Below are 385,960 nucleotides of genomic sequence, written 5' to 3' on the forward strand. Positions count from 1 at the left end.
TGGCGCGGGCCTTGCAGGGCATCGGTGGCGGCATGCTTGCCGGTGCGGCATTCGCGTCGGTCAGCGACCTGTTTCCAGACCCGATGCAGCGGGTGCGCTGGCAGGCGATGCTGTCGGCGACCTTCGGCATCGCCACCGCCATGGGGCCGGCCCTTGGCGGCTGGCTGACCGAGCACCTCGGCTGGCGCAGCGTGTTCTACGTCAATTTGCCGATCGGCGTTCTGGCGCTGCCGGTGGTCTGGCGCTATCTGCCGCACGTGGTCAACCACGACGGCGGAGAGCGAAGCATCGACTGGCTGGGGGCCGGCCTGCTGGCGATCGGTTTCTGCGCCATCCTCTTCACCACCGAACGTTTCGGCACGATGCGCATGGGCAATCCGTGGATATGGGCAATGGTCGCCGGCACCGTCCTGGTGTGCTGGCTGTTTGTCCGCCATCAGCGGCACAGCCGCGCACCGGTGATTCCACCGAGGCTGTTTGCCGAAAAGGCAGTGCGCCAGTTGTGCGCGCTGGGTTTCCTCACCGGTCTGGTGATGTTCGTGCTGATTTTCTATGCGCCGCTGTTGCTGCAGGGCGGATTCGGCCTGTCGCCGAAAACCGCCGGTGTGCTGGTGACGCCCTTGCTGGTCAGCATCACGATCGGCAGCATCATCAACGGCCGGCTGGTTCCCCGCCTTCCGCAACCGGAGAAGCTGATTTCCTGGGGGCTGCTGGTGCTGATGTTCGGTACCGCGCTGCTGGCGACGCTGAATGACGCGACACCGCACTGGCTGATGGCGCTGGGCTTTGCCGTCTGCGGCCTGAGTCTGGGATTCCAGCTGCCGAACCTGACCCTCCAGGTGCAGTCCGCGGTCGACCGGGCCGATGTCGGCGTCGCGTCGGCGCTGATCCAGATGACCCGCATGCTGGGCAGCATGATCGGCGCGAGCGCAGCAGGGCTGGCCGTGGACTTGCGCTACCGTCAGCAGGTGAGCGAGGTGGTTGCGGGAGTCGGCAGCCCGGACATCACCCGGCTGTTCGACAGCCCGCAGTTGCTGCTCCGGGTACAGGACCAGACCCGACTTGTCCAACTGGCCGGTGCGGATGCCGCATCGCTGCTCGACGGTGCCCGGCATGCGCTGGTCAGCGGCATTCACATGGCATTTTTTGCCTGTCTCGCCATCCTCGTGCTCAGTTACCTGATTGCACGCCGTCTTCCGCCTTTCGTGGCAAAACTGGCGACCAAGCCGGTGGCGGTACATTGAACGCTGAACGATGGCGCAACCGGCAGATGGCGGGGCCGAAAATGCCCGGTTTGGCAAGACCAAACCGATCACGGCGGCGTGATCCACGGACACGGTAAGATTCGCCGCATGAACCTTTCACCATTCCTCGCCCGGATCGTACCGCTGGCGGTCGCGTTCCTGCTGACCGCATGTGCCGGCACACCCGATGCCGGTCCGGCGCCGGCCGGTTACTATCGTGTTGCGCAGGGCGACACGCTCTGGCGGATCGCGACCAAAAACAGCCGCAGCGTTGCCGAAATCAAGCGCTGGAACAAGCTGTCCGACAACGATATCCAGACCGGGCAACTGCTGCGGGTGACGCCGCCAGGCGGCAGCCCGGCAAGCAGCGCGTCATCGAGCAAACCGGTGCCGGCACCCGCCAAGCCGGCGACGGTCGACATCCGGCTGGCGTGGCCTGTGCCCGGACAGGTGGTCGCGCGCTACAACGGCAGCACGATGAAGGGGATCGCGCTGGCGGTACAGCCCGGCGAACCGGTGAAGGCTGCCGCTGGCGGCAAGGTCGTTTACGTTGGTGGCGGTATCCGCGCCTACGGCAACCTGATCGTGATCAAGCACGATGCGCGGGTCATTACGGTGTATGCGTACAACCGCGAACTGCTGGTCAAGGATGGCGCCAGCGTGCAGGCCGGGCAGGTCATCGCCAAGGCCGGCGGAACGGCCGGCGTCCCGAACGACCGGATGCATTTCGAGGTGCGCGTCGACGGCAAGGCTGTCGATCCTTCGCCGTATCTGCCGGATCGCTGAGCGGGTGTAGCCTGCCGCAACAGGCGGCTCCAGCCCGTTGCGGGTACGCCGGGACGCTGGCTCAGCGTGATCCTGCCGCGGCAAGCTGTTCGCCGAGCAGCAACAGGTCCTGCCAGGCCTTGGCCTTGTCGGGCAGGTTGCGCAGCAAGTAGGCAGGGTGGTAACTGATGACCACCGGAATGTCGTCGTGACGGTGCACCTTGCCACGCAGCGCGCTGACCGGGGCATCGGTCTTCAGCAGCGTCTGGATCGCAAAGCGGCCGATGGCGAAGATCACCGTCGGCTTGATCAGCGCGATCTGCCGCGCGAGGTAGGGCGCACATTCGGCGACTTCGGCGGGTTGCGGGTTGCGGTTGCCCGGCGGGCGGCACTTGAGCACGTTGGCGATGTAGACACCGTCCCCCCGTTTTTCCCCGATGGCTGCAAGCATGTTGTCGAGCAGTTTGCCGGCGGCACCGACGAAGGGTTCGCCGCGTTTGTCCTCTTCGGCGCCGGGGGCTTCGCCGACGATCAGCAGGCGCGCGGTGCGATCGCCGACGCCCGGAACGGCCTGGGTGCGGTTCTCGCACAGTGCACAGGCGGTACATCCCCGGATCGACGCTTCCAGCGTCTCCCAGTCCATTTCCGCGATGCTGCGACTGCGCTCGTTCTCGGTCGGCTTGATCTCGGCCTGCGGCGCTGCACGGGTTCGTGCATCCGGTACGACAACGACCGGTGCGCGGCTGGCCTGTTTTGCAGCTGCCGGCGTCGGCGCACCGATCGGAGCCGCAGCGGCCGGCATGGCCGGTTGCGGCGTGCTGACGGGCGCCTCGTCCGCGGCGTCCTCGGTCACCGCATCGCTGGCCAGCGCGGCAAGCTGGTCTCGACGGATCCAGATCGGTCCGAGTCCGAGTTCGTCGAGTGCGTAGCGGCTCATTGCGCCTCACCGTTCAGCGTGAAGGTGTAGAGCAGGGCATCTTCGCGGCCGTGGTCGTAATAGCCCTTGCGCCGGCCGACGATCTCGCCGCCACATTGCGCGTACAAGGCCTGCGCAGCGGTGTTGCCGACGCGGACCTCCAGAAAGAGCCGCACGGCGCCGTCGTGGCGCAAGGTGGCCAGCAAGGTATCCAGCAGGTGCCGGCCGAGGCCGCGACGCTGATGTTCCGGCGAGACGGCAATCAGTTGCAGCTCCGCCTCGTCGAGTACGCGGCTCGCGACGGTGAAGCCGATCAGCATTCCGTTTGGGTCGGTCAGTCCGGTACCCAGATCGCGGTTCAGCGCATCACGCCAGAGTCCGGCGCTCCACGGGTGCGGGTTGGTTGCGGCATCGAGCGCGACGAGTGCATCGAGATCGCCGGCAACAAGCGGTCGCAGCGTCACTTGGCGGCACGCTCGTGGGTTTTCAGCGCGACCTTGTCGCGCAGGTAGACCAGCGTGGCCTCGTCGGCAGGACGGCCGAGGCCGGCGGCAAAGCGCGGCAAGGCCAGCGCCAGTACGTCCCGCGCCAGCGGAAAACGCGCCGGTTCGCTGGCGGCAAGGTGCTGGCCCAGGCGTGTGGCCAGTACATCGCCATAGGCGGAAAAACCGCTGCCGACGCCGGTCCAGCCGGCATCTTCGGGGACCGGCACCGCATCCGGGTTGCAGACCAGCGCCTCGCCGACTTCCTGCCAGCCGTCATTGCCGCGCAGGTAGCGGGCAACGTAGACCTGCTGCATCCGGGCATCCAGACAGGCAAACACCTTGTCGGCGCCGCTGCCTTGCGCCAGTGCTTCGAGCGTCGAAACGCCGATGACGGGCACGTTCAGGCCGAATCCTAGCCCTTGGGCAATGCCGCAGCCGATGCGCAGCCCGGTGAACGACCCGGGGCCCATGCCGAAGGCAATGCCCTGCAAGTCGGCACGGGCCACGCCGGCCTCGGCCAGCAGTGCTTCGAGTCGCGGCAGCGTCTGTTCGGCGTGGCGCTGGCCGACGTGCCAGTCGTGCGCGATCACGCTGCCTTTGTGCGACAGCGCGAGTGACAGGTGTTCGGTGGAGGTATCGAGGGCGAGGTAGGCCATGCGGCAAGCCGGGCAGAAACAAGCGGCGATTTTATCATGGGCGGGGAGGGCCTGCGCCGGCTGCTAAGATTGCTCAAGACCATTGTCACCAGCGAGCCTTCATGCGCCTTGTCGCCGCCATCCTGTTGCTGTGCGTAACCCTGCCTGCCCGGGCCGACTACGCGGTGGCGCTCGGTTATGTGCCGAAGTACCAGACCGGATTCACCCATTTCGATTACGTGAATCCGAAGGCGCCGACGGGGGGCGAGTTGCGGCTGGCGGCGATGGGCGATTTCGACAAGTTCAACCCCTTTACGCTCAAGGGGCGATCGGTTGCGGGGCTCGGCGGGCTGGGGGACGGGCTCGTGTTCGAGAGTCTGACCATGCAGAGTCAGGACGAGCCCTTGTCGGCTTATGGCCTGCTCGCCGACGACATCCGCATTGCGCCGGACGGGCTGTCGGTGACATTCCACCTGAACCCGCAGGCGCGTTTCAGCAACGGCCGCAAGGTCGGTGCCGACGACGTGCGTTTTTCGTTCGAAACGCTGACGAGCAAGCGTGCCAGCCCGATGTTCCGCCAGTACTGGGCCGACGTCGCCGGCGTCGATGTGCTCGACGCCGGGACGGTGCGCTTTCGCTTCAGGCAGCACAACCGCGAGCTGCCGCTGACCATCGGCCAGTTGCCGGTGTTTGCGAAGGAGTGGGGCGGCGGCAAGCCGTTCGACGAGTGGGTCCAGCAGACGCCGATCGGCAGTGGTCCGTATGCGATCGAATCGGTCGATCTGGGCAAGCGCATCGTCTACAAGCGCCGCGCCGACTACTGGGGCTGGAAACTGCCGGTTCGGCTCGGTACGTTCAATTTCGACCGGATCAGCTACCGGTACTACCAGGACGATACGGCGAGGCTCGAAGCGTTCAAGGCCGGCGAGTTCGACTTCACCTTCGAGAACGTCGCGCGCCAGTGGGTGCGCGGCTACACCGGGCCGGCCTTCCGTGACGGCCGCATCGTCAAGCAGACCTTTGCGCACGAGAACAGCGCCGGCATGCAGGGCTATGCGATCAACGCGCGCCGGCCGAACTACGCCGACGTGCGCGTGCGGCGGGCGCTGGTGCTGGCGATGGATTTCGAGTGGATGAACCGCCAGCTGTTCTACGACCAGTACACGCGCTCGCCCAGCTATTTCTCCAACAGCGAGATCGAAGCCAGGGGCAAGCCCGGGCCGGGCGAACTGCACTACCTCGAACCGCTGCGCGGCAGGATCGATCCGTCGGTGTTCGTTACCGCAACGATGCCGCCGACGACCACGCCGCCCGACAGCCTGCGCAAGAACCTGTTGCGGGCGCGGCAGCTGCTTGAAGACGCCGGCTGGACCTACCGCGACGGTGCGCTGCGCAACAGGAAGGGCGAGCCTTTCGTCATCGACATGCTGCTGTACCAGAAGGCGTTCGAGCGACTGGTCGCGCCGTACGCGCGCAACCTGCAGAAACTCGGCATCACGCTCAACTACCGCGTGCTCGATCTGGCGCTGTCGCAGAAGCGCCTCGACGCCTTCGATTACGACATGACCGTCGTGACGTTTGGCGCAAGTCAAAGCCCGGGCAACGAGCTTTACGGTAACTTCGGTTCGCACTCGGCCAACGAGCCCGGCTCGAACAATGCAATGGGCATCAGCGACCCGGCCGTCGATGCGCTGATCGACGCCGTCGTTCAGGCACCCGACCGGGCTGCACTGGTCGACGCCGGTCGCGCACTCGACCGGGTGCTGCGTGCCGGCTATTACCTGGTGCCGAACTGGCACAACCGCGTGCACCGGGTTGCGTTCCGCGCCGGCTACGCCTGGCCGGCCACTTTGCCGAAATACTATGGCGCCGAGGAGTGGGCGATCCAGACGTGGTGGGCGACCGCCGGTCGCCGGTAGTTTGCCGAAAATCCCGTCCGCTGCCGGCCTGTACGCGTTATTGCCGATGCAGGCCCGCCGTTTCGCCGGTAGAGTCCGCCGGTTTGTCCGAACCCACACCAGAAAAACGCCATGAACGCCGTCCTGATTTCCGTGATGCTGATGTTGCTGCTCTCGCTGGCGAGGGTGAACGTTGTCGTCAGTATCCTGCTTGCCGTCGTGACCGCGGGCTGGGTCGCCCACATGCCGCTGGCCGACACGCTGACGGCATTCGGTTCCGGCCTCGGCAACGGCGCGAGCGTCGCATTGTCGTACGGCCTGCTCGGCGCCTTCGCGCTGGCACTGGCCGAGTCGGGGCTGCCGCACGCGATGGCCGATGGCCTGGCGCGCATGGCCGAGCGCGGTACGCGCGGCAGTGCAATCAAGTGGGGCATCATCGGTGCTCTGCTGCTGCTGGCAATCGCGTCGCAGAACATCCTGCCGATCCACATCGCCTTCATTCCGCTGGTCGTGCCGCCGCTGCTGTATACGCTCGGCCAGTTCAAGGTCGACCGCCGGCTGATCGCCTGCGTGATCACCTTCGGTCTGGTCACACCGTACATGTTCTGGCCGGTCGGTTTCGGCCACATCTTCCTGAACCAGATCCTGCTGGGCAACATCGCCAAGGCCGGTCTCGACGCCAGTCACGTCGACGTGATGCACGCGATGCTGATTCCGGCGATCGGCATGCTGTTCGGCCTGCTGATCGCGGTGTTCTTCAGCTACCGCAAGCCGCGCGATTACGATCTGGATGCACTGGCGACGGTCGAGCGCGAAGGCGGGCGTTACACGAAACGGTCGCTGATCGTTGCCGTGGTTGCGATGGTCGCGACGTTTGCAGTCCAGCTTGCGGCCGACTCGATGATCCTCGGTGCGCTGGCCGGCTTCATCGTGTGCGTGCTTGGCGGCGCGGTGTCGTTCAAGCAGTCGGACAGCCTGTTCCAGGAAGGCATGAAGATGATGGCCGGCATCGGCCTGATCATGATCGCCGCCAACGGCTTTGCCGCGGTGCTGCAGGCCACCGGCCACGTCGACACGCTGGTCAAGGGCTCGATGGCGCTGATTGGCGAGAACAGGCCGCTGGCCGCCTTCCTGATGCTGCTGGTCGGCCTGATCGTGACCCTGGGCATCGGCTCGTCGTTTTCGACCGTGCCGATCATCGCCACGATCTACGTGCCGCTGTGCATTCACCTGGGGTTCTCGGCCACGGCGATCGTGGCGATGATCGGCACCGCCGGTGCACTCGGCGATGCGGGCAGCCCGGCGGCCGATTCGACGCTGGGGCCGACGTCGGGTCTCAACGTCGACGGCCAGCACGACCACATGTGGGACACCGTGGTGCCGACCTTCCTGCATTACAACCTGCCGCTGCTGGCCTTCGGCTGGGTGGCGGTGATGGTGCTCTGACGCAGAAGCGGATGCCGGCACGAAGGTGGCCGGTCAAGGAAGCCCTCTGCGCCGAGCAGCGGAATGCGTTGCGCCTTCACGTCGTTTGCGCCTCATGGATACCGTGAACGGAACCGGAACTGCGGCTTTTCAGTCGGCGTCGCGGCCCAGCAGCTTCTGCACTTTTGCGCCCATCTTCAGGATCTTCATCAGCGTTTCGGGTGGCAGGCGTTCCATCTCCTTCATCCACGCGGTCAGCGTTTCCATGAAGTCGAGCACATCCTGCATGCGCTGCAGCGCGGCTTCGTCGTCGGCCTCGCCCTGCTCCATCACGCATTCGCGCAGCACGGTCAGCGTCGGGTCGAACTCGCGCCGCTTGCGTTCGTCGACGATGGTCCGGAACAGCTGCCAGACGTCCTTGCTGGTGTCGAAGTGGTCGCGCCGGTCACCCAGCACATGCACCACCTTGATCAGCCCCCAGCCCTGCAGCTCTTTCAGGCTGTTGCTGACGTTGGAGCGGGCGATCACCAGCGTTTCGGCGATGTCCTCGGCGTTGAGCGGTGCATCGGCGATGAAGAGCAGCGCATGGATTTGCGAGATGGTGCGGTTGACGCCCCAGCGCGTGCCCATTTCGCCCCAGTGGAGGATGAATTTCTGCTTGACCGGCGTGAGTGTCATGATCTGTTTGTTCGGTAATTTCTGTTGATTAAGAAATTAGTGAACAAACGGACGAAGCGCAAGCTTCTCAGTTGATCCGGGCCTGCTGTGTTGCGGTGTCGTAACGGCACTGCACGGCCTGCGCGCCGGCGAGCTTGGGGTAGGCGGTGACGGCGAGCGCCGTTGCCGACAGCGTGTAGACCGACTCGACGCGCACTTCGGTGTTCGTTCTGGCTGCAACGAGCGCGGCGCAAGCCTGGCGGGCTTCGTCGGCGTGCGGCACCGAGGCGCAGGCGCTCAGGCCCAGAACGGAAAGCAGGATGGTCAGGCGCATCGGGTTTCCACGGCAACGGTCGGGGCCGCCATTATCGCGGCAGCCTTCGGCGTTGCGCCAGCCGTGCTAAGGTGGGACAAACCCACGGACTGCGCCCATGCCGCTCTATCTCGCCAAACGCCTGTTGCTGATGCTGCCGACGCTGTTCGGCATTCTGGTGGTGACGTTCGCGGTGATCCAGTTCGTTCCCGGTGGTCCGGCCGACGAGCTGATCCAGCAACTGAAGGGGACGTCGTCGTTTGCCGAGGCGAGCGGCGGCGGCGGCGGTGGCGCAGCCGCGCGGCTTGGCCATCGCGGGCTGGACGCGCAGCAACTGGCTGAAATCCGCGCGCTGTACGGCTTCGACAAACCCGTCACCGAACGCTTCTGGCTGATGATCAAGCAGTACCTGCATTTCGATCTGGGCCAGAGCTATTTTCACCACGAAGACGTGTGGACACTGATCAAGTCCAAGCTGCCGGTGTCGGCCAGCCTTGGCGTGTGGAGTTTTCTCATCGTTTACGCAGTGTCGCTGCCGCTCGGCGTGGCGAAGGCCATGCGCCACGGCAGCCGTTTCGACTGGCTGACGACACTGGTGCTGATGGTCGGCTATGCGATTCCCGGCTTCGTGCTCGGCGTGCTGCTGCTGGTGCTGTTTGGTGGTGGCAGTTTCTGGCAGCTGTTCCCGCTGCGCGGACTGACCTCGGACGGCTGGGAGAGCCTGTCGCTGCTGGGCAAGGTCACCGATTACCTGTGGCATCTGGTGTTGCCGATCGCGGCGATGGTCGTCGGCAGCTTCGCATCGGTGACGCTGCTGACCAAGAACAGCCTGCTGGAGGAAATCCGCCGCCAGTACGTGCTGACCGCCCGTGCCAAGGGGCTGTCGGAGCGGCGCGTGCTGTGGGGGCACGTGTTCCGCAATGCGATGATTCCGATCGTCACCGGCTTTCCGGCCGCCTTCGTCGGCGCGTTCTTCACCGGCAGCCTGCTGATCGAGACGCTGTTCTCGCTCGATGGGCTTGGTCTGCTGTCGTACGAATCGGTGATCCGGCGCGATTACCCGGTGGTGATGGGCGCGCTATATCTGTTTTCGCTGATCGGTCTGCTGACCAAACTGCTGTCCGACCTCTGCTACGTGCTGGTCGACCCGCGGCTGCGCTTCGAGAGCGCTGCCGCATGAAGCCCATCCTCGAGCCGGCGCTCGAAGGCGTAATGACGGCACCCACCGTGACCGACAGCGTTCCGTTGTCGCCGTGGCGTCGCGCCTGGCGGCGCTTTCGCGCCCAGCGGCTGGGATTCTGCAGCCTGCTGATCCTGAGCACGCTGTTTGTGCTCAGCCTCGGCGCGGAGTTGCTGTCGAACGACAAACCGCTGGTCGTGCGTTACCACGATGCGTGGTACTTCCCGCTGGTGCAGTCCTACCCGGAAACCGCTTTCGGCGGCGACTTCCCGACGCCGGCCGATTACCTCGACCCTTACATCCGGGACCGTTTGAGCAGCGCTGGCAACTGGGCGCTGTTTGCACCCAACCCTTATGCGGCCAACACGATCAATTACTTCGCGCCCAGTCCGAATCCTGCACCGCCGTCGCGGGCCAACTGGCTGGGCACCGACGACCGCGGGCGCGACGTCCTGGCCCGGCTGCTCTACGGCTTCCGGATCTCGTTGTTGTTCGGTCTGGCGCTGACCGTGGTTGGGTGTGCGCTGGGCATCGTTGCCGGCGCCATCCAGGGTTATTTTGCCGGCCGGATCGACCTTGTCGGGCAGCGGCTGATCGAGGTCTGGAGCTCGATGCCGGAGCTTTACCTGCTGCTGATCTTTGCCTCGATGTTCGAACCCAGCCTGTTGATCCTGCTGGTACTGCTGTCGGTGTTCGGCTGGATGGGGCTGGCCGACTATGTCCGTGCCGAGTTCCTGCGCAACCGCAACCTCGAATACGTGCTGGCGGCAAGGGCACTTGGTCTGACCGACTGGCAGATCATCTGGCGCCATTTGCTGCCGAACTCGCTGACCGCCGTGATCGCCTTTTTGCCATTCCGGATGTCGGGGGCGGTGCTGGCGCTGACGAGCTTCGACTTCCTCGGTCTTGGCGTTCCGGCATCCACGCCGTCGCTGGGCGAGCTGCTGGCGCAGGGCAAGGCCAACCTCGACGCGTGGTGGATTTCGCTGCCGACGTTTGCGGTGCTGGTCGGCATGCTGTTGCTGCTGGTGTTCATCGGCGAGGCGCTTCGGGCCGCACTCGACCCGCGCGCCGACGCATGAAAAAACCGGCCAGTGGCCGGTCTTTTCATGCGTCCTGATGTATTCCGGTCAGCAGTTGCCTTTCTTGGCCTGCCCCGGCGGGCAGTGGTAGCCGCCCCGATCGTCGTCGTCATGGTCGTAATGCTTGTGCTTGCCGTCGTGCTTGCCGTTCTTCTTCCACCACTGCTCGTCGCGGTAGCGGCCGCCATCCCAGTAATAGCCCCGCGGGTTGCGGTAGCCGTACTTGGGGTGATACTGCGGATGTGCGTTCCACCAGGCAGGATCGCGGTAGCGGCCGTCGTACCAGTAATAACCGCGATCATCGCGGTCGCCGATGTAGACCGAAACGCCCGGGACCGAAATGCCGATGCTGACGTCGGCCGCGCGGGCAACGAGTGGCGCAGCGAGCGGCAGCGCAGCAAGCAGTCCGGTAATGAGCAGTTTTTTCACGGGTCCGTTCCATGCAATCGTAATGAATGCAGTCTAGCAACCGGGCAGCGAAGGCGCTGTGTACTGCTTCACACCCCGGCTAGTGGTCCAGCTTCAGACCGACGCGGGTGATCCGGCCACGCTCGAGCTCCCGCACGATCAGGGTGACAGTGCCGAACGTGATCCGGTCACCAACCACGGCGGGCCGGTGCAGCCGGTTGCGGATCAGCGTCGCCACGTCGAACTCGGCCTCACCGGCGGCCACCGGGAAGTCGTACAGCTCGGCCAGTGCGGTGAGCGGTGCATCGCCATCGAGTACGAAATCGCCGAAGAAGCTGCGCTCGTAGGCCATGCGCGCGTTCTGTGCTTCACCGTACCAGCGGCCGAGCTCGGGCAGGGCATCCTCGGTGGCGGCCAGCACGATCAGGTCGCCGGCACGCAGTCGTTCCGCCTGCCGCGGCAGCGTCAGCCGGACGCCGCGCAGCACGGCCAGCGGCTTCACGCGGCCGTGCTCGAGGTGGGGCGCGGCATGGGCGACGCTGTGTTCGCCGGGTGCATCCGCAACGATCCGGTACTGGACGATCTGCCAGTCCGCGCGGCCGGGCTGGCGCAGGCCGTGGCGAGCCAGCGGCTCGGGATAATCGGGTACTTCGACCTTGCAGCGTTTGGCCATCCACGGCACCAGCGTGCCCTGGATCAGCAGCGAAGCGAGCACGACGGCGAAGGCGATGTCGAACAGCGCTACTGCGCCGCTGACGCCGGCCATGATCGGAAACGTGGCGAGCACGATGGGCACGGCGCCCCGCAGGCCGACCCAGCTGACGAAGACGATTTCCCGCCGGCTGAACTTGAGCGGCACCAGACACAGTGCAACGGCAATCGGCCGGGCGATGAACATCAGGAAGGCCGCGAATGCCAGACTGGGGGCGATTTCCGGCAGCAAGCGGCTTGGCGTCACCAGCAGCCCCAGCAGCAGGAACATGCCGGCCTGTGCCAGCCAAGCCAGCCCGTCCATCATGCCGCGCACGCTCTCGCTGGCCGGCAGCGGCCGGTTGCCGATGACGAGACCGGCAAGGTAGATCGCCAGAAAGCCGCTGCCGCCGGCGCTGTTCACCGCCGCAAAAATCATCAGCCCGCCACCGAGGATCAGTAGCGGATACAGGCTTTCGGCGAGCGTGAAGCGGGCCGCTGCACGCGAGAGCAGCCAGCCGCCGGCCAGGCCGCCGACTGCGCCGAACCCGAACTGGCGCAGGAATTCGCCCAGCATGCTCAGTGCGCCGGGCTGGCTGGCGCCGGTCATCACGCTCAGCAGGGTGATGACGAGAAAGATGGCCATCGGATCGTTGGCGCCCGATTCGATTTCCAGCGTTGCGCCTACGCGCTCGTTCAAACGCACGCCGCCGTAGCGCAACTGGGCGAAGACGGCCGCGGCGTCGGTCGAGCCGACGATGGCGCCGAGCAGCATCGCGTGCAGCCACGGCAGCCCCAGTAGCCATGCCGCGAATGCGCCGGCCAGTCCGGCCGACACGACCACGCCGACGGTTGCCAGTGACAGTGCCGGCTTGAGCGCCACGCGGAAGCTCTGGATGCGTGTCTGCAGGCCGCCGGCGAGCAGAATGACCGCGAGTGCGACGTTGCCGACGCCGAAAGCCAGCGGGTAGTTGCTGAACTGGATCTGGCCCGGGCCGCTATCGCCGGCAAGCATGCCGACGCCGAGAAACACCAGCAGCAGGGGTAGCCCCAGACGGGCGGTGATGGTGCTCGACAAGGTGGCGAGCAGCAAGAGAAAGCTGCCCAGCAGCAGCCAGTAATTGAGTTGTCCCATCGAAAACCAGAAAAGCGGGCGGCATGAAAGTTCCCCGGTGCTTGTTGCGCCGCACACCGGCGGTCGGTACCGGTCGGCACTGACGCCGCGCGACGCTGCGGGGATGACGATTTGTAACATAAGATGGTCGCATGATGCCGCAAACCCGTCCTCCGCTTCTTGATGTGCATGCGCTCGGCGTGCGTTATCCCGGCGCCAGGTCGCCGGCGGTCGACTCCGTCGGGTTCTTCGTTGCCGCCGGCGAGACGCTGGCGATTGTCGGCGGTTCCGGCTCGGGCAAAAGCGTGACGGCCCGCGCGCTGATGCGCCTCGATCCCGATGCCGAATACGGCGGCGAAATCCGTTTCGACGGCGACGACGTGCTGGCGATGCCGCCACGCCGGCTGCGCGCCTTGCGCGGTGGCGGTATCGGCATGGTCTTCCAGGAGCCGCTGTCGGCCCTGAATCCGGTGATGAGCGTCGGTGCCCAGCTGGCCGAGGCGCTGGCGCTGCACTGCGGCTTGTCCGGCCGGGCCGCACAGGCCGAAATGGCCGGATTGTTGCAGCGCGTCGGGCTCGACGAGGCAGACCGGATGCTGGCCAGCTTTCCGCACCAGCTGTCCGGTGGCCAGCGCCAGCGTGTGCTGATCGCGATCGCCTTGGCCGGCAAACCGAAACTGCTCGTTGCCGACGAGCCGACGACGGCACTCGACGCGCACCTGCGCCGGCAAGTGCTGGTGCTGCTCAAGTCGCTGGCTACCGAGTCGGGAATGGGGTTGCTGCTGATTTCGCACGACCTGCCGCTGGTGCGGGATTTTGCCGACCGGGTTGCTGTGATGCATGACGGGCGCATCGTCGAAACCGGACCGACCGAACGGCTGTTCGCCGAACCGGCGCACGATTACACCCGGGCGCTGCTGGCGGCGCGCAGCGTCAGGCTGGCAGCGCCGCTCCCCGCGGTGGCGGCGACGCTGCTGCGCGCCCGTGGGCTGCACTGCCGTTACCGGCGTTCGCGCGGCTGGTTCCGCACGCCCGAGCATTTCGATGCGCTCCGGCCGACCGATTTCGAACTGGCGCGTGGCGAGACGCTGGGGGTTGTCGGTGCGTCCGGATCGGGCAAGACGACGCTGGGGCTGGCGGTATTGCGCCTTGTGCGCGAGGCGCGTGGCGAGATCGACTTCCGGTCCGGCGACGAGGCGGTGGCGTTTTCACGCCTGGCCGGCGAATCGCTGCGGCGCACGCGACGGCATCTGCAGGTGGTGCTGCAGGATCCGTTCGCTTCGCTGTCGCCCCGGCTCACCGTCGGCGAGATCGTCGGCGAGGGGCTGCGCGTCCATCAGCCCGATCTCGAGCCGGCCGAGCGGCGCCGGCGGGTGATCGCCGCGCTGGCCGAGGTCGGCCTCGCTGCCGACGTGGCGGACCGTTATCCGCATGCGTTCTCCGGCGGGCAGCGGCAGCGCATTGCGATTGCCAGAGCGCTGATCGTTGCACCGGACCTGCTGGTCCTCGACGAGCCGACATCGGCGCTCGATGCCCACATCGCGGTACAGGTGCTCGGCCTGCTGGCCGAACTGCAGCGCCGTCACGGCATCAGCTATCTGCTGATCACGCACGACCTGGCCATTGTCCGTGCGCTTGCACACCGGGTGATGGTGCTCAAGTCGGGTGAAGTCGTCGAGCACGGCACCGTCGACGCCGTGTTTGCGGCACCGGCACATCCTTACACACGATCACTGATTTCGGCTGCGGCCCTGCCTTGAGTAGTAGTACGCAAGCCGACCGGCAGGTCGGCAGTGGTGGCTGGCGTTTACACCTATAAGGGTTTGGTAATATTTGTTGTAACATGCGCGTCATCTGGATAACCACAAGAAAATCAGGGGTATTGGGATGCGTCGCAACGAGCCGGTCAGCGGGCAGGAAATCCGTGTCGATCCACGCCGTCCGCTTGTCAGCAAAACCGACCTGAAGGGGCGGATCACCTACGCCAACCCGGCATTTGTTGACATCAGCGGCTTCAGCCGTGACGAGCTGCTGGGCAGCCCGCACAACCTGGTCCGCCATCCGGACATGCCGCCGGCGGCGTTCGCCGACATGTGGCAGACCTTGCAGGCCGACCAGCCGTGGCGCGGCATCGTCAAGAACCGCGCCAAGAGCGGTGACCATTACTGGGTCGAAGCGTTCGTTACGCCGTTGTTGAACGACGGGCAGAAGATCGGTTACATGTCGGTGCGAAATGCCCCGAGCCCTGCACAGATCCGTGATGCGGAGCGTCTTTATGCTGCGGCCAATGCGGGTCGTGCGACGCTGGCCGCGACGCGCTGGCCGCACACGCTGGCACTCGAATGGCGGCTGGCTCTGGTGCTGGCGGTGTTGCTGATGCTGTCCGGCGCTGCACTGTGGATTGAACCGCGCTACTGCCTGGTGGCTGCGACCGCTGTCGCGGTTGCCGGCTGGCTCTGGCTGCGCTCGAGCTGGAAGGCACCACTGGCGGCGGCCAGCGAAGCCGTCGGCCAGTTGGCCGAAGGCAACTTCCGCTTCGAGACCAGGACGCGTGCGCCGCGCGAATGCGCCCGGCTGCTGTTGCAGATCGAGGCGATGCGCATCAGCCTGCGTGCGGTGATCGCCGACGTCGTGTCTGCCGCCGATACCGTCGGAACGCGTGCGGGTGCCGTTGCCGCGGCATCGGTGGCAATGATCGGGCGGGCACAAAGCCAGTCGGACGGTGTGAGCGGCGTGGCGGCGGCACTGGAACAGCTGACGGTCTCGGTCGACGAGATCCAGGAGTCGACGCGGCAGAGCGCTCAGCATGCCGACCACGCCAGCGGACTGGCGCGGCGCGGCAGCGGCGAGATGCGCGCGGCACAGGGGGCGACGCAGCAGGTGGTCGGCGTCGTCGACGAGGCAAGGGCAACGCTCGACGCGCTGTCCGACGCCGTCGGCAGCATCAACACCGTGACGCAGACGATTCGGGAGATCGCCGAACAGACCAATCTGTTGGCGCTCAACGCGGCGATCGAGGCGGCACGTGCCGGCGAACAGGGGCGCGGGTTTGCCGTCGTCGCCGACGAGGTCCGCAAGCTGGCCGAGCGGACCAGCCAGAGCACCGGCGACATCAGCGCCACGATTGCGACGATGGCGGAGCGATCCGCACTGGCACTGGCGAGCATGGCGCAGGCCGTCGATGCGGTGCAGCGCGGCACGGCCATGATCGACGATTGCGAACAGACCCTGCAGCAGATCTGCGATGCCAGCAGTGGCGTCGAGCGTGCCGCGCACGAGGTCGACGGCATGTTGCGTCAGCAGTCGCAGGCCGCCGGTGACGTAGCGGCGAGCATGGAACGGATCAGCACGCTGACCGAACAGAACGGCGTGGCGATTGCCGGCATGAGCGAGACGGCGGAAGCGCTGTCGGCGGTGGCCGACGAGCTGCACACCATGCTGCAGCAGTTCGACAAGTCGCGCTGATCGCGACCGGCGGCGCGCCGCACGGTTCAGGCGGTGACGCAGGCCGCCATCGTGGACGTACGGAAGTGTGCCGGCAGCAACTCGAGCAGCCGGGCGCAGACGCCGGGTGCCATGTCGTGCCCCATGCCGTCGATCTCGACCAGCCGGGCCTGCGGGATCTTGGCCGCGCAATCACGGCCGCACGCAGGCCGGACCAGCGGGTCATGGCTGCCGTGGACGATCAGGCTCGGGACATCGAGCCGGGCCAGTAGCGGACTGCGGTCCGGCGCTGCGGCAACGGCAAACAGCTGGCGCAGCACGCCGGCAGGGTGGATGGCCCGCGAGAGGCTGCGCTGCAGGCGTGCCCGTTGCATTTCGGCCGGCGTCGGAAAGCCCGGGCTCTGGATCACCGCGAAGTTGCGCATCATCCAGGCGATCAGCGTGTCGCGGTTGCCCGGCGCGTAGGCGTCGCGCGGCGGTCGGCGGACCAGCGCCGCCAGTGCCGCGCGTGTCGGTCCGGGCAAACCCGCTGCGCCACTGGTACTCATGATGCTGGTCAGGCTCAGCACGCGCTGCGGTGCCCGTGCGGCGACGAGCTGGGCAATCATGCCGCCCATCGACACGCCGGCGACATGGACCGCATCGATGCCGAGCGCATCCATCAGCGCCAGCGTGTCGGTGGCCATGTCGTCGAGCGAGTAGGGGGCCCTGATCGCCAGCCCCATGCGTCGTTTGAGCAGGTTCCAGGGCAGGCTGGGTGCGCCCAGCTCGTCCAGATAGCTCGACAGGCCGATGTCGCGGTTGTCGAAGCGGATGACGCGAAACCCGGTATCGGCCAGCGACTGGCAGAACTCGTCCGGCCAGCCGATCAGTTGCATGCCCAGACCCATGATCAGCACTACGGGCGGATTACCGGCATCACCGAATTGTTCGTATTCGATCTGTAGTCCGTTGGCGCTGGCTTGGGGCATGAGGTCTCCGGTCGGGTGCGGGGTCTTCCCTCGGACATCGGGGGCATTCGCATCGATTCAAGCGGAAATTGTGCCTGCTGTCGCCGGAAAAAAAACACCCCGCCGAAGCGGGGTGTGTCGGTGAGGGCACGCAGGATCAGCGCTGGAACACGACCTTGCCGTCGACCGCGTCGACATGAACCGTATCCTTGGCACCGAACTCGCCGGCCAGAATGCGCTTGGCCAACGGGTTTTCGATCTCGCTCTGGATCGCCCGCTTGAGCGGTCGCGCACCGTAGACCGGATCGAAACCGGCTTCGGCAATCTGCGCGAGCGCGGCGTCGCTGACGTCGAGACCGATCTCGAGCGCGGCCAGCCGGCCCTGAAGGCGCTTGAGCTGGATCGCGGCAATGCCCTTGATCTGCTCGGCTGCCAGCGCGTGGAACACGACGATTTCGTCGATCCGGTTGACGAACTCGGGGCGGAAATGCGCCTTCACTTCGGCGAGCACGGCGATCTTGGTCAGCTGGTAATCCTCGCCGGCCATCATCTGGATCTGCTGGCTGCCGAGGTTGCTGGTCATCACGATCACCGTGTTCTTGAAGTCGACCGTGCGGCCCTGGCCATCGGTCAGGCGGCCGTCGTCGAGCACCTGCAAGAGCACGTTGAACACGTCCGGATGCGCCTTCTCGACTTCGTCGAGCAGGATCACGCTGTACGGTTTGCGCCGCACGGCCTCGGTCAGGTAGCCGCCTTCGTCATAGCCGACATAGCCCGGCGGCGCGCCGATCAGCCGCGCGACGCTGTGCTTCTCCATGAATTCGGACATGTCGAGCCGGATGATGTGCTCGTCGGTGTCGAACAGGAACTCGGCCAGCGCCTTGGTCAGCTCGGTCTTGCCGACGCCGGTCGGCCCGAGGAACAGGAAGGAGCCGTACGGGCGGTTCGGATCGGCAAGGCCCGAGCGCGAGCGACGGATCGCGTCCGACACGACGGTGATCGCCTCGTCCTGACCGACGACGCGCTTGTGCAGTGCGTCCTCCATGTTCAAGAGCTTCTCGCGCTCGCCCGACATCATCTTGCTGACCGGAATTCCGGTCGCGCGGCTGACGACCTCGGCGATTTCCTCGGCACCGACTTGCGTACGCAGCAGCCGGGTCGGCTTGTCCTGACCCTCGGCGGCTTCGGCGGCCTTGAGCTTGGCCTCCAGCTCGGGCAGCTTGCCGTACTGCAGCTCGCTGGCCTTGTCCCATTCGCCCCGGCGCTGTGCCGCATCCATCGCGTTGCGCACCTGTTCGATCTCTTCCTTGATCGACTGCGAACCGAGCACGGCGGCCTTCTCGGCCTTCCAGATTTCCTCGAGATCCGAATACTCTTTTTCCAGTGTGCCGATCTCTTCCTCGATCAGGCCCAGACGGCGCTGCGATGCTTCGTCCTTCTCGCGCTTGACGGCTTCGCGCTCGATCTTGAGCTGGATGATCCGGCGCTCGAGCTTGTCCATCGATTCCGGCTTGGAGTCGATCTCCATCTTGATCTTGGCCGCAGCCTCGTCGATCAGGTCGATCGCCTTGTCCGGCAGGAAGCGGTCGGTGATGTAGCGGTGCGAAAGCTCGGCCGCGGCGACGATGGCCGGATCGGTGATGTCGACACCGTGGTGGATCTCGTACTTCTCCTGCAGCCCGCGCAGGATGGCGATCGTCGCCTCGACACTCGGCTCGTCGACCAGCACCTTCTGGAAGCGGCGCTCGAGCGCGGCGTCCTTCTCGATGTATTTGCGGTACTCGTCGAGCGTGGTCGCGCCGAGGCAGTGCAGTTCGCCGCGCGACAAGGCGGGCTTGAGCATGTTGCCGGCATCCATGGCGCCCTCGGCCTTGCCGGCGCCGACCATGGTGTGGATCTCGTCGATGAAGATGATGGTGTTGCCTTCATCCTTGGCGATGTCGTTCAGCACGGCCTTCAGGCGTTCCTCGAACTCGCCGCGATACTTGGCGCCGGCGAGCAGGGCGGCCAGATCGAGTACCAGGAGGCGCTTGTGCTTCAGCGATTCGGGCACTTCGCCGTTGACGATGCGCTGCGCCAGGCCTTCGACGATGGCGGTCTTGCCGACGCCGGGTTCGCCGATCAGTACCGGGTTGTTCTTGGTCCTGCGTTGCAGCACCTGGATGGCGCGGCGGATTTCGTCGTCGCGGCCGATCACCGGGTCGAGTTTGCCGGCGCGGGCGCGCTCGGTCAGGTCGATCGTGTACTTGGACAGCGCCTCGCGCTGTTCCTCGGCATTGGCGTCGTTGACGTTCGCGCCGCCGCGCACGGCGTCGATCGCAGCTTCGATTGCCGCCTTGTTGCCGCCGTTTGCTTTTAGCAGCCGGCCGGCTTCGCCCTTGTCGTCACACAGGGCAAGCAGGAACAGTTCGGACGAGATGAACGCGTCGCCGCGCTTGATCGCGGCCTTGTCGGTCAGGTTCAGCAGGTTGGCCAGATCGCGCGAGACATTGATCTCGCCGCCGTTGCCTTCGACCTTGGCCTGACGTTCGAGCGCGGTGTTCACAGCCGCTTTCAGTGGCGGTACGTTGACACCGGCGCGCGACAGCAGCGCAGCGGTGCCCGAGTCGCTGTCGTTCAGCAGCGCAGCAAACAGGTGGACCGGTTCGATGAAGCCGGCGTCATGGCCGAGCGCCAGGCTTTGGGCGTCGGCGAAGGCGGACTGGAATTTGGTGGTGAGCTTGTCGAAACGCATGGGTTCTCCTCGCAGGCGGAAGTTCTGTATGCATGCTAGATGGAGCAGGCCTGACGCATTTCAAGCGGAAAGACCTTCGGGCGCCTGGGGGTATAAATCGGCGGGACGCGCCGATGTCCGCATCGACGGCATGGGTGGCCCAGGCGACCGGCGCGTCATGCCGGCGCGATGCGGAGTTGGCCATGGCGCCTGACCGAATGCGCTGCCGGATTTCAGTGGCTGCGGCTGTGGTGTCGAGTCCGGGAACGTTTCCGGATCAGGTGTTCGGCCGGTCCACCGCTGTGGTGGCGGCGTGCGGCACACCGGCGCTGACCACGCGATTTCGGCCGAGGTGTTTGGCTTCGTAGAGCGCCCGGTCGGTACGTTCGAGGAACGACGCGATCGATTCGGTGGCCAGCGTGGTGACGCCGAAACTGGCGGTCAGCGGCTGGCGGGTGGGCCAGAGGTTGGTTTCGACCGCACGGCGCAACGCTTCCGCCAGCTGGACGGCGTGCTCGAGCGAGGTGTCGGGGCACAGCAGCACGAACTCTTCGCCGCCCCAGCGGACGAGATAGTCGCGCTGGCGGATGCGCTTGCGCAGCAGCGCCGAGAACTGCTGCAGCACCGCGTCACCCATGGCATGGCCGTGCTCGTCGTTGACCCGCTTGAAGTGGTCGATGTCGCAGAACACCGCTGCCAGCGGCCGCTCCTCGGTGATGGCCCGCGACGCTTCATCGAGCAGCGCGTCACGAATGCCGGCGCGGTTGAGCGCGCCGGTCAGCGGATCGCGTTTGGCCTTTTCGCCGATCTTGGCGTTTTCCAGCATCAGCGCCGCGTTGAGCTGCTGCAGTTCGGCCTCGCGTTCGCGACTGTGTGCCAGCGTGCTGCGCATCCGCAGCTGCCAGTGTGCGAGGTAGACCAGCGCGGCGCTCAGCCACATCGCGACGATGAACAGCGCCATTTCACCGATGCTGACCCATTTGCCGCGGAATTCGATGTAGTCGATGCGGAAATCCAGATCGGCTTTCTCGCGGACACCGGCGGTATCCAGCAGCATCATCGGTACGTTGTGCGTTTCGACCGCGGCACGTTCGATCGGAATGTTGTTGTTGTTGAGCCACCAGGACGCAACGTTGAACGCGCGCATCGGCACTTCGATTTCGCTGCCGTCGGCATGCGGTTCGAATTGCAGCTCGTTCAGCCGCCAGGTCAGCGGGTTGTCGGCCTTGGCACTACCGGTATCGAAATTGCGCAGGAACAGCCGCAGCCGCCGCGAACCGTTGCCGTCGGCTTTCACCTTGAGTGCGACGGTGGAGAAGCGGGAAAAATCGAGCCCCTGATGCGGGTCGGCGCTGAAGGTGAAACGCAGCTCGCAGTACGGCCATTCATAGACCGGGCTCAACCGGCAACGCCACAGCAGGCGCTGACCCTGCCGCTGCAGGCTGGTGACCGAAGTGCCGCCTTCATCGGTGTCGGCAATCGCCACGACGCCGTAGGCGTGTTCGCCGTCGATCCGCATGACCCGGTTCAGCCCGAGGTATTGCCACGCAAGCAGGGCGATACTGACCAGCAGCAGAATGGAAACGGCAGTGTGCAAGCGCCTGTCGGCGTCGGGGGAGTTCATTGGCAATCGGGTTTGAATGGCTGTCCTGATTACAATTAAACCGGTTTTTCAATGCAATCCACAAACTGATTGCACTGGCTGTATCCCGAAGGGCATGCCGCTATTTCCATTGGATATCGCTTGGGGATATTGTTGGCATGACGATGGAATTATCCGTTCGAAATTGCGGGCCAACTTGTTGGTAATTGTCATGATTAGTAAGTCTGGAGGAGTACATGATTTCATGTAAGTGCAGCTGCAGGACTACGTCATCATTACCAATGCCAATTGGCTGCACTGCCCGTACATTTCGCGCTTTCAGGCCCGCGTGCGAATCCGTTCCGCCATGTTTTCCCATCCAGCACTGACCTTACAGCATGCGCCGGTCAACCGGCGCAAGATGCTGCGCGCGGTCATCGCGGTCGGCCTTCCGCTGACGATCGCGTTGGTGCGGGGCGAGTTCCTGCCTGCGGTTTACGGTGCGGTGGCCGGGTTCTACACGCTGTTTGTCGACAGTGGCGGCGATACCGGCGAACGGCTGGCGGCCATCCTGTACATGACCGTCGGCATGCTGCTGGCCGGGATTGCCGGCGTTGTCGGCCACTACGTGCCCGGTTCGGCGCTGGTGCTGCTGCTCGGCTTCACCGCTGTCGCCGGCTGGCTGCAGGGGGCGGGCAGCGCGGTCGAATTCATCGGCAAGTACTGGCTGATCGCCTTTCTCTTCGGCGACAGTGCACCCGACCTGCCGCCGCTGTGCGGTACCTACGTGATCGTCGGCGGACTTGCCGGCATGTTTGCCGTACTGGTCGATCTGGCCATCGCGCGCCGTCCCGAACCGCAGAGTGCACCGATGCTGCGCGACGCGGCGCGGCACCTTTTGCGCCGTCGCCACACCAATGGTGCGTTCACCTTCTATTTCATGGTGCTGGTCGTCGTCGGTTACGTCGTCGGTCACTGGCTTGGACTGACCCGCGCCTACTGGGTGCCGCTGACCATCGTCATCGTCACCGTTTACGACCCGCGCCACAGCATCCACAAGCTGATCCAGCGTCTGGCAGGGTCGCTGCTCGGCGCCGTGCTCGGTGCGCTGATCGTGCATTTCGTCCGTGCCGAATGGGCCCTGGCGCTGTGCGTGACCGCGATGGCCGCCTGGCTGCCGGCGGCGCAGGCCCGCAACTACTGGGTCGCGGTGATTCCGATCACCGCATTGGTGATGGTGCTGCTCGATTTCGGCATCCTGCGCGGCAGCATGTCGGCAACGGATTTTGCGCTGGCCAGAATGGCCGATACCGTCGTCGGCTGCATCGTCTGCGGTGTGGGTGCCATGATCTATCTGCGCCTGTTGCCGCGGATCGAGGCGGCGCAGTCGCCACGCCGCTTGCGGCAGAAGCGGGACTAGATAGTCAAATTTGTTGACTTAAACATCCTGGGGCTGTCAATGGCTGTGAAACCGCGGCCTGACATCACGCAAGTTTCATGCTGGCGGCGTAACAAGTACCGCCACGGGGCAGGGGCGATGGACTACATTTCCCGCATCAGACATCCGTACGCTGCGCGTCCGCCTGCCGCCAACCGGTGAAACGCGGACCGGACAGAATCAGTAGCTCAGGCGCCACGGCGCCGTTGCAAAGGAAATCACACATGCAGACATTCTTCATCGCGCCGACCCGGCAGAACGTCGGCCTGACCTCGGTATCGCTCGGCGTCGTCCGGGCCCTGCAGCGTCAGGGGCTGAAGGTCGGTTTCGTCAAGCCGGTTTCGCAGGATCACCACGAGATCGAGCGTTCGACGCATTTCGCCCGTGAAATCTGCCAGATCGACACGCCGAACGGCCTGTCGACCGGGCAGGTGATCGCCCGCGTCGCGGCGGGGCAGAACGACGAACTGATGGAAGACATCGTCAGCCTGTGCATGCGCGCCGCACAGGGGGCCGACGTGCTCGTCGTCGAGGGGCTGCATGTCGACCCGAACAACGCATTCACCGCAGGCCTGAATGCCGACATCGCCCGCGCGATGCAGGCCGAGACCGTGCTGATCGCCAATGCCGGTGCGCCGGGCGCGGTCAACGAGGTCAAAGTGCTGGCTGCCCAGCTTCGCCACGAAGGACTGAACGTGGCCGGGGTGATTTTCAACAAGGCTCCGGCGACGTTCGACGCCGCCGCGCAGCCGGCGATCGACGGCATCCCGGTCTGGGGCGTCGTCCGTTACGACGCACAGCTGCTGGCGCCGCGGACGCTCGACGTGGCGCGCCACCTGAATGCGCAGGTGCTGATCGAGGGCGAGATCGCCAAGCGTCGCGTGCGCGACACCGTGATTGCTGCCCGTTCGGTGACCGAGGTGGTCGAACGGCTGGTGCCGGGGGCACTGGTTGTCAGCGCCGGCGATCGCGACGACATCATGCTGGCAACCGCGCTGGCCGCAAAGAATGGCGTGCAGCTTGCCGGTCTGCTCCTGACGCATTCGAGCCTGCCCGATCAGCGCATCCGTGATTTCTCCGCCATGGCCCTCAACAGCGGCATTCCGGTGCTGCAGACCGATACCGACAGCTTTGGCACCGCCGCACGCATTGCCCAGGTGCCTCCGGCTGTGGCGGCCGACGACGTCGAACGGATGAATGCGGTGCTCGACGCGGTGGCCGAACAGCTGTCGGCCGAGTCGCTGGCTGCAGGCGTGCGTGTTCCGGCCTCGGGCCGGATGTCGCCGCCGGCGTTCCGCTACCAGCTGATCAGCAAGGCGCGTGCCGCAAAGAAGCGCATCGTGCTGCCGGAAGGGGACGAGCCGCGCACGATCAAGGCTGCGGTGATCTGCGAAGAGAAGGGCATCGCCAGCTGCGTGCTGCTGGGCAAGCGCGCGACGATCGAATCGATCGCCGCCGCGCAGGGCGTGACGCTGCCGGCGTCGCTGGAAATCCTCGATCCGGACCTCGTGCGCCAGGAATACGTCGCGCCGATGGTCGAACTGCGCAAGAGCAAGGGCCTGACCGAAGGCCAGGCCCTCGAACAGCTTGGTGATACCGTGGTGCTCGGCACGATGATGCTGGCGGTCGACAAGGTCGACGGTCTGGTGTCCGGCGCGGTGCATACCACCGCGAGTACGGTCCGTCCGGCCCTGCAGCTGATCAAGACCGCCCCGGGTTCGTCGATCGTCTCGTCGGTGTTCTTCATGCTGATGCCGGACCAGGTGCTGGTCTACGGCGACTGCGCGATCAACCCGAACCCGACCGCCGAACAGCTGGCCGAGATCGCCAAGCAGAGCGCCGACAGCGCCCGTGCGTTCGGCGTCGATCCGAAGGTCGCGATGATCAGTTACAGCACCGGCAAGTCCGGTGCCGGCGCCGATGTCGACAAGGTGCGCTCGGCCGCCGAACTGGCGCGCGAAAAGTACCCGGAACTGGTGCTCGACGGCCCGCTGCAGTACGACGCGGCGTCGGTCGCCGATGTCGCGGCGCAAAAGGCACCGGGCAGCAAGGTGGCCGGCAAGGCGACGGTGTTCGTTTTCCCTGACCTCAATACCGGCAACACCACCTACAAGGCGGTGCAGCGCAGCGCCCACGTCGTCAGCGTCGGTCCGATGCTGCAGGGCCTCAGGAAGCCGGTGAACGACCTGTCGCGCGGCGCGCTGGTCGACGACATCGTGTTCACGATTGCACTGACTGCCATCCAGGCCGCACAAATGGATACGCATCACTGAGCGGATCGCTTTCCGCCTGAAAACGCCGGCTTCGTGCCGGCGTTTTCGCTGTTGCGGGCGAGGCGGCGTTTGCCGCATCGATGGCAATTTGTGCCGGACGGTCATTGTGCCCGAAGCGAATCGTCATGATCGCGTGGTAGAATCTACGGTTTACCCAATCCTTCGCAGCATTCCATGACCCGCGCCCTTCGCAATATCGCCATCATCGCCCACGTCGACCACGGCAAGACCACCCTGGTTGACCAACTCCTGCGCCAATCCGGCACCTTCCGCGACAACCAGCAGGTTGATGAACGCGTGATGGACTCCAACGATCTTGAAAAAGAGCGTGGCATCACGATTCTGGCCAAGAACACCGCCATCGACTACGAAGGCACCCACATCAACATCGTCGACACCCCGGGGCACGCAGACTTCGGCGGCGAAGTGGAGCGCGTACTCGGCATGGTCGATGGCGTGCTGCTGCTGGTCGACTCGGTCGAAGGCCCGATGCCGCAGACCCGTTTCGTGACCAAGAAGGCACTGGCGCTGGGCCTGAAGCCGATCGTCGTGATCAACAAGGTCGACCGTCCGGGCGCGCGTCCGGACTGGGTCGTCGACCAGACCTTCGACCTGTTCGACAAGCTCGGCGCGACCGACGAACAGCTCGACTTCCCGATCATCTACGCGTCGGGCCTGAACGGCTTCGCCAAGCTCGACCTTGCGGCAGAATCGGACAACATGCGTCCGCTGTTCGACGTCGTGCTCTCGCACGTACCGACCCCGCCGGGTGATCCGGAAGCGCCGCTGCAGCTGCAGCTGTCGGCACTGGACTACTCGACCTATACCGGCCGCCTGGGCGTCGGCAAGGTCGTCAACGGCCGGATCAAGCCGGGCCAGCAGGTTGTGGTGATGAACCACGAAGAGCAGGTCGCGTCGGGCCGCATCAACCAGGTCCTGGGCTTCAAGGGGCTGGACCGCGTGCCGGTCGACAGCGCCGAAGCGGGCGACATCATCATCATCTCGGGTCTGGACGACATCGGTATCGGCGTCACGATCTGCGACAAGGAAAACCCGATCGGCCTGCCGGTACTGGGCGTGGACGAGCCGACGCTGAACATGGACTTCATGGTCAACACCTCGCCGCTGGCCGGTACCGAAGGCAAGTTCGTCACCTCGCGCCAGATCCGCGACCGTCTGACCAAGGAACTGCTGACCAACGTCGCGCTGCGCGTCGAAGACACGGCCGATGCCGACATCTTCCGCGTGTCGGGCCGTGGCGAGCTGCACCTGACCATCCTGCTGGAAAACATGCGTCGCGAAGGCTTCGAAATGGCCGTGGCCAAGCCGCGCGTCGTTTACAAGGAAATCGACGGCCAGAAGTGCGAGCCGTATGAAAACCTGACCATCGACCTGGAAGACGAACACCAGGGCGGCATCATGGAAGAAATCGGTCGTCGCCGCGGCGAGCTGACCAATATGGAATCGGATGGCCAGGGCCGTACGCGTCTGGAATACCACATTCCGGCACGCGGCCTGATCGGCTTCCAGTCCGACTTCATGACCATGACCCGCGGTACCGGCCTGATGAGCCACGTGTTCGACGACTACGCGCCGGTGAAGCCGGACATGCCGGGCCGTCACAACGGCGTGCTGATCTCGCAGGACAACGGCGAAGCCGTGGCCTACGCGCTGTGGAAGCTGGAAGACCGCGGCCGCATGTTCGTCTCGCCGGGCGACAAGCTGTACGAAGGCATGGTGATCGGCATCCACAGCCGCGACAACGACCTCGTCGTCAACCCGATCAAGGGCAAGCAGCTGACCAACGTCCGTGCCTCGGGCACCGACGAAGCGGTGCGCCTGACCACCCCGATCAAGCTGTCGCTGGAATCGGCGGTCGAGTTCATCGACGACGACGAACTGGTCGAAATCACCCCGGTCTCGATCCGCATCCGCAAGCGCCACCTGCAGGAACACGAGCGTCGTCGTGCTGCCAAGGCCGAAAGCTGATTCGGCATCGCCCGACAAAACGGAGCCCGAGCGGCTCCGTTTTTTTTGCCCGTCTGTCGTGTCCGCCGCGACGCCTGCCGCCGGCTGCTTGTCCGCCACTCCGACCCGTCTTATCGTTTTCCGCGACCGGTTTTGAGGCCGGCAATCACAAAGGCGCTGGACGCCGGGGATGGAGAGAGCGATGAAAACGATAAAGGGCGCGGCATTTGCCGTGCTGTTGGGCTTGAGCGTGCTCGGCCATGCAGCCTGCCGCGGCGACTGGGCCGAGGGCAATACCTACACCGCCGGTGATACGGTGGTTTACAACGGCGTGGTCTACACGGCGCGCAGCACCCATACCGCCTATGTCGGCACCGGCTGGAATCCGGCCGCAACGCCAACCTTGTGGTCGGTCGGCGGGACTTGCGGCGTAACGCCGACCCCGACCCCGACCCCGACACCCTCGCCAACGCCAACGCCAACGCCGGTACCATCGCCGACACCGACACCGACACCGACACCGACACCGACACCGACACCGACACCGACACCGACACCGACACCGACACCGACACCGACACCGACACCGACACCGACACCGACACCGACACCGACACCGACACCGACACCGACACCGACACCGACACCGACACCGACACCGACACCGACACCGACACCGACACCGACACCGACACCGACACCGACACCGACACCGACACCGACACCGACACCGACACCGACACCGACACCGACACCGACACCGACACCGACACCGACACCGACACCGACACCGACACCGACACCGACACCGACACCGACACCGACACCGACACCGACACCGACACCGACACCGACACCGACACCGACACCGACACCGACACCGACACCGACACCGACACCGACACCGACACCGACACCGACACCGACACCGACACCGACACCGACACCGACACCGACACCGACACCGACACCGACACCGACACCGACACCGACACCGACACCGACACCGACACCGACACCGACACCGACACCGACACCGACACCGACACCGACACCGACACCGACACCGACACCGACACCGACACCGACACCGACACCGACACCGACACCGACACCGACACCGACACCGACACCGACACCGACACCGACACCGACACCGACACCGACACCGACACCGACACCGACTCCGGGCGGCTGGGTGCTGCAGAACACCTTCGAGAACGACACCGTGGGCCTGTATACCGCCTCGGCGTTCCAGTCCGACTGGGGAATCGCACCGGGCGAGTCGACCGGCGTCGCCGCAGGGCGGCTGTCCATCGTCGGTGATCCGGACAACCTGGCCAACAAGGTGCTGCGTGTCACCTACAAGGCCGGCCAGATCGGCGGCAATTCGGCCATGACCTTCGATGCGCCGCTCGGCGGCAACTACGGCCAGCTGTGGCTGCAGTACAAGCTGCGTTTCGACAATGCCTTCACCTGGGTCAAGGGCGGCAAGCTGCCGGGGCTGGGCGGCGGCGATACGCCGACCGGCTGCATCCAGAACGGCACGTTCGACGGCTTCACCACCCGGCTGATGTGGCGCGAGAACGGCGTCGGCTTCAGTTACCAGTACTACCCGGGCAAGAAGGAGGAGTGCGGCGACTATTACGCTGTGGCGACCAAGTTCAAGCCGGGCGTCTGGTACACGCTGACGCAGCAGGTCGTGCTGAACGACGCCGGTCAGGCCAACGGCCAGTTCCGCCAGTGGATCGACGGCAAGCTGGTGCTGCAGCAAAGCGGGCTGCTGCTGCGCAATGCCGCGGCGGTTGGCGTGTCGGCAATCAAGATGGACACCTTCTTCGGCGGCTCCAGCACCGACTGGGCGCCGGCCAGCGACCAGTACGCCTACTTCGACGACTTCCGCGTCTCGACGGCCAGTCCGCTGGCGCTGGTCGACACGCTGAAGACGCCGCCGCCGTACAACGATCCGATCGTCGGCTACAGCCAGTGGCAGACCGGCAAGACCTATGCGCAGAACAGTCTGGTGTTCCGCATCGACGGCAACGGCGTCTACCACTACTACAAGGCACGCGGCTACATCGGTACGAACGTCGATCCGCTCGCAAACGGCTTGCTCGACGTGTACTTCCAGGTGTATTCGCCGGTTCGCCTCGACAACGGGCAGAAATGGATCGAGCTGACCGAGCCGTGGCTTTGACCCGGGAACCATGAACAACAAACCCGCCATCGGCGGGTTTGTTGTTTGGGTCTGACATTCACCCGCGATGCACGGCCAGCGGTCCGTTGGCCTGGCAGACCGGCATCAGCTGAATGTTGTTGATGTTGACGTGTGCAGGGCGGCTGGCGACCCAGTAGACCGTGTCGGCGATATCGTCGGCGGTCAGCGGCTGGACGTTCTGGTACACCGCGCTGGCCTTGGCATCGTCGCCGTGAAACCGCACGTTGGAGAACTCGGTCCCGCCACACAGGCCCGGCTCGACATTGGTCACGCGTACCGGCGTGCCGAGCAGGTCGGCGCGCAGGTTGTAGCTCAGCTGGTGGACGAAGGCCTTGGTCGCACCGTAGACGTTGCCACCCGGATAGGGCCATTCGCCGGCGGTCGAGCCCAGATTGACGACATGGCCGCGGCCACGCTCGACCATGCCCGGCAGCAGTGCGCGGGTGCAATAGACCAGACCCTTGATGTTGGTGTCGATCATCCGCTCCCAGTCGTCGAGATCGGCACGCTGCGCCGGTTCGAGTCCGAGTGCGAGGCCGGCGTTGTTGACCAGCAGATCGACCGCAGCGAAGTTGGTGGGGAGGACGGCGAAGGCGGCTGCGACCGCGTCTCGGTCGGTCACGTCGAGCTGCAGCGGCAGCAGTGTCGGGCCGAGTTCCGCTGCTAGTGCCTCGAGGCGGTCGATCCGCCGGGCCGTTGCGACGACGCGATGGCCTTCGGCAACGAAACGGCGAGCGATGGCCTGACCAAATCCGGCGCTGGCGCCGGTGACGACGACGATCATGGCTTTCTCCTGCATGAACGGGCCTTTCAGGGTGCGCCAAACAGGGCATTGCGGCAACAGACAATCCTTGGCGTTTTTGGCCGGCGCAGTTGCGTATCCCGGGCGGCGTGACAGAACGCGTAGTAAGATTTACGCCATCTCACCATCTTTGCGACATCATGCCCGCACATGACGAGGCCTCGGCCAAGGTCCGGCTGGACAAGTGGCTCTGGGCCGCGCGTTTCTTCAAGACCCGCTCGATGGCCACTGAAGCGATCGACGCCGGCCACGTGCATCTGAATGGCGACCGGGCCAAGCCGGCGCGGACCGTCAAGGCCGGCGACCGGCTGCGCGTGCTGGCCGCACACGGCGAGTTCGAGCTGGTCGTGCTGGCCTTGTCCGACCGGCGTGGCCCGGCCGAAGTGGCGCGCACGCTCTACGAGGAAACGCCGGACAGCGAAGCGAGGAGGGCGCAGCAGGCGCTCGACCGCGAACTGGTACCGACGTTCGAACACCCGCTGTCCAAAGGCCGGCCGACCAAGAAATGGCGGCGGCAACTCCATGACTTTTCGCGCAAGCAGCAAGGCTGAATCCCATGTCGTTCGATGTCTCGGTAGCACCCATCTACCTGCTGTGCCGGAATGCCGCTTACGTTGAAACGATCGTCGGGCAGCTGTCGATGTACGGTCTGCGGGCGACGGCCTTTGCCCGCGCTGCCGCGCTGCTGGCCGCGATACACGGCGAGGCACCGCTGGTGGTGCTGGTCGATGAAGCCGCCTGTGACGACATGGCGCTGCCGCAGCTGTTGCCGATGATTGCCCGCCTGCACGAAGGCCCGCTGGTCTACCTGTCGCTGCCGATGGCGGCGCAGGAACAGATCGAGCTGGCCCGCGCCGGCGTGACCGATTTCCTGCCCAAGCCGTTCGATGGCCACCGGCTGATCGACCAGATCGACCGGATGCTCGAGGCCCGTTCGCCGCAGCCGGCGCGGGTGCTGATCGTCGACGACTCGGAAACGCTCGCGCACTGGGCGAGCAACGTGCTGACGATGGCGGGCATGCGCGTGCGCAGCGTCAAGAATCCGCTCAAGGTGCCGCAGCTCATCGCACTGGAAAAGCCGGAACTGATCCTGCTCGACATGTACATGCCCGAGTGCACCGGCGACGAACTGGCGCGGGTGCTGCGGCAGAATCCGGCGTTCGACGGCATTCCGATCGTCTTCCTGTCGAGCGAAACCCAGCGGGGCCGGCAGCTGACGGCCCGGCGCATGGGGGGCGACGATTTTCTGGTGAAGAACAACGACCCGGACGAGCTGATCGACATTGTCGCGATGATGGTCGACCGTTACCGCCGCCTGCGCGAACTGATGAGCCGCGACAGCCTGACCCGGCTGCTGAACCACACCCACCTGATCGAGCGACTGCTGCAGGAGGTGGCGCGCGCCCACGAGACGATCCACCCGCTGTCGTTCGCGATGATCGACATCGATCATTTCAAGTCGGTCAACGACCGCTACGGTCACGCCGTGGGCGACCGGGTGATCAAGAGTCTGGCGCGGCAACTGCGACAGGCTTTTCCCGGCGCCGATCTGGTCGGCCGCTACGGCGGCGAGGAGTTTTCGATCATCTTCCCGAATACCTCGCTGCTTCGTGCGGCGCAGCAGGTCGACGAGCTGCGGCTGGGATTCGGTGAGTTCCGGCATCTCTGCAGCAATGGCGAACCGCTGGCGCTGTCGTTCAGCGCCGGGGTCGCCCAGCTCGGCAACGGCATGCAGGCCGAACAGCTGATCGAAACCGCCGATGCGGCGCTCTACCAGGCCAAGGCGGCCGGCCGGAACCAGGTCGGCTTGGCGCGATAAAAGGAAAATCATGTCCGCTCTGCACTACCGCATCCGCCCGGCCGATCTGGCCGGTCACTACTTCGATGTCACGCTGACGATCGCCGAACCGGCCGCCGACGGCCAGATCGTCTGGCTGCCGGTGTGGATTCCCGGCAGTTACCTGATCCGCGAGTTCGCGCGCAATATCACCGGTATTGCCGCGTATAGCGGCAAACAGCCGGTCGAGCTGCGGAAGCTCGACAAGCACCGCTGGCAGGCCGCCCCGGTCACCGGACCGCTGACAATCGAGTACCGCGTCTACGCCTTCGACCTGTCGGTGCGGGGGGCTTACCTCGACGAAATGCGCGGTTTTTTCAACGGCACCAGCGTCTTTCTGGCCGTCGCCGGTCAGGAGTCGCAGCGGTGCGAGGTCGACATCGCGGCGCCACGCGGCGAGGCCGCTAGGCAATGGCGCGTGGCAACGACGCTGCCGGCGGTAAAGGTCAAGGACAGCGGTTTTGGCCGCTATCGTGCGCGCAACTACGACGAGCTGATCGATCATCCGGTCGAACTCGGCACTTTCGATCAGGAGACCTTCAAGGCTTGCGGTGTCCCGCACGACGTCGTCATCGCTGGTCGGCACCGGACCGATTTCAAGCGACTGAAGAAAGACCTGAAGAAAATCTGCGAAGCGCAGATCAGGCTGTTCGGCGAGCCGGCGCCGTTCGAGCGCTACCTCTTCATGACCATGGTCACCGGCGACGGCTACGGCGGACTTGAACACCGTGCCTCGACCGCACTGATCACCAGCCGCCCGGACCTGCCGCTGGCGCACGAAACCGAGCGCAAGGCCGGCTACATCCAGTACCTCGGCCTGTGCAGCCACGAGTATTTCCACAGCTGGAACGTCAAGCGCATCAAGCCCGCCGCGTACGCGCCGTATCCGCTTGATCGCGAGGCGTATACGCGGCTGCTGTGGGCATTCGAGGGCATCACGTCCTACTACGACGACCTGATGCTGCTGCGCGCCGGCATCCTGACGCCGCAGCAATACCTCGACCTGCTGGCGCAAACGCTGACCGGTGTCGAGCGCACCCCGGGGCGCCGGCAGCAGACGCTGGAAGAGGCCAGCCTCGATGCATGGGTCAAGTACTACCGGCAGGACGAAAACAGTCCGAACGCACTGGTCAGCTACTACACCAAGGGCGCGCTCGCCGCGCTCTGCCTTGATCTGACGATCCGCCAGCGTACCGGCGGCGTCAGGAGTCTCGATGACGTGATGCGCGCACTGTGGCAGCGCTTCGGGCGCGATTTCGACCGGCAGGGGCTGGGCGTCGGCGAAACCGAATGGGAGGCCGTGGCCAGCGAGGTTTCGGGCGTTGATCTCAAGGCGTTTTTCGATCAGGTACTGCGCTCCACCGGCGAACTGCCGGTGGCCGACCTGCTCGATGCGTTCGGTGTCGACGTACAGCAGCGGCCGCCGCTCGGAGGCAGCGACAAGGGCGGATGGCGCAGCGGGACGATCGTGGCCGGCGTCAGCATCGGTGCACGCATTGCCGCCGATCCGGCCGGCATCAAGCTGACCCAGGTCTTCGACGACGGTCCAGCCAGGGAGGCGGGGCTGGCTGCCGGTGATGTGCTGATTGCGTTCGACGGCCTGCGCACCAGCGCCTCGAACCTCGACAGTGCACTGTCGGGCTATCCGGTCGGCAGCAAGCTGGTCGTGCATGCGTTCCGTCGTGACGAACTGATCGAGCGGACGCTGCAACTGCAGGCGGCCAGATCGGACACCTGGGGGCTGCGCTTGCGCGACGAGACGGCCGGCTCGCTTCGCTTTGGATGGCTGGCGGTTTGAATTAAGTCTTTGGTAAGTTATTGCGACCGCGTATAAATTGAGGAAGTAGCTCAACACGGACGACCGCATGTACTTGCCCCTGCCCGGCTCGGGCTGGTTTTACAGCCTGCGCAACCGAATCCTGTTCGTCTTCCTGCTGATCGCACTCGGCGTCAGCAGCGTCGGTGCGGGTTACGTGTACCGGCTCAAGGCGTCGGCAATCCGTTCCGGCATTGATGAACGCCTGCGCTCGGCAGCCATCGCTGCCGAGCGCTTGCTGCCGGCGAGCCTGGCGCCACGAAACATCCTGTTCGGCGACGACGAAGCGCAAGATCCGGCCCGCTTGCAGGCCGCGATGGAGCGCTATTGCCGCCTGACCGGTGTGGATGCGCTGGGTTTTTATGCAATTGCCGGCAAAGTGCCGCGGCTGGTTGCCGGAGCCAGCGTCAACGCCCTGGCGAACAGCCGCATTCCGGTCGAGATGTTCGATGTCGGCGCAGCAGTCGACACGACGCAGGTCGCACAAACCCGCATCCAGGAGCAGGTGGCGCGGGTACTGTTCTTCCCCGGATCGTCCGGCAACGGCACGCCACGCTACGGCATCGCGGTGATGAGCGCCGATGACGGGTTCGAGCGCGCATTGCAGGCAGCCGGAATGCAGGCTGCCGTCGGTGGCGGGCTGGCGTTTCTGCTCGGCGGTCTGGTTTCCTGGCTGCTGGCAGGCTGGCTGGCGGCGCCAATCACGGCCCTGCTGGCCGCAGTGCGGCGCATGCGTGGCGGCGACTACAGCGCACGGCTGCGCTTCAAGGGAAAGGGCGAGCTCATCGAGCTGGCCGACAATTTCAATGCGATGAACGAGGCCGTTGCCGAACGCGAACGGCTGATTCTGCGGCAGGCCTTCGAGGACGGGCTGACCGGCCTGCCGAATCGTGGCCGCATGCTCGAGCTGATGCAGGCGCACATCGTCAGTGACGGTTCGCCGTTTGTCGTGCTGCTGATCGACATCAACCAGTTCAAGTACGTGAACGACTACCTCGGTTACCAGACTGGCGATGCCATGCTGGTGGCGCTGGCGCGACGACTGTCCGGGCTGATGCACCAGCGCGGCGAGCTTTGCGCCCGGCTGCCCGGCGACGAATTTGCACTGCTGTTTCCCGACACGCTGATCGGCGCTCTGCCGAGGCTGATGACGCGACTGGAAGCCGCACTGGTCGATCCGGTCATTGTCAGTGGTCAGCGGCTCGACCTCAGTGTCGGCATTGGCGTGGCGGCCTACCCGGAGCACGGCGACACGGCGGAGCTGCTGCTGCGGCATGCCGAAGTCGCGATGTACCTTGCCAAGCGCGATCACGCGGCGTACGCGATCTACTGTACCGAGACCGAGACGCATCGCCGCAACCGGACCGCCTTGCTCGCCGATCTGCGCGAAGCCATCGACGGCGGCCAGTTCCGGGTCCATTACCAGCCCAAGGCGCTGCTGCGGGACGGTTCGGTGAACAAGGCCGAGGCGCTGGTGCGCTGGACGCACCCCGAACGCGGCTGGATCACGCCCGACGAGTTCATCCCGTTTGCGGAGCAGACCGGCAGGCTGAAATCGATCACCCACTGGGTGCTCAACGAAGTCGTCGGCCAGCTGGCGCGCTGGCACGACAGCGGCCTGACCCTCTGCGTGTCGGTCAATGTCGGCATGAGCGACGTCGAGGACGACGCCTTCGTGGCCTTTGTCGATCGTGTGCTGCGGCAGCATCACGTCGAGCCGGCACAACTGTGCCTCGAGATTACCGAGACCGGCATGATGCATCGGCCGCAACAATTGCTCGTCAATCTGGACCGGTTGCGCCAGTTGGGCGTGTCGCTGTCGATCGACGATTTCGGCAACGGTTACTCGTCGTTCGGCTACCTCGCTCAGATGCCGGTGCACGAACTGAAAATCGACCGGACCTTCATCGAGCGACTGGAACACAACTTCGAGAACATCTCGATCGTCCGCTCGATCATCGAGCTTGGCCATATCCTCGGTCTCGACGTCGTCGCCGAAGGGGTCGAGACGCAAGCGATCTGGCAGGCGCTTGCGGTGATGGGGTGCGACGAGGCGCAGGGCTATCTGATAGCCAGGCCGATGCCGGCCGACGAGCTGGCCCACTGGCTGGAAAAGGGCTTCGACATGCCACCGGCGGTGCCGAACATGGCAACGGTGCTGTCGACCTGAATCTGGTGCCAACGGTCCGGCACCGCATCCGGACGCGGATCTGCAACAGGTCTAGACGTCACAACCTCGTAATAAGCGCTGCCTAGAATCCGCTGCGATTTCCCACCCCCCACAAGGATCGCAGCATGAAACTCGTCAACCGTCTCGCCTTCGGTCTTGCCTGCGTATTTGCCGGCAGCGCGTTCGCCGACACCACGCTGACCGTCTACACGGCGCTGGAAGCCGACCAGCTCAAGGCCTACCAGCAGAAGTTCGAAGAAGAAAACCCGGGCATCAAGATCAAGTGGGTGCGCGATTCGACCGGCATCATCACCGCCAAGCTGCTGGCCGAAAAAGCCAACCCGCAGGCCGATGTGGTGATGGGCGTTGCCGCCTCGTCGCTGCTGGTGCTCGAGAAGGAAGGCATGCTGCAGGCCTACGCGCCCAAGGGCGTCGACAAGCTGTCGAAGGCCTACGTCGATTCGGCCAACCCGCCGGCCTGGGTGGGCATGGACGTCTGGGGGGCGACGATCTGTTTCAACACCGTCGAAGCGGCCAAACTGGGTCTCAAGAAGCCGGAAAGCTGGCATGACCTGACCAGGCCCGAGTACAAGGGCAAGATCGTGATGCCGAACCCGGCGTCGAGCGGCACCGGCTACTTCGACGTCTCGGCCTGGCTCAAGGTCTTCGGCGAGAAGGACGGCTGGACCTATATGGACAAGCTGCACGACAACATTGCCCAGTACACGCACTCGGGTTCGAAGCCCTGCAAGCAGGCGGCGGCCGGCGAGTTCCCGGTCGGCATCTCGTTCGAGTACCGTGCGGCCAAGCTCAAGGAAGGCGGTGCACCGATCGATCTCGTGTTCCCGAAGGAAGGTCTGGGCTGGGACGTCGAAGCCACGGCGATCATGAAGGGCACCAGGAACGCCGATGCGGCGAAGAAGCTGGCCGACTGGTCGGCATCGCGCTCGGCCAACGAGCTGTACGAAAAGAACTTCGCCATCGTCGCCATGCCGGGTGTCGCCAAGCCGAACGCGCACATTCCGGGCAACTACGAACAGCTGCTGATCAAGCAGGACCTGAAGTGGTCGGCGACCAACCGCGACAAGATCCTGGCCGAATGGACCAAGCGTTACGACGCCAAATCCGAACCGAAGAAGTAAATCGGGACCGGCTCAGCAGACAGCCCCGCAATGCGGGGCTGTTCCGTTTCCGGCACGGGCGCCAAAGTCGTCTAGACGTCATGGGCGCGTAATACAGCCCGTCTAGAGTGGCGCCATGTCTGAACGGAACGGAAACATCATGGCCCTCGACTGGCTGGCACTGGAAAACCTGCTGCGACATCAGGCAGGTGCGCTGTATGGTGGCGAAGCCATTTCGCAGCTGGCGCATGCATTGCAGAGCGCCGAATGCGCCGAACGCGACGGTGCGCCGGCAGCGTTGATCACCGCGGCGCTGTTGCACGACATCGGCCATCTTGTCGCGGAACAGGGTGATGACGATATCGCCGACGGCATCGACGACCGGCATGAGCAGGTAGGTGTGGCTGCGCTGAAAACGCTGTTTGCCGACGACGTCATCGCGCCGATCGCACTGCACGTGGCCGCCAAGCGCTACCTCTGCGCGGTCGAGCCGGGCTATCTGGCCGCGCTGTCGGCCGCGTCGCGTGCATCGCTGGCGCTGCAGGGCGGCGTGATGGACGGACTGGAAGCCGATCGCTTCGCCGCCAATCCGCATGCAAGGGCGGCGGTTGCGTTGCGGCGCTGGGACGACGAAGCCAAGGTGGCCGGCAAGACGACGCCACCACTCGCCCATTTCCTCGCCATCGCCCGCAGCGCGGCGCGTGCCACGGCAGGAGCAGCGCAATGAACCGCGACTGGCAACAGACGAGCGGTACCGTGGCCGATGCCTTGCGCATCGAGCGGGTCGCCAAGCGTTTCGGTGCATTCACGGCGCTCGACGGTGTTTCGCTGTCGGTGAAGAAGGGCGAGTTCCTCTGTCTGCTCGGTCCGTCGGGCTGCGGCAAGACGACCTTGCTGCGCATCATTGCCGGACTGGAGGCCGCCAGCGACGGTGCGCTGTTCATGACCGCCGGCGAGTCCGAACGCAACGTGACGCGGCTGCCGGCATCGCAGCGCGACTACGGCATCGTGTTCCAGAGCTATGCGCTGTTTCCGAACCTGACCGTCGCACAGAACATCGCCTACGGCCTCAAGGGGAGGCGCGAGGACAAGGCGCTGCGCGTGACCGAATTGCTGGCGCTGATCGGTCTGCCCGGCGCCGGGTCCAAGTATCCGGCACAGCTTTCCGGTGGCCAGCAGCAGCGCATCGCGCTGGCGCGGGCGCTGGCGACAAGCCCGTCGCTGCTGCTGCTCGACGAGCCGCTGTCGGCGCTTGATGCCCGGGTGCGCGAGCACTTGCGCCGCGAGATCAAGGCGTTGCAGCAGAAGCTGGGCGTCACCACGATCATGGTGACCCACGATCAGGAGGAGGCGCTGACGATGGCCGACCGCGTGGTGGTGATGAACCACGGTGTGGTCGAGCAGATCGGTACGCCCGAGGACATCTATGCGCGACCGGCAAGCCGCTTTGTCGCCGGCTTCGTCGGCCAGTCGAACTGGCTGGCGGCGACGTCGGCCGGGGTCGGTCAGGTGCTGCTGGGCGATGCGCTGCTTGGTGCGACCGTGACGCCGCCACGACCGGACGGCCATCCGCTCGAACTCTTCATCCGTCCCGAGGACGTCCAGCTGCACGCAAACTGGAGCCCGGCCGAAGCGCAGGTCGCCAACACCGCGCTGGCCCACGTGCGAAAGATCGAACTGCTCGGTGGTTTCTACCGGATTGCGCTGTCGGTGCCCGGCTGGGGCAGCCAGCCATTGCTGGCCGACGTCAGCCGTGGCGAATTCGAGCGGCTGAACCTCTCGCCCGAACGTCTGGTGCCGGTGTCACTGCCCGCGAACCGCCTGCGTGCCTTTGTGCCTGCCGGTGCGGCATCGGCTGGAGCGACAGCATGATCGCGCTGCGGGCGCGGGCGCGGGCGCGCATTGCGCCGGAGCGAAGCCAGTACGCCGCCGCCGGCCTGCTCTGGGCACTGGCCGCAGCACTGGTGGTGTTTCTGGCGCTGCCGCTGGCCGCCATCCTTGGCAAGGCGCTGAGCGGCGACGACGGCCATTTTGCCGGGTTAGCGCAGTTTGTCGCGATTGCCGGGGGCGAGCGTTTCTGGAGCGCGGTATCGAACAGCCTGGCCGTATCGGTGACGACGACGCTGATCGTGCTGCCCCTGGCCTATGTATTTGCCGCGGCGCTGACGCGGACGCGCATGCCGGCCAAACCGCTGTTCCGCGCGCTCGCGCTGATTCCGCTGCTGGCACCCTCGTTGCTGCCGGGCATTGCGCTCGTCTACCTGTTCGGCAATCAGGGCGTGCTGAAGGGCTGGTTTCCGGACGGCAGCATCTACGGCTTTTCGGGCATCGTGATCGCCGAAGTGTTCTTCACGTTTCCGCATGCGCTGATGATCCTCGTGACGGCGCTGTCGGTTGCCGATGCACGGCTGTACGAGGCGGCAACGGCGCTCGGGGCCGGCCGCATCCGCCGCTTCCTGACCGTGACGCTGCCGGCGGCACGTTACGGCCTGATCTCGTCGGCCCTGGTCGTGTTCACGCTGGTCATCGTCGATTTCGGTGCGCCCAAGGTCATCGGCGGGCAGTACAACGTGCTCGCGGTCGAGGCCTACAAGCAGGTGATCGGCCAGCAGAACTTCCCCAAGGGCGCCGTCATCGGCGTGCTGCTGCTGCTGCCGGCGGTACTCGGATTCGTGATCGACCACCTGCTGCAGAAACGCCAGCGGGCCCTGCTCACCGCGCGAGCGCAACCGCTGGTGGTAAAGCCGAATGTCTGGGTCGACGGGCTCGGCGTGCTGGCATGCACACTGATCGGTGCAGCCATGCTGCTGATCCTCGGCACCGCGGTTGCCGCGGCCTTCATCAAGCTGTGGCCGTACAACCTGACGCCGACACTGGCGCATTTCGACTTCGACAATATGGATGGCGGCGGCTGGGCGGCATTCTTCAACAGCGTGAAGCTGGCGCTGGCGACCGCGTTGTTCGGCACGCTGACCGTGTTCGGCGGTGCCTATCTGGCCGAAAAGACGCCAGTCGCACCGGTTGCGCGGCAGCTGGTGAGGATGCTCGCCATCCTGCCGATGGCGGTACCCGGTCTCGTGCTCGGGCTGGGCTACATCTTCTTCTTCAACGATCCGGCCAATCCGCTGCACTTCCTCTACGGCTCGATGACGGTGCTGGTGCTGTGCTCGATCGCGCACTTCTACACCACGGCCAACCTGACCGCGACCACGGCGCTCAAGCAGCTCGACGCCGAATTCGAAGCCGTCGCGGCGTCGCTCAAGGTGCCGTTCTGGACCACGCTGTGGCGGGTGACGCTGCCGGTGTGCCTGCCGGCGATGCTGGATATCGCCCGGTTCTACTTCGTGTCGGCGATGTGCACGGTGTCGGCGGTGATTTTCCTCTACACGCCCGATACGGTGCTGGCTTCGGTCGCGGTGCTGAACATGGATGACGCCGGCGACACCGCCGCCGCCGCCGCGATGGCGACGCTGATCGTGGCGGTGTCGGCCCTGGTCTGCCTGGTGTTCAGCCTGACCGCGTGGTGGCTGGGCCGCAAGACGCAGGCGTGGCGGACGCGTTGACGGCAGTTTGGCCGGGGCGGTGCCCCGGTTTTTTAGTGATGAAAAATTCGTCTAGATGACTGAGAGAGAATGATGAGAGAAGCCATTTTGCTCACCCCGGGGCCACTGACGACCAGCCTGGCAACCAAGACCGCCATGCTGACCGACTGGGGATCCTGGGATTCCGCGTTCAACGCGTTGACGGCAGGTGTCTGCAACGACCTGGTCAATATCGTCCACGGCAGCGACACGCATGTCTGCGTGCCCTTGCAGGGCTCGGGCACCTTTGCCGTCGAAGCCGCGATCGGCACGCTGGTTCCGAAGGACGGCAAGCTGCTGGTACTGGTCAACGGCGCTTATGGCCGCCGGATGGCGCAACTGACCAGGGTCATCGGCCGTCAGGTCGACGTGTACGAAACCGCCGACGACCGGCCGGCCGACCCGGCCGAAATCGCCGCGCGGCTGGCGGCTGATTCGGCGATCACCCATGTCGGCGCCATCCATTGCGAAACCAGCACCGGCATCGTCAACCCGCTGGCGGCGATTGCCGCCGTGGTCGAGTGGGCAGGGCGCAGCCTGATCATCGACGCCATGAGCGCGTTCGGGGCCCTGCCGGTCGACGCGCGCGAGATCCGGTTCGACGCGCTGATCGCGACCAGCAACAAATGCCTCGAAGGCGTGCCCGGCGTCGGTTTCGTCATCGCCCGGCGCGATTCGCTTCTGGCGGCGAGCGGCAACAGCCACTCGCTGGCGCTCGATCTGGTCGACCAGTACCTTTACCTGCAGAAAACCGGCCAGTGGCGCTTCACACCGCCGACCCACGTTGTCGCCGCGCTGGCGGCCGCGCTCGATCAGTATCACGCGGAAGGCGGCCAGCCGGCGCGACTGGCCCGCTACTCGGCCAATTGCCGCCAGCTGATTTCCGGGCTGGCACGGATCGGGCTGAAGCTCTTCCTCGAACCGTCGCTGCAGGCGCCGATCATTGTCACCTTCCACGCACCGAACCATCCCGACTACGACTTCAAGCGCTTCTACGAAGCGGTGCGCGAGCGGGGCTTCGTGCTTTATCCGGGCAAGCTCACCGCGCTCGAAACCTTCCGCGTCGGCTGCATCGGCGCCATCGACTCGGCCGAGATCGGCCAGGCGGTGGCGGCGATTGCCGATGCACTGGCCGAACTCGGCTGGACCCACTGATCTGTCGCGGCCGGCAAAACCCCGCTGGCATCGTTGTGCTCGCTTGCCGTACTTGCTTGTACTGTCTGCGCTTCGCACGCCTTGCCAGCGGGGTTTTTCCGGCCGCTCTGTGTTACTAGGAGCATACCCATGAACTACCGCTATACCCGCCGCTATGCCGGCAAGCTGCAGGCCGTCATTTTCGACTGGGCCGGTACCGTCGTCGATTTCGGCTCGTTCGCACCAACCCAGGTGCTGATCGATGCACTGGGCGGCTTCGGCATCGACGTCCATCTGGCCGAGGCACGCGTGCCGATGGGGTTGGCCAAGTGGGACCACATCCGGGCGCTGGGCGACATGCCGCAGGTCGCCGCACGCTGGCAGGCCAGGTACGGCCGCGCGATGAGCGACGGCGACGTCGATGCCGTTTACGAGGCGTTCATGCCGTTGCAGGTGGCCCGGGTCGGCCAGTACTCGCAACTGATCCCCGGTGCGCTTGACGCGATCGCCGTGCTGCGCGGGCAGGGCATCAGGATCGGTTCGTGCTCGGGCTATCCGCGCGTGGTCATGGACACGCTCATCCCGATTGCCGCGGGACGCGGCTATTTCCCCGATTGCACCATTGCCACCGACGACCTGCCGGCCGGCGGCCGGCCGGGGCCGTGGATGGCGCTGGAGAACGTCAACCGGCTCGGCATCAGTGATGTTGCGGCCTGCGTCAAGGTCGACGACACGGTGCCGGGCATCTTCGAAGGGCTGGCCGCCGGGATGTGGACCGTCGGCCTGTCGGCGTCGGGCAACGAAGTCGGTCTGACCCACGAGGAGTGGGCGGCGCTGAGCCCGGCGGAGCAGGCCGCGCGCCGGGCGCCGGCCGAAGCCAAGCTCTACGCTGCCGGTGCGCATTTCGTCGTCGACAGCATTGCCGATCTGCCGGCGGTGATCGACGAGATCAACGCACGTCTGGCGCGTGGAGAGCGCCCGTGATTCAAGCCGCGCGGCAACCGGCCGTGATGGGCGCACGACAGTGCGACGTTGCCATCGTCGGCGCCGGCATCGTCGGCCTGGCGCATGCGCTGGCGGCGGTCAAACGCGGCCTGCGGGTGACCGTGTTCGAGCGCGACAGGCAGCCGCTCGGCGCGTCGGTGCGCAATTTCGGTCTCGGTCTCGCGCTCGGGCAAACGCAGGGCGAGATGCATGCGCTGGCGCACGCCAGCCGCGAAATCTGGCTCGACGTCCTGCCCAGGGCCGGCTGCTGGCACAAGACGCAGGGCAGCGTGACCGTGGCGCGCAATCCGGTCGAGCAGGCCGTGCTCGACGAGTTCCAGTCCTTGCGCGGTGCCGAGTACGGAACGCGACTGCTGAGCCCGGCCGAGGTCGGCGATTTCGGGCTGCCGACCGGGCAGGTGGCGGGGGCGCTGTTCAGTGGCGACGAGATCGCGTTCGAATCACGCGTGGCGCTGCCGCGCATCGTGGCCTGGCTGGCCGAGGTGCATGGCGTCGAGTTCGTGTTCGGTACGCAGGTCAACGCGATCGACCTGCCGGCGGTGACGACGAGTCGCGGCATCTGGCAGGCCGGGCAGGCCATCGTTTGCGCCGGTCACGATTTCCAGACGCTGTTTTCCGACGCCTATGCCGAGCCGCCCCTGCAGCGTTGCGCGCTGCAGATGCTGCGCGTCGCCAATCCCGGCCTGACGCTGGGGCCGGCGTTCATGACCGGCATGTCGACGTTGCGCTACGGCTCGTTTGCCGGGCTGGAGACACTGGCCGCGTTGCGGCGCCAGCTCGACGACGCCGATCCGGTCTGGCTTGCCGAGGGCATTCACCTGATCGTCCAGCAGGTCGGCGAAACGGGCGAGCTGCTGATCGGCGACTCGCACCGCTACGGCGAATCGGTGGGCCCGTTCAACAGCGAGGCGATCGATGCGCGTCTGCTTCAGCTGGCCGAATCGCTGCTCGGGCGGCGATTGACGGTGCTCGAACGCTGGCAGGGGGTGTACGCCAGCGGCCCCGACGGTTACCTCGTGCGCGAGGCGGCGCCGGGCGTTACGGTGGTGGCGATCACCTGCGGTATCGGCATGAGCGTGTCGTTCGGGCTGGCCGAACGCGTAGTGGCGAACGCCCTGGCTTGACCGAGGCGGCGCGTGACACGGAATGTCGTGTCGCGCACCACCTTTCGTTGAGCGGACTCACTGTCTGGTGTAGTGCTTGCCTTCGAGATCGCCGTCGACGACGACCAGCTGGTCGTTCTCGACGCGCAGTTTCATGGTCTTGAACGCCTGCGGCATCTGCAGCTTCATGTCGGCGGGAGCGAACGCGGCGAGGCGCGCGGCCGCCCGGTCTTCGGGGACGGTCAGCCATTGCCATGCCGTGTTGCTGCCCTGATGGCGCAAGCCGACGCGTGACCAGCTTTCCGTGTCGGGCATGCTGATAGCGGCCTCGCCGTTCTGCTCGGTCACCGCCGTCGCCGTTTTCCCCGATTTGGCCTCGAACTTCACTTCTACACCGGGCTGGGGCCCCGTCCGGGGAACGCCGACAATGGCAATCCACTGTCCGGGCTCGGCCGGCTTCCTGATATTCATCTCGTCAGGCGTAAACGGGCGGAAGTCCGCTTTTTTGCGCGGTTGTTGCGTCGACAGCACCAGAGACGTGCCTTCGAGCTGCCACTTGCCTTGCGCGAAGACGTCCATGGCGCCATAGCTCAGGAACCAGTCGAAGCGTTGGTCCGGCGCGAGCTGGAGTTCGGAGCCGACCTCGCGCACGCCCTGCAGGTACCAGTGGCCGGTCAGTTGTGCGGGTTCGGGATTGGCGGCAACAGTACACGTTGCCGCGAGGTACAGCAGCGCAGCAAGGCGACGGGCCGATTTGAAGGGCAGCATTGTCTTCGTCCGGTTGATGGCAATGCAGATGATTACATTTTCATTACTTGATCGGAAATGATTTTGCCGTCACGGACTGTGGTCCCGGGCGGGAAGGTGCCGCCAGCCGGCTGTGCGGGACGAAACGTGTCGGGAACGCGACGGTTACAGATCGCAACAGCGGGCAGGGGGGCGGCTGGCTATGATCGCCGCCGCGGTGCGCGCTGCACCGTCCACTACCGGTTCCTGCACGATGTCCTCCGCCTGCCAAACCTGCGGCGCCTGCTGCGCCAGCTTTCGCGTGTCGTTCTACTGGGGTGAAACCGATGCCTGCCCCGGCGGGACGGTGCCGGCCGAGCTGACGACGCCGATCAACCCGTGGCGGGTGGCGATGCGCGGCACCGAGACCGCGCCGGTGCATTGCATCGCGCTGCAGGGCGAGGTGGGCATCTCGGTCGGCTGCGGCATCTACACGCGGCGTTCGAGCACCTGCCACGAGTTCACCGAAGGCGACGAGCGCTGCAACGATGCACGGGCGCGACACGGGCTGCCTGCACTGGGTCTCGTAAAGGCATAGCCGCGGCCTCCCCGGTCATGCCGGTGGCGCGTGGCATACGGCGATGAGCCTCAGTCCGGCTGCGGGCGCATCAGATAGGTCAGCAACTGCTGCGCGTGAACCGACAGCTCGTCACGGTTTCGCAGACAGATACGCAGTTCCCGACTGGCCCAGGTGTCGCCCAGACTCACGATCCGGGTCGGCAGTTCGCGAACGAATCGCGATGCAGCCGCTTCCGGGAGCATCGCAATGCCGACCTGTTGCGCCACCAGTTGCGCAATGGTGCCGAAACTGGGCGCCCGCACGCGGATTCGCAGCGGTTTGGCATTGCGGATGGCCATTTCCTCGATGAAACGCTGCATGGAGCGATCCGGCGGCAGGCAGACAAAGGGATAGTCGAGCGCGTCGATCAGCCGGACATGGCCGGTGTCCGCGAGCGGATGTGCTTGCGACACCAGCAGCACCAGCCTGTCCTGCCGGAACGGCAGCGACATCAACGCGTTTGTGGGCAGGTTGCCGTCGAACACGCCGAGATCGGATTCGCCGTCCTGCACGGCCTGGAGAATCTCGCTGCTCTTGCGCTCGACCAGTTGCAGGTCGACCTCCGGGTAGTCGGCCAGAAAGGGGCCGAGCGCCGCCGGCAGAAAGGTACTGTTGGCGACGGTGGTGGCTGCCAGACGCAAGCTCACCCGGCGCTGGCCGGCGAGATCGTCCAGCGTGTCGTTCAGCTTCGCCGTTTCGATCAGGACCTGGCGCGCGCGGTCGAGGACCAGTTGCCCGGCGGGTGTGGCCTGCATGCCCTCGCTGCTGCGGACGAACAGGCGGAGCGCACAACGCGATTCAAAGTTGCGCAAGCGATTGCTGGCCGCCGAAACGGCAATCGGAAACGTGGCCGCGGCCTTGCTCAGGCTGCCGAGTTCTTCGATGGCCAGCAGCAATTTGAGGTCGACGAGATCCAGATGCATGGTGTTCTGATTTGGAGAACGCAATGTGCGTGGAATGCTAATTCTACGATCTGTTGATTCACGACAGAATAAGGATGTCTTTTCTACGGCAGGCATTCATGAACGCATGGACGCAAAACTGGCGGCGCTGGTGTGCCGATGGGCGCATGTACGCCATCCTTTCCGCTGCGGGTTTCAGTTTGAAGGCCATTTTCGTCAAACTGGGCTACGCGGCCGCGCCGGTTGGTGCGCTGACCCTGCTGACCATGCGCATGGGGCTGGCGCTGCCCCTGTTCGTCTGGCTGATCTGGCTGAGCCGCCGGACGTCGAGCCGGTCCGCGCTCGGTGCCAGGGACTTGATGCACGTGGTGGTGCTCGGGGCACTGGGATATTACCTGTCGAGCCTGTTCGATTTCTACGGTCTGGAGTCCATCAGTGCCGGGCTGGAGCGGCTGATCCTCTACCTGTATCCCACACTGGTGCTGGTGTTCCACGCCGTGGTCATCCGTCGCTGGCCGGGCATGCCGGTGGTTCAGGCCATGGCGGTCTGCTATCTGGGCTTGGGCATTGCCTTTGTCCACGATGCGGGCGTGGCCGGACAGGGAGCGCAGCTGTGGACCGGAGCGGCCTGGGTGTTTGCCAGTGCGGTCACCTACGCCCTCTATTACCTGGGTACCGGCGCGATGCTGCGCCGCGTCGGTTCGATGCGTCTGGCCGGGCTGGCAGGCAGCGCATCCTCGGTGCTGGTGCTCGCGCATTTCCTGTTGCGCGGCCATCCGCTGCAGTTGTTCGATCTTCCGCCGGCGGTCTGGCTGTATGCCGCACTGATGGCCTTGGTGTCGACGGTCCTGCCGGTGTACTGGATGGCGCAGGCTATCGAGCGGATGGGGGCTGCTCAGGCTGCGGCGATCGGCAATCTGGGACCGGTGCTGACCCTGTTTGCGTCGTGGGGGCTGCTCGGTGAGACGCTTTCGGTCTACCAGATCGCCGGACTGGCGCTGGTGCTGTTCGGTGTATCGCGGCTGAAGCCGGAGCGGAGTGCGAGCGACCGAAGTCAGGCGGCTGGTGGCGGGGCGCTGGCCGGCTTGCAAGCGCAATCGGAACGCAGGCTTTAGCTGGCGCGTGGACGTTGCCGCAAGTCGCGGTCAATCCAGTCCCAGTAGCGCCCGCAAGTCACGCACGTCGAAGACCTGATGGCCGGTCCCCGCCGACTGCATCAACCGTGTGCAGGCTTCGGCGATGCGCGGGCTCGTCAGTGGCGTGACCGAGCGCGGCAGCATGTAGGCGAACTGCGCCAGATAGGACGCGTGGAACCGCGCCAGCCAGCCTTGCCCGGTTGGCGGCGTCCTGAACACGGTCGGGTGGACATGTGCGACACGCTCGAACGGCAGCAGCGCCAGCTGCCGGCCAGTTTCGCCGGCGGCCAGCGGCAGGTGGCGCATCATCTGCGCACTGGGCGGCATGGCCTCGATCAGGCAGAAGCGTCGGGCACCGGCCCGCGCCGCGGCTTCGGCCAGCGGCACGATGTCTTCGTGGCGTACCGCCTGCAGGCCGGCATCCCGCTGGTTCGCCAGACCGCGCTCGCCGACGTGGCAATACACGTCGTCGACCCTGGGCAGACGGACGGCTGCCAGTTCGGCGTGATCGAGCGGATCGCCGACCAGCTGGACTTCGTCACAGCGCGACGTACTGCTGAGCAGCGGCTTGCTCGTCAGCACCCAGACGTGGCGGTACTCGACCAGCAGCCGGTTCAGCAGCGCCTCACCGAGCCGGTTGACCGCGCCGACGATCAGCGCGGTCCGGCGCCGGTCCGCTTCGGGGGCGACCTCCTGCAAGGCGCCACGCAGGTCGAGGTACGGTTTGGCAGCAGGCCTCATCGGCGGGTGATCTCGTCCCAGGTCTTGTTCAGCCGTTTCAGCGACACCGGGTACGGCGTTTTCAGTTCCTGCGCGAACAGCGAAATGCGCAGCTCCTCGATCATCCAGCGGAACGGTGCCAGCGGCGCGGTATCGCGGCCTTCGCGCTGCCAGCGATCAAGCTCGCCCACCCAGCGCTGCCACAGCTCGGTGATCTCGGCGTTGCGCTGGCCGTCGCGCTGCGGATTCGCGACGCGCTTCTCGAGCCGGACGCGGATCGCCTTCAAATACAGCGGCAACCGCGGCAGCTGCTCCCACGGCGTCGCGGCGAGGAAGCCCTGATATACCAGGGTGCCGAGCTGCTGGTTCAGCGCGTGGGCGAGGTTGCCGGACTTGTTCGCCGCCATCACCACCGGTACATACTCGGCGACCACGGCCGCCAGCGTCCGGACCACCGCATCGCGCACGCTCGGCAGCCGGACCTTGGCGCGCGACTTCTGGTTGTCGAAGTCCTTCTTGCTGCGCGGCAGTTCATCGTCGCCGACGAAGGCGCGGTCGCAGATCGCCGCGACGATGTCCGCCATCAACTGGTCGGCGTTCTGGGTGCCGCGCAGCGCAATTGCATGCTGCTGGAAGTTCGGTACCGATTTTTCGAGCTGTTTGACGTGCTCCTTCAGTTCGAGCCGCATCAGCCGCACCACGCCCTGGCGGTGCGCGTCGTCGGCGGCGTGCGCCGTGTCGAACAGCCGGATTGCGCAGATCTCCTCGTCGGGCACCAGCGCCGGATAGCCGGTCAGTTTGCGACCGTGACGCTTGAAGGTGATCTGCTCGGGCAGGTCGCCGAAGTCCCACTTCACGATGCCGGATTTTTCGATGCCGGCATCGTCGGCCTCGTCGCGGAACGTCAGCTGCGCGGCTTCGCCGAGCTGGGCACGGATCGCGATCAGGTCGCGGCCTGCTGCAAGCTCCTGGCCGGCGTCGTCGACGACACGGAAGTTCATCAGGAGGTGAGGTGGCAGCACCGACGGATCGAAATCCTCGGCAGTCACCGTCAGCCCGGTGCCGCGCGTGACGGCGTGTGCCAGCTGCGGCAGCAACGGTGCCTCGCGATCGGCCTTGTCGAGCTCGGTCAGCATCTTCGTCGCGAACTCGGGCACCGGCACGCAGACGCGCCTGATCGTTTTCGGCAGCGACTTGACCAACAGCGTGACCTTTTCGCGCAGCATGCCCGGCACCATCCAGTCGAACACCGCGTGGTTGACGCGGTTGAGCTGGTGCAGCGGCAAGGTCAGCGTCACGCCGTCGAGCGCATGGCCGAGCTCGAAGCGGTAGGCCAGTGGCAGCCTGGCTTCCGCGAGCTTGAAGAACACCGGGAACTGCTCCTCGGTCACCGCGTCGGCGGTGTGGCTCATCAGGAACTCGCGGCTCAGGTACAAGAGCTGCGGCTGGTCGCGCTCGGCCTTCTTCAGCCAGGCCTCGAAGCTGGCGCCGTTGACGACGTCCGCCGGCACGCGCTCGTCGAAGAAGGCGTAAAGCGCGTTTTCGTCGACCAGCACGTCCTGACGGCGCGCCTTGTGTTCGAGCTCCTCGATCTCGAGCAGCAGTTCGAGGTTGTGGTCGAAGAACTTTGCCCTGGTCTGGTAGTTGAAGCGGACCAGTGCTTCGCGGATGAAGATTTCCCGCGCCTCGACCGGGTTGATCCGGCCGTAGTGGACGCGGCGACGGTTGACGATGGGCAGGCCGTACAGCGTGACGCGCTCGCTGGCGATCACCTGCGCGCCAGCCTTTTCCCAGTGCGGGTCGAAATACTGTTTCTTCGTCAGGTGGGTCGCGAGTTTCTCGATCCAGTCCGGTTCGATCGCCGCGACGCCGCGTGCGTACAGCTTGGTCGTCTCGACCAGCTCGCCGGCGACGATCCACTTCGGCCGTGCCTTCTTCAGCCCCGAGCCGGGGAAAATGTTGAACCTGATGTCGCGCGCGCCAAGGTATTCGTCGCGGTCGGGCTGCTTGAAGCCGATATTGCCCAAAAGGCCGGTGATCAGCGCCTTGTGGACCTGCTCGAAGGTGCCGGCGGCTTCGTTGCGGCGCCAGCCGAGGTCGTCGACGATATCGGCGAGCTGCCGGTACAGGTCCCGCCATTCGCGCAGCCGAATGTGCGACAGGAAATGGGTGTGGCACACCTCGACGAGCTGGCGGTTCGACGTTTTCTCGGCGACGGCCTTTTCGAAGAAGGCCCACAGGTTCAGATAGGTGAGGAAGTCGGACTTCTCGTCGACGAACTTCGCCTGCGCGCGGTCGGCGGCGTCGCGGGCGTCGAACGGCCGGTCGCGCGGGTCCTGCACCGACAGGCCCGAGGCGATGATCAGGATCTCGGACAGGCAAGCCTGTTCGTGGCCGGCGAGCAGCATGCGCGCCAGTCGCGGGTCGACCGGCAGTCGCGCCAGTTGCTTGCCGACCGGCGTCAGCTCGTCGGTGTCGTCGACGGCACCGAGTTCGTGCAGCTGTGCATAGCCGTCGGCGATCAGCCGGCCCGACGGCGCTTCGAGGAAGGGGAAGGCGTCGACCTTGCCGAGCCTGAGTGCCGCCATGCGCAGGATCACGCCGGCGAGGCTGGAGCGGACGATTTCCGGATCGGTGAACGGCGAGCGCAGATTGAAATCTTCTTCCGAATACAAGCGCACGCAGACGCCGCTCGACACCCGGCCGCAACGACCGGCGCGCTGGCGTGCCGACGCCTGCGAGATTTTCTCGACCAGCAACTGCTCGACCTTCGCGCGCGGGCTGTAGCGGTTGATCCGCGCGTGCCCCGAGTCGATCACGTAGCGGATGCCGGGCACGGTCAGCGAGGTTTCGGCGACGTTGGTCGCCAGCACGACGCGGCGGCCGTTGCCGGGACGGAAGATGCGCTGCTGGTCTTCGTTGCTCAGCCTGGCGAACAGCGGAATCACTTCGGCGTTGCGCAGCTTGGCCTTGCGGAAGGCCTCGGCGGTTTCGCGGATCTCGCGCTCGCCGGGCAGGAAAACCAGCACGTCGCCGGCGCCGTCGGTGCGCCACAGCTGCTCGACCTCGGCGACGATGGCTTCTTCCATCTCGATTTCGGCGTCGTCCTCGTCGCGGCTTTCGAGCGGTGCGTAGCGTACTTCGACCGGATAGGTGCGGCCGGAAACTTCGAGCACCGGTGCGCCGTCGAAGTGATTGGCGAAGCGCTCGGCGTCGATCGTCGCCGAGGTGACGATGACCTTGAGGTCGGGACGCCGCGGCAGCAGCTGTTTCAGGTAGCCGAGCAGGAAATCGATGTTGAGGCTGCGTTCGTGCGCCTCGTCGATGATGATCGTGTCGTACGCAGTCAGGTCGCGGTCGGACAGCGTTTCGGCGAGCAGGATGCCGTCGGTCATCAGCTTGATGTAGCTGTCGCCACCGGATTTTTCGGTGAACCGGACCTTGAAGCCGACGATGCTGCCGAGTTCGGACTGCAGCTCCTGCGCGATGCGGCTGGCGACCGAACGCGCGGCGAGTCGCCGCGGCTGGGTGTGGCCGATCAGACCGTTGACGCCGCGGCCCAGCTCGAGGCAGATCTTCGGCAACTGCGTCGTCTTGCCCGAACCGGTTTCGCCGCACAGGATCACGACCTGGTTCGCTGCAATCGCATCGCGGATCTCGTCGCGGCGCTGGTTGACCGGCAGCGATTCGTCGAATGTCGGTACCGGCAGATTCTGGCGGCGGCGTTCGGTCTTGCCGGCGGCGTGTTCCAGTTCCTGCTGCAATTGCGCTTCGAGCCGATCGGCCGGCTTGCCGGCAGCGCGCCGGGCATCGAGCGTGGCGAGTTTTTTCGCCAGCAGGGCGTATTCGCGCGCCGGAACCCGGCTCAGGAGATCGGAAAGGGAGGCGGAAGCGGTCATTGCGGCGCGGCGTCGTTGGCGTAACCGCGCATTTTATCACGCAGCGTCAATGCACCCGCACCTGCCAGGGAACTGCGCAGAGCCGGCTGGTGGGTGTGCAGCCGGCACGCCTACTCGGCTGCGTGCAGCACGATCAGTGTCATGTTGTTGCTGCTGATCGTTCGTGCCTCGCTCAGCAGCGGCGCATTGCCGGTGGCGGGGGTGAAGCGGCTGTTGCGTTGTGTCTCGCCGTCGCCAGGCAACAGTGTTCCGCCGGCAATCACGTCGAGCGGGCGCCCCAGCAGGGCAACCGGCGGCGTGTTCAGCAATTCGCAGGCGCGCAGGTTGGCGAACTCGATCTGGCTGTCGCGGACCAGCAGGAAGGCACATGGCAGCGCATCGGCGATGTCGCCGCCGAGCGGGTCGGTGACGGCGAGTGCCGCTTCGGCTGCCTTGACGTGGCTGATGTCGATGGCGATCGACAGGATGTACACGTCGCCATCGCGTACCAGCGGCTGTTTGGTGATGTCGAACCAGTGGGTGCGGCCGTTCGGCAGTGTCCAGTGATCGACGACCCGGATCGTCTGGCCGTGTTCGAGAACTTCGGCATCGCCGGTCGAGAACGGCAGCTCGTCGTCATCAATGCCCATATGCGATTGAACCAGCAGGTCGTGGCCCAGCGTCGTCTGCGTTGCGCGATTGACCAGCAGGAAACGGCCGTGCTTGTCGCGGACGAAGATCAGGTTGGGGCTGACGTCGATCACCTGGTTGACGAACAGCTGTTGCTGGAACAGTGCTTCCTCGGTGTCCTTCACGGCGCTGACGTCGCGGATCAGTGCCACGCAGCTGCGCGCGTCGCGCGGCATCATCCGGACTTCGAACGCCCGCGCGTTGCGTGCTTCGTTGCCGATCTTGTACTCGAAATGCAGCGGCTTGTTGCTGCTTTGTACTGCGATCAGGGCTTCAAGATACTGCCGGGCAATGCGGGCAGGAAAAATCGACGAAATGCGGTTGTTGTTGGTTCCGGGCGTCGGGTGCTGGTCGAAGCCCGAGGTGTTGAGCGCGACCGCCGAGCGGTTGGCGTAGTCGATTTGCCAGACGAGGTCGGGCAGGCAGGCGGGCAGGTCGGCAAAGTCCGACGCCGAAGAGGTGGTTTGTGCGTGCTGACGGGTGCCGAACAGCAACAGCAGCGCACAGGCGACGATGCCCAGCTGCAACAGCAGCATGCCGGCCGGGGCAAGGGGCAGCATGTGGCTGATCGCCAGCAGTACGGCGACGCCGATGGTTGCGGCAATGAAAACGGATGAGGGCAGGGAGCGCATGCGAATCGAGCGCCTGTCCGGGGTCGGGTCAAAGACGCCCTGAGTGTATCGGGCACTCGGGTGGCTTGACCATCAGGTGTGCCGCCGACGGTGACTGCGTTGCAACAGTGACGCGGAAATGCAAAAAGCCAGCTTACGCTGGCTTTTCACTGTGTCTTGGCGGAGCGGACGGGACTCGAACCCGCGACCCCCGGCGTGACAGGCCGGTATTCTAACCAACTGAACTACCGCTCCGCAGCGGTCTCGCTATGCCATTTACCAAAGGTAACTGGTGGGTGATGACGGGGTCGAACCGCCGACATTCTGCGTGTAAGGCAGACGCTCTACCAACTGAGCTAATCACCCGTCGTCAAACGAGGAGCGCATTAAAGCATGCCGGTTTTGGTCCGTCAACACCTTTTTCAAAAAACAGCAGTCGGAAGGATAAAACCGGACACGGTGGCGGCTGTAATGTGCTTGGAGTATAAAAACTGAGAAAATTTAACCAAACTGTAATTCCTGGAAAAACAAGTGCTACGGGTACCTGCGCTGAAACTGAAGTGGCCTGCGACGGGCAGGGCGATTCCGGTGCTCGAATTCATGCTGACGCTGGCCCTAGCCTGGCTTGCCGCCGGACTGTTCTGGCTGGTCCTGGCACCTCGGTCTGCGGTGCCGGTGCTGAAACCGCCAGAAACCGCGCCGGCGGTGCCGAATCTGGTCTGGCGCAACGCCCCGGCGTGGTTCGGTGCAACAGCCGGCAGCGAAACCGCAAGTACGCTATCGGCGCGGCTGATTGCCGTGATCGCCGGGGACGAGCGCAGCAGTGCGGCCGTCTTCAGCGGTATCGAAGCCAGCGCGGTCGCGGTCCGTGTCGGGCAGGCGGTGCAACCGGGCGTGCAGCTGGTCCGTGTGGCGCGCGACCGGGTCGAGCTCGAACGCAACGGCCGGCGCGAAATCCTGATGCTGGACGGCCACGACGCCAGCGCGATGGCCACCACGACGGTTGCGCCCGTGGCTGCGGCAGCAACTCCGGCGACGGGCGAGTTGCCGGCGCAGACGCTGTACCGCGGCCAGCTGGCCGCCACAATGCAGGCGGGCAACATCGCCGACTGGGCCAAGGGACTGGCGGCGGCCCCGGGCGGCGGCATCCTGATCAACGACCCGGCGCAGCAGCCGCTGGCCAGGTCACTGCAGTTGCAGGCCGGCGACGTCCTCAAGTCGGTGAATGGCCAGGTGCTTGCCCAGCCTGCCGACATGTCGCTGCTGCTGACCGTCTTCAGCCAGCAGGCCCAGATCAAGCTTTCGGTGTTGCGTGGCGGTGCGCCGACCACGCTGCAATACCAAATCCAACCTTGAAAGACACCATGAAATCCATGCTTCGCGCGTCCCGCCGCCTTCTGCTGGCCAGCCTTCTGGCCGCTCATGTCCATGCGGCCGACAACAAGGTGACGCTCAATTTCGTCAATGCCGACATCGAATCGACCGTGAAGGCGGTCGGGCTGATTACCGGCAAGAATTTCCTGATCGATCCGCGGGTCAAGGGCACGATCAACATCGTCTCGGCGCAGCCGGTCGACAAGGACTCGGTCTACCCGGTACTGCTGTCGGCTTTGCGGCAGCAAGGCTTTACCGCGGTCGAGTCGGGCAAGCTGGTCAAGGTGATGCCGGAAGCCGACGCCAAGACCAACAGCGGGCCGACCGAAAGTCGCGAATTGCGTGCGGCCGGCGACAGGATCGTCACGCAGGTCTATCCGCTCAAGTTCGAGTCGGCCAACCAGATCCTGCCCATCCTGCGTCCGCTGGTATCGGCCAACAACGCGATTTCGGTCTACGCACCGTCCAATACCCTGGTGATCACCGATTACGCCGACAACATCCGCCGGCTGAATCGCATCATCCAGAGCATCGACCAGCCGGCGCAGTCGGACATCTTCCCGGTACAGTTGAAGTACGCTTCGGCCGTCGACGTGTCGCAGATGCTTTCGCGGCTGATGCCGGAGCTCAACGCGCAGGGGGCCATTCCCGGCACGACGCCGGTCGACGGGGCGCGCCGCAGCAGCGTGGTGCCCGACGTGCGCAGCAACACGCTGCTGGTGCGCAGCGAGAACGCCGTACACGCCCAGCAGATCCGCCGCCTGATCGAAACGCTGGACCAGCCTGGCGCCGCCGGCGGCAACATCCACGTCGTCTATCTGCGCAATGCCGAAGCGGTGAAGCTCGCCGCCACGCTCAAGGGCGTGCTGACCGGCCAGGACAGCGGTGGCACGCAAGCCGCGAGCAACAGCACGGCTCCCATGTCGACCGGCAGCAGCAACGGCGGCCTGTCGCTGCCACCCAGCAGCCCCGCGTCGGTGTCGACAGGAAGTTCGGCCGCCAGCGTGCAGATCGGTGGCGTGACGGTGCTGCTTCAGGCCGATCCGATGACCAATTCGCTGATCATCACCGCGCCGGACAACGTCTACAACAATTTGCGCTCGGTGATCGACAAACTCGATGTGCGTCGTGCGCAGGTGTACGTCGAAGCGATGATCGCCGAGGTCAACGCGTCCAAGGTCGGCGAATTCGGCGTCCAGTGGCTGCTCGGCGGCGGCAACGACAACGTGTCGGGCATCGGCGTCAGCGCGCTCGGTTTGTTGTCGAACAGCATCGGCAGCCTGATCAGCGGCATCGTCAACAAGGACCCGAACAAGATCCCGACCGGGCTGACCGTCGGCGTCGTCAACGGCAATCCGTTCAAGGAGGGGGGCAAGACCCCGACGCTGGGCGTGCTGGCCAGCGCGCTGCAGAACACCGGCGACGCCAACATCCTGTCGACGCCGAACCTGATCACGCTCGACAACGAGGAAGCGCGGATCATGGTCGGCCAGAACATTCCGATCATCACCGGCACGCAGTCGTCGACCGGCAGCAACCCGAACCCGTTCACCACGGTCGAGCGCAAGGACATCGGTATCTCGCTGCGGGTGAAGCCTCAGGTATCCGAAGGCGGCAGCATCACGCTGTCGGTGTACCAGGAGGTGTCGACCATCGACAACACGGTCAACACCAACGGTGCCGGCATCGCGACCAAGAAGCGGGCGCTGGAGTCCAAGGTGCTGGTCGATGACGGTCAGGTCGTGGTGCTCGGCGGGCTGATCCAGGATCAGCTCGACAACGCCGTCAACAAGGTGCCGGGGCTGGGTGACGTCCCGGGTCTGGGCAATCTGTTCAAGTACCAGAGCCGCAACTGGGGCAAAGTCAACCTGATGATCTTCCTGCGGCCGGTGATCCTGCGTGACGGCGCGGCCAGCGATACGCTGTCGACCGACCGTTACCAGTACCTGCGCAACGAACAGGCGAAGTTCGGCTTCGACAGCCACCCGTTCCTGCCCGATCTGCCCAAGGTCGTGCTGCCCGAATTGCCGGCCCAGCCGGTCAAACCGGCCGATGCGCCTGTCACGCCCAAGGCCGAACCGTCGGTGCAGGGCGTACCGGGCGCTGCCCAGCCATGAACCGGCTGGTGCCGTTTCATTTCGCCCGCGATCGTGGCGTCGTCGACATCGCCGGCGACGATGCCAGCGTGCAGGTGCTGATGCGTCGTGGCGCGTCGCTGTCGGCCTTGAATGAGCTGCGGCGCAGCGCCGGCCGGCCGCTCGACATCGAACTGGTCGACGCCAGCGAGTACGAACGCCGCCTGTCGCGGCTGTTCAGTCACGGCAGTCAGGCGGCGAGTGTCGCCGATGATGTCGAGCAGCAGATCGACCTATCGAGGCTGGTGCAGGCGCTGCCCGAAATCGAGGATCTGCTGGATGCGCAGGATGATGCGCCGATCATCCGCCTGATCAATGCACTGCTGACCGAAGCGTTGCGCGAGGGCGCCTCCGACCTGCATCTCGAAGCGTTCGAAACGCGCTCGCTGGTGCGCTTTCGCGTCGACGGGACGCTGCGCGACGTCCTCGAACCCAAGCGAGCACTGCATGCGGCGCTGGTGTCTCGGATCAAGGTCATGGCCGGACTCGACATCGCCGAGAAACGCCTGCCGCAGGACGGCCGGATCACGCTGCGCATCGCCGGGCGGCCCGTCGACGTGCGGGTGTCGACGCTGCCGTCCGGGCACGGCGAGCGCGCGGTGCTGCGTCTGCTCGACAAGTCGGCGGGGCGACTGAATCTCGAGAAGCTCGGCATGGGCGGGCAGGTGCTGGCGCAACTGCAGGCGTTGCTCAGGCAGCCGCACGGCATCGTGCTCGTGACCGGGCCGACCGGCTCGGGCAAGACGACAACGCTGTATGCGGCGCTGTCGGGCATGGATGCGAAAACCGCCAACATCATGACGGTCGAAGATCCGATCGAATACGATCTCGACGGTGTCGGCCAGACGCAGATCAATCCGAAAATCGACATGAGTTTCGCCCGGGCCTTGCGCGCCATTCTGCGGCAGGATCCGGACGTGATCATGATCGGTGAAATCCGCGATCTCGAGACGGCGCAGATTGCCGTTCAGGCGTCGCTGACCGGTCACCTGGTGCTGGCGACGCTCCATACCAACGACGCGGCAAGTGCGGTGACCCGACTGGCCGATATGGGCATCGAGCCCTTCCTGCTCGCAAGTTCGCTGCTCGGCGTGCTGGCGCAGCGGCTTGCGCGGACGTTGTGCCCCGAGTGCCGGATTGCCTATGCTGCAGACGATGCCGAGCGGGCGGCAATGGGGTGTGCCGAGGCGGTCACGCTGTACCGGCCGGCCGGATGTGCGGCGTGCAACCACACCGGCTACCGGGGACGCTCGGGTGTATACGAACTGCTGACGATCGACGAAACCTTGCGCGGCATGATCCATGACCGCGACACCGAACAGGCCGTCAAGCAGCACGCGATGCAGGGTGGCATGCTGACGTTGCGGCAGGATGGCGAGCAACGCGCGCGCTCGGGCCAGACCAGCCTCGAAGAAGTCTGGCGGGTGACGCGCGAGAGCTGAGTGGTATTCGAGAAAACGGGTGTGCTGCCGGATGAAGGGCATCTCCGGTGCGTCAACCGTTCCCAGGAGATGAGCATGCAACACGGATTACCGGCTCCCGATGCGCGCGGCGCGCTGCGCGTGCCGCTGGATTGCAAGGTTCGGCTGCGCAGCGCCGACGGTCGCTCGCACTATGGCGTCTGCGCCGATCTGTCGGTCACCGGGCTGACCGTGCGCACGGCCTTTGTGCCGCAGGAAGACGAGTTGCTGGAGGTGTGCGTGCTGCCGCCGCCGCAGGGCGGTCGAACGCACCCGCTGTCGGCGCGCGCGCGCGTGGTGCGTTGCCATGCGGTGGACGACGAATGCTACGAGCTGGGACTGGCGATCGAGGAAATTCTCGGGTGAAGGTCGCGTGGGGGCCGGTTTTGCTGTGGCCGCTGGTCGCCCTGGCGCAGCCCGATGCCATTCGCGCCGATGTCGTCCGCCATGGCGACATCGTGATGCTCAACGTCGAGTTCGCCGTTGCGGTGCCGCAGGCGCTGGCATGGGAAGTGATGACCGACTTCGACCACATGACGGCCTTCCTGCCGCAGTTGGACGAAAGCCGCGCGGTGGTCACGTCGGCCAACCACCTTGAAGTGCACCAGCGCGGTCATTATTCCGTTGTCGGCTTGCCGTTTTCGTATGAGTCGGTCCGCGATGTGAGTCTGCAGCCGATGGCCGAAATCCGGGCGCGAACACTCGAAGGCAATGCGGGCAGGATGGAAAGTATTTGCGATCTGCAGCAGCGTGGCGAGCAGACCGTAGTAAAATACCGCGCCGATTGGACGCCCGGCTCGGTCTGGCAGGCCGCCATCGGTACGGATTTTCTCAAACAGCAACTGGTTCGCCAGTTCGACGCGATGCAGCAGGAAATGCTGCGCCGCAAGGCACACCCCAATGCACCGGTTCCGGTGCCCTGAGTCTCCATGCGTCTGCTTACGCTCAAAATCGATGTCGACACCTATCGCGGCACCCGCGAAGGCATTCCCCGGCTTGTAGACCTGCTGCAACGTTTCAACGCCAACGCAACCTTTCTGTGGAGCCTCGGTCCGGACCATACCGGCCGGGCGATCAAACGGGTATTCCGTCCGGGTTTCATGAAGAAGGTATCGCGCACGTCGGTGCGGGAGCATTACGGCATCAAGACCCTGCTGTACGGCACGCTGTTGCCCGGGCCCGACATCGGCAAACGGTGTGCGCCGTTGATGCGCGAGGTCGTTGCGGCCGGTTTCGAGAGCGGCGTGCATACCTGGGATCACATCCGCTGGCAGGACGGCGTCGCCGACGCCGACGAAACGTGGACCGCTGCCGAGCTCAACGCGTCGATCGAGCGTTATGTCGAGATTTTCGGCGAACCGCCACAAACGCACGGTGCGGCGGGCTGGCAGATGAATGCGCATGCCTACCGGCTCGAGCAGCGCCTAGGCATGCGTTACGCCTCGGACGGCCGCGGCACCCATCCGTTCTGGCCGATGGTCCGTGGCGAGCCGGTCCGGGTGCCGCAACTGCCGACGACCCTGCCGACGCTGGACGAACTGATCGGCATCGACGGGCTGACACCAGACAACGTCCACGAACATCTGCTGCGGCTGACCGAAGCCGAAACGCGTTTCGGTCATGTTTACACGCTGCACGCGGAGCTGGAGGGCATGAAGCTGTTGCCGGTGTTCGAGCGGCTGCTTGCCGGCTGGCAGGAGCAGGGCTATCAGTTCGTCAGCCTTGGCGAACATTGTGCTGCGCTGGACCTGGGCCAGCTGCCGTATCACGAAGTTCAGATGGCCGAGATTCCCGGTCGCAGCGGTGTGCTTGCCGTGCAGGGACCGCAGTTCCTGTAACCGGACGAGTACCCGAAAAGAACAACGCCGGCATTTGCCGGCGTTGTTGCGTCAGGAGGCGACCAAACGGGCCGTGCCCGGCCCGCTGCTGCTACTTGCTGGCCTTGACGATGTTCATCGCCGTGGCGACGACGCCGGCGACATCGCTGACGTTGCCCGGCAGCAGCATGGTGTTGCCTTCCTTGGCGATCTTGCTGAATGCGTCGATATAGCGTTCGGCCACCTTCAGGTTGACCGCTTCGATTCCGCCACCGGTTTCGATCGATTTGCCGACGGTTTCGACCGCTTCGGCGGTGGCGTGTGCGACCAGACGGATTGCCTGCGCCTCACCGGTGGCGCGATTGATTGCGGCCTGCTTCTCGCCTTCGGACTGGTTGATCGCCGCCTGCATGTCACCCTGCGACTTCTGGATCGCCGCTTCGCGCTGACCGCTGGCAAGGTTGATCTGCTGCTGCTTCACACCTTCGGATTGCGCAATCAGTGCGCGCTTTTCCCGCTCGGCCGTAATCTGTTTCTGCATCGAGTGGAGGATTTCCTGCGGCGGCGTCAGGTCCTTGATCTCGTAGCGCAACACCTTGACGCCCCAGTTCGACGCGGCCTCATCGAGCGACAGCACCACGGCGCGGTTGATGTCTTCGCGTTCCTCGAAGGTTTTGTCGAGTTCGAGCTTGCCGATGACCGAGCGCAGCGTCGTCTGCGCCAGTTGGGTAATGGCGAGCACGTAATCGCTGGCGCCGTACGAAGCAAGCTTGGGATCGCGAACCTGGAAATACAGGATGCCGTCGACCTGCAGCTGGGTGTTGTCGCGCGTGATGCAGATCTGGCTCGGCACGTCGAGCGGAATTTCCTTCAGGTTGTGCTTGTAGGCAACACGATCGATGAAGGGGACCACGATGCGCAGACCCGGCTCGAGGACGTCGTGAAAGCGCCCGAGTCGTTCGCGGACCCAGGCCTGCTGTTGCGGGACGATTTTCAGCGTCTTGGAAATGAAGATAACGACGATGACCGCAAACGCGACGACGAACTGCAGCGACATAAACGACTCCATCAGGGTTGGTGGGGTGGTTCGGCATCGAGCAGCAGGGTATTGCCCCGCTGGCCGACAATGTAAAACCGGGTCAGGCCGCGATCGGCCGGATTTGCAAACTCTGCATCCCAGTCTGCGCCACGGTAGCGGACCCGGGCGTGGCGTGAGTCGATCCAGCGCTCGATCGTGACAAGGTGGCCGAGGTCGAGCGCGTTGCTGTCACCGCCTTGCCGCGGGGGCTGTCGGTGTTTCCAGCGGCGCAAGCCTGCAACGGCTGCCAGGCTGGCAAGGGTGGCGACGGCGATCTGCAGCGCTACGGATACCGACAGCGCCGCAGCGACGGCTCCAGCCAGAAGTCCGACCGCAATGGCCAGCAGATAGAAGGTACCGCTGAGCATTTCCAGCCCGACCAGCACGGCGGCGGCAATCAACCAGAGAGTGATGGGAGTCATGATCAAGTCAGATTCTTCAAAGGTGAGCAAGTTCCCTTTGTTTGGCCTGCCGTTGCTTCAGGTATAGCAGGCCACCGTTCGCCGGGCTCCGGAACAAAAAACGGTGACCTGTGGATCACCGTTTTTGTCATGCGGTTCAACCACCGATCGTGGTCAGTCCGCCCATATACGGCTGGAGTACGGCCGGTACGGTAACGGTGCCATCGGCATTCTGATAGTTCTCCAGCACGGCGACCAGCGTACGGCCGACCGCGAGGCCCGAGCCGTTCAGCGTGTGGACCAGTTCGTTCTTGCCGGCGTCGTTCTTGAACCGGGCCTGCATGCGGCGGGCCTGGAACGACTCGCAGTTCGAGCAGCTCGAAATTTCGCGGTAGGTGTTCTGTGCCGGCAGCCAGACTTCGAGGTCGTAGGTCTTCGCGGCCGAAAAGCCCATGTCGCCGGTGCACAGCGCCACAACGCGGTAGGGCAGTTCAAGCTTCTGCAGAATCGCTTCGGCATGGCTCACCATCTGTTCCAGTGCGGCGTACGACTGCTCCGGTGCGGTGATCTGCACCATTTCGACCTTGTCGAACTGGTGCTGGCGGATCAGGCCGCGCGTATCGCGACCGGCTGCACCGGCTTCGGAGCGGAAGCACGGCGAGTGCGCGGTCAGCTTGACCGGCAGTTCGTCGGCCTTGAGGATGGTGTCGCGGACGGTATTGGTCAGCGAGATCTCCGAGGTCGAGATCAGGTACTGCGTCTGACCGTCGGTGCCACCGCGTTCGACACGGAACATGTCGTCGGCAAATTTCGGCAGCTGGCCCGTGCCGTACAGCACTTCCGGATTGACGATGTAGGGGGTATACGCCTCGGTGTAGCCGTGCTCTTCGGTCTGGGTATTGAGCATGAACTGCGCGAGCGCGCGGTGCAGTCGGGCAATCTGGCCGCGCAGCAGCGTGAAGCGCGAGCCCGACAGCCTGGCGCCGGTTTCGAAATCCAGACCGTGCGGCGCACCGACGTCGACATGGTCGCGAACCTCGAAATCGAAGCTGCGCGGCGTACCCCAGCGACGGACTTCGACATTGCCGCTTTCATCGTCACCGGCCGGGACCGACTCGTGAGGCAGGTTCGGCAGCGTCAGCAGCAGACCGTTGAGCTTGTCCTGCAAGGTCGAGAGGGCCGATTCGTTGGCGGCCAGTTCGCCCTTGAGGTTCTCGACTTCGGCCAGGATCGGAGCGACGTCCTCGCCTTTGGACTTGGCGATGCCGATCTGCTTGGACACGCTGTTGCGCTTGGCCTGCAGGTCCTGGGTCGCGGTTTGCAGGGTCTTGCGTTCGGCTTCGAGTGCGGCAAAGGTTGCAGCATCGAAAGCAAAGCCACGGGCGGCGAGGCGGGCAACGACACCGTCGAGGTCGTTGCGGAGCAGATTGATGTCGAGCATGGGCTGGATTCTTGTCGTTTATCGAGTGATGCGGATGACGTTCATTCTACACGAAGCACCTTAGGACTTTCCGCGGTGCTCGGCCAGCCAGGCCGCGTCCAGCTCGGCAAGGTGGTGCAGTTTTTCGGCAATCCTGCCTTCAAGGCCGCGCGGCGTCGGCTGGTAGAAGCGGGTGCCTTCGAGTCCTTCGGGCAGGTAGGTTTCGCCGGCGGCATAGGCTTCGGGCTCGTCGTGGGCGTAGCGGTACAGTTTGCCGTAACCGAGCTCCTTCATCAGCCTGGTGGGTGCATTGCGCAGATGCTCGGGAACCGCGTGCGATTTGTCCTTGCCGACCATGGCGCGGGCGGCGTTGTAGGCGTTGTAGCCGGCATTGGATTTGGGGGCGACCGCGAGGTAGATCACTGCCTGCGCCAGCGCGAGCTCACCCTCGGGGCTGCCGAGGCGCTCGAACGTGGCGGCGGCGTCGTTGCAGATCGTCATTGCGCGCGGGTCGGCAAGACCGATGTCTTCCCACGCCATGCGGACGATGCGCCGCGCCAGGTAGCGAGGATCCGCGCCGCCGTCGAGCATCCGGCAGAACCAGTACAGCGCACCGTCGGCGTTCGAGCCGCGCACCGATTTGTGCAGCGCGGAGATCTGGTCGTAAAACGCGTCGCCCCCCTTGTCGAAGCGGCGGTTGTTCAGCGTCAGCGCATCCTGCAGAAATGCGGCATCAAGGCTCCGGCGATTTTGCGCGCCAGCCGCATTGGCCGCCTGCTCGACCAGATTGAGCAGGCGGCGGGCATCGCCATCGGCATAGCCGGTGAGCAGCGTGACCGCATCGGACTGGAATTCGAGGTCCGGATAACACTGCGAATTCGCCCGGGCGACCAGTTCGGCGAGCGCGTCCTCTCCGAGTGCCTTGAGCACATAAACTTGCGCGCGTGACAGCAGTGCTGCGTTGACTTCGAACGACGGGTTTTCGGTTGTCGCGCCGATGAACGTGACAAGGCCCGATTCGACGAAGGGCAGGAAGGCGTCCTGTTGCGACTTGTTGAAGCGGTGGACCTCGTCGACGAACAGGATGGTCCGGTGCCCGCCGGCACGATAGTGCTCGGCCTGCTCCATGGCGGCGCGGATGTCCTTCACGCCGGAAAAGACCGCCGACAGTGGAATGAACTCGGCCTTGAACGCGCCGGCCATCAGCCGTGCCAGCGTCGTCTTGCCGACACCGGGTGGTCCCCAGAAAATCATCGAATGCGGCTGACCCGAGGCGACGGCAAGCGCGAGCGGCTTGCCGGGTGCCAGCAGCTGCGGCTGGCCGATGACGTCGGTCAGCGTTCGCGGGCGCAGTTTCTCGGCCAGCGGCTCATGCGTATTCTGCTCGCCGGCGAAGAGGTCATTCCTCGACGACATCGACGTCCTTCGGTGGGGTGAAGCGGAACAGATCTGCAGACTGCTTCGGATTCTGCGTGAGTCCGCTGAAGAACACCTTGGTCGTCTGGCCAAAATGGTCCTGCAGCTCCATCGCCACGACCTGAGCATTCTTCAGGCCGAGGCGAATGCTGTCGAAGGTTGACTCCTTGCTCCTGGGAATAGCTTCAACCCAGCTCAGGCCGTCGCGATTTGCCAGGTTCCTGAGCGTATAGGTTTTGTCGAGCGCGTTGTCGCCGGCGAGCAGCGCCGCCGGACTGCTTTCGAGCGCAGCCGAAAGCTGCTTCGACGTAGCCTGGCGCAACTCCGGGTCGTAAAGCCAGACCCGTTTGCCATCGCCGACAATCAGCTGTTCATAGGGTTTGCGGTAGCTCCAGCGGAATTTGCCGGGGCGCTGGATTGCGAAGTCGCCGTTGCTGATTTGCGTCGGCGCACCGGGCTTGCCCGACACCACCTGGTTGAACTGGCCCTGCACGCCCGAAGTGGACGACAGAAAACGCTTCAGGTCGCTGACCCCGTCGGCATGGCCCAGAGCCGAAACGGTCAATGCCAGCGCGGGAAGCCATCGGACGATCTTCATGCTTGCTCCGTAAGGCTGAAAAATGAAAAAGCCCCGCCAAGGGCGGGGCTTCGGGACGGAACCGGAATTACTTGGTTGCCGGAACAACAACTTCCTTCACGCCCTTGACTTCGATTTCGACGCGACGATCCGGAGCCAGGCACTCGATCAGCTGCTTGCGAGCCTTGATCTTGTTGCAAGTATCGCCGGTCACCGGGTCAGCCTTGCCGCGGCCTTCGGCGCGGATCTTGTCAGCCGGAGCGCCCTTGCCGACGAGGTAGTCGACAACCGATTGAGCACGCTTCTGCGACAGGGCGTTGTTGTACTTGTCCGAACCGATGCGGTCGGTGTAGCCAACGACAACTGCTTCGCCTTCCTTCGGATCGAAGTTCACGACGTCTTGGTACAGCTTGTCGAGAGCGTCCTTGCCGGCCGGCTTCAGGCTTGCCTTGTTGAAGTCGAACAGCACGTCAGCTTGCAGGCTGAAGGTCTTGTTCTTCACGACCGGAGCCGGAGCCGGAGCAACCGGCGCCGGGGTAGCGGCAACAGGTTGCGGCTTCACGTAGCCGTCGCAGCCTTCCACGGTCGCTTGGTCCTTGCTCCACGTGCCAGTGCGCCAGCATTCGCCGATCGAGTTCTTCACCACGCCTTCGACGTTGGTCGGCGCCACGTTGGTGCCGTTGGTGCTGTAAGCGGTGGTAGCGGCGATGGCCGAACCCATGCTCAGTGCCGAAACGACAGCAAGGGACATCATGGTTTGCTTGAGCGACAGCATAGTTTTTCTCCTGGTAAATTTGGATATGGTGTTTGAACCAACCAAGCTTGTTGTTTCTGGATATACCTGACAACAGCCCTGCGTCAAGGCATTTTTTTTCCAAAACCCCGCCCATTCTAATGTCGTGCGAACAAGGGCGGCAAATGAATTGCGCGTGAATTTTTGTTGCCATGGCAACGAAATTGGAGCGCGCTGACTGCCATGTTACACTGACTGCGCACGGTTTTGCGCGGTGCTTGACGCATTTGCCAATTCCGCACACTCAAGTAATTCTCTTTCCCCGCGCTTGCAGCGCCCAGCGATTGACCTGGAAGATGTCCGAACAGCCTAGCTTCGCCAAAGAAACGATCCCTGTCAGCCTTGAAGAGGAGATGCGCCGCTCCTACCTCGATTACGCAATGAGCGTCATCGTCGGGCGTGCGCTTCCCGATGTGCGCGACGGTCTGAAACCGGTGCATCGGCGCATCCTGTTCGCGATGCATGAAAGCAACAACGTGTGGAATCGCGCGTATGTGAAGTGCGCTCGCGTCATCGGTGATGTGTTGGGTAAATACCACCCGCATGGCGACTCGGCGGCCTACGAGGCCCTCGTGCGGATGGCGCAGGACTTCTCCCTGCGTTACACGCTGATCGACGGGCAGGGCAACTTCGGTTCCATCGACGGCGACAATGCGGCCGCGTACCGGTACACCGAATGCCGGCTGGAAAAGATCTCCAGCGAGCTGCTGGCCGATATCGACAAGGAAACCGTCGACTTCACGCCGAACTACGACGAGAAGGAACTCGAGCCGACAGTACTGCCGACGCGGATTCCGAATCTGCTGATCAATGGCTCGTCGGGTATTGCGGTCGGCATGGCGACCAATATTCCGCCGCACAATCTGAATGAAGTGATCGACGCCGCGCTGGCTCTGCTGGCCAATGCCGAGCTGACCGTCGACGAACTGATCGACATCATTCCGGCGCCGGACTTCCCGACGGCGGGGATCATCTACGGTGTGCATGGCGTGCGCGAAGGCTACCGCACCGGCCGTGGCCGTGTGGTGATGCGTGCCCGCACCCACTTCGAAGATGTGTCGCGCGACAAGCAGGCCATCATCGTCGACGAGCTGCCGTACCAAGTGAACAAGGCGCGGCTGCTCGAGCGCATCGGTGATCTGGTACGCGAGAAGTCGCTCGAAGGCATCAGCGAAATCCGCGACGAGTCGGACAAGTCCGGCATGCGCGTGGTGATCGAGCTCAAGCGCGGTGAAGTGCCCGATGTCGTACTGAACAATCTGTACAAGCAGACGCAGCTGCAGGACAGCTTCGGCATCAACATGGTCGCGCTGGTCGACGGCCAGCCGCGCCTGCTGAACCTGAAGCAGGTGCTCGAGTGCTTCCTCAAGCACCGTCGCGAAGTGGTCACGCGCCGTACCGTGTTCGAATTGCGCAAGGCGCGCGAACGCGGCCATATCCTCGAAGGTCTGGCCGTTGCGCTGTCGAACGTCGACGAAATCATTGCACTGATCAAGGCTGCGCCGACGCCGGCCGAAGCCAAGATCGGCCTGATGAGCCGGACGTGGCGCTCGACCCTGGTCGAGGAAATGCTCGCGCGTGCCGATGCCAGCGCCTCCCGCCCGGACGGCCTCGATGCGATTTACGGCCTGGGCGAGGACGGATACCGGCTTTCCGAAGCGCAATCGCAACGCATTCTGGAAATGCAGCTGCAGCGCCTGACCGGCCTCGAGCAGGACAAGATCGTCGCCGAGTACAGGGAGATCATGGAGAAGATCCTCGATCTGCTGGACATTCTGGCGCGGCCGGAGCGGGTGACACAGATCATCGCCGACGAAATGAACGAGGTGAAGGCAGCCTTCGGCGATGCACGCAAGTCCGAGATCATCGCTCACGGCGAAGACCTGTGCCTTGAAGACCTGATCACGCCGCAGGATATGGTCGTTACGCTGACGCACGGCGGCTACATGAAGGCGACGCCGACCGACGAATACCGGGCGCAGAAGCGCGGCGGTCGCGGCAAGCAGGCGGCGGCGACCAAGGAAGACGATTTCATCGACCAGCTCTTCGTCGCCAATACCCACGATTACATCCTGTGTTTCAGCTCGCGCGGCCGGGTCTACTGGCTCAAGGTCTACACGCTGCCGCAAGGCGGCCGTACCAGCCGTGGCAAGCCGATCGTCAACCTGCTGCCGCTCGAGGAAGGCGAAAAGATCAACGCGGTGCTGCCGGTCAAGGAATTCAGCGACGACCAGTACATCTTCATGGCGACCGCAGACGGCACCGTGAAGAAGACGCCGCTGACCGACTTCTCCCGCCCGCGGACTGCCGGCATCATTGCGATCAACCTGGACGAAGGCAATTACCTCGTCGGTGTGGCACTGACACGTGGCGCCGGCGGCCCGGTGCTCGATGACGATGCGGCGAGCGACGATGAAAGCGTGGTCGACGACGAGCACGGCGACGAAGATCAGGCGGTCGAAGGCGACCAGATCATGCTGTTCTCCGACGCCGGCAAGTCGGTCCGCTTCAGCCAAAGCAAGGTCCGGCCGATGGGGCGAAACTCCAAGGGCGTGCGCGGCATGAAGCTGGGTGAAGGACAGAAGCTGATTTCGCTGCTGGTGGCGAACTCGGATACCCAGATGGTGCTGACGGCCAGCGACGGCGGTTACGGCAAGCGGACCCCGGTGGGCGATTTCCGCCTGACCAGTCGCGGCACCCAGGGCGTGATCGCAATGGACCTGACCGAGAAAACGGGCCTCAAGCTGGTCGCGGCGAGTCTGGTCGAAGAGACCGACGACGTGATGCTGATTACCACCGGCGGCGTGCTGATCCGTACCAAGGCCGACCAGATCCGTGAAACCGGCCGGGCCGCGCAGGGCGTGCGCCTGATCAACCTCGACGAGGGCGAATTGCTGTCGGGTCTGGAAAAAGTCTGCGAAACCGATTCCGATGACGAAGAGGGCGGTGACGAAGCCGCCGATGCCGTGGAGCAAACCGATGCCTGATGCAGCGCGAGCGGTCCCGTCCTACTTTCCCGAGGTCATGGCTTGGTTCGAGGGGCTGCCGCAGTGCAGAACCCTCGGCCTCAAGCATGTCGCGTCGGAAGCGGGCAAGGTCACGCTCGAGCTGCCTTTTCAGGATGCGCTGATCGGCAATCCGGAAACGCGCGTCGTTCATGGTGGTGCGGTGACGACATTGATCGATACCGCCAGCGGCACATCGCTGTTCACGCTGCTGCCCGGTCCCGAAGCGATCGCCACGCTGGACCTGCGCATCGATTACCTGCGCCCGGCCAAGCCAGACGCACCGATCTATTGCACGGCCGAATGTTATCGTCTGACCGAGCACATCGCGTTCACCCGGGCAACGGCCTTTCAGAACGACATTGCCAAGCCGGTGGCTTATGCGGTGGCAACGTTCGCGCGCGGTACCAGCCACGGCAAGGAGGCATGATGACGCCCGCCATCAACAGCATTGCCGACCTGAGTGCCTTGCTTGCCAGGATTCCCTACGCCGGTCTGATCGGCGCCGAGGTTCGCGACGACAATGGCAGCCCGCTGTTCGTCCTGCCGTTCCGCGAGTCCAACATCGGCAACTCGCTGTTGCCGGCGCTCCATGGCGGCGTGATCGGCGGTTTCCTCGAGAATGCCGCCGTACTGCATCTGATGTGGGCGCACGAGGCGTCGGTACTGCCGCGCGTGGTCGACTTCTCGCTCGACTACCTGCGTGCCGGTCGTCCGCAGGACCTGTATGCCCGCTGCGAAATCGTCCGTCAGGGGCGACGCGTGGCCAATGTGTTGATGACTGCGTGGCAGGAGAGCGAGACGAAACCGGTCGCCACCGCCCGCGCCCACTTCCTGCTGGCCTGAGCCCGGGAAAACGAATCACCGGCCTTGTAGAGCCGGCCTACCGAGAGAACGAAACATGAGCCCAGTGTTCAATTTCAGCGCCGGCCCGGCCGTACTGCCGCGCGACGTACTGTTGACCGTGCAGGACGAGCTGGTCGACTGGCACGGTAGCGGCATGTGCGTGATGGAGATGAGCCACCGCGGTCGCGAGTTCACCCAGATCATTCACGAAGCCGAAGCCGATTTGCGCAAGCTGCTGAACATCCCGTCGAATTACCGGGTGCTGTTCATGCAGGGTGGCGCGCATTTTCAGTTCTCGATGTTGCCGCTCAACCTGTCACGCGAAGGCGACACGGTCGATTACGTCAACACCGGGCACTGGTCGAAGATCGCCATCAAGGAAGCGCGCCGCTTTGCCAATGTCCTCATTGCGGCATCGGGCGAAGAGAGCCATTTCAGCAGCATTCCGGCCGAAGCGAGCTGGCAGCGCAGCGCCAACGCGGCGTATCTGCACTACTGCTCGAACGAGACCATCGGCGGTGTCGAGTTCCCCTTCATTCCGCACTCGGAAGTTCCGCTGATCTGCGACATGTCGTCGAACATCCTGTCGCGTCCGGTCGACGTGTCGAAATTCGGCCTGATCTACGCCGGTGCGCAGAAGAACATCGGTCCGTCGGGACTGACGCTGGTGATCGTGCGGGAAGACCTGCTCGGCCATGCCCGGCCGTCGACGCCGACGATGCTCGACTACAGCGTGCACGCCGATGCCGAGTCGCTGTACAACACGCCGCCGACTTTCGGCATCTACGTGGCCGGCATGGTCTTCAAGTGGCTGCTCGAACAGGGCGGCCTGGCGGCCATCGAGCAGGTCAACATCGAGAAGGCTGCGCTGCTGTACGAAGCGATCGATGCATCGAACGGCTTTTATACCTGCCCGGTGGAGAAGCCCTTCCGCTCGCGCATGAACGTGCCGTTCATGCTGCACGACGACGCGCTGGACGACGCCTTCCTCGGCGATGCCAAGGCGGCGGGGCTGCTGCAGCTCAAGGGCCACCGTTCGGTCGGCGGCATGCGTGCGTCGATCTACAACGCGATGACGCTCGATGGCGTACAGACGCTGGCGTCGTTCATGCGCGAATTCGCGCGTACCCACGGATAAACCCATGGCAACAGGACAAGGATCGGGCGGCAACGTACTGGCCGCGCTGGCAAGTTTCTTCGTACCCGGCCTCGGGCAGTTGCTGCAGGGGCGGCCGCTGATCGCACTGCTGATGTTCGTGCTGGCCGGCGCACTGTGGTTCATTCTCATGGGCTGGATCATTCACTTGTGGTCGATCATCGATGCGGCCCGTTTCGAGCCGAACAAATGACCGAACAGGAACAACAACTGAAGGTGCACCGCGACGCGATCGACGCCATCGACGCGCAGGTGCTCGAACTGCTGAACCAGCGCGCGCAGCATGCCCACACGATCGGCGAGATCAAGGGCGGCGGCATCGTCTACCGGCCGGAACGTGAAGCGCAGGTATTGGCACGGATCCGCGAGCTCAACCAAGGGCCGCTGTCGGACGAGACGGTGGCGCGGCTGTTCCGTGAAATCATGTCGGCCTGTCTGGCGCTGGAGCGGCCGCTGACGATCGCCTTCCTCGGCCCCGAGGGCACGTTCAGTCAGGCGGCGGCGATCAAGCACTTCGGCCATGCTGCTGCAACGCAGGCCTGTGCGTCGATCGACGACGCGTTCCGCGCCGTCGAAGCGCGCGCCGCCGACTATGTCGTTGCGCCGGTCGAGAATTCGACCGAAGGCGCGGTCGGCCGGACGCTGGACCTGATGGTGAGTTCGCCGCTGAAGATCTGCGGCGAGGTGGTGCTGCGGATCCACCATCACCTGCTGCGTGCCAGCCCGACCAAGGACGGCATCAAGCGCGTGTATTCGCACGCGCAGAGTCTGGCGCAATGCCACGAGTGGCTGAACCGCAACCTGCCGGCCGAAGTCGAGCGGGTGTCGGTGGCGAGCAACGCCGAAGCCGCGCGTCTGGCCAGCCTCGATCCGACCGCCGCGGCGATCGCCGGCGATGCGGCGGCCGAGAAGTTCCAGCTGGTGAAACTGGCCGAGAACATCGAGGACGAGCCGAACAACACCACACGCTTTCTCGTCCTCGGTTATCAGGACGTGAGCAAGAGCGGCCGGGACAAGACCTCGCTGGTGATTTCGGCGCCGAACAAGCCCGGTGCGTTGCATGCGCTGGTCGAACCGCTGGCGCGTCACGGCGTGTCGATGACCAAGTTCGAGTCGCGCCCCAGCCGCACCGGCCTGTGGGAGTACCTGTTCTTCGTCGACGTGGAGAGCCACGCCAGCGATGCGAACCTGATTGCCGCACTCGACGAACTGCGTTCGACGTCGGCCTTCGTCAAGGTGCTCGGCGCCTATCCGCAAGCGGTGCTCTGAGCACGCTGCCAGCCATTCGACAGGCCCGGTCCATACCGGGCCTGTTTCATTCTGAAGGGAGATCGGACAATGAAGTCGGTAGTGGTTTTCTGCGGTTCGCGCCACGGCGCCCGTCCCGAATACGCCGAAGCGGCGCGCACCCTCGGCCGTCAGCTCGCCGAGCGGCAGATCGCGCTGGTCTATGGCGGCGGCAATGTCGGGCTGATGGGTGACGTCGCGCAGGCCTGTCTCGGCGCCAGTGGCCGCGTTGTCGGTGTCATTCCCGAGTTCATGGTCGAGCGGGAGCTGGCGCTGGCAGAATGCACGGAGCTGCTGGTGGTCGACTCGATGCACACGCGCAAGGCGAAGATGGCCGACATCGCCGACGGATTCATCGCCATGCCCGGCGGATTCGGTACCTTTGACGAACTGTTCGAAATCCTGACCTGGTCGCAGATCGGCCTGCATGGCAAACCGGTCGGCGTGCTCAACACCGCGGGTTACTTCGACCAGCTGCTCGGCTTCATTCGCCAGACCGTGACCGAAGGTTTCGTGCGCGAAACGGAGGCCGAACGCATTGCCGTGGCCGACGATCCGGCCGCGCTGCTCGATACCCTGGCGGCCACGCCGGTACTGCCGGCGCGCTGGGCCAAGGCGGATCTGTTGAAAAAGAGCTGATTCGGCTGCCCCTCGTTCACGACTGATTCGCGGTACCTGTCCACATTCCAGAAAGCAGGGAAAAAGCATGCTTGCCGAACTCGCGCCCCATCATATCCGCGCCATCGCGCCTTACCAGCCGGGCAAGCCGATCGGCGAACTCGCACGTGAACTGGGTCTCGATCCGGCAACCATCGTCAAGCTGGCGTCGAACGAAAACCCGCTCGGCATCGGGCCGAAGGCGAGGGCGGCGGTCGAACGTGAACTTGCCGAGCTGGCGCGGTATCCGGACGGCAGCGGCTACGAGCTCAAGGCGAAGATCGCGCGGAAGTTCGGCGTCGGCGAAGCGCAGATCGTCCTCGGCAACGGTTCGAACGACGTACTCGACCTGATTGCCCGCACTTTCCTGACTGCGGGGGATTCGTCGGTGTACTCGCAGTATGCCTTCGCGGTCTACCCGCTGGCTGTACAGGCGATGGGGGCCGAGGGCATCGCGGTGCGGGCAGTCGACTACGGCCACGACCTGGAAGCGATGCGTGCGGCCATCCGGCCGGATACCAAGATCGTCTGGATCGCCAATCCGAACAATCCGACGGGAACCCTCGCGCGACCGGGCGATCTGATCGAATTCCTCGAGCTGTGCCCGGCCCATGTGCTGGTCGTGCTCGACGAGGCGTACACCGAATACCTGCCGCGCGAAAAGCGTTCGGATTCGATTGCCTGGCTGCGGCAGTTTCCCAACCTGATCGTCGTACGGACCTTCTCGAAGGCCTACGGGCTGGCCGGCCTGCGCGTCGGCATGGCACTGGCATCACCCGAGGTCGCCGACCTGCTCAACCGGCTGCGCCAGCCGTTCAACGTCAACAGTCTTGCGCAGGCGGCCGCTTGCGCGGCACTCGACGACGATGCGTTCCTTGCCGAATCGGTCCGCGTCAACCTGGCCGGCATGGCGCAGCTGACCGCGGCATTCCAGCGCATGGGGCTGTCGTTCATCCAGAGTTACGGCAATTTCGTCACCTTCCATTGCGGTGACGCCGGGCTGCTGAACCGCTTCATGCTCGAGCGTGGCGTCATCGTCCGGCCGCTGGCCGGTTACGGTCTGCCGAACAGCCTGCGCGTGTCGATCGGTCTGCCCGAGGAGAACGCCCGCTTCATCGCCGTACTCGAAGAAGCCATGGACGACTGAATCGCCGGCCGGTTTCCGCTGGGGTTGCAGCGGCCGGGCCGAAATCTGCTCGCTTCCGGAAGCGGGCGATACTAAGTTTTCTCTATCCCATCAACCGGAACCCGCCTGCGTGCGGTTTGTTTCAAGGAGCACATATTGTCGCTGAACACGATACCTCGCTGGACCTGGGCGCTGCCCGTGATTGCCTGGGGGGCGATGTTTGCGTCGCCGTTTGCCGGCGGCGCGACGCTATTCCTGATGCTGGTCGGTGTGGCACTGGCCGGTACCGTCTTTGCCGCGGTTCACCATGCTGAAGTCGTGGCGCACCGGGTCGGCGAGCCGTTCGGTACGCTGGTGCTGGCACTCGCGGTCACGGTGATCGAGGTCGCGCTGATCATCTCGGTCATGTTGCCCGGTGGTGAAGCCAAGGCCGCGCTGGCACGCGATACGGTGTTCGCGGCCATCATGATCGTCTGCAACGGCATCGTGGGTCTTTGCCTGCTGCTCGGCGGCTTGCGGCATCGCGAGCAGGACTTCCAGCTGCGCGGCGCCAGCACGGCGATGACGGTGCTTGCGTCGCTGGCGGTGCTGACGCTGATCCTGCCGAGCTATGCGCAGGCGATGCCGGGACCGTTTCTCGGGTCGACCCAGCTGGCGTTCATCGGCGTCGTCTCGCTGCTGCTCTACGGAACCTTCGTGTTCGTGCAGACGATCCGGCATCGCGATTATTTCCTCGCGGAAGGTCCGAACGAGGACGTACATGCGGCGCCGCCGAGTCTGAAAGTGACCTGGATCAGCGTCGGCCTGCTGCTGCTGTGCCTGGTCGCCGTCGTCGGTCTGGCCAAGGTGCTGTCGCCGGCGGTCGAGCTGACCGTGGCGAACGCCGGTGCGCCGGAGGCCGTGGTCGGCATCGTCATCGCCGGCCTGGTCCTGCTGCCCGAAGGCATTGCCGCGGCGCGTGCTGCACGTGCCGACCGGCTGCAGACCAGCCTGAATCTCGCGCTCGGTTCGGCGCTGGCGACCATCGGCCTGACGATTCCGACCGTGGCGATCATTTTCGTCTTCACCGGCAAGCCGCTGCTGCTGGGGCTGCCGATGAAGGAAACCGTGCTGCTCGGCCTGACGCTGCTGGTCGGCTCGATGAGCCTGGCCACCGGGCGGACGACGGTGCTGCAGGGCATCGTGCATCTGGTGATCTTCGCGTCGTTCTTCTTCTTCGCCGTCATTCCCTGACGTTGCGGGATGCGGCCGCGTTCCGGTCGCAAGACGCAAAAAAAGCGCCCCGACAGGGCGCTTTTTCTTTTGGGCTGCCGCTTACTTCTTCAGCAGGTCGCGGATTTCTCGCAGCAGTTGCACGTCCTCCGGCGTGGGGGCCGGCGCGGCGGCCGGCTCTTCGCGCTTGAGCTTGTTCATCGCCTTGACGACCAGAAAGATCGCGAAGGCGACGATGATGAAGCTGATCATGGTGTTGATGAACACGCCGAAGTTCAGCGTCACCGCGCCGGCTTTCTGTGCGGCGTCGAGCGAGGCGTAGGGGCCGGGGATCTTGCCGTCCGACAGTGTCAGGAACAGGTTGGCAAAGTCGACCTTGCCGATCAGGAAACCGAGCGGCGGCATGATCACGTCCTTGACCAGCGAGTCGACGATCTTGCCGAATGCCGCGCCGATGACGACACCGACCGCGAGGTCGATGACGTTGCCGCGCATGGCAAATTCCTTGAATTCCTTGAACATCGTGTATCTCCGTTATTGTGGGCAAAGCGGTACGGCCGTCATGACGGCCGGATTGCTGTAAGCCTAGTGAGCGCGACCGAATGCTGTCAACGCACTTTGGTACGTGTCAGGTAGCAGGTAATTTCTTCGCGATCGTGGTAGAGCTGCTTGGCGCTCAGTTCGTAGTCGATGCCGGCGCTGTACAGCGCGTTGTCGATCAGGTCGAAACAGCGTTCGATTTCGCTCCAGCGCTTCTTCATCGGCAGCTTGAGGTTGAACACCGCGTGGCGCACATGGCCGCGGGTGAACCAGTCGGCGACCAGCTGGGCGATGCGCGCCGGTTGTTCGACCATGTCGCACACGAGCCAGTCGACCGGATGCGGCGGGCGGAACTTGAAACCGTCCTGGCGCAGGTGCTTCACGTGCGGGTGGATCGCCATGTCGCCCTTCATCGGACCGTTGTCGATCGCGAACACCTTGAGGCCATGGGCGACGAGCTGGAAGGTCCAGCCACCCGGTGCCGCGCCGAGGTCGACACCGACCATGCCCGGCTTCATCTTCGCCTCGGCATCGGGCACCAGCAGCATCAGCGCTTCGGCCAGCTTCAGCGTCGAGCGGCTCGGTGCGCCGGTCGGCATGCGTACGCGGGCAATACCCAGCGGCCACGGGCTGGCCAGCGCCGGTTTGGCGACGCTGATCCAGACCTCGGACATCGAGGTGAAGAACAGGTGCAGCCGGTGGCGGCCGCGACGTGCGTCGAGTGCCTTGCGCTTTTGCAGCGCGGCTTCGACGATGGCACCGAAGCGCTTGCAGAAACCCGAAAGCGGCTTGCCGGCGTCGCTGTCCGGATGCTCGAGCCACACGGCCTGCCACGGTGCGGCATAGCGCGCATCCAGTGCGTCGAGCGCATCGGTGATCGGCGTCAGCCGGTCGCGTTCGCCGAGCTCGACCCTTGCGAGCGCCAGCAGCACCTGGCGCGTGAAGATCAGCCGGGTGACGTCGAGCGTCTGGTGCAGTTGCGTCAGCTCGTAGCTGTCGTCGGCCTCGAACACGACATAGCCGACACCGACCTGCCAGCGGCCATCGAGCGGATGGCGCGCTGCGAATTCCTGTTGGCAATCGGCTTCGAAACCGGGTCGGCAATACAGCAGCAGGGCGGGATTCATCGCGGCGACTCGCAAAACCGCAGAGGATAACGCATTTGCCGCCGCCGGGGCGGTGCATAAGACCAAGGGCGGCGCACGGTGCTAGGCTGAAAAACGTCGGTCAGGAAGGGACGAGCCATGCCTGCGCGCAGCGAGGCGATACCCGTGCCGGGCAGCCGCGTTGCCGTGGTCGGTGCCGGGCTGGCCGGGCTGCTGACGGCCGCACTGCTGGCGAGGCAGTACCGGGTAACGCTGTACGAGGCCAGCGGCGATCGGGCAGGCCGTGTTGTCGATGTCACCCTCGACGGGCAGTCATGCGTGGTCGATGTCGCGTTGCCGATGTTCTGTGCGGCCAGCCCGAAACTGAAGGCGCTGCTGGCTTCGCAACGGGTGGAAACACGCGATTGTGCCGCGACGCTCGGGGTGTCGATCGATGCGGGCCGGCTCGAGTGGGGAGATCCGGGACACCGGTTCGCGCAGCGGCGCCTGCTGTTGTCACCGGGGTATCTGCGTCTGCTTGCGGACGTCCGGCGCTTTCGGCGCCATGCCGATACGCTGCTGCTCGACGCAATCGTCACCCGCTATAGCGTGAACCGATTGCTGGCGCAGGCCGGCTACGGGACGGCATTCCGCGACGGCTATCTGCGCCCGCTCGCTGCGGCGCTGTGGCAGGCGCCGCACATCGATTTCGCCGGGCTGCCGGCGGCCGTGCTGCTGAGACGGTTCATCGACCACGAACGCCTCGGCCGGCGCTGGTGCAGCGTCGTGACGCCGGGATGGCAGACGGTGCTGGCGGGGGGGATGGACGACTTCCGTGCCGCCACGCCGGTACTCGCGGTCCGGCGCGAGCCGCTGGGCGTGCTGATCGAAACCGCCGGGCAGGTCGACCGGGTCGACGCGGCGGTGATGGCGCTGAAATCGCCGCAGCATCTGCTGGTCGATGCCGACAGCGCCGAAACGGCCGCGCTGGCCGCGCTGGGTTTCCGGGCCGCGTCGTTCTGCCTGCACAGCGACCGGCGGCTGCTGCCACGCCGGCGCGCGGTCTGGTCCGTCGCCAACTGGCTGCAACGCCGCGACGGTGCGGCCTGCCTCAGTCTGGATTTGAACCGGCTGCAAGCGCTGCCGTTCAGAACGCCGTTGTTGCTGAGCATCGATCCGCTGGTCGCACCGGCACGGATGATCTGCAGCGTCGAGCGCCGTCTGCCGGTACTCGACCATGCAGGCAGACAGGCGCAGGCAGAGGTCGATGCGCTGCAAGGCCACCGTGCGACCTGGTACGCGGGCGCATGGACCGGCGACGGTCTGGCCGAAGACGCCATCGTGTCGGCGCTGCGCATCGCCGCCGCTTTCGGCACCAGCCCCGACTGGGATCGCTGATGCGGAACCGATGCCGGTCTACGCGGTCATTTCCGGTTGCATCCTTCCGGTTCCGCCCATGTCCAACCACAGCGACTTCCCCGAGCTAGCGACTGCTCGCTTCGTGCTGCGCGAGTTCGTCCAGTCCGACATTGACGCGGTGTTCCGCGGCTTGTCGCACCCGCAGGTGATCGCGCATTACGGCGTGTCGTACGCAACGCGCGACGACACGCAGCAGCAGATGGACTGGTTCCGGCAATTGGTTGTCGAGCAGCGCGGCATCTGGTGGGCGATTGGTGATGCCAATGCACCAGCGACTCTGCTGGGCGCCTGCGGGTTCAACGACCGGGATCACGATCATCGTCACGCCGACATCGGCTACTGGTTGCTGCCCGAGTTCTGGGGGCGCGCGGTAATGCGCGAATGCCTGCCCGCAATGCTCGACTACGGCTTCGGCGCACTGGCGCTGCACCGGATTGCCGCGGAGGTCGAACCGGAAAACATCCGCAGCAGCAGCCTGCTGGTCGACTTGGGTTTCGTGCACGAAGGCACACGGCGCGAGTGCGAGTTCAAGGACGGCCGCTTCCTCGACCTGGCTGACTACGCGCTGCTGCACCGCGAGTGGCGCGGTACCGGGCGTTAGTCCGCCAGATACTTGGCGTCGTCGAAGGTCACGACCCACTGCGGCCGGTAGATCACCAGCAGCGCCAGATTGGTGCCGGTGGTGAACGCTTCGGGCCAGCCCATCAGGAAGTAGTACGGCAGTTGCTCGGTCAGCAGGAAGTCGAACGTGTACGGGCCGAACGTTGCCAGCAGGCCGCAAGTCAGTAGCCCGACCAGCCACATCGACAGCGCCGCGGCGGCAAAGGCGTTGAGGAAGATGTAGACGAAGTAGTTCAGCGGCAGCCTTGTCTGCGCCAGCCGCAACAGGGCCTGCGTCAGCAGGCAGGGCAGCGCGGCAGTGATCAGCCACGACAGGCCGAACGCGCCCCAGTCGGCGTGGCCGAAGCCGGTGTCGATGGCCAGCGCGGCGGCGAGGCCGAGCAGCGCGCGGTCCCGCCCGGCGATCAGGGTCAGCGCGGTGGCGCCGATCAGGTGGAAGCTCAGTCCGGGCTGGATGTTGGCCTTCATCTGCCAGAACAGCAGTGCGGCGACGGTGGCGCCCAGCCAGCCGGTGATGGCCGACTGCGACAGCGCAAACCAGGGGACCCGCAGTGCTGCACGAAGCAGCAGCAAAACGGCCGCCATCCACGACAGGGCGAGCAGCCAGAGCGGAAATTGCGAGGAAACGAAATTCATGCCGGAACGGGAGCAAGGCGACAGCCGGCATCTTAGTGCAGCCGCCAGTCACTTGCAGCCGCCAGACGGCCCGCGTTGCGCGGATGGGGGCGCGCGCCGTGGTGACGTCCTGCGCGTGCGACTGGCGCCGGCCGTGCCCTAGTGCGGCGCGTAGGGCACGCCGAGGTCCCAGCGCGACTGCCAGTGCGCCATGTACTGCCGGGTGATGTCGGGCATGTCGCGCAGGACGACGACGTTCTCGGAATTCTCGGTCTCGGCCGATGGCGCGTAATTGAACGAGCCGGTTTCCACCGTCTTGCCGTCGACGATGATCACCTTGTCGTGCTGGATGTTGTAGTGATCGTCGACCCGCAACTGCACGCCGTGCCCGGTGACGTACTGCATCGCCGACTGGCTGGCCTTGCCCTGGTTGCGTTTCTTGTCGACGACGACCCGGACGTCGACGCCGCGCGCCTGTGCGGCGACGAGCGCCTGCATGATGTCCGGTGCGGTGAAGCTGTAGGCCATCATCCGGATGCTCGCGTTCGCGCTGCCGATGAGCTGGAGCACCATCGCCTGTGCAGAGCCTTCGGGTGAAAAGCCGACCTCGACGCCAGGCGCCGCCGGCGACAGGGCAGGAAGGCCCAGAAGCGTTGCAAGGGCGAGGGGACGGAACCAAAGGGGAGATTTCATTGCGATGATGCTCCGGTCTGATCCGGCAACGATACGCCTGTCCGGCGTGCGCCGCGGTAGGGTGCCACAATTAACGCTTCACCGGCCGGACGCGAGCGTCGTCGGGCTACCGGTGCCAAGGTGCGCTTCGAGGCGGTGCAGTCCTACGTCCGGCCTTGACGGTTGCAGGCAGGCAAAATCAACCGTGAAAACGATCTTGTACGGAAAGTTCTGCATTGAGGCTGGCAGATCGTGCGCCATGGCCGGACAAGCCGGAAAACACATCCGCGACTGTCACCTCATTTCCTGTGGATGGCGCAATCTGTTAAACCTGATAGAGTATTTCATTCAGTGGATGTAAGCTTTCTCGGTGCGCTGGCTGTAGTGACGGTAGCGCAGGCAATCCCTTACCTATGCAAGCAAGCGAGTTCTTGGTGTGTTTTCGGTGTTATCCGACATGTCCAAATACATGACCTACCTCCCTGCAGCGCGCTTCCCAGCTGGAGGATAAGGAACGTTGCGTACCGCAAAAACACCCGGAGTGCCGACTGTCGGCCGTGCTATCCGACAGTTGTCGCGATATTTTTTTATGCACCATGGTGCATACACCACGTTAGATGGCACGACATGGCATCGATCGAGTTCACCGGAATAAGAGATGATCAAACCTTAGCGATGGCTGCGGTTTTTAATCTCATTGCCGAGGGTAAGCTTAAGGGCACAATAGATGAGGTCGCCCTTAAAGAAGTGCTCGGCGAGCTTTACAATACCAAATTCATTCACACCAAAGTTGAGTCTGACTACTGGCTAGAACGATGGAAATTCAACCCAAATGTAGAGGCCCCTTGGGATTTTGGCTCTTGGGTTGATGCATTCATCAATGCTGACATTGAACTCAGGGAGTTAAAGTTTATCGATCATAGCTCCGGGAAAATTACTTTATTACAGCTTGCGTGCCCAAGTGGCGGCATTGACGCGACTGAGGAAATTGTCCGAATTTTTGGTGGAAGAATCACGGCAAATCACGCCATCTAACACTTCAGTCAACCGGGACCGGCTAAAGCCGGCCCGTTACTTCAAACGTTAGGTTCACACTTACTTTCCTGCATTGGAGAAATGCTATGGAACAACAGATTACTCACGAACAATTGATCAAAGAAATTGGTGAGAAGATAAATAAAATACGCGCTTACACTCCACGGGTTGGCGTTTTTGGCAATTCCGGGGTTGGAAAATCAAGCCTATGTAATGCTTTGTTTGGTAAAGATGTTGCAAAAATAAGCGACGTCGAAGCTTGCACACGTGAACCACAGGAAATTTTACTCGGTTCAGAAAATGGTGGAATAATTCTTGTTGATGTTCCCGGCATTGGCGAAGATCCAAATCATCAAAAAGAATACACCTCGCTATACAAGAGTCTAGCTCCTGAGCTTGATTTAGTCCTTTGGGCAATTAAAGCCGACGATAGAAACTATGCGTCGGCACTAGATTCATACCAAGAGGTATTTTCATCAAATGAAACAGTACCACCAGTTTTATTTGTCATAACACAAACAGATAAAACCAATGACACCGATGATTGGAATCATCAAGAATACAAACCAGGCGGCACCCAAATTGGAAATATTGCCATTAAGGAAAATGATGTTTCCCGGCGCTTTGGCGTTACTGCAAAGCAGATAATCTCTGTAGCCGCCTCATCAAAAAAAGGAAAAGCATACAATCTCAAAGAGCTTGTTGATCTCGTTGTGGAGGCCCTCCCAAACGAAAAAAAGTACTCATTCACGCGCGAAGCAAAACAAGAAAACGTAAGCGAAGAGGCAAGAAAAAGCGCTGAAAAAGGCATATGGGATTCAGTAAAAGACTTAGCGGGAGAAGCTTTTGATGCGGTAAAAGAAAAGGTCGCAGATGTGATTATTGCTTCTGCCCCAAAAATACTTGCTACTGTAGGCAAGTGGATCAAAAGCTGGTTTTAAGCCTAACACTTCATTCAACCCGGACGGGCTAACGCCCGCCGGTTAATTTCAACGTTAGGTCCCACCATGTCTGACGTAGCAACAATACTCGAACAGTTAGTTGACAAGCCTTGCCGGGGAGCTCGACACGGCCACGGCTCCTTCATCACGGCCGAATTTGGCGCACCACAACTAATGGTTAGAGAAGGCATACCTACTGCGAAATATGAATCTTTACAACGCAGAAAAATAACCGTGAGTGGCCAGTGGCATCTCTGTATATATTGCTGCAACTGGATATACGAAGAATTTGACCAAATTCTCGCTCACTCAGAAAGCACTGATATAGAAATTCATCAAGCCGTAGAACGCCTGGATAGTCTGAAATTAATACAAGTAGAGATTGCTTCGGCGTCCGGTGCAACTACGTTTCTATTTGAAGGTGGCGGGCAACTTCGCACTACACCGTACGATTCTGAAGAGGAGTTATGGTATCTCCATATTCCTACTCAAGAGGTTCTTAGCATTAAGGGAGGAGGTTTAGTAAGCCTGCGCTCAAGCACGACAGTATGTGGCGAAGAGCATTGGCTCCCTCTTGAGCAAGACCTAACACTTCGCTCAACCGGGACCGGCTAAAGCCGGCCCGTTATCTCAAACGTTAGGCTTTTACTGGATCTCATGCGAATTACTATGTTCCAAAAAATCTCCATTCAACGTCTATCTGTCGGCTCTGTATTCAAACTACTTGCAATTGGAGTTGTTTTCTCTTTCATTCCCTTTAGTGTGCTCATGGGGGTTTTTGCTTTTTTTGGCGCATCTACTGTGCATTGGAATGGCCAATCACTTACCGGCATTACGGGGCTTCTTGCCTCACCCTTTGTTGGTCTCTTCGTGGCATTTTTGTTCACCGCTTTCGTTGGTGCCATGTGTGTTTTCGGCTTGTGGCTGTACTCAAAATTTATGCCAATTGAATTGGCTTTTAAAGAGCCAAAGGCCTAACACTTCATTCAAGCGGGACCGGCTAACGCCGGCCCCTTAATTCAAACGTTAGGTGTTTAGGGAGTGCATTTAGGCCGATAGGGGTGGTAGATGGGGGACTGGCAATCCCTGTGGTGCTTGTTGGCTCTGTAGCCCTTCTGCTGGTTTTGTTGCGTTACATTAGTATCAATTTGATTTCATCGGATCAAAACAACATTAAGGGGGTGTCTATGGCTAAAACATTAACTGCTCGTACTCGTGTTTTCTTAAGCTCAATTTTTGAAACAACATGGGCTATTGGAGTCGGCGGCGCTGTAGGACATCTATCGACCTAAGTGTATTCACACCTAACACTTCATTCAACCCGGACGGGCTATCGCCCGCCGGTTAATTCAAACGTTAGATATCAAAGGTTGCATATGTCTGGCGCAACAAACGGAATCGTACGGATCGTACTCAGGCTTGAAGGGCTAAGCGTTTTAGCAATGGCTCTTATTTGCTATTCTAAATTCGGTGCAGGCTGGGGCTTGTTTGTCGCCTGTTTTCTTATTCCTGATCTATCACTTCTCGGTTACGTTGTTGGCTCTAAAACCGGGGCCGTTACCTACAACATGGCGCACTCGTACCTTGGTCCAATAGCCTGCCTTTTCGCGGGCGCGTTTGGCGCCATTCAACCTCTTATTACAGCAGGTTTAATCTGGTGTGCACATATCGGGTTTGATCGTGCGCTCGGCTATGGACTCAAATATTCAAAAGGGTTTTCGTTTACTCATCTGGGGCTCGTTGGTCGGCTCCAGCGAAAGGCATCTAACACTTCACTCAACCAGGACGGGCTAACGCCCGCCCGTTAGTTAAAACGTTAGGCGCCACAAAATCATGCTCATACACAATTACGCGAGGATCTTTGGTTGGCTACTCATAGTCTTCGCATCGTATTTGTTTGGGGCCGTCCTAAGCAGCATTGTCGCTATGTTCGGAATTACCAATTTACCCAATGACCATCGCGGAGAGTGGAGCGAGCTAACAGTCCCCATTGTGCTGCTAATTTCAGCATTGGTTGGCTGGGCTGCTCTTCACCTTCTCAGACGCCATGCAACGTCTGCACTTTGGCAAATTGCTGCTGTTGCAACACTATTGACTCTGGCTTCGTTTTTCTGGGTTACTTGGCGATTTTCGAATGCGGTTGCCTAACACTTCATTCAAGCGGGACCGGCTAACGCCAGCTCGTTACTTCAAACGTTAGGACTCTTAAAAAAACGAATGAATATGACAATCATCATCGCATGCGAGTTACCAGAAAGAGCCCTACTGCAACGCTACAAGCGTGATGGTTCATATACGGACTGCTATTACATGGACATGCCTCGCCACATAGCAATGTCCGAGTACATCTCGACGTTCTATACAACATCGCTATTCAAAGTCGAGCGCAAGATTCTGGCCCTGGCCGCAGGTAAACACATCATCCGATGTGGCCGCCCACAACCTTGCGCAGGGGCGCGAATCAAGCTTCGCTGCGTGGAGTGTTGAAGACCGCTCAAGCAACCAGCTGCTTCTTTGTGACTTCCTCGGCCGAACAAGGTCGTGGCTAATGGCAGAAGTGGGGCCATCATCTACCCGGCTGTACTTTGGTTCTGCTGTGGTGCCGAAGTCAAAGTCTGCCGCAGGCAAGGCGTCTTTCGGCTTCGCATTCCATGCTTTATATGGATTTCATCACCTATACACGAAGGCGCTCATGAGAGCAGCTCATGCGAAGCTTACCAACTAGGCTCTTCGGCGTCTTGGCATTCAACTGCTAATACGCCTAACACTTCAGTCAACCGGGACCGGCTAACGCCGGCCCGTTACTTCAAACATCGGCTCCTCACAATCCATGGGCGCTATAGCCATTCATTTCAGGAGTGCTGAATGTACTCAAGTGGACATCATTGCTTCAGAACATGGTGTTTCGGGAGCGGAAAACTGGTTTCTGTGCAACGGAACAGCATGGAGAGCAAAGCCACCAATGAAGAAATGTAGAAAATTGCAGGTATGGATTGCACGATTCTGCAATGGCTAGCCTGAGCGCGGCGTCGTCACCGGCGCAGCGGTGAGGCGCTCTTTCGCAGACAAAAAAAACGGCGGGACCAGCCCGCCGCAAACCCGGAAACATGCAGGCCGGTCAGGCGGCCGCAAACACCCAGCAATCGTTGGCCGGGAATTCGACCCAGTAATCGCCGGCATCGCGCGGTTCGCCGCCATAGGCGCGGAAGCGCAGTCCGCCCTGGTGGAACAGGTATTCCCAGCGATCGCCGAGGTACATGGCGGTGATCAGCTTGGCCTTGATCCGGTTGTCGCCCGGGCCGTCGACGACGCGGACGCGTTCGAGCCGGATCACGGCCTGTGCGTCGTTGCCGGCGGTGAGCCAGTCGCGGGCGAGGCCGTTGAGCTCCCAGCCGTCGCCGGCGAGCTTGACCTGCTCGCCCTCGACCGAGACGACCTTGGCGCTGAGCTTGTTGTTGCTGCCCATGAATTCGGCGGTGTACAGCGACTTCGGTGCGGCATACAGCTCCGCCGGCGTGCCTTCCTGCTCGATCTTGCCGTTCTTGAGCAGGAGGATGCGGTCGGACATCGCCATCGCTTCGGTCTGGTCGTGGGTCACGCACAGTGCCGACAGGTTGAGCGAGACGATCAGCTCGCGCAGCCAGGCACGGGCTTCCTCGCGCAGCTTGGCGTCGAGGTTGGACAGCGGTTCGTCGAGCAGGATGACCGGCGGGTTGTAGACCAGCGCGCGGGCAATCGCGACACGCTGCTGCTGGCCGCCGGAGAGCTGGAACGGGAAGCGTTCGGCCAGATGACCGAGGCCGAGCTGGTCGAGTGCCTTCTGCACGCGTTGCTTGATCTCCGCCTGCGGCACCTTGCGCAGCGACAGACCGTAGCCGACGTTGTCGAACACGGTCCGGTGCGGCCACAGCGCGTACGACTGGAATACGAGGCCCAGCGAGCGCTGTTCGACCGGCAGGTTGACGTTCTTGGCGCCGTCATACAGCGCCTTGCCATCGAGCAGGATCTGTCCGCTTGACGGTTGTTCCAGCCCGGCGACGGCACGCAGCAGCGTGGTCTTGCCGCTGCCCGAGGCGCCGAGCAGCGAGACGACTTCGCCTGCCTTCAGGTGGAACGACACGCCCTTGAGGATCTGGGTGGCGTCGTAGCTGAGGTGCAGGTCTTCAACGATGAGCTTAGTCATGAAGTTTCACTCCGAAACGCAGGGCGACAGCCAGACCGGCGCCGACCATGAGGATGTTGATGACGGAAAGGGCGGCAACCTGATCGACTGCGCCGGTGGCCCACAGCGACACCATCAGTGCGCCGATGACTTCGGTGCCCGGCGACAGCAGATACACGCCGGTCGAGTATTCGCGTTCAAAGATCATGAACACCAGCAGCCAGCTGGCCAGCAGCCCGGATTTGATCAGCGGCAGGGTGACATAGCGGCTGGTCTGGCCCTTGGTGGCGCCGACGCTGCGCGCGGCTTCCTCGAGTTCCGGGCCGACCTGCATCAGTGCGCCCTGGATCAGCCGCATGCCGTAGGCCATCCACACGACCATGTAGGCCAGCCAGATCGAGAACATCGAGTTCTTGAACTCCTTCAGCCCCGGCACGAACAGGAACACCCACAGGAAGGCCAGACCGGCGAGCAGGCCCGGTACGGCGCGCGGCACCAGCACCAGGTAATCCATCAGCTTGCTGCCCCAGTCGTTGCGGCGGTGGCCGGCAAAACCGACGGCGGTGTAGCAGGCCACGGCCATGGCGCCGCCGAGAATGCCGACACCGAAGCTGTTGATGATGGCGCGGACCAGACTGTCGTTCTCGAACAGGTCGGTGAAGTTGGACAGCGTGAACACCTCGGTCAGCGGCACTCCCTGGCCCCAGTGACTGACGAAGGCGCGCAGCGTGATCCCCGACAGCGGCACGAACACGGTCACGATCAGCCACAGTGCGACGATCGCCAGCGCCACCCAGCGCCATGCACCGAGCGGCAGCGCGTGCTGGCGGGCGGCCTTGCCCTTGACGGCGATGTAGCGGCCGGCGTTGCGCAGCAGGCGGCGCTGCAGCAGCACCAGCGGGAAGGTGACGAGGATGATCAGCACCGCAACGGCCGCCATCAGGTGGTAGGACGGAATGCCGAGCTTGTTGGTCAACTTGTACAGATAGGTGGTGAGTACCAGATGGCCTTCCGGATCGCCCAGTACCAGCGGCAGGCCGAAGACCTCGAAGCCGAGGAAGAACACCAGCACGCCGGCGAACAGCAGGGACGGCATCACCATCGGCAGGCTGACGTCACGGGCGACGCGGAACGGGCTGGCACCGGAGACGCGTGCGGCTTCCTCGACGTCCGAGCCGAGGTTGCGCAGCGACGACGATGCGTACAGGTAGACGTGCGGGACGTGGGTCAGGCCGGCGATCAAGGTGATGGCCCACAGCGAATAGATGTTCCACGGTGCCGCGTCGGTGCCGAACAGCGACATCCACCACGACGAATAGAAACCGACCGGGCCGGCAGCGACGACGTAGCCGAAACCGAGCACCATCGGCGACACGAACACCGGCGTCAGCAGCAGCGGTTCGAGCCAGCGCCGGCCGGGCAGATCGGTCCGCGCCATCAGGAAGGCCAGCACGCCGCCCATCGGTACGGCGATGAACAGCATGCCGAAGGCGATGGCGCAGGTGTTCTTCAGCGACGACCAGAAATCGGGGTCGTCGAAGACGAAGCGGTAGGCCTCCAGCGACACCGTCTTGTTCGGCATGAAGAACGGTGCGCTCAGAAAGCTCTGGAACAGGATCAGCGACAGCGGCAGTGCGACGACCGTGACCGCAATCGCGATCGTCAGCCAGCGGCCGAGGCCGGCATAGGCACGCCATTCGCCGCCGCCACCCCCGCCGGTCGAGGCCGGCAGCGGTACCTGCATTGAAGTAGTCGAACTCATGGCAATACTCCAGCGTCCGCGACCGGAAGGCCGCGGCGCAATGTCATGCGGGAGGGAGGATCAGCGGGTCGTGCTTACTTCTTGATTGCCTGCTGCCATTGCTTGAGGAATTCAAGCCGTTTGGCCTGGTCGAGGTAGACCAGCAGGCCAGTGCCGACCTGGATCGGCTTGAGGCTGTTGCCCAGCTGTTTGGTCAGGCCGGCCATCGAGGTTTCGCCGGCCACGTCGCTGCGGATCGAGAACAGGTCCGCATCGTTGGCGAGCACGGTCTGGCCGCGCTTGGACAGCAGGTAGTCGAGCCACAGCTTGGCGGCGTTGGGGTTCTTGCCGGCCTTGGTGATCGTCGCCAGGCGGCTCATCACCAGCGTGTAGTCCTTCGGGTAGACGTAGCCGATCGACGGGTCCTTCTTGGCCTTGGTGAAGGCGTACGAGCCGATGATGTTGTAGCCGATCAGGTTCTCGCCTGAGGAGATCCGCTCCATCATCGCGCCGGTCGACGATTGCAGTTTCAGGCCGGTGCTGCCCATGGTCTTGACCATGTCCCAGATCGCGTTGCCGCCGACGCGCACGTCCTGGGTCAGGTAGCTGAAGCCGACGCCGGACTTCTCGATATCGTAGGTGGTGACCTTGCCCTTGAACTTGTCCGGGTTGGCCTTGAGGATGCGCACGAGGTCGGCGTGGCTTTGCGGGATTTCTTCGGGCTTGAGCAGGCGCTTGTTGTAGACGATGGTGATCGGTTCGAACGTCGTGCCGTAGGCCTGGTTCTGGTAGGTCGACCACGCCGGCATGTTGGCGGTTTCGGGCGACGCGTAGCTGGCGATGAAGCCGTCGTTGACGAGCTTGATCTGCAGGTCCATCGCCGATGACCACAGCAGGTCGGCGGTGGTGCCGCCGGCAGCGCTTTCCGAGATGAAGCGGTTGTACAGCTCGGTGCTGTTCATGTCGTTGTATTCGACCTTGACACCCGGATACAGCGACTCGAAGTCCTTGATCAGCGGTTTGACCGCGGCGCTGTCGGTGGTCGAATAGACGATCACCTTGCCCTCTTTCTGGGCGGCACCGACAATCGACGCATAATTGCTCGGATAACCGGCCGGTGTGCTTGCGGCAGCCAGACCGGCGACGGAACAGCTGGCCACGGCCAGGGCAAAACGGGTAAAGCGCTTCATATCGATCTCCAGAATCTGGCCGTTTAGGCTCGGATGTCTCGGACATGTTTCATCCGTGTGAAACGATCCTATGCGCGCAGCGCTTTCAATTTGCTTTCCAGGCACCAATTCGATGCGATCTGTCGTTGCGGCGATCCCTGATGGTGCGCATCGGGCCTGCTGCCGATACTGGAATTGATCAGGGATTTACCGCGACCACCATGCGTTTGCTCCTCGTAGAAGACAACCTTTCACTCGCCGATTCGCTGACCCGCGCCCTGAACCAGTGCGGGTTTGCCGTCGATTGCATGCACAACGGTGCCGATGCCGACCAGGTGTTGCGCACCGAGGATTACGCGCTGGTGATCCTCGACCTGGGCCTGCCCAAACTCGACGGTCTCGAAGTGTTGCGCCGGCTGCGGCAACGGCGCAACAAGGTGCCGGTGCTGATCCTGACCGCACACGGATCGATCGACGAACGCGTCAAGGGCCTCGACCTTGGCGCCGATGACTACCTGACCAAGCCGTGCGACCTGACCGAGCTCGAAGCGCGGGCTAGGGCGCTGATCCGCCGCAGCCACGGTTTCGACAGCGCCGAGCTGACCTTCGGGCCGCTGAGCTACGACAGCGTCAGCCGCGTGTTCAGCCTGCCGGCCGGGCCGCTGAGCTTGACGCCGCGCGAGCACGCGGTGCTTGAGGTGCTGCTGATGCGCGGCGGCAAGGCCGTGAGCAAGGATGCGCTGTCGGAGAAGATCTTCGGCCTCGACGAGTCGAGCAGCCCCGACGCGATCGAGATCTACGTCCACCGGCTGCGCAAGAAACTCGACGGCAGCGGTGTCGCCATCGTCACGCTGCGCGGCCTCGGCTACCTGCTGGAAACGCGCGATGCGGCCGCGTAGCCTGCGGCGCTACCTGACCGTCTGCCTGCTGGTGCCGCTGCTCGGCCTGCTCAGCATCGACGCGGTGCTGACCTATCACCGCGCCCGGCAGTCGGCTGATGCGGCGTTCGACCGCAGCCTGTTCACGTCGAACAAGGCGATGGTCGAGGGCATCTCGATCCAGAACGGCCAGATCGTCGTCGACATCCCGTATCTGGCGCTGGAGATGTTCGAATCCAACGCGGCCGGCCGTGTCTATTACCGCGTGGTCGAGGAGGGCGGCGCCGAGCTGACCGGTTACAAGGACCTGCCGCTGCCGCGGCGCCGCGATCAGGCCTACTACAAGCCGCTGTTCTACGACGCCGACTATCAGGGCGACACGATCCGCATCGCCGCGACGCGCCAGCGTGTCCACGACGTGGCCACGGCGCAGACGCGCACGGTCTGGGTGCTGACCGGCGAAACGCCCGAATCGCGGCGAGAGCTGGCACGGCAGATCCTGATCGGCGCCATCATTCAGGACCTGCTGCTGGTCGCGCTGTCGCTGGGCATCGTGCTGATCGCGGTCAGCGTCGGCCTGCGGCCGTTGCGGCGCCTCTCGAACAAGGTGAAGGACAAGGACGCCGACGACCTGCAGCCGCTCGATGCGACCGAGCTGCCGTCCGAGCTCAAGCCGCTGGTCGAGGCCATGAACCAGTACATCGCGCGGATCGAGCGCATCCTCAACGATCGAGGGCGCTTTTTTGCCGATGCGGCGCACCAGCTGAAGACCCCGCTGGCGGTGCTGCAGGCCAAGGTCGAACTGGCGCTGCGCGAGGACGACCTGCCGACGGTGAAGCGACAGATGGCCGAAACGCTCGACACCGTCCGGCATGCGTCACGCGGCGTGAAGCAGTTGCTGTCGTTGTCGCGGCTGGCACCGGACCACTTCCTCGTCGTGACCTACAGCGACGTCGACCTGACCGCCGTGGCGCGTGACGTGGCGCTCGACTGGGCACCGGTGGCACGCCGCAGCGGGGTCGATCTCGGCTTTGAAGGCGGGGAGCCCGCCAGGCTGTCGGGACGGCCCGAGCTGCTGCAGGAGCTGGTCGGCAACCTGATCGACAACGCGATCCGCTATGCCGGGCCGGGCAGGATGGTGACGGTGCGCAGCATGCCGGTCGACGGGCATGCGCGGCTGCAGGTGATCGACAACGGCCCTGGCATTCCGGAGGAGGAACGCGACAAGGTGTTCCGGCGCTTCTACCGGATTTCCGGCACGCAGGTCGAAGGCAGCGGACTGGGGCTGGGTATCGTGCATGAAATCGCCCGGCTGCACGATGCGCTGATTGCGCTCTCGCACACGCCGGGCGGCGGTCTGACGGTGACGGTCGATTTTCCGGTCGAGCGCGTCGCGCCTTCCTCGTCCTAGCCGCGCAGCCGCCACTGTCGGTCGACGATCTCGCCCAATTGCATCAGCCGGCCGTGGAAGAAGTGGCCGACGCCGGGCACGACGATGACCGGCAGTTGCTGCGGCCGGGCCCAGTCGAACACGCTCGCGAGCGGTACGACCTCGTCCTCTTCGCCGTGGATGACCAGCGTGTCGGCCGGTACGGCCGGGTAGTCGGCGTAGCGGCTGGTGGCCGGACCGACGAGGATCATGCCGTCGACATCGTCATCCCCCAGCCTTTGCCTTAGCTGCGCCTGTACGTAGGTGCCGAACGAGAAACCGGCGAGTACCAGCTTGCCGGCGTCCGGATGTGCCGCACGCGCGAAGGCCAGCACTGCGGCCATGTCGTCGGGCTCGTGCTGGCCACGGCTGTGCTCGCCTTCCGAGTTGCCGACGCCGCGCAGGTTCGGACAGTAGGCGATGTAACCCAGACGGGACAGCGTTTTGGCCAGCGTGTGGACGATCTTGTTGGTGAACGTCCCGCCCTCGGTCGGGTTCGGGTGCGCCACGAGCGCGATGCCACGCACGGCGTCGAGCGCCGAATCGAGCCGCAGGCATTCGAGTTTGCCGGCCGGACCGGCGATCTCGAGCAATTCGAACGCGGGGGCTTTGCGCGGTGCGTTCATGCCTTCAGCCTCAGCCGTTCGACCACACGGCCGCCGACCAGATGTTCGTCGACGATTTCGTCGATGTCGCTCTCGTCGATGTAGGTGTACCAGGTTTCTTCGGGGTAAACGACGATGACCGGTCCCTCTTCGCAACGATCGAGACAGCCGGCCTTGTTGATGCGCACGCCGCCGGGGCCGGCGAGCTTGAGTGCCTTGATCCGGCTCTTGGCGTGTTCCCATGCGGCGACGGAGCCGCAGTTGGCGCAGCTCTGCCGCTCGCCCGGTTCGCGCTGGTTCAGACAGAAAAACACGTGGTGCTTGTAGTAGCTCATCGTCGCTCCTGAAGGGCTTACTGCTGCTGGACCGGGCGGTTGTGTGCCGTCACGAAGAACGGCAGGCCGTCGGTGTCGAGATCGGGCTGGATCGTTTCCACCACCACCACGTCGTCGACCTGGCACTCGCGCATCAGATCCTCGACAAAGGCATGCACCTGCTCCGCACTGTCGAGCGGCGCCAGCGGCCAGACGTAGCCCTCCCAGCGTTCGGCATCCTCGCGGCTCGAAAAGGTCAGGCGGATTTCGCCGCCCTCGTGGGCGGCCAGCGTGATGACCGGCGTGCGACCCTTGCTGCGGATGCTGCGCAGGGCATTGCTTGCGGCAACCTGCAACCGGGTCTCCAGCACAGTGACGCGACCGGCTTCCTGCGCGGCAAGCCAGCTTTGCGGGACGCGCGGAATCGGGAACAGTGTCAGGCCGGTCTGCTTGAATGCATCGCTGAGCAGCTGCGCCAGCGGCATGCCCCAGCTGCCGACGGCGCCGCCGAGGCGGATGACCGGTTCGGCAGCGGCAGGCTGGATGGCCACGCCGACCAGATAGCGGACGAACACGCCTTCATCCTTGAACGCGATCGGCGCCGGTGCGAGTTCGGCCGGCAGCGGACCGGCGACGGTGATGCCGTCCTGCCAGCGCGACAGTTGCGTCGGGTTGACCGCGGCCAGCTGTTCGCTGCCGATCAGCGCATTGCCAAGCCAGACGTCGGCATCTGCGGCGATGACGCCGTGTTCGCGCAGCAGCGCCAGAATCGCACCGGCATCGACTTCCCCGGCCAGCCGGGTATCGCCCTTGCGGCCGGCAACGAAAACGATCGGCAGCGCAAACGGCACCGCGTGCGTACCGGCCGCTGCCGGCTGTTCGACTGCATCGCGCAGCGTTTTCCACAGCACCTTGTACGCATCCTGCGTTGGTGCCTGTGTCAGTGCGCCGTTCAGGCCGTAGTGATCACCGGTCAGCAGCAACTCGCGCACGACCTCGTCCAGCGCCTGACGCTTCTGCTGCGCATCTGCCGGTTCGCTGGCGGTCAGAAAGGCCATCAGGCTGCGGATGACCGGATTCTTTGCATTGACGCGGGGATAGAGGCGGGGATCGGGCAGGTACATGGGGCAGGCCAGGGAGCAAAAACGCAATTATACCGTGCGCGCCGGGGCGGGCGAGGGGCGAGTAACCCTAGCACGATTAATGCTTTCTGAATATGCAAGGTCTTGAATTGATTTGACAATCTGGCAGACCCTGAGGTAAATTCAAGCTTCTGTTGGGATGCGAGATTTGCGTCTTGATGGTTTCTCCTTTGTAGATGTTGTTGGTGGCCCGGAACCGTTTACGTTTCCGGGTTTTTTTTCATCTGGAGTTTCCGAAATGACCTCTCCGGTATTCATCGATCGCGCCCTGCTGGGCGAACTCGCGTCCGAGGCGGCGCAGAGTCCGCGTTTGCGCAAGAACCGCAATTTCCACGCCGGCAACGACGACGCCTGTCATCGATTGCTCAACGCGCTCGAGCCCGGAACCTACATCCAGCCGCATCGCCATCTGGCGGCGGACAAGGAAGAAACGCTGATCGTGCTCGCCGGCCGTGTCGGCGTGCTGCTGTTCGACGAAGCCGGTGCGGTGACCGCGACGCGCGAACTCGTCGCCGGCGGCGAGACGGTGGGGGTCAACGTTGCGCCTGGCGTTTTCCACAGCCTGGTCGCACTGGACGCCGGCTCGGTGTTCTTCGAGAGCAAGGCGGGCCCGTATGCCGCGCTGACCGCGGCGGAAAAGGCCGAATGGGCGCCCTCGGAAGGCGAGCCGGGGGTCGAGTCCTTTCTGGCCGGCATGCTCGCGCACTTCCCCCGCTAACGCTGGGCAGCGGGCTCGACAACCTGCCAGGTAACGCCGGTCCCGCCGGAGCCGTCACCGGTTTGCGTTCAGCGAACTAAAGCGTATCGAGCTCGCAAAAACCCGTTAGTGCTTCGGGGCTGGCGTCGTTCGCCTCAACTCGGTCGACCCGGGCCGATTCGGGGCCACGGCTCACCCAGCGCTGGAAATCGTCGACCTCGCCGGGACGCCCTTGCGCCTGGATTTCGACCGTTCCGTCGGTGCGGTTGCGGACCCAGCCGGTCAGGTTGCGGGCCAGCGCTTCGCGGACTGTGTAGAAACGGAAGCCGACGCCCTGTACCCGGCCGTGGACGCGCAGCCGTCTGGCGATGATCTCGTTCATTCCGCTTCCTCCGTTGATGAGGCAAAACAAAACCGGCCACACGGGCCGGTTTTGATTTTAGTGCCGCGCCTTACTTGACGCGCATCCCCGGCTTCGCGCCGCTGTCCGGGCTGAGGATGTACAGGCCGCCGTCGCCACCGCCGGCGAGCACCATGCCCTCGGACAGGCCGAACTTCATCTTGCGCGGCGCCAGGTTGGCGACCATGACGGTCAGCCGGCCCTGCAGGTCTTCGGGCTTGTAGGCCGACTTGATGCCGGCGAAGACGTGGCGCGTTTCGTTGCCGATGTCGAGTGTCAGCGAGACCAGCTTGTCGGCGCCCTCGACGGCCTTGGCTTCGACGATCTTCGCCACGCGCAGGTCGACCTTCATGAAGTCGTCGATGCTGATCGTTTCTGCGATCGGCGGCACATCGTAGTCGAGCGCCGGCTTGGTTTCGATCGGTGCGAGCGCCTGCTTGTTTTCTTCGACCATGGCTTCGATGGCCTTCGGATCGATCCGCGTCATCAGGTGCGAATACGGGTTGATGCAGTGCGCGAGCAACAGCGAGCCGGCGTCGACCCAGCGCAGCGGTGCGATGTTGAGGAAGGCTTCGACATCGGCAGCCAGCCTGGGCAGTACCGGCTTCAGGTAGATGGTCAGCAGGCGGAAGGCGTTGATCAGGATCGAGCAGACGCGCTGCAGCTCGGCGTCCATGCCTTCCTGCTTGGCCATTTCCCACGGTTTGTTGGCGTCGACGAACTGGTTGACCTCGTCGGTCAGCGCCATGATGTCGCGGATCGCGCGGCTGAATTCACGGTTCTCGATCAGTTGTGCCAGTTCATCGCCTGCGGCCTGCAGTTTCGCCAGGACCGGCGCATCGCCGAGGTCGCGCGCCAGCTCGCCACCGAAGCGCTTGCTGATGAAACCGGCGGCGCGGCTGGCGATGTTGACGTACTTGCCGATCAGGTCGCTGTTGACGCGGGCGGCGAAGTCTTCGAGGTTGAGGTCGATGTCCTCGATGGCGCTGTTGAGCTTGGCGGCGAAGTAGTAGCGCAGCCATTCCGGATTCAGGTGCCGCAGATACGATTCGGCCGTGATGAAGGTGCCGCGGCTCTTGCTCATCTTGGCGCCGTCGACGGTCAGGAAACCGTGGGCATTGATGCCGGTCGGCGTGCGGTAGCCGCTGTATTCGAGCATGGCTGGCCAGAACAGCGCATGGAAGTAGAGGATGTCCTTGCCGATGAAGTGGTAGAGCTCGGCGCTGGAATCCTTGTTCCAGTACTCGTCGAAATCCAGACCGAGCCGGTCGCACAGGTTCTTGTGGCTGGCCATGTAGCCGACCGGCGCGTCGAGCCAGACGTAGAAGTACTTGCCCGGCGCATCCGGAATCTCGAAGCCGAAGTACGGAGCGTCGCGCGAGATGTCCCAGTCGTTCAGGCCGGCGTCGAACCATTCCTGCATCTTGTTTGCGGCGCCTTCCTGCAGGCGCGCACGCTCGGCCCCGTTGACCGTGGTTGCACCGGTGGTCCAGCCCTTGAGGAAGTCCTCGCACTCGCCGAGACGGAAGAAGAAGTGCTCCGAATCACGCAGTACCGGCGTTGCGCCCGAGACGGCCGAGTACGGGTTCTTCAGCTCGGTCGGCTGGTAGGTGGCGCCACAGACTTCACAGTTGTCGCCGTACTGGTCCTTGGCGCCGCACTTCGGGCACTCGCCCTTCACGAAGCGGTCCGGCAGGAACATGTTCTTCTGCGGGTCGTACAGCTGCGAGATCGTGCGCGAGACGATCTTGCCGTTGGCCTTGAGCTTGGCGTAGATGTCGTAGGCGAACTGGCGGTTTTCTGCCGAGTTGGTGCTGTAGTAGTTGTCGAAGGCGACATGAAAACCGGTGAAGTCGCGCAGGTGTTCGCCGTGCACGCGCTCGATCAGCGCCTCCGGCGTGATGCCTTCCTTCTCCGCGCGCAACATGATCGGGGTACCGTGGGTGTCGTCGGCACAGACGTAGTGGCAGCTGTGGCCGCGCATCTTCTGGAAACGGACCCAGATGTCCGTCTGGATGTACTCGACCAGGTGACCGAGGTGGATGGCGCCGTTGGCGTAGGGCAGGGCGGAGGTGACGAGGATCTTGCGGCTCATGGTCGTCTTTTTGGGCAATGAATCAGCCGATTATATCGCAGCCGCACGCCGGGCCGTGGCGCATTGCGGACGGGGCCGTTATAGTTGTTTGTCATGCCCCCATGGCCGCACAGGACCCCAGAACGTATGCCGCCCCCGCCGCCCGACCTGCAGCACGAGCTTGCCGCCATCGACGCCGCCTTTGCCGCACTGGCACGGGATCTGGGGCAGGACCTGCGCGCCGAGCTGCTCGACGCCTACTGGCCGACCCACGAAGCCTGCCTGGCGGAAATCGGCCTGGCGCTGCAACAGGGGCAGCACTACCTGGCCGAACGTGCGGCGCACCAGTTGAAAGGGGCATGTGCGCAAATCGGCGCAACCGGCATGGCGGCGCGGTGCCGCGGCATCGAGCTTGCGGCGCGCGACGCACGGTCTGCCGACGACGCCTATGCAGAGCTTCAGGTGTTGGCTGCCGGTATCGAATCCGCGCTGCGGCGCTGACCGTTACATCGGCGCCGGCGGGCTCAGGCTACACTGGCGCGTTCCCGTTCCGGATTGGCTTGACCATGCAGCTGCAGTTCGACGTGTTGTTCCTGATCGGCACCGCCGCCTTCACGATTTCCGGCTATCTGGTCGGCGCGACCAAACGCTTCGACGTGCTGGGTGTCGTGATTCTGGCGCTGCTGACCGCCATCGGCGGCGGGATGATCCGCGACGTGCTGGTCGACCGGGTGCCGCGCATCTTCATCGATGCAGGTCCGCTGTACACGATTTTCGCCACCTTGCTGGTGGCCTGGGCGATCAAACTGCACCAGCGCAATCGCGGCTTGCTGTACAAGATCTTCATCATTGCCGATTCGATCGGTCTGGTTGCATTCAGCATTGCCGGCGCGCAGATCGGCCTCGATGTGGGACTCAACCTGTTCGGCGTGGCCTTCCTCGCCTTCGTCACCGCCGTCGGCGGCGGACTGGTGCGCGACATGATGGTCAACGACGTGCCCTTCATCCTGCACGAGGATTTTTACGGCACCGTCGCCATTCTCGTGGCTGCGCTGCTGTATGCGGCAGCACAGGCGGGCTGGCGCGGTCTGTGGGTCGAGTGGACCCTGTTCGTCATCGGCCTCGGGCTGCGACTGGTTGCGCACCTGCGCGACTTCCGCCTGCCGCGGGTCGGGCACTGAGATGAAGCGGGCCGAGGTGGACTGGCCGGTTTCGGGCGATCCCCGTGTCTGGGCCGACTGGCTTCGGGCGCGGCTGGCCGGCTCGCCGCGCCCTGAAAGCGGCGATTTTCCGTTCGAGCAGGAAGCGCGTCCCGCGGCGGTGCTGATCGCGATCGTGCCCCGCATCGACGGGGTTTCGGTACTGCTGACCGAACGTGCGGCACACCTGCCGACGCATGGGGGGCAGATCAGCTTTCCCGGTGGTCGGGTCGAGAACGACGACGACGGAGCCATCGCCGCAGCGCTGCGCGAAAGCCGCGAGGAAATCGGCCTCGATGGCTGCTATGTCCGGGTGATCGATACGCTGGGCGCGTATTACACCGTCAGTGGTTATGCGGTGACGCCGGTGATCGGCGTGCTCGATCCGGGCTTCAGCCTGACGCCATCGGCCGACGAGGTCGAGCACGTGTTCGAACTGCCATTGCAGCAGCTGCTCAACCCGTCGCTGTACGAGCGGCGCTGGGTCGAACGCCGCGGTCTGCGCGGACAGACGCATTTCATCGAGATCGACGGTTACACGGTATGGGGGGCGACGGCAAACATGCTGCTGATGCTGGCGGCGGCGCTCGGTATCGGCGGAGAACCGGTCGACGTCGCCTGAGGGCGCGCGGCCACGTCGGCCGGAAATCCGCGTAGACCGGCCGGCTCGCCGGGCCCTATTCGGCAGGGCGCAGCTTGGGCAGGGAGATCCGGGCGATCAGTCCGTGTGGCTGTGCGTCGGCCAGTACGATGGTGCCGCCATGACGTTCGGCAATTTCCTTGACGATGGCCATTCCGAGGCCACAGCCGTTGCCGTCGTTCTGGTTGACGCGGTAAAAACGCTCGAACACACGCGGTTTCTGTTCGTCCGGAATGCCGTTGCCGTCGTCTTCGACTTCGACGATGTAGTCTGGGCCTTGCTCGAACAGGCGTACGGTAATGCTGCAGCCGCGCGGAATGTACTTGATCGCGTTCTCGATCAGATTGACGAACAGCTCGCGCAACAGCGCCGGATTACCGTCGATGTTCGCTTCCTGCAAGGCGCTGTCGCAGCCGAGGTCCATGCCGGCTGCGAGTGCGCGCGGTACCGATTCGGCGGTCAGGTCGCGAATCAGCTTGGCGAGGTCGACCTTCATGCCCGGCGTACCGGTCTGCGCGCCGGGTTCCGAGCGTGCCAGTGTCAGCAGCTGATTGACGAGGTGGATGCTGCGTGTGGCGCTCGCATGGACGAGGTTGAGCCGGTCACGCAGACCTTCCGGTGTCGATTCGCGCATCGCCAGTTCGGTCTGCGATTTCAGCCCGGCCAGCGGCGTACGCAACTGGTGGGCCGCATCGGCGATGAAGCGCCGTTGCCTGGACACGCTTTCGTTGGTCGTCGACAGCAGGTGGTTCAACGCATGCGTCAGTGATTGCAGTTCGACCGGCAACGCGTGCGTTTCCAGCGGCGCGAGATCCTGCGGTGCACGATGTTCGACGCTGCGCTGCAGTTTCTCCAGCGGACGCAGGCCGCGGCGGATGCCGAGCCAGACCAGTGCGCTCATTGCGACGATGAGCAGCCCCATCGGAATGCCGGTGGCCAGCAGGATTTCGCGCGACATCTGGCTGCGTTTCTGCAGGTTCTTGCCGACCTGCACGTGCAGCCAGTGGTCGGGCCTGTTCAGCGGGTAATAGATCGACAGCACCCGGATCGGTTCGCCGTCCTGAACGGTGTTGTAGAACAGCGGGTTGTTGGCGGCGGGCGCGGAAGGCGGGGACGGCAGGCGGCGGTTGCCGAGGATCATGCCGCCCGGCAGGGTGCTGACGGTATAGAAGAGTTTGTCGTCGGGGCCTTCCTCGAGCAGCAGCTGCGCGGCACGGGGGAAGTCGACGATCAGACCGTCGTCGAACGGTCTGACCTGACGGGCAATCGCCTGCGCGGTCTGCTGCAGGCTATTGTCGGTAATGGCGTTGGCGTAGTGCGTCGCGACGTTGTAGTACAGCGCCGCACCGGCCAACCAGAGGACGATTTGCGGTATCAGCAGCCACAGCAGCAGCTGCCGTTTGAGCGAAACCTTATCCCGCAACATCCTGCGACAGCGGTTGTTGCTTCTCGAGCAGATAACCCAGACCGCGGATGGTACGGATTACCACGCCACACGGTTCGAGCTTCTTGCGCAGGCGATGGACGTACACTTCGATTGCATTGAGGCCGACTTCGGCGTTGTCGGAGCCCAGTTCGGAAACGATCTGCTCCTTGGTGACGACGCGGTCGATGTTCGACATCAGGATTTCGAGTACGGTCAGTTCGCGTGCCGACAGGTCGAGCGGCGTGTCGTTGCACCAGGCGCGCTGGCCGGCGCGGTCGAGGCGCAGGTTGCCCAGTTGCTGGACCGATTGCGGCAGGATCTGGCTGCGGCGCAGCAGTGCACGCAGACGCGCTTCGAGTTCGGCAAATTCGAACGGTTTGGCCAGGTAGTCGTCGGCACCGGCGTCGAGGCCGGCAACGCGTTCTTCCAGCCCGTCGAGCGCGGTCAGGATCAGGATGGGCAGCGAAGGCTTGTGCTGGCGGACGTTGCGCAGCACGGTGAGGCCGTCCATGTTCGGCAAGCCGATGTCGAGCACGACGATGTCGTAATCGTTGTGCAGCAGAATCTGCAACGCCAGAGCGCCATCGTTGACACAGTCAACCTGGAAGTCGGCCTGTGACAGGCTGGTTTTCAGGGCATCGGCGAGAATGAGATCGTCTTCGGCAAGAAAAAGCCGGGTGCTCATGGTGGGAAACCTCCGGGGAATTCGGCGTTCTGTAAGGAAATGCTTACTGCTGAGTGTAACTGCTATTTCGCCAATTTCCCAGTTATTTTGATGCGCCCAGCGTTCGGGCGCGTTCCCTGCTTTCCCTAGCCAGACCGGCGGCATATTCGGCTTGCCAGTCCGCTGCCAGCCAGCCCGAAAGCTCGCTCTGGACCAGGTCGGCCAGCGCGTTGATCCAGTCCGGCTGGTCGTTGAGGCAGGGAATGTAGCGGAAGTCGCCACCACCGGCTGTGAGGAAGGTCTCTTTGCCCTCGATCGCGATTTCCTCGAGCGTTTCGAGACAGTCGGCCACGAAGCCCGGGCAGATGACGTCGAGCCGGCCGACGCCGGCCTTGCCCAGCTTCGTCAGTACGTCGGCGGTATACGGCTTGAGCCATTCGGCCTTGCCGAAGCGCGACTGGAAACTCAGCGTGTACTGGTCAGGATCGAGGTCCAGCGCGTCGGCGAGCAGTCTGGCGGTCTTGTGGCAGTGACAGAAATAGGGGTCGCCCTTGTCCAGCGTGTAGCGCGGAAGGCCGTGGAAGCTCATCAGCAGGTGATCGCCGCGGCCTTCACGCTGCCAGTGGGCACGAACCTGCCCGGCCAATGCATCGATGTAACCGGGGTGGTCATGGAAGCTGCGCACGGTCCGCAGTGCCGGCTGGTTGCGGTAGCGCATCAGCTGCGCGAACGCTGCATCGCAGGCGGTCGCCGTGGTGCTGGCGGCGTACTGCGGATAAAGCGGCATCAACAGGATGCGGTCGCAGCCGGCGGCCTTCAGTGTGTCGAGGCCCGCGGCAATCGACGGTTCGCCGTAGCGCATGCCGACCGCGAACGACAGCGGTGCCTGCAGCCGTTCGCCCAGATAGCCCTTGAGCAGGCGGGTCTGCTTCTGCGTCCAGACCTGCAGCGGCGAGCCTTCCTTGCTCCAGATGCTGGCGTATTTGTGCGCCGACTTCTTCGGGCGCACGTTGAGGATGATGCCGCGCAGGATCAGTTGCCAGATCAGTCTGGGAATTTCGACGACCCGCGGGTCGGAGAGGAACTGGCGCAGATAGGGTTTGACGGCGGCAGCGGTCGGCGCGTCCGGCGTGCCGAGGTTGACCAGCAGTACGCCGATCCGGGCTGGCTGGTCATGACGGAACTCGGTTTCGGTGACAAAACGACTCATTGTTCTTTTCCTGATTGCTTGGCGCGGCCGACGGTCAGCTGCAACTGCTTTACCCGGGTACGCAACTCGGCGAGGGCGGCCGGGTCCTCGCGGTATCGCGCGGCCAGATAGCTGGCCGCGATGGCTTCCAGTGCTTCGCGGTGTGCGGGCAGCAGCGCGGCGGCTCGGTGCGCCAGCGACGACGGTGCTTCGCCCGGCTGCGCCGCTATCCCGGCGCGTTCAAGCTTCGCGACAAAGCGCAGCCAGCAGCGCATGGCCGCATCGCGCGGCGGCGGACGGTTGCGCCAGCGCTGCGCAAGGCCGTAGCCGAGCAGCAGGGCCAGTACGAGTGCGGCGAACCAGCCGATGAACGCGGCCGAGGCGAGGGCATCGATACCGAGCCGGTTGAGCAGCTGCATCTGGCGTTGCGCATCATAACCGATCACCCAGCGGTTCCACTGGAAGACCGTCGCATCCCAGTGCTGCCGCAGCTCGCGCAGCCATGGCGCCTCGTTGCGCAATACGCCGGGCAAGCGGGCGGCATTGGTCACGCTTTGCGCCAGCCCCTGGTTGATGCGGTTCGGCGCGACGGCGGCAGTCGGATCGACGCGCTGCCAGCCGCGTTCGGCGAGCCAGACTTCGGTCCATGCGTGCGCATCGGCCTGGCGGACCAGCCAGTAGTCGCCACCGGCATTGCGCTCTCCGCCGAGATAGCCGCCGACGACGCGCGCCGGCACGCCGGCCGCACGCATCAGGAAGACGAAGGCGCCGGCGTAATGCTCGCAGAAGCCTTCTCGTGTCGTGAACAGCAGGTCGTCGATCGGGTCCGGCCCCGGCAGCAGGGGCGGGGACAGCGAGTAGCTGAACTTGCCTGCCCGCAACCATTGCTGTGCCGCGTCGACGCGTGCCGCCGCGGGCAGTTGCTGCCATTGCCGTGCCAGCGCACGTGCTTGCGGATTGCCGGAGGCGGGCAGCACCAGATTGCGGCGCAGCACGCCGTCGGGCTCGCTGGCGTGCCAGAACGGACTGCTGACGATGTCGAGGCGGCGGCGTTGCGCGAGGGGCGCATCGGCAACCAGCTGGAAGCGCGAGGTCAACCGGCTGTGCGCGGGCCAGCGCACCGGCAGGTCGAGCGCCAGCAGCCAGCTCCGCTCGCTGGGCTCCATCAGCATGCTGTAGCTCAGGGTCGGACCGACCGCGATCGCGGTGGGCCGGACGCCGGCATCGTCATGCAGCTGTTGCCAGTTCCGGCCGTCGAAGCGCTCGAACACCGGTCCGCGCCAGTACATCGTCGAGACCGGCGGCGCCTTGCCGTCAAAACTGACGCGGAAGGCGGGGCTGTCGTCGAGCGCCAGATTGGTGAAGCTGCCGGGGCTCATCACGTCCGACAGGCCGCTGCTGGCGCCGTTGCGGTCTTCCGGCATGCTCCACAGCGGGCCGGACAGGCGCGGGAACAGCAGGAACAGCAGGATGACGACCGGCGCAGCCTCGGCGAGCATGCGCAAAGCGCGCCAGGCCTCGTCCGGTTCGTAATGATCGGTACGGCGCTGCCATGCCATCAGCTGTGTCGTCAGTGCGACGGCCGTGGCCAGTGCCCACAGCAGCATCCAGAACGATTGCGATACGAGAAACAGGGCGCCGGCGGCGAAGTAGCCCAACAGCGTCAGCACCGCCGCGTCGCGCCGGCTGTGCGTTTCGAGCAGCTTGATCGCGATCAGGCTCACCAGCATGGCTACGCCGCCACTTCGGCCGATCAGGGTCCGGAACTGCCAGAACACCAGCGCCAGCAAGGCCAGCATCAGCACGTAGCGCAGCCAGCGTGGCGGCAGCGTCTTGCCGCGGTACACGAGGCTGGCGCGCCACAGCGGCACTGCCACGATCAGCAGGGCCAGCCAGGGCGGCAGCGTCAGCAAATGCGGCAGCAATGCCATCAGCAAGGCAGCGATCAGCGTATACAGCGCGCGACCGGGCAGGGTGTCGCTCATGGCGTCATCCGGTCGAAGAGCGCCAGTGCCTGCAAGCAGGCATGCCGGTGTGCCGGGCCGTTGCCGCGCGGCAGCGTGCTGCCCGGCAGCGCGAGGGCATATCGGTCGCCGTTGGCCTCGGCGGCGATGATCCACGCCGTCAGCCGCGACAGCCGCGCTTCGGTTCCGAGTTCGGGCAGGGCGTGCCAGTCGAACAGCCAGGCATGGCCTTCGTGACGCTCGTCCTGCCTGACCAGCAGCGTGTCGAGCCGGGCAAACTGCTTCCAGGCAATCTGACGTGGCATATCGCCGGGAACGTAGTTGCGCAATCCGGCAAAGTCGTCGTCGCCATGCACGCGGCGCTGGCCCTGGTCGCCGTGCTGGCCGTGGTAGGGCGGCGGGTCGTCTTCCGGGCGTGGGTAAACGAGGCAGCGGGCATCGAGATTGGCGTAGCTCCAGGCCTTGCACCAGCCGCTCGGATAGGTGGTGTCGATGCGCAGCGTCGGCATGCCCAGCCAGCCGCGGCCCGTGGTGGCAACGGGCAGTCGTGCGATCGTCGCGTCATCCCTTGGAACGGACTCCACCCAGGAGGCCGGCTGGCCGTGCAGCGAGACCGACAGCGCCCGTCGCGGCGGCTTGCCCGTGTTGGCAAGGGCGACCGGAAAATGGGCGGTGTCGCCGGCAAAGACCGGTTCGGCAACCAGTGCGTGCAGTTCCAGCTTCAGCAGGTTGCGATAACTCTGCAGCAGCGCGGCGTGGCCGAGACCGATCAGCACGAAGGCAAACAGGTAGGCGAGGCTCAACTGGTAGTTGATCGCGCCGATCAGCACCAGGACCGCCGTGGCGGCGTAGAGGGCACCGAACATCGTCGGCAACACGTAGATGCGGTTGTGCCGCAGCGTGACCACGGGCGCTGGCGGGTGTCGGCGCGTCAGGGCGTTTTGCCAGCGACGCTGGAACCAGCGCCGCATCAGGGAATGGCGACGGTGTCGAGCAGTTCGACCGCAGCCAGCGGATCCGGGCGGCCGCTGGCACGCGACAGCAGGCGATGGCCTGCGATGGCGGGAAAAACGGCCTGCACGTCCTCGGGAATCGCGTGGTCGCGTCCGTCCAGCCAGGCCCACGCACGCGTGGCGGCGACAAGGCCGATCAGTGCCCGCGGCGAGAGGCCGTAGGCAAAACGCTGCTGGTGCCGCGTGGCGGCGGCCAGTGCCTGAATGTAGTCGAGCAGGGGGGCGGCAACCTTGACGCCCGCCGCGGCGCGCTGTGCTTCGGCCAGCGTGTCCGGGTCGCACGCCGGCGCCAACCGGGCGACGAGCTCGCGCCGGCTGTCTCCGGCCAGCATCGCGCGCTCGGCTTCGTGGCCGGGGTAACCGAGTTCCAGCCGCATCAGGAAGCGGTCGAGCTGCGACTCCGGCAGCGGAAAGGTGCCGATCTGGTGCTGCGGGTTCTGCGTGGCAATGACGAAAAACGGTTCGGGCAGTGCGTACGTTTCGCCGTCGACGCTGACCTGGTGTTCTTCCATGGCTTCGAGCAGCGCCGACTGGGTTTTCGGCGGCGCCCGGTTGATTTCATCGGCCAGCAATACTTGCGTGAACACCGGACCGTGGTGGAAGCGGAAACGGCCGCTGTCGCGCTCGTACACCGATACGCCGAGCAGGTCGGCCGGCAGCAGGTCGCTGGTGAACTGGACGCGCGAGAAGCGCAGGCCGAGCGTCGTCGCGATCGCGTGGGCCAGCGTCGTCTTGCCGACACCGGGCAGGTCTTCGAGCAGCAGGTGGCCGCGCGCAAGCAGGCCGGCGACCGCGAGCCGGACGACGTTTTCCTTGCCGAGGATGATCTGATTGAGCTGGTTCAGGACGGCGTGAAGCGGATGGGGCATGGATTTGAGCTGGAATTGAAACTTGGGGGGGTCAGAACGCGCCGGAGAAGCTGATGCCGAACATCGGCGCGGTGTCGTAGCTGTCGCTGCCGATCTCGTGGCCGCGGTCGTCCTCGAGCTTGAGTTTGCCGCCGAAGGCCGCGGCGGCATAGGCGTCGATGCGCCAGCCCGGTTTGGCCGCGTAGCCGACGCGCAGATAGACCGGCAGGCGTTCGTGCTGGCCGACCCCGCCGGGAGAGACGCTGTTGTTCGCGGCGAGGCGGAATCGCTCCGACCGGTATGCGCCGCCGGCGCCGATCTGCCAGCGCTCGTTGGGCGCGTAGCTCAACTCGAGGCCGCCGGGGCCAGACGGGCCGGCATCGAAGGGATTGCCCAGATGCCACTGCTTGTCGATCTGCCAGTCGACGACGAGGAAGGGGAAGGCGCTGGTCTTGTCGAACTCGCGGAAGACCCCGGCACCGAGGCCGAGCTGCAGGGTGTTGCTGAACTGCTGTGCCGCGATGAAGGTGGCGCCGTAGCCGATCGCGTCGCTACCGGATGCGCCGCTTTCGCCGGCGTACTCGATGGTCGGCAATACCGAAAAGCTTTGGTAGCCGGCGGTCACGTAATTGATGTGGAAACCGAGACTGCCTTGTCGGACCGTATCCCAGGGGGCCTGGCCGCCAAAGCGCGCTGGCGATTCGAAGTCCCAGCGGTCCTGTGCCAGCCGAACGCCGAGGCCGAAACTCCAGCCCGGATTCATCGCCTGGTCGACGCTGGTGCTGAACAGCAGGCTGTTCAGGCCGACCTTGCCGCCGTCGTCGAGCGCCGCTTCGCCCTGCCAGACCGGGGTCAGCGCAACGTTGTACTGCAGCTCGTCGGCATGGGCGAGTGCGGCAGTCAGTGCGCAGGCGATCAGGGCGAGGCGGAGTGGCGCAAGCATGGGCGGTCCTGGGGTCGGTGGGCCGGGAGTGTGAATTTTGCCGAGTTCGGGTGTGCGGCGTACACTCGTGTTTCAACGCAAAACAATAACAGCTTTCGTCAAGAGGCCGAGTGTGTACGACACCGAAGCTGCGGAAAAACCCACGGCTTACCTTTCACATCCCGCCTGCAGCCTGCACGACATGGGCAAGGGACACCCGGAGTGCCCGGAGCGGCTGGCGGCAATTCGTGACCGGCTGATCGCCGCGCAACTGTGGGATTACCTGCTGCATGTCGATGCGCAGCCGGCAAGCCGTGCGCAGATCGAAGCGGTGCACGATCCCGACTATGTCGAGCGGCTGACGGTGATGGTGCCGTCGCACGGCTACGTTCACCTCGACCCTGACACCGCGATCAACCGCTTCAGCCTCAACGCGGCGTATCACGCTGCCGGTGCGGGCATCGATGCGGTCGATCTGGTCATGACCGGCCGGGCCGCCAACGCCTTCTGTGCGGTACGCCCGCCGGGCCATCACGCCGAGCGCGAACGCGGCATGGGATTCTGCCTGTTCGACAACATCGCGATCGCCGCGCGGCATGCGATCGATGTCTACGGGCTCGAACGCGTCGCCATCGTCGACTTCGACGTCCACCATGGCAACGGCACCGAGGACCTGGTGTGCAAGGAGCCGCGCATCCTGATGGTCGGGATGTTCCAGCACCCGTTCTTTCCGTACTGCGGCGACGAACCTAAGGGCGACAACATCCACAATGTCGCGATGCCGCGGGCGACGACGGGCCAGGATTTCCGCGAGATGGTGGCGGCCAAGTGGCTGCCCTTGCTCGACGACTTCGCACCGCAACTGATCCTGATCTCGGCGGGTTTCGATGCGCATCTCGAAGACGACATGGCGTCGATGGGGCTGGTTGAGGCCGATTATGCATGGGTGACCGAACGCTTGATGAAGCTGGCCCGACGCCACGCCAACGGCCGGATCGTGTCGATGCTCGAAGGCGGGTACGACCTGTCGGCGCTGGGCCGCAGTGTCACCGCACACATCAAGGTGCTTGCCGGGCTCTAGCCTGCACGCGGATCCGGACAAAGGAAGGCCCCGTTCTTGCCGCGGGGTTTTTTTACGCGCTGACGCTGAATGGAACAAACGGGAATGAAGAAATAGAAATATATAATTTATGGTTATTTGTTGGTGCGCCTTAAGATCGCTTCACAACGGTGCCGCGCCTTGATCCGCGGTCTTCGTTGCAAACCTTCCGCCGGCCAGAAGCCGGCGGGGACACAAGTCTCAGCGACAGGGAGCGCGCACAATGAAAACATCTCGTGGACTGATTTTTGCACTGCTGGCACTGGCCGCCGGTTTTGCCCAGGCCGACAAGCTCGACGACATCAAGAAGGCCGGCGTGCTGCGCGTTGCGGTGTTCGACGCCAACCCGCCGTTCGGTTTTGTCGACGGCAAGAACAAGAACATCATCGGTTACGACGTCGACGTCGCCAATGCGATCGCGAAGAAGCTTGGCGTCAAGGTCGAACTGCACCCGACCAATCCGGCCAACCGGATTCCGCTGCTGACGTCGAACAAGGTCGATCTGATCGCCGCCAACTTCACGATTACCGACGAGCGTGCCAAGACCGTCGATTTCAGCGTGCCGTACTTCGCCACCGGGCAGAAGTTCATCGCCAAGAAGGGCCTGCTGAAGCAGCCGGACGATATCGCCAAGCTGCGCATCGGCGCCGACAAGGGCACGGTGCAGGAAATCACGCTGCGCGAGAAGTATCCGAATGCGACCGTGGTGTCGTACGACGACACGCCGCTGGCGTTCGCCGCACTGCGCAACGGCAACGTCCAGGCGATCACCCAGGACGATGCCAAGCTGATCGGCCTGCTGGCCCGTGTGCCGGACAAGGCCAAGTACGAGGTGTCGTCGTTCGCGCTGACGCAGGAGTATCAGGGCATCGGCATCGGCAAGGGCGAGACCCGCCTTGTGGCCCTCGTCAACGAGGCCCTGGTCGACCTCGAGAAGACCCAGCAGGCCGGCAAGATCTATGACAAGTGGTTCGGTCCGAAGAGCGAAGCGCCGCTGCCGCGCGGGGCGTTCAAGATCGGCCAGCGCTGATCGGACAGTTCCGGGTCGGCCCCGCCGCAAGGCGGGGCCGTTCGTTTTCCGGCGTGCACGCGCCTTCCCGATGCCTTGCCATGATGTCTTCGCTGTTTCCGGGCCTGCTCGATGCCCGCTATCTGTTCTGGCTGCTGAAGGGCTTCGGCCTGACCCTGCAGCTCTCGCTGATCACCATCGTGCTGGCCACGCTGCTCGGTTTGCTGGTTGCCGCCGCGCGCGAGCAGCGCTGGCTGGCGGTGCCCTGCGTCGTCTACCTGTCGGTGATGCGCAATACGCCGCTGCTGGTCCAGCTGTTCTTCTGGTACTTCGGCGCCGCCAGTCTGGTACCCGAAGTGTGGATGGTCTGGCTGAATACACCGAAATCGCTGCTCGGCGTGCCGTGGCCATCGTTCGAGTGGCTCGCGGCGCTGTTCGGGTTGACGCTGTATTCGGCGGCCTTCATTGCCGAGGAAATCCGCGCCGGCATTCGCGGTGTCGGCCGGGGGCAGCGCGCTGCCGCGGCGGCGCTGGGACTGACGGGCTGGCAGGCGTTCCGCTGGGTGATCCTGCCGCAGGCGCTGCGCATTGCCCGCGGGCCGCTGTTCGGCCAGTACATGAACGTGGTGAAAAACTCGTCGCTGGCGATGGCGATCGGCCTGGCCGAACTGTCCTATGCATCGCGTCAGGTCGAGACCGAAACGCTGAAGACCTTTCAGGCCTTTGGCGTGGCGACGCTGCTGTACATGTTCGCGGTCATGTTGGTACAGGTCGCGGGCAGAAGGAGGGCGGCGTGATGCTCGACTTCTCGGTGATTCGCGACAATGTCGATTACCTGCTCTGGGGCGCGTATCCGGACGGGCCGCTCGGCGGCGCCGCGCTGACGTTGTTGCTGAGCATGGCGGCCGGTCTTGCATCGGCGCTGCTCGGTATCGCCGGCGGTATCGCGCTGACACTGGCGCGGGGCTGGAGCGCACGGTTGCTGGTGCTGGTGCTCGATGCGCTGCGGGCAGTGCCGGTGCTGATGCTGATCTTCTGGATGTATTTCCTGCTGCCCATCGTGTTCGGCATCGACGTGCCGGCAATCGGTACCGTGGTCTGCGCGCTGGCGCTGATCGGTGGGGCTTACCTGTCGCATGCATTGCACGCCGGCATCGTTGCGATCGGTCGCGGCCAGTGGCAGGCCGGCCTGTCGCTGGGTCTGAGCGAGTGGCTGACCTTGCGGCTGGTCGTGCTGCCGCAGGCTTTGCGGATGATGGTACCGTCGTTCATCAACCAGTGGATTTCGCTGATCAAGGACACGTCGCTGGCCTATATCGTCGGCGTCGGTGAGCTGACATTTCTGGCCACTCAGGTCAACAACCGGGCCATGGTGTACCCGACCGAGGTCTTCCTTTTCGTTGCGCTGCTGTACCTGCTGATCTGCGGCGCGCTCGAGCTGGCTGCCGCGGCCTACACCCGGCGCTACCGGCTGGCGCAATGAAAAACGGGCGCCAGTGGCGCCCGTTCCCGTCGGCGAGTCCGGCCGATGCGGATCAGCCGAAAATCTTCATCGAGGTCCAGAAGAATGCGGCGGCGAGGCCCATCGACGCCGGCAGCGTGAAGACCCAGGCCAGCAGGATGTTGCGGATGGTGCTCATCTGCAGGCCGCTCTTGTTGGCGACCATGGTGCCGGCGACACCGGACGAGAGCACGTGGGTGGTCGATACCGGCAGGCCGAAGATGTTGGCGATGCCGATCGAGCTGGCGGCGACGATCTGTGCGCTCATCCCCTGCGCGTAGGTCATGCCCTGTTTGCCGATCTTCTCGCCGACGGTGAGCACGACGCGCTTCCAGCCGACCATGGTGCCGAGGCCGAGTGCCAGTGCGATCGCAACGATCACCCATTGCGGCGAGTATTCGGTCGTCGCGGTCAGGTCGGCGCGCAGCTTGTTCAGATCGGCGACTTCGCGCGGCTTGATCTCCGGCAGCTTGGCGACCTTGCGCGCGGTGTCGTCCAGACACAGGATCAGCCGGCGGATGTGCGGCCGCTCTGCCGGTGCGATCTCGCTGTAGTCCTTGATGCCTTCCAGGCGGCTGACCAGTGTCTGGACCGCCGGCGCGGTCTGGTGGTAGTCGCAATGGAACTGCTTGGGCATGTCGTCGCCGTTGCTCTCGGCCGGCTTGAGCAGCATGTACTTGCCGAGCTTGTCATCGTGCTGCTGATAGAACTGCATCATGTGGATCGCCGCATCGCGGGTGCGGTCGATCTGGTAGGTGGTGCTGTCGAGGTCGAGCACGAACTTGGCCGGCACGATGCCGATCAGCACCAGCATGATCAGGCCGATGCCCTTCTGGCCGTCGTTCGAGCCGTGGGCGAAGCTGACGCCCATCGCCGAGGCGATCAGGACCACGCGGTTCCAGAACGGCGGGTGTTTCTTGTTGTCGATGGCGCGACGCCCTTCGGGGGTCTTGTGCATCTTGCCGTCGGCCCAGAGGCGCTTGAGCCCCAGCAACAGCAGGAAGGCCAGCAGGAAGCCCACCGTCGGCGAGACCAGCAGCGACAGCGCGATGTCGATGGCCTTGCCCCAGTTGATCGCGGTGCCCAGATCGCCGCCGGTGATGAAGGCATTGGCCAGGCCGACGCCGAGGATGGAACCGATCAGCGTGTGCGAGCTCGACGCCGGCAGGCCGAAATACCAGGTGCCGAGGTTCCACATGATCGCGGCGGCCAGCAGCGAAAACACCATCGACAAGCCCTGGACGCTGCTGACGTTGATCAGCAGGTCGACCGGCAGCAGGTGGACGATCGCGTAGGCCACGCTGAGCCCGCCGAGCATGACGCCGAGGAAGTTGAAGATGCCCGAGGCGACGACCGCGAGGTGCGCCGGCATGGCCTTGGTGTAGATCACCGTGGCAACGGCATTGGCGGTGTCGTGAAAGCCGTTGATGAATTCGAAGGTAAGGACGAACAACACGGCAAGCGCCAGGCTCACACCGACGGTGAGGCTGAGGCCGCTGAACATTTCGATCATGGGAGGGATGGGGAGGTGCGGAAATTGTCGCGGATTATCGCAGAAAGCCGGCAGCACCGCTTGATCAAACACACGGCCGGATGGTGGCGCCAGACCGGCAGGCGGTGGTAATGCTGCAGGCGCCACCGGGCACGATTCATGACGAGCAGGAGACGCTGAGACTGGCCGCCCAGTCCGGCGCCGGGCCGGCCAGATCGTCGAACGCTTCGTCGTCGTCGAAGGGCCGGCTCAGGGCGCGCTGCAATCGCGCGATCTCGCTCGCGTCGCCGTCAGCGGCCTTGCGGATGGCCACCTCGGCCAGATGGTTGCGCAGCACCAGACGCGGATTGGTCGCCAGCATGATGGCTTCGCGTTCGGCGGGCGCCAGTATGTCGGTGGCTAGCCGCGTCCGGTAGTCCGCCAGCCAGGTGTCGAAGGCATCACGGTCGACAAACTGGTCGCGAAGCCGGTCATGCCGGGCGGTACGGGACAGGTCGCGCCAGAAAATCGTCCAGTCGGTCCTCGAGGCCTGCATCAGTTCAAGCAGGCGGGTGAACCGTGCCCAGTCGGCCTCGCGCCATTCGGCCAGGCCGAACTTGCGCCGGAGGCGTTCGGCGTAGGCCGCTTCGAACACCTGCTGATAACCGTCGAGCGCGGTTCGCAGCGCATCGGCATCGACCAGGTTGACCAGCGTCTGCGCGAGGCAGGCAAGGTTCCACAGGCCGATCTGCGGCTGCTGGTTGAAGGCGTAGCGACCGTGGTGATCCGAATGGTTGCAGATGTGGCCCGCGTCGAAGCCGTCGAGGAAACCGAACGGACCGTAGTCGAGTGTCAGTCCGAGCATCGACATGTTGTCGCTGTTCATCACGCCGTGGCAGAAGCCGACCGCCATCCAGTCGGCGATCATCGCCGCGGTGCGGTCGCGTACCGCCTCGAACAGCGCCAGATACGGCGACGTGGCCGCAGCGCACTCCGGGTAGAAATGGGCAATCGTCCAGTCGGCGAGTTCGTTCAGCGCCACGGGTTCGCCGCGGTGGTAGAAATGCTCGAAGTGGCCGAAACGCAAAAAGGTCGGCGCGACGCGGGCGACGACGGCGGCCGTTTCGCGCGTCTCGCGCCATACCGGCTCCGGCGAGCCGACCAGCGACAACGCCCGCGTCGTCGGAATGCCGAGTCCGGCCATGGCTTCCGAGCACAGGTATTCGCGGATCGACGAGCGCAGCACCGCACGACCGTCGCCCATGCGCGAGTACGGCGTCAGACCGGCGCCCTTGAGCTGGATTTCCTGAATGCAGCCGTCGGTATCGGTCAGCTCGGCCACCAGGATGGCGCGACCGTCGCCGAGCTGGCCGGCCCACTGGCCGAACTGGTGCCCGGAATAGACGCTGGCCAGCGGCCTTTCCTGCCGCAGCAGGTTGCCGACGAGCAGTTCGGCGAGCCGTGGGTGGGCGGCGGGGTCGGGGTTCAGGCCCAGTTGCGCCGCCAGTGCCGCATTCCAGGCCAGCAGCCGCGGCGCCGGCAGGGGGGACGGCGTCACGATGCTGTAGTAACGGTCGGGCAGCAGGGCGAAGCGGGGTGTCAGCGGGGCGGTGGCGAGCGTATATTCCATGGCTTTCGCGCGACTGCGCGAATCCTGAGTAAATTGATCGGGTACTAGTTTACGTGGCCCGCATCGGATTGACGAGACGATTGACGGGATCGAAGCATGAGTGACAAAGCCCCGGTGACTGCGGCGGTACGCGTCCTGCGCCAGCACAAGGTGACGTACACCGAACACCTGTACGAGTACGAGGAAAAAGGCGGCACCACGGTGTCGGCACGCGAACTTGGCGTTCCCGAGCACGCGGTGATCAAGACGCTGGTGATGGAAGACGAAGCGAAGCAGCCGCTGGTGGTGCTGATGCACGGCGACTGCGAGGTCTCGACCAAGAATCTGGCCCGGTTGCTGCACAAGAAGGGCATCCATCCGTGTACGCCGGAGATCGCCAACAAGCATTCGGGTTATATGGTCGGCGGCACCTCGCCGTTCGGTACCCGCAAGAGCATGCCGGTCTATATGGAACGCAGCATTGCCGATCTCGACAAGATCTACCTGAACGGCGGCAAGCGCGGTTTCCTGGTCGGCCTGGCGCCGGCCGACGCGGTCGCCATCCTCAAGCCGACGCTGGTCGACGTCGCACTGGCGCACGGCGAGCACGGCTGAACACCCAATCACGAAAACAGGAAAACGGAGAACTACGATGAGCGACCGATTGACGCAGATCACCACCCGCGGTGGCGATGACGGCAGTACCGGCCTGGGCGACGGCTCGCGGGTCGGCAAGGACAGTGTCCGCATCCATGCGCTGGGCGAAGTCGACGAACTCAACTCCAGTATCGGTGTTGCGCTGGCCGAACCGTTGCCGCCGGCGCTGCGCGATGCGCTGGTTCTGGTGCAGAACGACCTGTTCGATCTGGGCGGCGAGCTGTGCATTCCGGGCCGTGAGGCGCTGACCGAGGCGCATCTGGCGCGACTCGAGGCGAGCGTCGAGGCCTTCAACGGCGAGCTCGAGCCGCTGCGCGAATTCATCCTGCCCGGCGGTGCGCGGGCTGCGGCGGCACTGCACGTTGCGCGCTGCGTCTGCCGGCGTGCCGAGCGGGCCGTCGTTGCACTCGACAAGGCCGAAGTGCTCCCGGCGACCAGCATCAAATACCTGAACCGGCTTTCCGATCTGCTGTTCATCGGTTCGCGGCTAGCCAACCGCTTTGCCGGCCAGCCCGATGTGCTCTGGCAACCGGGTCTCAACGCCTGACAGCAGGCGGGCCGAGAGTCAACCCCGCGGCAACAGGCCTGCCAGCCGCTCGGCCTCGCCCGGCGGGCGCGTTGGTATGGCCGCAAAGTAGCGGCTCGGTTCCACGCCGAGCGTGCGGTGGAACATGGCGCTGAACGCGCTCTGGCTGGCGTAACCGAGCCGTTCGGCAATCCGCTTCAGCGGTTCGCCCTGCGCCAGCAGCTCCAGTGCGCGGATCAGCCGGGCCTGCTGGCGCCATTCGCGGAATGACAGTCCGGTTTCGCCGCGAAAGCGCCGCGCCAGCGTGCGGCTGCTGGCGCCGGCGAGGTCGGCAAGGTGTTCGAGCGTCTCGTCGCTGTCGAGGCGGGCGAGCACGTAGTCGCACAGCCGCACCAGTCTTGCGTCGTGCGGCATCGGCAAATGCAGCGGTGCAGTCGGCAGTTCGCGCAGCTCCGCGATGCTCAGTGCCGCAATCAGGTGGCCGCGACTGCCTTCGTCCAGTCGGATCGGCAGTGCGGTCAGTGCCAGAATCAGTTCGCGCAACAGGGGGCTGACTTCGAGCACCGTGCAGTGCCCGGGCAGGCCCGTCGTGGCGGCCGGTTCGACATAGATGGTCCGCATCTCGGCGTCGCTGGCGATCATCACCCGGTGCGGCGTCTGCGGCGGTACCCACAGTGCCCGTTGTGGCGGCAGCACCCAGTTGCCCTCGACGGTTTCGACACGCATCACCCCGCTGCAGGCATAGACGAGTTGCGCCCGACGATGCCGGTGCACGCCGGAGTCGTGGCCCTGGGCGTAGTTGCGGCTCATGGCGACCACGGCTTGCGGCAGCCCGTCGTAGCGGTCCGGGTCGAGATCCGAAAATGTCTGGTTCACGATAAATGATGGCAGATGCGTGTTTGCTGGACAGCATAGACTCGGGCGATGTCCGCGGTAAACCGCGACGCGTCTCATTCCCCATTACCGGAGTTGTCGCATGCAACCCAAGTCACTCGCCCTGCCGGCCCAGGGGGCGCAGAACACCGCCTTCATGGTGCTGGCCGCGATCAGCGTCTCGCACCTGCTCAACGACATGATCCAGTCGCTGATCCTGGCGATCTACCCGATGCTCAAGGACACTTATGCACTGAGCTTCGCACAGATCGGCCTGATCACGCTGGTCTATCAGTTGACGGCGTCGATCCTGCAGCCGCTGATCGGCCTGTATACCGATCACCGTCCGAAGCCGTATTCACTGTCGGTGGGCATGGGTTTCACGCTCTGCGGCCTGCTGCTGATGTCGCAGGCGGCACAGTTCCACTGGTTGCTGCTGGCCGCCGCGCTGGTGGGTATCGGTTCTTCGGTCTTCCATCCGGAGTCGTCGCGGGTGGCGCGGATGGCCTCGGGGGGGCGTCATGGTCTGGCGCAATCGCTGTTCCAGGTCGGCGGCAATCTGGGGTCCTCGCTCGGGCCCTTGCTGGCCGCGCTGGTCATCCTGCCGCGCGGGCAGGGCAGCATCGCGTGGTTCTCGATCGCCGCCATGCTGGCCATGGCCATCCTTTACCGCGTCGGTGTCTGGTACGGCGCACAGCGGATGGCGGCTGCAGCGCGCAAGGTCCATGCGATCCGCTCGCCGCTGCCGCGTGCCACCGTGCTGCGGGCCATGGGCATTCTGGCCTTGCTGGTGTTTTCGAAGTACTTCTATCTGGCCAGCCTGAACAGCTATTACACCTTTTACCTGATCGACCGTTTCGGCATCGGCATCCGCGATGCCCAGCTCTATCTGTTCCTGTTCCTGTTTGCCGTTGCAGCAGGGACGGTACTCGGCGGGCCGGTCGGTGACCGGATCGGCCGCAAGCGGGTGATCGGGATTTCGATGCTGGGGGTCGTGCCGTTCGCACTGATGCTGCCGTATGCCAGCCTGTTCTGGACAGCCGTCCTGACGGTGGTGATCGGCCTGATCCTGGCATCGGCGTTTTCAGCCATCCTCGTTTACGCAACCGAACTGGTGCCGGGCAAGGTCGGCATGGTCGCCGGGCTGTTCTTCGGCTTCGCGTTCGGCATGGGCGGGATCGGCGCGGCGGCGCTGGGCAGGCTCGCGGATCACGCCGGCATCGGCTACGTTTACCAAGTGTGCTCGTTCCTGCCGCTGCTTGGCTTGCTGACGCTGCTGCTGCCGGAGACGAAGGCCGGAAAACACGACTGAACTGCGTGTAAGAAGGGCGCCGGTGGCGCCCTTGGCGGCTGCGCGAGAGGGCGACGGATGCGGGGCTGAAAAAACAAAAACCCCGATCGGATCGATCGGGGTTTTCATCGTAATTGGTGCCCAAGAGAAGACTCGAACTTCCACGGTGTTGCCACCGCTAGGACCTGAACCTAGTGCGTCTACCAATTCCGCCACCTGGGCAATTTCTCGATTCTACAGCATGCAGTTGAACGTCAGTAGTGGTGCCCAGGAGAAGACTCGAACTTCCACGGTGTTGCCACCGCTAGGACCTGAACCTAGTGCGTCTACCAATTCCGCCACCTGGGCACTGCTCTTGCGCTAAACTACTTGCTGCTTGAGAGGTCGCCAATATAAGGATGCGTCGAAGCGATGTCAAGAATTAAAGCTGAAAAAACCGAAAAAATTTCCAAACCCGCGTCGCGCCCCGCGCGCAAAAGCAAACCCGGTGGTCTGCGGGCCCAGGATCCCTACCTCGCCCGCGAACGCGAGCGCTACGAATCCCCGCTTCCCAGCCGCGAATTCATCCTTCAGCTGCTGGCCGATGCCGGTGCGCCGCTCGATGCGGACGAACTGGCCCGCATGCTCGATATCACCGAAGAAGAACAGATTGCCTTCCAGCGCCGCATCGCCGCCATGGCGCGCGAAGCCGAGCTGATGATCAACCGCAAGGGGGCGCTGGTGCTGCCGCAGAAGGTGGCACTGATTCCCGGCCGCGTTCAGGGTCACCCGGACGGTTTCGGCTTCCTGGTGCCGGACGACGGCAGCGGCGACCTCTACCTTGGCCCGAGGGAAATGGCCAAGGTGTTGCACAACGATCGCGTGCTTGGCCAGCAGATCGGTGTCGACCGGCGCGGCCGGCGCGAGGGCAAGATCGTCGAGGTGCTCGAACGCGTCAATACCTCGCTGGTCGGCCGGCTGCGTACCGAACGCGGCGTCAACATCGTCACCGCCGAAGACAAGCGCATCAGCCAGGAAATCCTGATTCCGCCGGGCGACGTCAATGGCGCCGAGCCGGGGCAGGTCGTCGTGGTCGAGATCGTCCAGCAGCCCGAGCGCCACGTGCAGCCACTGGGCCGGATCGGCGAAATCCTCGGCCGCTACGACGATCCGGGCATGGAAATCGAGATCGCGCTGCGCAAGCACAATCTGCCGCATGTATTCAGCGAAGCCGCCGAAGCGCAGGCCGCCGCAACACCGCAGAAAGTCCGCAAAAAAGACTGGCAGCCGATCAAGGGCGTGGCACGCGAGGACATCCGCGACCTGCCGCTGGTGACCATCGACGGCGAAACCGCCAAGGACTTCGACGACGCGGTGTTCGCGGAGAAGAAAGGCAAGGGCTGGCGCCTCGTCGTCGCGATCGCCGACGTCAGCCACTACGTGACGCCGGACGATGCGCTCGACCTGACGTCGATCGAACGCGGCAATTCGGTGTATTTCCCGCGCCGGGTGATCCCGATGCTGCCCGAGGCACTGTCGAACGGCATCTGCTCGCTGAATCCGGATGTCGAACGGTTGACGATGGTCTGCGACATGCAGGTCAGTGCCAAGGGGCTGATCAAGAAGTACCGCTTCTATCCGGCGGTGATGCATTCGAAGGCCCGGCTGACATACAACAAGGTCTGGGAAATGCTCTCGCAGCCCGAGGGTGCGCTGGCGCAGGACAACAGGAAGCTGCTGCCGCACCTGCAGACGCTGTACGCGCTGTTCCAGGCCTTCTCGAACGCGCGCAAGCAACGCGGCGCGATCGATTTCGAAACCACCGAAACCGAGATCCGCTTCGACGACAAGGGCAAGATCCGCGAGATCGTGCCGGTCGTGCGCAACGACGCGCACAAGCTGATCGAGGAGTGCATGCTCGCGGCCAACGTCTGCGCGGCCGACTTCCTGATCGAAGCCAAACACCCGACGCTGTTCCGCGTCCATGAAGGCCCGACGCCGGAAAAGCTCGAATACCTGCGCGAGTATCTGAAGACCTGCGGGCTGTTTCTCGAAGGCGGTGACGAGCCGGGAGCATCCGATTACGCCGAGGTGCTGGCGAAGATCAAGGACCGGCCCGATGCCGGCCTGCTCCAGACGCTGCTGCTGCGCAGCCTGCGCCAGGCTGTCTACAGCCCGGACAACAAGGGCCACTTCGGCCTCGGCTATGACGCCTACGCCCACTTCACCTCGCCGATCCGTCGTTACCCGGACCTGCTGGTCCACCGCGCGATCAAGGCCGTGCTGGCCGGCAAGAAGTACAAACCGGCCAGAAAATGGGAAGACCTCGGCCTGCAGTGCTCGATGACCGAACGCCGCGCCGACGAGGCCAGCCGCGACGTGCTGAACTTCCTCAAGTGCTACTTCATGCGCGACAAGGTCGGCGAGACCTTCGAGGGCACGATTTCGGCGGTTACCGGTTTCGGCCTGTTCGTGATGCTCGACGGACTGTATGTCGAAGGCCTGCTGCACATTTCCGAGCTCGGCAAGGACTACTTCAACTTCGACGAGCGTCGCCACGAGTTGAAGGGCGAACGTAGTGGGGCGCTCTATCGTCTGACCGACCGGATCAGGGTCAAGGTGGCGCGCGTCAATCTCGAAACCAGCAAGGTCGATTTCGTGTTGGCCGACGAGGTTGTTGCACCGCTTGCGGCGCCTGCCGAGCACAAGGACGGGACGGCGTCGCGCCAGCAGCATGAGGGCCGACGCAACACGTCGCGCAAGCGTCGCGGCAAACGTCAGGCCAGCGCTGCCGCGCCAGCCCAACCGGCTGCAGCGCAGCCGGCCGTCGCCGTCGTACCGACACCCAAGCCGTCACCCAAGCCGACATCGCGTAGCCGGGCCAAGGTACGCTCGGTGACGCCAACGCCAACGCCAACGCCGGCCCCGGCCCCGGCCCCGGCCCCGGCGGCCACGCGGGCCAGCCGTCGCAAGCCGGCTGCGGGACCAGTACCGAGCCAGCCTGTCGCGACCAAGCCCGGTGAAGCGGAGGTGGCTCAACCCGCTGCAGCGACGAAGTCTGCGGCGCCACGCCGCTCGCGCGCTGGCGCGGCCAAACCGCCAGCGACCGCCAGCGCACCGGCAGCCAAGCCGGCCACAACGCAGCGTCCTGCGGCACCGGCACCGGCACCGGCACCGGCACCGGCACCGGCACCGGCACCGGCACCGGCACCGGCACCGGCACCGGCATCTGCATCTGCATCTGCATCGGCCGACGTACCCGCGGCGGCAGCAAACCGCCGTCGCAAGCCGGCTGTGGCTGCGCTGCTGGCACCGCCACCCGCCGTCAAGCCGGCCGCTGCCGCACCGGCGGTCGCTGCAGAGGTGCCGGCCGATGCCAAACCGGCTGCACGTCGCAGAAAGTCCTGAGCGAGTCGTGTATCGTGGCGACCCCGCGCCAGCCGCCGGGTCGTCACGCATCGTGACCGATCATGCGCAGCACTGCGCATTCATTGAATGAAGAGGGAGTAATCATGTTTATCGTCGACCGTTCGGCCGCGCTGATCCGCCCGAAGCAACCCTTTCTGGACTGGTTGCTCGGTTTGCCGGGGAACGACATCCCGCTGTCGCTGGAAGACGTCCGCGCCGATTGCACCGTCATCCTGATTCCGGAGGCCAACGAGCCCGAGGACGGCATCGCACATATCGACGAGATTGCCGAGCAGATTTTCGAAATGGAACTGTCGTCGTGGGTCGGTGACGAGGAACTCTGGCCGAAGAAGCGCAATCTGAAGCTGTTCTGGGAATGGTTCGACGTCGAAATCCATCTCGGCGTCATGGACAGCGTGTCGGAGGACATCCACAACACGCCGTCGGACCACAGTTATCACTAAGCCGCCACCGGCATCGCGCCGGCGCCGGTTTACGCCGCGGCCTGCCGGTCGCGGTGCGCCAAAGGGGAATTCATGCGCCGCATTGCTGCCTGCCTGCTGATCGCCGGTCTGTCCGGCCCGGTTCTGGCCGAAACGCTCAACTACAACGTCGTCAACCTGAATGCACAGTCGAGCCGCGAAGTCGGCAATGACACCGCGCATGCGCTGCTTTTTGTCGAGCTGAACGACGCCGATCCGGCACGGCTGTCCGACAGGGTCAACCAGACGCTCGCCGCGGCGCTCAAGCGCGTCAAAGCCGTCGGCGCGGTACAGTCGGGCGGTACCGGTTACACCACCTTCCCGGTCTACAACAACAAGACCAACAAGCAGGAAGGCTGGCGCGGTCGAGGCGAGCTGCGACTGAACAGCAAGGATTTCTCCGCGCTGTCGAAGCTGCTGGGTGAACTGCAGCAACCGCTGGCCAACGGCATCGGCATGCAGCTCGCGGACGTTCGCTACGGCGTGTCGGAGCAGCGGCGCGATCAGGTCGAGAACGAACTGATCGAGGAAAGCCTCAAGGCCTTCCGTCAGCGTGCCGATCTGGTTCGCCGCAATCTGGAAGGCAGCAGCTTCAAGGTCATCAACGTCAACGTCGATACCGGCCATGTCTCGCCGCCGCCGATGCCGATGTACAAGTCCGCGCGGACGATCTCGGCCGATGCCGTCGGTGCGGCACCGCCGATGCTCGAGGGCGGCGACAGCCGGGTATCGGTCACCGTGTCGGGCAGCATCCAGGTCCAGCAGTGACCCCCTTGCCGCTGCAGTTGCGCCCGTCCCGGCAGGCGCGGCTCGTGCATGCCGCCGCATTTGTCGCGGCGGCTGCGGCGGCATTGGCTTCGAGCTGGGCGGTCGTCGGACTGCTCTGGCTGGCGGCCGGCTGGGTGCTGACGCGGCGGCGCGTGCAGCCGGCGGCCATCGCTGCCTGTGACGACGGCACGCTCGTCCTGCACTGGCAGGACGGCCGCATCAGCCCGGCAACACTGGGGCCCGCATCGCGGGTCGGCATCTGGCTGGTTTCGCTGCAATTCATCGGGGGGCGCGGGCGGATTGCGCTGGTGCTCTGGCCCGACAGCGCCGACATCGAAGCGTTGCGGCAGTGGCGGGTCTGGCTGCGCTGGGAGCGGCCGGCCATATTGCGGCGGCTGCAGCAGGCTGCCGATCCGCGCTGAGCTTGCGCCGGATCAAACGGAAAGCCGCGTTAGCGGATTGAACTGACGTCAACCGCCGTTTATATTCCCGTCATGCTCGCACGCTTCAAATCGTCAGGTCTGGCCTGGCTTGTCGCCCTCCTGCTGGTCTTTGCCCAGCTGGTGACGGCCGCCTACGCCTGTGCCGAAGCGTTGCCGCCGCAACCCAGCGCCCCGATGCTCGACATGTCCGACTGCGACATGCAGCAGATGGTGCAACCGGTGATCTGCAAGGCGCACTGCCAGAAAGAAGCGCAATCGGCCGACGTGCAACTGCCGCAGCTGACAGCACCGTTTTTCGTCGCACTGTTCTTTGCGTCACCCTATCTCGAAACGCCCGATACCGCCGTCGTGCAGGCGAGGACGGCCCCACCGACGCTGATCGCCGCGTCACCGCCTTTACGGATCCAGTACCAGGTCTTCCGCAATTAGTCCGCGCCGTTCGCCCGTCTAAGCGTTCGGCCCGACTGCATCGCGCTGTTTCCGTTCGCCCCCGATGCCGGGGCGTCAGGGGCAGACGATCGCACTCTCCGCCGCACGCATCCGAAACCGCGTGGAGAGACCCATGTCCCCCTTCTTGATTCTGGCTGCCGCCTTCGGTGCAGCCAGCCTCGGCGCGCACGCGCTGACCCTGGATGAAGCCCTTGCCGCTGCCGGCGGTGCGCCCGATCTCGTCGCCAGCACCGCAGCGACGGCGGCGGCGCAGTCGCTGACGAAATCGGCCGGTGCCTTGCCCGATCCCAAACTCTCGGTCTGGGTCGACGACCTGCAGACCTCCGGCCCCGATGCCTACCGCGTCGGCGACGCCAAACGCATGGTCAGCCTGATGCAGGAGGTGCCCAACGGCGACCGCCGCGACGCCGAGCGGCAGGTTGCCGGCGCACAACTGCAGACCAGCGAGGCGCAGGCCCGCTACACGCAACTCAGCGTCCGGCGCGAAACCACGCTGGCGTGGCTGGCGCTGCACTACCTCGACCGCAAGCTGGACGTGCTGGCGGCGCAGGACGCCGACAACCGGCACAGCCAGCAGGCGGGCGTCGCCGCGCTCAAGGGCGGTGCATCGGCCGATGCCGCGCTGGCGGCCCGGCTCGAGCGCGACCAGCTCGACGACAGCCGCGACGACATCGAACGCGATCGCGCCCGCGCCCGTGCCCAGCTCGCGCGCTGGATCGGTCCGGCACTCGCCGCACAGCCGGCCACCGGCGGATTGCCGGCGTGGCTGACCTCCGCCCGGACGCAGGCCGACGACATCGCCGAGCAGCCCGAAATCCGTGCGGCGGCGACGCAGGTGAGCGCAGCGCAGGCCGAGCTGGCGCTGGCACAGGCGACGAAGAAGCCCGACTGGGGGGTCGAGGTCGGCTGGGGTTACGACGCGATGGATCAGGGCATGGCGATGGTGAAGTTCACCTTCGACCTGCCGGTGTTCGCCGCGTCGCGGCAGGACCCGAAAATCGCCGCGGCGCTGGCCAATGTGCAGAAAAGCGATGCCGAACGGCAGGCGCGCATGGCCGCCTACCGGCAGCAGATCGACGAGCTGCGGGCCGAGCGGACGGCGATCCGGGCGCAGATGGACCGGCTGAAAACCCGCACCCTGCCGCTGATCGACCAGCAGGTCGAACTGGCATTGGCCGGCATGAAGTCGGGCAAGGGCAGCGATGGCGTGCTCGGCGCGCGCAAGGCACGACTGGCTGCGCAGATGCGCGCCATCGAACTCGAATCCCAACTGGCCGCCGCCGATACCCGGCTTTACTTCCTGACCGGAGCACACTGATGAATACCAAGACAACGATTGCGATCGCCATCGCGACCCTGGGCATCGGGGCCTTCGGCGGCTGGCTGGCCGGACAGCGGAACGCGGAACACGCGACGCCGACCGCATCGGCGGCAAAGGCCGAGAAACCGGTGCTGTACTGGTACGACCCGATGAAGCCGGACGTACATTTCGACAAGCCGGGCAAGTCACCCTTCATGGACATGCAGCTGCAGCCGCGCTACGCCGACGAAGGGGGTGAAGCGGTGGGGGTGCGCATCGATCCGGCGCTGACACAGAACACCGGCGTCAAGCTGGCCAGGGTCGAACGCGGCGAACTGGCCGGCGGACTGTCGGTGACCGGCACCGTCGTCTTCAACGACCGCGACGTGGCCATCGTTCAGGCGCGTACCGGCGGCATCGTCGAGCGCGCTTACCCGCATGCCGTCGGTGACGTAATTGCCGCGGGCAGCCCGCTGGCCGACGTGCGCGTGCCCGAGTGGCTGGCCGCGCAAAACGAATACCTGGCGTTGCGCGGCGATGCACAACTGGCGGCGGCGGCGAAATCGCGGCTGATCCAGCTCGGCATGAGTGCCGCGGCGGTGGCGCAACTCGAACGTAGCGGCGTCGCGCGACCGGTGGTGACGATCACCGCGCCACGCGGCGGGATGATCGCCGAGCTCGGCGTGCGTCAGGGCATGACCTTGGCAGCCGGGCAGGCGCTGGCACGGATCAACGGGCTGTCCAGCGTGTGGATCGAGGCCGACGTGCCCGAGGCGCAGGCGGCTGCTTTGCGCGTCGGCGCACCGGTGCAGGCGCACTTCGCCGCCTGGCCCGACCAGCCGGTCAACGGCAAGGTCACCGCGCTGGTGCCCGAGCTGAAGGCCGAGACGCGGACAATCCGTGCACGAATCGAGGTGCCCAACCGTGACGGGCGCCTGCTGCCGGGCCAGTATGCCCGGGTGACACTGGCCGGCGAGACCAGGCCTGCGCTGTGGGTGCCGAGCGATGCGGTGATCGCGACCGGCCAGCGCCATGTGGTCATCGCGGTCGACGGTGACGCCAAGGCCGGCTGGCGCTATGCGCCGGTCGAAGTGCGGATCGGCAAGGAGGCCGGTGGCAGGAGCGAGATCATCGCGGGGCTGGACGAGGGCCGGCAGGTCGTCGTGTCCGGCCAGTTCATGATCGATTCGGAAGCCAGCCTGCGCGGCGTACTGGCGCGCATGGCCAGCGCACCGGCAGTAGCGCAGCCGGAGGCCAAGGTCGAGGCAACGGCCAGCCCCGAAGGCGTCGGCGTGGTCAGGGCGATCGGGGCCGGTTCGGTCACGCTGGCGCACGAGCCGATCGCCGCGCTGAAATGGCCGGCGATGACGATGCCGTTCACGCTGATGAGCCCGGCAGCGGCCAAAGGCATTGCGGTCGGCGACAAGGTCCGTTTCACGCTGATGATGCATGGCGACGACGCGATGATCGAATCGATGGCCAGGGTCGACGGAGGTGGGCAATGATCGCCGCACTCATCCACTGGTCGATCCGCAACCGTTTCATGGTGCTGCTGGTGACGGTGATGCTCGCCGTCTGGGGTATCTGGGCGGTGCGCACGACGCCGATCGACGCCTTGCCCGACCTCTCGGACGTGCAGGTGATCATCCGTACGCCGTATCCGGGCCAGGCGCCGCGCATCGTCGAGGATCAGGTCACCTATCCGCTGACGACGACGATGCTGTCGGTGCCGGGCGTGAAGACGGTGCGCGGCTACTCGTTCTTCGGCGATTCCTATGTCTACGTGCTGTTCGACGATCACACCGACCTGTACTGGGCGCGATCGCGCGTGCTCGAGTACCTGAACCAGGTGCAGGGCAAGCTGCCGGCCAGCGCGAGGCCGGCGCTCGGGCCGGACGCCACCGGCGTCGGCTGGATCTACGAGTACGCGCTGGTCGACAAGACCGGCGCGCGCAGCCTTGCCGACCTGCGCAGCCTGCAGGACTGGTTCCTGCGCTACGAGCTGAAAACGCTGCCGAACGTCGCCGAGGTCGCGGCCATCGGCGGCATGGTCAAGCAGTACCAGATCGTGCCCGACCCGGTGAAGCTGGCCGGCTATGGCATCAGTGCCGATACACTCGTCGATGCGGTGAACAAGGCCAACAGTGAGGCGGGCGGTTCGGTGCTCGAGCTCGCCGAGGCCGAGTACATGGTGCGCGCGACCGGTTATTTGAAGACGCTCGACGACTTCCGCGCGATTCCGCTCAAGACCGTGTCCGGCACCGTGGTCCGGCTTGGCGACGTCGCGCGGGTGCAGACCGGCCCGGAAATGCGCCGCGGCCTTGCCGAGCTGAACGGGCAGGGCGAGGTCGCCGGTGGCGTGGTGATCCTGCGCAGCGGCAAAAACGCCCGCGAGACGATCGCGGCGGTCAAGGCCAAGCTGGAAACGCTCAAGTCCAGCCTGCCACCGGGCGTCGAGATCGTCACGACCTACGACCGCAGCCAACTGATCGACCACGCGGTCGAGAACCTCAGCCACAAGCTGATCGAGGAGTTCATCGTCGTCGCGCTGGTGTGCGCGCTGTTCCTGTGGCACCTGCGCTCGGCGCTGGTCGCGATCATCACCTTGCCGCTGGGCATCCTTGCGGCCTTCGTCGTGATGCGTTATCAGGGCGTCAACGCCAACATCATGTCGCTTGGTGGTATCGCGATCGCGATCGGCGCGATGGTCGACGCGGCGGTGGTGATGATCGAGAACGCGCACAAGAAGCTCGAGGCCTGGCAGCACGAGCATCCGGGCGAAACGCTGGTCGGCGACGCGCGCTGGCGCGTGATCGGCGACGCCGCGGCCGAAGTCGGGCCGGCGCTGTTTTTCAGCCTGCTGATCATCACGCTGTCGTTCATTCCGATCTTCACGCTCGAAGCGCAGGAGGGCCGGCTGTTCGGGCCGCTGGCGTTCACCAAAAGTTACGCGATGGCCGCTGCCGCCGGGCTGTCGGTGACCCTGGTGCCGGTGCTGATGGGGTACTGGATTCGCGGCCACATTCCGTCCGAGGACAAGAATCCGCTCAACCGCTGGCTGATCCGCGCCTACCAGCCGCTGATCGACAAGGTGCTAGCGTGGCCGAAGGCGACGCTGGTGATCGCCGTCGTCGCGCTGCTGACCACGGTCATCCCGGCAAGCCGCCTTGGCGGCGAGTTCCTGCCGAACATGGACGAGGGCGATCTGCTGTACATGCCGAGCGCGCTGCCCGGCTTGTCGGCGGGCAAGGCGGCCGAACTGCTGCAGCAGACCGACCGGCTGATCAAGACCGTGCCCGAAGTCGCGACGGTGTTCGGCAAGGCCGGCCGTGCCGACAGTGCGACCGACAACGCGCCGATGGAAATGTTCGAGACGACGATCCGGTTCAAGCCGCGCGATCAGTGGCGGCCCGGGATGACGCCCGAGAAGCTCGTCGCCGAGCTCGACCGTACCGTCAGGGTGCCGGGGCTGGCGAACATCTGGGTGCCGCCGATCCGCAACCGGATCGACATGCTCGCAACCGGAATCAAGAGTCCGATCGGCGTCAAGGTCTCGGGCAGCAATCTGGCGCAGATCGAGCAGGTGGCGATCGAGGTGGAGAAAATCGCCAAGACCGTGCCCGGGGTGTCGTCGAGTCTGGCCGAGCGCTTGTCCGGCGGGCGCTATATCGATGTCGACATCGACCGCGATGCGGCCGGCCGCTACGGCCTGAACATCGCCGACGTGCAGTCGGTGGTCGCGCGGCTGATCGGGGGCGAGAACATCGGCGAAACCGTCGAGGGCACCGCACGCTACCCGATCAACGTCCGCTACCCGCGCGAAATCCGCGACAGCGTGCAGAAGCTGCGCGATCTGCCGGTGGTGACACCGAACGGCGCGCAGATCACGCTAGCCACCGTCGCGAAGATCGCCGTTGTCGACGGTCCGCCGATGCTCAAGAGCGAGAATGGCCGGCTGGCGTCGTGGGTGTACATCGACGTGCGCGACCGCGATCTCGGTGCTGTCGTGGCCGACCTGCAGGCGGCGGTCGCGCAGCAGCTGAAGGCGCCGCCGGGCATCAGCATCGGTTACTCGGGCCAGTTCGAGTACATGGAACGCGCCAACGCACGGCTCAAGCTCGTCGTCCCGGCGACCTTGCTGATCATCTTCGTGCTGCTCTATCTGACGTTCAGGCGCATCGACGAGGCACTGCTGATCATGGCGACGCTGCCGTTTGCGCTGATCGGCGGCGTCTGGTTCCTCGACGTGCTCGGCTATCACCTGTCCATCGCCACCGGCGTGGGCTTCATTGCACTGGCCGGCGTCTCGGCCGAGTTTGGCGTGATCATGCTGCTCTACCTGAAGCAGGCGCTCGAACAGCGAGACGGCGACGACGCCGAAACGGTGAAAGCGGCGATCGTCGAAGGCGCCGTACAACGCGTCCGGCCCAAGGTGATGACGGTGGCGACGATCCTGGTCGGCCTGTTCCCGATCCTCTGGGGCAGCGGTGCCGGTTCGGAAGTGATGAGCCGGATCGCCGCACCGATGGCCGGCGGCATGATCACCGCGCCGCTACTGTCGATGTTCGTGATTCCGGCTGCCTATCTGTTGATGCGACAGCGGCGCAAAGGCGTTGCCGTGAAGGTGCAAGTAGCAATCGGCGCATGATCCTGCGTAGTGTTCTTGACCGATCGATCAGTCGGCATTGAATGGATATGCAAGAAAATTGAAAAGCCCAGCCTGGCTGGGCTTTTTAATGCGGTAATGAACAAGCCGCTGCTTGTTGCGCAGGTACTTATGATGTGCTTTTTCGGCCTAAGGTTTGGAGTAACAGGCCGGCTTCAGCCAGTGCCGGTTGAATGAAAAGTCAGCTTGCGCTGTAGGCAATCTGATCATCAAACAAGAACATTTGCACATCGTTGTCATCAGGGGCGAGGATTCGGCGATCTGCCGCACATGCTTGGCCACATTCGCTGGCAAAGGCTTCCTTGATTGCCGCCATCGATTCAAAGTGCAGCGTTCCGATGAGGTATGGATCAGTGGCACCCGCCATTGCGACGATGGGACCTTTACTCACTTCATAGCTTTTGAGGCCCGGCAGGTTTTTGGCCAACGGAATGTGAATCTCGAAGTAGTGCTTGTCGAACGCAGCCGGATCCGCCGGGGTTTTGTAGATGACGACCATGCGTGCCATACCAGACTCTCCTGGAAGTGTCGAACTGTGTCCGACTGGGCAATCTAACGTTTGAAGTAACGGGCCGGATTTAGCCGGACCCGGTGGAACGAAGTTTCAGGTATTTGACTACAGGCCAGCTTGCCATTTTAGTTCAAATGCTTTCTCTGCGATCCGCAAGCAGTGCTGAATGTTGGCTGGCAGTTCCATTCGCTCTGTTTGAATCTGATTTAGGTGGTTGGCAACTTCTTCCGGTGCTGCATCTTCCATGACGATACTGAAAATACGTGGCAGGTATGCCCTATATTCAGCGTCAACTTCTTCCGTGAATTCCGAAACACCTATTGGGTCCCACTCCTTGAAAAGAAGTACATCCAAAGCCAGATAGAGCTCAAGTTCTTGAGGCGATAGTTTCGTGCCCATGATTGGACCTGACGTTTGAAGTAACGGACCAACTTTAGCCGGTCCCGGTTGACTGAAGTATTGGACGTCATGATGGACTACAACGAACGACCGTCGAAGTGCCTTAAGGGAAGCGACGACAACTCGACGCCTTCAAGGCAACGGGCGTTGACCACTACCATTGGATTCCCTGAGAGAACCCCCTCGGCAAACGTATGAATGCCGCACTTCGGGCAGAACCGGTGTTTAATGGCTTGGGCGCCAAAAGTGTAGGTGGCCATTTTTTCCTGAAAGGTGAGCAAGCGAAATCTGTCGGGTGGAACTCCCCAAAGAAGCGCGCCCTTCTGCGAACAAATTGAGCAATTGCACTCAGTAACTTGGGTGAGTTCACCCTCGATCTCGAAAACTACTTGCCCGCAGTGACAGCTACCTGTGAATTTCATTTGTGGGTTCCTTCGGTGGTGCAAAGCTGTGTAGCAATGGAAAAACCACCAGCATGAATGATGAGCGCCAACCTGGGGTACGCACCATGGTGGATATAAAAATATTGCAACGACTGCCGGATAAAACGGCCGTCAGTTGCCATGAACGTTTCTGCGGAATAAGTGCTCTGGTTTTCCCAGTAAAAGTGCGCTTTGGTAGGACGCAGGTCATTTATTTGGACATGACGGGCAATACCGCAAACACACCGTGACCACGCTGGTTTGCACAGGGTTGGATTTGCCCGCACCTCTGTCACGGCCGTCTGTGAACCGAAAGCTTACACCAAGTTGATGGGATAATTTATCAGGTTTAACGACCTGCGTCAGCTGCGGGAGGTGGCGCGGGGCTGGTGTGTTTTCTGAATGATCTGGTTGTGGCGCGCGAGGTCCAAGCACGCCATGAAGATGGCGGGGTGGTAATTGGCCGGCAATCGGGCCGTTGGTGATGCAGGCCCAGAATCGCTGCATGCATCGCTGATGCATTCATCCACGAATCCGGAGCTGAACATCATGAACAAACTGCTTGTTGCCATTGCCACCCTTGCTGCGATGGCCGGCGCCAATGCCGGTGACGAACAGATGCTGGTCAACCGTTACCAGCATTCGCACCTGTCGTCGCCGCAAGCGCTGGCGAATCAGGACACCCATTTCGGCAACCCGGCGCAGTACGACGAACACAATGTCCGGCGACCGTCGTTCGATGTCGTGATCGGCGCTCAGGGGATTGCCTCGCCACGCGTTTCTGCGGTGGGCGACCGCTACACCGTCAACTACAGGGTCAGCAACGGCGCCGGGCGCGATGTCTATTTCGTCATCGGCGATCAGGATTTCCTGAACGAGCTGGGCAGGTTGTCGCCGCAGCAACTGGCGGCGCTGGGTCAGGACTTTCATGCGATCAGGGTGAGCGCCGGTAGCACGGCGAACATGGCCTGGAAGTACAGCGTGTTTGCGCGCAACAAGGTCTATCTGGCGGCGGTCGACATGAACGGCAGCCTGATCGGCACGCCGGCCGAAGTCCGCGTTTTGGCGCGCGGCCAGAACAACCAGGAGTACCTGTGGCAGGGCTGATCGCCGGTCCGGCCTAGGTCCGTCGATCGACGAACTGCAGGCCGAAGGTGGTGTGCGCGTTGTCGCTGGCGATGCGCAGCTGCCCGCCGTGCAGCTGCATGATCGACGCGACGATCGCCAGCCCCAAGCCGGTGCCGCCATCGTCGCGGCTGCGCGCCGGGTTGACGCGGTAGAAGCGTTCGCTCAGGTGCGGCAGGTGGGCGGCGGCGATCGGCTCGCCGCGGTTGGTGACGTCGATCAGCGTACTGTCCGGCTCGCGCCGGATCGTGACGGTGACCGGTGAATCGGGTGCGCTGTGACGGATGGCGTTCGACAGCAGATTGGTCAGCGCGCGCTGCAGCATGCCCTTGTCGGCGTCGACCTGGCCGTCGCCGTCCAGTTGCAGCACCACGCCGCGGGTTTCGGCCAGCGCGTCGAAGAAGTCGAACAGGCTTTCGATCAGTGGCCGCAGCGCGACCGGTTCGATCTTCAGCGCCTGCTCCGGCTGTTCGGTGCTGGCGAGGAAGAGCAGGTCGGTGATCAGCCGGTTCAGCCGCTGCATTTCCTCCTCGGCGGACGCGAGTACCGATTGATAGGTGGCGACGTCGCGCGTCTTGCCCAGGCATACCTGCACCTCGCCGAGCAGATTGGTCAGCGGCGTGCGCATCTCGTGCGCGAGGTCGGCCGAGAACTGCGACAGCCGCGACACGCTGCGTTCCAGCCGGACCAGCATGCTGTTGAACGAGTCGGCCAGCTCGCGCAGCTCGGCCGGCAATTCGCTGGTCGCCAGCCGCGAGTGCAGCGAGCTGGCGGTGATGCTGCCGACCTGTGCGTTGAGCTGGCGCAGCGGCCGCAAGGCACGTCTGGCGACGAACCACGAGCCGAGCGCGATGAAGACCATTGCCACCGGCAGCAGCAGCGCCAGCGAGCGGCGGAAGGCGGCGAGCAGTTTTTCGTCGTTGTCGCGTTCGATGAAGCCGAGCAGCCAGCGGCCGTCGCCAAGCGGTCTGGACCAGACCAGTGCACCGGCGTCCTGACGCGGATCGAGCCGGGCAACACCGGCGTGCAGCGGCTCGCGGATCACCCGGCCGGCACTTGTCGCTGCGACCGGGTCGGAGCTGTCGATTACCGCTGTCGGGGTAACCATGGCCCAGTGCAGATAGGGATGGCCGACCAGCAGCAGCGACACCTGTTCCGGCTGGGCGCCGCCGCCGCGTTGCAGCGCGGATTCGACCAGCGCCATCTTGCCACCAAGCTCGGTTTCGGCCCGCCGGTCCAGCGCCAGCTGCAGCAGGTGATCCATGCCGACGCCGATCGCCAGCACCAGTACCGTCCCGAACGCGCCGACCAGTCCGCCGACGCGCATTGCCAGCGATCTGCCGCTCATTCGTCCTCCCGCACTTCGAACACGTAGCCGACGCCGCGGACGGTGTGGATCAGCTTGGCGGGGTAGTCGTCGTCGACCTTGGCGCGCAGCCGGCGGATCGCGACGTCGACGATATTGGTGTCGGTGTCGAAGTTGACGTCCCAGACGTTGGACGCGATCAGCGTCCGCGTCAGCACCTCGCCGTTGCGGCGCATCAGCAGGTGCAAGAGCGCGAACTCGCGCGAGGTCAGCTCGATCTTGCGGCCGTCTCGGTAAGCGCGGTGCTTGACCGGGTCGAGTTCGAGTCCGCCGATGCCGAGCACTTCGGACGGGTTGCCCTTGTGGTTGCGCTTGAGCAGCAGCCGGATCCGTGCCAGCAATTCGGCAAATGCGAACGGCTTGACCAGATAGTCGTCGGCACCGGATTCGAGCCCGCGTACCCGGTCGTCGACACGGCTGCGCGCGGTCAGCATCAGCACCGGCGTCTGCTTGCGCCGGCGCAGCCCGTCGAGCACGCCCCAGCCGTCGAGCACCGGCAGCATCACGTCGAGGATCACCAGATCGAAGTCGTCCTCGAGCGCCTTGTGCAGCCCGTCGATGCCGTCGACGGCAATGTCGACCGCGTAGCCGCTTTCGCTCAGCCCCTGTTTCAGATAGCCCGCCGTCTTGGCTTCGTCCTCGACGATCAGAATTCGCACAGCCTTCTCCTTGCTCACCGCGCCATTCTAAGCCGGCGCCACGGCGCGTACCGAAGATGACAATTTCGTCATCCACGGGTAATCCGGCCGCCCGGCGCCACTGGCCATACTCGGCGCATTCAAGTGTCGGACCGGGATGAGGACATGGTAAAGCTGGTGCTGCTGGCGATGGCGATCTCGCCGTGGGTGCATGCCGACGAGGCCGCGTCGATCGCGCTGCCGTTCGAGTCGGCGTTCGCAACGTATCAGGCCTACAAGGACGAGGCAATCGGCGACTGGCGCGAGGCCAACCGGGTTGTCGACCATGTCGGCGGCTGGCGCGTCTATGCCAAAGAGGCAAGGCAGGCCGATGCGACCGATTCGCACGCCGGCCACGGGGAGCGGCCATGACGTCCGGGCGTCGGCTGGCGGTGATTGCTGCGGCACTGGTGTTGAGCGGTTGCGCGAGCGTCGATTTCGACGAGTCGGTGGCGCAGGCCAACCGCGACGCGGCCGATTTCACCCAAGGCAAGCTGGCGCTGGCGTCGACCGATGTGCAACGCGATGCGATGCGTGACGAAGCGGCGAAACTGCTGGACCAGCCGCTGGGCCAGACCGGCGCCGTGCAGGTTGCACTGCTCAACAGCCTGGCCTTGCAGGCGCTGCTGGCGCAGAACTGGGCCGATGCAGCGGCGGCCGCGCAGGGCGGGCGGTTGCCGAACCCGGTGTTCTCGTTCGAGCGGATGACGATCGCCAACGAACTGGAGTTCGGCCGGCTGCTGGCGTTCGGCCTGCTCGACCTGATCACCCTGCCGCAGCGCTACAACACGGCCCAGCGGCAGATCGCCGCCGCCCGGTTGCGGTTGACCGGCGATGTCGTCAATCAGGTCACGCAGGTGCGACAGGCATGGGTGAATGCCGTTGCCGCGCAGCAGACGCTGGTCTACACGCGGCAGGTGTTCGAAGCGGCCGAGGCCAGTGCCGAGCTGGCACGGCGGCTGCAGTCGGTCGGCAACTTCACCAAACTCGACCGGGCGCGGCAGCAGGCGTTTTACGCTGATGCGGCCACCCAGCTGGCCGGTGCACAACATGCCGCCACCGCAGCGCGCGAGGCGCTGGTCCGTCAGCTCGGGCTCGACGACGCGCAGGCGCAGCAGCTGAAGCTGCCCGATCGCCTGCCGGCGCTGCCGAAGTCGCCGCGTTCGGCCGACGACACCGGCAAGGCAGCCAGCAGCACCCGGATGGACGTGCGCCAGGCGCGCATGTCGCTCGACGCCGCGGTCAAGGCGCAGGGACTGAACTGGATCACCAGCTTTGCCGACATCGAACTCGGCCTGCGCTACGACACGGTGTTCGACACCGCCGACGGCGCCAAGAACCACAAGCGCGGGTTCGAGGTCGACGTGCGGCTGCCGCTGTTCGACTGGGGCGACCTGCAGCGCGACGCGATGAACGCGCAGACGCTGGCGGCGGCCAACCGCTACGAGGCAACGCTGCGTGCGGCCGGGTCGAACCTGCGCGAAAGCTATTCGGCGTACCGGACCAGTTTCGACATCGCCCGCCATTACCGCGACGAGGTCGTGCCGCTGCGCAAGACGATCTCCGAGGAAAACACGCTCCGCTACAACGGCATGCTGATCGGCGTGTTCGAGCTGCTCGCCGACAGCCGCGATCAGGTCGGCGCGGTGATCGGTGCGATCGGCGCCGAGCAGCAATTCTGGCTGGCTGACGCGGCGCTGCAGGCGGCGGTACTGGGCCGGCCGGGTACGGCAAGCGTTGCCGTGGCAGCCAGTGCCGGCGGCGGTGGCGGCGAAGCTGGGCATTGATCCGATCAAGGAACAGGGACATGACTTCAAGAAGAGATTTTTTGCGCACCGTGAGTATTGCTGGCGGTGCCGTGGCGGCGGGTACGGTCAGCAAGGTGGCGATGGCGGCCCTGCCCGAACCGGTGATCCAGTCCGCGCCGGACACCATGCCGCCGCTGTTCCCGGGCACCGGCCGGCCGTACAACCCGGTGGTGACGCTGAACGGCTGGACTTTGCCGTGGCGGATGAACAAGGGCGTGAAGGAGTTCCACCTCGTCGCCGAGCCGGTGGTGCGCGAAATGGCACCCGGCTTCAAGGCGCACCTGTGGGGCTACAACGGCCAGAGTCCGGGGCCGACGATCGAGGTCGTCGAGGGTGACCGCGTGCGCATCTTCGTCACCAACCGGCTGCCCGAGCACACCAGCATCCACTGGCACGGCCAGCGCCTGCCCAACGGCATGGACGGCGTCGCCGGGCTGAACCAGCCGGCGATTCCGGCCGGCAAGACCTTCGTCTACGAGTTCGTCGCGCGCCGCCCCGGCACCTTCATGTACCACCCGCATGCCGACGAAATGGTGCAGATGGCGATGGGGATGATGGGCTTCTGGGTCACGCACCCGAAGACCAAAAACCCGCTGATCGACGACGTGAACCGCGACTTCTGCTTCCTGCTCAACGCCTACGACATCGATCCCGGCGCCTACACGCCGAAGATCATGACCATGCTCGATTTCAACCTCTGGAGCTGGAACAGCCGGATCTTCCCGGGCATCGATTCGCTCAACGTGCGGCTGAACGACAAGGTGCGGATCCGCGTCGGCAACCTGACGATGACCAACCACCCGATCCACCTGCATGGTCACGAGTTCCTCGTTACCGGCACCGACGGCGGGCCGACGCCGAAAAGCACGCGCTGGTACGAGGTGACGACCGACGTCGCAGTCGGCCAAATGCGCCAGATCGAGTTCCTTGCCGACGAGGAGGGCGACTGGGCATTCCACTGCCACAAGAGCCACCACACGATGAATGCGATGGGCCACGACGTGCCGACGATGATCGGCGTCGACCATCGCGGCATGGCGAAAAAGATCAACACGCTGATCCCGGACTACATGGTGATGGGCGAGCGCGGCATGGCCGACATGACCGAGATGGAAATGCCGATCCCCGACAACACCGTGCCGATGATGACCGGGCAGGGGCCGTTCGGCAGCGTCGAGATGGGCGGGATGTTCAGCATGCTCAAGGTCCGTCGCGACCAGAAGCCTGGCGACTACAGCAACCCCGGCTGGTTCAGGCATCCGCCCGGCACGGTGGCGCACGAATACAAGGGCCCGGCGCTCGACGCAACCCGCAGCAAGGCAGCCGGCAACCCGGCAATGCCGCGCGCCAGGGGCGGCGATGTCGAAGTGCAGGTCCGCAAACCCACGGCCAGGTCCGGCCACTGAATCGGTTCATCCACTGGAGCAGACATGAAAACTTCACACCTCGTCGTACTGATCGCCGGCTTCGGCCTTGGAGCCACGGCTTTCGCCAGCGGTACCCACGCCGGGGGCCACGACAGCGCGATCGGCCAGCCGGGCAAGGCCGGCAAGGTCAGCCGGACGATCACGGTCGAGATGAACGATGCGATGCGCTATTCGCCGGCGAGCATCGACGTCAAACAGGGCGAGACGATCCGCTTCGTTGCCAAAAACGTCGGCAAGGTCAAGCACGAGTTCGTCATCGGCACCGAGGCCGAGTTGAAGGCCCACTACGAGCAGATGAAGAAATTCCCGGACATGGAGCACGAGGACCCGCAGACCGCGTCGGTCGCGCCGGGCAAGAGCGGCGAGGTGATCTGGCAGTTCACCAGGGCCGGCAAGGTGGACTTCGCCTGCCTGCAGCCGGGGCACTACGACGCCGGAATGAAGGGGTATGTCGACGTTGCGAAAAAACGCTGACGCCGATTGCTCCCGCTTTACTTCCCGGGCGGCTGCCCGAATACGATGAGGAATCCATCATGCAAAAACGTTTCGCACTCGCCGCACTCGTGACCACGCTCTGGCTCGGTGCCGCCCACGCCCAGGGCGACGACTACACCGACGGCGAGGTCCGGAAGATCGACAAGGCCAACGGCAAGATCACGCTGAAGCACGGCGACATCAAGAGCCTCGACATGCCGGGGATGACGATGGTGTTCGCCGTCGCCGACAAGACGCAGCTGGATCAGGTCCAGCCCGGCGACAAGGTCAGATTCAGGGCGGCCAGCGAGGGCGGCAAGATCATCGTTACCGATCTGCGTGCCGCACCCTGACGCTTACTTGAGGTAGGAGCGCAGCACACCGAGCACCTGCTCAAGATCCTGTTCGCGCTGCGCCGGTGTGGCATCGACGTCGCCGAGGTGCTCGCGCATATGCCCTTCGAGGACCTGGGTCATCAGCCCGTTGACGGCGCCGCGAATCGCGGCGATCTGTTGCAGGATCGCCGTGCACTCGCTGCCTTGTTCCAGCGCGCGCTCGATCGCTTCGGCCTGACCGCGGATGCGGCGGACGCGTGTCAGCAGCTGTTTCCGGTCCCGGATCGTGTGGCTCATCGGCATTCCTCTGTGTGATTTTATACTGGGGGGTAGTATGATCCGGAAAACTTCCGGATGCACACATGACTTCTCCGACGACTGCCCGGCAGCACTCGCACGCGTTTGACGACGGCGACCCGCTGGCGGAAAAGAACACCCGACGCGCCGTGCTGCTGACGGCGGTGATGATGGTCGCCGAAATTGCCGGTGGCTGGTACTACAACTCGATGGCGCTGCTGGCCGATGGCTGGCACATGAGTTCGCATGCGCTGGCGCTGGGGTTGTCGGTGCTGGCCTATGTACTGGCGCGGCGCTGGTCGGATGACAGGCGCTTTGCCTTCGGGACATGGAAGATCGAGATCCTCGGCGGTTACACCAGCGCGATCCTTCTGGTGCTGGTCGCCGGGGTGATGCTGTACGAGTCGGTCGAACGGCTGTTCAATCCGACGCCGATCCACTACGACCAGGCCATCGCCATTGCCGCGCTCGGCCTGCTGGTGAATCTGGCCTGCGCGTGGTTGCTGCGGGGCGGCCACGATCACGGCCATCACCATCATGGGCACGACAGCCACGATCACCACCATGGCCATCACGACCTCAACCTGCGCTCGGCCTACATCCATGTGATCGCCGACGCAGCGACGTCGGTGCTGGCGATCATCGCGCTGCTCGGCGGGAAGTACTGGCAGGCAGGCTGGCTGGATCCGGCGATGGGCATCGCCGGTGCGGTCGTCGTTGCCGTCTGGGCGCGCGGCCTGCTTCGCCAGTGTGGCCGCATCCTGCTCGATGCCGAAATGGATCACCCCGTCGTCGACGAAATCCGCGAGGTGATCGCGGCAAGCCCGGTGCCGGCAACGATCTGCGACCTGCATGTCTGGCGGGTCGGCCGGGGCAAGTTTGCCTGCATCGTCGGCCTCGTGACCGACGGCGAAGCCTCGCCGGACGATTTCCGCCGGCAGCTGGGTGTGCACGAGGAACTGGTGCACGTGACCGTCGAGGTGAACCGGCGTTAGTCCTGAGCGAGCATCTCGCCGAACTTGAGCAGATTGCCGTGCGGGTCGAGGATGTACAGTTCCTTCATGCCCCAGGGCTGGGCGACCGGGCCGCGGTGGCGCACGCCGCGGGCGACGAACTCGGCGTGCAGCGCGTCGACGTCATTGCTGCGGATGTAGCACGAGGTGTTCTCGGCGATGTGCTTCTCGTCGCAGGGCCAGAAATGCAGCTCGCAGCCGTCGCGAACGACGATCAGGTAGTCGGGCAGCTGCAGGCTGATGCTGAAACCCAGTGTCCGGTAGTACGCCGCCGACTCGGCGATGTCCAGCGAGGCGAGGACCGGGACGGTGGCGGTGATGCATCCGTTCATTCTCTTCTCCGACGAGGGCCGTGCTTGCGCACGAGTTATGTAACACTGGCGGTCCGACTACCAGAAAACCGTCCGACGACGTCATGGCGACCGTTCCGTCCGCGATCCGAAATCCTTGCCCGCCCGGTGCCTGCGTCTGTGGCCGGGATGCGCTCGAGAACGATCCGTTCGCCGACTGCCGCATCCTGATGCTGACGCGCGACGAGGAACGCCGGCTGGTCGAGCGCATCGAGCGGGCGAGCGACTATGCCGATCTGCAAAAGGTCTGCGCCCGGATGCAGGCGCAGCTCGGCGTCGTGCTGCGGATTGCGCCGGGGCCGAACGAAGTGCGCACGGTGCTCGGTTTCGACATCGCCTTCGATCCGCACCCGGGCCTGTGCCGCAAGACGCAGCAGACGATTCCGGCCGCGGTTCGCCGCTGCCTGAGCGACAAGCCCACTATCGCGTTCGAAATCCTTGATGCGGACAGCCTGTTCGCCCCGGGCGACTAGTGGCAGTGCGCGACGGGCGCTAGTTGAACAGCACCAGCGGCCGGTTCGAATCGCGCGGATGCGGAATGACTTCGGCCTCGACACCGTAGACGGCAGCCAGCGTCGCCGGCGTCAGCACGCTGGCCGGATCGCCGCAGCCCACCAGTTTTCCCTGCGCCAGCAGGGCGAGCCGGTCGCACCACGCGGCGGCGAGGTTCACGTCGTGCAGGATCACCAGCACGCCGATCCGTTCGTCGCGCGCCAGCTGTCTGGCGCAGGCGAGCAATGCCTGCTGATGCTTCGGGTCGAGGCTGGCTGTCGGTTCGTCGAGCAGCAGGAAACGCCCGCCGCGGCTTTGCCGTGCTGCCAGCACCTGTACCAGCACACGGGCAAACTGCACCCGTTGTGCCTCGCCCCCCGACAGCTGCGGATAGCGGCGCCCGGCCAGATGCGAGACGTCGGCCAGCGCCAGCGCACGGATCATCAATTGCTCGACGTCAAACGTCGACAGTTCGGGAAACGGATAGGCGCCCATGGCGACGACTTCGCACACGCCGAGGTTGAACGACAGCGAGGGCGACTGCGGCAGCACCGCACGCTGTCGGGCAAGGTGGGCGTTGTCGAGCCGGTCGAGCGGCGTTCCGTCGACCGAGACGCGGCCGCGCTGCGGCGCCAGTTCGCCGGCGAGCATCGCCAGCAGCGTGGACTTGCCGGCGCCGTTCGCACCGAGCACGCCGACGACTTCGCCGGCCGACAGCGACAGCGACACGTCGTCGAGTACCAGCTTGCCCTGACGTTCGATGAACAGGTTTTCGGCGAGCAGCATCAGTGTCTCCGCTGCGCGAGCAGCCACAGGAAGAAGGGGCCGCCGACGAGGCTGGTGACGATGCCGATCGGCAGCTCGGCCGGGATCACCGCGATGCGGGCGAGCCAGTCGGCCAGGGTCAGCGCGATTGCGCCGGCGACGACCGAAGTCGGCAACAACCAGCGGTGGTCGGCGCCGAGCGCCAGCCGCACCAGATGCGGGACGACGAGACCGACAAAGCCGATCGCGCCGGTGGCCGCGACCAGCGGGCCGACCAGCAGCGCGGTCAGCAGGATCAGCCGGCGGCGCACGGCCTTGAGCGGAAAGCCGAGGTGCAGCGCTTCGCGTTCGCCGAGCAGCAGGGCGTTCATTGCACGCCAGTCGCGGGCGATCAGCGCACCGACAACGAGGGTCCACGGTGCCAGCCCGGCCAGCAGCGGCCAGCTGGCACCGGCGAGGCTGCCCATGTTCCAGAACGTCAGGCTGCGCAGCTGGTTGTCGTCGGCCAGATAGGTGAACAGCCCGACCAGCGCGCCGCAGATCGCGTTGATCGCAACGCCGGCGAGCAGTAGTCCGGCCATGCCCGGATAGCGCCGGCCGAGGTGGTAGGCGGCAACGGTGGCGACCAGGCTGCCGACAAAGGCCGACGGCGCCAGCACGAGAAACGATCCGCCGCCGAGCACGATGGCGCCGACCGCACCCAGTGCACCGCCGGCCGAGATGCCGATCAGGCCGGGTTCGGCCAGCGGATTGCGGAACAGTGCCTGCATGGCGGCGCCCGACAGCGCCAGCGCGGCACCGGCCAGCGCGGCGAACAGTACGCGCGGCAGCCGCACGTCGATCAGCACGCTGCGCCACAGCGTTTCGTCCGGGCCCGACGCCGAAAAGAGCAGGCCGGGCAGTTCGGTCAGCGGAATGTGCAGTGCGCCGCTGCTGGCGGACAGCAGCATCAGTGCGATCAGCAGCGCCGAAAGCAGGCCGAGCACGCCGGCCGGCGTGCGCCAGCGCGAGGTTTTCGATGCTGCCGGCAGCGGAGAGGAAAGGGGGGAAGTCACGGAGCTCATGTTACACCGGGGGCTGACGGGATTGCTTGGGGGGCGGAACCTGTTCCAGCAGGCGAGCGAGCCAAAGCAGTTCGTTCACGCCCGAAGCACTGGGACCGGAATGGACATGGGGTCCATGAGGATCCCGAGCATCGGACGGGGGCGAAATGCGAAGGCACAGCCGCCTGACGGGATAGGTTCTCAGCGGCTGGCGACTGCCGGCGCGGCTTTCAGCTCGCGCAGCGCCTGCGGCAGGCGCGGACCGTAGCCGAGCAGCAGCAGGTCGTCCATCACGATGACGCGGCGCTGTTGTGCGGCCGGGGTCGTCGCGATGCCCGGACGGGCCAGCAGTGCATCGAGCCCGCCCGAAGCCGCGAGCGATGCGGTCGACGTGACGATCAGGTCGGGCTTGAGCGCGGCAATGCCCTCCAGCGACAAGGGCTTGTAGCCCTTCTGCTTCGCCAGCACATTGCGGTAGCCGGCGAGCCTGAGCATCGCATCAGCACTGGTGTCGAAACCGGCGCCTTCCGGGTTGCCGCTGCGGTTGATCAGCAGCAGTGCCCGGGTCGGGCCGACCTGCCTGGCGGCGAGTGCGTCGACCTGCTTGCGCAGCTCGATCACCATGGCGCGGCCGTCGTTGCGCAGGCCGAGCGCGGCAGCAACGCCGTGCATGCGCTGTTCGAGCGCATCCAGCGTCGGCGCGCTCGGCAGCACGATCACGCGCAGGCCGAGCCGGCGCAGCTGTTCGAGGGCTTGCGGCGGGCCGGCCTGGTCCGATGCCAGCACCAGATCGGGCTTGAGTGCGACCACGCCCTCGAGCGAAAAGGCACGGTAATAGCCGACCTTGGGCAGCGCCCTGGCCGCCTCCGGATACGTGCTCGACTGGTCGACACCGATCAGCCGATTGCCGGCGCCCAGCGCGTAGACGATCTCGGTGAGCGGGCCGCCGAGGGCAACGACGCGCTGCGGTGCCGCCGGCGCAGCCGAGACCGACAGCGTGAAGAACGCCGCAACCGCGGCAAGGAGGAGGGCAAGGCGCTGTTTCATCTCGACCTCACGCCGCCAGCGGCTCGTTGCACAGGTCGATCAGCAGCTCGCGCCATGCGGCCAGTTCCGGCACGCCCGGCTTGCGCACGCCGAAGAACTGCACGATCAGTTCGCCCGCTTCGTTGTACAGCTCCAGCGAGGTGACCCAGCCGTCGCTGGTCGGCTTGTTCACGACCCAGCTCGTGCTCACGGCTTCGGTGTTCAGGTGCAGGTTGAAGAGCGGGTCGAGCACGTTGTACCAGGGGCCGGTGCGCACCAGCTTTTTCACCGGGCCGCTGTGGATCTGCACCATGCCGCGGTTGCCGACAAAGCACATGATCGCCAGACCGGTGTCGGCCGCACGCTGCAGCATCGATTCGACCGCGTCGTTGTCGACCTGCTGGGCCAGATCGTTGCCGACCGAACGCAGCGCGCCGAGGCGGCTGACCTTGTGCTTCTTCAGCATCGGGAAGAAGGCATGCGTGTCCTTCAGTCCGAGCCAGGTGTCGCGCAGCGCGGCCGCGTCTTCCGGCGCGTCCGGCGTCGTGTCCGGCGCGTACGGCCTGGTTTCCGGCCAGGTCTTGTCGGCGACGGCGAAACGGCCGACCAGCGCGTCGTAGGCCTCGTTGTTGCTGTTTTCCAGCAGGAAGACCTTGTGGATGGCCACGCCTTCGGCGTCGAAGAACTGGATGCTGCGACGGTCACCATCGGTCACGGCGTAGCAATGGGTCCACGCGCTGAAGAACATCCGCAGGTCGATGTCGGCCCCGAGCACGAGGCCGATTGCGCCTTCGGCCTGGATGTCCTCGTAGGTACCCTTGCGCTCGTGCACGCACCACTCGTTGCGCGACAGCGCCATCACGTGGCCGAGCGTGCCCAGCTCCTTGAAGATGGCCTGAGCCGGGCCGGCGAGCTCGGTCGAGGCCACGCCACAGTCGGCGGCAACGAGTTGGGCTTCGGATACGGCGAGGCGGGCGGCACGGTCACGCGCGCGCAGTTTCGGCTCGGTGGCCAGCAGCGCTGCGTAACGGGTCTGCAGGGTGTAGGCGAGTTCTTGGAAAGTGCTCATTTCGGGTCTCCGGGGTGGTGCGGTTCGAATGCCGCCGGCATGCGGGGCACGCTGCAAAAGCAAAGGCCGACCCGCGAGCGGGTCGGCGACGGGGAGCGGTTCAGGCTCAGAAGCTCCAGTTGGCGTTGACGCGGAAGCTGCGGCCCGGCTGGGTGTAACGGTCGACAACCACGCTGTTCGACGTCAGTGCACGGGTCGAGGCATCGGCGCCGTCCCAGTACTTCTTGTCGAAGACGTTGAACACGCCGCCCGAGATGCGGACGTCCTTGATCGGCGTCCACCACGCGGTCAGATCGACCACGCCGTAGCCCGGTGCCGAGTACAGATTGCTGCTCGACAGCTTGGTCTTGGCCGCGGCCGCGGTCAGCAGCGCGTCGGCGCCCCAGACTTCCTGCTTGTACGACAGGCCGGTGATCAGCTTGAGCGGGGCGACCGAATCGAGCCAGGTGTCGTCGGTTTCGTTGCGGCCGACGGACCAGGCCAGCGAGCCCCAGGTGCGCCATGCGCTGGTGAAGCTGTAGTGGGCAGTCGCCTCGACGCCGTAGATCCGTGCCTTGCCGATGTTCACGCTCTGGTAAACCATCGGGTAGCCCGGAATCCAGCCCGGATAGCTGCTGTTGATCGGGTGCAGCGTGTCGATGAAGTCCTTGTAGCGGGTGTCGAAGCCGGTGATCGTGCCGCCGGCGTTGTCGTTGCCGAGACGCACGCCGAACTCGTAGCCCGAACTGGTTTCCGGTTTCAGATCCGGGTTCGGCACCAGCGTGTAGCCCTGTGCCGAATTGGTGAACTGGCCGTTGATTTCCAGCGTCGTCGGTGCGCGGAAGCCCTGCGCGTACTTGGCGAACAGCGTGGCCTGCTCGGCGAACTTCCACGAGCCGGCGAGCGACGGCGAGATCTTGTCGTCTTCCTGGCTCTTCGGCGTCATGCCGATGCCCTGGTTGATCTGGCCCTGCAGCGAACCGGCATCCGGGTTGTTGCGGTAGTTGTCGTAACGGATGCCCGGGGTCAGGGTGTAGCGGCCGCCGTCGAAACCGAGCTCGTCCTGCGCGAACAGGGCCCACTGGGTCACGGTGGTGTCCGGAATCGTGCGCAGGTTGATCGACGTCGACGCCGGATAACCGGCGGCGAACTCCTTGGTCTCGGTCTGCCACCATTCGCCGCCGATCACCCATTGCTGGGTGACGCTGCCGCCGATGTTCTTCACCGCCTGACCCGAAATGCCCTTGGCCGTTTCGGTGTAGCTGCCGTCACGCCAGTACACCGGATCGCGGGTGTTGCGGGTCTGGTCGCGGCGCTGGTCGCTGTCGAACTTCTGGTAGTACATCCGGGCCGAGGCCGAATCGATCAGCCCGCCGGCTTGGGGGGCGGTGTAGTCGTACTCGAGCGAGACGCGCTTGCGCTCCTGCTCGTCGTGCGCCCTGCTCGAGGTGATCGCGGTCGGCGCCGGCGGCATCACCACGCCCAGCTCGCTGTAGAGGTCGGTGTCGCTTTCGGTCTTGCGGTACTCGCCGGTCAGGCCCAGCTTGTGGCCGCCTTCGAAGTAGTGCTGCACCTTGGCGAGCGCGTTCCTGGTCGTGTAGTCCTGCGGATCCGGCGTGGTGCGGGTGTTCTTGTTCTTGCTGTCGTTGCTGCCCATGTTGTCGAGCTCGTGACCCTTGCGGCCGCCGAGCTGCAGCAACCAGTAGGTGTCCTGGTTGACTTCGCCGGCGATGGCGCCGGACAGGCCGTAGCTGCTGTCGGCGCTGTCGTAGTCGCCCTTCACCTGGCCGCCGAAGGTCTTGCCGGCCTTGATCAGGTCGGTCGGATCGAGCGTGCGCATGCCGACCACGCCGCCAAGCGCCGATGAGCCGTACAGCGTCGAGCCCGGGCCGCGGACGATGTCGATTGCGGTCAGCGAGGAGAAGTCGACCATGTCCTGACCGACGAAGGTGTCGCGGTTCGGGAACGAGAACACTTCGGGCAGGCGGACGCCGTCGACCATCATCAGCACGCGGTTGCCTTCGAGGCCGCGGATGTTGATGTTGGTGCCGCCGTAGCGGCCGCTGCGCGACATGTCGATACCCGGCTGCTCGTGGTCGCCCAGATCCTTGAAGTCGCGGATGAACTTTTCATCCAGCGTCTTGCGATCGGTCGACGTGACCGACGGTGGCAGTTCGTCGAGGGTTTTCTCGGTACGGGTCGCGGTGACGACGATCGGCGACAGGCTGGTGGCGCTGGCGTCCTGCTTGGCCGGCTTGCCGGCGGTGGCCTGTTGCGGGATCGGCGTGGCGGCGAATGCCGTCTGCAGGGCGCAGGCGAGCAGGCTGAGCACGAGCGGGTGCGTGGAGCGGTTCATTGCAAGTCCTATGAGCAGTCGAAAGCGGTGCGGATGCACCGAACGCGGCTGGCTTGCTGGCGGGGAGACCGTTCCGCCCACTGGCTGGCATGCGTGGGTTGTTGGCGTCGTTCGTTGTGCCGAACGGGCCTTGTTCTTACTTCGTCAGAATCAGCTTCCCCTGGCGGGTTTCGCGCAGGGTGTAGCGCTCGCCGTTGTGTTCGATCACGACCGCACGCTGCCCCTGCAACAGCTGGTTGCTGCTGAAGACCGGCAGGGTCGGATTGGCTGGGGTGGTCGGCGGCGCTGGCTTGTTCATGGGTGAGAATACTAACGCGAATTATTCTCATTCACAACATTTCTTACGCGTTGTATCGCATTTGCGCCAGATCAAACTTCTTTGTGCAATGCATGTAACGAGAATCGTTATCAAATAAATTGTCGGGCATGTCTTTCCCCCGAACAGGAGACTGCATGTCCGCAGAACTCAGTGCCTGGTTTGCCGACGACGGCGAACTGGCTTTCGCCAAGCGCGCCCTCGTGATGCCTTGGCGCCACCGGACCCCGATCGACGGTGCCGACCACGCGGCCGTCTGGGCGCAGCTGCAGGCCACGCCCCGGCGCCCCGGTAAGGGTCTGGCTTACGTGCATGTCCCGTTCTGCGCCAATCACTGCCTGTTCTGCGGCTTCTACCAGAACCGCTGGGACGAGGCGGCATCGCGCCCGTATACCGACCGGCTGATCGCCGAGATCGAACGCGAAGCCGACACCGCGCTGGTGCAGGGGGCACCGATCCATGCCGTCTACCTCGGCGGCGGTACGCCGTCGGCACTGGCGGCCGGCGATCTGGCCCGGCTGATCACCGCGCTGCGCACTCGTTTGCCGCTGGCACCGGATGCGGAGATCACCGTCGAAGGGCGGATCCGCCATTTCGACGACGCCCGGATCGATGCCTGTCTCGATGCCGGCGCCAACCGATTCTCGATCGGCATTCAAAGCTTCGATACCCGGGTCCGCCAGCGGCTGGGCCGCAATGCGAGCCGCAAACAGGCGATCGCCTTTCTGGATGGGCTGGCACGGCGTGACCGGGCCGCGGTCGTCTGCGACCTGATCTTCGGGCTGCCCGATCAGGACGATGACGTGTGGGCGCGCGATCTGGAGACCGTCTGCGCATTGCCGCTCGACGGCGTCGACCTGTACGCGCTGAACCTGCTGCCGACGACCCCGCTGTCGAAAGCGGTCGAACTGCAACGCCGCAGCCTGTCGACGCCGCAGGCACGCCAGCGCATGTACCTCGCCGGGGTCGGGCGCCTGGCCGATGCGGGCTGGATGCAGCTGTCGAACAGCCATTGGGCCCGGACCACGCGCGAACGCAATCTTTACAACCAGTCGATCAAGGAAGGCGCCGACTGCATCGCATTCGGCTCCGGGGCCGGCGGCAGCGCGCATGGCGTCAGTTATGTCGTCGGTGGCGAGCTGGCCGCCTACGAGGCGCGGATCGATGCCGGGTTCAAGCCGGTTTCGAGCATGGCCCGCAGCGATGCGTGGCAGCGGACCCGCGATGTCGTCACCGGCGGCATCGAGCGGGGCCGGCTCGATCTGCACGCCTTGCCGCTCGACCGGCGCAATGCGATTGCCGACGCGCTGGTCCCGCTGATTGCCAACTGGCATGCGGCCGGCCTGCTGGGCGATGCAGGCCCGGTACTGCGGCTGACACCTCGCGGCCGTTTCTGGGCCAACAACCTGCATGCGGCGCTGAACGACATCATTCCCCGACTTGCCGACAACCCGAACGCCGCCCGTGCGGCCCGAACCGGAGCTGAACCATGAATGCACCAGCACTTGCCGAACGTCTTGCCGTCGACGCCGACGGCATCCTCGAAAATCTTGCCGCCGAGCATGGCGTCAGCCTGCTCGATGTCGTGACCGCGCTGCCCGAACCGATGCGCCGCCTGCTGCCGGGATCGAGCTTTGCCGACGTGATGGCCGAGATCAGCGACTGGGGCGACGTCACGCTGCTGACGCACGGTGCCGACGCCATTCTCGAGTTTCACGGCCGGGTACCGGTCGGCCGCTCTGCGCACGGTTTCTTCAACCTGCGCGGTGGCGGCGCACTGAGCGGACACATCCGTGCCGACCGCTGTTCGACGATTGCGCTGGTCGAGCGACCGTTCATGGGGCTGGCGACGGCCTGCGTGATCTTCTTCAATCCGGACGGCGAGGCGATGTACAAGGTCTTCGTCCGCCGCAACAAGGACAAAAGCCTCGACGCCGAACAACTGGTACGCTTCCGCGCTCTGGCTGTGGCAAAAACGTGCTGCGGTGGTTGCAAGGGAGACGGTTCGTGCGGGGATTGATCGTATTCGGCGCCAGTCGTGGCGTCGGCCTTGAGGTGGCCAGACAGGCGCGGGCGCAAGGGCGCAAGGTGCGGGCGCTGCTGCGTGACGGCGGCGATGCGGCTGCACTCGACGCCATCGGCGTCGACGTCGTTCGCGGTGACGCGCTCGACGCTGCGGCGGTGGCGGCGGCGTTCGACGGTCTGGATGCGCAGACCGACGTGGTGACGACGCTGGGCAGCTTCGGCCCCGGCGTGCCGGTTGATTACCTCGGCAACCGCAACGTGATCGACGCCACCGAAGCTGCGGGCCTCGAGCGGCTGGTGCTGGTGACCTCGCTCGGCTGCAGCGAAACCTGGCCGCACCTGTCCGAACGGTCGCGCAAGGGCTTCGGTGGTGCGGTGCGCGAGAAGACGCTGGCCGAAGCCTGGCTGCGCACCAGCGGGCTCGACCAGACGATCATCCGCCCCGGCGGTTTGCGTGACGGTGAGGCGCTGGGCGGTGCGCGGCTGATCGAGAACGAAGAAGCACACGGTTTCGTCCGCCGGGCCGACGTTGCCGCGGTCGTGCTCGCGTGCCTGGCCGATCCGGCCACCATCGGTCGTGCGTTCAGCGTCGTCGATCCGGCTTGTCCGATGTAATGCAGGGGCCGGTGGCACGCTGGATCAGCGCGTCGCCCACTGCCATGGCGGGCGGTCGAGGTCGGCCAGACCGGCCACCTGCGTTTCGCCGAAGTCCTTTTCCAGCATCAGCGCGTTGCATTCGCCGTGGCGTTCGAGCGCCGCGATCAGCCGCGCCGCGTGCGATACGACGATGACCTGCGTCTCGGTCGCGGCACGCTGGATCAGCCGCGCCAGCGCCGGGAGCAGGTCCGGATGCAGGCTGGTTTCGGGTTCGTTCAGCACCAGCAGTGCAGGCGGTCGCGGTGTCAGCAGCGCGGCGACCAGCAGCAGGTAGCGCAGCGTACCGTCGGAGAGCTCGGCGGTCGACAACGGCCGCAGCAGTCCGTGCTGGCGCATGCTGACGCCGAAACGGCCACGCTCGGTGCCGATTTCGATGCGCGAGCCGGGGAAGGCATCGTCGATCGCGGCATCGAGCGCATCGCTGTCGCCGATCTCGATGATGGTCTGCAGCGCGGCGGCCAGGTCGTTGCCGTCGTGGTTCAGTACCGGGGTCCGTGTGCCGATCTGCGTTTGTCGCGCCGGCGCGTCGTTGTCGGTGCGGAAATGATCGTAAAAGCGCCACGAGCGCATCAGCTCGCGCAGCCGCAATACCTCGGGGGCAAGCAGCGGATCGGCGCATTGCAGCATCATGCTGTCGAATCCGGCGATGTTGCGGGTCAGTACCCGCCAGTCGCGTGCATCGCGCACCCTGACGAGCGGCCCCTGCCGGTCGGCCAGCAGTGCCGCGGGCCGCAGTACCGGCCCGGCCCACAGGCATTCGCGCTTGATTTCCGGATCGAGGCCGAACAGCGAGTTCGGCACCGGTTCGGGCATGCCGATGTCGATCGCGTAGCCAAAATCGTCGCCGGCAAAGCCGAGTCGCAGATGCACGGCTTCCTTGCGCACCGTCCCCTGCACCGGCAATTCGCCATTGCGCATCGCGCGCGAAATCGTTTCCGGCCCGGCCCACAGTGTCGACGGCAGGCCGCCTTCGCGTGCCAGCGACGGAATGACCCGGCCCTGTGCGGTTTCGGCCAGCAGCCGCAGCGCGCGATACAGGTTGGATTTGCCGCTGCCGTTGGCGCCGGTGACCACGTTCAGCCGCGTCAGCGGCAACACCAGTTGCCGCAGCGAGCGGTAGTTGGCGATCGCCAGCGTCGTCAGCATCAGGGTTCGAGTACCGTCGGTTTGGATTCGGCGAGGATGCCCGGGTAGTCGCGGCTGTAGTGCAGGCCGCGGCTTTCCTTGCGCGCCAAGGCGGAACGGACGATCAGCTCGGCCGTGGTGACGAGGTTGCGCAGCTCGATCAGGTCGTTGGAAACGCGGAAGTTGCTGTAGTAGTCGTCGATCTCGTGCTGCAGCAGTTCGATCCGGTGCTGGGCGCGCTCGAGCCGCTTGTTGGTGCGGACGATGCCGACGTAGTCCCACATGAAACGGCGCAGTTCGTCCCAGTTGTGCGCGATCACGACTTCCTCGTCCGGATCGGTCACGCGGCTCTCGTCCCATTCGGCGATTTCGGGCAGGGCGTGCGGCCGGGCCGCCAGAATGTCTTCGGCGGCCGCCTTGCCGATCACCATGCATTCGAGCAGCGAGTTGCTGGCCAGCCGGTTGGCGCCATGCAGCCCGGTATAGCTGACTTCGCCGACGCCGTAGAGCCCGGCCACGTCGGTGCGGCCGGCACGGTCGACCACGAGGCCGCCGCAGGTGTAATGCGCCGCCGGGACGACCGGGATCGGCTGCTTGGTGATGTCGATGCCGAGTTCGAGGCAGCGCTGGTAGATGTTCGGGAAGTGTTCCCTGACGAACTTCGACGGCTTGTAGCTGATGTCCAGATACACGCAGTCGTAGCCGCCTTTCTTCATTTCGAAGTCGATCGCGCGGGCGACGACGTCGCGCGGTGCCAGTTCGGCGCGCTCGTCGTGCTCGGGCATGAAGCGTGTGCCGTCGGGCAGGCGCAGGATGCCGCCTTCACCGCGCACCGCCTCGGTGATCAGGAAGGACTTCGCGTGCGGGTGGTACAGGCAGGTCGGGTGGAACTGGATGAACTCCATGTTCGCGACCTTGCAGCCGGCGCGCCACCCCATGGCGATGCCGTCGCCGGTCGCGACGTCCGGATTGGTCGTATACAGGTAGACCTTGCCGGCACCACCGGTGGCCAGCACGGTGTGCTGTGCCAGCACGGTATCGACGCGGTCGGCGTCGATGTCGTAGATGTAGGCACCGTGGCAGCGGTTGACGTCGCCGGTTTCGCCCAGTTTGGCGTCGGTGATCAGGTCGAGCGCGATATGGTGTTCGAGCACGGTGATGTTCGGGTGTGCGGCTACCTTGGTGGCCAGCGTGTCGATCACCGCGGCGCCGGTGGCATCGGCGGCGTGGATGATGCGCCGGTGGCTGTGGCCGCCTTCGCGCGTCAGGTGGTAGCCGTGATAGTTGGTTTCGCCCGATTCGTCGCGGGTGAACGGCACGCCCATGGCGATCAGCCAGTCGATCGCCTCTTTCGAGTGTTCGACGATGAAGCGGGTCGATTCGGGTTCGCACAGCCCGGCGCCGGCGACCAGCGTGTCCTTGATGTGCAGCTCGATGCTGTCCTGATCGTCGAGCACTGCGGCAATGCCGCCCTGGGCCCAGCCGCTGCCGCCGTCGCGCAGTTCGCGCTTGGTGACGAGGCCGACCTTGAGCTTGTCCGCCAGATGCAGCGCGATGGTCATGCCACCCAGACCGCTGCCGATAATCAGTACGTCGAATTGCCGCATCGTCACTTACGCCGTAAAGTCAGAATCAACGACAAATGTTACCTCAGAGCCCGACGCCGCTGCAGCTTGCACGGCCGGGGCGCCGCGGGCACAATCCGGCCGCGCTGCCGCCGCGTGGCTTGAAATTTCTGGAATCGCCCCCATTTGGCCGATTCAGCTGCACTAAACAGTGTGCAGTGCCGAACACGGAGTACGCATTGGAACAACGGACGGAACGGGAACTCGACTCGGAACTCGTCGCCCGGGCGCAAGCCGGCGACAAGCGGGCGTTCGAGCTGCTGGTGATCAAGTATCAGCGCCGCATCGCCCGTCTCCTGTCGCGTCTGATCCGCGATCCGGCGGAAATCGAGGATGTTGCGCAGGAAGCATTCATCAAGGCGTATCGCGCTTTGCCGTCCTTCCGGGGCGAATCGGCGTTTTACACTTGGCTTTACCGGATTGCGATCAATACTGCGAAAAATTACCTCGCTTCGATGGGCCGTCGCCCGCAACTGGCGATGGACTACGAGGACGAAGAGGGCGAGACCCTCGACGCTGCGGCACAAATACCGGACTTTCATACGCCGGAGTCTGAACTATCGAATCGTCAGATTGTCTCTACGGTGAACGAGGCGGTCGATGCGCTCCCGGAGGAGTTGCGGACCGCCATCACGCTGCGCGAGATGGAAGGCCTGTCGTACGAGGAGATCTCCAGCGTGATGAACTGTCCGATCGGTACGGTTCGCTCGCGAATTTTCAGAGCGCGCGAAGCGATCGCGACAAAACTGCGGCCACTTCTGGCAACGGTCGGCAAGGACCGGCGCTGGTGAGGCTCAGGGCATAACGCGAATGAAGGAAACCGACATGAAAGAGCATTTGTCCGCGCTGATCGACAGCGAACTGGATACTGCGGGCAGTGCCGCGGTGCTGAGGCAACTCGGCCCGGACGGCGAACTGGCGCAAGACCTGCACGACTGGCAGTTGATCAGTGACGCCATGCACGATCATCCCATCCTGTCGCCCGACTTCATGACGCGTTTCTCGGCCCGGCTCGCCGCCGAGCCGGTGGTCATCGCACCGCACGCCCTCAAACGAAAGCGTTCCTTCCTCAAGCGCGCGCTGGTGCCGTTTTCGGCTGCTGCGTCGATCGCCTTTGTCGGCGTCGCCAGCTGGCAGGCTTACACCGGCATGCGAGGTACTTTGCCGGCACCGGGTGCACCGGTCGCGGTCGAACGGATGGCCAGCAACGATACCGTCAATGTCGATGCCGACCGCATCCACGATTACCTGGTTGCCCACCGCGAAGACGCGGGCAGCCCTTTCGCCGGCCAGGATATGGTCTCGATTTCCTACCAAGTTCCACAACGATAACGCCAGATGATGAAACTGAAGGGGTGGCTCTTCGCCGGCAGTCTGCTGTTCGCAGGATCTTCGCTTTCCGCGCTTGCAGCACCACCGGGTGAGCTGCTCGACCAGGCGCAGGCCAGCCAGCTCGTCAATCGCGTCACCGAGGCGCCCAAGTCCCTGACATTCCAGGGCATCTACATCCAGCAGCGGCACAACTTCATGCAGAGTTACCGGGTCTTCCACCAAGGTGGTGGCGGAGCCGATGTCGAGCGGCGCGAGTCGCTCGACGGGCCGCAGCTCGAGTACCTGCGTCACGGCGACCTGATCAGTGTGTTCACCCCGGACTCCCGGCCGGTGACGCTGGACCGGCGCCATACGTCGAAGATGTTTCCGCGCCAGTTTCCGGATCATGCCGAGGAGCTGCTCGGCAATTACCAGATCCGCAGGATCGGCCGCGAACGCGTGGCCGGACTCGATGCCGACATCTACGACTTCGAGCCGCGTGACCGCTTCCGTTTTCCGCACCGTTACTGGATCGACAGCGGCAGCGGCCTGATGCTCAAGACCGTGATGTACGGCCCGCGTCGCGAGGTCACCGAAATCTTCGCGTTTTCGCAGATCAATATCGGCGGTGCGCTCGACAAGCGTCTGCTCAAGCCGGTGAATCCGGTCCGCCCGGTCGTGCTCGAACAATTGCCGCAGGCGCCGGTTGCCGATCCGCAGTGGCAGATCGACGATCTGCCTCCAGGGTTCAAGCTGTTCCGCCAGCTCAAGCGCAATCTGCCGGGCAAGAACAAGCCGGTGCTGCATTACCTGTACGGTGATGGTCTGGTGACGGTTTCGGTGTTCATCGAGCCGATCGATGCCCGCATGCCGCAGGGGCTGACGCAGCAGAACGGCATCAGCCTGTTCTGCCGTCACGTCGGCAACTACATGATCACTGCGCTCGGCGAGGTACCGCCCGAAACGGTGCAGGCCTTCAGTCAGGCATTCAGCCCGCGCTCGGGTGACAAGTAAGCGGTTGTCGCGATGATCGATACGGAAGCCCGGGTCGTCCGCACGGAAGCCGATCATGCCTGGGTCGTCATCCGTCCGCATACGCCGTGCGGCAATTGCGATCCGCAGACCGGCTGCCGTTCGGTCGCCATCAGCCGCATGTTCGGTCAGGCGCAGCAGCACTATCGCGTTAATAATCCCCTTGGCGCCGAGCAAGGCGAGTATGTCAAAGTGGCCGTCGCAGAACGTACGTTACTGCATTCGGCGCTATGGGCTTATGGTTTGCCGCTACTGGCAATGCTGCTCGGTGCCGTTCTTGGCCGTGTCACCGGTCTGGTTTCGCCGCTGGCCGAAGTCTGCGGTGCCGCGATCGGTTTCTGTGCAGCCTTCGCCTGGTTGCGTTGGGGGCATCGATCGTCGACCGACCGGGGGCCGACCATCGTCTCGCGTCATGGCCGGATGCCGCCGCCACGCGGTTGCGCCAGCGCCGACTGATTCGTTCGTCTGTTTCATTCTCATAACAATGGGTGATTGACCATGAAGATGACTCACTGGCTTGCCGCCGGGGTGTTTACGCTTGGCTTCGGCGTCGCGAATGCCGCGCCGGTATCGGGTTTGCCCGACTTCACGCAACTTGTCGAAAAGGAAGGCAAGGCGGTCGTGAACATCTCGACCACCGGCAAGGTGCGCGAACAGCCACAGCAGCAGTGGAATGCCGACGACGACGTGCTCGACCTGTTCCGCCGCTTCGGCTTCCCGGTGCCGCCGGGCGCATTGCCGCAGCAGCCCGGCGCACCGCGCGAGCGCCAGGTCCAGTCGCTGGGCTCGGGCTTCATCATCGATGGCGCCGGCTACATCCTCACCAACGCCCACGTCGTCGCCGATGCGGACGAAATCAAGGTCAAGCTCACCGACAAGCGCGAATTCAAGGCCAAGGTCATCGGCGCCGATGCGCGCACCGATGTCGCGCTGCTCAAGGTCGAAGCCAACGGTTTGCCCAAGGTCGACCTTGGAAACAGCGAGGCGCTGAAGGTCGGTGAATGGGTGGTCGCGATCGGCGCACCGTTCGGGCTGGAAAACAGCGTGACCGCCGGCATCGTGTCGGCCAAGGGACGCAACCTGCCGGATGAGACCTTCGTGCCGTTCATCCAGACCGACGTCGCGATCAATCCGGGCAACTCGGGCGGACCGCTGTTCAACATGCAGGGCGAGGTCGTCGGCATCAACTCGCAGATCTACAGTCGTTCGGGCGGCTACATGGGACTGTCGTTCTCGATTCCGATCGACGTGGCGATGAAGGTGGCCGACGAGCTCAAAGCGACCGGCAAGGTCACGCGCGGCCGGATCGGCGTCGCGGTGCAGGATCTGAACGAGGACCTGGCCAAGACCTTCGGTTTGCCGAATACCAATGGCGCGCTCGTGTCGTCGGTCGACAAGGACGGTCCGGCGGCGAAGGCCGGACTGAAACCGGGCGACGTGGTACTCAAGTACAACGGCCAGCCGATCAACAATACCGGCGACCTGCCGCGTCATGTCACCGACACCAAGCCGGGAACCACCGTCAAGCTCGGCATCTGGCGCGACCGCGCCGCCAAGGAGTTGCCGGTCACCATCGGCCTGCTCGACAGCGTCGAAGGTCCGAACAAGGCCCGCGAGTACAAGGGCGGATCGGCACAGCAGGAAGACAGCCAGCGTTTCGGGCTGACCCTGCGCGAGCTGGCGCCGCAGCAGCTGAAGGCGCTTGGCATCAAGTACGGTCTGGCGATCCAGTCGGCGACCGGCCCTGCAGCCAAAGCCGGACTGATGCGCGGTGACGTGATCATCGGCGTCGGCGGCACCGATCTCGGCAGCATGCAGCAACTGCGCCAGCTGCTGAGTGTAGTGAAGCCGAACGATTCGGTGGCGCTGCGGGTGATGCGCGACGGTGCGACCATCTTCATTTCGATGACGGCGCCGGCCAAGTGAGTCGCGTGCTCAAACTCTACGGCCGCGAGTATTGCGGCCTTTGCCTGACGATGCGCGACCAGCTGCAGCCGTTGTCCACGCGGCACGGCTTCGCGGTCGAGTGGGTCGATATCGACGACAACGATGCGCTCGAAGCGCTGTACGGCGAGCTGGTCCCGGTGCTGGCGGCTGCCGACGGTCGCGAAATCTGCCACTACCATCTCGATGTGCAGGCGCTGGATGATTGGCTGGCCAAAATCCGGTAAAATCAGGCGATTGGCTGATACAGGGCACGCACGGCGTGCCCTTTTTTCGTAACAACAGAGTTCTATGGATCACATCCGCAACTTCTCCATCATTGCCCACATCGACCACGGTAAATCGACACTCGCGGACCGGTTCATCCAGTTTTGCGGCGGTCTCGAAATGCGCGAGATGAGTGAGCAGGTGCTCGACTCGATGGATATCGAGAAAGAGCGCGGCATCACCATCAAGGCACAGACCGCGGCACTGCAATACAAGGCGCGCGACGGCAAGGTCTACAACCTGAACCTGATCGACACCCCGGGGCACGTCGACTTCTCGTACGAAGTCAGCCGTTCGCTGTCGGCGTGCGAAGGCGCGCTGCTGGTCGTCGATGCATCGCAGGGGGTCGAAGCGCAGACGGTCGCCAACTGCTATACCGCGATCGAACTGGGCGTGGAAGTGCGCCCGGTACTGAACAAGATCGACCTGCCGGCGGCGGAGCCCGAACGCGTCGCGCAGGAAATCGAGGACATCATCGGTATCGAAGCCGCCGATGCGGTCCGTGCGTCGGCCAAGTCCGGCATCGGTATCGAGGACATCCTCGAGGAAGTCATCAGCAAGATTCCGCCGCCCAAGGGCGACGTCAATGCGCCGCTGAAGGCGCTGATCGTCGACTCGTGGTTCGACAACTATGTCGGTGTGGTGATGCTGGTGCGCGTCGTCGACGGCGAAGTGCGTCCGAAGGAAAAGCTGCAGTTCATGGCGACCAAGGCGCAGCACCTGTGCGAGCAGGTTGGCGTGTTCACACCCAAATCGGTCCAGCGCGACGTGCTGCGTGCCGGTGAAGTGGGCTTCATCATCGCCGGCATCAAGGAACTGGCGTCGGCCAAGGTCGGTGACACGATCACCACGGTGAAGAACCCGGCTGCCGAGGCGCTGCCGGGGTTCAAGGACGTCAAGTCGCAGGTGTTCGCCGGCCTGTATCCGGTGGAAAGTCACGATTACGAGTCGCTGCGGGATTCGCTGACCAAGCTCAAGCTCAACGATGCCGCGCTGGCATTCGAGCCGGAAGTGTCGCAGGCGCTCGGCTTCGGCTTCCGCTGCGGCTTCCTCGGTCTGTTGCATCTGGAGATCGTCCAGGAGCGGCTCGAACGCGAGTTCGACATGGACCTCATCACCACGGCGCCGACCGTGGTGTACGAACTGGTGCTGAAGGACGGTACGGTCACGCATATCGAGAATCCGTCCAAACTGCCCGAGCAGACCAAGTTCGAGGAAATCCGCGAGCCGATCATCACGGCGACGATTCTCGTGCCGCAGGATTACGTCGGTGCGGTGATGACGCTGTGCAACCAGAAGCGCGGCGCGCAGCGGAACATGCAGTACATGGGCCGGCAGGTGATGCTGACCTACGACATGCCGATGGCCGAAGTGGTGATGGACTTCTTCGACAAGCTCAAGTCGGTGTCGCGCGGCTATGCCTCGCTCGATTACGAGTTCAAGGAATTCCAGGCGGCCGATCTGGTCAAGCTCGATGTGCTCGTCAACGGCGACAAGGTCGACGCGTTGAGCCTCATCGTTCACCGCAGCACCAGCGTTTACCGCGGTCGCGAGCTGGTGAGCAAAATGCGCGAACTGATTCCGCGCCAGATGTACGACGTGGCGGTGCAGGCGGCGATTGGCGGTACCATCATCGCGCGCGAAAACGTCAAGGCAATGCGCAAGGACGTGCTGGCCAAGTGCTACGGTGGCGACATCACCCGCAAGAAGAAGCTGCTTGAAAAGCAGAAGGCGGGCAAGAAGCGCATGAAGCAGGTCGGCAACGTCGAAATCCCGCAGGAGGCCTTCCTCGCCATCCTGCAGGTCAGCGACAAATAACAACGCAACAAGGGAAACCGCATGAACTGGTATGTGATCGGCGTCATTCTGCTCATTCTGGGTCCGGTGCTGATCGGCCTCGGTGCCAAGCACGAACGCAAGAACAACGAACCGCCGCAACTGGTTCAGTACGGTTTCCTCAGTGCCATCGTCGGCGCCTTCATCCTGCTGGTGCAGCTGTTCTCGATTGCTGCTGCGCTGCTGATCTTCGTGCTGGTTACCGGCGTCGTCTGGGTCCTCGACAAGTTCGTGCTGGCCAAGAAGCGGGGGGAAGCGCGTCCGTCGGACTGGGTCGAGTATGCACGCGGCTTTTTCCCGGTCATCCTGGCCGTCTTCCTGCTGCGCTCCTTCCTCGTCGAGCCCTACCAGATTCCGTCGAGTTCGATGCGCCCGGGGCTGGTGGTCGGCGACTTCATTCTGGTGAACAAGTTTGCCTACGGCATCCGCGTGCCGATTCTCAACAATGTCGTCATCCCGGTCGGCAAGCCGCAGCCGGGCGACGTGATGGTGTTCAACTATCCGGAAAAGCCGTCGATCGACTACATCAAGCGCGTGATCGGTACTCCGGGTGATACGGTCGAGTATCGCGGCAAGAAGCTGACCGTGAACGGCCAGCCGGTGCCGACCCAGGCCGCCGGCCAGCTGCAGTATGCCGAAGGGGTCTACCTGATCGACAACCAGCAGTTCACCGAAAAGCTCGGCGAGCATGTGTACAACACGCTGCAGATGGACGTGCCCGAGGTGAATCTGGCCGAGGTGCGCGATTTTCCGTTCCGCGAAAACTGCCGTTATGATGACGAAGGCTTCAGCTGCAAGGTGCCGGAAGGCTATTTCTTCATGATGGGCGACAACCGCGACCACAGCGCCGACAGCCGTTACTGGGGTTTCGTGCCCGACAAGTACATCGTCGGCAAGGCTTTCCTGGTGTGGTTCAACTTCAAGCAACTGGGCCGTATCGGCACCAAGATCCAGTGATCCGGTCGACCGGACGAGTACGGGGAGATACTTCAATGCGCACGCAACGCGGTTTGTCGTTTTTCGGTTTCATCATCATTGCGGGCTTCGTCGCGGCCGCTGCCATCGTCTTCTTCAAGGTGGTCCCGGCCTATATCGAGTACTTCAACGTGAAGAAGGCCGTGACCAGCGTCGCGAAGGAACAGGGTACCCAGCCGGCGGCGGCGATCCGCGAATCGTTCGACAAGCACGCCAACATCAGCGATATCAAGGCCGTGTCCGGCAAGGATCTGCAGATCATCCAGGCCGGCGGCAAAACCTCGATCACCGTCGGCTACGAGAAGGTCGTGCCGGTTGTGGCCAACGTCAGTCTTTTGTTCGATTTCAATGTGGATGCCGCCGGTTCCGGCGCGGAATAAACGCTCAATGTCCGTCGTATTGCCCGCCGAGCGCCTGATGAAGGTGCTCGGTTATTCATTTCAGGATCCGCAGCGCCTCAAGCAGGCGCTGACCCATCGCAGTTACTCGTCGACGCACAACGAAAGACTGGAGTTCGTCGGCGACAGCATCCTCAATGCGGTGATCGCCCGCACGCTCTACCTTGCGTTTCCGCAGCTGACCGAGGGCGAACTGTCTCGTCTGCGGGCCAGCCTGGTCCGGCAGGAAGCGCTGGCCGATGTGGCCGGCGAATTGCAGCTCGGCGATTATCTGTCCCTCGGCGAGGGCGAGCTCAAGAGCGGTGGCCATCGCCGGCCGTCGATCCTGGCCGACGCGCTGGAAGCGATCTTCGGCGCGATCTGGTTCGACGGCGGTTTCTCCGAAGCGGAGCGCGTCATTACGGCGCTGTTTGCTTCGCGAGTGGCAAAAATCGATCCGGCCCAGGCGCTGAAGGACCCGAAAACAGGTTTGCAGGAGTGGTTGCAGGCGCGCCGCCAGCCACTGCCTGAGTACGTTCTGGCCCGCCAGGAAGGCGAGTCGCCGAACCAGCTGTTCGAGGTCGTTTGCCTCGTGCGTGGGCTGCAGGTGGAAACCCGTGCCGAAGGTCCAAGCCGCCGTAATGCCGAACAACAGGCCGCATCCGCGGCGCTGGCGCTGCTCCGGGAACGTCACCCGGGCAAGCGCCTCTAAGCTGTCAGGGCTTGCAGCCCTGCACGGAGAATTCCATGACTGAAGAACTGATGCTGCCGGAAGAGTCGGCAGCCGAAGATTACCGTTGCGGCTTCGTCGCGATCATCGGCCGGCCGAATGTCGGCAAGTCGACGCTGATGAACCACCTGATCGGCATGAAGGTGAGCATCACCTCGCGCAAGGCACAAACGACGCGGCACCGGATCACCGGCGTGCTGACCAGTGAAACCGCACAGTTCGTCTTTGTCGATACCCCGGGCTTTCAGACCCGTTATCGCAACGCGCTGAACCAGGCGATGAACCGCAGCGTGACGACCACGCTCGCCGATGTCGATGCGATCCTGTTCGTCGTCGAAGCGGGGCGCTTCACCCAGCAGGACGAGGACGTGCTCAAGCTGTTGCCGAAGGACCGGCAGGTGCTGCTGGTCGTCAACAAGGTCGACGAAATCGAAGACAAGGCCTCGCTGCTGCCCTTCATCGAATCCGTCGCACAGAAGCACGCGTTCACCGCCATCGTCCCGATTTCGGCACAGAAGAAGCAGAAGCTGGATGTGCTGCTGCAAGCCGTCGAGCCCTTGCTGCCGCATTCGGCGCCGATGTACGAGGAAGATCAGGTCACCGATCGCAGCGAGCGCTTTCTGGCTGCCGAAATCATCCGAGAAAAAATCTTCCGGATGATGGGCGACGAGCTGCCGTACTCGGTGACGGTCGAAATCGAGAAGTTCGACGAGGAAATGACCAAGGACGGTCGCGAACTCAAGCGCATCTATGCCGCGATCCTGGTCGATCGCGACAGCCAGAAGGCGATGCTGATCGGCAAGAACGGCGAGCGGCTCAAGCGCATCGGTACCGAGGCGCGCCAGGACATGGAAAAGCTCTTCGATGCCAAGGTCTTCCTCGAGATCTGGGTCAAGGTAAAGAGCGGCTGGGCCGACGATACGCGCCTCTTGCGCCAGTACGGCTTCGAGTAAACCACGAGCGTGGCCGACAAGGCTGTCCGCAAGCCGCGGCGCAAGGCCGCTGCTGATGTGCCGCGGGTCGACGCGCAGCCGGCGTTCATCCTGCACCAGTACGCCTACCGGGAAACGAGCCGGCTGCTCGACGTGTTCAGCCGCGATCTGGGCCGGGTGATGATCGTCGCCCGCGGCGTGCAACGCCCGGGGTCGCAATTGCGCGGCAGTCTGCTGGCCTTCCAGCCGCTGCTGCTGGCGTGGTTCGGTGCCGGCGAGGTCAAGACGCTGCACGCGGCCGAATGGCAGGGCGGCCTGCCGCAACTGACCGGATTGCCGCTGCTGTGCGGCTTCTATCTGAACGAGCTGCTGATGAAGCTGCTGCCGCGTGAGGATGCCTATCCCGCGCTGTTCGGCGCCTATTTCGCAGCCATCCGGCAGCTCGGGTGCTCGGCGAACGAGCGCGCGGCAGTCGAGCCGGTGCTGCGCAGTTTCGAGCTGACCCTGCTGCGCGCGCTCGGCTATGCGCCGACGCTGGACCGACAGGCGGGCGGGGCACCATTGCAGCCGGGTCAGCGCTACAGCTACGACGCCGGGTTCGGCCTTGTTCCGGCGCGGGACGGATTACCCCAGTTCGAGGTGGCGGTGCTGCAGGCGATTTCCGCCAGCTGTTTCGATGACGATCGCGTCCTCGGTCAGGCCAAACTGCTGATGCGGCTGGCGTTTGCCCCCTTGCTCGGCGACGCACCGCTGCATACACGGCAGCTGCTGATCGATCTGCAGACGCTATAGCGCGTCCGGCGCCGTAGCCGCTACACTTTGCGTCTTTTGCCGGACCGGTGCCGGCGCGAACGGGAATGAAGATGGCAGTCGATATCCAGCTTGGCGTGAACATCGATCACGTCGCGACGCTGCGCAACGCGCGCGGCACGGTCTATCCGAGCCCGGTGCTCGCTGCGCAGCTGTGCGAGCAGGCGGGTGCCGACCTGATCACCTTGCACATGCGCGAAGACCGCCGCCACGTCCGCGATGAAGACGTGAAACTGATCCGCAGCGTGATCCAGACCAAAATGAATCTGGAAATGGCGCTGACGACCGAGATGCTCGACCACGCCTTGGCGATTGCCCCGCAGGACGTTTGCCTCGTGCCCGAGCGGCGCGAGGAAGTAACGACCGAGGGCGGACTCGACGTCAAACGCTTTGCCTCGCTGACCGGCGAATACACCCGCAAGCTTGGTGATGCGGGCATGCGTGTGTCGATCTTCATCGATCCGGACCGGGAGCAGATCCGTCTGGCGCATGAGCTGGGCGCACCGGTCATCGAAATCCATACTGGCCGCTATGCGGACGCCAGCACGCCTGCCGAGCGCGATGCCGAGCTGGCGCGCGTGCGCGATGCGGCCGAGTATGCCGCATCGCTTGGGCTGATCGTCAACGCAGGACACGGATTGCATTACCACAACGTCCAGGCTGTCGCCGCCATTCCGCAGATCCGCGAGCTCAACATCGGTCATGCGATCATCGGTCACGCCGTGTTCGTGGGCCTGAAGGAGGCCGTACGCGAAATGAAGGCACTGATGGTTGCCGCGCGTCGCTGAGCGGCATGCAGGCGTGTGTCGCGGTGTAAGGGAAACCGGTGCTTGTGGCGTGGCGTCATCTGCATCAGCATTCGGTGATGCAGTGCGTCGGTCCCTGTCGGATCGGCGCAACCGGCGCATCACCGGCCATGCCCCGGCATCGGCTGCCAAAGTCGAATGCGCTATGCTTGTAAGTGACCGTCCGAGCCAGGAGCAGACATGATCACCATTTCGCACGAAGCGCACTACATCTACGTTGCGGTGCTGAACGAGTTCACTGTGCAGGACTTCAAGGAGTTCGAGGACAGCGTGCTGTACGAACTGCGGTTTCACGGCTCGGCCAACCTGTTGTTCGACCTGTCCGGCATGCTCGGTTACACCATCGACATGGCCGTCGAAGAGGTCAAGTTTGCGCGCAAGCACCGGCGGGATTTCGGCCGTGTTGCCATCGTGTCAAATGATCAGTGGGTCACCTGGTCGGCTTGGGTCAACAACATCCTGTCCGATGCCGAGGTCGAAGTGTTCGACGAGGTTGACGAGGCCCGGACCTGGCTCGAACTGACGTCGTTCTCGGCCGGGTAAGCGGGCAACGTTTCCAATCCATGCGTGAATTTCTGAACAAGCTGTTCAAGCGCGATTCGTCGCCGTTTGCCGGTAACAAACTGGCAAACGCGTGGTGCCGCCAGCTTGAACTCGATGCGCCTGCCGCGCAGCGTGCCAAGGTCTTGGCTCTCGCGCGCGGGTTTGTTGCCGACCGAAAGTTGCCGACGCCGGAGGCACTTGAGGCCACCTTGCTGATCGATGCCGCAGCCCAGTCGAGTTACGACGCGCTGTGTTGCCAGTATGTCGCCAACCCGCGCATGTCCAAGGAGCTGGAGCGCCAGCTGTGGACCGAGATCGTCGAGTATGCGCAGGCGATGATCGATCTGTACCAGCGCTTCGTCAAGGCGGATCCGTCGCCGGAGGACAAGCCGCGGATCGATGCCCAGATGCCACAGGTGCTGGCCCGCAGCCTGCATTACCTTGGGCTCCAGGCCAAGTGGTACCACTTCCGTTTCGAGCGACTGCCGTCGAAACTCTGGACTCAGGCCAACCAGCTGTACCGGCTTTCGGAAATCGATGGGTTCGACAGCAATCCGTTCCCGCTTTATCCCGGCCATGCCGACGAGGTGACGTCGTGCGCGGATGAATACCTGCAACTGCTGATGCTCGCCACGCTGTCGAGCCACAACCTCACGGTGCGCCAGCTGGACTGGGCCGATCACTGGCTGGATCGCTGGAGCAAGCTCATCCAGCTATCGCGAAAGTTCTACGCCGACAGGCATCATCTGTGCGTGAACCTGCAGGAAGATGGCGGTCCGGTGCGGGTGAAGGAGGACCAGAGCGAGGAGCCCTTCCGCTACTGGGGCCTGTTCGACCTGATTCACGAATTGCAGGAAACACAGCGCAAGCTTGAAAACGGTGCAACCCCGGTCTCGCTTGGCCTGGGGCAAGACTGCCGTCAGCCGGCCAGCACCGAGCTGCTGCGACTGATCGAATCGGCGTGGACCACGCTGATGCGCAATACCCAGGTGACGCGCAGCGCGCGCCAGACCGTCAGCAAGACCGCGGAAGTCGTACAGGGGCTGGGCAGGCTGTGCGCGATGGTCCGCGCAGACAACGACAAGTTCAGCCGTCAGCCGGCCGAAGTCAGGACGGACGTCGACTACGACGAAATCATGGACATGCGGCTGTACGGTTTTGTCTCCGAACGGACGCGCGCGAAGCAGGCCACGGGGCCGGCGACCGTGCAACCGAAGTCCAGGCAGAAGGTCGGTTCGGTCGCCTGGGCGATCGAGAACGAATCCGAAGGGGGCTTCGGTGCCATTCTGCATGCGGCCGAAAACGAGTGGATCCGGCCCGGTGCGCTGATCGGCATGCGGACCGGCGAAGACGACAACTGGCGCGTCTGCGTTGTCCGGCGGCTCAACCGGCTGCGGGACGAGCAGTTGTCTGCCGGCATCCAGATCCTTTCGGCGACGCCGGTGGCGGTGAGCGTCAAGGCGGAAGACGACGAGAATACCCAGATCAACCTGTCGGATGTGTCCTTCCTCAATACCGAATTCCCGATGCTGCGCGTCGGCTTGTACATTCCGCACCTGCAAGGGGGCAATAGCGTGAACACGCTGATGCTGCACGCCTCCGAGTACGCGAACAACCGGCTCTACAGCGTCAAGGCCCGCGATCGCAGTTTTACGGTCAAGCTGGGCAGTGTGCTCGAAAAGGGGGCGGACTGGGTCTGGGCGAACGTGCAGGTCGTGAAACAGAACGACTGAACCGTTCGTTCATTGACATGAAAAACGGCGCCGTGGGCGCCGTTTGTTTTCAGCCGAGTCGCTGGCCGATGAACTGGCCGATCGCCTGGATTTCCGGCTGGCAGACCGAATGCTGGATCGGCCAGGTTTGCCAGCTGGCCGGATTGCCGAGGTCGGTGACGTGCCGGACCGCCGTTTCGCCAAGTGCGACCGGCACGACCGGGTCATGGCTGCCGTGGGCGGCAAAAACCGGCGTTGTGCGATTGGCTTGCGTGCTGCTGGCATCAAGCAGTTGCGGGGCGGGCAGATAGGTCGACAGCGCCACAATGCCGGCCAATGCTTCGGGGTGGGTCAGCCCGGCCGTGTAGGCGATGGCGCCGCCTTGCGAGAAGCCGGCAAGCAGGATGCATTCGCTCGGAATGCCTCTGGCATTCTCGTTGGCGATCAGCGCGCGGATGTGCTCGACCGAGGCCTGAACACCGCCAAGGTCTGCATGCCGGTCGATGCTGTCGAAATAAACGATATCGTACCAGGCGCGCATCACATAGCCGTTGTTGCAGCTGATCGGCATGTACGGGGCGTGCGGAAACAGGAAGCGCACGGCCAGTCCGGCTGGCAGGCCCAGCTCAGGAACGACCGGGACGAAGTCGTTGCCGTCGGCACCAAGGCCGTGCAGCCAGATCACGCTGGATTGCGGGCTGGGTGCGGTTTCGATTTCGACGCAGGGGAGCAGTTCGCTCATTGTTCGTCCTTGGGCTGGATGGCCGATTTGGGCCGGAATGCGGTCACGACGGCCGGATGGGTGTCGACATACGGACCGTCGAGCAGCTGAATGCAGTACGGTACCGAAGCAAACACGCCATGTACGAGCACCTTGCCGTCGGCGTCGCGGACGCCCTCCAGTGTTTCCCTGATCGATTTGGGCTGGCCGGGCAGGTTGAGGATCAGCGACTGTTTGCGCACGACGCCGACCTGGCGGCTGAGAATGGCCGTCGGCACGTAATGCAGGCTGACCTGACGCATCTGTTCGCCAAAGCCGGGCATCAGCCGGTCGGCAACGGCGAGCGTCGCATCGGGCGTGACATCGCGCAGCGCCGGACCGGTGCCGCCGGTGGTCAGCACCAGTCGGCAACACGCGATATCGACGAGTTCGCACAAGGCGGCTTCGATTTGCGCCTGCTCGTCCGGAATCAGCCGCGTGACCAGTTCGAACGGGGTGGCGAGGGCAGCGGTGAGCCAGTCGCGCAGTGCGGGAATGCCCTTGTCGTCGTAAACGCCGCTCGACGCCCGGTCCGAGACCGAGACCAGCCCGATCTTCAGCACGTCGCTCATTCCGCCACCGTCACGGTCACGCCGCCATCGGCCTCGGCGCTGAAGTGCAGGTCGTGCCAGTCACCGATCAGGAAGTCGGCTTCGCGGAGTTCGTCGGCGGGGTGCGAGGTCGTCAGCGCGATGACCGTCATGCCGGCGGCCTTGGCCGAACGCACGCCGTTCGGTGCGTCCTCGAAGGCCAGCGATCTGGCCGGGTCGACGCCGAAATGCTTGGCGCCAGCGAGATACGGCGCCGGCGACGGCTTGCCGTCGGCCACGTCTTCGGCGCACACCATGAAGGCCGGCGGAGTGATCCCGCAGTATTCCAGTTTGGACTTTGCCAGCGGGCGCGGTGCCGAGGTGACGATAGCGGTGCGGACGCCGTCGAGTTCGGTCAGCCGGGCGGCGATGCCGGGGATGGCGATCGTGCCTTCCATGTCGGTCAGCTCGCGCTCGAGCAGCTTGTTGAACTCGGTCTGCAGATCGGCGTTCGGCGCAAAGCGCCGGATGACGTCGACGCCGCGCACGCCGTGCATGTTGGCAATCAGGTTTTCGGCATCGATACCGTGTTCACCGGCCCAGTTGCGCCAGATCCGTTCGACGCAGGGCGTCGAATCGATCAGCGTACCGTCCATGTCGAAGAAAATGGCGTCAAAACGGTTCGGCAGGTGGGCAGGCAACGACATCATTTCTCCTCGCGTGGATCGATCAGCGGCGGTTCGGGGTACAGCGTCTTCAGCAGCTGGAACAGTTCGCGGAAGGCCTTCGGCGGCTTCTGCTGTTCGCGCTCCTTCAGTGCATTGCGGATCAGCTGGCGCAGCTGCTGGACGTCGAGATCCGGATGATCGTTGATCAGCGTTTCGACGGCCTTGGCATCGGTCAGCAGCTTGTCGCGCTGACGTTCGAGCTGGTGCAGCCAGGCGTTGTGGCGGTCGGAATTGCCGGCGAGCGAGTCGAGCAGCGCCTGGATCGGTGCCGGGTCGACCTGACGCATCAGCTTGCCGATGTACTGCTTGTGCCGTGCGACGGCGCCGTGTGCGGTCAGCCGTTTGGCTTCGATCAGCGCGTTGAACAGTGTTTCGGGCAGTTCGAGGCCGATCAGGTATTTGCGGTCGAGCGGAATCAGCGCTTCGCCCAGTTCCTGCAGCGCGTTCATGTCGCGCTTCATCTGGCTCTTGCTGACGATTTCGACGTCGTCGTCGTGGGGATGGGGGTCTTGGTGTCGAGCCATGGCGGGGAGCGCGGAGCAAAAGCATAATGATACCAAACCCGCCGGGGTTCTCCGGCGTACACTTGTGCCGCCGGCCGGGGAGCGGTAGAAATCCCTGTGCTCCACTTGCCTTGTACATTCGTGCCGCCTTACTGTCTGCGCTCTGCGCGACCTGTCAGCCGCGCCTTTCCACTCATTCCAGGGATGCCCGATGTCCGATTTCAGTTTCAGTCCAGACCAGATCCGCGATCTCGCCGCAACCGTACTCGACGAAGCCCGTCGGCAAGGGGCAACGGCCTGCGAAGTGGATGCCTCCGAAGGGCTGGGCCAGAACGTTTCGGTGCGGCTCGGCGAAGTGGAGACGATCGAGTACAACCGCGACAAGGGGGTTGGCGTCACGGTGTATCTGGGCTCGCGCAAGGGCCATGCGAGCACGTCCGATTTCTCGAAAACCGCGCTGGTCGATACGGTCAAGGCGGCGCTGTCGATCGCACGCTACACCGCCGAGGACCCGTGCGCGGGCCTGGCGGATCCGGCGCGCTTTGCGACGGTTTTCCCCGACCTCGACGTCTATCATCCGTGGTCGTTGCCGGTCGAGCAGGCCATCGAACTGGCGCAGCGTTGCGAGGCGGCCGGCCGTGGTGTCGATGCACGGATCGGCAATTCCGAAGGGGCCAGCGTCTCGACGTCGGCGTCGCGCTGGGTCTATGCCAATTCCGCCGGTTTTTCCGGGCTGGGCGAATCGACGCGCCACGGCATTTCGGCCGCGCTGATTGCCGAGGACGAGTCGGGCATGCAGCGCGACTACTGGTACACGGCTGCACGCGCCGCCGCCGACCTCGACGATGCCGAAGCGGTCGGCCGCAAGGCCGGCGAGCGTGCGGTACGCCGCCTGGGAGCCCGGCGGGTGAAGACCGGCGAGTACCCGGTGTTGTTCGAGGCACCGGTGGCTTCGTCGCTGATCGGCCATTGGGTGTCGGCCGTCAGTGGTGGCAGCCTGTACCGCAAGACCAGCTTCCTGACCGACAGCATCGGCACGCAGGTGTTTTCGCCGGTGGTCGACATCGTCGAGGACCCGTTCGTTATCCGTGGCCTGTCCAGCGGCGCATTCGATGCCGAGGGCGTGGCGACGGCCAGGCGTGATCTGGTGACTGCCGGGGTGCAGAACGGCTACTTCCTCGGCAGCTACAGTGCACGCAAGCTCGGCATGCAGAGCACCGGCAATGCCGGGGGTACCCACAACCTGCTGGTTGGCGCCACCGGCAGTTTCGACGCGCTGCTGGCCCAGTTGGGTACGGGCCTCTTCGTGACCGAACTGCTGGGCCACGGCATCAACCTGGTGACCGGCGACTATTCGCGCGGCGCGGCCGGTTTCTGGGTCGAAAACGGCAGGATCAGTCATCCGGTCGAGGAAATCACCGTCGCCGGCAACCTGCGCGACATTTTCAAGGGCATCGTCGGGATTGGTGACGACTGGCTGGTCTCGAGCAGTCGCCGGGTCGGCTCGATCCTGATCGACAAGATGACCGTCGCGGGCCACTGACCATGAGCGGCACGACCGGACGGCCGGCATACTGGGACGAGGCTTGCAGCGTGCTGGCCGCCGGCGATCCGGTGCTGGCGAAGCTGATTGCCGCTTATCCGGGCATCAGCCTCGAAGGTCGCGGTGACGTGTTCGTGACGCTGTGCCGGTCCATTGTCGGCCAGCAGATTTCGGTCAAGGCGGCCGATTCGATCTGGCGCCGCTTCGACACCTGTGTGGTCGAGGTGTGCAGCGAGCGCGTGCTGGCCGCGTCGGTCGACGATTTGCGCGCGTGCGGCCTGTCGCAGCGCAAGGTCGAGTACCTGAAGGATCTGGCGCAGCACCATGCCGAAGGGCGACTGGCGTCGGAACGGCTTGATGCGATGGACGACGAGGCGGTCATTGCCGAACTGACATCGATCCGCGGCATCGGCCGCTGGACCGCCGAAATGTTCCTGATGTTCCACCTGATGCGCCCGGACGTGCTGCCGCTCGACGACGTCGGCCTGATCAAGGCCGTTGCGCGCTACTACCACGATGATGAACGCCGGCCAAAGGCGGAAGTCCGCGTACTGGCGCAACGCTGGGCGCCGTGGCGCTCGGTGGCGACCTGGTATCTGTGGCGCGGGCTCGAACCGCTACCGGTCAGTTACTAGGCGGCGGACGGGCATATCCCATGAATGCGTTGCAGACCGTCGGCCTGTTCGTGCTGACCGCGCTGGCCGAAATCATCGGCTGTTACATTCCCTACCTGTGGTTGCGCCAGGGGCTGTCCGCGTGGTGGTTGCCGCTGGGGGCGGCCAGTCTGGTGCTGTTCGCATGGCTGCTGAGCCTGCACCCGAGCGCGGCCGGACGGGTGTACGCGGCGTATGGTGGTGTCTACATCGCCGTGGCGCTGGGGTGGCTGTGGGCAGTCGACGGCATCCGGCCGACGGTGTGGGATGTGCTGGGCGTGGCCGTATCGCTGGCCGGGATGGCCATCATCATGTTCGCGCCGCGCGCGGCATGAGCGCAGGCCTCCCGCCCAGGAAAAAAAGCCGCAATCGCGGCTTTTTTTCCTGGGCGGCGGGAAGGGCGCTACAGCATCTTGAGCTTGCCGCGGAACTCGTCGATCGTGGCGTAGCCCTTGCTCGCCATGATGGCCGCCAGTTCGCCCAGTACACGATCGAATACCGCCGGACCTTCCTCGTACAGCGCGGTGCCGATCTGCACCAGGCTGGCGCCGGCGAGCAGGTGCAGGAAGGCTTCGGTGCCGCTCTGCACGCCGCCACAGCCGATGATCTGCTTGTCCGGACAGCGGCGGTAAAAGGCGTTGACGTTGGCGAGTGCCGTCGGCAGGACATAGCTGCCACCGAGACCACCGAAGCCGTCCTTGGGTTTGATCACGACCGATTCGGTTTCCGGGTCGATCACCAGGCCGTTGCCGACCGAGTTGATGCAGGTGACGAAGGCGAGCCGCGGGTAGCGGTTCAGCACTTCAGCGGCGGCGTCGAAATGCGAGATGTCGAAATAGGGCGGCAGCTTGACGCCAAACGGGCGCTTGTAGGCATCGTTGACTTCGTCGAGCAGCTCGTCCATCGCTTCGAAGTCGTAGCCGGTCTGCGGTTTGCCCGGCACGTTCGGGCAGGACAGATTGACTTCGAGCAGCGCCGGATTCACCGCCTCACGGATCGCGGCGATCATTTCGACGTTGTCGTCGAGTGTCAGGCCCGAAATCGACAGGAACAGCAGCTTCTGCTCGTGATCGAAGCGGTCGGCGTAGTCGAGGTAGTAGCGGTAACCCTCGTTCGGCAAGCCCATCGAGTTGATGCTGCCCAGCGGCAGGCTGCGATAGCGCGGTTCAGGGTTGCCGGTACGCGGCTCGAGCGTGCAGCTCTTGGTCACCATCGCTGCGGCGGCGCTGGTTGCGAGGGTGTCGAGTTCGGCATGGGTGCGGCAATGCACGCCCGATGCGTTCATCAGCGGGTTGGCCAAGGGCTGGCCAAGGAAATGGCAGGTCAGGTCAGTCATGGCGGGATCGGGTTGAGGTTGAGTGCATTTCATCCTAGGGCATCGTCATCGCAGCGCCCTGCGTTTGATCAAGATTGGCGCGACTCGCAAGCCGCGAGTTCGTCCATGACCTGACACCATCCGTCGAAGGCCGCCTCGCCAGCGCGCTCGAAAACCTTGGTCAGCAGTTCGCGCTGTACGCCGGTCAGCGACGCTTCAAGTGCCTGACCGGCGGGGCTCAGGTGCAGCCGCCGGGCGCGACGGTCATCGTTGCAGACGGAGACGGTCACGAGTCCAGCCTGTTGCAGGGCCTTGAGCGGCGCGTTCAGCGCCTGCTTGGTCACGCCGAGGCGCTGCAGCAGCTCGCCGACCGTTTGCCCCGGGGTGCGGGCGACGAAGTAGAGGATGCGGTGGTGGACGCGGCTCCAGCCGCGTGCCGCCAGCAGCGAATCCGGTGGGGCAGTCAGCGCACGAAAGCCGTAGAACATCAGTTCCCAGGCGCTGTTGAGCTGTGTTTCGGTGATCGGTGTGCCGGTCATATTGACGCGCTCGCTTGAACGGGGCAGGATTGAATCCATAATAGGTCAATAATTTTGGCTTATGTAGCGGCGCATTGCCAATGCCATGATTCACCAAATCGTGCGCGGCGCATCGCCCCGCGGCGCGTATCCCGCAACGCTTTTCGCACCGGCGCCAGCCGGTTTCCCTTGCGTTGACAGGAGTCCGCCCATGTTTTCCCGCCGTATCGACCAGCTCAGTTCTTCCCTCGTGCGCGACATTCTTGCGGCCACCAAGAGGCCGGGCATGGTGTCGTTTGCCGGCGGCCTGCCGGCCGAAGAAGCGCTCTATCGTCCCGACCGGCTTGACTCCGGGTTGCTTGCCGGCGCCTGGCAGTACGGTGAAACCGAAGGCGAACCGGCGCTCCGGGCCGAAATCGCCAGACTGGGCCGCCAGCTCGGCATCGCCTGCGCACCCGAGCAGGTGCTGATCGTCAACGGTTCACAGCAGGGGATCGATCTGGTCAGCAAGCTGATGATCGACGAGGGGACACCGGTGCTGACCGAAGCGCCGGCCTATCTGGCCGCGCTGCAGTCGTTCCGGCTGTTCGGTGCGCGATTCTGTCCGGCATCCGTCGGGCCGGACGGGGCCGATCTGGTCGGTTTCGAGCGTACGCTGGCCGATGTCCGCATGGCCTATCTGACCCCGACGTTCCAGAATCCGTCCGGTTACTGCTACAGCGACACCGAGCGTGACACGGTGGCCGCGGCACTCGATCGCCATGATGTCCTGTTGTTCGAGGACGACCCGTACCGGGCGCTCTCCTACGACGGCGAGGCGCCGAAGCCGATCACCGGTCGCCTGAAGACGGCGCGCTGGGTCTATCAGGGCTCGTTCTCGAAAACACTGGCGCCGGGGCTGCGGCTCGGTTTCCTCATAGTCCATCCGGACCTGATCACGCCGCTGACCCGGCTCAAGCAGGCGGCCGACCTGCACAGCAACCGCGTCAGCCAGACCATCATCGCCGACCTGCTTGCACGCGGCGAGCTCGAACGGCACGTCGCGTCGGTACTGCCGCTGTACCGGGAGCGCCGCGATGCGATGGCGGCAGCGCTGCAGCGCCATCTGGGCGGACACGCCCGGTGGCAGTTGCCGGCCGGCGGCCTGTTTTTCTGGTTGAGGCTGAACAAGCCGTGCGACACGATGGCACTGATGCGGTGCGGACTCGACGCCGGCATTGCGATCATGCCCGGCGAGCCGTTCTTTCCGGACGGGGCCGATGCCGGTTACCTGCGGCTCAACTTCAGCCATGCCGGCGTCGAACAGATCGAAGCCGGCATGGCCAAGCTGGCACAACTGCTCGACGCCGCGCGGGACTGAGGCGGCGGGCTGGCGGAGATCAGCCCAGTTTGCGCAGCACCGTCATCAGTTCATCGATGGCGGCGCTGCCGTCGCCGTCCCGGATCGCGCCGGTGACGCAGCCGCGGGCGTGTGCTTCGAGCAACTGCATCCCGAGGCTGTCGAGCGCCGACTTTGCCGCGGCAATCTGGGTCAGGATGTCGATGCAGTAACGGTCCTCCTGCACCATCTTGTTGATGCCGCGGATCTGGCCCTCGACCCGGTTCAGCCGCTTGACCAGCGCGTCCTTGTTGTCGCGCTCGACCCGGTGACCATCGGCCGGGTCGTGATCACTGGCGCAGCAGTCAGCGGACGACGTCATAGCCGGCATCCTCGATGCTGCGTTCGATTTCGGCCGCGTCGGTATCGGCGCCGTCGAAGTCGACCCGGGCCAGCGGCGGGTCCAGTGTGACGCTGACGGTCTTGACGCCTTCGACGGCCTGCAGTGCGCGGGTGACCGATGCGACGCAACCGCCGCAGCTCATGCCGTCGATACGGATTTCGATGTGTTCCATGGTGCTTTCTCCTGTTGGGATGTGATTAAACTCTACAAAGTGCCGATAGGCGAGCGAGCCGATGCAGGTCGTGCCCGACCGAAGCGCAGAAACCGGAATGTACGTTCAGGTACATGAGGATTTCGAGCATCGTGCGGGTGCGAGATGCGAAGGCGCAGCCGCCTAGCGGTGCCAGCGCTTGAGCAGCAGCGCATTGCTGACCACCGATACCGAACTGGCCGCCATTGCCGCGCCGGCGATCACCGGACTCAGCAGGCCGAAGGCCGCCAGCGGAATGCCGAGCACGTTGTAGGCAAAGGCAAAGAACAGGTTCTGGCGGATCTTGCGCATCGTCGCGCGCGACAGGCTCAGCGCGTCGGCAATGTGGGCGAGGTCGTTGTGCATCAGCGTGATGTCGGCAGCTTCGATGGCCGCGTCGGCACCGGTGCGCATGGCAAAACTGACGTCGGCGGCCGCCAGCGCCGGGGCGTCGTTGACGCCGTCGCCGGCCATGGCGACGATCTTGCCTTCGGCGCGGAAGGTCTGCACCGCGTCGGCCTTGTCGGCCGGCTTTACGCCGGCGCGATAGCGCTGGATGCCGAGCGAGGCGGCCACGCTGGCGACGACGGCTTCGTTGTCGCCGGACAGCATCACCACTTCGACGCCGGCCTGCTGCAGCTGGGCGACAGCCGCTTTCGACGTCGGCCGCACCGTATCGACGATGCCGATCAGCCCGGCCGGGACGTCATCGACGGTCATGGCGATGACGGTCTGGCCGCGTTGTTGCAGCCGCTCGGCGTCGCGCAGATCGCCGTCCGCCAGCACCCAGTGCGGCACGCCGATGCGTACTGCACGGCCATCGATCGTCGCGCTGACGCCGTGACCCGGCGCAGCGACAAAGTCCTCGACCGGCAGCCGGGCAAGACCTAGCGCTTCGCCGTGCGCCAGCACGGCGCGGGCCAGCGGGTGCTCGGAGCCGGCTTCGGCGCTGGCGGCGAGCTGCATCACGGTATTCAGGTCGAAGCCGTTCTGCGGTACCACTTCGGTCACGGCCGGTTTGCCTTCGGTCAGCGTGCCGGTCTTGTCGACGACGAGCAGGTTGACGTCACGCGCCCGCTGCAGGGCTTCGGCGTTGCGGAACAGGATGCCGCGCTTGGCACCGAGGCCGACTCCGACCATCACCGCGGTCGGCGTGGCCAGGCCGAGGGCGCACGGGCAGGCGATGACCAGCACCGCGACGGCATGCATCAGCGCGGTGACCCAGCTGCCGGTCCACCACGCAGTGGCGATGAAGGTGACGACGGCAATGGCGACGACGACCGGGACGAAGACGGCCGAAATCCTGTCGGCCAGTTGCTGGATCGGCGCCTTCGAGCCCTGCGCCTGCGCGACCAGTCTCACGATGTCGGCGAGCTGCGTGGCACCGCCGGTGGCGCTGGCGCGGATGCGCAGCATGCCTTCGAGGTTGCGGGTGCCGGCGTAGACGCTGTCGCCGGCGGCTTTGGACATCGGGGCCGATTCGCCGGACAGCATGGCCTCGTCGATCGCGGCGTTGCCGTCCTCGACCTTGCCGTCGACCGGCAGCGGTTCACCCTGGCGGACGATGACGATATCACCGACGACCAGATCGCCGATGGCGACGTCGACCAGCTGGCCATCGCGCTCGACGCGGGCGGTTTTGGGTTGCAGCGCCAGCAGCTCGGCAATCGCGCCGGCGGTGCGGCCTTTGGCGCGGGCTTCGAGCAGCTTGCCGAGCAGCACCAGCGTGATGATGGCGGCACTGGCCTCGAAATAAATGTGCGCATCGTGCCAGCCGGCCAGCGTGACCGCGGCGCTGTAACCCCAGGCCATGGTGGTACCCAGCGCGATCAGCACGTCCATATTGGCGCTGCCGCCACGCAGCGCATGCCAGGCGCCGCGATAGAAGCGCAGGCCGACGGTGAACTGCACCAGCGTGGCCAGCACCAGCTGCCACATCCGCGGTACGACTTCGTGGCTGCCCTGCAGCATCGCGCCCATTTCGAACATCAGTGGCAGCGTTAGGACGGCAGCCGCGCCGAAGGCCCACCAGCTGCGGCGCAGCGCGTTTTCATCATGGGCCCGGGGGGTATCCTGCTGCTGCAGGCGCGCGTCGTAACCGGCCTTGCGGACTGCGGCAATGGCCGCTTCAAGGCTGTACTGGCCACCGGGGTAGCGCAACGTCGCGGTTTCGGTGGCGAAGTTGACGCTGGCGCTGACGCCCTCGGCGCGGTTCAGCACCTTTTCGATCCGCAGCGCGCAGGCAGCGCAGGTCATGCCGGAAATGGCCAGCGTCAGCGTTTCTTCCGGCACCGTGTAGCCGGCCTTGGCGATGGCGCCGACCACGTCGGGCACACCGGCCGCACCGGCGAGCCGGACCTGGGCGGATTCGGTCGCGAAGTTGACGCTGGCGTCGACACCGTCAAGGCGGTTGAGGACTTTCTCGATGCGCGTGGCGCAGGCCGCGCAGCTCATTCCGCTGATCGGCAGGCTGACTTCGGTGTTCATCATCGCACCTCCATATAGGGTATGGGGGTATATTATGCCCCTGGGGGGTATAAGGCAAGACGAAGTTGCAAGGTGGAATGCCGGCATGAAAAAGGGCCGCGATGGCGGCCCCGTGCTCAAGGAGATGCTGCTCAGGCGGATTCGGCCGGGCGGTAGCGGTCCAGCAGCGAGAACACCAGCGGATTGAGCAGGATGGAGATGATCGCACCGGCAATGACCAGGGCGTGCCCCAGTGGCGGCAGCAACTGAAGGGCGACGCCGAGTCCGGCAAGGATGAACGAGAACTCGCCGATCTGCGCCAGACTGGCCGAAATGGTCAGCGCGGTCTTGAGGTCGTGGCGGAACATCATGACGATGCCGAGTGCCGCCAGCGATTTGCCGACAACGATGACCGCAACGGTGCCGAGTACGGCCAATGGATGCTCGATCAGGATGCGCGGATCGAGCAGCATGCCGACCGAAACGAAGAACAGCACGGCAAACGCATCGCGCAGCGGCAACGATTCCTCGGCCGCGCGCTGGCTGAACTCGGACTCGGCCAGCACCATGCCGGCAAAGAAGGCGCCGAGCGCGAACGACACACCGAAGAGCTGCGAGGCGCCGAATGCGACGCCGAGTGCGGTGGCCAGCACGCCGAGCCGGAACAGCTCCCGGCTGCCGGTCCAGACGATGCGTTCGAGCATCCACGGGATGAAGCGGCGGCCGATGATCAGCATGAAGGCAACGAAGGCCACGACCTTGCCCAGTGTGACCAGCAGCGTCAGACCGAGGGCGGAGGCGTCGAGATCGCCACCATGGCCGCCCAGCAAGCCCGCAAGGGCGGGAAGCAGCACCAGCGCCAGTACCATGGCCAGATCCTCGACGATCAGCCAGCCGACGGCGATCCGGCCCTCGGGCGTTTCCAGCAGGTCCCGCTCTTCCAGCGCTTTCAGCAGGACCACGGTACTGGCGACCGACAGGGCCAGGCCGAAGACGAAGCCGGCACCGAAATGCCAGTCGAACAGCCACGCCAGCCCCATGCCCATCAGCGTGGCAATGCCGATCTGCACCACGGCGCCGGGGATGGCGATGTTCTTCACCGCCAGCAGGTCCTTCATCGAGAAATGCAGGCCGACGCCGAACATCAGCAGGATGACACCGAGTTCGGCCAGTTCGGGAGCCAGCTTCGGGTCGGCAACGAAGCCGGGCGTGAACGGGCCGGCAAGGATGCCGGCGCACAGATAGCCGATCAGCGGTGGCAGTTTGAGCTTGTTCGCAAGGCTGCCGAGGATGAAAGCGAGCACGAGGCCGCCGACGATGGTGGTGATCAGCGGTGTGGCGTGGGGCATCGCGGTCCTTGTAACGCAATCGGAAAGTCTCCTGGAGACTAACTCATGCGGACGCTGCCTGGCAGTGACAGGTTCCCGTTTCCGCAAAAAAAGTGCGGGCCGGATTCGCGGTTGCAATGAAAAAAGCCGCTCGAAAGCGGCTTTTTCAGGGGCTACCGCATTGCGGTACGGGTGTTACGACGCGAACTGGTGCGGGATTTGCCCCTTGGCCCAGTTGGCCGCATTGCGCAGCGATTCGTGAACCGAATTGCTGCGGGTTTGCGGTGCACGCTGCCACGCGGTTACGGGCTGGCGGGCGTCACGGGTGCAACGGACGATCTGGTACCAGCCATCCAGGCCGGTGCCGACCGGGGTCGGGCGGACTTCAACGTTGAAGTCGTAGTAGTTTTGGTTTGCCATCAATTTGGCTCCTTTGCTGAACGAGCCATCCAAGCCGGATGGCAGGGCGCTGAAGGAGGAGCACTTGTTCTTGAGAAGAACTTTCTTGGGAGTCGAACGACTCGCTTGGAGTACTGCTTTGGGAAACAATCGTGAGAGCGTGCTCAATCAGATCAGTGCGGCGATGCTGCACATGATTTGATTGGGTGGCAAGTGTAAATAGTTGGCATCCGGTTGCGTGCCGACGACAACGGCTGATTCTCCGTGCTTTGAACGATCTGCAAATGCAACATGGTTGCATATACAGGGTGTAGATGTTTATTATTGCAACTCAGTTGCATGATGTCTGCCGTGGGGTGGCCATGCGACGCCTGGAGTTGCAATGGAGCTGGTCGATCGACGTTTACCGGTCACGGTGCTGTCCGGATTTCTTGGGGCGGGTAAAACCACGCTGCTCAATCATGTGCTCGCGAACCGCGAGGGGCTGCGCGTTGCAGTCATCGTCAACGACATGAGCGAGGTCAACATCGATGCCTCGCTCGTCGCCCGGGGGGCGGCGCTGTCCCGTACCGAGGAGCGGCTGGTCGAGATGAGCAACGGCTGCATCTGCTGCACCCTGCGCGAAGACCTGCTGGCCGAAGTGCGCCAGCTTGCTGCCGAGGGCCGCTTCGATTATCTGCTGATCGAGTCGACGGGGATCGGCGAGCCGATGCCGGTTGCAGCGACCTTTGATTTCCGCGACGAGCTGGGTGCGTCACTTGGCGATGTTGCGCGCATCGATACGATGGTCACGGTGGTCGATGCGGTGAATCTGCTGGCCGACTACGCCAGCGAAGACCTGCTGGCGCAGCGCGGCATGGTGGCCGGAGACGAGGACGAGCGCACGCTGGCCAGCCTGCTGACCGAGCAGATCGAATTTGCCGATGTCATCGTGATCGGAAAGTGCGATCTGATCGACGCCGGCCGGCGTGACGAGGTCGCCACGCTGATCCGCGCACTGAATCCGACGGCTGATCTGGTTTTTGCCGAGCAGGGCCGGGTGCCGCTGGCCCGAATCGTCGGTACCGGCCGGTTCGATGCCGAGCGTGCCGGCGCCATGGCCGGCTGGGCGCAAGCGCTGGCCGGCGAGCACGTACCCGAAAGCGAGGCATACGGAATCGACAGTTTTGTACTGCGCTTTCCCGAACCGCTGCATCCGGGGCGTTTCGCGGCATTCATCGAGCGCCCTTTTGCCGGGCTGCTGCGGGCCAAGGGTTACGTCTGGTTCGCCGAGCGGCCTGCGCTGGCGCTGTCCTACTCGCGAGCCGGCAATACGGCAACGCTCGATCCGGTCGGCGAATGGTGGGCTGCCGCACCCGAAGTCCACTGGCCGCCGCCCGGAACGCCCGAGCGCACCCTCATCGATGCCGGCTGGTGCGAGCCCTGGGGGGACCGGATCAACGAAATCGTGTTCATCGGTCAGGAAATGGACCGTCGCGGCATCGAGGCGGCATTCGACGCTTGCCGGTTGAGCGCAAGCGAACTGGCGCGTGGCGAGTTCGGGCTGGCGAAGGACTCGGGGGAGGCCACTGCGACGGTGCCGATCGATGCCGTTTGAGCTGCTGATCCGCAACGGCATCTGCATGACGCCGGCCGGCCCGGCCCGCGTCGACATCGGTGTCCGTACCGGCAGGATCGCGGCCATTGGCGATCTGGCGGTCCGCTCGGCTGACGAAGTGTTCGATGCGACCGGTTTGCATGTATTGCCTGGCGTGATCGACTCGCAGGTGCATTTCCGCGAGCCCGGTGCGCCACACAAGGAAGACTTCGACAGCGGCACCCGAGGCGCCATTCTCGGCGGGGTGACCGCGGCATTCGACATGCCCAATACCCGCCCGCTGACGATCGACCGGGAGACGTTTGCAGACAAGCTCGACCGGGCGCAGGGCCGGGCATGGTGCGACTATGCATTCTTCATCGGCGGCTGCGCGGCCAATGCGGACCGTCTGGCCGAGCTCGAGCGCCTGCCCGGCTGTGCCGGCATCAAGGTATTCATGGGGAGCTCGACCGGCGATTTGCTTGCGGCCGACGATGCGACGCTGTCGCGCATCCTGCAGGCCGGAGTCCGGCGGGTGACCGTGCATGCCGAGGACGAGGCGCGACTGCAGTCCCGGCGGGCCATCGTCGAACGCTCCGGCGACGTGGGTGACCACCCGCGCTGGCGTGACGTCGAAACGGCCTTGCGCGCGACCCGGCGCATCCTCGTGCTGGCCGCGCGTGCCCGGCGGCCGCTGCATGTACTGCACGTGACCACCGCCGAGGAAATGGCGTTGCTGGCAAGGCACAAGCACATTGCGACGGTCGAAGTGCTACCGCAGCACCTGACGCTGGCGGCGCCCGATTGCTACAGGGCGCTCGGCACGCTGGCGCAGATGAACCCGCCGATCCGCGATCTCCCGCACCAGCAAGCGCTGTGGCAGGCGTTGGCTGCCGGTGTCGTCGATACGCTGGGCAGCGATCACGCGCCGCACACGCTGGCCGAAAAGGCGTTGGCCTATCCGGCATCCCCGAGCGGCATGCCTGGCGTACAGACGCTGCTGCCGCTGATGCTCGATCACGTCACCCGTGGCCGCTTGTCGCTGGCGCGGCTGGTCGAGCTGACCAGTGCCGGCCCGGCACGGGTGTTCGGCGTGGCCGGCAAAGGCGCGCTGGCGATCGGGTTCGACGCCGACTTCAGCATTGTCGACCTGAACGCCCGGTGCACGCTGCGCAGTGACGACATGGCGACGCGGGCCGGATGGACGCCGTTCGACGGCCGCACGGTATGCGGCTGGCCGATGGCAACGGTGATCCGCGGCCGGGTGGTGATGCGCGATGGCGAGGTGCTCGGCCCGGCGAGCGGGGCACCGGTACGATTTCGCAGTCCGGATGGCGAGCACGGGCTTCATGAGATAATCGGCGCCGGATTTCGTACTTGAACGGGGGGCGCAATGAACCACTACTCGGTGCTCATGGTCTGCACCGGCAACATCTGCCGTAGCCCGACTGCGGACGGCGTGCTGCGCAAGCTGGTTGACGATGCCGGGCTGGCCGGACGGGTGATCGTCGATTCGGCGGGGACCCAGGACTATCACGTCGGCGAGGCGCCGGACCGCCGGGCGCAGGCGCATGCGAAGAAGCGCGGCTACGATCTGTCGCCGTTGCGGGCACGCCAGGTGTCGGCACAGGATTTTTCCCGCTTCGACCTGATCCTGGCGATGGACGCCGGCCATTTGCGTCAGCTCGAACGCCAGGCACCGCCGCAGCATCAGGCCAAGGTCAAGCTCTTCCTCGACTTCGCGACAGCAGCGCGCGAGCGCGAAGTGCCCGATCCCTACTATGGCGGTGCGGACGGTTTCGAGCATGTGCTTGATCTGGTCGAGGACGGCTGCGCCGGGGTGATGGAGCACGTGCGCGCCGAGCTGGCCCGCCGCGGCCTTTGATCTGGTGCAGGATCGGCACAATTCGGCCCGGCCGTGCGTTGCCGCGCTTCGCGCGAATCGGTAAGATCGCGCTCTTTGGTCTTCAGGGGAGTAGTCGCCTGCGTTCGCGCAGGGGATGCGTCAACATACTTGAGCCTTCGGCTCATGGCGTATCCGGCCCGTTGCCGTTCGCGGCTCGCGCTTGACAAGACCTGAGGTCTGCAAACCGTACACCCGGGGTGGGCGACGGTCTGCAGTCCTCACGTCTGCCCGCCCTGGAGTACATATCTGAATGGACGCTTTCTTCGTCTCGACCGGTGTCGTCGCCCTGGCTGAAATCGGCGACAAAACCCAGCTGCTGGCCTTGCTGCTCGCGGCACGGTTTCGCCGTCCCCTGCCGATCGTGCTCGGCATCTTCGCTGCGACCGTACTGAACCACTTCGCCGCCGGCTGGCTCGGCCAGTGGCTGGCCAGCCTCATGGCGCCTTCGACCTTGCGCTGGGTCATCGGTTTCGGCTTTCTGGCGATTGCCGTCTGGACGCTGTTCCCGGACAAAATGGACGACGATGACGCACCGGTGAAAGCCTACGGTGCCTTCGTGGCGACGGCGCTCACGTTTTTCCTTGCCGAAATGGGCGACAAGACGCAGATTGCCACCGTGGCGCTGGCCGTGCATTACCAGCCGTTGTGGATGGTGATTGCCGGGACGACGGTCGGGATGATGATCGCCGATGTGCCGGCCGTGTTCATCGGCAACTGGATTTCGCAGCGGATGCATTTGCTGCGCTATGTGCGTTTTGTTGCCGCTGCCGTGTTCGCGCTGATGGGTGTGCTTGCACTTGCCGGCGTGGGCGGCTGACGGCCATAACTAGATTCAATCAAACAGACTTAAAACGGGGAAATGATGCTCGACGCATTTTTCAAGCTGAAGGAGCACGGGACCGACGTCCGGACCGAGGTGATCGCCGGCTTCACCACCTTCCTGACGATGGCCTACATCATCTTCGTCAACCCGGCCATCCTGCATCTGACGGGCATGGACTTCAACGCGGTCTTCGTGGCGACCTGCCTCGCTGCCGCGTTCGGGACGGCGGTGATGGCGCTGTTTGCCAACTACCCGATCGCCTTGGCGCCGGGTATGGGTCTCAATGCCTACTTCACCTTTGCCGTGGTTCAGGGCATGGGTGTGCCGTGGCAGACCGCGTTGGGCGCCGTGTTCATTTCGGGCATCATTTTCGTGCTGGTGTCGTCGTTCAAGATCCGCGAGATCCTGGTCAACGCGATTCCGCGTTCGCTCAAACTGGCCATTTCGGCCGGTGTCGGTCTGTTCCTCGCCATCATCGGCCTCAAGAGCGCCGGCATCATCACCGGCAGCGAAGCGACGCTGGTCAAGCTCGGCAACATCCATGCGCCGTCGGCCCTGCTGGCCGCGCTGGGCTTCGTGCTGATCGTGGCGCTCGAGTACCGCAAGATCAAGGGCTCGATCATCATCGGCGTGCTTGCGGTGACCGTGCTGTCGGTGCTGCTGAACGTGACGCCGTTCAAGGGCGTGTTTGCAATGCCGCCGTCGATCGAACCGACCTTCATGCAGCTCGACATCCACGGTGCGCTGAATGCCGGCCTGATCGGCGTCGTGTTCATCTTCTTCTTCGTCGATCTGTTCGATACCACCGGTACGCTGATCGGCGTGTCGCACCGCTCGGGCTTGCTGGACAAGGACGGCAAGCTGCCGCGCATCAAGAAGGCGCTGCTGGCCGACTCGACCGCGATCATCGCCGGTGCGGCACTCGGTACATCGAGTGTCACCGCTTATGTCGAATCGGCGGCCGGCGTCGCCGAAGGCGGCCGTACCGGTCTGACGACGCTGGTCGTCGCGCTGCTGTTCCTCGTTGCGCTGTTCTTCGCGCCGCTGGCCGGTACCGTGCCCGCTTTCGCGACCGCGCCGGCGCTGTGCTATGTCGCGGTGCTGATGGCACGCGGTCTGGCCGAGATCGACTGGGACGACATCACCGAGGCGGCGCCCGCCGTGATTACTGCCGTCGGCATGCCGTTTACCTATTCGATTGCCGACGGCATCGCTTTCGGCTTCATCAGCTATGCTGCGATCAAGCTGCTGGCCGGTCGTTTCAAGGACCTGAGCCCGGCCGTGCTGATCATCACGGCACTGTGGATCGTCAAGTTCGCCCTGTTCGGCTGAGGAAACGCTGATGGAACCGCGCAACGAGGAGTACATCAAGGCCCGCATCCGTACGGTGCCGGACTGGCCGCAACCGGGTGTGCAGTTCCGTGACATCACGCCGCTGTTGCAGGACCCGAAGACGTTCCGGGTGCTGGTCGATACCTTCGTGCATCGCTATATGGACCAGAAGCTCGACGTCGTCGCCGGCGTCGATGCGCGCGGTTTCATCCTTGGTGCGGTTGTGGCCTACGAGCTCAACCTCGGTTTCGTGCCGATCCGCAAGAAAGGGAAATTGCCGTTTACCACGGTGGCCGAAGAGTACGAGCTGGAGTACGGTTCGGCCACCGTGGAGATCCACTGTGATGCCTGTCACGCGGGCGACCGCGTGCTGCTGGTCGACGACCTGGTCGCCACCGGCGGCACCATGATCGCTGCGGCCAAACTGCTGACGCGCATCGGCGCCACCGTGGTCGAAGCGGCCGCGATCGTCGATCTGCCCGAGCTCGGCGGCTCGAAACTGGTGACCGCTCAGGGCATCCCGCTGTACACGATTTGTGATTTTGCCGGCCACTGAGGCCGCATCCGTAGATTCAGGAGTTTTACCGTGACCATGGAATTGCCCGAAGCGCTGACGATCATCGATAACGCCGACCTGCTGCACTCGGAAGCCGAAGTGCTGGCCGCGATCGACCGGATGGCCAGCCAGATGACCGCTGCGCTCAAGGATGCCAACCCGATCGTCTACACCGTGCTGAACGGCGGTTTGATCGTTGCCGGCAATCTGCTGCCGAGGTTGAAGTTCCCGCTCGAGATGTCCTATCTGCACGCGACCCGTTACCGCAACGAAACGAGCGGCGGCGTGCTCGACTGGAAGGTCAAGCCGCACGACGACCTGAAGGGCCGGACCGTGGTAATCGTCGACGACATCCTCGACGAAGGCCATACGCTGGCGGCGATCGTCGAATACATCAAGGCGCAAGGCGTGAAGGACATCCACGTCGCCGTGCTGGTCGACAAGCTGCACAGCCGCAAGGCGCCGGGCATCAAGGCCGATTTCGTCGGCCTCAAGGTCGATGACCGCTTCCTGTTCGGCTGCGGCATGGACTATCAGGGTTACTGGCGCAACACGCTGGCCATCTACGCAGTCAAGGGACTGTAGCCGGCAACTGGCGGAGGACGAATGACTGATTCCCAACAGGTTCGTCACTTCCGCCAGATCCTGATCTGGCCGCTGCAGCTGATGCCCCTCGACGAGGGGGGCGTGCTCGGCCAGCAGTGGCGGCTCATGGCCGCTGCCACCGATTCGCCTTGGCAACTGCGCGCCAGCGAGTTCGAACCCGGGGCGTTCCAGGAGCGCCACTACCGCGAATTCATTACCTTTCTGCCCTATGTGCAGCGCTTTCTCTATGGCGAGGGGCAGACCGAAGCGAGTGACGTTGCCAGCTACGGCAAATCACCGCTGCATGCGTTCCGGCGGCACGACGTCAAAACCGTCCGGCTGACCTTCAAGGACGGGGTCGAGGCCGATCTCGCCATTGCCCACATCGACCTCTACTTCTTCTTCGACATCGACGTCGTCATCCTCGCGCTCGAGGTGATGGGCGACGATCTGCCGCTCGCGCGCGTACAGGACATCCTGTTCCGCTTCGGCCGGTCGTTTCCGGCGCAGTGGGACGAAGAGGGCGGACCCGCCAGTTGTCTGGCCGGCGTGGCATGGCTTGATGCACAGGGGCAGGTGCTGGCTGCATCCGATTACGATGATCGCGATGCCTACCTCGGCCATCTGGCCGAGTACCGGTCGCCCCGGCTTGCCAGGCATTGGGCCTGGTTGCTCGAGCCGATGGTGCCGCACCATTCGAATGCCAGCGGCGGGGTTCGCTACCGCCAGGTCGAGTATCACCGGATGCCGCTGATGGCCTATCTGGCGCTCGACGATCCGCTGAGCCTGTCGGAGGCGGACTTTTATCAGCTCGGCATGGTTACGCGTCCCGACAGTGGCGAGGCTTTGCCGGGTCGACTGGTCAAGGACTTCATCACGCAGAGCTGCTACGACCGCTACTGGTCGCCCGAGCAGGGCGTGCCGAGCGCGTCGACCCGTATGCTGTGCAACGGGCATGCGCTGGTGGTCGTCGGAGACCGGCACCACCCGTTTTTTTGCGACGCCCAGACCGGCGTGCTCGGGCAGTTCCGGCACCAGCAGTTCCTGATCGCCCTGATCGCTCATTTCCACAAGGCGGCGCTGCTGACGTTCTCCGACCGGATGGCCGTGGCGCTGGCCCGTCTGAACATCGCCGACGTGCATTCGGTCCGGCTGTTCAAGCGCGACATCCGTATCCAGCTCGAAGTCTTCCTGCGTTTCACCCAGCGTTACTGGTTCCGCGAAATTTCCAATCAGGCCGTTGCGGCACATCTGTTCGACATGCTGCGCCAGCATCTGGGAACCGCTGCGCTGTACCAGGAAGTGCAGGATTCGGTGAAGAGCATGAGCCAGTACCTCGAGAACGACGATTTGCGCCGGCAGGCGGATACCGTGGTCAAGCTGACCGTGGTGACGATCCTGAGTCTTGTCGGGGCGACCGTGACCGGGTTTTTCGGCGTCAACATCTTCGATTTCACGCACGGGTCCTTGCTGCTGCGCATCGGTTTTTTCGGTCTGGTGTTGCTGCTGACGATTTCGCTGACGTTCTACACCCTGATGAAGGCCCGGCCGCTGTCCGAGTTCATCGAGCGCATGGCCGACCAGCGGACCGACTGGCGCGGGCGCTTGGCGGCTTTCGTGCACATCTGGCGCAAACGGCGTTCATGAGCGGCGTTCATCCTGCACCGGATCAGGATTGCGTCAAAGACCGCTGCGGCTCGTGATAGAATCCGGGCCATTCCCATCTCAATCGACTACGGAAAGCGAACTCATGTTCTCCAAGTCTGTCACGCTCTCGCAATACGATCCCGACCTCGCCGCCGCCCTTCAGGGTGAAGTGGTCCGCCAGCACGAACACATCGAACTGATCGCGTCGGAAAACTACACCAGCCCGGCCGTGATGGAAGCGCAGGGTTCGCAACTGACCAACAAGTACGCCGAAGGTTACCCGGGCAAGCGTTTCTACGGCGGCTGTGAGTATGTCGACGTGATCGAGCAGCTGGCGATCGACCGCGTGAAGGCACTGTTCGGTGCCGAATACGCCAACGTGCAGCCGCACTCGGGCTCGCAGGCCAACCAGGCGGTGTATTTCTCGATCCTGAAGCCGGGCGACACGGTGATGGGCATGAATCTCGGTCACGGTGGTCACCTGACCCACGGCTCGCCGGCCAACCTGTCGGGCAAGCTGTTCAACATCGTTGCCTATGGCCTGAACGAAAACGAAGAAATCGATTACGACGACATGGAACGTGTCGCGCTCGAAACCAAGCCGAAGCTGCTGATCGGCGGTGCTTCGGCCTACGCACTGCGCTTCGACTGGGCGCGCATGCGCGAAATCGCCGACAAGGTCGGTGCCTACTTCATGGTCGACATGGCGCACTACGCCGGTCTGATCGCTGCAGGTGTCTACCCGAACCCGGTGCCGCACGCGCACTTCGTGACCTCGACCACGCACAAGACGCTGCGCGGCCCGCGCGGCGGCATCATTCTTGCCAAGGCCGAGTTCGAGAAGTCGATCAATTCCAACGTGTTCCCGACGCTGCAAGGCGGCCCGCTGATGCACGTGATCGCCGGCAAGGCCGTGGCGTTCAAGGAAGCTGCAACGCCGGAATTCAAGGCGTATCAGGAACAAGTGATCAAGAACGCGCAAACGATGGCGGCCACGCTGGCCGAACGCGGCCTGCGCATCATTTCGGGCCGTACCGAATCGCACGTGTTCCTCGTCGACCTGCGTCCGAAGAACCTGACCGGCAAGGCCGCCGATGCGGCGCTGGGCAAGGCACACATCACCGTCAACAAGAACGCGATCCCGAACGACCCGGAAAGCCCGTTCGTGACCTCGGGCATCCGTATCGGCGCTCCGGCGATCACCACGCGCGGCTTCAAGGAAGCCGAGGCGGTCCAGGTGGCGCACCTGATCGCCGACGTGCTGGACAATCCGGCCGACGAAGCCAATCTGGCGACCGTCGCCGAGAAGGTGAAGGCACTGACCGCGAAGTTCCCGGTCTACGTCGCCTGATCCCGATCCGCGCATGAAAAGGGTGGTGCCGCGAGGCGCCACCCTTTGCCATTTTCGCGTCCCCGTTCTTTATTGATCTTTGTTTCCTATCCGGCCACGAGGGCCTGTCGATGAAATGTCCGTTCTGCGGTTCCCCTGACACCCAGGTGGTCGACTCGCGTGTTTCCGACGAGGGCGATGCGGTCCGCCGCCGTCGCCGCTGCAACGTCTGCGACAAGCGCTTCACCACCTTCGAGACCGCCGACGTGCGCATGCCGCAAGTGGTCAAGCAGAACGGCCAGCGTACCGAATTCGACCGCGAGAAGATCCGCATCAGCTTCCAGCGCGCGCTGCACAAGCGCCCGGTGTCGACGCAGCTGATGGACGAAGCCATTGCGCGCATCGTCCAGAAAGTGCTGAGCGTCGGCGAGCGCGAAATCCTGTCGCGCCAGATCGGCGAAATGGTCATGACCGAACTCGCCAAGCTCGACAAGGTGGCCTACATCCGCTTTGCCTCGGTCTATCGCTCGTTCTCCGACGTCGACGATTTCCGCGACGTCATCCGTGAAGTGACCCGGAAGGAGTAAGCGATGTCGCGCACGGCCTGGATCATCCGTCACCTCGCTTTCGAAGACCTCGGCACGCTTGCGCCCGCCATCGAGGCACGCGGTTATGCCCTTCGCTATCTCGAGGCCGGGGTGGATACATTCGATGTGCTGGCCGACGCCAGGATCGACGACCTGCTGGTCGTGCTGGGCGGGCCGATCGGCGCTTACCAGACCGAGCGCTACCCGTGGCTGCTGACCGAGACGGTGGCGATTGCCGGCTGGCTGGTCAGCGGGCGTGCCGCGCTCGGCATCTGTCTTGGGGCGCAGCTGATTGCCACCGCGCTGGGTGCTCGGGTCTATCCCGGACATGGCAAGGAGATCGGCTGGTCACCGCTGACGCTGACCGAAGCCGGCAGCACCTCGCCCGCGCGGCACCTGGATGGCGCGCTGACGTCGATGCTGCACTGGCACGGTGACACCTTCGATCTGCCGGTCGATGCCGAACTGCTGGCATCGAGTGCGCTGTATCCAAACCAGATTTACCGCATCGGAGCACGGATACTGGCTTTCCAGTGTCACCCGGAAATCGACGCGCGGCGATTCGAGCAATGGCTGATCGGCCACTGCGACGAACTCGATGCGGCGCGTATCGGTTTCGGTGTCCTGCGGGCACAGACCGCCGCCGAAGGCGCGCGGCTGAGCGGACAGGCGGCGCTGTGCGTCGGCGAGTGGCTGGACGCGCTGTGAGCGGACAGCTGCAGGACCTCGACCACCTGTACATGCAGCATGCGTTGCGCCTGGCTGCAAACGGGTTGTATACGACGACGCCGAATCCGCGCGTGGGTTGTGTCATCGTTCGCGATGGCGACATCGTCGGGGAGGGCTGGCACGTCCGTGCCGGCGAGCCGCATGCGGAAGTTCATGCGCTGCGCATGGCCGGCGACAGGGCACGCGGCGCAACGGCCTACGTGACACTCGAACCGTGCAGCCACCACGGCCGGACGCCGCCGTGCGCCGACGCCCTGGTCAAGGCCGGCGTTGCCCGCGTCGTCGCCGCAATGACCGATCCGAATCCGCAGGTCGCCGGCCGCGGCCTGGCCGGACTCGCGGCGGCGGGCGTCGAAACCGCATCGGGTGTTCTCGAGACCGAGGCGCGCGAGCTGAATGTAGGTTTCATCAGCCGGATGCTGCGTGGCCGGCCCTGGACCCGGATCAAACTTGCCGCAAGTCTGGATGGCCGGATCGCGCTGGACGACGGACAATCAAAATGGATTACCGGTGCGCCGGCGCGTGCCGACGTGCAGCGCTGGCGCGCACGTTCGTGCGCGATGCTGACGAGCGTCGAAACGGTGATCGCCGACGACGCACAACTGACCGTGCGCGACTTCGAAGTCGAGCGGCAGCCCATGCGCATCGTCGTCGACAGCCGTTTGCGTGTGCCGACCGACGCAGCGATCTTGCGTACGCCGGGCGTGCTGGTCGCGGCAGCGGTCGACGGCCCGAATCGGGCCGCGCTGGAAGCGGCGGGTGCCGAGGTGGCGCTGTTGCCGGGGCAGGACGGGCGTGTCGATCTGGCGGCCTTGCTGCTGCTGCTGGGCACACGCGGCGTCAACGAGCTGACCGTCGAGGCGGGCGGCGTGCTGGCCGGTGCATTGCTGCAGGCCGGTCTCGCGGACGAGCTCGTGCTGTATCAGGCGCCGGTGCTGATCGGCCGGGGCAGGGCGATGCTGGATTTCAGTCTGGCCAGCCTGAGCGAGCGTTACGCGCCACGCGTCGTCGAGCGCCGCAGTGTCGGCAGCGACCTGCGCTGGACCTTGCGTTTTACCGATCCGGCCCAAGCTTTCCAGGCTTGAGTCACGAGGAGCATGCAATGAGCGAACAAGCGAACACGCCGGTCTGCCCGGACTGCGGCAAGCCGCTGGAAGTCCTCAAGGCCTGTGGTGCCACCAGTTATTTCTGCAACCACTGCAACGAGCTCAAGTCGTCGCAGCGGGTGAACGAAGCGAATGCCAGCCGCGAAGCGGCGGCCGACAAGGAGCAAGGCTGAATGTTTACCGGAATTGTCCAGGCCATCGGTACGATCGAACGGGTCGAACCGTTTGCCGGCGGCGTCAAACTGACCGTGCATGCACCCGAACTCGACATGGGCAACGTCGTGCTCGGCGACAGCATTTCCCATAACGGTGCCTGCATGACCGTGATCGAGCAGCTCGATCCGCGGCGTTACCGGATCGACGTGTCGGACGAGTCGCTGCGCTGTACCGTCGGGCTCGATCGCGAAGGCGGCCAGGTCAATCTGGAAAAAGCCATGCGGCTTGGCGACATGCTCGGTGGCCATCTGGTGTCGGGGCATGTCGACGGGGTCGGCGAGGTCCTGTCGTTCGACCCGGTCGGCGACAACCGCGAACTCGTCGTCCGAGCGCCGACGGCCATGGCCAGGTATCTGGCGGCCAAGGGCTCGGTGGTCGTCAACGGCGTGTCGCTGACGACCAATTCGGTGCGCGACGTCGAGGACGGCTGCGTGTTCTCGATCAACCTGATTCCGCACACGCTCGCCGTGACGACGCTGGGCCAGCTGGCCGCCGGTGCGAAGGTCAATCTGGAGATCGACCTGATCGCCCGCTATGTCGAGCGCATGCTGGGTACGGAGCACCGCGGATGACCACGATTTCTTCGGTACAGGACATCATTGCCGACATCCGGGCCGGCAAGATGGTCATCCTCGTCGACGAGGAAGACCGTGAGAACGAAGGCGACCTGGTCATGGCCGCCGAGTTCGTCACGCCGGAGGCGATCAATTTCATGGCCAAGTACGGCCGTGGCCTGATCTGTCTGACGCTGTCCGCCGAGCGCGGCAAGCAGCTCAATCTGCCGCTGATGGTGAGCCAGAACGGTTCCGGTCACGGCACCAACTTCACCGTTTCGATCGAGGCGGCCGAGGGCGTGACGACCGGCATCTCGGCGTACGACCGGGCGCTGACGATCAAGAAGGCCGTTGCTTTCGACGCCAAGCCGGGCGATCTGGTGTCGCCGGGCCACGTGTTCCCGCTGCTGGCCCAGCCTGGCGGCGTGCTGGTCCGCGCAGGTCATACCGAGGCCGGCTGCGATCTGGCCCAGCTCGGCGGTCTGCAGCCGGCGTCGGTGATCTGCGAGATCATGAACGACGATGGCACCATGGCGCGACTGCCGCAGCTGCTCGAGTTTGCCGCGGAGCATGACCTCAAGGTCGGCACGATCGCCGATCTGATCCATTACCGCAGCCAGACCGAATCGCTGATCGAGATCGCCGGCCGCCGCGAAGTCGAAACCGCCGCGGGACCGTTCGAGCTCGTGGTGTTCCGCGATACGCTGTCGACGGCAACCCACCTGGCCCTCGTCAAGGGCCGGCCGCAACAGGGCAGCGAAACGCTGGTACGCGTGCACGAGCCGCTGTCGGTGGTCGACTGGATCGACCTCGGCGGCAGCAATCACTCGTGGGACGTCCGCGCATCGCTCGAGGCGATCAACCGTGCAGGCTGTGGCGTGATGGTGCTGCTGCACCGCACCGAAAGCGGCGAAGACCTGCTGGCGCGTGCCCTGCCCGAACTCGGGCTGAACAAGGTGCGCCGCTGGGATCTGCGGACCTACGGCATTGGCGCACAGATGCTGCGCGCCTTGGGTGTCGGCAGGATGCGTCTGCTGAGTCCCGAACGCAAGATGCCGAGCATGGCCGGCTTCGGGCTCGAGGTCACCGGCTTTGAAACCCCCTGAATCTGCAGAATTTTCTTCCAGGAAGACACCATGAGCTTTGTCCCGAATCGTGACCAGACCCTGCCGCCGCTGGATGGTCGCGGCCTGCGCGTCGGCATCGTGACCTGCCGTTTCAACGAAAACATCACCACTGCGCTGCGTAACGCTTGCGTCGACGAACTGCTTCGCCTCGGCGTGGCGCCGGATGCCGTCGACGAATTCGCCGTACCCGGCGCGCTCGAAGCGCCGCTGGCATTGCAACTGCTGGCGAATACAGGGCGCTACGACGCCCTGGTGACGCTCGGCTGCATCATCCGCGGCGAGACCTATCACTTCGAGCTTGTGGCCAACGAGTCCGGTGCCGGGGTGACCCGTGTCGGTCTCGATGCCGCGATCCCGATTGCCAATGCCATCCTCACCGTCGAAAACGATGAGCAGGCCGAGGCACGCAAGACCGACAAGGGCATCGATGCCGCCCGAGTCGCCGTAGAAATGGCCCAACTTAAGAAAGCGTTAACAGCATGAGCGAACACGAACAGCAAGCAAACACCCCGCCGGCGAAGCCGAAATCGGCCCGCCGCCGCGCCCGCGAATTCGCGGTGCAGGGCCTGTACCAGTGGAACCTGACCGGCGACACCGTCAACAACATCGAAAAATTCCTGCGCGAAAGCAGCCCGCAGTTCGCGCGTGCCGACGAAGCACTGTTCCGTGCGGTCATGTACGGCGCAATCAAGGAGTCGGCCGACCTGATCAAGCTGCTCACGCCGCATGTCGACCGTCCGCTCGAAGAGGTCAGTCCGGTGGAGGCTGCGGTGCTGCTCGCCGGCGCGTTCGAGATCGTCCACATGCCGGAAACGCCGTATCCGGTGATCATCAACGAAGCGATCGAACTGGCGAAGACCTTTGGCGGTAGCGACGGCCACCGCTTCGTCAACGGCGTGCTCGACAAGCTTGCGGCTGCGGTACGGGCTGACGAAGTCGACGCGATCCGCGCCAAACGCCGCGGCTGAGCGTGAACGAGTTCGACCTGATCGGCCGGTACTTCGCGCGCCCGGCGCGCACGGCCCTGCTCGGTGTCGGTGACGATTGCGCCTTGCTGCCGTCTCCTCCGCCTGGCGAGGTGCTGGCGGTTTCGGTCGACATGCTGGTCGAGGGCCGGCATTTCTTTGCCGGCAGCGATCCGCGCGCCCTGGGGCACAAGACACTGGCGGTCAATCTGTCCGACCTCGCCGCGATGGGCGCGAGCCCGGCGTGGTTCACGCTGGCACTGGCCCTGCCGGGTGCCGACGCCGCCTGGCTGGCGGCCTTTTCCGGGGGGCTGTTTGCACTGGCCGACACCGCCGGTATCGAACTCGTCGGAGGGGATACGACCCGAGGACCGCTGACGATGTCGGTTCAGGTCGCTGGCCACGTGCCCGCTGGTGGTGCTCTCCGCCGCGACGGCGCCCGGGCAGGCGATGACGTCTGGGTTTCCGGACATCTCGGTGCAGCTGCGATGGCGGTTCAGCACCGCGCCGGCGGAATCGTCCTGACGGATGAGATGCTCGCCGTGTGCGCCGCACGGCTGGACTGGCCCGAGCCAAGACTGGCGCTGGGCCTGTCCTTGCGCGCGCATGCAACGGCCGCACTCGACGTTTCCGATGGCCTGGTCGGTGATCTGGCGCATATCTGCGAGCAATCGAATCTCGGGGCAGACGTCGACTGGCTGAGTGTGCCGGTCGATCCGGTGTTGCAGACTCTGCCGGAGGCAGCACGGCAGCGCGCAGCGCTGTCGGGCGGTGACGATTACGAACTGTGCTTTACCGCGGCACCCTCGGCCCGCTCCGCAATCGATGCGCTGTCCGATGAACTGGGTCTCCCGCTGACCCGGGTCGGTATCATGCGCCCCGGCAAGGACGTAACGGTTCGCGATGCGGCGGGACATCCGCTGGACACGCGCCAGGGCGGCTTCGACCACTTTTCCCCGTCATGAAATCAAACGACCACGCCGTGTCGCCAATCCTTCACCCCGATTGGCGCTTTCTGCTGCGTCATCCGGCGCATTTCATTGCGCTGGGTTTCGGTAGCGGTCTGCCCCGCAAGGCACCGGGAACCTGGGGGACGCTGGCCGGCCTGCCGTGTTGTGCACTGCTGCTGGCATGGCTTACACCATTGCAGCTCGCCTGGCTCTGCATACCGGCATTTGTCCTCGGTACCTGGGCTGCCGGCGTCGCCGGGCGGGCGCTGGGTGTTCATGATCATGGCAGCATCGTCATCGACGAGATTGTCGCGATCTGGCTGGTGCTGGCCACCGTGCCGCAGACCGTCAGCGGCTGGATCGCTGCCTTTGTCGTCTTCCGGGTATTCGACATCGTCAAGCCGTGGCCGATCCGCAGCCTTGATGCCCGCGTGCCGGGCGGCTTCGGCGTGATGGTCGACGACCTGCTGGCTGCCGGGTATACGATCGCCGTGCTGTGGGGGCTGATGCACTTCTGGCCGGCTTCGCTGAGTTACTGATCCGGCCGACAGGCGCTTTCACCGACGTCACGTCTCAAACCCAAAAAAAAAGCGACCCCGCGGGGTCGCTTTTTATCTTGCAACGCTGAATCAGCGCAGCTGGCCGAGCAGGGCGGACAGCAGTTTGTTGCGCGTGTCCGGATCGACGGCCGCACCGTCCTTGCCGGTCACGGTCAGCGTCGTCTGGTTGACGCCTTCCTGCAGGTGGACTTCGTAATCCTTCGGGACCGGCGTCTTGTTGCCCTTGTCGTCCTTTTGCCAGAAGGCCAGCGACGAGAAGAAGCTGTTGCTTTCTTCCTTGCCGATGTCTTCCGCCGCGCGATGGACGTAGTACACACCCTTGCTGCGGTCGCGGTCAGCAACGACGAAGCCGACGCGGTCCAGCGCCAGGCCGACACGGCGCCAAGCGCGGTCGAAGTTGTCGTTGATCTTGAGTGCGGATGCATCGTCGGTCAGCGAAGCGAAGACCTGGGTATTGACCGGTTTCTTCACGACGGTTGTCGCCTGCTCTTCGGTCATGCCGAAGCGCTGCAGCATCAGCGCGAGCATCTCGGCTTCGAGTTCCGGATCGGCCTTGCGTGGTACCCAGATGGTCTTGCTGTCCGACACATTGGATCCCAAGCGTGTCGTGTCGGTATCGCCGGTGTCCTTGTAGACCTCCTGCATGCCGCGATGCGACAGGTAGATTTCGGTCGTGCCCGGCTGCGAGCCCGGCTCGACGCGGGTGCGGAACTTGTCGAGTTCGCCGGTCGAGATGAAGCTGTCCGCGACCTTGCGCAGCAGCTTGGTGACCCAGTCGGCTGGCAAGTTGGCGCGGTTTTCCAGCCAGTCGGTTTCCATGATTCCGAGCTGCGGATTGTCGATCTTCAGCAGGAAGCCGTTGTCCAGCCAGAACTGGTGGATTTCGGGCCACAGCTTCTTGGGGTCACCCTGAACCACCAGCCAGCGCTGGCCGCCGGCTTCGACCATTTTGGCCTTGGTCGAATCCGTGAGTGCGATTTCCGACGCGGAGCCGCTGGTCTTGACACCAACAGCGGCCGTGGCCGACGCCGCAGTGGCGGCAGGCTGCTGGGTGTTCACTGCCGAGACACTGTTGCCGCGCTCCGGCACGGTGTAACCCGGATTGGCAGCAGGCGAAGTCAGGTCCGGCGGAACTTCGAGCGTGTTGTTCGACAGGTTGTCGCTACCGGAGCGGTAGTCGACCTTGCGTTGCAGCATCATTTGGTCGCTGGAGCAGCCGGCAAGGCTGATGGCGATGGCGATCGGGATCAGGCGGAAAAGCGGTTTCATTCAGATTCTTCGCTAAGGTTGGGCGCGGCTTACAGCACGCCAGCGGCTTGCATGGCCTGGCGGACGGCAGTATGGGCGCCGTCGGACAAGCGGGTCAACGGCAGGCGGATGCCGGACGGGATCAGCCCCATCTGTTCGAGCGCCCATTTCACCGGAATCGGATTGGCTTCGACGAACAGGTGCTTGTGCAGACCCTGGAGCTGATCGTTAAGTTCACGCGCGCTGGCGATATCGCCCGCCAGTGCGGCCTTGCACATCCGTGCCATCAGGCGCGGTGCGACGTTGGCGGTCACCGAAATCACACCGTGGCCGCCCTGGAGGATGAAGGCCATCGTCGAGGCATCGTCGCCGCTCAGCAGGGTAAAGCCTTTGGGCGCCAGCTTGGTCAGTTCGGCTGCACGTTCAAGGTTGGCGGTTGCGTCCTTGATCCCGACGATGCCGGCCACTTCGGACAGGCGCAGCGCGGTGTCGTTCGAGAGGTCGGAAATGGTCCGGCCGGGCACGTTGTACAGCAGGGTGGGCAGGCCGCTTTCTTCGGCGATGGCGCGGAAGTGCAGGTACATGCCTTGTTGGGTCGGCTTGTTGTAGTAGGGCACGACCGACAGGCCGTAATCGGCACCGACGGCGAGGGCGCGTTTGGACAGATGGATGGCTTCGCGGGTCGAGTTGGCTCCGGTACCGGCCACGACCGGAACGCGTCCGGCGGCCTGCTCGACGACGACACGGATGATTTCGATATGCTCTTCGACGTCGACGGTCGGCGATTCGCCGGTCGTGCCGACGGCGACGAGGCCGTTGGTGCCTTCGGCAATGTGCCAGTCGACGAGCTTGCGCAAGCTCGCAAAATCAAGGCTGCCGTCTTCAAACATCGGGGTGGCCAGTGCCACCAAACTACCTGTCAACATGCCCGCGTACCCGCTCTGGTCATTAAACGATCAGCCGGCATTCTAACCCGCTGCCGGCTCGGGCGGAAACCCGCTTGGGCCTCAAACATCGCGCTTGCCGAAGCGCCGGAGCAGCCATGCGCCGAGGTCGTCGAGCCAGGTGAAGACCACCGGGACGACAACCAGCGTCAGCAAGGTCGAGGTGATGACGCCACCGATGATGGCATGCGCCATCGGCGCACGCTGCTCCGAGCCTTCACCCAGTGCAAACGCCAAAGGCAGCATGCCGACGACCATGGCCGCCGTGGTCATCAGGATCGGCCGAAGACGGACCCGCCCGGCTTCGGCAATCGCGTCGATCCGGTTCATGCCTTCGCGGCGCAGGTGGTTGACGAAGTCGACCAGCAGGATCGCATTCTTGGTCACCAGCCCCATCAGCATGATTACGCCGATGATCGAGAAAATGTTCAGCGTACTGCGCCACAGCAGCAGCGCCAGCAGCACACCGACCAGCGACAGCGGCAGTGACGTCATGATCGCGAAGGGCTGGAGGAAATGACCGAACTGCGACGCCAGAATCATGTAGATGAAGATCACGCCGAGCAGCAGCGCAGCCAGCGCGTAGCCGGCCGATTCCTTCATGCTCTTGGTATCGCCGCCGGCGACGAAACGGTAACCCGGCGGCAGCTTGAATTCGGCCTGCAGTTTGTCGATGTCGCGCTGGACCTCGCCGGTGGTCCGGCCGGTCACGTTGGCGGTGATGTTCGACTCGCGGAACAGGTTTCGGCGGTTGATCTGCACCGGGCTCTCCGATGACCGGACCGTGGCGATCTCTGTCAGCGGGACCAGCACCGGCAGGCCGGCACCGTCGCGCAGCGAACTGGTGAAGTACACGCCTTCGAGGCTGGCGCGGTTGGCGCGTGCCTCGGCGGCCAGCCGGACGTTGACGTCGTAGCTTTCACCGTCCGGCGCCAGCCATGTGCCGCTTTCCTCGCCGGCAACCAGCGGTCGCAGGGCGTTGCCGATCTGGCTCAGGTCGAGGCCGAGGCTGGCTGCGCGGTCGCGGTTGATGTCGACATCGAGCGCCGGCCGGGCGGCTTTCATGCTCGACTCGACGTCGACGAGGCCGGGAATCTTGCCAAGCCGGGCGGTGAAGTCGCGGCTCAGTTCGCCCAGCCGGGTCAGGTCGGTGCCCTGCAGCGAGATCTGGATCGCCTTGCCTTCCGGGCCGCCACCGCCCAACGGCATCAGCGAGCGGATCGATACGCCGGCGATCGACGCGATCCGGGTGCGGAACGCGGCAATCAGTTCGTTCTGGCTGCGCTGGCGATCCTTTTTCGGCGTCAGCATGATCACCATGCGCGCGCTGTTCTTGCCCTGCGCACCGCCGGTATTGATCGCCGTATAGGTCTCGCGCACTTCCGGAAATGCTTTCAGCGCCGCTTCGACCTGGCGGGTTTTGGCCGCCGTGTAGTCGAGCGACGAGCCGACCGGTGTTTCGAACTGCAGCGACACCTTGGACAGGTCGGGCTTCGGGACGAATTCGGCGCCGATGAAGCGGGCCAGCATGAAGGCCGCGACCAGACTGGCCACCGCCAGGCCGATCACGGCCATCCGGTGCGCCAGACTCCAGCGGATCAGCGCGCTGTAGCGTGTTGCCAGCCAGTCCATACCGTTCTCGAAGGCGTCGAGCACGCGTCCGAGCGGGCGTTTTCCGCCATGGACGTGCGGATCGGACCAGATCGACGACAGCATTGGATCGAGCGTGAACGAGACGAACATCGAGATCAGCACCGCCGCGCACACGGTCAGGCCGAACTGGTGGAAGAACTTGCCGATGATGCCGCCCATGAAACCGACCGGCAGGAACACCGCGACGATGGTCGACGTGGTCGCCAGCACGGCGAGACCGATTTCGCGGGTGCCGTCGATGGCCGCGTTGTAGTGGTCCTTGCCGAGTGCGGCATGGCGGACGATGTTTTCGCGCACGACGATCGCGTCGTCGATCAGCAGTCCGATGCACAGCGACAGTGCCATCATCGTCATGACGTTGATCGTGAATCCGGCGATGTACAGGGCGAAAAAGGTGCCGATCAGTGCCACAGGCAGCGTCAGCCCGGTGATCACCGTGCTGCGCCACGAGCCGAGGAAGACGAAGACGATGGCGATCGTCAGCAGGGCACCTTCGATCATCGTCGTCTTGACGTCGGCAAGCGATGCGCGGATGCCTTCGGCGTTGTCGCTCAGGACCGACAGTTTGATGCCTTCACCGGCGTACTCTTTGTTGAGCCGGTCCATCTCGGCGCGGATCCGGTCGCTGACCTCGACGGTATTGGCGCCGTTGATCTTCTTGATGTCGATGGAAATGGCACGCTGACCATTGACCAGCGCCAGGCTCTCTTCCTCGGCCTGGCCGTCGCGCACCGTGGCGATGTCGCCGAGGTAGGCGGGGGCACCGTTGCGCCAGGCGACGATGACCTTGGCAAAGTCGGACGGCGTTTTCAGGCGCCCCTTGATCTGGACGACCTCTTCGCGGCCGCGCGCCTGGATCGTTCCGACCGGCACTTCGGCATTCTGCGCCCGCAGTGCGGCCATCACGTCGTTGACGCCGATTTTCAGCTCGGCGAGTTTTTCCGGCCGCAGCACGACTTCGATCTGGCGGGTAATTGCACCGACAAGCTCGGCCTGACCGACGCCCTGGATGGTTTCGAAGCGTTTCTTGAAAACCTGCTCGGCCCGGCTGGTCAGCTCGCGCGGGCTGAGCCGGTCCGAGCGCAGCACCAGCGAGGCGATCGGCAGGTCGTCCGGACTGTAGCGGCTGATCGTCGGCGTCTTGACCTCGTCGCGAAAACCCGGTGTGACCGCCGCGACTTTTTCGCGAACGTCCTGCACCGCGATTTCCGGCTCGACCGACAGGTCGAACTGCGCGACAACGACCGACAGCCCCTGATACGAGAACGAAAACAGCTCGTCGAGCCCGTTGACGGTGTTGAGCGATTCCTCGATTTTCTTGGTGACGTCGGATTCGACGATCTCCGGCGACGCGCCGGGATAGGACGTACTGACAACGACGACCGGAAACTTGACGTCCGGCAGCTCCTCGACCGGCAGGCGCTTGATCGAGAACAGCCCCAGTACCAGCAGCGACAGCATCATCATCGTCGCAAATACGGGGTTCTGGATGCTGACACGGGTGAACCACATCGATGGGCTCCTGGCCGGATCGCCGGTGCGGGCGACAGGCGGACTGTGTATTTAGCGGCCGGATTGCGCAGGCGCGGCGGGCAGCTTCACGAGGGTGCCGGCGGCAAGCTGGACGTTGCCGGCGAGGACGATAGCATCGGGTTTGAGCCCGCTGGCGATTTCGACCCGTGATCGGCGCTCGTCACGGGCGCCGATACTGACGGTATGGCGCACCAGTTTGCCGGCTTCGATCGCGAGTACGTACTGCTGGCCGTTCTCGTCGTGGACCGCCGGTAACGGCAGGTTCAGTACCGACGCGTGCGTGGCGACCTCGATGGCCCCCTGTGCAAACAGTCCGCTGCGCAAGGCGTCGTCCTGCCGGTCGATGCGGATGTAGACCGGCACGGCCTTGGACGCATCGTTGACGCTGGGATTGATGCGGGCGATATGCCCGGTGTACTGGTTCGGGAAGCCGTCGATGCCAAAGTGGACGACTTGCTCGGGGGCGATTTCACCGATACGCCGGGCAGGCACATTGGCGACCAGCTCCAGACTGCCAAGGTCGACCACGGTCAAGAGCTTGCCGTTGATGCCGACGTGCTGGCCGGGATCGACGAAGCGTTCGGCGACGACGCCGTCGAACGGGGCACTGATCACCGCCTTGGCCAATGCCTGCTGTGCCAGACCCAGTTGGGCCTCCGCAGCGTGCGTATCGGCGACGGCCGACTGCAACTGGTTCTGCGTGGTATCGAAGGCGTTTTTTGAAATGAAGTTCTGCTTGAGCAGGTCCTGATTGCGTTCACTCAGCTTCCGACTGTAGGCAAGCAGGTCGCGGCTCTTGGCAAGTTGGGCCTGCGCGACCGCCAGCTGGCGCGCCAGGTCCTCCGCGTTCAGCCGGGCCAGTACCTGGCCGCGACGGACACGCTGGCCCGGCCGGACGTCGACCGAGGCAACCTGGCCTTCGACCTGAGCGGTGATCGTCGTCTGCTGTTCGGCCTGCAGTGTGCCGGTGATCGCCAGCGTATGGGTGACGTCGCCGCGTTCGACACGCACGACATCCTCGGGCGCGAGTTCGATGGTCGCGGGCTTGGCATCCGGCGTGGCCGGCGGGGGTGCTTTGTGAGCGACGGCGGCAATCAGCACGCCAGCGGCAATGAAGGCCAGCACGGCGACCAACAGCGTGCGGGGACGCAGTTTCATCGGCCTGAATCCTTGGGTGAGCAGGGGGTCCAGCGCCGCATTCTAATCGTACTGGGGGCGTGTGAACCAGACGGTTCACGGTGACAACAATCTAGCCGATCGTCAGATCCACGATTTCCGAGGCGGCGATGTGGTCCTGGCTGGCGCCAAGGATGCGCTCGATCAACGCCTGCCGTCTCGACGCATCAAGGTGACGGCTGCTGTTCTCGACAAATTTCTCGATCAGGTGGGGGCGTGCCTCGTCTCGCCGCCGCCGGTGGCCGAGTGGCAGTTCGACCGTGGCAACAAGGTCGGGACTGCCGTCGTCGAAACGGACGCGGATGCCGTTGGCGATGCTGCGGCGCTGCGGGTCGAGATAGTCGCGACTCCATTGCGGATTCTCGGCGACCGACATTCGCGCACGCAGCCGTTCGATGCGCGGGTCGCCGCCGACATCATCTTCGTAGTCGGCCGCGGTCAGATCGCCGCGTAGCAGGGCGACCGCGGTCATGTACTGCAAACAGTGATCGCGTGCGGCAGGATTGGTCAGCGGCCCGTCGCGCGCAATGATGCGCAGCGCGGCTTCGGTTGTGGTGAGCTCGATGGCGGCGATGTTGCCAAAGCGCCCGACCAGTTGCGGGTGCAGCTGGATCGCCGCTTCGACGGCCGTCTGTCCATGGAACTCTGCAGGGTGGGCCACCTTGAACAGAATGTGTTCCATGACGTAGCTGGAGAGCGGTTGCGCCAGTGTGACCGTCTGTCCGCGAAAGGCCGCGTCCTGGAAGCCCCAGGTCGGGGTGGTGATCGATGTCGGGTAGCCGAGCTCTCCCTTGTGGGTCAACAGCGCCAGCCAGACCGCACGGCTCGCAGCATCGCCGGCGGCCCATGATTTGCGCGGGCCGGCGTTGGGTGCATGGCGGTAAACCCGCAGGGGCGTACCGTCGAGCCAGGTGTGCGACAGCGCATTGATCACGTCGTCGCGACCGCCGCCGAGCAGGCGCATCGTCACGGCACTGCTGGCCACTTTGACCAGCAGGACGTGATCGAGACCGACGCGGTTGAAGGCGTTGTCCAGCGCCAGCACGCCCTGGATTTCGTAGGCTTGCACCATGGCGTGCAACAGATTGCCGAGCGTGATCGTCCGGCCGTTGCGGCACTGCCAGTCGGCGATCGCCAGTAGCGCTCCGATGTTGTCGGACGGATGGGCCCATTCCGCGGCCAGCCAGGTGTCGTTGTAATCGAGCCAGCGGATCAGTGTCGTCGCATCGAACGCGGCCTTGACCGGATCAAGTTGCTCGCCACTACCGATAACCCGTGCGCCTTTGGGGATGCGTGTTCCCGGCAGGACGGGACCGAGCAGGCGGGTGCAGGCCGGGTGGTCGAGTGCGGCGATGGCGCAGCCGATGCTGTCGAGCAGACTGAGCCTTGCCGTGTCGACGGCTTCGCCGCTCGGCGTGAATGGCTGGCAAACGTAGTCGGCAATGGTCTGCATGACCGCGTCGGCGTGGCAGGGGGACAGACTCACGCGCTTCGCTCCTCGATGGCGGGAACCCGACGCTCGTCCGGCCCGGTGTAGACGGCCGTCGGCCGGATGATCTTGCCGCTGCCGCGTTGTTCGATGGCGTGGGCTGCCCAGCCGGCGCAGCGGGCGATGACGAACAGTGGCGTGAACAGTTCGGTGGGAATCCCCAGCATGTGATAAGCCGGCGCCGCATACCAGTCCAGATTGGGAAAGAGCGCCTTGTCACGCTGCATGACGGATTCGATGCGTTCGGCAATGTCGAACAGGCGGGGATTGCCGCCACTCTGGCACAAACGCTGTGCGATCGATTTGATGATCGGGCTGCGCGGATCGGCACGGGTGTAAACCGGATGGCCGAAGCCGATGACGACTTCATGCTGATTGAGCCGGTGGACGATATCCGTTTCGGCCTCGTCGGCCGTGTCGTAACGGGCAATGATGTCCATGGCGACTTCGTTGGCGCCACCGTGTTTGGGGCCCTTGAGTGCACCAATTCCGGCGCAGACGGCGCTGTAAAGGTCCGCGCCGGTGCTGGCGACGACGCGGTTGGCAAAGGTCGATGCGTTGAATTCGTGTTCGGCATACAGGATCAGCGACTGGTCCAGCGCCCGAATGTGCTCCGGTAGCGCGGGCTGACCGCGCAACAGATGCAGGAAGTGTGCCGCCACACTCGAAGCGTTGGTGGCCGTGTCGATCCGGCGACCATGGCGACTGAAGTGGTACCAGTAGAGCAATAGCGACGGCAGGGCCGAAAGCAGCCGGTCCGCGATGTCACGAGCCCCCGCGGTACCATGTTCGTCCTTTTCCGGCAGGACACAACCCAAAGCCGATACGCCGCTGCGCAACGCATCCATCGGATGGGTGGCGGCCGGAATATGTTCCAGGGCCGTGATGACTTCGCGTGGCAGTCCTCGCGATTCACCGAGTTGTTGCCGATACTGAGCCAGCGCCGCTTCGTCAGGCAGGCGTCCGTGGATCAGGAGATACGCTACCTCCTCGAAAGCGCAGCCTTGCGCCAACTCAAGGATCGGGTAACCCCTGTAGTGTAAGTTGTCACCATTCCGCCCCACGGTGCAAATGGCTGTCTCGCCAGCAATGATTCCGGAAAGCGAAACCGACTTTTTCGGGGGAGGCGATGACGGGGCTTCCATGGCGTATCTCCAGTCAGCGTGGCGGTTGTCTGGCGGTATGGCTGACGCTGCGGCTGGATTTCGCCCGTGTATTCATCAGGATAAGTGATTTCCCTTGCTGAATGACGTGGGATGGATTGCCAGAGTCCGGTTACAAGTGGAAAAATCAGCCGCGCCATGCCGGAAGTACTAATTTATTTACGTTAGTCTTTGGTTCAAATGTCATTTTATTTGACATGAAGTCAGACAAGAGGCGGAATGTGCAAGGCAAGCGGGCGGCAAAAAGCCCGGGTAGGTAGTAGTCACTATCGGTGACGCCGTTTCCATCAGGAAGCGGCTCGTCAGGTGGAGGCGGGGTCACTCGGTGGCGTCCTGCTGTGAACGCGATAAAGGGGGTAGGGTGTGAACGTTCTAGGGTATTTACAGAAAATCGGCCGCGCGCTGATGGTGCCGGTGGCAACGCTGCCGGCCGCCGCGATCCTGATGGGTATCGGTTATTGGATCGACCCGACGGGTTGGGGCGGCAACAGTGCGGTTGCCGCCTTCCTGATTACGGCAGGCGCCGCGATCATCGACAACATGCCGATCCTGTTTGCGGTTGGTGTGGCCTACGGTATGTCCAAGGACAAGGACGGTGCTGCGGCGCTGGCCGGCCTGGTTGGCTTCTATGTGCTGACCAAGCTGTGTTCTCCGGGCGCGGTTGCAATGATACAGGGGATCGATCCCAAGGCCGTTCCGGCTGCCTTCGGCAAGATCAACAACCAGTTCGTCGGTATTCTGACCGGTGTGATCACCGCCGAGCTCTACAACCGCTTCAGCCATGTCGAACTGCACAAGGCGCTGGCGTTCTTCAGCGGCAAGCGTCTGGTTCCGATCGTCACCTCGTTCGTGATGATTTTCGTTGCCTTTGCAATGATGATCATCTGGCCGGTGATCTACAACGGCCTCGTCCACTTCGGTGAAACGATCCAGGGCATGGGCAGTGCCGGTGCCGGTATCTACGCGTTCTTCAACCGCCTGCTGATTCCGGTCGGTCTGCACCACGCACTGAACTCGGTGTTCTGGTTCGACGTCGCCGGCATCAACGACATCCCGAACTTCCTCGGTGGCGCGAAGTCGCTGGCCGAAGGCAAGGCCGTGCTCGGTATCACTGGTCGTTATCAGGCCGGTTTCTTCCCGATCATGATGTTCGGTCTGCCGGGCGCTGCGCTGGCGATCTACCACGCTGCCAAGCCGGCGAACAAGGCGCGCGTTGCGTCGCTGATGATTGCCGCTGCATTCGCCGCGTTCTTCACCGGTGTGACCGAGCCGCTCGAATTCTCGTTCATGTTCGTTGCGCCGCCGCTGTACCTGCTGCACGCATTCCTGACCGGTGTGTCGGTGTACATCGCTGCTTCGATGCAGTGGATTGCCGGTTTCGGTTTCAGTGCCGGTCTGGTCGACATGGTGCTGTCGTCGCGTAACCCGCTGGCCCGTGACTGGTACATGCTGATCGCGCAAGGCATCGTGTTCTTCGTGATCTACTACGTGACCTTCCGTGCCGCAATCGGTGCCTTCAACCTGAAGACCCCGGGTCGCGAAGACGACGAAGTCGGCGGTGACGCTGCTGCTCCCGCTGCTGCGCCGGTTGCGTCGGACAACGCATCGCTGGCTGCCGGGTACCTGCAGGCCATCGGCGGTAACGCCAACCTCGCATCGATCGACGCATGCATCACCCGTCTGCGTCTGGGCGTGAAGGATTCGGCGCTGGTGGATGAAGCTGCGGCGAAGCGTCTGGGTGCGTCGGGTGTGGTTCGCTTGAACAAGGAAAACGTCCAGATCATCATCGGACCGAAGGCCGAGCTGGTTGCCGATGCGATGCGTGGCCTGAAGGGTGGTGTTGCCGCCGCTCCGGTAGCAGCAGCTGCCGCCGTCGCGGCACCGGCTGCCGCTCCGAAGGTCGCTGCTGGTGATCTGGTGCTGGTGTCGCCGATTACCGGTGATGTGGTGCCGCTGGAAGAGGTGCCGGATCCGGCATTTGCCAGCAAGGCTGTGGGCGAGGGCGTTGCAGTTCGTCCGACGGGCAAGCTCGTGGTCGCGCCGGTGGCGGGTACGATCGTCAAGATCTTCAACAGCAACCACGCGTTTGCACTGCTGGCCGACAACGGTGCCGAGCTGATCGTGCACATCGGTGTCGATACCGTGAAGCTGGGTGGTCAGGGCTTCAAGCGTCTGGCCGAGCAGGGTGCTCGTGTCAACGCGGGTGATCCGGTGCTTGAGCTCGATCTGGCTTACCTCGAGCAGAATGCCCAGTCGGTCATCAGTCCGGTGATCGTCAGCAACGTCGACCAGTTCGCCGGCGTGGCCAATGTCGCGACCGGTTCGGTGGTTGCCGGTCAGACCAAGCTGTACACGCTGAAGGCCAAGTAAGCGCTGCTGCCACCTCCGGGTGGTGCAATAAAAAACCCCGGTTCAGGCCGGGGTTTTTTTATTGCATCTGGTCTGGTTGGAATGGATGCATGCGTCAACTCCGGGCGTAAAAAAACGGGCCGCAAGGCCCGTTTTTCTGGTGAGGCGGATCAGCCCAGCAGGTGCTTGATCGCGTCACGTTCTTCCGACAGTTCCTTTGCAGTCGCATCCATGCGGGCGCGGCTGAATTCGCTGATCTCCAGACCTTCGACGATGGTGTACTTGCCATCCTTGCAGGTGACCGGGTAGCCGTAGATCAGGTCGCTGTAGCCGTACTCGCCGTTGGCCGGTACACCCATGGTGACCCAGTCGCCTTCCGGCGTGCCCAAGACCCAGTTGCGGATGTGGTCGATGGCGGCATTGGCGGCCGAAGCGGCCGACGACAGGCCGCGTGCCTTGATGATCGCGGCGCCGCGCTGTTGTACGGTCGGGATGAACTCGCCTTCGAGCCATTTCTGGTCGTTGATCAGACCGGCTGCGTTCTGGCCCTTCACTTCGGCGTGGAAGATGTCCGGGTACTGGGTGGCCGAATGGTTGCCCCAGATGATCATCTTCTTGACGTCGGTGACGGCATTGCCGGTCTTCTGGCCGATTTGCGTCAGTGCGCGGTTGTGGTCGAGGCGCATCATCGCGGTGAAGTTGGCCGGGTTCAGGTCCGGTGCGTTCTTCATTGCGATGTAGGCGTTGGTGTTGGCCGGGTTGCCGACCACCAGCACCTTGACGTCACGGCTGGCGACTTCGTTCAGGGCGCGACCCTGGGTGGTGAAGATGGCGCCGTTGGCTTCGAGCAGGTCCTTGCGTTCCATGCCCGGGCCGCGCGGGCGGGCGCCAACCAGCAGGGCGATGTCGGCGTCCTTGAACGCGACCTTCGGGTCGTCGCTCTGGATGATGCCGTGCAGCAGCGGGAATGCACAGTCGTCCAGTTCCATGACGACGCCGTTCAGTGCCGGCAGGCTGGGGGTGATGTCCAGCAGCTGCAGGATGACCGGCTGGTCCGGGCCGAGCATGGCGCCGGAAGCAATGCGGAACAGCAGGCTGTAGCCGATCTGGCCGGCTGCGCCGGTAACGGCGACGCGTACGGGTTTTTTCATTGGTTCACTCCGAAACTCGGCGGTTGTCCGCCGTCTACTGACTACGGCAATGCATCACAAAACGGCATTGCACGCATGAAAGGGGGTGTGCTTGAAACCGGGGCAGTTTATCACGCGATATCAGGCTGTGTGCAGGCTGCGGCGTTTCAGCCGACAAAGCGTCGTTCATCTGTTGTCTTATATAAGACTGTAGTAGACTCCGTGCCGACAACATGATAAAAAGCGTTCCACATACTTATGCGCAAGCTCACAGTTCAACCTCTCTACCGGCAAGTGATGCGGGAAGTGCTGGCCTCCGTCGAGGCAGGTGCTTGGCGCGAGGACGAGGCGTTGCCGAGCGAGATCGAGTTGGGCGAGCGCTTCGGCGTCAGTCAGGGGACGGTTCGCAAGGCGCTGGATGCGCTGGTAGCGGAAGGCTTGTTGTACCGGCGCCAGGGGGTCGGCACTTTCGTCGAGGGGGCCAATGATTTCCTTGCGCGCGGGCGCTTCACCGGCCTGTCCGGCGAAGGGGCCGAGGCGCCGAAGTTCGAGTTGCTCGGCTGCGTGAAGATCCACGCCGGTGAGCAGCTGGCCGAAATCCTCGGTCTGCGCCGCGGCGCTGCGCTGTGGCAGATTCGCCGGCATGTGCGTGTGGCGGGCGAGCTGGTCGGGATAGAGGAAATGCTGTTGCCGGAAGCCGGTTTTCCCGAGCTCGATGTCCGGCGGATTCGCGAACTGAAGGGCGACGTGCGCGAGCTGTGCTGGCGGGATTTCGGTGTGCGCCTGAAGGATGCCGAGGTGCGCTACAAGGCAATGCCGGCGTCACAGGCGGAGGCCAGACTGCTGCATTGCGAACTGAACGAGGCGCTGCTGCAGGTGGTCCGGCTGGCCAAGGATTTCGAAGGCCGTCCGCAAATGTGGAGCGTGGCGTGGATGAAGACCGAACGCTGGGCGTTCGAGCCGCCGGCGCAGATGCAGGCCTGAAGCGGGATGGAGTTGGGAAGGGTCGGGAAAGCCGCAGTGTGCGCCCGGCCCGGGTTTGACAGAATGTCGCCTGATGGTCGCGGTGTCGCGACAGCGGGCTCACAAAAGGTGCTGGCGAAAGCCGGCTTCAATACTCGGAGAGGAAAGCGCGTATGAATAAAACACGCCCCAAGCACTTGGCACTGTGGCAGATCAGGTTTCCCCTGCCTGCCATCGTGTCCGGCCTGCATCGCATCAGTGGTGCGCTGCTGGTTCTGTCGATCCCTTTCATTTTGTACGCGCTGGAAGGTTCGCTGTCCTCCGCTGAACGTTTTGCCGCCTTCAAGTCCTGCATCGGCAATCCCTTCGTCAAGCTCGGCCTGCTGGTCGTGCTGTGGGGGCTGCTGCATCACGCCTGTGCCGGTACCCGCTTCCTGCTGATGGACATCCACAAGGGTGTCGATCTGCCGACGGCGCGCCTCAGCGCCAAGCTCGTCATGGCTGTCAGTCTTGTCCTTACTGTCGTAATCGGGGTGGTCGCATGGTAAATCGCAAGGTTGTCGGCGCGCATTACGGTCTGCGCGACTGGCTGGTCCAGCGCGTGACCGCCGTCATCATGCTGGTTTACGGCATTGCCGTTGCCGCATTCGTTCTGTTCGCTTCGGGCGCTTCGTTCGAAGCCTGGCAGGCGCTGTTTGCCTGTACCTGGGTCAAGGTGCTGACCACCGTCACCATCGTCGCGCTGCTGTGGCACGCCTGGGTCGGTACCCGCGACATCTGGATGGATTACGCCTATCACACCGGCGTGCGTCTGACGCTGCATGTGCTGACGATCCTCTGGCTCGTCGCCAGCTTTGTTTACTCGGTTAAAGTCGTGTGGGGTGCGTAATGTCGGTTCCGGTTCGTAAGTTCGATGCAGTCATCGTCGGTGCCGGTGGCGCGGGCCTGCGCGCAGCGCTGCAATTGTCCGAAGCCGGCCTGAAGACGGCCGTCCTCTCCAAGGTGTTCCCGACCCGGTCGCACACCGTTGCCGCTCAAGGCGGTGTGTCGGCGTCGCTCGGCAATTCCGAGCCCGACCACTGGCACTGGCACATGTACGACACCGTCAAGGGCTCGGACTGGCTCGGTGACCAGGACGCGATCGAGTTCATGTGCCGCGAAGCACCGAATGTCGTTGTGGAGCTCGAGCACTTCGGCATGCCGTTCGACCGCAACGCCGATGGCTCGATCTATCAGCGTCCGTTCGGTGGCCACATGTCGAACTTCGGCGAGAAGCCGGTCCGCCGCGCCTGTGCCGCCGCTGACCGTACCGGTCACGCCATGCTGCACGCGCTGTACCAGCGCAACGTGCGCGCCAACACCCAGTTTTTCGTCGAATGGATGGCACTGGACCTCGTTCGCGACGAGCAGGGCAATGTCCAGGGCGTCGTCGCCATGGAAATGGAAACGTCGGAAGTTTACGTATTCCAGGCCAAGGCCACGCTGTTCGCGACCGGTGGTGCCGGCCGCATCTTCGCCTCGTCGACCAATGCTTTCATCAATACCGGTGACGGCCTCGGCATGGCGGCCCGTGCGGGCATCCCGCTCGAAGACATGGAGTTCTGGCAGTTCCACCCGACCGGCGTGGCCGGTGCCGGTGTGCTGATTACCGAAGGCGTTCGCGGCGAAGGCGGCATCCTGCGCAACTCGGCCGGCGAGCGCTTCATGGAGCGTTACGCACCGAACGCCAAGGATCTGGCCTCGCGTGACGTCGTATCGCGCGCCATGGTCACCGAGATCAACGAAGGTCGCGGCTGCGGTCCGAACAAGGATCACGTGCTGCTCGACATTACCCACCTGGACCCGGAAGTCATCAAGTCCAAGCTGCCGGGCATCCGCGAAATCTCGATCAAGTTCGCCAACGTCGACCCGATCAAGGCACCGATCCCGGTCGTGCCGACCTGCCACTACCAGATGGGCGGCATTCCGACCAACTACAAGGGCGAAGTCATCGTCGACGAGAAGCCGGTGACCGGTTTCTACGCCGCCGGCGAAGTGGCCTGCGCCTCGGTGCACGGTGCCAACCGCCTCGGTACCAACTCGCTGCTCGACCTGCTGGTGTTCGGCAAGAGCTCGGGCAACTCGATGATCGACTTCATCAAGACGGCGCCGAAGGATCTGCCGCCGCTGGCGATTGGCGACGTCGAGCGTTCGCTGGCCCGCGTCGAGCGTCTGAACCAGCAGAGCAACGGTACGCAGGTCAACGATGCCCGTGCCGCAATGCAGGCCACCATGCAGAAACACTGCGGCGTGTTCCGCTTCAAGGACATGCTGGCCGAAGGCGTGGCGAAGATTCTGGAAGTCGAAAAGATGGTCAAGACCATCGAGATCGCCGACAAGTCCAGGACCTTCAACACCGCACGTCTCGAAGCGCTGGAGCTCGAAAACCTGATCGAAGTCGCCAAGGCGACGATGATCTCGGCCGATGCCCGCACCGAATCGCGCGGCGCCCACGTCCGTGACGACGCCGAAGACACCCCGGAACGCCCGAACGGCCGTGACGACCAGAACTGGCTCAAGCACACGCTGTGGCATCGCGACGGCAACCAGCTGAAGTACAAGCCGGTGACCATGAAGCCGCTGTCGGTCGATACGATCGCCCTGAAGACCCGCTCCTACTGAGGGGAATGCATCAATGACTACCCGTACCGTCAAATTCAGCATCTACCGCTTCGATCCGGAAAAGGACGCGAAGCCGTACATGAAGGACTACACCGTCGAACTCGACTCGACCGACCGCAAGCTGCTCGACGCACTGGTCAAGCTCAAGGTCGTGGACGACGCGATCTCGTTCCGCCGCTCGTGCCGCGAAGGCGTCTGCGGTTCGGACGCGATGAACATCAACGGCAAGAACGGTCTGGCTTGCGTGACCGACATCGATACGCTCAAGCAGCCGATCCAGATCCGTCCGCTGCCGGGCCTGCCGGTGGTGCGCGACCTGATCGTCGACATGACCCAGTTCTTCAAGCAGTACCACTCGATCAAGCCGTACGTGATCAACGACACGCCGGCGCCGGATCGCGAGCGCCTGCAGTCGCCGGAAGATCGCGAAGAGCTGAACGGCCTGTACGAATGCATCCTGTGCGCGTGCTGCTCGACGTCCTGTCCTTCGTTCTGGTGGAACCCGGACAAGTTCGTCGGGCCGGCCGGCCTGCTCGCCGCCTATCGCTTCATTGCGGATACCCGCGATACGGCGACCAACGAGCGTCTGGATAATCTGGAAGACCCGTACCGGCTGTTCCGCTGCCACTCGATCATGAACTGCGTCGACGTCTGCCCGAAGGAACTCAATCCGACCAAGGCGATCGGCAAGATCAAGGATCTGATGGTCAAGCGCATCGCCTGATCACGGATCGGTCGATTTGAAAAGGGGAAGTACGGCATGGAAGAAGTAGAGCTGAAACGCATCCTGTGGCGCTCGCGCCGCGGCCTGCTGGAGCTGGATCTGCAGCTGGAGCGTTTTGTTGCCGAGGTGCTGCCGACGCTGTCGGAGGCCGAGCTGGCGCTCTACGGGGACGTGCTGCTGCTTCCCGACCAGGATTTCCTGGCCTACGTGAACGGTGCGGTCGCATGTCCCAATGCGCGACTCGTGCCGATGATCGAGCGCATCCGCGCAGCACAACGATAACGGTGGCGGGCCCGATCCCGCACCCAACCTGGAGCCTATAGAGATGGAAAACAAGGTCACCCTGACTTACAAGAACGGCGAGCAGTCGATCGATCTGCCGGTGCTGCCGGCGACGCTCGGCCCGAGCGTGGTCGACATCCGTACCTTTTCGAAGACCGGCATGTTCACCTTCGACCCGGGCTTTCTTGCCACGTCGGCGTGCGAGTCGCAGATCACCTACATCGACGGTGACCTTGGCCAACTCTATTACCGCGGTTATCCGATCGAGCAACTGGCCGAACACTCGGACTACCTCGAGTCGTGCTACCTGCTGATCTACGGCGAGCTGCCGACCAAGCAGCAAAAGGAAGACTTCGTTCGCGTCGTCACCAAGCACACTATGGTGCACGACCAGATGACCCGCTTCTTCCAGGGTTTCCGTCGTGACGCACATCCGATGGCCATGATGGTCGGCGTGACCGGCGCACTGTCGGCGTTCTACCAGGACAGCCTCGACATCAACGATCCGGAGCACCGTCGTGTGGCGATCTATCGCCTGATCTCGAAGATCCCGACGATCGCCGCGATGTGCTACCGCTACAACCAGGGCCTGCCGTTCCAGTACCCGCGCAACGATCTGGGCTACACCGCCAACTTCCTGCACATGATGTTCTCGACGCCGTGCGAGCCGTACGAGCCGAACCCGGTGCTGGTGAAGGCACTCGACCGCATCCTGATCCTGCACGCCGACCATGAACAGAACGCGTCGACCTCGACCGTGCGTCTGGCCGGTTCGTCGGGTGCCAACCCGTTCGCATGTATCGCCGCCGGTATCGCCTGCCTGTGGGGCCCGTCGCACGGCGGCGCCAACGAAGCCGTGCTGAAGATGCTCGACGAGATCGGCTCGGTCGAGAACGTTCCGGCGTTCATGGAAGGCGTGAAGAACAAGACCCACAAGCTGATGGGCTTCGGTCACCGCGTCTACAAGAACATGGATCCGCGTGCAGCGATCATGAAAGAGACCTGCGACGAAGTGCTGAAGGAACTCGGTCTCGAAAACGATCCGAAGTTCAAGCTGGCGATGGCGCTGGAAAAGATCGCGCTGGAAGACCCGTACTTCATCGAGCGCAAGCTGTACCCGAACGTCGACTTCTACTCGGGCATCGTGCTGACCGCCCTCGGCATTCCGGTGTCGATGTTCACGGTGATCTTCGCGCTGGCCCGTACCGTCGGCTGGATCAGCCACTGGAACGAAATGATTTCGGATCCGGCAATGAAGATCGGCCGCCCGCGCCAGCTGTACACCGGCTCGCCGCGTCGCGACTACGTAGATATCAAAAATCGCGGATAACCGCGTGGATGCGCCGCCCCCCGAGGGCGGCGCAATACCATAGCAGTCGGGCGATCAGACCCGCTGCGTCTGGCTAGATAGACAGGACAGAACCACAATGATGACCGAGTATCAGGTTAGTTCTCACCTCTTCGGCGGGAATGCACCGTTTATCGAGGAACTGTACGAGCAGTACCTCGCCGATCCGACGTCGGTGGACGGCAAATGGCGCGAGTATTTCGACCGGCTGCAGCAAACGGCCGGCGCGATCGAGCGCGATGTGCCGCGTGCGCCGATCGAGGAATCGTTCCGCCAGATGGCCCGCAAGCCGCGCATGGTCGCCGCTGCCGGCGCCGCCGACGAAAAGGCGGTGCGCCAGCAGATCAACCTGCTGCGACTGATTTCCGCCTACCGCGTGCTCGGCAGCCGCAACGCAGCGCTCGATCCGCTGCGCCGGATGGACCAGACCTACGTGGCCGAGCTCGATCCGAAGCATCACGGCTTCTCGGATGCCGACCAGGCCAAGGTGTTCGGTACCAACATCGCCGGCATGGAAAAGGCCTCGCTCGCCGAGGTGCTGTCCTTCCTGAAGCAGACGTACTGCGGCAGCATCGGCCTCGAGTACATGCACATCACCCGTTCGGACGAAAAGCACTGGGTCCAGCAATGGTTCGAGTCGCGTCGTTCGACCTCGCAGTACAACGCCGGCCAGAAGAAACGCATTCTCAAGCAGGTCACCGCAGCAGAGACGCTCGAGCAGTACCTGCACAAGAAGTACGTCGGCCAGAAGCGCTTCTCGCTCGAAGGCGGCGATTCGCTGATTCCGGCCATGGATTACCTGACCCAGCTGTCCGGCGCTGCCGGCGTGCAGGAAATCGTGATCGGCATGGCCCACCGCGGCCGTCTGAACATGCTGGTGAACATCCTCGGCAAGCAGCCGCGTGACCTGTTCAGCGAGTTCGAAGGCCGCTACACCACGCAGCTGGCGTCGGGCGACGTGAAGTACCACATGGGCTTCTCGAGCGACATTCCGACGGCCAACGGCCCGGTGCACCTGAGCCTCGCGTTCAACCCGTCGCACCTTGAAATCGTCAACCCGGTCGTCGTCGGTTCGGTGCGCGCACGTCAGCAGCGCCGCAACGACAAGACCGGCGATCAGGTCCTGCCGGTCCTGATCCACGGCGACTCGGCCTTCATCGGCCTGGGCACCAACCAGGGCACGTTCAACCTGTCGCAGACGCGCGGTTACGGTACCGGCGGCACCGTGCACATCGTCGTCAACAACCAGGTCGGCTTCACCACCTCGGACGTGCGCGACAACCGCTCGACACTGTACTGTACCGACATCGCGAAGATGGTCGAAGCGCCGGTGTTCCACGTCAACGGCGACGATCCGGAGGCCGTGTGCCTGGTGATCGAAGCCGCGATGGAGTTCCGCAAGACCTTCCGCAAGGATGTGGTCATCGACATCGTCTGCTTCCGTCGCTGGGGCCACAACGAGGCGGACGATCCGTTCGTCACGCAGCCGATGATGTACAAGAAGATCGGCCAGCACCCGGGCGTGCGCAAGAAGTACGCCGACCGTCTCGTGGCCGAAGGCGTCGTATCCGAAGCCGAAGCCAACGAGATGATCGACGCGTACCGCGCGGCGCTGGATCGCGGCGAACACGTCGAACAGACCACGCTGACCGACTACAAGCGCAATTTCGCGATCGACTTCGGCAAGTACATGGGCAACCACTGGCGCCACCCGGTCGACACCGCAGTGCGTCTGGGCGGCCTGCAGCGTCTGGCCGAGAAGTTCAACGCCGTGCCGGAAAACTTCAAGCTGCGCGCCAACGTGGAGAAGATCCTCAAGGAACGCGGTGAAATGGTTGCCGGCAATGCGCCGGTCGACTTCGGCATGGCCGAATCGCTGGCCTATGCAACGCTGGTGACCGAAGGCTACGCCGTGCGGATTTCGGGTGAAGACTCGGGTCGCGGCACCTTCAACCACCGCCATGCCGTCGTGCACGACCAGAACCGCGAGAAGTGGGACCAGGGCGCCTACATCCCGCTGCAGCACCTGTCGGACAGCCAGGCACACTTCACCGTCATCGATTCGATCCTGAACGAAGAAGCGGTGCTGGCGTTCGAATACGGCTATGCCTCGTCGGCGCCGGAAGAGCTGGTGATCTGGGAAGCGCAGTTCGGTGACTTTGCCAACGGTGCGCAAGTCGTGATCGACCAGTTCATCACCTCGGGCGAAACCAAGTGGGGCCGTCTGTGCGGTCTGACGATGATGCTGCCGCACGGCTACGACGGTCAGGGTCCTGAGCACAGCTCGGCCCGCGTCGAGCGCTACCTGCAGATGTGTGCCGAGCACAACGTCCAGGTCGTGCAGCCGTCCGAAGCCAGCCAGATCTTCCACGTACTGCGTCGCCAGATGCTGCGTCCGGTCCGCAAGCCGCTGATCATCATCATGAGCAAGCGGCTGCTGAAGGCGAAGTTTGCCGCCAGCCCGATCGAGCAGTTCAGCAGCGGTGCCTTCCGCAACGTGATCGGCGACACCGCCGAACTCGATGCCAAGAAGGTCAAGCGCGTCCTCGTCTGCGCCGGTCAGGTGTACTACGACCTCGCCACGGCACGTGCCGAACGCGAGATCAAGGACATCGCCATCGTCCGCGTCGAACAGCTGTATCCGTTCCCGACCGAAGAGCTGCAGGCCGAGTTCGAGAAGTATCCGAACGCCCGCGAAGTTGTCTGGGTCCAGGAAGAGCCGCGCAACCAGGGCGCCTGGCACCAGATCCGTCATCGCCTCGAAGGCTGCACCTCGCCGAAGCAGGCGCTCAAGTTTGCGGGTCGCCCGTCGTCGGCATCGCCGGCGGTTGGCTACATGAGCAAGCACACCGCCCAGCTCAAGGCCTTCGTCGACGAAGCGCTGACGCTGTAATCATCCGCGGGGCGGCGGTGCCGCCCCGAACCGCCTCAAGCCGGACCCCAGGCTAGAACGAATTGGAGAAACATCAATGATCATCGAAGTCAAAGTGCCGCAGCTGCCGGAATCCGTGACCGAAGCCACGCTGCTGTCGTGGAAGAAGAAAGCCGGCGAAGCCGTCGCGCGTGACGAGAACCTGATCGACATCGAAACCGACAAGGTCGTGCTGGAAATCCCGGCACCGCAGGCTGGCGTGCTGGTGTCGATCATCAAGAACGAAGGCGATACCGTCGGCAGCGACGAACTGATCGCGACCATCGACACCGAAGCCAAGGTGGCGGCAGCCGCGCCGGCTGTCTCGGCACCGAGCGCGGCCATCGTCGAGCAGCAACAGCGCATCGAAGCTGCCGCGGCTTCGGCCGGCGTGCCGGCTTCGGCACTCGGCTTCGGTTCGGCCGTGATGCCGGCAGCGAAGAAGCTTGCTGCCGACAACGGCGTCGACGTGTCGAAGGTCGAAGGCAGCGGCCGTGGCGGTCGCGTGCTGAAGGAAGACGTGCAGAACGCGCTGAACAAGCCGGCTGCCGCGCCGGTCGCAGCACCGGTTGCTGCCGGGGAACGCGCGGAACAGCGCGTGCCGATGAGCCGGTTGCGCCAGCGCGTGGCCGAGCGCCTGCTCGAGTCGCAGCAAACCAACGCCATTCTGACGACGTTCAACGAAGTCAACATGAAGCCGTTGATGGACCTGCGGAACAAGTACAAGGACCGCTTCGAGAAGGAACACGGCGTGAAGCTCGGCTTCATGGGTTTCTTCGTCAAGGCCGCCGTGCACGCGCTGAAGAAGTATCCGATCGTCAACGCCTCGGTTGACGGCAACGACATCGTCTACCACGGCTACTTCGACATCGGTGTTGCTGTCGGCTCGCCGCGCGGCCTCGTCGTGCCGGTGATCCGCAACGCCGACCAGCTCTCGCTGGCCGACATCGAGAAGACCATCGCCGATTTCGGCAAGCGCGCGCAGGAAGGCAAGCTGAGTCTGGACGAACTTACCGGTGGCACCTACACGATCTCGAACGGAGGTACGTTCGGTTCGATGATGTCGACCCCGATCATCAACCCGCCGCAATCGGCGATCCTCGGCATGCACGCCACCAAGGAACGTGCCGTGGTCGAGAACGGCGAGATCGTTGCCCGTCCGATGATGTACCTGGCCCAGTCGTACGACCACCGGATCATCGACGGCCGCGAAGCGGTGCTGTCGCTGGTGGCGATCAAGGAAGCGATCGAAGACCCGGCCCGCCTGCTGCTGGACCTGTAATTCCGGAATGGGCGGGGGGCAACCCGCCCGAACGCGCGAGCACGGCTCGCATCAGCTTAGGAAAACAACATGTCGCAACAATTCGACGTCGTCGTGATCGGTGCTGGCCCCGGCGGCTACATCGCAGCGATCCGTGCTGCGCAACTGGGTTTCAGTACCGCCTGCATCGACGAATTCAAGAACAAGGAAGGCAACGCCAGCCTCGGCGGCACCTGCCTGAACGTCGGCTGCATTCCGTCCAAGGCGCTGCTCGAATCGTCGGAAAACTGGGAGCGCATCGAGCACAAGTTCGCGGCGCACGGCATTACCGTTGAAGGTGCGAAGTTCGACGTCGCCAAGATGCTCGAGCGCAAGAACGGCATCGTCAGCAAGCTGACCCAGGGTATCGGCTTCCTGTTCAAGAAGAACAAGGTCACCAGCCTGCACGGTCACGGCCGTATCCTCGGTCGCAACGGCGACCGCTGGCAGCTTGAAGTCGCCGACGGTGACAAGACCGACGTGGTCGAAGCCACCCATGTGATCATCGCAACCGGCTCGACCCCGCGTGCATTCCCGGGCGTGCCGTTCGACAACGAGCTCGTGCTCGACAACGAAGGTGCGCTGGCCATTCCGGCCGTGCCGAAGAAACTGGGCGTGATCGGCGCCGGCGTCATCGGTCTGGAAATGGGTTCGGTGTGGAAGCGTCTCGGTGCCGACGTCACCGTGCTCGAAGCCGCACCGGGTTTCCTGCTCGCTGCCGACGAAGCCGTCGCCAAGGAAGCGCACAAGATCTTCACCAAGGATCTGGGCCTGAAGATCAACACCAGCGTCAAGATCGCCAAGGTCGAGCCGGGCAAGAAGGGTGTCAAGGTCGAATACGCCGACAGCGAAGGCAAGGATCACAGCATCACCTTTGACAAGCTCATCGTCGCGATCGGCCGCGTGCCGAACACCTGGAACCTCGCGGCCGAAGGCGTGGGGCTGCCGGTCGACGAGCGCGGCTTCATCGCTGTCGACGGCGAATGCCGGACCAGCCTGCCGAACGTCTGGGCGATCGGTGACGTCGTTCGCGGCCCGATGCTGGCGCACAAGGCGTCGGAAGAAGGTGTGGCTGTGGCCGAGCGCATTGCCGGGCAGCATCCGCACATCGACTTCAACACCGTGCCCTGGGTCATCTACACCAGCCCCGAAATGGCATGGGTGGGCAAGACCGAGCAGCAACTGAAGGCCGAAGGGGTCGACTACCGCAAGGGCCAGTTCCCGTTCAGCCCGAACGGCCGCGCGCTGGGCCTCGGCGAAGTCGCCGGCTTCTGCAAGATGCTGGCCGATGCCAAGACCGACCGCATCCTCGGCGTCCACATCATCGGTCCGTTCGCGTCCGAACTGATCGCCGAAGCCGTGGTGGCGATGGAGTTCAACGCATCGTCCGAAGACATTGCCCGTATCGTCCACGCCCACCCGTCGCTGTCCGAGTCGCTGCATGAAGCGGCGCTTGGCGTCGACAAGCGTGGTCTGCACAGCTGATTAACCAGCGGAACGGCGACGACCGTTCCGTATTTTTCCTGACTGAGGAATACACGAGATGAATCTCCACGAGTATCAAGCCAAGGAACTGCTGGCCAAGTATGGCCTGCCGGTACAGAAGGGCATTCTGGCGAACAGCGCCGAAGAAGCCGCTGCTGCTTACGACACCCTCGGCGGCAAGTTCGCCGTGGTCAAGGCCCAGGTGCATGCCGGTGGCCGTGGCAAGGCCGGTGGCGTCAAGGTGGTGAAGAGCCGCGAAGAAGCCGCCGAAGTCGCCAAGACCCTGATCGGTACCAACCTGGTGACCTACCAGACCGACGCAGCCGGCCAGCCGGTGCACTCGGTGCTGGTGTGTGAAGACATGTACCCGGTGCAGCGCGAGCTGTATCTGGGCGCCGTGGTCGATCGTTCGAGCCAGCGCGTCGTCTTCATGGTGTCGACCGAAGGTGGTGTCGAGATCGAGAAGGTGGCCGAAGAGACCCCGGAAAAGATCATCAAGATCGAAATCGATCCGCTGGTCGGCGCTCAGCCGTTCCAGGGCCGTGACGCTGCGTTCGCGCTCGGCCTGCAAGGTCCGCAAGTCGCCGCGTTCACCAAGCTGTTCCTCGGCGCGGCCAAGGCCTTCATCGAGAACGACTTCGCGCTGTTCGAAGTGAATCCGCTGGCGCTGCGCGAAAACGGCGAACTGGCTTGCGTCGACGGCAAGATCAACCTCGACTCCAACGCCCTGTACCGTCACCCGGAACTGCTGGCGCAACGCGACAAGTCGCAGGAAAACGAGCGTGAAGTGAAGGCGTCGGAGTTCGAACTGAACTACGTGGCACTGGAAGGCAACATCGGCTGCATGGTGAACGGCGCCGGTCTGGCCATGGCCACGATGGACATCATCAAGCTCAAGGGCGGCCAGCCAGCCAACTTCCTCGACGTCGGCGGTGGCGCAACCAAGGAGCGCGTGATCGAAGCGTTCAAGCTGATCCTGGCCGACGAATCGGTCAAGGGCGTGCTGATCAACATCTTCGGCGGCATCGTCCGTTGCGACATGATCGCCGAAGCGATCATCGCTGCCGTCAAGGAAGTGAACGTGACCGTGCCGGTCGTGGTTCGTCTGGAAGGCAACAACGCCGAACTCGGCGCCAAGCTGCTCGACGAATCGGGCCTGAAGCTGACTTCGGCCCAGGGCCTGAACGACGCGGCCGAGAAGATCGTCGCTGCGCTGGCCTGATCACCTGCATACGGATAAGGAATAAACCAATGAGCGTTTTGGTCAACAAAGATACGAAAGTGCTGGTGCAAGGCTTCACCGGCAAGAACGGTACCTTCCACGCCGAGCAGGCGCTGAAGGTCGGCACCAAGGTTGTCGGTGGCGTAACCCCGGGCAAGGGCGGTTCCGAGCACCTCGGCCTGCCGGTGTTCAACACCATGAAGGACGCCGTGCGCCAGACCCAAGCTGATGCCTCGGTGATCTACGTGCCGGCACCGTTCGCCAAGGATTCGATCCTCGAAGCGATCGACAGCGGCGTGAAGCTGATCGTCTGCATCACCGAAGGCGTGCCGACCCTCGACATGCTGTACGTGAAGAAGGCCGTCGACGAAGCCGGCATCCGCCTGATCGGCCCGAACTGCCCCGGCATCATCACCCCGGGCGAGTGCAAGATCGGCATCATGCCGTGGCACATCCACCAGCCGGGCCGCATCGGCATCGTGTCGCGTTCGGGCACGCTGACGTACGAAGCCGTGGCGCAAACCACCGCGCTGGGTCTGGGCCAGTCGACCTGCATCGGCATCGGCGGCGACCCGATCCCGGGCACCAGCCACATCGACGCGCTGAAGCTGTTCCAGGATGATCCGGATACCGACGCGATCATCATGATCGGTGAAATCGGTGGTTCGGCCGAAGAAGAAGCGGCCGAATTTGCCAAGTCCTACGTGACCAAGCCGGTCGTCGGTTACATCGCCGGCGTCACCGCGCCGAAGGGCAAGCGCATGGGCCATGCCGGTGCGATCATCTCGGGCGGCAAGGGCACGGCCGAAGAAAAGTTCGCCGCGTTCGAGCGTGCAGGCATCGCCTACACCCGCAGCCCGGCCGAACTCGGCAAGACCATGTACGAGCTCCTCAAGAGCAAGAACATGCTCTGATCCGCGTGATCAAACAAAAACGCCACCTTCGGGTGGCGTTTTTGTTTGCGATGCCGACCAGCAGACCATCTGTCGCGGGGCGGCTTACTTGCCGCTGTTGATCCGGTCCTGGATGTGCTTGGCACGATCTGCCGATGCAGGGTGCGAGCTCATGATACTGCTGTTGCCACCGTCGAGCTTGGCCAGCTTCTGGAAGCTGGTCACCAGAGCCTGAGGGTTGTAGCCCTTGCTCTTCAGCAGGTCGAACGAATAATCGTCGGCCGCACTTTCCTGGCTTTGCGAGAACTGGGCGTTGATCAGTTGTTCGCCCAGATCGGCCAGTTGCGATTTGCTCAGTGCGGTGACCGTTGCATTCCCGGCAGCGCCGACCGCACCACGCGCCGCGGCGACGCTGTAGGCGACCTGTGCAGCCTTCTTGGTATGGCCCAGTGCGACGTGGCCGATCTCGTGGCCGAGCACGGCACGGACTTCGTCGTCGGTCATCAGGTCCATCAGCCCGCTGTAGACACGCACGCAGCCGTTGGCCATCGCCCAGGCGTTCACGTCCTTGGTCTGGTAGACCTTGAAGTTCAGCGGCGCACCGTTGACGCTGGTCGGCAGGCCCTTCATCACGTTGTTCAGGCGCTTTGCATAGCTGCTGCTCGCCGGCGCGATTTTGGACTGGGCGTCCTGTTGCTGGCACGACTGGACCGACAGTTTCTGGACATCGGCATCGGTCAGCATTGCAGCCTGTGCGGCGGTCGCGCCCGACTGCAGCAGGGCGTTGGCATCCATCTGGGCGCAGCCGGAAAAGGCCAGCATGCTGGCGGTGATCGCGACGAAACGGAGTTTCATTTCGGGTGTCCGTGATTTGGTTGTTTTGATTTGAAAGAATTTATATGAATTTATGACAGAAAACCATCGGGGATTTCCAGGTGTTACTGGCCTGTCTGACAGCAGGTCGGTCCTTGTTGGCCGAGAAAGGGGCGCAGCTGCATCCATGCGTCGATCTTGGCTTGCAGTGGCATCGTGTGTGCCGGGCTGGTCGACGGCAGCGCGATGCAGTGCAGCCCCTCCGGCAACTGCCGGTGGCCGAGCCGGTAGGCCGTCTGGCCGTTGAAGGCGACTGCATTCAGATGCGGCAGATTGTCGATCAGCACCGTCAGCGGGTTGGTTTCGACTTCCCGCAGCGCCTGATCGAGACTGCCTTGCCGTCTGGCACTGCCGACGACATCCCACAAACCGATGCCTCGGGTGAGCAGTGCGACGAGGCGGTCGTCATAGGGGAGTGTGTCGATCGCGCGACCGGTCAGCGCCGACATGATCGGCCAGAATGCGTTGCGAGGGTGGGCGTAGTAGGCCTTAGCCGCCAGCGAGGCATCGCCGGGCAGGCTGCCGAGAATCAGCAGGCGGGTGTCTGGCGAGGTGACCGGTGCAAGGCTGGTTTTCAGCATGACGGTGTGAATACTTGGCAATGGCTACGGTGAATTTTATGTAGTTAATTTTGTGCATGATGAGCAAAATATCCGTAACAAAATTACGAATTCATCAGGAGCAACATCATGCGCAAACTGCTGCGGAAGATCGAACGCAAGGCCCAGGCAATGCTCGAACAACGGTACAGCCATCTGTTCCGCTAAGCCAGCCGCCGCCCCCGAAAAGCCACCGACGCCGGTGGCTTTTTTGCGTTACGCCATGTCCAATCCGCCGTCTCGCACCAGTTTTTGTGCCAGTGCGATGAAGGCGGTTGTCGCCGGCGAGCATAGCCGGCTATCCGGTACCGCCAGTCCGACGTGACGCCGGACCGGCGGATCGAGAGGGCTGGCGACCCAGCGCCCGTCCCGGTGAGGCGGCTTGGGGAGGGCCAGTTCGGCAACGACGGTGATGCCGTCACCGCGGGCCACGATATCCAGCGTGCTGATCAGTTGGGTGCTGCGATAACGTACTTTCGGTGCCAGCCTTGCCGTTGCGAACAGCTGGTCCACAAGCTCGGCCGAGCCGGCTTCGGTCAGTACGAAAGGGTCGTCGCACAATGCCGACAGCGGCAGCGTCGTCCGCGCCGCCAGCGAGTGGCTTGCAGGGACAACGGCGACCAGCTGGTCCTCGATCAGCGCAACGGTATCGAAGCGCTCGTTCGGCAGTACGACGAAACCGATGTCGATCCTCCGTTCGTCCAGCCACTGCAGCACCTGGCGGTCCGGTCCTTCATCGATATGAATTTCGATGCCGGGAAAGCCGTGCCTGAACCGGGCCAGCAACTGCGGTAGCAGCCGCGTCGATGCCGTCGGGCCGAACGAACCGATGCGCAGGCTGCCGCACTTCAGGCCCCGTGCATCGGCCGCTTCCTGGCGCATGGTTTCGGCCAGTCCGAGTACGGTCCGGGCCCGTTGCAGCAACGTCGCGCCGATAACGGTCGGTTCGACTTCGGACCGGAACCGTTGCACCAGCTCGACACCCAGTTCCTGCTCGAGTCCCTGCATTGCATGCGATACCGCTGACTGGCTGATGCCAAGCCGCATTGCTGCCGCGGTAAAGCTGCGCAGTTCGACGACCGTCGAGAAAACGTTCAGCTGGGTCAGGGTCACGGCGTTTCAATGGCATGAGTAGTTGCTCATTTTACTATGAGTACTCATGAGTCTGATGATTGACCATCAAAATCTTGGACCGGGCCCGCACCGGGGATCGACAGGTCATGCGCCTTTCCGATGATCAATGCGTCTACCTGAAACTGTCCGCCGTCTCGGCCATTTGGGGCGGGACCTTCGTCGCCGGGCGTGTGCTCGCCGGCGAGCTGTCGCCGCTGCTGTCGGCCAGCCTCCGGTTCCTGCTGGCCGGTACGGTATTGCTGGTGTCCCTGCTGTTCCGCCGGGTGCAGCTGCCAAGACCAGGTTTCATACAGTGGTGCCAGCTCGCACTGCTGGGGCTGGTCGGGGTGTTCGCGTACAACGTCTGCTTCTTTTACGGGCTTCGTTACATCGACGCGTCGCGCGCGGCGCTGATCGTGGCGCTGAATCCGGCGGCGATCGCGCTGCTGGCCGCCGTGTTTCAGGGCGAACGGCCCTCGGCATCGCGAGTTGCCGGCATCCTGCTTTGTGTGTCCGGTGCGGCGGTAGTCATTCTTGGTGTCGACGGCGTACCGTCGTCCACCGGGTCCTGGCTTGGTGACGGGCTGATTCTCGGTTGCGTGCTGGCCTGGGCGATCTTCAGTGTCGCTTCGCGCGGACTGGCGCGCGACATCGGCCCACTGCCGACCGTGAGTTATGCAGTCATCCTCGGTGCGGTCATGCTGTCGGTCGCGGGGTGGCTGTCGGGGGAGGCGGGAACTGCGGCGCTGTCCGCCATTTCGACCGCGCAGTGGGCCTGCCTCGCGTATCTGGGGGTGGTCGGGTCGGCGCTTGCCTACGTCTGGTACTACGAAGGGATTGCCCGTATCGGTGCGGCGCGCTCGGGTGCTTTCATTGCATTGAACCCGGTCACCGCCGTTCTGCTCGGGATGCTGCTGCTGGGCGAACGTCCGACCTGGTCGCTCGTCATCGGCGGGGCGCTGGCGGTATCGGGTATCGTGCTGAGCAATACGCCACGTCCCGACGCCGAACAGCGCCGCTGAATCAGGCGCGGATCAGTTCGCTGGCATCGAAGCCGAGCCGCAGCCCACCCCAGTGACGGCCGCCGACATGGATCGGCAGATCGAGCTCGGTCATGATCTCGCCGGTATCGCGCACATAGGTCTGCAGCAGGAAGCGCTGCGTGTTGCGCGCTGCGCGCAGGCCGGCCGGGTCGTTGAAGATCCGCTTGTCGCGGCTGTTGAGCAGGTCGACGGCCGGATCGCCGGTTGCCGGTTTCGAGTACCAGCTGTTGTGGGTGGCACCGTAGCCGTTGGTGTCGGTGGCCAGCGAGAACTTGCCACCGTTGGTTTCGCGCACCAGCGCGTCGTAAAGCGGCTGGATTTCCTTTTCGAACAGGCCGTCGTAGCTGGTCCGGAATTTCGGCGGGTTGGTGCCGGCGATCGGCTGGTAGCGCTGGTCGAACACGTCGACCCCCCGCTGGCCGAATTCGGCGAGCTTGTCGGCGATCCGGTCGCGGAACTGGCCCGCGCGCTGGATGGCCGCATCGAGTTCGCCCTGGCCGACGATAAAGCGGCCGATCATTTCCTGAACCTTCTCGGTCGCGCTCGACAGGTCCTGCGATGACTGCGCAGAGCGTGTCATCCGCTCGTTTACCGCCAGCGAGAGCTGGTGGATCTCGGAGACGTTGGCGTTGACGGTGTTGTTCGCCTCGGTGAATTCCTTCAGCGTCGTTGCAATGCCGCTCAGCGCATCGCTGGTCGATTCGAAATCGCTCATCATCTTGGCGAACTGTCCCGATGCCTTGGCGACGACTTCGTGGGTCAGCTTCGCGTCGTGGGTGATCTGCACGGTTTCGGTCTGCGTTTCGGCGACCTGGCCGAGCATGCTGTCGATGTCGTGGGAGATGTTGTCGGTGGCCACATGCACCTTCTCGGCCAGTTTGCGCACCTCGTCGGCGACGACGGCAAAGCCGCGGCCCGCTTCACCGGCGCGGGCAGCCTCGATGGCGGCGTTCAGCGCCAGCAGATTGGTCTGGCCGGAGATTTCCTTGATCAGGTCGACAATGGTCTTGATGCTGGCCGAGCGCTGGTTGAGGCCGTCGACGGTGGTGTTGAAGTTCTCGATCTTGGCAGTGATCGCATTGATGCGCTCGGTGACATCCTGCAGTTCGGCGTACGACGCATGCGCCAATTCGAGATTCTGGCTGGTGGTTTCCGAGATGGCCTGCGTGCGCTGGGAAACGTGGTTGATGCCGCTGGTCGTGGCATTGCTCGCTTCGACCACGCCTTGTGCCAGCTGATCCTGCTGTTTGGTCGAAGTGGCCGAATCCTTGATGTTCTTCATCGACTTGGCCGCCTCGAGCGCGATGCCGACGGTCATCGACTGGACGCTGGCGATCGTATCGCGTTGCCGCGCAAGGAAGCGGTTACAGGTGCCGGCCAGTGCGCCGATTTCGTCACTGGTGATGACCGGAATATCGACCGACAGATCGCCTTCACCACTGGAAACCTCGGTGAATACCGCCGTGATGCGCGCGATCGGCCGGGTGATCCAGTAGTTGAAATAGACGTACTGGATCGTGACCAGCGCCAGCATCAGCACCAGCAGCACCCAGCAGACGATGCGTACCGTCGCGAAGGGGGCAATCAGTGCGGTACTCGCGGCTGCATCGAGCCGCAAGCCGGTCGCGACGTCGGCCAGCCTGCCTTCCGCCACGTAGACGGCCAGCAGTGTTGCCATCGGCACCAGTGCAAACAGGTAAAGGAAGGCGAACTTGCGTCCCAGTGTCGGCAGGACATGGCGCTCCAGCGCCGCATGGAATCCGGTAGAAGCGCTCATCTTCTCGATCTCCCCGAGCAGCACGCCTGTGGCGTGCGCAAGCATGTGACTGTTTTCTTATATTTATTTCGGCCCGGTTCCCTGGAACTTGAGCCGGCCCCTGTTTCAGGCAGACAGCGCGGCTTGCAGATGGTCGAGTGTCAGATGCCAGCGCTGCAGCATGTGGCGGAACACGGCAAGTTCGACGGCGCTGAAGTCGTCGTCGGCTTTGGCGATGTCGAGGGCGATTGCGGCGACGAGGGCGCGCTTTTTCGGATCATCGACGGTATCGAGCAGGTCGTCGATGCGTTCGCGATCGATCAGTTTGATCGTGCCGGCTTCATCGGCTTCGTCCGACAGGTCATTGCAGTAGTCATGGACGACTTCGATGAAACGCTTGCGGCTGATGCCGATCACTTCGTAGATGCGCAGGTGCTCGAGCTGATCGAGTTCTTCGGGGTCGAAGTTGCCGTCGCACATCATCTGCAGGACCAGCAGCCGTGCCATCGCCTCGGGGCTATTGTTCGCGTATTTTTTCATTTTTCATCCTTTGTAAGTCCAGTGCCGCGAGGAAGGTCTCGGGTACGGGCGCTGTTTTGCGCAGGCGGTAGTCGAAAAATGCCAGATTGGTCTTGGCTTGGGCAACCAGTCTGTCATTGGTGCGTACTTCGTAATACAGATCGAAGTTGGTGCGTTCGAAGTCCGCCGCTGTAAGTTTGATGCTGAGCAGGTCGCCGAGAAACGCTTCGCTGCGGAACGCGATCAGCGCATCGCTCTGGATCAGGCCGGGGCGTTCATCGTTGCCGAGCTCGTCAAAACCCAGTGCCAGCAGGAACTGCAGACGGGCTTCGTGCAGCAGACCGAGCAGCGCCTGATTGCCGAGATGGGCGCCGTAGTTCAGGTCGGTGACGCGGACTGCCAGCGTGCATTCGAAATCGCTGTGCTGCGGCAGGGAGAGCTTCAGGCGGGGCATTGGCCGGCATGCTCCGGATGATTGGCGTTCCAGTGTATGCGCGCCCCACAGGGGCCGCAATGGGGGGCATTCTGCTAAACTTGCAGTAAGCTCACTCGACGGGGAACGACCATGTACGAACGCATTCTGGTGCCGGTGGACGATAGCGAAACCAGTGCCGCGGCGCTGCGCGAGGCCGTGAAAGTGGCGTGCAATCAGCGCGCTACGGTAAAGATCGTGCATGTGATCGACCTGGCCCAATTCGCATGGAGCGCCAACGAGTTCCTCGACGTGCCGCAACTGCAGGAGGCACTGCGTCGTGCCGGGCAGCGTGTGCTGGATCAGCAGGCCGAAGTGCTCAAGGCGGCCGGCGTCGAGGTTGAAATCGAACTGCTCGAAGCCTGGGGCGGCAATCTGGCGCGCGCGATCGTCGACGAAGCCGACAAATGGCAGGCCCAGCTGATCGTCATGGGTACGCATGGCTACGGCGGGCTGACGCACATGCTGCTCGGCAGCGTGGCCGAAGGTGTGATTCATGTCACGCCGGTGCCGGTGCTGTTGGTGAGAGCACGGCCGGAATGAACAAGCCGGACGGCCGGCTGCGCGTCGACGACCACGCGCGTGATGCGGCTGGCCTGACCTACGTCTATCCGGTGGTGTCGCGCCGCGCGGGCGGCGTCTCGGTCGGCATCAACCTCAATCCGAACAATGCCTGCAACTGGCGCTGCGTCTATTGCCAGGTGCCGGAGTTGCACCGCGGCGGGCCACCGCCGATCGATCTGGTGCAGTTGGAGGCCGAACTGGATGGCCTGCTCGCCGATATCGTTCGTGGCGACTTCATGCGTGAGCGGGTACCGGAGGGGGCACGCCGCCTGAATGACGTGGCGTTTTCCGGCAACGGCGAGTCGACGATGAGTGCCGAGTTTCCGGTCGCCGTCGAGCTTGTCGGACGGGTGCTCGAGCGTTTCGGCCTGGTCGGGCGGGTCAAGCTGGTACTGATCACCAACGGCAGCCAGTTGTACAAGCCCGCGGTTCAGGCTGCCGTTTCGGCAATGGCAGCGCTGGGCGGCGAGGTCTGGTTCAAGCTGGATCGCGCGCCGCAGGACGGGTTCAGTGCGGTCAATCAGGTACAGCTCAAGGCATCGTCGGTGCGCCAGCATCTGGCGGCGGCTGTGGCGCGCTGTCCGACGTGGTTGCAGACGTGCATGTTTGCGGTCGACGGCGCATTGCCGGACGAAGGTGCGCTGCAGGCGTACCTCGACTATCTGTCTGCACTGTTGCGGGACGGGATTACACCGCACGGAGTGTTGCTGTACGGCCTGGCGCGACCGTCGATGCAGGCGGAGGCCCCCCGCCTGTCGGCAGCGCCGGTTGAGTGGATGCAGGCGCTGGCGGCACGGATCGAGGCGATCGGCTTGCCGGTGAAACTGAGCCCCTGACGTGACAAAGCCCCGCGAGCGGGGCTGTTGTCGAGGCGGCAGCGGCTTAGCGCGCTGCCAGCTGGGCCGACTGGCCGTGAACCGGTTCGCGGTCGCGTGTCGCGGCCAGACGAAGCGTTTCGTACAGTTCCGGCTTCATTTCCTTCAGGTACTCGAGGATCAGGTAATCCTCGCGGTTGATCTTGGCAAGATCGACTTGCTCGATATGGACGACGCGCAGCAACTCGCGCACCGGGCGCGGCATGTTGCGGCCGCTTTCATAGCGGGAACCGCCGCTTTGCGTCACGCCGATCTTGCTCCAGAATTCCTGTTGATTCAGGCTCAGACGGCGGCGCACTTCGCGCGGGTTCAGTGTGGTTTCTTTCATGGCGTGGACTCCTCGTACGGCGGTATGACGGCGTAAACCTTGACGTCATCATAGGGATGAGGGCCGGTTCCAGACACGTAAGTATTTCCTTATGAATATGTGATTTAGTAACGCAACCAATTAATGAAAAGTTCTGATATTGATCATCTCAAAAAACAACAACTTGCCCATCGTGCCCTCATGGAGCGTGACCCGGTGCTCAAGGTCAGGCAAGTTAATGATTTCAATGACGATTCCTATTTGGAAAATGCTCCGGTTCACGTCGCACGGATCATCGTTCCGGGCCGTCCGGCGCGCCCGGAACTGGTGGCGCCTTCGGCCTTGGCCAACCGGGAAATTCATAGCGTCGAAGGGCGTGGTGCGCTGCTGCATGCGATTGCCCACATCGAGTTCAATGCCATTAATCTGGCGCTGGATGCCGTCTATCGATTCACCGGCATGCCCGAAGCTTACTACAACGACTGGTTGCAGGTCGCCCGCGAGGAAGCGTTGCACTTCTCGCTGTTATGCGACCACCTCGCTACGCTGGGCTACGCCTACGGCGATTTCCCGGCGCACAACGGTCTGTGGGAAATGGCCGTCAAGACCGATGACGACGTGATGGCCCGGATGGCGCTGGTACCACGCATCCTCGAGGCGCGCGGGCTGGATGTGACGCCGGGTATTCGCGAAAAGCTCAAGCAGAGCGGCGATGTACGAGCCTGCGAGATTCTCGACGTCATTCTGCGTGACGAAATCGGCCATGTTCAGATCGGCAACCGCTGGTTTCACTGGTGTTGCACCGAGCGCGGGCTGGATCCGGTCCCGACGTTTGTCGGGCTGCTGCATGATTACGATGCAGTGTTGCCGCGCGGCAAGCTGAACTATCCGGCCCGGCGGGCCGCCGGTTTCAGCGACGAGGAGCTGGCGCTGATCGAGTCGATCAAGCTGGTCTAGCGAAGGGCGCGCGGATGTTCGGTCCGAGCGCCTCGGTTTCTCCGTTTTCGGCCCAGTACACGTTGGAACAGGGGGCGGGCGCCCTGCGCAAGCAGCTAGGCTGCTGGCCACGCCATTGCCGATAGGCCTGTTGCGTATCGTTCGATCATGACGCCGACCGGAATGAAGACAAGCGTCGCCCAGCCGAGCCGGATCGCGCCGTTGATGGCCGAACCCAACCACTCGAAACCCATCAGGTTGACGGGGTCGTTCACGCGTTTTTGACCGGCATTCAGCCGATCCGGAGGTGCAGGTCGTCGCGTTCGTCGGCGGCATCGCGCAGTGTCGTCAGCAGCGCGGCATGACGGTCTGCACCAAGGTAGGGGCGTGCGTCGGCGGCATCGGGCCAGTTCAGGGTCAGCGACCCCTCGAGATCGGCCGTCAGCAGGTCGAACAGTGCATCGAGATTGCGGCCGAAATGCGCCGGCAGCGGCAGTTGCCGCGCCAGTTGCGCGTAGACGTCGTCCATGCTGCGGATGTCGTGCAGTACTACGGTGTGATGTTTGCTCATCAAGACTCCTTACGGCTGGCAGGCGGGCAGCTCGGTGAAGGTCTGGTAGTGGTCGACCGTGACGAAGCGCCGGCCTTGCGGTTCGTAGACCAGCCGTTTAGCGCCGCGCTTGCCGCCGCGATAGTCGAGGTCGGCCTCGCGATACTGGCCGCGCGGCAGTCGTTGTTCGCGATTGCCGAACCGGTCGCCACCGATCGAGTGCGCCGGCAGCACTTGCCACAAGTCCCGTCCGGGTTGCCAGCCGGCGGCCTGTGCCTGGCGCTTGGTCACGTAGCGCTCGGGTAGTCGCCCGTCGCGGGCCAGTGTGCCGAGTGCGGTGGCAAGTTCGGCACGGTCGAGTTTGTGCGAGGCGGCAAAGGACGCCGCGACGTCGTCGCAGCGCGGGAGCGCGGCGAATGCGGGAACGGTCAGGGTCAGCAGCAGGCCGAGCAGGGAAAGGCGCATGACGGGTCCGGTGTGGAATCAGCGGGCATCGAGGGGGGTCAGCAGCACCAGTTTCAGTGCTTCGTGATCGACCAGCTTGAACGACAGTTGATGATAGACGAGCAGGCCGTCGTCGGGATGGGCAAAGGTGCGCTCGCCGCCCTGTCGTTCGAGTACATCGTGGCGACGCCAGTACTCGGCAAATTCCGGGCTGGATTGCGACAGCTGGGCGACCTGTTCGATCAGGCCAGCATCGTCGACGCCTGCGCGCGTGTCGGCGCGAAACTCGGCCGCCAACCGACGGGCGCGGACTTCCCAGTCGACCACCAGCGTCCGTGCGGCCTGGTCGAGGAAAACGAAGTCGAGCAGGTTCGGCGCGGCATCGGCGGCCAGCCATGGACCGAACAGCCGCGCTGCGGCATCGTTCCATGCGAGCACGTCCCAGCGCCGTCCGAGCACATAGGCCGGCCCGGCAAAGCCGCGCACTGCAGCTTCGATCACGCCGGGCGAAACGTCGTGTTCGGCCCGCGGTTGTTGCGGGTCGTGCCGGCCCGCAAGCTCGAACAGGTAGGCGCGCTGCGAGCGGTCCATGCGCAAGGCGACCGCCAGGCGGTCGAGCGCGTCGGCGGAAACGCTGATGTCGCGGCCCTGCTCGATCCAGGTGTACCAGGTCGGACTGATGTCGCAGAGCTGGGCCACTTCTTCACGCCGCAGGCCCGCCGTGCGGCGACGCAGGCCGGCGGCAAAGCCGAAGGCGGCGGGCTCGCGTTGCTGGCGCAGGCTCATGAGAAAGTCGCCGAGTTCCTTGCGGCGGATCGAGGCGCTGACGGACATGCGGATACTCTGGCTGTTACTGTTGATACCAGTATAAGTGCTAAACTTGTTCCAGTATCAAAACGTCCCTAATCTGGCTGCATCGGGCGGGAACGAAGGTTTGCTTACCAGCCTGCGGTGGCTGCCGGCGCGTGATCCAGCTCACTTGAGCGCACCGACAGCAACGTATGATCATGCCGTGGCAACACGGTTTTCTTCTGGAACGAATATGGCCGCACAGACGCTTTACGACAAACTCTGGCACTCGCACGTCGTCAGCGAGGAAGCCGACGGGACCTGTCTGCTTTACATCGATCGCCATCTGGTTCACGAAGTGACCAGCCCGCAGGCGTTCGAAGGGCTCAAACTCGCCGGTCGCAAACTGTGGCGCGCGCATTCGGTGGTGTCGACGCCGGACCACAATACCCCGACCGATCACTGGGATGAAGGCATCAAGGATCCGATCTCGCGTCAGCAGGTCGAGACACTCGACGCCAACATCAGGGAGTTCGGCGCGCTGGTCTATTACCCGTTCAAGGACAAGCATCAGGGCATCCTGCACGTGGTCGGTCCGGAAAGCGGTGCGACCCTGCCGGGGATGACCGTCGTCTGTGGCGACAGCCATACGTCGACGCACGGTGCCTTCGGCGCGCTGGCGCACGGCATCGGTACCTCTGAAGTCGAGCATGTGCTGGCGACGCAGTGTCTGGTGGCCAAGAAGTCGAAGGCGATGCTGGTGCGCGTCGACGGCCAGCTCGGCCGCGGCGTGACCGCCAAGGACGTGGCGCTGGCCATCATCGGCAGGATCGGTACGGCCGGCGGTACCGGCTATGCGATCGAATTCGGTGGCAGCGCGATCCGCGGCCTGTCGATGGAAGGCCGGATGACCCTGTGCAATATGGCGATCGAGGCGGGTGCCCGGGCCGGCATGGTGGCCGTCGACCAGACGACGATCGATTACGTGAAGGGGCGTCCGTTCGCACCGAATGCAGAACAATGGGATGCCGCGGTCGCCAACTGGCGCACGCTGGTGTCCGATGACGGTGCCGTATTCGACGCCGTGGTCGAACTCAAGGCCGAAGACATCGAGCCGCAAGTGACCTGGGGTACGTCGCCCGAGCAGGTGCTGTCGGTCAATGGCCGCGTGCCCGATCCGGCCGCGGAAAGCGATGCGGTGAAGAAGGGCAGTTACGAACGCGCCTTGCAGTACATGGGCTTGAGCGCCAATACGCCGATCACCGAGATTCCGGTCGACAAGGTGTTCATCGGTTCGTGCACCAATTCGCGGATCGAAGACCTGCGCGCCGCTGCGTCGGTGGTCAAGGGCAAGAAGAAGGCCGATTCGGTCAAGCTGGTGATGATCGTGCCGGGTTCGGGTCTGGTGAAGGCGCAGGCCGAAGCCGAAGGGCTGGACAAGGTGTTCCTCGATGCAGGCTTCGAGTGGCGCGAGCCGGGCTGTTCGATGTGCCTGGCGATGAACGCCGACCGGCTCGAGCCGGGCGAACGCTGCGCCTCGACCAGCAACCGCAATTTCGAAGGGCGTCAGGGGCAGGGGGGGCGTACCCACCTCGTCAGTCCGGAAATGGCCGCAGCTGCGGCGATTGCCGGCCATTTCGTCGATGTACGCACTTTTGCGTGACGTGACGCTCTAAACATTTTTTGATCTGCTGGAGTGTGAATCCATGAAATCGATTTTCCTGCTCGCCGTTGTCGCTGCGTTGACCCTGTCCGGCTGTAACACCATGAAGGGGTTCGGTCAGGACGTGCAGAAAGTCGGTGGCAAGATCGAAAACGCCGGCAGCAAATAATTCGACCGCCACGGCCGCCGGGACCGGTGCCGTGGCTGCGAGGAATCCGCAATGAAAGCCTTTACCCAGTTGAATGGTGTGGTGTGCCCGCTCGACCGTGCCAACGTCGATACCGACGCGATCATCCCGAAGCAGTTCCTCAAGTCGATCAAGCGCTCGGGCTTCGGTCCGAACCTGTTCGACGAATGGCGTTATCTCGATCATGGCGAGCCCGGCATGGACAACAGCACCCGTCCGGTCAATCCGGAGTTCGTGCTCAACTTCCCGCGCTACGCCGGCGCACAGGTCCTGCTGGCACGTGACAACTTCGGTTGCGGTTCGAGCCGCGAGCACGCGCCGTGGGCGATCGACGATTACGGCTTCCGTGTCGTGATCGCACCGAGCTTTGCCGATATCTTTTTCAACAACTGCTACAAGAACGGCTTGCTGCCCATCGTGCTGCCGGCCGACGTCGTCGAGCGCCTGTTCAAGGAGTGCGAGGTGCAGGAAGGCTATCGGCTGAACGTCGACCTGGAAAAGCAGCAAGTCACGACGCCGTCGGGCGAGGTTTTCAGCTTCGATGTCACCGCACACCGCAAGCATTGCCTGTTGAACGGTCTCGATGAAATCGGCCTGACGCTGGCGCATGCCGACGAAATCCGCGCCTTCGAAGCGCGGCACCGCGAAGCCAAGCCCTGGTTGTTCGTCTAACCGGTTTGAGTGGCGGGAAATTGGGGGAGGTCAATACGGCCTCCACCTGATTTGTCGTATAGTTAGACGTTTTCTTGTCTACCCGGAAAGAATAAGACCATGATCCTGCATAAGTTCAAAAATCAAGCCGATCTCGACCGCGCCGCTGCGGACCTGTTCATCTCGGTGGTTCGCGCCAAACCCAATGCGGTGCTCGGCATGGCTACCGGCGGCACGCCGGTCGGCCTGTACAAGGAAATCGTCAAGACCTACCAGCAGGGTCTGGTCAGCTTCAAGGAAGTCACGACCTTCAACCTCGACGAATACGTCGGCCTGCCGGTGTCGCATCCGGAGTCGTACCGCAGCTTCATGCAGACGAACCTGTTCGACCACATCGACATCCTGGCGGAAAACACCCATGTGCCGAACGGCAATGCCACGGACATCGATGCCGAAGGCCGTCGTTACGACGAGGCGATCTATCAGCAGGGTTCGGTCGACATGCAGCTGCTGGGTATCGGTGGCAATGGCCACATCGGCTTCAACGAGCCGGATGACGAGCTGTCGCGCTTCACCCACAAGGTCACGCTGAAGGAAAGCACCCGCGAAGCCAACAAGCGCTTCTTCAACTCGATCGACGAAGTCCCGACGCACGCGATCACCATGGGCATGGGTTCGATCCTGCATGCCAAGGCGATCCTGCTGGTCGTGAAGGGCCAGGAAAAGGCCGAGATCCTCGATCGCACGCTGAACGGCCCGATCACCACCCAGGTCCCGGCGTCGCTGCTGCAGACGCATCCGCGCGTGATCGTGATGACCGACTGTGACGTGACCTACAAGGTTTCGCACTCGTAATCGAATGCACCGACAAAAAGCGGGAGCGATCCCGCTTTTTGTTTGCCTGCAGATTGTGACGAATCGCGCCGATGAGAAGAAAAGCGCCACTGGATTGTTTGCATGACGTTGATTTCAACAAATAGAAAAATGCTGGCCGCAGTGTCGGCCTGCATGCTGTTTTCGGCGCCGGCTTTGCTGGCGGCGGGCTCGGGCGACGCGGCGAAAGCATCGGCCAAGCCTGCTGTTTCGGAAGATGCGCAGATGCTGTTCTGGAACAGCATCAAGGACAGCAAGGATCCGGCCGAGTTTCAGGCGTACCTGGACCAGTTTCCCAACGGGATCTTCGTCAAGTTGGCCGAGATCAAACTCGCCAAGTTGCAAAAGTCGCCGACCGCCAGTTCGCGGCTGCCTGCCCAGGCTGCCTCGGTATCCGCGGTGGCAAATCCGAGGTTGCCGGCGCAAACGGCAGTTGCCGTACCGACAAGTTCGGCCCCGAAGCTGAACTACCGCTTGAGTTATCGGGGCGCGCGCACGCAAACGTTCACGCTCAAGTTTGACGGCGAGCGCTGGGTGACGAATGACCCGATCGAGCGGTACAACTGCTTGCTGGGACCCATTGCGGAAACCGCCAGCGCACCGGCAGTGTGGGATGTGCAGCGTCTGCTGAACGAGGCTGCGGCCGGGGTCAATATCCCGCGCAAGATCAGGGCCTCCGCCTCGCGCGGCGACGACGCGCTGTCGCGCTATGCCCTGAAGAAGGTGGATCAGGATGGCGCACGGGTTCGCATGTTGATTGAGGGTGAACTGGCGCCGGTCGGACGTCTTTCCGGCGGCTCCGAGGCATTTCGATTCTCGCTGGATGTAAATGTCGACGCGGCGCGTGGTGTGCTGACTTCGGCTAAAACGTGGATCACGACCACATCAGGTGGCCGTTTCAATTGCGAAATCAGTTTGGCTGAGTGATTGCCGGTAGTGCTGCCGCTACCATATTTTTGTTTTCCGTCCGGAGTATGAGGTCCCATGAAAGTTCTGATTCTGCCTGGTGATGGCATTGGTCCCGAAATTGTCGCGCAGGCGAAGAAGGTCCTGAACGCGCTGCAGAAGGATGGTCTGGACATCGAGCTGTCCGAAGCACCACTGGGTGGCGCAGCCTACGACGCCTACGGTGCACCGTATCCGGAGTTCACCCAGAAGCTGGCACGCGAAGCCGACGCGATCCTGCTCGGCGCCGTCGGCGGCCCGCAGTACGACCAGCTCGACCGGCCGCTGCGCCCCGAACGCGGCCTGCTGGGCATCCGCAAGGACCTGAACCTGTTTGCCAACCTGCGCCCGGCGATCCTGTACCCGGAACTGGCGAATGCGTCGACGCTGAAGCCGGAAGTGGTCAGCGGCCTCGACATCCTGATCGTGCGCGAACTGACCGGTGACATCTACTTCGGCCAGCCGCGCGGGATCCGCGTCAACGACGCCGGCGAGCGCGAAGGCTTCAACACGATGCTGTATTCGGAAAGCGAAGTGCGCCGGATCGCCCACGTTGCGTTCCGTGCGGCGCAGAAGCGCGGCAAGAATCTGTGTTCGGTCGACAAGGCCAACGTGCTCGAGACGACGGAGTTCTGGAAGGAAATCATGACCGACGTCGCCAAGGAGTACCCGGACGTCGAACTCAGCCACATGTATGTCGACAACGCCGCGATGCAGCTGGTGCGCGCGCCGAAGCAGTTCGACGTGATGGTGACCGGCAACATCTTCGGCGACATCCTGTCTGATCAGGCATCGATGCTGACCGGCTCGATCGGCATGCTGCCGTCGGCGTCGCTCGACCAGAACGGCAAGGGCCTGTACGAGCCGAGCCACGGTTCGGCTCCGGACATCGCCGGCAAGGACATTGCCAACCCGCTGGCGACCATCCTCTCGGCCGCGATGATGCTGCGCTACAGCCTGAACAACGAAGCGGCTGCCGTCCGGGTCGAAAACGCGGTCAAGGCCGTGCTCGCCCAAGGGCTGCGTACCGCCGACATCTACGAAGCCGGGACGACCAAGGTCAGCTGCTCGCAGATGGGCGATGCGGTTGTTGCCGCGCTGTAAACACCGTCGTTGGGCAATGGAAAAGGCACCGGATCCGGTGCCTTTTTTGTTTCCGGTGTCGGCGATTAGCTCACGCCACTGCCGCTGCCGCTGACCAGTACGTTGGCGTGGTAGCCGTCGGGCTTGTCGCCGACGGTGGCGCCGCCATAGAGCATGCCCTGCATGGTGTTGGTGAAAAAGTAGTAAGGGAAGGGCTGGGGCGGCGCGCTGGCCTCGTCAAGGCGCTGGCGCAGTTCGACGGGCAGCTCGAAATCCAGTGCCTGCAGGTTGGACTTGAGCTGCTCCGGGCGGCTGGCGCCGACGGTGACGCTACTCACCGCCGGACGATGGGCAACCCAGTTCAGCGCCACCTGGTTCATCGGCCGGTCGAGCTGCCGGGCGACGTCCTCCAGTGCCGCGACGATCTGCCAGTTCCGCTCGCTCAGGTGCTGGAAGGCCGGGTTGCCGCTGTCCTGCATCGTCGCCAGCCGGCCGCTGGTCGCGTCCCCTTGGCGGTACTTGCCCGACAACAGCCCGCTGGCGAGCGGGCTCCAGGTGGCCAGTCCCATGCCCAGTTCGATGGCAAGCCGGGTGTACTCGTGTTCGAGGTTGCGTTCGACCAGCGAATACTGCAGTTGCAGTGCGGTGACCGGTTCGAGGCCGCGCCATTCGGCCAGCGTCTGGAGTCGTGCGGCGTACCACGCCGGCACGTCGGACAGCCCGAGATGGCGGACCTTGCCGTCACGGACCAGATCGTTCAGCGTGCGGATGACTTCATCGGCCGGGGTGATCTGGTCCCAGACGTGCAGGTAAAGTACGTCGAGATAGTCGGTGCCAAGGCGGCGCAGCGAGCCTTCGACGGCTTGCAGGATGTGCTTGCGGCCATTGCCGCCACCGTTGGCGTTGCGATTGCCCAGATTGAAGCCGAACTTGCTGGCGAGCACGACCTGATCGCGTGCTCGGCGTGTGGCGATGAACTCGCCCAGCCAGGCTTCGCTGGTACCGTTGGTGTAGGCGTCGGCGGTATCGATGAAGTTGCCGCCGGCGTCCAGATACAGGTCGAACACTTGGCGGGCCGCTTCCTTGTCGGCGCCCCAGCCCCATTCGGTACCAAAGGTCATGGTGCCCAGGGACAGGCGGCTGACGCGCAGGCCGCTGCGGCCCAGGGTGTAATAGTGATCGATCGACATGCAGGAACTCCGGTGGTGTGAACGGCGCCGAGCCATGATTTCATGGTGCTTTCGGCATATCGGAGTTCCAGCTTAGATCTGGCTGATTCAAATGGAAGCGTTAGGGCAGGGCCGCTGGACAGCCGGTCTGCCCCGCCTTTGGGTGTGAACCAGAAGCAGGCAGATGAAGGGCCGACGGATGCATGACCGACGGTCGCAGTGCCTGTCGGCGAGGGTTGTCCTGATTGCAGGCTATCCGCGTGCTTGCCGCTGCAAGGCTGCGATCAGTTCGGGAAAGCGCGGGTCCGGATGCAGCGATGCGAGGCGCCAGCGCTGCGGGAGCTGCTCCGCCCATTCGTCGCCATTGCCGATCAGGTGCTGCAGGTTGGCAAACGCCGCGTCGTAGCGCCCGGCAAGCGCCCAGGCTTCGGCAGCCAGCAGCGAAAACCAAGGGTCGATGTCCCGTCCCCGTTCGTAATGCACGGCCCAGTCACCGAACTCGTCGGGGCTCATTGCTTTTGCGGATTCGGCTGGCAACGAAGCACTGAAGGCGCGGTAGCTCGCTACTTCGACGAAGCCGGTTGCACGTGCGAGCGCACGGGATTCCCGGTTGTTGGCAAGGCAGTGCCAGCCGATGCTGGTCACGCCCCGGGCGGCCAGTAGCGCGAGGGTCTGTCGCACCATCTGCCGCGCCAGTCCCTGCCGCCGGCAGGCGGTGTCCACCCAGACGCCGATTTCGCCGCGCTCGCCGGCGATCACGTCGCTCAGGCAGACGGCAACGACCGTGTCCGTCGCGAGTAGGGCGTAACCGGAGTTGCAGGCTACGGCTTCTGCGACATCACTATCGCGCTCCCGTGCGAACCAGTCGTCGAGCAGGTCGCGATCCGATACGGTCAGATGCTGAAGTCCCGCGAGGCTGAGCTCGAGTTGCCGATAGCGGGCGTCGGCGGCGACCGCCGCGCAGTCAGGCGCGAGCATCTGCCGTGCCGCGACGCGTTCGTGGCGCCGGGCAAACCGGTTGCTCAGGATGGCGGGAAAGTGCGCCTCCCAGCGGTCCGGTGCGTAGATCAGGTAGGCTGTTGGCGGAATCAGCCGGCCAAGCGATTGAAGTCCTGTTACTGCGTCGGGATTCCCGACCAGATACCAGCCTTCGGGGCCGTCGAGCAGCGCGACGTTCGGTTGTCGGACATCGTCGACCCAGACGTCGCCGGGGACCTCTGCTGCAAGGACCGCAGCAACCGAGAGGTGAATGTCGGCGAACGCCGCGAACAGCGGCTGTGCGATGCGGTACTGGGTCTTGGAAAGCGGAACCATGCGACTCCTGCGGGATGTGGGGGGACGAGCGGTGAGCTACCGGTACGAGCGCTGCAGACATGCAGTCTCCGGTCCTGTGCCGGCAGAGACAAGATCTTGCGGCAGGCTGCGCAGGCATTCACCAAGGCGGGCAAAGTAGCGGCGCTCCGGATTGGCGCAGGCATGGGTGAATCGCCCCAAGTGAATTACAATAGCGCCATCCCCAAAGGGCGCGCAGGCGCCCTTTTCCCATTCTGGAGGTTTCATGGCTCATCTTACCCTTGGCGTGCTCGGCGCCACTTCCTCGCTCGGTCAGGCGCTGCTCGACGTGATCACCGACAGCCCGCTGCGTCTGGCGGCGCTGTATCCGCTGACCATGAGCGACGACGAAGGGCTGGTCGAGTTCCGCGGTGAAGACCATCCGGAGTTCAACGTCGAGGATTTCGAATGGACGCAGCTGCGCGTGCTGGTCAACACCGTGCCGGACGTCAATGCGGTGCTCGACGAGGCGGCGAAGGCCGGCGTCATCGTCATCGACCTGACCGGTGCAAATCCGCCCGGCGGCAAGCTGGCCAAGGGGCAGGTACTGTCGCTGCCGGACCCGTTCGCGCAGCAACTGGCAACGCTGGTCGCGCCACTGGCAGAGCTCGGTGAGGTCACTCAGGTGACGGTGACCGGCTTGCTGTCGGTGTCGACCGAGGGGCAGGCGGGCATCGATGCGCTGTCGGGCCAGACGCGCGCGCTGTTTGCGCAGACCGAGCACGAGACCGCGGTCTACCCGAAGCGGATTGCCTACAACGTGCTTGGCGGCTTCGGTGCGCCGGACGAGAGCGGCGCAACGCTCGAGGAAAACGCCGCGCTGGCGCTGCTCAAAAAACAGTTGCCGGGCGACTGCGCAATCGACGTGACCTGCGTGCGCACGCCGCACTTCTTCGGCCATGGTGCCAGCGTGACCGTACGTTTCTCGGCACCGGTCGAGCAGGATGCCGTCGTCGCGGCCCTCAAGGCGGGCGAGCGCGTTTTCCTGCTGCAGGTGGCCGGTGAAGCCGGCATTGCCGCGAGCCAGGACGCTGTCGGCGGTGACAAGGTCTGGGTCAGCCGGTTGCGCTTTGCCGCCGATGGCCGCGGCGTGACGCTGTGGAGCGTGGCCGACAACACCCGCCTGCCGGCGCTGGCGGTCCTGCAGCTGCTGACACTGATTGCCGCCAAAGAGTAAACGCCATGCTGCCGCCGATCTCGCACCGAATCGCCACCGAACTCCATTGCCGCCCGGCGCAGGTCGATGCGGCAATGCAGCTGCTCGACGATGGCGCTACCGTGCCTTTCGTCGCCCGCTATCGCAAGGAGGCCACCGGCGGGCTCGACGACACGCAATTGCGGACCTTGCACGAGCGACTGCAGTATCTGCGCGAGCTCGAGGCCCGGCGCGCGAGCGTGATCGCCAGCGTCGACGAGCAGGGCAAACTGACGCCGGCACTGCTGGGCCAACTGCAGGGTGCCGATAACAAGCAGCGGCTCGAAGACCTGTACCTGCCGTACAAGCCCAAGCGCCGTACCAAGGCGCAGATTGCCCGCGAAGCCGGGCTGGCACCGCTGGCCGCCGCCTTGCTGGCCGATTCGGCGCTGGTACCCGAACAGCTTGCGCTCGGCTATCTCAATGCCGAAATCGGCGATGCCAGGGCGGCACTCGACGGGGCAAGGGCGATCCTGATGGAGCAGTTTGCCGAGGATGCCGAGCTGATCGGCAGTTTGCGCGACCATGTCCGGACCACCGGCGTGGTGAAGACTGCGGTGCTCGAAGGCAAGGCCGAGACGGGGGCCAAGTTTGCCGACTATTTCGAATTCGAAGAGAAGCTGGCAACAATGCCGTCGCATCGCGTGCTCGCCGTGTTGCGCGGACGCGCCGAGGGTGTACTCGGCTTTACGCTGGCGCTGCCGGATGACGAACCGGTCTGCGAGTTGCGGATCGCCCGGCGTTTCGGCATCGCCAATCGCGATCGGGCTGCCGACAAATGGCTGACCGATACGGTCCGGCTGACCTGGCGGGCCAAGGTGTTCCCGAGTCTGGAAACCGAAATCGTCGGCGAGCTGCGCGAGCGTGCCGAGGCGGATGCGATCCGGGTTTTCGCCAGCAACCTCAAGGACTTGCTGCTGGCTGCACCGGCCGGGCCGCGCGCAACGATGGGGCTCGATCCGGGGCTGCGTACCGGGGTGAAGGTCGCGGTGGTCGATGCCACCGGCAAGTTGCTCGACACGGCGACGATCTATCCGCACGAGCCACGGCGTGACTGGCAAGGCGCGCTGGCGACACTGGCGTCCCTGGCGGTCAGGCACAAGGTCGAACTGATCGCGATCGGCAACGGTACGGCGAGCCGGGAAACCGACAAGCTCGCCGCCGAGCTGATGCGTGCACGGCCGGAGCTCGGCCTGACCAAGCTGGTGGTGTCGGAAGCCGGGGCGTCGGTGTATTCGGCGTCCGAGCTGGCGGCAAAGGAGTTCCCGGCGCTCGATGTCAGCCTGCGTGGTGCGGTATCGATTGCCCGGCGCCTGCAGGATCCGCTGGCCGAACTCGTCAAGATCGACCCGAAGGCCATCGGTGTCGGCCAGTACCAGCACGACGTCAATCAGGCCGGGCTGGCCCGCTCGCTCGAGGCGGTCATCGAGGATTGCGTCAATGCCGTGGGTGTCGACGTGAACACCGCCTCGGCGTCGCTGCTGGGTCGTGTTTCCGGGCTGAGTCAGGTGCTGGCGGCAAACATCGTTGATTACCGCGACACGCACGGTGCGTTTGCCGACCGCAAGGCTTTGCTCAAGGTGCCGCGACTGGGCGACAAGACCTTCGAGCAGGCGGCCGGCTTTCTGCGCATCATGAATGGGCGCAATCCGCTGGACGCGTCGGCGGTGCACCCGGAGTCGTATCCGCTGGTCGAGACCATCGTGGCCCGGGTTCGACGCGAGGTGAGGGCGGTCATCGGCGATGCTGCAACGTTGCGCGGGCTGAACCCGGCCGATTTCACCGATGCGCGTTTTGGCCTGCCGACGGTGCGTGACGTGATCGCCGAGCTGGAGAAGCCCGGCCGCGATCCGCGGCCGGAGTTCAGGACGGCACGCTTTGCCGATGGCGTCGAGGCGCTCAAGGACCTGCGGCCGGAAATGGTGCTCGAAGGTGTCGTGACCAATGTGACCAATTTCGGCGCATTCGTCGACATCGGCGTACATCAGGACGGGCTGGTCCACATTTCGGCGCTGGCGAACCGCTTCGTCAAGGATCCTCGCGAGGTGGTCAAGGCCGGTGATGTGGTGCGGGTCAAGGTGCTCGAGGTGGATGTTCAACGGCGCAGGGTGGCGTTGACGATGCGGCTTGGCGATGCGGTGAACGCCGGCACGGTGACAAGCGAGGGCAGCCGGCCTGCCAGGCAGCGATTGCCGAAGCATGATGCGCCGGCGTCCACCGGGGCCATGGCCTCGGCGCTGGCCGGCCTCAAACTCAAACGCTGAGCGGTCGAACGCAGGTTTCGATAGCACGAAAAAAAACCGGGCACGATGTGCCCGGTTCTGAAGTCTAGGAAGACGCTGGTCCGGCTTAGAAGTCGGTACGGAAACCGACCGACCAGGCAAAACCGTCCTGGCTGGCGTAGTCCGGCGTCAGCGAGCCCGAGTTGTTCTTGAACTTGCCCTTGTTGTCGTTGTTGACGTCAACCAGGTAGGTGTAGAAACGGGTCTGCTTGGTGGCGTAGTAGACCAGACCCAGCGAAGCCTGCTGGCCGCTGTTGTCGCTCACGCCCATCTGGTCCTGCGACCAGGCGTACACGCCCTGGACTTCGAACTGGCCGAACTTGTAGTTGCCGACCACGGCGTAGTTGTCCCAGTCCTGACCGGCCTTGCTGTCGTCGCTGTTGACATGTTCCCAGCCGCCGCCCAGTTGCAGGCCGAAGTCGAACTTGTAGCCCAGAGCCAGGTTGGTCGCCCAGGTCGACGCACCGCTGGTGGTGTTGGCCGCCTGGTCGGCCGATGCCAAGCCGGTAGCCTGGGTGAAGGTGCGGTTCTTCGCGTAGTAGTAGCCGAGGCCACCGACGAAGCCGTAGCCGCTGTACAGGGCCGAAGCGGCATAGATCGGCGACTCGCCGCCGTTCTGGGCGTTCTGGTCGAGGCCCCACGAACCGCGGACCTGGAAGCCGCTGAACACCGGCGAATCGTAGCTGACCGAGTTCTGCAGACGGCTGTTGAGCTGGGCGAACACGGCACCCTTGCCCTTGTAGTCGGCGGTGTCGGCGAAGTTGTCGAACAGGCTCGACAGGTCCGACGAGGTCAGCAGGGTCTTGTAGGCGCTGTCGTAGTTGCCGAAGCGCACGGTACCCCAGTCGCCCTGCCAGCCGCCGAAGGTGTTGCGGCCACCCCAGGTGGTGTTGCCGGTGCCGCCGTTGCCCGAGGTCTTGATGGCCGATTCGATCTGCCAGATCACCTTGCCGCCGATGTCGAGCTTGTCCGAGCCCTTGAAGCCGAAGCGCGACGACTGGTCGATCAGCTGGCCTTCGCCACGGTAGTCCTTGCTGACGCCGTTGACGGTGACGTCCTTGAGCTGGTCGTATTCGAGCGACTGGCGGATCGAGCCGTAGACAGTCACTTCTGCTGCAGCAAACTGAGCCACGAAAGCGGCGCCGAGGGCGGCGGCGATCAGGGTCTTCTTCATTACTTCACTCTCCTGTTGCGGAAAAGAGGCCTTGTGTAGCTGGCCTGTACTGTTGCCCCGCCAGGCGTCTCCGGGAGTCGGCGCAGGCAGGGCGATCGGGAATTCGGCGGTGAACGCTTGAGACTTACAGCTCGTGTTCGTTTTCTGTGCCGTTTCAGTACAGTGGAGTCTACGAGGCGATTATGTCTTTCACATTACAAATCGCCCTGATTGATCCGCAGGGGAGAGTGTGTATTTCAGCCGAAGAACAAGCTGTGGAGCGCCTTTCCGGGCGATGGCTGGCGCATGAAGGCTTCACCGACGAGGAAGGTGTTGACGTTGTTTTGTTGCATTAATGATACATCTGTTGTGTCGAGAATGCCGCTCTCGGTCACGACGATGCGATCGGAAGGGATGTTTTTCAACAAGCCAAGGGTGGTCTCAAGACTGACTTCAAACGTGCGAAGGTTGCGGTTGTTGATGCCGACCAGCGGGGTTGTCAGCTCGAGTGCGGCATCCAGTTCGACGCCGTTGTGTACCTCGACCAGCACGGCCATGCCGAGTGCGTGGGCGATGGCTTCGAAATCCTTCATCTGGGCCAGCGACAACTCGGCGGCGATCAGCAGGATGCAGTCCGCACCCCAGGCGCGTGCTTCGAACAGCTGGTATTCGTCGACCATGAAGTCCTTGCGCAACGCCGGCAGCGTGCAGGCGCTGCGTGCGGCTTTCAGGAAGTCCTCGTGGCCTTGAAAGTACTGCCGGTCGGTCAGGACCGACAGGCAGGCCGCGCCATTGGCTGCATAGTCCGCGGCATGCTCGGCCGGCTGAAAGTCGGCACGGATCACGCCCTTGGACGGACTGGCTTTCTTGATCTCGGCGATGATGCCGGGTTGCTTGGCTGCATGTTTGGCACGCAGTGCAGCGACAAAGTCACGCAGGTCGGTGCTGGATTCGGCTTGTGCGCGGATTTCCGCCAGCGGAACCGCTTTGCGCGCGTTTGCAACTTCGTCGTGCTTGGTGGCCCAGATTTTCTTCAGGATGTCGGACATGGCTGACCTTGCGGGTTAGTTGCCGAACTGGCCGGTAAAGCGGACCAGTTCGGCCAGTTTGGTGCGGGCCGCGCCACTGGCGATGGCTTCGTGCGCCGCATTGATGCCGTCTTCGAGCGTGACGGCAATGTTGGCGGTGTAAATGGCCGCGCCGGCGTTCAGCAGTACGATGTCGCGCGCCGGGCCGGTTTCGTTGGCCAGGACGCGATGGATGATGTCGGCCGATTGTTGCGCATCGCCGGCATGGAGCGCCTTGATGTCGCACCGCTCGAAGCCATACTGGCGCGGGTCGAGCTGATACTCGGTGATGTCGCCGTCCTTCAGTTCGGCGACCGAGGTGTTGCCGGACAGGGTGATTTCGTCGAGTCCGTCGCAACCGTGCACGATCATCACGTGCTTCGAGCCGAGCTGCTTGAGTACGCGGGCTTGAATGCCGACAAGGTCGGGGTGGAACACGCCCATCAACTGGTTGTCGGCGCCGGCCGGATTGGTCAGCGGGCCGAGGATGTTGAAGATGGTCCGCACGCCGAGTTCGCGGCGGATCGGCGCGACATACTTCATGGCCGGATGATGATTCGGCGCGAACATGAAGCCGAGGCCGACTTCGTCGATGCTCTGGCCGACCTGTTCCGGCGTCAGGTTCAGTTTGACACCCAGGGTTTCGAGCACGTCGGCCGAGCCGCTGCTCGAGCTGACCGAGCGGCCGCCGTGCTTGGCAACCTTGACGCCGGCTGCGGCGGCAACGAAGGCCGAGCAGGTCGAAATGTTGAAGGTGTGGGCGCCGTCGCCGCCGGTGCCGCAGGTATCGACCAGATGCCGCCGGTCCTGCACGTTCACCTTGCTGGAAAACTCGCGCATCACCGTTGCGGCGGCCGCAATTTCCGAGACGCTTTCGACCTTGGTGCGCAGTCCCATCAGCAGCGCCGATGTCTGCACCGGCGTCAGTTCGCCGGTCATGATCTGCCGCATCAGGTAGACCATTTCGTCGAAGAACAACTCGTTGCTGTAGATCAGCCGGCTCAGCGCGGCCTGAATGGTAATCATGATGGCTATTCCGAAATCAGTTCACGTAGAAGCGCGACAGTTCGTCGGCGCGGTGCCGGTCCATGTCGATCCGGCAGGTCTGCATGGCCACGCCGGCAATCGATCCGCCGTGGAACGAGGCGCCGGCCCAATCGCAATGCGCGTCGCGATAGGCGAGATAGGCTGCGACATCGGTTTCGAACAGGCCGAGCGCATGGCTGTCGGGTGTCGTTTCTTCCAGTCGGCGCATCGCCGCGCGTGCCGCCGCCTCCGCGTTCAGCCGGTCCTGCGTTGCGCCGGTCTCGAGCGTGCCCAGACACCGGGACAGATCCGCCTGGTTCGCGCTGCGCTGATCGCATTCGCTGATCGCCGGTGGCGACGGTTGCGCATGCGCAGCGCCGACGGCCAGCAGCAGGGCTGCGCCGATGTACCGGATCACGCCCATTCCTTGAGGAAGTTGTCGAGCATCTGGTGGCCGTGCTCGGTCAGGATCGACTCGGGATGGAATTGTACGCCCTCGATCGCCAGCGTCTTGTGGCGAACCCCCATGATTTCGCCATCGGCGGTCCACGCCGTCACCTCGAGGCAATCGGGTAGCGATTCACGCTCGATGGCCAGCGAGTGGTAGCGGGTGACGGTAAACGGCGACGGCAGCTTGCTGAATACGCCGACGCCGGTGTGTTCGATCGGCGAAACCTTGCCGTGCATCAGCGTCTTGGCGTGAATGATCTTGCCGCCAAACGCTTCGCCGATCGCCTGATGGCCGAGGCAGACACCGAGAATCGGCAACTTGCCGGCAAAGTGGCGGATGGCTTCGACCGAGATGCCGGCTTCCTTGGGCGAACAGGGGCCGGGCGAGACGACGAGGTACTTGGGCTTCAGTGCTTCGATCTGTTCGATCGAGATTTCGTCGTTACGGTAGACGCGGACGTCCTGACCGAGTTCGCCGAAGTACTGGACGATGTTGTAGGTGAACGAGTCGAAGTTGTCGATCATCAAGAGCATGGCGGCATTCCTTTGAATCTGTACGCGGGGCGGGCGACGACGTGGACCGGTGTCAGGCGTCGAGGCCGGCTTGAACGAGTTCGGCGGCGCGCAGCACGGCGCGGGCCTTGTTCAGCGTTTCCTGCCATTCGCTCTCGGGCACCGAGTCGGCAACGATGCCGGCGCCGGCCTGCATGTAGAGCGTTTCGTTCTTGACCACGGCGGTGCGCAGCGCGATCGCCACGTCCATGTCGCCGTTGAAACCGAGGTAGCCGACTGCGCCCGAATAGATGCCGCGCTTGCTCGGCTCGAATTCGTCGATGATTTCCAGCGCCCGGACCTTCGGTGCGCCGGAGACGGTGCCTGCCGGGAAGGTCGCCTTGAGGACGTCGATGTTGCTGAGACCGGCCTTGAGCTTGCCCTCGACGCTCGAGACGATGTGCATCACGTGCGAGTAGCGCTCGATCGTCATCCGGTCGATCAGCTTGACCGAGCCGGTTTCGGCGACGCGGCCGGTGTCGTTGCGGCCGAGGTCGATCAGCATCACGTGTTCGGCGATTTCCTTCTCGTCGGCGAGCAGTTCTTCCGCCAGTGCTTCGTCGAGTTCGCGCGTCTTGCCGCGCGGCCGGGTGCCGGCGATCGGGCGCACGGTGATCGTGTCGCCTTCGAGTCGCGCCAGAATCTCCGGCGAGGCGCCGACGATGTGCATGTCGCCGAAGTGGTAGAAGAACATGTACGGCGACGGATTGATCGACCGCAGCGCGCGGTACAACGCCAACGGGTCCTGATCGAACGGCATCGTCATCCGTTGCGACAGCACCACCTGCATCACGTCGCCCTCGGCGATGTAGTCCTTGGCCTTGAGCACGGCTTCCTTGAATGCGGCCTCGCCGAATTCGGACTGTGCTGCGGTCGAGGATTTTGCCGGGCCCGACAACGGCAGCCTGGCCGGTTCGCGCAGCCTGATCCGCAATTCGGCCAGTCGGGCTTCGGCGCGGTCGTAGGCTTCAGGATCTTCGGTGTTGGCGTAGACAACGAGGAAAAGCTTACCCGACAGGTTGTCGACGACGGCGAGTTCTTCCGACAGCAGCAGCTGGATGTCAGGCAGGCCGAGCGGGTCCGGCTTGGTACAGTGGGCGAGCTTTTTCTCGACGTAGCGGATCGTGTCGTAGCCGAAGTAACCGACCAGACCGCCCATGAAGCGCGGCATGCCGGCCGGTGCCGCGGCGTTGAACTGTTTCTGGTATTCGGCGATGAAGTCGAGCGGGTTGCCGTCGTGGGTTTCGATCACGCGGTCATCGTGAATGACTTCGGTGTGCAGGCCGGATACGGTGATCCGGGTTCGCGCGGGCAGACCGATGAAGGAATAGCGACCGAAACGCTCGCCGCCGACGACCGATTCAAGCAGATAGGAGTACGGGCGATTGGCGAGCTTCAGATAGACCGACAGCGGGGTGTCGAGGTCGGCGTACAGTTCGAGGATGACGGGAATGCGGTTGTAGCCTTGGCGAGCCAAAGCCGCGAATTCATCGCGTGTGATCATGACAACTCCAGACGAAAAATCGAAAAAGGGCCGGGCGGGCTGCGTTTAGCAGCGGCGCCATCGCCATTCGAGCCAGATTTCGTCGGAGTGAAACGCCATGATGTGGGAAGAGGTGTGCTTTGAGAACGACTTGTATCTTGCCCAAAGCGGCAACAAGGGTCAACCGTACCGGCGCGGTTGACCCTTCCTGACCTCAGTCGCTGTTTAGTTGGTGTCGGGCAGCGGCTCGCCCTTGGGCCAGAGCAGCCAGAGGCGACCGTCCTGCTTCATCCTGCCGGCGAGTTCACCCGCCGCATCGCCCTTGCCCCAGAAGAAGTCGGCGCGGACCTGGCCCCGAATCGCGCCACCGGTATCCTGTGCTGCCGCAAGGCGGGTCAAGGCCGTGCCGTCCGGTCGCGTTGTGTCGATGAACATCGGCGCGCCGGCCGGTACGTGCTTGGTGTCGACGGCGAGACTGTAACCGGCAGTCAGTGGGACGCCAAACGAGCCGATCGGACCTTCATCGCTATCCGGCAGCGTGCGGAAGAACACATAGCTCGGATTGCTGGCCAGCAGATCGCCGACCCTGGCCGGGTTGGCGCGCGCCCAGGCGCGAATGCTCTGCATGCTGACATCCGCCGCTTTGAGCTCTCCCTGGTCGATCAGCCATTTGCCGATGGCGCGATAGGGCCAGCCATTCTGGTCGGCGTAGCCGAGGCGCAGTTCTCGGCCGTCGGCAAGCTTGATCCGGCCCGAGCCCTGGACCTGCAGGAACTGCAGGTCCATCGGGTCGGGGAGCCATGCCAGCACGGGGGCATTGAGCCGGTTGTTGCGGGCAAGCTTGGCGATCTCGTCTGCATCGGCATAGGGCTTGAGCGCCTTGCCGTCGAGGCGGCCGCGCAGGCGCTTGCCCTTGAGCTCCGGATACACGCTGTCGAGCTGGACCGTAATCATGTCGTTCGGCGGACCATAGACCGGAACGGTGTTCTGGCCGGTTCGCATCAGGCTGCCCGGATAAACCGGTTCGTAATAGCCGGTAATCAGCCCCTGATTGCCGCCGTCGGCATTGCGCAGCGCCAGCGGCACAAGGCGGCTGGTCATGAAGGCACGAACAGCGGCTGCATTTTTCGGCAACGCGGCCGCATCCGTGCAAAGGGCCGCCCAGCGTGCCTGTTTCTGCAGACGGGGGCAGCTGCGCAGCCAGGCATTGAAACCGGCGAGCCAGTCTGCGTCGGCAACACCCGGCAGCGCGGCCCAGTCTGCGGGCTGATACGGCGCCATGTCGACGACTGGCGCTACTGGCGTAGCCGGCGTTGGTGTGGCGGGTGGCGCGGGTCGCGTTGGCGGAGCGGAGGGCGGGGTGGTGCAGGCTGCGAGAACGAGCACCGCAACTGCGCCAAGTGTGCGGATCGGAAGGCGGGAATTCAGGGTCATCAGGGGGTGTCGGATTTGGGGTCGATGCCTTTCTTGAACGCCTGCAGCCCGGCTTTCTGCATTTCCAGCGTCTTCACGGTCATTTGCAGCATGCCGACCTGCATCGTCAACCATTGCTCGATCGTACGCATCTCGACGATCTTGCGGTCGATTTCCTCTTCGGTCAGCGGCGGCATGAAGGGGTTGGGCGTACCCGGCTTCAGGAATTGCGTAAAGAAGCCGAACGGGTCTTGCGGGGTATCGCTCATGGCGGGCTCCGGAAGGAACGGCGGGCACCTGAACGGTGCGGCCCCACGGCGTGGGGCCGCTTCCGATTTTAGACCTTTGCGGCGGCCTGTACCGCAGCAAGTGCGGCCATATTCACGAGGCGGCGTACCGAAGCCGTCGGCGTGAGGATGTGCGCCGGCGCCGAAATGCCCAGCAGGATCGGACCGATGGTCACGCCGTCGCCGGCGGTGATCTTCAGCAGGTTGAACGAAATGTTCGCTGCGTCGAGATTCGGCATGATCAGCAGGTTGGCGTCGCCCTTGAGCGTCGAGTGCGGGAACACCTGCTGGCGGATCTCGGCCGACAGCGCTGCGTCACCGTGCATTTCGCCGTCGACGTCCAGATCGGGTGCCTGCTTGCGCAGCAGCTCGAGCGTGTCTCGCATCTTCTGCGCCGACGGGTCGCTCAGCGTACCGAAGCTCGAGTGCGACAGTAGTGCGACTTGCGGCTGGATGCCGAAGTTGCGCACGGTGTCGGCGGCGAGCTGGGTGATTTCGGCCAGTTGCGCCGGGCTCGGGTCCTGATTCACATAGGTATCGGTGATGAAGATGTTGCCGGTGGGCAGCAGCAGCGCGTTCATGGCCGCCGTGGTCGACGCCCCGTCCTGCAGGCCGAGCACGTTTTCCAGGTACCAGTGATGACGGTGGTACTGGCCGTGGGTGCCGCAGATCATCGCGTCGGCTTCGCCGCGCTTGACCATCAGTGCACCGATCAGCGTCGTCTTGCTGCGTACTTCGGCCTGCGCCAGTTCTTCCGACACGCCCTTGCGCATCATCAGCGAGTGGTACAGCGTCCAGTATTCGCGATAGCGCGGGTCGTTTTCCTGGTTGCACAGTTCGAAATCGACACCCGGGCGGATGCGCAGGCCGAGCTTTTCGATCCGGCTTTCGATCACGCTCGGACGGCCGATCACGATCGGATAGCACAGGCCGAGGTCGATGACTTCCTGTACTGCGTGCAGGACACGCTGGTCTTCGCCTTCGCAGAAGACCACGCGCTTCTTGGCCTTGCGTGCGGCGGCGAACACCGGCCGCATGAACAGGTTGGACTTGTAGACGAACTGCGTCAGCTCTTCGGTATAGACGCCGAAATCCTCGATCGGCCGCGTGGCGACGCCGGCTTCCATCGCTGCACGGGCAACGGCCGGGGCGATCTTGATGATCAGGCGCGGATCGAACGGCTTCGGAATCAGGTATTCGGCGCCGAAGGTCAGGTTTTCATTGGCGTAGGTGTCGGCAACGACGTCGGACTGTTCGGCCAGCGCCAGCTCGGCGATGGCATTGACCGCCGCGTGCTTCATGCTTTCGGTGATCGCCGTCGCGCCGACGTCGAGCGCGCCGCGGAACATGAACGGGAAGCACAGCACGTTGTTGACCTGGTTCGGATAGTCCGAACGGCCGGTGCAGACGATGGCGTCCGGGCGGACGGCCTTGACCTTGGGCGGCGAGATTTCCGGGTCCGGGTTCGACAGCGCCAGAATCAGCGGCTGGTCGGCCATGGTCTTGACCATGTCCTGGCTCATCACGTCGGGGCCGGAGAGGCCGAGGAAGATGTCGGCGCCGCCGATGGCATCCTGCAGCGTGCGCGCTTCGGTTTCGCGGGCGTAGCGCTGCTTGGTTTCGTCGAGATTGGTCCGGCCGGTATGGATCACGCCCTTGGAATCGCAGACGAGCACGTTTTCGCGCTTCACGCCGAGCGAGACCAGCAGGTCGAGGCAGGCGATCGCAGCAGCGCCGGCGCCCGAGGCGACCAGCTTCACTTCGTCGATCTTCTTGCCGATCAGTTTCAGGCCGTTCTTGACCGCTGCACCGACAATGATTGCCGTGCCGTGCTGGTCGTCGTGGAACACCGGGATGTTCATCCGTTCGCGCAGCTTCTGCTCGACATAGAAGCATTCCGGCGCCTTGATGTCTTCGAGGTTGATGCCGCCGAAGGTCGGCTCGAGCGAGGCAATGATCTCGACCAGCTTTTCCGGGTCCTTTTCGTCGATCTCGATGTCGAAGACGTCGATGCCGGCGAACTTCTTGAACAGCACGCCTTTGCCTTCCATCACCGGCTTGCCGGCCAGCGGGCCGATGTCGCCCAGACCCAGCACGGCGGTGCCGTTGGTGATTACCGCGACCAGGTTGCCGCGCGCGGTCATGTTGCGCGCTTCGGCTTCGTCCTCAACGATGGCCATGCAGGCGTAGGCGACGCCCGGCGAGTAGGCGAGCGCCAGTTCGCGCTGGCTCGACAACCCCTTGGTCGGTGCGACCTGGATCTTGCCGGGGCGCGGATAACGGTGATAGTCGAGGGCCTTTCGTTTGAGTTCTTCGTCCATGTGGTTCTCCGTGATGCCGGATACGCAGCCGTTCCGGTCTGATGAGCAATGAGCAGATGTTGTGATGCTGGGCGCGACTACATGCAATGACAAGCCAGGGTTTTGCCGGATGCGGTATACGCGTATTCCTCAGTCGCGTCGTTTTCCACCCGCCGCAAACGGCACGGGCCGGACTTTGCAGTCCGGCCCGTCGGGGATCTAGAAACGGATTTTCACGGCATCGTTGCCCAGCCAGGCCTGCAGCTCGGCAATCAGCGCATCGTGCAGTGTGACGCGCCAGTCGAGTCCAAGCCGCAAGGCGCAGCGTGCGCCCTGCGTCCGGTAGTCGATTTCGATCGGGCAGGCGCCACCGCCATGGGCGGCCAGCAGCGAGGACAAGCGCGCCGCATCGGCGTTGCCGTTGATCTGCAGATTGAGTGAGCGCGCAAAATGACTGCGCGCTTCCGGCACATCCATGACCGCGTCGGCGATCACGCGCAGACCGCCGCTGAAGCGGTCCTCGCTGACCTTGCCGGCAACGACCAGCAGCGTGTCGTCCTTGAGCTTGGTGCGGTGGGCCTCGAATACCTCCGAATACAGCGCCACTTCGATCTTGGCATTGCCGTCGTCGAGTTGCAGGAACGCCATCCGGCCGCGGTCGCCATTCTTGACCCGCAAGCCGCCGACGATGCCGGCGAGGTACTGCAGGTCGCGTTTGGATTCGAGCCGGTCGAGCCGGGTCCTGATCAGGCCCTTCAGGTCCTTGGCGTGCGCGTCGAACGGATGGCCGGACAGGTAGTGGCCCAGCGCGGTCTTCTCTTCGGCCAGCTTGACCTTGTCATCCCAGCGCGGTACCTCGATCGGCTCGACCGTCGGTACGGCCGACGGTTCGAAGATGTCGAACAGCGAATTCTGGTTAGCGTTGGCCGCTTCGGTTTCGGCGAGCTTCATCGCCTGTTCGACGTTGGCCATCAGCCGTGCGCGATGGTCGTCGATCGCATCGAACGCGCCGCCGCGGATCAACGCTTCGAGCACGCGCTTGTTGACTTCCTTCTTGTCGGTACGGCGGCAGAAGTCGTACAGGTCCTTGAACGGGCCGTTGGCGTTGCGCTCGGAAACGATCTGCTCGACCGCGCCCTGGCCGACGCCCTTGATGGCGCCGAGCGCATAGCGGATCTGCTTCTTGCCGACCGGAACGAAGCGGTAGACGCTCTCGTTGATGTCCGGCGGCAGGATTTCAAGCCGGTTCTTCTCGATGCAGTCGTCGTAGAACACCTTGAGCTGGTCGGTGTTGTCGAGTTCCGAGCTCATCGTCGCGGCCATGAACGCCGCGGTATGGTGCGCCTTCAACCAGGCGGTGTGATACGACACCACCGCATACGCCGCCGTGTGCGACTTGTTGAAGCCGTACTCGGCGAACTTGGCCATCAGGTCGAACAGCATTTCGGCCAGCGCCGGGTCGTAGCCCTTGGTTTTGGCGCCGTCGGCGATCATCTCGCGGTGCTTGGCCATTTCCTCGGGCTTCTTCTTGCCCATGGCGCGACGCAGCATGTCGGCGCCACCCAGCGTGTAGCCGCCGATGATCTGCGAGATCTGCATCACCTGTTCCTGATACACGATCACGCCATAAGTCGGCTCGAGGCACTTCTCCAGATCGGGGTGGAAGTAATCGGGGACTTCCAGTCCTTTTTTCCGGTTGATGAAGGTGTCGACCATGCCCGAACCGAGCGGGCCCGGTCGGTACAGCGCCAGCACGGCGATAATGTCTTCGAATCGGTCGGGCTGCAGTTTTTCCAGCAGCCGTTTCATGCCGTCCGACTCGACCTGGAAGACGGCGGTGGTGTTGGCGTCGCGGAACACCTGATACGCGGCCTGATCCTCGAACCCGAGGCTCATCAGGTCGAGGTATTCGCCGGTCTGCTCCTTGATGTACTGCAGCGCCAGCTCGATGATCGTCAGGTTGCGCAGACCCAGAAAGTCGAACTTCACCAGACCGATCTGCTCGACGTCGTCCTTGTCGAGCATCGATACCGGCGAGGCGTCGGCGCCGCTGGCCTGATAGACCGGGCAGAAGTCGGTGATCTGGCCCGGCGCGATCAGTACGCCACCGGCGTGCATGCCGATGTTGCGCGTCATGCCTTCAAGCTTGAGCGCCAGCTCCCACAGCTCCTTGACCTCGTCCTCGTTGCGCACGCGCTCGGCGAGTTCGGGCACCATTTCGACCGCGTCGTCGAGGCTGAAATGCTTGCCCGGTGCGGCCGGGATCATTTTCGACAGGCCGTCGCAGAACATGTAGGGCAGATCGAGCACGCGACCGACGTCGCGGACCACCGCCTTGGCGGCCATGGTGCCGAAGGTGGCGATCTGGCTGACCGCCTCGGCGCCATACTTCTCGCGCACGTACTCGATCACGCGCCAGCGGTTGTCCTGGCAGAAGTCGATGTCGAAGTCGGGCATCGAGACCCGTTCGGGATTCAGGAAACGCTCGAACAGCAGTGCGTAGGCGGTCGGATCGATGTCGGTAATGCCGAGCGAGTAGGCAACGAGCGAACCGGCGCCCGAGCCCCGGCCCGGTCCGACCGGGCAGCCGTTCTTTTTCGCCCAGACGATGAAGTCGGCCACGATCAGGAAGTAGCCCGGAAAGCCCATCTGGATGATGGTGTCGGTCTCGAACTTGAGCCGTTCGAGGTAGCGCGGCCGTTCGGCGTCGCGCGCGGCCGTATCCGGGTAAAGCTGGGCGAGTCGGGCTTCGAGGCCTTCCTTGGCAAGGTGGACCAGATAGTCGTCCAGACTCATGCCGTCCGGCGTCGGGAAGTCCGGCAGGTAGTTCTTGCCCAGCGTGACCGTCAGATTGCAGCGCTGCGCGATCGCGACCGAGTTCGCCAGTGCTTCGGGCAGGTCGGCAAACAGCTCGGCCATTTCGGCCGGACTCTTGAAATACTGGTCGTCGGTGAAGAGCTTCGGACGTCGCTTGTCGGCGACCATATAGCCTTCGGCGATGCAGACGCGTGCTTCGTGTGCCTTGAAGTCGTCCGCCGCCATGAACTGGATCGGGTGCGTGGCAACAACGGGCAGGCCAAGGTCGGAAGCAAGGTCGAGCTGGCCCTGAACGCAGGGTTCGCACTCGGGCTGACCACTGCGCTGCAGTTCGAGGTAGAAATTGCCGGCGAACTGCGCGCTCCACCACTGCGCGGCAGCCTGGGCCGCGTCGTAGTTGCCCGACAGCAGCGTCTGGCCGATTTCGCCTGAATGGCCTCCCGACAGGCACAGCAGGTGGCTGTTGTCGCCATCGGCAATCCAGTCCTTGCGCAGTTCTGCGCGGTCGCGGTACTGGTTGTCGCGGTAGGCCCGGGTCAGCAGCTCGCACAAACGGCCGTAACCGTCGCGGTCGCGCGCCAGCAGCAGGGTACGAAAAGGCTTGTCGCGGTCCGCCTCGTTTTCGATCCACGCGTCGAGACCGATGATCGGCTTGATCCCTGCGCTGCGGCAGGCCTTGTAGTGCTTGACCAGTCCGAACAGGTTCATCAGGTCGGAAATGCCAAGCGCGGGCATGCCGAGTTTTTTGGCGTGTTTGACGGCATCGTCGATGCGGACGATACCGTCGGTCACGGAGAATTCGGAATGCAGGCGGAGATGGATGAAGGCGGGCTGATTCATCGCGCCATTCTAGCATCCCGGCGGGCTGGCTTTGCCGTTCGACAGTGGCCGGAGACAGGGGAAAAGTGGGGTGGCGGGAACTACGGCAGCGGTAGTCATGTTGCTATTGTGCGATGCACAAAATACCGCTTGACGTCGATCCGGACGTTGACGACAATGACATCACAATGTTGCAGTGCACAAAGGAGATACACCATCATGTTCAACGTCAACAAGTTTGCTGAAATCAATCAGGCCAACCTCGAGAAGTCGCTGCGCCTGAGCCAGATCGCCCTCGGCGGTGTCGAGCGTCTCGTCAACCTGCAGCTCGGCATTGCCCGTGACCTGCTGGCCGAAAATGTCGAAACCGCCAAGTCGCTGGCCGAAGTCAAGGACGTGCAGGGTCTGGTCAACCTGCAGCGCCAGCTGGCACAGCCGGCCGTCGAAAAGACGCTGGGCGTGGCCCGTACCGTGTTCGACGCTGCCAGCGCAACGCATCACGAGCTGAACGCCCTGATCGAAGAGCAGGTGCTGTCGTTCAACAAGAATCTGGTTGGCACGCTCGACAGCGCGATCCAGAACGCCCCGGCAGGTACCGGTGCGGCCGTAAGCGCACTGCGCAGCGCGGTTGAAACGGCCAGCAACGCCTACGATGCCGTTGCCAAGACCACGCAGAAGCTGGCGAACGAGTTCGTCGAAGCGACCACCAACGGCGTCGAACAGACCGTGAAGGCCGCGTCGCGCAAGGCCGCAGTCTGAACAGGTGATCAAGTCCGGAAACGGACGTGACGAAACAAACAGCCGCCTTCGGGCGGCTGTTTGCATTTGGGTTCAACTCACCGCAGCGGGAAGCGCCGGAATGCTGAGCAGCAACTGCGCCAGCTGCGTTGCCGGCGCAATGGGGGCGGGAGGTTGCTTGCCGGGAAAATAGTGCTGCAGTGACGCCGGAATGGGGTGAACGGGCTCGAAAGGCTGTTCCGCCGTCATGCCGAGATAGCGCAATGCATCCTGTTGGGCCTGGGCCAGCGTGGTCTGGGTGATTTGCTGCCAGATGGCCGGATCGTAAGCCCACTGCGCACGTGGGGTTCCGCCCAGCCAGCCGAGGATGGCCAGCGTCTGTACTTGCCATTGTTGCAATAGTGAAGCAACGAAGGCGGCCGAACCTCCGCTGCCAAGGTGCAGCCAGGCTTGTCGGGCCGGCGGCGCGAGCGCATCCAGCAGCGGAGCGGTCTCGGCAAGGGACCTGGCGCTACCACCGGCGCCGATCATCCAGCCGAAACGCTGTGCTTGTGTGGTGTCGCCATGCACCACGACGTCGACAATCGTCAGTTCCGGGCGTAGCAATCGTTGCAGATCGTCGAGTGTGCCGTTGACGAGTACGACCCGGCCCCTTGCGGGTAGCGGTGGTGCGCCGTCCGGAGGAAGTGGCAGCCAGTGATAAGGGGCAGGATCACGCTCGCTGGCGCGCGCAGCCAGCGCATCGATCAGCGTGGGCGGCGCCAGTACCGGAATGGATGGCGCCGCTTTGGGCATCGCTCAGCCCTGGCAGCTGTTGACCAGCTGTTTGAGGCCGTCGACGTCGCGAAGTTCGATCAGGCGGTTCTGGACCTTGATCAGTCCCTGATCCTGGAACTTGGACAGCGTACGGCTGACCGTTTCGAGTTTGAGGCCGAGATAGCTGCCGATTTCCTCGCGCGTCATCCGCAGATGGAAGCTCATCGACGAATAGCCGCGAATCTGGAAGCGTTGCGAGAGGTTCAGCAGGAAGGCCGCGATCCGCTCTTCGGCCTTCATATTGCCAAGCAACAGCATCACGCCGTGATCGCGAACGATCTCCCTGCTCATGACCCGGTAGAAATGGTGCTGCAGGGCGGGAATCTTGCGAGACAGCGATTCCATTTCCTCGAACGGCAGCTCGCAGACCTCGCTGTCTTCGAGTGCAACGGCGTCGCAGGTGTAATGGTCGGCGCTGATCGCGTCCATGCCCATCAGCTCGCCGCTCATGTGGAAACCGGTGACCTGCTCGCGACCGTCCTCGGAGACGACGCTGGTCTTGAAGAAACCGACCCTTACCGCATACAGCGCCCGGAACGGCTCGCCGGCGCGGTACAGCGCTTCACCACGCTTGATGGGTTTGCCCTGACCGATCAGTTCGTCAACCTGCTTCATTTCCTCCGCGTTCAACTCGTTGGGCAGACAGAGCTCGCGCAAGCTGCAGTTGGAACAAGCCTGACGCAGCTGCTTGAAGGTGATGTCACGCGGTTGAAGGGCGGTTTGCATGGCGGCGCTCTACAGGTAAGTGGGCAATGAGGCGGATGACCGATTACCGCTAGGCGGATAATCGGGCTTTGATCGCCATCAAGATTGCATGTGTTGATTATCGGCAAGCTCGTACTTGAGCACAACCAAGCAAAATACCACCTGGCGATCACCATGAATAATCAACAAATCGAATTCGACCGTGCGCTGATCCAGCGTCACGACGGCAAGGGGCCTCGCTATACCTCGTACCCGACGGCGGACCGTTTCGGGGCGATGGCCGCCAGCGATTATCTAGGACGACTGACTCAGCGGCAACCCGGCACGCTGACCCACCCGCTCTCGCTGTATTTCCATATCCCGTTCTGCGACACGATTTGTTATTACTGCGCCTGCAACAAGATCATCACCAAGGACCGAAGTCGGGCCGAGCGCTATCTCGACTATCTCGAGCGCGAAATGGATCTGCAATGCGCCGATCTGCAGTACAAGCCACGCGTCAAACAGTTGCATTTCGGCGGCGGCACGCCGACTTTCCTGTCGGATGCGCAGTTCGAACGACTGATGGGCGCAATCCGTCAGCGGTTCGACCTCGACCCCGCGGGCGAGTTCTCGATCGAGATCGATCCGCGCAAGGTGTCCGTCGAGATGGTCTGCCTACTGGCCGATCTTGGCCTGAACCGGATGAGTGTTGGCGTGCAGGACTTCACCCCGGAAGTCCAGAAAGCGGTGAACCGGGTGCAAAGCGAGGCCGAGACCCGCATCGTCATCGACGCGGCCCGTTCGGCCGGCTTTCGTTCGATCAATCTTGACCTGATTTACGGTTTGCCACTGCAGACGCCGGCACGAGTGCGCGACACGCTGGCCACGGTGATCGACATCCGGCCCGAGCGGATCGCGTTGTACAACTACGCCCACCTGCCTGATCGTTTTCCGCCGCAACGGCGGATCAACGACGACGAATTGCCGTCGGCGGAGGTCAAACTCGACATCCTGCAGGCGAGCATCGAGCAACTGCTCGCGGCAGGTTACTGCTACATCGGCATGGACCATTTTGCCCTGCCCGACGACGAGCTGTCGGTTGCGCAACGACACGGCCGACTGCACCGGAACTTCCAGGGGTATTCGACCCATGCCGATTGCGACCTGATGGCTTTCGGCGCATCGGCGATCGGCAAGATGGGCGCGGCCTACGTACAGAACCATCGCAGTGTCGACGACTATTATTCCGCGCTTGATGCCGGAACACTCCCGGTGACGCGCGGCATGACCCTCAGTGCCGACGATCTGTTGCGCCGGGCGGTGATCCAGTCGCTGATGTGCCAGTTCGAGCTGGTGTTCCAGCCGTTCGAGATCGCGTATCTGGTTGATTTTCGGGGGTACTTTGCGGAAGAATTGCGCCGGCTCGCCGAACTTGAAGCCGACGGGCTGGTCGAGATCGGCTACGACAGGATCACCGTGACGGCCAAGGGGCGGTTGCTGGTGCGTTCCGTCGCGATGGTATTTGATCGCTATCTCGGCACTGCAGCGACGTCGGCCCGCTATTCCAAACTGATCTGATTCCCGGGGGCGCATGCCCGAATACAACCTGCTGGCGCTCTTTCTGGCCGGCCTGCTTGGCGGTGGCCACTGTCTGGGCATGTGCAGTGGCGTCGTTACCGCCTTCAGCCTGCAGTTGCCTGCAGGCGCGCGCTGGCCTTATCACCTCGGTTTCAACGCCGGCCGGATTGCCGGCTATGCGTTGATCGGCGCTTTGCTTGGCACCGTGGGCTCGTTCAGCGTACTGCTGCAACTCCAGTTGCTGAAAACGGTGCTGTTCGTCCTCGCCCAGCTGCTGATGATCGCCTTGGGTGTCTATCTCGCAGGTTGGGCCAACTGGCTGACCCGGATCGAGCGGCTGGGTGTCCCGGTGTGGCAACGGGTCCAGCCACTGCTTCGCCGAGCGTTGCCGATCAGGCGCTGGCCGCAAACACTATGGGTTGGCCTGTTGTGGGGCTGGCTACCTTGCGGCCTGGTCTACACCGCCAGCATCACTGCACTGGCTACCGCGTCACCGTTGAAAGGAATGCTTGCAATGCTGTCCTTCGGACTCGGGACGTTGCCGAATCTGCTACTCATCGGTTCAATGACACAACGGCTGCAACGCGTGTTCCGTCATCGCTGGGCCAGAAACCTGATCGGTGCCTCGTTCGTCGTCTGGGCGCTGTGGCAATTGATGTCGTTCTGGCGATGATCGTGGTATCGGTGCATCAACCAGGAACAATTTGATAATGTACTGATTTTAAAGGAATTTATTGTTGTTTTTCCTGTCTTCGCAGCAGCAGGCAGGAGCGCTCTCTACGGCGAAGTGGAGGGCGGCGTCTATAACGGAAACAGGCCCGACCCGCCAAGCATTGTTCTCCCCAGGGCCATTCCGAAACTCACCCGCGGAGGTGTGTCATGGACGTGTTCGACAACTTTTCATCCCGTTACGAGCGCACCCGCGAGGAAGAGCTCAGCCTGAGGGATTACCTGGAGCTGTGCAAACAGGACAAGTCCGCTTACGCAACAGCGTCCGAACGGATGCTGATGGCAATCGGCGAACCGGAAATGATCGACACCCGACTGGATTCGCGGCTGTCGCGCATCTTCCAGAACAAGGTGATCCGGCTTTATCCCGCGTTCCGCGAGTTTTACGGCATGGAGGAGGTGATCGAGCAGGTCGTTGCCTACTTCCGGCATGCCGCGCAAGGGCTTGAGGAAAAGAAACAGATTCTCTATCTGCTGGGCCCGGTCGGTGGCGGCAAGAGCTCGATTGCCGAAAAGCTCAAGGAGCTGATGGAGAAGGTCCCCTTTTACGCGATCAAGGGCAGCCCGCTGCACGAATCGCCACTGGGGCTCTTCAACAGTGACGAGGACGGGCAGATTCTTGAAGAGGAATACGGCATTCCTCGGCGTTATCTGCGCGCGATTCCCAGTCCGTGGGCGGTAAAGCGGCTGCACGAGTTCAATGGCGACATCAACCAGTTCCGCGTGGTCAAGCGCTACCCGTCGGTGCTCAAGCAGGTTGCGATTGCCAAGACCGAGCCGGGCGACGAAAACAACCAGGACATCTCTTCGCTGGTCGGCAAGGTCGACATCCGCAAGCTGGAGAAGTACGCACAGGACGATCCGGATGCCTACAGCTACTCCGGGGGGCTGTGCCTTGCAAATCAGGGTTTGCTTGAGTTTGTCGAAATGTTCAAGGCCCCGATCAAGGTGCTGCATCCGTTGCTGACTGCTACGCAGGAAGGCAATTTCAAGGGCACCGAAGGGTTTGGCGCAATTCCGTTCGAGGGCATCATTCTTGCCCACTCGAACGAATCGGAATGGAAGCAGTTCAAGAACAACCGCAACAACGAAGCGTTTCTGGACCGGATTTACATCGTCAAGGTGCCGTATTGCCTGCGGGTGACCGAGGAAACGCAGATTTACGACAAACTGCTGCGCAATTCCTCGCTGGCACATGCACCGTGCGCGCCGGGAACGCTGAAAATGATGTCGCAGTTCTCCGTGCTGTCGCGGCTGAAAGAGCCGGAGAATTCAAGCCAGTTCTCGAAAATGCTGGTCTACGACGGCGACAATCTCAAGGATATCGACCCGAAGGCGAAGTCGATTCAAGAGTACCGCGACTTTGCCGGCGTCGACGAAGGCATGAACGGGCTGTCAACGCGATTTGCGTTCAAGATCCTGTCCAAGGTGTTCAACTTCGATCATCAGGAAGTGGCGGCCAACCCGGTGCATTTGCTGTACGTACTCGAGCAGCAGATCGAGCGTGAGCAGTTCTCGCAAGAGATCGAGCAGAAGTACATTTCCTACATCAAGGAATATCTCGCACCGAAATACGTTGAGTTCATTGGCAAGGAAATCCAGACCGCTTATCTGGAAAGCTACTCCGAGTACGGGCAGAACATTTTCGATCGATACGTGACCTTTGCCGACTACTGGATCCAGGATCAGGAGTACCGCGATCCGGACACCGGCGAATCGTTCGACCGCAACTCGCTCAACAACGAGCTGGAGAAAATCGAGAAGCCGGCAGGCATCTCCAATCCCAAGGATTTCCGCAACGAAATCGTCAATTTCGTGTTGCGGGCGCGTGCCAACAACGCCGGCAAAAATCCGGCTTGGACCAGCTATGAAAAGCTGCGCACGGTGATCGAGAAGAAAATGTTCTCGAATACCGAGGAGCTGTTGCCAGTGATTTCGTTCAATGCCAAGGCGAGCGCCGAGGAGCACCGCAAGCACGAGGACTTCGTCAACCGGATGGTGACCAAGGGCTACACGCCCAAGCAGGTACGCTTGTTGTGCGAATGGTATTTGCGGGTCAGGAAGTCATCGTGAACCAGTAGGGGTAGGACGTGAGGTGTAGGGCCAAATCAGACCCGGGACCATCCGGGAAGTGCTTCGCGGCAGGCGTCGCGCAGCCAGAACCCGCCAGACACCTTCGCCTCACCCTCGCACCTCACTGGGGATTGCCATGTTTCAGCTGATCGATCGACGTTTGAACGGCAAGAACAAGTCTGCGGTCAATCGTGACCGGTTCTTGCGGCGATTCAAGTCGCAAATCAAGGGTGCCGTTGCCAAGGCGATCAAGGATCGCTCGATTACCGACATCGAGCACGGTGAGAAAGTCTCGATTCCGGTGCGCGATACCAGCGAGCCGACGCTGGGGCATGCGCATGGCGGGGTATGGGAACGCGTTTTTCCGGGAAACAAGGAGTACATCCGTGGAGACGAGATCGAACGGCCCGAGGGCGGTGGTGCCGACGGCCGAGGCGGCGCGGGTCAGGGCGGCGACGGCGAGGACGATTTCGTTTTCGAGCTGACCAAGGAGGAATTTCTCAATTTCTTCTTCGACGACCTGGAGTTGCCGAACCTCATCAAGACCCAGCTGCAGCAGACGGTCGTACTGAAGCCGGTAAGGGCGGGTTTCACCAGCGACGGAACACCGACGAACATTCATGTTCTGCGCAGCCTTCGCTCCGCACTGGGGCGGCGCATTGCCTTGTCGGCCACGCCGCTGGACGAACTCAACGCGGCGCAGGAACGGCTGGACGAAATTCTGGAAAGCGAGGACGAGCATTCTCCCGAAGTTCATGTGCTGCAGTCGCAGATCCGGATGCTGAAGAACCGCTTGATGAACATCCCGTTCATTGATCCGTTTGACCTGCGTTACACCAATCGTATCCGGGTGCCGAGTCCGACCACGCAAGCGGTCATGTTTTGCGTGATGGACGTCAGCGGCTCGATGGACGAATACAAGAAAGACATCGCCAAACGTTTCTTCATTCTGCTGTACCTGTTCCTGCTCCGGGTGTACGAGCGCATCGAAGTGGTGTTCATCCGTCACCATACCCAAGCGTTCGAGGTCAACGAAGACGAGTTCTTTCACGCGCGTGACACCGGTGGGACGGTGGTGTCATCGGCACTCAAGCTCGTGAAGAAGACGATTGAGCAGCGATATAGCTCGGTCGACTGGAACATCTATGTGGCGCAGGCGTCGGATGGCGACAACTGGGACTCCGATTCTCCCCAATGCCGGACGATTCTGAACGAAGAGTTGCTGCCGCTGGTTCAGTATTACGCCTACGTCGAAATCACCGAGGGCGAACCGCAAAACCTCTGGTTCGAGTATGAAATGGTCGCCCAGCAGCATGCGCAGTTTGCGATGCGGCGGATCAAGACGGCAGCCGAAATCTGGCCGGTTTTCCACGACCTGTTCAAGAAAACGTCGATACACGCGGGAGGCTGAATGAATACCGCGACCAAGTCTCGCCGAAAAACGCGCAAGTCGCCGATTTCGACCGGGTCCGAATGGACCTTCGAGCTGATCAATCAGTACTACGATGAAATTGCCCGAATTGCCGCCGAGTTCGGTCTGGATACCTATCCCAACCAGCTGGAGGTCATTTCCGCCGAGCAAATGATGGATGCATACGCATCCGTTGGCATGCCGGTAATGTACAACCACTGGAGTTTCGGCAAGCATTTCCTCTCGACGCACAAGAACTATCAGCGTGGCGCGATGGGGTTGGCGTATGAGATCGTCATCAATTCCAACCCCTGCATTGCCTATCTGATGGAAGAGAATACGATGACGATGCAGGCGCTCGTCATTGCCCATGCCAGTTTTGGCCACAACTCGTTCTTCAAGGGCAATTATCTGTTCCGCACCTGGACCGATGCGGCGGCAATTATCGATTATCTGGTCTTTGCCAAGAAATTCATCGCCGATTGCGAGGAGCGGTATGGTGAGGAAAAGGTCGAGGAACTGCTCGATTCCTGCCACGCGCTGATGAACTATGGTGTCGACCGTTACAAGCGCCCGCAGAAGCTGTCACTGGAAAAGGAACTTGCGCGCCAGTCGGAGCGCGAACGCTATCAGCAAAGTCAGGTCAACGATCTGTGGCGGACGATGCCGCAACGTGCCGAAGTGGAACGGATCGATGCACCGCGTCGGTTTCCGGAGGAACCGCAGGAAAATCTGCTGTACTTCATCGAAAAGTTCGCACCGCTGCTCGACCCGTGGCAGCGTGAAATCGTCCGCATCATCCGCAAGATTGCGCAGTATTTCTATCCGCAGCGCCAGACGCAGGTGATGAATGAGGGGTGGGCAACCTTCTGGCATTACACGCTGATGAATCGGCTCTACGACGATGGCTCGATTACCGAGGCTGCGATGCTCGAGTTCCTTCACAGCCATACCAATGTGGTGCTGCAGCCGGGCGTAGACAGCCCGTATTTCAACGGGATCAATCCGTATGCGCTCGGATTCGCAATTTATCGCGACATTCAGCGGGTTTGCACCGAGCCGACCGAAGAGGATGCACGCTGGTTTCCGGAGCTGGTTGGCAGCGACTGGCGTCAGTCGCTGGACTTCGCGATGCGCAACTTCAAGGACGAGAGCTTCATTGCCCAGTACCTGTCGCCAAAGCTGATCCGCGACTTCCGCCTCTTTTCCATCCTCGATGATGATTACCAGCCGCGCCTGAAGGTGTCGGCGATCCATGACGACGAGGGGTACCGCTACATCCGCCAGGCGCTGGCCGAGCAGTACAACTTGGCGAGCCGGGAGCCGGACATCCAGATTTACGACGTCAACACGCGAGGGGACCGGTCATTGACGCTGAGGCACTTTCAGTTCCAGCGACGACCGCTTGCCAACAGCGTGCACGAGGTGCTGAAGCATATCGCCCGGCTCTGGGGATTTTCGGTCAAGCTGGACAGCGTTGATGAGGAAGGCAAAACGGTGTTGAGCTACGAATGCAAAGTGGAGAAACGCCACGGCCAGTAATGGCGCCATCTCCTGTCGCTGATCAGCGACGTTTCTTGCAAGCGTTTCTGGCCACTCTGTGCGTTGCTGCCGAGGTTGTCGCTCCGAGGCGACGGAAATCGAGAGTCGGGATATGGAATCGACTGCTGGCGGCGGCTGGACGTGGTGGAGGGCCCGTTTCTGCTGGTGTTGCCAAATGTGGCATGGTAGTTGCTTGTGTATCGGCAGAATGTCATGTATCGGTTGCTACTCATGCGAAAATCGCTCGTTTCCTCGTTGTTCACCCTGATTTGCCTGTTTGGTGCTGCAAACGCACATGCGTTGTATACCGCTTGGCCGTTCAACGGACGCGTGATCAACCAGAGCAGTGCCGCAATCGAGGCATGGGATGGCGAGCATGATTTCTATCGCATTGCAGCGGGGGAGATGACCTCGAACCTGCAGGATGTCGATCACATCCGCGTTGCAGGTGGCGCGGGCTGGTGCAAGCTGGGTGCGAATGTCGTGACCGTTCTGCCGAACGGCCTGGCGAGCGGGTGCGAGTGCTGGGTGAAGGCAGCCAGCGAGCCGTGCGAAGCGCAGGACCAGCGCTCTTTCGTTGCCCGGGTGGCATCGGCGCTGCTGGGGCGCGAGCGGGTGAGAACGGTGCTGGCTTATCTGACGTCACCGCCGACGACGCTGGCACGGGCAGAGGCCTAAGTCGCTACCGTATGTCGCCGCGTGGCGACACACTGTAATCGGCGTGAGGCGCGTTAGTGAACCGGCTCAGCGCTGGATGCCCACACCCACGTCGACATGCCCCGAAACCGTGGTGCTGCTGCCGACACCGGCACAGCCCGCCAGTGCGAGCAGTGCCAGTACGGCGAGCACCTGATGAAGCCGCTTAGTGCAGTTGCCGCGGCGCGCCGTCATTCTGGTCGGCCTCTTCGGGGACTTCGGGGTGCAGCAGTTCACCGTCTGCGTTCGGATACAGCGGCGTGCCGCAGTCGTCACAGTAATCGAGCGGGAAGTCGTGTTCGTGCACGCGGATATCGCCGATGCCGATTTCCTTGAGCAGGGCTTCGATCTCGCCGACACAATCGCTGGTTTCGTCTTCGCCGTCGAGCAGCGGCCAGATGATGCCGTGCAATACCTGATCATCTCCCAGCTTGCTGAAGCCGACCCGGTATTCCTCGAGCTGGCGGCTGCTGAAGGGCGCAATGCTGGCCTGGAAGTGCTTGGGCTCGAGATTGAGCGTGAGTACAAGGTAGGCCAGCGTGGCACGCAGCGAATAGGCGCGTGATGCGCGATCGGCGTTGCGCCAGGCGGTGTGATAGGCACCAGGGAGCAGCAGCTCGAAGGTCGCACCCGCCAGTACCGGCTGGAGCGCTGCACCGCCTTGCTGTTGCCACTGTTTCAGTGCTTCGGCACGGTCGCCGTCGTCTTCCTGCCAGCGGAAAATGGCCGCACCGGCGGGAACAACGACGGCACCGAGCAGGTAGCGGGTGTCGGACAGGAACTGCTTGGTGTCGGGCAGTTGCGTTGTGTCCAGCTTCAGTGCTTCACGGCTGAACGCAGCGTCGCCGAGCGCCTGTGCCAGTTCTGCGGTCGGGACGTAGCCACGCGGCAACTGATCCGGACTGAACAGGTAGTCGGTCAGCGCGATCTTGGCGATGCGCGAGAAAACGTGGGCGCCGAGCTGGACACGCAGGTTCTGCAGCTGGCTATCGCTCAGGTGGCCGGCGCCGATCTGCCAGCGGGACCAGGCCAGTGCCGGGGCGGCAAACAGCAGCACATCCCAGCTGACGCCATCGCGTTCGATGCGCAGGCTTTCGCACGCGCCTTCGATCGCATCGGCGAGTACGTTATAGGTTTCGCCCTCTTCGGATTCGCTGGCGGCATCCAGCGCCTGGTTGAGCGCATCTTCCTCGCCGTCGCCGATCAGCCGTTCGAGGCGTTCGGCCAGCTGCTTTTCCCAGAAGACGTCTTCAAGGCGGCTGGTCGCATGGGCGAGCCCGTCGGCAAGGCGCAACAGGTCGGCCGCATCGGCCGGCGAACGCCCTCGCCGGGAGGGGCGGTAACGCTTCAACATGCCTTCAGACTCCTTCTCGTATCCAATAAGTCATTTTACCGGATTCGCCCGCCGCCATTTGCGGATTCCGTTGACGCGGCACTACGCATGCCTGCGATGCATCAGTACCGCGTGTTCGCCGTAGGCGGGCGCCGGGCCAATTGCGTGAAAGCCCTGTCGTACCCAGTACGGTGCGGCCCCCTGAACGGCGACCAGCAGTGCGTCGGTCAGTCCGCGGCGATTTCCCCATCCGAGCGCCGTATCGACGAGTGCCTGCGCGGCGCCGCTGCCGCGTGCCTGCGGATGGACTGCCAGGTCATGCAGGAAGTGGCAGTCCGGATCTGCCGGCAGGGAGGCCAGCGAGGTGCCAAGCGCCGGGGGCGTGCGCCCGCGCCACGGGTGCGTGAAAAAGTAGCCGACCGCGCTATCGCCGTGCCATGCGAGCCAGTGCGAATCATGCGACAGCGCCAGCTTGCGGGCGAAGACCTCGCGGGACTCGAGGTAGGCCGGCGGATAGCAGGCCGCCTGAATGTCGAGAACGTGATCCAGTGTTTCGGCGGTGACGGTGCGGATGGCGAGCGAGGCGGGCATGTCCGGAAGGCATTTTTGCGGTTGTCGGTCGAGGTTAGCGGCTGTGGGCATCGGCAGCAACGCGATAAACTACCGGCTTTGTCCGCGCACGATGAATCCCTGCCTGTCCTGTGGTGCGTGTTGCGCCGCGTTTCGCGTCACCTTCCACTGTTCCGAGCTGGAAAGCGAAGGGGGAACGGTGCCCGATGCGCTGGCGGATGCAGAAACCACCGAACTGTACCGCCTGCGCGGCACCGATTACGCCCGGCCGCGCTGCGTGGCGCTGGTTGGCGAGATCGGCCAGTCGGTGCATTGCGGCTTGTACCGCGAACGGCCCAACCCCTGCCGGGAGTTCGCACCGATGGCGGAGCTCGGCGTCTTTTCAGAGGCGTGCAACCGGGCCCGGGCCCGTCACGGACTGCCACCGTTGCCGGTTGCCTGATTGCGATGTCGTCCGGCGTCGACGGCGGGCTTGCCAAGCGTCAAGGCAACGAGGGCGAATGCGGCCTACAGTCGGGGTGATGAACTGCAATCTCCCGGGTCATTTCGGCCATCATCGTTATCTCCGCTACCACGACCTGCAGTCCGCGCAGTACGGCGGTCGCGTGCAAAAAGTGTCGCTCAACGCCGGGTTCACCTGTCCGAACCGCGACGGCTCGCTGGGGCGGCGGGGGTGCACCTTCTGCAACAACGCCGGATTCACGCCGGCGTATCTGCACCGGTTGCGCGGCGTCCCGCAGCAGCTTGACGAAGGCATCACGCGCCTGCGCGACCGCTTTCCGAACATCCGTCATTTTTTTGCCTACTTTCAGGCCTACACCAATACCTACGGCGAACTCGAGTCGCTCAAGGCGCAGTACGAGGCCGCGCTGGCGCACCCCGATGTCGACGGGCTGGTGATCGGCACACGGCCGGATTGTCTGCCCGAGCCGCTGCTCGAGTATCTCGGCAAGCTTGCCCGAAGCGTGCCGGTGGAGATCGAAATCGGCATCGAGTCCTGCAACGACACGGCATTGCGACGGGTCAAGCGCGGCCATGACTTTGCCGCGAGCGTCGACGCGATCTGGCGGGTGGCCGCGCGTGGCTTGCCGGTGACCGGCCATCTGCTGTTCGGCCTGCCGGGCGAGACCCGCGAATCGCAACTCGAGGCTGCAGCCACATTGTCGCAATTGCCGCTGGCCTCGCTCAAACTGCACCAGTTGCAGGTCATCCGCGGCACAGCGATGGCACGCGACTGGCGCCGCAATCCCGCGTCGCTGCCGTTGCTTGGCGTGGCGGACTATGTCGAACTGGTCGTCGATTTTCTCGAACGACTGTCGCCGACGATCGCGATCCAGCGCATCGGCAGCGAAGTGCCGGCACGCATGCGGCTGGCACCGGATGATGCGATCCCCTTGTCCGCCTTGCAGCCGCGCGTTGCGACCAGGCTGGCAGAGCGGAAAACCTGGCAGGGGCGCCTGTTTCAAGGTTGAGTTCGTCGGTGCGGCTTTGGGCTTGCGTGGATTGAGACCGTTCCACTTCACGGCAGGCGCCGGCGGATGTGGCGTGCCTTTCCGGATTCCCCGGCTGCGCCGTGTTGCAGTCAGGTGCGTCAAGGCAAATCGGCGTTCCGGCGCGTACCCCGATTGCAGACGAAAAAAAGCCCGGCTAGCCGGGCTTTTTTGATGCGGGAGGATTACTCCGGACGACGCGGGCGGTCGAACGACTTGCCTGCCGGGCGTTCGCCACGCGGCTTGCCGACCGGCTTGTCGCCGCCGAAGCCACGATCGCTGAACTGACGCTCGCTGCGATCGCCGTAGCTGCGGCGCTCTTGCGGGGCACCGAACTCGCCGCGCGGTGCACGGTCCTGACGGTCGCCGTAGCTGCGTTCCTGACGCGGCGCGCCGCCGAACTCACCACGCGGTGCACGATCCTGACGATCGCCGTAGCTGCGGCGCTCTTGCGGGGCAGCGAACTCGCCGCGCGGTGCGCGGTCCTGGCGGTCACCATAGCTGCGACGCTCTTGCGGGGCGCCGAACTCGCCGCGCGGCGCGCGATCCTGACGGTCGCCGTAGCTGCGGCGTTCTTGCGGTGCGCCGAAGTCACGACGCGGCGCGCGGTCGTTGCGATCGCCGTAGCTGCGCTCGCCTTGCGGCTTGTTGAAGCTGCGTTCGCCGCCGAAGCTGCGCTCCTGGTGCGGTGCGTCGCCGAACGACGGGCGATCTTCACGCGGTGCGCGGTCGGCGTAGCTGCGTTCGCCACGATCGCTGCTGAAGTTGCGGTCACGCTGGCCGTAGCCACCTTCGCGACGGAAGCTGCCGCCGTCACGGTTGCCACCGTAGCCGCCACGGCCGCCTTGCGGACGACCACGGCTGTCGCCACGCGGTGCGCGGTTGGCCGGGTTGAAGTTGGCTTCGAGACCTTCGACGGCCATCGTTTCGACTTCGATTTCGTAACGGCGACGGATCTTGGTCAGCAGGTGGAAGTCGTTCTTGCCGACCAGCGACACGGCGCGGCCTTCGCGGCCGGCACGGCCGGTACGGCCGATCCGGTGCACGTAGTCTTCGGCGAACTTCGGCAGGTCGAAGTTCAGCACTAGGCCGATGCCGGCGACGTCGATACCGCGGGCGGCAACGTCGGTGGCAACGATCACGTCGATTTCACCGCGGCGCAGCTTGTCGAGCACCTTGCGGCGCATGCGTTGCGGCAGGTCGCCGTGCAGTGCGTCGGCGCGGATGCTGTCCATGCGCAGTGCGTCGGCCACGCTGTCGGCATCGACCTTGGTCGCGGTGAACACGATGCTTTGCGTATTCGGTGCGCCGTTGATCAGGGCTGCGGTCAGCTTGATCTTGTGTTCGTAGCCGTCGGCATAGTGGATGGCCTGGGCGATGTTGGCGGTCGGGCTGCCCGTCGGTGCCAGTTCGACACGGACCGGATCCTTCATCATCGGCGCGGCAAAGCGCTGGACGGTTTCCGACAGCGTGGCCGAGAACAGGGCGGTCTGGCGTTCGGCCGGCAGTTGCGACACGATGGTTTCGATGTCGTCAATGAAACCCATGTCGAGCATGCGGTCGGCTTCGTCGAGCACCAGCAGTTCGAGGCGACGGAAGTCGATGCGGCCGCCGTTCATCAGGTCCATCAGGCGGCCCGGGGTGGCGACGACGACTTCGACCGGCTGCGACAGCTGCTTGTGCTGAACCGGGTACGGGGTGCCACCAACGATGCTGACGACCTTGCAGCGCGGAATGCGGCGGGTGAACTGGGTTGCAACCTTGGCAACCTGTTCGGCCAGTTCGCGGGTCGGGGTCAGGACCAGCACGCGCGGACCGCGGCTGTGGTGCTTCGGCGCCATGCCGAGCTTGTGGATGGCCGGCAGCAGGAAGGCTGCGGTCTTGCCGGTACCGGTCTGCGCCGAGGCGAGCAGGTCGTGTCCGGCGAGGATTTGCGGAATTGCCTGGGCCTGGATGGCGGTCGGCGCGTGCAGGCCGTTCTGGGCCAGATCGCGGACGATGTCGGCCGACAGGCCAAGGGCTTCGAAGGAATTGGTTTCGGTTGCAGCGGCGGCAACGGGCGCATCGATGGCAGCTTCAACGACGCTGTCGAGGGCGGAAATGTTCTGGGTATTGTTTTCGGTATTCATTGCGACTTCCTTGCAGGGTGAAGCCGTTCTTGGGCAGACAAGACGACGAAACCCAGGCCCGCTGGGGGAGCGGGCAGGCGATTCGAGTCCATTGGCCTGGTCACGGCGTTGAAACATGCCGCTAACCAGAATGAACCGCGAACGCGAAGGAACCGGATGAAAGGTCAGGGGCAATGCAAAAAACGAGCCCGCGTCAAGCGCGGGCCGTCGATCTGTTGCGTACTATGCCAGATAATTCGGCGCAGGGCAACAACGTTATGATTTCACGTCGGTTTTTTCCGGGGTGCCGTACAGGCCGGTGAGCAGTTCGCGCAGGATGCGTTGCTCGATCGCTGCCCGTTTGCCCAGTGGCGCCGGCAGCTGCAGGTGGAGGGTGATGTCTTCTCGCTCCTCGAGCGACATGCGCAGGCGGGGTTCCAGCGTCGGCGTTTCGACCGCATAGCTGCGTTCCAGCTGGCGGGCGTGGTGCTTCAGGTCATCGGCGTAGTCGGCGACGATGGTGTTGGCGCTTGCCAGCAGCAGTGTTTCGGCGCGCTGCCAGTCGGCCTCCCGGTCGATCGAGACGTGGATGGTCTGGATCACGTACTGGCCCAGCGCGGTTTCGTTGAACAGCGGTTGTGACAGCAGCAGGCTGTTCGGGAAGGTGACCGAGCGGCCGACGGTTCCCTTGTGCGTCTGGACCTGACTCGATTCGTGCAGCGTCGTGCACAGCAGGTTGGTATCGATGACGAGGCCGCGCAGACCGTTGATTTCGATCCGGTCGCCGACCGTATAGGCATTGCTGCTGGTGCGGTAGATCGAGCCCATGCCGCACAGGATCATTTCCTTGGTCGCCAGCACGATGGCGGCCGCGATGGCGACCAGTGATACGGCCAGTGTTTCGATCTCGTTGGCCCAGATCAGGGCCATTGCCAGCACGAACAGGATCAGCACCGTATTGCGCAGGGTGACCAGCGAGCGGCGGCGCAGCTCCGGACTCAGGTCATGGCGCTTGAGGATCGCCCGGTGGATCAGCATGCGCACCAGCAGCAGCGCGGTGATGAATACCAGCGAGACGGTCGCGTCGCGGACGAAGGCGCGGTCGATGAAGGAGGGGAGCCAGTCGGCGATCAGCATGGCATCGGATCGGGTGGAGGGCGCTCCAGTCTAGCAGTCGATGCCGGTCCGGGCGATGCGCAAGATTCAACCCTTGGGTGCCTTCATGCGCTGCTTCGCGGTCTGGCGCTCCTGCTCGCTCTTCATCAGCAGCGTATAGGCGATGTAGTACTTGAAGATGCTGCTGACGTAGGTGACCGTTTCCGGACCGATCTTTTCGGCGGCGACGACCTCGACGTTGTTGAACCACTTGTTCGGGTCCAGCCCGCGCTTGCTGGCTTCCTTGCGCAGCTGGCTGATGCGGCCGGCGCCGGCGTTGTAGGAGGCGAACGCAAACAGTCCCTTGTTGAGCGTGTTCATCGGTTCCTTGGCGTAGTACTGGTCGATCATGAAGCGGATGTACTTCACGCCGGCATGGATGTTCGGCTCGACCTGGCGCACGTCGCCCACCTTCATTTCCTTGCCGGTTGCAGGCATCAGCTGCATCACGCCGATGGCGCCCACGTGGCTGCGCGCCTGCTGGTCCAGTCGCGATTCCTGATAGCCCTGAGCCATCATCAGCAGATAGTCCATCTGGTACTGCTTGCCGTAGCGCTGGAAAATGGCTTTGGTGGATTCGAAGCGTTGCAGGTCGGTGGTTTGCAGCGCGTTCTTGACGAAGTTCTGCTCGCCCAGATAGCGCTTGAGGATGGTATTGCCGAACGTCGTCCCCTGGCCGTGACTCTTGATGAAGGCATCCAGATCGGCTTTCAGTTGCGGGCTGTTCTTGCGCATCATCATCGCGAGCTGACCATTGGCATTGATGACCAGGTCGCTGCGGACCTGCAGTTTGGGCAGCACCTTGGCCCAGAGTTTTGCCTTGTAATCGTCAACGACGGCTGCCTTGAGCAGGCCGCTGTTGACCATCTCGAGCAGGTCTTCGTCCTGAAGCTCTTCGGCCGCCGCTTCCAGCCTGATGAGCGACCGTTTTTCCCTGGCGAAGCGCTGGTTGAGCTGCTGCAGATGGGTCCAGTAGCTCGACGATTTGCGCACATACAGCGACTGGCCAGCCAGATCTTCAAGCTTCGCCAGCTTGGGCGAGTTGGGGCCGGTGACGATGACTTCGTTGATGTTGGTGAAGGTCGGGGTGGTGAAGTCCACCTGTTTGAGTCGCTCGGGCGTAATGGTCAGGCCTGCCGCGGCAATGTCGCCGCGTCCGGCCAGCAGTGCCGGAATGATCTGGTCGCGCCGGGTCGGCACGAAGAGGACGAAGATCTTGACGTTGCCGGTTTTCAGCCGTTTGTTGAGTTCGTCTTCGTAGGCCTTGAGCGCTTCATAGCTGGCGCCGCGTTGCTGGCCGTTCTCGACCCAGTAGTGGGTCTTGGAATAGACCACGAGCACCCGGATCAGCCGGCGCTTGATCATGCCGTCGAGGTCGCCGGTATAGACCGGGTTGGCATACGGCAATTCGCCGTAGATGCGTGCCGGCGCAGACGCGGGGGCAGAAGCGGGCGGCGCGGCGCCCAGATTCGCGCCAAGGCTGACGATCAGCCCCAGCAACAGGGATTTGATGATGTTGCCTGACATGACGGCCTCCCCGGGCCGCTTGCGGCCGGTGCCTCCCTGTTGATGTTTTCAGGATAGGCTGGCCGGATCGACGATCCGACCGTACATCGGGAAGAGCAGACGACCGGCGTTCAGCGCAGTTTTCGCTGGGCGGCGATGATCAAGCCGGTGACGACCGCGAAACCGGCCAGATAACGGTACATGTCCTGACAGGCGAGCAACTGCGCTTGCTGGGCGAGCAGCCGGGCAAGCTCGGCCTGGGCGCCGGCCAGCGCCTCTGCGTCGCCGAATCCGTTTTGCCTGAAAACGTCGGCCATGTGCGCGAGCCAGCTGTCGATTTGCGGGTTGCCGGCGTGCACGGCGCCAGCGAGATTGTCGTGGACGGCGAACTGGCGGTCCTGCAGCAGCACCGCAGCCAGGGCGCTGGACATCGAGGTGGCCAGCTGGCGCATGAGGTTCTTGCCCTGATAGCCATGACCGAAATAGGCGTCGCCGAGTTCGCTGAAGGTCAGGCCGGCTACCGGCAGGACGACCATCACCGAAAACAGTCCCTGAAACGCGAGCCCATACATCAGCCAATGGGTGTCCACCCCCGGCGGCATCAGCGAGAACCACCAGCACACACCTGCCATGATCAGCGTGCCGGCCAGCATCAGCGGTTTCTTGTCGGGCAGCCCCCGGCTGAAACGGATGTAAAGCATGACAGCCACGAAGGTTGCCACGCCGGCGAAACTGTCGAGCCAGCCGACCGCAATCAAAGGCAGCCCCAGGCCGCGTTCGGCATAGATCGGAAACAGGTAGCCGCTGAAATTCTTGATGGCGTAGTAGAGAAAGTACAGTCCCAGCCCGGTGAGGTAGACCGGATTGGCCAGTACCCGCAGGTGCAGGATCGGCTGCGGATGGCGCCACTGGTGCACCAGGAAGACCAGCAGCAACGTCAGGCCGCCACCGGCCAGCAGCAACAGCCGGAACGGATGCGCAAACACGTCGTAGCGGGTGTCGCTGAGCATCAGCTGCAGGCACAGCACCGCAGTGCCGAACAGCAGCAGCCCGCCGATGGCCAAGGGTTCGCGCTCCGTCGCGGGTTCGGCATCGGGCAGCAGAAACCATGCGCCGAGCAGCGCCAGTACGGCAGGCGGCAATGCGCCATAAAACACCATGTGCCAGCTGCCGTTGTCGACAAGGGTGGCAGCCAGCAACGGTGCAATGCACGACGCACTGAAAATGCCGTACATGAAGTATTTGACCGCCAGCGCCCGTTCCGGCCCCTTGAACATCAGCGGGATCAGCACGCGCGAACTGGTGAAGAAGGCGCCGCCGCCGACCCCCTGCACGAAGCGGAACAGCGTCAGGCTGCCCAGACTGCCGCTTTGCGAGCAGCCGATGGTGCCGATGATGAACAGGGTCAGCGCCGCACAGAGATAGCGGCGGTAGCCGAACCGCCGCACCGACCATTGCTGTTTGACGATCATCATCAGGCTGCCGATCGCATACGCGGCCTGCGCCTGTGCGAATTCGCGCGGTGCTGCACCGATGCCGCCCATGATGTGGCTGGCGGCAAACACGAACATCATGTTTTCCAGGAATTCGACGCCGGTGATCAGCCCGAGCAGGGCCATCAGCAGGCGTTTCTTGCCGGCACGAAGACGCGCGTGCAGGCGCAGCCGGGTGATCATGCCGGCGACAAACCCCGGTCGATGCTGCCGAGTGCGGCGAGCAGCATCGGTTGCAGGTCCGGATCGACCAGCGTCCAGCAGGCTTCGTATGCGGTGTAAACCGAGGGAACAGCCTGTTTCTGCAGTGCGCGTCCGGCGTCGGTGACGCTCAGCTCCAGTCCGCGCCGGTCGGTTGGCGACGGGGAGCGGGCCAGCAGACCGCGCTTTTCCAATGCATCGAGCAGCCGGGTGATCTGGGTGCGGGTGGCATCGAGCGTAATGCTGAGCTCGGTCGGGCGCATCGGGCCGTCGACCTCGCTGGCCAGCAAGGTCAGGGCGAGGTATTCGCGCATGTCGAGACCATGCGGTGCCAGCGCGGCGTTGATCCGGTTTTCGAGCAGGTGGGCCGCGCGGAACAGCCGCCGCGATGCGATGATGGCATCGCGGGGGGCGGCAGGATTGGTGGCGCAGATGTGCTCGATGCGGGCTTCAAACTCCATGACGGGTCCTTATTTGATTATCAAATAAATAATATCATATGAAACAAAATGCAGGTGTGCCGAGCTTGGAACAAGGTATTGTGGAAAACCGCCGTTTCGCCGGCGAAGGCAGTTTGTTACCCTGACGGGTTGCTTCGAAGATGGCCAAGCTGGGTCCGGCTCGCGCCGGACGTGTTCAATCTCTATAGAACTCCTGTATGCAAGAACATCAAACTCATGCCGCCGATGGCGGCGCGCCCACCTTGCGGCGCAGCCTCAAGGCGCGCCATCTGACGATGATCGCCATTGGCGGCTCGATCGGCACCGGGCTGTTCGTCGCCTCCGGCGCAACGGTGTCGCAGGCCGGCCCCGGTGGTGCAATTGCCGCTTATGCGCTGATCGGCCTGATGGTCTACTTCCTGATGACCAGTCTGGGCGAGCTGGCGGCGTACATGCCGGTGGCCGGTTCGTTCTCGACCTACGGCGCCAAGTACGTCGACGAGGGCTTCGGTTTCGCGCTGGGCTGGAACTACTGGTACAACTGGGCGGTCACGATTGCGGTCGAGCTCGCTGCGGCGCAGCTGGTGATGCACTACTGGTTTCCGGATGTGCCGGGAATTTACTGGAGCGCGCTGTTTCTCGGGCTGATGTTCCTGCTCAACTACATCTCGGTGAAAGGCTTCGGTGAGGCCGAGTACTGGTTTGCGCTGATCAAGGTTGTAACCGTGCTGGTGTTCATCGGCGTGGGCCTGGCGATGATCTTCGGCATCCTCAAGGGCGGGGCGCAGCAGAGCTTCGGCAACTTCACCACCGGCGATGCGCCGTTCGTGGGCGGCTTTCCGGCCATGCTCGGTGTGGCGATGATTGCCGGTTTCTCGTTCCAGGGGACCGAGCTGATCGGTGTTGCGGCCGGCGAGTCGGAAAACCCGCGCCGCAACATCCCGCGCGCGGTGAAACAGGTGTTCTGGCGCATCCTGCTGTTCTATGTGCTGGCGATCTTCCTGATCGGCGTGCTGATCCCGTATACCGATCCGAGCCTGCTGAAGAACGATGTGGCCGATATCGGTGTTTCGCCGTTCACGCTGGTGTTCCAGCATGCCGGTCTGGCTTTTGCCGCCGGTTTGATGAATGCGGTGATCCTGACGGCGGTGCTGTCTGCAGGCAATTCGGGCATGTACGCGTCGACGCGGATGCTCTACAACCTTGCAACGGAAGGCAAGGCGCCGAAACTGTTTGCTCGTTTGTCGAGGAACGGTGTGCCGCGCAATGCGTTGTATGCGACGACGGCGGTCGGTGCGCTGTGCTTCCTGACTTCGCTGTACGGCGACAAGGAGGTCTACCTGTGGCTGCTGAATACTTCGGGCATGACCGGTTTCATCGCCTGGCTCGGCATTGCGATCAGCCATTACCGCTTCCGCAAGGGCTTCGTGGCGCAAGGGCACTCGCTTGAAGACCTGCCGTACAAGTCGAAGTTCTTCCCGCTCGGGCCGATGTTTGCCTTCGTGTTGTGCATGGTGATCATGCTGGGCCAGAACTATCAGGCTTTCCTGCTCGACCGCATCGACTGGGTGGGCGTGGTGGCGACCTATATCGGCATTCCGTTGTTCCTCGCGATCTGGTGGGGCTACCGGATCAAGAACAAGTCGCGTCTGGTGGCCTATGCGGACATGGACTTCCCGCACGAGTCGGACAACGACAAGCGCTGATTCCTGCTGGCCACCTTGCCGGTGCAATAAAGCCGACCCCGACGGGTTGGCTTTTTTTCGTCGTGATGTCTCGGAGGTTCCGGCGCGACGATAGGGGGCAAGGTGGCTTCCGGGCTGGCTTTGTGGAATTCAGGTTGACCCGGAGTCGGAAGCGAGGGGTCGCCGCATGTCCGGTTCGATCGTGATCGAAAGCCGAATTGCCGCAGGCTGGAGCGACCACGTCCGCTGCGCCACAGCGTGCCGGGCAACAAAAAAGGCACCCGAAGGTGCCTTTCTTGTTGGGCCGAAGCTGGACGATTACTGCTCGCCAACCACGGTAACCTTCACTTCGACCACGACATCGTGGTGCAGCGCGAGGGCAATGTCGTACTCGCCGATGGCCTTGAACGGGCCTTCCGGCAGACGGACTTCCGACTTCTTCACTTCGATGCCGTTGCTGGTGAATGCTTCGGCGATGTCGGCGGTCGTGACCGAGCCGAACAGACGGCCGTCCACACCAGCCTTCTGGCTGATGGTGACGACGGCGCCTTCGAGCTGGGCAGCACGCGACTGGGCGCCAGCAAGAATGTCGGCCTGACGGGCTTCGAGTTCGGCGCGGCGCGCTTCGAATTCAGCCAGGTTGGCGTCGTTGGCACGCTTGGCCTTGCCTTGCGGGATCAGGAAGTTACGTGCGTAACCGTCCTTGACCTTGACCACGTCGCCGAGGCCACCGAGGTTTGCGACTTTTTCGAGCAGAATGATTTGCATGTCAGTTTCCCCTCGAATCAGTGCAGATCGGTGAACGGCAGCAGGGACAGCAGGCGAGCGCGCTTGATCGCGGTCGACAGCTGACGCTGGTACTTGGCCTTGGTGCCGGTGATGCGGGCCGGGATGATCTTGCCGTTTTCAGCAATGAAATCCTTCAGGATGGCGATATCTTTGTAATCGATATGCTTGATGCCTTCGGCGGTGAAGCGGCAGAATTTTTTCCGCTTAAACAGATGACGGGACATGTTAATTCCTCAATTCAGCAATTCAAATTCATTGATGTGCAAAACAAGACGACGGCGCTGGCGCTGACTGACTGCGGCAAAAAAGCCGCGAACCTTGAGCTGCTGGCCGGTGGTCAGCCGGTTGACTGCCAGTCCGACCGTGCCGACCGCGACGGCTTCCACTTCGATGTTGATCCGACGTGGCTTGCCGTTTTCCTCCTGGCTCGATTCGTGACTGATGACACAGTGCTGAACCGGTATGCCGGCGGGGGTGTATCGCAGCGGAGGCAGTTCGATCAGGGTGCCGCCGAGTATCGCCTTGTTTCGGTCAGGCACTTAGGCAGCAGCCTGGCCTTCCTGTGCCGGAGCAGTCAGCGACTTCGACTTCTCTTCCTTCATCATCGGCGACGCTTCGGTGACAGCGTGGTCCATCTTGATGATCAGGTGGCGCAGCACGGCATCGTTGAACTTGAACGCGTGTTCGAGTTCGTCCAGGGTTTCCTGGCCGATTTCGACGTTCATCAGGACGTAGTGTGCCTTGTGGATCTTCTGGATCGGGTAAGCCAGTTGACGGCGGCCCCAGTCTTCCAGGCGATGCACGGTACCGTTGCCGGTAGCGATCAGGCTCTTGTAGCGCTCGACCATGGCGGGCACTTGCTCGCTTTGGTCCGGGTGCACGATAAAGACGATCTCGTAATGTCGCATGTGTTCTCCTTATGGGTTAAAGCCTGCCGCTAGCGACGTCGGTCAGGCAAGGGGTAACTCACAATGATAGCCGATCGGCGCGCTTGCCTCAAGCGGCGCGCATGCGATCAGCGCTCGACCTGGTCAAGCTTGCCGCTGACGGCCGCCCAGGTCTCGTGATCCGGCAGCGGGTCTTTCTTCTCGACGATGGCCGGCCAGGATTTCGACAGTTCGGCGTTCAGTGCGATGTAGTCCTGCATGTCGGCCGGGACGTCATCCTCGGCATAGATGGCCTCGACCGGGCACTCCGCGACGCACAGCGTGCAGTCGATGCATTCGTCCGGATCGATGACCAGAAAATTCGGGCCTTCGCGGAAGCAGTCCACCGGGCAGACGTCGACGCAGTCGGTGTACTTGCACTTCACACAGGCGTCGGTCACAACGTAGGTCATCGTATTTGTCCTTTTCTTGGGGCGAGACGGTCGTCAGAATATTGCGATATTACCAAAGCCCCTACTTGGGTGATCGACGACGTGGCTATTTGCAAAGAATCCAGTGCGCTAATCCCTCGCCCGTACCGCGGTCGTTTTGCGCCCAGTCCCACCGGCGACTTGCATCTGGGGTCGTTGATGGCGGCGTTGGCAAGTTATCTGGAGGCGCGACAAGCCGGTGGCGAGTGGTTGCTGCGTGTCGAGGATCTGGATCCGCCGCGCACGGTGCCCGGGGCGGCCGAGCGGATCCTGCGTGTGCTCGAGGCTTACGGTTTCGAGTGGGATGGCGAGGTTTGCTATCAAAGTCGGCGTGGCGAGCTCTATCTTGCCGCGATCGAGCGGTTGAAGTCGGTGGACATGCTGTACGGGTGTGCCTGCACGCGTAAGGAAATTGCCGCAATTGCACATGCCGGCATCGACGGTCCGGTTTATCCCGGGACCTGTCGAGGCGGGCTGGCGGCTGGCGTCGAGGCACGTGCGTGGCGGGTACGGACTGACGACGCTGTTGTTGGCTATCCGGATCGTATTCAGGGTTGGCAGCAGCAAAATCTTGCTCAGCAGGTGGGGGACTTCGTGCTGCTGCGTGCGGACGGGCTGGTGGCTTACCAGTTGGCGGTGGTGGTCGATGATGCGGCGCAAGGCGTGACTGACGTGGTGCGTGGTTCGGACCTGCTGGATTCGACGCCAAGGCAGATCCGTCTGCAGCAACTGCTTGATTTTGCTACGCCCGGTTATGCGCACATCCCGGTGCTGGTCAACGAGCATGGCGAGAAACTGAGCAAGCAGACGCTGGCCCGGCCGCTTGATCCGGACTGCGGAGTTGAGGGCCTTGTTGCTGCTTTGAGGTTGCTGGGACAGTCGCCGCCTGCTTCGCTTTTGCGGGCGTCCCGTTCCGAGGTGTGGGCCTGGGCGTTGGCGCACTGGCGGATGGATGCATTGACCGGGCGGCGGACTGTTGCCATTGGCGAGATCGGTTCGGTTTCGGGTGGTTGATTCTTACGTTTTGCGCAATGAAACGTGTACGGCCTGCTGGTTGGGCCTTGCGTTTTTCGAGGCTGATTTTGACCGGAATCAGGGTGGCTTAATTCGCCTGAAAGCCGCGCCAATGGTGAATCCGCAACGGATTGCCGTGTGTTCCGGAGGCTGCCTTGCAAGCGCTTCAACCGGGGTGATATGTTGCGATCCAATATTCGGATAAAGCACTCAGCACCTGCTGGCTGAGCATTAAGCGCCCTTGGGGGGACAACGTGCAAATTCAATCCAAACTCAAAGCCTGCGTATTGGCAATGATGCTTGCCTCGCCTTGGGTTACCCATGCCGCCGGGCTCGGCAAGCTGAACGTGGTTTCCGGGCTGGGGCAGCCCTTCCGTGCAGAAATCGATCTGACGTCGGTGCAACCGGGTGAGGCCGATTCGCTGGCGGTCAGTCTGGCGTCGCCGGAGGGCTATGCCAACGCGCAAGTACCGTATCCGCCGAGTTCGCTGGGGTTGCGTTTCAATATCGACAAGCGTGCCAACGGGCAGTATTTCGTTCTGGTCACGTCGAGCCAGGCCGTCAGTGAGCCATTTCTCGGTCTGCTGGTCGAATTGAACTGGGCGTCCGGGCGTATCCAGCGGGAATACTCCGCGCTGATCGATCCGGTCGGTTATGGCTCGGGTTCGTCCGGTTCGGTCGAGTTGCCGGGGCGCGTGGTCAGCAAGGGAGGGGCATCGTCGGGTGCCGCCGGTTCGTCCAAGACAAGCAAGGTTGCGCCAAGTAAGTCGCCCGCTGCGACGCCATCGCAGCAGCCGCCGGCGGAGAAGTCCGAGAAGGCCGAGGGTGATGCCTACACCGTCAGGAGTGGCGATACGCTGTCGTCGGTGGCACGCAAGGTGCAGGGCGACGGTGTCAGCTACGAGCAGGTGCTGGTGAGCCTGTATCGCGCCAATCCGTCGGCATTCGACGGCAACATGAACCGGCTCAAGCGCGGCAAGATCCTGCGCATTCCGGATCGCGACACCATGGCCGCGGTCAGCCGCGACGAGGCGGCCAAGGAAATCCGCCTGCAGGGCGAGAACTGGAAGAATTATCGCAACCAGCTGGCCGCCGCGGCAGGCAAACAGCCGGCTGCCGATGCCGGGAACGGCGCAGCCTCGGGCAAGATTACTGCCAAGGTTGAGGACAAGGGACTGGCGCAGGCCGATGGCAACAAGGATGTGCTCAAGCTGTCCAAGGGCGGGCAGTCCGGGGATGCACAGCTGAAGGCGTTGCAGGACGAGGCACAGGCGCGACAGAAGTCGCTCGACGAAGCGAATCAGCGCGTTGCCGATCTTCAGAAGAACATCAAGGATATGGAAAAGGCCCTGGCGGTCAAGGCGCCGGCTGGCGTTGCGACGGCCGCCTCGGTGCCGGCGACGAGTGCGTCGGCCGTGCAGGCCGAGGTTGCTTCGGCTGTTGCCGAAGTTGCTGCCGCGAGCGCGGCAGCGCCGGTCGTCGCGTCGGCAGCGGCCGAGGCGAGCCCGGTGGCCAGGAAGCGCAAACCGATCGTGGTGGCTCCGCCGGTCGAAGAGCCTTCGTTCTTCGAGTCGATGTTCGACAATCCGCTCCTCATCGGTGGTGGTCTGGCTGCGGTCCTCGCCGGTGTGGGCGGCCTGTTCTGGATGCGGCGCCGCAAACCGGCACGCTTCGAGGACAGCTTCCTTACCGCGGGCGACCTGAAACCGAACACCGTGATCGGCAGCAGTGGCGGTGCGGTGATTACGACCCAGCCGACCGAAAACTCCTTCCTGACCGACTTCAGTCGTCAAGGTCTGGGGACGATCGACACCGACGAAGTCGATCCGGTTGCCGAGGCCGAGGTTTACATGGCCTACGGCCGTGACGCGCAGGCCGAAGAAATTCTTCGTGATGCCTTGGCCAAGGATGACAGCCGCAACGAAATCCGCCTGAAACTGCTCGAGATCTATGCGGCCCGCAAGGACAAGTCGGCCTTCGAGGAGGTGGCTTCGGCGTTGTTTGCCCAGGTCAACGGCCAGGGCGCGGTCTGGGAGCAGGCGGCCTATATGGGCCGGAATCTGGACGCCGCCAACCCGCTGTATCAACCGCGTTCCTCGTCGTCGCCGGCCGTTCCGCTGGCTGCGGCTGGTGCTGCTGCGGCCGCGGTTGCCGTGGCCGCTGCCGCGCCGGAGTCGAATCCGCTCGACGATCTGGATCTCGATCTGAGTGCCGACCTTCCGCACGCGCCTTCCGAGACGGCGGTTTCCGTCGGCGAGCCGCAAGCACAGGCGCCGCAAACCGTGGTGAGTACTGCAGAGCAGGCGGAAGTCGTTGCCAGAGAGGAAGCACTGCTGGCCGACCTGGATTTCAGCCTGGGCGAGGTCGAAGCGCCTACCGCTTCGGCGCTGGACGACCTGAGTTTTGATCTGCCGGTTGCCGAGTCGTCGCTGGACGCACCGACGGTACCGGTCGAGCTGGATCTTGATGCCGACGACGAGCTCGACTTCCCGCTGGACCTGAGTTTGCCGGAGCCGCCGGCCGCATCGATCGAGGCATCGCCGGCGACGTCTACGACCGACAGCCTTGATGACGAGCTGGCAATGGACTTCGATTTCGGCGAGCTGGCTTCGGTCGAAGCAGCGCCGATCGAGGCATCGCTGTCCGAGGTCGATCTTGCCGGTCTGGACCTCAGTCTGGGCGAGCAGAGCGACGCGGACCTCGATCTGGGTGAGGACGATCCGGTGCAGACCAAGATCGATCTGGCCAAGGCCTACCTCGACATGGGTGACACCGAAGGTGCGCGGGAAATCCTGCAGGAAGCACTGGGCGAGGGCGGCGAGCGGCACAAGGCGGAGGCGCAGCGTCTGCTTGCCGAGCTCTGATCCCCGGTGGTACGTGTGCATCCAGCCAATTGGATCTTGTGCTGGTTGATGGTGGCGTGCTGGTTGCATCGTTTGCAGCCCACGCCACTGGTTTTTTCTGCGCTGCTGCTTCTGGTGCTGGCAAGCCTGCGCGACCGGCGGCGTTGGTGGCGAACGCTCAAGCGTTTGCGCTTTCTGCTGCTGGCGCTGGTGTTCGTGTACGGCTGGAGTACGCCCGGTCTGCGCCTCGTGGCGTGGCTGTGGGCGCCGACCGAAGAGGGTTTGCGGTCGGGCGCGCTGCAGGCCATGCGCCTCGTCGGCATGTTGGCCAGCCTGCACTGCCTGCTCGCAGGTCTGGGGCACGAACGGATTTTTGCCGGGCTTTACACCTTGGCTGCCCCGCTGGCACTGTTCGGGGCATGGCGCGAGCGTTGCGCGTTGCGGCTTGTGCTGACCATGGATTACGCGGAAGCTTTGCTTGCCGCACCGCAGGTCTTGCGGAGCAACTGGCGCGCATGGCTGGACGGCGACGATGGCGCGCCGGTCGGGCCGGTGCGGTTGACCGTGTTGCCGCTGTCCGGTTGGCAGCGCGGTTTGTGTGCTGCATTGCTGGCTGCGATCGGCTTGATTTTGACGGGAGTGGGGTGGTGAGCCGCTACGCATTGGCGCTTGAATACGATGGACGCAGTTTCTGCGGCTGGCAGGTGCAGCCGCAGGCGCCGACGGTACAGGCTGCAGTCGAGGCTGCGGTGTCGCGCATGGCCGGACATCCGGTGCGCGTTCACGCAGCAGGGCGCACCGATGCCGGCGTGCATGCGAGCCGGCAGGTTGCGCACTTCGATACCGACGTCGATCGTCCGCTGACGGCATGGGTACGCGGGGTCAACAGCTTTCTGCCGCCGGGGGTGGCGGTGCTGTGGGCCAAAGCCGTGCCCGATGCATTCCATTCGCGGTTCGTTGCCCATGCGCGTCACTACCGTTACCTGCTGCTGAATCACCCGGTGCGACCGGCGTTGTGGGCCGGGCGGGTAGGCTGGATCCATCAGCCGCTGGATCTGGCTGCATTTCGCGATGCCGCGCAGCGACTGCTCGGTACGCACGACTTTTCGAGCTTTCGTGCGGCCGAATGTCAGGCCAAAACACCGGTCAAGACTCTGAGCCGGATCGAGCTGGCGCAGCAGGGTGACCTGCTGATGGTCGATTTTTCTGCCGACGCATTTCTGCACCATATGGTGCGCAACCTGATGGGGGCGCTGCTGCACATTGCCAAGGGCAACGAGGCGCCGGCGTGGATCGAAACGCTGCTCGCAGCTCGCGAGCGGGCCGTGGCTCCCCCCACCTTCATGCCCGACGGTCTGTATCTGGCGGGCGTCAGCTACCCCGCTGAATTCGGGCTCGATACCGAACCCTGTCAGCGGCATGGCCTGATTTGAATGCGGAGCGTGTAATGGTGTTTCCCAGAGTCAAGATTTGCGGATTGCGCGACGTGGAGACGGCGGTCGCGACAGCAAGGCTGGGGGCGGACGCGATCGGTCTGGTGTTCTACGCGCCGAGCCCGCGCTGTGTCGATGCGACGGCCGCAGCCCGTATCGTGGCGGCATTGCCGGCCTTCGTTTCCAGTGTCGGCCTGTTTGTCGATGCCGCGCCCGACTACGTACGCGACGTGCTGCGGCAGGTGCCGCTCGATCTGCTGCAGTTTCACGGCGACGAGTCGCCGGAGTACTGCCGGCAGTTCGGTCGTCCGTATATCAAGGCACTAAGGGTAAAACCGGATACGGATTTGGTAGAATGCGCCAAGCGCTATCACGATGCCCGTGGCCTGCTGGTCGATGCCTATGTGCCCGGCGTGCCGGGCGGGACCGGCGAGGCGTTCGACTGGGCCTTGCTGCCGAACGATCTGGTGCTGCCGCTGATTCTTTCCGGCGGCCTGCATCCGGACAATGTCGCGCAGGCCGTTGAGCAGGTTCGACCTTGGGCGCTGGATGTGTCCAGCGGCGTCGAACTCAGCAAGGGTGTAAAAGATCTGGCCAGGGTGGCTGCCTTTATCCGGGCGGCGCATCGGGCTGCAACCGAGACGACTGATGAACGATAAGCTTCGCTACAACCAGCCCGACGCACGTGGCCATTTCGGCCAGCACGGCGGCATCTATGTCGCAGAAACGCTGATGGCGGCACTCGACGAGCTGCGCGTCGAGTACGAAAAGGCCATCGCCGATCCGGACTTCATGGCCGAGTACCGCTACGAACTCGCCCACTATGTCGGCCGCCCCAGTCCGGTCTACCACGCCAAGCGCTGGTCCGAGCTGCTCGGCGGGGCGCAGATCTACCTGAAGCGCGAAGACCTGAATCACACCGGCGCACACAAGGTCAACAACACCATTGGCCAGGCGCTGCTGGCGCGCCGCATGGGCAAGAAGCGCGTGATTGCCGAAACCGGCGCCGGTCAGCATGGCGTCGCCTCGGCAACGGTGGCCGCACGTTACGGCCTCGAGTGCGTGGTCTACATGGGGGCGGAAGACGTGGCCCGGCAGTCGCCGAACGTTTACCGGATGAAGCTGCTGGGCGCGACCGTCGTGCCGGTGACCTCGGGTAGCAAAACGCTGAAAGACGCGATGAACGAAGCCATGCGTGACTGGGTCACCAACGTGGATTCGACCTACTACATCATCGGTACGTGCGCGGGCCCGCATCCGTATCCGACGCTGGTGCGCGATTTCCAGTGCGTGATCGGCGAGGAAGCCAAGGTGCAGATGCAGGACATGATCGGGCGCCATTTCCATCCTTACGTCGAAGTGCCGGGTGTACGGCTGATCGGCGTCGAGGCGGGCGGGCACGGCGTCGAGACCGGGCAGCATGCGGCGCCGCTGACGACCAATGCCAAGGTGGGTGTGCTGCACGGGCAGCGTTCCTACCTGATGCAGGATGCGAACGGCCAGATCGTCGAAACGCATTCGGTCTCCGCCGGTCTCGACTATCCGGGCGTGGGTCCGGAGCACAGCTATCTCAAGGACATCGGCCGCGCCGAGTATGTCGCGATCAACGATGACGAAGCGCTGAAAGCCTTCCACGACCTGTGCCGCTTCGAAGGCATCATTCCTGCGCTCGAGTCGAGCCACGCACTGGCCCATGCCGCCAAGATCGCGCCGACCATGGCCAAGGACCAGGTGCTGCTGGTCAACCTGTCCGGTCGTGGCGACAAGGACATTCCGACGATTGCCAAGCTCGACGGCATTCAGCTCTGATCACCGGCGGGCGCCGGAAGGCGCCCGCGCATTACTAGATGGTTCGATATCCATGTCCCGTATCCAGAAGACCCTTGCAGCCCTGAAGGCTGATTGTCGTCAGGCGCTGATTCCATTCATTACCGCCGGTGACCCGCGTCCCGGTTTGACCGTCGAGCTGATGCACGCCCTCGTCAAGGGTGGCGCCGATGTGATCGAGCTGGGCGTGCCGTTTTCCGATCCGATGGCCGATGGTCCGGTCATCCAGCGTGCGTCCGAACGCGCCCTGGCGCACGGCGTGAGCTTGCGCGACGTACTCGGCATGGTGGCCGAGTTCCGCAAGACCGATGCCGGGACGCCGGTCGTTCTGATGGGCTACGCGAATCCGGTCGAGGCCATGGGGTACCAGGTATTTGCGCAGGCTGCAGTCGCTGCCGGTGTCGACGGCGTGCTGACCGTCGATCTGCCGCCCGAAGAGGCCGAGGAGTGTGCGGCAACATTCAAGCGCCACGGCATCGATCCGATTTTCCTGCTGGCGCCGACCACGCCTGTCAGCCGTATCCAGGCGGTTGAACGGCTCGCCAGCGGCTACGTCTACTATGTTTCGCTCAAGGGCGTGACCGGTGCGGCGACGCTCGACGTCGCCAGCGTGGCCGCCAAGCTGGCCGAGCTGCAGTCGTATCTGTCGGTGCCGGTCGGCGTCGGTTTCGGCATTCGCGATCCCGAGTCGGCGCGTGCCGTGGCGGCCGTGGCCGATGCGGTGGTGATCGGTTCGCGTCTGGTGCAGGAAGTCGAGGCTGGCGAGGCCGGTCTGGCCGCACGGCTGACGGAATTCCTTGCCAGCGTCCGCGCCGCGATGGATACTGCGCGCCGCTGAAACAAGGAGATTCACGATGAGTTGGTTGCAGAAACTCCTGCCTCCGAAGATCAAGAGCCGCGAGCCCGGTTCCAAGTCCGCCGTGCCGGAAGGCCTGTGGCACAAGTGCTCGGCGTGCGGCTCGGTGCTGTACCGGACCGATCTCGAGAACAATCTCGACGTTTGCCCGAAGTGCAGCTACCACAACCGGATTTCGGCGCGCCGTCGCGTTGACCTGCTGCTCGACGCAGAGGGCCGCTTCGAGATCGGCGCCGAGGTACAGGCGGTCGACATCCTCAAGTTCAAGGCGGCCAAGCGCTACAGCGAACAGCTCGAGAACTTCAAGAAAAGCTCCGACGAGGACGAGGCGCTGGTCGTGGTGCAGGGCGCCATCCAGACCGTGCCGGTCGTGCTGGCGGTGTTCGAATACGGTTTCGTCAACGGCTCGATGGGTTCGGTCGTCGGCGAGCGTTTCGTGCGCGGCGTGAAGAACGCGCTGGAAAACAATCTGCCCTTCATCTGCATCGCCGCTTCGGGTGGCGCGCGGATGCAGGAAGGTCTGAACTCGCTGATGCAGATGGCCAAGACCTCGGCCATTCTGACCAAGCTGGCCGATCAGCGCCTGCCGTTCATTTCGATCCTGGTCGACCCGACCATGGGCGGCGTGTCGGCGTCGTTCGCCTTCCTGGGCGATGTGGTGCTGGCCGAGCCGGGTGCCCTGATTGGCTTTGCCGGTCCGCGCGTGATCGAGCAGACCGTGCGCGAAACGTTGCCGGAAGGCTTCCAGCGTTCGGAGTTCCTGCTCGAAAAGGGCGCGATCGACCGCATCGTCGACCGTCGTGACATGCGTCAGCAGCTTGCTCAGCTGTTGACGCTGCTGCAAAAGCAGGCGGCGGTGGGCGCCTGATGTCCCGGTTCGACGCCGAGACGCTGGACGCCTGGCTGCAACACCTCGAGCATGCGCATCACGCCGAAATCGACATGGGCCTGACCCGTGTCGATGCGGTGCGCAACGCCATGGGTCTGCAGCCCGGCTTTCCGCTGCTGACCGTCGGCGGTACAAACGGCAAGGGCTCGGTCTGTGCCTTTCTGTCGACCACGCTGCATGCGGCAGGTTATCGCGTCGGGACGTTCACCTCGCCGCACCTGCAACGCTACAACGAACGGATTGCCGTCGGCCTGGCACCGGTGTCCGACGAAGCCATCGTGGCTGCGTTCCGGGCGATCGAGGCTGCGCGCGGCGACGTTTCGCTGAGCTACTTCGAGTTCAACCTGCTCGCCGCCATGCACTGTTTCATGGCAGCGGGTGTCGATGTTGCCGTGCTCGAAGTCGGTCTCGGCGGCCGACTCGATGCCGTCAACGTTTTCGATGCCGATGTGGCCGGTATCGTCAGCATCGACCTGGATCACCAGGCGTTTCTCGGTAATGATCGCGAGTCGATCGGTTTCGAAAAGGCAGGCATCTTCCGGCGCGGCCGTCCGGCGTTCTGTGCCGATCCGAATCCGCCGCAAAGCCTGACCGACCACGCTGCCGCCGTCGGCGCGCCACTGCAACTGATCGGCAAGGATTTTGGTTACCAGCGCGAGGCCGAAGGCAATCAGTGGATGTGCTGGACTGCCGTTCAGCGGCGTCATGCGTTGCCGCTGCCGGCGCTGCGCGGCGCGTATCAGCTTGGCAATGCCGCGCTGGCAATGGCGATGCTGGATGCCTTGCGCGACCGGTTGCCGGTATCGATCGGCCAGATCAAGCGCGGCCTGCTTGAAGTCGAGTGGCCGGCGCGCTGTCAGGTGCTGCCCGGCCGGCCTCAGGTCGTGCTCGACGTTGCGCACAATCCGCATGCAGCCAAGGCACTTGCTGCCGCGCTGGACCAGATGGGGTTTGCCGCCAACCGGCATGCGGTGTTCGGCATGATGGCCGACAAGGACATTGCCGCCGTAGTGGATTTGCTGAAGGAAAAGGTCGATCACTGGCACCTTGCCGCGCCGGCCTTGCCACGTGCGGCGAGTGCCGACGTCCTGGCCGGGATCGTCGCCGCAGCCGCGCCGCAAGCGACGCTATCGCGTTATGATTCGGTCGCGGCAGCCTGGCAGGGTGCCGTACGGCAGGCCGGGGATGGTGATAGAATCCTCGCCTTTGGCTCCTTTTACACCGTTGCCGAAGTTCTGGCGGCGCGTGGACGCTGAGTATGGCTCGAGAAAACGTCAGCGAAGAACTTCTGCAATTGCGTAAACGGGCACGGCGCCGGCTGGTCGGAGCGGTCGCTCTCGTGCTGTTTTCGCTGATCGTGCTGTGGACCGTCATGGATGGCGAGCCGCCGGCAGCGCTCAACCACGGTGCCGCACCGGTCGAAATCATTGCCAGCGCTCCTTCCGCATCGACGGTGGCCGCGGCGGCCAGTTCCCCTGCAATGGCCGCGAACGAGGTGACGCCGCAACCTGTCGCTTCCCTGCCTCAGCCGATTCCCGAGTCGTCCTCTCCGGTCATCGAACAGGACAATGCCGCGCTGTTGCCGGGCAAGCTCGTGAATCCGCAGCTGGAGCGAAAGCCGACGCCGACGCCCAAGCCTTCACCGGTACCGGCCAAGGATGCCAAGGCAAACGCCGAGCGGCACGAAGCGACACCGGCGAAGGATCCAGCACGCATCCTGGCTGGGCTTGACGATGATGCAAGCAAGAAGGGCAATGCACGTCAGTACTACCTGCAACTGGGCGCCTACGCCGACAAGGCCAAGGCGCAGGAAATGATTTCCAAGCTCAAGGAAGCGGGCATTCCGGCCTATGGTGAAACCGTCAGCACCGACAAGGGGGCGCTGACCCGCGTGCGGGTCGGACCGGAAGACCAAGGCACGGTCCGGAACTGGCAGCAGAAGCTCGACGCGCTGGGTGTCTCTGCCCGGTTGGTCAGCAAATAAGTCATGACCGGTTTCGATTACGCGGTACTCGCCATTCTCGGCCTGTCGATCCTGCTGTCGGTCATGCGCGGCCTGACGCAGGAGCTGCTGGCACTGGCGGGCTGGGTGATCTCGGCCTGGCTTGCATTGAACTATGCCGCCCCCATGTCCATTCACATGCCGGCTGCGTTGCCGAATGAAGGATTGCGCTATCTGGCAGCGCTGATATCGATTTTCTGTGCTGCCTGGCTGTTGACTGCCATTGTGCGGATCACGCTGAACCAGTTCCTCAAGGCGACCGGGCTCAAGCCTGTCGATCGCCTGCTGGGCTCGGTGTTCGGACTGGTGCGCGGAAGCCTGTTTGTCGTGCTGCTGGTGCTGGCGGCCGGGTTGACCGGTTTGCCGAAGACCGAATTGTGGCGTGATGCGATGTTCAGTCCGCTGTTCGAACAGGCGGCGCGAATGACACTGCCGTGGCTACCCGAGTCGCTGGCCGGGCACGTGTCGTTCGATTGAAGGTTTTACCAAGTATCGAGGTTCTGCTATGTGTGGCATCGTGGGCGTGGTCGCCAAAACCCCGGTGAATCAGTTGTTGTACGACGGGCTGCTGGTCCTGCAGCACCGGGGGCAGGATGCCGCAGGCATCGTCAGCGCCGAAGGGCATGTCTTCCACATGCACAAGGGCCAGGGTCTGGTTCGTGATGTCTTCCGTACCCGCAACATGCGTTCGCTGCTCGGCAATGCCGGCATCGGCCATGTGCGCTACCCGACCGCCGGCTCGGCGTCGAGCCTGGCCGAATCGCAGCCGTTCTACGTCAACAGCCCGTTCGGCATCGTGCTCGCGCACAACGGCAACCTGACCAACGACAAGGCGCTGAAGGACGACATGTACCGCAGCGACCTGCGGCACATCAACACCAATTCCGATTCCGAAGCACTGCTGAACGTGTTTGCCCACGAAATCAGCCGTCGCACCCAGGGACCGATCCTGACACCGAAAATCGTTTTCGATGCGATCGAGGCGGTCCATTCCCGGGTTCGCGGCGCTTACGCCGTGGTCGCACTGATCGCCGGTTTCGGGCTGGTTGCATTCCGCGATCCGCACGGCATCCGGCCGCTGTCGCTGGGGCGGCACGAAACTCCGGAAGGGACCGAGTACCTCGTTGCCAGCGAGTCGGTCGTGCTCGACACCATGGGCTTCAAGTTCTGGCGCGATGTTGCACCAGGCGAGGCGATCTACGTCAGCTTCGACGGCGAGTTCCACAGCCGTCAGTGCCATCCTGCCCCGAAACTCGTGCCGTGCATTTTCGAGCACGTTTACTTTGCCCGTCCGGACAGCGTGATCGACGGGATTTCGGTACACGAGGCCCGACTGAAGATGGGCGAGCAGCTTGCCGACAAGGTGCGTGCGATGGTGCCGGCGATGGACATCGACGTGGTGATTCCGATTCCGGATACCAGCCGCGATGCGGCGCTCGAACTGGCCAATACGCTGGATCTGCCGTACCGCGAAGGCTTCATGAAGAACCGGTATATCGGCCGGACCTTCATCATGCCGGGGCAGGCCAGCCGCAAGAAGTCGGTGCGGCAGAAGCTCAACCCGATCGCCGGCGAGTTCCGCGGCAAGAACGTGCTGCTCGTCGACGATTCGATCGTTCGCGGTACGACGTCGAAGGAAATCGTCCAGATGGTCCGCGATGTCGGCGCCAGGAAGGTCTACCTTGCGTCGGCCGCGCCACCGGTCATGTATCCGCACGTTTACGGCATCGACATGCCGACCCGTGCCGAGCTGATCGCCACCGGGCGCACGCACGAACAGATTGCCGAAGAGATCGGTGCCGATGCGGTGATCTACCAGGACCTGTCCGCACTGGTTCAGGCCTGTTCCGACGCAAGCGGCGGTGCCATCACCGAGTTCGAAACCTCCTGTTTCGACGGCCGCTACATCACCGGTGACATTACCGATGCCTACCTCGATGCGCTGGAAGCCAAGCGCCTGTCGCCGCTGTCGACCAAGACCAAGGAAGGGGATGCGGACAGCCGTGTGCTCGACCTCAATATTGGCGTTGCCGAGCAGAATTTGATCTAATAACCCCAGATCAAAGAAGCGTCATGCATATCAAGGGCCGCGGGATCTTCTCCGGCCCTTGTTGCATGTGAACGCCAGAAAACGCAAGCCGATACAGGATGCCGAAATGACCGACCGCACCGATCTTCACCCCGATACGCTGGCCGTCCGCGCCGGCACCCACCGTACCGAATTTGGCGAACATTCCGACGCACTGTTCCTGACGTCGAGTTTCGTCGTCGACAGCGCCGAGGATGCTGCGCTGAAGTTCGGTGGCCAGATTCCGGGCTATACCTACTCGCGCTTTACCAACCCGACCGTGACCGCGTTCGAAGACCGGCTTGCAGCGCTGGAAGGCGCAGAACGTGCGGTGGCCACTGCCTCCGGAATGAGCGCGATTCTTGGTCTGTGCATGGCGCATCTGAAGGCGGGCGACCATATCCTCGCGTCGGCCGGCCTGTTCGGTTCGACGATCCAGTTTTTCAACAACTACATGACCAAGTTCGGCGTGGAAGTCAGCTACGCCAAGCCGACCGATCCGGCTGACTGGTCGGCTGGCGTGCGGCCGAATACCAGGCTGTTCTTTCTTGAAACACCGTCGAACCCGCTGACCGATGTCGCCGACGTTGCTGCGATCGCCGAAATTGCCCACGCCAATGGCGCCTTGCTGGCGGTCGACAACTGTTTTTGCTCGCCGATCCTGCAGCAGCCGCTGGCGCTGGGTGCGGACATCGTCATCCATTCGGCAACCAAGTATCTGGATGGCCAGGGGCGGGTGCTCGGCGGTGCGGTCGTCGGCAAGTCCGAGTTCGTCGAGCCGGTCTACCTGTTCCTGCGCACGTCCGGTCCGACCCTGTCGGCGTTCAATGCCTGGGTGCTGCTCAAGGGCATGGAGACGCTGCCGCTGCGCATGCGTGCGCACTGCGACAACGCACTGAAGCTGGCAGCCTGGCTGGAGGCGCACCCTGCAGTCGAGCGCGTCTATTATCCGGGGCTGGCCAGCCACCCGCAGCACGCGCTGGCGATGCGGCAGCAAACGGGCGGCGGCGGTGTGGTGTCGTTCGAACTCAAGGGTGGCAAGGATGCGGCCTGGAGGCTCGTCGACGCCGTGCAGCTGATGAGCCGGACGGCCAATCTGGGCGACGTGCGTACGACGATCACGCATCCGGCTTCGACGACGCACGGCCGGCTGACCCCGGAGGCGCGCGCAGCCGCCGGCATTCGCGACGGGCTGATCCGGATTGCCGTCGGTCTCGAACACATCGATGACCTGACTGCCGATCTCGCGCTCGGTCTGGGCTGAGCACCACGATTCACTGTCCTGCGGGGCCGGCACCCGATATGCTGGGCCCGCATTCTCCGGTGACGGGACGACCCGTCACTGCCTGTCACATCCGGGGACGGCCCCGACCTTCGCAAAGGAAATGGCCGTGTCTGCCTCTCTCGTTCCTTGGGTTTCCCTCGTTCTCGCCGGTCTGTTCGAAGTCGCCTGGGCGCTTGCCCTGAAGGCTTCGCACGGTTTCAGCCGGCCGCTGCCGTCGCTCGTCTTCGTACTGACATTGACCGCGAGCATGGGCCTGCTTGCGTACGCGGTGAAGCATCTGCCACTCGGTACGGCGTATGCGATCTGGGTCGGCATCGGTACGCTCGGAACGGTCGCGCTCGGCATCGTCTGGTTTCACGAGCCGTTCAACCTCTGGCGTGCCGCCTCGGTGCTGCTGATTCTGGCCGGCATCATCGGTTTGAAACTGGGCTGAGCCGGTTTTCACCCAGGGAAATTGCTTATGTTTCGCCGCCTGCGCGGCGGCGGATCATCCTGTCTGTTGTAGTTTCATAAAAATGACTACATTGCGCCTCCCGGACGCAATGAACTTCATGACTCGGAGACAGGATGAGTACGCTCAAATCAAAACTGATCTGGCTCGCCGTCGCCATCGCAGGGGCATTCGCCTTTGGGGTGCTGGCGCTGAACCGGGGAGAGCACGTCAACGCCGTGTGGATGGTCGTCGCGGCGGTTGCCTGCTATAGCATTGCCTACCGCTTCTACAGCTCGTTCATCGCCAGCAAGGTGTTCGAGCTCGACGATCGCCGGATGACGCCGGCCGAACGTCGCAACGACGGCCTCGACTACGTGCCGACAAACAAGTGGGTGCTGTTCGGCCACCATTTCGCCGCGATCGCCGGTGCCGGTCCGCTGGTCGGGCCGATCCTCGCCGCACAGATGGGCTATCTGCCCGGTACGCTGTGGATCCTGATCGGCGTGATGATTGCCGGTGCGGTGCAGGATTTTCTGGTGTTGTTCATCTCGACCCGTCGCGACGGCCGGTCGCTCGGCGAAATGGCCAAGCAGGAGCTGGGTCCGTTTGCCGGCGTGGTGGTGATGCTCGGTGCGCTCGGCGTGATGATCATCATCCTGTCGGCGCTGGCGCTGATCGTCGTGAAGGCGCTGGCCGACAGCCCGTGGGGCACGTTCACCATCGCCGCGACGATTCCGATCGCGCTGTTCATGGGCGTGTACATGCGCTACATCCGTCCGGGCCGCATCGGCGAGATCTCGGTCATCGGCTTCATCCTGATGATGCTGGCCATCGTCTACGGCGAAGACATCGCCCACAGCCCGGTCTGGGGCCCGATGTTCACGCTGCACGGCACCCAGCTCGTCTGGGCGCTGGTGATCTACGGTTTCGTCGCCTCGGTGCTGCCGGTGTGGCTGCTGCTGGCACCGCGTGACTATCTGTCGACCTTCCTCAAGATCGGCGTCATCGTCGGTCTGGCGGTCGGCATCGTGTTCGCCGCGCCGGAGCTGAAAATGCCGGCGATCACCCGCTTCATCGACGGAACCGGCCCCGTGTTCTCGGGCAGCCTGTTCCCGTTCCTGTTCATCACCATCGCCTGCGGCTCGATTTCGGGTTTCCATGCACTGGTGTCGTCGGGTACGACGCCGAAGCTGGTCGAGCGCGAAAGCCACATGCGCATGATCGGTTACGGCGGCATGCTGATGGAGTCGTTCGTTGCCATCATGGCGCTGATCTGCGCCTCGGTGATCGACCCGGGTGTGTACTTCGCGCTGAACTCGCCGGCCGCCGTGATCGGCAAGACGGTCGAATCGGCCTCGGAAGTGATCAACGGCTGGGGTTTTGTCGTTACGCCGGACATGCTGGTGCAGATCGCCAAGGAGGTCGGCGAGCACTCGATCCTGTCGCGTGCCGGCGGGGCACCGACCTTTGCCGTCGGCATGGCCCACATCATCACCGACATCTTCAACAGCCGCGCGATGATGGCGTTCTGGTACCACTTCGCCATCCTCTTCGAAGCCCTGTTCATCCTGACCGCCGTCGATGCCGGTACGCGGGCCTGCCGCTTCATGGTGCAGGATCTGGCCGGCGTGGCGATTCCGTCTCTGGGCAAGAGCCGCAGCTGGCTCGGCAATATGGTCGGGACCACGGTGGCCGTTGCCGGTTGGGGTTTCTTCGTCTACCAGGGCGTCGTCGACCCGCTGGGCGGCATCAATACGCTGTGGCCGCTGTTCGGCATCGGCAACCAGATGCTGGCATCGATGGCACTGATCCTCGGTACCGTCGTGCTGTTCAAGATGAAGAAGGAGCGCTATGCGTGGGTGACGGTGGTGCCGACGGTCTGGCTGTTCATCACCTCGATGAGCGCCGGCTGGGAAAAGATCTTCAGCGCCAATCCGAAGATCGGCTTCCTCGCCGTGGCCGACAAGTTCAACGCGGCCGCCGCCAGCGGCACGATCATCGCGCCGGCGAAGACGGTCGAGGACATGCAGCGCATCGCCTTCAACAACCAGATCAACGCCACGCTGTGCGGCTTCTTCATGCTGGTTGCCGTGGTAATGCTGGTCGCTGCGTTCTTCAACATCCGTCGTGCACTGGCCGCACGTCATCCGACGGTGCGCGAGGCCGAGGTCCAGCTGCGCAACGAGGCTTCCGCCAATGCTTGATCTTTCCTTCCTGACCGGTGGTCGGCGCGAGCCTGCGCCACCAAAAGCCATCGATGAAGGCGACGAGTACCAGCGTTACCTGCTCGATCACCAGCGGCGTCACGCGGCCGGTACACCGATGAGCCGTGCGGAGTTCGAGCGCTACAGTCTCGGCTCGGACTGGCTGTCAGGACTCAAGGATGCGGCGAAGAAGGTCGTGCAGACCTGCCGCCTGATGGTGGGGGTGCACGACTACGAGTACTACGTCGAGCACATGCGCAGCCAGCACCCGGATGCGACTCCAATGAGTCGCGAGGATTTTTACCGCTACTGCCTGGAAGCGCGCTTTCCGAGTGCCGACCGGGCCGGCGGCGGCAAGTGCCCTTGCTGATCGCCCGGTTCGGGATGGAAAAAACGCCGCCGCAAGGCGGCGTTTTCCTTTAGGCCGCTTGCGCCTAGGCCGGGTGGCCTAGGTGAAGCGATCCGGTCTAGTTCCAAGTGACTAGACGAACAGAAGTCGTTGATTTCAGTCAATTTTCCGTCGTCGGTATTTACTTGTCCTAAGTGCCGCGAATTCGCGATCATCTCTTCAATGCATCACCCCGCGCGCGCGGCGGTGTCAGCCAAGGAGTGACGAATGCAAAAGCAGCGACTGGTACTGATCGGCAACGGCATGGCGGGCATCCGCACGCTCGAGGAAATCCTCAAGCACGACAAGGACCGCTACGAGATCACCGTGATCGGTGACGAACCCTGGGGCAACTACAACCGCATCCAGCTCTCGCCGATTCTGGCCGGCGAGCAGAAGCTCAAGGACATCATCCTCAACGATCTCGACTGGTATGCCGAACACGGCGTCCGGCTGGTCAAAGGCTGTGCCGCAACGCGGATCGACCGCGAGCGCCGCGAGGTCCATACCGCCGCCAGCGAGGCGATTGCCTACGACAAGCTGCTGATTGCGACCGGCTCGCGCCCCTTCATGCTGCCGGTGCCGGGGGCCGAACTCGACGGCGTGATCGGTTTCCGCGACATCAAGGACACCGAGAAGATGATCGTTGCCGCGGCGCTGCATCGCCACGCGGTGGTGATCGGCGGCGGCCTGCTGGGGCTGGAAGCCGCACACGGGCTGAAGCTGCGCGGCATGGACGTGACGGTGATCCACCTCGGCGACTGGTTGCTGAACCGCCAGCTCGACGAAACCGCCGGCCGGCTGCTGGAAAAATCGCTGGCCGAGCGCGGGCTGAAACTCAAGCTGGGTGCCAAGACGCAGGCGCTCGTCGGTGAAAACGGTCATGTGACCGGCGTGCGGCTCGAATCGGGCGAGCTGATTCCGGCCGATCTCGTGGTGATGGCCGTCGGCATCGTGCCGAACGCCGATCTGGCGCGCGAGGCCGGCATCGAAGTCAGCAACGGTATCGTCGTCGACGATACGCTGGCGACCAGCGACGAACATGTCTACGCCGTCGGCGAGTGTGTCAACCACCGTGGCGTGTCATACGGACTGGTCGCACCGTTGTTCGAGATGGCCAAGGTGCTGGGCAACCAGCTCGGTGGTTGCGGCAAGCAGCGCTACACCGGCACGACGACGTCGACCAAGCTCAAGGTCACCGGCATCGACCTGTTCAGCGCCGGCGAATTCATGGGCGGCGAGAACTGCGACGAAATCGTGCTGTCCGACCCGGCCGGCGGCGTCTACAAGCGGCTGATCGTGCGCGACAACAAGCTCGTCGGCGCCTGTCTGTACGGCGACACAAGCGATGGCGCCTGGTACTTCCAGCTGCTGCGGCAGGAGCGCGATCTGGCCGACCTGCGCAGCCAGCTGCTGTTCGGGCCGCCGCGCGATCTGGGTGACCACGGCACTTCGGGTGCCAGCCGCGCCGCCGCACTGCCGGACGACGCCGAAATCTGCGGCTGCAACGGCGTCACCAAGGGCGTACTGGTCAAGGCGATCAAGGAAAAGGGCCTGTTCACCGTCGACGACGTCAAGAAGCACACCAAGGCCGGCGCCTCGTGCGGCTCCTGTACCGGTCTGGTCGAGCAGGTGCTGATGAGCACCGTCGGCAGTTCGTTCCAGGACGCACCGAAGCGCAAGTCGCTGTGCGGCTGTACCGACCACACCCATGGCGAAGTACGCGAAGCGATCCGCGAGCAGCATCTGGTGACGCTGGCCGACACGATGAAGGCGCTGCACTGGAAAACCCCGGACGGCTGCCCGACCTGCCGTCCGGCGCTGAACTACTACCTGATCTCGACCTGGCCTGGCGAGGCCAAGGATGATCCGCAGGCGCGTCTCGTGAACGAGCGCGTGCATGCCAACGTGCAGAAGGACAGCACCTTCAGCGTGATTCCGCGCATGTGGGGCGGGGTGACCAGCCCGGCCGAGCTGCGCAAGATTGCCGACGTGGCCGACAAGTTCAACGTCAAGATGGTCAAGGTCACCGGTGGTCAGCGGCTCGACCTGCTCGGTGTGAAGAAAGAGGACTTGCCGCAGATGTGGCGCGAGCTCGACATGCCGTGCGGCATGGGCTACGCCAAGGGCCTGCGCACGGTGAAGACCTGCGTCGGCAAGCAGTTCTGCCGCTTCGGCACACAGGATTCGACCGGCATGGGCATCGCGCTGGAAAAGGCCTTCGACCGGATGTGGGCGCCGCACAAGGTCAAGCTCGCCGTCTCGGGTTGCCCGCGCAACTGCGCCGAAGCCGGGATCAAGGACGTCGGCATCATCGCCGTCGATTCGGGCTGGGAAATCTATATCGGTGGCAACGGCGGCATCAAGACCGAAGTGGCCGAGTTCTTCACCAAGGTGAAAACCGAGGAAGAGGTGCTCGAGTACTCGGGTGCGGTGTTGCAGCTCTATCGTGAAGAGGCGTATTACCTCGAGCGCACGGTGCACTACATGGGACGCGTCGGCCTCGACTACATCAAGTCCAAAGTGCTGGAGGACGCAACCAACCGCAAGGCGCTGTGGGCGCGACTGCAACTGGCGCTCGCCGGCGAGCCGGACCCGTGGCAGGCACAGCTGGGTGCCGATGCGGCAGCCCGCTTCACCGACCTGACCGTCTGACCGAGCGATACCGATTGATGCCTGCCGCTCATGCGGCGGGCCGACCAAGGAAAACCGACATGAGCGCCGATAAGAATCAATGGCAATCCATCTGCAAACTCGACGACATTCCGGCGCAGGGCGCCCGCGTCGTCAAGCGCGAAGGCAAGACCGATATTGCGCTGTTCCGCACGCTCGACAACCGGGTATTCGCGCTCGATGACCACTGTCCGCACAAGGGCGGCGCGCTGTCGCACGGGTTGGTGTACGGTGATACCGTCGCCTGCCCGCTGCACAATTTCAAGATCAGCCTGCAGACCGGCCAGGCGCAGGCGCCGGACGAAGGCCACACGCCTTGCCACAAGGTCGAACTGCGCGACGATACGGTCTGGCTGGCCGTCGACTGAAGGGAGACAACGAGATGGGATACCGACTGTTCATCGACCCGACGACCACGCCGCAAGCGGTCTATCCGGGCATCGAGGGTGACTGGCAGCAGGCCGCCAACCATGATCAGGCCGTGATGGCTGTGGTGCTGAACGGATTGCCGGATGAAGTCTGCGCGTCGAAAACGTGGTCGGACTCGGAGGATGGCCAGCAGTTTGCCCGCTGGCTGGTGAGCGCCGATCTGGACGGCACCATCCGTCTGAGCGAGCAGTTTGTCTGGCGTTGCCACGATACGAGTGGTTCGGTGGTGGATGAGGGCAATCAAGCCCTCACCGAGTACCTGAACAGCAAGTTCTTCAAGTGCAGGTTGAATGTGCTGCCACGATAGAAAAAGCCGCCCAAGGGCGGCTTTTCCATGGATCGTCTTACTGTGCGTCCCCGGTCCGGATGACGATCACCGGTGTCGAACCGTCGATAATGACATTGCGAATTTGTCCTTCGATCGACTCGAACCACATGGTTGTCGAACTGTTCTCGGTGGAGATCGAAAGCAGTCGACCATATGCTTTGGGAATCTGGATTGCACGGCGCTGCTGACTGAATCTGTTGATGGGGCCAAAGGAAACCCTGTCCTCGTAACTGCTGGATTCGTCGACCAGCGCGCCCGACCGGAACTGGTACGCGTGGGCCGGGCTTGCAAGCAGGGAAAGCAGCAACGCCGCTTTTGTGCCGGTAAGAAACGGCTTCATCCTTCCTTCTTGCCGAGTACCTGATACCAATACACGCATCACTTCCAGTCCCCACGCAGTTGTGCGACTTGCGCTTCCAGCAGCGTACGCGTGACCGCTTCCGGCGCCACCGGCTCTCCCACATTCACCCCGATTTTCGACCAGATGCCGCGTGGCCACTTCATCATCGCGGCACCGTCCTTGCGGCTGAAGAAGCTGCCCCACAGGCCCTGCAGCGCCATCGGGATAACCGGTACCGGGGTGCGGCGGATGATTTCCTCGATGCCCGGCTTGAAGCGGTTCATTTCGCCGTCCTTGGTGATCTTGCCTTCGGGGAAAATGCAGACGACCTCGCCGACTTCGAGGTATTCGGCGACGCGGTCGAAGGCCTTGTCTTTCAGGGTGGCATCCTCGCGCACCGGTGCGATCGGGATGGCTCCGGCAGTTCGGAAAATGAAATTGAGGACCGGGATGTTGAAAATGCGGTGGTCCATCACGAAGCGGATCGGCCGGCGTACGCGGCCGGCGAGCACCATGGCATCCATGAAACTGACGTGGTTGCACACCAGCACGCAGGGGCCCGTTTCCGGAATGTTGTCGAGGCCCTGTGCGCGAATCCGGTAGAGCAGGTGGGTGAGAATCCACACCTGGAAGCGCATCATGAACTCGGGAATCAGCGAGTAGATGTAGATCGCGACGGCAACGTTCATCAGGGCCACGGTCAGCAGCAGCCCCTTGATCGACATGCCGGCCTTGAGCAGGACGATGCTCATGCCGGCAGCGACGACCATGAAGAAGGCGTTGAGGATGTTGTTGGCGGCGATGGCGCGCGAGGTGAAGCCGGGTTCGGAGCGCACCTGGATCAGGGCATACAGCGGCACGATGAAGAAGCCGCCGAACACGCCGAGCAGCAGGATGTCGGCCATCACGCGCCAGTGGCCGGCTGCGCTGATGAAACTCATCAGTTCGTACTGGCCGGCCGGTGCGCTGGCGAGCGCGAAGTACAGGTCGACGCCGAACAGCGACAGGCCGATCGAGCCGAACGGCACCAGACCGAGTTCGATCGAGCGCCCCGACAGGCGTTCGCACAGCATCGAACCGACACCGACGCCGACCGAGAACAGCGTGATCAGCAGCGTGTAGACCTGTGCATCGCCGTGCAGCACGGTTTTGGCGACTTCGGGCAACTGGGTCAGATAGACCGCGCCGAAGAACCAGAACCACGAAATGCCGAGCAGGCTGTTGAAGACGGTCTTGTTCTTTTTGACATGGGCGATGATGTGCCAGCTTTCGCCGATGACGTTCCAGTTGATCGGCAGTGTTGCAGCCGGCGGTGGTGCCGACGGCATGCTGCGGCTGGTGAGCCAGCCGAGCACGGCGACGCCGACGCACGCCCAGATGATCAGCATCTCGCCGTGCGGCTGGTGGCTGATGATCAGCGTGCCGGCGATCTGGCCCAGCAGGATGGCGATGAAGGTGCCCATCTCGATCAGGCCGTTGCCGCCGAGCAGCTCCTGCGGCTTCAGGTACTGCGGCAGGATCGAGTACTTGAGCGGACCGAACAGCGTCGAGTGCACGCCCATCATGAACAGGCAGCCCATCAGTACCGCTGCATCGTGCGTGGCGAAGCCGTAACCGGCGGCAAACATGATGAGGATTTCGAGGAGCTTGATCCAGCGCGCCAGGATCGCCTTGTCGTATTTTTCGGCCAGTTGTCCGGCAAAGGCGGAGAACAGGAAGAACGGCAGGATGAAGATGCCGGCGGCCGCGTTGACCAGTGTGGCCGCACCCATGCCCGCGGCCGACAGGCCGTGGAAGGCGATCATCACCAGCAGCGCGTTCTTGAACAGGTTGTCGTTGAACGCGCCGAAAAACTGCGTGACGAACAGCGGCAGGAAGCGGCGGCTGCGGAACAGGTCGAACTGGTTGGGGTGCGACATCGGCGCGGGTCCGGTAGATGACAATCCGGCGGCAAGTCTACCCTAGAGCGCTGGTGAAATCCTTGCCGGTTGCATCGTGCTTACTTACGCCTTGCCGTATGCGCGATGTGCGGCGTTCAGGCTGGCCAGATCGCCCCGAGCACGCGCGGGCCGGCTGCACCGGTGACCGCAGGAACGTTGCCGCTGGCGCCTGCAAGGCAGCGCTGGGCCAGCCAGGCAAACGCGATTGCCTCGACCCAGTCGGGATCGACGCCGAGGACGGCCGTACTGGCGATGCCGACGCCGGGCAGGGCGTCGCCCAGCATCGCCAGCAGGGTCGGATTGTGCGCACCGCCGCCACAGACGAACACGTCGTCGACGCCGGGTGCGGTGGTGCGGATCGCGTCGGCGATGGTGCGTGCGGTATAGGCGGTCAGTGTGGCCATGACGTCGGCCGGCGCGTCGTTGCGGCCGGTCAGTTGCGCGTCGAGCCAGCCGGCGTGGAACAGGTCGCGTCCGGTGCTTTTCGGTGCAGCGAGTGCCAGATACGGTTCGGCCAGCAGCTGTGCGAGCAGCGCGTCGAGGACCGTGCCGCCGGCCGCCCAGGCGCCAGCTGCATCGTAGCGCTCGCTACGGTGGCGGTGGATCCACAGGTCCATCAGCACGTTGCCGGGGCCGGTGTCGTAGCCGGAAACGTCGCCGTTGCGAGGCAGGTCGGTCAGGTTGGCAATGCCGCCGATGTTGACGATCACGCGGTGCCGATGCGTATCGGCAAGGATTGCGTGGTGGAAGGCCGGCACCAGCGGTGCACCCTGACCGCCGGCGGCAACGTCGCGCGAGCGGAAGTCGCCAACGACGGTGATGCCGCAGCGCTCGGCCAGCCGGGCGTGATTGCCGAGCTGGATCGTATAGCCGCGTTCGGGACGATGGCGGACGGTCTGGCCGTGATTGCCGATGGCAATGACGTCGGCGGCATCGACGCCAGCCTGCGACAGCAGTGCGGCAACCGCATCGGCATAGCAGTCGGCCAGGCCGTTTCCGGCACGCCAGGCCAGGTCGATTTCATCCGGCGACGGCGCCTGCAGGGTGAGCAGGTCGTGCCGCAAGGCCTCGGGCAGCGGGCTGCCTTGCGCCGCAAGCAGCACCGGCTGTGCGTTCGAAAGATCGACGAGAACGGCATCGACGCCGTCCAGACTGGTGCCTGTCATCAGGCCGATCAGCAGTTGCGGGCGCGCCATGCTTCCTCGTTAGCGGATGCTGGCCAGTCTCGAGCCGTCCAGCAGTGCCAGCTGTTCACCCAGCGGGGTGGTCTGTTGTTTGAATGCGGCAAGCCAGTTTTTGCCCAGCGCCGCGTCGGCCGGCAATTTTACTGCCAAAGGGTCGACCGGTTGGTCGTTGATGCGGAATTCGAAGTGCAGGTGCGAGCCGGTCGAGCGGCCGGTACTGCCGACGTAACCGATCAACTGGCCCTTGGTGACGGTGCTGCCGGCCTTGAGCCCGCCGGCGAACTTGCTCATGTGGGCGTAGACGGTCTGGTAACGGCCGTCGTGGCGGATTTCCGCCATGTTGCCGTAGGCGCCCTCGCGGCCGTACTTGACCAGCTTGCCGTTGCCGGCCGCATAGACCGGCGTGCCGGTCGGTGCGGCCAGATCGACGCCTTCGTGCCCGATCCGGCGCTTCAGGACCGGATGCAGGCGGACGCCGAAGCCGGACGAAACGTGGGTGAAGTCGGTCGGATAGCGCAGGAAACGTGCCGCTGCGCTGGCGCCATCCTCGGTGTAGTAGCCGCCGGGCTGGCCTTCCGGCTGGAACCAGAAGGCGCGCTGCAGCGTCTTGCCGTCGCTGAACGAGGCGGCGAGGATGCGGCCGGTGCGTACGGTCAGCCCGTCCTGCTGGAAGGTCTCGTAGACCACGCTGTAGCGGCTGCCGGCGCCGAGCTGCCGCTGGTCGCCGTTGTCGAACAGTGCGGCCAGCTGCTGGCGGACCGGGGCCGGCAGGTCGAGTCGGGCGATGGCGCTGCCTGCGTCGCCGCTGAGCCTGCCGCCGCCGTACGCGGTGGACTGCACCAGCGGGACTTGGGTGGTTTCGACGCGAAAACCTTCGCCATCGCGGCGCAGGGTCAGCCGTTGTTCGTCGTTGCCGAGGTAAGCGAGTTCGTTGAGCTTGCCGTCCCGGGCGATCACCGCATGGACGCTGCGACCCGGCGTCAGGTCGAAGAAGCCGCGGGCGGCAGGGGTGCGGCGCAGGTAGTCGAGCGCAGCCGGGTCGTCGACCGACAGTCTCGCCAGCACGCGTGCCAGGGTATCGCCGCTGCGGACGACATCGTCCTGACGCAACGGGGTCGTGGCGATCTGCCCGACCAGTTCGGGCGTCGGCAGCGATTGCGTCACAGGGTGAACCTGCACGGTTTCCTGCGGGCCGTACTCGGCGACACCATAGGCGGTGACGGTCAGCGAAACAGGGATTGCAATGGCTGCCGCAAGCCACAGTAGCGGCAGGTGGGGCGGGTGTTGTGGTGTGTTCGACATCGTTTTCTGACGGTGTTCGGATTTCAGGATCAGGACGGAAGTTATCAGCGTCAATCGGGTTTTGCCAACCCTTATTTTTCCTAAAAATCCTTATATCACAAAGACATACGAAGCTTTTTCCAAGGGCTTGCGCAGGCAGAAATGCCGGCGGGCGTTGCTTTCGGTCGTCACTTTCAGCCGGGGAAATGTTCTGACGCAAACACTGCGTTCCGGCCGGCTGGCTGTACAAAGCCCTGAAGGTGGACCGCGCCGCCCGTCATTGGTGCTACACCGGTGATATTCACGCTCGCCAATATGACGTAGTGAAAATGTAAGGTCTTGATGAAGAATGGACTTTTCGTCTCCGGCGCCCTTCAGAACCGCATTCCACGGCCGCGCCGCGCGCTGGGCGTCATGCGCCGCATGCGTCTTGGTTACCCCATTCTCGAAGCCGGGCCGCTGGCGATTACCACCTATCTGGACGGTTACGGCGCCGAAGCCGCGCTGTGGCTCGGGTACTTCCGCCGCAACGGCTGGATCGCCGCGCAGGACTGGCCCAATGGCGTCCGGGCGTGGTTCCTCTCCGATCACGGGCTGGCGATCCTCGCGCTGGGCGAAGACTGGTGGCAGTCGCTGAGCTGGAGCCAGCGACTGGTCTACTGGCTGAGCTGAGCCGGCGGCTTCAGCGTGCGCGGGCCAGTGCGGCAGCAATCGTTGCCGCGTGAATGGCAACCGTGTCGGTGATGGGGACGGCATAGCCGCCGCCCATGGTGACCGCAACCGGCACGCCGTAACGGTTGCAGCTGTCGAGCACCATCGCGTCGCGTTCGGCCAGACCAGCGCGGGACAGCGCCAGCCGGCCCAGCCGGTCGCCCTGATAGGCATCGGCGCCGGACAGGTAAATCACGAGGTCGGGCCAGCTCGCCGCGAACAGGCTCGGCAGCTCGTGAGCCAGACGGTCGAGGTAGGCGTCGTCGCCACAGCCGTCCGGCAGCTCGACATCATGGTCGCTGACTTCCTTCTGGAACGGGAAGTTGCCGGCGCCGTGCATCGAAAACGTATACAGCGCCGGGTCGCCGGCCAGAATTGCCGCCGTGCCGTTGCCCTGATGGACGTCGAGGTCGATGACCAGTGCGCGCCGGATGGCCCGTTCGCGCTGCAGCAGGCGAAGGGCGACTGCACTGTCGTTGAACACGCAGAACCCGCTGCCGCGCTCGGCATAGGCATGGTGTGTGCCGCCGGCAAGGCTGGCTGCAATGCCGTCTTCGAGCGCGGCACGGCAGGCTGCAATCGTTGCGCCGGTCGAACGGCGCGAACGCTCGACCAGCGCAACCGACCAGGGCAGACCGATCGCCCTTTCCTCGGCCCGGCTCAGCGAACCGGTTTCGAGCTTGTGCAGGTACTCGGCGGTATGTGCGCAGCCGAGTTCGTCGTTGCCGGCGCGTGGTGCCTCGACAAACACGGCGCCTGCGGCTTCGGCCACCGCCTCGTACAGCAGGCGGTACTTTTCGGCCGGAAAACGGTGGCCCTCCGGCAACGGCAGGGGGAACTGGTCGGTCCGGACAATGCGCATGGTCAGCGGGGCGCGTCCTGCCCGGGCTTGCCGTGGCCGGCGAAGTAGCGGCCGAAACCGACCACGGCGACGCCGGTGGCCGAGAGGATGTGCACGTCGGTGAGCAGCCGCGCCAGCCAGTCGCGTGGATAGATGTCGCCATAGCCGACGGTGGCCGAGGTGACGATGCTGAAGTGCAGGCAGTCCAGAAAGGTCTTCAGCGCGCCGCCGAAGAACGCCAGCGGCGTATCCGGATCGTAGACGTGCAGGTCGTGCATGCCGGCAAAGGCGTTGTTGTCGAAGTCGAACAGCGCCAGTGCGTAGTAGATCAGTGCGAACTGAAGGATCAATCCGCCGTAGAGCCGGACCAGTGCCGGCAGGCTGTGCAGGCGTTTGGCGGCCATGCTCGTCATCAGGGCGCCGATCTGAACGACAAACAGCAGCCAGACCATCGAGCGCACCCAATGGTAATTGTCGAGCGTGAAGGCGCGGCCATGATGCTTGTAGACCAGCAGCGTCAGCAGCAACGCCAGCACGATGGAGATCAGCGCGGCAATCAGCCCCAGCCGGTCGGTGCGGCGGATGCGCAGCACGGCTCAGGCCTGCAGCGGTCCGAGCCGGCCGTCGGCGAGGTGGTACTGCAGGCGGCAGCGCTGGGCGAGCGACGGGTCGTGGGTGACGATGACGAAGCTCGTCTGCAGGTCGCGGTTGAGTTCGAGCATCAGTGCAAACACCGATTCGGCGGTGCCGCGATCGAGGTTGCCGGTCGGTTCGTCGGCCAGCACGCAGGCGGGCTGGTTGACCAGTGCGCGGGCGATGGCGGCGCGCTGGCGCTCGCCGCCGGACAGCTCGCCCGGCTTGTGGTGCAGTCGGTGGCCCAGGCCGACACGCTTGAGCATCTCGCGCGCTGCGGCGAAGGCGGTGTCCTTCGGTTCACGACGGATCAGTAGCGGCATGGCGACGTTTTCCTCTGCGGAAAATTCGGCCAGCAGGTGGTGGAACTGGTAGACGAAACCCAGCTTGCGGTTGCGCAGCTCGCCGCGGGCGGCCTCGTTCAGTGCAAACGGGTTGGTATCGCCGATGCGCACGCTGCCGCCGCTCGGTGTATCCAGGCCGCCAAGGCAATGCAGCAGCGTCGATTTGCCCGAGCCGGACGCGCCGACGATGGCGGCGGTGTCGCCGGCCTCAAGGCTGAAGTCGACGCCTTCGAGTACCGGCGTGTCGAGTTTGCCGCCACGGTAGTGCTTGACCAGACCCTGGGCGCTGAGGATGGGCTTATTCATAACGCAGTGCCTCCGCCGGGTTGATGCGGCTGGCACGCCAGCTCGGGTACAGCGTCGCGGCCAGCGACAGGACCAGCGAAATCACCGCAATCGTCGTGACGTCGCCCGGAATGATCTTCGACGGCAGTTCGGTGATCAGGTAAACGTCGGGCGAAAGGATGCGGGTGCCGATGACGCGTTCGATGAACGGAATGATGACGTCGAGATTGCTGGCAACCAGCACCCCGCCGAGCACGCCGCACAGCGTGCCGAAAAAGCCGGAAATCGCGCCCTGGATGACGAAGATCTTCATGATCGACCCGGGCGAGGCGCCGAGCGTGCGCAGGATGGCGATGTCGGCCTGCTTGTCGGTGACCACCATCACGAGGGTCGAGACGAGGTTGAACGCGGCGACGGCGACGATCAGCGTCAGGATGATGAACATCATCCGCTTCTCGATTTCGACCGCGCGGAAATAGGTCGGGTTTTCCTGCGACCAGTCGCTGACCAGCAGCGACGGCATCGTCCGGCCGAGGTCGCGGGCTACGCTGCGGGCGTTGAACAGGTCGTCGAGCTTCAGGCGCAACCCGCTGACGTCGTCACCGGTGCGGAACAGTTTCTGCGCGTCGCCGATGTGGATGAAGGCGAGGCCGGCGTCGTACGGATAGTAGTCGGCGCGGAAGACCCCTACGACGAGGAACTGGCGGAAGCGCGGAATCAGCCCGGCAGGGGTGACCTGACCTTGCGGCGTGATCAGGGTGATCTTGTCGCCGGCGCGCACGCCCAGTTCGGCGGCGAGCTGCCAGCCGAGCACGATGTTGAACTGGCCGTCCTGGAGGTCGCTGAGGCGCCCGGCGAGCATCTTGTTGGCGGCCTCGCTGACCGTCGGCTCGAGCGCCGGATCGATGCCGCGGATGATCGTGCCCTTGACCTGGCTGCCGTTCGCCAGCAGTCCCTGGCCGAGCACGTAAGGCGCGGCCGAACGGACGTGCGGATTCTGTCTGGCGTCGGCGGCGGCCTGGTGCCAGTCGGGCAGACGATTGTCGGCGCCCGTGATCTGCACGTGCGCAGCCATGCCGAGAATCCGGTCGCGGACTTCCTCCTGAAAACCGTTCATCACCGAGAGCACGATGATCAGCGCCGCAACGCCGAGCGTGATGCCGAGAATGGAAACCAGCGAGATGAAGGAAATGAAGCCGTTGCGGCGTTTGGCCCGCGTGTAGCGCAGGCCGATCAGGAGTTCGTACATGGCCCAGGCCGAGGGACGGAGGCGCGGATTTTAGCACAGTGTCCTTGCCGGTTCGGACGTGATTAGTCGCTTGGCGTCCGCTTTCGTTGAACGTTGGCTTCCAAGAAGCGTCCTAAAATCAAAGGCATGGCTGCAGGGCAGCCAAACGTTGCCGAGGAGTGTGCGCATGCTGATCGACAAACTGGGGCAGTTCGGCATCGATCAATTCGACCGCTGGGTCGGTCAGGTCCGCGCACACGGCGAGCTGCCATTGCAGATCCGCCTGTGGAACGGGCGCGATTACCGGTTTTCGGCTGCACCGACCGTGACGATCACCTTGCCGAGTCCGCATGCGGTGAGCTACTTCCGCCGGCCGAGCCTGGCCAGTCTTGGCGAGGCCTATGTCGAGGGGCAAGTCGACATCGACGGCCCGTTGCCGAGCGTGTTCGAAGTGGCAGTGGCGCTGGCCGGCCGGCTGGTGTCGGGCAACAAGCTGTGGGGACGGCTGGCGGCACGCGGCCGACAGCACTCGCGCTCGCTCGACTCCGAATCGGTCCAGTATCACTACGACGTATCGAACGACTTCTATCGCCTGTGGCTGGACGAGCAGATGGTCTACTCGTGTGCCTATTTCGAGCGCGGCGACGAGGGACTGGATGCGGCGCAGGTCAAGAAGCTCGACCACATCCTGACCAAGGTCATGCTCAGGCCCGGCGAGCGCCTGCTCGACATCGGCTGCGGCTGGGGCGCGCTGGTGCTGCGCGCGGCGACGAAGTTCGGTGCCCACGCCACCGGAATCACCCTTTCGGAGAATCAGTACGCGCTGGCGCAGCAACGCATTCGCGAGGCCGGGGTACAGGACCGCTGCAAGGTGCTGCTGTGCGACTACCGGGACGTGACCGGAACCTACGACAAGATCACCAGTGTTGGGATGTTCGAGCACGTCGGCCTTGCCAATCTTGGCGGCTACTTTGCCAAGGTGCACAGCCTGCTGCGCGATGGCGGGCTGGTGCTCAATCACGGCATCACCACCACCGACGTCGACAACGGTAGCGGCGCCTTTTTCGGTGGCGGCGATTTCATCGACCGGTATGTGTTTCCAAACGGCGAGCTGCCGCATCTGGCGCTGGCGGTACGCGAAATGTCGGCGGCAGGGCTGGAGGTGATCGATATCGAGTCGTTGCGGCGGCACTATGCCCGGACGCTCGAGTTCTGGACCGAGCGCTTCGAGGCGAACGCCGACCGGATTCGCACGATGGTCGACGACAAGCACTACCGGATCTGGCGGGTCTACCTCGCCGGCTGTGCGTGGGCGTTCGCCAACGACTGGGTGTCGATCTACCAGCTGCTCGGCTGCCGGGCCGGGGCGATCGGGCTGAACCCGACGCCGATGTCGCGGAGCTATATGTACCCGAAGTAGAAAACGGGGCCGTCGGCCCCGTTGTTCAGTAGGTGTTCAGTCCGCGTGCGCGGAACTGGTCGCGGACCCGTTCGGCGAGTTCGATGCTCGGCGGCTCGACGTCGCCGAGTTCGTACTTCATGCCGAGTTCTTCCCACTTGTGTTCGCCCATCTTGTGGAAAGGCAGGACTTCGACACGCTCGACGATGCTGCCGAGTGACTGGACGAACGCTGCCAGTCCCTCGACATCGTCGACGTCGTCCGACCAGCCCGGAACCAGCACGTAACGCAGCCAGATCTTCTTGCCCATTTTCTGCAGCCGGCGGGCGAAATCCAGCGTCGGCTGCAGCGGTTTGCCGGTCAGCTTTTCATAGCGCTCGGGATTGAACTGCTTGATGTCGAGCAGGACGAGATCGACGTTGTCGAACCAGCTGTCATCCAGATGTGCCGCGAGGAAGCCCTGGGTGTCCAGCGCCGTGTGCAGACCGTACTGCTGCTTGACCCGGTAGAAGATTTCGCCGACGAAATGCGCCTGCATCAGCGGTTCGCCACCCGAGATGGTCAGTCCACCGGTCATTTTCAGGAAGGCTGCGTACTTGCCGATTTCGGCGACAACCTCGTCGACCGTCTTCTGCTTGCCGTTGTGCAGCTTCCAGGTGTCCGGATTGTGGCAGTACAGGCACCTGAACTGACAGCCCGACACGAACACGACGAAACGCATGCCGGGGCCGTCGACCGCCGCACCGGTTTCGAACGAATGGACGAAGCCGCACATCTTGCCGTTCTCGTCGACCATGGCCGGCACGATTTCGCCGAGCGGCTTTTGTACTTCTACGATCTCGATGGTCATTGCGTGTCTCCAGTGACAAAACAAGGGCGGCCCTGGGGCCGCCCTGTTTGCAGCGGGGGCAGGGCGGGCCCACCCCCTGATTCTTCTTGTTAGATCAGCACTTCACGTGGAAAGTGCGGTTGATCACGTCGAGCTGCTGTTCGCGCGTCAGCTTGATGAAGTTGACGGCGTAACCCGAGACGCGGATGGTCAGCTGCGGGTACTTCTCCGGGTGATCCATGGCATCGAGCAGCGTGTCGCGGTTGAGCACGTTGACGTTGATATGGAAGCCGGTGGCGTTGCAGAAGCCGTCCAGGCAGGCGGTCAGGTTGTTGACGCGATCGGCCAGCGAGTGACCCAGCGCATCCGGCGTGGCCGAAGCCGTCCACGAGATGCCGTCCAGCGCGGCTTCGTACGGCAGCTTGGCGACCGATGCACCGGCTGCGACAAAGCCCGAGGTGTCGCGGCCGTTCATCGGGTTGGCACCCGGAGCGAACGGGGCGCCGGCGCGGCGGCCGTCCGGGGTGTTGCCGGTCTTCTTGCCGTACACGACGTTCGACGTGATGGTCAGGATCGACTGGGTCGGCAGCGAGTTGCGATACGTCTTGTGGCTCTTGACCTTGTTCATGAACGATTCGGTCAGGTACACGGCGATCGAGTCGACGCGGTCGTCGTTGTTGCCGAAGGCCGGGTATTCACCCTCGATCTCGAAGTCGACGGCCGTGCCGGCTTCGTTGCGGATGGTCTTGACCTTGGCGTACTTGATGGCCGACAGCGAGTCCGCGGCCACCGACAGACCGGCGATGCCGCAGGCCATGGTGCGCAGGATGTCGCGATCGTGCAGCGCCATCTCGATCCGCTCGTACGAGTACTTGTCGTGCATGTAGTGGATCGCGTTCAGGGCCTTGACGTAGGTCGCAGCCAGCCAGTCCATCATCTTGTCGTACTTGGCCATCACCTCGTCGTAGTCGAGGTATTCCGACGTGATCGGCTCGAAGCCCGGAACGACTTTCTTGCCGGTTTTTTCGTCGACGCCGCCGTTGATCGCGTACAGCATCGCCTTGGCCAAGTTGCAGCGGGCACCGAAGAACTGCATCTGCTTGCCGACTTCCATCGCCGAGACGCAGCAGGCGATCGCGTAGTCGTCACCCCAGTGCGGGCGCATCTGTTCGTCCGACTCGTACTGGATCGAGCTGGTTTCGATCGACACCTTGGCGCAGAAGTTCTTGAAGCCTTGCGGCAGCGCCGGCGACCACAGCACGGTCAGGTTCGGCTCCGGTGCCGGGCCGAGGTTGAACAGCGTATTGAGGAAGCGGAAGCTGTTCTTCGATACCAGCGTACGGCCATCCTTGCCCATGCCGCCGATCGATTCGGTCACCCAGGTCGGGTCGCCCGAGTACAGGCTGTTGTATTCCTCGGTACGCAGGAAGCGGACGATGCGCAGCTTGATGACCAGGTCGTCGATGAATTCCTGGGCTTCGGCTTCGGTGATCTTGCCTTCCTTCAGGTCACGCTCGATGTAGATGTCGAGGAAGGTCGAGATCCGGCCGATCGACATGGCGGCGCCGTTCTGTTCCTTGATCGCGGCGAGGTAACCGAAATAGGTCCACTGGATGGCTTCCTGCGCGGTGGCAGCCGGCTTGCCGATGTCGAAGCCGTAGCTTGCGGCCATTTCCTTCAGTTCGCCCAGCGCACGGATCTGTTCCGACAGCTCTTCGCGCAGGCGGATGGTGTCTTCGGTGAAGTCGAAGTCGTCGGTTTCGGCCTTTTCGGCCTTCTTGAATTCGATCAACTGGTCGATGCCGTACAGCGCGACACGGCGGTAGTCACCGATGATGCGGCCGCGGCCGTAGGCATCGGGCAGGCCGGTGATCACGCCGGACGAGCGGCAGGCACGGATCAGCGGGTTGTAGATGTCGAAGACGCCCGAATTGTGGTCCTTGCGGTACTTGTGGAAGATCTCTTCGACCTTCGGGTCGAGTTCGCGGCCGATTTCTTCCAGCGAGCTCTGCACCATGCGCAGGCCGGTGTTCGGGAAGATGGCGCGCTTGAGCGGCGCGTCGGTCTGGACGCCGACGATCTTTTCCAGGTCCTTGTCGATATAGCCCGGGCCGAAAGCGGTGATGCTGGTGCCGCGGTCGGCGGCGACATCGAGGACCTGCCCCGGTGCGGCGCGCTCGGCCTTGAGCATTTCGGAGAGCTTGTCCCAGACCTTCTTGGTGCGGTCGGTCGGGCCGGCGATGAAGCTGTCGTCGCCTTCGTACGGGGTGTAGTTCAGCTGGATGAAGTCGCGGACGGCGACCTTCTTCTGCCACTCGCCCTCTTTGAAGCCACGCCAGGCATTGATCTGCAGGTTGGTTTCCGGTGCGTTCATGGTGATGCTCCTTTCGATGAATCTGTTCAACGATCAGTAAAACAGTGGCGGTGGAATGACCGGGCCCGCGGATCGTCGCAGGGTGGGGCGCTTCCGATGAATTAAGACTACTCCGTTGACCTATTTCGCGCTCTGCAAAAAAGCACGCTCATTGTGGGGTGGGAAAGCTGCATTGGCGTTGATCAAGATCAACCCGGTTCACGGGAAAACGCGCATGGGTGATGGCGGGGAAAAGTATGTCATGTGCAACCGCTGTATGTTTTTTCGCCGGACCGATCCGTTGTTATTTGAGCGCGATACCATCTTTATAACTAGCAGATATTGCCATTCGGGATCGCGTTATCGCGTGATGGTGCTTCCGGGTGGCGCCAAAACAAACGGGCCGACATGTGTCGGCCCGTTGGCGTGAAGCGCAGTGTGTTTACAGCGTGACCGCGTGCTCGCGGGTGGCGTGGAAAACGATGTCGGGCCAGCGCTCCTGCGTCAGGGACAGGTTGACGCGACTGGTCGCCAGGTAGGCCAGGCTGTCGGCCGCATCGCGGGCAAGATTGTTGCCGAGGCTGTTTTCGAAATCGGTCAGTTTCCTGGTGTTCTCGCAGCTGACCCAGCGGGCGGTGTAGATCGATGTCGATTCGAAAATCGCTTCGACGCCGTATTCGTTCAGCAGGCGCGAGGCGACGACTTCGAACTGCAGGACGCCGACCGCACCGAGAATCAGGTCGGAGCCGTTCAACGGCTTGAAGACCTGGACCGCGCCTTCCTCACCCAGCTGCTGCAGGCCTTTCTGCAGCTGCTTGAGCTTGAGCGGATTCTTGATCCGGACGGTGCGGAACAACTCGGGGGCGAAGTAGGGGATGCCGGTGAACGACAGCGCTTCGCCTTCGGAGAACGAATCGCCGATCTGGATGTTGCCGTGGTTGGGCAGGCCGATGATGTCGCCGGCGTAGGCTTCTTCGACCTGCTCGCGGCCCTGGGCCATGAAGGTCACGACCGAGTTGGCGGCGATGTCGCGGCCAAGGCGCAGGTGCTTGAACTTCATGCCGCGCGAGAATTCGCCCGAGCAGACGCGCAGGAAGGCGATCCGGTCGCGGTGCTTCGGGTCCATGTTCGCCTGTATCTTGAACACGAAAGCCGAGAATTTTTCTTCGGTCGGATCGACGCTGCGCGCGGTCGCGTCGCGCGCGCCCGGTGGCGGCGCCCAGTCGACCAGCGCGTTGAGGATTTCGCGTACGCCGAAATTGTTGATCGCCGAGCCGAAGAATACCGGGGTCAGCGTGCCCTCGAGGAATTCGTCCAGTACGAACGGATGGCTGGCGCCACGCACCAGTTCCATTTCCATCCGGGTGTTCTCGATTTCGAGCGGGAACAGTTCGTCCAGTCGCGGGTTGTCGAGGCCCTGAATGATCTCGACTTCATCGAGCGGCCCCTGGCCCGGCGTGAAGATGATCACTTCGTCTTTCAGGATGTGGTACACGCCGCGGAAGGTCTTGCCCATGCCGATCGGCCAGGTCACCGGCGCGCAGCGGATCTGCAGCACCGACTCGACTTCGTCCAGCAGTTCGAGGCTGTCGCGCACTTCGCGGTCGTACTTGTTCATGAACGTGACGATCGGCGTATTGCGCAGCCGGCACACGTTCAGGAGCTTGATCGTCTGTTCTTCGACGCCCTTGGCGGCGTCGATCACCATCAGCGCCGAGTCGACCGCCGTCAGCACGCGATAGGTGTCTTCGGAGAAGTCCTGGTGGCCCGGGGTGTCGAGCAGGTTGACGACGTGGTCGCGGTAGTCGAACTGCATCACAGAAGAGGCGACCGAAATGCCGCGCTGCTTTTCGATGTCCATCCAGTCCGACGTGGCGAATTTGCCGCCTTTCTTGCCCTTGACCGTGCCCGCGGCCTGGATCGTGCCCGAGAAGTACAACAGCTTTTCGGTGAGCGTGGTTTTACCGGCGTCGGGGTGCGAAATGATGGCAAAGGTGCGCCGACGGGCAACTTGCTGGGCGAGCGTGGGCATGGTCTTGATTTATCTTGGATTTGCGGCAGGAAAGCGCGGCATTGTACGCCAATCGCGGTGCAATCAAAACCGCGGGGGCGATGCTCACCCGGGCGCGCGCTCGGCCGGAAGCAGGAGCGTGAAGACCGCGCCACCCTCGGCGTGGTTGGCGGCAAAGACCCGGCCGCCATGGTCTTCCATGATTTGCCGGCTGATGGCCAATCCGAGGCCGGTGCCGCCCGTGGTGCGCATCCGGCTGCTCTGGATGAACTTGTCGAAAATCAGTTCGAGTTCGTCGACCGGAATGCCCGGGCCGTGGTCGCGTACCGCCAGGCCGACGGCAGGCTGGTCACCATCCAGTGTGGCGTCGGCCAGGTAGTCGACACGGATGCTGCTGCCGACCGGGCTGAACTTGATGGCGTTCGACAGCAGATTGACGATGACCTGCATGACGCGCGTCTTGTCGTACATTGCGAACAGCGCGGGCGTCTCGTCGTCGGCATCAAGGTCGAGGCGCTTGCTGATGAGGAGCGGATTGATCTCGTTGACGGCGGATTGCACTGTTTGCTGGATGCAATAACGTGACTTGTCGTACTGCATCCGGTTGGCTTCGAGTCGCGACATGTCGAGCAGGTCGTTCAGCAACACCAGCAGGCGATTGCCGCTGGAGTTGATTCGTTCGAAATAGCGGGCAAGGTTGGTCGGCTCGGTCCGTCCGACCTTGGAGAGTCCCATCTCCGAGAACGACAGGATCGCGTGCATCGGCGTGCGCAGCTCGTGCGACATGTTGGCGAGGAAGGCCGACTTGGCCACGTTGGCGCTTTCGGCCGCTTCCTTCGCTTCGACCAGATTGCGCTCGAACTCCTTGAGGCGGCCGATGTGGGTCAGGAACGCGAAGGCGTACTCGAGCTGCTGGTGTTCGTCGTTGATCGCCGCCGAGTTGACGAGGAAGGGGAGCGACTCGCCGGTCGATGCGCGAAGGATGACTTCCTCGATGTGGTTGCCGGCACCGATGCGGCTCGCCAGATCGGGTGGAAAGACCCGGGCGGCCTGGTCGCCCCACAGCACCTCGGGCGAGTGGCCGAGTGTGTCCTCGCGCCGGTAGCCGAGCAGGCGTGAAAACGACTGGTTGATCTCGACGATGCGGCCCGACGCGTCGAGCAGGATGAAGCCGTCGGCGGTGGTGTCGATAATCGTCCGCTTCAGCCGTTCGGACTGGCGCAACGCCTGCGCGGCAATCCGCTGCGCGGTGACGTCCTCGATGACGCAGATCACGCCCTTGTCGGCGTCGTCCGGATCGAGCGCCTTGGCGTACAGCATCGCCCAGAACTCCGACAAGTCACGGCGGAACAGGGCCATCTCACCGCGGAACACCTCGCCCTGCTGGACTTTCTGCAGCATCTGCTGGCCGGCTTCGTGATAGTCGGCCTGATCGGCGTGGATCAGGCTCATCGGCTGGCCGATGATGGCGCCGGACGTGAAGCCGAACAGCTTCTCGAAGGCGGGGTTGACGAGACGGATCGTTCCCTTGACCGACAGCATGATGGCCAGCGGGCTGGCGTCGAGGACCGTCCGGATTTCGGCGGTGCGTTCGAGTACCAGATCCTGCAGGTGGTCGCGGTGGCGGCGCAGCTCGCGTTCGGTGTTCTGTCGCTCGGTGATGTCGCGGATCGTGGCGCAGGTATAGGCCTCGTTGTTGAACTCGATGTGGGCGAGCGTGATCTCGACCGGCAGCAACTGGCCGTAGCGGTCGCGCTGGTGCGTCATCTGCACGAGCTGGCGTTCCTGCTTCAGCCGTCCCCACAGCTCGTGCCACTGGGCCTCGCCGATGTTCGGGAAAAGGTCGGCAAAGCGCAGTCCGAGCATGTCGTCCGGCGTGTAGTGCGTGATGCGCGATGCCGAGCGATTGGCGTAACGGATGCTGCCGAAACGATCGCTCCACAGCACTGCATCCGGCGATTCGTCGACGGTGAACTGGGTCAGGTGCAGGCGGCCTTCGATCTGTTCGATCCGGCGCAACTGGCGCAGCAGCAGATAGAACAGCACGGTGACGACCAGCATCAGCGCAACGGTGATGACGGCGCGGGTGAACAGGTTTTCCCGGAACTTGCCGAGCACGGCGTCTTCGTCGATCGAGACGGTCACGATCAGCGGCAGCTCGCCCTGGCTGGCGTGGAAGGCGACCAGCTCGTTGTGCCCGCTGGCGGGGTCGTTCTGGCGATAGACGCTGGTGCGCTTGAGCCGGCGCTGTTCGAACATCAAGGGGTCGGCATTGCGCACGCTCTGGCCGATGTGTACTTCGTCGAACGGGTAGTTGAGGATGATGACGCCGTCCGAGCGCAGCAACTGGATGCGCATGCTCGGGGCAAGCTTGAGCGACTGGTAGAAGTCGAGGAAGTAGTTCGGTTCGACACCGGCCAGCAGGATGCCGCCGAAACTGTCGTCGGGGCGGTTGATGCGCCGGGTGACCGGAATCAGCCACTTGCCGTCGGTGCGGCTGACCACCGGCAGCTGGATCTGCGGGCGCAGGTCCGGAAACTGCTGGTGGTAGCGGTAGTAGGAGCGGTCGGAAAGGTCGACACGACGCGTCGGATATTCGAGCCCGTGGCTCTGGATGTGTCCGCTGGAGTCGATCGCGATGATGCCGCGAACCTGGGGGGCCAGCTTGACCTTGTCGCGCAACAGCAGGTAGGTCAGGTATTCATCGGCCTTGTCGACGCCGCCGAGGCCTTCGAGGTTTTCGATGATGTTCTGCATCGCCTGTTCGACCGACACGAACGTCCGCGTTGCGTGCTCGTCGAGCGAGCGTGCCAGCGACAGGTTCTGCCGTTCGGCGTCATCAAGGGCCTGCTGGTAGTCGCGCGACGTGACCCAGAACAGCATCGCCACGCCGGCGAACATCAGTGCGACATAGAAAAGGATCAGCCCACGACGCAGCGGGCGCAGCGAATGGTGTTCGGAGTTGGAAGTGCGTCGTGGCCAATGCCAATTCATGTTCAGGGACGTTTGGCTTCGAGCGTTTCCCAACGTTCGAGCTTTTCCAGTAGCAGGTTTTCGATGGTCTCGATTCTATCCTGCATTTCCCTGGCTTTCAGCGGGCTTTCTTTGTAAAGCTGCGGATCGAGCATCGCCTGTTGCAAATCCGCCTGTTCGGTCTCGAGCGCTTCGATGTCGGACGGCAGCCGTTCGAGTTCGCGCTGTTCGTTGTAGCTGAGTTTCTGGTTGCGCGGCTTGCTGCGCTCGGTCGCTGGCCTGGCTTCGTTGTCGGCCGGCTTGGCGGCACTGGCCTGTTGCGCCAGCTTGCGTGCACGGGCCGCCTGCCAGTCGGCGAAGCCGCCGACATTTTCGACCAGAACGCCGTCGCCTTCGAAGGCGATCGTCTGCGTCACGACGTTGTCGAGGAAGGCACGGTCATGGCTGACGAGGAACAGCGTGCCGGGATAGTCGGCGAGCAGGTTCTCCAGCAGTTCCAGTGTGTCGATATCGAGGTCGTTGGTCGGTTCGTCGAGCACGAGCACGTTGGCCGGGCGGGTGAAGAGCATCGCCAGCAGCAGCCGGTTGCGTTCGCCGCCGGACAGCGACTTGACCGGGCTGCGTGCGCGTTCGGGCGCAAACAGGAATTCTTCCAGATACCCCATCACGTGCTTGCGCTGGCCGCCGATTTCGACATAGTCCTTGCCCTGGCCGATGACGTCGACGATGGCCGATTCCTCGTCGAGCTGGGTGCGGAACTGGTCGAAGTAGGCGACCTGCAGGTTGGTGCCGCGCTTGACGCTGCCGGTGTCGGCTTCGAGTTCGCCGAGGATGAGCTTGAGCAGGGTGGTCTTGCCGGCACCATTCGGGCCGATCAGGCCGACGCGGTCACCGCGGATCAGCCGGGTGGTGAAGTCGCGGATGATGCGCTTCTCAACGCCGTCAGGGCCGGTGAACGATTTGCTGACGTGCTCGAACTCGGCAACGAGCTTGCCGCTGCGCTCGCCCGCGTCGAGCTGGAAAGACACGTTGCCGACGCGCTCGCGCCGTGCCGCGCGGTCGCGGCGCAGCTGTTCGAGCCGGCGTACGCGTCCTTCGTTGCGAGTGCGCCGTGCTTCGATGCCTTTGCGGATCCATACCTCTTCCTGCGCGAGCACCTTGTCGAACTTCCGGTTGATCTGCTCTTCGGCGGCGAGCTGGTCGGCCTTGCGGGCTTCGTACTGGCTGAAGTTGCCCGGGAAGCTGCTGACGCGGCCGCGGTCGAGTTCGACGATGCGGGTGGCCACGTTGTCGAGAAAACGCCGGTCGTGGGTGATGAACAATACGCTGCCACTGAAGCTGCCGAGCAGGCCTTCGAGCCATTCGATCGCGCTGACGTCGAGGTGGTTGGTCGGTTCGTCGAGCAGCAACAACTGCGGCTCGACCACCAGTGCGCGCGCCAGGGCGACGCGCTTCTTCCAGCCGCCGGACAGCGAGGCAACCGGGGTGTCCGCGGGCAGGTCGAGGTGGGACAGCGTGGTCGAGATCAGCGCGTCGAAGCGCCAGCCGTCGCGGGCCTCGATGCCGTGCTGCAGCTCGGTCAGTCGTGCCAGCGCTTCCGGGGAGCCGTCCTGTGCGTGGGTGGCGACGTGATAGTCGCGCAAGAGCTGCTTGAGCTCGCCGAGTCCTTCGGCGACGGCTTCGAATACGGTGCTGCCCTCGGCGAATTCGGGCTCTTGCGCCACGTAGGCGGTGCGCACGTCGGCCGGGATGCGGATGTCGCCGTCGTCGAGTTTGAGGACGCCGGCGACCGCTTTCAGCAGCGATGACTTGCCCTGGCCATTGCGACCGATCAGGCCGACACGTTCGCCCGGTTCGAGTGCCAGTGAGGCATGGTCGAGCAGCGGCCAGTGGCCGAAGGCGAGCGAGGCGTTTTCAACGAGCAGCAATGGCATGGCGGTCTTCCGTTCAACAAGGCGGCCATTATAAGCGCGGGGCGGACGGCTTTAGCGGATTCGGCGGTGTGCCTCAAGTGGCGTTGGCGACATGCCGAATTGACCGAATCCCGCTAGAATCAAAAAATGCGCTCAACCCAAATGCATAAAACGTTTGCTTTCAGTTACTTGCTGCTGGCTGCACTGTCGGTGTGTTCCGCTCCGGCAACCATGGCTGCCAAGCAGGCCAAAAAGAAGGTCGTCGCCGCGCCTGCCAGCGTGCACCCGGCATTGACGCAGCCCACCGAACTTGCCGGGGCCGATTACGATCCGGCCAATCCGCCGGACCGTCTGCGCGTCCTTGTCGCACAGGGGCCGTCGACGTTTTTCTTCGTCAACGGCAGACCGCAAGGCGTCGAATATGCAATGTTCGATGCGCTGGAAAAATTCCTGAACCGCAGTCGCCCCAAAGGACTGGCGCCGCTACGCATCCAGTACGTACCGGTGGATGCCGGCGCGCTGCTGCCCAAGCTGCGCGCAGGCGAGGGCGATATTGCCGGCGGGCTGATCCCGGTGATCGCCGGCGCAGGGCATCTGGCGGATTTCACCACGCCCTACCTCAATGATCGCTGGTGTCTGGTGCAGAACCGCAGCAACCCGGTCATCGACAGGCTCGACGATCTCGGCGACCGGTCGCTTACGGTGCCGGCTGCCAATTTCGGCCGTCGTGTGATGGCATCCGAACTGGCGTCGGCCAAACTGGTCGAGCCCGCGGTCGGCACGACGACCGAGCAACTGTTCGCCGATATCCAGCGCGGGGGCGATCTCGCGACGGTGGCCAGTGATTATCAGGTGCAGTTGTGGAGCAAGCGCTTTCCGGCACTCAAGGCGCAGGCGTGCTCCGGTACGACGGTATCGGTGGCGTGGGCGGTGGCACCCGAGCATCCGCAGTTGCTGACGCTGCTGAACCGTTTCATCGCCTCGACCGGTGGCAAGCTCGCCGGCAAGGCCCTGGGCGATACCCAGCGCTTCCTGCCCAAGGACGGCCGGGCCGACGCGCCGGACGAAATGAGTGCGACCGACAAGCTCGGGTTTTTTGCACCGATGCTGCAGATGGTGGCTTCGGCCAACAATCTCGACTGGTTGCTGCTGGCCGCGATCGGCCAGCGCGAGACCAAGCTGCAACCGATGACGCGCAAGGGGGGCGGCCCGACCGGGCTGATGCAGGTCAACCCGACCACCGCGCGCAAGATGGGGGTGAGCAATCCGCACGACACCGAGCAGAACGTCACGGCAGCTGCACGCTATCTGTCGCATCTGCGTACGCTGTTTTCCGGTGGCGGCATCGCGCCGACCGATCAGCTGTACTTCATGATTGCGTCGTACAACGCCGGCGAAGGACGGGTGCAGCAATTGCGCCAGAAGGCCAGGGCGCAGGGGCTGGACCCAAACGTCTGGCGCGGCAACGTCGAGGAGGTTGCCCGGCGTACCGTTGGCCAGCACCTGCTCGATTACGTGTCGTCGGTCAATCGCTACTACCTGGCCTACCAGGCGGCGGACCACAGTGCCGACAAGCGCGAAGCGAGCAAGCCGGGCAAGTAGCGGCGGGTTGTGTTGCCGCTAGACCTGCAGCGCCTGCAGCAGTTCGCCTTCCAGCTGGCGGATGTTGCGCTCGTCGCCAAGCCGCGGCCCCGAAATCAGGAAGTTGTCTTCCGCGCGTTCGCCCAGCGTCATGATCTTGGCGCTCTGGATGTCGATGCGGTTGTCGGCCAGTACCCGGGCAATGGTCGAGAGCAGGCCGGGGCGGTCGCCCGCGGCGATCGACAGGACGTGATACTTGCCGCGTTCATCGGCGCGGATCAGGACGTGCGGCTGCACCGGAAAGTGCTTGAGCTGGCGCGAAATGCGCGCCTTGACGGGCGCCGGCAGCGGGCCGGCCTTGGCCAGCTGCGAGGCCAGCTCGTACTCGACGAAGCCGATCAGGTCGCGATAGCTGTCGTGGCGGTTTTCCGGAATGAAAACGTAGAAGCTGTCGAGTGCATACCCGTGGTGGGTCGTGTGCACGTGCGCGTCGAAGATGTTGTAGCCGGCCCGCTCGAAAAAGCTGCAGATCCGAGCAAACAGGTCCGGCGTATCGCGGGTGTAGACGAAGACCTGCAGCCCTTCGCCTGACTCGGACAGCCGCGCGCGGACGACGGCGCTGTCGCTGTTGACCTTGTTGAAAAGCTGGCGGGTGTGCCAGGCGATTTCACGGGCTTCGTGGCGCAGAAAGTAGACGGTGTCGAGCTCGTTCCAGAAGGCGGTGTGCGCATCGTCGCGCAGACCGTACAGCCGCAACTGGCTCAGCGCGTCTTCCTGGCGTTCTTCCAGCCAGGTCGATGGCGGCAGGTCTTCGGCGGCGAGCTGGCGTTGCGTCGCCTTGAACAGGTCTTCGAGCAGCTTTGCTTTCCACGCGTTCCAGACCTTGGGGCTGGTGCCGCGGATGTCGGCGACGGTGAGCAGGTAAAGCGCGTTCAACCGGCGCTGGGTGCCGACGAGCCGGGCAAAGTTCGCTACGACCTCGGGATCGTAGACGTCCTGCTTCTGCGCGACGTGCGACATCGTCAGGTGGTGCTGGACCAGCCAGACGATCAGTTCGCGGTCCTCGGGCTGCAGCGGGTGCTGTCCGGCAAACTCGCGGGCGATGTCGGCACCCAGTTTCGAGTGATCGCCGCCGCGTCCCTTGCCGATGTCGTGGAACAGCGCGGCGAGATAAAGCACCTCCGGTCGCTCGAACCCCTCGATCAGTCGCGAGCACAGCGGGTATTCGTGGGTAAAGGCCGGCTGGGCAAAACGGCGCATGTTGCGCAGTACCATCAGCGTGTGCTCGTCGACGGTGTAAACGTGGAACAGGTCGTGTTGCATCCGGCCGACCAGTTCGCCGAAGCGCGGAATGTAACGGCCAAGCACGCCGTACTGGTTCATCCGCCGCAGAATCCGGGTCAGCCCGCGCGGTTCGCGGAACAGCTGGATGAACAGCTCGCGGTTGTGCGGATCGGCGCGGAAATCGTCGTCGATGCGCGGACGGGCGTGCCAGAGCGCGCGCAGCGTTTCCGGAGCGATGTCGGTGACGTCGCGCTGTTGCTCGAACTGCAGGAAGACTTCAAGAATCGCCGACGGCTCGCGTTCGAACACGTCCGGCGTGGTGATCTCCAGCGTGTTGCCGCGCAGCCGGAAGCGCGGGTTGATCACCACCGCATTGCTGCCGATGTGCGAAAAAATCCGCGTCCGCAGTGCCTGGACCAGCAGCGGGGTCAGCTGGGTGACGATGCGTGCGGCCAGGTAGTAGCGTGCCATCAGCTGTTCGCTGGCACGCAGCTTGCCGTCGTCCTCGTAACCGAACAGGTCGGCCAGCCGGTTCTGGTAATCGAAAAGGATGCGGTCTTCGCGGCGACGGGCCAGCCAGTGCAGCTGGATGCGGATGGTCCGCAATACGCGCTCGGCGCGTCGCAGCTTCTGGCCTTCCTCGCGGGTCAGCATGCCCAGTGCGGCCAGTGCGCGCCAGTCGCGGCCGAGCCCGAGGCTGGCGGCAATCCAGCCGATCAGGTGCAGGTCGCGCAGTCCGCCGGGAGCTTCCTTGAGGTTGGGTTCGAGCTTGTAGGTGGCGTTCTGGAACCGGCCGTAGCGGGCCTGCTGTTCGAGCAGCTTGGCCTCGAAGAATTCCTTCGGGTCGATGTAGCGGTAGACGGTGTCGCGGAACGCGGTAAAGCGCGTTGCGTCGCCGACCAGAAGCCTCGACTCCAGCAGCGCGGTCTGGACGGTGATGTCCTTTTCCGCCTCGGCCAGGCAGTCGGCAACGGTGCGGACCGAGTGGCCGACCTCGAGCCCGATGTCCCACAGCTCGCCGACAAACACCTCGAGCTTTTCCAGCAATGCCGGGCTCGGCTGGTCCGGCAGCAGGATCAGCAGGTCGATGTCCGAGTGCGGGTACAGCTCGCCCCGGCCGTAACCGCCGACGGCAACCAGCAGGACATCGCAACCGAAGTGGTGACGACCCCAGAGTTCGGACAGCGTGGCGTCGGTCTGCTTGGCCAGCGTGCGCAGCATCGGCGCGGCGCGGCGCGGCGCGGCGAAGCGCTCGCGGATTGCCGTCTTGGCGGCGGCATAGTCGTCGCGGATCGCAGTGACCGGGCGCATGAACTGTCCTTTGTCTGGGCTTGCTCAGTCGAGCAGGTAACGTTCCGGGCGGGCCGGCGTGCCGGCGGAAACGGTCAGGACTTCGTAGCCGCTGTCGGTGACGAGGATGGTGTGTTCCCACTGGGCCGAGAGACTGCGGTCCTTGGTGACGATGGTCCACCCGTCGGGCATGGCCTTCAACTCGCGTTTGCCGGCATTGATCATCGGCTCGATCGTGAAGATCATGCCGGGTACGAGTTCGATGCCGGTGCCGGCCTTGCCGTAATGGACGACCTGCGGTTCTTCATGGAAGACCTGGCCGATGCCGTGGCCGCAGAACTCGCGCACGACCGAGAAACCGGCTTTCTCCGCGTATTTCTGGATCGCTGCGCCGATGTCGCCGAGGTGCGCGCCGGGCTTTACCTGGTCGATGCCGATCCACATGCAGTCGTAGGTGACCTGTACCAGCCGCTTGGCGTGCGGCGGCACCTTGTCGCCGATCAGGAAGGTACGGCTGGTGTCGCCGTGGTAGCCGTCCTTGATCACGGTGATGTCGAGGTTGACGATGTCGCCGTTCTTCAGCGGCTTGTCGTTGGGGATGCCGTGGCAGATCACGTTGTTCACCGAGGTGCAGATCGACTTCGGGTACGGCGTGTAGCCGGGCGGACAATAGTTCAGTGGCGCGGCGATCGTGCCCTGCACGTCGCGCATGTAATCGGCGCACAGCCGGTCGAGGGTCTCGGTCGTGACGCCGGGGACGACGTGCGGCGTGATGAAGTCGAGCACCTCGCTGGCCAAGCGGCCGGCAATGCGCATTTTTGCGATGTCTTCGCTGGTCTTGATGACGATCGTCATGGGGTGTCCTGAAATGGCGAAGAGAGGCGTGCGCCTCTCTTCGGGTCGTATGGCGAATGCTTACATTCTATCGCCGTGGCGCTTCCGGAAGCACGATATTCACTTCGAGCACTTCCATGTCGTCCCGCTTGTCGAGTTGGACCTTGATGTCGTCCGGATTGACCGAGACGTACTTGGAGATGACTTCCATCAGCTCCTTCTGCAACTGCGGCAGGTAATCCGGGGTGGCGCGGCCACCGGCGCGCTCGTGCGCGAGGATGATCTGCAGGCGTTCACGGGCAACCGAGGCGGTCTTCTTCTTCTCGCCGAAAAAATAACTCAGGATGGACATGCATCAACCTCCAAAGAGCCGCTTCCAGAACGGCTGCTTCGGTGCATCAATAAACCGCAACGGCTTCTGTTCGCCGAGGAAGCGGGCGACAACATCCTTGTACGCTTCGGAGACGTCCGAACCGTTCAGGTGGATAGCCGGCGAGCCGGCGTTCGAGGCCTGCAGCACGCTTTCCGATTCGGGGATCACGCCGATCAGCGAAATGCGCAGCAGGTGCTGGACGTCGTCGAGCGAGAGCATTTCGCCCGAATCGACCCGCTTGGGGCTGTAGCGGGTGACCAGCAGGTGGGTCTTCACCGAGCCGCCTTCCTCGGCCTTCTTCGACTTGGCGTCGAGGATGCCGATGATGCGGTCCGAGTCGCGTACCGAGCTGACTTCCGGGTTGGTGACGACGATGGCTTCGTCGGCGAAATACAGCGCCAGGAAGGCGCCGGTTTCGATGCCGGCCGGGCTGTCGCAGATCACGTAGTCGAAGGCTTCGTGTTCGAGTTCCTTCAGGACCTTCTCGACACCTTCCTTCGACAGTGCGTCCTTGTCGCGGGTCTGCGATGCCGGCAGGATGAACAGGTTGTCGCAGTTCTTGTCCTTGATCAGTGCCTGTTTCAGTGACGCTTCGCCCTGGATGACGTTGACGAAGTCGTACACGACGCGGCGCTCGCAGCCCATGATCAGGTCGAGGTTGCGCAGGCCGACGTCGAAGTCGATGACGGCCGTCTTGAAGCCGCGCAGTGCGAGGCCCGATGCGAAGCTGGCGCTGGTGGTGGTCTTGCCTACGCCCCCCTTGCCGGAGGTGACGACGATGATCTTGGCCACGTTGCAGGATTCCTTTTTCTGTATCTGGTGGTTTAGACGAGGCCGCTCAGGGCTTCGATCACGAGTTTGTTTTCGTCGAGGCGCACTTGGGCAGCGCCCGACTTGATGTTGGCCGGCAGCGCTTCGTCCAGCGTCCGGTAGACGCCGGCAATCGAAACGAGTTCGGCTTCGAGGCAGGTGGTGTAGACACGGGCGCCGGTATCGCCGCGGGCGCCAGCCAGGGCACGACCACGCAGCGGCGCATAGACGTGGATGCTGCCGTCGGCGATGACTTCTGCACCGTTCGAGACCAGTGCCAGCACGACAAGATCGCCGCCCCGCGCATAGACCTGCTGACCGGCGCGGATCGGCTTGGTCACGATCATGGCCGGTACGCGTTCGGCCGCCACCGGTTTCGGTGTCGGCAGCTGGGTGACGGCATCCTCGTCGATGACGATCAGCCCTGCTTCGGCTGCCTCGGCGAGCTGTGCGTCATTGCCGCCCTGTGCGGCGACAAGGTTGAGGCCGAACCGCGCGAGCTGGTCGATCAGTCGCTGCAGCGTGGCAACGTCCGGTGTTTCGGGCAATGCAGCAAAATCGATGGCGACATGACTGCCGCTGAGCATGTGTTCGCCGTCGCCGAGCTTCTCGCGCAACTCGGCGTCGATCTGTGCGACGTCGAGCGTGGCCGGCACGAAGCTGACCAGCTGGACGCTGGCGCTCTTGAATTCGAAGGCTGTGGCCTCTTGGGTACCGCTGGGCATGGGTGTCTGTTGCAGGCAAAGGAAGTGCCGAGTGTACCGGTTCGATACGGGGGGCGGAAGCTGTAGTTGTGCGTAAGCGTGCGGTCCGCAGGCCGCGCTGTGAGCGCGGTTACAGTGGTGGCGGCTAGAACACCCGGCGCTTCAGGCCGCTGTGGTGCAGGATCGAGCTTGCCAGCTCCTCGATCGACAGCGAGGTGGTGTTCAGATAGGGGATCTGCGCCTGCTTCATCAGCGTTTCGGCCTCGGAGACCTCGGCGCGGCAGATGTCGATCGACGCGTAATGGCTGCCCGGTTTGCGCTCGGCGCGGATCTGCGAGAGCCGCTCGGGCTGGATTGTCAGTCCGAACAGTTTGTTGCGGTGATTCGCCAGCACCCTTGGCAGCTTGTGGTCGGAGAAGTCTTCCGGCGTCAACGGATAGTTGGCGGCCTTGATGCCGTACTGCAGCGCCAGATACAGGCAGGTCGGCGTCTTGCCGGCCCGCGAAACGCCGACGAGGATCACGTCGGCATCGGCCAGGTTGCGCGACACGCCCCCATCGTCATGGCTCATCGAATAGTTCACCGCATCGATGCGGTTCTTGTATTCCTCGAAGTTGGCGATGCCGTGCACCTTGCCTGCGGTGTGCGACGACATGACGCCGAGTTCTTCCTCGAGCGGCTTGATGAAGGTCGCGAAAATGTCGACCGTCAGCGCTTCCTCGATATAGAAGCACTGCCGCAGTTCCTCGTCGATCAGCGTGGAGAAGATCACCGGCCGCACGCCATCGGTCCGTGCCTGTTCGCGGATCTGTTCGATCGCTTCGCGCGCCTTGTCGATGCTGTCGATGTAGGGCAGCGTGATGCGGCGGAAGTTGACCTCTTCGAACTGGCTGATCAGGCTGTGACCGAGCATCTCTGCGGTGATGCCGGTCCGGCCGGAAACGAAGAACGCGGTGCGGGGCATGACAACTCCGGGATGGCCGTGCGGCTCAGTAGGTGCGCCGGGTCAGGCCGGTGCGGTGCATGATGGTGGTGGCAAGCTCTTCGATCGAGCGGGTCGTCGAAGCAAGGTAGGGGACGCCGACGTGGCGCATCAGTGCTTCGGCTTCGCCGACTTCGAACTGACAGTTGTCGAGTGCCGCGTACTTGCTGTTCGGCTTGCGTTCCTCGCGGATCTGCGCGAGCCGGACCGGGTCGATCGTCAGGCCGAACAGTTTGTTGCGGTACGGTAACAGCAGCTTCGGCAAGGTATGTTGACCGAAGTCTTCCGGCGTCAGCGGATAGTTGGCGGCCTTGATGCCGTACTGCAGTGCCAGATACAGGCAGGTCGGCGTCTTTGCGGCGCGGGAAACGCCGATCAGGATGATGTCGGCTTCGTTCAGGTCGCGCGGCATCACGCCGTCGTCATGGTTGAGGGCGAAATTGACCGCGTCGATCCGCGCCTTGTATTCCTCGAAATTGGCGATGCCGTGGGTCTTGCCGACCGAGTGTGAAGATTCACGGCCGAGCTCCTTTTCGAGCGGACCGATGAAAATCTCGAAGAAATCCAGCGTGAGTGCCTCGTCGACATGAATGATCGCGCGCAGTTCGTCATCGACGACGGTCGAGAAAACGATGGGTCGGCAACCGTCGACTTCGGCCTGATGGCGGATGCGCGCCGTGGCCTCGTGCGCTTTTTCGGTGCTGTCGATGTACGGTAGGGTGATGCGGCGGAAGTTCACGTCCTCGAACTGGGTGATCAGGCTGTGACCGAGCATTTCTGCGGTAATGCCGGTACGGTCGGATACGAAGAAGGCGGTGCGAGGCATCGAGGCTCCGTGCGGCGAGGCGGATCGGTTGGCGGTGGCGGGCGAGTATGCCCACTCGCGATTTTCACCGCCAATTCCGGGATAGCATGTAAAGGATTATCCCGACTAGGCGAGAGGGACCAGGTGCCTAGAATGGCAGTAACCCTTTTCGCATTGCAACATTTTTAGTTCCCACAAACCTTTCTGGATCTGAGGCCGCTGATGACCGCTTATCTCAACGATCGCAACGTGATCGATTTCGTCCACCTGCGCATGACCGATGTCGAATATGTCGGCGGCAAGAATGCATCGCTGGGCGAGATGATTTCCCAGCTGGCCGAGAAGGGCGTTCGCGTGCCGGGCGGTTTTGCCACGACCGCCCATGCGTATCGCGTGTTCCTCGCTCACAACGGTCTGGCCGATCGCATCGATGCGGCGGTGTCCGCGCTCGACGTCGACGACGTCAAGGCGCTGGCCGAAGTGGGCAAGCAGATTCGTGACTGGATCGTTGAAACCCCGTTTCCGGCGGAGCTCGAAGCAGAGATCCGCGAGCACTACGCCCAGCTCGGCGAAGGCGTCACCGTTGCGGTGCGCTCGTCCGCGACGGCCGAAGACCTGCCGGACGCGTCGTTCGCCGGTCAGCAGGAAACCTATCTGAACATCGTCGGTGTCGACAACGTGCTCGATGCGATGAAGCACGTGTTCGCGTCGCTGTACAACGACCGCGCGATCGCCTACCGCGTCCACAAGGGCTTCGATCACAAGCTCGTGGCGCTGTCGGCCGGCATCCAGCGCATGGTCCGTTCCGACAAGGGCGCCGCCGGCGTGATGTTCACCATCGACACCGAAAGCGGCTTCGAGGACGTGGTGTTCGTTACCGCATCCTACGGACTGGGCGAAACCGTGGTGCAAGGCGCGGTGAACCCGGACGAGTTCTACGTGCACAAGCCGACCCTGAAGGCCGAACGCCCGGCCATCGTGCGCAAGCACCTTGGCGGCAAGGCGCTGAAGATGGAGTTCGATCTCGAAGCCGCCGCCGGCAAGTCGGTGAAAACGGTCGACGTCGATCCGGCCGATCGCCGCAAGTTCTCGGTGACCGACGAGGAAGTCGAGGAGCTGGCCCGCTACGCACTGATCATCGAACAGCATTACGGGCGTCCGATGGACATCGAGTGGGGACGTGACGGCATCGACGGCAAGCTCTACATCCTGCAGGCGCGTCCGGAAACGGTGAAGTCGCAGGAAGCGGCTGCCGACAAGATGTCGAAGTTCCGCATGCTCGAGAAGGGCGAAGTGCTGACCAGCGGCCGCGCCATCGGCCAGAAGATCGGCCAGGGTACGGTACGCGTGATTCGCGACGTGTCGGAAATGGATCAGGTCCAGCCGGGCGACGTGCTGGTGTCGGACATGACCGATCCGGACTGGGAACCGGTGATGAAGCGTGCTTCGGCCATCGTCACCAACCGTGGTGGCCGGACCTGCCATGCGGCGATCATTGCGCGCGAGCTTGGCGTGCCGGCGGTTGTCGGTTGCGGCGACGCGACCCGCATGCTCAAGACCGGCGACCTTGTTACCGTGTCGTGTGCCGAGGGCGATACCGGCAATGTCTACATTGGCCTGCTGAAGTTCGAAAAGCTCGACATCTCGCTGGCCAAGATGCCCGAGTCGCCGGTGAAGCTGATGATGAACGTCGGCAATCCTGAACTGGCGTTCGAATTTGCCCAGCTGCCGAACGAAGGTGTCGGGCTGGCGCGGCTCGAGTTCATCATCAACCGGATGATCGGCGTGCATCCGAAGGCGCTGCTGGCCTACCCGAACGTGCCGGCCGAGCTGAAGGCGCAGATCGACGAGCGCATTGCCGGTTACCGCAGCGCGGTCGACTTCTACGTCGACAAGCTGGCCGAAGGTATCGCCACGCTGGGCGCGGCGTTCTGGCCGAAGAAGGTCATCGTCCGCCTGTCCGACTTCAAGTCGAACGAATATGCGAACCTGATCGGCGGTCCGCAGTACGAACCGCACGAAGAAAACCCGATGCTGGGTTTCCGCGGCGCTGCGCGTTATGTCGACAAGAGCTTCCGCGACTGTTTCGAACTCGAGTGCCGCGCAGTCAAGAAGGTCCGCGACGTGATGGGCCTGACCAATATCGAGGTGATGATCCCGTTCGTCCGCACGCTGAACGAAGCCGAGTGCGTGGTCGAGCTGCTCGAGCGCAACGGCCTGAAGCGCGGCGACAACGGCCTGCGTCTGATCATGATGTGCGAAATCCCGGCCAATGCGGTGCTCGCAGAGCGTTTCCTGCAGTACTTCGACGGTTTCTCGATCGGTTCGAACGACATGACCCAGCTCACGCTCGGCATCGACCGCGATTCGGGCGGCCCGGTGTCGGCGTCGTTCGACGAACGCAACGATGCGGTCAAGGCGATGCTGAGCATGGCGATCGCGGCGTGCCGCAAGCTGGACAAGTATGTCGGCATCTGCGGCCAGGGCCCGTCGGACCATCCGGACTTCGCGCAATGGCTGGTCGAAGAGGGGATCGAAACGGTATCCTTGAACCCGGACACCGTGATGGAAACCTGGTTGTTCCTGGCAGGTCAGAAAGCGCACTGACCGTCACGGAAAAACGGGCCACTACGGTGGCCCGTTTTTTATTGTCCAATGCCCGTCCATCCACTCCCGATCAAGGAAACGCCGATGTCCCCGACCCGCGCCGATTTCGACCAGTACATGGTGCCCAATTACGCCCCTGCCGCCTTCGTGCCGGTCCGAGGTCAGGGCAGCCGAGTCTGGGATCAGGCCGGCCGCGAGTACGTCGACTTTGCCGGCGGCATTGCCGTGAATTCGCTCGGCCATTGCCACCCGGCCGCCGTCGCGGCGCTGACCGAGCAGGCCAACAAGCTCTGGCACGTGTCGAACGTGTTCACCAACGAGCCGGCGCTGGCGCTGGCCGAGAAGATCGTCGCCGCGACCTTCGCCGAGCGCGTGTTCTTCTGCAACTCGGGCGCCGAGGCGAACGAGGCAGCGCTGAAGCTGGCCCGCCGCGTCGGCATCGACCGCTTCGGTCCGCAGAAACACAAGGTGTTGTCGGCGGTGAACTCCTTCCACGGCCGGACCTTCTTCACCGTATCGGTCGGCGGCCAGCCCAAGTATTCCGACGGCTTCGGTCCGCGTCCGGAAGGCATCGCCCATTTCGACTACAACGATCTCGCCAGCGTCGAGGCGCTGATCGACGATGACACCGCGTGCGTGATCGTCGAGCCGATTCTTGGCGAAAGCGGCGTGCTGCCGGCAACACGCGAGTTCCTGCAGGGGCTGCGTGCGCTGTGCGACAGGCACAATGCGCTGTTGATCTTCGACGAAGTGCAGACCGGCATGGGCCGTACCGGCCATCTGTTTGCCTACGAGCACTTCGGCGTGGTGCCGGACATCCTGTCGAGCGCCAAGAGTCTGGGCGGCGGTTTCCCGATCGGCGCGATGCTGACGACCGACGTCCTGGCCCGTCACCTGAGCGCCGGGACCCACGGCACGACGTATGGCGGCAATCCGCTGGCGTGTGCGGTGGCCGGTGCGGTGTTCGACGTGATCAACGATCCGGCGACGCTGGCCGGCATTGCCGACAAGCGTGCGCGGATTGTTGCCGGGCTGGAGGCGATCAACGCCGAACTCGGCGTGTTCGACCAGATCCGCGGGCTCGGCCTGCTGATCGGCGCGGCGCTCAAGCCCGCGTACGAAGGTCGGGCGAAGGACGTGCTCAATGCGGCAACGGCCGAGGGGCTGATGGTGCTGATGGCCGGCCCGAACGTGATCCGTCTGGCCCCGTCGCTGGTCATTGCCGATGCCGACATCGACGAAGGACTCGCGCGGTTTGCCCGTGCGCTGAAGGCATTCAAGGGCTGAACACCCGAACCCGTCGGGCGTGCGCCGTGCGCTGAAGGCGTTCGGCTGCCAGTCCCGAAATGTCTTGTCCCATGACCGCCCGGCTTGCCGGGCGGTTTTGTTTTGGGTGTCCGCGCGCCGATCCGCGGACATTGCGGCTTTACCGAATGGCTGCCGCTGCATCCGCTGCATACAGTGGGATCGGGAGGTGTACCCGATGAGAGTTCGATTACTGAGCCGCAGCGATCTGGATGCAGTCGTGCGGCTGGCCGGCAGTGCCGGCGTGGGCGTCACCACCTTGCAGCCCGATCCGGACCGCCTGGCCGAACGGATCGCGCTGAGCGAACGTACCGTGGCCGACGAAGGCGGGTCGGCCGATGCCGGTTACTTCTTCGCTCTCGAGGACGAAGGCAGTGGCGAACTGGCCGGGATTGCCGCGATCGAAGCGGCCGTCGGCATGGCGGACCCTTGGTACAACTATCGCGTCGGCCTGTCGGTGCATGCGTCGCGCGAGCTCGACATCTACAAGCAGCTGCCGACCCTGTTCCTGACGTCGGACATGACGGGCGCTTCCGAGCTGTGCTCGCTGTTCCTGCACCCGGACTGGCGCCGCGACGGCAACGGTGCGCTGTTGTCGAAAAGCCGCTTCCTGTTCATGGCCGAGTTTCCCGAGCGTTTTGCCGAGCGCGTGATTGCCGAGATGCGCGGTGTGTCCGACGCCGACGGCCGTTCGCCGTTCTGGGAGAGCCTCGGTCGGCACTTTTTCACCATGGATTTCGCCCGGGCCGATTTCCTGTCCTATGTCGGCAGCAAATCCTTCATTGCCGAGCTGATGCCGCGCTACCCGATCTACACGGCGCTGCTGTCGCAGGAGGCGCAGGACGCGATCGCCGACGTCCATCCGGCGACCAAACCGGCGCGCTTGCTGCTCGAGGACGAGGGCTTCCGGTATCAGGGCTATATCGACATTTTCGATGCCGGTCCGACGTTGGAGTGCTCGCGCACGGACATCCGTGCGGTGCGGCAAAGCGCCTGTTTCCAGGCGCTGGCCATCAGCGGTGCGCCCAAGGGCGGCGTGCCGTGGCTGGTGTCGAACCGCAAGCTCGACGGTTTCCGTTGCGCGCTGGCGATCACCCGGCCGCTGGAGGATGCACTGCCGCTGCCGCAATCCGTCCTCGACGCGCTGGGCCTCGCCGACGGCGACCCGGTGCGTGCCGTTCCCCTTTCAAGCAAGGAGTAGACATGCTGTTGATCAACGGGGCCTGGCGGCCCGGTAGCGGGACTGCTTTTGCTTCGTGCAACCCGGCCAGTGGCGAGCCGATCTGGCAAGGACAAGCGGCAGACGCCGCCGAGGTCGATGCCGCCGTGGCCGCGGCGCGAGCCGCATTCCCGGCCTGGCGCGACCTGGACATTGAAGAGCGTATCGCTGTCGTGCGCGTCTTTGCCGACCTGTTGCGGGATGCGCAGGCCGATCTGGCGGCGCTGATCGGTCGGGAAACCGGCAAACCGCGCTGGGAGGCGCTGACCGAAGTCACGACCATGATCAACAAGGTCGAGATTTCGCTGCGCGCCCATGCCGAGCGGACCGGCGAGCACGAAAGCCAGCAGGGTGACGCGCAGGCGGTGCTGCGGCACCGGCCGCACGGCGTGCTGGCGGTGTTCGGTCCGTACAACTTCCCCGGCCACTTGCCCAACGGTCATATCGTGCCGGCGCTGATCGCCGGCAACGTCGTCGTGTTCAAGCCGTCCGAGCTGACGCCGATGGTGGCGCAGAAAACGGTCGAGCTGTGGCTGGCCGCCGGGTTGCCGACCGGCGTGATCGGTCTGCTGCAGGGCGGCCGGGAAACCGGCGTGACGCTGGCGGCGCACCCCGACGTCGACGGTCTGCTGTTCACCGGCAGCGCGGCGACCGGCTATGCGCTGCACCGGCAGTTTGCAGGCCGGCCTGAAAAAATCCTGGCGCTGGAAATGGGCGGCAACAATCCGCTGATCGTCGACGAGCTTGCCGACGTGCCGGCAGCGCTGCACCACATCGTCCAGTCGGCCTTCGTTTCGGCCGGCCAGCGCTGCACCTGCGCGCGGCGCTTGCTGGTCCCGAGGGGGGAGTGGGGCGATGCGCTGATCGCGCGACTGATTGCGGTTGCGCAGTCGATTCGCGTTGGTGCGTGGGATGCCGAACCGCCGCCGTTCATGGGGGCGGTGATCTCGAATGCCGCAGCCGATGCCCTGCTCGCGGTACAGGACCGGCTGATCGCGCTCGGCGCCAGACCCTTGCTACCGCTGCGGCGCCTGAAGCCGGGGGCCGCGTTGCTGTCGCCCGCGGTGCTGGATGTCAGCGATGTGGCCGCGCTGCCCGATGACGAGTATTTCGGTCCGCTGCTGCAGGTCCAGCGCTACGGCGATTTCGACGAGGCGATCGCGCTCGCCAACCGGACCCGCTACGGTCTGGCCGCCGGGCTGCTGTCCGACTCCGCCGAGCGCTATCACCGCTTCTGGCGCGATGCACGCGCCGGCATCGTCAACTGGAACAAGCCGCTGACCGGCGCGTCGAGCGCGGCACCGTTCGGCGGGATCGGCGCATCGGGCAATCATCGGCCGAGCGCTTACTATGCTGCCGATTACTGCGCCTACCCGGTGGCGTCGCTTGAAGCACCAACGCTGGCATTGCCGGCGCAATTGCCGCCGGGGCTGCAGCTCTGACCGGCGGACGACCGTGCCGGCAACGGCAGGTCCGTGGAGGCAAGATGAAGGTTCTTGAAGCGAATTTCGATGGTCTGGTCGGCCCGACACACCACTACGGCGGGCATTCGTTCGGCAATGTCGCCTCGACCGGCAATGCCGGCCAGCCGGCCAATCCGCGCGCCGCGGCGCTGCAGGGCCTGGCGAAGATGAAGGCGCTGGCCGATCTCGGTTACCGGCAGGGCGTGCTGCCGCCGCACGAGCGGCCTGCGGTCGAGGTGCTGCGCGGTTTCGGTTTCGGCGGCGATGATGCGGCGGTGCTCGCGGCAACGGTCAGGCAGGCGCCGCAGTTGCTGTCGGCGGTGTCGTCGGCGTCGGCGATGTGGGTGGCCAACGCGGCGACGGTCAGTCCGTCGGCCGACACGGCTGACGGTCGGGTGCATTTCAGCGTCGCCAACCTGCAGAACAAGTTCCACCGTGCGATCGAGCATGAACAGACCGGGCGGACGCTGCGGGCCATCTTTGCCGATCCGGCGCGCTTTGCCCATCACCCGGCGCTGGCCATGCATCCGGCCTTCGGCGACGAGGGCGCGGCCAATCACACGCGCTTCGCCAGGGCCTACGGTGATGCCGGTATCGAGCTGTTCGTTTATGGCCAGCGCCACTGGGGCGGCGGTGCAGCGCCGCAGCGCTATCCGGCCCGGCAGACACGGGAGGCGAGCGAGGCGATCGTTCGTCGGCACGGATTGCGCGAGGCGGGCGTGGTCTATGCACAGCAGAATCCGGCGGTGATCGATGCCGGCGTGTTCCACAACGACGTGATCGCCGTCGGCAATCTCGACGTGCTGTTCTGCCACGAATCGGCCTTCGTCGATCGCGAAGCGCTCTACGGCGAGCTGGATCGCAAGCTCGGCGGACTGCGGCTGATCGAAGTGCCGGCGAGCGCGGTCGGCGTCGACGATGCGGTGCAGAGCTATCTGTTCAACAGCCAGCTGCTCGATGCCGGCGATGGCCGGATGCGGTTGGTCGTGCCGGACGAATGCCGGCAGCGGCCGGCGGTCTGGACCTATCTTCAGTCGCTGCAGGCTGGAGGCGGGCCGATTGCCGACGTGCGCGTCTACGACCTCAAGCAAAGCATGCGCAACGGCGGCGGTCCGGCCTGCCTGCGATTGCGGGTCGTGCTGACCGGGGCCGAAATCGCCGCGGTCAGTCCCGGTGTGTGGATGAACGATGCGCTGTACGCCACCCTGAGCGACTGGGTCGAACGGCACTATCGCGACCGGTTGAGCGAGGCCGACCTCGCCGATCCGCAATTGCTGTGCGAAGTCCGCACCGCGCTCGACGAGTTGACGCAAGTGCTCGGTCTGGGCGCGATTTATCCGTTCCAACGTGACGAAGGTGGATTTTGATGAACAGTTTTCTGGCTGAAACACTGGCCGGGCGCACCGCGATCGCGTTGCCGTACTGCCAGGCCAACGGCACCCATGTGCAGGTGCTCGACGAAGGCGTGATCCGTTTCGAGCCGCGCGAGCCGGATGCGCGGGGGCTCGATCTGGTCGTGTCCTGCGGGGTGCACGGCAATGAAACGGCGCCGGTCGAACTGGTCGACCGGCTGATTTCGGCCTTGCTGTGCGGGACGCTGCGACCGCGGGCACGCGTGCTGTTCGTGATCGGCAATATCGAGGCCTTGCGCCGCGGAGTGCGCTTCGTCGCCGAAGACATGAACCGGCAGTTCTGCCGGGTGCCCGACGTCGGGGACGGCCCGGAGGCGCGGCGGGCCGCAATGCTGGAAATGCAGCTGGTCCGTTTCTTTGCCCAGGCCGGCGGCGAGCCGGTGCCGCGCATCCACTACGACCTGCATACGGCCATTCACGGCAGCCTGATCGAGAAATTTGCCATCCATCCGCAGCCTGCACCGGGCAAGGAATTCGACCGGGCCGAGATTGCCCGGCTCGGACTGGCCGGCGTATCGGCCGTGCTGTTGCAGTCGGCGGCGGCGCCGACCTTCTCGCTGTTCAGCAGCCGCTACTGCCAGGCGTCGGCGTTCACCGTCGAGCTGGGGCGGGCGATGCCGTTCGGCCAGAACCAGGGGGTCGACCTGGAGGCGCTGGAGGACTATCTCGGCGCGCTGATCGAAGGAGAGCGGCCGTCGCCGGCGAGCAGCGACGTGGTGGCCTACCGGGTTTCGCGCGAAATCATCAAGCAGAGCCCGGCGTTCCGCCTGCTGATCGATGATCAGGCCGACAACTTCACGCCGCTGCCGCACGGGACGCCGATCGCCGAAGACGGCGAAACGCGCTGGGTGGTCGACGAGCACGACGCGCGCATCGTGTTTCCGAATCCCGATGTCGCGGTCGGTCAGCGTGCCGGGCTGATCGTCGTGCCGACCACGCCGGGCTGACGGTATCGCGCACCGCCCGTGCGGTGCGCGTGCCTCAGTGCTTCTTGGCGACCGGCTTGCTGCTGCTCTTGCTGCCGGCGGTCGATGCCTTCTTGGTGCTGGTGGACTTGGCCGACGACTTGGCGGCCTTGGTCGACTTGGTGCTGCTCTTCTTCACTGCCGGTTTGGTGGCCGACTTGCCGGCGGGTTTGGCGGTGGCAGGCTTGGCCGTGCCGCTGCGTTCGCACACCGTGGTCGTCTTCTTGTGTTTGCCCTTGCCGGTGGTGACCTTGCGGCAGCGCAGGTCGGCTGCCGCTGCAACGGCGTTGGCCTTGCGTGCGTTCGGGTTGCCGGCCGACGCCAGCAGCGTCGTCATGTTGATGCCGTTGCCCGATGCGCCGGCAATGCGGCGCGCACCGTTCCAGCGTTGTTGCCAGTAACTTTGCTGGATGTTCGAGACTTCGACACTCTTGCCGGCGCGCGGCGAGTGGATGAAGCGGTTGTCGCCGAGGTAGATGCCTACATGCGAAAAAGCCCGGCCCAGCGTGTTGAAGAACACGAGGTCACCGGGCTTGAGTTCGTCCTTGTTGACCGACTGGCCGGCCTGCGACATCGAGAGTGCGGTGCGCGGCAGGGTGATGTTGAGCGAGTTCTGGAAGACGTAGCGGATGAAACCGCTGCAATCGAGTCCTTCCTCCGGCGTGTTGCCCCCCCAGCTGTAGCGGACGCCGATCAGGCTCATCGCCTGCAGCAGCAGTTCCTGCGCTGCGGCCTGGTTTTCGCCACCGTCGTCCTTCGACGGTTTGCTCCAGCTGCCGGTATCCGCCGGCGGCTCTTCGGCGTGCGCAAGCGGCAAAGCGGTGGAGAGGCAGGCGCTGAGAAGCAGCGCAGCGGGAATTCGGTACCATTTCATGGGTCTGGAATGTATCGGATGTACAAAAAAGCTGTAAAGCCTAATATTCGAGGCTGTAAGCCGATGCCTGCCCTGTGCGGGTCTCGGGAATTCGGAACGGCCGGCGCAACGCCGGTACCGTTCGGCATAAAGGCTGACAACAAAATCACAGGGAGAGTTCATCCGTGTTGAAAGAAACCTTCTCGGTCATGCGGGATTTGCCGCGCGTTCGGGAAATCATCACCGTCATGGTGCGGCACGGACTGGGGAATCTGGTGCATCGGCTGGGACTGGCCAAGGGGCTCGAACGCGGCGCCGATCTGCTGCATCTGCCCGGCGATCACGGGATCGAGGCGCTGGAGCCGCCGGTACGCGTACGCCGTGCACTCGAAGAACTGGGGCCGACCTTCATCAAGCTCGGCCAGGTGTTTGCCACCCGGGTCGACGTGTTTCCGCCCGAGTGGATCGCCGAGTTCGAGAAGCTGCAGAGCAATGTCCCGTCCTTGCCGTTCGCGCAGATCCTGCCCGAGCTGACCGAGATCCTCGGCTGCGATCCGCACGACGTGTTCACCGAGCTCGATCCGTCGCCGATCGGTTCGGCATCGATCGCGCAGGTGCACCGCGCCCGGCTCAAGGACGGCCGCGACGTCGTACTGAAACTGCGCCGGCCCGGCATTACCGCCAAGATCGAGGCCGACCTGCGCATCCTGGCGCACATTGCCGGTCTGATGGAGTTCGAGTTTCCCGAAACCCGCCGCTACCAGCCACGCAAGATCGCCGAGGAGTTCACCCGCTCGCTGCGGCGCGAGCTGAACCTGTCGTCCGAGGCGCGCAATCAGGAGCGCTTTGCACAGAACTTTGCCGGCAGTACCGAAATCCACATTCCGCAGCTGCACTGGGCGTACACGTCGGAGCGGCTGAACGTGCAGGAGTGGATCGGCGGCGTGGCCGGCAACGACCTCGGTACGGTCGATGCCGCCGGTCTCGACCGTAGGGTGCTGGCGGCACGCGGTGCCGATGCGGTGCTGAAGATGGTCCTGATCGACGGCTACTTCCACGCCGATCCGCACCCGGGCAACGTCAAGTACCTGCCGGACAACCAGATCGCCTTCCTCGATTTCGGCATGGTCGGCCGGCTGCCGCATCCGCGTCGCGACCAGATCGTCGACCTGCTGGCGGCGCTGGCCGAACGCGACGAGCATGCGATCCTTGCCGTGCTGCTCGAGTGGACCGGCGAGGTCATCGTCGACGAGGAAAAGCTTGCTGCCGACATCGCCGAGTTCATGTTCAATTACGAGAACCTGCCGCTCAAGGACATCCGTTTCGGCGCGCTGCTGGGCGACATCGCCAGCCTGATGCGCGAGCACGAAATCACGCTGCCGGCCGACCTGACGCTGCTGTTCAAGGCACTGGTGACGCTGGAAGGGCTGGGGCGCCAGCTCGATCCGGATTTCCAGATGGTGCCGCACCTGACGCCGTTCGTGCGCGAGGTGATCCTGGCGCGCTTTCAGCCCAAGGCGCTGTACAAGAAGGGCAAGGACGGGCTGTACGAGGCCTTCCATCTCGTCGCCGGACTGCCGCGCGACATCGGCAAGCTGATCAAGCAGGCGCGGCGCGGCAACCTGCGCGTCGATCTGGACCTGAAGCGGCTCGACCGTTTCGGGAGCCAGCTGGCCAAGAGCGCCAACCGTCTGACGATGGGCATCGTCACCGGCGCGCTGATCATCGGTTCGTCGATCGTGATGACGGTGAAGTCGGGGCCGATGCTGTTCGGCCTGCCGGCGTTCGGCTTCCTCGGCTTCCTGATCGCCTTTTTCAACACCGTGTGGCTGGTGTTCTCGATCTGGGTATCGGGCAAGGACGAACGCTAGGCGTCAGCGCGCGGCGTGAGCCAGACCAGTGCGTGACTGCGGCGACCGGCGTACAGGGTTGCCGCGCCGGCAAGCGCGTACTCGCCGCCGGCCGGCATCGGCGTGTCGTCGGCCTGCAGCTCGCCGGCAAGGACGATGATCCGGGCGCTTTGATCGCAGGGCGAGGTCCAGCCGATGCCGGTGTCCAGACGCAAGTCGATCAGCGCGCCGGGCCAGGGCAGTGGCGAGGTGCAGGTATTGATTCGGCCCGCCAGCAAGCGCGTCCGCGTGCCCGGCGCAATCACCACCGGAATCTGCGTCTTGCACAGCCGCTGCGCGCCGGTCGTCGGTATGGCGATCTGGATGCCGCGGACGGTGCTGCCGGTTTCGATGCGCGGTGCCAGCGCCTGCGGACCGACATACAGGCCGCCCGGATAGAGAGCCTCGTCGTGGTCGAGCAGCAGCCGGCCGTCCGAGCCCTCAAGCAGATAGATCAGGCTGGGAATGGCGCAGGGCGGGCGGGTCTCGTCGAACAAACGCCAGGTCGCTTGGGCCTGGCGTGAGTCGAAGCGCGCTTCGGAAGTGGGCATGATCGGTTCCCGTTCAGCCTGCCGCCGAGCCCGGGCCGGCCTGCTTGTGCAGCCATTCGAGCCGGTCCTGCGGCGCGCTGCGGTCTGCAGCGTAGCCCGACTGTGCGACGGTGGTGCCGCCGCTGAAGTTGGCGCGGCTACCGTCGAACTGGTTCGGCATCGCGTCGGCGCTGGCCAGTTGCGACAGGCTCAGCAGACCGCCGAAGGCGGCAAGGGTCAACAGCTTTTTCATGGTGTTTTGCTCCAGTGATTGCGCGTGGTGGGCGCGTCGGGCCGGGCGCCGGGTTGGCGCCGGCCGGTTTCGGCCTCGTGGGCCTTTTGTGTTCTGTGGCGGCTTGCGTCGCGTTGGGCGGTCAGGCCAGTGCGGCGATTTCCTTTTCCGCAGCGGCAAGCGATTCGTTCTTCACCGCATCGCCCATGCCCATGCCTTCGGCGCGGACAAAACGGACGTTGGTGATGCCGAAGAAGCCGAACACGGTCTTCAGGTAGCTTTCCTGGTGATCCAGGGCGCGCATTGCGTCGCTGGTCGAGTAGAAGCCGCCGCGGGACGATGCGACGATCACGGTCTTGTCGCCGGCCAGGCCGACCGGGCCGTTTTCGGTGTACTTGAAGGTGCGGCCGGCCTGGGCAACGCGGTCGATCCATGCCTTGAGCTGGCTCGGCACCGAGAAGTTGTACATCGGTGCGCCAACGACGACGACGTCGGCGGCAAGGAACTGCTGCAGCAACGCTTCGGTACGCTGGTTTTCGGCACGCTGCACGTCGGTCAGCTGTTCGGCGTCGAGGCCGAGACGGAAGCCGAGCGAGTCGAGCGACAGGTGGGTCGGCGCTTCCTCGGCCAGGTCGAGGTAATCAACCGAGGTACCCGGGTTTTTTGCGACCCATTCGCGGGCGATGCGGGCGGTCAGTTGGCGCGAAACCGAATTGTCGGCAAGTACGCTGGAATCGATGTGCAGCAGCTTCATGGTGGGGCTCTCCTGTTGGTGTCGGGTCGCGTTGATGCGATGGACGTATTGTGTCCCTGCATCGAATGCGCGATAAGCCGGCAAAAATGCGATACATTGTCCTGCTGGTAGGACAATGACGGGGCCCGTTTCCGGGCGGGGGCACCATGCTCGATCTGAACGACATGTATTTCTTTGCCGAAGTCGCCGGTCAGGGCGGGTTCAGCGCAGCCAGCCGCAGCCTCGGCATTCCGAAGTCACGGTTGTCGCGGCGCGTGGCCGAGCTTGAGGCGCGGTTGGGCGTGCGGCTGCTGCAGCGGACGACGCGCAAGCTGGCGCTGACCGACGCCGGCGAGCGTTACTACCGGCACTGTCTGGCGATCCGCGACGAAGCCAGGGCCGCCGAGGAGGCGGTGCAGGAAATCCAGAGCGAGCCGCGCGGCACGCTGCGGATCAGTTGCCCGGTGACGCTGGCGCAATGGTCGCTGGCGCCACTGCTCGGCGAGTTCATGGCGCGCTATCCGCAGGTACGGCTCAACATGCTGATCGCCAACCGGGCGATCGACGTGATCGAGGAAGGCGTCGACGTCGCCCTGCGGGTGCGTCCTGCGCTGCAGGACAGCGCGACGCTGGTCGTCAAGAAGCTCGGCATCAGCCGGACCATCCTTGTCGCCAGCCCCGAGCAGCTGCTGCGGCAGGGGCAACCGGGCGCGCCCGAGGAGCTGTCGTGGCTGGATACGGTGGCGCTGGGCGACAGCGACGGTCGCACGCAGTGGCCGCTACTCGGGCCGGGCGGCGCCGAATACCTGTTCAGTCATTATCCCCGGCTGGTGGCCGAGGACCTGCAGACACTGCGGGAGGCGTCGGCGGGGGGCGTCGGCATGGCGCTGATGCCGGACTTCATGTGCCGCGAGCAGCTGAAATCCGGCGCGCTGGTGCAGGTCCTGCCCGAATGGTCGCCGCAGCCCGGTATCGTCCACGCGGTGTATCCCAGCCGGCGCGGACTGTTGCCGGCGGTAAGGGCGCTGCTCGATTTTCTCGGCGAGCGGATGTGCGATGAAGCGGCGGCCCGCTTCGCACGGGACTGATGAACAACAAAAAACCCGGCAATGCCGGGTTTTTATGTTTGGCTTACTTGCCGAAGTACTTGTTGTAGATCGTCTGGTAGGTGCCGTCGGCCTTGATGGCGCCGAGTCCCTTGTTGATCTGGTCGAGCAGCTGCTTGTTGCCCTTGCGCACGGCGATGCCGTAGTACTCCTTCTTGAAGCTCTTGTCGTCGACGAGCTTGAACTTGGCACCCGGGTTGTTCTTCAGGTAGTTCTTCACCACGGCATTGTCGCCGACCACGGCCTGCAGGCCGCCGTCGCGCAGTTCCTGGATCGCCAGCGTGATGCTTTCGTAGCGGCGGATGTTCGGCGTGGTCTTGCCGAAGGCGTCCTGCGACACGATGTCGCCGGTGGTGCCGGTCTGCACGCCGACCTTCTTGCCCTTGAGGTCGGCCATCGACGCGATCTTGCTGCCTTCCGGCACGACGATCAGCTGCTGGGCCTCGAAGTAGGGCTGGCTGAAGTCCATGGTCTTCTGGCGTTCCGGCGTGATCGTGATGGCCGAAGCGGCAATGTCGATGTCGCCGTTGTTCAGGCTCATGAACAGGCCTTCCCATGGGGTGTTGACCATCTTGACGTCGAGGCCGGCCTTCTTGCCGATGGCGGCAATGATGTCGGCGTCGAAGCCGACGACTTCACGCTTCTGGTTCAGCGACTCGAACGGGGCAAACGTCGCTTCGGCACCGGCGGTATAGGTGCGGGCAGAGGCGGTGGCCGGTGCGATGACGCAGGCGCAGGCAATCAGGCTGGCCAGCAGGGAACGGGCGGATTTCATGGGCAACGCTTCCTTCTTCGGTTTGTGCTTGGAAGCATCCCCGCGCCCTTATGCCGTGGTCAATGCGAGAATTCCGCAATCGCCGCGTGAATCATTCTGGCCATGGCACGCAGGCCGTTGCCGCGTGACGCGGTCAGAAAGCGCTGCAGGCCCAGTGTCACCAGCCATTGTTCGAAGTCGAAACCGGCCAGTTCTGCCGGCGTCCGGCCGTGATAGGCGGTGAGCAGCAGGGCCAGCAGCCCCTTGACGATGCGCGAATCGCTGTCGGCCGCGAGCAGCAGCCGGCCGGCCTGCCTGTCGATGACCAGCCAGGCGGTGCTTTCGCAACCGGCGACACGGTGTTCGTCATCGCGGTAGGCATCCGGCAGGGCCGGCAGTTCGCGCGCCAGCTGGACCAGCAGGCGGTTCTTCGCTTCCCAGCCCGCGGCAGCAGTCAGGCGTTCGGCCAGCGCATCGCGGTCGAGTACGGTGCCGAAAGGGTGGTCGAACGGTGACGGATAGGTGTTCATGCCAGCATGTCCAGTGTCGTGGCGAGGGCCGCCAGTGCGGCATCGACATCCGCCCCGGTGTTGTAGGCGGCGAAGGAGGCCCGCAGGCTGCCGTTCAGGCCCAGCCACTGGTGCAGCGGGCCGGCGCAATGCTGGCCGACACGCACGGCCACGCCGTACCCGTCGAGGAACTGCGCCACGTCGTACGGGTGCACGCGGTCGAACGCCAGGGCAGTGATCGGGCCCCGCGCCGTGCCGGCGCCCAGAATCCGGATGCCGTCCAGCGACTGGAGGCCGGCTTCGAAGCGGTCGCGCAGCGCGGTTTCGTGCGCCAGCAAGGCAGGGCGATCGTGCCGGTCGAGCCAGTCCAGCGCCGCGGCGAGGCCGACGGCCTGGGCAATCGGCGGCGTGCCGGCCTCGAAGCGGAACGGCGGTTCGGCGAAGGTGGTGCCGTCGAAACTCACGCGATCGATCATCTCGCCACCGCCCTGCCACGGCGGCATGTGCGCCAGCAGTTCGCGACGTGCCCACAGCACGCCGACCCCGGTCGGACCGTATACCTTGTGGCCGGAGAAGGCATAGAAGTCGGCGCCGAGCGCCCGGACATCGACACCGGCATGGGCGATGCCCTGCGCGCCGTCGATCAGGACCCGTGCGCCGGCGGCCTTCGCGGCGGCAATCATCGGCTGCAGTGGCGGCAGGACGCCGGTCGCGTTCGAACAGTGCGTCAGCGCTACCAGCCGGACCTCCGCGGTCAGCAGCGCCCCGAATGCCGCCGGATCGATATTGCCGTCGGCGCCGAGCGGAATCGGCCGCACGACCGCGCCGGTCTGCTGCGCGACGAGCTGCCACGGGACGATGTTGGCGTGATGTTCGAGCACCGACGCCAGAATGACGTCGCCGGGGCGCAGGTTGGCCCGGCCCCAGCTGTTCGCCGCCAGATTGATCGCCTCGGTGGTACCGCGGGTGAAGATGACCTCGTCGGCGTGAGCGGCATTCAGATGGGTCGCAATCCGGTGGCGTGCGCCTTCGAACGCGTCGGTCGCGGCACTGCCGAGCCGGTGCGCGGCGCGATGGACGTTGGCGTTGGCGGTTTCGTAGAAGTCGCGCTCGGCGTCGAGTACCGCCAGCGGCTTGTGCGTGGTTGCGGCGTTGTCGAGGTAGATCAGGTCCGGGTGGTGCCGGAAGACCGGAAATTCGTCGCGGATGCGGACGGCAGGAAAGGGCGCATTCATCGGCATCGGCTGCTCGTGACTGAGGAAGGACGGTGGAGGCGGACGGCGATTGTATAATGCCGCCCATGACCTACAAACAACCGGTTTCCGTGCTCGTCGTGATTCACACGCCGGGCCTCAAGGTGCTGCTGATCGAGCGGCGCGACTTCGCCGACGCCTGGCAGTCGGTCACCGGCAGTCGCGAGGACGACGAAGCGCTGCTGGCCACCGCGCAGCGCGAGGTGTTCGAAGAAACCGGCATCGACACCTCGGCATACGTGCTGAGCGACTGGCAGCACAGCAACGAGTACGAGATTTTCCCGGTCTGGCGCCATCGCTACGCGCCCGGCGTTACGCGCAACACCGAGCACGTGTTTTCGCTGCTGGTCCCCGACGAGTTGCCGGTGACGCTGTCGCCGTCCGAGCATGGCCGTTACCGCTGGGTGGCGTGGCCGGAGGCGGCCGACATGGTGTTTTCGCCGTCGAACGCCGAGGCCATTCGCCAGTTGCCGGTGCGCTACGCCGGCTGAACGTCGTCCGGCGGCCGGTCCGGGTCGTAGAGGTCGCTGATCGCCGGATCGAACGGTTTCTGCAGGCTGACGTCGACCCGGTGCGTCGCGGGGCGCTCCGCGGCCGGCGCGGCCGGCTGCTTGCGCGGTTCGCCTTTGCGCACGTCGAGCTTCATGTGCAGTCCCTCTACCGGCGGTTTTTCTTCATAAACCATGGTGCGTCCTGTCGGATGAGCGGTGGTCCGGATCGCAGTCGCCGCCCTGGGGCGAGGCTGCGCGTAGCCTTCAGTCTAGTCGACTTGCCTCGCATGGCGACGGCGTGTCGTCCGAAAGTATGCAGTGTTGATATGGCGCAAATGTTGCCGGCGGCATGGGCTGCATCATGGCTGGGTCAATCCGATCCTCAGGAGCGCCTCATGATCCACGCCCAAGCCCATGTTCACGCCGAGCGCAAGCCGGTGCCGGTTGTGACCCTGCTCAAGTTCAATGCACCGCTGATTGCCTGCGTGGTGATGCTGCTGGCGTATGCGCTGGGTGCGTTCGGCTGATTCGCACCTCCTGATTCAGGCCCGAAACGGCCCGCCCTGAAAAGGCGGGCCGTTTGCATTTCCGGTACTGAGGCCGTTGGTGTGCCCATACGGGACTGCGCTGCCGTCGGTCGATGCGGACTGCCAGCGCGGCGAGCTCCGTCGGCGGGCCGGATCGGGCTGGCGCATTCGTGGCGCTTCCGCAACGATAACGCCAGCGCGCAGTTGGATGTGTTCCGCCGTTATGTCGCCGGCAACCCGATGTTCGAACCGAAACGCTTCTGTCGGCGCGAGTCCAGTCATCGGGGCTGTTCCATGCATCGAAAACCTCGTGACTTCGTAAGCTCCGGTGATCTTTCTTGGTCATCACGGCCGGGGCGGGCAACCCGAAGGGCCGGCACGATCCAGTGTGCCGGCCTTTTTTCTGCGGATGGAAGCGACGCCTCCCCCGGCTCGACCACCGCCCGCCATGCCGGGACCATTCAGTCATGTTCCGGACGGCGGATGCTGCGACTTATCCATGGGGCAGCAGCAGGATCAACGGCATCGTGATCGCCGCAAGTGCGGTCTGCACGGTGATGATGCCGGCCGCCAGCCGGTGGTCGCCACCGAGCAGCTTGGCCATGATGTAGGCCGACGGCGTGCACGGCAGGGCATTGAACAGCACGATGGTGGTCAGTGCCGGGCCGCTCAGCCCGAGCGCGATGCCGAACCAGAGCGTCAGCAGCGGTACCAGCAGCAGTTTGACCAGGCTCGACTGCAACACCGGCCCGCGTGCACTTCGCGCGGCCTCGACGTCGAGACCGGCACCGACGGCGAGCAGACCCAACGGCAACGAGGCGCTGCCCAGTATGGTCAGCATCTGGTCGACCACCGGCGGCAGGCTCAGTCCGCTGAAGTTGAACAGCGCGCCAAGCAGCACCGCGCTGATCACCGGGTTCTTCACCAGCGCTTTGGCCAGGAGCCTGAATGACGGCGTGCCGCCGTTGCCGTAACGCACCAGGATGATGATCGAGGCGACGTTGAGCAGCGGAATCGCCACGGCGATGCTGATCGACGTCAGCGTCAGCCCGGTATTGCCGAACATCGCCGCAGCGGCGGCAACGCCGACGTAGGTGTTTGGCCGCAGAGCACCCTGGATCACCGAGGAAAAGACGCTGCCGGGCTGCTTGCGCCAAGCGCGCCAGGCGTACAGCAGCAGTGCGCCGATGCCGACGGCACCGAGCAAGGCCACGGCGATCGGCGTGACCGGAAACTGCGCCAGGTTCGCCTTGGCCACCTGGCTGAACATCAGCGCCGGAAACAGATAGAAGTAGTTGAGCTGCTCGCACGGCAGCCAGAACGCCTCCGCCAGCAGCCTGCGCTGGCGGAGCACGAAACCCATGACGATCAGCAGAAAGATCGGCGCCAGCGCGACAAGAATACTGTGCATGGCGCTTCAGAACTGTGCTTTGAGCAGGACCGCAACGCCATAGATGGCGATGAACACGGTGATGCCTCTTTCATAGAACGACGTGCTGGCACGCTTGAACAGCAGGTTGCCGGCGACGAGATAGGCGAGTGCCGCCACCGGGGCCACGGCGAGGCCCTGCCACGACAGTGCGGCCGGGCGCAGCAGTGCAAGCGTCGTCAGCTGGATCAGCCCGAACAGCAGGTAATAGCGTGCGATCGTGGTGCGGATCGCCAGCTTGTCCTGATGCAGATTGCTGGCGTAGAGCGCCAGCAAGGCACCGCCCATATTGGTCAGTCCGTGCAGCGTGCCCATCAGCGCGACATAGCCGGCCTGCCAGCGGCCGAGCACCTGCCGCAGCCGCCGTTGCAGCGGCCGCCAGTAGCGCAGGGCCGCGGCGGCAAGCATGGTCAGGCCGATCCACACGTCGATCTGGGCCTTCCAGTTCAGCCGGATCAGCACGCTCAGCGCAACCAGGATGATTGCCGCGCACAACGCCATATTGCGCAGGTCACGGCCCGACCACGGCTGTTGCCGGCCGGCGACGACCTGGATCGACGAGATCAGGACCGACGACGGCAGCAGCAGCCCCAGCACGGCGGTGAAGTCGACGCCGAGCAGCAGCAGCGTCGGCGTGCCGAACACCAGGATGCCCATCCCGAACAGCGACTGCACCACCGCGAGCAGTGCAATCAGCAACACATGCAGCGAGATCGCGTCCATTTCAGGCCTCCACCGCAGCGTGCCAGCCTTGCTCGGTGGCCAGTTGACCGATCTGCACCGTATGCAGCTGGTTGAGCGAGGACAGCGCGTTGTCGCTGGCCGCCTGGGCGACCAGCACGATGTCCTGTTCGTCGAGCACGCCCTGCTGCCACAGCGCCTGCAGCGCGATGGTGCTGGCGCGCTCGCTACCGACTTGCAGCGCCGGCAGGTGGATGCCGACACTGCCCGGCAGCAGCTGCCAGGCGCGGGCCAGTGCCGGATCGCTGCCAACAATGAAGATCGGTTGCGGAATCCCGGCCATCGCCACCAGTCGCGCAGCGTAGCCGGTACGCGACAGCACGACGACCTTGGTGATCGGCAGCGTCGTCGCCAGCGCCCGGGTCGCGGCACGCAGGTCGGCTGGCGCGTAGGCATTGCCGGCGCGTTGCTGCTGATGAGGCTCTGCCAGCGTGACAATGCTGCGCAATCTGGCCACCGCCTCGACCGGGAACTTGCCGACCGCGGTTTCGCCCGACAGCATCACCGCGGTCGCGCCGTCGATCACCGCGTTGGTGACGTCGCTGATCTCGGCCTTGGTCGGCAGCGGGTTCTCGATCATGCTGTGCAGCAGCTCGGTGGCGACGATGACCGGTTTGCCGTGGGTACGGGCCGCGGCAATGATGCGTTTCTGGTAGAGCGACACGTGATCGACGCTGGTTTCGACCGACAGGTCACCCCGGTCGATCATGATGATGTCGGTGGCCCGGGCGATTTCCTCAAGGTGGTCGAGACCGCCCTGGTTTTCGACCTTGGCGACGATCTGCGGCGTGTTGCCGGCGATCAGTCCGCGTATCGCTTCGACGTGCGCGGCGCTCTCGACAAAGCTGATGCCGACGAAATCGACGCCGTGCTGGCGGGCGAAGGCAATCATGTCCCGGTCGCGCTGGGTCACCAGATGCTGGCCCAGATCGATTTCCGGCACGTTGATGCCCTTGCGGCTCTTCAGCGTGCCGGCATTTTCCGCCCGCAGGTGGACGTCGTGTCCGTCGATCCTGTCGACGATGAACGAGAGCGTGCCGTCGTCGGCGTACACCCGCACGCCGGTGCGCAGCTTTTCATGGAACACGTCGTAGTTCACCGGCACCTTCTGGCTGCCATCGTGGCTGGTGTCGGTGGTCAGAATGACGGTTTCGCCGGCCAGGAATGACGGTTCGACCCGCAACTGCGTCGTACGGATCTTGCGGCCGGGAATGTCGAGCAGTACCGGTACATCCGGAACCGTTTCGCGCAGCAACCGGATGGTGGCGGCATGCCAGTCGAGCGTGCCATGCGAGCCGTTCAGCCGGGCGACGGTCATGCCGGCCTGCCGCAGCGCACTGAGTGTAGCGGGGTTGTTTGAAACCGGACCGATTGTTGCGACGACACTGGTTTTGGACATTTTCGCACTCTCTTTGTTAAGAATTTGTTGCGAAAATATGGGTTTTTACTTACTCAGTGTGAAATATTTAGTTGTTGCTTGTTAATGCTTGTTTTGCATAAAAATGGAAATCCATATGCTTTTGTAAGCATATGGCGCGTCCCGAGCTTGTCAGCCATTGATCTGGAATGACCGCCCCGCACGGTGCATCAGGAGACGGTGTGTACACGCGGACAAGGATGAGGTTGCGGTTGAACGTTGCGCCGCCTCGCTGAATTTTTCGGGACCTCTTGCCGCACGCGATGCCGGTGGTGGCGTGCCGATCCTGGATGACTCCCTCGCTGCCGGCTGGGTGGCGGTCGCACTGGTTGCGCATGAGTCTCTGGCGAGGTGCCCCGTCGGTCGTGCCCGCGGTATCTCGTACCAGAGCCTCTCCGCAGCGGTCGAGAGCCACCCGGAAGCCTGCAGCCGGGCCAAGGCGGTCAAACCCACCGAGAAACGCCTGCGCTGCGCGCTCGAACGCTTCGAACGGCTCGGGCTGGTGGTGCGCAAGCACGACCCGAAACATCTCGTTTTTTCACTCCCGTTGGCGACCCTGGCCGACGTGCGTCCGAAATCCGAGGGGCAGATGAAGGGCTGGGATGAAGGGCGGGCTGCAAGCCGCGCCAGTGCTGCGTTTGCAGGGGATGAAGGACAGACCCGAAATGCCCGTGAGCGGCACACATCAGAGGTCGGGTTTTTACTCTCCGAATCATCATCATCTGTGGACTCGACCATGGTTGGAAATCTCGAGGTTTCCGACGAGACAGGATCGGGTAGGGAAGATCCTGAAACCCTGACCGCTCTGGTGGCCGTGCTGTGCGAACTGGGCATCCCGGTGTCACCCTGTCATGGCCAGTTGCGCAGCTGGGCCAGTGCCGGGGTCTCGGTCGACGAGCTCCGGTCGGCAGTGGCGACAGCCCGCAAGTACAAGCCAGCGCCGGAAGCGTTGCCGCTGGCCTACTTGGCCAAGGTGTTGCAGACGGCGAGGGCATCGAACGTCGTCCCGCTGACTGCAGCAGGTCCGGCTGGCAAACCGTGGTTCGATTCCTGGTCCGGCATCCGGACCAAGGGTGAAGCCTTCGGGCTGTTCGAGAAGGACTTCGCCCAGCCGCAGCTGTTCCGCGAGGCCGTGCTGCAGGCGGCCGGGATCGGCCGGCAGGCCATGCGGGTTGCGCACATCGATGCAGGAGGGCGCTGATGGCCCGCAATCCGTGGTTGCGCCCGGCTGGTGCCGATGGCTTCGTGGCCGTGCGGGTGCTGTGGGAACGGTTCGCCGCGGTGTATGGCGTCAAATGGCGGGTGCAGTTTCCGGACGAGGCCTCACAGGTGGTATGGGGCGAATCGGCTGCCGCACTGTTCTACGCCCGTGGCATCCAGTACCGGATGCTCAAGCCGGTGCTCGACAAGTTGTTGGCCACTGTGCGGGCCGACTCGGTGCCGCCGTCACTGGCCGAACTGGCCGACATGGTACTGCCGGCGATCGACTTCGCGGCGGCGTTCGACGAAGCCCGGGTACAAGCACCTCTGGTGATCCTCGGCGCTGCCGTGTGGAGCCAACCTGCGATCTACTAGGCGGCACGCGATTTTGGCCTGAACCGGATCGCCGCGGCACGCTGGGGCCGCAGCAAGGGCGACTGGATACGGCTGCTGTCGAAGCGGCTGGCGAGCGCCTGCCCGGCGGTGCCAGCAAACGTACCGCCACCCGAATACAGGCGCGGCAATGCCGCGGTTGCGGCTGCGTCGGTGGCACAACTGAAGGAAATGCTGGCTGCGAAAGCGGCCTGAGTAGTCAAAACAAAGCCCGGCAACGATCGGGCTAGGTGATCTCCGGGGCATTTAACGGAGGCAGTGAACGATGTTGGATATTCAAGGTGCGATCAGGCTGTTGGATGACTGGGGCCGCTGGTCCTGCCCGTTACCAGGCAACGGTTTTGCGGCGTGCCTGTACATGACACCGGAAGAGCGCATTCAGGCGGGCGCGACATCGCGGCCAAGCAGCGTGAACGAGGACGAAGTCATGCGGGTCGAGGCGGTGATTGCCACGCTGCCGGAAAGCACGAGGCTCTTGCTGCGTAAACACTACGTGTTCAAGGCCAATCCCAAGAGGGTGTGCGAACAGCTGCGTTTGCCACGCGTGCCGAGGAAGTGTTCCGGATGAAATGGAATTATTTGTTGTCGACGCCAACCAAGTCCATCCGCTATCTTTCGCTTAACAATTCGCCTTCGCTAAGGCACGTGTCTACCCGGGAAAGGGTGGTTTCGCACGCCTAGCAAAAACGATTCACCAGACCCCGCCGCAGCAAAGCGCGGGGTTTTTGCTTTTCCGGGTCGACACGCCGACCAACCCGAGCCCGCCCAGTGCGGGCTTTGTCGTTTCCGGAAGTACCCCATGCAAACCTATTACCTGCTGTTTCTGGCAGATGGCCGCACCGTGATCGACAGACAACGTCGTGCCGGCCTGCGCGGAGGTGTTCGCCGAATGCGATGCCGAGAGCCGGCTGGCTGCACTCGATCTGTTGGCCGGGTTCGGCTGAGGCACATGCATGGGGCGTACCGTTCTCGTCGGGATCCTGGTGGTGACGCTCCCGGTCCTTTACTTGGTGCTGCGTGCCAAGCACCAACGCGAAAGCGGCAATGACGCGGACTCGGCTCACGCCGGGCATCCGCCACGGATAGCTGTACACACTCGAAACGAAAGACCCGGTACCTTGGTGCCGGGTCTTTGTTTTTGTGGGCTTCGTCCGGACTTTGTGAACTACTTGTTCGGGCTGGGTGGTGGTTCGAAGCCTTCAATTTTGTGCTTCACACTCAACGGGGTGTCAGGAGCATTGGCCTTGGGCCCTGCGGTAAGATATACGGTTCCGTCGTCTCCCTCCGAGCCTACGATTCGAATGCTGCGAAAACCTACAACAACGGGGTGAACGAACGTCCGGTCCATTGTGATTGAGCCCGCACGGCCGACGCTGATACGGGTTTTCACATTGGGTAATGCGTCGGTAGCAGTCGTACCTGACGAGGGAGCAACAGTCTTCAGCGAGTCGACCAGTGCTTGGGACAGGGTGTCGATATCGCTTGGGGACGGCTTGTCTGCTGCTGCCTTGGGAGAACTGGCCGCAGCCTTGGGTTTGCTGGCTTCTGCTTTTGCCGTGGCGGACTTGGCTGTTTTCGCTTTGTCGACGGTTTTGGGGGCTGCAGCTTGGGCTTTGGCCGGCACGTCGTCACCGGTACCGCCGTCCTTGGCGTCGTCTGCATCGGAGGTACCGTCAGTGCCTTTCTTTGAATCAGCGCCGCCTTTCCAGGCCGCCAACACCGTTGCAAAGGTCTGCTTCACCGTACTGTCGGCCGGTAGCGTGTAGCCGACCTGAGCGCCGGCGTCGAAAGTTCGCTTGCTCGCCATGGTGACCCGGATAGTGTTCGCAACTATGACATCCTGAATGATCTTGACCACATACAGGTTGGCGCCGCCACAAGCGCCCGGGCCTACCAGTGCCGCTGCTTTCAGCGCGTCGTCGATCGTTTCCTTGTCGCGAACCATCAGCTTCATCAACGGCATGAGCGGTAAACCGTATTCCGCGGCCGAAGGCACGCTGATGCTGCCGCTGTCGAACTGCTCCGCGCCGATCGATACATTGCCAAGCGCGACGCCGGCAGGAATCAAGGCAGTCAGCTCTTCCTTACTCAGTGCGACCTGAATCACATCTGGCAGGGCGACATTTCGCAAACGCGTTGCAGGAGACCTGGCCTTCGACGGATCGCCACGAACTATTGGCTTTTCCGCAAACAGTCCCGGCTCGGTCGCCATTTCGCCGGCAGCGACGCCCTTGTTGCTCGGTAACTCCATGCTGAGTCCGAGATGGTTACCGATCGCCGCCGGCGTATCGTACAGTCGAGCCAACAGAACGCTGATCGGTACCGGCTTTCCTTTCTGCACGGACTCCGCTTTACACACCAGGACGATATCGCCGGGCTGGACGTCCTCGCGTGGCGGAAAGACAGCTTCCATCTGGAGATTCCGAAACGCCGCCGACCATTTCGGGGCAACGTCATACTGTGGGGTCGAAGTGCAAGCTGAAAGCGTCAATGCCAGCATGCCCAGACACACGGAGAACCTGAGCTTGCGTGTAGTAGGGGTAATCATGGCCATCTCCGAACGTTTCTGTTTGTTGTGACTACGATCCTCGGTATAGGCACCTACGAAGCAACTTGCAAAATCGGTAAGTAATTGGCGGCTCCGGGTGGAGAAACTGACAGTTCAGGGCTGACTCAGGTAACTGAAGCCATGGAACTTGAGGGGCAATGGGCTCGTTTGCTTAGCTGCTCCCATCACTCGGCTCAACTGCTGCTAGCCCCAGCGACCTCTCAAACTTCACTGGCAATCGCCTTGCATCATTTGTCCCCTCGGGAGTCCATCCTGATGGGGCGGGGTCCCTCTGCTGGAGAAGCCGATGTTCCACGTTGCCTTTTTCTACCGCGCTCAGGGTCAGGTATGACCTCCGCGCTCCAGGCTTCACTCTCGCTATTGTTGTTTGCCGACGCTAGGCCGGACTTGGCCATGCAGGACGCAATAGAGCAACTGCATGCACAGACTGCGATCTACACGGCTGGCCGAACTAACGGGGCGCGATAAGTAACGTAGTCAGACGCAACCGGCACAAGCGGTCAGTTCTGCCGGAATATGCACTCGATCAGTTGGCCGGTTTCGGCTGAGACACATGCATGGTGCGCACCGCCGGTCGCGCACCTGCATCCTGCAGGCAAGCATCCGCCTCATACTGATGACGACGGGCAGGGGGTGATCTGCCGCGATGTTGAACAGTCAGGAGAACCGGCATGGCCAGCAAGAACACGATTTGTCTGTGGTACGACGGCGCAGCACTGGAAGCGGCGGAGTTTTATGCCAAGACGTTCCCGGACAGTGCCGTCGGCGCCATCCTCCGCGCTCCGGGCGACTACCCCGCGGGTAAAGAGGGCGATGTGCTGACGGTCGAGTTCACGGTGATGGGGCTGCCGTGTCTTGGTCTGAACGGTGGGCCCGGCTTCACGCATGACGAGGCCTTCTCGTTTCAGGTCTCGACCGAGGACCAGGCTGAAACGGATAGCCTGTGGAATGCCATCGTCGACAACGGCGGTCAGGAAAGCGCCTGCGGCTGGTGCAAGGACAAGTGGGGCGTGTCATGGCAGATCACGCCACGCATCCTGATGACGGCGATCGCCGACCCGGATCGCGCGGCAGCCAAGCGCGCGTTCGAGGCCATGATGAACATGGGCAAGATCGACATCGCGGCCATCGAAGCGGCCTGGCGCGGCTGAGGCAGCTCACGCTCCGCCGCGGTTAACACAACGGTTGGAGTGTTTGATGGTTTCCTTTTCGCCGATGCGCCCATGCCGGCAGGTTGGCTGCCGCACGCTGGTCGAGCGCGGCTATTGCGAGCAGCACCAGCCCAAGGTCGAGCGTCGTTACGACCAGCAGCGCGGCACGTCGGCGCAGCGCGGCTACGGTTCGCGCTGGCAGAAGGCGCGGGCGACCTTCCTGCGATCGCATCCGTTCTGTGTGGCATGCGCTGCGCGTCACCGGCTGGTGCCGGCCAATGTGGTCGACCATGTCGTGCCGCACCGCGGCGACCAGACGCTGTTCTGGGATACCGATAACTGGCAGGCGCTGTGCAAGCCCTGCCACGACGCCAAGACCGCGCGCGAAGACGGCGGCCTCGGCAATCGGCGGCTGTCCTGAGCCGACCCCATCGCCCCTCGATCAAGGGGGGGGGCTATCAAAAGGCTGGGGCGCTTCGTCCTAGACCGAGTAGTCCCCCGTTTCTGTAAAAACCCCCGTAAACCATAGGGGGGGGGTATGAACCGGCCCGCTGCTGCATTGAAGTTGGCATTCGGTCGTTTCGTCTCTCCCGTTCACCGATAGGCGCTGCATGAGCGAGCAAACCACCCCGGCGAGCGCGCTGGTCGCGCTGCCCCGACCACCCCGTTTCCTCAAATCGGCACGACCCAAACGGATCTGGTCGTACTTGCTGACGTCATTGGCCGACGCCCAGCTCGACTACGCCTCGGCACTGATCGGCCTGGCGCTGCTGGCCGAGAAGGTCGACGCCTGGCGTTCCCACGTCGATGCGATCCGCAAGGAGGGTGGCCGCTATGACGTCGATTCCAATGGCGGCTCGATGGAGTCGGACGAGTCGATGGCCGAACGACGTGCCCGCAACGAGGTGCTCAAGGATCTCGACCAGGCCGGGCTGACCGTCACCACGGCCGCGCGCATCCGGGTGATCGACCGGCTGGCGTCGCAGGGCGAGCTGTTCAGCCCGTTCGACCTGCTCGAGCAGGCCCACGAAGGCGAGCGCCCCCCACAGCTGCCGCCCTGGACGATGACCAGTGCCGAGAAACGCCTCTGGCAGGACCTGCAGCCGCTGCTCGAGCAGAGCGGTTTCGACTTCAGTTCGGCCGGTCTGGCGATCGGCCTGCTGTGCGCGGCGATGGCCGACTGGTACGAGGCCCGCCAATGGCTGGCCGACCACAAGGGCAAGCACTTCGCGGTCAGCTACAAGACCGGCCGGACTTACGAAGTGAGCGCCAGTTACAACCGGGCCAAGATCGCGCGCCAGATCCGCGAACTGCTCAAACGCAACGGACTGACCGTCTACGCATGTGCCAAACACAAAGCCATCAGCAAGGGCCGGGTACTGAGTGCGGAGCTGGCCGAGATCCTGATGTTCGCGGACCAGCGGGCGGACTGATCCCGGCCGGCTACGCGCTGCAGCCCTGGGACCGGTACGGCCTCGACGTGCTCGAGGGCCGGATCGTCGCCGGCCGCTACACCCGGCTGGCGATCGAACGCCACTTCCGCGACCTTAAAAACGGCGGCGAACGCGGCCTGGTGTTCCGCATCGACCACGCCCGGCACGTGATCGACTTCTTCAAACACTGCCGGCAAAGCTCGGGCGAATGGGGCGGACAGCCCATCGTGCTGCAACCGTGGCAGCAGTTCTGGCTGGCCGTGACCTTCGGCTGGCGCCGCATCGACGGCTCGCGCCGCTTCCGTACCTGGTACGAGGAGGTCGCGCGCAAGAACGGCAAGAGCACCAAGCTCTCGGCGATCGGCCTCTACCTGTTCGCGATGGACAAGGAGAAGGGCGCGCAGGTCTTCACTGCTGCGACCAAGCTCGACCAGGCCAAGATCACCCACAAGGAAGCCGAGATGATGGTGCAGCAGTCCCCCGGACTGCGGCAGCTGATCTCGGTGCACAACAACCGGATGTTCATCGCCGGTACCGCCAATCTGTTCGTCCCTCTGGGGGCCGATGCCAAGACGCAGGATGGCCTGAACGTGCACGGCGCGATCATCGACGAGCTGCACGCCCACCCGTCGCGGGCGCTGTGGGACGTGATCGAGACCGCCACCGGCGCCCGGCGCAGCCCGCTGCTGTACGCGATCACCACCGCCGGCGAGAACATCGAAGGCTCGATCTGCCTCGAGCAGCGCGGCTATTTGATCCGGGTGCTCGAAGGCACCGAGACCGACGACTCGTTCGGCGGGGTGATCTACACGCTCGATGCCGATGACGACTGGCGTGACGAAAAGAACTGGATCAAGGCCAATCCGAACATGGGCGTGTCGATCAAGGTCGAGCAGTTGCGCGATATGGCCAAAAAGGCCGCGGCGGTACCGACCGCGCTGTTCAACTTCCTGACCAAGCGGCTGAACATCTGGACCCAGCTGCTCGATGCCTGGCTGTCGCTCGACGACTGGGACGCCTGCGGTGAGCCGTTCGACGAGACCGATTTCCACGGCCGCTACTGCTACGGCGGCCTCGACGTCTCCAAGACCACCGACCTGACCGCCTGGGTGCTGGTGTTCCCGCCGCAGGCCGGCGATCCGAACTGGACGATCCTGCCGCGCTTCTTCGTGCCCGAAGACCAGCTCGAGCGGCGCGAACAGAAGGATCGCGTCGACTACCGCACCTGGGCACAGCAGGACCACCTGCAGACCACACCGGGCCGGATCGTCGACCAGGAACAGATCCGCCTGCAGGTACTGGCCGATCAGGCCGTGTTCGACATCCGCGAGATCGGCTACGACGACTGGAACTCGCTCAAGCTTGCCGGCGAGCTGGCCGAGGCCGGCTTGCAGATGGTCGAGATCCCCCAGAATTTCCAGGCGCTCTCGGCGCCCAGCAAGTTCCTCGAGGAAATCATGCTCAACAGACTGCTCCGCCACGGCGGCCACCCGGTGCTGCGCTGGAACGCCGGCAACGTGGTGCTGCTGCAGGACACCAACGGCAACCTGCGCCCGAACAAGCGCAAGTCACGGGAAAAAATCGACGGCATCGTCGCGACCGTGATGGCGCTGAACCGGGCGATGTTCCCGGCCGAGCCGGACGCCATGCCCGGAGTCATCGTGCTATGACCGGTACGCGCAGTTCCGGCTACGGCTCGACCATCCTGAACAACTGGCTGGCCAGCCGACAGGCCGACAAAGCCCAAGCGGCTGTGCCGCCCACGGCCTCGGTGCCGGCCGAACCGATCCACAACGACAGCATGCTGCTGTCGCAGGGTTACGCCGGCACCGACCTGTACGCCTTCCTCACCGGCGGCCTGTCGGCCGCCGGCATGGCCGTGAACGAACGCACCGCGATGAACGTCGCTGCGGTGTTCGCCTGCGTCGGACTGATCGGTGGCTCGATCGCTTCGTTGCCGCTGCCGATCTACCGCTGGACCGACCGCGGTCGCGAGACCGTGTCGGAATCGCAGAGTGGGCTGTGGCGACTGCTCAATCTCGAACCGTGGCCATCGATGAGTGCCGCAGTCTGGCGCGAATGCATGATGACCTCGGTGCTGTTGCAGGGCGATGCGTTTGCGCGCATTCACCGCAAGTCGGCGCGCTCGCCCGACATTGCCGGCTTCGAGCCGCTGCCGCACTCGACGGTCGAACCGATACCGGCCAAGGGCCGGCTGCTGTACCGGGTCACGCCCACCGACGGCGGTACGCCGTACACGCTCGATCAGGACGACATGCTGCATGTCCCCGGGGTCGGCTTCGACGGCCAGCGCGGGCTGCCAGTGATCCGGCATGCACTGCGCAACGTCGCCGGTACCGCACTGGCGGCGAGCGAGTACACCGGGCGCTTCTTCAGCAACGGTGCGCGGCCCGACTTCGTGCTGCAGTCGGACTCGCCCAAGGCGCTTGATCCCGGCGTGGTGCAGACCATCCGCGAGACCTGGGCGCAGAAGCACCAAGGGGTCGCCAACAGCCACCTGCCGGCGATCCTCAGTGGCGGACTCAAGATCGCCCAGCTGACCATGAGCGCCGAAGACGCGCAGTTGCTGGGGATCATGAACCTGTCGGTCGAAGAGGTGGCGCGGATCTTCGGCGTGCCGCCGTTCATGATCGGCCATGTCGAGAAGACGTCGTCCTTCGGTACCGGCATCGAGCAGCAGTCGATCGGCTTCGTGAAGTTCACCTTGCTGCGTCACCTGGTGAAGTTCGCCCAGGAACTGAACCGCAAGGTCTTCCGTGGCACGACCTACTGCGAGTTCGACACCACCGGCCTCGAACGCGGCGACACCAAGTCGCGCTACGAGGCGTACCGGGTTGCCCTCGGCCGGGCCGGCGAGCCGGGCTGGATGACACCGAACGAAGTGCGCCATGAAGAGAACCGCCCCGACATTCCGGGCGGCGAACGCCTTTACTATGGAGGAGAGAATGCGACAGCTGCTGAACCTGCTGATCAGTAACCGGCAGGCCGACCGGCGCTTCGATGTGGTGCAGAACCAGGCGGGCAATGAGGCCACGCTCTACCTGTACGACTGCATCGTCGCCACACAGGCCGAGGCCGACTGGTGGGGCGGCGTTGCCGCCGACACCGTCGCCAAGAAGATCGCCGCGATCGACGCCCCGACCATCCACGTTCGGATCAACTCGCCCGGTGGCGACGTCTTCGGTGGTAGGGCGATCGAGACTGCGCTGCGCCAGCACCCGGCGCAGATCCACGTCCACGTCGACGGCCTGGCCGCCAGTGCCGCGAGCTTCATCGCCATGGCCGGCGATGTGATCGCGATCTCGCCCGGTGCCTTCGTGATGATCCACCAGGCCCAGACGCTGGCCTACGGCTCCGCCGATTCCCTGGAAAAGACCGCCTCGCTGCTGCGCAAGGTCGACGCCACGCTGGTCGACACCTACGTCACGCGGACGAAGCAGGATGACGGCCGCGTGCGCGACTGGGTCAACGCCGAAACCTGGTTCACCGCCGCCGAAGCGGTCGAGTACGGCTTCGCCGATCAACTGGCTGACGACAGTGCAGGCGTATCGGCCTGCTGGAACCTCTCGGCCTACGCCAAGGCACCGATTGCGGCCAGTGTGCCGCCGGGCCATCAGGCACCGCCGAAACAAGTGCCGTCCGAACCTGCCGCACCGGCCGCCCAAGACGACCAGTCCCACCGACAGCGGGCCGCCAACCAGCGCCGCGTGGCGCTGCTGAACCTCGGGTTCTGACCGCGCAATACCTGCTTCAGTCGCCGTTTCATCCGTTTCTATCAAGGCCGCCTCCGGGCGGCCTTTTTTATTGGAGTTTCCCCATGGCCGTATCCATCCAGACCCTCCGCGAACAGCGTGCCGCCATCGGTGCCAAGCTGAAGAACCTCGTCGACAGCGATCACAATCCGCTGTGGAACGACAGCCTGCAGGCCGAGTACGACGCGGCGGTGAAGCAGGTTGCCGACATTGATGCGCAGATCGAGCGCATCGAGGCATACAACACGCTGATGGCCGACCTGCAGGTCAACAATGCCGTCGTCGAGGCGGTTGGCAAGAAGGCTGGCAGCGAAGCTGCGAAGATCTACGATGCGCTGCTGCGCCACGGGCCGATGGCGCTGACGCAGGATCAGCTGGGCACGCTGCGCAATGCTATGAGCACCACCACCGGCAGCGAGGGCGGCTATACCGTGCCGGAAGAACTGGCCCGTTCGGTGATCGAGGCACTGAAGACCTTCGGTGGCATGCGCGAGGTTGCGACGGTGATCTCGACCGCCACCGGCGCCGCGATGTCGTTCCCGACCACCGACGGCACCTCGGAAGAGGGCGAGATCGTCGCCGAGAACGCCGAAGCCGGCGATGCCGACATCGCCTTCGGTACCCGCTCGATCAACACCTTCAAGTTCAGCTCCAAGATCGTCACCGTGCCGATCGAGCTGCTGCAGGACAGTGCCGTCGACCTCGATGCGCTGATCAACCGCCGCTGCATCTCGCGGATCGGCCGGATCACCAACAAGAAGTTCACCCTCGGTACCGGCAACGGCGAGCCGAACGGCATCGTCCCGAACGCCGCCGTCGGCGTGACCGGTGCATCGACCAAGGCCGTCAGCGGCGACGAGCTGATCGACCTCGAACACAGCGTCGATCCGGCATATCGCCACAACGGCCGCTGGATGTTCGCCGACAGCACATTGCGCGAGCTGAAGAAGCTCAAGGATGACCAGGGTCGGCCGCTGTGGCTGCCGGGCTTCGCCGTGAAGGAACCGGACACGATCCTCAGCTATGGCTACGTGATCAACCAGGACATGCCGGCCATGGCCGCCGGCGCGACCTCGATCCTGTTCGGCGACTTCAGCACCTATCTGATCCGTGATGCGCTGGCGATGCAGATGCACCGTTTCACCGACTCGGCGTTCGCCCGCAAGGGTCAGGTCGGCTTCCTGATGTTCTCGCGCTCGGGCGGCAACCTGCTCGACGTCGGCGGTTCGATCAAGGCGTTCAAGAACGCTGCCTCGGCGCCGTCTGGGGTAGAGGAAGCCCGCGAGCCGGAAGAAGCGATCGCCTGATTGAAGGAATCCCATGCTGCGCATCACCACGCCGCCGACCTGCTTGCCGGTCACCGTCGACGAATTCAAGTCCTGGGGCTACGAGTTCAACACTGACCAGGACGACAACATCCGCCGCGAGATCAGCACTGCGACCGACGCGGCCGAACGGATGACCCGCCGAGCCCTCATCACGAGGGAGGTCGAACTGACCGCCGCGGGCTTCGCCCAAGCGCGCTACCTTGTCGGCGCCACGCCGGTGCAGGCGATCGTGTCGGTGCAGTACCTCGACCCGGCAGGCCAAGCGCAGACGCTCGATCCGGCCGCCTGCCGCATCCTGCCGGGCGAGCCCGAGCAGCTCTGGCCGGCGGTCGGGCAGTCGTGGCCGGCGACCTGCCGCGATCCGGCCGCCGTGACGGTGACCCTGCGCTGCGGCTACGGCGAAGCGAGCGATGTCCCCGACGCCTTCAAGACCTGGATCATCCGCCGCGTGGCCACCAGCTACGAGTACCGCAAAAACGTCGAGACCGGCACGCTGAATGAACTCCCGGAAGACTTCGTCGACGGCGTGCTCGACGACTACGTAATCCGCGGGGTGTGGTGATGGGAAATCTCAACAAATACCGCTCGCGCATCCGGATCGAACAGCTGCAGTCACAACGCGACAGCGTCGGTGGCGAACTGAAAGTCTGGGTGCCGCTGGGCGACACCGAACTGCCGGCAGGCATCCGGCCGCTGCGCGGTCGCGAGTTCCTCGCCGCGCAACAGGTGCAGGCTGAAGTGACCACCGAGATCAGCCTGCGCTACCCGCGGCAGCTGCCCACCATCACCGCCGCCATGCGCGTGCGCTGCGGCAGCACCTCCTACAACATCAAGGCCGTCATCGACGTAGACGGCCGGCAGGTCGACCTGCAGCTGATGTGCACCAGCGGCGTCGACGAAGGCTGAACCATGAACAAAATCCAAGGCCTCGACAGCCTCAGCCGCAAACTCAGGCTGCTGCCAAAACAGGTCCAGAACAAGCAGGTAAAACGCAGTCTCTCTGCCGGCGCCCGCGAACTGATCACTGCGATCAAGGCCGCGGCACCGGAAGACACTGGCTTGATGAAGACCCAGATCGTGCAGTTCCGCGTGCCACAACAGAACAAGGTGCAGGTCGGCGTCAGCAGTCGCCTGAAGAAGCTCAAAAGCGAGCGCACCAGGCAAAAAGCCGATGCACGAAACAAGTATCGGCCGGTGAACTACGGCGCCTACTACTGGCGCTTCGTCGAGTTCGGCACCAGCAAGATGCCGGCCAAACCCTTCATCCGTCCGACCTTCGACGCCAGGAAAACCGGCATCGCCAAACGCATCATCGTCGAGCTGGAAAAGGGCATCGAGATGGAGGCCAACAAGCTGTGATTGAGGAACAGATCTTCACCGCCTTGGCGCCGCTGTTCGAAGGCCGGGTCTACCCGCTGTTAGCACCGCAGGACACCCCACGACCGAACCTCGTGTACCAGGTCATCAGCGACACCCCGAATACCGTGCTCGCCGGCCGAACAAACACTCACCACCTGCGCCTGCAGCTGAGCATCTGGACCGACGACTATCTCAGCGGCAAGCAGTTTGCGAAGCAGGCGATCGAAGCGCTCGAACAGGCGGGGTTGCGGCCGGTGATTCAGTCGATCGTCGATGATCTGGAATCCGCGACGCGGCTTTGCAGGCAAATTGTGGATGTGTCGACGTGGTGCTTATTCAAAATGGAGTCTCTTCCTAGTGGTGAATGATTTGTTTGTGTTCATAGCCGATCGAATCTGGCTTTGCGTTTTCATCGGTGGTTTCAAAATTCTCGTTAAACAAGACTTCGGCGTCAGACCATCGATTCACCTTGTCCTGGCGCTCGGATAACGCGAGCGCAATAAATTGCCCCGCAATTTGTATCATGTTGTTGTTCCTTCCTTCTGCTTCTGAATCGTAATTTTTATCGGCTTCAGCGTGACGGAATCCGTCTTGCAGATTGTAATTCCCGAATTTTACTATTCTTCCTGCATTATTGGTGTGTGATATTCCATATTCCTTGTTGTTTTCTCGCATTACGTGGCTACTTGAGAATGAATCTTCAATCATGTGCAGCGCAGACCCAAGTGCACGGTTTTGTGTTTCAGTCGAGCTGTAGATCTGTTTTTTACAAACCAAGGTGGTTCTGCTACCTAGAGGCTTGAGTAGGTTTCCGCCCTTCCGGTAGCACTCCTTTTTAAATAATCCAGCTGGTGTCCAATCTGGGTAAGGTTTTGTAAAAAAAGCATTAAATTGCTCTGAGCTGCTCAATGAGAGATATTTTCCTACTTTAGAAAACGGAGTAAATGCGGGAATCTCTCCGCTGGAGACTTTGTATGTGAACTCAAACCACATTTTCATGGCTGTTATTGTGTCTTTCGCAATCTCATTTTCGTTAGATGCCATTGAGTGCAAAAACTGGATGTCTCCGCAGTGAGTTCTATATGAAAGATCCCATTGAGTCCCAACCTTTTTATGGTTGAGACAACCAGTCTCGAAATGCAGTCCCCACGAAATCGGGTGGTTCGGTGCCATATTTAATGGGTCGTCATTCCATCGGACTCCTGACACGGTTTCGGTTATGAATTTTTCAGTCTTGTAAGTGGTTTGAATGTTGGATGATTTTATGGCAAGAACGGTGAAGTTTTCGTGAAGTGGTGCACGGGTGCTGTCTGTGTATTGCTCTGATTGATTATTGTATGTGCTGGATTGATTTATCGAAAATGCTATGGCAATAGCTGGGGTGGTAACGAAAGTGGTAAATAGTGCATATATGCTGACGCGCATTAGATTGTCCTTCTTCGTGGTTGCATTGTTAATTTTTTAATGCTTTGGTGGCTATGTATTCATAGTGCAGTGATCTTTTTTTTTCTAGTGTTGTTCTTTGTTGGGGGGCGCGTTTCTATTAGCCAGTGACAAAGGCTCCAGGTTTTGGTGTTTGCTTTGGTGGGTTTGCAATGTAACTGCCCGCTTTGCGGGCTTTTTTAGTAGGGGTGTGCGATGTCGAACGCGATTGGATCGCAGGGTACGATGGTGTCGATCGGTGATGGCGCCGACGGCTGGATCGAAGTTGGCGAGGTGACCAACTTCTCGGGGATGGATGGTCAAGCGAACGAGATCGACTGCACCCACCTGAAGTCCGAGGCCAAGGAAAAACGTCTCGGGTTGCAGGACTACGGTGGCGTGAGTCTGGATTTAAACCGGATCTTCGACGACGAAGGTCAGGCGGCGGCCGATGCGGCCAAGGCGAGCGGGGCGGTGGTGCCGATTCAGATCACCTACACCAGTGGCCATGTGCAGAGCTTCGACGCACTGGTGAAGGGCTTCTCGCACGAGTTCGGCGTCGACAACATCCTCAAGGGCAAGCTCGACCTGACGATTACCGGTGCGGTGACGACGACCAAACCGGTGCCGCCGGCGCCACCTGCACCGCAGGCCGTTGAGCCGGAGGTGACCGTATGAAGCCGCTGTCGCGTGAACAACTGCTAGGCACCGGCCGGGCTTCTGAGACCGTGCCGGTCCCGGCGCTGGGTGGTTCGGCCATCGTCTCGGAGATGTCCGCGCTCGACGCCGAGCAGTTCTGGCTCGAGGTCGCGGCATTGCGCGAAGCGGGGCGGCCGATGACCAGCGAGATCGAGGCCCGGCTGCTGGTGCGGTCTCTGGTCGACGAGCGCGGCGAGCGACTGCTGCACGACGACGATGTGGCCAGCTTGCCGGCGCATCTGTCCGGTCTGTCACTGCGCTTGCTGGCCGATGTGGCCTGGCGACTGAACACGCCACCACAAGAGGCGATCGACGCCGCAAAAAAGCCCTGACCCGGCGACCCTTCCTGCGCTTTGCCCACCGGCTGGCCCTGCAGCTCGGTGTGGCCGACGTTGATGCGCTGCTGGCGTCCTTGCCGGCCAGTCAGTTGTGGCGCTGGATGGCCTTCGACGAGCTGGAGCCGTTCGGCGAGATCCGCGCCGACTTTCGGGCCGGCATCATCGCGGCCAGCAACACCAACCTGCACCTGCCCAAGGGCAAAAAAGCGCTGTCGCCGCTGGACTTCATGCCCTTCCTGCAGCGGGATGACACCGAACCTTCACCGTCACCCGCATCCCGTTCCCATGTTGAAACCGGCCTGATGGCGCTGCTGTCCGGTGCCGGCCAGCGCGCCGAGGCCGTTCGCGCCGATCTGGAGAAACACCATGGCTGATCAGGGCCGCCTCGCCATCGACCTCGAGGCGAACATCGTCCGCTTCGAGCAGGGTCTGAACCGCGCCGAGCAGATCGCCCGCAAGCAGTCGCGGGCGATCGAGAAATCGCTCTCGGGCATCGACGTGGCGATGGCCCGCGTCAACGCCGACAGCGCACGCATGGCGTCGTCGATCGACAAGGTGTCGTCGCAGGTCGACGCACTGTCGCAGACGACGTCGCGCTACATCCAGCTTGCAGCAGGGCTGTTCGCCGCCGGCAAGCTCGAGGCGTTCGCGCGGGCGTCGGTGATGGCTGCGTCGCGCTACAACGTGCTGGGCACGGTGCTGCAGACGATCGGTCGGAATGCCGGCTATACCGCCGACCAGCTCGGCCATGTCGAAACCGCGCTGCAACAGTCCGGCATCAGCAAGCTCGAATCGCGGCAAGGCGTGGCGCGGATGGTGCAGGGCGGGCTCGACCTGTCGCTGGCGCCGAAACTCGCCCGCATCGCCCAGGATGCAGCGGTGATCGGCAATATGGGTTCGTCGCAGGCGTTCAACCATCTGCTCTATGGCATCCAGACCGCACAGGTCGACATGCTGCGCACCATCGGCATCAACGTCAGCTTCGAGAACAGCTACAAGGACCTGGCCAAGTCGATCGGCGTCACCGCCGAGAGCCTGACCGCGCAGGAAAAGACCCAGGCGCGGGTGAACGCCGTGATGCAGGCCGGCGAGAGCATCGCCGGCGCCTACTCGGCCGCGATGCAGGAGCCGGGCAAACACTCGGCTCGATGCAGCGGCTGGTGTCCGATTTGCAGGTGACGCTCGGCCAGGGACTGATGCCGCAATTCCGTAGCGGTATCGCCGCCGCGACACAGGGGCTGGAGGCGATCCAGAACCACACCGAGGGCGTTGCCACAAGTCTCGGTGCGATCGGTACGGCCTTGGCCGGGCTGGTGACCGGCCGCCTCGCCGGTGCTGCATCACGCCGGGTACAGCAGTTGGCCGCGAGCCAGAGTGCACTGCAGGCCGAACGCGACGCCATTCTGCAAACCGCCTCGGCTGCGACGTTTGAAGCCAACCAGATGGCCCGCGCCGCGGCTGTAGAACGATCGTCTGCCGAGAGCAAATACCAGACCGCGACCGCTGCCAAAACCCTCGCCGTCGAAGAACTGCAGCTCGCGCAGGCCGAACAGGCGCGCGTGGCTGCGCAATACGAACTGATCCGCTTCTCGCACGGCGTCGCGACTGCCGACGAAGCGATGGCCGCAGCTGCCGAGCGTGTAGCAGCAGCGGAAACGGCTGTCACCGCTGCAGTCGATGCACGTGCTATCGCGACGCAAACCCTCGGCACGGCAATCCAGCTGCAAAACCGTGCCGAAGTCACGGCAGAGGCCGCGACCCTCGGCTACGCCGCCGCCCAGCGTAACGCCGCCGCAGCAGCCGGCGCCATGGGACTGGCCTCGCGTGCCGCCGGCGCCGCGCTGAGCTTCCTTGGTGGCCCGATCGGCGTCGCCTCGCTCGCCATCGTCGGTCTGATTGCCTACTGGGACGAACTCAGCGCGGCGATGGGCAACGCGGCCTCGGAGGCCGAACTGTCGGCCAAGCGCATCCAGACTGCGATGGCCAAGTCGGACATGGCCGGCCTGCAGCAGGAAGCCGGCGCTGCACGGCGCGACTACGACCAGCGCAATGCCGCCTATGACGCATTCGCCAAGCGGGCATTGCGACCGGGCGAATACGGCTTCCAGAAGGAGTCCGATCGCAAGGCCATGCTAGCCGGGCTCGAAACTGCCCGCGAACGGCTGCTCGCTGCCGACCAGGCGGTGCGGCAGCTGAAGCAACGCCAACTAGTGACCGCCAACGCACTGGCCGAGACCGACAGCCGCAAGCACTTGGGCGATGGCAAATCGCGGCTGGCCGCGCAGATCGACCAGATGGCGAAGGAGACCGAAACCAAGGGCGAGAAGCTCACCGCCAAACTGGCCACGCTGAAACGCGCACTCGCGGACGGCGTGATCGACCAGGGCCAGTTCGACCGGCTCGCCGCGCGCGAACGCGCGATGTTTACGGACAAGGGCGCCACCCGGCAGGCCCACACCGCTGAACGCCGTGCCGCTGCCGCAAAGAAGAAGGTCGAGCGCTACCAGGCACTGATGGACGACCTGCTCGGCAAGACGCTGCACGGCGTCGACCCGCAGTACGGCGACAACCTCAAGCTGCTGCAGCACGCCTTCAGTCAGGGAAAGATCGGCGCCGCCGACTACCAGCGTGCGCTGCAGAAGCTGACCGACACCCAGACCGAGCTCGGCCGGCAGACGGTGCTGTTCGGCCAGCGCATCACCGAGGTCAAAGCCAACCTCGGCAGCGCCTTCGGCCAGCAACAGCTCGACTGGCAGTCGAATCTGCATACTGAAAACCTCTCGGCTCGCGCCAAGGAGATCGAACAGGGCCTGCAACACATTGGCCAGCAAGCGGTGAATCTCAAGCGCCGGCTCACCGAAGACGTGAAGCTGAACCTGATCGATCCGCAGAAGATGCAGGCCGGCCTCGCCGAGATCGACGCCATGGTCGCCGCACAGCAGCAGAAGTACCTGGCCTACCAGAACACCCAGCGAGCACAGGAAGCCGACGCAAGCAATGGGGCGAAGCAGGCACTGGCCGACTACGTGGCGGCCGGCGAGAATGCCTCAGGCTTGATGGAGCAGGCGTTCAACAGCGCCTTCAGCAGCATGGACGCGATGATCAACAAGTTCGTCACCACCGGCGAGTTCAGCTTCAAACAGCTGGCCAACAGCATCCTCGCCGACATTGCCCGCGTCGCCGAACGGATGGCCATGACCAAACTCTTCCAGTGGATGGGAATCAGTAGTGGCTTGGGCACCCGCATGACCGGCATCCCGGTGCAGGCCCACGCCAACGGCGGGGCGGTCAGTGGTGCTGGCACAGCGACCAGCGACAGCATCCTGTCGTGGCTGTCGAACGGCGAGTACGTGATCAAGGCGTCTGCGGTGTCGCGCTACGGCCGCGGCTTCTTCGACGCGCTCAATGCGGGGCGCTTAGCCAGCGGTGGCGCTGTAGGATCACTGCCAAACACACCGGCCGTCTCGGCGGCCTCGGGCTTTGCCGTGCAGAACAACGTCACGATCAACGTGAGCAGCAACGGACCTACCGACACAAGCAGCGACACCGACCTCGGCCGCACCCTGGCTGACAAACTGGTGCCGATGATCAACAAGGTGGTGCAGGACCAGATGCAGCAGCAGAATCGCGACAGCTGGCGCAACGGCGGCATCAACCGACAGATGGCCTCGAGGGGGAGAACCTGATAACCGACTTCACCTGGTCGCCGCAATACGGCGCCCAGCTCGACAAGACCCCGCGCACGCGCAGCGTGCAGTTCGGTGACGGCTACGAACAACGCCGCAACGACGGCCTCAACCCCATCCTGCAAAGCTGGACGCTGGGCTTCCAGCGCAGCAAACCGGACATCCAGCAGATTGACGACTTCCTCACCGACAAGGCGGGTATCACCTCGTTCAGCTGGCTCGACCTCGACGACAAACCAGTGCGCGTCAAATGCGCCAAATGGTCGGTCGTCGAGGTCGACCGGAATATCGCCAGACTCATGGCGGTGTTCGAGCAGGTGTTCGAACCATGATTCTTTAACGTTTAACTCACCGGCGGTGTGACATTCGCGACTTTACTGCGAATGTCATGACGTCCGTGTGCGGTGCCTTGTTATGAATTTGATCGCAAGTGGCGTTCGACTTTGTTTATTACGTCTTCCCCTTTTTCTAGAGTAACTGGAAATCCGCTAACATTTAAAATGTTGCTCTTTAATTTAATTGTCAGCTGCTCATTCTCTACAGTCAATTCAAAAAGCTCTGATTTCTCTCTGAGAATGGTTTTACAAAGCACTTTCATTTCTTGAGTATTGGCGCCAGTATTTAGTTTGGCCATTGCTGGGGCTGCGATAGATAGAAGTACGTCTCTCAATGACTCCGCTTCATTGATTTTTTCACCTTGAGAGGCAAATTTTATACATCTTGTCATTTCAGGTAGTATTGTTTCTAGCTGTGAGGGCGCTAAACCATCCAGGTGCTCAATTTCATCCACGGCGGCACTTGGCTTGCCCTCTGAAGTGAAGATGTCCGAAGATTGATAATATGACTCAATTGCACCTCTTCTTAGAATAAAGCAGCCAGCCAACTCTAACAAGTCTAATACAGCCTCCAGTCGATTCTTCATTACGAACCAAGCTTTATTTGAGGTTGAATCAGATAGCGTACTTTCGTTGTGGCTAAATAAAGTGCATAAAGCCGCCCTTCGTTTTGCTTTAACGTCCTCACTTCCCTCTTTATTTAACCAATATGGGTGAGTTGTCGCCAAAGGGGCGATGGCTTGCCATTCGTTGTTTACTAATTGGCAGAAGTCGTTATAGACGGAATTGGCTAGAGAGGTTGCCGAGGCAGCGCCGGATGTGGCTGCTTTTTGATCTGCGGCTATGCACCCATCAAGATAATGGTTTGTTAATTCTAGGCTATCTGCAAAAGCATCGGCATCCGCTAAAACCACAGGTGTTTTTCCCAGTAATTTCATAAATTTTGACACTACCGGCATTTGGCCTTTACCAATTACTGGCAATATTTGAGAGCCGGATGCTTCCAGGTGTAGCTCTAGTTTTTGAGACAAAAAACTAGTGAGGAGTGCATCTGAAGGCCCTTCAACCAATAGTGGCTTTTTACAAAACAAAGACAGCTTATGTTCTTGCCCTAGTCGCGCGACTAAAGCTTGCACTTTCTTGTTTTGAAGTGCACCTGATTCTGGGGGGATTTGTACGGGCGCAGTGTCAAGATCATGACAAAAAACTAAAGATAATAAATCTTCGCATTTTATAATCCTCAACATTTCTGTTGAGTGAGTGGCCATAACTATTATCTTTTTAAAGCCGTTTTCAGAGTAATGGCCAGCAGCTGAAATAATCTCATTTAGCAAGAATGCTTGTAATTGAGGGTGTAGTGAAACTTCAGGCTCGTCTAGAATCAAAGCGCCTACTTCATCATCGTAGAGTGCTGCTAATAATCCAACCAAATGAAGTAGGCCAGACGCTTCTCTACCTGACGAATATGGTGACCCTTCTTTATCTAATCTTGCAAAAACGACCCTTAGAGTGCCTGCATCCCATTCAATGATTAGATCTCTTTTGAATAGTTTTCTAAGGCGCTCTTGTACTTTTACCAGAATATCGGCTCGCTCTGATAGAGTTTGGAAGTCCCCATTTAAAGTTTCAATATAATGGCGTCTATCCAAGTCACCTTTGCTGCCAAAATTGGCTTGTTCATATAATATGTTGCCGCGTCTATGGCCGTCAAAATCCGAGCGGCTCTGTTCAAGCATCCCCATTCTTCCAGCAGAAATGAATCTTGTTTTTTTCCTTGGACATACTGAGAAAGCGAGTTTTTAATTGCTCTAAGTAGGTGTGTTTTATCACTGCCATTAGGTCCAATTAGTACTGTTAATCCATTTCGGATTGTAATTTCCCGATCGAAGCGTCCATTATGGCTTTGAATTGTGGTGTTCAGTACGAATGGGGAAGGCATGTTAATCCTTTAGATACATAACGGTAATTGGGCTGACGCAAGCGTCAGTACATGCAAAATCATATGGACGTTGTGTTTGTTGCATGGTCTATTGTGTTTAATCATGCTTTTGAGCCGGCAGTACGTACCTTCACCTCAATGATAACGACGGTGCTTGCAGCTGGATAGCGTTTGCTGACATCAGGCTGGTGGCTGTTGCCGCATTGGTGCGTATGCACTCGGCCATTGTGATGGTACGCGCCGTACTGGCAATAATCTGCTATCCACTCGGGGCGACTTCTTTTTTGGAGATGGCCATGAGCATTACAGGCGAACTGCAGGGATTCGACGCCGGTAGCTGGATCGAGTTGTTCGTGATCGAGCTGAAGGGAGAGGCGCCACTTCGGTTTCATGCCGGCACCAACGGCGTCGATCAGCCGGTGGTCTGGCAGGGCAACGCGTACGCGCCGTTCCCGATCCAGGCGACCGGGTTTGTGGTCGACGGCAGCGGTAATCCGCCGCGGCCGAAGCTGGTGGTGTCGAACGTTACCGGGTTGATGACCGAGCTGGCGCGGTCCTTCAACAACCTGCTGAACGCACGGTTGACACGCCAGCGCACCAAGACCTGCTATCTCGATGCGGCCAATTTTGCCGACGGCAATCCGGGCGCCGATCCGAACGCCCATTTGCCGGACGAGGTGTACTACGTGGCGCAGAAGACCAGCGAGAACAAGCTGCAGGTCGAGTTCGAGCTGGCCAGCGCGCTGGATCTGGACGGGCTGCAGCTGCCGCGCAGGCAGATCATCGCCAACCTGTGCCCGTGGCGCTACCGGGGCGAGGAGTGCAGCTACACCGGCGGTCCGGTCGCCGATGACGTCGACCAGATCACAAACGATCCGGCTGAAGACTGCTGTGGTAAACGGCTATCGAGCTGCAAGCTGCGTTTCGGCGAGAACGGTGAGCTGCCGTTCGGGGGTTTTCCCGGGGCGAGCAGCACACAGATGTACTGATGGGGATGGGATGAACGAGATCGATGCCGCGGTGCTGCATGCCCGCGAAACCTGGCCGACCGAGAGTGTCGGCCTTTTTTACGTCCGCGATGGCCAGCGGCACTACCGGCGTTGCACCAATGTGTCGCCGGTGCCGGGCGACCGCTTCGTGATCGCACCGGCCGAGTTCGCCGCGGTCGCGGCGCTGGGCGAAGTGGTCGCAGTGGTGCATTCGCATCCTGGCGCCAGCGGGGCGCCGTCGGTGCTGGATCAGGCTGCACATGCGGCCGGCGGGCTGGAATGGGTGATTGTCGGTTTGCCTTCAGGGGTAGATGGAGAGGCTGACTTGGTGACCTTGCCGGCGGTGTCGGCGCCGTTGCCGCTGCTGGGCCGGCGTTTTGTCCACGGCGTGACCGACTGCTACTCGCTGGTGCGCGACTGGTACCGGGTTGAGCTGGGCATCGGCCTGCCCGATTTCGTCCGCGACGATCACTGGTGGCAGCGGGGCGGCGATCTCTATCGCAAGCACTTCACCGAGGCCGGTTTCGCAGTGGTGGCCGGGCCACCGCAGCATGGCGATGTGCTGCTGATGCAGCTCGGCGCGTCGGTACCGAATCACGGCGCGGTGTACCTCTCCGGGGATCGTGTGATCCATCACCTCGTCGGCCGGCTGTCGTCGGTCGACGTGTACGGCAAATTCTTCAGGGAGCGAACCACCCATGTCCTGCGAAACCTTGCACGGCCTGCGCACGATCCGGTTGCTGGGTGAACTGGGCAACCGGTTCGGCCGGGAGCATCGTTTCGCCGTAGCCAGCCCGGCCGAGGCGCTGCGGGCGCTCGGTGCCAATTGCCCGGGATTCCGGGTATTTCTGAGTGACCCGGCCCGGCAGGCGGTGCGTTACCAGCTGCTGGTCGGCGAGACGCCGCTGGCCGACCTTGAGGACGGGCTGCAGCTTCGGCATGGTGCCCAAGTTACCTACACGATCGCCCCGGTGCTCGAGGGCGCCAAGGACAGCGGGCTCGGGCGGATCTTCTCCGGCATCGCCATGGTCGCGGCGGCGTGGTTTACCAAGGGGGCTTCGCTGTCCTGGGGCGGCTACAAGGAGGTCGTGTCGGCGGCCGGACTGGTCGGCTTTTCCGCGAGCATGGGCACGGCGCTGGTGCTCGGTGGTGTGGCGCAGCTGATCGCGCCGACGCCGAACTATGACCAGTCCGGTGCCGACAGCGAGGCGTCGAGCCTGTTCGCCGGTCCGGTCAATACCACGGCACAAGGCGGCGCGGTGCCGTTGCTGTACGGCCGGTTGACCGTCGGTTCGGCGGTAATCAGCGCCGGTATCCAGAGTCAGGACATTCCGGTATGAGCCACGTTTCTTCTTCTGGAGTTCGTTCGTTTCCGGCGCTCATCGGTGCCGGTGGCGACGATCCGCAGCCGGCGCAGGAGGCACCAAACACGCTGCGCAGTTGCGCCTACGCGCGGATCATCGATCTGGTCAGCGAAGGCGAGATCGGCGGCCTTGTCAGCGGCATGCAGTCGGTCTACTTCGACGAGGTGCCGGTGCAGAACCCGGACGGGTCGTACAACTTCAGTGGCGTGTCGTTCGAGTTCCGCCCGGGTACGCAGTCGCAGTAGGTGCTGAGCATCACCAGCGGTACCGAGCATGCGAGTTCGGTCGGGGTCGAGCTCAAGGCGGGCCAAGCCATCGAGCGTCGCATCGACAACACCGAGGCCGGCTCGGCGCGGGTGACCCTGCGAGGTCAACCAGTTGACCTCGCAGGACATGAGTTCCGGCGATCTGAACGGTACTTCGGTCGATCTGCTGGTCGAGGTCCAGCCGGTCGGCGGTGCGTGGCAGGCCGTACCGGGTGCCTCATCGTGGCACGGCATGCCTGCCACCGGCGCGACCGGCGCAAGCCGCTACCAGCTCGGTGTCGACTGCCGCGTGGCATCGAACCACACCCAGGCATCGAACGGCTCGGGCATGGTCGACGTGTCCGTCAAAACCACCTTCGTGATCTCGTGGCGGCTGAATGGCGGCGACTGGTATGTCGTGCAACAGCAGGAGCTTGGCCTGAACACCACGCTGGTCGTCGACGTGCAGGCCAATTCGGCCGACGTGGTCGATTTCTCTGTGTCGGCGACGGCCGCCGGGCGTTACACGACGGCGCCAAGTTGGACGATCAACTACGCCCAGGGGCTGATCGCCGACGGCCGGGTGACGATCTCGGGCAAGACCACCTCGCCGTATGCCCGCGACGTGTCCTTCCGCTTGCCCGGGGAAGGGCCGTGGAACGTGAGGGTCACCCGGCTGACCGCCGACAGCACCCAGGCGGCGCTGCAGGACAAGACCTACTGGCAGGCGCTGACCGATATCGTCGACGACAAGCTGCGTTATCCGAACTCCGCGCTCTGTGCGCTGGCCGTCGACGCCAGTCAGTTCAGCTCGGTGCCGACCCGCGCCTACGACCTGTACGGCCTGCTGATCCGCGTGCCGGGCAACTACGATCCGCTGACCAGAAGTTACAGCGGGCCATGGGACGGCACCTTCAAGATCGCCTGGTCCGACAACCCGGCCTGGGTGTTCTACGATCTCGTCACCCACCCGCGCTACGGATTGGGTGACTACGTCCCGGAAGCGCTGGTCGACCAGTGGGCGTTGTACGAGATTGCCCGGTACTGCGACGAACTCGTGCCGGACGGCTTCGGCGGTATGGAGCCGCGCTTCACCTGCAACCTCTACCTGCAGTCCCGGCAGGACGCGTATCAGGTGCTCTCGGATCTGGCCGGCGTGTTCCGCGGCATGGCCTACTGGTCGGCCGGCGGCGTCGGCTTTGCCCAGGATGCGCCCAAAGATCCGAGCTACCAGTTCACCAATGCCAACGTCGCCGAAGCCGGTTTCAATTACGCCGGTGCGCACCGCAACACCATCCACAATGCGGTGCTGGTGACCTGGAACGACCCGGCCAATCTGTGCAAGCAGGCGGTCGAGTATGTCGAGGACAGCGAGGCCATCATCGAGGCCGGCTATTTGCGCGAAGCCAACGTCGTTGCGATCGGTTGCAGCTCGCGCGGCATGGCAAGGCGGGTCGGCAAGTGGCTGCTGTACACCGAGCGCTACGAGGCCGATTCGGTCAGCTTCACCACTGGCCTCGAGGGCTGTTTGCCGCAACCCGGGGACGTGATCCGGATCTCCGACTGTTTCCGTACCGGCGAGCGCCGCGGCGGCCGGATCGGTCGCGACAGCACTGCCGAGCAGATCGTTCTCGATGCGCCGGTGACCGTCCCGGCCGGCACCTTGCGGTTGGCCGTCATTCTCGACGATGGCAGCCTGCAGGAGCGCGAGCTGCCGCCCGTCTTCGAAACCGAAACCCGAACCGTCATCCCGGCGACCCCGTTCGACCGGCCACCGGCGATCGGCAGCAGCTGGATTCTGGCCTCCGACGATCTGCTGCCCGAGCTGTACCGGGTGACCACGGTGACCGAGCAGGACGACGGCAGCTATCAGATCGAGGGCCTGCGCCATTACCCCGACAAGTACGCGCTGATCGAGGAGGACGAACCGTTTACGCTCCCCGACAGCGACAACATCGGCCTCGTGCCCGGACCGGTCGGGCAGCTGAGCTTTACCGAGGTGCTGTACGAAGCCACTGCCGGCAGCGTGCGCTCGAAAGTGCTGGTGTCGTGGTCACCGCTGCGCAACGACCTGGTGCGCGGTTACCAGTTGGCGTACCGGCGTGAATGCAACGACTGGGTGCAACTGGCCGAGACCGCATCGACCTCGCTCGAGGTGCTCGACACCGTGCCGGGCTGGTAAGACTTCCGCATTGTCGCGGTCAACGTCATCGGTGTGCGTGGCGCGCCGACCGAGCAAGGTGTCGAGCTGTACGGGCTGACGGCACCGCCGGCGCCGCTGGCCGGGCTCGACGTGTCGGCGCTGAACGGCGTCGGCTGGTTCAGCTGGCCGCAGTCGCAGGATCTGGATGTGCGCGTCGGCGGCTCGATCCGCTTCCGCTTCAGTCCCAAGTTGCAGTCTGCGAACTGGAACGAATCGGTCGACATCGGTGCCAACCTGCCCGGCGCGTCGACGCAGGCGCAACTGCCCTTGCTGGTCGGCACCTATCTGGCCAAACCGGTCGACGCCAGCGGCATCGAGGCGCTGGACGCCGTGCCCGTGTCGACCGCCTCGGCGGCGATCGCCGCCTACAACGCGGTCGAACGCTTCGACGCCGACCCGGATTTCACTGGGGCATGCACGAACACCGCGGTGATCGATCAGGGGGTGCAGCTCGACTCGGCGGATACGGTCGACGACTGGCCGGCGATCGACAGCATGGCCACGTGGGATAGCGGCACTGCCGGCGTTGCCACCGAAGGGGAATGGATCGGCAGTGAAGTGATCGATCTCGGCGCGGTGATGAGTTGTCGGTTGACCGCCGAACTGGCCTCGCTGAGCTGGGACGTGACCGACCTGGTCGACGCGCGTCCCGACGTCGACGCCGTGCCAGACTGGGACGGCACGATCAGCGATGCCAATGCGGCGTTTTACGTGAGCGTGAGCGACGACGATCCGCTGCTGGCCAACTGGCAGCCATGGCAGCCGTTCTTCGTCGGCGACTGGCGCGGACGGGCGTTCCGATTCCGCATGGTGCTGCAGTCGGCCAACCCGCTGCACAACGTCCGGGTGACCCGGTTCCGCGTCACGCTGGACATGCCAGACCGGCTCGAATCGGGCGAGGACGTGCCGATTCCGGCCGAAGGATGCCGGATCGATTTCAGTCAGCGCTTCCACAAGAAGCCTGCGCTGGCGCTGACGGTCCAGAACCTGCAGCCCGGCGAGTTCTACCAGACCAGTGCCCGCGATGCCGCGGGCTTTTTTATGCGCATCGTCGACGCAAACGGGCAGGGCGTCGCCCGGTCGATCGCCTGGATCGCCAAGGGCTACGGCGCCGAGGCGTGACCCCAAAACACCGCAACAAGGAGACCTCATGTCGCAACACGACCTGCAACTCGACAACCAGCCGGGTGCCGCCTTCCGGCAGGATCTGAACAACGCACTGGTGGCGCAGGCCTCGAACCAGTCTGGCAACAACGAGCCGACCAACCCGCAGCCGTCGATGTGGTGGGCCGATACCGGTACCGGGCGGCTGCGCCGGCGCAATGCGATCAACACCGAATGGCTCGACTTCGCACCGCTCGACGGTGGCGCACCGCTGGCACCCGAGGAGGCCGACGACCGCTATGTGCCAAGGGCAGGCGGCGCTGTGCTGAAAGCACCGCTGTTTCGCGCTGGCGCTGCCGAGCTGCAGGACCGCAGCGGTGTACCCGACGGGACCGACTGGAACACGCTCAGCGGGAGTGGCTATTACTTCTTCGGTAGCGATGCCAGCATGGCGACGATGATCAATGCCCCGGCGCTCCATGCCGGTTTGCTGCACGTCTACAGCTCAAGCGACGCCGGCACCGAGTGGGTGTTCCAGCAGTACCAGAGCTACGCCGACGACCGGATCTACCGGCGCCGTTTCTATCCGACCTCGGGCTGGTCGTACTGGTCGGCCGACTTCACCTCGTCGTATCCGCAGCCGATCCCCATTCCACCGAAGGAAGTGCCGGTCGGGATGATCGCGCCGTTCAACGTCAACCCGGGTACGGTGATCCCGGGCTGGATGCCGTGCACCGGTGGTGGCTATCCGGATCTGCGCGGCCGCTTCATTCGCGTCTGCTCGCAGGGCAGCGGCGTCGACCCGGAAGGCGATCGCGGTCCTGGTTCGGTCCAATGGTGCGATGTCCAGTCGCACACCCACAGCATCCCGGTACGTGAACGCGAAAGCGGTGGCAGTGGCGGCTGGGGTGTCGACTACCAGGGCGGCGGCCTCGAGAACACCTGGGGCGCGGGTGGCGCCGAAACCCGCCCGACCAACGTCAGCTACCCGCATTACTACTACACCGGCGTCGGTATCGGCCTGTGGACACCGCTGCAACTGAAGCACGCCGGCATCGAGCTGACGCCGTTGCTTGTACACCAGTCACACCTGCTCACCGGTGAGTACCTCGGCAAATACCCGGTCCAGCACGACCCGTTCAAAACGAAAGAACAGGGCGTGCTGGTACCACTGATTCCCGATGGCGCCACACTCGAGCCGCCGCCGGCCAGCAACGAGGAGGCCGGCTATTCGCAGCTGGCCGTGCTCGAGGCGGGGACTTGGAAACTGGTCCGCAACTGGCGGTCAACCACGCTGTGGCGCACCGCCAATGCCCAAGCCTACAGCCCGGGCAACTGGTCGCACGACCCGGACTGGAGCGGCTTGGGTGACTTGCCCGACTGGCTGACCGACCAGACACCGCCGGCCGATTACCCGCTGTGGAATGCCACGAACAGCGAATGGACCATCGACACGGTCGCCCAGCAACGAGATGCCGAACTGGCCAAGGCCAGACAGGACCTGCAGTCCTTTCTCGTGATGCAGGGCCTCGCGCCCGAAGTAGCGGCGCTGCTGTGACCGATAAACCGACGACCTCGCCACCGAGCCGGCCTAGCGCCGGCTTTTTAACGCCCGAAGGAAACGTCCCATGTCCCGACGACTGATTCCGCTCGTCCTGATTGCCGCACTGAACGGCTGCGCTTCGGCGCGCTACGCCGACGGCAAGTCCAGTACCTGGGCGATCGGTGACGGTTCCTGCGCCATCGTCCGTGCAGACGGCGTCACCGTCTCGGCCTGCGGCCGGACCAATGAAGAAGGAGAACCGGATGCGAATGCTGAGCTGCGCACTGCTGCTGGTCCTGACCGGCTGCGCCATCGCCATGACGAGTGAGGTCCAAAACCCGAATGGTCACGACGCCCGTCGCGGCTTCGCCATGAGCAACGGCTGCGTTCGCGCTGCCGGTGCATCCGGGCCTATCGCCTCGGCCTGTACCCGCAACCTGCACCCCTGAAGGAGTCCCCATGCAAACCGAACAGATACTGAGCCACCGCACCAATCTTGCCGGGCAGATGCTCAACTTCGCCGTCGCCTTCCAGCGCACTGTCGGCCTCGAGGGCGACTACTGGGATGACCCCGCCGGCGGGGCAACCCGATACGGCATCACCGAAGCCACCGCACGCGAACACGGCTACAGCGGTGACATGCACGACCTGCCGCTGACCACCGCCGCGGCCATCTACTGGCAGTCGTACTGGGCACAGTCCGGCTGCGTGTATTTCCCGCTGGTGCTGGCCTACCAGCTGTTCGACGCCGGCGTGAATCACGGCACGGGTACCGCGATCAAACTGCTGCAGCGTGCCGTCGGTGCCGACGACGACGGCATCATCGGCCCGCAGACACTCGACGCGACCAAGGCCATGAAACCCTACGACGTGGCGATCCTGTTTCTTGCGCAGCGCGAGCAGTACTTCACCGATTGCACCGGCTGGCCGGATAACGGTAAGGGCTGGTCGAGGCGGGTGGTTCAGAACCTGCAGTACGCGCAGCAGGACGTCGCGCAAATTAGAGGGTGATGTGCAAAGTACCCCCTGTATGCGAGGACTTTTTGTAGGGTGATACTTGGAGGAATCTGGTGGAGCAGTGAATGCTTAAGTGCTGGCTTCGACCGTCGCCGTCTCCGAGCTCCTTGGACCGAGACTAGGCCTGTGCCTTGCCTTCGTCCCGCACCATCAGTAGAGAGCTGCCGTGCGCGCTCTCCTTGGTTATCGTGCCGACCTCGACGAATCCGAGCTTCCCGAGCACATGGCGCGAAGTTGCGTTCCAGTCCCATACGTTGGCCCGCAACCGTGGAAAACCCGATTCCCGCATGCATGTGATAACGGCACGGCCGGCCTCGGTGGCAAGACCGCGGTTATGCATTGCGCGGAGCAGCTCGAACACCAGTTCGGGATCGGCCGGATCACCGTTGGGGTCGAAAACCACTCCGCAGTACCCGATCACTTCCTCTGTCTCGCGCAGCACCACAGTGAGCAGGCCGGGTCGTTCGCGCTCGCGTTCCTCTCGGATATAACGGACGATATCATCGACGTTCGGACGGCCGTCTGCGTCGATCCGGCGATGTGGCGGAGCACGCTCGTCGCGCTCCGTCCATAGCAGTCGGAACACGACTGCATCGGTATCCTTCTGCGGACGCAGAGTCAGACGCTCAGTCGTCAGTGACTTCTGCGGCGAGTCCGCAGGCATGACGTCATCCTCGTAAAAAGAGTTCACTACCGTAGATGGGGTAGATGAACTTCTTACTCATTTTAAGGTTGTGGGAAGGGCGAGCTCCTGCTCGAAACCCTCCCGCGCGGCCACCGCTAGGCGAAACGCCAGTTCGTTACCATACTTGCGCACTGAAAAGTTGCGCGTGCGCATCGGGGAGATGCCCTCCGGTGTCCGCGCCTGCCAGATCGGATGCGTGACCAGCCGGCCGTTACGCACGCGCTTCATCGCCTGCAGATATACGCCGGTGCGGCCCGAGCTGTTATTGATTCGGTGTTTCCGGGCATGGTCGAGTTTGCTGTACGGCGGGTGCTCGGCCAGGATCTGATCCCGCCACTGCTGCGCGGAGACGAGGGCTTGTGCCTCGCCGCCGTGCAGGTGGTGATAGAAGCGTTTCTGATGGGTCTTGCATTGCCGTTTCAGTTGCACGCGCCAGAACGGTTTGCCGTCTCGTTCAAGCGCAGTGATGAGATGGAGCGCCGACGGTGGATTCATCGGCTCACGACCGTTGCTACAGTGTTCATTCATCGGCACGAATCAAACCATTCGGATATACGTTCACCCCAATCCAACTAGTCGCCAACTGACAGGCTCGATCTGCGACGTCGTCTTGCCCTTGAACACGCTGGCCAGACCACTGCGCTGGCGCTCCACGGTCTGCATCGGCAGCGGCTCACCCTTGGTAAAGTGCCGGGTGACGGTCAGTGCGTTGACGTTCGGCTCGTCGGGCCAGATGACTTGCCACATGCCGCTTTGCGGACAAGCGTCACCGCTGCGGCAGAGCGTGCCGAGCGCGACGGTGGGGGCCGTCGGTTTGGCCGGTTCGGGGTCGGCTTGGCTGGTCTTTGCCGGCTGAGCCAAGGGGCGACCGGTAACCGGGTCGAGGCCTTTGGCCTTGGCCATTTTTTCGAGCAGGGCTTCGCTGGGTTTTTCGGGTGGAATATTCGCTTCGAAATCTACGAGCCACTTGAGCTTGCCGTCCCAAGGAGGCAGCTTGGCCGGCGGCAAGGGCACGATGTCGTCGAGCTCCGGCACCGACGGATGGGCGTAGGAATAGTCGCTGAGAACACTCCAGATGGCTTTATAGCGTCGGCTGCGCTCTTCATCCTTAGGCAACGCCAAGTAGTAGATTTTATCGTCGGGAGGCGTGCCGGCAAAACCGGAATCTAAGCGTCCAGCTCCCGATTCATTGCCAGCCTTGGCGGCCAGATGAAAGAACTTGACCGCTTCAGAGTATTTTTTTTGGTTTTTCATATAGATGCCGTAGCTTACCGCGGCTTCTCCATGTCCCTGCTCGCCGGCACACTTTGTCATTTCCCGCCCGACAGTGTAGGCGACGTCCGAATCTAGGTCGGTCAACTTGTCGCCGACGAAATACTGCGCATCCGGATCGCCCAAGTCGGCTGCCTTGCGGTAGTACTGCCTGGCCAGATCGCTGTCTTGCTTCACGCCATAGCCGCGACCAAGGTAGATCGCCATGTCGTAATACCCACCGGGGATACCCCGATCGATCAGCACCTGAGTCAGGTCGATGGTTTCCTTGGCCGGATTATCGCTGAAGGCATGCCCTTCGCCGATCAGCTTGCGCAGCTCCAGGTTGGCCTTGTAATGGCCGTGGGCGGTGGCGATCCGGTACAACCGCTCCATTTCTGGATAACGAGTTGGATCTTCCTTCTCGACCTGATTCTTGGTCAGCCAGCGTGCATAGCGGTACAGCTTGTCGGCATCCGGGTCGAGCTCGGGCAGTTTCTGGTGAACGCAGGTAAAGGCCAGCTTGGCTTCGGCCTCGGAGGCGTTGAACATCGGTTTTATCTCCTTCGGCGCTTCCTTGCAGGCATTCAAGCCCAAACACAATGCCAACGTGAGCAGGGTCGGTTTAATCACTGTTGCTCCGTTCGATCGAGGTGCGGACGAAGCCGCGCAGTGCGGCGACCGGACTCTGCCCTGATTTGGGTTTGCCGGCTTCGGCGTTTTCTTTGATCAATTCCGCCCAAACTTTGAACTCATCTTTGAAATTGTCCCCGCCACTTCTTCTATTGGAATGCATCCCCCACAGCTTCTTGCGCAATGGCGTAGCGACCTCGGGGCGATCAAGCAGCACGTTCATCTCGCTGTCGACTTCCATGCTGCGGGTATTGATGTTGGCCGAGCCGATGGTGGTGAAGGCATCGTTGACGATCATCAGCTTGGCGTGGATGTAGGTCTCCAGCCAGTTGCCCGCCGGCGAGTCCGGTGCAACGAGGGTGCAGATGTGGGTTTTGAGGCCGGGCTGGTCGACTTGGGCAATCGGTTCATCCTGGCCTTTCTGCACGGCATCGAGCCGCTCTTTCGCCTTTTGCTCAGCGGCCTTGGCCTGCTCGTAGTCGGCCTTGGCCTTGTCCAAATCGGCTGCAGCCTTGGATTTGGCATTGGGAATTCGTAGCTGGGTGTAGTTGTTCATTGCCCCTTGGGCCATGACCACCCGCTGTCTTGCCTGTCCCAGCTGAGCCTTGGCGTCGTCGTACTCGTTGGCGCGCGTGACGCCCGGCACTGTATCGCTCCGCCCAAGGCTCTCCATCATCCGGTGGGTATTGACAGTGCCTTTGCCGACGCCGGCGTCGGTGGAGTTGGTGACAACGAACAGGTAGATCGGGGTTTTCCGGCCGTTGTCCTTCTGCTGTTTGGCGGCTTTCTTGATGGTTTCGGCCAATGGCGGCCAACGGAAATACTGGTTCTCGATGTAGATGTACGAGGTGACGTTGTTGACGGCCTGGTAGTAGGCCTTCTTGATGTCCTGTGCCGGTGGCTTGGCCTGCGGCTGTGTCCGTAGCGCCTGTACCTTGGCAGGAACGCAGTCGCTCATGCAGTTGCCGCCACGCACGAAGCGCGGTTTGTAGTCCTTGAACTTGGCCGGGGATAGCACTTCGCCTGTTTCGTTTTTCCAGGCAGCTGAGAAGTTGAAAAACACATCGCCGACGACCGGGCCGGTCAAGCGGGTCGAAAAATCTTCGCGCGGCCCGACGATACCGTTACGTCCCCGCCGAGGATCGGTGTGCCGTGCGTGGTGGTGGTCATCGGTATCCCAGTACTCGTCGAGCATGTTGTGGCCCATGATGAAGGCCAACGATTGCTCAGGATCGTCATAGTCGACCAGAACGGTCTTTTGATGGTGACTGGTCCCCCCCGCCAAGGCCGCCTTGGTGGACCTTTTGATCCCTTTGTCATCGTGCTGCATTTTGTAGATGTCTTTCCGCTCGCCTGCGGAGAAACCACGGCTGTAGAAATGTAGGTTCTGCGATGACTTCTGACCGAGGAGATTGGCGCGAATGGCCTTCTTCGTTTCGTCGGACGCGCTTTGATCGTCGTCGTAGCGGTGATACCAGTCGACGTCATACTGGTACTGCGCGTCGGTGGCGAAACCTGGGCGATCATCTTTACGGATGTCCCAACGGCCTGGCGTGTTGGATTCCCCGACGGTTGCCTCCATGCCCGTGATATTGGCCGGTGCCGAAAACGCGGCCGTCGCTGGCACGTATTGCAGCGGATTGACGGCTTCATAGGCAAAGCACAGTACTCGGACTTTGACGCCTTGCGCTGCCTTGCGTTCGAGCAAACGACCGATCTGCGTCGGTACCGGCCCTGGCAGTCCCGGGTAACTGACGGTGTCGCTGCCATTGCGAACGAAGTACATCGACGGCTGGAAGCCCCAGCAGATGATGGAAACATTGCGTTTGGCGCGGGCAATGGCTTCGTGAACCGACTTGAACGCCGTTTCACCGTTCACCAGAACCTGGATGCCCGCCTCGTGTGGGTAGTATTCGCCCGCTTGCAAAAACCACGGCAGGGTACACGTCGCCGCAAGGGGGCGGTCTTGAGATACCGGTGTTTTAACGGCTTTGCTCATCCTTGCCCCTCCGCCTCGCCACCTGCAGCATTGAATAACTTCGCATAGCGCAAGCGAGCGTGATCGTCCGGCTCGACCCGGCCTTCTTCCGGTGCGCTACCGCCTTCAAATTTATGGAAGCCGCGGTTCGCTTGATCGCCTTTCTCGGGGTCGGACAGCGAACTGACCACAGGAATGTCGAACTTCACACCGTTGGCGAGCTCCAGCGTGTATTTCTGGGTAATCACTTCATGCATGACCGACAATGCCGCGGATTCGTCCATTACGCCTTTCTGTACTTCGGCGCCGTCGGCAAGCAGGGTAAAGGGCATCCCTGCCCAGTGTGTGCCGCCACTGATCGGTGATTGGCCAAGCGAGAGATTTATGGGCTGCTTGTACGCGGACTTCGGGTAGTCCGGATGCGCTGCATTCATGCTTGCTGGCCCATCTAGGCTATGGCTTGCGCCTTTGACATCGATCTTGCCTGGTGCATGGATCTCGATATTGCCACCTTTGATCCGGATATAGGCACCGCCTGCGGTCAGCAGGATTTCTTCTTTGGCTGCGCAGAACACTTTCTGGTTGGCAGTTTCGGTAATGTCCTTCGCTGCGTTGATCTCGACGTTGTCGCTCTGCGCCTGCACCTGCACCTTGCCCTTGGCGGCGATCAGCTTCAGCGCGATCTGGTCCTTTACGCCGGCGACGAACAGGCTGATGTGTTCGCC

367 protein-coding genes, 4 tRNA genes, 2 pseudogenes and 1 riboswitch (1 of these 374 only partly in view) are annotated in these 385,960 nt (G+C 63.7%); of the genes and pseudogenes, 216 read left to right on the plus strand and 157 right to left on the minus strand.

The window, feature by feature from the left end; translation table 11 throughout:
- Together IE097_RS03890 and IE097_RS03895 are read left to right on the plus strand one after the other, a co-directional pair.
- Positions 1-1,244, plus strand: the 3' portion of a protein-coding gene (locus tag IE097_RS03890; protein WP_229797416.1) for an MDR family MFS transporter. 307 nt of this gene lie to the left of the window's left edge; 1,244 of the gene's 1,551 nt are visible here — the last part of the coding sequence; the start codon falls outside the window, past its left edge; its stop codon occupies positions 1,242-1,244.
- A 108-nt stretch (positions 1,245-1,352) separates the two neighbouring features.
- Complete coding sequence (locus IE097_RS03895; protein WP_189458837.1) at positions 1,353-2,030, plus strand: LysM peptidoglycan-binding domain-containing M23 family metallopeptidase; 678 nt, start codon at positions 1,353-1,355, stop codon at positions 2,028-2,030.
- A gap of 61 nt (positions 2,031-2,091) precedes the next feature.
- On the opposite strand, the gene IE097_RS03900 is transcribed toward IE097_RS03895, so the two are convergent.
- Genes IE097_RS03900 through tsaB form a run of 3 tightly spaced genes read right to left on the minus strand, consistent with a single transcriptional unit; the run spans position 2,092 to position 4,066 of the window.
- Entirely contained in the window at positions 2,092-2,946 is an 855-nt protein-coding gene (locus IE097_RS03900) for a uracil-DNA glycosylase (protein WP_189458838.1), read from the minus strand.
- Complete coding sequence (rimI, locus tag IE097_RS03905) at positions 2,943-3,389, minus strand: ribosomal protein S18-alanine N-acetyltransferase (RefSeq protein WP_189458839.1); 447 nt, start codon at positions 3,387-3,389, stop codon at positions 2,943-2,945. The genes IE097_RS03900 and rimI overlap by 4 nt, the downstream gene beginning before the upstream one ends.
- Positions 3,386-4,066, minus strand: coding sequence for a tRNA (adenosine(37)-N6)-threonylcarbamoyltransferase complex dimerization subunit type 1 TsaB (gene tsaB / locus IE097_RS03910; RefSeq protein ID WP_189458840.1), 681 nt, complete (start codon positions 4,064-4,066; stop codon positions 3,386-3,388). The genes rimI and tsaB overlap by 4 nt, the downstream gene beginning before the upstream one ends.
- A 101-nt stretch (positions 4,067-4,167) precedes the next feature.
- Between tsaB and IE097_RS03915 the strand changes: the two genes are divergently transcribed.
- Together IE097_RS03915 and IE097_RS03920 are read left to right on the plus strand one after the other, a co-directional pair.
- Entirely contained in the window at positions 4,168-5,964 is a 1,797-nt protein-coding gene (locus IE097_RS03915) for an extracellular solute-binding protein (protein ID WP_189458841.1), read from the plus strand.
- 111 nt (positions 5,965-6,075) lie between these two features.
- Positions 6,076-7,389: a Na+/H+ antiporter family protein gene (locus IE097_RS03920; RefSeq protein WP_189458842.1), complete on the plus strand. Its 1,314-nt coding sequence runs from the start codon at positions 6,076-6,078 to the stop codon at positions 7,387-7,389.
- 129 nt (positions 7,390-7,518) lie between these two features.
- On the opposite strand, the gene IE097_RS03925 is transcribed toward IE097_RS03920, so the two are convergent.
- Both IE097_RS03925 and IE097_RS03930 read right to left on the minus strand, forming a co-directional pair.
- Complete coding sequence (locus IE097_RS03925) at positions 7,519-8,046, minus strand: GbsR/MarR family transcriptional regulator (protein WP_189458843.1); 528 nt, start codon at positions 8,044-8,046, stop codon at positions 7,519-7,521.
- Positions 8,047-8,113: 67 nt separating this feature from the next.
- Positions 8,114-8,359 carry a hypothetical protein gene (locus IE097_RS03930; protein WP_189458844.1) on the minus strand — a complete coding sequence of 82 codons (246 nt, stop codon included), beginning with the start codon at positions 8,357-8,359 and terminating at the stop codon, positions 8,114-8,116.
- A gap of 97 nt (positions 8,360-8,456) precedes the next feature.
- On the opposite strand from IE097_RS03930, the gene IE097_RS03935 reads away from it, so the two are divergent.
- Together IE097_RS03935 and IE097_RS03940 are read left to right on the plus strand one after the other, a co-directional pair.
- A complete protein-coding gene (locus IE097_RS03935; protein WP_189458845.1) occupies positions 8,457-9,518 on the plus strand; it encodes a microcin C ABC transporter permease YejB in 1,062 nt (353 codons plus the stop codon).
- A gap of 32 nt (positions 9,519-9,550) precedes the next feature.
- On the plus strand, positions 9,551-10,600 hold the full coding sequence (locus IE097_RS03940) for an ABC transporter permease (protein WP_189459189.1): 1,050 nt from the start codon (positions 9,551-9,553) through the stop codon (positions 10,598-10,600).
- 48 nt (positions 10,601-10,648) lie between these two features.
- Here IE097_RS03940 and IE097_RS03945 read toward each other — a convergent pair whose 3' ends face one another.
- Together IE097_RS03945 and IE097_RS03950 are read right to left on the minus strand one after the other, a co-directional pair.
- Entirely contained in the window at positions 10,649-11,029 is a 381-nt protein-coding gene (locus IE097_RS03945) for a DUF2502 domain-containing protein (RefSeq protein ID WP_189458846.1), read from the minus strand.
- Positions 11,030-11,108: 79 nt separating this feature from the next.
- Positions 11,109-12,833, minus strand: coding sequence for a potassium/proton antiporter (locus tag IE097_RS03950; protein ID WP_189458847.1), 1,725 nt, complete (start codon positions 12,831-12,833; stop codon positions 11,109-11,111).
- A gap of 131 nt (positions 12,834-12,964) precedes the next feature.
- On the opposite strand from IE097_RS03950, the gene IE097_RS03955 reads away from it, so the two are divergent.
- Together IE097_RS03955 and IE097_RS03960 are read left to right on the plus strand one after the other, a co-directional pair.
- A complete protein-coding gene (locus IE097_RS03955; RefSeq protein ID WP_189458848.1) occupies positions 12,965-14,572 on the plus strand; it encodes an ABC transporter ATP-binding protein in 1,608 nt (535 codons plus the stop codon).
- Between the two features lie 127 nt (positions 14,573-14,699).
- Entirely contained in the window at positions 14,700-16,277 is a 1,578-nt protein-coding gene (locus IE097_RS03960) for a methyl-accepting chemotaxis protein (protein WP_189458849.1), read from the plus strand.
- Positions 16,278-16,303: 26 nt separating this feature from the next.
- Here the strand turns inward: IE097_RS03960 and IE097_RS03965 are convergent, their stop codons facing one another.
- The 3 genes from IE097_RS03965 to IE097_RS03975 form a co-directional block, all read right to left on the minus strand.
- Positions 16,304-17,227: an alpha/beta fold hydrolase gene (locus tag IE097_RS03965; RefSeq protein WP_189458850.1), complete on the minus strand. Its 924-nt coding sequence runs from the start codon at positions 17,225-17,227 to the stop codon at positions 16,304-16,306.
- A 136-nt stretch (positions 17,228-17,363) separates the two neighbouring features.
- Positions 17,364-19,940, minus strand: coding sequence for an ATP-dependent chaperone ClpB (clpB, locus tag IE097_RS03970; RefSeq protein ID WP_189458851.1), 2,577 nt, complete (start codon positions 19,938-19,940; stop codon positions 17,364-17,366).
- Positions 19,941-20,196: 256 nt separating this feature from the next.
- On the minus strand, positions 20,197-21,543 hold the full coding sequence (locus IE097_RS03975) for a GGDEF domain-containing protein (protein ID WP_189458852.1): 1,347 nt from the start codon (positions 21,541-21,543) through the stop codon (positions 20,197-20,199).
- Between the two features lie 325 nt (positions 21,544-21,868).
- Here IE097_RS03975 and IE097_RS03980 point away from each other — a divergent pair, with 325 nt between their 5' ends.
- The 6 genes and pseudogenes from IE097_RS03980 to IE097_RS03995 all read left to right on the plus strand — a co-directional run.
- Positions 21,869-22,921, plus strand: coding sequence for an FUSC family protein (locus IE097_RS03980; protein ID WP_189458853.1), 1,053 nt, complete (start codon positions 21,869-21,871; stop codon positions 22,919-22,921).
- A 242-nt stretch (positions 22,922-23,163) separates the two neighbouring features.
- Positions 23,164-25,212 (plus strand): phosphate acetyltransferase, encoded by a 2,049-nt coding sequence (pta, locus tag IE097_RS03985; protein ID WP_189458854.1) that lies wholly within the window; start codon positions 23,164-23,166, stop codon positions 25,210-25,212.
- Positions 25,213-25,386: 174 nt separating this feature from the next.
- Positions 25,387-27,201: a translational GTPase TypA gene (gene typA / locus IE097_RS03990; protein WP_189458855.1), complete on the plus strand. Its 1,815-nt coding sequence runs from the start codon at positions 25,387-25,389 to the stop codon at positions 27,199-27,201.
- A 181-nt stretch (positions 27,202-27,382) separates the two neighbouring features.
- Positions 27,383-27,529 (plus strand): annotated as a pseudogene (locus IE097_RS19580) (carbohydrate-binding protein); the annotation flags it as partial.
- Between the two features lie 74 nt (positions 27,530-27,603).
- Positions 27,604-28,506, plus strand: a complete 903-nt coding sequence (locus tag IE097_RS19655) for a hypothetical protein (protein WP_505735616.1) — start codon at positions 27,604-27,606, stop codon at positions 28,504-28,506.
- A gap of 25 nt (positions 28,507-28,531) precedes the next feature.
- Positions 28,532-29,377, plus strand: a pseudogene (locus IE097_RS03995) (polysaccharide lyase); the annotation flags it as partial.
- Positions 29,378-29,435: 58 nt separating this feature from the next.
- On the opposite strand, the gene IE097_RS04000 reads toward IE097_RS03995, so the two are convergent.
- A complete protein-coding gene (locus tag IE097_RS04000) occupies positions 29,436-30,182 on the minus strand; it encodes an SDR family oxidoreductase (RefSeq protein WP_189458857.1) in 747 nt (248 codons plus the stop codon).
- A 158-nt stretch (positions 30,183-30,340) separates the two neighbouring features.
- On the opposite strand from IE097_RS04000, the gene IE097_RS04005 reads away from it, so the two are divergent.
- From IE097_RS04005 to IE097_RS04055, 11 genes are all read left to right on the plus strand, one after another.
- Complete coding sequence (locus tag IE097_RS04005) at positions 30,341-30,751, plus strand: RNA-binding S4 domain-containing protein (protein ID WP_189458858.1); 411 nt, start codon at positions 30,341-30,343, stop codon at positions 30,749-30,751.
- A 5-nt stretch (positions 30,752-30,756) separates the two neighbouring features.
- Positions 30,757-32,019, plus strand: coding sequence for a GGDEF domain-containing protein (locus IE097_RS04010; RefSeq protein ID WP_189458859.1), 1,263 nt, complete (start codon positions 30,757-30,759; stop codon positions 32,017-32,019).
- Between the two features lie 10 nt (positions 32,020-32,029).
- Positions 32,030-33,835: a M61 family metallopeptidase gene (locus tag IE097_RS04015; protein ID WP_189458860.1), complete on the plus strand. Its 1,806-nt coding sequence runs from the start codon at positions 32,030-32,032 to the stop codon at positions 33,833-33,835.
- Between the two features lie 67 nt (positions 33,836-33,902).
- Entirely contained in the window at positions 33,903-36,023 is a 2,121-nt protein-coding gene (locus IE097_RS04020; protein ID WP_189458861.1) for a putative bifunctional diguanylate cyclase/phosphodiesterase, read from the plus strand.
- Positions 36,024-36,148: 125 nt separating this feature from the next.
- Complete coding sequence (locus tag IE097_RS04025) at positions 36,149-37,165, plus strand: putative 2-aminoethylphosphonate ABC transporter substrate-binding protein (RefSeq protein ID WP_189458862.1); 1,017 nt, start codon at positions 36,149-36,151, stop codon at positions 37,163-37,165.
- Positions 37,166-37,304: 139 nt separating this feature from the next.
- Positions 37,305-37,871 (plus strand): phosphonate degradation HD-domain oxygenase, encoded by a 567-nt coding sequence (locus tag IE097_RS04030; protein ID WP_189458863.1) that lies wholly within the window; start codon positions 37,305-37,307, stop codon positions 37,869-37,871.
- Positions 37,868-39,016, plus strand: coding sequence for a putative 2-aminoethylphosphonate ABC transporter ATP-binding protein (locus IE097_RS04035; protein ID WP_189458864.1), 1,149 nt, complete (start codon positions 37,868-37,870; stop codon positions 39,014-39,016). The genes IE097_RS04030 and IE097_RS04035 overlap by 4 nt, the downstream gene beginning before the upstream one ends.
- Positions 39,013-40,707 (plus strand): putative 2-aminoethylphosphonate ABC transporter permease subunit, encoded by a 1,695-nt coding sequence (locus IE097_RS04040; protein ID WP_189458865.1) that lies wholly within the window; start codon positions 39,013-39,015, stop codon positions 40,705-40,707. The genes IE097_RS04035 and IE097_RS04040 overlap by 4 nt, the downstream gene beginning before the upstream one ends.
- 72 nt (positions 40,708-40,779) lie before the next feature.
- Entirely contained in the window at positions 40,780-41,880 is a 1,101-nt protein-coding gene (locus IE097_RS04045; RefSeq protein WP_229797417.1) for a 2-aminoethylphosphonate--pyruvate transaminase, read from the plus strand.
- Positions 41,881-42,009: 129 nt separating this feature from the next.
- A complete protein-coding gene (gene phnX / locus IE097_RS04050) occupies positions 42,010-42,843 on the plus strand; it encodes a phosphonoacetaldehyde hydrolase (protein ID WP_189458867.1) in 834 nt (277 codons plus the stop codon).
- The gene (locus IE097_RS04055; RefSeq protein WP_189458868.1) at positions 42,840-43,988 is read left to right on the plus strand and encodes a TIGR03364 family FAD-dependent oxidoreductase; all 1,149 of its coding nucleotides are present in this window, start codon (positions 42,840-42,842) and stop codon (positions 43,986-43,988) included. Before phnX ends, IE097_RS04055 begins: the two co-directional genes overlap by 4 nt.
- 57 nt (positions 43,989-44,045) lie before the next feature.
- Here IE097_RS04055 and IE097_RS04060 read toward each other — a convergent pair whose 3' ends face one another.
- Positions 44,046-44,735 (minus strand): hypothetical protein, encoded by a 690-nt coding sequence (locus IE097_RS04060; RefSeq protein WP_189458869.1) that lies wholly within the window; start codon positions 44,733-44,735, stop codon positions 44,046-44,048.
- A gap of 232 nt (positions 44,736-44,967) precedes the next feature.
- Here IE097_RS04060 and IE097_RS04065 point away from each other — a divergent pair, with 232 nt between their 5' ends.
- On the plus strand, positions 44,968-45,291 hold the full coding sequence (locus IE097_RS04065) for a YkgJ family cysteine cluster protein (protein ID WP_189458870.1): 324 nt from the start codon (positions 44,968-44,970) through the stop codon (positions 45,289-45,291).
- 50 nt (positions 45,292-45,341) lie between these two features.
- Here IE097_RS04065 and IE097_RS04070 read toward each other — a convergent pair whose 3' ends face one another.
- Positions 45,342-46,235 (minus strand): LysR family transcriptional regulator, encoded by an 894-nt coding sequence (locus IE097_RS04070; RefSeq protein WP_189458871.1) that lies wholly within the window; start codon positions 46,233-46,235, stop codon positions 45,342-45,344.
- A gap of 146 nt (positions 46,236-46,381) precedes the next feature.
- On the opposite strand from IE097_RS04070, the gene IE097_RS04075 reads away from it, so the two are divergent.
- Positions 46,382-47,329, plus strand: a complete 948-nt coding sequence (locus IE097_RS04075; protein ID WP_229797418.1) for a DMT family transporter — start codon at positions 46,382-46,384, stop codon at positions 47,327-47,329.
- A gap of 30 nt (positions 47,330-47,359) precedes the next feature.
- Here IE097_RS04075 and IE097_RS04080 read toward each other — a convergent pair whose 3' ends face one another.
- The 5 genes from IE097_RS04080 to IE097_RS04100 form a co-directional block, all read right to left on the minus strand.
- On the minus strand, positions 47,360-48,091 hold the full coding sequence (locus IE097_RS04080; protein WP_189458873.1) for a hypothetical protein: 732 nt from the start codon (positions 48,089-48,091) through the stop codon (positions 47,360-47,362).
- Positions 48,088-51,969 (minus strand): ATP-dependent RNA helicase HrpA, encoded by a 3,882-nt coding sequence (gene hrpA, locus IE097_RS04085; RefSeq protein WP_189458874.1) that lies wholly within the window; start codon positions 51,967-51,969, stop codon positions 48,088-48,090. The genes IE097_RS04080 and hrpA overlap by 4 nt, the downstream gene beginning before the upstream one ends.
- A 110-nt stretch (positions 51,970-52,079) precedes the next feature.
- The gene (locus tag IE097_RS04090) at positions 52,080-53,270 is read right to left on the minus strand and encodes a PAS domain-containing protein (protein WP_189458875.1); all 1,191 of its coding nucleotides are present in this window, start codon (positions 53,268-53,270) and stop codon (positions 52,080-52,082) included.
- Between the two features lie 157 nt (positions 53,271-53,427).
- Positions 53,428-53,504 (minus strand) — tRNA-Asp (locus tag IE097_RS04095).
- 35 nt (positions 53,505-53,539) lie between these two features.
- Positions 53,540-53,615: transfer RNA gene (locus IE097_RS04100), tRNA-Val, on the minus strand.
- Between the two features lie 165 nt (positions 53,616-53,780).
- On the opposite strand from IE097_RS04100, the gene IE097_RS04105 reads away from it, so the two are divergent.
- The 6 genes from IE097_RS04105 to IE097_RS04130 all read left to right on the plus strand — a co-directional run bounded on the left by IE097_RS04105 (position 53,781) and on the right by IE097_RS04130 (position 60,056).
- On the plus strand, positions 53,781-54,605 hold the full coding sequence (locus IE097_RS04105; protein ID WP_189458876.1) for a type II secretion system protein N: 825 nt from the start codon (positions 53,781-53,783) through the stop codon (positions 54,603-54,605).
- Between the two features lie 8 nt (positions 54,606-54,613).
- Positions 54,614-56,740 (plus strand): type II secretion system secretin GspD, encoded by a 2,127-nt coding sequence (gene gspD, locus IE097_RS04110; protein WP_229797419.1) that lies wholly within the window; start codon positions 54,614-54,616, stop codon positions 56,738-56,740.
- Positions 56,737-58,200: a type II secretion system ATPase GspE gene (gene gspE, locus IE097_RS04115; RefSeq protein ID WP_189458877.1), complete on the plus strand. Its 1,464-nt coding sequence runs from the start codon at positions 56,737-56,739 to the stop codon at positions 58,198-58,200. Before gspD ends, gspE begins: the two co-directional genes overlap by 4 nt.
- Before the next feature lie 75 nt (positions 58,201-58,275).
- Complete coding sequence (locus tag IE097_RS04120) at positions 58,276-58,584, plus strand: PilZ domain-containing protein (RefSeq protein ID WP_189458878.1); 309 nt, start codon at positions 58,276-58,278, stop codon at positions 58,582-58,584.
- Positions 58,581-59,141, plus strand: coding sequence for an SRPBCC family protein (locus IE097_RS04125; protein WP_189458879.1), 561 nt, complete (start codon positions 58,581-58,583; stop codon positions 59,139-59,141). Before IE097_RS04120 ends, IE097_RS04125 begins: the two co-directional genes overlap by 4 nt.
- A 6-nt stretch (positions 59,142-59,147) precedes the next feature.
- Positions 59,148-60,056 (plus strand): polysaccharide deacetylase family protein, encoded by a 909-nt coding sequence (locus IE097_RS04130; RefSeq protein ID WP_189458880.1) that lies wholly within the window; start codon positions 59,148-59,150, stop codon positions 60,054-60,056.
- Between the two features lie 91 nt (positions 60,057-60,147).
- On the opposite strand, the gene IE097_RS04135 is transcribed toward IE097_RS04130, so the two are convergent.
- The 6 genes from IE097_RS04135 to IE097_RS19525 all read right to left on the minus strand — a co-directional run bounded on the left by IE097_RS04135 (position 60,148) and on the right by IE097_RS19525 (position 65,702).
- Positions 60,148-61,092: an SPFH domain-containing protein gene (locus tag IE097_RS04135; RefSeq protein WP_229797420.1), complete on the minus strand. Its 945-nt coding sequence runs from the start codon at positions 61,090-61,092 to the stop codon at positions 60,148-60,150.
- 11 nt (positions 61,093-61,103) lie between these two features.
- Positions 61,104-61,535, minus strand: coding sequence for an NfeD family protein (locus tag IE097_RS04140; RefSeq protein ID WP_189458882.1), 432 nt, complete (start codon positions 61,533-61,535; stop codon positions 61,104-61,106).
- Positions 61,536-61,671: 136 nt separating this feature from the next.
- A complete protein-coding gene (serS, locus tag IE097_RS04145; protein ID WP_189458883.1) occupies positions 61,672-62,955 on the minus strand; it encodes a serine--tRNA ligase in 1,284 nt (427 codons plus the stop codon).
- A gap of 60 nt (positions 62,956-63,015) precedes the next feature.
- On the minus strand, positions 63,016-64,350 hold the full coding sequence (locus IE097_RS04150; RefSeq protein WP_189458884.1) for a replication-associated recombination protein A: 1,335 nt from the start codon (positions 64,348-64,350) through the stop codon (positions 63,016-63,018).
- The gene (lolA, locus tag IE097_RS04155) at positions 64,334-64,948 is read right to left on the minus strand and encodes an outer membrane lipoprotein periplasmic chaperone LolA (RefSeq protein ID WP_189458885.1); all 615 of its coding nucleotides are present in this window, start codon (positions 64,946-64,948) and stop codon (positions 64,334-64,336) included. Before lolA ends, IE097_RS04150 begins: the two co-directional genes overlap by 17 nt.
- 67 nt (positions 64,949-65,015) lie before the next feature.
- Positions 65,016-65,702, minus strand: a complete 687-nt coding sequence (locus IE097_RS19525) for an OmpA family protein (RefSeq protein WP_189458886.1) — start codon at positions 65,700-65,702, stop codon at positions 65,016-65,018.
- A 314-nt stretch (positions 65,703-66,016) separates the two neighbouring features.
- On the opposite strand from IE097_RS19525, the gene gyrA reads away from it, so the two are divergent.
- The 9 genes from gyrA to IE097_RS04205 all read left to right on the plus strand — a co-directional run bounded on the left by gyrA (position 66,017) and on the right by IE097_RS04205 (position 75,030).
- Complete coding sequence (gyrA, locus tag IE097_RS04165) at positions 66,017-68,707, plus strand: DNA gyrase subunit A (RefSeq protein ID WP_189458887.1); 2,691 nt, start codon at positions 66,017-66,019, stop codon at positions 68,705-68,707.
- Positions 68,700-69,155, plus strand: coding sequence for a PaaI family thioesterase (locus tag IE097_RS04170; protein WP_189458888.1), 456 nt, complete (start codon positions 68,700-68,702; stop codon positions 69,153-69,155). Before gyrA ends, IE097_RS04170 begins: the two co-directional genes overlap by 8 nt.
- The gene (locus IE097_RS04175) at positions 69,155-69,571 is read left to right on the plus strand and encodes a PaaI family thioesterase (RefSeq protein WP_308429677.1); all 417 of its coding nucleotides are present in this window, start codon (positions 69,155-69,157) and stop codon (positions 69,569-69,571) included. Before IE097_RS04170 ends, IE097_RS04175 begins: the two co-directional genes overlap by 1 nt.
- A 55-nt stretch (positions 69,572-69,626) precedes the next feature.
- Complete coding sequence (gene serC, locus IE097_RS04180; protein WP_189458890.1) at positions 69,627-70,709, plus strand: 3-phosphoserine/phosphohydroxythreonine transaminase; 1,083 nt, start codon at positions 69,627-69,629, stop codon at positions 70,707-70,709.
- A 4-nt stretch (positions 70,710-70,713) separates the two neighbouring features.
- A complete protein-coding gene (locus tag IE097_RS04185) occupies positions 70,714-70,920 on the plus strand; it encodes a hypothetical protein (protein WP_189458891.1) in 207 nt (68 codons plus the stop codon).
- Positions 70,917-71,996, plus strand: a complete 1,080-nt coding sequence (gene pheA / locus IE097_RS04190) for a prephenate dehydratase (RefSeq protein ID WP_189458892.1) — start codon at positions 70,917-70,919, stop codon at positions 71,994-71,996. Before IE097_RS04185 ends, pheA begins: the two co-directional genes overlap by 4 nt.
- A gap of 69 nt (positions 71,997-72,065) precedes the next feature.
- The gene (locus IE097_RS04195) at positions 72,066-72,653 is read left to right on the plus strand and encodes an LOG family protein (RefSeq protein ID WP_189458893.1); all 588 of its coding nucleotides are present in this window, start codon (positions 72,066-72,068) and stop codon (positions 72,651-72,653) included.
- 67 nt (positions 72,654-72,720) lie between these two features.
- Entirely contained in the window at positions 72,721-73,818 is a 1,098-nt protein-coding gene (gene hisC / locus IE097_RS04200; protein ID WP_189458894.1) for a histidinol-phosphate transaminase, read from the plus strand.
- 135 nt (positions 73,819-73,953) lie between these two features.
- Positions 73,954-75,030 carry a calcium:cation antiporter gene (locus IE097_RS04205; protein ID WP_229797421.1) on the plus strand — a complete coding sequence of 359 codons (1,077 nt, stop codon included), beginning with the start codon at positions 73,954-73,956 and terminating at the stop codon, positions 75,028-75,030.
- 81 nt (positions 75,031-75,111) lie between these two features.
- Here IE097_RS04205 and mscL read toward each other — a convergent pair whose 3' ends face one another.
- Together mscL and rlmM are read right to left on the minus strand one after the other, a co-directional pair.
- Entirely contained in the window at positions 75,112-75,531 is a 420-nt protein-coding gene (gene mscL / locus IE097_RS04210) for a large conductance mechanosensitive channel protein MscL (RefSeq protein ID WP_189458895.1), read from the minus strand.
- 86 nt (positions 75,532-75,617) lie between these two features.
- A complete protein-coding gene (rlmM, locus tag IE097_RS04215; RefSeq protein ID WP_189458896.1) occupies positions 75,618-76,676 on the minus strand; it encodes a 23S rRNA (cytidine(2498)-2'-O)-methyltransferase RlmM in 1,059 nt (352 codons plus the stop codon).
- 117 nt (positions 76,677-76,793) lie between these two features.
- Between rlmM and IE097_RS04220 the strand changes: the two genes are divergently transcribed.
- On the plus strand, positions 76,794-78,032 hold the full coding sequence (locus tag IE097_RS04220) for an NAD(P)-binding protein (protein ID WP_189458897.1): 1,239 nt from the start codon (positions 76,794-76,796) through the stop codon (positions 78,030-78,032).
- Between the two features lie 58 nt (positions 78,033-78,090).
- Positions 78,091-78,654 carry a GNAT family N-acetyltransferase gene (locus IE097_RS04225; protein WP_189458898.1) on the plus strand — a complete coding sequence of 188 codons (564 nt, stop codon included), beginning with the start codon at positions 78,091-78,093 and terminating at the stop codon, positions 78,652-78,654.
- On the opposite strand, the gene IE097_RS04230 is transcribed toward IE097_RS04225, so the two are convergent.
- Complete coding sequence (locus IE097_RS04230) at positions 78,651-79,310, minus strand: energy-coupling factor ABC transporter permease (RefSeq protein WP_189458899.1); 660 nt, start codon at positions 79,308-79,310, stop codon at positions 78,651-78,653. The genes IE097_RS04225 and IE097_RS04230 overlap by 4 nt on opposite strands.
- Positions 79,311-79,448: 138 nt before the next feature.
- A complete protein-coding gene (locus IE097_RS04235; protein WP_189458900.1) occupies positions 79,449-79,982 on the minus strand; it encodes a phospholipase D family nuclease in 534 nt (177 codons plus the stop codon).
- Between the two features lie 606 nt (positions 79,983-80,588).
- On the opposite strand from IE097_RS04235, the gene IE097_RS04240 reads away from it, so the two are divergent.
- The 5 genes from IE097_RS04240 (at position 80,589) to IE097_RS19585 (ending at position 83,745) form a co-directional block, all read left to right on the plus strand.
- Positions 80,589-80,996: a hypothetical protein gene (locus IE097_RS04240; protein ID WP_189458901.1), complete on the plus strand. Its 408-nt coding sequence runs from the start codon at positions 80,589-80,591 to the stop codon at positions 80,994-80,996.
- 86 nt (positions 80,997-81,082) lie between these two features.
- Entirely contained in the window at positions 81,083-81,937 is an 855-nt protein-coding gene (locus IE097_RS04245) for a GTPase family protein (RefSeq protein WP_189458902.1), read from the plus strand.
- Positions 81,938-82,003: 66 nt separating this feature from the next.
- Complete coding sequence (locus IE097_RS04250) at positions 82,004-82,552, plus strand: hypothetical protein (RefSeq protein ID WP_189458903.1); 549 nt, start codon at positions 82,004-82,006, stop codon at positions 82,550-82,552.
- Between the two features lie 54 nt (positions 82,553-82,606).
- Positions 82,607-82,915 carry a hypothetical protein gene (locus IE097_RS04255; RefSeq protein WP_189458904.1) on the plus strand — a complete coding sequence of 103 codons (309 nt, stop codon included), beginning with the start codon at positions 82,607-82,609 and terminating at the stop codon, positions 82,913-82,915.
- 398 nt (positions 82,916-83,313) lie between these two features.
- On the plus strand, positions 83,314-83,745 hold the full coding sequence (locus tag IE097_RS19585) for a DUF4260 domain-containing protein (protein ID WP_189458905.1): 432 nt from the start codon (positions 83,314-83,316) through the stop codon (positions 83,743-83,745).
- 1,310 nt (positions 83,746-85,055) lie between these two features.
- On the opposite strand, the gene IE097_RS04265 is transcribed toward IE097_RS19585, so the two are convergent.
- The 3 genes from IE097_RS04265 to IE097_RS04275 form a co-directional block, all read right to left on the minus strand.
- The gene (locus tag IE097_RS04265) at positions 85,056-86,120 is read right to left on the minus strand and encodes an ABC transporter ATP-binding protein (RefSeq protein ID WP_189458906.1); all 1,065 of its coding nucleotides are present in this window, start codon (positions 86,118-86,120) and stop codon (positions 85,056-85,058) included.
- Positions 86,113-87,861 (minus strand): ABC transporter permease, encoded by a 1,749-nt coding sequence (locus IE097_RS04270; protein ID WP_189458907.1) that lies wholly within the window; start codon positions 87,859-87,861, stop codon positions 86,113-86,115. The genes IE097_RS04265 and IE097_RS04270 overlap by 8 nt, the downstream gene beginning before the upstream one ends.
- A gap of 74 nt (positions 87,862-87,935) precedes the next feature.
- Positions 87,936-89,030 carry an ABC transporter substrate-binding protein gene (locus IE097_RS04275; RefSeq protein ID WP_189458908.1) on the minus strand — a complete coding sequence of 365 codons (1,095 nt, stop codon included), beginning with the start codon at positions 89,028-89,030 and terminating at the stop codon, positions 87,936-87,938.
- A gap of 200 nt (positions 89,031-89,230) precedes the next feature.
- Between IE097_RS04275 and IE097_RS04280 the strand changes: the two genes are divergently transcribed.
- Positions 89,231-89,908 (plus strand): response regulator, encoded by a 678-nt coding sequence (locus IE097_RS04280; protein ID WP_189458909.1) that lies wholly within the window; start codon positions 89,231-89,233, stop codon positions 89,906-89,908.
- A complete protein-coding gene (locus tag IE097_RS04285; protein ID WP_189458910.1) occupies positions 89,895-91,298 on the plus strand; it encodes a sensor histidine kinase in 1,404 nt (467 codons plus the stop codon). The genes IE097_RS04280 and IE097_RS04285 overlap by 14 nt, the downstream gene beginning before the upstream one ends.
- Here the strand turns inward: IE097_RS04285 and IE097_RS04290 are convergent.
- The 3 genes from IE097_RS04290 to IE097_RS04300 are packed head-to-tail and all read right to left on the minus strand — an operon-like array spanning position 91,295 to position 93,359.
- Positions 91,295-91,942 carry an alpha/beta hydrolase gene (locus IE097_RS04290; protein WP_189458911.1) on the minus strand — a complete coding sequence of 216 codons (648 nt, stop codon included), beginning with the start codon at positions 91,940-91,942 and terminating at the stop codon, positions 91,295-91,297. The genes IE097_RS04285 and IE097_RS04290 overlap by 4 nt on opposite strands.
- Positions 91,939-92,256: a (2Fe-2S) ferredoxin domain-containing protein gene (locus IE097_RS04295; RefSeq protein WP_189458912.1), complete on the minus strand. Its 318-nt coding sequence runs from the start codon at positions 92,254-92,256 to the stop codon at positions 91,939-91,941. The genes IE097_RS04290 and IE097_RS04295 overlap by 4 nt, the downstream gene beginning before the upstream one ends.
- 17 nt (positions 92,257-92,273) lie before the next feature.
- A complete protein-coding gene (locus IE097_RS04300; protein WP_189458913.1) occupies positions 92,274-93,359 on the minus strand; it encodes a hypothetical protein in 1,086 nt (361 codons plus the stop codon).
- Positions 93,360-93,615: 256 nt separating this feature from the next.
- On the opposite strand from IE097_RS04300, the gene IE097_RS04305 reads away from it, so the two are divergent.
- Positions 93,616-94,095 carry a WbuC family cupin fold metalloprotein gene (locus tag IE097_RS04305; protein WP_189458914.1) on the plus strand — a complete coding sequence of 160 codons (480 nt, stop codon included), beginning with the start codon at positions 93,616-93,618 and terminating at the stop codon, positions 94,093-94,095.
- A gap of 76 nt (positions 94,096-94,171) precedes the next feature.
- Here IE097_RS04305 and IE097_RS04310 read toward each other — a convergent pair whose 3' ends face one another.
- Both IE097_RS04310 and metG read right to left on the minus strand, forming a co-directional pair.
- Positions 94,172-94,456 carry an acylphosphatase gene (locus IE097_RS04310; RefSeq protein ID WP_189458915.1) on the minus strand — a complete coding sequence of 95 codons (285 nt, stop codon included), beginning with the start codon at positions 94,454-94,456 and terminating at the stop codon, positions 94,172-94,174.
- Positions 94,457-94,526: 70 nt separating this feature from the next.
- Positions 94,527-96,569: a methionine--tRNA ligase gene (gene metG / locus IE097_RS04315; protein WP_189458916.1), complete on the minus strand. Its 2,043-nt coding sequence runs from the start codon at positions 96,567-96,569 to the stop codon at positions 94,527-94,529.
- A 126-nt stretch (positions 96,570-96,695) separates the two neighbouring features.
- Here metG and IE097_RS04320 point away from each other — a divergent pair, with 126 nt between their 5' ends.
- The 3 genes from IE097_RS04320 (at position 96,696) to IE097_RS04330 (ending at position 98,369) form a co-directional block, all read left to right on the plus strand.
- On the plus strand, positions 96,696-97,049 hold the full coding sequence (locus IE097_RS04320) for an Hpt domain-containing protein (RefSeq protein ID WP_189458917.1): 354 nt from the start codon (positions 96,696-96,698) through the stop codon (positions 97,047-97,049).
- Between the two features lie 65 nt (positions 97,050-97,114).
- On the plus strand, positions 97,115-97,729 hold the full coding sequence (locus tag IE097_RS04325) for a trimeric intracellular cation channel family protein (protein WP_189458918.1): 615 nt from the start codon (positions 97,115-97,117) through the stop codon (positions 97,727-97,729).
- A 1-nt stretch (position 97,730) separates the two neighbouring features.
- Positions 97,731-98,369, plus strand: coding sequence for a CoA pyrophosphatase (locus tag IE097_RS04330; protein WP_189458919.1), 639 nt, complete (start codon positions 97,731-97,733; stop codon positions 98,367-98,369).
- A gap of 55 nt (positions 98,370-98,424) precedes the next feature.
- On the opposite strand, the gene IE097_RS04335 is transcribed toward IE097_RS04330, so the two are convergent.
- The 7 genes from IE097_RS04335 to IE097_RS04365 form a co-directional block, all read right to left on the minus strand.
- Entirely contained in the window at positions 98,425-99,813 is a 1,389-nt protein-coding gene (locus IE097_RS04335) for a sensor histidine kinase (protein WP_189458920.1), read from the minus strand.
- On the minus strand, positions 99,800-100,498 hold the full coding sequence (locus IE097_RS04340) for a response regulator transcription factor (RefSeq protein WP_189458921.1): 699 nt from the start codon (positions 100,496-100,498) through the stop codon (positions 99,800-99,802). Before IE097_RS04340 ends, IE097_RS04335 begins: the two co-directional genes overlap by 14 nt.
- An 82-nt stretch (positions 100,499-100,580) precedes the next feature.
- Positions 100,581-101,687, minus strand: a complete 1,107-nt coding sequence (gene hemH / locus IE097_RS04345; protein ID WP_189458922.1) for a ferrochelatase — start codon at positions 101,685-101,687, stop codon at positions 100,581-100,583.
- A complete protein-coding gene (locus IE097_RS04350) occupies positions 101,684-103,651 on the minus strand; it encodes a transglutaminase TgpA family protein (protein WP_189458923.1) in 1,968 nt (655 codons plus the stop codon). Before IE097_RS04350 ends, hemH begins: the two co-directional genes overlap by 4 nt.
- Positions 103,648-104,601, minus strand: coding sequence for a DUF58 domain-containing protein (locus IE097_RS04355; RefSeq protein WP_189458924.1), 954 nt, complete (start codon positions 104,599-104,601; stop codon positions 103,648-103,650). The genes IE097_RS04350 and IE097_RS04355 overlap by 4 nt, the downstream gene beginning before the upstream one ends.
- Positions 104,601-105,512 (minus strand): AAA family ATPase, encoded by a 912-nt coding sequence (locus IE097_RS04360; RefSeq protein WP_189458925.1) that lies wholly within the window; start codon positions 105,510-105,512, stop codon positions 104,601-104,603. Before IE097_RS04360 ends, IE097_RS04355 begins: the two co-directional genes overlap by 1 nt.
- Before the next feature lie 31 nt (positions 105,513-105,543).
- Entirely contained in the window at positions 105,544-106,434 is an 891-nt protein-coding gene (locus IE097_RS04365; protein ID WP_189458926.1) for a hypothetical protein, read from the minus strand.
- 112 nt (positions 106,435-106,546) lie between these two features.
- Here IE097_RS04365 and IE097_RS04370 point away from each other — a divergent pair, with 112 nt between their 5' ends.
- The 4 genes from IE097_RS04370 (at position 106,547) to IE097_RS04385 (ending at position 110,004) form a co-directional block, all read left to right on the plus strand.
- A complete protein-coding gene (locus IE097_RS04370) occupies positions 106,547-107,494 on the plus strand; it encodes a histone deacetylase family protein (RefSeq protein WP_229797422.1) in 948 nt (315 codons plus the stop codon).
- 241 nt (positions 107,495-107,735) lie between these two features.
- Positions 107,736-108,542, plus strand: coding sequence for an ABC transporter substrate-binding protein (locus IE097_RS04375; protein WP_189458927.1), 807 nt, complete (start codon positions 107,736-107,738; stop codon positions 108,540-108,542).
- A gap of 80 nt (positions 108,543-108,622) precedes the next feature.
- Positions 108,623-109,318, plus strand: a complete 696-nt coding sequence (locus tag IE097_RS04380) for an amino acid ABC transporter permease (protein WP_189458928.1) — start codon at positions 108,623-108,625, stop codon at positions 109,316-109,318.
- Positions 109,318-110,004 carry an amino acid ABC transporter permease gene (locus IE097_RS04385; RefSeq protein ID WP_189459193.1) on the plus strand — a complete coding sequence of 229 codons (687 nt, stop codon included), beginning with the start codon at positions 109,318-109,320 and terminating at the stop codon, positions 110,002-110,004. Before IE097_RS04380 ends, IE097_RS04385 begins: the two co-directional genes overlap by 1 nt.
- 52 nt (positions 110,005-110,056) lie before the next feature.
- On the opposite strand, the gene IE097_RS04390 is transcribed toward IE097_RS04385, so the two are convergent.
- Positions 110,057-111,535 carry an inorganic phosphate transporter gene (locus tag IE097_RS04390; protein WP_189458929.1) on the minus strand — a complete coding sequence of 493 codons (1,479 nt, stop codon included), beginning with the start codon at positions 111,533-111,535 and terminating at the stop codon, positions 110,057-110,059.
- Between the two features lie 136 nt (positions 111,536-111,671).
- Positions 111,672-113,123 (minus strand): protein adenylyltransferase SelO, encoded by a 1,452-nt coding sequence (locus IE097_RS04395; RefSeq protein ID WP_189458930.1) that lies wholly within the window; start codon positions 113,121-113,123, stop codon positions 111,672-111,674.
- Between the two features lie 96 nt (positions 113,124-113,219).
- Between IE097_RS04395 and ybaK the strand changes: the two genes are divergently transcribed.
- Positions 113,220-113,717 (plus strand): Cys-tRNA(Pro) deacylase, encoded by a 498-nt coding sequence (ybaK, locus tag IE097_RS04400; protein ID WP_189458931.1) that lies wholly within the window; start codon positions 113,220-113,222, stop codon positions 113,715-113,717.
- Between the two features lie 37 nt (positions 113,718-113,754).
- Positions 113,755-114,306 (plus strand): cob(I)yrinic acid a,c-diamide adenosyltransferase, encoded by a 552-nt coding sequence (locus IE097_RS04405; protein WP_189458932.1) that lies wholly within the window; start codon positions 113,755-113,757, stop codon positions 114,304-114,306.
- Positions 114,307-114,324: 18 nt separating this feature from the next.
- Here the strand turns inward: IE097_RS04405 and IE097_RS04410 are convergent, their stop codons facing one another.
- Complete coding sequence (locus IE097_RS04410; RefSeq protein ID WP_229797423.1) at positions 114,325-115,161, minus strand: AraC family transcriptional regulator; 837 nt, start codon at positions 115,159-115,161, stop codon at positions 114,325-114,327.
- Positions 115,162-115,261: 100 nt separating this feature from the next.
- On the opposite strand from IE097_RS04410, the gene IE097_RS04415 reads away from it, so the two are divergent.
- The gene (locus IE097_RS04415; RefSeq protein WP_189458933.1) at positions 115,262-116,470 is read left to right on the plus strand and encodes an MFS transporter; all 1,209 of its coding nucleotides are present in this window, start codon (positions 115,262-115,264) and stop codon (positions 116,468-116,470) included.
- A gap of 114 nt (positions 116,471-116,584) precedes the next feature.
- Here the strand turns inward: IE097_RS04415 and IE097_RS04420 are convergent.
- Positions 116,585-116,671 (minus strand) — tRNA-Leu (locus tag IE097_RS04420).
- 39 nt (positions 116,672-116,710) lie between these two features.
- Positions 116,711-116,797: transfer RNA gene (locus IE097_RS04425), tRNA-Leu, on the minus strand.
- Positions 116,798-116,860: 63 nt separating this feature from the next.
- Between IE097_RS04425 and rnr the strand changes: the two genes are divergently transcribed.
- From rnr to IE097_RS04465, 8 genes are all read left to right on the plus strand, one after another.
- Positions 116,861-119,836, plus strand: coding sequence for a ribonuclease R (gene rnr, locus IE097_RS04430; RefSeq protein WP_189458934.1), 2,976 nt, complete (start codon positions 116,861-116,863; stop codon positions 119,834-119,836).
- Positions 119,837-119,940: 104 nt separating this feature from the next.
- Positions 119,941-120,300 carry a hypothetical protein gene (locus IE097_RS04435; protein ID WP_189458935.1) on the plus strand — a complete coding sequence of 120 codons (360 nt, stop codon included), beginning with the start codon at positions 119,941-119,943 and terminating at the stop codon, positions 120,298-120,300.
- A 72-nt stretch (positions 120,301-120,372) separates the two neighbouring features.
- Entirely contained in the window at positions 120,373-121,086 is a 714-nt protein-coding gene (locus tag IE097_RS04440; protein ID WP_189458936.1) for an SIMPL domain-containing protein, read from the plus strand.
- Positions 121,083-121,508 (plus strand): protein YgfX, encoded by a 426-nt coding sequence (locus IE097_RS04445; RefSeq protein ID WP_189458937.1) that lies wholly within the window; start codon positions 121,083-121,085, stop codon positions 121,506-121,508. Before IE097_RS04440 ends, IE097_RS04445 begins: the two co-directional genes overlap by 4 nt.
- A gap of 72 nt (positions 121,509-121,580) precedes the next feature.
- Positions 121,581-121,958, plus strand: coding sequence for a hypothetical protein (locus IE097_RS04450; protein WP_189458938.1), 378 nt, complete (start codon positions 121,581-121,583; stop codon positions 121,956-121,958).
- 133 nt (positions 121,959-122,091) lie between these two features.
- Complete coding sequence (locus tag IE097_RS04455) at positions 122,092-123,297, plus strand: TolC family protein (RefSeq protein WP_189458939.1); 1,206 nt, start codon at positions 122,092-122,094, stop codon at positions 123,295-123,297.
- Complete coding sequence (locus tag IE097_RS04460; protein WP_189458940.1) at positions 123,297-124,784, plus strand: efflux RND transporter periplasmic adaptor subunit; 1,488 nt, start codon at positions 123,297-123,299, stop codon at positions 124,782-124,784. The genes IE097_RS04455 and IE097_RS04460 overlap by 1 nt, the downstream gene beginning before the upstream one ends.
- Positions 124,781-127,927, plus strand: coding sequence for an efflux RND transporter permease subunit (locus IE097_RS04465; protein ID WP_189458941.1), 3,147 nt, complete (start codon positions 124,781-124,783; stop codon positions 127,925-127,927). Before IE097_RS04460 ends, IE097_RS04465 begins: the two co-directional genes overlap by 4 nt.
- 199 nt (positions 127,928-128,126) lie before the next feature.
- Here the strand turns inward: IE097_RS04465 and IE097_RS04470 are convergent, their stop codons facing one another.
- From IE097_RS04470 to IE097_RS19645, 3 genes are all read right to left on the minus strand, one after another.
- Positions 128,127-128,453, minus strand: a complete 327-nt coding sequence (locus IE097_RS04470; RefSeq protein WP_189458942.1) for an EthD family reductase — start codon at positions 128,451-128,453, stop codon at positions 128,127-128,129.
- A 108-nt stretch (positions 128,454-128,561) separates the two neighbouring features.
- Positions 128,562-128,855, minus strand: a complete 294-nt coding sequence (locus IE097_RS04475) for a hypothetical protein (protein WP_189458943.1) — start codon at positions 128,853-128,855, stop codon at positions 128,562-128,564.
- Positions 128,856-128,932: 77 nt separating this feature from the next.
- Complete coding sequence (locus IE097_RS19645; RefSeq protein WP_189458944.1) at positions 128,933-129,277, minus strand: GFA family protein; 345 nt, start codon at positions 129,275-129,277, stop codon at positions 128,933-128,935.
- Positions 129,278-129,330: 53 nt separating this feature from the next.
- Here IE097_RS19645 and IE097_RS04485 point away from each other — a divergent pair, with 53 nt between their 5' ends.
- Positions 129,331-129,528 carry a hypothetical protein gene (locus IE097_RS04485; protein ID WP_189458945.1) on the plus strand — a complete coding sequence of 66 codons (198 nt, stop codon included), beginning with the start codon at positions 129,331-129,333 and terminating at the stop codon, positions 129,526-129,528.
- A gap of 298 nt (positions 129,529-129,826) precedes the next feature.
- Positions 129,827-130,384 carry a hypothetical protein gene (locus tag IE097_RS04490; protein ID WP_189458946.1) on the plus strand — a complete coding sequence of 186 codons (558 nt, stop codon included), beginning with the start codon at positions 129,827-129,829 and terminating at the stop codon, positions 130,382-130,384.
- Positions 130,385-130,397: 13 nt separating this feature from the next.
- On the opposite strand, the gene IE097_RS04495 is transcribed toward IE097_RS04490, so the two are convergent.
- Both IE097_RS04495 and IE097_RS04500 read right to left on the minus strand, forming a co-directional pair.
- A complete protein-coding gene (locus tag IE097_RS04495) occupies positions 130,398-131,750 on the minus strand; it encodes a heavy metal sensor histidine kinase (RefSeq protein WP_189458947.1) in 1,353 nt (450 codons plus the stop codon).
- Positions 131,747-132,427, minus strand: coding sequence for a heavy metal response regulator transcription factor (locus tag IE097_RS04500; RefSeq protein WP_189458948.1), 681 nt, complete (start codon positions 132,425-132,427; stop codon positions 131,747-131,749). Before IE097_RS04500 ends, IE097_RS04495 begins: the two co-directional genes overlap by 4 nt.
- A gap of 144 nt (positions 132,428-132,571) precedes the next feature.
- Between IE097_RS04500 and IE097_RS04505 the strand changes: the two genes are divergently transcribed.
- Genes IE097_RS04505 through IE097_RS04525 form a run of 5 tightly spaced genes read left to right on the plus strand, consistent with a single transcriptional unit; the run spans position 132,572 to position 136,507 of the window.
- Positions 132,572-132,817 (plus strand): hypothetical protein, encoded by a 246-nt coding sequence (locus IE097_RS04505; protein ID WP_189458949.1) that lies wholly within the window; start codon positions 132,572-132,574, stop codon positions 132,815-132,817.
- Positions 132,814-134,232 carry a TolC family protein gene (locus tag IE097_RS04510; protein WP_189458950.1) on the plus strand — a complete coding sequence of 473 codons (1,419 nt, stop codon included), beginning with the start codon at positions 132,814-132,816 and terminating at the stop codon, positions 134,230-134,232. The genes IE097_RS04505 and IE097_RS04510 overlap by 4 nt, the downstream gene beginning before the upstream one ends.
- Positions 134,233-134,252: 20 nt before the next feature.
- A complete protein-coding gene (locus IE097_RS04515) occupies positions 134,253-135,659 on the plus strand; it encodes a multicopper oxidase domain-containing protein (RefSeq protein WP_189458951.1) in 1,407 nt (468 codons plus the stop codon).
- A 24-nt stretch (positions 135,660-135,683) separates the two neighbouring features.
- Entirely contained in the window at positions 135,684-136,154 is a 471-nt protein-coding gene (locus IE097_RS04520; RefSeq protein ID WP_189458952.1) for a cupredoxin domain-containing protein, read from the plus strand.
- A 59-nt stretch (positions 136,155-136,213) separates the two neighbouring features.
- Positions 136,214-136,507 carry a copper-binding protein gene (locus IE097_RS04525; RefSeq protein ID WP_189458953.1) on the plus strand — a complete coding sequence of 98 codons (294 nt, stop codon included), beginning with the start codon at positions 136,214-136,216 and terminating at the stop codon, positions 136,505-136,507.
- A gap of 3 nt (positions 136,508-136,510) precedes the next feature.
- Here IE097_RS04525 and IE097_RS04530 read toward each other — a convergent pair whose 3' ends face one another.
- On the minus strand, positions 136,511-136,786 hold the full coding sequence (locus tag IE097_RS04530) for a metal/formaldehyde-sensitive transcriptional repressor (RefSeq protein WP_189458954.1): 276 nt from the start codon (positions 136,784-136,786) through the stop codon (positions 136,511-136,513).
- Between the two features lie 65 nt (positions 136,787-136,851).
- On the opposite strand from IE097_RS04530, the gene dmeF reads away from it, so the two are divergent.
- Positions 136,852-137,781 carry a CDF family Co(II)/Ni(II) efflux transporter DmeF gene (gene dmeF, locus IE097_RS04535; RefSeq protein ID WP_189458955.1) on the plus strand — a complete coding sequence of 310 codons (930 nt, stop codon included), beginning with the start codon at positions 136,852-136,854 and terminating at the stop codon, positions 137,779-137,781.
- Here dmeF and IE097_RS04540 read toward each other — a convergent pair.
- Positions 137,778-138,131, minus strand: a complete 354-nt coding sequence (locus IE097_RS04540; RefSeq protein ID WP_189458956.1) for a bleomycin resistance protein — start codon at positions 138,129-138,131, stop codon at positions 137,778-137,780. The genes dmeF and IE097_RS04540 overlap by 4 nt on opposite strands.
- An 83-nt stretch (positions 138,132-138,214) precedes the next feature.
- Between IE097_RS04540 and IE097_RS04545 the strand changes: the two genes are divergently transcribed.
- The gene (locus tag IE097_RS04545) at positions 138,215-138,622 is read left to right on the plus strand and encodes a hypothetical protein (RefSeq protein WP_189458957.1); all 408 of its coding nucleotides are present in this window, start codon (positions 138,215-138,217) and stop codon (positions 138,620-138,622) included.
- 19 nt (positions 138,623-138,641) lie between these two features.
- Here the strand turns inward: IE097_RS04545 and IE097_RS04550 are convergent, their stop codons facing one another.
- From IE097_RS04550 to hemP, 6 genes are all read right to left on the minus strand, one after another.
- On the minus strand, positions 138,642-139,427 hold the full coding sequence (locus tag IE097_RS04550; protein WP_229797424.1) for a heme ABC transporter ATP-binding protein: 786 nt from the start codon (positions 139,425-139,427) through the stop codon (positions 138,642-138,644).
- Complete coding sequence (locus IE097_RS04555; protein ID WP_189458958.1) at positions 139,427-140,470, minus strand: FecCD family ABC transporter permease; 1,044 nt, start codon at positions 140,468-140,470, stop codon at positions 139,427-139,429. Before IE097_RS04555 ends, IE097_RS04550 begins: the two co-directional genes overlap by 1 nt.
- 180 nt (positions 140,471-140,650) lie before the next feature.
- On the minus strand, positions 140,651-141,496 hold the full coding sequence (locus IE097_RS04560) for a heme/hemin ABC transporter substrate-binding protein (protein WP_189458959.1): 846 nt from the start codon (positions 141,494-141,496) through the stop codon (positions 140,651-140,653).
- Between the two features lie 7 nt (positions 141,497-141,503).
- Positions 141,504-142,544 carry a hemin-degrading factor gene (locus tag IE097_RS04565; protein ID WP_189458960.1) on the minus strand — a complete coding sequence of 347 codons (1,041 nt, stop codon included), beginning with the start codon at positions 142,542-142,544 and terminating at the stop codon, positions 141,504-141,506.
- 106 nt (positions 142,545-142,650) lie between these two features.
- Positions 142,651-144,879 (minus strand): TonB-dependent hemoglobin/transferrin/lactoferrin family receptor, encoded by a 2,229-nt coding sequence (locus IE097_RS04570; RefSeq protein WP_189458961.1) that lies wholly within the window; start codon positions 144,877-144,879, stop codon positions 142,651-142,653.
- A gap of 136 nt (positions 144,880-145,015) precedes the next feature.
- A complete protein-coding gene (gene hemP, locus IE097_RS04575; RefSeq protein ID WP_189458962.1) occupies positions 145,016-145,177 on the minus strand; it encodes a hemin uptake protein HemP in 162 nt (53 codons plus the stop codon).
- A gap of 155 nt (positions 145,178-145,332) precedes the next feature.
- Between hemP and hutW the strand changes: the two genes are divergently transcribed.
- From hutW to IE097_RS04590, 3 genes are read left to right on the plus strand one after another with little or no spacing between them, the layout of a single operon-like run.
- A complete protein-coding gene (hutW, locus tag IE097_RS04580) occupies positions 145,333-146,688 on the plus strand; it encodes a heme anaerobic degradation radical SAM methyltransferase ChuW/HutW (RefSeq protein WP_189458963.1) in 1,356 nt (451 codons plus the stop codon).
- Positions 146,685-147,215, plus strand: coding sequence for a heme utilization cystosolic carrier protein HutX (gene hutX / locus IE097_RS04585; RefSeq protein ID WP_189458964.1), 531 nt, complete (start codon positions 146,685-146,687; stop codon positions 147,213-147,215). The genes hutW and hutX overlap by 4 nt, the downstream gene beginning before the upstream one ends.
- A complete protein-coding gene (locus tag IE097_RS04590; protein ID WP_189458965.1) occupies positions 147,203-147,835 on the plus strand; it encodes an SDR family oxidoreductase in 633 nt (210 codons plus the stop codon). The genes hutX and IE097_RS04590 overlap by 13 nt, the downstream gene beginning before the upstream one ends.
- Before the next feature lie 24 nt (positions 147,836-147,859).
- Here IE097_RS04590 and IE097_RS04595 read toward each other — a convergent pair whose 3' ends face one another.
- Positions 147,860-149,023, minus strand: a complete 1,164-nt coding sequence (locus IE097_RS04595; RefSeq protein WP_189458966.1) for an AAA family ATPase — start codon at positions 149,021-149,023, stop codon at positions 147,860-147,862.
- Entirely contained in the window at positions 149,023-150,609 is a 1,587-nt protein-coding gene (nadB, locus tag IE097_RS04600; protein ID WP_189458967.1) for an L-aspartate oxidase, read from the minus strand. Before nadB ends, IE097_RS04595 begins: the two co-directional genes overlap by 1 nt.
- Before the next feature lie 197 nt (positions 150,610-150,806).
- Between nadB and rpoE the strand changes: the two genes are divergently transcribed.
- The 15 genes from rpoE (at position 150,807) to IE097_RS04675 (ending at position 163,923) form a co-directional block, all read left to right on the plus strand.
- Positions 150,807-151,418, plus strand: coding sequence for an RNA polymerase sigma factor RpoE (gene rpoE, locus IE097_RS04605; RefSeq protein WP_229797425.1), 612 nt, complete (start codon positions 150,807-150,809; stop codon positions 151,416-151,418).
- A 34-nt stretch (positions 151,419-151,452) separates the two neighbouring features.
- Entirely contained in the window at positions 151,453-151,959 is a 507-nt protein-coding gene (locus tag IE097_RS04610) for a sigma-E factor negative regulatory protein (protein WP_189458969.1), read from the plus strand.
- A gap of 6 nt (positions 151,960-151,965) precedes the next feature.
- Positions 151,966-152,952, plus strand: coding sequence for a MucB/RseB C-terminal domain-containing protein (locus tag IE097_RS04615; protein WP_189458970.1), 987 nt, complete (start codon positions 151,966-151,968; stop codon positions 152,950-152,952).
- Between the two features lie 12 nt (positions 152,953-152,964).
- The gene (locus IE097_RS04620; protein WP_189458971.1) at positions 152,965-153,426 is read left to right on the plus strand and encodes a SoxR reducing system RseC family protein; all 462 of its coding nucleotides are present in this window, start codon (positions 152,965-152,967) and stop codon (positions 153,424-153,426) included.
- A 42-nt stretch (positions 153,427-153,468) separates the two neighbouring features.
- Complete coding sequence (locus tag IE097_RS04625) at positions 153,469-154,896, plus strand: DegQ family serine endoprotease (RefSeq protein WP_229797426.1); 1,428 nt, start codon at positions 153,469-153,471, stop codon at positions 154,894-154,896.
- A 5-nt stretch (positions 154,897-154,901) separates the two neighbouring features.
- A complete protein-coding gene (locus IE097_RS04630) occupies positions 154,902-155,141 on the plus strand; it encodes a glutaredoxin family protein (RefSeq protein ID WP_268247077.1) in 240 nt (79 codons plus the stop codon).
- Between the two features lie 64 nt (positions 155,142-155,205).
- Positions 155,206-156,999 carry a translation elongation factor 4 gene (lepA, locus tag IE097_RS04635; protein ID WP_189458973.1) on the plus strand — a complete coding sequence of 598 codons (1,794 nt, stop codon included), beginning with the start codon at positions 155,206-155,208 and terminating at the stop codon, positions 156,997-156,999.
- Positions 157,000-157,020: 21 nt separating this feature from the next.
- Positions 157,021-157,974, plus strand: a complete 954-nt coding sequence (gene lepB / locus IE097_RS04640; RefSeq protein WP_189458974.1) for a signal peptidase I — start codon at positions 157,021-157,023, stop codon at positions 157,972-157,974.
- Positions 157,975-158,009: 35 nt separating this feature from the next.
- The gene (locus IE097_RS04645) at positions 158,010-158,372 is read left to right on the plus strand and encodes a DUF4845 domain-containing protein (RefSeq protein ID WP_189458975.1); all 363 of its coding nucleotides are present in this window, start codon (positions 158,010-158,012) and stop codon (positions 158,370-158,372) included.
- Between the two features lie 7 nt (positions 158,373-158,379).
- Positions 158,380-159,081: a ribonuclease III gene (rnc, locus tag IE097_RS04650; protein ID WP_189458976.1), complete on the plus strand. Its 702-nt coding sequence runs from the start codon at positions 158,380-158,382 to the stop codon at positions 159,079-159,081.
- A 35-nt stretch (positions 159,082-159,116) separates the two neighbouring features.
- Complete coding sequence (gene era / locus IE097_RS04655; protein ID WP_189458977.1) at positions 159,117-160,052, plus strand: GTPase Era; 936 nt, start codon at positions 159,117-159,119, stop codon at positions 160,050-160,052.
- A gap of 9 nt (positions 160,053-160,061) precedes the next feature.
- Positions 160,062-160,823: a DNA repair protein RecO gene (gene recO / locus IE097_RS04660; protein WP_189458978.1), complete on the plus strand. Its 762-nt coding sequence runs from the start codon at positions 160,062-160,064 to the stop codon at positions 160,821-160,823.
- An 83-nt stretch (positions 160,824-160,906) separates the two neighbouring features.
- Positions 160,907-161,629 carry a pyridoxine 5'-phosphate synthase gene (gene pdxJ, locus IE097_RS04665; protein ID WP_373295733.1) on the plus strand — a complete coding sequence of 241 codons (723 nt, stop codon included), beginning with the start codon at positions 160,907-160,909 and terminating at the stop codon, positions 161,627-161,629.
- Positions 161,630-161,827: 198 nt separating this feature from the next.
- Entirely contained in the window at positions 161,828-162,190 is a 363-nt protein-coding gene (locus IE097_RS04670) for a SpoIIAA family protein (RefSeq protein WP_189458980.1), read from the plus strand.
- 20 nt (positions 162,191-162,210) lie between these two features.
- Positions 162,211-163,923 (plus strand): cyclic-di-GMP receptor FimW-related protein, encoded by a 1,713-nt coding sequence (locus IE097_RS04675; protein ID WP_189458981.1) that lies wholly within the window; start codon positions 162,211-162,213, stop codon positions 163,921-163,923.
- Positions 163,924-163,972: 49 nt separating this feature from the next.
- Here IE097_RS04675 and IE097_RS04680 read toward each other — a convergent pair whose 3' ends face one another.
- Genes IE097_RS04680 through yjgA form a run of 4 tightly spaced genes read right to left on the minus strand, consistent with a single transcriptional unit; the run spans position 163,973 to position 166,444 of the window.
- The gene (locus tag IE097_RS04680) at positions 163,973-164,644 is read right to left on the minus strand and encodes an alpha/beta hydrolase (protein ID WP_189458982.1); all 672 of its coding nucleotides are present in this window, start codon (positions 164,642-164,644) and stop codon (positions 163,973-163,975) included.
- A complete protein-coding gene (mog, locus tag IE097_RS04685; RefSeq protein WP_189458983.1) occupies positions 164,641-165,234 on the minus strand; it encodes a molybdopterin adenylyltransferase in 594 nt (197 codons plus the stop codon). Before mog ends, IE097_RS04680 begins: the two co-directional genes overlap by 4 nt.
- Positions 165,231-165,899 carry an HAD family hydrolase gene (locus tag IE097_RS04690; RefSeq protein ID WP_189458984.1) on the minus strand — a complete coding sequence of 223 codons (669 nt, stop codon included), beginning with the start codon at positions 165,897-165,899 and terminating at the stop codon, positions 165,231-165,233. Before IE097_RS04690 ends, mog begins: the two co-directional genes overlap by 4 nt.
- The gene (gene yjgA / locus IE097_RS04695) at positions 165,899-166,444 is read right to left on the minus strand and encodes a ribosome biogenesis factor YjgA (RefSeq protein ID WP_189458985.1); all 546 of its coding nucleotides are present in this window, start codon (positions 166,442-166,444) and stop codon (positions 165,899-165,901) included. Before yjgA ends, IE097_RS04690 begins: the two co-directional genes overlap by 1 nt.
- Positions 166,445-166,634: 190 nt before the next feature.
- Here yjgA and pmbA point away from each other — a divergent pair, with 190 nt between their 5' ends.
- From pmbA to IE097_RS04710, 3 genes are read left to right on the plus strand one after another with little or no spacing between them, the layout of a single operon-like run.
- Positions 166,635-167,966, plus strand: a complete 1,332-nt coding sequence (gene pmbA / locus IE097_RS04700) for a metalloprotease PmbA (RefSeq protein ID WP_189458986.1) — start codon at positions 166,635-166,637, stop codon at positions 167,964-167,966.
- A gap of 2 nt (positions 167,967-167,968) precedes the next feature.
- Positions 167,969-168,601, plus strand: a complete 633-nt coding sequence (locus IE097_RS04705) for a DNA-3-methyladenine glycosylase family protein (protein ID WP_189458987.1) — start codon at positions 167,969-167,971, stop codon at positions 168,599-168,601.
- 20 nt (positions 168,602-168,621) lie between these two features.
- Positions 168,622-168,954 carry a YnfA family protein gene (locus IE097_RS04710; protein WP_189458988.1) on the plus strand — a complete coding sequence of 111 codons (333 nt, stop codon included), beginning with the start codon at positions 168,622-168,624 and terminating at the stop codon, positions 168,952-168,954.
- 68 nt (positions 168,955-169,022) lie between these two features.
- Here the strand turns inward: IE097_RS04710 and IE097_RS04715 are convergent, their stop codons facing one another.
- Both IE097_RS04715 and IE097_RS04720 read right to left on the minus strand, forming a co-directional pair.
- On the minus strand, positions 169,023-169,955 hold the full coding sequence (locus IE097_RS04715; RefSeq protein ID WP_189458989.1) for a dihydroorotate oxidase: 933 nt from the start codon (positions 169,953-169,955) through the stop codon (positions 169,023-169,025).
- Between the two features lie 68 nt (positions 169,956-170,023).
- Positions 170,024-170,473, minus strand: a complete 450-nt coding sequence (locus IE097_RS04720; RefSeq protein ID WP_189458990.1) for a MarR family winged helix-turn-helix transcriptional regulator — start codon at positions 170,471-170,473, stop codon at positions 170,024-170,026.
- 190 nt (positions 170,474-170,663) lie between these two features.
- On the opposite strand from IE097_RS04720, the gene IE097_RS04725 reads away from it, so the two are divergent.
- Positions 170,664-171,812, plus strand: coding sequence for an aminotransferase-like domain-containing protein (locus IE097_RS04725; protein ID WP_189458991.1), 1,149 nt, complete (start codon positions 170,664-170,666; stop codon positions 171,810-171,812).
- A 19-nt stretch (positions 171,813-171,831) separates the two neighbouring features.
- On the opposite strand, the gene IE097_RS04730 is transcribed toward IE097_RS04725, so the two are convergent.
- From IE097_RS04730 to IE097_RS04750, 5 genes are all read right to left on the minus strand, one after another.
- Positions 171,832-172,152 carry a metal-sensitive transcriptional regulator gene (locus IE097_RS04730; protein ID WP_189458992.1) on the minus strand — a complete coding sequence of 107 codons (321 nt, stop codon included), beginning with the start codon at positions 172,150-172,152 and terminating at the stop codon, positions 171,832-171,834.
- On the minus strand, positions 172,136-172,345 hold the full coding sequence (locus IE097_RS04735; RefSeq protein ID WP_189458993.1) for a heavy-metal-associated domain-containing protein: 210 nt from the start codon (positions 172,343-172,345) through the stop codon (positions 172,136-172,138). Before IE097_RS04735 ends, IE097_RS04730 begins: the two co-directional genes overlap by 17 nt.
- Before the next feature lie 162 nt (positions 172,346-172,507).
- On the minus strand, positions 172,508-174,853 hold the full coding sequence (locus IE097_RS04740) for a heavy metal translocating P-type ATPase (RefSeq protein WP_229797428.1): 2,346 nt from the start codon (positions 174,851-174,853) through the stop codon (positions 172,508-172,510).
- A gap of 128 nt (positions 174,854-174,981) precedes the next feature.
- Positions 174,982-176,178: a monovalent cation:proton antiporter-2 (CPA2) family protein gene (locus IE097_RS04745; RefSeq protein WP_189458994.1), complete on the minus strand. Its 1,197-nt coding sequence runs from the start codon at positions 176,176-176,178 to the stop codon at positions 174,982-174,984.
- A 174-nt stretch (positions 176,179-176,352) separates the two neighbouring features.
- Positions 176,353-176,577: a hypothetical protein gene (locus IE097_RS04750; protein WP_189458995.1), complete on the minus strand. Its 225-nt coding sequence runs from the start codon at positions 176,575-176,577 to the stop codon at positions 176,353-176,355.
- A 361-nt stretch (positions 176,578-176,938) separates the two neighbouring features.
- Between IE097_RS04750 and IE097_RS04755 the strand changes: the two genes are divergently transcribed.
- The 19 genes from IE097_RS04755 (at position 176,939) to IE097_RS04845 (ending at position 193,084) form a co-directional block, all read left to right on the plus strand.
- The gene (locus IE097_RS04755; RefSeq protein ID WP_189458996.1) at positions 176,939-178,153 is read left to right on the plus strand and encodes a GTP-binding protein; all 1,215 of its coding nucleotides are present in this window, start codon (positions 176,939-176,941) and stop codon (positions 178,151-178,153) included.
- The gene (locus tag IE097_RS04760; protein WP_189458997.1) at positions 178,143-179,513 is read left to right on the plus strand and encodes a dihydroorotase; all 1,371 of its coding nucleotides are present in this window, start codon (positions 178,143-178,145) and stop codon (positions 179,511-179,513) included. The genes IE097_RS04755 and IE097_RS04760 overlap by 11 nt, the downstream gene beginning before the upstream one ends.
- A gap of 12 nt (positions 179,514-179,525) precedes the next feature.
- On the plus strand, positions 179,526-180,017 hold the full coding sequence (locus IE097_RS04765) for a low molecular weight protein-tyrosine-phosphatase (protein WP_189458998.1): 492 nt from the start codon (positions 179,526-179,528) through the stop codon (positions 180,015-180,017).
- 72 nt (positions 180,018-180,089) lie between these two features.
- A riboswitch (yybP-ykoY riboswitch) is annotated at positions 180,090-180,270 on the plus strand.
- Between the two features lie 18 nt (positions 180,271-180,288).
- Positions 180,289-180,855, plus strand: coding sequence for a TMEM165/GDT1 family protein (locus IE097_RS04770; protein ID WP_189458999.1), 567 nt, complete (start codon positions 180,289-180,291; stop codon positions 180,853-180,855).
- Positions 180,856-180,900: 45 nt separating this feature from the next.
- The gene (locus IE097_RS04775) at positions 180,901-182,193 is read left to right on the plus strand and encodes an NCS2 family permease (RefSeq protein ID WP_189459000.1); all 1,293 of its coding nucleotides are present in this window, start codon (positions 180,901-180,903) and stop codon (positions 182,191-182,193) included.
- Between the two features lie 10 nt (positions 182,194-182,203).
- Positions 182,204-182,749, plus strand: coding sequence for an adenine phosphoribosyltransferase (locus IE097_RS04780; RefSeq protein ID WP_189459001.1), 546 nt, complete (start codon positions 182,204-182,206; stop codon positions 182,747-182,749).
- A 36-nt stretch (positions 182,750-182,785) separates the two neighbouring features.
- Positions 182,786-183,334, plus strand: a complete 549-nt coding sequence (locus IE097_RS04785) for a hypoxanthine-guanine phosphoribosyltransferase (RefSeq protein WP_189459198.1) — start codon at positions 182,786-182,788, stop codon at positions 183,332-183,334.
- A gap of 21 nt (positions 183,335-183,355) precedes the next feature.
- Positions 183,356-184,981: a magnesium transporter CorA family protein gene (locus IE097_RS04790; protein WP_189459002.1), complete on the plus strand. Its 1,626-nt coding sequence runs from the start codon at positions 183,356-183,358 to the stop codon at positions 184,979-184,981.
- 103 nt (positions 184,982-185,084) lie between these two features.
- The gene (gene glyA, locus IE097_RS04795) at positions 185,085-186,332 is read left to right on the plus strand and encodes a serine hydroxymethyltransferase (RefSeq protein WP_189459003.1); all 1,248 of its coding nucleotides are present in this window, start codon (positions 185,085-185,087) and stop codon (positions 186,330-186,332) included.
- A gap of 110 nt (positions 186,333-186,442) precedes the next feature.
- Complete coding sequence (nrdR, locus tag IE097_RS04800; RefSeq protein ID WP_189459004.1) at positions 186,443-186,898, plus strand: transcriptional regulator NrdR; 456 nt, start codon at positions 186,443-186,445, stop codon at positions 186,896-186,898.
- A 3-nt stretch (positions 186,899-186,901) separates the two neighbouring features.
- A complete protein-coding gene (locus IE097_RS04805) occupies positions 186,902-187,606 on the plus strand; it encodes a glutamine amidotransferase (protein WP_189459005.1) in 705 nt (234 codons plus the stop codon).
- A gap of 32 nt (positions 187,607-187,638) precedes the next feature.
- The gene (ribD, locus tag IE097_RS04810) at positions 187,639-188,712 is read left to right on the plus strand and encodes a bifunctional diaminohydroxyphosphoribosylaminopyrimidine deaminase/5-amino-6-(5-phosphoribosylamino)uracil reductase RibD (protein WP_189459199.1); all 1,074 of its coding nucleotides are present in this window, start codon (positions 187,639-187,641) and stop codon (positions 188,710-188,712) included.
- 17 nt (positions 188,713-188,729) lie between these two features.
- The gene (locus IE097_RS04815) at positions 188,730-188,906 is read left to right on the plus strand and encodes a YfgJ family double zinc ribbon protein (RefSeq protein ID WP_189459006.1); all 177 of its coding nucleotides are present in this window, start codon (positions 188,730-188,732) and stop codon (positions 188,904-188,906) included.
- The gene (locus IE097_RS04820) at positions 188,907-189,521 is read left to right on the plus strand and encodes a riboflavin synthase (RefSeq protein WP_189459007.1); all 615 of its coding nucleotides are present in this window, start codon (positions 188,907-188,909) and stop codon (positions 189,519-189,521) included.
- Positions 189,518-190,609, plus strand: a complete 1,092-nt coding sequence (gene ribBA / locus IE097_RS04825; protein ID WP_189459008.1) for a bifunctional 3,4-dihydroxy-2-butanone-4-phosphate synthase/GTP cyclohydrolase II — start codon at positions 189,518-189,520, stop codon at positions 190,607-190,609. Before IE097_RS04820 ends, ribBA begins: the two co-directional genes overlap by 4 nt.
- Before the next feature lie 30 nt (positions 190,610-190,639).
- On the plus strand, positions 190,640-191,113 hold the full coding sequence (gene ribH, locus IE097_RS04830) for a 6,7-dimethyl-8-ribityllumazine synthase (protein ID WP_189459009.1): 474 nt from the start codon (positions 190,640-190,642) through the stop codon (positions 191,111-191,113).
- Complete coding sequence (gene nusB, locus IE097_RS04835) at positions 191,110-191,598, plus strand: transcription antitermination factor NusB (RefSeq protein WP_189459010.1); 489 nt, start codon at positions 191,110-191,112, stop codon at positions 191,596-191,598. Before ribH ends, nusB begins: the two co-directional genes overlap by 4 nt.
- A 2-nt stretch (positions 191,599-191,600) precedes the next feature.
- Positions 191,601-192,560 (plus strand): thiamine-phosphate kinase, encoded by a 960-nt coding sequence (thiL, locus tag IE097_RS04840; RefSeq protein ID WP_189459011.1) that lies wholly within the window; start codon positions 191,601-191,603, stop codon positions 192,558-192,560.
- Between the two features lie 17 nt (positions 192,561-192,577).
- On the plus strand, positions 192,578-193,084 hold the full coding sequence (locus tag IE097_RS04845) for a phosphatidylglycerophosphatase A family protein (protein WP_229797430.1): 507 nt from the start codon (positions 192,578-192,580) through the stop codon (positions 193,082-193,084).
- A gap of 90 nt (positions 193,085-193,174) precedes the next feature.
- Here the strand turns inward: IE097_RS04845 and bamC are convergent, their stop codons facing one another.
- The 6 genes from bamC to prpC form a co-directional block, all read right to left on the minus strand.
- Positions 193,175-194,374, minus strand: coding sequence for an NlpB/DapX family lipoprotein (gene bamC / locus IE097_RS04850; RefSeq protein WP_189459013.1), 1,200 nt, complete (start codon positions 194,372-194,374; stop codon positions 193,175-193,177).
- Positions 194,375-194,403: 29 nt separating this feature from the next.
- The gene (dapA, locus tag IE097_RS04855; RefSeq protein WP_189459014.1) at positions 194,404-195,279 is read right to left on the minus strand and encodes a 4-hydroxy-tetrahydrodipicolinate synthase; all 876 of its coding nucleotides are present in this window, start codon (positions 195,277-195,279) and stop codon (positions 194,404-194,406) included.
- Positions 195,280-195,360: 81 nt separating this feature from the next.
- Positions 195,361-198,462 (minus strand): efflux RND transporter permease subunit, encoded by a 3,102-nt coding sequence (locus tag IE097_RS04860; protein WP_189459015.1) that lies wholly within the window; start codon positions 198,460-198,462, stop codon positions 195,361-195,363.
- A gap of 51 nt (positions 198,463-198,513) precedes the next feature.
- On the minus strand, positions 198,514-199,641 hold the full coding sequence (locus IE097_RS04865) for an efflux RND transporter periplasmic adaptor subunit (protein ID WP_189459016.1): 1,128 nt from the start codon (positions 199,639-199,641) through the stop codon (positions 198,514-198,516).
- A gap of 91 nt (positions 199,642-199,732) precedes the next feature.
- Positions 199,733-201,145, minus strand: coding sequence for a bifunctional 2-methylcitrate dehydratase/aconitate hydratase (locus IE097_RS04870; protein ID WP_229797431.1), 1,413 nt, complete (start codon positions 201,143-201,145; stop codon positions 199,733-199,735).
- On the minus strand, positions 201,142-202,293 hold the full coding sequence (prpC, locus tag IE097_RS04875; protein ID WP_189459017.1) for a bifunctional 2-methylcitrate synthase/citrate synthase: 1,152 nt from the start codon (positions 202,291-202,293) through the stop codon (positions 201,142-201,144). Before prpC ends, IE097_RS04870 begins: the two co-directional genes overlap by 4 nt.
- 381 nt (positions 202,294-202,674) lie before the next feature.
- Between prpC and nagE the strand changes: the two genes are divergently transcribed.
- Positions 202,675-204,681, plus strand: a complete 2,007-nt coding sequence (gene nagE, locus IE097_RS04880; protein ID WP_189459018.1) for an N-acetylglucosamine-specific PTS transporter subunit IIBC — start codon at positions 202,675-202,677, stop codon at positions 204,679-204,681.
- Positions 204,682-204,830: 149 nt separating this feature from the next.
- Here the strand turns inward: nagE and IE097_RS04885 are convergent, their stop codons facing one another.
- Complete coding sequence (locus tag IE097_RS04885; protein WP_189459019.1) at positions 204,831-205,811, minus strand: malate dehydrogenase; 981 nt, start codon at positions 205,809-205,811, stop codon at positions 204,831-204,833.
- Between the two features lie 237 nt (positions 205,812-206,048).
- Between IE097_RS04885 and IE097_RS04890 the strand changes: the two genes are divergently transcribed.
- The 12 genes from IE097_RS04890 to sucD all read left to right on the plus strand — a co-directional run bounded on the left by IE097_RS04890 (position 206,049) and on the right by sucD (position 219,600).
- Complete coding sequence (locus tag IE097_RS04890) at positions 206,049-206,774, plus strand: GntR family transcriptional regulator (protein WP_268247078.1); 726 nt, start codon at positions 206,049-206,051, stop codon at positions 206,772-206,774.
- Between the two features lie 152 nt (positions 206,775-206,926).
- Positions 206,927-207,301: a succinate dehydrogenase, cytochrome b556 subunit gene (gene sdhC, locus IE097_RS04895; RefSeq protein WP_189459021.1), complete on the plus strand. Its 375-nt coding sequence runs from the start codon at positions 206,927-206,929 to the stop codon at positions 207,299-207,301.
- On the plus strand, positions 207,295-207,642 hold the full coding sequence (gene sdhD / locus IE097_RS04900) for a succinate dehydrogenase, hydrophobic membrane anchor protein (protein ID WP_189459022.1): 348 nt from the start codon (positions 207,295-207,297) through the stop codon (positions 207,640-207,642). The genes sdhC and sdhD overlap by 7 nt, the downstream gene beginning before the upstream one ends.
- Entirely contained in the window at positions 207,642-209,414 is a 1,773-nt protein-coding gene (sdhA, locus tag IE097_RS04905; RefSeq protein WP_189459023.1) for a succinate dehydrogenase flavoprotein subunit, read from the plus strand. Before sdhD ends, sdhA begins: the two co-directional genes overlap by 1 nt.
- 13 nt (positions 209,415-209,427) lie before the next feature.
- Entirely contained in the window at positions 209,428-210,138 is a 711-nt protein-coding gene (locus tag IE097_RS04910) for a succinate dehydrogenase iron-sulfur subunit (protein WP_070525598.1), read from the plus strand.
- A 36-nt stretch (positions 210,139-210,174) separates the two neighbouring features.
- Positions 210,175-210,420, plus strand: a complete 246-nt coding sequence (locus tag IE097_RS04915) for an FAD assembly factor SdhE (RefSeq protein ID WP_189459024.1) — start codon at positions 210,175-210,177, stop codon at positions 210,418-210,420.
- A 43-nt stretch (positions 210,421-210,463) separates the two neighbouring features.
- A complete protein-coding gene (gltA, locus tag IE097_RS04920; RefSeq protein WP_189459025.1) occupies positions 210,464-211,750 on the plus strand; it encodes a citrate synthase in 1,287 nt (428 codons plus the stop codon).
- Positions 211,751-211,847: 97 nt separating this feature from the next.
- Positions 211,848-214,661 (plus strand): 2-oxoglutarate dehydrogenase E1 component, encoded by a 2,814-nt coding sequence (locus tag IE097_RS04925; RefSeq protein ID WP_189459026.1) that lies wholly within the window; start codon positions 211,848-211,850, stop codon positions 214,659-214,661.
- 76 nt (positions 214,662-214,737) lie between these two features.
- The gene (gene odhB, locus IE097_RS04930; protein WP_189459027.1) at positions 214,738-215,961 is read left to right on the plus strand and encodes a 2-oxoglutarate dehydrogenase complex dihydrolipoyllysine-residue succinyltransferase; all 1,224 of its coding nucleotides are present in this window, start codon (positions 214,738-214,740) and stop codon (positions 215,959-215,961) included.
- A gap of 69 nt (positions 215,962-216,030) precedes the next feature.
- On the plus strand, positions 216,031-217,464 hold the full coding sequence (gene lpdA, locus IE097_RS04935) for a dihydrolipoyl dehydrogenase (protein ID WP_189459028.1): 1,434 nt from the start codon (positions 216,031-216,033) through the stop codon (positions 217,462-217,464).
- Positions 217,465-217,522: 58 nt separating this feature from the next.
- On the plus strand, positions 217,523-218,686 hold the full coding sequence (gene sucC / locus IE097_RS04940) for an ADP-forming succinate--CoA ligase subunit beta (protein WP_189459029.1): 1,164 nt from the start codon (positions 217,523-217,525) through the stop codon (positions 218,684-218,686).
- Positions 218,687-218,715: 29 nt separating this feature from the next.
- Positions 218,716-219,600, plus strand: coding sequence for a succinate--CoA ligase subunit alpha (gene sucD, locus IE097_RS04945; protein WP_189459030.1), 885 nt, complete (start codon positions 218,716-218,718; stop codon positions 219,598-219,600).
- A gap of 84 nt (positions 219,601-219,684) precedes the next feature.
- Here the strand turns inward: sucD and loiP are convergent, their stop codons facing one another.
- From loiP to IE097_RS04960, 3 genes are all read right to left on the minus strand, one after another.
- Entirely contained in the window at positions 219,685-220,434 is a 750-nt protein-coding gene (gene loiP / locus IE097_RS04950; protein WP_189459031.1) for a metalloprotease LoiP, read from the minus strand.
- Positions 220,435-220,517: 83 nt separating this feature from the next.
- A complete protein-coding gene (locus IE097_RS04955) occupies positions 220,518-221,033 on the minus strand; it encodes a DNA-deoxyinosine glycosylase (RefSeq protein ID WP_189459032.1) in 516 nt (171 codons plus the stop codon).
- 234 nt (positions 221,034-221,267) lie between these two features.
- Positions 221,268-222,164, minus strand: a complete 897-nt coding sequence (locus tag IE097_RS04960) for a LysR family transcriptional regulator (protein WP_189459033.1) — start codon at positions 222,162-222,164, stop codon at positions 221,268-221,270.
- A 107-nt stretch (positions 222,165-222,271) separates the two neighbouring features.
- Here IE097_RS04960 and IE097_RS04965 point away from each other — a divergent pair, with 107 nt between their 5' ends.
- Positions 222,272-223,186: a DMT family transporter gene (locus tag IE097_RS04965; RefSeq protein ID WP_189459034.1), complete on the plus strand. Its 915-nt coding sequence runs from the start codon at positions 222,272-222,274 to the stop codon at positions 223,184-223,186.
- Between the two features lies 1 nt (position 223,187).
- Here IE097_RS04965 and IE097_RS04970 read toward each other — a convergent pair whose 3' ends face one another.
- The 3 genes from IE097_RS04970 to IE097_RS04980 all read right to left on the minus strand — a co-directional run bounded on the left by IE097_RS04970 (position 223,188) and on the right by IE097_RS04980 (position 225,936).
- Positions 223,188-224,984 (minus strand): methyl-accepting chemotaxis protein, encoded by a 1,797-nt coding sequence (locus IE097_RS04970; RefSeq protein WP_189459201.1) that lies wholly within the window; start codon positions 224,982-224,984, stop codon positions 223,188-223,190.
- 105 nt (positions 224,985-225,089) lie between these two features.
- Positions 225,090-225,503: a TerB family tellurite resistance protein gene (locus tag IE097_RS04975; protein ID WP_189459035.1), complete on the minus strand. Its 414-nt coding sequence runs from the start codon at positions 225,501-225,503 to the stop codon at positions 225,090-225,092.
- The gene (locus IE097_RS04980) at positions 225,481-225,936 is read right to left on the minus strand and encodes a thioesterase family protein (RefSeq protein ID WP_189459036.1); all 456 of its coding nucleotides are present in this window, start codon (positions 225,934-225,936) and stop codon (positions 225,481-225,483) included. Before IE097_RS04980 ends, IE097_RS04975 begins: the two co-directional genes overlap by 23 nt.
- Positions 225,937-226,047: 111 nt before the next feature.
- Here IE097_RS04980 and IE097_RS04985 point away from each other — a divergent pair, with 111 nt between their 5' ends.
- Together IE097_RS04985 and IE097_RS04990 are read left to right on the plus strand one after the other, a co-directional pair.
- Positions 226,048-226,497 carry a universal stress protein gene (locus tag IE097_RS04985; protein WP_189459037.1) on the plus strand — a complete coding sequence of 150 codons (450 nt, stop codon included), beginning with the start codon at positions 226,048-226,050 and terminating at the stop codon, positions 226,495-226,497.
- The gene (locus tag IE097_RS04990; protein ID WP_189459038.1) at positions 226,494-227,354 is read left to right on the plus strand and encodes a radical SAM protein; all 861 of its coding nucleotides are present in this window, start codon (positions 226,494-226,496) and stop codon (positions 227,352-227,354) included. Before IE097_RS04985 ends, IE097_RS04990 begins: the two co-directional genes overlap by 4 nt.
- A gap of 46 nt (positions 227,355-227,400) precedes the next feature.
- Here IE097_RS04990 and IE097_RS04995 read toward each other — a convergent pair whose 3' ends face one another.
- Positions 227,401-227,721: a helix-turn-helix domain-containing protein gene (locus IE097_RS04995; protein ID WP_189459039.1), complete on the minus strand. Its 321-nt coding sequence runs from the start codon at positions 227,719-227,721 to the stop codon at positions 227,401-227,403.
- Between the two features lie 123 nt (positions 227,722-227,844).
- Between IE097_RS04995 and IE097_RS05000 the strand changes: the two genes are divergently transcribed.
- On the plus strand, positions 227,845-228,657 hold the full coding sequence (locus IE097_RS05000) for a ferritin-like domain-containing protein (RefSeq protein ID WP_189459040.1): 813 nt from the start codon (positions 227,845-227,847) through the stop codon (positions 228,655-228,657).
- A gap of 95 nt (positions 228,658-228,752) precedes the next feature.
- Here the strand turns inward: IE097_RS05000 and IE097_RS05005 are convergent, their stop codons facing one another.
- From IE097_RS05005 to IE097_RS05020, 4 genes are read right to left on the minus strand one after another with little or no spacing between them, the layout of a single operon-like run.
- Positions 228,753-228,911, minus strand: a complete 159-nt coding sequence (locus tag IE097_RS05005; RefSeq protein ID WP_189459041.1) for a hypothetical protein — start codon at positions 228,909-228,911, stop codon at positions 228,753-228,755.
- A gap of 17 nt (positions 228,912-228,928) precedes the next feature.
- Entirely contained in the window at positions 228,929-229,207 is a 279-nt protein-coding gene (locus IE097_RS05010) for a barstar family protein (protein ID WP_189459042.1), read from the minus strand.
- Between the two features lie 9 nt (positions 229,208-229,216).
- On the minus strand, positions 229,217-229,651 hold the full coding sequence (locus IE097_RS05015) for a ribonuclease domain-containing protein (RefSeq protein ID WP_189459043.1): 435 nt from the start codon (positions 229,649-229,651) through the stop codon (positions 229,217-229,219).
- Between the two features lie 18 nt (positions 229,652-229,669).
- Positions 229,670-230,464: a helix-turn-helix transcriptional regulator gene (locus tag IE097_RS05020; protein ID WP_189459044.1), complete on the minus strand. Its 795-nt coding sequence runs from the start codon at positions 230,462-230,464 to the stop codon at positions 229,670-229,672.
- 208 nt (positions 230,465-230,672) lie between these two features.
- On the opposite strand from IE097_RS05020, the gene leuC reads away from it, so the two are divergent.
- From leuC to leuB, 6 genes are all read left to right on the plus strand, one after another.
- Positions 230,673-232,082, plus strand: coding sequence for a 3-isopropylmalate dehydratase large subunit (gene leuC / locus IE097_RS05025; protein ID WP_189459045.1), 1,410 nt, complete (start codon positions 230,673-230,675; stop codon positions 232,080-232,082).
- A gap of 43 nt (positions 232,083-232,125) precedes the next feature.
- Positions 232,126-232,251, plus strand: coding sequence for an entericidin A/B family lipoprotein (locus IE097_RS05030; RefSeq protein WP_189459046.1), 126 nt, complete (start codon positions 232,126-232,128; stop codon positions 232,249-232,251).
- A 51-nt stretch (positions 232,252-232,302) separates the two neighbouring features.
- Positions 232,303-232,941, plus strand: coding sequence for a 3-isopropylmalate dehydratase small subunit (gene leuD, locus IE097_RS05035; protein WP_189459047.1), 639 nt, complete (start codon positions 232,303-232,305; stop codon positions 232,939-232,941).
- A gap of 99 nt (positions 232,942-233,040) precedes the next feature.
- Positions 233,041-233,775 (plus strand): glucosamine-6-phosphate deaminase, encoded by a 735-nt coding sequence (gene nagB / locus IE097_RS05040; protein WP_189459048.1) that lies wholly within the window; start codon positions 233,041-233,043, stop codon positions 233,773-233,775.
- A gap of 102 nt (positions 233,776-233,877) precedes the next feature.
- Positions 233,878-234,720 carry a hypothetical protein gene (locus tag IE097_RS05045; protein ID WP_189459049.1) on the plus strand — a complete coding sequence of 281 codons (843 nt, stop codon included), beginning with the start codon at positions 233,878-233,880 and terminating at the stop codon, positions 234,718-234,720.
- A 57-nt stretch (positions 234,721-234,777) separates the two neighbouring features.
- A complete protein-coding gene (gene leuB, locus IE097_RS05050) occupies positions 234,778-235,842 on the plus strand; it encodes a 3-isopropylmalate dehydrogenase (protein WP_189459050.1) in 1,065 nt (354 codons plus the stop codon).
- A 65-nt stretch (positions 235,843-235,907) separates the two neighbouring features.
- On the opposite strand, the gene IE097_RS05055 is transcribed toward leuB, so the two are convergent.
- Together IE097_RS05055 and IE097_RS05060 are read right to left on the minus strand one after the other, a co-directional pair.
- A complete protein-coding gene (locus IE097_RS05055) occupies positions 235,908-237,011 on the minus strand; it encodes an aldo/keto reductase (RefSeq protein WP_189459051.1) in 1,104 nt (367 codons plus the stop codon).
- 231 nt (positions 237,012-237,242) lie between these two features.
- Positions 237,243-238,304, minus strand: a complete 1,062-nt coding sequence (locus IE097_RS05060; RefSeq protein ID WP_189459052.1) for a GNAT family N-acetyltransferase — start codon at positions 238,302-238,304, stop codon at positions 237,243-237,245.
- Positions 238,305-238,548: 244 nt separating this feature from the next.
- Here IE097_RS05060 and IE097_RS05065 point away from each other — a divergent pair, with 244 nt between their 5' ends.
- Positions 238,549-239,499: an Asd/ArgC dimerization domain-containing protein gene (locus IE097_RS05065; RefSeq protein ID WP_189459053.1), complete on the plus strand. Its 951-nt coding sequence runs from the start codon at positions 238,549-238,551 to the stop codon at positions 239,497-239,499.
- Positions 239,500-239,504: 5 nt separating this feature from the next.
- The gene (locus tag IE097_RS05070) at positions 239,505-241,781 is read left to right on the plus strand and encodes a Tex family protein (RefSeq protein ID WP_189459054.1); all 2,277 of its coding nucleotides are present in this window, start codon (positions 239,505-239,507) and stop codon (positions 241,779-241,781) included.
- A gap of 85 nt (positions 241,782-241,866) precedes the next feature.
- Here IE097_RS05070 and IE097_RS05075 read toward each other — a convergent pair whose 3' ends face one another.
- The 10 genes from IE097_RS05075 to dnaE all read right to left on the minus strand — a co-directional run bounded on the left by IE097_RS05075 (position 241,867) and on the right by dnaE (position 255,187).
- Positions 241,867-242,973 carry a porin gene (locus tag IE097_RS05075; protein ID WP_189459055.1) on the minus strand — a complete coding sequence of 369 codons (1,107 nt, stop codon included), beginning with the start codon at positions 242,971-242,973 and terminating at the stop codon, positions 241,867-241,869.
- 236 nt (positions 242,974-243,209) lie between these two features.
- Positions 243,210-244,001 carry an indole-3-glycerol phosphate synthase TrpC gene (gene trpC / locus IE097_RS05080; RefSeq protein WP_189459056.1) on the minus strand — a complete coding sequence of 264 codons (792 nt, stop codon included), beginning with the start codon at positions 243,999-244,001 and terminating at the stop codon, positions 243,210-243,212.
- A 15-nt stretch (positions 244,002-244,016) separates the two neighbouring features.
- Positions 244,017-245,045: an anthranilate phosphoribosyltransferase gene (gene trpD / locus IE097_RS05085; protein WP_189459057.1), complete on the minus strand. Its 1,029-nt coding sequence runs from the start codon at positions 245,043-245,045 to the stop codon at positions 244,017-244,019.
- Between the two features lie 16 nt (positions 245,046-245,061).
- Entirely contained in the window at positions 245,062-245,463 is a 402-nt protein-coding gene (locus IE097_RS05090) for a lysozyme inhibitor LprI family protein (RefSeq protein ID WP_189459058.1), read from the minus strand.
- Entirely contained in the window at positions 245,460-246,029 is a 570-nt protein-coding gene (locus IE097_RS05095; RefSeq protein ID WP_189459059.1) for an aminodeoxychorismate/anthranilate synthase component II, read from the minus strand. The genes IE097_RS05090 and IE097_RS05095 overlap by 4 nt, the downstream gene beginning before the upstream one ends.
- A gap of 52 nt (positions 246,030-246,081) precedes the next feature.
- Complete coding sequence (gene trpE, locus IE097_RS05100; RefSeq protein WP_189459060.1) at positions 246,082-247,551, minus strand: anthranilate synthase component I; 1,470 nt, start codon at positions 247,549-247,551, stop codon at positions 246,082-246,084.
- A gap of 204 nt (positions 247,552-247,755) precedes the next feature.
- Entirely contained in the window at positions 247,756-248,631 is an 876-nt protein-coding gene (mltA, locus tag IE097_RS05105) for a murein transglycosylase A (protein ID WP_373295730.1), read from the minus strand.
- A 332-nt stretch (positions 248,632-248,963) separates the two neighbouring features.
- Positions 248,964-249,212 carry a PhaM family polyhydroxyalkanoate granule multifunctional regulatory protein gene (locus IE097_RS05110; protein WP_189459062.1) on the minus strand — a complete coding sequence of 83 codons (249 nt, stop codon included), beginning with the start codon at positions 249,210-249,212 and terminating at the stop codon, positions 248,964-248,966.
- Between the two features lie 68 nt (positions 249,213-249,280).
- On the minus strand, positions 249,281-251,551 hold the full coding sequence (locus IE097_RS05115; RefSeq protein WP_189459063.1) for an NADP-dependent malic enzyme: 2,271 nt from the start codon (positions 251,549-251,551) through the stop codon (positions 249,281-249,283).
- Positions 251,552-251,749: 198 nt separating this feature from the next.
- Entirely contained in the window at positions 251,750-255,187 is a 3,438-nt protein-coding gene (dnaE, locus tag IE097_RS05120) for a DNA polymerase III subunit alpha (protein ID WP_189459064.1), read from the minus strand.
- A gap of 198 nt (positions 255,188-255,385) precedes the next feature.
- Between dnaE and IE097_RS05125 the strand changes: the two genes are divergently transcribed.
- Complete coding sequence (locus tag IE097_RS05125) at positions 255,386-255,925, plus strand: phasin family protein (protein WP_189459065.1); 540 nt, start codon at positions 255,386-255,388, stop codon at positions 255,923-255,925.
- A gap of 72 nt (positions 255,926-255,997) precedes the next feature.
- On the opposite strand, the gene IE097_RS05130 is transcribed toward IE097_RS05125, so the two are convergent.
- Together IE097_RS05130 and fnr are read right to left on the minus strand one after the other, a co-directional pair.
- Positions 255,998-256,699, minus strand: coding sequence for a hypothetical protein (locus tag IE097_RS05130; protein WP_189459066.1), 702 nt, complete (start codon positions 256,697-256,699; stop codon positions 255,998-256,000).
- Positions 256,700-256,702: 3 nt separating this feature from the next.
- Positions 256,703-257,446: a fumarate/nitrate reduction transcriptional regulator Fnr gene (gene fnr / locus IE097_RS05135; protein ID WP_189459067.1), complete on the minus strand. Its 744-nt coding sequence runs from the start codon at positions 257,444-257,446 to the stop codon at positions 256,703-256,705.
- Between the two features lie 153 nt (positions 257,447-257,599).
- On the opposite strand from fnr, the gene hemN reads away from it, so the two are divergent.
- From hemN to IE097_RS05165, 6 genes are all read left to right on the plus strand, one after another.
- The gene (gene hemN / locus IE097_RS05140) at positions 257,600-258,985 is read left to right on the plus strand and encodes an oxygen-independent coproporphyrinogen III oxidase (protein WP_189459068.1); all 1,386 of its coding nucleotides are present in this window, start codon (positions 257,600-257,602) and stop codon (positions 258,983-258,985) included.
- Positions 258,986-258,998: 13 nt separating this feature from the next.
- Positions 258,999-259,658: a sulfite exporter TauE/SafE family protein gene (locus tag IE097_RS05145; RefSeq protein WP_189459069.1), complete on the plus strand. Its 660-nt coding sequence runs from the start codon at positions 258,999-259,001 to the stop codon at positions 259,656-259,658.
- Between the two features lie 206 nt (positions 259,659-259,864).
- Positions 259,865-261,787, plus strand: coding sequence for a PrkA family serine protein kinase (locus IE097_RS05150; RefSeq protein ID WP_189459070.1), 1,923 nt, complete (start codon positions 259,865-259,867; stop codon positions 261,785-261,787).
- A 136-nt stretch (positions 261,788-261,923) separates the two neighbouring features.
- A complete protein-coding gene (locus tag IE097_RS05155; protein ID WP_189459071.1) occupies positions 261,924-263,198 on the plus strand; it encodes a YeaH/YhbH family protein in 1,275 nt (424 codons plus the stop codon).
- Positions 263,199-264,740, plus strand: a complete 1,542-nt coding sequence (locus IE097_RS05160) for a SpoVR family protein (RefSeq protein WP_189459072.1) — start codon at positions 263,199-263,201, stop codon at positions 264,738-264,740.
- A 231-nt stretch (positions 264,741-264,971) separates the two neighbouring features.
- On the plus strand, positions 264,972-265,418 hold the full coding sequence (locus IE097_RS05165) for a hypothetical protein (RefSeq protein ID WP_189459073.1): 447 nt from the start codon (positions 264,972-264,974) through the stop codon (positions 265,416-265,418).
- A gap of 184 nt (positions 265,419-265,602) precedes the next feature.
- Here IE097_RS05165 and IE097_RS05170 read toward each other — a convergent pair whose 3' ends face one another.
- Entirely contained in the window at positions 265,603-266,790 is a 1,188-nt protein-coding gene (locus IE097_RS05170) for a DUF2863 family protein (RefSeq protein WP_189459074.1), read from the minus strand.
- An 81-nt stretch (positions 266,791-266,871) separates the two neighbouring features.
- Positions 266,872-267,360: a GNAT family N-acetyltransferase gene (locus IE097_RS05175; protein ID WP_189459075.1), complete on the minus strand. Its 489-nt coding sequence runs from the start codon at positions 267,358-267,360 to the stop codon at positions 266,872-266,874.
- Between the two features lie 43 nt (positions 267,361-267,403).
- Here IE097_RS05175 and IE097_RS05180 point away from each other — a divergent pair, with 43 nt between their 5' ends.
- Both IE097_RS05180 and mnmL read left to right on the plus strand, forming a co-directional pair.
- Positions 267,404-267,781 carry a YkgJ family cysteine cluster protein gene (locus IE097_RS05180; RefSeq protein ID WP_308429685.1) on the plus strand — a complete coding sequence of 126 codons (378 nt, stop codon included), beginning with the start codon at positions 267,404-267,406 and terminating at the stop codon, positions 267,779-267,781.
- 79 nt (positions 267,782-267,860) lie between these two features.
- Positions 267,861-268,811 carry a tRNA modification radical SAM protein MnmL/YtqA gene (mnmL, locus tag IE097_RS05185; protein ID WP_189459203.1) on the plus strand — a complete coding sequence of 317 codons (951 nt, stop codon included), beginning with the start codon at positions 267,861-267,863 and terminating at the stop codon, positions 268,809-268,811.
- A gap of 203 nt (positions 268,812-269,014) precedes the next feature.
- Here mnmL and IE097_RS05190 read toward each other — a convergent pair whose 3' ends face one another.
- From IE097_RS05190 to IE097_RS05210, 5 genes are all read right to left on the minus strand, one after another.
- Positions 269,015-270,958 (minus strand): DEAD/DEAH box helicase, encoded by a 1,944-nt coding sequence (locus IE097_RS05190; protein ID WP_189459076.1) that lies wholly within the window; start codon positions 270,956-270,958, stop codon positions 269,015-269,017.
- Between the two features lie 255 nt (positions 270,959-271,213).
- Entirely contained in the window at positions 271,214-272,074 is an 861-nt protein-coding gene (locus IE097_RS05195; RefSeq protein ID WP_189459077.1) for a mechanosensitive ion channel family protein, read from the minus strand.
- A gap of 66 nt (positions 272,075-272,140) precedes the next feature.
- The gene (locus tag IE097_RS05200; protein ID WP_189459078.1) at positions 272,141-273,619 is read right to left on the minus strand and encodes an MltF family protein; all 1,479 of its coding nucleotides are present in this window, start codon (positions 273,617-273,619) and stop codon (positions 272,141-272,143) included.
- Positions 273,620-273,729: 110 nt separating this feature from the next.
- The gene (locus IE097_RS05205; protein WP_189459079.1) at positions 273,730-275,274 is read right to left on the minus strand and encodes an MFS transporter; all 1,545 of its coding nucleotides are present in this window, start codon (positions 275,272-275,274) and stop codon (positions 273,730-273,732) included.
- Positions 275,271-275,753 carry a MarR family winged helix-turn-helix transcriptional regulator gene (locus IE097_RS05210; protein ID WP_189459080.1) on the minus strand — a complete coding sequence of 161 codons (483 nt, stop codon included), beginning with the start codon at positions 275,751-275,753 and terminating at the stop codon, positions 275,271-275,273. The genes IE097_RS05205 and IE097_RS05210 overlap by 4 nt, the downstream gene beginning before the upstream one ends.
- A gap of 197 nt (positions 275,754-275,950) precedes the next feature.
- On the opposite strand from IE097_RS05210, the gene IE097_RS05215 reads away from it, so the two are divergent.
- Positions 275,951-277,438, plus strand: coding sequence for an amino acid permease (locus tag IE097_RS05215; RefSeq protein ID WP_189459081.1), 1,488 nt, complete (start codon positions 275,951-275,953; stop codon positions 277,436-277,438).
- 297 nt (positions 277,439-277,735) lie between these two features.
- Here the strand turns inward: IE097_RS05215 and rplI are convergent, their stop codons facing one another.
- The 5 genes from rplI to fdxA all read right to left on the minus strand — a co-directional run bounded on the left by rplI (position 277,736) and on the right by fdxA (position 279,545).
- Positions 277,736-278,185 carry a 50S ribosomal protein L9 gene (gene rplI / locus IE097_RS05220; protein WP_189459082.1) on the minus strand — a complete coding sequence of 150 codons (450 nt, stop codon included), beginning with the start codon at positions 278,183-278,185 and terminating at the stop codon, positions 277,736-277,738.
- Positions 278,186-278,202: 17 nt separating this feature from the next.
- A complete protein-coding gene (gene rpsR / locus IE097_RS05225) occupies positions 278,203-278,430 on the minus strand; it encodes a 30S ribosomal protein S18 (protein ID WP_189459083.1) in 228 nt (75 codons plus the stop codon).
- Between the two features lie 9 nt (positions 278,431-278,439).
- Complete coding sequence (gene priB / locus IE097_RS05230) at positions 278,440-278,745, minus strand: primosomal replication protein N (RefSeq protein WP_189459084.1); 306 nt, start codon at positions 278,743-278,745, stop codon at positions 278,440-278,442.
- Positions 278,746-279,114: a 30S ribosomal protein S6 gene (gene rpsF / locus IE097_RS05235; RefSeq protein ID WP_189459085.1), complete on the minus strand. Its 369-nt coding sequence runs from the start codon at positions 279,112-279,114 to the stop codon at positions 278,746-278,748.
- 107 nt (positions 279,115-279,221) lie between these two features.
- A complete protein-coding gene (gene fdxA / locus IE097_RS05240; protein ID WP_189459086.1) occupies positions 279,222-279,545 on the minus strand; it encodes a ferredoxin FdxA in 324 nt (107 codons plus the stop codon).
- Between the two features lie 111 nt (positions 279,546-279,656).
- Between fdxA and gluQRS the strand changes: the two genes are divergently transcribed.
- The 19 genes from gluQRS to IE097_RS05330 all read left to right on the plus strand — a co-directional run bounded on the left by gluQRS (position 279,657) and on the right by IE097_RS05330 (position 300,214).
- Positions 279,657-280,577: a tRNA glutamyl-Q(34) synthetase GluQRS gene (gene gluQRS / locus IE097_RS05245; RefSeq protein WP_189459204.1), complete on the plus strand. Its 921-nt coding sequence runs from the start codon at positions 279,657-279,659 to the stop codon at positions 280,575-280,577.
- Positions 280,578-280,870: 293 nt separating this feature from the next.
- The gene (locus tag IE097_RS05250; protein WP_189459087.1) at positions 280,871-283,441 is read left to right on the plus strand and encodes a motility hub landmark protein FimV; all 2,571 of its coding nucleotides are present in this window, start codon (positions 280,871-280,873) and stop codon (positions 283,439-283,441) included.
- Between the two features lie 15 nt (positions 283,442-283,456).
- The gene (locus IE097_RS19260) at positions 283,457-284,071 is read left to right on the plus strand and encodes a CbiQ family ECF transporter T component (protein WP_268247080.1); all 615 of its coding nucleotides are present in this window, start codon (positions 283,457-283,459) and stop codon (positions 284,069-284,071) included.
- Complete coding sequence (gene truA, locus IE097_RS05255) at positions 284,068-284,853, plus strand: tRNA pseudouridine(38-40) synthase TruA (RefSeq protein ID WP_229797437.1); 786 nt, start codon at positions 284,068-284,070, stop codon at positions 284,851-284,853. Before IE097_RS19260 ends, truA begins: the two co-directional genes overlap by 4 nt.
- A 14-nt stretch (positions 284,854-284,867) precedes the next feature.
- Complete coding sequence (locus tag IE097_RS05260) at positions 284,868-285,512, plus strand: phosphoribosylanthranilate isomerase (protein ID WP_189459205.1); 645 nt, start codon at positions 284,868-284,870, stop codon at positions 285,510-285,512.
- Positions 285,502-286,662, plus strand: coding sequence for a tryptophan synthase subunit beta (gene trpB, locus IE097_RS05265; protein WP_189459089.1), 1,161 nt, complete (start codon positions 285,502-285,504; stop codon positions 286,660-286,662). The genes IE097_RS05260 and trpB overlap by 11 nt, the downstream gene beginning before the upstream one ends.
- 52 nt (positions 286,663-286,714) lie before the next feature.
- Positions 286,715-287,518, plus strand: a complete 804-nt coding sequence (trpA, locus tag IE097_RS05270) for a tryptophan synthase subunit alpha (RefSeq protein WP_189459090.1) — start codon at positions 286,715-286,717, stop codon at positions 287,516-287,518.
- Positions 287,519-287,534: 16 nt separating this feature from the next.
- Positions 287,535-288,404: an acetyl-CoA carboxylase, carboxyltransferase subunit beta gene (gene accD / locus IE097_RS05275; RefSeq protein ID WP_189459091.1), complete on the plus strand. Its 870-nt coding sequence runs from the start codon at positions 287,535-287,537 to the stop codon at positions 288,402-288,404.
- Positions 288,404-289,681 carry a bifunctional tetrahydrofolate synthase/dihydrofolate synthase gene (gene folC / locus IE097_RS05280; RefSeq protein WP_189459092.1) on the plus strand — a complete coding sequence of 426 codons (1,278 nt, stop codon included), beginning with the start codon at positions 288,404-288,406 and terminating at the stop codon, positions 289,679-289,681. Before accD ends, folC begins: the two co-directional genes overlap by 1 nt.
- Positions 289,682-289,764: 83 nt before the next feature.
- Positions 289,765-290,409, plus strand: a complete 645-nt coding sequence (locus IE097_RS05285; RefSeq protein WP_189459093.1) for an SPOR domain-containing protein — start codon at positions 289,765-289,767, stop codon at positions 290,407-290,409.
- A gap of 3 nt (positions 290,410-290,412) precedes the next feature.
- Positions 290,413-290,904, plus strand: a complete 492-nt coding sequence (locus IE097_RS05290; protein ID WP_189459094.1) for a CvpA family protein — start codon at positions 290,413-290,415, stop codon at positions 290,902-290,904.
- A 28-nt stretch (positions 290,905-290,932) separates the two neighbouring features.
- A complete protein-coding gene (gene purF, locus IE097_RS05295) occupies positions 290,933-292,477 on the plus strand; it encodes an amidophosphoribosyltransferase (protein WP_189459095.1) in 1,545 nt (514 codons plus the stop codon).
- Between the two features lie 106 nt (positions 292,478-292,583).
- Entirely contained in the window at positions 292,584-293,759 is a 1,176-nt protein-coding gene (locus IE097_RS05300; protein WP_189459096.1) for an O-succinylhomoserine sulfhydrylase, read from the plus strand.
- Between the two features lie 127 nt (positions 293,760-293,886).
- Positions 293,887-294,213 (plus strand): DMT family transporter, encoded by a 327-nt coding sequence (locus IE097_RS05305; RefSeq protein WP_229797438.1) that lies wholly within the window; start codon positions 293,887-293,889, stop codon positions 294,211-294,213.
- Positions 294,214-294,347: 134 nt separating this feature from the next.
- Complete coding sequence (locus IE097_RS05310) at positions 294,348-296,417, plus strand: carbon starvation CstA family protein (RefSeq protein ID WP_189459098.1); 2,070 nt, start codon at positions 294,348-294,350, stop codon at positions 296,415-296,417.
- Positions 296,410-296,787, plus strand: a complete 378-nt coding sequence (locus IE097_RS19265) for a CstA-like transporter-associated (seleno)protein (RefSeq protein ID WP_189459099.1) — start codon at positions 296,410-296,412, stop codon at positions 296,785-296,787. Before IE097_RS05310 ends, IE097_RS19265 begins: the two co-directional genes overlap by 8 nt.
- Before the next feature lie 246 nt (positions 296,788-297,033).
- Complete coding sequence (gene nirB, locus IE097_RS05320; protein ID WP_189459100.1) at positions 297,034-299,460, plus strand: nitrite reductase large subunit NirB; 2,427 nt, start codon at positions 297,034-297,036, stop codon at positions 299,458-299,460.
- A gap of 59 nt (positions 299,461-299,519) precedes the next feature.
- Positions 299,520-299,846: a nitrite reductase small subunit NirD gene (gene nirD, locus IE097_RS05325; RefSeq protein WP_189459101.1), complete on the plus strand. Its 327-nt coding sequence runs from the start codon at positions 299,520-299,522 to the stop codon at positions 299,844-299,846.
- A gap of 14 nt (positions 299,847-299,860) precedes the next feature.
- A complete protein-coding gene (locus IE097_RS05330) occupies positions 299,861-300,214 on the plus strand; it encodes a hypothetical protein (RefSeq protein ID WP_189459102.1) in 354 nt (117 codons plus the stop codon).
- A 37-nt stretch (positions 300,215-300,251) separates the two neighbouring features.
- Here the strand turns inward: IE097_RS05330 and IE097_RS05335 are convergent, their stop codons facing one another.
- The 4 genes from IE097_RS05335 to IE097_RS05350 all read right to left on the minus strand — a co-directional run bounded on the left by IE097_RS05335 (position 300,252) and on the right by IE097_RS05350 (position 305,001).
- Positions 300,252-300,575, minus strand: a complete 324-nt coding sequence (locus IE097_RS05335; protein ID WP_189459103.1) for a hypothetical protein — start codon at positions 300,573-300,575, stop codon at positions 300,252-300,254.
- Positions 300,576-300,613: 38 nt separating this feature from the next.
- On the minus strand, positions 300,614-302,494 hold the full coding sequence (locus tag IE097_RS05340; protein ID WP_189459104.1) for an MFS transporter: 1,881 nt from the start codon (positions 302,492-302,494) through the stop codon (positions 300,614-300,616).
- 116 nt (positions 302,495-302,610) lie between these two features.
- Positions 302,611-303,711, minus strand: a complete 1,101-nt coding sequence (locus IE097_RS05345; protein WP_189459105.1) for an anhydro-N-acetylmuramic acid kinase — start codon at positions 303,709-303,711, stop codon at positions 302,611-302,613.
- Between the two features lie 9 nt (positions 303,712-303,720).
- The gene (locus tag IE097_RS05350) at positions 303,721-305,001 is read right to left on the minus strand and encodes a M23 family metallopeptidase (RefSeq protein ID WP_189459106.1); all 1,281 of its coding nucleotides are present in this window, start codon (positions 304,999-305,001) and stop codon (positions 303,721-303,723) included.
- Positions 305,002-305,322: 321 nt separating this feature from the next.
- Between IE097_RS05350 and IE097_RS05355 the strand changes: the two genes are divergently transcribed.
- The gene (locus tag IE097_RS05355) at positions 305,323-305,652 is read left to right on the plus strand and encodes a hypothetical protein (RefSeq protein WP_189459107.1); all 330 of its coding nucleotides are present in this window, start codon (positions 305,323-305,325) and stop codon (positions 305,650-305,652) included.
- Between the two features lie 10 nt (positions 305,653-305,662).
- On the opposite strand, the gene IE097_RS05360 is transcribed toward IE097_RS05355, so the two are convergent.
- Genes IE097_RS05360 through IE097_RS05375 form a run of 4 tightly spaced genes read right to left on the minus strand, consistent with a single transcriptional unit; the run spans position 305,663 to position 309,043 of the window.
- Positions 305,663-306,553, minus strand: a complete 891-nt coding sequence (locus IE097_RS05360; RefSeq protein WP_189459108.1) for a histone deacetylase family protein — start codon at positions 306,551-306,553, stop codon at positions 305,663-305,665.
- A 2-nt stretch (positions 306,554-306,555) separates the two neighbouring features.
- Positions 306,556-307,125 (minus strand): potassium channel family protein, encoded by a 570-nt coding sequence (locus tag IE097_RS05365; protein WP_229797439.1) that lies wholly within the window; start codon positions 307,123-307,125, stop codon positions 306,556-306,558.
- A 3-nt stretch (positions 307,126-307,128) separates the two neighbouring features.
- Positions 307,129-307,815, minus strand: coding sequence for a lipoprotein-releasing ABC transporter ATP-binding protein LolD (gene lolD / locus IE097_RS05370; protein ID WP_189459109.1), 687 nt, complete (start codon positions 307,813-307,815; stop codon positions 307,129-307,131).
- Positions 307,808-309,043, minus strand: coding sequence for a lipoprotein-releasing ABC transporter permease subunit (locus tag IE097_RS05375; RefSeq protein ID WP_189459110.1), 1,236 nt, complete (start codon positions 309,041-309,043; stop codon positions 307,808-307,810). The genes lolD and IE097_RS05375 overlap by 8 nt, the downstream gene beginning before the upstream one ends.
- Positions 309,044-309,209: 166 nt before the next feature.
- Here IE097_RS05375 and IE097_RS05380 point away from each other — a divergent pair, with 166 nt between their 5' ends.
- Entirely contained in the window at positions 309,210-310,442 is a 1,233-nt protein-coding gene (locus IE097_RS05380) for a class I SAM-dependent methyltransferase (protein ID WP_189459111.1), read from the plus strand.
- Positions 310,443-310,467: 25 nt separating this feature from the next.
- Here the strand turns inward: IE097_RS05380 and pflA are convergent, their stop codons facing one another.
- The 5 genes from pflA to IE097_RS05405 form a co-directional block, all read right to left on the minus strand.
- The gene (gene pflA / locus IE097_RS05385) at positions 310,468-311,271 is read right to left on the minus strand and encodes a pyruvate formate-lyase-activating protein (RefSeq protein WP_189459112.1); all 804 of its coding nucleotides are present in this window, start codon (positions 311,269-311,271) and stop codon (positions 310,468-310,470) included.
- Positions 311,272-311,365: 94 nt separating this feature from the next.
- Positions 311,366-313,624: a formate C-acetyltransferase gene (pflB, locus tag IE097_RS05390; protein ID WP_189459113.1), complete on the minus strand. Its 2,259-nt coding sequence runs from the start codon at positions 313,622-313,624 to the stop codon at positions 311,366-311,368.
- Positions 313,625-314,045: 421 nt separating this feature from the next.
- Positions 314,046-315,635, minus strand: coding sequence for a peptide chain release factor 3 (locus tag IE097_RS05395; RefSeq protein WP_189459114.1), 1,590 nt, complete (start codon positions 315,633-315,635; stop codon positions 314,046-314,048).
- A gap of 84 nt (positions 315,636-315,719) precedes the next feature.
- A complete protein-coding gene (locus IE097_RS05400; RefSeq protein ID WP_189459115.1) occupies positions 315,720-318,608 on the minus strand; it encodes a PAS domain S-box protein in 2,889 nt (962 codons plus the stop codon).
- Positions 318,609-318,610: 2 nt separating this feature from the next.
- Positions 318,611-320,521, minus strand: a complete 1,911-nt coding sequence (locus tag IE097_RS05405; protein ID WP_189459116.1) for an ATP-binding cassette domain-containing protein — start codon at positions 320,519-320,521, stop codon at positions 318,611-318,613.
- Positions 320,522-320,662: 141 nt separating this feature from the next.
- Between IE097_RS05405 and IE097_RS05410 the strand changes: the two genes are divergently transcribed.
- Complete coding sequence (locus IE097_RS05410; RefSeq protein WP_189459117.1) at positions 320,663-322,102, plus strand: MltF family protein; 1,440 nt, start codon at positions 320,663-320,665, stop codon at positions 322,100-322,102.
- An 18-nt stretch (positions 322,103-322,120) separates the two neighbouring features.
- On the opposite strand, the gene IE097_RS05415 is transcribed toward IE097_RS05410, so the two are convergent.
- The 7 genes from IE097_RS05415 to ppsR (IE097_RS05445) form a co-directional block, all read right to left on the minus strand.
- On the minus strand, positions 322,121-324,676 hold the full coding sequence (locus IE097_RS05415) for a [protein-PII] uridylyltransferase (RefSeq protein ID WP_189459118.1): 2,556 nt from the start codon (positions 324,674-324,676) through the stop codon (positions 322,121-322,123).
- 24 nt (positions 324,677-324,700) lie between these two features.
- The gene (map, locus tag IE097_RS05420) at positions 324,701-325,510 is read right to left on the minus strand and encodes a type I methionyl aminopeptidase (RefSeq protein ID WP_189459119.1); all 810 of its coding nucleotides are present in this window, start codon (positions 325,508-325,510) and stop codon (positions 324,701-324,703) included.
- Positions 325,511-325,577: 67 nt separating this feature from the next.
- Positions 325,578-325,841, minus strand: coding sequence for a cell division topological specificity factor MinE (gene minE / locus IE097_RS05425; protein WP_189459120.1), 264 nt, complete (start codon positions 325,839-325,841; stop codon positions 325,578-325,580).
- Between the two features lie 3 nt (positions 325,842-325,844).
- Positions 325,845-326,654 (minus strand): septum site-determining protein MinD, encoded by an 810-nt coding sequence (gene minD, locus IE097_RS05430; RefSeq protein WP_189459121.1) that lies wholly within the window; start codon positions 326,652-326,654, stop codon positions 325,845-325,847.
- A gap of 32 nt (positions 326,655-326,686) precedes the next feature.
- Complete coding sequence (gene minC, locus IE097_RS05435; protein ID WP_189459122.1) at positions 326,687-327,397, minus strand: septum site-determining protein MinC; 711 nt, start codon at positions 327,395-327,397, stop codon at positions 326,687-326,689.
- Between the two features lie 124 nt (positions 327,398-327,521).
- Positions 327,522-328,340: a posphoenolpyruvate synthetase regulatory kinase/phosphorylase PpsR gene (ppsR, locus tag IE097_RS05440; protein ID WP_189459123.1), complete on the minus strand. Its 819-nt coding sequence runs from the start codon at positions 328,338-328,340 to the stop codon at positions 327,522-327,524.
- Positions 328,341-328,365: 25 nt separating this feature from the next.
- Positions 328,366-329,184 (minus strand): posphoenolpyruvate synthetase regulatory kinase/phosphorylase PpsR, encoded by an 819-nt coding sequence (gene ppsR / locus IE097_RS05445; protein ID WP_189459124.1) that lies wholly within the window; start codon positions 329,182-329,184, stop codon positions 328,366-328,368.
- A gap of 201 nt (positions 329,185-329,385) precedes the next feature.
- On the opposite strand from ppsR (IE097_RS05445), the gene ppsA reads away from it, so the two are divergent.
- The 6 genes from ppsA to astE all read left to right on the plus strand — a co-directional run bounded on the left by ppsA (position 329,386) and on the right by astE (position 338,116).
- Positions 329,386-331,770 carry a phosphoenolpyruvate synthase gene (gene ppsA, locus IE097_RS05450; RefSeq protein WP_189459125.1) on the plus strand — a complete coding sequence of 795 codons (2,385 nt, stop codon included), beginning with the start codon at positions 329,386-329,388 and terminating at the stop codon, positions 331,768-331,770.
- Between the two features lie 84 nt (positions 331,771-331,854).
- Positions 331,855-333,057 carry an aspartate aminotransferase family protein gene (locus IE097_RS05455; RefSeq protein WP_189459126.1) on the plus strand — a complete coding sequence of 401 codons (1,203 nt, stop codon included), beginning with the start codon at positions 331,855-331,857 and terminating at the stop codon, positions 333,055-333,057.
- 196 nt (positions 333,058-333,253) lie between these two features.
- Positions 333,254-334,276: an arginine N-succinyltransferase gene (astA, locus tag IE097_RS05460; protein WP_189459127.1), complete on the plus strand. Its 1,023-nt coding sequence runs from the start codon at positions 333,254-333,256 to the stop codon at positions 334,274-334,276.
- A gap of 2 nt (positions 334,277-334,278) precedes the next feature.
- Positions 334,279-335,736, plus strand: coding sequence for a succinylglutamate-semialdehyde dehydrogenase (gene astD / locus IE097_RS05465; RefSeq protein ID WP_189459128.1), 1,458 nt, complete (start codon positions 334,279-334,281; stop codon positions 335,734-335,736).
- Positions 335,737-335,780: 44 nt separating this feature from the next.
- Entirely contained in the window at positions 335,781-337,124 is a 1,344-nt protein-coding gene (astB, locus tag IE097_RS05470; protein ID WP_189459129.1) for an N-succinylarginine dihydrolase, read from the plus strand.
- The gene (gene astE, locus IE097_RS05475) at positions 337,124-338,116 is read left to right on the plus strand and encodes a succinylglutamate desuccinylase (RefSeq protein ID WP_189459130.1); all 993 of its coding nucleotides are present in this window, start codon (positions 337,124-337,126) and stop codon (positions 338,114-338,116) included. The genes astB and astE overlap by 1 nt, the downstream gene beginning before the upstream one ends.
- A 34-nt stretch (positions 338,117-338,150) precedes the next feature.
- Here the strand turns inward: astE and IE097_RS05480 are convergent, their stop codons facing one another.
- Positions 338,151-339,008 (minus strand): C40 family peptidase, encoded by an 858-nt coding sequence (locus IE097_RS05480; RefSeq protein ID WP_189459131.1) that lies wholly within the window; start codon positions 339,006-339,008, stop codon positions 338,151-338,153.
- A 164-nt stretch (positions 339,009-339,172) separates the two neighbouring features.
- Between IE097_RS05480 and IE097_RS05485 the strand changes: the two genes are divergently transcribed.
- Positions 339,173-340,858, plus strand: a complete 1,686-nt coding sequence (locus tag IE097_RS05485) for an ABC1 kinase family protein (protein ID WP_189459132.1) — start codon at positions 339,173-339,175, stop codon at positions 340,856-340,858.
- Here IE097_RS05485 and IE097_RS05490 read toward each other — a convergent pair.
- The 3 genes from IE097_RS05490 to IE097_RS05500 all read right to left on the minus strand — a co-directional run bounded on the left by IE097_RS05490 (position 340,855) and on the right by IE097_RS05500 (position 342,392).
- Positions 340,855-341,427, minus strand: a complete 573-nt coding sequence (locus IE097_RS05490; protein WP_189459133.1) for a pirin family protein — start codon at positions 341,425-341,427, stop codon at positions 340,855-340,857. The genes IE097_RS05485 and IE097_RS05490 overlap by 4 nt on opposite strands.
- A 13-nt stretch (positions 341,428-341,440) precedes the next feature.
- Positions 341,441-341,659: a hypothetical protein gene (locus tag IE097_RS05495; RefSeq protein WP_189459134.1), complete on the minus strand. Its 219-nt coding sequence runs from the start codon at positions 341,657-341,659 to the stop codon at positions 341,441-341,443.
- Positions 341,660-341,780: 121 nt separating this feature from the next.
- A complete protein-coding gene (locus IE097_RS05500) occupies positions 341,781-342,392 on the minus strand; it encodes an FMN-dependent NADH-azoreductase (RefSeq protein ID WP_189459135.1) in 612 nt (203 codons plus the stop codon).
- Between the two features lie 146 nt (positions 342,393-342,538).
- Between IE097_RS05500 and IE097_RS05505 the strand changes: the two genes are divergently transcribed.
- The gene (locus IE097_RS05505; RefSeq protein WP_189459136.1) at positions 342,539-343,459 is read left to right on the plus strand and encodes a LysR substrate-binding domain-containing protein; all 921 of its coding nucleotides are present in this window, start codon (positions 342,539-342,541) and stop codon (positions 343,457-343,459) included.
- A gap of 43 nt (positions 343,460-343,502) precedes the next feature.
- Here IE097_RS05505 and IE097_RS05510 read toward each other — a convergent pair whose 3' ends face one another.
- From IE097_RS05510 to IE097_RS05520, 3 genes are read right to left on the minus strand one after another with little or no spacing between them, the layout of a single operon-like run.
- Complete coding sequence (locus IE097_RS05510) at positions 343,503-344,252, minus strand: basic amino acid ABC transporter substrate-binding protein (RefSeq protein ID WP_189459137.1); 750 nt, start codon at positions 344,250-344,252, stop codon at positions 343,503-343,505.
- Between the two features lie 59 nt (positions 344,253-344,311).
- Positions 344,312-344,761, minus strand: a complete 450-nt coding sequence (locus IE097_RS05515; protein ID WP_189459138.1) for a SufE family protein — start codon at positions 344,759-344,761, stop codon at positions 344,312-344,314.
- Complete coding sequence (locus tag IE097_RS05520) at positions 344,758-345,975, minus strand: aminotransferase class V-fold PLP-dependent enzyme (protein ID WP_189459207.1); 1,218 nt, start codon at positions 345,973-345,975, stop codon at positions 344,758-344,760. The genes IE097_RS05515 and IE097_RS05520 overlap by 4 nt, the downstream gene beginning before the upstream one ends.
- Positions 345,976-346,040: 65 nt before the next feature.
- On the opposite strand from IE097_RS05520, the gene nudB reads away from it, so the two are divergent.
- Positions 346,041-346,484 carry a dihydroneopterin triphosphate diphosphatase gene (gene nudB, locus IE097_RS05525; RefSeq protein ID WP_189459139.1) on the plus strand — a complete coding sequence of 148 codons (444 nt, stop codon included), beginning with the start codon at positions 346,041-346,043 and terminating at the stop codon, positions 346,482-346,484.
- On the opposite strand, the gene IE097_RS05530 is transcribed toward nudB, so the two are convergent.
- Entirely contained in the window at positions 346,472-346,678 is a 207-nt protein-coding gene (locus IE097_RS05530) for a hypothetical protein (protein WP_189459140.1), read from the minus strand. The two genes, nudB and IE097_RS05530, sit on opposite strands and share 13 nt — an antisense overlap.
- Before the next feature lie 201 nt (positions 346,679-346,879).
- Here IE097_RS05530 and IE097_RS19470 point away from each other — a divergent pair, with 201 nt between their 5' ends.
- Positions 346,880-347,011: a hypothetical protein gene (locus IE097_RS19470; RefSeq protein ID WP_268247081.1), complete on the plus strand. Its 132-nt coding sequence runs from the start codon at positions 346,880-346,882 to the stop codon at positions 347,009-347,011.
- 493 nt (positions 347,012-347,504) lie between these two features.
- Here the strand turns inward: IE097_RS19470 and IE097_RS05535 are convergent, their stop codons facing one another.
- The 3 genes from IE097_RS05535 to pyk are packed head-to-tail and all read right to left on the minus strand — an operon-like array spanning position 347,505 to position 350,580.
- Complete coding sequence (locus IE097_RS05535; protein WP_189459141.1) at positions 347,505-348,422, minus strand: AEC family transporter; 918 nt, start codon at positions 348,420-348,422, stop codon at positions 347,505-347,507.
- 6 nt (positions 348,423-348,428) lie between these two features.
- Positions 348,429-349,163 (minus strand): TSUP family transporter, encoded by a 735-nt coding sequence (locus IE097_RS05540; RefSeq protein WP_189459142.1) that lies wholly within the window; start codon positions 349,161-349,163, stop codon positions 348,429-348,431.
- 1 nt (position 349,164) lies between these two features.
- Positions 349,165-350,580, minus strand: coding sequence for a pyruvate kinase (gene pyk, locus IE097_RS05545; protein ID WP_189459143.1), 1,416 nt, complete (start codon positions 350,578-350,580; stop codon positions 349,165-349,167).
- A 295-nt stretch (positions 350,581-350,875) separates the two neighbouring features.
- Between pyk and IE097_RS05550 the strand changes: the two genes are divergently transcribed.
- The 3 genes from IE097_RS05550 to IE097_RS05560 all read left to right on the plus strand — a co-directional run bounded on the left by IE097_RS05550 (position 350,876) and on the right by IE097_RS05560 (position 352,759).
- A complete protein-coding gene (locus IE097_RS05550; RefSeq protein WP_189459144.1) occupies positions 350,876-351,799 on the plus strand; it encodes a hypothetical protein in 924 nt (307 codons plus the stop codon).
- A complete protein-coding gene (locus IE097_RS05555; protein ID WP_189459145.1) occupies positions 351,799-352,173 on the plus strand; it encodes a hypothetical protein in 375 nt (124 codons plus the stop codon). Before IE097_RS05550 ends, IE097_RS05555 begins: the two co-directional genes overlap by 1 nt.
- Before the next feature lie 283 nt (positions 352,174-352,456).
- Positions 352,457-352,759, plus strand: coding sequence for a hypothetical protein (locus tag IE097_RS05560; protein WP_189459146.1), 303 nt, complete (start codon positions 352,457-352,459; stop codon positions 352,757-352,759).
- 597 nt (positions 352,760-353,356) lie between these two features.
- Here IE097_RS05560 and IE097_RS05565 read toward each other — a convergent pair.
- Positions 353,357-354,739: a hypothetical protein gene (locus tag IE097_RS05565; protein WP_229797440.1), complete on the minus strand. Its 1,383-nt coding sequence runs from the start codon at positions 354,737-354,739 to the stop codon at positions 353,357-353,359.
- A gap of 692 nt (positions 354,740-355,431) precedes the next feature.
- On the opposite strand from IE097_RS05565, the gene IE097_RS05570 reads away from it, so the two are divergent.
- The 11 genes from IE097_RS05570 to IE097_RS05620 all read left to right on the plus strand — a co-directional run bounded on the left by IE097_RS05570 (position 355,432) and on the right by IE097_RS05620 (position 364,172).
- On the plus strand, positions 355,432-355,911 hold the full coding sequence (locus tag IE097_RS05570; RefSeq protein WP_189459148.1) for a VOC family protein: 480 nt from the start codon (positions 355,432-355,434) through the stop codon (positions 355,909-355,911).
- A 46-nt stretch (positions 355,912-355,957) separates the two neighbouring features.
- A complete protein-coding gene (locus IE097_RS05575) occupies positions 355,958-356,332 on the plus strand; it encodes an HNH endonuclease (protein ID WP_189459149.1) in 375 nt (124 codons plus the stop codon).
- A gap of 190 nt (positions 356,333-356,522) precedes the next feature.
- Positions 356,523-357,344 carry a hypothetical protein gene (locus tag IE097_RS05580; RefSeq protein WP_189459150.1) on the plus strand — a complete coding sequence of 274 codons (822 nt, stop codon included), beginning with the start codon at positions 356,523-356,525 and terminating at the stop codon, positions 357,342-357,344.
- Between the two features lie 47 nt (positions 357,345-357,391).
- Positions 357,392-359,014 carry a terminase large subunit gene (locus IE097_RS05585; protein ID WP_189459151.1) on the plus strand — a complete coding sequence of 541 codons (1,623 nt, stop codon included), beginning with the start codon at positions 357,392-357,394 and terminating at the stop codon, positions 359,012-359,014.
- The gene (locus tag IE097_RS05590; RefSeq protein WP_189459152.1) at positions 359,011-360,342 is read left to right on the plus strand and encodes a phage portal protein; all 1,332 of its coding nucleotides are present in this window, start codon (positions 359,011-359,013) and stop codon (positions 360,340-360,342) included. The genes IE097_RS05585 and IE097_RS05590 overlap by 4 nt, the downstream gene beginning before the upstream one ends.
- Positions 360,311-361,099: a head maturation protease, ClpP-related gene (locus IE097_RS05595; protein WP_189459153.1), complete on the plus strand. Its 789-nt coding sequence runs from the start codon at positions 360,311-360,313 to the stop codon at positions 361,097-361,099. The genes IE097_RS05590 and IE097_RS05595 overlap by 32 nt, the downstream gene beginning before the upstream one ends.
- 83 nt (positions 361,100-361,182) lie before the next feature.
- Positions 361,183-362,424 carry a phage major capsid protein gene (locus IE097_RS05600; protein WP_189459154.1) on the plus strand — a complete coding sequence of 414 codons (1,242 nt, stop codon included), beginning with the start codon at positions 361,183-361,185 and terminating at the stop codon, positions 362,422-362,424.
- 13 nt (positions 362,425-362,437) lie between these two features.
- Positions 362,438-363,007, plus strand: a complete 570-nt coding sequence (locus IE097_RS05605; RefSeq protein WP_189459155.1) for a head-tail connector protein — start codon at positions 362,438-362,440, stop codon at positions 363,005-363,007.
- Positions 363,007-363,351, plus strand: coding sequence for a phage head closure protein (locus tag IE097_RS05610; protein WP_189459156.1), 345 nt, complete (start codon positions 363,007-363,009; stop codon positions 363,349-363,351). Before IE097_RS05605 ends, IE097_RS05610 begins: the two co-directional genes overlap by 1 nt.
- A 3-nt stretch (positions 363,352-363,354) precedes the next feature.
- Positions 363,355-363,804 (plus strand): HK97-gp10 family putative phage morphogenesis protein, encoded by a 450-nt coding sequence (locus IE097_RS05615; RefSeq protein WP_189459157.1) that lies wholly within the window; start codon positions 363,355-363,357, stop codon positions 363,802-363,804.
- Positions 363,801-364,172 carry a DUF3168 domain-containing protein gene (locus IE097_RS05620; RefSeq protein WP_189459158.1) on the plus strand — a complete coding sequence of 124 codons (372 nt, stop codon included), beginning with the start codon at positions 363,801-363,803 and terminating at the stop codon, positions 364,170-364,172. The genes IE097_RS05615 and IE097_RS05620 overlap by 4 nt, the downstream gene beginning before the upstream one ends.
- Here IE097_RS05620 and IE097_RS05625 read toward each other — a convergent pair.
- Entirely contained in the window at positions 364,159-365,229 is a 1,071-nt protein-coding gene (locus IE097_RS05625) for a hypothetical protein (protein ID WP_189459159.1), read from the minus strand. The two genes, IE097_RS05620 and IE097_RS05625, sit on opposite strands and share 14 nt — an antisense overlap.
- A gap of 213 nt (positions 365,230-365,442) precedes the next feature.
- On the opposite strand from IE097_RS05625, the gene IE097_RS05630 reads away from it, so the two are divergent.
- Genes IE097_RS05630 through IE097_RS05655 form a run of 6 tightly spaced genes read left to right on the plus strand, consistent with a single transcriptional unit; the run spans position 365,443 to position 370,281 of the window.
- Positions 365,443-365,904, plus strand: a complete 462-nt coding sequence (locus IE097_RS05630; RefSeq protein ID WP_189459160.1) for a phage tail tube protein — start codon at positions 365,443-365,445, stop codon at positions 365,902-365,904.
- Positions 365,901-366,257 carry a hypothetical protein gene (locus IE097_RS05635; RefSeq protein WP_189459161.1) on the plus strand — a complete coding sequence of 119 codons (357 nt, stop codon included), beginning with the start codon at positions 365,901-365,903 and terminating at the stop codon, positions 366,255-366,257. Before IE097_RS05630 ends, IE097_RS05635 begins: the two co-directional genes overlap by 4 nt.
- 50 nt (positions 366,258-366,307) lie before the next feature.
- Positions 366,308-366,637, plus strand: coding sequence for a phage tail assembly protein T (locus IE097_RS05640; RefSeq protein WP_189459162.1), 330 nt, complete (start codon positions 366,308-366,310; stop codon positions 366,635-366,637).
- Positions 366,630-367,442 (plus strand): hypothetical protein, encoded by an 813-nt coding sequence (locus tag IE097_RS05645; protein ID WP_189459163.1) that lies wholly within the window; start codon positions 366,630-366,632, stop codon positions 367,440-367,442. Before IE097_RS05640 ends, IE097_RS05645 begins: the two co-directional genes overlap by 8 nt.
- Positions 367,424-369,949, plus strand: a complete 2,526-nt coding sequence (locus IE097_RS05650) for a phage tail tape measure C-terminal domain-containing protein (protein WP_189459164.1) — start codon at positions 367,424-367,426, stop codon at positions 369,947-369,949. Before IE097_RS05645 ends, IE097_RS05650 begins: the two co-directional genes overlap by 19 nt.
- On the plus strand, positions 369,949-370,281 hold the full coding sequence (locus tag IE097_RS05655; protein WP_268247083.1) for a phage tail protein: 333 nt from the start codon (positions 369,949-369,951) through the stop codon (positions 370,279-370,281). Before IE097_RS05650 ends, IE097_RS05655 begins: the two co-directional genes overlap by 1 nt.
- Before the next feature lie 80 nt (positions 370,282-370,361).
- Here the strand turns inward: IE097_RS05655 and IE097_RS05660 are convergent, their stop codons facing one another.
- Positions 370,362-372,020, minus strand: a complete 1,659-nt coding sequence (locus IE097_RS05660) for an ATP-dependent nuclease (RefSeq protein WP_229797442.1) — start codon at positions 372,018-372,020, stop codon at positions 370,362-370,364.
- 499 nt (positions 372,021-372,519) lie between these two features.
- Here IE097_RS05660 and IE097_RS05665 point away from each other — a divergent pair, with 499 nt between their 5' ends.
- The 9 genes from IE097_RS05665 (at position 372,520) to IE097_RS05705 (ending at position 380,682) form a co-directional block, all read left to right on the plus strand.
- Positions 372,520-373,212 (plus strand): phage minor tail protein L, encoded by a 693-nt coding sequence (locus IE097_RS05665; protein ID WP_189459165.1) that lies wholly within the window; start codon positions 372,520-372,522, stop codon positions 373,210-373,212.
- 10 nt (positions 373,213-373,222) lie between these two features.
- The gene (locus IE097_RS05670; RefSeq protein WP_189459166.1) at positions 373,223-373,960 is read left to right on the plus strand and encodes an NlpC/P60 family protein; all 738 of its coding nucleotides are present in this window, start codon (positions 373,223-373,225) and stop codon (positions 373,958-373,960) included.
- Complete coding sequence (locus tag IE097_RS05675; RefSeq protein WP_189459167.1) at positions 373,911-374,552, plus strand: tail assembly protein; 642 nt, start codon at positions 373,911-373,913, stop codon at positions 374,550-374,552. Before IE097_RS05670 ends, IE097_RS05675 begins: the two co-directional genes overlap by 50 nt.
- Positions 374,549-374,821, plus strand: a complete 273-nt coding sequence (locus IE097_RS05680) for a hypothetical protein (RefSeq protein WP_189459168.1) — start codon at positions 374,549-374,551, stop codon at positions 374,819-374,821. Before IE097_RS05675 ends, IE097_RS05680 begins: the two co-directional genes overlap by 4 nt.
- A gap of 133 nt (positions 374,822-374,954) precedes the next feature.
- The gene (locus tag IE097_RS05685) at positions 374,955-377,003 is read left to right on the plus strand and encodes a TipJ family phage tail tip protein (RefSeq protein WP_229797443.1); all 2,049 of its coding nucleotides are present in this window, start codon (positions 374,955-374,957) and stop codon (positions 377,001-377,003) included.
- A 33-nt stretch (positions 377,004-377,036) separates the two neighbouring features.
- Positions 377,037-378,146, plus strand: a complete 1,110-nt coding sequence (locus IE097_RS05690; protein WP_189459170.1) for a phage tail protein — start codon at positions 377,037-377,039, stop codon at positions 378,144-378,146.
- Between the two features lie 28 nt (positions 378,147-378,174).
- Positions 378,175-379,686, plus strand: a complete 1,512-nt coding sequence (locus IE097_RS05695) for a pyocin knob domain-containing protein (protein ID WP_189459171.1) — start codon at positions 378,175-378,177, stop codon at positions 379,684-379,686.
- 70 nt (positions 379,687-379,756) lie between these two features.
- Positions 379,757-379,999, plus strand: a complete 243-nt coding sequence (locus IE097_RS05700) for a hypothetical protein (protein ID WP_189459172.1) — start codon at positions 379,757-379,759, stop codon at positions 379,997-379,999.
- Positions 380,000-380,130: 131 nt separating this feature from the next.
- Positions 380,131-380,682, plus strand: coding sequence for a glycoside hydrolase family 108 protein (locus tag IE097_RS05705; RefSeq protein ID WP_229797444.1), 552 nt, complete (start codon positions 380,131-380,133; stop codon positions 380,680-380,682).
- 124 nt (positions 380,683-380,806) lie between these two features.
- Here IE097_RS05705 and IE097_RS05710 read toward each other — a convergent pair whose 3' ends face one another.
- The 5 genes from IE097_RS05710 to IE097_RS05730 form a co-directional block, all read right to left on the minus strand.
- Positions 380,807-381,352, minus strand: a complete 546-nt coding sequence (locus IE097_RS05710; protein ID WP_229797445.1) for a GNAT family N-acetyltransferase — start codon at positions 381,350-381,352, stop codon at positions 380,807-380,809.
- 57 nt (positions 381,353-381,409) lie between these two features.
- On the minus strand, positions 381,410-381,868 hold the full coding sequence (locus tag IE097_RS05715) for a hypothetical protein (RefSeq protein WP_189459173.1): 459 nt from the start codon (positions 381,866-381,868) through the stop codon (positions 381,410-381,412).
- Positions 381,869-381,931: 63 nt separating this feature from the next.
- The gene (locus IE097_RS05720) at positions 381,932-383,257 is read right to left on the minus strand and encodes an SEL1-like repeat protein (protein ID WP_189459174.1); all 1,326 of its coding nucleotides are present in this window, start codon (positions 383,255-383,257) and stop codon (positions 381,932-381,934) included.
- A complete protein-coding gene (locus tag IE097_RS05725) occupies positions 383,250-385,256 on the minus strand; it encodes a phospholipase D-like domain-containing protein (protein WP_189459175.1) in 2,007 nt (668 codons plus the stop codon). The genes IE097_RS05720 and IE097_RS05725 overlap by 8 nt, the downstream gene beginning before the upstream one ends.
- Positions 385,253-385,960 (minus strand): DUF2345 domain-containing protein (locus IE097_RS05730; RefSeq protein WP_189459176.1); only part of this gene is annotated, 708 nt, incomplete at its 5' end. The genes IE097_RS05725 and IE097_RS05730, both read right to left, overlap by 4 nt.

The organism is Jeongeupia chitinilytica (genome assembly GCF_014652315.1).
GTDB classification, from domain to species: domain Bacteria; phylum Pseudomonadota; class Gammaproteobacteria; order Burkholderiales; family Chitinibacteraceae; genus Jeongeupia; species Jeongeupia chitinilytica.

Coding starts and splice junctions, on each gene's coding strand:
- IE097_RS03895 (WP_189458837.1), top strand. CDS start 1,353: ATGAACCTTTCACCATTCCTCGCCCGGATCGTACCGCTGGCGGTCGCG.
- IE097_RS03900 (WP_189458838.1), bottom strand. CDS start 2,946: ATGAGCCGCTACGCACTCGACGAACTCGGACTCGGACCGATCTGGATC.
- tsaB (WP_189458840.1), bottom strand. CDS start 4,066: ATGGCCTACCTCGCCCTCGATACCTCCACCGAACACCTGTCACTCGCG.
- IE097_RS03915 (WP_189458841.1), top strand. CDS start 4,168: ATGCGCCTTGTCGCCGCCATCCTGTTGCTGTGCGTAACCCTGCCTGCC.
- IE097_RS03920 (WP_189458842.1), top strand. CDS start 6,076: ATGAACGCCGTCCTGATTTCCGTGATGCTGATGTTGCTGCTCTCGCTG.
- IE097_RS03925 (WP_189458843.1), bottom strand. CDS start 8,046: ATGACACTCACGCCGGTCAAGCAGAAATTCATCCTCCACTGGGGCGAA.
- IE097_RS03930 (WP_189458844.1), bottom strand. CDS start 8,359: ATGCGCCTGACCATCCTGCTTTCCGTTCTGGGCCTGAGCGCCTGCGCC.
- IE097_RS03935 (WP_189458845.1), top strand. CDS start 8,457: ATGCCGCTCTATCTCGCCAAACGCCTGTTGCTGATGCTGCCGACGCTG.
- IE097_RS03940 (WP_189459189.1), top strand. CDS start 9,551: ATGACGGCACCCACCGTGACCGACAGCGTTCCGTTGTCGCCGTGGCGT.
- IE097_RS03950 (WP_189458847.1), bottom strand. CDS start 12,833: ATGGGACAACTCAATTACTGGCTGCTGCTGGGCAGCTTTCTCTTGCTG.
- IE097_RS03955 (WP_189458848.1), top strand. CDS start 12,965: ATGATGCCGCAAACCCGTCCTCCGCTTCTTGATGTGCATGCGCTCGGC.
- IE097_RS03960 (WP_189458849.1), top strand. CDS start 14,700: ATGCGTCGCAACGAGCCGGTCAGCGGGCAGGAAATCCGTGTCGATCCA.
- IE097_RS03965 (WP_189458850.1), bottom strand. CDS start 17,227: ATGCCCCAAGCCAGCGCCAACGGACTACAGATCGAATACGAACAATTC.
- clpB (WP_189458851.1), bottom strand. CDS start 19,940: ATGCGTTTCGACAAGCTCACCACCAAATTCCAGTCCGCCTTCGCCGAC.
- IE097_RS03975 (WP_189458852.1), bottom strand. CDS start 21,543: ATGAACTCCCCCGACGCCGACAGGCGCTTGCACACTGCCGTTTCCATT.
- IE097_RS03980 (WP_189458853.1), top strand. CDS start 21,869: ATGTTTTCCCATCCAGCACTGACCTTACAGCATGCGCCGGTCAACCGG.
- pta (WP_189458854.1), top strand. CDS start 23,164: ATGCAGACATTCTTCATCGCGCCGACCCGGCAGAACGTCGGCCTGACC.
- typA (WP_189458855.1), top strand. CDS start 25,387: ATGACCCGCGCCCTTCGCAATATCGCCATCATCGCCCACGTCGACCAC.
- IE097_RS04000 (WP_189458857.1), bottom strand. CDS start 30,182: ATGATCGTCGTCGTCACCGGCGCCAGCGCCGGATTTGGTCAGGCCATC.
- IE097_RS04005 (WP_189458858.1), top strand. CDS start 30,341: ATGCCCGCACATGACGAGGCCTCGGCCAAGGTCCGGCTGGACAAGTGG.
- IE097_RS04010 (WP_189458859.1), top strand. CDS start 30,757: ATGTCGTTCGATGTCTCGGTAGCACCCATCTACCTGCTGTGCCGGAAT.
- IE097_RS04015 (WP_189458860.1), top strand. CDS start 32,030: ATGTCCGCTCTGCACTACCGCATCCGCCCGGCCGATCTGGCCGGTCAC.
- IE097_RS04020 (WP_189458861.1), top strand. CDS start 33,903: ATGTACTTGCCCCTGCCCGGCTCGGGCTGGTTTTACAGCCTGCGCAAC.
- IE097_RS04025 (WP_189458862.1), top strand. CDS start 36,149: ATGAAACTCGTCAACCGTCTCGCCTTCGGTCTTGCCTGCGTATTTGCC.
- IE097_RS04030 (WP_189458863.1), top strand. CDS start 37,305: ATGGCCCTCGACTGGCTGGCACTGGAAAACCTGCTGCGACATCAGGCA.
- IE097_RS04035 (WP_189458864.1), top strand. CDS start 37,868: ATGAACCGCGACTGGCAACAGACGAGCGGTACCGTGGCCGATGCCTTG.
- IE097_RS04040 (WP_189458865.1), top strand. CDS start 39,013: ATGATCGCGCTGCGGGCGCGGGCGCGGGCGCGCATTGCGCCGGAGCGA.
- IE097_RS04045 (WP_229797417.1), top strand. CDS start 40,780: ATGAGAGAAGCCATTTTGCTCACCCCGGGGCCACTGACGACCAGCCTG.
- phnX (WP_189458867.1), top strand. CDS start 42,010: ATGAACTACCGCTATACCCGCCGCTATGCCGGCAAGCTGCAGGCCGTC.
- IE097_RS04060 (WP_189458869.1), bottom strand. CDS start 44,735: ATGCTGCCCTTCAAATCGGCCCGTCGCCTTGCTGCGCTGCTGTACCTC.
- IE097_RS04065 (WP_189458870.1), top strand. CDS start 44,968: ATGTCCTCCGCCTGCCAAACCTGCGGCGCCTGCTGCGCCAGCTTTCGC.
- IE097_RS04070 (WP_189458871.1), bottom strand. CDS start 46,235: ATGCATCTGGATCTCGTCGACCTCAAATTGCTGCTGGCCATCGAAGAA.
- IE097_RS04075 (WP_229797418.1), top strand. CDS start 46,382: ATGTACGCCATCCTTTCCGCTGCGGGTTTCAGTTTGAAGGCCATTTTC.
- IE097_RS04080 (WP_189458873.1), bottom strand. CDS start 48,091: ATGAGGCCTGCTGCCAAACCGTACCTCGACCTGCGTGGCGCCTTGCAG.
- hrpA (WP_189458874.1), bottom strand. CDS start 51,969: ATGACCGCTTCCGCCTCCCTTTCCGATCTCCTGAGCCGGGTTCCGGCG.
- IE097_RS04090 (WP_189458875.1), bottom strand. CDS start 53,270: ATGCGCTCCCTGCCCTCATCCGTTTTCATTGCCGCAACCATCGGCGTC.
- gspD (WP_229797419.1), top strand. CDS start 54,614: ATGAAATCCATGCTTCGCGCGTCCCGCCGCCTTCTGCTGGCCAGCCTT.
- gspE (WP_189458877.1), top strand. CDS start 56,737: ATGAACCGGCTGGTGCCGTTTCATTTCGCCCGCGATCGTGGCGTCGTC.
- IE097_RS04120 (WP_189458878.1), top strand. CDS start 58,276: ATGCAACACGGATTACCGGCTCCCGATGCGCGCGGCGCGCTGCGCGTG.
- IE097_RS04130 (WP_189458880.1), top strand. CDS start 59,148: ATGCGTCTGCTTACGCTCAAAATCGATGTCGACACCTATCGCGGCACC.
- IE097_RS04135 (WP_229797420.1), bottom strand. CDS start 61,092: ATGTCGCTGCAGTTCGTCGTCGCGTTTGCGGTCATCGTCGTTATCTTC.
- IE097_RS04140 (WP_189458882.1), bottom strand. CDS start 61,535: ATGACTCCCATCACTCTCTGGTTGATTGCCGCCGCCGTGCTGGTCGGG.
- serS (WP_189458883.1), bottom strand. CDS start 62,955: ATGCTCGACATCAATCTGCTCCGCAACGACCTCGACGGTGTCGTTGCC.
- IE097_RS04150 (WP_189458884.1), bottom strand. CDS start 64,350: ATGTCGTCGAGGAATGACCTCTTCGCCGGCGAGCAGAATACGCATGAG.
- lolA (WP_189458885.1), bottom strand. CDS start 64,948: ATGAAGATCGTCCGATGGCTTCCCGCGCTGGCATTGACCGTTTCGGCT.
- IE097_RS19525 (WP_189458886.1), bottom strand. CDS start 65,702: ATGCTGTCGCTCAAGCAAACCATGATGTCCCTTGCTGTCGTTTCGGCA.
- gyrA (WP_189458887.1), top strand. CDS start 66,017: ATGTCCGAACAGCCTAGCTTCGCCAAAGAAACGATCCCTGTCAGCCTT.
- IE097_RS04170 (WP_189458888.1), top strand. CDS start 68,700: ATGCCTGATGCAGCGCGAGCGGTCCCGTCCTACTTTCCCGAGGTCATG.
- IE097_RS04175 (WP_308429677.1), top strand. CDS start 69,155: ATGACGCCCGCCATCAACAGCATTGCCGACCTGAGTGCCTTGCTTGCC.
- serC (WP_189458890.1), top strand. CDS start 69,627: ATGAGCCCAGTGTTCAATTTCAGCGCCGGCCCGGCCGTACTGCCGCGC.
- IE097_RS04185 (WP_189458891.1), top strand. CDS start 70,714: ATGGCAACAGGACAAGGATCGGGCGGCAACGTACTGGCCGCGCTGGCA.
- pheA (WP_189458892.1), top strand. CDS start 70,917: ATGACCGAACAGGAACAACAACTGAAGGTGCACCGCGACGCGATCGAC.
- IE097_RS04195 (WP_189458893.1), top strand. CDS start 72,066: ATGAAGTCGGTAGTGGTTTTCTGCGGTTCGCGCCACGGCGCCCGTCCC.
- hisC (WP_189458894.1), top strand. CDS start 72,721: ATGCTTGCCGAACTCGCGCCCCATCATATCCGCGCCATCGCGCCTTAC.
- mscL (WP_189458895.1), bottom strand. CDS start 75,531: ATGTTCAAGGAATTCAAGGAATTTGCCATGCGCGGCAACGTCATCGAC.
- rlmM (WP_189458896.1), bottom strand. CDS start 76,676: ATGAATCCCGCCCTGCTGCTGTATTGCCGACCCGGTTTCGAAGCCGAT.
- IE097_RS04220 (WP_189458897.1), top strand. CDS start 76,794: ATGCCTGCGCGCAGCGAGGCGATACCCGTGCCGGGCAGCCGCGTTGCC.
- IE097_RS04225 (WP_189458898.1), top strand. CDS start 78,091: ATGTCCAACCACAGCGACTTCCCCGAGCTAGCGACTGCTCGCTTCGTG.
- IE097_RS04230 (WP_189458899.1), bottom strand. CDS start 79,310: ATGAATTTCGTTTCCTCGCAATTTCCGCTCTGGCTGCTCGCCCTGTCG.
- IE097_RS04235 (WP_189458900.1), bottom strand. CDS start 79,982: ATGAAATCTCCCCTTTGGTTCCGTCCCCTCGCCCTTGCAACGCTTCTG.
- IE097_RS04240 (WP_189458901.1), top strand. CDS start 80,589: ATGGCATCGATCGAGTTCACCGGAATAAGAGATGATCAAACCTTAGCG.
- IE097_RS04245 (WP_189458902.1), top strand. CDS start 81,083: ATGGAACAACAGATTACTCACGAACAATTGATCAAAGAAATTGGTGAG.
- IE097_RS04250 (WP_189458903.1), top strand. CDS start 82,004: ATGTCTGACGTAGCAACAATACTCGAACAGTTAGTTGACAAGCCTTGC.
- IE097_RS04255 (WP_189458904.1), top strand. CDS start 82,607: ATGTTCCAAAAAATCTCCATTCAACGTCTATCTGTCGGCTCTGTATTC.
- IE097_RS19585 (WP_189458905.1), top strand. CDS start 83,314: ATGTCTGGCGCAACAAACGGAATCGTACGGATCGTACTCAGGCTTGAA.
- IE097_RS04265 (WP_189458906.1), bottom strand. CDS start 86,120: ATGACTAAGCTCATCGTTGAAGACCTGCACCTCAGCTACGACGCCACC.
- IE097_RS04270 (WP_189458907.1), bottom strand. CDS start 87,861: ATGAGTTCGACTACTTCAATGCAGGTACCGCTGCCGGCCTCGACCGGC.
- IE097_RS04275 (WP_189458908.1), bottom strand. CDS start 89,030: ATGAAGCGCTTTACCCGTTTTGCCCTGGCCGTGGCCAGCTGTTCCGTC.
- IE097_RS04280 (WP_189458909.1), top strand. CDS start 89,231: ATGCGTTTGCTCCTCGTAGAAGACAACCTTTCACTCGCCGATTCGCTG.
- IE097_RS04285 (WP_189458910.1), top strand. CDS start 89,895: ATGCGGCCGCGTAGCCTGCGGCGCTACCTGACCGTCTGCCTGCTGGTG.
- IE097_RS04290 (WP_189458911.1), bottom strand. CDS start 91,942: ATGAACGCACCGCGCAAAGCCCCCGCGTTCGAATTGCTCGAGATCGCC.
- IE097_RS04295 (WP_189458912.1), bottom strand. CDS start 92,256: ATGAGCTACTACAAGCACCACGTGTTTTTCTGTCTGAACCAGCGCGAA.
- IE097_RS04300 (WP_189458913.1), bottom strand. CDS start 93,359: ATGTACCTGCCCGATCCCCGCCTCTATCCCCGCGTCAATGCAAAGAAT.
- IE097_RS04305 (WP_189458914.1), top strand. CDS start 93,616: ATGACCTCTCCGGTATTCATCGATCGCGCCCTGCTGGGCGAACTCGCG.
- IE097_RS04310 (WP_189458915.1), bottom strand. CDS start 94,456: ATGAACGAGATCATCGCCAGACGGCTGCGCGTCCACGGCCGGGTACAG.
- metG (WP_189458916.1), bottom strand. CDS start 96,569: ATGAGCCGCAAGATCCTCGTCACCTCCGCCCTGCCCTACGCCAACGGC.
- IE097_RS04320 (WP_189458917.1), top strand. CDS start 96,696: ATGCCGCCCCCGCCGCCCGACCTGCAGCACGAGCTTGCCGCCATCGAC.
- IE097_RS04325 (WP_189458918.1), top strand. CDS start 97,115: ATGCAGCTGCAGTTCGACGTGTTGTTCCTGATCGGCACCGCCGCCTTC.
- IE097_RS04330 (WP_189458919.1), top strand. CDS start 97,731: ATGAAGCGGGCCGAGGTGGACTGGCCGGTTTCGGGCGATCCCCGTGTC.
- IE097_RS04335 (WP_189458920.1), bottom strand. CDS start 99,813: ATGTTGCGGGATAAGGTTTCGCTCAAACGGCAGCTGCTGCTGTGGCTG.
- IE097_RS04340 (WP_189458921.1), bottom strand. CDS start 100,498: ATGAGCACCCGGCTTTTTCTTGCCGAAGACGATCTCATTCTCGCCGAT.
- hemH (WP_189458922.1), bottom strand. CDS start 101,687: ATGAGTCGTTTTGTCACCGAAACCGAGTTCCGTCATGACCAGCCAGCC.
- IE097_RS04350 (WP_189458923.1), bottom strand. CDS start 103,651: ATGAGCGACACCCTGCCCGGTCGCGCGCTGTATACGCTGATCGCTGCC.
- IE097_RS04355 (WP_189458924.1), bottom strand. CDS start 104,601: ATGCGGCGCTGGTTCCAGCGTCGCTGGCAAAACGCCCTGACGCGCCGA.
- IE097_RS04360 (WP_189458925.1), bottom strand. CDS start 105,512: ATGCCCCATCCGCTTCACGCCGTCCTGAACCAGCTCAATCAGATCATC.
- IE097_RS04365 (WP_189458926.1), bottom strand. CDS start 106,434: ATGCTTGCGCCACTCCGCCTCGCCCTGATCGCCTGCGCACTGACTGCC.
- IE097_RS04375 (WP_189458927.1), top strand. CDS start 107,736: ATGAAAACATCTCGTGGACTGATTTTTGCACTGCTGGCACTGGCCGCC.
- IE097_RS04380 (WP_189458928.1), top strand. CDS start 108,623: ATGATGTCTTCGCTGTTTCCGGGCCTGCTCGATGCCCGCTATCTGTTC.
- IE097_RS04385 (WP_189459193.1), top strand. CDS start 109,318: ATGCTCGACTTCTCGGTGATTCGCGACAATGTCGATTACCTGCTCTGG.
- IE097_RS04390 (WP_189458929.1), bottom strand. CDS start 111,535: ATGATCGAAATGTTCAGCGGCCTCAGCCTCACCGTCGGTGTGAGCCTG.
- IE097_RS04395 (WP_189458930.1), bottom strand. CDS start 113,123: ATGGAATATACGCTCGCCACCGCCCCGCTGACACCCCGCTTCGCCCTG.
- ybaK (WP_189458931.1), top strand. CDS start 113,220: ATGAGTGACAAAGCCCCGGTGACTGCGGCGGTACGCGTCCTGCGCCAG.
- IE097_RS04405 (WP_189458932.1), top strand. CDS start 113,755: ATGAGCGACCGATTGACGCAGATCACCACCCGCGGTGGCGATGACGGC.
- IE097_RS04415 (WP_189458933.1), top strand. CDS start 115,262: ATGCAACCCAAGTCACTCGCCCTGCCGGCCCAGGGGGCGCAGAACACC.
- rnr (WP_189458934.1), top strand. CDS start 116,861: ATGTCAAGAATTAAAGCTGAAAAAACCGAAAAAATTTCCAAACCCGCG.
- IE097_RS04435 (WP_189458935.1), top strand. CDS start 119,941: ATGTTTATCGTCGACCGTTCGGCCGCGCTGATCCGCCCGAAGCAACCC.
- IE097_RS04440 (WP_189458936.1), top strand. CDS start 120,373: ATGCGCCGCATTGCTGCCTGCCTGCTGATCGCCGGTCTGTCCGGCCCG.
- IE097_RS04450 (WP_189458938.1), top strand. CDS start 121,581: ATGCTCGCACGCTTCAAATCGTCAGGTCTGGCCTGGCTTGTCGCCCTC.
- IE097_RS04455 (WP_189458939.1), top strand. CDS start 122,092: ATGTCCCCCTTCTTGATTCTGGCTGCCGCCTTCGGTGCAGCCAGCCTC.
- IE097_RS04460 (WP_189458940.1), top strand. CDS start 123,297: ATGAATACCAAGACAACGATTGCGATCGCCATCGCGACCCTGGGCATC.
- IE097_RS04465 (WP_189458941.1), top strand. CDS start 124,781: ATGATCGCCGCACTCATCCACTGGTCGATCCGCAACCGTTTCATGGTG.
- IE097_RS04470 (WP_189458942.1), bottom strand. CDS start 128,453: ATGGCACGCATGGTCGTCATCTACAAAACCCCGGCGGATCCGGCTGCG.
- IE097_RS04475 (WP_189458943.1), bottom strand. CDS start 128,855: ATGGGCACGAAACTATCGCCTCAAGAACTTGAGCTCTATCTGGCTTTG.
- IE097_RS19645 (WP_189458944.1), bottom strand. CDS start 129,277: ATGAAATTCACAGGTAGCTGTCACTGCGGGCAAGTAGTTTTCGAGATC.
- IE097_RS04485 (WP_189458945.1), top strand. CDS start 129,331: ATGAATGATGAGCGCCAACCTGGGGTACGCACCATGGTGGATATAAAA.
- IE097_RS04490 (WP_189458946.1), top strand. CDS start 129,827: ATGAACAAACTGCTTGTTGCCATTGCCACCCTTGCTGCGATGGCCGGC.
- IE097_RS04495 (WP_189458947.1), bottom strand. CDS start 131,750: ATGAGCGGCAGATCGCTGGCAATGCGCGTCGGCGGACTGGTCGGCGCG.
- IE097_RS04505 (WP_189458949.1), top strand. CDS start 132,572: ATGGTAAAGCTGGTGCTGCTGGCGATGGCGATCTCGCCGTGGGTGCAT.
- IE097_RS04510 (WP_189458950.1), top strand. CDS start 132,814: ATGACGTCCGGGCGTCGGCTGGCGGTGATTGCTGCGGCACTGGTGTTG.
- IE097_RS04515 (WP_189458951.1), top strand. CDS start 134,253: ATGACTTCAAGAAGAGATTTTTTGCGCACCGTGAGTATTGCTGGCGGT.
- IE097_RS04520 (WP_189458952.1), top strand. CDS start 135,684: ATGAAAACTTCACACCTCGTCGTACTGATCGCCGGCTTCGGCCTTGGA.
- IE097_RS04525 (WP_189458953.1), top strand. CDS start 136,214: ATGCAAAAACGTTTCGCACTCGCCGCACTCGTGACCACGCTCTGGCTC.
- IE097_RS04530 (WP_189458954.1), bottom strand. CDS start 136,786: ATGAGCCACACGATCCGGGACCGGAAACAGCTGCTGACACGCGTCCGC.
- dmeF (WP_189458955.1), top strand. CDS start 136,852: ATGACTTCTCCGACGACTGCCCGGCAGCACTCGCACGCGTTTGACGAC.
- IE097_RS04540 (WP_189458956.1), bottom strand. CDS start 138,131: ATGAACGGATGCATCACCGCCACCGTCCCGGTCCTCGCCTCGCTGGAC.
- IE097_RS04545 (WP_189458957.1), top strand. CDS start 138,215: ATGGCGACCGTTCCGTCCGCGATCCGAAATCCTTGCCCGCCCGGTGCC.
- IE097_RS04550 (WP_229797424.1), bottom strand. CDS start 139,427: ATGCTGCTCGCCGAAAACCTGTTCATCGAACGTCAGGGCAAGCTGGTA.
- IE097_RS04555 (WP_189458958.1), bottom strand. CDS start 140,470: ATGAGCTCCGTGACTTCCCCCCTTTCCTCTCCGCTGCCGGCAGCATCG.
- IE097_RS04560 (WP_189458959.1), bottom strand. CDS start 141,496: ATGAAACAGCGCCTTGCCCTCCTCCTTGCCGCGGTTGCGGCGTTCTTC.
- IE097_RS04565 (WP_189458960.1), bottom strand. CDS start 142,544: ATGAGCACTTTCCAAGAACTCGCCTACACCCTGCAGACCCGTTACGCA.
- IE097_RS04570 (WP_189458961.1), bottom strand. CDS start 144,879: ATGAACCGCTCCACGCACCCGCTCGTGCTCAGCCTGCTCGCCTGCGCC.
- hemP (WP_189458962.1), bottom strand. CDS start 145,177: ATGAACAAGCCAGCGCCGCCGACCACCCCAGCCAATCCGACCCTGCCG.
- hutW (WP_189458963.1), top strand. CDS start 145,333: ATGTCCGCAGAACTCAGTGCCTGGTTTGCCGACGACGGCGAACTGGCT.
- hutX (WP_189458964.1), top strand. CDS start 146,685: ATGAATGCACCAGCACTTGCCGAACGTCTTGCCGTCGACGCCGACGGC.
- IE097_RS04595 (WP_189458966.1), bottom strand. CDS start 149,023: ATGCTGACGACGCTGGCGATCGCCAACTACCGCTCGCTGCGGCAACTG.
- nadB (WP_189458967.1), bottom strand. CDS start 150,609: ATGCGGCAATTCGACGTACTGATTATCGGCAGCGGTCTGGGTGGCATG.
- IE097_RS04610 (WP_189458969.1), top strand. CDS start 151,453: ATGAAAGAGCATTTGTCCGCGCTGATCGACAGCGAACTGGATACTGCG.
- IE097_RS04615 (WP_189458970.1), top strand. CDS start 151,966: ATGATGAAACTGAAGGGGTGGCTCTTCGCCGGCAGTCTGCTGTTCGCA.
- IE097_RS04620 (WP_189458971.1), top strand. CDS start 152,965: ATGATCGATACGGAAGCCCGGGTCGTCCGCACGGAAGCCGATCATGCC.
- IE097_RS04625 (WP_229797426.1), top strand. CDS start 153,469: ATGAAGATGACTCACTGGCTTGCCGCCGGGGTGTTTACGCTTGGCTTC.
- lepA (WP_189458973.1), top strand. CDS start 155,206: ATGGATCACATCCGCAACTTCTCCATCATTGCCCACATCGACCACGGT.
- lepB (WP_189458974.1), top strand. CDS start 157,021: ATGAACTGGTATGTGATCGGCGTCATTCTGCTCATTCTGGGTCCGGTG.
- IE097_RS04645 (WP_189458975.1), top strand. CDS start 158,010: ATGCGCACGCAACGCGGTTTGTCGTTTTTCGGTTTCATCATCATTGCG.
- rnc (WP_189458976.1), top strand. CDS start 158,380: ATGTCCGTCGTATTGCCCGCCGAGCGCCTGATGAAGGTGCTCGGTTAT.
- era (WP_189458977.1), top strand. CDS start 159,117: ATGACTGAAGAACTGATGCTGCCGGAAGAGTCGGCAGCCGAAGATTAC.
- IE097_RS04670 (WP_189458980.1), top strand. CDS start 161,828: ATGATCACCATTTCGCACGAAGCGCACTACATCTACGTTGCGGTGCTG.
- IE097_RS04675 (WP_189458981.1), top strand. CDS start 162,211: ATGCGTGAATTTCTGAACAAGCTGTTCAAGCGCGATTCGTCGCCGTTT.
- IE097_RS04680 (WP_189458982.1), bottom strand. CDS start 164,644: ATGAGCGAACTGCTCCCCTGCGTCGAAATCGAAACCGCACCCAGCCCG.
- mog (WP_189458983.1), bottom strand. CDS start 165,234: ATGAGCGACGTGCTGAAGATCGGGCTGGTCTCGGTCTCGGACCGGGCG.
- IE097_RS04690 (WP_189458984.1), bottom strand. CDS start 165,899: ATGTCGTTGCCTGCCCACCTGCCGAACCGTTTTGACGCCATTTTCTTC.
- yjgA (WP_189458985.1), bottom strand. CDS start 166,444: ATGGCTCGACACCAAGACCCCCATCCCCACGACGACGACGTCGAAATC.
- pmbA (WP_189458986.1), top strand. CDS start 166,635: ATGTCCGATTTCAGTTTCAGTCCAGACCAGATCCGCGATCTCGCCGCA.
- IE097_RS04705 (WP_189458987.1), top strand. CDS start 167,969: ATGAGCGGCACGACCGGACGGCCGGCATACTGGGACGAGGCTTGCAGC.
- IE097_RS04710 (WP_189458988.1), top strand. CDS start 168,622: ATGAATGCGTTGCAGACCGTCGGCCTGTTCGTGCTGACCGCGCTGGCC.
- IE097_RS04715 (WP_189458989.1), bottom strand. CDS start 169,955: ATGACTGACCTGACCTGCCATTTCCTTGGCCAGCCCTTGGCCAACCCG.
- IE097_RS04720 (WP_189458990.1), bottom strand. CDS start 170,473: ATGACCGGCACACCGATCACCGAAACACAGCTCAACAGCGCCTGGGAA.
- IE097_RS04725 (WP_189458991.1), top strand. CDS start 170,664: ATGTTTTCCCGCCGTATCGACCAGCTCAGTTCTTCCCTCGTGCGCGAC.
- IE097_RS04730 (WP_189458992.1), bottom strand. CDS start 172,152: ATGACGTCGTCCGCTGACTGCTGCGCCAGTGATCACGACCCGGCCGAT.
- IE097_RS04735 (WP_189458993.1), bottom strand. CDS start 172,345: ATGGAACACATCGAAATCCGTATCGACGGCATGAGCTGCGGCGGTTGC.
- IE097_RS04740 (WP_229797428.1), bottom strand. CDS start 174,853: ATGATGAACACCGAAGTCAGCCTGCCGATCAGCGGAATGAGCTGCGCG.
- IE097_RS04745 (WP_189458994.1), bottom strand. CDS start 176,178: ATGCCCCACGCCACACCGCTGATCACCACCATCGTCGGCGGCCTCGTG.
- IE097_RS04750 (WP_189458995.1), bottom strand. CDS start 176,577: ATGGCAAACCAAAACTACTACGACTTCAACGTTGAAGTCCGCCCGACC.
- IE097_RS04755 (WP_189458996.1), top strand. CDS start 176,939: ATGGAGCTGGTCGATCGACGTTTACCGGTCACGGTGCTGTCCGGATTT.
- IE097_RS04760 (WP_189458997.1), top strand. CDS start 178,143: ATGCCGTTTGAGCTGCTGATCCGCAACGGCATCTGCATGACGCCGGCC.
- IE097_RS04765 (WP_189458998.1), top strand. CDS start 179,526: ATGAACCACTACTCGGTGCTCATGGTCTGCACCGGCAACATCTGCCGT.
- IE097_RS04770 (WP_189458999.1), top strand. CDS start 180,289: ATGGACGCTTTCTTCGTCTCGACCGGTGTCGTCGCCCTGGCTGAAATC.
- IE097_RS04775 (WP_189459000.1), top strand. CDS start 180,901: ATGCTCGACGCATTTTTCAAGCTGAAGGAGCACGGGACCGACGTCCGG.
- IE097_RS04780 (WP_189459001.1), top strand. CDS start 182,204: ATGGAACCGCGCAACGAGGAGTACATCAAGGCCCGCATCCGTACGGTG.
- IE097_RS04785 (WP_189459198.1), top strand. CDS start 182,786: ATGGAATTGCCCGAAGCGCTGACGATCATCGATAACGCCGACCTGCTG.
- IE097_RS04790 (WP_189459002.1), top strand. CDS start 183,356: ATGACTGATTCCCAACAGGTTCGTCACTTCCGCCAGATCCTGATCTGG.
- glyA (WP_189459003.1), top strand. CDS start 185,085: ATGTTCTCCAAGTCTGTCACGCTCTCGCAATACGATCCCGACCTCGCC.
- nrdR (WP_189459004.1), top strand. CDS start 186,443: ATGAAATGTCCGTTCTGCGGTTCCCCTGACACCCAGGTGGTCGACTCG.
- IE097_RS04805 (WP_189459005.1), top strand. CDS start 186,902: ATGTCGCGCACGGCCTGGATCATCCGTCACCTCGCTTTCGAAGACCTC.
- ribD (WP_189459199.1), top strand. CDS start 187,639: ATGCAGCATGCGTTGCGCCTGGCTGCAAACGGGTTGTATACGACGACG.
- IE097_RS04815 (WP_189459006.1), top strand. CDS start 188,730: ATGAGCGAACAAGCGAACACGCCGGTCTGCCCGGACTGCGGCAAGCCG.
- IE097_RS04820 (WP_189459007.1), top strand. CDS start 188,907: ATGTTTACCGGAATTGTCCAGGCCATCGGTACGATCGAACGGGTCGAA.
- ribBA (WP_189459008.1), top strand. CDS start 189,518: ATGACCACGATTTCTTCGGTACAGGACATCATTGCCGACATCCGGGCC.
- ribH (WP_189459009.1), top strand. CDS start 190,640: ATGAGCTTTGTCCCGAATCGTGACCAGACCCTGCCGCCGCTGGATGGT.
- nusB (WP_189459010.1), top strand. CDS start 191,110: ATGAGCGAACACGAACAGCAAGCAAACACCCCGCCGGCGAAGCCGAAA.
- bamC (WP_189459013.1), bottom strand. CDS start 194,374: ATGAAACCGCTTTTCCGCCTGATCCCGATCGCCATCGCCATCAGCCTT.
- dapA (WP_189459014.1), bottom strand. CDS start 195,279: ATGTTGACAGGTAGTTTGGTGGCACTGGCCACCCCGATGTTTGAAGAC.
- IE097_RS04860 (WP_189459015.1), bottom strand. CDS start 198,462: ATGTGGTTCACCCGTGTCAGCATCCAGAACCCCGTATTTGCGACGATG.
- IE097_RS04865 (WP_189459016.1), bottom strand. CDS start 199,641: ATGAAACTGCGTCCCCGCACGCTGTTGGTCGCCGTGCTGGCCTTCATT.
- prpC (WP_189459017.1), bottom strand. CDS start 202,293: ATGGAAGCCCCGTCATCGCCTCCCCCGAAAAAGTCGGTTTCGCTTTCC.
- IE097_RS04885 (WP_189459019.1), bottom strand. CDS start 205,811: ATGAAAAAACCCGTACGCGTCGCCGTTACCGGCGCAGCCGGCCAGATC.
- IE097_RS04890 (WP_268247078.1), top strand. CDS start 206,049: ATGCGCAAGCTCACAGTTCAACCTCTCTACCGGCAAGTGATGCGGGAA.
- sdhC (WP_189459021.1), top strand. CDS start 206,927: ATGAATAAAACACGCCCCAAGCACTTGGCACTGTGGCAGATCAGGTTT.
- sdhD (WP_189459022.1), top strand. CDS start 207,295: ATGGTAAATCGCAAGGTTGTCGGCGCGCATTACGGTCTGCGCGACTGG.
- sdhA (WP_189459023.1), top strand. CDS start 207,642: ATGTCGGTTCCGGTTCGTAAGTTCGATGCAGTCATCGTCGGTGCCGGT.
- IE097_RS04910 (WP_070525598.1), top strand. CDS start 209,428: ATGACTACCCGTACCGTCAAATTCAGCATCTACCGCTTCGATCCGGAA.
- IE097_RS04915 (WP_189459024.1), top strand. CDS start 210,175: ATGGAAGAAGTAGAGCTGAAACGCATCCTGTGGCGCTCGCGCCGCGGC.
- gltA (WP_189459025.1), top strand. CDS start 210,464: ATGGAAAACAAGGTCACCCTGACTTACAAGAACGGCGAGCAGTCGATC.
- IE097_RS04925 (WP_189459026.1), top strand. CDS start 211,848: ATGATGACCGAGTATCAGGTTAGTTCTCACCTCTTCGGCGGGAATGCA.
- odhB (WP_189459027.1), top strand. CDS start 214,738: ATGATCATCGAAGTCAAAGTGCCGCAGCTGCCGGAATCCGTGACCGAA.
- lpdA (WP_189459028.1), top strand. CDS start 216,031: ATGTCGCAACAATTCGACGTCGTCGTGATCGGTGCTGGCCCCGGCGGC.
- sucC (WP_189459029.1), top strand. CDS start 217,523: ATGAATCTCCACGAGTATCAAGCCAAGGAACTGCTGGCCAAGTATGGC.
- sucD (WP_189459030.1), top strand. CDS start 218,716: ATGAGCGTTTTGGTCAACAAAGATACGAAAGTGCTGGTGCAAGGCTTC.
- loiP (WP_189459031.1), bottom strand. CDS start 220,434: ATGAAACTCCGTTTCGTCGCGATCACCGCCAGCATGCTGGCCTTTTCC.
- IE097_RS04955 (WP_189459032.1), bottom strand. CDS start 221,033: ATGCTGAAAACCAGCCTTGCACCGGTCACCTCGCCAGACACCCGCCTG.
- IE097_RS04965 (WP_189459034.1), top strand. CDS start 222,272: ATGCGCCTTTCCGATGATCAATGCGTCTACCTGAAACTGTCCGCCGTC.
- IE097_RS04970 (WP_189459201.1), bottom strand. CDS start 224,984: ATGAGCGCTTCTACCGGATTCCATGCGGCGCTGGAGCGCCATGTCCTG.
- IE097_RS04975 (WP_189459035.1), bottom strand. CDS start 225,503: ATGAAAAAATACGCGAACAATAGCCCCGAGGCGATGGCACGGCTGCTG.
- IE097_RS04980 (WP_189459036.1), bottom strand. CDS start 225,936: ATGCCCCGCCTGAAGCTCTCCCTGCCGCAGCACAGCGATTTCGAATGC.
- IE097_RS04985 (WP_189459037.1), top strand. CDS start 226,048: ATGTACGAACGCATTCTGGTGCCGGTGGACGATAGCGAAACCAGTGCC.
- IE097_RS04990 (WP_189459038.1), top strand. CDS start 226,494: ATGAACAAGCCGGACGGCCGGCTGCGCGTCGACGACCACGCGCGTGAT.
- IE097_RS04995 (WP_189459039.1), bottom strand. CDS start 227,721: ATGAAAGAAACCACACTGAACCCGCGCGAAGTGCGCCGCCGTCTGAGC.
- IE097_RS05000 (WP_189459040.1), top strand. CDS start 227,845: ATGAAAAGTTCTGATATTGATCATCTCAAAAAACAACAACTTGCCCAT.
- IE097_RS05010 (WP_189459042.1), bottom strand. CDS start 229,207: ATGAGCAAACATCACACCGTAGTACTGCACGACATCCGCAGCATGGAC.
- IE097_RS05015 (WP_189459043.1), bottom strand. CDS start 229,651: ATGCGCCTTTCCCTGCTCGGCCTGCTGCTGACCCTGACCGTTCCCGCA.
- IE097_RS05020 (WP_189459044.1), bottom strand. CDS start 230,464: ATGTCCGTCAGCGCCTCGATCCGCCGCAAGGAACTCGGCGACTTTCTC.
- leuC (WP_189459045.1), top strand. CDS start 230,673: ATGGCCGCACAGACGCTTTACGACAAACTCTGGCACTCGCACGTCGTC.
- IE097_RS05030 (WP_189459046.1), top strand. CDS start 232,126: ATGAAATCGATTTTCCTGCTCGCCGTTGTCGCTGCGTTGACCCTGTCC.
- leuD (WP_189459047.1), top strand. CDS start 232,303: ATGAAAGCCTTTACCCAGTTGAATGGTGTGGTGTGCCCGCTCGACCGT.
- nagB (WP_189459048.1), top strand. CDS start 233,041: ATGATCCTGCATAAGTTCAAAAATCAAGCCGATCTCGACCGCGCCGCT.
- IE097_RS05045 (WP_189459049.1), top strand. CDS start 233,878: ATGACGTTGATTTCAACAAATAGAAAAATGCTGGCCGCAGTGTCGGCC.
- leuB (WP_189459050.1), top strand. CDS start 234,778: ATGAAAGTTCTGATTCTGCCTGGTGATGGCATTGGTCCCGAAATTGTC.
- IE097_RS05055 (WP_189459051.1), bottom strand. CDS start 237,011: ATGTCGATCGATCACTATTACACCCTGGGCCGCAGCGGCCTGCGCGTC.
- IE097_RS05060 (WP_189459052.1), bottom strand. CDS start 238,304: ATGGTTCCGCTTTCCAAGACCCAGTACCGCATCGCACAGCCGCTGTTC.
- IE097_RS05065 (WP_189459053.1), top strand. CDS start 238,549: ATGGCTCATCTTACCCTTGGCGTGCTCGGCGCCACTTCCTCGCTCGGT.
- IE097_RS05070 (WP_189459054.1), top strand. CDS start 239,505: ATGCTGCCGCCGATCTCGCACCGAATCGCCACCGAACTCCATTGCCGC.
- IE097_RS05075 (WP_189459055.1), bottom strand. CDS start 242,973: ATGAAGAAGACCCTGATCGCCGCCGCCCTCGGCGCCGCTTTCGTGGCT.
- trpC (WP_189459056.1), bottom strand. CDS start 244,001: ATGTCCGACATCCTGAAGAAAATCTGGGCCACCAAGCACGACGAAGTT.
- trpD (WP_189459057.1), bottom strand. CDS start 245,045: ATGATTACCATTCAGGCCGCGCTGAGCCGGCTGATCTACAGCAACGAG.
- IE097_RS05095 (WP_189459059.1), bottom strand. CDS start 246,029: ATGCTCTTGATGATCGACAACTTCGACTCGTTCACCTACAACATCGTC.
- trpE (WP_189459060.1), bottom strand. CDS start 247,551: ATGATCACACGCGATGAATTCGCGGCTTTGGCTCGCCAAGGCTACAAC.
- mltA (WP_373295730.1), bottom strand. CDS start 248,631: ATGACCAGCCGCCTTGTGCCGCTGGCGCTGCGCAATGCCGACGGCGGC.
- IE097_RS05110 (WP_189459062.1), bottom strand. CDS start 249,212: ATGAGCGATACCCCGCAAGACCCGTTCGGCTTCTTTACGCAATTCCTG.
- IE097_RS05115 (WP_189459063.1), bottom strand. CDS start 251,551: ATGGACGAAGAACTCAAACGAAAGGCCCTCGACTATCACCGTTATCCG.
- dnaE (WP_189459064.1), bottom strand. CDS start 255,187: ATGAATCAGCCCGCCTTCATCCATCTCCGCCTGCATTCCGAATTCTCC.
- IE097_RS05125 (WP_189459065.1), top strand. CDS start 255,386: ATGTTCAACGTCAACAAGTTTGCTGAAATCAATCAGGCCAACCTCGAG.
- IE097_RS05130 (WP_189459066.1), bottom strand. CDS start 256,699: ATGCCCAAAGCGGCGCCATCCATTCCGGTACTGGCGCCGCCCACGCTG.
- fnr (WP_189459067.1), bottom strand. CDS start 257,446: ATGCAAACCGCCCTTCAACCGCGTGACATCACCTTCAAGCAGCTGCGT.
- hemN (WP_189459068.1), top strand. CDS start 257,600: ATGAATAATCAACAAATCGAATTCGACCGTGCGCTGATCCAGCGTCAC.
- IE097_RS05145 (WP_189459069.1), top strand. CDS start 258,999: ATGCCCGAATACAACCTGCTGGCGCTCTTTCTGGCCGGCCTGCTTGGC.
- IE097_RS05150 (WP_189459070.1), top strand. CDS start 259,865: ATGGACGTGTTCGACAACTTTTCATCCCGTTACGAGCGCACCCGCGAG.
- IE097_RS05155 (WP_189459071.1), top strand. CDS start 261,924: ATGTTTCAGCTGATCGATCGACGTTTGAACGGCAAGAACAAGTCTGCG.
- IE097_RS05160 (WP_189459072.1), top strand. CDS start 263,199: ATGAATACCGCGACCAAGTCTCGCCGAAAAACGCGCAAGTCGCCGATT.
- IE097_RS05165 (WP_189459073.1), top strand. CDS start 264,972: ATGCGAAAATCGCTCGTTTCCTCGTTGTTCACCCTGATTTGCCTGTTT.
- IE097_RS05170 (WP_189459074.1), bottom strand. CDS start 266,790: ATGTTGAAGCGTTACCGCCCCTCCCGGCGAGGGCGTTCGCCGGCCGAT.
- IE097_RS05175 (WP_189459075.1), bottom strand. CDS start 267,360: ATGCCCGCCTCGCTCGCCATCCGCACCGTCACCGCCGAAACACTGGAT.
- mnmL (WP_189459203.1), top strand. CDS start 267,861: ATGAACTGCAATCTCCCGGGTCATTTCGGCCATCATCGTTATCTCCGC.
- IE097_RS05190 (WP_189459076.1), bottom strand. CDS start 270,958: ATGAATACCGAAAACAATACCCAGAACATTTCCGCCCTCGACAGCGTC.
- IE097_RS05195 (WP_189459077.1), bottom strand. CDS start 272,074: ATGCTGATCGCCGACTGGCTCCCCTCCTTCATCGACCGCGCCTTCGTC.
- IE097_RS05200 (WP_189459078.1), bottom strand. CDS start 273,619: ATGTCAGGCAACATCATCAAATCCCTGTTGCTGGGGCTGATCGTCAGC.
- IE097_RS05205 (WP_189459079.1), bottom strand. CDS start 275,274: ATGATCACCCGGCTGCGCCTGCACGCGCGTCTTCGTGCCGGCAAGAAA.
- IE097_RS05210 (WP_189459080.1), bottom strand. CDS start 275,753: ATGGAGTTTGAAGCCCGCATCGAGCACATCTGCGCCACCAATCCTGCC.
- IE097_RS05215 (WP_189459081.1), top strand. CDS start 275,951: ATGCAAGAACATCAAACTCATGCCGCCGATGGCGGCGCGCCCACCTTG.
- rplI (WP_189459082.1), bottom strand. CDS start 278,185: ATGCAAATCATTCTGCTCGAAAAAGTCGCAAACCTCGGTGGCCTCGGC.
- rpsR (WP_189459083.1), bottom strand. CDS start 278,430: ATGTCCCGTCATCTGTTTAAGCGGAAAAAATTCTGCCGCTTCACCGCC.
- rpsF (WP_189459085.1), bottom strand. CDS start 279,114: ATGCGACATTACGAGATCGTCTTTATCGTGCACCCGGACCAAAGCGAG.
- fdxA (WP_189459086.1), bottom strand. CDS start 279,545: ATGACCTACGTTGTGACCGACGCCTGTGTGAAGTGCAAGTACACCGAC.
- IE097_RS05250 (WP_189459087.1), top strand. CDS start 280,871: ATGATGCTTGCCTCGCCTTGGGTTACCCATGCCGCCGGGCTCGGCAAG.
- IE097_RS05260 (WP_189459205.1), top strand. CDS start 284,868: ATGGTGTTTCCCAGAGTCAAGATTTGCGGATTGCGCGACGTGGAGACG.
- trpB (WP_189459089.1), top strand. CDS start 285,502: ATGAACGATAAGCTTCGCTACAACCAGCCCGACGCACGTGGCCATTTC.
- trpA (WP_189459090.1), top strand. CDS start 286,715: ATGTCCCGTATCCAGAAGACCCTTGCAGCCCTGAAGGCTGATTGTCGT.
- accD (WP_189459091.1), top strand. CDS start 287,535: ATGAGTTGGTTGCAGAAACTCCTGCCTCCGAAGATCAAGAGCCGCGAG.
- folC (WP_189459092.1), top strand. CDS start 288,404: ATGTCCCGGTTCGACGCCGAGACGCTGGACGCCTGGCTGCAACACCTC.
- IE097_RS05290 (WP_189459094.1), top strand. CDS start 290,413: ATGACCGGTTTCGATTACGCGGTACTCGCCATTCTCGGCCTGTCGATC.
- purF (WP_189459095.1), top strand. CDS start 290,933: ATGTGTGGCATCGTGGGCGTGGTCGCCAAAACCCCGGTGAATCAGTTG.
- IE097_RS05300 (WP_189459096.1), top strand. CDS start 292,584: ATGACCGACCGCACCGATCTTCACCCCGATACGCTGGCCGTCCGCGCC.
- IE097_RS05310 (WP_189459098.1), top strand. CDS start 294,348: ATGAGTACGCTCAAATCAAAACTGATCTGGCTCGCCGTCGCCATCGCA.
- IE097_RS19265 (WP_189459099.1), top strand. CDS start 296,410: ATGCTTGATCTTTCCTTCCTGACCGGTGGTCGGCGCGAGCCTGCGCCA.
- nirB (WP_189459100.1), top strand. CDS start 297,034: ATGCAAAAGCAGCGACTGGTACTGATCGGCAACGGCATGGCGGGCATC.
- nirD (WP_189459101.1), top strand. CDS start 299,520: ATGAGCGCCGATAAGAATCAATGGCAATCCATCTGCAAACTCGACGAC.
- IE097_RS05330 (WP_189459102.1), top strand. CDS start 299,861: ATGGGATACCGACTGTTCATCGACCCGACGACCACGCCGCAAGCGGTC.
- IE097_RS05335 (WP_189459103.1), bottom strand. CDS start 300,575: ATGAAGCCGTTTCTTACCGGCACAAAAGCGGCGTTGCTGCTTTCCCTG.
- IE097_RS05340 (WP_189459104.1), bottom strand. CDS start 302,494: ATGTCGCACCCCAACCAGTTCGACCTGTTCCGCAGCCGCCGCTTCCTG.
- IE097_RS05345 (WP_189459105.1), bottom strand. CDS start 303,711: ATGGCGCGCCCGCAACTGCTGATCGGCCTGATGACAGGCACCAGTCTG.
- IE097_RS05350 (WP_189459106.1), bottom strand. CDS start 305,001: ATGTCGAACACACCACAACACCCGCCCCACCTGCCGCTACTGTGGCTT.
- IE097_RS05355 (WP_189459107.1), top strand. CDS start 305,323: ATGAAGAATGGACTTTTCGTCTCCGGCGCCCTTCAGAACCGCATTCCA.
- IE097_RS05360 (WP_189459108.1), bottom strand. CDS start 306,553: ATGCGCATTGTCCGGACCGACCAGTTCCCCCTGCCGTTGCCGGAGGGC.
- lolD (WP_189459109.1), bottom strand. CDS start 307,815: ATGAATAAGCCCATCCTCAGCGCCCAGGGTCTGGTCAAGCACTACCGT.
- IE097_RS05375 (WP_189459110.1), bottom strand. CDS start 309,043: ATGTACGAACTCCTGATCGGCCTGCGCTACACGCGGGCCAAACGCCGC.
- IE097_RS05380 (WP_189459111.1), top strand. CDS start 309,210: ATGCTGATCGACAAACTGGGGCAGTTCGGCATCGATCAATTCGACCGC.
- pflA (WP_189459112.1), bottom strand. CDS start 311,271: ATGACCATCGAGATCGTAGAAGTACAAAAGCCGCTCGGCGAAATCGTG.
- pflB (WP_189459113.1), bottom strand. CDS start 313,624: ATGAACGCACCGGAAACCAACCTGCAGATCAATGCCTGGCGTGGCTTC.
- IE097_RS05395 (WP_189459114.1), bottom strand. CDS start 315,635: ATGCCCACGCTCGCCCAGCAAGTTGCCCGTCGGCGCACCTTTGCCATC.
- IE097_RS05400 (WP_189459115.1), bottom strand. CDS start 318,608: ATGAATTGGCATTGGCCACGACGCACTTCCAACTCCGAACACCATTCG.
- IE097_RS05405 (WP_189459116.1), bottom strand. CDS start 320,521: ATGCCATTGCTGCTCGTTGAAAACGCCTCGCTCGCCTTCGGCCACTGG.
- IE097_RS05410 (WP_189459117.1), top strand. CDS start 320,663: ATGCATAAAACGTTTGCTTTCAGTTACTTGCTGCTGGCTGCACTGTCG.
- IE097_RS05415 (WP_189459118.1), bottom strand. CDS start 324,676: ATGCGCCCGGTCACTGCGATCCGCGACGACTATGCCGCCGCCAAGACG.
- map (WP_189459119.1), bottom strand. CDS start 325,510: ATGACGATCGTCATCAAGACCAGCGAAGACATCGCAAAAATGCGCATT.
- minE (WP_189459120.1), bottom strand. CDS start 325,841: ATGTCCATCCTGAGTTATTTTTTCGGCGAGAAGAAGAAGACCGCCTCG.
- minC (WP_189459122.1), bottom strand. CDS start 327,397: ATGCCCAGCGGTACCCAAGAGGCCACAGCCTTCGAATTCAAGAGCGCC.
- ppsR (WP_189459123.1), bottom strand. CDS start 328,340: ATGCCCCGCACCGCGTTCTTCGTTTCCGGCCGGACCGGCATCACCGCA.
- ppsR (WP_189459124.1), bottom strand. CDS start 329,184: ATGCCTCGCACCGCCTTCTTCGTATCCGACCGTACCGGCATTACCGCA.
- ppsA (WP_189459125.1), top strand. CDS start 329,386: ATGACCGCTTATCTCAACGATCGCAACGTGATCGATTTCGTCCACCTG.
- IE097_RS05455 (WP_189459126.1), top strand. CDS start 331,855: ATGTCCCCGACCCGCGCCGATTTCGACCAGTACATGGTGCCCAATTAC.
- astA (WP_189459127.1), top strand. CDS start 333,254: ATGAGAGTTCGATTACTGAGCCGCAGCGATCTGGATGCAGTCGTGCGG.
- astD (WP_189459128.1), top strand. CDS start 334,279: ATGCTGTTGATCAACGGGGCCTGGCGGCCCGGTAGCGGGACTGCTTTT.
- astB (WP_189459129.1), top strand. CDS start 335,781: ATGAAGGTTCTTGAAGCGAATTTCGATGGTCTGGTCGGCCCGACACAC.
- astE (WP_189459130.1), top strand. CDS start 337,124: ATGAACAGTTTTCTGGCTGAAACACTGGCCGGGCGCACCGCGATCGCG.
- IE097_RS05480 (WP_189459131.1), bottom strand. CDS start 339,008: ATGAAATGGTACCGAATTCCCGCTGCGCTGCTTCTCAGCGCCTGCCTC.
- IE097_RS05490 (WP_189459133.1), bottom strand. CDS start 341,427: ATGCCCACTTCCGAAGCGCGCTTCGACTCACGCCAGGCCCAAGCGACC.
- IE097_RS05495 (WP_189459134.1), bottom strand. CDS start 341,659: ATGAAAAAGCTGTTGACCCTTGCCGCCTTCGGCGGTCTGCTGAGCCTG.
- IE097_RS05500 (WP_189459135.1), bottom strand. CDS start 342,392: ATGAAGCTGCTGCACATCGATTCCAGCGTACTTGCCGACAATTCGGTT.
- IE097_RS05505 (WP_189459136.1), top strand. CDS start 342,539: ATGCTCGATCTGAACGACATGTATTTCTTTGCCGAAGTCGCCGGTCAG.
- IE097_RS05510 (WP_189459137.1), bottom strand. CDS start 344,252: ATGAAATCCGCCCGTTCCCTGCTGGCCAGCCTGATTGCCTGCGCCTGC.
- IE097_RS05515 (WP_189459138.1), bottom strand. CDS start 344,761: ATGAACACCTATCCGTCACCGTTCGACCACCCTTTCGGCACCGTACTC.
- IE097_RS05520 (WP_189459207.1), bottom strand. CDS start 345,975: ATGAATGCGCCCTTTCCTGCCGTCCGCATCCGCGACGAATTTCCGGTC.
- nudB (WP_189459139.1), top strand. CDS start 346,041: ATGACCTACAAACAACCGGTTTCCGTGCTCGTCGTGATTCACACGCCG.
- IE097_RS05530 (WP_189459140.1), bottom strand. CDS start 346,678: ATGGTTTATGAAGAAAAACCGCCGGTAGAGGGACTGCACATGAAGCTC.
- IE097_RS19470 (WP_268247081.1), top strand. CDS start 346,880: ATGATCCACGCCCAAGCCCATGTTCACGCCGAGCGCAAGCCGGTGCCG.
- IE097_RS05535 (WP_189459141.1), bottom strand. CDS start 348,422: ATGCACAGTATTCTTGTCGCGCTGGCGCCGATCTTTCTGCTGATCGTC.
- IE097_RS05540 (WP_189459142.1), bottom strand. CDS start 349,163: ATGGACGCGATCTCGCTGCATGTGTTGCTGATTGCACTGCTCGCGGTG.
- pyk (WP_189459143.1), bottom strand. CDS start 350,580: ATGTCCAAAACCAGTGTCGTCGCAACAATCGGTCCGGTTTCAAACAAC.
- IE097_RS05555 (WP_189459145.1), top strand. CDS start 351,799: ATGGCCCGCAATCCGTGGTTGCGCCCGGCTGGTGCCGATGGCTTCGTG.
- IE097_RS05560 (WP_189459146.1), top strand. CDS start 352,457: ATGTTGGATATTCAAGGTGCGATCAGGCTGTTGGATGACTGGGGCCGC.
- IE097_RS05565 (WP_229797440.1), bottom strand. CDS start 354,739: ATGATTACCCCTACTACACGCAAGCTCAGGTTCTCCGTGTGTCTGGGC.
- IE097_RS05570 (WP_189459148.1), top strand. CDS start 355,432: ATGGCCAGCAAGAACACGATTTGTCTGTGGTACGACGGCGCAGCACTG.
- IE097_RS05575 (WP_189459149.1), top strand. CDS start 355,958: ATGGTTTCCTTTTCGCCGATGCGCCCATGCCGGCAGGTTGGCTGCCGC.
- IE097_RS05580 (WP_189459150.1), top strand. CDS start 356,523: ATGAGCGAGCAAACCACCCCGGCGAGCGCGCTGGTCGCGCTGCCCCGA.
- IE097_RS05590 (WP_189459152.1), top strand. CDS start 359,011: ATGACCGGTACGCGCAGTTCCGGCTACGGCTCGACCATCCTGAACAAC.
- IE097_RS05595 (WP_189459153.1), top strand. CDS start 360,311: ATGCGACAGCTGCTGAACCTGCTGATCAGTAACCGGCAGGCCGACCGG.
- IE097_RS05600 (WP_189459154.1), top strand. CDS start 361,183: ATGGCCGTATCCATCCAGACCCTCCGCGAACAGCGTGCCGCCATCGGT.
- IE097_RS05605 (WP_189459155.1), top strand. CDS start 362,438: ATGCTGCGCATCACCACGCCGCCGACCTGCTTGCCGGTCACCGTCGAC.
- IE097_RS05610 (WP_189459156.1), top strand. CDS start 363,007: ATGGGAAATCTCAACAAATACCGCTCGCGCATCCGGATCGAACAGCTG.
- IE097_RS05615 (WP_189459157.1), top strand. CDS start 363,355: ATGAACAAAATCCAAGGCCTCGACAGCCTCAGCCGCAAACTCAGGCTG.
- IE097_RS05625 (WP_189459159.1), bottom strand. CDS start 365,229: ATGCGCGTCAGCATATATGCACTATTTACCACTTTCGTTACCACCCCA.
- IE097_RS05630 (WP_189459160.1), top strand. CDS start 365,443: ATGTCGAACGCGATTGGATCGCAGGGTACGATGGTGTCGATCGGTGAT.
- IE097_RS05635 (WP_189459161.1), top strand. CDS start 365,901: ATGAAGCCGCTGTCGCGTGAACAACTGCTAGGCACCGGCCGGGCTTCT.
- IE097_RS05645 (WP_189459163.1), top strand. CDS start 366,630: ATGGCTGATCAGGGCCGCCTCGCCATCGACCTCGAGGCGAACATCGTC.
- IE097_RS05660 (WP_229797442.1), bottom strand. CDS start 372,020: ATGCTTGAACAGAGCCGCTCGGATTTTGACGGCCATAGACGCGGCAAC.
- IE097_RS05665 (WP_189459165.1), top strand. CDS start 372,520: ATGAGCATTACAGGCGAACTGCAGGGATTCGACGCCGGTAGCTGGATC.
- IE097_RS05670 (WP_189459166.1), top strand. CDS start 373,223: ATGAACGAGATCGATGCCGCGGTGCTGCATGCCCGCGAAACCTGGCCG.
- IE097_RS05675 (WP_189459167.1), top strand. CDS start 373,911: ATGTCCTGCGAAACCTTGCACGGCCTGCGCACGATCCGGTTGCTGGGT.
- IE097_RS05680 (WP_189459168.1), top strand. CDS start 374,549: ATGAGCCACGTTTCTTCTTCTGGAGTTCGTTCGTTTCCGGCGCTCATC.
- IE097_RS05695 (WP_189459171.1), top strand. CDS start 378,175: ATGTCGCAACACGACCTGCAACTCGACAACCAGCCGGGTGCCGCCTTC.
- IE097_RS05700 (WP_189459172.1), top strand. CDS start 379,757: ATGTCCCGACGACTGATTCCGCTCGTCCTGATTGCCGCACTGAACGGC.
- IE097_RS05705 (WP_229797444.1), top strand. CDS start 380,131: ATGCAAACCGAACAGATACTGAGCCACCGCACCAATCTTGCCGGGCAG.
- IE097_RS05710 (WP_229797445.1), bottom strand. CDS start 381,352: ATGCCTGCGGACTCGCCGCAGAAGTCACTGACGACTGAGCGTCTGACT.
- IE097_RS05715 (WP_189459173.1), bottom strand. CDS start 381,868: ATGAATCCACCGTCGGCGCTCCATCTCATCACTGCGCTTGAACGAGAC.
- IE097_RS05725 (WP_189459175.1), bottom strand. CDS start 385,256: ATGAGCAAAGCCGTTAAAACACCGGTATCTCAAGACCGCCCCCTTGCG.